The organism is Leuconostoc falkenbergense, from assembly GCF_045801155.1.
Classification (GTDB): Bacteria; Bacillota; Bacilli; order Lactobacillales; family Lactobacillaceae; genus Leuconostoc; species Leuconostoc falkenbergense.
This window is the reverse complement of the sequence record NZ_CP174386.1, coordinates 450,685-912,057: the sequence shown is the minus strand read 5'-3', so window position 1 is coordinate 912,057 and position 461,373 is coordinate 450,685. Positions and strand designations below refer to the sequence as shown.

The 461,373-nt window shown below is 39.2% G+C and carries 436 protein-coding genes, 5 tRNA genes, 1 other RNA gene, 5 pseudogenes, 5 riboswitches and 2 other annotated features (2 of these 454 cut by a window edge); of the genes and pseudogenes, 60 read left to right on the top strand and 387 right to left on the bottom strand.

The features are described from left to right. From ACI3ES_RS04505 to thrC, 5 genes are all read right to left on the bottom strand, one after another. On the bottom strand, positions 1–884 hold the 5' portion of the coding sequence (locus tag ACI3ES_RS04505) for a cation transporter (protein ID WP_142511493.1). Its footprint begins 28 nt before the window's first position; the window shows 884 of its 912 coding nt (coding positions 1–884); it begins with the start codon at positions 882–884; its stop codon lies beyond the left edge, outside the window. A gap of 11 nt (positions 885–895) precedes the next feature. Beyond that, positions 896–1,315 carry a helix-turn-helix domain-containing protein gene (locus ACI3ES_RS04500; protein ID WP_317211174.1) on the bottom strand — a complete coding sequence of 140 codons (420 nt, stop codon included), beginning with the start codon at positions 1,313–1,315 and terminating at the stop codon, positions 896–898. Between the two features lie 98 nt (positions 1,316–1,413). Continuing rightward, on the bottom strand, positions 1,414–1,962 hold the full coding sequence (locus tag ACI3ES_RS04495; protein WP_142511495.1) for a 5-formyltetrahydrofolate cyclo-ligase: 549 nt from the start codon (positions 1,960–1,962) through the stop codon (positions 1,414–1,416). Between the two features lie 37 nt (positions 1,963–1,999). Next, complete coding sequence (gene glyA, locus ACI3ES_RS04490; RefSeq protein WP_142511496.1) at positions 2,000–3,232, bottom strand: serine hydroxymethyltransferase; 1,233 nt, start codon at positions 3,230–3,232, stop codon at positions 2,000–2,002. Between the two features lie 92 nt (positions 3,233–3,324). Next, positions 3,325–4,794 (bottom strand): threonine synthase, encoded by a 1,470-nt coding sequence (thrC, locus tag ACI3ES_RS04485; protein WP_142511497.1) that lies wholly within the window; start codon positions 4,792–4,794, stop codon positions 3,325–3,327. A gap of 106 nt (positions 4,795–4,900) precedes the next feature. On the opposite strand from thrC, the gene ACI3ES_RS04480 reads away from it, so the two are divergent. The 3 genes from ACI3ES_RS04480 to ACI3ES_RS04470 are packed head-to-tail and all read left to right on the top strand — an operon-like array spanning position 4,901 to position 8,442. Further along, complete coding sequence (locus ACI3ES_RS04480) at positions 4,901–6,178, top strand: homoserine dehydrogenase (protein WP_080519404.1); 1,278 nt, start codon at positions 4,901–4,903, stop codon at positions 6,176–6,178. Further along, positions 6,175–7,053: a homoserine kinase gene (gene thrB / locus ACI3ES_RS04475; RefSeq protein WP_142511498.1), complete on the top strand. Its 879-nt coding sequence runs from the start codon at positions 6,175–6,177 to the stop codon at positions 7,051–7,053. The genes ACI3ES_RS04480 and thrB overlap by 4 nt, the downstream gene beginning before the upstream one ends. Before the next feature lie 33 nt (positions 7,054–7,086). Then, positions 7,087–8,442 (top strand): aspartate kinase, encoded by a 1,356-nt coding sequence (locus ACI3ES_RS04470; RefSeq protein WP_004913143.1) that lies wholly within the window; start codon positions 7,087–7,089, stop codon positions 8,440–8,442. Between the two features lie 52 nt (positions 8,443–8,494). Here ACI3ES_RS04470 and ACI3ES_RS04465 read toward each other — a convergent pair whose 3' ends face one another. The 9 genes from ACI3ES_RS04465 to ACI3ES_RS04425 form a co-directional block, all read right to left on the bottom strand. Beyond that, positions 8,495–9,457 (bottom strand): asparaginase, encoded by a 963-nt coding sequence (locus ACI3ES_RS04465; RefSeq protein ID WP_114666680.1) that lies wholly within the window; start codon positions 9,455–9,457, stop codon positions 8,495–8,497. Next, entirely contained in the window at positions 9,454–10,239 is a 786-nt protein-coding gene (gene recO, locus ACI3ES_RS04460; RefSeq protein ID WP_142511499.1) for a DNA repair protein RecO, read from the bottom strand. The genes ACI3ES_RS04465 and recO overlap by 4 nt, the downstream gene beginning before the upstream one ends. Positions 10,240–10,298: 59 nt before the next feature. Further along, positions 10,299–11,210, bottom strand: a complete 912-nt coding sequence (gene era / locus ACI3ES_RS04455; RefSeq protein WP_114666679.1) for a GTPase Era — start codon at positions 11,208–11,210, stop codon at positions 10,299–10,301. A 39-nt stretch (positions 11,211–11,249) separates the two neighbouring features. Continuing rightward, a complete protein-coding gene (locus ACI3ES_RS04450) occupies positions 11,250–11,717 on the bottom strand; it encodes a diacylglycerol kinase family protein (RefSeq protein ID WP_004913133.1) in 468 nt (155 codons plus the stop codon). Continuing rightward, on the bottom strand, positions 11,701–12,183 hold the full coding sequence (gene ybeY, locus ACI3ES_RS04445) for an rRNA maturation RNase YbeY (RefSeq protein WP_114666678.1): 483 nt from the start codon (positions 12,181–12,183) through the stop codon (positions 11,701–11,703). The genes ACI3ES_RS04450 and ybeY overlap by 17 nt, the downstream gene beginning before the upstream one ends. Next, a complete protein-coding gene (locus ACI3ES_RS04440) occupies positions 12,183–13,175 on the bottom strand; it encodes a PhoH family protein (RefSeq protein ID WP_142511500.1) in 993 nt (330 codons plus the stop codon). The genes ybeY and ACI3ES_RS04440 overlap by 1 nt, the downstream gene beginning before the upstream one ends. Before the next feature lie 101 nt (positions 13,176–13,276). After that, positions 13,277–14,476, bottom strand: a complete 1,200-nt coding sequence (locus tag ACI3ES_RS04435) for an ammonium transporter (RefSeq protein ID WP_080519403.1) — start codon at positions 14,474–14,476, stop codon at positions 13,277–13,279. Positions 14,477–14,640: 164 nt separating this feature from the next. Continuing rightward, entirely contained in the window at positions 14,641–16,062 is a 1,422-nt protein-coding gene (pyk, locus tag ACI3ES_RS04430; protein ID WP_004913124.1) for a pyruvate kinase, read from the bottom strand. Between the two features lie 95 nt (positions 16,063–16,157). Next, positions 16,158–19,481 (bottom strand): DNA polymerase III subunit alpha, encoded by a 3,324-nt coding sequence (locus ACI3ES_RS04425; RefSeq protein WP_317211185.1) that lies wholly within the window; start codon positions 19,479–19,481, stop codon positions 16,158–16,160. A 119-nt stretch (positions 19,482–19,600) separates the two neighbouring features. Between ACI3ES_RS04425 and ACI3ES_RS04420 the strand changes: the two genes are divergently transcribed. After that, positions 19,601–19,798 (top strand): YjzD family protein, encoded by a 198-nt coding sequence (locus ACI3ES_RS04420; protein WP_004913117.1) that lies wholly within the window; start codon positions 19,601–19,603, stop codon positions 19,796–19,798. A gap of 52 nt (positions 19,799–19,850) precedes the next feature. Here the strand turns inward: ACI3ES_RS04420 and pepT are convergent, their stop codons facing one another. The 4 genes from pepT to ACI3ES_RS04400 form a co-directional block, all read right to left on the bottom strand. Continuing rightward, the gene (pepT, locus tag ACI3ES_RS04415) at positions 19,851–21,089 is read right to left on the bottom strand and encodes a peptidase T (RefSeq protein WP_317211187.1); all 1,239 of its coding nucleotides are present in this window, start codon (positions 21,087–21,089) and stop codon (positions 19,851–19,853) included. A 4-nt stretch (positions 21,090–21,093) separates the two neighbouring features. Then, a complete protein-coding gene (locus ACI3ES_RS04410) occupies positions 21,094–21,921 on the bottom strand; it encodes a Nif3-like dinuclear metal center hexameric protein (RefSeq protein ID WP_142511502.1) in 828 nt (275 codons plus the stop codon). Next, the gene (locus ACI3ES_RS04405) at positions 21,915–22,604 is read right to left on the bottom strand and encodes a class I SAM-dependent methyltransferase (RefSeq protein ID WP_142511503.1); all 690 of its coding nucleotides are present in this window, start codon (positions 22,602–22,604) and stop codon (positions 21,915–21,917) included. The genes ACI3ES_RS04410 and ACI3ES_RS04405 overlap by 7 nt, the downstream gene beginning before the upstream one ends. A 69-nt stretch (positions 22,605–22,673) precedes the next feature. Further along, positions 22,674–23,615: a DMT family transporter gene (locus ACI3ES_RS04400; RefSeq protein ID WP_036068346.1), complete on the bottom strand. Its 942-nt coding sequence runs from the start codon at positions 23,613–23,615 to the stop codon at positions 22,674–22,676. 159 nt (positions 23,616–23,774) lie between these two features. Next, positions 23,775–23,864: riboswitch (TPP riboswitch) on the top strand. Between the two features lie 148 nt (positions 23,865–24,012). Here ACI3ES_RS04400 and ACI3ES_RS04395 point away from each other — a divergent pair. Genes ACI3ES_RS04395 through ACI3ES_RS04380 form a run of 4 tightly spaced genes read left to right on the top strand, consistent with a single transcriptional unit; the run spans position 24,013 to position 26,933 of the window. After that, positions 24,013–24,591, top strand: a complete 579-nt coding sequence (locus ACI3ES_RS04395) for an ECF transporter S component (RefSeq protein ID WP_004913103.1) — start codon at positions 24,013–24,015, stop codon at positions 24,589–24,591. Further along, positions 24,588–24,881 (top strand): thiamine-binding protein, encoded by a 294-nt coding sequence (locus ACI3ES_RS04390; RefSeq protein ID WP_036068345.1) that lies wholly within the window; start codon positions 24,588–24,590, stop codon positions 24,879–24,881. The genes ACI3ES_RS04395 and ACI3ES_RS04390 overlap by 4 nt, the downstream gene beginning before the upstream one ends. Positions 24,882–24,918: 37 nt before the next feature. Then, positions 24,919–26,292, top strand: a complete 1,374-nt coding sequence (locus tag ACI3ES_RS04385; protein ID WP_036068343.1) for an ABC transporter ATP-binding protein — start codon at positions 24,919–24,921, stop codon at positions 26,290–26,292. Next, positions 26,292–26,933 (top strand): energy-coupling factor transporter transmembrane protein EcfT, encoded by a 642-nt coding sequence (locus ACI3ES_RS04380; protein WP_114666671.1) that lies wholly within the window; start codon positions 26,292–26,294, stop codon positions 26,931–26,933. Before ACI3ES_RS04385 ends, ACI3ES_RS04380 begins: the two co-directional genes overlap by 1 nt. Here the strand turns inward: ACI3ES_RS04380 and ACI3ES_RS04375 are convergent. The 15 genes from ACI3ES_RS04375 to ACI3ES_RS04305 all read right to left on the bottom strand — a co-directional run bounded on the left by ACI3ES_RS04375 (position 26,890) and on the right by ACI3ES_RS04305 (position 40,256). Beyond that, on the bottom strand, positions 26,890–27,678 hold the full coding sequence (locus ACI3ES_RS04375; RefSeq protein ID WP_142511504.1) for a ribonuclease HII: 789 nt from the start codon (positions 27,676–27,678) through the stop codon (positions 26,890–26,892). The genes ACI3ES_RS04380 and ACI3ES_RS04375 overlap by 44 nt on opposite strands. Then, positions 27,675–28,520, bottom strand: a complete 846-nt coding sequence (gene ylqF / locus ACI3ES_RS04370) for a ribosome biogenesis GTPase YlqF (protein ID WP_036068337.1) — start codon at positions 28,518–28,520, stop codon at positions 27,675–27,677. The genes ACI3ES_RS04375 and ylqF overlap by 4 nt, the downstream gene beginning before the upstream one ends. 17 nt (positions 28,521–28,537) lie before the next feature. Further along, a complete protein-coding gene (locus ACI3ES_RS04365; RefSeq protein WP_004913088.1) occupies positions 28,538–28,765 on the bottom strand; it encodes a YozE family protein in 228 nt (75 codons plus the stop codon). Next, positions 28,752–29,366, bottom strand: a complete 615-nt coding sequence (locus ACI3ES_RS04360; protein ID WP_142511505.1) for a YpmS family protein — start codon at positions 29,364–29,366, stop codon at positions 28,752–28,754. The genes ACI3ES_RS04365 and ACI3ES_RS04360 overlap by 14 nt, the downstream gene beginning before the upstream one ends. Beyond that, complete coding sequence (locus ACI3ES_RS04355; protein WP_036068335.1) at positions 29,348–30,253, bottom strand: SGNH/GDSL hydrolase family protein; 906 nt, start codon at positions 30,251–30,253, stop codon at positions 29,348–29,350. The genes ACI3ES_RS04360 and ACI3ES_RS04355 overlap by 19 nt, the downstream gene beginning before the upstream one ends. Positions 30,254–30,351: 98 nt before the next feature. Continuing rightward, positions 30,352–31,206, bottom strand: coding sequence for a DegV family protein (locus ACI3ES_RS04350; protein ID WP_036068334.1), 855 nt, complete (start codon positions 31,204–31,206; stop codon positions 30,352–30,354). Between the two features lie 9 nt (positions 31,207–31,215). Next, complete coding sequence (locus ACI3ES_RS04345; RefSeq protein WP_004913075.1) at positions 31,216–31,713, bottom strand: dihydrofolate reductase; 498 nt, start codon at positions 31,711–31,713, stop codon at positions 31,216–31,218. Then, positions 31,700–32,905 (bottom strand): CCA tRNA nucleotidyltransferase, encoded by a 1,206-nt coding sequence (locus ACI3ES_RS04340; RefSeq protein ID WP_114666667.1) that lies wholly within the window; start codon positions 32,903–32,905, stop codon positions 31,700–31,702. Before ACI3ES_RS04340 ends, ACI3ES_RS04345 begins: the two co-directional genes overlap by 14 nt. 37 nt (positions 32,906–32,942) lie before the next feature. Further along, positions 32,943–34,208 (bottom strand): lipopolysaccharide assembly protein LapB, encoded by a 1,266-nt coding sequence (locus tag ACI3ES_RS04335; protein ID WP_036068331.1) that lies wholly within the window; start codon positions 34,206–34,208, stop codon positions 32,943–32,945. Between the two features lie 11 nt (positions 34,209–34,219). After that, positions 34,220–35,320, bottom strand: a complete 1,101-nt coding sequence (menC, locus tag ACI3ES_RS04330; RefSeq protein WP_142511507.1) for an o-succinylbenzoate synthase — start codon at positions 35,318–35,320, stop codon at positions 34,220–34,222. Beyond that, a complete protein-coding gene (menH, locus tag ACI3ES_RS04325; protein WP_036068329.1) occupies positions 35,307–36,104 on the bottom strand; it encodes a 2-succinyl-6-hydroxy-2,4-cyclohexadiene-1-carboxylate synthase in 798 nt (265 codons plus the stop codon). Before menH ends, menC begins: the two co-directional genes overlap by 14 nt. Next, positions 36,101–37,732 carry a 2-succinyl-5-enolpyruvyl-6-hydroxy-3-cyclohexene-1-carboxylic-acid synthase gene (menD, locus tag ACI3ES_RS04320; protein WP_036068327.1) on the bottom strand — a complete coding sequence of 544 codons (1,632 nt, stop codon included), beginning with the start codon at positions 37,730–37,732 and terminating at the stop codon, positions 36,101–36,103. Before menD ends, menH begins: the two co-directional genes overlap by 4 nt. Continuing rightward, on the bottom strand, positions 37,725–38,921 hold the full coding sequence (locus tag ACI3ES_RS04315; RefSeq protein WP_036068325.1) for an isochorismate synthase MenF: 1,197 nt from the start codon (positions 38,919–38,921) through the stop codon (positions 37,725–37,727). Before ACI3ES_RS04315 ends, menD begins: the two co-directional genes overlap by 8 nt. A 61-nt stretch (positions 38,922–38,982) precedes the next feature. Further along, complete coding sequence (locus tag ACI3ES_RS04310) at positions 38,983–39,783, bottom strand: bifunctional hydroxymethylpyrimidine kinase/phosphomethylpyrimidine kinase (RefSeq protein ID WP_036068385.1); 801 nt, start codon at positions 39,781–39,783, stop codon at positions 38,983–38,985. Between the two features lie 2 nt (positions 39,784–39,785). Next, a complete protein-coding gene (locus ACI3ES_RS04305) occupies positions 39,786–40,256 on the bottom strand; it encodes a hypothetical protein (RefSeq protein WP_036068323.1) in 471 nt (156 codons plus the stop codon). A 96-nt stretch (positions 40,257–40,352) separates the two neighbouring features. Here ACI3ES_RS04305 and ACI3ES_RS04300 point away from each other — a divergent pair, with 96 nt between their 5' ends. After that, positions 40,353–41,243, top strand: coding sequence for a YitT family protein (locus ACI3ES_RS04300; protein WP_004913038.1), 891 nt, complete (start codon positions 40,353–40,355; stop codon positions 41,241–41,243). A 41-nt stretch (positions 41,244–41,284) separates the two neighbouring features. On the opposite strand, the gene topA is transcribed toward ACI3ES_RS04300, so the two are convergent. The 5 genes from topA to ACI3ES_RS04275 form a co-directional block, all read right to left on the bottom strand. Further along, the gene (topA, locus tag ACI3ES_RS04295; protein WP_036068320.1) at positions 41,285–43,378 is read right to left on the bottom strand and encodes a type I DNA topoisomerase; all 2,094 of its coding nucleotides are present in this window, start codon (positions 43,376–43,378) and stop codon (positions 41,285–41,287) included. A 42-nt stretch (positions 43,379–43,420) separates the two neighbouring features. Further along, positions 43,421–44,290: a DNA-processing protein DprA gene (gene dprA, locus ACI3ES_RS04290; RefSeq protein ID WP_317211203.1), complete on the bottom strand. Its 870-nt coding sequence runs from the start codon at positions 44,288–44,290 to the stop codon at positions 43,421–43,423. A gap of 56 nt (positions 44,291–44,346) precedes the next feature. Further along, entirely contained in the window at positions 44,347–46,224 is a 1,878-nt protein-coding gene (locus tag ACI3ES_RS04285) for an ABC-F family ATP-binding cassette domain-containing protein (protein ID WP_142511509.1), read from the bottom strand. A 102-nt stretch (positions 46,225–46,326) separates the two neighbouring features. Next, positions 46,327–47,850 (bottom strand): glycosyltransferase, encoded by a 1,524-nt coding sequence (locus tag ACI3ES_RS04280; RefSeq protein WP_142511510.1) that lies wholly within the window; start codon positions 47,848–47,850, stop codon positions 46,327–46,329. Positions 47,851–47,858: 8 nt separating this feature from the next. Then, positions 47,859–49,457, bottom strand: a complete 1,599-nt coding sequence (locus tag ACI3ES_RS04275) for a glycosyltransferase (RefSeq protein WP_036068312.1) — start codon at positions 49,455–49,457, stop codon at positions 47,859–47,861. A gap of 267 nt (positions 49,458–49,724) precedes the next feature. On the opposite strand from ACI3ES_RS04275, the gene ACI3ES_RS04270 reads away from it, so the two are divergent. Continuing rightward, a complete protein-coding gene (locus ACI3ES_RS04270) occupies positions 49,725–50,663 on the top strand; it encodes a dihydroorotate oxidase (protein ID WP_036068311.1) in 939 nt (312 codons plus the stop codon). Between the two features lie 29 nt (positions 50,664–50,692). Here the strand turns inward: ACI3ES_RS04270 and ACI3ES_RS04265 are convergent, their stop codons facing one another. Beyond that, positions 50,693–51,949 carry an acetate/propionate family kinase gene (locus ACI3ES_RS04265; protein WP_142511512.1) on the bottom strand — a complete coding sequence of 419 codons (1,257 nt, stop codon included), beginning with the start codon at positions 51,947–51,949 and terminating at the stop codon, positions 50,693–50,695. Positions 51,950–52,202: 253 nt separating this feature from the next. Here ACI3ES_RS04265 and ACI3ES_RS04260 point away from each other — a divergent pair, with 253 nt between their 5' ends. Continuing rightward, positions 52,203–53,060, top strand: coding sequence for an N-acetylmuramoyl-L-alanine amidase (locus ACI3ES_RS04260; RefSeq protein ID WP_036068307.1), 858 nt, complete (start codon positions 52,203–52,205; stop codon positions 53,058–53,060). Then, positions 53,060–53,359, top strand: a complete 300-nt coding sequence (locus tag ACI3ES_RS04255; protein ID WP_004910387.1) for a hypothetical protein — start codon at positions 53,060–53,062, stop codon at positions 53,357–53,359. Before ACI3ES_RS04260 ends, ACI3ES_RS04255 begins: the two co-directional genes overlap by 1 nt. 30 nt (positions 53,360–53,389) lie before the next feature. On the opposite strand, the pseudogene ACI3ES_RS04250 reads toward ACI3ES_RS04255, so the two are convergent. Then, positions 53,390–55,573 (bottom strand): annotated as a pseudogene (locus ACI3ES_RS04250) (Tex family protein). Positions 55,574–55,732: 159 nt separating this feature from the next. Here ACI3ES_RS04250 and ACI3ES_RS04245 point away from each other — a divergent pair. Next, positions 55,733–56,311 (top strand): phosphoribosyltransferase family protein, encoded by a 579-nt coding sequence (locus ACI3ES_RS04245; RefSeq protein WP_142511513.1) that lies wholly within the window; start codon positions 55,733–55,735, stop codon positions 56,309–56,311. Here ACI3ES_RS04245 and ACI3ES_RS04240 read toward each other — a convergent pair. The 11 genes from ACI3ES_RS04240 to ACI3ES_RS04190 form a co-directional block, all read right to left on the bottom strand. Further along, a complete protein-coding gene (locus ACI3ES_RS04240) occupies positions 56,308–57,483 on the bottom strand; it encodes an iron-containing alcohol dehydrogenase (RefSeq protein ID WP_142511514.1) in 1,176 nt (391 codons plus the stop codon). The two genes, ACI3ES_RS04245 and ACI3ES_RS04240, sit on opposite strands and share 4 nt — an antisense overlap. 152 nt (positions 57,484–57,635) lie before the next feature. Further along, on the bottom strand, positions 57,636–58,523 hold the full coding sequence (gene aroD / locus ACI3ES_RS04235) for a type I 3-dehydroquinate dehydratase (RefSeq protein ID WP_036068303.1): 888 nt from the start codon (positions 58,521–58,523) through the stop codon (positions 57,636–57,638). Positions 58,524–58,564: 41 nt separating this feature from the next. Next, positions 58,565–59,119 (bottom strand): hypothetical protein, encoded by a 555-nt coding sequence (locus tag ACI3ES_RS04230; RefSeq protein ID WP_036068301.1) that lies wholly within the window; start codon positions 59,117–59,119, stop codon positions 58,565–58,567. Positions 59,120–59,123: 4 nt separating this feature from the next. Then, positions 59,124–59,924, bottom strand: a complete 801-nt coding sequence (locus ACI3ES_RS04225; RefSeq protein WP_036068299.1) for a shikimate kinase — start codon at positions 59,922–59,924, stop codon at positions 59,124–59,126. Positions 59,925–59,937: 13 nt separating this feature from the next. Continuing rightward, positions 59,938–60,789, bottom strand: coding sequence for a prephenate dehydrogenase/arogenate dehydrogenase family protein (locus ACI3ES_RS04220; RefSeq protein ID WP_036068296.1), 852 nt, complete (start codon positions 60,787–60,789; stop codon positions 59,938–59,940). Then, positions 60,786–62,090 carry a 3-phosphoshikimate 1-carboxyvinyltransferase gene (aroA, locus tag ACI3ES_RS04215; protein WP_036068293.1) on the bottom strand — a complete coding sequence of 435 codons (1,305 nt, stop codon included), beginning with the start codon at positions 62,088–62,090 and terminating at the stop codon, positions 60,786–60,788. Before aroA ends, ACI3ES_RS04220 begins: the two co-directional genes overlap by 4 nt. A gap of 46 nt (positions 62,091–62,136) precedes the next feature. Beyond that, on the bottom strand, positions 62,137–63,315 hold the full coding sequence (gene aroC, locus ACI3ES_RS04210; protein ID WP_004910406.1) for a chorismate synthase: 1,179 nt from the start codon (positions 63,313–63,315) through the stop codon (positions 62,137–62,139). Between the two features lies 1 nt (position 63,316). Continuing rightward, positions 63,317–64,381: a 3-dehydroquinate synthase gene (aroB, locus tag ACI3ES_RS04205; protein ID WP_036068290.1), complete on the bottom strand. Its 1,065-nt coding sequence runs from the start codon at positions 64,379–64,381 to the stop codon at positions 63,317–63,319. Beyond that, positions 64,378–65,370 (bottom strand): 3-deoxy-7-phosphoheptulonate synthase, encoded by a 993-nt coding sequence (gene aroF / locus ACI3ES_RS04200; protein ID WP_036068287.1) that lies wholly within the window; start codon positions 65,368–65,370, stop codon positions 64,378–64,380. Before aroF ends, aroB begins: the two co-directional genes overlap by 4 nt. Positions 65,371–65,401: 31 nt before the next feature. Next, a complete protein-coding gene (gene aroE, locus ACI3ES_RS04195) occupies positions 65,402–66,226 on the bottom strand; it encodes a shikimate dehydrogenase (RefSeq protein WP_036068285.1) in 825 nt (274 codons plus the stop codon). Continuing rightward, on the bottom strand, positions 66,223–67,695 hold the full coding sequence (locus ACI3ES_RS04190; protein ID WP_407632029.1) for a transketolase-like TK C-terminal-containing protein: 1,473 nt from the start codon (positions 67,693–67,695) through the stop codon (positions 66,223–66,225). Before ACI3ES_RS04190 ends, aroE begins: the two co-directional genes overlap by 4 nt. 109 nt (positions 67,696–67,804) lie before the next feature. Between ACI3ES_RS04190 and ACI3ES_RS04185 the strand changes: the two genes are divergently transcribed. Then, complete coding sequence (locus ACI3ES_RS04185) at positions 67,805–68,725, top strand: IS30 family transposase (RefSeq protein WP_012268558.1); 921 nt, start codon at positions 67,805–67,807, stop codon at positions 68,723–68,725. Here ACI3ES_RS04185 and ACI3ES_RS04180 read toward each other — a convergent pair. The 3 genes and pseudogenes from ACI3ES_RS04180 to xerC form a co-directional block, all read right to left on the bottom strand. Then, positions 68,714–69,184: pseudogene (locus ACI3ES_RS04180) on the bottom strand (transketolase); the annotation flags it as partial. The gene ACI3ES_RS04185 and the pseudogene ACI3ES_RS04180 overlap by 12 nt on opposite strands. 356 nt (positions 69,185–69,540) lie before the next feature. Further along, a complete protein-coding gene (locus ACI3ES_RS04175; protein ID WP_004914160.1) occupies positions 69,541–70,419 on the bottom strand; it encodes an aldose 1-epimerase family protein in 879 nt (292 codons plus the stop codon). Between the two features lie 40 nt (positions 70,420–70,459). Further along, entirely contained in the window at positions 70,460–71,362 is a 903-nt protein-coding gene (gene xerC / locus ACI3ES_RS04170) for a tyrosine recombinase XerC (RefSeq protein ID WP_004914163.1), read from the bottom strand. A gap of 155 nt (positions 71,363–71,517) precedes the next feature. On the opposite strand from xerC, the gene ACI3ES_RS04165 reads away from it, so the two are divergent. Then, on the top strand, positions 71,518–71,952 hold the full coding sequence (locus ACI3ES_RS04165; RefSeq protein WP_114666642.1) for a hypothetical protein: 435 nt from the start codon (positions 71,518–71,520) through the stop codon (positions 71,950–71,952). Positions 71,953–71,984: 32 nt separating this feature from the next. On the opposite strand, the gene ACI3ES_RS04160 is transcribed toward ACI3ES_RS04165, so the two are convergent. The 23 genes from ACI3ES_RS04160 to ACI3ES_RS04050 form a co-directional block, all read right to left on the bottom strand. Next, positions 71,985–73,328 carry a PFL family protein gene (locus ACI3ES_RS04160; RefSeq protein ID WP_114666641.1) on the bottom strand — a complete coding sequence of 448 codons (1,344 nt, stop codon included), beginning with the start codon at positions 73,326–73,328 and terminating at the stop codon, positions 71,985–71,987. A 44-nt stretch (positions 73,329–73,372) separates the two neighbouring features. Continuing rightward, positions 73,373–73,666 (bottom strand): ACT domain-containing protein, encoded by a 294-nt coding sequence (locus ACI3ES_RS04155; RefSeq protein WP_004912231.1) that lies wholly within the window; start codon positions 73,664–73,666, stop codon positions 73,373–73,375. A gap of 27 nt (positions 73,667–73,693) precedes the next feature. Continuing rightward, positions 73,694–74,197 (bottom strand): ASCH domain-containing protein, encoded by a 504-nt coding sequence (locus ACI3ES_RS04150; protein ID WP_114666640.1) that lies wholly within the window; start codon positions 74,195–74,197, stop codon positions 73,694–73,696. 26 nt (positions 74,198–74,223) lie between these two features. Further along, on the bottom strand, positions 74,224–74,667 hold the full coding sequence (locus ACI3ES_RS04145) for a nucleoside 2-deoxyribosyltransferase (protein ID WP_004912238.1): 444 nt from the start codon (positions 74,665–74,667) through the stop codon (positions 74,224–74,226). Positions 74,668–74,765: 98 nt separating this feature from the next. Beyond that, positions 74,766–75,923: a hydroxymethylglutaryl-CoA synthase gene (locus ACI3ES_RS04140; RefSeq protein ID WP_004912240.1), complete on the bottom strand. Its 1,158-nt coding sequence runs from the start codon at positions 75,921–75,923 to the stop codon at positions 74,766–74,768. A gap of 69 nt (positions 75,924–75,992) precedes the next feature. Further along, positions 75,993–77,615 carry an ABC-F family ATP-binding cassette domain-containing protein gene (locus ACI3ES_RS04135; protein ID WP_114666638.1) on the bottom strand — a complete coding sequence of 541 codons (1,623 nt, stop codon included), beginning with the start codon at positions 77,613–77,615 and terminating at the stop codon, positions 75,993–75,995. Between the two features lie 144 nt (positions 77,616–77,759). Beyond that, on the bottom strand, positions 77,760–78,197 hold the full coding sequence (locus ACI3ES_RS04130) for a hypothetical protein (RefSeq protein WP_114666637.1): 438 nt from the start codon (positions 78,195–78,197) through the stop codon (positions 77,760–77,762). A gap of 50 nt (positions 78,198–78,247) precedes the next feature. After that, complete coding sequence (locus ACI3ES_RS04125) at positions 78,248–78,988, bottom strand: 16S rRNA (uracil(1498)-N(3))-methyltransferase (RefSeq protein ID WP_114666636.1); 741 nt, start codon at positions 78,986–78,988, stop codon at positions 78,248–78,250. A gap of 145 nt (positions 78,989–79,133) precedes the next feature. Then, positions 79,134–79,207 (bottom strand) — tRNA-Ile (locus tag ACI3ES_RS04120). Between the two features lie 228 nt (positions 79,208–79,435). Further along, positions 79,436–80,326: a 50S ribosomal protein L11 methyltransferase gene (gene prmA / locus ACI3ES_RS04115; RefSeq protein WP_114666635.1), complete on the bottom strand. Its 891-nt coding sequence runs from the start codon at positions 80,324–80,326 to the stop codon at positions 79,436–79,438. Then, on the bottom strand, positions 80,313–81,386 hold the full coding sequence (locus tag ACI3ES_RS04110; RefSeq protein WP_114666634.1) for a zinc-binding alcohol dehydrogenase family protein: 1,074 nt from the start codon (positions 81,384–81,386) through the stop codon (positions 80,313–80,315). Before ACI3ES_RS04110 ends, prmA begins: the two co-directional genes overlap by 14 nt. Beyond that, complete coding sequence (locus ACI3ES_RS04105) at positions 81,383–82,174, bottom strand: GTP-binding protein (protein ID WP_114666633.1); 792 nt, start codon at positions 82,172–82,174, stop codon at positions 81,383–81,385. Before ACI3ES_RS04105 ends, ACI3ES_RS04110 begins: the two co-directional genes overlap by 4 nt. Continuing rightward, entirely contained in the window at positions 82,158–84,011 is a 1,854-nt protein-coding gene (gene lepA / locus ACI3ES_RS04100) for a translation elongation factor 4 (RefSeq protein ID WP_036066685.1), read from the bottom strand. The genes ACI3ES_RS04105 and lepA overlap by 17 nt, the downstream gene beginning before the upstream one ends. 150 nt (positions 84,012–84,161) lie before the next feature. Beyond that, entirely contained in the window at positions 84,162–85,211 is a 1,050-nt protein-coding gene (locus ACI3ES_RS04095; protein WP_114666632.1) for a Gfo/Idh/MocA family oxidoreductase, read from the bottom strand. Positions 85,212–85,262: 51 nt separating this feature from the next. Further along, the gene (glyS, locus tag ACI3ES_RS04090) at positions 85,263–87,320 is read right to left on the bottom strand and encodes a glycine--tRNA ligase subunit beta (protein WP_114666631.1); all 2,058 of its coding nucleotides are present in this window, start codon (positions 87,318–87,320) and stop codon (positions 85,263–85,265) included. An 87-nt stretch (positions 87,321–87,407) separates the two neighbouring features. Further along, entirely contained in the window at positions 87,408–88,349 is a 942-nt protein-coding gene (glyQ, locus tag ACI3ES_RS04085) for a glycine--tRNA ligase subunit alpha (protein WP_114666630.1), read from the bottom strand. Positions 88,350–88,676: 327 nt separating this feature from the next. Then, positions 88,677–89,795, bottom strand: a complete 1,119-nt coding sequence (locus tag ACI3ES_RS04080) for a DUF805 domain-containing protein (RefSeq protein WP_114666629.1) — start codon at positions 89,793–89,795, stop codon at positions 88,677–88,679. Positions 89,796–89,862: 67 nt separating this feature from the next. Beyond that, complete coding sequence (gene frr, locus ACI3ES_RS04075; protein ID WP_114666628.1) at positions 89,863–90,408, bottom strand: ribosome recycling factor; 546 nt, start codon at positions 90,406–90,408, stop codon at positions 89,863–89,865. Continuing rightward, a complete protein-coding gene (gene pyrH, locus ACI3ES_RS04070) occupies positions 90,408–91,133 on the bottom strand; it encodes a UMP kinase (RefSeq protein WP_004912275.1) in 726 nt (241 codons plus the stop codon). The genes frr and pyrH overlap by 1 nt, the downstream gene beginning before the upstream one ends. Before the next feature lie 154 nt (positions 91,134–91,287). Beyond that, a complete protein-coding gene (gene tsf / locus ACI3ES_RS04065; RefSeq protein ID WP_004912278.1) occupies positions 91,288–92,163 on the bottom strand; it encodes a translation elongation factor Ts in 876 nt (291 codons plus the stop codon). Positions 92,164–92,270: 107 nt separating this feature from the next. Beyond that, entirely contained in the window at positions 92,271–93,047 is a 777-nt protein-coding gene (gene rpsB, locus ACI3ES_RS04060; protein ID WP_004912281.1) for a 30S ribosomal protein S2, read from the bottom strand. Positions 93,048–93,192: 145 nt separating this feature from the next. Beyond that, positions 93,193–93,468: a GIY-YIG nuclease family protein gene (locus ACI3ES_RS04055; RefSeq protein WP_142511518.1), complete on the bottom strand. Its 276-nt coding sequence runs from the start codon at positions 93,466–93,468 to the stop codon at positions 93,193–93,195. Positions 93,469–93,470: 2 nt separating this feature from the next. After that, the gene (locus ACI3ES_RS04050; protein WP_114666627.1) at positions 93,471–94,229 is read right to left on the bottom strand and encodes a tRNA1(Val) (adenine(37)-N6)-methyltransferase; all 759 of its coding nucleotides are present in this window, start codon (positions 94,227–94,229) and stop codon (positions 93,471–93,473) included. 61 nt (positions 94,230–94,290) lie between these two features. Between ACI3ES_RS04050 and ACI3ES_RS04045 the strand changes: the two genes are divergently transcribed. Next, on the top strand, positions 94,291–94,929 hold the full coding sequence (locus ACI3ES_RS04045; protein WP_114666626.1) for a 1-acyl-sn-glycerol-3-phosphate acyltransferase: 639 nt from the start codon (positions 94,291–94,293) through the stop codon (positions 94,927–94,929). A 9-nt stretch (positions 94,930–94,938) separates the two neighbouring features. Here ACI3ES_RS04045 and ACI3ES_RS04040 read toward each other — a convergent pair whose 3' ends face one another. After that, a complete protein-coding gene (locus ACI3ES_RS04040; RefSeq protein ID WP_036067662.1) occupies positions 94,939–95,172 on the bottom strand; it encodes a YneF family protein in 234 nt (77 codons plus the stop codon). A gap of 259 nt (positions 95,173–95,431) precedes the next feature. On the opposite strand from ACI3ES_RS04040, the gene lexA reads away from it, so the two are divergent. Next, complete coding sequence (gene lexA / locus ACI3ES_RS04035; protein ID WP_036067660.1) at positions 95,432–96,070, top strand: transcriptional repressor LexA; 639 nt, start codon at positions 95,432–95,434, stop codon at positions 96,068–96,070. A gap of 27 nt (positions 96,071–96,097) precedes the next feature. On the opposite strand, the gene pyrE is transcribed toward lexA, so the two are convergent. The 25 genes from pyrE to ACI3ES_RS03910 all read right to left on the bottom strand — a co-directional run bounded on the left by pyrE (position 96,098) and on the right by ACI3ES_RS03910 (position 119,337). Continuing rightward, the gene (pyrE, locus tag ACI3ES_RS04030) at positions 96,098–96,733 is read right to left on the bottom strand and encodes an orotate phosphoribosyltransferase (RefSeq protein ID WP_407632028.1); all 636 of its coding nucleotides are present in this window, start codon (positions 96,731–96,733) and stop codon (positions 96,098–96,100) included. After that, the gene (gene pyrF, locus ACI3ES_RS04025; RefSeq protein WP_114666624.1) at positions 96,734–97,429 is read right to left on the bottom strand and encodes an orotidine-5'-phosphate decarboxylase; all 696 of its coding nucleotides are present in this window, start codon (positions 97,427–97,429) and stop codon (positions 96,734–96,736) included. An 18-nt stretch (positions 97,430–97,447) separates the two neighbouring features. Further along, positions 97,448–98,365, bottom strand: coding sequence for a dihydroorotate dehydrogenase (locus ACI3ES_RS04020; RefSeq protein WP_114666623.1), 918 nt, complete (start codon positions 98,363–98,365; stop codon positions 97,448–97,450). A gap of 49 nt (positions 98,366–98,414) precedes the next feature. Beyond that, positions 98,415–101,594, bottom strand: a complete 3,180-nt coding sequence (gene carB, locus ACI3ES_RS04015; protein WP_407632027.1) for a carbamoyl-phosphate synthase large subunit — start codon at positions 101,592–101,594, stop codon at positions 98,415–98,417. After that, positions 101,587–102,675, bottom strand: a complete 1,089-nt coding sequence (locus ACI3ES_RS04010) for a carbamoyl phosphate synthase small subunit (protein WP_114666621.1) — start codon at positions 102,673–102,675, stop codon at positions 101,587–101,589. The genes carB and ACI3ES_RS04010 overlap by 8 nt, the downstream gene beginning before the upstream one ends. Next, positions 102,672–103,949, bottom strand: coding sequence for a dihydroorotase (locus ACI3ES_RS04005; protein ID WP_114666620.1), 1,278 nt, complete (start codon positions 103,947–103,949; stop codon positions 102,672–102,674). The genes ACI3ES_RS04010 and ACI3ES_RS04005 overlap by 4 nt, the downstream gene beginning before the upstream one ends. Continuing rightward, complete coding sequence (locus ACI3ES_RS04000) at positions 103,949–104,848, bottom strand: aspartate carbamoyltransferase catalytic subunit (RefSeq protein WP_036067651.1); 900 nt, start codon at positions 104,846–104,848, stop codon at positions 103,949–103,951. Before ACI3ES_RS04000 ends, ACI3ES_RS04005 begins: the two co-directional genes overlap by 1 nt. 176 nt (positions 104,849–105,024) lie before the next feature. Further along, positions 105,025–105,645, bottom strand: coding sequence for a signal peptidase I (gene lepB, locus ACI3ES_RS03995; RefSeq protein WP_114666618.1), 621 nt, complete (start codon positions 105,643–105,645; stop codon positions 105,025–105,027). A 57-nt stretch (positions 105,646–105,702) separates the two neighbouring features. Continuing rightward, on the bottom strand, positions 105,703–106,053 hold the full coding sequence (locus ACI3ES_RS03990) for a YlbF family regulator (protein WP_004915229.1): 351 nt from the start codon (positions 106,051–106,053) through the stop codon (positions 105,703–105,705). 25 nt (positions 106,054–106,078) lie between these two features. Next, positions 106,079–108,154 (bottom strand): PBP1A family penicillin-binding protein, encoded by a 2,076-nt coding sequence (locus tag ACI3ES_RS03985; RefSeq protein WP_114666617.1) that lies wholly within the window; start codon positions 108,152–108,154, stop codon positions 106,079–106,081. Between the two features lie 3 nt (positions 108,155–108,157). After that, complete coding sequence (locus tag ACI3ES_RS03980) at positions 108,158–108,628, bottom strand: arginine repressor (RefSeq protein ID WP_114666616.1); 471 nt, start codon at positions 108,626–108,628, stop codon at positions 108,158–108,160. Between the two features lie 36 nt (positions 108,629–108,664). Next, positions 108,665–110,356, bottom strand: a complete 1,692-nt coding sequence (gene argS / locus ACI3ES_RS03975) for an arginine--tRNA ligase (RefSeq protein WP_114666615.1) — start codon at positions 110,354–110,356, stop codon at positions 108,665–108,667. A 271-nt stretch (positions 110,357–110,627) separates the two neighbouring features. Beyond that, positions 110,628–110,894: a hypothetical protein gene (locus ACI3ES_RS03970; protein ID WP_004915218.1), complete on the bottom strand. Its 267-nt coding sequence runs from the start codon at positions 110,892–110,894 to the stop codon at positions 110,628–110,630. 53 nt (positions 110,895–110,947) lie between these two features. After that, positions 110,948–112,150: a bifunctional phosphopantothenoylcysteine decarboxylase/phosphopantothenate--cysteine ligase CoaBC gene (coaBC, locus tag ACI3ES_RS03965; protein WP_317211245.1), complete on the bottom strand. Its 1,203-nt coding sequence runs from the start codon at positions 112,148–112,150 to the stop codon at positions 110,948–110,950. Between the two features lie 50 nt (positions 112,151–112,200). Next, positions 112,201–112,818, bottom strand: coding sequence for an SdpI family protein (locus ACI3ES_RS03960; RefSeq protein WP_114666613.1), 618 nt, complete (start codon positions 112,816–112,818; stop codon positions 112,201–112,203). After that, positions 112,808–113,074 (bottom strand): autorepressor SdpR family transcription factor, encoded by a 267-nt coding sequence (locus ACI3ES_RS03955; RefSeq protein ID WP_114666612.1) that lies wholly within the window; start codon positions 113,072–113,074, stop codon positions 112,808–112,810. The genes ACI3ES_RS03960 and ACI3ES_RS03955 overlap by 11 nt, the downstream gene beginning before the upstream one ends. Positions 113,075–113,182: 108 nt before the next feature. Next, entirely contained in the window at positions 113,183–113,677 is a 495-nt protein-coding gene (locus ACI3ES_RS03950; protein ID WP_004915210.1) for an LURP-one-related/scramblase family protein, read from the bottom strand. Next, positions 113,674–114,489, bottom strand: a complete 816-nt coding sequence (locus tag ACI3ES_RS03945; RefSeq protein ID WP_010277549.1) for an SPFH domain-containing protein — start codon at positions 114,487–114,489, stop codon at positions 113,674–113,676. Before ACI3ES_RS03945 ends, ACI3ES_RS03950 begins: the two co-directional genes overlap by 4 nt. A 105-nt stretch (positions 114,490–114,594) precedes the next feature. Further along, a complete protein-coding gene (locus ACI3ES_RS03940; RefSeq protein ID WP_080519032.1) occupies positions 114,595–114,948 on the bottom strand; it encodes a toxin-antitoxin system HicB family antitoxin in 354 nt (117 codons plus the stop codon). Positions 114,949–115,169: 221 nt separating this feature from the next. After that, positions 115,170–115,400, bottom strand: a complete 231-nt coding sequence (locus tag ACI3ES_RS03935) for a CsbD family protein (protein ID WP_114666610.1) — start codon at positions 115,398–115,400, stop codon at positions 115,170–115,172. A 516-nt stretch (positions 115,401–115,916) separates the two neighbouring features. Next, positions 115,917–116,237 (bottom strand): NAD(P)H-binding protein, encoded by a 321-nt coding sequence (locus ACI3ES_RS03930; protein ID WP_114666609.1) that lies wholly within the window; start codon positions 116,235–116,237, stop codon positions 115,917–115,919. Between the two features lie 63 nt (positions 116,238–116,300). Beyond that, positions 116,301–116,534, bottom strand: coding sequence for a hypothetical protein (locus ACI3ES_RS03925; protein ID WP_114666608.1), 234 nt, complete (start codon positions 116,532–116,534; stop codon positions 116,301–116,303). 117 nt (positions 116,535–116,651) lie between these two features. Continuing rightward, positions 116,652–117,311: a tRNA (guanosine(46)-N7)-methyltransferase TrmB gene (gene trmB / locus ACI3ES_RS03920; protein WP_114666607.1), complete on the bottom strand. Its 660-nt coding sequence runs from the start codon at positions 117,309–117,311 to the stop codon at positions 116,652–116,654. Between the two features lie 12 nt (positions 117,312–117,323). Continuing rightward, complete coding sequence (locus tag ACI3ES_RS03915) at positions 117,324–118,607, bottom strand: ABC transporter permease (protein WP_114666606.1); 1,284 nt, start codon at positions 118,605–118,607, stop codon at positions 117,324–117,326. Further along, positions 118,597–119,337 carry an ABC transporter ATP-binding protein gene (locus ACI3ES_RS03910; RefSeq protein ID WP_114666605.1) on the bottom strand — a complete coding sequence of 247 codons (741 nt, stop codon included), beginning with the start codon at positions 119,335–119,337 and terminating at the stop codon, positions 118,597–118,599. Before ACI3ES_RS03910 ends, ACI3ES_RS03915 begins: the two co-directional genes overlap by 11 nt. 72 nt (positions 119,338–119,409) lie before the next feature. Between ACI3ES_RS03910 and ACI3ES_RS03905 the strand changes: the two genes are divergently transcribed. The 3 genes from ACI3ES_RS03905 to ACI3ES_RS03895 are packed head-to-tail and all read left to right on the top strand — an operon-like array spanning position 119,410 to position 121,155. Further along, the gene (locus ACI3ES_RS03905; RefSeq protein WP_114666604.1) at positions 119,410–119,832 is read left to right on the top strand and encodes an HIT family protein; all 423 of its coding nucleotides are present in this window, start codon (positions 119,410–119,412) and stop codon (positions 119,830–119,832) included. Between the two features lie 29 nt (positions 119,833–119,861). Next, on the top strand, positions 119,862–120,104 hold the full coding sequence (locus ACI3ES_RS03900; protein WP_114666603.1) for a hypothetical protein: 243 nt from the start codon (positions 119,862–119,864) through the stop codon (positions 120,102–120,104). A 55-nt stretch (positions 120,105–120,159) separates the two neighbouring features. Continuing rightward, positions 120,160–121,155, top strand: a complete 996-nt coding sequence (locus ACI3ES_RS03895; protein ID WP_260363007.1) for a peptidylprolyl isomerase — start codon at positions 120,160–120,162, stop codon at positions 121,153–121,155. A gap of 47 nt (positions 121,156–121,202) precedes the next feature. On the opposite strand, the gene ACI3ES_RS03890 is transcribed toward ACI3ES_RS03895, so the two are convergent. The 21 genes from ACI3ES_RS03890 to ytpR form a co-directional block, all read right to left on the bottom strand. Next, positions 121,203–122,165 (bottom strand): 3'-5' exoribonuclease YhaM family protein, encoded by a 963-nt coding sequence (locus tag ACI3ES_RS03890; protein ID WP_114666601.1) that lies wholly within the window; start codon positions 122,163–122,165, stop codon positions 121,203–121,205. A 24-nt stretch (positions 122,166–122,189) separates the two neighbouring features. After that, positions 122,190–124,553, bottom strand: a complete 2,364-nt coding sequence (locus ACI3ES_RS03885) for an AAA family ATPase (RefSeq protein ID WP_407632026.1) — start codon at positions 124,551–124,553, stop codon at positions 122,190–122,192. After that, on the bottom strand, positions 124,543–125,718 hold the full coding sequence (locus ACI3ES_RS03880; RefSeq protein ID WP_407632025.1) for an exonuclease SbcCD subunit D: 1,176 nt from the start codon (positions 125,716–125,718) through the stop codon (positions 124,543–124,545). The genes ACI3ES_RS03885 and ACI3ES_RS03880 overlap by 11 nt, the downstream gene beginning before the upstream one ends. 95 nt (positions 125,719–125,813) lie before the next feature. Continuing rightward, positions 125,814–127,340 carry a bifunctional phosphoribosylaminoimidazolecarboxamide formyltransferase/IMP cyclohydrolase gene (gene purH / locus ACI3ES_RS03875; protein WP_114666598.1) on the bottom strand — a complete coding sequence of 509 codons (1,527 nt, stop codon included), beginning with the start codon at positions 127,338–127,340 and terminating at the stop codon, positions 125,814–125,816. Further along, on the bottom strand, positions 127,337–127,927 hold the full coding sequence (gene purN, locus ACI3ES_RS03870) for a phosphoribosylglycinamide formyltransferase (protein ID WP_114666597.1): 591 nt from the start codon (positions 127,925–127,927) through the stop codon (positions 127,337–127,339). Before purN ends, purH begins: the two co-directional genes overlap by 4 nt. Then, on the bottom strand, positions 127,921–128,958 hold the full coding sequence (purM, locus tag ACI3ES_RS03865; RefSeq protein WP_114666596.1) for a phosphoribosylformylglycinamidine cyclo-ligase: 1,038 nt from the start codon (positions 128,956–128,958) through the stop codon (positions 127,921–127,923). The genes purN and purM overlap by 7 nt, the downstream gene beginning before the upstream one ends. Then, positions 128,955–130,580, bottom strand: coding sequence for an amidophosphoribosyltransferase (gene purF, locus ACI3ES_RS03860; RefSeq protein WP_142511243.1), 1,626 nt, complete (start codon positions 130,578–130,580; stop codon positions 128,955–128,957). The genes purM and purF overlap by 4 nt, the downstream gene beginning before the upstream one ends. Beyond that, on the bottom strand, positions 130,562–132,778 hold the full coding sequence (purL, locus tag ACI3ES_RS03855) for a phosphoribosylformylglycinamidine synthase subunit PurL (protein WP_142511244.1): 2,217 nt from the start codon (positions 132,776–132,778) through the stop codon (positions 130,562–130,564). The genes purF and purL overlap by 19 nt, the downstream gene beginning before the upstream one ends. A gap of 3 nt (positions 132,779–132,781) precedes the next feature. Further along, positions 132,782–133,447: a phosphoribosylformylglycinamidine synthase subunit PurQ gene (gene purQ, locus ACI3ES_RS03850; protein ID WP_114666593.1), complete on the bottom strand. Its 666-nt coding sequence runs from the start codon at positions 133,445–133,447 to the stop codon at positions 132,782–132,784. Next, the gene (gene purS, locus ACI3ES_RS03845; protein ID WP_004915980.1) at positions 133,444–133,713 is read right to left on the bottom strand and encodes a phosphoribosylformylglycinamidine synthase subunit PurS; all 270 of its coding nucleotides are present in this window, start codon (positions 133,711–133,713) and stop codon (positions 133,444–133,446) included. The genes purQ and purS overlap by 4 nt, the downstream gene beginning before the upstream one ends. A gap of 2 nt (positions 133,714–133,715) precedes the next feature. Beyond that, positions 133,716–134,465, bottom strand: coding sequence for a phosphoribosylaminoimidazolesuccinocarboxamide synthase (locus ACI3ES_RS03840; protein WP_004915981.1), 750 nt, complete (start codon positions 134,463–134,465; stop codon positions 133,716–133,718). Next, positions 134,443–135,558, bottom strand: coding sequence for a 5-(carboxyamino)imidazole ribonucleotide synthase (purK, locus tag ACI3ES_RS03835; protein WP_114666592.1), 1,116 nt, complete (start codon positions 135,556–135,558; stop codon positions 134,443–134,445). The genes ACI3ES_RS03840 and purK overlap by 23 nt, the downstream gene beginning before the upstream one ends. Beyond that, the gene (purE, locus tag ACI3ES_RS03830; protein WP_114666591.1) at positions 135,555–136,040 is read right to left on the bottom strand and encodes a 5-(carboxyamino)imidazole ribonucleotide mutase; all 486 of its coding nucleotides are present in this window, start codon (positions 136,038–136,040) and stop codon (positions 135,555–135,557) included. The genes purK and purE overlap by 4 nt, the downstream gene beginning before the upstream one ends. Positions 136,041–136,297: 257 nt before the next feature. After that, positions 136,298–137,644, bottom strand: a complete 1,347-nt coding sequence (glnA, locus tag ACI3ES_RS03825) for a type I glutamate--ammonia ligase (RefSeq protein WP_114666590.1) — start codon at positions 137,642–137,644, stop codon at positions 136,298–136,300. 12 nt (positions 137,645–137,656) lie between these two features. Beyond that, on the bottom strand, positions 137,657–137,995 hold the full coding sequence (locus ACI3ES_RS03820) for a MerR family transcriptional regulator (protein WP_004915986.1): 339 nt from the start codon (positions 137,993–137,995) through the stop codon (positions 137,657–137,659). 161 nt (positions 137,996–138,156) lie between these two features. Further along, a complete protein-coding gene (locus tag ACI3ES_RS03815; protein ID WP_114666589.1) occupies positions 138,157–139,149 on the bottom strand; it encodes a class A sortase in 993 nt (330 codons plus the stop codon). A gap of 20 nt (positions 139,150–139,169) precedes the next feature. Next, positions 139,170–141,854 carry a DNA polymerase I gene (gene polA, locus ACI3ES_RS03810; protein ID WP_114666588.1) on the bottom strand — a complete coding sequence of 895 codons (2,685 nt, stop codon included), beginning with the start codon at positions 141,852–141,854 and terminating at the stop codon, positions 139,170–139,172. Between the two features lie 138 nt (positions 141,855–141,992). Then, on the bottom strand, positions 141,993–142,715 hold the full coding sequence (locus ACI3ES_RS03805) for a Bax inhibitor-1 family protein (protein ID WP_407632024.1): 723 nt from the start codon (positions 142,713–142,715) through the stop codon (positions 141,993–141,995). A gap of 85 nt (positions 142,716–142,800) precedes the next feature. After that, positions 142,801–144,135 (bottom strand): UDP-N-acetylmuramate--L-alanine ligase, encoded by a 1,335-nt coding sequence (gene murC, locus ACI3ES_RS03800; RefSeq protein WP_142511247.1) that lies wholly within the window; start codon positions 144,133–144,135, stop codon positions 142,801–142,803. Then, the gene (locus ACI3ES_RS03795) at positions 144,128–144,271 is read right to left on the bottom strand and encodes a hypothetical protein (RefSeq protein ID WP_004915993.1); all 144 of its coding nucleotides are present in this window, start codon (positions 144,269–144,271) and stop codon (positions 144,128–144,130) included. Before ACI3ES_RS03795 ends, murC begins: the two co-directional genes overlap by 8 nt. Continuing rightward, positions 144,271–144,927: a YtpR family tRNA-binding protein gene (gene ytpR, locus ACI3ES_RS03790; RefSeq protein ID WP_114666585.1), complete on the bottom strand. Its 657-nt coding sequence runs from the start codon at positions 144,925–144,927 to the stop codon at positions 144,271–144,273. Before ytpR ends, ACI3ES_RS03795 begins: the two co-directional genes overlap by 1 nt. Positions 144,928–145,063: 136 nt before the next feature. On the opposite strand from ytpR, the gene ACI3ES_RS03785 reads away from it, so the two are divergent. Continuing rightward, a complete protein-coding gene (locus ACI3ES_RS03785) occupies positions 145,064–146,047 on the top strand; it encodes a DMT family transporter (RefSeq protein WP_036067618.1) in 984 nt (327 codons plus the stop codon). A gap of 4 nt (positions 146,048–146,051) precedes the next feature. Here the strand turns inward: ACI3ES_RS03785 and ACI3ES_RS03780 are convergent, their stop codons facing one another. The 29 genes from ACI3ES_RS03780 to glmS all read right to left on the bottom strand — a co-directional run bounded on the left by ACI3ES_RS03780 (position 146,052) and on the right by glmS (position 179,367). Further along, positions 146,052–146,726, bottom strand: coding sequence for a 5'-methylthioadenosine/adenosylhomocysteine nucleosidase (locus ACI3ES_RS03780; RefSeq protein ID WP_036067615.1), 675 nt, complete (start codon positions 146,724–146,726; stop codon positions 146,052–146,054). A 19-nt stretch (positions 146,727–146,745) separates the two neighbouring features. Continuing rightward, positions 146,746–147,039 carry a membrane protein gene (locus tag ACI3ES_RS03775; protein ID WP_004916002.1) on the bottom strand — a complete coding sequence of 98 codons (294 nt, stop codon included), beginning with the start codon at positions 147,037–147,039 and terminating at the stop codon, positions 146,746–146,748. Between the two features lie 3 nt (positions 147,040–147,042). After that, the gene (locus ACI3ES_RS03770) at positions 147,043–147,594 is read right to left on the bottom strand and encodes an NUDIX hydrolase (protein WP_114666584.1); all 552 of its coding nucleotides are present in this window, start codon (positions 147,592–147,594) and stop codon (positions 147,043–147,045) included. Beyond that, complete coding sequence (locus tag ACI3ES_RS03765) at positions 147,594–147,818, bottom strand: cold-shock protein (RefSeq protein WP_114666583.1); 225 nt, start codon at positions 147,816–147,818, stop codon at positions 147,594–147,596. Before ACI3ES_RS03765 ends, ACI3ES_RS03770 begins: the two co-directional genes overlap by 1 nt. A gap of 61 nt (positions 147,819–147,879) precedes the next feature. After that, complete coding sequence (locus ACI3ES_RS03760; RefSeq protein ID WP_114666582.1) at positions 147,880–149,328, bottom strand: NCS2 family permease; 1,449 nt, start codon at positions 149,326–149,328, stop codon at positions 147,880–147,882. Between the two features lie 55 nt (positions 149,329–149,383). Further along, a riboswitch (purine riboswitch) is annotated at positions 149,384–149,480 on the bottom strand. Between the two features lie 36 nt (positions 149,481–149,516). Further along, positions 149,517–150,881: an ATP-binding cassette domain-containing protein gene (locus ACI3ES_RS03755; protein WP_142511249.1), complete on the bottom strand. Its 1,365-nt coding sequence runs from the start codon at positions 150,879–150,881 to the stop codon at positions 149,517–149,519. Positions 150,882–151,070: 189 nt separating this feature from the next. Next, the gene (locus tag ACI3ES_RS03750; protein ID WP_142511250.1) at positions 151,071–152,735 is read right to left on the bottom strand and encodes a formate--tetrahydrofolate ligase; all 1,665 of its coding nucleotides are present in this window, start codon (positions 152,733–152,735) and stop codon (positions 151,071–151,073) included. A 229-nt stretch (positions 152,736–152,964) separates the two neighbouring features. Further along, positions 152,965–153,105: a hypothetical protein gene (locus ACI3ES_RS03745; RefSeq protein ID WP_181809825.1), complete on the bottom strand. Its 141-nt coding sequence runs from the start codon at positions 153,103–153,105 to the stop codon at positions 152,965–152,967. 275 nt (positions 153,106–153,380) lie between these two features. Beyond that, the gene (gene purD, locus ACI3ES_RS03740) at positions 153,381–154,619 is read right to left on the bottom strand and encodes a phosphoribosylamine--glycine ligase (RefSeq protein WP_114666700.1); all 1,239 of its coding nucleotides are present in this window, start codon (positions 154,617–154,619) and stop codon (positions 153,381–153,383) included. A 174-nt stretch (positions 154,620–154,793) separates the two neighbouring features. After that, positions 154,794–155,552, bottom strand: coding sequence for a glucose 1-dehydrogenase (locus ACI3ES_RS03735; RefSeq protein ID WP_004916020.1), 759 nt, complete (start codon positions 155,550–155,552; stop codon positions 154,794–154,796). Positions 155,553–155,679: 127 nt separating this feature from the next. Continuing rightward, positions 155,680–156,672: an aldo/keto reductase gene (locus tag ACI3ES_RS03730; RefSeq protein ID WP_114666579.1), complete on the bottom strand. Its 993-nt coding sequence runs from the start codon at positions 156,670–156,672 to the stop codon at positions 155,680–155,682. Next, positions 156,672–157,562, bottom strand: coding sequence for an SGNH/GDSL hydrolase family protein (locus ACI3ES_RS03725; RefSeq protein ID WP_114666578.1), 891 nt, complete (start codon positions 157,560–157,562; stop codon positions 156,672–156,674). Before ACI3ES_RS03725 ends, ACI3ES_RS03730 begins: the two co-directional genes overlap by 1 nt. Next, positions 157,559–158,530: a ribose-phosphate pyrophosphokinase gene (locus ACI3ES_RS03720; RefSeq protein ID WP_114666577.1), complete on the bottom strand. Its 972-nt coding sequence runs from the start codon at positions 158,528–158,530 to the stop codon at positions 157,559–157,561. The genes ACI3ES_RS03725 and ACI3ES_RS03720 overlap by 4 nt, the downstream gene beginning before the upstream one ends. A gap of 51 nt (positions 158,531–158,581) precedes the next feature. Beyond that, on the bottom strand, positions 158,582–160,987 hold the full coding sequence (locus tag ACI3ES_RS03715; protein ID WP_407632023.1) for an ATP-dependent RecD-like DNA helicase: 2,406 nt from the start codon (positions 160,985–160,987) through the stop codon (positions 158,582–158,584). Then, positions 160,987–161,640 (bottom strand): histidine phosphatase family protein, encoded by a 654-nt coding sequence (locus ACI3ES_RS03710; protein WP_080519022.1) that lies wholly within the window; start codon positions 161,638–161,640, stop codon positions 160,987–160,989. The genes ACI3ES_RS03715 and ACI3ES_RS03710 overlap by 1 nt, the downstream gene beginning before the upstream one ends. A gap of 44 nt (positions 161,641–161,684) precedes the next feature. Further along, the gene (locus ACI3ES_RS03705; protein WP_004916034.1) at positions 161,685–162,026 is read right to left on the bottom strand and encodes a DUF1831 domain-containing protein; all 342 of its coding nucleotides are present in this window, start codon (positions 162,024–162,026) and stop codon (positions 161,685–161,687) included. 72 nt (positions 162,027–162,098) lie between these two features. Beyond that, a complete protein-coding gene (locus tag ACI3ES_RS03700; protein ID WP_004916036.1) occupies positions 162,099–163,214 on the bottom strand; it encodes a BMP family protein in 1,116 nt (371 codons plus the stop codon). A gap of 210 nt (positions 163,215–163,424) precedes the next feature. Further along, positions 163,425–163,922: a hypothetical protein gene (locus ACI3ES_RS03695; protein ID WP_114666573.1), complete on the bottom strand. Its 498-nt coding sequence runs from the start codon at positions 163,920–163,922 to the stop codon at positions 163,425–163,427. Between the two features lie 63 nt (positions 163,923–163,985). Further along, entirely contained in the window at positions 163,986–165,404 is a 1,419-nt protein-coding gene (locus ACI3ES_RS03690) for an RsmF rRNA methyltransferase first C-terminal domain-containing protein (protein WP_114666572.1), read from the bottom strand. Beyond that, positions 165,401–166,315 (bottom strand): ribokinase, encoded by a 915-nt coding sequence (rbsK, locus tag ACI3ES_RS03685; RefSeq protein WP_114666699.1) that lies wholly within the window; start codon positions 166,313–166,315, stop codon positions 165,401–165,403. Before rbsK ends, ACI3ES_RS03690 begins: the two co-directional genes overlap by 4 nt. Positions 166,316–166,448: 133 nt before the next feature. After that, complete coding sequence (locus ACI3ES_RS03680; protein WP_004916044.1) at positions 166,449–166,808, bottom strand: hypothetical protein; 360 nt, start codon at positions 166,806–166,808, stop codon at positions 166,449–166,451. A 116-nt stretch (positions 166,809–166,924) separates the two neighbouring features. Continuing rightward, positions 166,925–167,926 carry a VOC family protein gene (locus tag ACI3ES_RS03675; protein ID WP_114666571.1) on the bottom strand — a complete coding sequence of 334 codons (1,002 nt, stop codon included), beginning with the start codon at positions 167,924–167,926 and terminating at the stop codon, positions 166,925–166,927. 107 nt (positions 167,927–168,033) lie between these two features. Beyond that, positions 168,034–168,441 carry a phosphate-starvation-inducible PsiE family protein gene (locus ACI3ES_RS03670; protein WP_317211884.1) on the bottom strand — a complete coding sequence of 136 codons (408 nt, stop codon included), beginning with the start codon at positions 168,439–168,441 and terminating at the stop codon, positions 168,034–168,036. A 29-nt stretch (positions 168,442–168,470) separates the two neighbouring features. Beyond that, positions 168,471–172,784, bottom strand: a complete 4,314-nt coding sequence (locus ACI3ES_RS03665; protein ID WP_114666570.1) for a PolC-type DNA polymerase III — start codon at positions 172,782–172,784, stop codon at positions 168,471–168,473. Between the two features lie 61 nt (positions 172,785–172,845). Further along, on the bottom strand, positions 172,846–174,564 hold the full coding sequence (locus tag ACI3ES_RS03660; RefSeq protein WP_114666569.1) for a proline--tRNA ligase: 1,719 nt from the start codon (positions 174,562–174,564) through the stop codon (positions 172,846–172,848). Between the two features lie 37 nt (positions 174,565–174,601). Beyond that, positions 174,602–175,855 (bottom strand): RIP metalloprotease RseP, encoded by a 1,254-nt coding sequence (rseP, locus tag ACI3ES_RS03655; RefSeq protein WP_114666568.1) that lies wholly within the window; start codon positions 175,853–175,855, stop codon positions 174,602–174,604. A 13-nt stretch (positions 175,856–175,868) separates the two neighbouring features. Further along, positions 175,869–176,663, bottom strand: coding sequence for a phosphatidate cytidylyltransferase (locus ACI3ES_RS03650; protein ID WP_114666567.1), 795 nt, complete (start codon positions 176,661–176,663; stop codon positions 175,869–175,871). Between the two features lie 6 nt (positions 176,664–176,669). Next, positions 176,670–177,443, bottom strand: coding sequence for an isoprenyl transferase (locus tag ACI3ES_RS03645; protein WP_114666566.1), 774 nt, complete (start codon positions 177,441–177,443; stop codon positions 176,670–176,672). A 118-nt stretch (positions 177,444–177,561) separates the two neighbouring features. After that, positions 177,562–179,367, bottom strand: coding sequence for a glutamine--fructose-6-phosphate transaminase (isomerizing) (gene glmS, locus ACI3ES_RS03640; RefSeq protein ID WP_114666565.1), 1,806 nt, complete (start codon positions 179,365–179,367; stop codon positions 177,562–177,564). 206 nt (positions 179,368–179,573) lie between these two features. Here glmS and ade point away from each other — a divergent pair, with 206 nt between their 5' ends. After that, positions 179,574–181,247 (top strand): adenine deaminase, encoded by a 1,674-nt coding sequence (gene ade, locus ACI3ES_RS03635; RefSeq protein WP_114666564.1) that lies wholly within the window; start codon positions 179,574–179,576, stop codon positions 181,245–181,247. Beyond that, on the top strand, positions 181,244–181,732 hold the full coding sequence (locus ACI3ES_RS03630; RefSeq protein ID WP_114666563.1) for a hypothetical protein: 489 nt from the start codon (positions 181,244–181,246) through the stop codon (positions 181,730–181,732). The genes ade and ACI3ES_RS03630 overlap by 4 nt, the downstream gene beginning before the upstream one ends. Before the next feature lie 42 nt (positions 181,733–181,774). Here ACI3ES_RS03630 and mgtE read toward each other — a convergent pair whose 3' ends face one another. From mgtE to ACI3ES_RS03610, 4 genes are read right to left on the bottom strand one after another with little or no spacing between them, the layout of a single operon-like run. Continuing rightward, a complete protein-coding gene (gene mgtE / locus ACI3ES_RS03625; RefSeq protein ID WP_114666562.1) occupies positions 181,775–183,139 on the bottom strand; it encodes a magnesium transporter in 1,365 nt (454 codons plus the stop codon). 2 nt (positions 183,140–183,141) lie between these two features. Then, entirely contained in the window at positions 183,142–184,044 is a 903-nt protein-coding gene (locus ACI3ES_RS03620; protein ID WP_114666561.1) for an RluA family pseudouridine synthase, read from the bottom strand. 59 nt (positions 184,045–184,103) lie between these two features. After that, a complete protein-coding gene (locus ACI3ES_RS03615) occupies positions 184,104–184,898 on the bottom strand; it encodes an NAD kinase (protein WP_004916067.1) in 795 nt (264 codons plus the stop codon). Continuing rightward, positions 184,895–185,470, bottom strand: a complete 576-nt coding sequence (locus ACI3ES_RS03610; protein ID WP_004916070.1) for a GTP pyrophosphokinase family protein — start codon at positions 185,468–185,470, stop codon at positions 184,895–184,897. Before ACI3ES_RS03610 ends, ACI3ES_RS03615 begins: the two co-directional genes overlap by 4 nt. 138 nt (positions 185,471–185,608) lie before the next feature. Between ACI3ES_RS03610 and ACI3ES_RS03605 the strand changes: the two genes are divergently transcribed. Beyond that, positions 185,609–186,223, top strand: coding sequence for a DsbA family protein (locus ACI3ES_RS03605; RefSeq protein WP_114666560.1), 615 nt, complete (start codon positions 185,609–185,611; stop codon positions 186,221–186,223). Between the two features lie 128 nt (positions 186,224–186,351). Here the strand turns inward: ACI3ES_RS03605 and nrdG are convergent, their stop codons facing one another. From nrdG to ACI3ES_RS03580, 5 genes are all read right to left on the bottom strand, one after another. Beyond that, positions 186,352–186,933 carry an anaerobic ribonucleoside-triphosphate reductase activating protein gene (nrdG, locus tag ACI3ES_RS03600; RefSeq protein WP_114666559.1) on the bottom strand — a complete coding sequence of 194 codons (582 nt, stop codon included), beginning with the start codon at positions 186,931–186,933 and terminating at the stop codon, positions 186,352–186,354. Then, positions 186,869–189,079: an anaerobic ribonucleoside-triphosphate reductase gene (nrdD, locus tag ACI3ES_RS03595; protein ID WP_114666558.1), complete on the bottom strand. Its 2,211-nt coding sequence runs from the start codon at positions 189,077–189,079 to the stop codon at positions 186,869–186,871. The genes nrdG and nrdD overlap by 65 nt, the downstream gene beginning before the upstream one ends. Before the next feature lie 237 nt (positions 189,080–189,316). Then, positions 189,317–190,276 (bottom strand): ROK family glucokinase, encoded by a 960-nt coding sequence (locus tag ACI3ES_RS03590; protein ID WP_031941020.1) that lies wholly within the window; start codon positions 190,274–190,276, stop codon positions 189,317–189,319. A gap of 160 nt (positions 190,277–190,436) precedes the next feature. Beyond that, positions 190,437–190,643: a YqgQ family protein gene (locus ACI3ES_RS03585; protein ID WP_004912041.1), complete on the bottom strand. Its 207-nt coding sequence runs from the start codon at positions 190,641–190,643 to the stop codon at positions 190,437–190,439. Between the two features lie 173 nt (positions 190,644–190,816). Then, on the bottom strand, positions 190,817–191,095 hold the full coding sequence (locus ACI3ES_RS03580; RefSeq protein WP_242029637.1) for a hypothetical protein: 279 nt from the start codon (positions 191,093–191,095) through the stop codon (positions 190,817–190,819). Positions 191,096–191,406: 311 nt separating this feature from the next. Here ACI3ES_RS03580 and ACI3ES_RS03575 point away from each other — a divergent pair, with 311 nt between their 5' ends. Continuing rightward, the gene (locus tag ACI3ES_RS03575; RefSeq protein ID WP_004912037.1) at positions 191,407–191,631 is read left to right on the top strand and encodes a hypothetical protein; all 225 of its coding nucleotides are present in this window, start codon (positions 191,407–191,409) and stop codon (positions 191,629–191,631) included. A gap of 159 nt (positions 191,632–191,790) precedes the next feature. On the opposite strand, the gene ACI3ES_RS03570 is transcribed toward ACI3ES_RS03575, so the two are convergent. Both ACI3ES_RS03570 and ACI3ES_RS03565 read right to left on the bottom strand, forming a co-directional pair. Beyond that, a complete protein-coding gene (locus ACI3ES_RS03570) occupies positions 191,791–192,048 on the bottom strand; it encodes a hypothetical protein (RefSeq protein ID WP_114666557.1) in 258 nt (85 codons plus the stop codon). A 172-nt stretch (positions 192,049–192,220) separates the two neighbouring features. Further along, positions 192,221–192,904, bottom strand: coding sequence for a rhomboid family intramembrane serine protease (locus tag ACI3ES_RS03565; protein ID WP_114666556.1), 684 nt, complete (start codon positions 192,902–192,904; stop codon positions 192,221–192,223). A gap of 118 nt (positions 192,905–193,022) precedes the next feature. Between ACI3ES_RS03565 and ACI3ES_RS03560 the strand changes: the two genes are divergently transcribed. Continuing rightward, entirely contained in the window at positions 193,023–193,316 is a 294-nt protein-coding gene (locus ACI3ES_RS03560) for a ribonuclease HIII (RefSeq protein WP_080519015.1), read from the top strand. A 90-nt stretch (positions 193,317–193,406) separates the two neighbouring features. On the opposite strand, the gene ACI3ES_RS03555 is transcribed toward ACI3ES_RS03560, so the two are convergent. The 6 genes and pseudogenes from ACI3ES_RS03555 to ACI3ES_RS03530 all read right to left on the bottom strand — a co-directional run bounded on the left by ACI3ES_RS03555 (position 193,407) and on the right by ACI3ES_RS03530 (position 199,116). Next, positions 193,407–193,976 (bottom strand): DUF402 domain-containing protein, encoded by a 570-nt coding sequence (locus ACI3ES_RS03555; protein WP_004912026.1) that lies wholly within the window; start codon positions 193,974–193,976, stop codon positions 193,407–193,409. A 53-nt stretch (positions 193,977–194,029) separates the two neighbouring features. Next, positions 194,030–194,830, bottom strand: coding sequence for a recombination regulator RecX (recX, locus tag ACI3ES_RS03550; protein WP_114666555.1), 801 nt, complete (start codon positions 194,828–194,830; stop codon positions 194,030–194,032). A gap of 56 nt (positions 194,831–194,886) precedes the next feature. Further along, entirely contained in the window at positions 194,887–195,165 is a 279-nt protein-coding gene (locus tag ACI3ES_RS03545; protein ID WP_004912020.1) for a hypothetical protein, read from the bottom strand. A 14-nt stretch (positions 195,166–195,179) separates the two neighbouring features. Continuing rightward, complete coding sequence (locus ACI3ES_RS03540) at positions 195,180–196,466, bottom strand: glycosyltransferase family 2 protein (RefSeq protein WP_114666554.1); 1,287 nt, start codon at positions 196,464–196,466, stop codon at positions 195,180–195,182. After that, on the bottom strand, positions 196,463–197,728 hold the full coding sequence (locus ACI3ES_RS03535; protein ID WP_242029639.1) for a hypothetical protein: 1,266 nt from the start codon (positions 197,726–197,728) through the stop codon (positions 196,463–196,465). Before ACI3ES_RS03535 ends, ACI3ES_RS03540 begins: the two co-directional genes overlap by 4 nt. 27 nt (positions 197,729–197,755) lie before the next feature. Further along, positions 197,756–199,116: pseudogene (locus ACI3ES_RS03530) on the bottom strand (FAD-dependent oxidoreductase). Between the two features lie 227 nt (positions 199,117–199,343). Between ACI3ES_RS03530 and ACI3ES_RS03525 the strand changes: the two are divergent. Then, positions 199,344–200,303: a Dyp-type peroxidase gene (locus tag ACI3ES_RS03525; protein ID WP_114666552.1), complete on the top strand. Its 960-nt coding sequence runs from the start codon at positions 199,344–199,346 to the stop codon at positions 200,301–200,303. Between the two features lie 36 nt (positions 200,304–200,339). On the opposite strand, the gene dapB is transcribed toward ACI3ES_RS03525, so the two are convergent. The 16 genes and pseudogenes from dapB to ACI3ES_RS03445 form a co-directional block, all read right to left on the bottom strand. Next, complete coding sequence (gene dapB / locus ACI3ES_RS03520) at positions 200,340–201,065, bottom strand: 4-hydroxy-tetrahydrodipicolinate reductase (protein ID WP_114666551.1); 726 nt, start codon at positions 201,063–201,065, stop codon at positions 200,340–200,342. After that, positions 201,062–201,931 carry a 4-hydroxy-tetrahydrodipicolinate synthase gene (gene dapA / locus ACI3ES_RS03515; RefSeq protein ID WP_142511257.1) on the bottom strand — a complete coding sequence of 290 codons (870 nt, stop codon included), beginning with the start codon at positions 201,929–201,931 and terminating at the stop codon, positions 201,062–201,064. Before dapA ends, dapB begins: the two co-directional genes overlap by 4 nt. Positions 201,932–201,933: 2 nt before the next feature. Further along, positions 201,934–203,088 (bottom strand): N-acetyldiaminopimelate deacetylase, encoded by a 1,155-nt coding sequence (locus ACI3ES_RS03510; protein ID WP_114666549.1) that lies wholly within the window; start codon positions 203,086–203,088, stop codon positions 201,934–201,936. Further along, complete coding sequence (gene dapD, locus ACI3ES_RS03505) at positions 203,088–203,789, bottom strand: 2,3,4,5-tetrahydropyridine-2,6-dicarboxylate N-acetyltransferase (RefSeq protein WP_114666548.1); 702 nt, start codon at positions 203,787–203,789, stop codon at positions 203,088–203,090. Before dapD ends, ACI3ES_RS03510 begins: the two co-directional genes overlap by 1 nt. A 4-nt stretch (positions 203,790–203,793) precedes the next feature. Then, positions 203,794–205,083: a diaminopimelate decarboxylase gene (gene lysA, locus ACI3ES_RS03500; RefSeq protein ID WP_114666547.1), complete on the bottom strand. Its 1,290-nt coding sequence runs from the start codon at positions 205,081–205,083 to the stop codon at positions 203,794–203,796. 84 nt (positions 205,084–205,167) lie between these two features. Then, positions 205,168–205,335: riboswitch (Lysine riboswitch) on the bottom strand. A gap of 108 nt (positions 205,336–205,443) precedes the next feature. After that, the gene (locus tag ACI3ES_RS03495) at positions 205,444–205,788 is read right to left on the bottom strand and encodes a hypothetical protein (RefSeq protein ID WP_114666546.1); all 345 of its coding nucleotides are present in this window, start codon (positions 205,786–205,788) and stop codon (positions 205,444–205,446) included. Between the two features lie 15 nt (positions 205,789–205,803). Then, positions 205,804–207,181: pseudogene (locus tag ACI3ES_RS03490) on the bottom strand (nicotinate phosphoribosyltransferase). Next, a complete protein-coding gene (locus ACI3ES_RS03485; protein WP_114666545.1) occupies positions 207,174–207,725 on the bottom strand; it encodes a helix-turn-helix transcriptional regulator in 552 nt (183 codons plus the stop codon). Before ACI3ES_RS03485 ends, ACI3ES_RS03490 begins: the two are co-directional and overlap by 8 nt. A 141-nt stretch (positions 207,726–207,866) precedes the next feature. Then, positions 207,867–208,541: a VTT domain-containing protein gene (locus ACI3ES_RS03480; RefSeq protein WP_114666544.1), complete on the bottom strand. Its 675-nt coding sequence runs from the start codon at positions 208,539–208,541 to the stop codon at positions 207,867–207,869. 113 nt (positions 208,542–208,654) lie between these two features. Further along, on the bottom strand, positions 208,655–210,478 hold the full coding sequence (gene pepF / locus ACI3ES_RS03475; protein WP_267287036.1) for an oligoendopeptidase F: 1,824 nt from the start codon (positions 210,476–210,478) through the stop codon (positions 208,655–208,657). 71 nt (positions 210,479–210,549) lie between these two features. Then, positions 210,550–211,926: an amino acid permease gene (locus tag ACI3ES_RS03470; protein ID WP_407632022.1), complete on the bottom strand. Its 1,377-nt coding sequence runs from the start codon at positions 211,924–211,926 to the stop codon at positions 210,550–210,552. Positions 211,927–212,011: 85 nt separating this feature from the next. After that, positions 212,012–213,973 (bottom strand): threonine--tRNA ligase, encoded by a 1,962-nt coding sequence (gene thrS / locus ACI3ES_RS03465; protein WP_114666697.1) that lies wholly within the window; start codon positions 213,971–213,973, stop codon positions 212,012–212,014. 89 nt (positions 213,974–214,062) lie between these two features. Then, positions 214,063–214,268 (bottom strand) — a binding site (T-box leader). 190 nt (positions 214,269–214,458) lie between these two features. Next, complete coding sequence (locus tag ACI3ES_RS03460; RefSeq protein WP_114666541.1) at positions 214,459–216,828, bottom strand: DNA translocase FtsK; 2,370 nt, start codon at positions 216,826–216,828, stop codon at positions 214,459–214,461. Positions 216,829–216,985: 157 nt separating this feature from the next. Continuing rightward, positions 216,986–217,057 (bottom strand) — tRNA-Glu (locus ACI3ES_RS03455). A gap of 70 nt (positions 217,058–217,127) precedes the next feature. Continuing rightward, complete coding sequence (locus ACI3ES_RS03450) at positions 217,128–217,640, bottom strand: tRNA (cytidine(34)-2'-O)-methyltransferase (RefSeq protein WP_004915320.1); 513 nt, start codon at positions 217,638–217,640, stop codon at positions 217,128–217,130. After that, a complete protein-coding gene (locus ACI3ES_RS03445; RefSeq protein WP_114666540.1) occupies positions 217,637–218,794 on the bottom strand; it encodes an AI-2E family transporter in 1,158 nt (385 codons plus the stop codon). Before ACI3ES_RS03445 ends, ACI3ES_RS03450 begins: the two co-directional genes overlap by 4 nt. Before the next feature lie 185 nt (positions 218,795–218,979). Here ACI3ES_RS03445 and ACI3ES_RS03440 point away from each other — a divergent pair, with 185 nt between their 5' ends. Next, complete coding sequence (locus ACI3ES_RS03440) at positions 218,980–220,011, top strand: lactonase family protein (protein WP_004915325.1); 1,032 nt, start codon at positions 218,980–218,982, stop codon at positions 220,009–220,011. A gap of 177 nt (positions 220,012–220,188) precedes the next feature. Beyond that, positions 220,189–221,424 (top strand): MFS transporter, encoded by a 1,236-nt coding sequence (locus tag ACI3ES_RS03435; RefSeq protein ID WP_114666539.1) that lies wholly within the window; start codon positions 220,189–220,191, stop codon positions 221,422–221,424. Positions 221,425–221,468: 44 nt separating this feature from the next. Here the strand turns inward: ACI3ES_RS03435 and ACI3ES_RS03430 are convergent, their stop codons facing one another. The 6 genes from ACI3ES_RS03430 to recU all read right to left on the bottom strand — a co-directional run bounded on the left by ACI3ES_RS03430 (position 221,469) and on the right by recU (position 227,460). Next, on the bottom strand, positions 221,469–222,944 hold the full coding sequence (locus ACI3ES_RS03430) for an ABC transporter substrate-binding protein/permease (RefSeq protein WP_004915330.1): 1,476 nt from the start codon (positions 222,942–222,944) through the stop codon (positions 221,469–221,471). A 157-nt stretch (positions 222,945–223,101) separates the two neighbouring features. Then, an RNA gene (gene rnpB / locus ACI3ES_RS03425) (RNase P RNA component class B) lies at positions 223,102–223,474 on the bottom strand. A 29-nt stretch (positions 223,475–223,503) separates the two neighbouring features. Further along, positions 223,504–223,923: a DivIVA domain-containing protein gene (locus ACI3ES_RS03420; RefSeq protein WP_114666538.1), complete on the bottom strand. Its 420-nt coding sequence runs from the start codon at positions 223,921–223,923 to the stop codon at positions 223,504–223,506. Positions 223,924–223,999: 76 nt separating this feature from the next. Beyond that, positions 224,000–224,569, bottom strand: a complete 570-nt coding sequence (locus tag ACI3ES_RS03415; RefSeq protein ID WP_114666537.1) for a DUF1273 domain-containing protein — start codon at positions 224,567–224,569, stop codon at positions 224,000–224,002. Between the two features lie 65 nt (positions 224,570–224,634). Continuing rightward, positions 224,635–226,821 carry a transglycosylase domain-containing protein gene (locus ACI3ES_RS03410; RefSeq protein ID WP_114666536.1) on the bottom strand — a complete coding sequence of 729 codons (2,187 nt, stop codon included), beginning with the start codon at positions 226,819–226,821 and terminating at the stop codon, positions 224,635–224,637. Between the two features lie 24 nt (positions 226,822–226,845). Further along, positions 226,846–227,460 (bottom strand): Holliday junction resolvase RecU, encoded by a 615-nt coding sequence (gene recU, locus ACI3ES_RS03405; RefSeq protein WP_142511260.1) that lies wholly within the window; start codon positions 227,458–227,460, stop codon positions 226,846–226,848. Positions 227,461–227,693: 233 nt separating this feature from the next. On the opposite strand from recU, the gene ACI3ES_RS03400 reads away from it, so the two are divergent. Then, on the top strand, positions 227,694–228,671 hold the full coding sequence (locus ACI3ES_RS03400) for an FUSC family protein (protein ID WP_004915341.1): 978 nt from the start codon (positions 227,694–227,696) through the stop codon (positions 228,669–228,671). 10 nt (positions 228,672–228,681) lie between these two features. On the opposite strand, the gene ACI3ES_RS03395 is transcribed toward ACI3ES_RS03400, so the two are convergent. From ACI3ES_RS03395 to leuS, 14 genes are all read right to left on the bottom strand, one after another. Further along, entirely contained in the window at positions 228,682–229,002 is a 321-nt protein-coding gene (locus ACI3ES_RS03395; protein WP_114666534.1) for a multidrug efflux SMR transporter, read from the bottom strand. A gap of 497 nt (positions 229,003–229,499) precedes the next feature. Further along, positions 229,500–231,044: a glutamine-hydrolyzing GMP synthase gene (gene guaA / locus ACI3ES_RS03390; RefSeq protein WP_407632021.1), complete on the bottom strand. Its 1,545-nt coding sequence runs from the start codon at positions 231,042–231,044 to the stop codon at positions 229,500–229,502. A gap of 3 nt (positions 231,045–231,047) precedes the next feature. Beyond that, positions 231,048–232,034 carry an IMP dehydrogenase gene (locus ACI3ES_RS03385; RefSeq protein ID WP_080519249.1) on the bottom strand — a complete coding sequence of 329 codons (987 nt, stop codon included), beginning with the start codon at positions 232,032–232,034 and terminating at the stop codon, positions 231,048–231,050. Positions 232,035–232,053: 19 nt separating this feature from the next. Continuing rightward, a complete protein-coding gene (locus ACI3ES_RS03380; protein ID WP_114666532.1) occupies positions 232,054–233,187 on the bottom strand; it encodes an IMP dehydrogenase in 1,134 nt (377 codons plus the stop codon). A 183-nt stretch (positions 233,188–233,370) separates the two neighbouring features. After that, positions 233,371–233,467: riboswitch (purine riboswitch) on the bottom strand. Positions 233,468–233,541: 74 nt separating this feature from the next. Next, entirely contained in the window at positions 233,542–234,825 is a 1,284-nt protein-coding gene (locus tag ACI3ES_RS03375) for a C40 family peptidase (protein ID WP_114666531.1), read from the bottom strand. Between the two features lie 199 nt (positions 234,826–235,024). Continuing rightward, positions 235,025–235,210, bottom strand: coding sequence for a 2-hydroxymuconate tautomerase (locus tag ACI3ES_RS03370; RefSeq protein ID WP_004913726.1), 186 nt, complete (start codon positions 235,208–235,210; stop codon positions 235,025–235,027). Between the two features lie 26 nt (positions 235,211–235,236). Then, the gene (locus tag ACI3ES_RS03365; protein ID WP_114666530.1) at positions 235,237–236,220 is read right to left on the bottom strand and encodes a YitT family protein; all 984 of its coding nucleotides are present in this window, start codon (positions 236,218–236,220) and stop codon (positions 235,237–235,239) included. 124 nt (positions 236,221–236,344) lie between these two features. Continuing rightward, positions 236,345–237,562: an OFA family MFS transporter gene (locus tag ACI3ES_RS03360; protein WP_114666529.1), complete on the bottom strand. Its 1,218-nt coding sequence runs from the start codon at positions 237,560–237,562 to the stop codon at positions 236,345–236,347. 223 nt (positions 237,563–237,785) lie between these two features. Then, positions 237,786–238,679, bottom strand: coding sequence for a zinc metalloprotease HtpX (htpX, locus tag ACI3ES_RS03355; RefSeq protein ID WP_114666528.1), 894 nt, complete (start codon positions 238,677–238,679; stop codon positions 237,786–237,788). Next, positions 238,679–239,227: a LemA family protein gene (locus ACI3ES_RS03350; RefSeq protein WP_114666527.1), complete on the bottom strand. Its 549-nt coding sequence runs from the start codon at positions 239,225–239,227 to the stop codon at positions 238,679–238,681. The genes htpX and ACI3ES_RS03350 overlap by 1 nt, the downstream gene beginning before the upstream one ends. A 10-nt stretch (positions 239,228–239,237) precedes the next feature. Continuing rightward, on the bottom strand, positions 239,238–240,152 hold the full coding sequence (locus tag ACI3ES_RS03345) for a hypothetical protein (RefSeq protein WP_114666526.1): 915 nt from the start codon (positions 240,150–240,152) through the stop codon (positions 239,238–239,240). Position 240,153: 1 nt separating this feature from the next. Next, positions 240,154–241,002 (bottom strand): hydrolase, encoded by an 849-nt coding sequence (locus tag ACI3ES_RS03340; RefSeq protein WP_114666525.1) that lies wholly within the window; start codon positions 241,000–241,002, stop codon positions 240,154–240,156. A 113-nt stretch (positions 241,003–241,115) separates the two neighbouring features. Further along, the gene (locus ACI3ES_RS03335; RefSeq protein ID WP_114666524.1) at positions 241,116–243,059 is read right to left on the bottom strand and encodes a polysaccharide biosynthesis protein; all 1,944 of its coding nucleotides are present in this window, start codon (positions 243,057–243,059) and stop codon (positions 241,116–241,118) included. Positions 243,060–243,150: 91 nt separating this feature from the next. After that, on the bottom strand, positions 243,151–245,577 hold the full coding sequence (gene leuS, locus ACI3ES_RS03330) for a leucine--tRNA ligase (RefSeq protein ID WP_004913750.1): 2,427 nt from the start codon (positions 245,575–245,577) through the stop codon (positions 243,151–243,153). Between the two features lie 388 nt (positions 245,578–245,965). Here leuS and ACI3ES_RS03325 point away from each other — a divergent pair, with 388 nt between their 5' ends. The 3 genes from ACI3ES_RS03325 to ACI3ES_RS03315 are packed head-to-tail and all read left to right on the top strand — an operon-like array spanning position 245,966 to position 247,840. Next, complete coding sequence (locus ACI3ES_RS03325) at positions 245,966–246,565, top strand: phosphatase PAP2 family protein (protein WP_181809824.1); 600 nt, start codon at positions 245,966–245,968, stop codon at positions 246,563–246,565. Beyond that, the gene (locus ACI3ES_RS03320; RefSeq protein ID WP_004913756.1) at positions 246,549–247,070 is read left to right on the top strand and encodes a hypothetical protein; all 522 of its coding nucleotides are present in this window, start codon (positions 246,549–246,551) and stop codon (positions 247,068–247,070) included. Before ACI3ES_RS03325 ends, ACI3ES_RS03320 begins: the two co-directional genes overlap by 17 nt. Positions 247,071–247,072: 2 nt before the next feature. Then, a complete protein-coding gene (locus tag ACI3ES_RS03315) occupies positions 247,073–247,840 on the top strand; it encodes a peptidylprolyl isomerase (RefSeq protein WP_114666522.1) in 768 nt (255 codons plus the stop codon). 36 nt (positions 247,841–247,876) lie between these two features. On the opposite strand, the gene ACI3ES_RS03310 is transcribed toward ACI3ES_RS03315, so the two are convergent. Together ACI3ES_RS03310 and ACI3ES_RS03305 are read right to left on the bottom strand one after the other, a co-directional pair. After that, positions 247,877–248,317, bottom strand: coding sequence for a universal stress protein (locus ACI3ES_RS03310; protein ID WP_004913761.1), 441 nt, complete (start codon positions 248,315–248,317; stop codon positions 247,877–247,879). 119 nt (positions 248,318–248,436) lie between these two features. Beyond that, the gene (locus ACI3ES_RS03305; protein WP_004913764.1) at positions 248,437–249,171 is read right to left on the bottom strand and encodes an amino acid ABC transporter ATP-binding protein; all 735 of its coding nucleotides are present in this window, start codon (positions 249,169–249,171) and stop codon (positions 248,437–248,439) included. A gap of 139 nt (positions 249,172–249,310) precedes the next feature. On the opposite strand from ACI3ES_RS03305, the gene ACI3ES_RS03300 reads away from it, so the two are divergent. Further along, the gene (locus ACI3ES_RS03300) at positions 249,311–249,448 is read left to right on the top strand and encodes a hypothetical protein (RefSeq protein ID WP_004913767.1); all 138 of its coding nucleotides are present in this window, start codon (positions 249,311–249,313) and stop codon (positions 249,446–249,448) included. A gap of 86 nt (positions 249,449–249,534) precedes the next feature. On the opposite strand, the gene tuf is transcribed toward ACI3ES_RS03300, so the two are convergent. From tuf to ACI3ES_RS03285, 3 genes are all read right to left on the bottom strand, one after another. Next, positions 249,535–250,722: an elongation factor Tu gene (gene tuf, locus ACI3ES_RS03295; protein ID WP_080519256.1), complete on the bottom strand. Its 1,188-nt coding sequence runs from the start codon at positions 250,720–250,722 to the stop codon at positions 249,535–249,537. 164 nt (positions 250,723–250,886) lie between these two features. Further along, positions 250,887–251,810 (bottom strand): type I restriction endonuclease subunit R, encoded by a 924-nt coding sequence (locus ACI3ES_RS03290; RefSeq protein ID WP_114666696.1) that lies wholly within the window; start codon positions 251,808–251,810, stop codon positions 250,887–250,889. 108 nt (positions 251,811–251,918) lie between these two features. Then, positions 251,919–253,766 (bottom strand): ribonuclease J, encoded by a 1,848-nt coding sequence (locus tag ACI3ES_RS03285; protein WP_114666521.1) that lies wholly within the window; start codon positions 253,764–253,766, stop codon positions 251,919–251,921. Between the two features lie 264 nt (positions 253,767–254,030). Between ACI3ES_RS03285 and ACI3ES_RS03280 the strand changes: the two genes are divergently transcribed. Continuing rightward, positions 254,031–254,672: a cell wall anchor protein gene (locus tag ACI3ES_RS03280; protein ID WP_080519610.1), complete on the top strand. Its 642-nt coding sequence runs from the start codon at positions 254,031–254,033 to the stop codon at positions 254,670–254,672. Positions 254,673–254,748: 76 nt separating this feature from the next. On the opposite strand, the gene ACI3ES_RS03275 is transcribed toward ACI3ES_RS03280, so the two are convergent. Continuing rightward, the gene (locus ACI3ES_RS03275; protein ID WP_114666520.1) at positions 254,749–255,363 is read right to left on the bottom strand and encodes an ECF transporter S component; all 615 of its coding nucleotides are present in this window, start codon (positions 255,361–255,363) and stop codon (positions 254,749–254,751) included. Between the two features lie 109 nt (positions 255,364–255,472). On the opposite strand from ACI3ES_RS03275, the gene ACI3ES_RS03270 reads away from it, so the two are divergent. After that, positions 255,473–255,545: transfer RNA gene (locus ACI3ES_RS03270), tRNA-Arg, on the top strand. 5 nt (positions 255,546–255,550) lie between these two features. Here ACI3ES_RS03270 and ACI3ES_RS03265 read toward each other — a convergent pair. The 3 genes and pseudogenes from ACI3ES_RS03265 to ACI3ES_RS03255 form a co-directional block, all read right to left on the bottom strand. After that, on the bottom strand, positions 255,551–256,165 hold the full coding sequence (locus ACI3ES_RS03265; protein WP_114666519.1) for an ECF transporter S component: 615 nt from the start codon (positions 256,163–256,165) through the stop codon (positions 255,551–255,553). Between the two features lie 141 nt (positions 256,166–256,306). After that, positions 256,307–256,965 (bottom strand): annotated as a pseudogene (locus ACI3ES_RS03260) (ABC transporter ATP-binding protein). Between the two features lie 32 nt (positions 256,966–256,997). Further along, complete coding sequence (locus tag ACI3ES_RS03255; protein WP_004914886.1) at positions 256,998–258,461, bottom strand: ABC transporter permease; 1,464 nt, start codon at positions 258,459–258,461, stop codon at positions 256,998–257,000. Positions 258,462–258,628: 167 nt separating this feature from the next. Here ACI3ES_RS03255 and mscL point away from each other — a divergent pair, with 167 nt between their 5' ends. Then, positions 258,629–259,009, top strand: a complete 381-nt coding sequence (gene mscL, locus ACI3ES_RS03250; protein ID WP_004914883.1) for a large conductance mechanosensitive channel protein MscL — start codon at positions 258,629–258,631, stop codon at positions 259,007–259,009. Positions 259,010–259,086: 77 nt separating this feature from the next. On the opposite strand, the gene ACI3ES_RS03245 is transcribed toward mscL, so the two are convergent. From ACI3ES_RS03245 to murI, 9 genes are all read right to left on the bottom strand, one after another. Next, a complete protein-coding gene (locus ACI3ES_RS03245; protein ID WP_114666518.1) occupies positions 259,087–259,719 on the bottom strand; it encodes a deoxynucleoside kinase in 633 nt (210 codons plus the stop codon). A gap of 95 nt (positions 259,720–259,814) precedes the next feature. Next, complete coding sequence (ruvA, locus tag ACI3ES_RS03240; RefSeq protein WP_114666517.1) at positions 259,815–260,405, bottom strand: Holliday junction branch migration protein RuvA; 591 nt, start codon at positions 260,403–260,405, stop codon at positions 259,815–259,817. A 137-nt stretch (positions 260,406–260,542) separates the two neighbouring features. Further along, complete coding sequence (locus tag ACI3ES_RS03235) at positions 260,543–261,454, bottom strand: alpha/beta hydrolase (protein WP_114666516.1); 912 nt, start codon at positions 261,452–261,454, stop codon at positions 260,543–260,545. Between the two features lie 15 nt (positions 261,455–261,469). Then, positions 261,470–262,531: a tRNA preQ1(34) S-adenosylmethionine ribosyltransferase-isomerase QueA gene (gene queA / locus ACI3ES_RS03230; protein WP_114666515.1), complete on the bottom strand. Its 1,062-nt coding sequence runs from the start codon at positions 262,529–262,531 to the stop codon at positions 261,470–261,472. Positions 262,532–262,533: 2 nt separating this feature from the next. Then, the gene (locus tag ACI3ES_RS03225) at positions 262,534–263,394 is read right to left on the bottom strand and encodes a metallophosphoesterase family protein (RefSeq protein ID WP_114666514.1); all 861 of its coding nucleotides are present in this window, start codon (positions 263,392–263,394) and stop codon (positions 262,534–262,536) included. Further along, positions 263,391–264,449: a Holliday junction branch migration DNA helicase RuvB gene (ruvB, locus tag ACI3ES_RS03220; protein WP_114666513.1), complete on the bottom strand. Its 1,059-nt coding sequence runs from the start codon at positions 264,447–264,449 to the stop codon at positions 263,391–263,393. Before ruvB ends, ACI3ES_RS03225 begins: the two co-directional genes overlap by 4 nt. Before the next feature lie 98 nt (positions 264,450–264,547). Beyond that, the gene (locus tag ACI3ES_RS03215) at positions 264,548–265,084 is read right to left on the bottom strand and encodes a YfcE family phosphodiesterase (protein ID WP_036067714.1); all 537 of its coding nucleotides are present in this window, start codon (positions 265,082–265,084) and stop codon (positions 264,548–264,550) included. Between the two features lie 29 nt (positions 265,085–265,113). Next, entirely contained in the window at positions 265,114–265,716 is a 603-nt protein-coding gene (locus ACI3ES_RS03210) for an XTP/dITP diphosphatase (RefSeq protein WP_114666512.1), read from the bottom strand. Continuing rightward, complete coding sequence (gene murI / locus ACI3ES_RS03205) at positions 265,713–266,552, bottom strand: glutamate racemase (protein WP_181809823.1); 840 nt, start codon at positions 266,550–266,552, stop codon at positions 265,713–265,715. The genes ACI3ES_RS03210 and murI overlap by 4 nt, the downstream gene beginning before the upstream one ends. An 86-nt stretch (positions 266,553–266,638) precedes the next feature. On the opposite strand from murI, the gene ACI3ES_RS03200 reads away from it, so the two are divergent. Beyond that, positions 266,639–267,340, top strand: a complete 702-nt coding sequence (locus tag ACI3ES_RS03200; protein WP_004913330.1) for a YslB family protein — start codon at positions 266,639–266,641, stop codon at positions 267,338–267,340. Positions 267,341–267,662: 322 nt separating this feature from the next. On the opposite strand, the gene ACI3ES_RS03195 is transcribed toward ACI3ES_RS03200, so the two are convergent. The 5 genes from ACI3ES_RS03195 to ACI3ES_RS03175 form a co-directional block, all read right to left on the bottom strand. Further along, positions 267,663–269,018, bottom strand: coding sequence for a gluconate:H+ symporter (locus tag ACI3ES_RS03195; RefSeq protein ID WP_114666510.1), 1,356 nt, complete (start codon positions 269,016–269,018; stop codon positions 267,663–267,665). Positions 269,019–269,142: 124 nt separating this feature from the next. Next, positions 269,143–269,502 carry a 50S ribosomal protein L19 gene (gene rplS / locus ACI3ES_RS03190; protein ID WP_004913322.1) on the bottom strand — a complete coding sequence of 120 codons (360 nt, stop codon included), beginning with the start codon at positions 269,500–269,502 and terminating at the stop codon, positions 269,143–269,145. A 123-nt stretch (positions 269,503–269,625) separates the two neighbouring features. Then, positions 269,626–271,326, bottom strand: a complete 1,701-nt coding sequence (locus ACI3ES_RS03185; protein WP_114666509.1) for a phospho-sugar mutase — start codon at positions 271,324–271,326, stop codon at positions 269,626–269,628. A 40-nt stretch (positions 271,327–271,366) separates the two neighbouring features. Next, entirely contained in the window at positions 271,367–272,026 is a 660-nt protein-coding gene (locus tag ACI3ES_RS03180; RefSeq protein WP_114666508.1) for a DedA family protein, read from the bottom strand. Positions 272,027–272,052: 26 nt separating this feature from the next. Continuing rightward, complete coding sequence (locus tag ACI3ES_RS03175) at positions 272,053–273,033, bottom strand: LacI family DNA-binding transcriptional regulator (protein ID WP_142511263.1); 981 nt, start codon at positions 273,031–273,033, stop codon at positions 272,053–272,055. 148 nt (positions 273,034–273,181) lie between these two features. Here ACI3ES_RS03175 and ACI3ES_RS03170 point away from each other — a divergent pair, with 148 nt between their 5' ends. Genes ACI3ES_RS03170 through ACI3ES_RS03160 form a run of 3 tightly spaced genes read left to right on the top strand, consistent with a single transcriptional unit; the run spans position 273,182 to position 275,376 of the window. Further along, a complete protein-coding gene (locus ACI3ES_RS03170) occupies positions 273,182–274,198 on the top strand; it encodes a zinc-dependent alcohol dehydrogenase family protein (RefSeq protein ID WP_004913310.1) in 1,017 nt (338 codons plus the stop codon). Position 274,199: 1 nt separating this feature from the next. Beyond that, positions 274,200–274,934, top strand: a complete 735-nt coding sequence (locus ACI3ES_RS03165) for a fructose permease (RefSeq protein WP_114666506.1) — start codon at positions 274,200–274,202, stop codon at positions 274,932–274,934. Between the two features lie 58 nt (positions 274,935–274,992). After that, positions 274,993–275,376 carry a VOC family protein gene (locus tag ACI3ES_RS03160; protein WP_004913303.1) on the top strand — a complete coding sequence of 128 codons (384 nt, stop codon included), beginning with the start codon at positions 274,993–274,995 and terminating at the stop codon, positions 275,374–275,376. A gap of 77 nt (positions 275,377–275,453) precedes the next feature. On the opposite strand, the gene trxB is transcribed toward ACI3ES_RS03160, so the two are convergent. The 27 genes from trxB to ACI3ES_RS03025 form a co-directional block, all read right to left on the bottom strand. Further along, entirely contained in the window at positions 275,454–276,413 is a 960-nt protein-coding gene (trxB, locus tag ACI3ES_RS03155) for a thioredoxin-disulfide reductase (RefSeq protein WP_114666505.1), read from the bottom strand. Positions 276,414–276,545: 132 nt separating this feature from the next. After that, on the bottom strand, positions 276,546–277,421 hold the full coding sequence (gene galU / locus ACI3ES_RS03150) for a UTP--glucose-1-phosphate uridylyltransferase GalU (protein WP_114666504.1): 876 nt from the start codon (positions 277,419–277,421) through the stop codon (positions 276,546–276,548). A gap of 16 nt (positions 277,422–277,437) precedes the next feature. After that, positions 277,438–278,448, bottom strand: a complete 1,011-nt coding sequence (locus tag ACI3ES_RS03145; protein WP_114666503.1) for an NAD(P)H-dependent glycerol-3-phosphate dehydrogenase — start codon at positions 278,446–278,448, stop codon at positions 277,438–277,440. Then, positions 278,441–279,406: an HPr(Ser) kinase/phosphatase gene (hprK, locus tag ACI3ES_RS03140; protein ID WP_004913291.1), complete on the bottom strand. Its 966-nt coding sequence runs from the start codon at positions 279,404–279,406 to the stop codon at positions 278,441–278,443. The genes ACI3ES_RS03145 and hprK overlap by 8 nt, the downstream gene beginning before the upstream one ends. Position 279,407: 1 nt before the next feature. Beyond that, the gene (locus ACI3ES_RS03135) at positions 279,408–279,764 is read right to left on the bottom strand and encodes a phage holin family protein (protein WP_114666502.1); all 357 of its coding nucleotides are present in this window, start codon (positions 279,762–279,764) and stop codon (positions 279,408–279,410) included. Positions 279,765–279,882: 118 nt separating this feature from the next. After that, a complete protein-coding gene (gene phoU / locus ACI3ES_RS03130) occupies positions 279,883–280,557 on the bottom strand; it encodes a phosphate signaling complex protein PhoU (RefSeq protein WP_004913284.1) in 675 nt (224 codons plus the stop codon). Positions 280,558–280,615: 58 nt separating this feature from the next. Beyond that, positions 280,616–281,386 carry a phosphate ABC transporter ATP-binding protein PstB gene (pstB, locus tag ACI3ES_RS03125; protein WP_004913281.1) on the bottom strand — a complete coding sequence of 257 codons (771 nt, stop codon included), beginning with the start codon at positions 281,384–281,386 and terminating at the stop codon, positions 280,616–280,618. Continuing rightward, positions 281,383–282,225, bottom strand: a complete 843-nt coding sequence (gene pstB, locus ACI3ES_RS03120; protein WP_004913279.1) for a phosphate ABC transporter ATP-binding protein PstB — start codon at positions 282,223–282,225, stop codon at positions 281,383–281,385. The genes pstB (ACI3ES_RS03125) and pstB (ACI3ES_RS03120) overlap by 4 nt, the downstream gene beginning before the upstream one ends. Positions 282,226–282,232: 7 nt before the next feature. Beyond that, positions 282,233–283,117: a phosphate ABC transporter permease PstA gene (gene pstA / locus ACI3ES_RS03115; protein ID WP_004913276.1), complete on the bottom strand. Its 885-nt coding sequence runs from the start codon at positions 283,115–283,117 to the stop codon at positions 282,233–282,235. After that, positions 283,117–284,040, bottom strand: a complete 924-nt coding sequence (pstC, locus tag ACI3ES_RS03110; RefSeq protein WP_114666501.1) for a phosphate ABC transporter permease subunit PstC — start codon at positions 284,038–284,040, stop codon at positions 283,117–283,119. The genes pstA and pstC overlap by 1 nt, the downstream gene beginning before the upstream one ends. Before the next feature lie 53 nt (positions 284,041–284,093). Further along, the gene (locus ACI3ES_RS03105; RefSeq protein WP_114666500.1) at positions 284,094–284,975 is read right to left on the bottom strand and encodes a phosphate ABC transporter substrate-binding protein PstS family protein; all 882 of its coding nucleotides are present in this window, start codon (positions 284,973–284,975) and stop codon (positions 284,094–284,096) included. Between the two features lie 197 nt (positions 284,976–285,172). After that, a complete protein-coding gene (locus tag ACI3ES_RS03100; RefSeq protein WP_114666499.1) occupies positions 285,173–286,513 on the bottom strand; it encodes a cell wall metabolism sensor histidine kinase WalK in 1,341 nt (446 codons plus the stop codon). Positions 286,514–286,609: 96 nt separating this feature from the next. Beyond that, positions 286,610–287,518, bottom strand: a complete 909-nt coding sequence (locus ACI3ES_RS03095; RefSeq protein WP_080519100.1) for a phosphate ABC transporter substrate-binding protein — start codon at positions 287,516–287,518, stop codon at positions 286,610–286,612. Positions 287,519–287,698: 180 nt separating this feature from the next. Continuing rightward, entirely contained in the window at positions 287,699–288,385 is a 687-nt protein-coding gene (locus ACI3ES_RS03090) for a response regulator transcription factor (RefSeq protein WP_114666498.1), read from the bottom strand. Positions 288,386–288,468: 83 nt separating this feature from the next. Next, the gene (gene recA, locus ACI3ES_RS03085; RefSeq protein WP_114666497.1) at positions 288,469–289,623 is read right to left on the bottom strand and encodes a recombinase RecA; all 1,155 of its coding nucleotides are present in this window, start codon (positions 289,621–289,623) and stop codon (positions 288,469–288,471) included. Between the two features lie 139 nt (positions 289,624–289,762). Beyond that, the gene (gene pgsA / locus ACI3ES_RS03080) at positions 289,763–290,344 is read right to left on the bottom strand and encodes a CDP-diacylglycerol--glycerol-3-phosphate 3-phosphatidyltransferase (protein ID WP_114666496.1); all 582 of its coding nucleotides are present in this window, start codon (positions 290,342–290,344) and stop codon (positions 289,763–289,765) included. Positions 290,345–290,355: 11 nt separating this feature from the next. Further along, positions 290,356–291,243: a RodZ family helix-turn-helix domain-containing protein gene (locus ACI3ES_RS03075; RefSeq protein WP_114666495.1), complete on the bottom strand. Its 888-nt coding sequence runs from the start codon at positions 291,241–291,243 to the stop codon at positions 290,356–290,358. A gap of 14 nt (positions 291,244–291,257) precedes the next feature. Next, on the bottom strand, positions 291,258–292,529 hold the full coding sequence (gene yfmH / locus ACI3ES_RS03070; RefSeq protein ID WP_114666494.1) for an EF-P 5-aminopentanol modification-associated protein YfmH: 1,272 nt from the start codon (positions 292,527–292,529) through the stop codon (positions 291,258–291,260). A 1-nt stretch (position 292,530) separates the two neighbouring features. Next, entirely contained in the window at positions 292,531–293,793 is a 1,263-nt protein-coding gene (gene yfmF, locus ACI3ES_RS03065) for an EF-P 5-aminopentanol modification-associated protein YfmF (protein WP_114666493.1), read from the bottom strand. Further along, a complete protein-coding gene (cls, locus tag ACI3ES_RS03060; RefSeq protein WP_114666492.1) occupies positions 293,790–295,244 on the bottom strand; it encodes a cardiolipin synthase in 1,455 nt (484 codons plus the stop codon). Before cls ends, yfmF begins: the two co-directional genes overlap by 4 nt. Before the next feature lie 81 nt (positions 295,245–295,325). Continuing rightward, the gene (locus ACI3ES_RS03055) at positions 295,326–296,180 is read right to left on the bottom strand and encodes an amino acid ABC transporter substrate-binding protein (protein ID WP_114666491.1); all 855 of its coding nucleotides are present in this window, start codon (positions 296,178–296,180) and stop codon (positions 295,326–295,328) included. Next, a complete protein-coding gene (locus ACI3ES_RS03050) occupies positions 296,180–296,818 on the bottom strand; it encodes an amino acid ABC transporter ATP-binding protein (RefSeq protein ID WP_004914323.1) in 639 nt (212 codons plus the stop codon). The genes ACI3ES_RS03055 and ACI3ES_RS03050 overlap by 1 nt, the downstream gene beginning before the upstream one ends. A gap of 4 nt (positions 296,819–296,822) precedes the next feature. Beyond that, a complete protein-coding gene (locus tag ACI3ES_RS03045; protein ID WP_114666490.1) occupies positions 296,823–297,464 on the bottom strand; it encodes an amino acid ABC transporter permease in 642 nt (213 codons plus the stop codon). A gap of 84 nt (positions 297,465–297,548) precedes the next feature. Beyond that, positions 297,549–297,882: a binding site (T-box leader), on the bottom strand. Positions 297,883–297,917: 35 nt separating this feature from the next. Next, positions 297,918–298,445 carry a rod shape-determining protein MreD gene (gene mreD / locus ACI3ES_RS03040; protein ID WP_114666489.1) on the bottom strand — a complete coding sequence of 176 codons (528 nt, stop codon included), beginning with the start codon at positions 298,443–298,445 and terminating at the stop codon, positions 297,918–297,920. Next, positions 298,445–299,302 (bottom strand): rod shape-determining protein MreC, encoded by an 858-nt coding sequence (mreC, locus tag ACI3ES_RS03035; protein ID WP_004914316.1) that lies wholly within the window; start codon positions 299,300–299,302, stop codon positions 298,445–298,447. The genes mreD and mreC overlap by 1 nt, the downstream gene beginning before the upstream one ends. Positions 299,303–299,415: 113 nt before the next feature. Further along, positions 299,416–300,423 carry a rod shape-determining protein gene (locus tag ACI3ES_RS03030; RefSeq protein ID WP_004914314.1) on the bottom strand — a complete coding sequence of 336 codons (1,008 nt, stop codon included), beginning with the start codon at positions 300,421–300,423 and terminating at the stop codon, positions 299,416–299,418. An 88-nt stretch (positions 300,424–300,511) separates the two neighbouring features. Then, complete coding sequence (locus ACI3ES_RS03025; protein WP_004914310.1) at positions 300,512–300,685, bottom strand: hypothetical protein; 174 nt, start codon at positions 300,683–300,685, stop codon at positions 300,512–300,514. 163 nt (positions 300,686–300,848) lie between these two features. Between ACI3ES_RS03025 and ACI3ES_RS03020 the strand changes: the two genes are divergently transcribed. After that, entirely contained in the window at positions 300,849–302,894 is a 2,046-nt protein-coding gene (locus tag ACI3ES_RS03020; protein ID WP_036067736.1) for an ATP-dependent Clp protease ATP-binding subunit, read from the top strand. 67 nt (positions 302,895–302,961) lie between these two features. After that, positions 302,962–303,654 carry a MucBP domain-containing protein gene (locus ACI3ES_RS03015; protein WP_114666488.1) on the top strand — a complete coding sequence of 231 codons (693 nt, stop codon included), beginning with the start codon at positions 302,962–302,964 and terminating at the stop codon, positions 303,652–303,654. A gap of 38 nt (positions 303,655–303,692) precedes the next feature. Here ACI3ES_RS03015 and ACI3ES_RS03010 read toward each other — a convergent pair whose 3' ends face one another. Genes ACI3ES_RS03010 through pcrA form a run of 4 tightly spaced genes read right to left on the bottom strand, consistent with a single transcriptional unit; the run spans position 303,693 to position 309,620 of the window. Continuing rightward, positions 303,693–304,835 (bottom strand): CamS family sex pheromone protein, encoded by a 1,143-nt coding sequence (locus tag ACI3ES_RS03010; RefSeq protein ID WP_004914301.1) that lies wholly within the window; start codon positions 304,833–304,835, stop codon positions 303,693–303,695. Further along, a complete protein-coding gene (gene ligA / locus ACI3ES_RS03005; RefSeq protein WP_114666487.1) occupies positions 304,832–306,877 on the bottom strand; it encodes an NAD-dependent DNA ligase LigA in 2,046 nt (681 codons plus the stop codon). The genes ACI3ES_RS03010 and ligA overlap by 4 nt, the downstream gene beginning before the upstream one ends. An 8-nt stretch (positions 306,878–306,885) precedes the next feature. Then, positions 306,886–307,374 carry an AAA family ATPase gene (locus ACI3ES_RS03000; RefSeq protein ID WP_114666486.1) on the bottom strand — a complete coding sequence of 163 codons (489 nt, stop codon included), beginning with the start codon at positions 307,372–307,374 and terminating at the stop codon, positions 306,886–306,888. Continuing rightward, positions 307,371–309,620 (bottom strand): DNA helicase PcrA, encoded by a 2,250-nt coding sequence (gene pcrA, locus ACI3ES_RS02995; protein ID WP_407632020.1) that lies wholly within the window; start codon positions 309,618–309,620, stop codon positions 307,371–307,373. Before pcrA ends, ACI3ES_RS03000 begins: the two co-directional genes overlap by 4 nt. A 174-nt stretch (positions 309,621–309,794) precedes the next feature. Between pcrA and ACI3ES_RS02990 the strand changes: the two genes are divergently transcribed. Continuing rightward, a complete protein-coding gene (locus ACI3ES_RS02990; protein ID WP_114666695.1) occupies positions 309,795–310,301 on the top strand; it encodes a GNAT family N-acetyltransferase in 507 nt (168 codons plus the stop codon). A 30-nt stretch (positions 310,302–310,331) separates the two neighbouring features. Here the strand turns inward: ACI3ES_RS02990 and ACI3ES_RS02985 are convergent, their stop codons facing one another. From ACI3ES_RS02985 to gnd, 14 genes are all read right to left on the bottom strand, one after another. Then, positions 310,332–310,964, bottom strand: a complete 633-nt coding sequence (locus ACI3ES_RS02985) for a glycoside hydrolase family 73 protein (protein ID WP_142511267.1) — start codon at positions 310,962–310,964, stop codon at positions 310,332–310,334. Further along, on the bottom strand, positions 310,964–312,685 hold the full coding sequence (cydC, locus tag ACI3ES_RS02980) for a thiol reductant ABC exporter subunit CydC (protein WP_114666483.1): 1,722 nt from the start codon (positions 312,683–312,685) through the stop codon (positions 310,964–310,966). Before cydC ends, ACI3ES_RS02985 begins: the two co-directional genes overlap by 1 nt. After that, positions 312,682–314,409 (bottom strand): thiol reductant ABC exporter subunit CydD, encoded by a 1,728-nt coding sequence (gene cydD / locus ACI3ES_RS02975; protein ID WP_114666482.1) that lies wholly within the window; start codon positions 314,407–314,409, stop codon positions 312,682–312,684. Before cydD ends, cydC begins: the two co-directional genes overlap by 4 nt. Before the next feature lie 93 nt (positions 314,410–314,502). Further along, entirely contained in the window at positions 314,503–315,516 is a 1,014-nt protein-coding gene (gene cydB / locus ACI3ES_RS02970; protein WP_114666481.1) for a cytochrome d ubiquinol oxidase subunit II, read from the bottom strand. Further along, complete coding sequence (locus tag ACI3ES_RS02965) at positions 315,516–316,991, bottom strand: cytochrome ubiquinol oxidase subunit I (RefSeq protein WP_004910849.1); 1,476 nt, start codon at positions 316,989–316,991, stop codon at positions 315,516–315,518. Before ACI3ES_RS02965 ends, cydB begins: the two co-directional genes overlap by 1 nt. A 201-nt stretch (positions 316,992–317,192) precedes the next feature. Then, complete coding sequence (locus tag ACI3ES_RS02960; protein WP_004910847.1) at positions 317,193–317,492, bottom strand: DUF1292 domain-containing protein; 300 nt, start codon at positions 317,490–317,492, stop codon at positions 317,193–317,195. Between the two features lie 79 nt (positions 317,493–317,571). Beyond that, positions 317,572–318,003 (bottom strand): Holliday junction resolvase RuvX, encoded by a 432-nt coding sequence (ruvX, locus tag ACI3ES_RS02955; protein ID WP_004910845.1) that lies wholly within the window; start codon positions 318,001–318,003, stop codon positions 317,572–317,574. Next, positions 318,003–318,254 (bottom strand): IreB family regulatory phosphoprotein, encoded by a 252-nt coding sequence (locus ACI3ES_RS02950; RefSeq protein ID WP_004910843.1) that lies wholly within the window; start codon positions 318,252–318,254, stop codon positions 318,003–318,005. Before ACI3ES_RS02950 ends, ruvX begins: the two co-directional genes overlap by 1 nt. A 101-nt stretch (positions 318,255–318,355) precedes the next feature. Continuing rightward, positions 318,356–321,037, bottom strand: coding sequence for an alanine--tRNA ligase (gene alaS / locus ACI3ES_RS02945; RefSeq protein ID WP_114666480.1), 2,682 nt, complete (start codon positions 321,035–321,037; stop codon positions 318,356–318,358). A 250-nt stretch (positions 321,038–321,287) separates the two neighbouring features. Then, complete coding sequence (locus ACI3ES_RS02940; protein WP_004910840.1) at positions 321,288–322,622, bottom strand: aspartate aminotransferase family protein; 1,335 nt, start codon at positions 322,620–322,622, stop codon at positions 321,288–321,290. A 64-nt stretch (positions 322,623–322,686) separates the two neighbouring features. After that, entirely contained in the window at positions 322,687–324,117 is a 1,431-nt protein-coding gene (locus ACI3ES_RS02935; protein ID WP_004910838.1) for an APC family permease, read from the bottom strand. Positions 324,118–324,280: 163 nt separating this feature from the next. Next, a complete protein-coding gene (locus ACI3ES_RS02930; protein WP_036066408.1) occupies positions 324,281–325,663 on the bottom strand; it encodes a gluconate:H+ symporter in 1,383 nt (460 codons plus the stop codon). 106 nt (positions 325,664–325,769) lie between these two features. Beyond that, on the bottom strand, positions 325,770–327,308 hold the full coding sequence (gene gntK / locus ACI3ES_RS02925) for a gluconokinase (protein WP_407632019.1): 1,539 nt from the start codon (positions 327,306–327,308) through the stop codon (positions 325,770–325,772). A gap of 114 nt (positions 327,309–327,422) precedes the next feature. Then, positions 327,423–328,331 (bottom strand): phosphogluconate dehydrogenase (NAD(+)-dependent, decarboxylating), encoded by a 909-nt coding sequence (gnd, locus tag ACI3ES_RS02920; RefSeq protein ID WP_004910833.1) that lies wholly within the window; start codon positions 328,329–328,331, stop codon positions 327,423–327,425. A 131-nt stretch (positions 328,332–328,462) separates the two neighbouring features. Between gnd and ACI3ES_RS02915 the strand changes: the two genes are divergently transcribed. After that, positions 328,463–329,314 carry a MurR/RpiR family transcriptional regulator gene (locus ACI3ES_RS02915; RefSeq protein WP_004910831.1) on the top strand — a complete coding sequence of 284 codons (852 nt, stop codon included), beginning with the start codon at positions 328,463–328,465 and terminating at the stop codon, positions 329,312–329,314. Positions 329,315–329,344: 30 nt separating this feature from the next. Here ACI3ES_RS02915 and udk read toward each other — a convergent pair whose 3' ends face one another. The 5 genes from udk to ccpA form a co-directional block, all read right to left on the bottom strand. Continuing rightward, entirely contained in the window at positions 329,345–329,971 is a 627-nt protein-coding gene (gene udk, locus ACI3ES_RS02910) for a uridine kinase (RefSeq protein WP_080519092.1), read from the bottom strand. Continuing rightward, positions 329,971–330,690, bottom strand: coding sequence for an acetolactate decarboxylase (budA, locus tag ACI3ES_RS02905; RefSeq protein WP_114666477.1), 720 nt, complete (start codon positions 330,688–330,690; stop codon positions 329,971–329,973). The genes udk and budA overlap by 1 nt, the downstream gene beginning before the upstream one ends. Before the next feature lie 85 nt (positions 330,691–330,775). Beyond that, positions 330,776–332,128 carry an MFS transporter gene (locus ACI3ES_RS02900; protein ID WP_114666476.1) on the bottom strand — a complete coding sequence of 451 codons (1,353 nt, stop codon included), beginning with the start codon at positions 332,126–332,128 and terminating at the stop codon, positions 330,776–330,778. 88 nt (positions 332,129–332,216) lie between these two features. Next, on the bottom strand, positions 332,217–334,082 hold the full coding sequence (locus ACI3ES_RS02895; RefSeq protein ID WP_114666475.1) for an acyltransferase family protein: 1,866 nt from the start codon (positions 334,080–334,082) through the stop codon (positions 332,217–332,219). 200 nt (positions 334,083–334,282) lie between these two features. Next, positions 334,283–335,299, bottom strand: a complete 1,017-nt coding sequence (gene ccpA, locus ACI3ES_RS02890) for a catabolite control protein A (protein ID WP_114666474.1) — start codon at positions 335,297–335,299, stop codon at positions 334,283–334,285. 206 nt (positions 335,300–335,505) lie between these two features. On the opposite strand from ccpA, the gene ACI3ES_RS02885 reads away from it, so the two are divergent. Beyond that, on the top strand, positions 335,506–336,603 hold the full coding sequence (locus tag ACI3ES_RS02885) for a Xaa-Pro peptidase family protein (protein WP_114666473.1): 1,098 nt from the start codon (positions 335,506–335,508) through the stop codon (positions 336,601–336,603). 39 nt (positions 336,604–336,642) lie between these two features. Here ACI3ES_RS02885 and ACI3ES_RS02880 read toward each other — a convergent pair whose 3' ends face one another. The 21 genes from ACI3ES_RS02880 to ACI3ES_RS02780 all read right to left on the bottom strand — a co-directional run bounded on the left by ACI3ES_RS02880 (position 336,643) and on the right by ACI3ES_RS02780 (position 354,626). Further along, complete coding sequence (locus tag ACI3ES_RS02880; RefSeq protein WP_114666472.1) at positions 336,643–337,380, bottom strand: CPBP family intramembrane glutamic endopeptidase; 738 nt, start codon at positions 337,378–337,380, stop codon at positions 336,643–336,645. Continuing rightward, the gene (locus ACI3ES_RS02875; protein ID WP_004915404.1) at positions 337,373–337,576 is read right to left on the bottom strand and encodes a hypothetical protein; all 204 of its coding nucleotides are present in this window, start codon (positions 337,574–337,576) and stop codon (positions 337,373–337,375) included. Before ACI3ES_RS02875 ends, ACI3ES_RS02880 begins: the two co-directional genes overlap by 8 nt. Continuing rightward, positions 337,577–338,410, bottom strand: coding sequence for a Cof-type HAD-IIB family hydrolase (locus ACI3ES_RS02870; protein ID WP_114666471.1), 834 nt, complete (start codon positions 338,408–338,410; stop codon positions 337,577–337,579). A 46-nt stretch (positions 338,411–338,456) separates the two neighbouring features. Then, positions 338,457–338,909, bottom strand: a complete 453-nt coding sequence (locus tag ACI3ES_RS02865; protein WP_114666470.1) for a SprT family protein — start codon at positions 338,907–338,909, stop codon at positions 338,457–338,459. Then, positions 338,906–340,414 (bottom strand): ABC transporter permease/substrate-binding protein, encoded by a 1,509-nt coding sequence (locus tag ACI3ES_RS02860; RefSeq protein ID WP_114666469.1) that lies wholly within the window; start codon positions 340,412–340,414, stop codon positions 338,906–338,908. The genes ACI3ES_RS02865 and ACI3ES_RS02860 overlap by 4 nt, the downstream gene beginning before the upstream one ends. Positions 340,415–340,660: 246 nt before the next feature. Continuing rightward, complete coding sequence (locus ACI3ES_RS02855; RefSeq protein ID WP_114666468.1) at positions 340,661–341,143, bottom strand: GAF domain-containing protein; 483 nt, start codon at positions 341,141–341,143, stop codon at positions 340,661–340,663. Between the two features lie 341 nt (positions 341,144–341,484). Further along, positions 341,485–341,733, bottom strand: coding sequence for an acyl carrier protein (locus ACI3ES_RS02850; protein WP_004915420.1), 249 nt, complete (start codon positions 341,731–341,733; stop codon positions 341,485–341,487). A gap of 50 nt (positions 341,734–341,783) precedes the next feature. Further along, positions 341,784–342,830, bottom strand: coding sequence for a phosphate acyltransferase PlsX (plsX, locus tag ACI3ES_RS02845; protein ID WP_114666467.1), 1,047 nt, complete (start codon positions 342,828–342,830; stop codon positions 341,784–341,786). Positions 342,831–342,915: 85 nt separating this feature from the next. Continuing rightward, positions 342,916–344,946: an ATP-dependent DNA helicase RecG gene (recG, locus tag ACI3ES_RS02840; protein WP_114666466.1), complete on the bottom strand. Its 2,031-nt coding sequence runs from the start codon at positions 344,944–344,946 to the stop codon at positions 342,916–342,918. Between the two features lie 49 nt (positions 344,947–344,995). After that, a tRNA-Cys gene (locus ACI3ES_RS02835) sits at positions 344,996–345,066 on the bottom strand. A 71-nt stretch (positions 345,067–345,137) separates the two neighbouring features. Then, complete coding sequence (locus ACI3ES_RS02830; RefSeq protein ID WP_004915427.1) at positions 345,138–345,524, bottom strand: DUF2185 domain-containing protein; 387 nt, start codon at positions 345,522–345,524, stop codon at positions 345,138–345,140. Positions 345,525–345,596: 72 nt separating this feature from the next. After that, positions 345,597–345,899, bottom strand: coding sequence for a hypothetical protein (locus ACI3ES_RS02825; protein ID WP_004915431.1), 303 nt, complete (start codon positions 345,897–345,899; stop codon positions 345,597–345,599). Then, positions 345,896–346,663 carry a YibE/F family protein gene (locus ACI3ES_RS02820; RefSeq protein ID WP_004915435.1) on the bottom strand — a complete coding sequence of 256 codons (768 nt, stop codon included), beginning with the start codon at positions 346,661–346,663 and terminating at the stop codon, positions 345,896–345,898. The genes ACI3ES_RS02825 and ACI3ES_RS02820 overlap by 4 nt, the downstream gene beginning before the upstream one ends. Next, positions 346,660–347,745: a YibE/F family protein gene (locus tag ACI3ES_RS02815; RefSeq protein ID WP_114666465.1), complete on the bottom strand. Its 1,086-nt coding sequence runs from the start codon at positions 347,743–347,745 to the stop codon at positions 346,660–346,662. Before ACI3ES_RS02815 ends, ACI3ES_RS02820 begins: the two co-directional genes overlap by 4 nt. Next, on the bottom strand, positions 347,742–348,662 hold the full coding sequence (dnaI, locus tag ACI3ES_RS02810; RefSeq protein ID WP_004915441.1) for a primosomal protein DnaI: 921 nt from the start codon (positions 348,660–348,662) through the stop codon (positions 347,742–347,744). Before dnaI ends, ACI3ES_RS02815 begins: the two co-directional genes overlap by 4 nt. Position 348,663: 1 nt before the next feature. Continuing rightward, positions 348,664–349,971 carry a DnaD domain protein gene (locus tag ACI3ES_RS02805; protein ID WP_114666464.1) on the bottom strand — a complete coding sequence of 436 codons (1,308 nt, stop codon included), beginning with the start codon at positions 349,969–349,971 and terminating at the stop codon, positions 348,664–348,666. Further along, the gene (gene coaE, locus ACI3ES_RS02800) at positions 349,955–350,575 is read right to left on the bottom strand and encodes a dephospho-CoA kinase (RefSeq protein ID WP_114666463.1); all 621 of its coding nucleotides are present in this window, start codon (positions 350,573–350,575) and stop codon (positions 349,955–349,957) included. The genes ACI3ES_RS02805 and coaE overlap by 17 nt, the downstream gene beginning before the upstream one ends. 23 nt (positions 350,576–350,598) lie before the next feature. After that, complete coding sequence (gene mutM, locus ACI3ES_RS02795) at positions 350,599–351,432, bottom strand: bifunctional DNA-formamidopyrimidine glycosylase/DNA-(apurinic or apyrimidinic site) lyase (protein ID WP_114666462.1); 834 nt, start codon at positions 351,430–351,432, stop codon at positions 350,599–350,601. Between the two features lie 158 nt (positions 351,433–351,590). After that, positions 351,591–352,886: a DEAD/DEAH box helicase gene (locus ACI3ES_RS02790; protein ID WP_114666461.1), complete on the bottom strand. Its 1,296-nt coding sequence runs from the start codon at positions 352,884–352,886 to the stop codon at positions 351,591–351,593. A 1-nt stretch (position 352,887) separates the two neighbouring features. Continuing rightward, positions 352,888–353,892 (bottom strand): Gfo/Idh/MocA family protein, encoded by a 1,005-nt coding sequence (locus tag ACI3ES_RS02785; RefSeq protein WP_114666460.1) that lies wholly within the window; start codon positions 353,890–353,892, stop codon positions 352,888–352,890. Next, on the bottom strand, positions 353,889–354,626 hold the full coding sequence (locus ACI3ES_RS02780; RefSeq protein WP_114666459.1) for a GH25 family lysozyme: 738 nt from the start codon (positions 354,624–354,626) through the stop codon (positions 353,889–353,891). Before ACI3ES_RS02780 ends, ACI3ES_RS02785 begins: the two co-directional genes overlap by 4 nt. A gap of 143 nt (positions 354,627–354,769) precedes the next feature. On the opposite strand from ACI3ES_RS02780, the gene ACI3ES_RS02775 reads away from it, so the two are divergent. Together ACI3ES_RS02775 and ACI3ES_RS02770 are read left to right on the top strand one after the other, a co-directional pair. Then, positions 354,770–355,999, top strand: coding sequence for an aminopeptidase (locus ACI3ES_RS02775; protein WP_004915461.1), 1,230 nt, complete (start codon positions 354,770–354,772; stop codon positions 355,997–355,999). 24 nt (positions 356,000–356,023) lie between these two features. Then, complete coding sequence (locus ACI3ES_RS02770; protein WP_114666458.1) at positions 356,024–356,410, top strand: hypothetical protein; 387 nt, start codon at positions 356,024–356,026, stop codon at positions 356,408–356,410. A gap of 139 nt (positions 356,411–356,549) precedes the next feature. Here the strand turns inward: ACI3ES_RS02770 and alsS are convergent, their stop codons facing one another. The 28 genes from alsS to ACI3ES_RS02630 form a co-directional block, all read right to left on the bottom strand. Continuing rightward, on the bottom strand, positions 356,550–358,235 hold the full coding sequence (alsS, locus tag ACI3ES_RS02765) for an acetolactate synthase AlsS (RefSeq protein WP_142511272.1): 1,686 nt from the start codon (positions 358,233–358,235) through the stop codon (positions 356,550–356,552). A 184-nt stretch (positions 358,236–358,419) separates the two neighbouring features. Then, complete coding sequence (obgE, locus tag ACI3ES_RS02760; RefSeq protein ID WP_114666456.1) at positions 358,420–359,739, bottom strand: GTPase ObgE; 1,320 nt, start codon at positions 359,737–359,739, stop codon at positions 358,420–358,422. 108 nt (positions 359,740–359,847) lie between these two features. Continuing rightward, the gene (gene uvrC / locus ACI3ES_RS02755; protein WP_004915471.1) at positions 359,848–361,647 is read right to left on the bottom strand and encodes an excinuclease ABC subunit UvrC; all 1,800 of its coding nucleotides are present in this window, start codon (positions 361,645–361,647) and stop codon (positions 359,848–359,850) included. Positions 361,648–361,745: 98 nt separating this feature from the next. Continuing rightward, entirely contained in the window at positions 361,746–363,362 is a 1,617-nt protein-coding gene (locus ACI3ES_RS02750; protein ID WP_010285841.1) for a CTP synthase, read from the bottom strand. Between the two features lie 172 nt (positions 363,363–363,534). Next, the gene (locus ACI3ES_RS02745) at positions 363,535–364,917 is read right to left on the bottom strand and encodes an amino acid permease (protein ID WP_004915477.1); all 1,383 of its coding nucleotides are present in this window, start codon (positions 364,915–364,917) and stop codon (positions 363,535–363,537) included. 381 nt (positions 364,918–365,298) lie between these two features. Then, positions 365,299–365,372: transfer RNA gene (locus ACI3ES_RS02740), tRNA-Lys, on the bottom strand. A 188-nt stretch (positions 365,373–365,560) separates the two neighbouring features. After that, positions 365,561–366,595 carry a HoxN/HupN/NixA family nickel/cobalt transporter gene (locus ACI3ES_RS02735; protein WP_181809822.1) on the bottom strand — a complete coding sequence of 345 codons (1,035 nt, stop codon included), beginning with the start codon at positions 366,593–366,595 and terminating at the stop codon, positions 365,561–365,563. Between the two features lie 434 nt (positions 366,596–367,029). Further along, on the bottom strand, positions 367,030–368,019 hold the full coding sequence (locus ACI3ES_RS02730) for a DUF4097 family beta strand repeat-containing protein (protein WP_114666455.1): 990 nt from the start codon (positions 368,017–368,019) through the stop codon (positions 367,030–367,032). A 1-nt stretch (position 368,020) separates the two neighbouring features. Further along, positions 368,021–368,362 (bottom strand): hypothetical protein, encoded by a 342-nt coding sequence (locus tag ACI3ES_RS02725; protein ID WP_242029642.1) that lies wholly within the window; start codon positions 368,360–368,362, stop codon positions 368,021–368,023. Positions 368,363–368,464: 102 nt separating this feature from the next. Continuing rightward, entirely contained in the window at positions 368,465–368,626 is a 162-nt protein-coding gene (locus ACI3ES_RS02720; protein ID WP_181809821.1) for an HAAS signaling domain-containing protein, read from the bottom strand. A gap of 4 nt (positions 368,627–368,630) precedes the next feature. Continuing rightward, the gene (locus tag ACI3ES_RS02715) at positions 368,631–368,939 is read right to left on the bottom strand and encodes a PadR family transcriptional regulator (RefSeq protein ID WP_114666454.1); all 309 of its coding nucleotides are present in this window, start codon (positions 368,937–368,939) and stop codon (positions 368,631–368,633) included. Between the two features lie 203 nt (positions 368,940–369,142). Beyond that, positions 369,143–369,931, bottom strand: a complete 789-nt coding sequence (locus ACI3ES_RS02710; protein WP_317211964.1) for a Sua5/YciO/YrdC/YwlC family protein — start codon at positions 369,929–369,931, stop codon at positions 369,143–369,145. Between the two features lie 17 nt (positions 369,932–369,948). Then, entirely contained in the window at positions 369,949–371,235 is a 1,287-nt protein-coding gene (locus tag ACI3ES_RS02705; protein ID WP_407632018.1) for an MFS transporter, read from the bottom strand. 10 nt (positions 371,236–371,245) lie between these two features. Next, positions 371,246–371,830, bottom strand: a complete 585-nt coding sequence (leuD, locus tag ACI3ES_RS02700) for a 3-isopropylmalate dehydratase small subunit (protein ID WP_114666452.1) — start codon at positions 371,828–371,830, stop codon at positions 371,246–371,248. 9 nt (positions 371,831–371,839) lie between these two features. Next, entirely contained in the window at positions 371,840–373,216 is a 1,377-nt protein-coding gene (leuC, locus tag ACI3ES_RS02695; protein ID WP_114666451.1) for a 3-isopropylmalate dehydratase large subunit, read from the bottom strand. After that, positions 373,213–374,286, bottom strand: a complete 1,074-nt coding sequence (gene leuB / locus ACI3ES_RS02690) for a 3-isopropylmalate dehydrogenase (RefSeq protein WP_114666450.1) — start codon at positions 374,284–374,286, stop codon at positions 373,213–373,215. The genes leuC and leuB overlap by 4 nt, the downstream gene beginning before the upstream one ends. A gap of 1 nt (position 374,287) precedes the next feature. Continuing rightward, positions 374,288–375,460, bottom strand: a complete 1,173-nt coding sequence (locus ACI3ES_RS02685) for a 2-isopropylmalate synthase (protein ID WP_114666449.1) — start codon at positions 375,458–375,460, stop codon at positions 374,288–374,290. A gap of 302 nt (positions 375,461–375,762) precedes the next feature. Then, entirely contained in the window at positions 375,763–376,068 is a 306-nt protein-coding gene (locus tag ACI3ES_RS02680; RefSeq protein ID WP_004915505.1) for a metal-sulfur cluster assembly factor, read from the bottom strand. 3 nt (positions 376,069–376,071) lie between these two features. Next, positions 376,072–377,502, bottom strand: a complete 1,431-nt coding sequence (gene sufB, locus ACI3ES_RS02675) for a Fe-S cluster assembly protein SufB (RefSeq protein WP_114666447.1) — start codon at positions 377,500–377,502, stop codon at positions 376,072–376,074. A gap of 13 nt (positions 377,503–377,515) precedes the next feature. Further along, positions 377,516–377,950: a Fe-S cluster assembly sulfur transfer protein SufU gene (sufU, locus tag ACI3ES_RS02670; protein ID WP_114666446.1), complete on the bottom strand. Its 435-nt coding sequence runs from the start codon at positions 377,948–377,950 to the stop codon at positions 377,516–377,518. Beyond that, positions 377,937–379,163 carry an aminotransferase class V-fold PLP-dependent enzyme gene (locus ACI3ES_RS02665; RefSeq protein WP_114666445.1) on the bottom strand — a complete coding sequence of 409 codons (1,227 nt, stop codon included), beginning with the start codon at positions 379,161–379,163 and terminating at the stop codon, positions 377,937–377,939. The genes sufU and ACI3ES_RS02665 overlap by 14 nt, the downstream gene beginning before the upstream one ends. Next, on the bottom strand, positions 379,144–380,334 hold the full coding sequence (gene sufD, locus ACI3ES_RS02660) for a Fe-S cluster assembly protein SufD (protein WP_317211973.1): 1,191 nt from the start codon (positions 380,332–380,334) through the stop codon (positions 379,144–379,146). Before sufD ends, ACI3ES_RS02665 begins: the two co-directional genes overlap by 20 nt. Position 380,335: 1 nt before the next feature. Then, the gene (sufC, locus tag ACI3ES_RS02655; protein WP_114666443.1) at positions 380,336–381,136 is read right to left on the bottom strand and encodes a Fe-S cluster assembly ATPase SufC; all 801 of its coding nucleotides are present in this window, start codon (positions 381,134–381,136) and stop codon (positions 380,336–380,338) included. Beyond that, complete coding sequence (locus ACI3ES_RS02650) at positions 381,117–381,983, bottom strand: helix-turn-helix transcriptional regulator (protein WP_114666442.1); 867 nt, start codon at positions 381,981–381,983, stop codon at positions 381,117–381,119. Before ACI3ES_RS02650 ends, sufC begins: the two co-directional genes overlap by 20 nt. A 324-nt stretch (positions 381,984–382,307) precedes the next feature. After that, the gene (locus ACI3ES_RS02645) at positions 382,308–382,874 is read right to left on the bottom strand and encodes an ECF transporter S component (protein ID WP_080519053.1); all 567 of its coding nucleotides are present in this window, start codon (positions 382,872–382,874) and stop codon (positions 382,308–382,310) included. Beyond that, entirely contained in the window at positions 382,861–383,661 is an 801-nt protein-coding gene (gene thiD, locus ACI3ES_RS02640) for a hydroxymethylpyrimidine/phosphomethylpyrimidine kinase family protein (RefSeq protein ID WP_407632017.1), read from the bottom strand. Before thiD (ACI3ES_RS02640) ends, ACI3ES_RS02645 begins: the two co-directional genes overlap by 14 nt. Before the next feature lie 271 nt (positions 383,662–383,932). After that, positions 383,933–384,523 carry a DNA-directed RNA polymerase subunit delta gene (gene rpoE, locus ACI3ES_RS02635; RefSeq protein WP_114666440.1) on the bottom strand — a complete coding sequence of 197 codons (591 nt, stop codon included), beginning with the start codon at positions 384,521–384,523 and terminating at the stop codon, positions 383,933–383,935. A 26-nt stretch (positions 384,524–384,549) separates the two neighbouring features. Continuing rightward, complete coding sequence (locus ACI3ES_RS02630) at positions 384,550–384,996, bottom strand: DUF1934 domain-containing protein (protein WP_010291403.1); 447 nt, start codon at positions 384,994–384,996, stop codon at positions 384,550–384,552. Positions 384,997–385,062: 66 nt separating this feature from the next. Here ACI3ES_RS02630 and ACI3ES_RS02625 point away from each other — a divergent pair, with 66 nt between their 5' ends. Continuing rightward, positions 385,063–386,409: an HD domain-containing protein gene (locus ACI3ES_RS02625; RefSeq protein ID WP_114666692.1), complete on the top strand. Its 1,347-nt coding sequence runs from the start codon at positions 385,063–385,065 to the stop codon at positions 386,407–386,409. Positions 386,410–386,449: 40 nt separating this feature from the next. Here ACI3ES_RS02625 and pgmB read toward each other — a convergent pair whose 3' ends face one another. The 12 genes from pgmB to ACI3ES_RS02565 all read right to left on the bottom strand — a co-directional run bounded on the left by pgmB (position 386,450) and on the right by ACI3ES_RS02565 (position 403,747). Then, complete coding sequence (pgmB, locus tag ACI3ES_RS02620) at positions 386,450–387,124, bottom strand: beta-phosphoglucomutase (protein ID WP_114666439.1); 675 nt, start codon at positions 387,122–387,124, stop codon at positions 386,450–386,452. Further along, on the bottom strand, positions 387,117–389,483 hold the full coding sequence (locus tag ACI3ES_RS02615; protein WP_114666438.1) for a glycoside hydrolase family 65 protein: 2,367 nt from the start codon (positions 389,481–389,483) through the stop codon (positions 387,117–387,119). Before ACI3ES_RS02615 ends, pgmB begins: the two co-directional genes overlap by 8 nt. Positions 389,484–389,508: 25 nt before the next feature. Next, positions 389,509–391,554: a glucose PTS transporter subunit IIA gene (locus ACI3ES_RS02610; RefSeq protein ID WP_114666437.1), complete on the bottom strand. Its 2,046-nt coding sequence runs from the start codon at positions 391,552–391,554 to the stop codon at positions 389,509–389,511. Positions 391,555–391,585: 31 nt separating this feature from the next. Then, positions 391,586–392,287, bottom strand: coding sequence for a trehalose operon repressor (gene treR, locus ACI3ES_RS02605; RefSeq protein ID WP_114666436.1), 702 nt, complete (start codon positions 392,285–392,287; stop codon positions 391,586–391,588). A gap of 230 nt (positions 392,288–392,517) precedes the next feature. Next, entirely contained in the window at positions 392,518–394,854 is a 2,337-nt protein-coding gene (locus ACI3ES_RS02600; RefSeq protein ID WP_114666435.1) for a Xaa-Pro dipeptidyl-peptidase, read from the bottom strand. A 116-nt stretch (positions 394,855–394,970) separates the two neighbouring features. Then, positions 394,971–396,743 (bottom strand): oleate hydratase, encoded by a 1,773-nt coding sequence (locus tag ACI3ES_RS02595; RefSeq protein WP_036067733.1) that lies wholly within the window; start codon positions 396,741–396,743, stop codon positions 394,971–394,973. A gap of 151 nt (positions 396,744–396,894) precedes the next feature. Then, positions 396,895–399,429 (bottom strand): M1 family metallopeptidase, encoded by a 2,535-nt coding sequence (locus ACI3ES_RS02590; protein WP_114666434.1) that lies wholly within the window; start codon positions 399,427–399,429, stop codon positions 396,895–396,897. 85 nt (positions 399,430–399,514) lie between these two features. Further along, a complete protein-coding gene (locus ACI3ES_RS02585) occupies positions 399,515–400,459 on the bottom strand; it encodes a phosphoglycerate dehydrogenase (RefSeq protein WP_114666433.1) in 945 nt (314 codons plus the stop codon). Between the two features lie 2 nt (positions 400,460–400,461). Then, positions 400,462–401,424 carry a sugar kinase gene (locus tag ACI3ES_RS02580; RefSeq protein ID WP_114666432.1) on the bottom strand — a complete coding sequence of 321 codons (963 nt, stop codon included), beginning with the start codon at positions 401,422–401,424 and terminating at the stop codon, positions 400,462–400,464. A gap of 25 nt (positions 401,425–401,449) precedes the next feature. Next, the gene (locus ACI3ES_RS02575; protein WP_010291420.1) at positions 401,450–402,727 is read right to left on the bottom strand and encodes a hypothetical protein; all 1,278 of its coding nucleotides are present in this window, start codon (positions 402,725–402,727) and stop codon (positions 401,450–401,452) included. Between the two features lie 8 nt (positions 402,728–402,735). Then, on the bottom strand, positions 402,736–403,479 hold the full coding sequence (locus tag ACI3ES_RS02570) for a sugar phosphate isomerase/epimerase (RefSeq protein ID WP_114666431.1): 744 nt from the start codon (positions 403,477–403,479) through the stop codon (positions 402,736–402,738). Positions 403,480–403,489: 10 nt separating this feature from the next. Next, positions 403,490–403,747 carry a hypothetical protein gene (locus ACI3ES_RS02565; protein WP_036067214.1) on the bottom strand — a complete coding sequence of 86 codons (258 nt, stop codon included), beginning with the start codon at positions 403,745–403,747 and terminating at the stop codon, positions 403,490–403,492. Between the two features lie 109 nt (positions 403,748–403,856). On the opposite strand from ACI3ES_RS02565, the gene ACI3ES_RS02560 reads away from it, so the two are divergent. Both ACI3ES_RS02560 and ACI3ES_RS02555 read left to right on the top strand, forming a co-directional pair. Further along, on the top strand, positions 403,857–404,843 hold the full coding sequence (locus ACI3ES_RS02560; RefSeq protein ID WP_114666430.1) for a LacI family DNA-binding transcriptional regulator: 987 nt from the start codon (positions 403,857–403,859) through the stop codon (positions 404,841–404,843). A 165-nt stretch (positions 404,844–405,008) separates the two neighbouring features. Beyond that, the gene (locus ACI3ES_RS02555; RefSeq protein ID WP_114666429.1) at positions 405,009–407,129 is read left to right on the top strand and encodes a sodium:proton antiporter; all 2,121 of its coding nucleotides are present in this window, start codon (positions 405,009–405,011) and stop codon (positions 407,127–407,129) included. A 27-nt stretch (positions 407,130–407,156) separates the two neighbouring features. On the opposite strand, the gene ACI3ES_RS02550 is transcribed toward ACI3ES_RS02555, so the two are convergent. Genes ACI3ES_RS02550 through ACI3ES_RS02535 form a run of 4 tightly spaced genes read right to left on the bottom strand, consistent with a single transcriptional unit; the run spans position 407,157 to position 410,017 of the window. Then, entirely contained in the window at positions 407,157–407,750 is a 594-nt protein-coding gene (locus tag ACI3ES_RS02550) for a DUF1054 family protein (protein WP_114666428.1), read from the bottom strand. Further along, positions 407,734–408,594, bottom strand: a complete 861-nt coding sequence (locus ACI3ES_RS02545) for a YihY/virulence factor BrkB family protein (RefSeq protein WP_114666427.1) — start codon at positions 408,592–408,594, stop codon at positions 407,734–407,736. Before ACI3ES_RS02545 ends, ACI3ES_RS02550 begins: the two co-directional genes overlap by 17 nt. A gap of 43 nt (positions 408,595–408,637) precedes the next feature. Continuing rightward, positions 408,638–409,327, bottom strand: coding sequence for a VIT family protein (locus ACI3ES_RS02540; RefSeq protein WP_036086962.1), 690 nt, complete (start codon positions 409,325–409,327; stop codon positions 408,638–408,640). Between the two features lie 12 nt (positions 409,328–409,339). After that, positions 409,340–410,017 (bottom strand): VIT family protein, encoded by a 678-nt coding sequence (locus tag ACI3ES_RS02535; RefSeq protein WP_114666426.1) that lies wholly within the window; start codon positions 410,015–410,017, stop codon positions 409,340–409,342. Between the two features lie 130 nt (positions 410,018–410,147). Here ACI3ES_RS02535 and ACI3ES_RS02530 point away from each other — a divergent pair, with 130 nt between their 5' ends. Then, complete coding sequence (locus ACI3ES_RS02530) at positions 410,148–410,552, top strand: Fur family transcriptional regulator (protein ID WP_114666425.1); 405 nt, start codon at positions 410,148–410,150, stop codon at positions 410,550–410,552. 33 nt (positions 410,553–410,585) lie between these two features. Here the strand turns inward: ACI3ES_RS02530 and ACI3ES_RS02525 are convergent, their stop codons facing one another. Next, on the bottom strand, positions 410,586–411,515 hold the full coding sequence (locus ACI3ES_RS02525) for an alpha/beta hydrolase (protein ID WP_142511280.1): 930 nt from the start codon (positions 411,513–411,515) through the stop codon (positions 410,586–410,588). A gap of 191 nt (positions 411,516–411,706) precedes the next feature. Here ACI3ES_RS02525 and ACI3ES_RS02520 point away from each other — a divergent pair, with 191 nt between their 5' ends. Next, positions 411,707–413,518, top strand: a complete 1,812-nt coding sequence (locus tag ACI3ES_RS02520) for a M3 family oligoendopeptidase (protein ID WP_407632016.1) — start codon at positions 411,707–411,709, stop codon at positions 413,516–413,518. 53 nt (positions 413,519–413,571) lie between these two features. Here the strand turns inward: ACI3ES_RS02520 and thiE are convergent, their stop codons facing one another. The 8 genes from thiE to ACI3ES_RS02480 form a co-directional block, all read right to left on the bottom strand. Further along, positions 413,572–414,210, bottom strand: coding sequence for a thiamine phosphate synthase (gene thiE, locus ACI3ES_RS02515; protein WP_114666422.1), 639 nt, complete (start codon positions 414,208–414,210; stop codon positions 413,572–413,574). Next, entirely contained in the window at positions 414,200–415,033 is an 834-nt protein-coding gene (gene thiD, locus ACI3ES_RS02510) for a bifunctional hydroxymethylpyrimidine kinase/phosphomethylpyrimidine kinase (RefSeq protein WP_114666421.1), read from the bottom strand. Before thiD (ACI3ES_RS02510) ends, thiE begins: the two co-directional genes overlap by 11 nt. After that, the gene (gene thiM, locus ACI3ES_RS02505; protein ID WP_114666420.1) at positions 415,030–415,806 is read right to left on the bottom strand and encodes a hydroxyethylthiazole kinase; all 777 of its coding nucleotides are present in this window, start codon (positions 415,804–415,806) and stop codon (positions 415,030–415,032) included. The genes thiD (ACI3ES_RS02510) and thiM overlap by 4 nt, the downstream gene beginning before the upstream one ends. Next, a complete protein-coding gene (locus tag ACI3ES_RS02500) occupies positions 415,806–416,366 on the bottom strand; it encodes a transcriptional regulator (RefSeq protein WP_114666419.1) in 561 nt (186 codons plus the stop codon). Before ACI3ES_RS02500 ends, thiM begins: the two co-directional genes overlap by 1 nt. Before the next feature lie 87 nt (positions 416,367–416,453). Further along, a riboswitch (TPP riboswitch) is annotated at positions 416,454–416,542 on the bottom strand. A gap of 38 nt (positions 416,543–416,580) precedes the next feature. After that, a complete protein-coding gene (locus tag ACI3ES_RS02495; protein WP_004910118.1) occupies positions 416,581–417,087 on the bottom strand; it encodes a hypothetical protein in 507 nt (168 codons plus the stop codon). Then, the gene (locus ACI3ES_RS02490) at positions 417,084–417,374 is read right to left on the bottom strand and encodes a hypothetical protein (protein WP_004910121.1); all 291 of its coding nucleotides are present in this window, start codon (positions 417,372–417,374) and stop codon (positions 417,084–417,086) included. Before ACI3ES_RS02490 ends, ACI3ES_RS02495 begins: the two co-directional genes overlap by 4 nt. Then, positions 417,371–418,528 (bottom strand): VWA-like domain-containing protein, encoded by a 1,158-nt coding sequence (locus ACI3ES_RS02485; protein ID WP_114666418.1) that lies wholly within the window; start codon positions 418,526–418,528, stop codon positions 417,371–417,373. Before ACI3ES_RS02485 ends, ACI3ES_RS02490 begins: the two co-directional genes overlap by 4 nt. Further along, positions 418,525–419,676, bottom strand: a complete 1,152-nt coding sequence (locus ACI3ES_RS02480) for an ATP-binding protein (protein WP_114666417.1) — start codon at positions 419,674–419,676, stop codon at positions 418,525–418,527. The genes ACI3ES_RS02485 and ACI3ES_RS02480 overlap by 4 nt, the downstream gene beginning before the upstream one ends. A 61-nt stretch (positions 419,677–419,737) precedes the next feature. Here ACI3ES_RS02480 and ACI3ES_RS02475 point away from each other — a divergent pair, with 61 nt between their 5' ends. The 3 genes from ACI3ES_RS02475 (at position 419,738) to greA (ending at position 423,606) form a co-directional block, all read left to right on the top strand. Beyond that, entirely contained in the window at positions 419,738–420,355 is a 618-nt protein-coding gene (locus ACI3ES_RS02475) for an NAD(P)H-binding protein (protein ID WP_114666416.1), read from the top strand. A gap of 101 nt (positions 420,356–420,456) precedes the next feature. Continuing rightward, complete coding sequence (locus ACI3ES_RS02470; protein WP_260377939.1) at positions 420,457–423,066, top strand: YfhO family protein; 2,610 nt, start codon at positions 420,457–420,459, stop codon at positions 423,064–423,066. A 57-nt stretch (positions 423,067–423,123) separates the two neighbouring features. Further along, the gene (greA, locus tag ACI3ES_RS02465) at positions 423,124–423,606 is read left to right on the top strand and encodes a transcription elongation factor GreA (protein WP_004910137.1); all 483 of its coding nucleotides are present in this window, start codon (positions 423,124–423,126) and stop codon (positions 423,604–423,606) included. Between the two features lie 40 nt (positions 423,607–423,646). On the opposite strand, the gene ACI3ES_RS02460 is transcribed toward greA, so the two are convergent. Continuing rightward, positions 423,647–424,420, bottom strand: coding sequence for an ABC transporter permease (locus tag ACI3ES_RS02460; protein WP_114666414.1), 774 nt, complete (start codon positions 424,418–424,420; stop codon positions 423,647–423,649). A gap of 11 nt (positions 424,421–424,431) precedes the next feature. Then, positions 424,432–425,373, bottom strand: coding sequence for an ATP-binding cassette domain-containing protein (locus ACI3ES_RS02455; protein ID WP_407632015.1), 942 nt, complete (start codon positions 425,371–425,373; stop codon positions 424,432–424,434). A gap of 118 nt (positions 425,374–425,491) precedes the next feature. Here ACI3ES_RS02455 and ACI3ES_RS02450 point away from each other — a divergent pair, with 118 nt between their 5' ends. Further along, positions 425,492–425,998, top strand: a complete 507-nt coding sequence (locus ACI3ES_RS02450) for a MarR family winged helix-turn-helix transcriptional regulator (RefSeq protein WP_004910145.1) — start codon at positions 425,492–425,494, stop codon at positions 425,996–425,998. 133 nt (positions 425,999–426,131) lie between these two features. Here ACI3ES_RS02450 and ACI3ES_RS02445 read toward each other — a convergent pair whose 3' ends face one another. After that, on the bottom strand, positions 426,132–427,097 hold the full coding sequence (locus tag ACI3ES_RS02445; protein WP_004910148.1) for a GRP family sugar transporter: 966 nt from the start codon (positions 427,095–427,097) through the stop codon (positions 426,132–426,134). Between the two features lie 234 nt (positions 427,098–427,331). Continuing rightward, entirely contained in the window at positions 427,332–428,279 is a 948-nt protein-coding gene (locus tag ACI3ES_RS02440) for a zinc-binding alcohol dehydrogenase family protein (RefSeq protein ID WP_114666412.1), read from the bottom strand. A gap of 95 nt (positions 428,280–428,374) precedes the next feature. On the opposite strand from ACI3ES_RS02440, the gene ACI3ES_RS02435 reads away from it, so the two are divergent. Further along, entirely contained in the window at positions 428,375–428,860 is a 486-nt protein-coding gene (locus tag ACI3ES_RS02435; RefSeq protein WP_114666411.1) for a MarR family transcriptional regulator, read from the top strand. A 27-nt stretch (positions 428,861–428,887) separates the two neighbouring features. On the opposite strand, the gene ACI3ES_RS02430 is transcribed toward ACI3ES_RS02435, so the two are convergent. From ACI3ES_RS02430 to ACI3ES_RS02375, 12 genes are all read right to left on the bottom strand, one after another. Further along, positions 428,888–430,186 (bottom strand): endolytic transglycosylase MltG, encoded by a 1,299-nt coding sequence (locus ACI3ES_RS02430; RefSeq protein WP_114666410.1) that lies wholly within the window; start codon positions 430,184–430,186, stop codon positions 428,888–428,890. A 70-nt stretch (positions 430,187–430,256) separates the two neighbouring features. Then, positions 430,257–431,519, bottom strand: a complete 1,263-nt coding sequence (locus ACI3ES_RS02425; RefSeq protein WP_114666409.1) for an acetate/propionate family kinase — start codon at positions 431,517–431,519, stop codon at positions 430,257–430,259. A 73-nt stretch (positions 431,520–431,592) separates the two neighbouring features. Beyond that, a complete protein-coding gene (locus tag ACI3ES_RS02420; RefSeq protein ID WP_114666691.1) occupies positions 431,593–432,588 on the bottom strand; it encodes a class I SAM-dependent methyltransferase in 996 nt (331 codons plus the stop codon). A gap of 38 nt (positions 432,589–432,626) precedes the next feature. Beyond that, positions 432,627–432,914, bottom strand: coding sequence for a hypothetical protein (locus ACI3ES_RS02415; protein WP_114666408.1), 288 nt, complete (start codon positions 432,912–432,914; stop codon positions 432,627–432,629). After that, positions 432,911–433,324, bottom strand: coding sequence for a competence type IV pilus minor pilin ComGF (locus tag ACI3ES_RS02410; protein WP_114666407.1), 414 nt, complete (start codon positions 433,322–433,324; stop codon positions 432,911–432,913). Before ACI3ES_RS02410 ends, ACI3ES_RS02415 begins: the two co-directional genes overlap by 4 nt. Beyond that, entirely contained in the window at positions 433,311–433,520 is a 210-nt protein-coding gene (locus tag ACI3ES_RS02405) for a hypothetical protein (RefSeq protein WP_114666406.1), read from the bottom strand. Before ACI3ES_RS02405 ends, ACI3ES_RS02410 begins: the two co-directional genes overlap by 14 nt. Beyond that, positions 433,504–433,896 carry a prepilin-type N-terminal cleavage/methylation domain-containing protein gene (locus tag ACI3ES_RS02400; RefSeq protein WP_036066195.1) on the bottom strand — a complete coding sequence of 131 codons (393 nt, stop codon included), beginning with the start codon at positions 433,894–433,896 and terminating at the stop codon, positions 433,504–433,506. The genes ACI3ES_RS02405 and ACI3ES_RS02400 overlap by 17 nt, the downstream gene beginning before the upstream one ends. Then, on the bottom strand, positions 433,880–434,191 hold the full coding sequence (gene comGC, locus ACI3ES_RS02395; RefSeq protein ID WP_004910189.1) for a competence type IV pilus major pilin ComGC: 312 nt from the start codon (positions 434,189–434,191) through the stop codon (positions 433,880–433,882). The genes ACI3ES_RS02400 and comGC overlap by 17 nt, the downstream gene beginning before the upstream one ends. Next, entirely contained in the window at positions 434,188–435,225 is a 1,038-nt protein-coding gene (locus ACI3ES_RS02390; RefSeq protein WP_317212017.1) for a type II secretion system F family protein, read from the bottom strand. The genes comGC and ACI3ES_RS02390 overlap by 4 nt, the downstream gene beginning before the upstream one ends. Then, positions 435,164–436,105 carry a competence type IV pilus ATPase ComGA gene (gene comGA / locus ACI3ES_RS02385; RefSeq protein WP_114666405.1) on the bottom strand — a complete coding sequence of 314 codons (942 nt, stop codon included), beginning with the start codon at positions 436,103–436,105 and terminating at the stop codon, positions 435,164–435,166. The genes ACI3ES_RS02390 and comGA overlap by 62 nt, the downstream gene beginning before the upstream one ends. Before the next feature lie 120 nt (positions 436,106–436,225). Continuing rightward, positions 436,226–438,082 carry a S9 family peptidase gene (locus tag ACI3ES_RS02380; protein WP_242029644.1) on the bottom strand — a complete coding sequence of 619 codons (1,857 nt, stop codon included), beginning with the start codon at positions 438,080–438,082 and terminating at the stop codon, positions 436,226–436,228. A gap of 88 nt (positions 438,083–438,170) precedes the next feature. Then, positions 438,171–439,016: a bifunctional 5,10-methylenetetrahydrofolate dehydrogenase/5,10-methenyltetrahydrofolate cyclohydrolase gene (locus ACI3ES_RS02375; RefSeq protein ID WP_114666403.1), complete on the bottom strand. Its 846-nt coding sequence runs from the start codon at positions 439,014–439,016 to the stop codon at positions 438,171–438,173. A gap of 78 nt (positions 439,017–439,094) precedes the next feature. Between ACI3ES_RS02375 and ACI3ES_RS02370 the strand changes: the two genes are divergently transcribed. Together ACI3ES_RS02370 and ACI3ES_RS02365 are read left to right on the top strand one after the other, a co-directional pair. Then, positions 439,095–439,574, top strand: coding sequence for a ComE operon protein 2 (locus tag ACI3ES_RS02370; protein ID WP_004910199.1), 480 nt, complete (start codon positions 439,095–439,097; stop codon positions 439,572–439,574). A gap of 317 nt (positions 439,575–439,891) precedes the next feature. Beyond that, positions 439,892–440,860 carry a thymidylate synthase gene (locus ACI3ES_RS02365; protein ID WP_114666402.1) on the top strand — a complete coding sequence of 323 codons (969 nt, stop codon included), beginning with the start codon at positions 439,892–439,894 and terminating at the stop codon, positions 440,858–440,860. 10 nt (positions 440,861–440,870) lie between these two features. On the opposite strand, the gene ACI3ES_RS02360 is transcribed toward ACI3ES_RS02365, so the two are convergent. The 18 genes from ACI3ES_RS02360 to ACI3ES_RS02275 all read right to left on the bottom strand — a co-directional run. Continuing rightward, a complete protein-coding gene (locus tag ACI3ES_RS02360; protein ID WP_114666401.1) occupies positions 440,871–441,488 on the bottom strand; it encodes a JAB domain-containing protein in 618 nt (205 codons plus the stop codon). Positions 441,489–441,514: 26 nt separating this feature from the next. Continuing rightward, on the bottom strand, positions 441,515–442,912 hold the full coding sequence (locus tag ACI3ES_RS02355; RefSeq protein WP_114666400.1) for an MFS transporter: 1,398 nt from the start codon (positions 442,910–442,912) through the stop codon (positions 441,515–441,517). Next, the gene (locus tag ACI3ES_RS02350; RefSeq protein WP_114666399.1) at positions 442,902–444,083 is read right to left on the bottom strand and encodes a folylpolyglutamate synthase/dihydrofolate synthase family protein; all 1,182 of its coding nucleotides are present in this window, start codon (positions 444,081–444,083) and stop codon (positions 442,902–442,904) included. The genes ACI3ES_RS02355 and ACI3ES_RS02350 overlap by 11 nt, the downstream gene beginning before the upstream one ends. A 130-nt stretch (positions 444,084–444,213) precedes the next feature. After that, entirely contained in the window at positions 444,214–445,764 is a 1,551-nt protein-coding gene (locus ACI3ES_RS02345) for a DEAD/DEAH box helicase (RefSeq protein ID WP_114666398.1), read from the bottom strand. A 35-nt stretch (positions 445,765–445,799) separates the two neighbouring features. Further along, positions 445,800–446,942, bottom strand: coding sequence for a serine hydrolase (locus tag ACI3ES_RS02340; protein WP_114666397.1), 1,143 nt, complete (start codon positions 446,940–446,942; stop codon positions 445,800–445,802). Between the two features lie 24 nt (positions 446,943–446,966). Continuing rightward, complete coding sequence (gene murF / locus ACI3ES_RS02335) at positions 446,967–448,295, bottom strand: UDP-N-acetylmuramoyl-tripeptide--D-alanyl-D-alanine ligase (protein ID WP_114666396.1); 1,329 nt, start codon at positions 448,293–448,295, stop codon at positions 446,967–446,969. Between the two features lies 1 nt (position 448,296). Beyond that, on the bottom strand, positions 448,297–449,670 hold the full coding sequence (rlmD, locus tag ACI3ES_RS02330) for a 23S rRNA (uracil(1939)-C(5))-methyltransferase RlmD (RefSeq protein ID WP_181809826.1): 1,374 nt from the start codon (positions 449,668–449,670) through the stop codon (positions 448,297–448,299). A gap of 57 nt (positions 449,671–449,727) precedes the next feature. After that, positions 449,728–449,994 (bottom strand): type B 50S ribosomal protein L31, encoded by a 267-nt coding sequence (locus ACI3ES_RS02325; protein WP_010278597.1) that lies wholly within the window; start codon positions 449,992–449,994, stop codon positions 449,728–449,730. Between the two features lie 92 nt (positions 449,995–450,086). Beyond that, positions 450,087–451,373 (bottom strand): UDP-N-acetylglucosamine 1-carboxyvinyltransferase, encoded by a 1,287-nt coding sequence (locus ACI3ES_RS02320; RefSeq protein ID WP_004915827.1) that lies wholly within the window; start codon positions 451,371–451,373, stop codon positions 450,087–450,089. An 80-nt stretch (positions 451,374–451,453) separates the two neighbouring features. Then, the gene (gene pheT, locus ACI3ES_RS02315; RefSeq protein WP_114666393.1) at positions 451,454–453,910 is read right to left on the bottom strand and encodes a phenylalanine--tRNA ligase subunit beta; all 2,457 of its coding nucleotides are present in this window, start codon (positions 453,908–453,910) and stop codon (positions 451,454–451,456) included. A gap of 2 nt (positions 453,911–453,912) precedes the next feature. Beyond that, positions 453,913–454,962 (bottom strand): phenylalanine--tRNA ligase subunit alpha, encoded by a 1,050-nt coding sequence (gene pheS, locus ACI3ES_RS02310; RefSeq protein ID WP_114666392.1) that lies wholly within the window; start codon positions 454,960–454,962, stop codon positions 453,913–453,915. Positions 454,963–455,217: 255 nt separating this feature from the next. Further along, positions 455,218–455,586 (bottom strand): helix-turn-helix domain-containing protein, encoded by a 369-nt coding sequence (locus ACI3ES_RS02305; RefSeq protein WP_114666391.1) that lies wholly within the window; start codon positions 455,584–455,586, stop codon positions 455,218–455,220. A 63-nt stretch (positions 455,587–455,649) separates the two neighbouring features. Continuing rightward, entirely contained in the window at positions 455,650–456,579 is a 930-nt protein-coding gene (locus ACI3ES_RS02300) for a phosphoglycerate dehydrogenase (protein WP_114666390.1), read from the bottom strand. Beyond that, on the bottom strand, positions 456,579–457,019 hold the full coding sequence (locus ACI3ES_RS02295; protein ID WP_004915811.1) for a nucleoside 2-deoxyribosyltransferase: 441 nt from the start codon (positions 457,017–457,019) through the stop codon (positions 456,579–456,581). Before ACI3ES_RS02295 ends, ACI3ES_RS02300 begins: the two co-directional genes overlap by 1 nt. A gap of 11 nt (positions 457,020–457,030) precedes the next feature. Continuing rightward, a complete protein-coding gene (locus ACI3ES_RS02290) occupies positions 457,031–457,423 on the bottom strand; it encodes a cytidine deaminase (protein ID WP_004915808.1) in 393 nt (130 codons plus the stop codon). A gap of 57 nt (positions 457,424–457,480) precedes the next feature. After that, positions 457,481–459,271 carry an oligoendopeptidase F gene (gene pepF, locus ACI3ES_RS02285; protein WP_114666389.1) on the bottom strand — a complete coding sequence of 597 codons (1,791 nt, stop codon included), beginning with the start codon at positions 459,269–459,271 and terminating at the stop codon, positions 457,481–457,483. Positions 459,272–459,348: 77 nt separating this feature from the next. After that, on the bottom strand, positions 459,349–460,350 hold the full coding sequence (locus tag ACI3ES_RS02280; RefSeq protein ID WP_114666388.1) for a competence protein CoiA: 1,002 nt from the start codon (positions 460,348–460,350) through the stop codon (positions 459,349–459,351). A 46-nt stretch (positions 460,351–460,396) separates the two neighbouring features. After that, positions 460,397–461,373: the 3' portion of an ABC transporter substrate-binding protein/permease gene (locus tag ACI3ES_RS02275; RefSeq protein ID WP_114666387.1), read on the bottom strand. 475 nt of this gene lie beyond the right edge of the window; only the last 977 of its 1,452 coding nucleotides appear in the window; the start codon falls outside the window, past its right edge; the stop codon is at positions 460,397–460,399.

Here is a 461,373-nt window from a genome sequence, read left to right as displayed (position 1 = left end):
ATGAAAGCAAATTTATGGCGTAATTCTGTCAGGATTTGTTGTTTCTGCTGTGCTAATTTTTTCAGGTTAATGCTGTCGTGAGATGAACCGTTAATCAATACTCGTACCCTAAAAGCCATTCCTGTTTTGTAAATAACACATGACTTAACTAAAATATCATCCGCAAGATTCGTTCGAACAACATGCTCAACTTTTTGCTGAACTTGTTTATTTTGAAGCACGCCGCCACTAATTTCAATAAAAGCTAGCTTAATCACTTGGAAAGGCATTTTGATAGTAAAAGCAATTAAGGTTACCGTGACAAAAAAATCGCCAGTATACAACAAAAAATGTAATGGTGAATTGACTGGAATAAAGAAAATCAGCAAGGCTGCTAAGCCAATACCGGAAGACATAATGCCATCAATTAGTGTTCCTTTTGTTTCAGTCAATAACATCGTACTACTATTATTGATCTTCTTATTTTGTCGCGCATAAAACCATGATAACGTGAAAGATAAACACACCATTACCATTTCGTATGGTAATACAGGTCCCACATTCATCATTTGCCCTTCCCCAAAGGCAAAATAACGATAGGCTTTAACGCTAACAGTAATCACTGATAAAGACAATAGAATGATTGTCAATAGCGACTGACATAAAGAAAATATCGGTTCTAAAACAAATAAACCATCCGGAAATCGTTGACTCTTTTTGCTACTAACTTTTGAAATAATAATGGATACTATTCCTGAAACCAGTGTAATAACAGTAAAGTAAGCATCTACAAATAGTGCTTCAATATCGGTAATTAAAAAAACCGTAATACCTGACACAGCCATAATGCTATTAATCAGAATGCCCAGCCACAAGCCACGTTGTTCAATTCGTTTTTGATTCATTTGAAATTCCTTTACAAATTACGATCAACTTTAAGCATTAGTTGTTGCAACTGCTGTTGCTCTGATTCGTCTAAAATTGATATCGCGTCTAAGAATACCTGATCAAAGAGGCGATAATTCTGTTGACAATATTGTGACATTTCTGGACTTAACGTCAGAAAAATCACTCTTTTATCATGTTTAGACGGCTTTTTAACCAAGTAACCAGCGGCGACAAATCTTTTGACAATACGTGTCGCCGCAGGTTTTGAAATACCCGCTTGATCTGCAAACTGAGTTGCTGTTGTTTCTGATTGACTATACAAAATATCTAAATAATATTCATCATTAGCTGACAACTCCGGAAAAAGCTGACTTCTTGTCGGACTATTTTGATAATTAATAGCCACTTTGTCATACAGTTTTGAAAACAGTTGACTAATTTGTTCCATTACACCACCCCTAAGTAGTTAACATAAGTAGTTACTTTTGTTAACTACTTATGTTAACTATACCACTGAAACTTCATTTGTCAACAAAAAAGATATTTCTATTCTTTTGTTGTATGAACCGTTAACACTTCTTGAATTAACTGATCATGAGCTTCGATGGGTATATTTTGTTTAATCTGTGGACTTAGCGCTAACGCAATTGTCTTTCCAGTATAATTTACCAAAAATCGGTCATAGTATCCTGCACCAAATCCAAGACGAGCGCCACTTCTTGTAAATGCTAAACCTGGAACGATTACCAGATCAATTTTGTTGGCTGATACAGCTACTTCGGTCACAGGTTCTCGAATTGACAACTGACCTGTCTGCAAGCTAGAACCATCATCAAATGGCACAAATATCATTTGATGATTAACAATCTTAGGGACAACAGTTTTTTTGTTTGCTGACCAAGCAGCTTCAATAATCGGCGCTGTATCTAGTTCTATTGGCATACTCAATGTCACAGCAATCGTCCCTGCCTCCTGCCAAGCAGCTGTCTCAAAAAGCAGCTGATAGAGTCGATTTGATTCAGTCTGCTTTTGATGTATTGATAATGTTTTTAATGCTTCTTTTTGCAGTTGCCGTTGTTCGCTTTTATTGATCATAATTTCACCAAAAAAGCTGGCTAAGCCAGCTTCTATTTTATTCAAACAAATGTGACATTGCCAACACTTCTGCGTCACGCTTGACTTGCTTTAACACTTTCTCATCATCATGATGATGAATAGCTGTTACAATCAGTTCTGCAACTCGACGTGCGTCATATTCACTAAAGCCACGCGTCGTAATTGCTGGAGTACCAATTCGAATACCAGAGGTCACGAAAGGACTGAGTTGTTCATTAGGTAATGCTTCTTTATTGGTCGTAATTGATACTGAATCAAGTAACTCTTGCGTTTGCTTACCGTTTAACCCAGTTTGGGTCAAATCCAAGTTAAACAAGTGATTATCTGTGCCACCTGTAACAACACGAATATCGGTTGTATCATTGAATACTTCAGTCATTGCCTGCGCATTGAGGATGACTTGTTTTGCATACGCTTTAAATTCTGGTCGTAATGCCTCACCAAATGCAATAGCCTTACCAGCAATAACATGTTCCAATGGGCCGCCTTGTGATCCAGGAAAAATAGCTGAATTAATTTGCTTTGCATACTTTTCCTGTGACAAGATGACACCACCACGTGGTCCACGTAGCGTCTTGTGTGTCGTTGAAGTGACAACATCAGCAACGCCAACTGGGTTAGGATGCAATCCTGCCGCCACGAGCCCTGCGATATGTGCCATATCAACCATCAAATATGCACCGACTTCATCGGCAATATCACGGAACTTTTGAAAATCAATAATACGTGAATACGCAGAAGCACCAGCAACAATCATTTGTGGCTTCACCTCACGTGCTTGCTTGGCAATTGCCTCATAGTCTAGTCGCTCAGTTTCAGCATCAAGACCATAAGTATAAGACTGATACATTTTACCAGAAAAACTAACCTTGGCGCCGTGTGTTAAATGACCACCAGCATCCAAATCCATCCCAAGAATCTTATCGCCTGGCTTCAAGAATGCCATATAGGCAGCTGCGTTAGCTTGAGATCCTGAATGAGGTTGTACGTTTGCATATTCAGCACCAAATAGTTCCTTAAGGCGATCAATAGCGAGTTGTTCCACTACATCAACATACTCAGTACCGCCGTAATAACGTTTGTAAGGATAACCTTCAGCATATTTGTTCGTTAACACAGAGCCTTGTGCTGCACGAACAGCTTTTGAAGCAAAATTTTCGGAAGCAATTAACTCAATTGTCCGGTTTTGACGGGCACCTTCTTGTTGAATGGCGCTCCACACTTCAGAATCTAATTCACGATATGACATTACGTTCTCCTTGCATTTAATATAATTATATTATACACGCAAACGTTCATTATTTTGTCCTAATATCGTACATTTTACCGAAATATTGTGTCTTATTTATCAAAGAGTTCGGTTTTTAAAGATTTTAAAATATCATTTGGTGTAATTACTTTTTGATGCAAGATTGGTTTATCAAATAAAGTTACCACCTGACTTGGAATGTCTGTATTTGTCTTACTTGACAAACGTGTCAATGCTTCAGCGCCTTCAATTGGCTTATCACCAAGTGCTGATAACATAGTCTGTGGGAATTTATATGGGCTCGCAGTAGCGGCTAACAGAGTTGGCATTGCTTGATTACTGATTGACTGATATACATAGCGCCCAACAGCAGTATGAGGATCAATCAAATAGTTGGTTTGATTAAATACCGACAAGATAGTGTCGCTCACTTGTGCTTGTGTTGCAAAACTCGATTTGAACTGTTTCAAATTGCGCCGTGTCCGTTCAGACAATTTGTATTGACCTTCATTAGCTAATGCTGTCATATATGATTGAACTTCTGAAGCATCACGATCACTGGCAAAGTATAACAGTCGCTCTAAATTGCTCGATACTAAAATGTCCATCGCTGGCGCATTTGTGACTTTAAATGGTCGCTTGCTATCATAAACACCGGTAGTAAAAAAGTCTGTCAAAACATTGTTTTCATTTGAAGCAACCACAAACTCATTAACTGGCAGCCCAATCTGGCTAGCATAGTAAGCCGCCAAAACATTTCCAAAATTACCGGTTGGCACAACAATATTAATTTTATCCCCAACCTTGATATTCTTTTGTTTAATTAGTTGAGCGTAACTATAAAAATAATAAACAATTTGTGGCACTAGTCGACCAATGTTAATTGAGTTTGCCGACGAAAAACGCATGTGATGATCAGCTAGTTCTTGAATGAGTTTTTGATTGCTCAATAATGTCTTAACTGCTTTTTGTGCATCATCAAAATTACCCGTGATTGCTGTGACATGAGCGTTTTTACCAGTTTCACTTACCATTTGTTGACGTTGAATATCACTGACACCAACTTCTGGATAAAACACCACAATTTCCGTGTTCGGTACATCAGCAAATCCGCTCATAGCCGCTGTCCCAGTATCACCAGAAGTCGCCGTCAAGATGACGACCTTATCACTAATGGCTTGCTTTTTGGCTGCAGTTGTTAGCAGATGAGGCAAAGCCTGCAGTGCAACATCTTTAAATGCTAGTGTCGGGCCATGAAATAGCTCGATATAATGTAAGTTATTTTCTTGATGTAAAGTGATAATTTTCTCATTATCCCATTGGCGACCATATGCCTTACAAATAATATGATCGATCTCAGATACGCTGAAATCGTCAAAGAAAGCATCAAAAATTTGTGTTGCAATTTCTGTATACGTTTGATGGCTAAGTGTGTCCCAATCTACTGATATTTCTGGCCACGCTTCTGGTACATAAAGGCCACCATCTGGTGCAATTCCATTCATTATAGCCTGACTAGCAGAAACTGCTGGTGCTCCCCCGCGCGTTGATATATACTGCATTTAATTAAGTTCCTTTATTGTTATTTTAATTTATTATAACAAATCTATTTATTTGTTGCTTTAAAAATGATAAAATTATAAGACATTAAATATAAAAGGAAAAAATATGGAACTTGGAATTGGTCTTTTTGGGCTTGGAACAGTCGGCACTGGTGTCGTTAAAATTTTACAACAAAATGCACCTCAAATTACAGAACGTACTGGCGCTAATTTGGTAGTCCGTCATGCTGTTGTACACAATTTAAATAAAAAACGAACCGGATTTGTCCAAGATTTTCCAATTACTGACCAACCTGCTGACATTTTAAACAATCCTGATATTCAGATTGTTGTGGAAGTCATGGGTGGTGTTTCAGGGGCCTACGATATCATTAAACAAGCGATTACTGCCAAGAAGCACGTCGTGACTGCTAACAAAGATCTTATCGCTAGTCATGGTCAAGAACTTGCCAATTTAGCTAACGAAAATGGCGTTGACCTTTATTATGAGGCTGCCGTAGCCGGTGGTATCCCAATTTTGCGAACGCTTGCGACTAGCTTTACTGCAGATGAAATCACTCGTGTAGCAGGTATTATTAATGGTACAAGTAATTTTATTTTGACACAAATGGCATCAAATGGTTTGACATACGAGAATGCTTTGGCTTTGGCACAAGAAAAAGGATTTGCTGAAGCTGATCCTACTAATGATGTAGCTGGTTTCGACGCCGCTTATAAACTCATTATTCTTTCAAATTTTGCTTTCGGTGTACAACCCGTTTTGGGAGATGTTAGTATCAGTGGCATCACGAACTTAACGGATTTAGATATCGAAGATGCCCAAAGTTTTGGCTATGGTATCAAATTACTTGGTGTTGCGCAACGTGTTGGGGATTCAAATAACGCCATTAGTATTGAAGTGGCCCCTCACCTAGTACCTTTTGATCATCCATTAGCGACAGTTCATAATGAAAACAATGCTGTCTTGGTTAACGGTGAGTCCGTTGGCGAAGTCATGCTTTATGGTCCCGGTGCGGGTGAAATGCCAACTGCCAACTCCGTTTTAAGTGATTTGACAAATGTTGCCACAAACTACACGCCAGGTAAACCATTCAACACATTTAATCAAAATCTTGATTTAGCCAAACCTTCTCAACGTGTGGCACGTCGATTTGTGGTCGTTGATGTCGCTGATACACCCGGTGCTATGTACTCAGTGACAGGTATGTTTACTTCGGCAAAAATTAGTTTCACCGATTTAAAACAAACACCGGCCAAAAATGGCTATGCACGCCTTGTTGCACTCACATATCCTGCCTCAGACGCACAATTAAACGTCATTAAAACAACTATTCGTAATGCAGACGGCATCAACTTAGTCTCGGAGTACAAAATTTTCTCATGATTACAATAAAAGTACCAGCCACAAGCGCTAACATTGGTCCGGGATTTGACTCTTTGGGCGTGGCTTTAAATCTATACTTAACACTTGAAATTCACGAACCCACGGACACTTGGGAAGTCATTCATGATTACGGCGATAGCATGCCTTCTGATCAAAATAATTTTATTGTCGCAACGGCGTTGCGCATTGCTCCTCTGCTAAAACCACATCGACTAGTCGTGAAATCAGATATTCCACTTGCACGTGGCCTCGGGTCTTCTTCATCAGCTTTAATTGCTGCCTTGTCAATGGTTAATATTCTGGACAATAAGCACTATACTCAAGATGATTTACTTCAAATTGCAACAAAATTAGAAGGTCATCCAGATAACGTTGCGCCTGCCATATTTGGCGGTGCTGTCGCTGCATTTTATGATGGCACAACAGTCTTTCATGCCCCATTGCATTTTCCCGAGTCATTAAGTTTTGTTACTTTTATACCAGATTACCAACTCTTAACGGAAAAAGCACGTGCTGCTCTACCAGAGACCTTAGAATTCAAACAATCAGTTGCTGCAAGCGCAATTAGTAATACACTTGTAGCTGCTCTGGCTGCCAATAATATCAAAACTGCACGGCAACTAATTGAACAAGATCAATTTCATGAAGAGGCGCGAGCACATCTGGCCCCAGAACTAGCCATCATTCGGCGTATCGCTCATCAGCAAAATATTATTGGTACTTATTTATCGGGTGCTGGCCCAACTATTATTTCTGTTGTTGATGAAACGGAAGCTCAGCAATTAATGACGGCGATTGATTTGGCCCAATTACCCGGAAAAACATATCATCTACATACTGATTTTACCGGTAGTATAGTTCAAACAAATGATTAGGAGGATGCGTGTCAATTAGCGCGCAATATCATTATGAAAGTTACAAAATTCGGCGGTTCATCTTTGGCTGACGGTCAACAACTTAAAAGAGTTTTTGATATTATCCGAGATGATTCAGAACGCAAAGTTGTTGTTGTTTCCGCACCGGGGAAACGTTTTAAAGATGACACTAAAGTAACTGACTTACTTCTCAGTTACGCCAAAGCAACAATCGAAGACACAGATGCAACAGATATCATTGAAGCCATCAAACATCGCTATCATGCAATTGGCGACTTTTTTAACCTGCCAGACTACGATCTAGCTGATTTAGATGAACAAATTGATCACCTATCAACGAAGCATTATCGCTCTTTTGATTACTTATACGCCGCATTCGCAGCTCATGGTGAATATCTGAATGCACAATTAGTAGCTAAAGTTTTTACTCACTTGGGTGTTTCAGCAAGATTTATTGATCCAAAAGAAATTGGTTTATTGGTTGATGATAACGCGCGCCAAGCAACTTTTGACACGAAATCATACGATACTATTGCTGAACTCGATTTATCAACATCAGAGCGTTTAATCGTGCCCGGATTCTTTGGTTATACTAAAAACGGTGATATGGCAACCTTTTCCCGAGGCGGATCAGATATTACCGGTGCCATTATGGCACGTGGCCTACGGGCTGACTTATATGAAAACTTCACTGATGTCAGTGCAATCTATGCTGTTAACCCCAATATTATTGACAAACCCGCTGCAATTGATCAAATGACTTACGATGAAATGCGTGAATTGTCGTATGCTGGCTTTGCCGTATTTCATGATGAAGCAATTATCCCAGCTATTCAAGGTGGCATACGTATTAACATCAAAAATACCAATGAACCAGATGCTCCAGGGACATTTATTGTCCCCCCAACTGAAGTTCAGCAATCGCGTCCCGTAACGGGTATTGCCAATTCTAACCGTTTTGCCGCACTATATCTCCATCGTTATTTATTAAACAAGGAAGTCGGCTTCACACTCAGAATTCTTGAAATCCTAAAACGTCATCAAATATCTTATGAACACATGCCATCAGGTATTGATGACTTAACAATCATTTTTGACAAGACGCTCTTAACACAAGAAAAAATAGATGGTATGCTAGCTGACATTGCATCGGAAATTAAACCTGATACGCTCAAATGGCTCCCCAGCTACGGTATTATAATGGTAGTTGGTGAAGGTATGCGAAATCGTATTGGTGCATTGACTGAAATTGTATCACCCTTAAAAGAACACCATATTAGTTTACAAATGGTCAACCAAGGAGCCAGTGAAATATCAATCATGCTTGGTATTCAGCCAGACCTGTCAGACCGTGCTGTCAAAGCAATCTATGAAAACATATTCAAATAGTTAAAAGGGCTCAAAATTTGAGCCCTTTTTATAATGTATTAATAATTTTCTATTAAACGCTTCGTAAATAATGACGCAAATCATCAGGGGATAATTGGTTATCAAGACCAATCAACAGCTTCAAACGTGCTTTAGGACCATTAATACTGCTGGCAAAAATGACACCTGCTCGTTCTAATTGGACGCCACCACCTAAATAATCATATACAGGCTCGGCTACACCGTTAAAACTTCGTGAAACTATCACAACAGGAATGCCCTTTTCTAGCACAACACTTACCCCCATTGCGGCTTCACGGGACAAATTACCGGCGCCCAATGCCTCAATAATCAGACCGTTAACATTAGCGTCAGCCAATAATTGGAATAATTGACCATCCATTCCAGCATAAGCCTTTAAAACTGGTATATTCTGGTTAACCTGCTGAATTGGTAAAACGTGACGTCGCGGCAAATCATAAAAATAGATTACTTGTCTTTTAGTGAGTAGGCCCATCGCGCCACTAATTGGTGAAGCAAAAGTTGCCACGTTAGTTGTATGGGTTTTAGTCACAAATCGAGCCGCGTGAATTTCGTCGTTCATGACAACCATCACACCACGCTTTCGTGAAGCTTCTGAAGTTGCAACACGCAAAGCTGATTGATAATTATATAAACCATCAGAACCTAACTCATTAGAAGACCGCATTGCACCAGTCATCACAATTGGAAAATCAACTTTAAGGGTACTATCCAAGAAAAAAGCAGTTTCTTCTAATGTATCCGTACCATGTGTAATAACCACACCATCAAATTGGTTGCCTGCCGCTAAGATTCGCTGCTGCAACTGCAACATATGTTTTGGTCCGATATGTTCACTTGGCAGGTTAAAAATACTTTCAACCTGTAACACAACATCTGCTATCTCTACCTGAGCTTCAGTTAATGGATTGACAACACCGGTCTCAACATCACCATCTTCGTCTTCATGCATTGAAATTGTACCGCCAGTGTGCAAAACTAGTATTTTTGTCATATATCTGTCTTCTTCCTAAAGTTTATGAGTTGATTTTGCCATGAGTGCATTTGTTCAATAAATACTTTTGCTCGTGGTTTCAGACCAACTTGATTTTCATAAATATAATCAATAACCTTTTGTAAGCCACGTTTCGTTTTAGTAGACATTTTGATTTCATGGACTTGCCGCATATCAATAATACTAAATTGTCTTAAGTAAAAAACCGTTTTCTGATCCAACATAAGTCGATGTTCGTCTAAATCAAAATGTTCTTCAGAAATGATGCCATTATACTTTTCCGAGTAATCAAATCGACCGTCAGTTTGACCACTAATGGGATCAGCCCGCCAATTGGGGGCAATACCGAGCGGTACTAGTAGTTGAATTTCAAAAATATTTGCGATTACTTGCGGATCTAATTGCTCATCTAATTTCTCTAAGGCAATTGCTAACTGATTATACCAGCGCGTGATAATTTGATTTTCTTCAAAAGTTGCATCAATCAAACTCACAATCAAGGCAGCATAGGCATTAGCCTCAATATCATCAACTAATCGAGAAAACATTTTCGCCGATTGAACATCGTTAATATAACCTAGACCACTTTCTTTTTTTGGCCAAGCCCCTTCAAAGGTTACCAATGTGTAAGGCTGAACGCCCCCAGCTAATTTTGATTTAGGCCGCTTGGCCCCCCGCGCCAAAAAAGTCCGCAAACCAGCCGTTTCAGTTAGTATGCGAACTAATAAATCATTATCCTTATACTGTTTTGTGTTTAACACAATGCCATTAATTATTGCCATAACACGAAGCCATCAAATTTTCCTTGATGAAATTTATTTTGCAAGATGATTTGTTAAAATTAATAATCGTCTTCACTGTAACCCAATGTTTGTAAGGCTTGTGGTCGATCACGCCATCTCGGCTCAACTTTCACCCATGTTTCTAAGTAAACTTTGTCACCCATCAAACGCTCAATATCTTTTCGGGCACGAGTGCCAATTTGCTTAATCATTGCACCTTGTTTACCAATGATTATGTTTTTTTGCGTTGGTCTCTCAACAATGATTGATGCTTGAATATGAATTTTTTCTTCATCTTCACGAGCAATTTTGTCAATGACAACCGCAACAGAATGCGGCACTTCTTGGCGAGTTAATTGTAGCACCTTTTCACGAATCAATTCTCCGATAACAAATCGTTCAGGGTGATCAGTCAATTGATCTGAATCAAAATATTGTGGTCCTTCATCCAAATTTGCCACAATATTATCTAATAATTCAGAAACATTGTCACCTTCAGTCGCAGAAATTGGAAACACTTCTGTCCATTCTGGTGCATTTTCTTGGTAACTAGCAATAACATTTAACAAATCTTTTGGTGCTAATAGATCAATTTTATTAATTAAAAGGTAAATAGGTGTGTTTTTCACTTCTTTTAAGCGATCAATAATAAAATCATCCCCTCGCCCTCTCGGCATTGAGGCATCAGCCACAAACCAAATTGCATCAGCTTCATGCAAGGCTGAAAAAGCAGACTTAACCATAAAATCTCCCAAAGAGTTTTGCGGTTTGTGCACACCTGGCGTATCAATAAAAACAACTTGCGCATTGTCGGTTGTGTAAATACCTTGAATTTTATTTCTAGTCGTTTGTGCCTTATCTGACATAATGGCAATCTTTTCACCCACAATACGGTTAAGTAATGTAGATTTTCCAACATTAGGTCGACCAATAATGGCCACAAATCCTGATTTAAATACATTCTCTGTCATAATCTATTACGGCGCCTAGGCCTATTTTCTCCTAAAAATCTATCTACTAAAATTATGAATAAACTGCGAAAAGTTCGTCACAATACCAAATTGACGCCAAACATAGGGCTGAAAAACAATCAATAAAATGATAATTTCAAAAGCGACCGCAGCTAAAACACCACCAGCAGCAACATCTTTTGCTAAACCGGCCAAAGGATGGTAACGTTTCTCAACAACTAAATCAACTAATGCTTCAATAATGGTATTCAAAAATTCACTCGAAATGACTGTAAAGACGGCAACTGTCACCCACAACCAATCAGAACGAACCAAACCATAATGCAAACCAGCGATTAAGATTAAAAAGCCTAAAAATATATGAATCCTTAAGTTACGTTCACGAACTAGAATCATCCAGATGCCATGCAATGAATTTTTTAAAGCACGAAAAAAGGAACTATTCCTTTGTACTTTCTTATTATAATCTTTTGGTGCACCCTCTAATTGTTTATCGTCTAAGGCCATAATCGTCTAAAATCTTTCGCTGTAAATCAAACATTTCTTTCTCTTCGGCATCCCCTAGCATATGATCATACCCATTCAAATGTAAGAAACCATGAACAACAAGGAAACCGAGTTCACGTTCATAACTGTGACCCAAATACTCAGCCTGTGACGCGATAATATCAACTGAAACTAAAATATCACCGATGTTCTTTGCTAATTCTTCATCCATTTCCTCATCGGGCAAGACAGGAAAATCATCACCATCTTCTTCAATGGCAAAACTAATGACATCAGTAGGTTTGTCAATACCACGGTAAGTTTTGTTGTAGCGATGGATTTCGTCATTATTCATGAATGTTACTGACATTTCAGTGTTGTCAGGCAGTTTCAAATAGCGGCCCGCATAATCTAACACTGTACGGACTAAATCTTGATGATACTGACTAACACCATCTTTTGTTTGATCAATAATGGCTAAATCCATTAGTTTTTTTGCTCCTTTTTTAATGCTGCTAGCTTTGCATCAGCTGCTTCGTAGGCGTTGACAATCAACCCAACTACTGGGTGTCTGACAACATCAGCACTACTGAAATGAATAAACGAAATACGGTTCACATCTTTTAAAATGTGTTGCGCTGCAATCAATCCAGATTTTGCACCACGTGGTAAGTCAATTTGTGATACATCACCATTAATAATCATTTTGGACCCAAAACCTAATCGCGTCAAAAACATTTTCATTTGTTGATTTGTTGTATTTTGTGCTTCGTCTAAAATAATAAACGCATCATCAAGTGTTCTCCCACGCATATAGGCCAATGGTGCAATTTCAATCACACCACGATCCATAAATCTTTGCGTTTGCTCAGCACCAACCAAGGTATTCATTGCATCATATATTGGTCGCATGTAAGGGTCGACCTTTTCTTTTAAGTCCCCCGGCAGAAAGCCAAGCGACTCGCCAGCTTCAACAGCTGGTCGCGTAATAATTATTTTCTCGACTTCCCCACGTTTTAGCGAAGCAATTGCCATAACCACAGCTAAAAAGGTTTTTCCAGTTCCAGCTGGACCAATACCAAAAGTGACGTCATTTTTCCGAATTGACTGAATATATTGGCGTTGTCCAAAGTTTTTAACGCGAACTGAGCGTCCTTTATTATCACGAATCAGTACTTCCGAGTATAAATCTCCAAAGTATTCAAGTGTGCCACGCTGCGCCATCGTTGTAGCGCTGACAACATCAGTCGCCGAAATACTAATTTGATGCTTAATTAAATCAGTCAGTTCTCGTAAAACTGCCTTGGCGAGCGCAACCTTGTCCTCGTCACCAGATATAGCAACTTGATCCCCACGGGCATGAAGCTGTACATTCAAGCTCTCTTCAATCAATCTCAGAAAACTATCATTAACACCGACCAATTTTGTTTGTTGTTCGGAATTTTCAAATGTAAAAAATTGCTGAATTTGCGTTGTCAAAAAGCAATTCCCCTTAAATGTATTTCCTTCATTTTACCATATTGGCAAGGTTGATGGTAGTTAATGTCCTAGTTTATGAATAAAAAAAGAGCCAATGGCTCTTATGATTCTACTGTTAAATCATGCATCAATGTATCGTAACCTTTTGATTCCTCTTCGGGTGTTAAGCGTAATGGTGCTGCAATAATCTCAGTTATTTTGGCTAGTAAAAATGTTCCAATTGCTGCAAAAGCAACTGTAAACAATACTGCAACAAGCTGTTTCCAGACTAGTGAGGCATCACCGTTAATCAAACCCGCAACACCTCCGACTTGTTTGTCAGCGAATACACCAGTTAGAATAGCACCAACTGTGCCACCAATGCCGTGAATACCAAATGCATCCAAGGTGTCATCATAACCAAAACTGTTTTTTACAAAAGTAATGCCAAAGAATCCAACAAATCCTGCAAGGAGACCCATAATTACTGCTGCCCACGGATCCACAAACCCTGCAGCTGGTGTAATCGCCACCAATCCCGCAACACCACCACTTGTGATACCGGACAAAGTCGCGCGTTTGTGCCATTGATATTCAGCTAATCCCCAAGTTAATACCGCAACTGCAGACGCCAACCATGTGTTTACCAGTGCTAAAACAGCCGTTCCATTGGCCGCTAATGCTGATCCTGAGTTGAAGCCAAACCAACCAACCCAAAGTAAAGCGCCACCGATTAAAACATAAGAAGGTCGAACGGGTACGTGTTGATCATTATGACGGTGCCCAATCATTAATGCCAATACCAGACCAGTAACACCACTGGAAATGTGAACAACTGTACCACCAGCAAAATCAATTGCACCCAATTGTGCAAGTAGTCCGCCGCCCCAAACCATATGAGCTAGTGGCGAATAAATAAAAATCAACCACAAAGTGATGAACACAAGCATTGCCTTGATACGAACACGACCAATAACAGAGCCGGTAATGATTGCAGCTGTAATTATTGGAAACATACCTTGAAATAGTGCAAAAGCACCATCAGGAATCGTTAAACTCTTAGTGGAGTGTGTGAAGGAAACATTTGTCATAAATAAGTGCTTAAAATTACCAATGACACTACCAGAACCACCAAAAGCAAGAGAATATCCAATGACAAACCACACCAATGTTGCAATACCAATAATCATAATTGGCACAAACATTGTATGTAACAAATTACGTCTTTCACCTAATCCACCATAAAACAACGCAAGTCCAGGCGTCATAACCCAAACAAGTGCTGCTGAAATTAATACCCACGCCAAATCTCCACTATTCATACACCTACTCCTAATTTCTAATTACTATCAATATTAACAGGTATACCAATTTCAGGAATTAATTATGGCAGGTTAGCTTACACGAACTTTCTGAAAATTTTTCAAAAAAACTACTGCTAAGCACATTCGCTTAACAGTAGTTTAAAGTGGATTAAAAAGTAATATTAAACAGTTTGAACAGTTAACATATTAGTCGTACCAGATTGTGACATTGGTACACCCGCTGCAATAACAATTGTATCACCAGTGTTAGCTAATCCTTGTTCTTTAACAGCCTTCTTAGCCAAATCAACCATTTCATCAATGGTCTGTGGCGCATCATAAACAACAGGCACCACACCATAATTCAAAGTCAAACCACGTTGCACGCGTTCTGAATAAGTAACGGCCAAGATGTTAACATCTGGACGGTGCTTTGAAACCATACGAGCTGTGTAACCAGAGTTAGTTGAAACAACAACGGCTTTAGCACCAACGTTACGTGCAATACGGGCAACAGATGCAGCCACGGCCTCAGTTGAGTCTGTTTCATCAAAGATGATGTCTTCATGACGGCCGTTTTCACGTAATGATGTTTCAGCTTTTTCATCGATAGCAGCCATTGTAGCAACTGCTTCAACTGGATAGTCACCATTTGCTGACTCACCTGATAGCATTGTGGCATCAGTACCATCAAACACAGCATTGGCAACATCGGAAGCTTCGGCACGTGTTGGACGTGGATTTTCTTCCATTGAGTCAAGCATTTGTGTTGCAGTAATAACTGGCAAACCAGCTTTGTTCATCTTACGAATCATGTCTTTTTGAACCAAAGGCACGTTTTCGGCAGGAATTTCAACACCCATGTCACCACGTGGTACCATCAAAGCATCTGAAACTTCCAAGATAGCATCAAGATTGTCAATACCTTCTTGTGATTCAATCTTAGGAATGATTTGAACATGTTCCATGTTCTTTTCCTTTAACAATGCACGAATTTCAAGCACGTCTTCAGGCTTACGAACAAATGAAGCTGCAATATAATTAATTTCGTGATCTAAACCAAAACGAATGTCATCGGCATCTTTTTCAGTGATACCTGGCAAATTAATTGAAACACCTGGTGCGTTAACACCCTTACGTGATCCCAAAATACCATCGTTATCAACACGAACAACCAACTCACGGTTAGCAGAGTCTTTTTCAATGACAGTTGTACCAAGCAAACCGTCGTCAAACAAAACTTGACCACCCTCTTTAACATCATCAAACAAGCCCGCATATGTAACAGCAATCTTGTCTTTTGTGCCTTCAAGGTTTTCATCCATTGCAATGCGCAAAGTATCACCAGTATGGAATTCAATTTTTCCATCGGCTTGCTTTGTTGTACGGATTTCGGCACCCTTAGTATCCAACAATAGACCTACTGTCTTACCAGTAATCTTTTCGGCTTCGTGAACTGCATTCATGCGACCCAAATGTTCTTCGTGGTCACCGTGTGAAAAGTTGAAACGGAACACATTGGCTCCAGCTTGGATCAACTTGACAATTGTTTCGACATCAGATGATGACGGACCAAGTGTTGAGACGATTTTCGTCTTTTTCATGGTTAAATAGCTCCTTAATTATCTTGGTTGTTGCTTGTGCAACTTTACCCAAACTCTATTTTATACATTCTTAAGCATTTGTACAAGTCATAATATCAACGAGTTTTTCTGAATATAACGTTTTCTTCGCCTATGATTGGCGCTACTTCAAGTATGATAACGGTTTCATCAGTCATCCAAAAAGATTCATCTAATTGTTGATTCTTACCCTCTTGTTGCCAGTGAATGATGACTGGATTATTACCATGATGTTTCGCTAATACCTTGATCAACTTTTTTCGATTATCTGGTGTGTCGTGCGCAACATCAAACTGCAAGTACCACGTTCCTTTTGAGTGTGGCTTTGTTATTGTTTGAATTTGATTTGCAACAATTGCTAATTCACCACGAGAATCTACCTCTGATTTGCCAATAAATTGAAGAACTGTACCAACATTTAAGATATTTTGAATGTTTTTAAACAAATTTGGAAAAATCGTGACACTAATAGCGCCTGTTAAGTCTGATATGGTAGCAAATGCCATATCATCACCTTTTTTTGTACGAATTTGTCGTATTTTATCCACAATTCCTAAAAAACGGACCGATTTATCTGGCACTGTTAAATCACCAATCAGGTTGTAATTTTCATTGAGGATTAACTCTCGGTAGGCGTCAAGCGGATGACCAGATAAATTGACACCGATGGCTTGCTTTTCGCGTTCTAATCTTTCTTGTAATGGTAATTCAGGAAATTTTTTAATTTTTGTTTCTTGTAAGATGAGGTCACCAAATGCCGCACCTTCAATCAAACTATTACTATTTTCAATCAATTCATTACGATTGTAACCAAATCCATCTAACGCGCCTGAATAAGCGAGTTGCGCTAATGTTTCTGTTTTCCGCATCTTTTCAGGCATTCTTCGTACAAACGACTGAATGGTTTGGAAGTTTCCTTGTTGTCGCTCATCTAGAACAGCCTTAACAAAATCGCTGCGAATACCACGAATGTTGTTTAATCCCATTTGCAGTTGACCATCATTGGATGTCCAAAATCGCTGCGATAAATTAATGTTCGGGGCTAAAACAACTATCCCTCGTGATTTAGCCTCAGACACATACTGCTGTACCTTGCGTTGATCACCGATATTAGCATTTAAAAGTGCCGTATAAAATGCAACAGGATAATGCGCTTTCATGTAGGCAAGTTGAAATGCTAATTTACTATATGCAACGGCATGAGAGCGATTAAAGCCATAATTAGCAAACTCATCAACATAGGAAAAAATTTTCTCAGCCTGAGCTTCAGTATGACCGTTTTTCGTTGCACCATCAATAAATTGCTCATGCAAAGCCTGCATTTTGTCTAGTTTCTTTTTGGACATAGCGCTACGTAAAACGTCAGCTTCACCTAGTGTAAAACCAGCATAGGTTTCAGCAACCAACATTACCTGCTCTTGATAAACAATAATACCAAATGTCGGTGCCAAAATTGTTTTTAGCGTTGGATCAGGAATAGTGACCAGTTCACGGCCATGACGACGCGCTACAAACTGGTGAATGTTTTGCGAAGGGCCAGGACGATATAAAGCATTAACGGCAACGATATGCTCAAACATCACCGGCTTCAAATCACGCAGGACGTGCTTAATACCAGAAGATTCAAATTGAAAGACACCGTTTGTATCACCTTTAGCAAACAACGCAATTGTTTGCTCGTCATCTAATGGAATTTGACTAATATCGAAGTTTTGTGGCAGGTGTTGCCGAGCGTGATATAGCGCTTGACTCAGGATAGTTAAATTTTGCAATCCCAAAATATCAATTTTCAGTAGGCCGAGTTGCTCAACAGTATCTTTTTCAAACTGTGTTAATAATCGCCCCTCAGTTCCTGACTGAACTGGTAATGTATTTACTAGTGGCCGAGCACTCAACACAACGCCTGCGGCGTGGGTAGAATAATTTTTGGGCAGTCCTTCAATTTGACGGGCCGTTTTGAGTAGCAAGTCACCATGATCAATCGTTTGAATGGTTGCTAATAATTTGGGCTCTTTTAAGGCTGACGCAATTGAAACTTTGCGACCGTTTTTACCATCCGGTATGCTAGAGCTCAATTTGCTCAATGTCGGTACCGTCAAACCAAAGACACGCCCAACATCTCGCAACGCTTGCTTAGCTGCCAACGTACCAAATGTGATAATCTGACCAAAATTACGTTTGCCATACTTTTGATGAAGATACTCAAAAACTGCCTCACGTTGGCTAGGTGGCCAATCAATATCAATATCAGGCATTTGAACACGTTCAGCATTTAAAAATCGCTCAAACAATAAATTGAATTGGATTGGATCTACATCCGTAATTCTTAAACTATAAGCAACCAAAGAACCGGCAGCAGACCCACGCCCCGGTCCAGTTTGAATATGATTATTTGAAGCAAAATTGACAATATCCCAAACAATCAAAAAGTAATCACTGAAACCAAGCTGATCAATAACATCTAATTCATGCGACAACCGTTTTTCATACTGTGCAACAGATACATCACGCTTTTGTAAACGCTTTTTGAGGCCGTCAAACGCAGTTTGTCTCAAAAATTGTGAACTACTTAACCCTTGTGGCGTTTGGAATGGTGGCAAAGCTGTCTCGGAAAACGAAATGGATACTTGGCTCTTTTGAACTAATTGTTCATTGGCTTGATAAGCTTTCTGCAAATCAGCGTTCGCTGCATAGGCCGACTGAATTGCTGAAATATCTTGTAAAATATGAGTACCACGTTGATGCGACATTGACACAATGTCCGTTAATTTGGAATTAGAGTCAATCGCCTTGAGTACTTGTGACGTAAAATCATCGTCAGGATTTAAATAATCAACGTCATCAGCCGCAATAATTTGCGTATTGTTTTTCTTACTGAATGCAATTAATTGTTCTTGCGTCTTTGGTGCCATTTGTGTATTAATGCCAAGGTATAAATGACTTGAATCAATTAACTGAATCAGTTGTTGCCAGTAATCACCAGTTGCTTCATACTCAGCACTAATCAATTGGCTAAGCTCACTTGTACTTGGCAAAATGACGTTGATGCCTGATAAATGATCGACTAAAGTTGAAAATAACATTTCAGAATCATTTGTCATGCGTGCTGAAGACAACCACATCAGATTCTGATACCCAGTTTGATTTTCGGCAATCAATACCAAAGGGAAAGTAGTGGCAGTATTGACTAAGCCATTCACCATTAATGTCAGTCCAAATAAAGGTTTAATCTGATATTTCTGAGCACTGCGATACCACGCAACTGCCCCATACATGACATTAACATCTGTCAACGCAACTGCCTCATAACCACGTGACTTAGCTGTCTGTAAAATTTGTTCAATTGTATTTGGATTTTTTAGTAAGCTATAACTGCTCAAAATCTGAAGCGGTGCGTACATTTTTCCTCCCTAATACGAACATCTGTTTTATTTACTTAATTATACAGGATTTTGTAGTAAATGGGTTGCACTTAATCAAATCTAAGTGTATTATAACTTTAAGTAAAGAGGTGAAAATTATGAAATATATCATGGTGGCCATTTGGTCGGCAATATTTGGCGAAATCCTAGGGTACATTGTTTCTCAACTAACTTTAGGAACTTATAACTACATTGGTGTCGCAGTTATTGCTATCGTTGTTGGAGAAGTTGCCCTCGTGGCAATTCCAGCTATTTCAGGTTCAGCAGCGCCTAAGGAAATATCATCTGAACAATAATTTCAATTCACATCATCACATCAAAAAAGAAGCCGATACGGCTTCTTTTTTATTACTTTTCTGCAGCGGCCAATGTCACAATTTCTAAAATAACATCTGTTGCCTGCTCCATAACAGTTGTGGAAACATATTCAAAGCGACCATGCATATTCTCGCCACCTGCAAAAATATTTGGCGTTGGTAGCCCCAAGAAAGTGATCTTTGAGCCATCTGTTCCGCCACGAACCGGTTCAATGATAGGTTTAATGTTTAACTTTTTCATTGCCTCTTCAGCTAACTCAACCGATTTCATATCATTTTTGAGCACTTCACCCATATTGTAATATTGATCATTGAGTGTCACTGAAATCCGATCCTCACCAAATTTTTGATTAAAAATTGCAGCGATATCCATTAACTTCTGCTTACGTGTTTCAAATATTGTACGATCATGATCTCTCACAATATAACGCATTGTTGCCGATTCTGGATTTCCTTCAATTGAGATGACGTGCCAAAAGCCTTCAACGCCTTCAGTATGTTCTGGGCGATCATGTACGGGCAATTCTGCATGAAAATCAAACGCCACTTGAATAGCGTTAATCATAGCATCTTTTGCTGTTCCTGGGTGCACGTTGCGTCCTTTAATATTGATTGTAGCGGCTGCCGCGTTGAAGGTTTCCCACTCTAATTCACCTAATGGGCCGCCATCCATCGTGTATGCAAAGTCTGCACCAAAAGCAGCAACATCAAAGTTATCTGCGCCAATACCAATTTCTTCATCAGGACCAAATGCAAAACGTAAATCACCATGCTTGATTTCTGGGTGAGCAATTAAATATGCTGCTGCTGTGATAATTTCAGCATCTCCGGCTTTGTCATCAGCACCCAAAAGTGTCGTACCATCGGTTGTGATTAACGTGTGCCCAACGTACTTTTTTAAACTTGGAAATTCAGACGGATTTAGTTCGTAACCACTTGTCCCAAGCTTAATGGCAGATTGGCCATCATAATCAGCAACAATTTGAGGATTCACATTGGCCCCATTGAAGTCAGCGGTATCTACATGGGCAATGAAACCGATTGTAGGTATGTTTGCATTTTCAATGTTACTTGACAGTTCGGCAAACACATAACCATCAGCCATAGTACGCACATTTTCAAGGCCAATGCGCTTCAATTCTTCAGCCAATTCAGCTAAAAACGCCACTTCTTTGGGCGAAGAAGGCACCGTCGTTGAATTTTCGTCTGACTGCGTATCAATTTTGACGTATTTCAAAAATCGGTCTGTTAGTTCTGGGTATTTTGTCATATTTTCACTCCTTTTTGGTCGACTGCTGCTGTCCGGACGGTCCCAAAATATACGTATAAGGATCTGTATTCAGCTTGGTGGCAAAAACATCAAGCTGGTCATCACACCATGCTTTTATTTGCTCAGCCATTTTTTGATTAGCAATGGCTTCCATGTGATGATCCGGATCAATGACTACAAAATCATCTGCTAAGATGTCATGGCCAACATGATAATATACATCAGCAGTAACAAAAGCATCAGCTCCTGATTGTTTAGCTGTTTGCCAAAATTTACCACCATCTCCACCTAGAACTGCCACCGTTGAAATGACACGATTAAGGTCATTGGCTATGACACGAACAGCTTCAACGTGAAAAATATCACGCATTTGTTTCGCAAAATTTGCTACTGTCAATGGTTTCTTTAACTTACCAATCCGACCTAATCCTGTTTTACCATCTGCATTAGGGATTAAAGGCACTGTGTGCTCAATATTAAGTGCTGCCGACAACCAATCATTCATCCCACCAAAAGCGTTATCCAAATTGGTATGTGATGCATAAACCACAATTTGATGGGTAATAAGATCTGCATACATTTGATTTTGTGGGACGGATAAATCTAAGTTTTTAGCTGGGAAAAACATTGCCTCATGATGTGCCCAAATGAAATCTACCTTAGCAGCAATGGCTTCCTTGACGACCTCAGTTCGCACATCTAATGTTGTCATAACGCGACTAATTTGTTGATTCGGATTACCAATTTGTAAACCAGTGGGGTCACCTGCTTCTGCCAAGGAAAGTGGCGCAAACTGTTCAATTTGATCAATTAATTCTTGTGCAATCACGATATCATCTCCTTGATACGATCATAAGTTGTTTGCCATTTTGTGTAGGTTGGCGTGTCTTGGTTGCCTGAATTTTCCAAATGCGCCAAAATAACTTTGATACGATCACATTCTTTTTGCCACTTGGCAACAAGAATTGGTGATTTTGATTGCAACAGATACGGACCAAAATCAATCTCACGCTCAGATAATTTGGATTCACCAGGCGTGGCAACGATCACTTCATAAAAATGCGAACCTTCCTGAACAATGTCTTCCGCTATAATCAAATAGTGATTGTTGTTTAACCATGATCTGACAACATTCTCATCAGTATTTGGTTGTAAAATCAAAGTATTGTACTGATGATTTTTTGACTGACCAGCTGACAAAATGTCTTGAATCAAAATCCCACCCATGCCAGCAATTACAACCGTGTCAACCTTATCAGCTATGTCAATGGCAGCTAAACCATTCGCTAATCGCGCCTCAAGTTTGCCATTCAGATGTCGTTTGTTAATTTCATGTTGAACATTTTCAAACGGCCCTTGAGCGACTTCACCAGCTATGGCATGCTGGACATGATTGTTCAAGATTAAATGTGCGGGTAAATAGGCATGATCTGAACCTATATCAGCAATTATTGCGCCTTGTGGCACATGTTTAGCCACCGCTTCAAGGCGTGGCGAAAGATGAATACTATCCATAATGTTCCCTAAAAAAATTTTTTTACTCCTATCAGTATAGCAAAAAAGCCAGCTACGCGCTGACTTTCCTTATCCAAATTTTATCAATAACACACCAATTGCCATCGCCATAATACCAAATATTTGAGCCCTTGTGACTTGTCTTTGCGGTGAACGCCACCAACCAAATTGTGTAACAGCCATTGATCCAACGATTGAACCAAATAAGCCCAAAGTAACTGTTACCCCCGTACCAAGTTGTGGGACTAAATAGGCGGCTGCAAAAACAAATGCAGCACCTAATACACCGCCAATGAACAACCAAAACGGCTGCCCATTCGCATGAAATTCTTTTGGCAAAAAGGACTTATCACGAATAATCACAACCAGAAGAATCAAGATTGTGCCTGTCAAAAAAGAAAACACCGAGGCTCCGACTGAGGAATGCATTAATTGGCCAAAGTGGCCATTAATGGCTTGTTGAATAGCTGAAATAGCACCTGCCACTATCCCCCACAAACGCCATAAATTCAACGTAACGGCATTTTCATGATCTTTGTCGCTTTTTTCTTCAATTTTAGCAACCCCACGGCTGGCCAACACAACAGCAATGTAAATACCTAAGAATAAAATCAAAATTCCCATAGACTTAAGCCATGTCAAAGGATGCTGCTGTGCCCCAAAAAGCCCAAAGATATCAATCACTTCTCCCATCAAAACTTGACCTAAAATGGGCAAAATAATCGTTTGAATTGCCCCTAATTTGGGAAACATTAAAATGTTAGATGTTAAAAAGAAGACACCCAAAATTCCGCCCAACCAAATCCACCACGGGTTATGCGATAAAACAGTGCCAATAGGAACAATGTGTTGATTGGTCCCCAAAAAGACGGCGATCAGAAATATTGTCCCGACTGAAAATGAAATTAAACTCGACCTAAATGGTGAACGTACCGCTGCACCTAATTTTGCATTAATAGCACTTTGATTAGCTAATAAAAATCCAGCAGCCAATCCAATAAAATAAAGCATCTCAATACTACTCCTAAATATAACTTTTTTAATTTTAACTCATGCGTAATAAGTATACCCATAGGTGCCGTTTTTGCAAGCCAAACGACTTTCATCTATTGCAGGTAAAAATGGATTGTGGTACACTCTGTTTGTGAGATAATCACAAACAATTGAAAACACCAAAGTCTGGGGTGCCGAATGGCTGAGATAATACCCATATAACCTGATCTAGATCGTACTAGCGTAGGGAGATTTACTTGAATATTAATTCTATACAGACACAAGCTACTAATCGTCAGTCTGTTTTAGCATTTGTAATTGATATTATGTCAAAGCCAATCTTCCTATGGAGATTGGCTTTTTGTATGTCTAACCTCATTGCGGTGTTTTCACAACAAATTCGGAGGTGTGCAACATGCATACAAAATGGTCACTACGTGACGTTATCTTTATCGCGCTCATCGCGGTGTTTTTCGGTTTTATTTTCTGGGCTTGGGCATTTGCTTATAACGTCATTGCAGCAATATTAACGCCTATGGGTTTAAGTCCATATGCTAATGATGCAACAATTGGTCCATGGTTAATGGCTGGTCCAATGGCGGGCTACATCATTCGTCGTGCCGGTGCTTCGATTATTGGCGAAACGCTTGCCGGCACAATTGAAATGGTTTTTGGTTCACAATGGGGCGTCATGAACATCGTTGCTGGCGCTATTCAAGGACTGGGAACCGAAATTGGATTTGCTATTTTTGGTTACCGTCGCTGGGATAAAACTAGCTTAACTGCTTCAGTCATTACCGTCACAATTGTAACCTTTGGTTGGGACCTACTTCGTAATGGCTATGCACAATATTCGTTTGGTCTACTAGTTGGTTTGTTTATCACTCGCCTGATTTCATCAGCCATTTTTGCTGGTGTCATTGTTTACTTCACGCAAAAGCTAATTGCTAAATCAGGTATCTTAACAACGCATCAATCAGAGGTGATCTCATGATTTCAAGTATTGCTGTTCAAGTTTTGCCAATGACTGCAAATGAAAACGATGTTATTAAAATCGTTGATCACGTCATCGCTTACATTGATGCTAGTGGTGTTAATTACCAAGTTGGTGCGTTTGAATCAACATTAGAAGGTGATTATGATCAACTGATGTCACTTTTAGCACAATTGCCAAAAGTGGCTGCTGAAATCACAGACATACCTGTAATGGTTTATAGCAAAATCAACATGGCAACCACAAGTGATGTGCTTACAATAGCAAAAAAAACAGATAAATATAAATAAAGCGGTGTTTTCCGCGTACATAGGATATTCTAAACCGATGATTGTTACTCTAGAACATATTAATTTAAGCTACGACAAAACAAAAATATTTAACGACTTGACACTATCCATTCCAGAAAATAGTTTCAATCTTTTAATTGGACCATCAGGTATTGGTAAATCAACATTGTTAAAAATCATTGCCGGTTTATTCCCTCAACTTAAAGGCACTGTTTTGGTTGACAATACCGCCATTAGCCAGTTACCAGCTAATCAGAGAGCACAGCATGTTGGTTTTTTATTTCAAGATCCCGACACACAGTTTGCGATGCCTACCCCTTTTGAGGAATTGACGTTTACACTAGAAAACTTACAAATTCCGGCTGATGAAATAGCTAAACGTGCGACGGCGGCACTTGAATTTGTCGGCATCAAACAACTAGCCGACCAACAGATTGCCACGCTTTCAGGTGGTGAAAAGCAAAAAGTTGCTTTAGCAATAATTGTCGCAATGAAAAGTAAATTGTTGCTATTAGATGAACCTTTCGCCAATGTCGATATAATAGCACGGCAGGAAATTTTAAAAAAAATAAAAACATTGCAGGCTGATGGCGTTACCATTCTTGTGGCAGATCATGATTTTTCAGGTTATCAAGACATTGTAAACAATGTATGGGAAATTCAACATCAAACAATCTCAACACTTGAACATGATCAATTTATGCAACGCATTTCCAAACCACAACATCATATTTTTAAAACAACCAATGAGGGTATTTTTGAACTGACTCATTTTAAATTATCGGCCGAAAAAAGGACATTAATCACTGTTCCCCAACTCTTGATTGGTGCACCTGGCATTACCCTTCTAACTGGCGCAAATGGTAGTGGCAAATCAACTTTATTTAATGCGTTAACTAAATTGAAATCTTTTGATGGGCAGATAACTTATCAATCAAAAAATATTCAAAAATTAAAAGTTGCACAATATGTTCAAAAAGTGGCGCTATTATTTCAAAGTCCCGAGCGCCAGTTTCTTAGAATGACCGTCGATGAAGAATTAGCGTTGAGCTACCAACATAGCCAACATCAATCATTTTGGTCTTCCAAAGTAATTGATCATTATCTCACGCGCCTCAATCTTAATCATTTACGTCAACACATTGTCTATCAACTTTCTGGTGGCCAAAAGAAAAAGCTGCAACTGTTACTGATGTTAATTGTTGGCACGCCCGTTTTGTTGCTTGACGAACCAATTGCTGGACTTGATGTTGCCTCAGTACGTGTAGTCTCTGAAATATTACAAGAAATTTCGGCTCAAGGTAAGCAGCGTTTCATCATTATTAGTCACCAACTGGATGCCTTACTACCAGTCATTAACTACCATCTACACCTTGATCACCAAACATTATACTATCAGGAGCAACTTTAATGAATTCCGGTGTTAAATTCGTCTTTATTTTAATCGTCAGTATTGAATTAACCTTTATATTAAACGCCCGTATTAATTTTATAGTAGCGATCGTTGCTGCAATTTATTTAATGCTATCAAGATTAACATGGCAACGCTATTTATTGCTCGTGCTAATGCCTATTTTGCCCGTTTTGGGTGCATGGACATCATTTAATACGTATGGCACTCACAACATGGCAATCGTCATGGCGACCCGTATTGTGGCTTACATTTATCTTGGTGCTGCTTTCTCATTTACAACGAACATGGTTGATTTATTAAATACGCTAGAGCAAAAGTGGCATTTACCAACGACCTTTGTCTACGGATTACGAGGTGCACTGACATTCGTCCCCCGCGTCAAACAAGAAATCAAAACAATCCATATCGCTGCTCTCATGAGAGGTGAACACTTATCATTTTATTCACCTCAATTATTTTTCAAAGCGATTTTGGTTTCTCTGCAATGGTCAACACGGTTATCAACGGCAATGGTTTCACATGGTTTTACAGAAAATGCACCACGCACTCATTTTCAGTCGATTATCATACAAAAAAGAGACTGGCTAATAGCTATCAGTCTCTTGGTGATTTTGCAATTGATGATTGCATATCTTTAATTGGTGCAAACGTTTTGCGATGAATTGGCGTGATGCCTTTCGTTTCAATGGCTTGGAGATGTTCTTTTGTCCCGTAACCGGCGTTTCTCTCGAAGCCATAACCGGGATATTTTAGACCATAGTCAGTCATTAGACGGTCCCTGGTGACTTTTGCCACGATACTAGCAGCGCCAATACTATTACTACGTGCATCACCTTTAATGAGAAACTCTTGCGGGATATCAAGGTCCAACCGCATAGCATCAATCAATAGCACCTCGGCTTTAAGCTGTAATTTAGAAACAGCAATCGTCATCGCCATGCGAGCTGCTTCATAAATATTAATGTCGTCGATGGTAGCAGCTTCGACCTCTCCAATGCCAACAGCCAGAGCCTGTGTCATAATTTTTTCGTACAAATCTAATCGCTTCTTAGCCGATAATTGTTTTGAATCAATGACGTCTATAACATTGAAATTATGAGGTAAAATCACGGCTGCTGCAATTACTGGTCCTGCTAATGGTCCACGACCAACTTCATCAATCCCTGCAATATTGTCGTAGCCTTGTTCCCAATATTGTCGTTCAATATCAAATCTATGCACAAATGCAGTCTGTTTTTTAGCCGTCCTGTCTTGGCTTTTCCGCCAATTCTGGATGGCTTTTTGCACGCCTACGCGTGAATCTTGCTGCCAAACTAATAACCGTTCATCATCAGGTGATATCGTCTCAAGTTGTGTCCGAATTGCCTTTATTGTCTCACTCATATATCAATCAAATCCAGTGTAAATGCACCCAACTTATTTTTTCGCAAGTCGTTTAATAATCGTTCACTTGCCTTATCATAATCATCTTTGAAACCAAGTTTTGCCGTAATTGCTAACAAAACATCGACATTCTCTTGCTCAAAAATATCGGCTGACAAATGATAACGTTCAATCACGGCTTCAGGACGATAATGCCTGAAGAAAGCAATTAGAAAAAGCGCGGCGTCATCTTTGGCAAAAATTGTATCCTTGACAGCACCAGTTAAGGACAATTTCATACCGATTGTTTGATCTTCAAATTTTGGCCACAAAACACCAGGCGAGTCTAGTAATTCTAACTTAGTTGGGGTTTTCAGCCAAGCCACTTTTTTGGTGACACCTGGTCGATCGGCAGTCGGTGCAACATTTTTCATCACTAAATGATTTAGCAACGTTGATTTACCAACATTGGGGACACCAGTAATCATTGCACGTATTGGTTGATCTTGGATACCACGTGCCAACTGGGCTTCTTTTTTTGCTTCAACAGCCCTTCTAGCGGCTTTAGTAACTAATTGCGGTGTTCGTGGATCACGCGTATCCAACACCAGAACTGTATAACCCTGTTCTTCGAATTTTTTTTTCCAAGCACGCGTTTGTTCTGGGTCAGCTAAGTCCGCCTTCGTCATAATCAACAATCGTGGTTTTTGACCAATTAGTTTATCAATCTCGGGATTACGTGAGCTTTCCGGAATTCGTGAATCAACTAATTCAAAGACAACATCTACTAATTTTAAGTTTTCTCGCATTAAACGGAAGGCTTTGGCCATATGACCAGGAAACCACTGAATAATTTGTGCCATTTTGAGCGTACTCCTCTTTATCGATCTGCGATATACATTGACCACGCTTCATCAAACGTCGTCATGCTCATCAAGTAAGTCGTATTTTCTTCTAAATACTTAGAAATATCATCAAAGTCCGTACTTTGTTTGGGAAATGTCGAATCCAAAAAGGCGTTGTTAGCAAATTGCTGAACATCATCCGCGGCTATTGGATTACGATTTGTCATTAACCAATTATAAAAAGAGCGATCACTTTTTTTCATCTACTAAGCCTCCTTCAAATACAAATTGATCTGCTTTCATATCAATAATTTTGGCCCGAAATGTTAAGCCCTGCGTCGTTGGCAATTGGCTCATATTAATAAAGATTTCTTTTTTCTTAGGCATAATAGTTACATATTTTGGTGCATCATAACTAGACCGAACGAAGCTCATAACAGTGGACACAGGCAGCGACAAATTACCAATTGCTAGTGATTTTGCCTTTAAAATAATGTTGCCATTAGCCGTTACTTGTGGATCAAGCGCCATGCCAAAGTTAAATTTTTGCCCTAAAAATTTAGTGCTACCATACATCATGACTTTGTCAGAAACATCAAACGTAAAACCACTGTTATCAGAATCGTTAAGATAGTGGGCTACTAAGGCATTAATTTGTTTTTTGTTTAGTGTAATATCAAATGTTGCGTCAGAATTTGCTATTTTTGACTGACTATCACTATATTTGATTGGACCTGACGCCTGATGAAAGAACCAAAAGCTGGTCAGAACGAGCCCAGTTACTAATACCCAAAAAAACCAAAACCAGATTGAACGGTGTTTTTTTGGTGTCATAGCTGGTCTTTTTAGTGTTTGATTAACCAATGTTTTTCCTCTCGCTTCATAACATGCAACAATTGTGATGTCATATATTGATAACCTTTGTCATTAGGATGATAATTATCATCTTTTGAAATCCAATTATTGTCAACACTTGTTTTTCCCGTCAAAACAGCCGTCATGGCTTTCGTTGCATTTTTTTCTGAACTATCACTTTCAATTTGCTTAACAAGTTTTTGACGTTGTGATTTTGTCTTGAATTGACCGTATGTCAAATCAAACGAACTGACATAATAAGCATTACCATCTTTTGTTGCCATTTTAGCATTGATAGCATTGAAATTTTTAACATCAGCATTGAAATCTTCACGATTAGCAAAGTGAACATAGAGCGGATTATAGTTACCAAAAATAAAGATTGGCGCTTGTTTGTTATAACCACGAACCGTTTTTAGCAATTTTGCTAACCTGCTTTGATAGTTCACTTTTCCTTTAACAACTGCTTCAGACAATGCTTTTGGAGAAGAAGCCGTCATATTTTTGAGTAACAATTGCTGTAAATCATTACCGCCAACTGTCATGACTAATACATCAGCGTTTTTAACACTGTGTTGAAAACTTGATTGTGCCACTAATCTTTTTTTAATTTGGTCTGAGCGGTCACCTGCTTTGCCAAAATTTTTCATGGTTACAGAAATATCATATTTTTCACGAATCTCTTTAGCAATTCTACCAGAATAGCCTTGCAATTTTTGTGTATCACCAACGCCCTCGGTTAGCGAGTCACCTAATGCTACCAAATTGACATGTGACACTTTTTCAGTTTTTGACAATGATTGATTGAGTGAATGATGTTGCCAGTTTTTAATACCAAAAAGTACGCCAGCACCAACAATCACGATGGCAATGAAGCTGATTAGTACCTTTCGCATTCGTAATTCTCCTGAAACTTTACTGGTAATTATTATAGCCTAAAAAAGCGTTAGTTACAAAAAAAGCGAGCTAGACTCGCTTTTAAGATAATTATTCATCAACGGGCACGATACAAAATTGCCAGTGCTCCCACACCTGTATGGGTGGATATAATCGGCGTCGTGTTCAAAACTGGAATTTCCAAGTCTGGCCAGATTGCTTTTAACCTTTCGGCTAATTGCGTGGCTTCCTCCGGAATACCAGCATGTGAAATACCAATCGCAACCATTTCTTTGTATTCTTGCATTTTTGCAATCACGTTGTTATTGAATTTAGCAATAGTTTTCATACCTCGCCCCTTCAATAAAACATCGACAGTGCCATCAGTATGTGTCACACCCGCACCAACCTTAATATTCAACAGATTACCAATAATGCCCTGTGTTTTGCTCAAGCGACCACCGGCAACCATATTTGTTAAGGAAGTGAAGCTCAAATAAATATTGGATTCATCACGAGCCTGTTCAATCGCTGGCATAATTTCTGCCATTGTTGCCCCCTGTTTTGCCATCTCAGCAGCTTGCAAGACAACAAATGCTTGTGCACGATCAGCTGCCAGTGTATCAAATGTTGTAATTTTTGCACTTGTTAAAGCCGCTGCCTGTTCAGCGGCACGAACTGTCCCCGATAATCCTGAAGACATGTGTATACTCAAAATTTCTGAATCAGGATGTTTTTGGTGAATCTCATCATAGGCAAGCTGAAACGCCCCAATTGATGGCTGTGATGTCTGAGGTAAACTCTTACTAACGGCCATTTTTTCTAAAAATTCATCACGTTGTATCGTCACGCCATCCTCATAAACGGTGCCGTCAATTTGGACAGAAAGCGGTACAATTTTGATATCATAAAATGCTATTTCTTCAGGTGTCAATGCAACAGCTGAATCGGTTACTATTTTAATATTTGACATGTTTTTTCCTTACTTACGCTTGTATCGTTCAACCACATACGCGTAATCATGATTGTTATCTTTGGGATGTGCCTCACTAGAGGTCAGCTTAAATTGTGACAAATCAATTGGCGCAACAAATGTGTCACCATCAATTATACCGTCAATCTTAGTGACAACGAGATCAGTTGCGTATGGCATAAACGCTTTGTAAATAACCGAGCCACCAGCAATTGATATGTCACGCGATTCGTTTTTAATAAGCGCCAATGCATCATCAAGTGAATGCACAACTTTTACTTCAGGATAGTTTGTCTGCCAATTTAAGTCCGTAGTCATCACAACACTTGTTCTGTTAGGCAGTGGTCGTCCAATACTCAACCAAGTTGGGCGGCCCATGATCATTAGTGTATTCATTGTCTCGTCACGAAAGAGTTTTAAATCATCGGGCATGTGCCATGGAATGCTGCCATTTTTACCAATGGCGTTCTTTTTATCCTGCGCCCATACCATTTTAATTGTCGTCATTTACCTGCTCCTTCGCATACTGTATAAGGGATTCACGGGTGTTTTCCAGCTCACCATTGACCACTGCGTACTCAATTTTTTTCAGACATTGGCCTAATTTAGGCCCGGGCATCATAACACCTTCACGAATTAAATCGCCGCCTTGAATAGCTAATTCTGACGAATTTGTAATCGGTAACATATCTATTATATGCCTTATCTGCCCAATTGTCGCGTTTGAAACATCTAGCAGTGTTAAAAGCTCGAATAACGTTTTTTGATAAGGTAGTGCCTGGTACAAATCAAAAGTAGAAACTTTATCAATTTGGCGAATCAATGGCACGACAGTCATCACCGTTGTTATTGTTTCTCGACTTAATTTCCAATTCCTTAAAAAACGATTGATTTGAGATGAAGTCAAATCTGTTTCGGCCAATACCAGCGACCAAACTGCGAAAGTATCAGCAGGTTGATGTGTTGCCAAATGTTGAATGATGTTATCCCAAATTTTCAATGGCTCACCTGGCAGGTAGTTGATAACACCATCATCTAAAGCCAATTTTAAGCTCTCAGCGGCATTGCCGCCCATTAACATTTTTTCAAATTCTACCCGTATACGCTCTACGGCTATTCTAGTTAAATTAGGTGCCAAATCACGTAACGCTTGACGTGTGTCATCTGCTATACGAAAACCTAGCTGGGCGCTAAATCTTAGCGCCCTCATCATTCTTAACGCGTCTTCAGTAAAACGTGTTTCTGCATCACCAACAGCACGAATAATACCGTTTGTCATATCAGATAAGCCATCAAATAGATCAACAACTTCACCATCATGACGCATTGCCAGAGCATTAATCGTAAAATCACGACGCTTCAAATCTTCTGATAAACTACGCACGAACGTCACACTATCGGGTCGCCTGAAATCAGTATAAGTTGACTCCGTCCGAAATGTCGTAATCTCATAGCCTTCACCATGGTCAAGCACCATCACAGTGCCGTGCTGAATACCCGTATCAACTGTCCGGTTGAACAATGCTTTAACTTCTTCGGGAAAAGCACTACTGGCAATATCAACATCATGTATTGGCGCACCCAAAAGTGTATCTCTAACAGAACCACCAACAAAATAAGCCTCATAGCCAGCTTGCTCCAAGGTAGCTAAAATAGGTTGCGCTTGTACAAATTCTTGTGGTAATTTTTCAATTTTCATATCATCTTATTTTATCAAATAAAAGACAACTGTGGGTTTAATATTCGACACTTTCAAGGCGCATTTGCATATCATCATCGTCAGGTGCAATCTTTAAATATTGTTTCATTGTGACTAATTCTTGTTCACGCATCCCCTGTTCATGATACCAGTCAACCAAATCGTGCAAAAATGCTACGTCATCGTTATAAAGCGGTGACGCTTGTTGCCAGTATTTGTTAGCCTTGTCATCTTGACCTAAAGCTTGATAAGCTCGTGCCAAATCCCAATAAAACTGTGGGTCAACAACATCCTCAGCAATATATTTTTCAATTAATTTCACATCATCTTCATACAAATTTTGCGACAAGAGTAACTCAGAATACGTAATAATAGTCATCACATCATTTTCATCTAATGCTAGTGCTTTTTGATAATAGGATTGTGCGGCCGCTAGATCACCTTGCTTGTCTGCCGCCAACCCAGCCAAACGGTACAAAAGTGTATTCGTTTCATCTTGGGCTATACCAGCTTGATAGGTACGATAGGCATTATCGAAATCTTGCTGATGTTCATACGCTTGTCCCAATAATGGGTATATAGAGGTATATTTAGGATCAGCTTCCAAGATATTGTTAAACAGCTTAATTGCCTCGTTTTCACGACCATTTTCTTGATACAATACGCCTAATTGAAACTGTGTGTCTAATGTCATTTGTTCCGGTTTAATTTGTTCCAAATAACCAACTGCGTTTTCATAATTTCCGATTTGTGCATACGCGACCCCAATCCGAGCAACCAAATCAACGCGACTAATTTCACGTTCACCTTTCAGTAACAACGATCGATAGCGTGGAATGGCTTGATGATAACTCTGATTAGCAAAATAAAATTCGGCTAATGCAAATTGGATAATTATTTCATCTGGTGCGATTTTTTCTGCCTGTAACAGGCTTAACTCAGCCGATTCATTCAATCCCTCAGTTTGGTAAATATCAGCTTTCACAAGAAGCGCTTGTAAATAAGACGATGATGAGGGTCTGATTTGTGCTAAGTAGTCTTGGGCTTCATCAATTTGACCATCTTCAATGGCGATGTCAGCCAAAGCAGTACGAATGTCATCCTCATCAGGAAATTTATCTAATAATTTTTTGTATGCTCTGCGCGACTGATTCAAAAATCCTAACGCGTATAATTCTTCGGCCAAACTATAAATCATTTCATCACTATCATGCCGCAGTGATTGTGCAAATAACTTTTGCGCCGTGTCTAGCTGCCCACTGGATAAGGCATCCAACATTTTTTCTGCATAATTTTCTGTCATAGGAGTTCCTTCTAATATTGTATGTTAATTGTGTTGGCAGACTGCATATCAGCAATGGCATCAAAATCCATTGTCACACCAATGCCAAATCCTATTGGCACTGTGATATAACCACGATCAACAACTAACTTTTCTTTAATGATGTCCCGTTCAAAATAGCGACTACTGTCGGATATATCGCTTGGAAAAGCAATATTTGGCAAACTTGCTAGCGCCAAATCAACACTTCGTCCTAACCCACTCGTTAACATACCGCCAATCCAAGGCTTATCAACCATTTTGATCGCCATAATAGCATTTGAAATGCCCCCTATTTTGCCCTGCTTGACAGTTAGCGCGTCAGCGGCGTGTAAGTCAAGCATTGTGGCGATATCATCTATATTATTGACGGATTCATCTAGACTCAAGTGTTGTTGAATACGGGCTTGTAGTTGCGCATGTTTAACAAAATCGTTAGCGCTATAAGGCTGCTCAATAAAATCAACATTATCAGGCAACGTGGCTAAAAAGGAAAAGTCTTCATCACGAAAGCTACAATTGGCATCAATAGAAAAATGTTGATTCGGGTAATCATGCAATAAATCAATCAACTTTTGCCAATTGTTCGTAGCGCCATCAATTTTCAACTTATGACGTTGATACTGCGCTTTCATCATAGCCTTAAAATCATCTGCCAATCCAATTGCGACACTAACTGGTACTTTTGTGCCTGTGCCACCAATGAGCCTTTGCAAAGATTTCTTTTTCAAATGACCAACAGCATCCCAGATTGCCATTTCAAGTCCTGATTTAGCAAATGACCCGTACGCTGTTAGCTTATTTAAACGACCAGCAAACTCCTCGGGCGATTTAAACTGATTGTCCTGCAGCTGGGGCAATAAAATATTTTGGACAATTGACAAGCTCATGATTTGATTTTCTGGCGCATAAGTGAAATCATCAAACGATTGTATTTCGCCGTATCCCATAACCTCTTGTTGCGTCAGATGATCAAATAATGTCACTTGTACAATCGTTAATGGTCGCCGTTTTGTTTCTGTATGGGCCGTTTTAAATGACTGTTTTAAGGTCAAAATAACCGGCGTGAGTGTCACACTTTTAATTTGATACATTTAATGCCTCAACAAATAGCTTTGGTTGCTCAACATGCGTGTTATGTCCTGCATTAGGAATAACTGCTTTTTGAACGTTGGGAATCAATTGTACCATTTGATTGGCGATAGCATTAAATTTATTATCTAATTCGCCAACAATCACTTGCGTTGGTATTTCTAAATCCGACAGCTTCGACCAAAAATCAGGCTGTGCCCCTGTTCCCATTTTTCGCAATGAATTAGCGACATTTGTTGGGTTTTGTGACAAGCGTTGTTGCCGAATATGGTCTTTTTTTGATGATGATAACAATTGTTGCGTTTCAAATAATGGGAGTTGAGCCCAATTATCCACAAACTTTGGAAAATTCTCTAAAATAGCTTGCGCCTTAATCTCGTCCGCAGTTATTCTTGCTTGCCTTTCTGATACAGTTTTGAGTCCCGCTGTGGTGCTTTCTAAATAAAGATTTTTTACCAAATCGGGATACATTAAAGCAAATCCCAACGCCAAACGACCACCCATTGAATAGCCTAGCAAATTAACATTTTGCCAATGAAGTGAAACCAAAATTGATCTTAAATCATCAATTTGATTAGCCATCTTAAAACGACTCACATCGACGACATCTGGTACCCGACTACCAAAACCAAGTAAATCAACTGTCAAAACTTCACCGGGCAAATCCAATTTGATATCATCAAAGTCATGATGTGATCCCATAAAGCCGTGCAACAGTAACCATTGACATGGACGTGCATCATTTTTAGTTAGAAAAATCTGATAGGGATAGTTGTTGATCATCATAGGCTTTCTCCAATATATTTTTGATGATCACGCACATTTTGAGTGCGGTTACTGGGATAAACAATTATTCTCGTGCCGTCTGTTGGTTGGTTAAGCACCTTTCGCAGATCTTCCGGTTGCTTGAGTAATACGTATGACAGCTGATACAAGGATGCAATTTTACTGATGTCCAATTCTAACGGTGTCCCAAAAAGTGTTTCAAAGTATTCTGTTGCTTCGGCTTGTGGCAAAAATGAAAAAATACCGCCACCATTATTATCAATGACGATAATATCAAGCGGTAACTGATAATTGCGGGCCATCATTAAACCGTTCATATCATGAAAAAGTGTCAAATCTCCCGTCAATAATAGACTACGTTGTTTTGTCGTGACGCTCATCCCCAAAGCTGTTGAAATAACACCATCAATACCATTTGCCCCACGATTAGCATAGATTGTTTGTGTATTAAAACCCGTAAAAAAATCATCCATATCGCGAATGGGCATACTATTGGCAACAAAAATCGGTGTTTTTGGCGATACAGCACGATTCAATGCTGAAACAATCGCCATTTCATGTACTAATTGTTTATCCTTTTGGTTGATTAATTGCCAGTTTGTTTCGAACGCTTGTTGTTCTTCACTAAGCACCACTTTTGCTTGCCTCAAAAAGTCACGTGGTGGCATTAAAATTGCACGAGAAACATGTCGTGAATGATCAGTTCCAGCATTTAAATCAACATGCCAAGTCTCAATATTGGCATGCTTTAGCCATTGCAAAACTTTCGCAGAAACTGGCGTTTTACCAAATCTAATGACTAAATCTGGTTTTAACTCGTCGGTCACTTGATCAAATTTCAACAAATAATCAATACCATGAATCGTTTCTGGGGTACGGACACGACTTAAAATATCCGCAATCACTGGCACATGGTAGGGTTGCGAAAATGCCAATAAAGCATCGCTATATGATTCTGCAACATTTGGACCGGCAAGAATTAACACACGCTTTGCTGTGATTGGTGGTATGTCAATTTTAATCTGAGATGGTTTTGAAAAGGATAGTTGCTTAACTAACACGTTATCCTGATTTCCTAATGTTGGCATCAAAGGTTTGCGTAACGGTAAATTAAATTGCACTGGCCCACAAGGTGCCGTATTCGCCAAATGAACAAACTTTTGTGTTGCAAAATCAATATATTCAGTTATGTCTTGGTGTGTCTCCTGCAAATTAAAAGCGAGATCTGCTTTCGTTAATTTTCCAAATATATTTTGCTGTGGTAATGTTTGTGGCGCACCATTATATTGTAATTCCTGTGGCCGGTCAGTTGACAAAATAATCAGTGGTACTTCTGACACTGACGCCTCTGCTACTGCCGGTGTATATTCTGTAATAGCAGTTCCTGAAGTACCTAGTAGAACCACGGGTGATAATGTCGTTTTAGCAATTCCTAGCGCAAAAAAGCCTGCTGATCGTTCATCAACATCAACATAGAGTTTCACATTTGGATGATACTTGACATACTCAGCAATTAATAATGCAACTGGCGTACTACGTGACCCCGGAGAAAGGACAAAATATTTAACACCTCCAGCTACTAAAGCGCCAATTAAGTGTTTGGTATTGTAAGTTAAAGCATCAATCATGCGTTAATTCTCCTAACAATTGTAGCATTGGCTTAAATTTCAACGCCGTTTCGTCATATTCTTGTTGTGCTTCTGAACCGGCAACAATACCGGCGCCAGCAAATAAACGTGCACGGGTCTGTTCACAATACATCGAACGAATACCCACTACTAACTCACCCGTATTATCGGCTGTGACATAACCAATTGGTCCTGCAAATAAGCCACGAGGTTGTTGCTCATGCTGCGCAATGTATTGTAAAGCTTCTTTTTGTGGTACACCACCTAAAGCTGGCGTTGGATGTAAATTATCAACTAGGTCTTTGACAGACATATTTGCAGACAATGTGCCACTAATCGGCGTGTAAAGATGCTGAACCTGTTTATTTTGTAACAGTATTGGATTAGATGGTACATTTAACTGCGTTGTTATCGCTTCTAATTTCATTTTGATACTATCAACAACAAACTGATGTTCACGCTGATTTTTTAAACTATGTAATAGGCTATTGCCTAATTCACGATCACGATGTGGATCACGATCTCGTGGTGTGGTGCCGGCAACAGCTGCTGTTTGAATTTCGCCCTGAGAGACAAATACGAGACGCTCAGGTGTCGCAGAAACAAAAATTTCATTTTCTCGTTTCAAAATGACATGATAAACATTGTGTTGCATTCTTAATGCTTGTAACAAACATGAAGCACGATTCTGATTGGACAATTCAATCATCTCCTGCCGACCAAACACGACTTTGTCGATCGGCGATTTAACATCATTGAGATTTTTTATTAAATCATCTACGCGTTGAATCCAGTCTGTTTCAGAGATAATTTTTTTTATTTGTACCCTTTTAATATCGTGGGTTTGTTGGTGATTTGCTAGGATGCTATCTAACTCTACTGTGTTAGATTGTAACCGCCCATTGGCAATCGAGACAACAATCTCAGGTTCAAACCAAAAGCCGTTCATTAGTTCTTCCTTTGAATGCTGACCATCAAAAGCGTTGGCGCCAAACACCATCGTGTTAACCTTTTGAGGCAACGTTTGCCATGAATTTTTTAATCCAAAAGCGTAAAAAATTTGTGTTGCTGTATTATTTTCAAAAAAAGCGCTCACCCGAAAATAATCAAGCATTTGGTTTAATACTTGATAATCCTGCGAAGTCACCTCACGTTCAAATTTAAAAAACTGATTGTCACTCTTTTTCATGTTACTTCCCTAACAACTAGATTAAAAAGCAACAGACACTCGCCTGTCGCTTAGTTCTACTTTATCCCAAACGCCGCGCTGCTTGCCAAACATTGCCAACATTGAACTTATCGTTCAGCACAACACCGTTTTTGATAGCCGCCAACACAAATTCTTTGGCATCTTGTACCGTATCTCGCATATCATTTTCTACCAAATTAGCAGCAATACTAGCCGAAAAAGTACATCCGGCACCATTGTTATAGGGCACTGGTGTTTTAATTTTCTCGTTCTGGAAAATTGTAAATTCCTCACCGTCAAATAAAACGTCAACCGCCAAATCACCAGACAATCTCGCACCACCCTTTATAACAACATTTTTAGCGCCTTCATTAGCTAAAAGTCGTGCGGCCTGCTTCATATCATCTACATTGTGAATGACACTATTGGTAAGTAACTGTGCTTCATTTAAATTAGGCGTCACAACTGTTGCTAATGGTAATAATCGATTATGAATCGCCTGAGCTAATTCACTTTTACCAGCTTTTAAAGCGCTTTCTTTAAAAATCATCACTGGATCAATGATGATAGGAATACTAATTGTCTCTAAACAATCGGCGACCACATTGATAATGTCTACTGTTGGTAAAAGACCAACCTTAATCGCAACAATTTGATTCAATGACATAACAGAAGCCAACTGAGCTTTTATCACATTAATGTCAATTGGAAAAATTTGAAAACTATCAGCTTGTACAGTAACAATGCTTGTAATGACACTCAATCCTACCACGCCATACTCTTCAAAAGTCGCTAAATCAGCTTGAATGCCTCCGCCAGATAGAGAATCAGAACCAGCAATCGTCAAAACCTTGTTCACCATCATTAATTGCTCGACGCTACAAAGCTAATATTATGACCGTCATCAGTCACTTTAGTAACAATATCACTATCACTGCCAACCCATGAATAATAACGATTATGGGCAATCGCCCATTTTTTTGCTTCGGCTAGCGTTTTTCCTTTCAATTTAGCTGATTCTTTAATTTCTGCAGCAGTATCTTGACTGCTCGACGAAGCACTTGAAGATGATGATGACGATTCGCTTGATGTCTCACTGCTACTACTTGAATCATCTGAAGAACTACTATTAGAGTCAATTTTTTCGTCAACTGTGCTACTCTTTGACACTTTTTGTTGAATAGGTGTAGTTGTTTTTTGAGAATCAGAATAACCGATATAAACAAAAACGCCTAACGCAACAACAATTAGTAAAGCCAACACAATAAAAAAATTGCGAATCGGATGCTTTTTTTTATAAAATCTTGGTCTTTGATAATAATTATAATCTGCCATATTTACCTCTTATTAGTCCTATTATACCAAACATAACAATGTTTTTACTAGCCAATATGTTATCATGGAAATTGAACACATTAGCGAGGTTTTACGATGAATGTAACAAATTTAGAACGCATTTCTGTGCGTGATATTGGTATGATTGCATTGGGAACAGCCCTTTATGGTTGGGGTTTAATCAACATTAATATTCCAAATCAACTGGCAGAAGGTGGCGTTTCTGGTATCACGTTGATTTTACGCGCGCTTTTTGGTTGGAACCCAGCTTATACCACACTATTATTGAATATTCCGCTTGTTTTTATTGGCTATCGCGTACTCGGTAGACGATCTTTAATTTATACAATTTGGGGTATTTCATCGCTTTCATTTTGGTTGTGGTTATGGCAAGTTGTCCCGACACCACCCGCACTTGATCACGACATGCTAATCGCAGGTTTGCTGGCAGGATTTATTTCTGGTTTAGGTTTAGGCATTGTCTTTCGATTTGGCGGTACATCAGGTGGTACAGACATCGTTGCAAAAATTACAGAACAAAAACTAGGCATCCAAATTGGTCGAACAATGTTTGCGCTTGATGCAGTTGTTCTGATTATTTCTTTAATTTATATCGACATTGTACACATGATGTATACTTTGATAGCGTCATTTGTATTTGCACAAGTTGTTAATTTTACACAGCAAGGTGCTGCATACTCAGCAAGATCATTTATGATTTTTACACAGTATCCTGAAGAAATATCCCATGCGATTATGTCAGAACTCGATCGCGGCACCAGTCTGTTAAAAGCAGAAGGTGGCTACTCACACATTGATCAGCGCGTCGTTTATGCTGTCGTCGATCCTTCGGAAGTCAACATGGTCAGGCACATCATTAATCAAATTGATCCAAAAGCATTTGTTTCCGTATTTGACACACAAGAACAATTAGGCGAAGGCTTTTCCTACTTGCGCCCCAAAAAATCAATATTTAAATTCAAATAAAAAGCGACCAATTTTTGAAATAATTCACGTATTCCAAAAAATTATTCGGTCGCTTTTTGCTTTGCCGTTGATTTATTTGCTTTATCGGTCGATTCTTTAGGAGTCGTACCATCAGCTAATGTTTTTTCTGTTGGTTTATCCCATGTTACAAAATCACAATCAGGGTAACGAGAGCAACCATAGAATGTCCGGCCTCGCTTTGTCTTACGAGAAACGACTTGCCCCTTATGACACTTTGGGCATGTCAAGCCGATTTCCTGCACAATTGTTTTGGTATTTCGGCAATCGGGAAAACGAGAACATGCGTAAAATTTACCATACCTTCCCATTTTAATAACCATCGGTGCACCACAAATTTCGCAATCCATACCTGCTAATTCATCGTGCATAATAACTTTTTCAAGAGATTTTTCAGCTGTCTCAACCTCTTTTTGGAAAGGCTTAAAGAACGAATCAATCACCGGAACCCATTGTTTATCACCTGTTTCTACCTCATCTAGCTCATGTTCAACAGCAGCCGTGAATTTTGTATTAGTGACGTCTGGGAAACTTTCCTCAACGATAGTCTGCACAATTTCGCCTAGTTCGGTCGGTACAAATTTCCGGGCATCAATACGCACGTAGTTTCTTCGCTGTATTGTATCTAATGTTGGTGCATAAGTTGAAGGGCGTCCAACACCATTTTCTTCCAATGCTTTAATTAAGGCGGCTTCTGTATACCTTGCTGGTGGCAATGTGAAATGCTGTTGTGGATCAGTTTTCGCTAATTTAACTTTATCTCCTGCATTTAAGTCAGGCAAAGCATTGTCTTTAACTTTGGCCGCTGGATAAGCTTTCGTAAAGCCCTGAAACTTTGTCTTAGAACCATTAGCTCTAAATATCACACCATTTTGTTCAATCGTGACCGCCATTGTATCTAAAATTTCAGGCGTCATTTGACTGGCTACAAAGCGTGACCAAATCAATGAATATAACTTAAATTGATCAGGTGTAAGTTTGTCCTTAATCGATTCTGGCGTTCGCGTAACATCAGAAGGTCTAATGGCTTCATGGGCATCTTGTGCACCTTCAGGTAATTTACCTTGAATTGGCTTATGTTGAGAGTATTCCTCGCCCCATGTGTCATGAATAAATTGCGCCGTAGCATTTTTAGCAACAGAAGAAATTCGGGTTGAATCGGTACGCATATAGGTAATTAAACCGACTTGGCCCAATCCGCGCCCTAAATTAATACCTTCATACAACTGTTGAGCAGCCATCATTGTCTTGCGTGTTCTAAAATTAAGCTGTGTGTTGGCCGTTTGTTGCATTGTTGATGTTGTAAATGGCGGTTGTGGTTGACGTTTCCGTTCCTTTGCGTCAACTTTAACAATATCAAAATCACCATTTTTATCAATTCGTTTCAAAACTGACTGAACACTGTCGTTATCTGGTAATGGTTGCTTTTTACCATCGAATCCATAGAAAACTGACTTAAACTTACTCCGCGCTTTTTTAAACTCGGAATCCAAAGTCCAATATTCTTCTGGCTCAAAGGCTTGAATCTCACGTTCACGTGCAATAATCAAACCCAAAGCAACTGATTGCACACGTCCAGCCGACAGTCCGCGTTTCACAGTTTTCCAGAGAATTGGTGAAATTGAATAGCCAACTAATCGATCTAAGATGCGGCGTGCTTGTTGCGCATCCACCAAATCTTGGTTAATTGTACGTGGTGTCTTAAAAGCGTTCTTAATGGTATCTTTCGTAATTTCGTTAAAGACAACTCTGTTAGGCTTTTCTGGATCAAGGTCTAAAATATGTTGCAAATGCCACGCAATAGCTTCACCTTCACGATCCGGATCGGAAGCCAGATAAACAGCTTTCGCAGCCTTGGCCTCTTTGCGCAAACCTTTAATAATATCACCCTTACCACGAATGTTAATATATTTAGGATCATAGTCATGTTCAACATCAACACCTAAAGTTGATTTTGGCAAATCCCGAATATGCCCTAAACTGGCAACAACTTTGTAGGTGCTGCCCAAATACTTTTCAATTGTCTTAGCCTTTGATGGGCTTTCCACAATAACTAAATTTTTTTTAACTTTTGATGTTTTTTTCTTTGGTGTTGTCTTTGTTTTTGTATCTGCCAATGAGATATGCCTCACAATTTGTTTTCTATAGTATATAGTGTATCAAATTGTGTCAAATAATTGTATGCTTTCCATGATATCAGTTGATTTTGTGACCATTTTTGCACCAAATCTTAATAGTTCATTTGCACCTAAAGAATTTTCAGAAAAAATTGAGCCTGGCACAACCATCACTTCTCGATTATTTTGGAGGGCCAGGTTTGCAGTAATCAAACTACCTGATTTTTGTTGCGCCTCAATGACAAGTGTTGCTGATGATAACCCTGCAATAATACGATTTCTCGCTGGAAAATGTGATCGCTGTGGACCAGTCCCAGGTGGGTATTCACTCAATACCAGTCCTTGTTGCCCTATTTGCTGTTGCAGTGCCTGATTTTGTGCCGGATATGTCATATCAATGCCTGTACCAATAACTGCAATTGGTACACCTGAATTGGCAAAAGTGATTTGATGTGCCATCACGTCAATGCCTTTTGCCAAACCAGAAACCACTGCAATACCTGATTTGACTACTTTGGGTAATAGATGTCTCATTACCGCTAAACCGTATGGTGTCGCCGTTCTCGTACCCACGACAGCAACATTAGGTAACCTTAACGCTGCTAAATTCCCGACGTAAAACAGTATTAATGGCGGCTCATAGATTTCTTTTAATTGTGGTGGATAATCGTCATCAAAATATGTCAGATAGTCAGATGCTATCGTCTCTGCTCGATTACAAGCCAGATGATAGCTAGATTTGATATTATCAGCTTGCTGATAATTTTCAATAATTGAAAAGACCTCATCCAAAGACCAAGGATAATGAGTGGGTGCTAAATCATTCACAATTGCATATATAATTTTGGCTTCTGCCGCACGCCCTATACCACGAGTTAAGTGTAATGCTAATAGAAATTGTTTTAATTTCATTTTATCTCCCTCGCTTTTATAATACGAACTACAAAACAAAAAAACTCATAAATAAATTATGAGTTTTCTACGATATCACTTAAATATTCCCAGCGATCCATTTTATTTTCAAGATTCTCGTTTAATTGATCTAATTCTTGTTGTAGATCACCAAGCTTGACATAATCCGTACCAAATGTTGCCATTTCGTCGGGGATTTCGTTAATACGATTTTCTAATTTCTCAATATCTGTTTCAATCGTTTCCCACTCTTTTTTTTCGTTATATGTGAGCTTTTTTTTGGTGCTTTGATTGACTATTATTGGCTTTGGTTTGTTAACTTTAACTTGGTTTACCGTTTCATGAGTCGCTAGATAGGCACTAAATAGGCCATCAAATCTGTTGACCACACCATTGCCCTCAAACATGTACAATTGGTTAGCCACTTTATCTAGAAAGTAACGATCATGAGAAACTGTGATAACAGCGCCATCGAAGTTGGACAAAAAGTCCTCTAATACTGTTAAGGTTCCGATATCTAAATCATTGGTCGGCTCATCAAGCAATAACACATTAGGCTGCTGTAATAACAGTTTAAGTAGATATAATCGGCGCTTTTCTCCTCCAGACAGTTTACGAATTAAAGTACCATGCATAAAGGGTGGAAACAGAAACTGTTCTAGCAATTCAGAAACACTGATTTGATTGCCATCTTTATCTTTAACCGAACCAGCAACATCTGTCAAATAAGCAATCACCCGTTTGTCATCTGGAATTTCTTCAGTCATTTGTGTATAATAAGCCATTTTCACCGTATCACCAAGCTCAATCATGCCACTCGTCAATGGTACAAGACCAGCTATCGCATTTAAGAATGTTGATTTACCGGCGCCATTAGCACCTGTAATTCCTATACGGTCACCAGCAGACACACGCAAATTAAAATCATTCAAAATCGTTTTATCGCCAAACTGAATACCAGCGTGTTCTATAACAATCACTTTTTTGCCCAAGCGCTGTTGTCCTAAATTGACGGTTACATCTTCGTCAGTTTGTAGTGTTCCCATTTGTGACGCTAATTCGGCAAACGCGTTCTCACGTCCTTTTTGCTTCGTTGTGCGTGCCCGAGCTGACTTTCTCATCCATGCTAATTCTTGTTTATATAATTGCTGTTGCTTGTGTTCTGCCAGTTGATTTTGGGCAACACGCTCAGCTTTTTTTTGCATATAATCTTGATAATTACCTTGATATTCAAACAAATCGCCAAATGATAGCTCAAATATTCTTGTGGCAACTGCATCAAGAAAATACCGGTCATGTGTGACAGTTAAAACTGCCCCTTTGTATGAACTGAGGTACTTTTCTAACCAAGCAATTGAATCAAAATCTAAATGATTGGTTGGTTCATCTAAAATCAACAAATCAGGTGCTTCAATGAGCACTTGAGCTAATCCAACACGTTTACGCTGACCACCGGATAAATCACTGATTTTGTGATGTAAATCTGGCATGTGCAATTGTGTTAGAATGGTCTTAATTTGTGACTCGGTTGTCCAAGCATCATCACGATCCATAGCATCCTGTGCTTTTTCAAAATTTTGAGCAACTTTTTCATCAGTCGGCTGATTACTAAATTGGCGCAAAGCATTTTCATAATTGCGAATAGTCTGAAAAACGGGCTGTTCACCTGACAAAATAGCATCCATTACTAAAGCATTGTCATCTAAGGTTGGACTCTGCGTCAAGTAACCAATACGGTAATCATTTTGTGTTGTAACTGTGCCAGAATCTGCTGGCGCAACACCAGATATTGCGTTTAATAATGATGTTTTACCACTACCATTAACGCCAATCAATCCAACTCTATCACCCGCCGTTATTAAAAAAGAGACATCGTTGAATAAGACCTTTTCGCCATACGTACTGTTTAAATTTTCTACTCTAAATTGTTTCATGGTACTATTTTACCTTTTTTTACCCAAAATCAACTGACCAAATATTGACAAAAATCTAATACGATTTTTATTGCTGCAAACGTCAGAGTGATTGGGTGTTCATTAGTTTTTAAAAACTTGTTGCCAAACTTTGTACATTTTTTCAGCTGAAAAAAACTTGGCTTTTTGATATGAAGCAGTGCTCATATTGGTCCATTTTGAAGGATTATTCAAAATGTTTGCTACTCGCTGAGCCATAATATTGGGCGACGCGCTTGGAACCACATAACCGTTGCTGTTATTTTCTACAATTTCATGAGTGGTCGTTGTGTAATTTATCCGGTATGAAACAATTGGTAACCCAAAAGCCAGTGCCTCAACCAAGTTCATTCCGAATCCCTCACCATGAGACGTTTCAATAATGACTTGCGCTCGCGACAAAGCTTCACTTACGGCTGCGTAATTACCATACGGTGTGAAAATGACGGATGATTCGACTCCTAAATCACGCGCTAATTGCCGTAATTTTTGCACGATTTCTTCATTAGCGGGATAACCCATGAATTCTAAGGTCGCATCGTTCACATAGCGTCTCGTCACTGCCAAAACTTCTACAGCCGCTTCGGGATTTTTTTCCGGACTTAAGCGCCCTAAGAACAAAATACGATGATTCACACGATCTTTAAAACTAATCTGAGACTGCGTTAGCATTGTCGGCGATATGAAAGTATCTGGCGCAGTTTTAACATTAAGATTAGGATAAACTGCTTGAATATCTTGCTGTTGTGCGTCAGTTGGTACTAAAATTGCATCAAATTGTTGATTTTTTTGGGACAAAGCCATTTCGTAAACTGGATAAGGCACCCCGACACGAGGTTGAACCACGTTTGGTGTATGAATATCATGAAAATAAGCAAATTTTTGTTTGGCACCACTCACTTTACCGATAGGTTCATCAAGTGTACGTCGATCAGAAATCAGTGTAACCTCTTGATATTGCTTCACAATTTCATTTAAAAAGAATGTCATCAATTCGTTTTCTGAATTGAAGCGATAATGATGTCCTTGATAATTTAGTAGCTGCCACATCGTGGGTTGAACGATACCATTTATAGCCATGTGTGTTATCTCAAGGACCACCTCACCATTTAAGTTCAAAAAACGTTGTGTGGCTAAACTATCATCCGGATGAAAAGTATCCACACTCGACTTAAATCCGCGCCAATCCCAATTTTCACGAATAGTGGGATTACCAGCACGATCTTCAAAAATGACTTCATTGACTAGCCCAACTGTCTCAGGCATTACCGTAATCGTGGCAATTCTACGCCCATTATGTTTCAAAAAACTTTGATTAGGCCCATCAGCTACAATATGATATGTATCCAAAGGCAGCATTTTTAGCAAACGCAAGTTTTGTTCTATTCTTTTAACGTCAGTCGTACCCTGAAAAAAATCATACATATTTAGCACCACGTCCGGTGTCAAACCAACCGCTTTAAGATCGCGATCAAGTAGGCGATTATAGTTGCGAGTCACATATTTAGCAGCATCATCAAATGCATTGAACAGCTTCGTTCGTTTAATTTGGGCGTGCTCAGTGCCAGAGTTAAATGAAAAGATATTTTCACTAATAAAAAAATTCATGCTGTCACTTACCTCCCTAAATTAGTCGCCGCTATTTTGTGCTGCCATTTTTGATTAGCATCATCAATTAATTTTTGCCAAGCAGCCATAACATTGGTTTCACTATATCGTTCAGCCGATTGATAAGCACCTTCAGAATAGCGCTGTGCCAATTCAGGATCGCGTAAAACAGTTATAATAGCATCAGCCATAGCACGATAATCACCATATGGGACAATTCTGCCATTAATATTATCTTGGACAATTTCATTTGGTCCGTAATTGACATCGTAAGTCAATGCAATCAACCCGTGGGCAATACCTTCCATAATTGCCAAATTAAAGCCTTCCATTCTTGAAGTTAAGCCATAAATCATGGCTTGATTTTCAACTGCATCAATATTGGTTGTATAGCCTCTCATTGTGACAGAATCAGCGAGATGATATTTGTCAATCACAGCTTCGACAGCACGCTTTGCTCGAAAATTATCAGTTGTATCGGCATAACCATACAAATCTAAACTAACTTCTGGTATTTCTTGTTTCACAATACCAACAGCCCTAACTAAGTCATCTAAATGCTTTTCCCAAGCAATTCTTGCAAACGCAACGATTTTACCAAATTGTCGTTGGCCAACACTCACATGTTTGGCATGAAGTAATGTATCCTTGACGATACCAACAGGAATTGTAAATAATGGCACATTAGGCTGAAAACGTAATTGAATATCACGCGTTTGTTGCGGCGTAGCTGATACAACCGCATCGTATTGATCCAAAGCATTCATAGCAAATTCATAATTATTGTTCAAAATTGACTGCATCGGCTCTTGTGCATCACCAGCGTGTGAATTGTGTAAATGTAAGACGGTATAAGCTGGATTTTTAAGCTGTAACAGACCATAATCAGCTAAATGACTGCGATCTAAAATAAAGATATTGGGCTCTGAAGCACTAAAAAAAGTTTGATTAATTGCGTCTAAAAAATGGATAGTTAAGTCTTCTATTGTATCAAAGTCATAACTTTTATCATTAAAAGTCAAATGCCAATTGGTTCGAGTTAATTCGGACTGGTGATTAACTGCCTTAGTGGTTTTAAAAAAGCTTTCCAAAACTGGCTGTCCATGAACATCTAACCATGTTTCTGATTCAATTTTGTTGTCTGGTGTATACCATTGCTGTAACGACTTGAAACCTCGAACATCATAGTGATCAACACGATACAAATTACCAAAGCCATCGAAAAGCTCAACAGATTTCACACGTTGTTTTTCTGAATTGACATAGTTAACACGTGCCACCAACATTTGATTGTTGTCAACTACTAAATATCGAGCATTTTTCGGCTCATCATTAAAAACTAAACCAGCAACGCCAAAATCAAGATCTTTCACCGTCAACAGTTGCGTTGCAACAATCGTCGTCTTTTGAAAATAATCAAACATATTGATTAAGTCATCATCATCAATGCCAGCCGCTATGGTTTGACGATGACATTCAGGATCCCAATCACGTAAAACTAGTTTTTGAGTGATATGATTTTTTTTAAATAACATAAACCGCTGAATTTCAGCATGCTCAATGCCTGATTTTTGTTCTGGCATGGTCGCATTAATGTGAAAAATCATGATTCATTCTCCTTTTCTGGACACTTATTTTTGAACAGAAATGTCAATTAATCGGGCTCATCAACCAACTAAGAATTTATACATCGGTCAAATTGTATCTGTACTTAACATCAAATATCTATTCATAAGTTTAGCAAAATCAACCTTAAATTGCGAATAACCGTCACCAATCATTACAAAAATATCATCATATTGAGGGTTTTTATTTTTGATATTTTCAGCTATAATTAAATAAATATTTCACAAGGGTTGAAAGGATTTTCTACTATGAATTTAACTGCTACGATTGCTGGTTTTAACTTTGAACATATTATGTTAAATGCGGCCGGTGTGATGTGTCAAACTGCCGAAGAATTAGATAGTGTGCTGGCATCAGCTCATACAGGAGCTGTGGTGACAAAATCAGCTACATCTAGCTTACGTCCCGGGAATCCAGCGCCTCGCTATTACGAATTACCTAACAAACTTGGCACTATTAATTCGATGGGGCTCCCTAACGAAGGGTTCAACTACTATATGGATTATGTCGCAAAAAAACAAACTCACAAGCCTATTTTCTTTTCAATTGCTGGATTATCAAAGCAAGAAAATCTTGAGATGTTGCATCAATTACAAGATTCAGACTTCAATGGTTTAGTTGAACTCAATCTTTCTTGCCCAAATGTTCCCGGAAAGCCACAAACTGCTTATGATTTTGAAGCAACACAAGCAATTCTGACTGAAGCTTTCACATTTTTCACAAAACCACTAGGTGTTAAGTTGCCCCCCTATTTTGATATCGTCCATTTCGATGACATTGCTAATATTTTAAACCAATTCCCATTGGCCTTTGTTAACACCATCAATTCAATTGGCAATGGTTTGGTCATTGACGACGCAACCGACACTGTTGTCATCAAACCAAAAGGCGGATTTGGTGGTGTAGGCGGAACACTGGTAAAAGCGACTGCACTTGCAAACGTTCGCGCCCTTCGCTTGCGTTTAAATCCTGAAATCAAAATTATTGGGACAGGTGGCGTTACTTCTGGCCGTGATGTGTATGATCATATCTTATGTGGCGCTGATTTAGTAGAAGTTGGCTCACAGTTAGCCATTGAAGGCGTTGCCGTCTTTGAACGACTCGAACGTGAATTATCCGAAATCATAATAGAAAAAGGTTACACATCACTTGCGGATTTCCGCGGTCAATTAAAGGTGATTGCATAAAAAAAGTTGCCAAATTAATGGCAACTTTTTTATTGGTCGTTTTTCAAGTGTTCAACATCACGCGCAATCATTAATTCTTCATTTGTTGGAATTAACAAACCTGTAACCGTTGACTCTGGTTTTGTAATGACACTCTCCTTACCACGAACATTGTTAGCCGTCTCATCCAAGACAACACCAGCAAATTTCAAGGCATTCAAAACTTTTGCACGGGTTACAGGGTCATTTTCACCAATACCAGCAGTAAATATGATAGCGTCAACACGTCCCAATTCAGCAAAATATTGACCAGCATATCGAATCACGCGGTCATAAAACATGTCCAAAGCTAACTTAGCGTGAATGTTTGTTTCTTGGACATCTTCCAAATCACGCATATCGCTAGAAATTGTTGAGACACCAAGCAAGCCAGATTTTGTGTTTAGCACTTTCAACATTTCTTCATTGGAAAGGCCTTCGCGTTCTTGAATATAGTAAATCAAAGATGGATCAACGTCTCCCGAACGAGTTGCCATTGTCAAACCAGCTAATGGCGTGAATCCCATGGAGGTATCAACTGATTTACCATTTTTGATAGCCGTTACAGACGCACCAGCACCAAGATGAAGGGAAATAGCGTTGAATTCGTTTAATGGTATACCTAACTTTTCAGCTGCTCGTTCCACGACATAGCGATGTGAAGTACCATGAGCACCATATTTTCTTGCACCATAACGCGCATAATATTCATAAGGTAAGCTATACAAGTAATTTTTTTCTGGCATAGTTTGATGGAATGACGTATCAAATACGGCCACAGAAATTGCATGAGGTAATAACTTTTGGAACGCTCTAATTCCCATTGCGTTGGCTGGATTGTGCAATGGTGCATAAGCTGCCAAACGATCAATTTTTGCTAAGACTTCATCTGTTACCACTACCGATTGATTAAACCACTCACCGCCAGCAACAACGCGATGACCAACACCAGTGATTTCCTGAAAATCTTTAATAATACCCAGATCCGACAACTTTTGCAACATGATATCAATTGCTTCATGATGATCTTTAATAGCTAAAACATGTTCATATTTTTGACCACCATTTTTAGTGAGCGAAATTTGTCCTTCTTCGGCACCAATCAAACGAACAGGTTCAATATCTGCACCATATTTAATAGTAATAACGGCATCAGGCATCCCAATCCGCTCAATCATACCTTGTGTAATTACTTTTTCTTCGGGCATTTCTAATAATTGAAATTTCAGTGAAGAACTACCGGCGTTTACTGCCATTGTTTTTGACATCTGCGTCTACTCTTTTAATCCTTTGTTTATACTATTGTTCCTAATTTAGGAATTATGCTTATTTATTGTAACATATTTCATCAATAATGAAAACGTTTACACAAAATTTCTTTTCAAAACTTTTTTCAAATGAACTGCGCTTTTTTATGTTGATAAATGTTCTTACATGGCATTTTAAAACTTCTTACCACGTTAAAAAAAGAAATATGTTACAATTATTAGCGCAAGCAAAGAAACATATTTTAGGATAATTATGGTAAAAAAGTGGCTATTTAGTAATTTAATTGGTGTGATTATCACCACAGTTGTCCTATTAACGACTTTGGGATTAATTATATCGCTTATCTCAAAAACTGAAACCTTTACGCGACCCGATAACGTACAATTACGAACAGGTCCCGGCCGGCAATATCGTTCGACTGCCTCACTCAAGCGCGGTACAAAACTGATTATCATGGACAAACAAAATGGTTGGTGGCACGTACGACGCTCTGACAACGAAAAAACTGGGTGGGTTGCAAGTTGGGTCGCAAATTCTGTTAGCTTGAAACGTGCTACTGCATTGAGTGAAGCCACTATTGTATTAGATCCAGGTCACGGCGGTACTGATACTGGCGCCTTATCAAAAAACGGCAAGTATAAAGAAAAAACTTACACCCTACGAACTGCTAGACTAGTCCGCTCCGCCCTAGCGTCAAGTGGTGCTCGCGTTTTGATGACACGAGACAGTGATAATATTGTACCTTTACTCAAAATTCCTTTGGTTGGTGAAAAATATAAGGCAGATGCACAAATCTCGTTTCATTTTGATTCATCCACAGTTAGTGCATCAGGCATTTCTCAATTTTATTACCATAAAAATGGTCAAAGCCTAGCTCAGGCATTAAGTGACAGCCTCAACAATATGCCCCTGACTAATCGTGGTGTTGATACAGCACCATATATTGTACTCAAAGACACCACACAACCTGCTGTTCTGCTAGAAAATGGCTTTATCAATAATAACAAAGACCTCAAATACATTCGCAAAACCAGTTATCAAAAGAAAATCGCAAAAAATGTTGTTGCTGGACTAACAAACTACTTCACCAAAAATACGGAGATGAAATAATGGCCCTATTCAAAAAAACACAAACAAAAATTGAACAAAATGCAACTAATCAGGCAACGGAACATGTCGAAGAAAAGCTTGAAGGCATGATTGTACAGCCATTCGCCTACAAAAAGTTGTTAATCATTTATCGTATCGAACAATATCCAAGCACTAGTAATCATATCGACAACAAAATTTTAACATTTGATCAGAAGGAACCGCTATCTGAGCGCCGCTATCACGAAATAATTGAACGATTAAAAAACGATGAGAGTGATCGTATTTCAATCGTCAACATTTTACCTCTAGTTGACTAAAAAAAATCGCATCAAAATGATGCGATTTTTTTATTTGGGCGCTAACATCGTCAGTGCTATCCTTTGACGTTTTTCATCAACAGATAGTACCCAAACATCAACTATATCACCAACTGAAACAACTTCTGCCGGATGTTTAATACGTCTCTTGCTCAAATGAGAAATATGCACCAAACCATCCTGTTTTACTCCTAGATCCACAAATGCACCAAAATCAACCACATTTCGAACTGTTCCTTGTAGTTTCATGCCCGTTTTCAAGTCTGCAATATGTAGCACATCAGATTTCAATAACGCACTAACCATTTCAGATCGACCATCACGGCCTGGCTTTTGTAAACTCGTGATAATGTCATGTAGTGTTTGAACACCAACACCTAATTTAGCAGCAGTGTCTGAGTTATCCAAAAGACTTAAAGTTTTATTGGCTGTTGAAGATGATAATTCATGAATTGACAATCGCCCCATATCAATGATTTGAGTCGCAATGTGATAACTTTCAGGATGTATATCTGTATTGTCCAATATGTTTTTGCCATCAACAATTCGCAAAAATCCTGCCGCCTGCTCATAAGCCTTAGGTCCTAAACGCGGAACGTCCTTTAACTGTGTGCGCAACGTAAATGGTCGCCCGTTTTGACGATAAGCCACGATATTTTCTGCTAATTTTTGATTAAGCCCAGCTATATGCGTCAATAATTTTGCTGAAGCTGTATTTAAGTTAACACCCACTTGGTTGACCGCTGTTTCAACAACAGCATCAACTTGTTCATCAAGTGCTTTCGCATTCAAATCATGTTGATATTGACCAACACCGACGGATTTCGGATCAATTTTGATTAGTTCTGCTAAAGGATCTTGAATTCTTCGAGCAATCGAAATCGCACTGCGTTCTTCAACGTGTAAATCTGGAAATTCCGCTCTAGCAGCCACAGAAGCTGAATAAACCGATGCACCAGCTTCATTAACAATTGTGTACTGAACACCCTTTATCAGGTTTTCAGCAACAAATTCTTCCGATTCACGCGATGCTGTACCATTCCCAATAGCCACTAGGTCAACATTAAAATCTTGCAATAATTTTTTAAATGTTGTTGCTGCTTGCTCTCGTTCATGCTTACTTGCCGGTAAGTGAGGGAAAATAACTTGCTTAATCAAAAAATTACCGTTACCATCTATAATGGCTAATTTTGAACCAGTTCGAAAGCCCGGATCAAATCCCATCACAATTTTATTTTTCAAAGGTGCTTGCATCAGCAAATGATACAAATTATTACCAAAAACTTGAATGGCTTGTTGTTGCGCAATTTGTGTTAATTCTTGTCGAATTTCTCGTTCAATGGCCGGCTGAATAAAGCGCTTGTATGCATCCTCAATCGCAAACTGAATCATCTCGGCATTGCCACTTTCAATCTGTTGATTACCAATAATTTTAATTTTCATAAAATGCAACAATCGAGTAGCCGGAAAATCAATTTTAACGGATAATACGCCTACTTTTTCACCACGATCGATTGCCAAAATTCGAAATTTATTTTCTTTCAACGATTGAATTGATTCATCAAAATCATAGTATTGTTCATATATTTTTTGTTCATCTTTGGCATTAGCACCTCTTTTCAACGTCGACAGGATGTGACCATCACGCATCATTCTAGTCCGAAGCCATTGCCGATAACTCTGATCCTCGCCAAACTGTTCCGCCAAAATTTCATGTATACCAGCAATTGCATCCGCGTCACTCTTTATAGTCTCATTAAAGTATGCGTGTAAACGTTCATTAACAGACATACTTTAATGGTTCAATAACCAGTCAGCCAGCGATTGTAACCCATTTTCACGGGCAATCATTGCTTTTGTACGTCGCTTTTGTTTATATGGCAAATAAATATCATCAACTTCACGTATATTTTCTGCATCAATGATACTTTTAGACAGTACTGGCGTGAGCTTATTTTGCTCATCTATCGCACGTAAGACTGTATTTTTTCGTTCGGACAGTTCTTGAATTTTCTTGCTTGTAACCTGTATTTGACGAATTTGCACTTCGTCTAAGTTACCAGTCATTTCCTTACGATATCTTGCAATAAATGGTACGGTGGCCGCGTTGCTTAATAATGTCAGCGTTGCACCAACCTGTTTAATCGTCATACTTGGTAATGAATCGCTAATTCGACGCACTAATTCTTGTTCTGTTAATTCATAAGTTGTCATACGCTTGATTATAGATCTGTCTGATCTAGTTTGTTCTCCTCAAAAAATATTTAAAATCGTGACTATTGCCCAATGATTCGTAAAATGATAAAATTTCAGTATAAAAATATGGATATATTAATTAAAAAACGAACATTAATGAGATTGGAACAACATATCATGTCTGAAAACTATCAAATCACCCTTTCCAAATTAAAACGTGACCTACCAATTGTCCCTATCAAATCAGATCTAGCGATTGCTTCTTTTGTACTGCTAGGTGATGCTGAATTAGCACACGTAGCTGCGGTTGAATTGTCTAAAGCAATTGATTTTGAATTTGACTATATTGTGACACCTGAAACTAAAGGCATCCCACTTGCTCAAGAAATGACTAGGCAAACTGGCAAAAGCAACTACATTGTCATACGCAAAAATGTGAAGTCGTATATGACTTCACCGCTCGTAGTCGAATCGTCAGCAATCACCACAGCCACACCCCAGACACTAGTTTTGGATGGTAAAGATGCTAAAATAATTCATAACAAAAAGGTGCTAGTGGTTGATGATGTGATTTCAACCGGCGGTTCTCTGACAGCCGTTGAAAAAATTTTATCACAAGCAGGCGCACACATTGTTGGAAAATTTGCAATTCTAGCTGAAGGGCAAGCCAGTCAACGTGACGACATTACTTTTTTAGCAGCACTGCCTCTTTTCAAATTAGGTGCTGATGGTCAATATCATATTATTAAGGCTTAAAAGCCATCATTATCCATTGAAGCTTCAAATAAAGTAACAACATCTTCACTATTAAGGCTAACATAACCATTCGTAGTTAGGCTACCAACGGCAACAGCACTATCTGCCATTGCTTTGAAATTTGTCGTGTCGGTAATGCCAACACCAGGTAATGTCGTTGGCACTTCTAGTGATTTAATCCAATCAAATGTGGCCTGGATTGCCTCACCTGCAACTGATTCATCATCTCCCAACAATCCCCAAACATGGCGCCCAAATGCTGCAAAACGAGGAAGCGTCTCCGCAGAAAGCGCTTTTTTCATCCAGCGCGGTGTTAATATGCCTAATCCGACACCGTGTGTAATATCATAATACGCTGACAATTCATGCTCAATTGGGTGTACTGTCCAGCCATTAACATTACCAAGTCCAACTGTGCCATTCAATGCCATGGTTGACGCCCACATCAAGTTAGCGCGTGCCTCATAATTTTCAGGTTCTACCAGCGCAACAGGTGCCCATTTGATAACGGCACGGTAAATACCTTCAATCATGCCACGTGAAATATCACTATCTTCCGACTGATCAAAGTATTGTTCTGATAAATGACTAAAAATATCAATTGCTCCCGCAGCAGTCTGCCATTTTGAAACTGAAAATGTCAAACTTGGATCTAAAAATGATACATCGGGCTGGCGTAATGTTCGCGTGCCCAGTTTTTGCTTTGTTTCAGGATTACTAATCACAGCATTTTTATTCATTTCTGTTCCGGTAGCAGAGAGCGTTAAAATATCAATCAACGGCATTTGCGCTGTCGCTTTTTGGGAATCTAGCACCAAATCCCAAGCATCCCCATCATAATTTTTGGCGACCGACACAACTTTGGCTGCATCAATCACTGACCCACCACCTACTGCAACAATCACATCAATATCATTTTTTTGGACAAGTTGTTGTCCTTCACGCACTGAGTCAATTTTAGGATTAGGTGCAATGCCTGAAAGTTCGAAAACCTCGTAATCTTTCAGCGCACGCTTAACACGGTCATACAGACCATTCTTTTTAATTGAGCCGCCACCGTAAGCCAGTAGGACTTTTTTACCAAAAGGTGCAACGACACCTGCCAACTCAGTGTCCAGTCTATTTTCTCCAAAGTGGATATCTGTCGTATTTTTAAATGTAAAATTATTCATTTCTTCAAATCCTTTACTATTTTGTACATCAATTATAACACGCGAGTCACGTGACAATATCGCTATCAGTAGACAACAAAAAACGCCACTTCCTAAGAAGTGGCGGGTAGGTAGATAGATACTACCCAGTTGGTCAAGACAATTATAGCAAATTACTGCCAGGCTTGCAACAATTCGCTTATCGATATCTGTCCTGGTGCACTAATTGGTGTCCCATCTAACGCAGCAAACGTTAATTCAGAGCCAAATTGATAACCAATAATCCGAGTTTTTTCACCTAATTGGCCCATACTCATTGTAATCAGTGGCTTATCTTGTGATTCCGAAAAGGCCCGCGTTGCTGACAATAAGCGATCAACGTCATTGTCATTTTGTGGCATCACTGCTAATTTAATAACATCAATGTCACTTCTAGCCATATCTACCAGCTGCGCGTGCAAATCATCGGGAGTTTGATTCATGTCATGATACGACAAAATCACGGGTACCTGCTGTTGTCGGGCAGTGGTAATCACCTTCGCGCGCAGTTCTTCAGGCATTGTATATTCAATATCCACGGCAGCAAAAGGATAACCAGATTGTAAAGCAAAAGTTAAAAATGTGGCTACTTCAACTGGTGACATTTCACCTTTTCCGCCTTGAGACTGAGTGCGATAAGTTAACAATACTGGAAACTCACCAACACTGTTAAATACGGCAGCAGTCAATTCCTTGATTACTTGCTGATTCATCATCGGCCAATTTGCCAAAAATTCTTGTTTAGCGTTGTCAATTTCTGCCAGCATTTTAGCTTCAGTCATTGTCGAGACATTTTTTTGATTCAGTTCCGCCTGCGCACCAGCTTTTACCTGCTGCCACACCACTGCTTGACTAAAATCATCAGCGATATAATCAGCTCGCCATTCAACAATATCTGGGTTCTGTGCCTGCAATTTTTGGGCAAAAGGTGTTAGTTTACCAGTTGGTCCTAGCATCAATGGCACTGCAATGAGTGGCTTGTCAGTTGTTGCTGGAATATGTAGTAGTTGTCTTAGTGTCATGCCTTTAATCCTTTTTTTGAGTCATTGTTCAAAATGACTTACTAATTAATATGATACACTACCCAAATCATCGGTGGTTTTAAAGTTTGTCGCACGACGTAACGTGAGTCACGACTCTCAGGTAATTTATTAAATTGATCAGCAGAAATAATAGTCAGACGGTCTTGGTCATGGATAAAATCTGTCATCGCCACCATTTTACTGGGGGAAAAGATAACTGATGGTCCCCAAGCATCATCTAACCCAACCTTAGTTAAATAGCGCTTCATCAGGCCTTCCGTTGCTGCATGTGTTAAGGCGATATTTCGCTGATACGCCAAATTTTCCACAACAATTAATGGCATCAATGGTAATGAAAATGTGGCGCGTACTGTTATATTTTCCCATGATAGATAATTGAAATCAACCCAGTTTAGATTTTGCTCCTGATTGGACTTAAAAGCCACTGGCATGATAAGTTCGTCCCCACTAAAATCTGATAAATGCGTTAATATTTCTTCAAAAGTATCATGCAAAATCAAAGTTTGATTCGTCATATAATGCGTTGCAGCAATTTGTGAATCTGTACCAACTGGTCCCAAAGTGTGTAATTTCATAGTTTTACCTGTTTAGTTGACGGTTTTCTTTATCAATCGCCGCCTGCATGAGAATCGCCATCACAGCATCAATCATATCATCCGTAATGTCCTCTGAAAATGCAAAATCTGCTTTTAAATCATTTCGCAAGCGGACCATTCGATTTTTTTGAACTGTTGCTATCCCAAATTTTTCTTTATATCGCGCTACTGATGAGACTACCTCTAATCGCTGTGCAATGATTTTAAAAATTTGACGATCAAAAGCATCAATTTGTGAACGAAGTGCCAATAGAGCTAACTCATCCTCGTTTGCACTAAATAAGGCAATGATTTCAGCTGCAATCCGTGCAGGTGTTTTTCCGACCGTTTCTACCGTCATGTTGGCAACACTTTGATATTTTGGATCACGTTCTTTCCAGAGCGCAAAAAATTCTGCGGTGGACTTCTCTTGCAGTAGTGGCCTTTGCCCTTCAATGATAAGCCGACCGATTGTACTCTCTAAGTTGCCGTGCAAATAAATGATTGTTGCGGGTGAATTTTTTAAAACAGCTATATTTTCAGGTCGCTCAACGACACCGCCACCTGTTGCCACCACACCATTAAAAGTTTGCACTGACGCCAACACCTGCGTCTCAAGCGCTCGAAAGCCAATCTCACCACGTTCTATAAAAATTTCAGGAATTGTTTTCCCTGCAACGCGTTCAATTTCCGAATCAATATCAATAAATTGTGAATGATGCTGACGTGCGATTTCTTTACCAACGGTAGTTTTTCCAGCACCCATAAATCCCACTAGCATCAGTGTATCTGGTTCTTTAATCATGATTTTTCCCTAATTATCTGTCTAATAATGTTTCTCGTGACGCTTTTGCTTCAGTAATCATTGCCATCAGTTTAGAACGATCATTGGCAAGAATGGCCGTATTAAACTTTTCCAATTCAACTATCAGTTGTTTTTGACTATCTAAAACAGCAGCGCTATTACTCAATAAAGCGTCTGTCCATAATTCTGGATCGCTAGCAGCAATACGAGTTGTGTCTTTAAAACCACCAGCCACATACTGACCGAATTTATTTGCTGCGCCCAAACGGCTAGTGGCAGCGTTAACCAGTGCAAAAGCCACAATATGTGGCACATCACTGATCATAGCCATTAAATCATCATGTTCATCGACTAACATCGTTTTAAAATTTGCGCCAAGTGGCCTGAATAAGTCAATTAAGGGATCGCTCGTGCTAATGGTACTTGGCATCAAAAAGTAAATAACATTATGATATAAGTTTATGTCTGCCGCATACACACCACTTTTATGCGTGCCAGCCATGGCATGACCCCCAATAAAAGTGATATTTTGTGGCGTTAACAATTTTTCTGCTAACGCCATAATCTCACGTTTTGTTGACCCCGTATCAGTAATAATCACGCGCTTTTTCAACGTCAAATGACTCAACTGAACGATTAGTTGGCTAATAATATTCACTGGTGTTGCTAGAATAATAACGTCCATTTGCGATGCTATTTGTTCGATATTTGACGCTTTTTTAGTTATAATCCCTGTTTTTAAAGCAAAGTCTACTGCTTTAGTATCTGAATCAACACCAGTTACTTCGTGATTAGCATTTTGAGATAATACAGCCGCTATTGAGGCGCCCATCTCACCTAAACCGATTATTGCTATTTTTGTCATTTTTTCTCTCTCATTAAGGCGTTCATATCTTCCAAAAAACCTGGATATGACACGCTCATTGCATCTTCACCCATCAATACAACGTCACCTTTAGTAATTAAGGCAGCAATGACATTCATCATACCAATGCGGTGATCGCCGTGAGAATCGAGCAATGCTGACTCGTTAAGCGCGTGTAATGGTGTTTTACCATGTATAATCATGCCATCTGGCGTTTCTTGAATATCTGCACCGATTTTACTTAGCTCCGTTACCACTGTGGCAATTCGATCCGTTTCTTTGACACGAAGTTCTTCAGCCCCAGTGATAACGGTGTCACCAATCGCTTGCGTAGCAGCCAATGCTAAAATTGGCAATTCATCCACAGCGCCGGGAACATCTTCAGCTGTAATTTCAATACCATGAAGCGGTTGTGCTTTAACCATGATATCAGCCATTGGTTCGCCTTCATTTTGTATCTGATTCACGTTGATGCTCGCACCCATGCGTTTTAACAACTTCAGTACCCCATCTCTGGTTGGATTAACACCAACGTTTTTGAGGATTATGTCTGAATTAGGCGTAATTAGACCCGCCACAATGAAAAATGCTGCACTTGAAATATCGCTCGGCACGATGACGTTTTGCCCGAATATCTCTGGTTGTTTTGTCACTTCAATAACACCATTTTTACTGTTAATTACACCACCAAATTGTTTTAACATTCGCTCTGTGTGGTCACGAGTTGGCAACTTTTCAATCACTCTAGTCACACCGTCAGCCTGCATACCCGCAAGTAATATAGCACTTTTTACTTGCGCAGAAGCAACTGGCATTTCGTAAGTTATCCCTTTTAATGTCTTATTCGCATGAAGTGTGGCTGGCAAAGTGCCATCCTCAGCTAACGCGATGTTGGCACTCATTTGTAGTAGAGGTGTTGCGACGCGTTTCATGGGTCGCTGACTAAGAGAATCATCCCCAAATAATTGGATATCAAAAGGCTGGCGACTGAGTAGCCCCATTAACAATCGTGTTGATGTCCCCGAGTTTCCCATATCCAGTGCTTGTTTTGGTACCTTAAATTGCTTAATCCCGCGTCCAACAACATGCAATTTTCGGCCATTTTGTGTAATCGAAACACCCAAATGTTGAAAAGCTCTCATTGTATGCATCACGTCATCAGACGGCAAGAAATTTTCAATATTTGTTTCACCGGTTGCGATTGCGCCAAACATCAACGCGCGATGAGAGATAGATTTATCGCCAGGCACGATAATTTCACCATGAAGGCCAGATTTAGGGGCTTGTGTCAATTTAATCATTGTTTATGTCTCCAATTTTTATGTACGCGGTGAAAACCGCTTATTTTTAAAATGATCTAATTTCGTCACGATAACGTTCAACTTGTTCTTTCATTCGATCAATATTATCTGCATCAAACTTGTCTAACACCGCTTTGGCCAATTCAATAGCAACCATCGCCTCAGCAATAACTGCTGCAGCTGTCACGGCCGTCGTATCTGAACGTTCAATTGACGCCTTGTGGTCTTGATGTGTATCAATGTCAACTGATTGCATAGGACGATAAAGTGTTGGGATAGGTTTCACAACGCCTCTCACAACAATCGCCTCACCAGTCGTCATGCCTCCTTCAAAACCACCCAGATTATCAGAACCACGATAAAAGCCACGCTTTTCATCCCAAAAAATTTCATCCATAACTTGGTCGCCAAATTTTTCAGCATTATCAAAACCGCCACCAAATTGAACACCCTTAAAGGCATTTATGCCAACAATTGCGCGCGCAATTTTAGCATCTAATTTTGTATCAGCCGATACGTACGAACCTAGTCCAACTGGCATTCCAGTGGCCATAACCTGAACCTGACCACCCACAGTGTTAGCATTCCGTTTTGTTTGATCGATTACTTCGCGAATTGCTGCGTCGGCCTCAGCTGATAACGCTCGTGTTGGAAAGCTCTCTGTCACTAAACGTAATTCGTTTAAATCATGATACTTTGTTAAGTCATTCAAATCCGATTTAGCGGGTCCAACATTAACCACAAAGCCATGAACATCCACACCAATTTCTGATAGTAACTTTTTGGCGACTGCACCTACTGCTACTCGCATTGTTGTTTCTCTGGCAGATGATCGTTCTAATACATTACGCAAATCATCATGATGACGATACTTCATACCACCGACCAAATCAGCATGACCAGGACGTGGACGTAAAACTTTTCGTAGTGTGTTTTCTGATGTTGCCGGATCATCTGGCGCCATAATTTTAGACCAGTTATTATGGTCGTCGTTATGAACGTTTAATGTGATTGGCGAACCTAAGGTCAGTTGATGGCGAACACCAGTGAGAAAAGTAACGGTGTCTGTTTCAATTTTTTGTCGTTCACCACGACCATATCCTTGTTGGCGGCGCGCCAGTTGCTCATCAATATCAGCTTGTGTAATATGTAATCCAGCCGGAATGCCTTCAATGACGGCAATTTCTTCCGGTCCATGGCTTTCGCCAGCAGTTGTATAACGCATATTAATTCTCCATAAATGCCGGCATATCGGCTATATTTTTCTTAACAATAATTGGCTCACCAATCTTAGCAAGTGCAACTAAGTTTAACACGCCACCGTGATTTTTTTTATCGTTCACTAGATGTTTGAAAAAATTAGGTGTGCCAATCAACGGTGAGGTTGTCGGTAATCCAACTGCTGTCAAACGATCGCGCAATGAATCAGTCATGCCACTGGGGGTTATACCGTCACGCTCAAAGCGTTGACTAATGGCAATCATACCAATGGCTACTGCTTCACCATGACGGAGTTGACCGTGTGCCAGTAACTCAATCGCATGACCTAACGTATGACCGAAATTCAAAAACTGACGTTGCCCAGATTCTTTTTCGTCAGCCATTACCACTGATGCTTTGTAAGTAATTGCTCGCTCAGACAAGGTCTGTGCTTGACCACGTATGTCTGAAACACTCTTGATTGTACCGGTCAATTGATAAAAATCGCCACCAGTCAGTGCTGATGTTTTGACCACTTCCCCATATCCTTCGACTAAATCACGATCAGACAACGTGTCCAAATAAGTCGTATCAACTAATACAAGATCTGGCTGGTAAAATGATCCCACAATATTTTTTGTGTCACCTAAATTAACAGCTGTTTTGCCACCAACAGACGAATCAACCTGCGCGGTGAGCGATGTGGCAATTTGTACAAAGGCAATGCCTCGCATATATAAGGAAGCGACCACACCACCCAAATCACCAATGACACCACCGCCCAGAGCGATGACACCATCGCCACGTGTGAATCCTGCCGAAGCCATTTTTGAAATCAATTCACCAACAACAGGCAATGATTTTGATGATTCTCCAGCTGGAACAGTCAGCGGCAATACCTCATAACCTGCAGAACGTAATTGCATTTCAGTATCTGATAAGTAAACCGGTCCAACATTACTATCTGTCAGCAATGCTATTTTACGTTTGCTCCAAACTTGACTCAGTTCTTCACCAATGTGCTTGTGTAGTTGTTTATCAATCTTAACTTCGTAAGTTTTTGTTGCTAATTCAACAATCACTTGACTCATTTAATTGCCTCCCGAATTTGACGTATCTTGTCTGCTAACAGTTTAAATTCATCCGGCGTCAAAGCTTGAGCACCATCAACAAAGGCATGTGCAGGATCATCATGAATTTCTGTCATCAGTCCTTGTGCGCCTGCTGCCACAGCAGCTAATGCTAGGGGCGTCACAAATTTAGAGACACCAGCCGCATGAGAAGCATCAGCTACAATCGGATAGTGCGTCAACGATTGCAAAACAGGAATTGCAGAGACATCTAAGGTATTGCGTGTGTATTTATTATCATAGGTACGGATACCGCGCTCCATCAAGATAATTTGGTCATTGCCACCTGCAGCAATGTATTCTGCAGCATTCAACAAATCGTCAATCGTAGCTGACATACCACGTTTTAATACTACCGGTTTTTGTTTCTTGCCTAGTGCCTTCAACAATGCAAAGTTTTGCATATTACGTGTACCAACTTGAAAAATATCGGTATATGAATCTACCAAGTCAACATCTCGAGTGTCCAGTATTTCGGTCACCATATCCATCTCAAGGGCATCAGCGGCCGCGCGATGGGCTTTCAACCCTGCTTCACCATTACCTTGGAAAGAATATGGCGAGGTTCTAGGCTTAAATGCGCCACCGCGTAACACGGTAGCCCCAGCTGCTTTAACTGCCTTTCCCATGGCCTCAACGTGAGCTGGAGACTCAATTGAATCAGGTCCTGCCATCAATGTGAAATGTTGTCCACCAATGACGCTGTGAGGTGTTTTAATGATCGTATCTTCTGGATGAAAATCACGTGACGACTTAATTGCTGAATGATGGTTGGTAATAATCTCTACAATTTCTGATTTTACTTCATGTAACTCAGTTTCAGACAAAGTCTTGACACCTGCTAAAGCAACGCGGTTATCATGAACAAACACTGGTTTAATTGGGTTTTGATGGTCTAACATCTCAGCAATATGCTGAGCAGATTCTTTTGATTTTGCAATAATTATCATGTTTTATTCTCCACTTTTTATAATAATGTCTTTAAGATGTAATGGCTGCTGCCATTAGACGTCGATTCGCTGGCTGGTCAAACCAATATTCAAAACTTAGCGCGCCTTGATTAACTAACATAGATACACCATTCATCGTCAACAATCCACGTTGTGACGCTGATTTTAAAAGCGCAGTCTGCTGATTGCGATAAATAATATCAACTACCAGACTATGCAAAGGCATGAGTGATAACTGATAATCTGTTAGCAAAGTTCGCGCATCGTTCATGCCAACAGTTGTTGCATTGATTAGCATATCTGTTTGGCGCAATGCTTGTGTTAAAGCCTGATTGTCAGCCAAGTCTTCCAAATGTCCGATGCCTTGACTCAAATAGGCAATTTCAGTCTCGCGTTGCGACCAATTTTGATGTGCACGATTGAAAACAGATATATTTCTAACCCCATACTCTCGTGCACTAGCAATAATGGCACGAGCAGCACCACCAGTACCGATGACTACAATGTTTTCTTTGGGCTGTTGACGTTTAATACTTTGCCAAAACCCATCCCCATCAGTGTTCGTACCTACTAGTCTGTTTTTTATGCGTTTCACTGTATTAACGGCCTGTAATCTCTGTGCCAACGGTGAAATATCGTCCAAATAGTCGATAATTTGATTTTTATATGGTGTTGAAACATTAAAGCCATTAATTTGTAACGTCTTTAAACCAACAATCGCCTGCTCAAATAATTGTGGTGCTACCTCAAATGACTGATAATAAGCATCAATGTGAGCTGCGTCAATCATAGCGTTTTGCATCTTTGGTGATAATGAGTGTCCTGCTGGGTAAGCCAATAAACCATATAAAGTCATTTTAAGTCCTCAATAATTCGTGCACTGATTGCGTGAGCGTCAAATCCCAATTCGCGTAACGCAATGTCTGGTGCAGCGCTCATGCCAAAATCATCAAGCCCAAAAATCAGCCCATTATCCTGTGCGATTTCGCGCCATCCCAGACGAGTTCCTGCTTCTATTATGACATTTTTTGTAGCATATTCGTCAACAATGTTATGCCGTTTAGATTTTTCTAATGACTGAAATTTCCTAAGATTGGGCATACTGATGACATTTGCAGGAAAAGGTAACAATTCTTTGACTTTTATGGCAATTTGAACTTCTGACCCCGTAGCAATCAAATTGATTTTAGCCCGTTCGTTATGAATAATCTCTGAAGCGCCATATTTCTGAGCAGTGCTGGCTTGTACTTGATTACCTTGAGTGCCTAAATTACCACGACTCAAAATCAAGATTGTTGGTTTGTCAATTGACGTTAAAGCTTGTTGCCAAGCTAATGCTATTTCATTGGCCGTCCCTGGTCGAAGAACATCGACATTTGGAATAGAACGTAACGCCATTAATTGTTCGACTGGTTGATGCGTTGGACCGTCTTCACCAACAGTTACGCTGTCATGCGTGAAAACATAAATCACAGGTAATTTTTGAAGTGCACTCAATCTGATTGCAGCCTTCATATAATCAGAAAAAGCTAAAAATGTTGCGCCAAATATTTTTGTGTCACCATGTAACGCAATACCATTCATCACTGCGCCCATCGCAAACTCCCGAACACCAAACGCAATATTACGACCGGCACGATTTTGTGCATCAAACAAATCCGACTCAACGATTTCAGCATTGGTTGAAGCCACTAAGTCAGCTGAACCACCCCACAAATTGGGTAGTTGTTGCGCAAATTTTTGCAAAATATTCTTAGAAATTTTACGACCAGCTTGCTGTTTCAAATCATCATCAATTGTTGGTACTTTTAGCTTGCCTGCTTTTGTTGACAACTCATAAGCTTGCAGGGCTGAAAGAGATGGCTGTTTCTCTTGATTCAAACGTTGTCCTATTCGCTTTTTCATGTCTGATAGCAACTGAGCAGGTACTTTGAAATTTTCAATGGTAACATTTAAGTTTCGACTTAAATCAAGGAGATCCTTTGATTGTAATGGTGTGCCGTGCGCTTTATTTGAACCGGCAAATGGTCCAAAATCACCAATAACTGTCTTAACTGCAATTAAGGTAGGTGTATTACTCTTTTTGGCTATTTCAATTGCGTCATGGATTGCGTGTAAATCATTACCATCATCAACCTGTAATGTTTGCCAACCATAACTCTGAAAACGGGCAATGTTATCAGTCACATCAGTGCGCTTTTTTGGTCCATCTAAACTGACTTGGTTGTCATCGTACAAAACAATTAGCCGTTCTAACTGTTGTTGACCAGCAAGTGAAGCCGCTTCATGACTAACACCTTCCATCAAATCACCATCACCGACCAATGCGTATGTATAAGGCAGATTGTAAAATTAAACCGAACACCTTGCATAAAAAAACTGCAGAGACTTTAATGGTAATTGACTAAAATCAACCATAAAGGATCTGCAGCTTATGTCTTCTAGTTTATCAGCTCACGAACGTTCTGTCATTGAAACAATGATCAAACTTAATCATTCAACTCGAGAAATAGCCCGTTTCTTAAAGCGTTCTCCTGCAACTATTACCTACGAGTTAAATCGAATTAAACCATACAATGCACAACAGGCTCATCATTTAGCCCAGTGTAATCGGCACAAACACGGTCGCCATCCGACCCTAACACCTGAAATATCAGCTTTTTTGAACCATCACATTGGTATCTTGAAGTGGTCACCAGAAACGGCTGCTCATGTATTGGGTATTGCTTTCAAGACCATCTACAACTGGATTCATCATGGTTTGCTTAAAATTAAGTTATCAGATTTACCTGATAAAGGTATTCGACGTAAACGTCAATCTGACGGCCGTAGACGTGTTTTTGCTCATGGCCGTTCAATTGAAAAACGACCAAAAGCTGTCCAATTAAGACAAGAATTTGGTCATTTTGAAGTTGATACGATGCAATCTGGTAAAACACGTGGCGATGTTTTAGTGACCATCACAGAACGATTGAGTCGACAACATATCATGAGACATGTCAGTGGGCGCAATAGTCAGGCAGTGACACCAGCTATTATTAGGTTTTTCAAGGGTATAAAAAATGCTAAATCAATTACAGTTGATCACGGTCGAGAGTTTGCAAAATATGATGAAATAGAAGAACAGCTAGGCATACCGATGTATTTTGCACACCCATATTCACCAGAAGAACGTGGTAGTAATGAAGTGCTAAATCGATATGTCCGTCGTTTTATCCCAAAAGAACGCAAAATTGAAACCATCAGTCAGAAAGAATTAGATCAAATTAATCATTGGATTAATGCCAGGCCAATGAAAACGCTCAACTGGCAATCACCACGAAAAGTCTTTCAGAAACATGCGGTGTTCGGATGATTCTTGCAATCTGCCATAATGATTAATTACCTCAGGGTGATGAGCCCGCAAATGTTCCTCCGCCATCGCCATTCCCACAGCCATTCCCAATCCTTGTCCCAAGGGACCAGTTGTTGCTTCAACACCAGGTGTCACGCCAACTTCTGGATGGCCCGGAGTTATCGAATAAGGTTGCCTAAAAGCTTGCAGATCATCACTAGAAATATTAAAACCAGCCAGATGCAAAGTTGCATATAATAAGGCAGCGCCATGTCCAGCAGAGAGGACAAAACGATCTCGATTAATCATTTTCGGATTCTCTGGATTAATTTTAAGTTGATTAGCATACAATTCATACAGAATAGGAGCCGCTCCCAACGCTATACCAGGATGCCCTGAGCCAGCCTTGGTAATCATTTGATTCGAAAGTAATCGCAACGTATTAATTGTCTGCGTTTCAATACTAATATTTGTTGTCATATCATTCTCCGTAATATAAAAAACCGAACTAAGTGCATAACACTTAGTTCGGTTTAACAGAAAATTCATTATCTGAAAAAATAGAACGTCACTAAGTGTTCATTACAACTTAGTGACCCAACCTTTAAAAACTTCTGGTCGCCAAGTGCGTCGTTCCCGACACACGCAGCGTGCGACGGGTTTACATAAACCAGAAGTAAAAATAACTATTGTTGTTTAAGATTGTTTTGTTCATTTTTTCCTAACCTTTAATATTTGATGTTATTTATCATAACGGAATTTAATAAAGTTGTCAACAACTAATTAAATTCTCATAAAAAAATAAATTAACTCTACCTGCTAAACGTCTTGATTTTTTAAAAGAATTGTAGACTATAAGTGCCTTCAAACGTGTCACCTGCTGCCAAAACATTGACACCAAACTTTTCCTTGAAGTTACCACTAGCGTCAACAGTATCAGCAATACCCCACCATGGTTCAAGTGCAATGAACGGTGCTTGTTTGCCGGCTGGTGTCCACACACCAATATACTGTGCATTATCCAAAACCATGCGTAAACCGTGCTGATTAGCTAATCGCGCTAACAAAAATGATGTTTTCTGACGATCTAGCTTCAAAATAATCGCGTCATCATGATAATCCTCTTGTCGTAAACGAAGCGGAATACTTGCATTAAATGGTGTTGGATTATTAGGATTTGAATATGGTCCCACGAGGCGAACACGATCATACGTGACTTCTGGTTCAATTGACAAATAATAGTCGGAGAATTTACCGCCATCAAGAGGCAAATTGAAAGCTGGGTGCCCACCAACACTGAAGAACAATGATTCTTCCGTGTCCGGATTGTGGACAATATAGGCCACATGTAGTGTATCATCGTCCCCTAACTCATAACTAATATCTAGCTGAAATTTAAAAGGAAAAACACGATGTGTTGTTTCCGTGTCAACAATACGAAAAACAACTTTATTCTCACTCTGCTCAACAACATCAAAGACCATGTTGCGGGCAAAACCGTGTTGGTTCATGTAGTAAGTTTCCCCGGCCACTTTAAATTGGTCGCCACGTAGGCGACCAACAATTGGAAATAGATTAGAAGCGTGACGGCCCCAGTATTTGGGATCAGCAATCCAAATGTATTCCAACTCAGCATCTTTATGCCAAACGCTTGTTAGTTCAGCACCTTCTTCATTGATTTTTACAATTAGGTTTTTATTTTCAAGAGTTATCATAACTATAATTCTACCTTGTTTTTTGTCATTTGTGAAGCGTTTACTTTTTTGCGCGTGGAAAAAAATTTTGATAATTTTTCTGCAAGCTTTCTCGCGTAACGTGTGTATACATTTGCGTCGTAGAAAGATTGACATGTCCTAATAATTCTTGCACCGTACGCATGTCAGCACCGTGATTTAACAAATGTGTCGCAAAAGTGTGTCGCAACATGTGGGGATGAATTTTGCCAGTTAATGATGATTGTTTCATGAGCTGATCAAGAATATAAGTAATCCCTGCAGTTGTGATAGGTTGCCCACGATGATTAACAAAGACCACACGATGATCCATACCTGCTGTCAAATCTGATCGTAATCCATCAATATAAGTTGACAGCGCTATTGATGCAAAATGACCAAAAGGTACATACCTGTCTTTATTACCTTTCCCATGAATTAAAACTAAGCGTTGCGAAAAATCGACTTGCTCAAGTTGCAAACTAGCAATCTCCGCCACACGGGCGCCAGTTGCATATAAAAACTCCAGTAAAGCAGCATTTCGCTGCCAAAGTTTATCTGAATGATCATAGGCCACATCAAATAACTCCTGCATTTCATTTTCATAAAAAAACTCAGGTAGATGATTTTGATGTTTTCTTAATGCCACGTTATCAAATGGATTATCCAAAGCAAATTTATTCGCAATCAAAAATTGATAAAACATACGAAGGCTACTAATTTTACGCGAAATGGTTGTTCGTGCTAAATTATGTTCGTAAAGATCATTCAAAAACACGCGAACATCTAGTCCCTGAACGTCTTTAAATTGCGTAAATCCGCCATTTTCAGATAGATATGTTTCAAATTCGGTGATGTCAGTGAGATACGCTTTTAAGGTTTGCGGTGAGTATTGGCGCTCCGCTTGTAAATAATCATGATATAGTTCTAGTTCTCTCGTTGTCATATCTCATATTATACCCGCCTTTTAATGTTTAAGAACACTTTAATTTGTTTAGGATATACAAAACTTACCCAAACCCTAAATAAAATATCGTATAGTAATAGTAGTAAACTTTAAAATTAATCATCTAACTATACTTTGTGAACGGAGATTTGCTGATGAAAGTACCAATGACAACCCCATTAGAACAGCTGCGTAGCGGCTTAATGACTTTACAAAACAAGACACTTATTGTTATTGCTAATTTCCGCAATAACATTTTGCACAATCGTGACTTGCGACGTGAACGTCCTATAAAAATGTCAGATACACGAGAATTGACAATTGTTCCTTACGAAGAAAAATCTAAGGTAGTTGACAATACGAGCTTCGCCTATGCACTTGAAGCTTCCATTACTGAAAGCGAACAAAAACAACATCATAGTAAATTATTGCGTGGTTTCAAAAATTTCTTCTACCATCCCCTACGTGTATTAGCGGCACTCATTATTATTATCTTATCTGTATATATTGCGTTAATGTTTGTAAAAGCAACTAATACCAACCAAAATCCGATTTCAAATTCACAACCACAATACAAAACCAAAAATTAAAAAGATGAGAACCAATGACGGTTCTCATCTTTTTAATTTTTAAAGGAATGAATTGGCGCGGGAATGTGCCCACCACGATTAATAAAATCAGCACTTGATTTTTCAACAACTGGCATAACTGGTGCAGTTCCTAAAAGGCCACCATAATCGACCATGTCCCCGACGTATTTCCCAATTGTTGGCAAAATTCGAACGGCCGTTGTTTTGTTATTTTGTACGCCAATTGCTGCTTCATCAGCAATCATCGCACTAATCGTTGTAGCTGGCGTGTCTCCGGGAATAGCAATCATATCCAAACCAACAGAACAAACCGAAGTCATGGCTTCAAGTTTGGCCAAAGATAATACCCCAGCTTTCGCAGCATCAATCATACCAGCATCTTCAGACACAGGAATAAAGGCACCCGATAAACCACCAACGCGCTGTGAGGCCATAACACCGCCTTTTTTGACAGCATCATTTAGTAGCATCAATGCCGCTGTGGTACCATGCGCACCGACTTGCTCGAGACCAATTTCTTCCAGAACTTCTGCCACTGAATCACCACGTGCTGGCGTTGGTGCTAGACTAAGATCAACAATTCCAAACTCAACACCAAGACGTTGTGCCGCCAAAGAACCAACCATTTGACCAACACGTGTGATTTTAAACGCGGTCTGTTTGACAGTTTCAGCAACAACTTGAATCGACTCACCCTTAACTTTTTCAATGGCACGTTTGACAACACCCGGCCCTGAAACACCCACGTTAATGACAACATCTGGCTCACTGACACCGTGAAAAGCACCAGCCATAAATGGATTATCCTCAACCGCGTTAGCAAAAATAACTAACTTAGCATTAGCAGTATCAGATTTTTCAGCAATTGCCATCACTGTTTCACCCATTAATTTGATGGCATCCAAGTTGATACCTGCTTTGGTCGATCCAATGTTAACACTTGACATAACCAGATCGGTTTCAGTTAATGCGCGTGGCATTGACTGAATCAAAGCCAAGTCACCATTAGCAAATCCTTTTTGAACTAATGCCGAATATCCCCCAATGAAATCAACACCAACAGTTTTGGCCGCATCATCCATAGCATGAGCGTAGTACAGCATCTCATCAGGCGTTGCGTGCCCAGCAATTAAGGCAATTGGTGTCACACTGATTCGTTTATTAGTGATGGGTATGCCAAATTCACGTTCAATTTGTTCAGCTACCGAAACCAAATCTTTAGCATAAGTTGTAATTTTATTATAAATATTTTGGGCGGTAGTTTTCGGATCACCCGCCACAGTATCTAGTAAAGAAATTCCCATCGTGATAGTACGAATATCAAGATGTTCTTCTTCAACCATCTGAATTGTTTCAAGTATTTGCTTTGTTTCCATTTTGTCTCCAGTAAACTGTGCTGAGATAGATGTAATTATCGTACTCAGAAGAGTTGATCTTGCGTTGAAACACGTGACATTGTCTCAAATATTTCTTCACGTTGCGTATGAATTGTTACACCCAATTCAGCACCCAACTGATTTAGCTCATCTTGTAATGCGTTAAACTGTTCATCTAGTGTTTCTAAATTGACTAACATACTCATGGTAAAAATATTTTGCATGATAGTTTGTGAAACATCTAAAATATTAATATGATGTTTTGATAAATTGCCAGCCACAGCTGCAATAATACCTGGCTTGTCTTGTCCCACAACTGTTACAACCGCTTTACTCATAATAATTCTCCATTTCATGTAATTATTTTAATAACGATGTTGATGGCGAGATTGCCATACCTTATAAAGCTCATCTAATCCTGAATCCGCCAAAACTTTAGCATAAGTTTTTGGCACCTGTGACAAGGCAATCGCAGATAGTTGTTTCTCAAATGGTGCAATCCGACTTGATACGATTTTATCACATCGATAGGATGCCAAATCAGCTATCACATTGGTATCTTGGTGAATCAAACTATCATCAATTGTCAACCATCCTAATTTGCCTTTAACCAAAAATGGCTGAACCCAAGACGTCACTGTCAAATGCCAAGCATAACCATCTTCTTCACGAACAACTCGGTCAATATGTGCCGTTGCTAACGCTGTACGTTTCGGTAGCAATAAGTCAAAAACACCTTGTTGTGATTTCGCCGATGAAACAACTAAAAAATCTGTAACACTTCCGGGATGCCAAGAGCGATATTCTATTTTTTTGGAACCAACCATAATTTGTGAAGCGTATGGCTGTCGGATAACTAATGCTTTCATCTAGCTTCCTAGTTTAAAGATTAAACCTAAAAGATTTCGCCACTAAAAGGTATCTCAGCTAAGGCATCAAAATCGTAAGTGGCTAAGTCTTCTACGCTTGTTAAGTAGGCAGTCAACGGGATACCCATCATCAAATTAACGGCCCCTTCTTTTTCCTTAACGACAATTACTGGTATCTTGTTTGCAACCGCATATCCGAATTCCCATGCTGTTCCAGGGTCTACCTCCTGCCCAACATAGTCAATCACTGCTACCATAACATCTGCATTGTTAATGGCATCAACGTCACCATTATAAGTCGCGATTCGCCATTCGGGAGAAAACATTTCAAATTCTTCATGCTGATGTTCACGAGGTGAAAATACAGATGAGGCTGTTGCATTTTTTTTCAAAGCAGATTCCGCTCTTGCCACACGGTCAACTTGCTCTTTATCGAAAAAAGGACTCGCCAAGTAGATTGTTTTTGCCATTTTTTTGCTCCAATTTTGTTAATAATACTAGTCTACCAGATAGCTGGTTATTCGACTAGTAATTCTTTTAACAAAAAAACGTGTTTTTAAACACGTTTTTAACGATACTGACGTTCGCCATCTTGCCAGCCCAAAAATTGAAATTGATGCTTTTGGGAAGTCGGTATTATAACATTCACATGAGAATCTAATAGCTGCGATTGGAATATTTTTTCATATTGTTCCACAGACACATGTTGTCTTTCAGACAACTGTTTTTCAACCGATTCAGCAGGTATTGATGACCTAAAATCTGGTTGAAGTGTCATTGAATAGAGCTCTGCTTCTGCACCAGAACCATAACTGAAAATAGCAATTTTTTCACCTGGATTCAAATCTTTTGAATGACTAAGCAATGACAAAAAACTAAGATAAACTGAACCAGTATACAAATTGCCAACATGACGGCTAAACTGTTGACTCGCAATTAAGTTAGTAACCAAACGTTTCTGGTGCGATTCATCAGCTTCAGACATAATTTGATCTAAAGCTTTTTTCCCCATTTTAGTGTAAGGCAAATGAAACGCAAATCCAGCAAAGTCATTCAAAACATGCGTTGTCTGATTTTTATAACGTTGCCAAAGCGTCAAAAACATTTCTTTATATACTTCAGTAGAAAGATGACCATCAACAAGTGCTTCAGTACGATCAACAGGTCGCCAAAAATCTGCTACTTCACGACTCATGTAGACAGAATCATCGTTAATTATTGTAATACGCGGATTAGTAGCAACAATCATTGCCACAGCGCCTGCTCCCTGCGTGACTTCTCCAGCCGTCGCCAACCCATAGCGGGCAATGTCTGAGGCAATAACGAGGACTCTTTTATCCGGATGAGCAGCAACATAATCACGCGCCTGCATCAAACCATACGTTCCAGCATAACAAGCCTGCTTAAGTTCAATCGTTCTGACAAACTCAGATAGTTGTAATAATTTTTGAACATAAATCGCACTCGACTTTGAATTATCAATACCTGATTCTGTGGCAAAAACCACCATATCAATGGTTTGCCTTTCTTGATCGTTAACGATTTGTCGCGCCGCATTAGCCCCCATCGTGACGACATCTTCATAATTAGGTATGACAGCCTGCTCATCTTGGCCAATGCCAATTGTATATTTATCCGGTTCGTCACCTCTTGCTTTCGCCAATGTTACTAAATCTAACACATATTCTGGTGTATAAAAAGCAATTTTGTCGATTCCAATATTCACTTTAAATTACCTCGATTACAATTTTAATGACTATATTCGTTTTAACAATTATTCTGCAACAGAGAGACCTTAGTACAAGGCTTTGACTTTGTCTTGAATGCTTTCATTGTTAATAAATTCATCATACGTTGTGTCAACACGATCAACAGCACCTTTTGCGGATACTTCAATCACATGGTTAGCAGTTGTTGCCAAAAACTCATGATCGTGCGATGTCATAATGATTGAACCTTTGAATGCAACGACCGCATCGTTGAGTGACTGAATTGATTCCAAATCCAAATGATTTGTCGGATCGTCCATCAGCAAAACGTTTGCTTTAAGTAGCATCATTTTGGCTAACACAATGCGAACCTTCTCACCACCAGACAAAACATTAATTTGCTTTAGTGAGTCATCTCCCCGGAACAACATCTGACCTAACATGCCACGTAGACTTGTATTATCTTTTTGTTCTTCTTCTGCAAAATCACGTAGCCAGTCTAAAATAGTTAAATCTTGATTTTCAAAATTATCATTCAAATCTTTCGCAATATAGGACTGAGACGTAGTAACACCCCAAGTGACAGTCCCTTCATCAGGTTCTAAGGTTCCCGCAATAATTTGCATCAAAGTGGTAGTTGCTAAATCCGAACGGGACAAAATGGCAATCTTATCTCCCGGGCGACCAATAAAGGAAATATTATCTAAGACTTTTTCGCCATCAATTGTTTTGGAAACATTTTCAACACGAACCATATCATTACCCAACTCGCGATTTAATGGGAAGTTGATAAAGGGATATTTTCGTGATGAGGGCTTGATATCATCCAGCGTTATCTTATCCAGTTGCTTCTTTCGAGCCGTCGCCTGCTTAGACTTTGAAGCATTCGCAGAAAAGCGTGCTACGAATTCTTGCAACTGTTTAATTTGTTCTTCTTTTTTGGCATTCTGTTGTGAAGCTAAACGTTGCGCCAATTCAGAAGACTCGCGCCAAAAATCATAGTTTCCGACAAATGGCGTAATCTTACCAAAATCAACATCCAAAATATTCGTTGAGACCGCGTTCAAAAAATGGCGATCATGGGACACAACGATGACCAAGTTAGGAAAATCAGCCAAAAAATCCTCTAACCAATTAATTGTTTGGACATCTAGTCCGTTAGTTGGTTCATCCAAGACTAAGATATCTGGATTACCAAACAGTGCCTGAGCCAATAATACCTTGACCTTATCATTTTCTGTAAGTTCACCCATTAGCGTGTACTGCATGTCATCGCCAATGCCTAATTTACTAAGTAATTGCCCAGCTTCTACTTCAGCATTCCAGCCATCTAGTTCTTCAAATTCTGCACCTAAATCAGCCACTCGAACACCATCTTCATCGTTAAAATCTGGTTTCGCATAAATAGCGTCCATCTCAGTTTTAATTTGATAGAGTCTTTCGTGACCTTGAATCACAGTGTCTAATACTGTAAATTCATCAAAAGCAAAGTGATCCTGCTGTAAAGAAGACATTCTTTCGCCATCACCAATTGTGATCGTTCCTTCTGTGGGCTGTAATTCACCTTGAAGCAACTTCAAAAAAGTAGATTTACCAGCACCATTAGCACCGATAATGCCGTATGTATTGCCGGGCGTCAACTTTAAGTTGACGTCTTGATATAATTTTGGTCCTGAAAAACTAAAACTCATATTTGCGACTGTAATCACGTTAAGATCCTCCAATTTAAAAACTTGCCAAATCACATCATCATACCGCGTGATTTTACCAAATTACCTTATATTAGTGTAACAGAAAAAGCGCTAATTATCGCGCTTTTTCTAAATATCAATATGAAACAATCTCTCGGCCAATTAAGATTTAAAACCGCCATCAACCGGTAATTGAATATCGTCCTCGGCGCTGTCAGACAAATTGTGGAATCCCGCTTCAACAGGAATTTGATTTTCATCTGGATCGTCTCGCGTGTCACCAAAGAAAGTAAATAAGCTAAGGACAATATACATCAATCCAAAGTAGAAGCCATACTCGTGTGATACTAAGTCAAGCAACAATGTTGAAATTACTGTAAAGAGTACTGGTAAAAAAAGCAATACAAGTGGTGAGTAGCCGCGTTTGCGAACTTGATAACCCAAATACAAAGTGTAGATGCTGTTTAATAACATGTAGAAAAATATCACTTTGTGCAGACCACTCATATTAGTAATCCTGCCTAAAAATGGTAATAAAATACCCAAAGCAAATGCTGCGAGCCATTGATAGCCATAATATTTTATAAATTTTTCCATCATCGTTGCACCCGCCTTAAAAAGTTCTCATTATTTTATTATATTATACCCGATTACTGCAACTCACGCAAGACACTAATAGCCGACAAAGCGTAGAGTGGTGCAGTTTCAGCACGCAGTATCCGTGGGCCTAATCCAGCAGAAACAAAATCAACCTGAGTCATTTCTTGAATTTCATCTACTGTTAATCCACCTTCTGGTCCAAAGACCAAGACTAAATGACCATTATTTGGTACATGATTGACAGCGTCAATAAAAGCAGATATTTCACCCTCTTTTGCCGATTCTTCCCAAGCTACTATACCTTTGTCTTTTGGTAAATGTATTGCTGTTTTCCAAGTCAAAAAATCAATTTCTGGTATAATCAAACGATGCGACTGCTCAGCCGCTGCTTGCGTAATTTTTTGCAAGCGAGCTATTTTTTTGTCTTGTTGTTTGCGCCAATCGGCGACAGTGCGCGCCATTTCTGTGAAAATAATTCGTGTGGCACCTAACTCAGTAATTTTCTGAACGAACCATTCTGAACGGTCATTTTTTAAAGGTGATACAATGACTGTCACGTTAATCGGTATCTCAACAATTTGATTGAGATGCTCAATGACCGCCATGGATATTTGGTTCGCATCAATTTGAGTCACCTGACCAATGACAAGTTGTTGATTACTATCCACAAATTCCGCTTTTGTACCAACACGTGCCCGTAAAACACGACCAAAATGATTAAATGCAGCATCTTCACGGGTTAAATTAATGATTTCATGATTGATAGTATGTTTTAGAAAATATCGTTGCATTAATGATTCCCTTTAAAATTTATTGTCTTGAATGGCTAGTGCTATTTGCCTCAAAATATGTGTATCATGTTCAGCAATCATATTAACTAAAAAATCAACTTACACAAAAACGCAAGGCAAAGTATGTGACGACACTTGCCCATAATGGACCATGTTGGACTCGAACCAACGACCGGACGGTTATGAGCCATCTGCTCTAACCAACTGAGCTAATGGTCCAATACAATTATTGTACCAAAATTCTGGCTAATCTGCCATCCTGATTAAGCAACAAAAAAGCGCCGTTTGGCGCCACTTTGCTGGATTTTGACTCATGTCCTACTTAGTTTGTAAGTTAAAGTATGTGATTATCACGGGAGAATAATTATGAGTGCCAAAATTCATTATCGTACTATCAATTCAATCGTACAATAATAGTATAACACATTAAATAGTAATGATTACTTTTTATTCTAATTGACTTTTAGCAATGAATGCATGCCATTTACCCATAATCATATGCTCGCTAATCACAAAATGAGATCGACCTAATTGGTCAATTATTTGAGGTGCTATATCATCATAGATACCTGAAACCAAAAAATAGCCATCTTTTTTCAAATGTTTGGTAACTTGTGGTATCAGTCTCTCAATAACATCGGCCAAAATATTTGCCACTACTAGATTAACTTTTAGATTACTATCGACAGACCCAAGTAAATCACTCACCACAACAGTAACATCTTTAGCTACTGGATTTAATGTCAAGTTGGCTTGTGCCACTGCTACTGCAGATTCATCAATATCAGTAGCCAAAACAGTATCAACGCCCAATTGTTTGGCTGCTACGGCTAAAACACCTGACCCTGTTCCCACGTCAATCATGCTTTCACCACCGCGAATGACCGTTTCTAATGCCTGAAGCATTAGTCGTGTTGTCTCATGTGTGCCCGTACCAAAAGCTAGTTGTGGATCCATGATAATCGGATATTCATCTCGCTGGTTTGGCAGATACGCTTCCCATGATGGCACAACTGTCAAATGGCGTGTAATACGTGTCGCGTGGTAATAGTTTTTCCATTCATTTTCCCATTCCGATTGTGCAACACCTGCAACAGTAACACTGCCCGGTGTTGCATCAATACCATAACGTTGTAATTCATTTAGCTGAGACTGAATGTTAGTTACGGTCGCCGACAACTGCTCGTTATTCTCAAAATAAGCAATAACTTTGACAGGTACTTGATCATCAACGATTTGCACACCATCAGCACCAACAGTCCTCAAAATATCTGCAACAGATTCGACTGCTTCATTTTGGGTTGCAATTGTGACTGCTTGCCAATTATTTTTCGTCATCGTATACTACCACAACTTTTCCAATTGTGCGACCCTCCTCGACGGTTCGGGTTGCAGCACGTATATTTTCTACTGTAAAGCCTTGATAAGTCTTCGTTAGTGTTGTCTTGAGTTCACCCTTATCAAGTAATACGGCTATTTTTTCAAGTGCCATACCTTGGGATAACATATCGACATGATAGTTACCTTTGGCAAACATGAAGACCCAACTAAATTGCGCACCAATGTTTTTTAACGGTCCCATATCAATTGGCGCTGTTGTTTCAACAATTGAGGCTATTGTGCCAAATGGTTTAATGATTTGTGTGACTGTTGGCCAATAGGCATCTGTACTTTGCAAAATTGCAACATGATCAACTTTTGGATACTGAATATGTTGTAACTGTTCAACCAAATCCTGATGATAATCTAAGATAAAATCAGCCCCTAGCGACTTTACCCACGCAACTGATTCTGGTCTTGAAGCTGTTGTAATGACTGTCAATCCAATGTACTTTGCTAATTGAATCAGTATTGATCCAACGCCACCAGCACCATTGATAATCAGAATTGAACGATTAGAAATACTCTCTTTTTCTAAATCGTAGCCAAAAGCATCATGTAAAATTTCAAAAGCTGTGATAGAAGTCAGCGGCATCGCACTGATTTCAGCGATTGATAAATTATGAGGTGCATGTCCAACCAAATCTGCTTCAACAACTTGGTAGGCTGCGTTTGATCCTTGTTTCATTTGTGAACCAGCGTAATAAACAAGGTCCCCAACATCAAATCTTGATACTTCCGTACCGACCTTAACCACCTCACCAACTGCGTCAAAACCTAAAATTCGAAATTGTCCTTCGGCTTTATAACCAGCTCGCATTTTCGTATCAACTGGATTAACAGAAGTTGCTAAAACTTTGACCAAAATTTCTGAGTCATTTGGGATGGGCTGTTTGATTTGCTTAGATATGAAAGCCTGAGGGTCATCAATATTTCTTGCGCGATCAAAACCAATCGCCGTCATTTTATGTTGACGTCCAATCGCCCATATACTTTTAATTTTGTCTAATATATTCATTCAGCTAACCCACTATTCAAAATATTATTTAAAGTGTCTTTGGTAATTTGATATTCTGGCTTGAAATTTTTTGTACGATACAACAACTCGATCGTAGCAATTTTGTCTGATGAAGTCGGCAGCTTATCCTTTAGGACGCGATCCCAGTTGTTGGCAACCATTGCATATTCAACCAATCGCAGTTCTTCCTGCGTTAGCTTGCTAGCGGCTGACTCATTCTTTTTAATTTGTTCATCCACATACTTTTGTACCAACGCTTGACCTGCTGGTAAGTCAATCGGCTTTACTTGATAGGTCACTTTGGCATTGTGATATTTGTCAAATTTCACCGTAGTTATCTTGAAGTCACGATCACGTTGCAACGTTTCCAAATAACGTTGTGACAAGGCTGCCATAACAGATGATTTTTGATATTTAGTACCAGAAAAAGTAACCGAATCAGCTACTTTTTGATCTGATTGTAATGCTTTTTGAATGCTGCTAGCAATTTCAGCTTGCCATTTTTTTGTCGTTAAATTAACAACACTTTGCTTGTTATTAGTAGATGAATCACCTGTTAATCCAAATTCTAAAGCCGTTTTGGCATCTTTTTTAACTACTTGTTGCCGTGTCGTTTGTGAAACACCATCAACACCAAAAACTATTCTAGCAACCACGCCACTCACAACTAAAATCATCACGACAATCGACAACGATGCCAAAATGATATTTGGTTTTATTAGTTGGCGCTTTTTGGTGGACCAATTACGCTCAACACGAGAACGATTTTGTTTAGTTTCCTCTGGCATATTGGGCATCGTCCTCCGTTTTGAGTACGGCCATGAAGGCTTCTTGTGGCACATCTACCGTACCAACTGATTTCATTCGTGCCTTACCACGTTTTTGCTTATCGAGCAATTTAGCACGTCGGTCTGGATCACCAGTGTGAATTTTGGCAGTAACATCTTTACGATAGGCCTTGATATTTGTTCGCGCTAATATTTTAGCACCAATCGCCGCTTGAACAGGAATTTCAAAGTTTTGACGCGGAATAATCCCCTTTAACTTTGAAGTAATGATTCGCCCACGCTCTGCCGCAAAATCACGATGAACTATGAAACTCAAGGCATCAACTTTCTCGCTATTTAACAAAATATCAATTTTGACCAAATCAGATTGGCGGTATGCTGATAACTCGTAATCCAATGAAGCATATCCGCGTGTACTTGACTTTAGTTTGTCGAAAAAGTTAAATATAATCTCAGACAGTGGCATATAGTATTTGACATTGACACGAGTTTCATCCAAATACTCCATCGTGTCAAATTCGCCACGCTTTCGCTGTGCCAACTCCATTACTGCACCGACATAGTCATTGGGTACCATAATTTGAGCATGAACATACGGTTCTTCAATCGTTTTAATTTTTGATGCCTCTGGCATTTCAGAAGGATTTTCAATAGCAATTGTTTCGCCTTCTGTTGTGGTAACTTTATAAGTTACTGATGGTGCAGTCGTAACCAGATCAAGTCCAAATTCTCGCTCTAGTCGCTCTTGAATCACGTCCATGTGCAATAATCCAAGAAAACCAACACGATAACCAAACCCCAGTGCTTGTGAAGTTTCGGGTTCAAACGTCAACGCGGCATCGTTAAGCTGAAGTTTCTCCAGCGCCTCTCGTAAATCAGTATATTTAGCATTATCTGAAGGATACAACCCTGAATAGACCATTGGTGTCATTGGCTTATAGCCTGCCAATGGCTCACTGGCTGGATGATCAACTAGTGTAATCGTATCACCTGAATGTGTCGTATGAATATCTTTAATCGCTGCAGTCAAATAACCTACATCACCCGCCATCAGGTAATCACGCTTTTGCGCATTTGGCGACATTACACCGACCTCTGTGACTTCATATTCAGCCCCAGTATTCATCATTCGAATTTTATCACCGGGCTTAACGATTCCCTCACGAACACGCATGTTCACTACCACTCCACGATAAGCGTCATACGCAGAATCAAAAATCAATGCCCGAAGCGGTGCGTCAATTTCACCTTCTGGTGCGGGCAAATCTGCCACAATTTTTTCCAATAATTCTGGAATTCCAATGCCTTGCTTTGCTGAAGCTAAAACCGCATCAGATGCATCAATACCAATGACGTCTTCAATTTCTTGTCGTACTTTTTCAGGATCAGCTGCGGGCAAATCAATTTTGTTGATGACCGGTAGAATCTCTAAATCATTTTCAAGCGCTAAATAGACATTGGCCAGCGTTTGTGCTTCAACGCCTTGCGCAGCATCAACTACCAAAATTGCACCTTCGGCAGCAGCCAAAGCACGCGAAACTTCGTAGGAAAAATCAACATGCCCTGGTGTATCAATCAAGTGAAAAATATAAGTTTCACCGTCGTTTGCATCATAATGAACTTCAACGGCATTTAATTTAATCGTAATGCCACGTTCACGTTCCAAATCCATTGTATCTAACAATTGATTTTGCATATCGCGTTCTGCAACCGTGTGCGTTTGCTCTAAAATTCGATCCGCAATGGTTGATTTACCATGATCAATATGTGCAACAATCGAAAAATTACGGATATGCTTTTGTCGTTCTTTTAATTGTGTTAAATCTAGTTCTGTCATAATTGGCATTTTTCTTTCAGTTTTATGTCTATTTAATTTTACCATAAAGGTCGTAATTACTTTCGACTCAGCTTTGATATATTTAGTGAAATAAGCGCCAATTTTTAATAAAAAAAAGACCCAATTACTTAAGTCTTTTTCATTCCAATATTAAAACTTTAAAATATGTGGCCCAGTAGTCTGAAGACCACCAGATAGCAGCCTCATAACAGTAATCATTGTTTCATCAGATACTAACTTTGGTTTGCCATTAACTAGTGTTTCATAGACCGTGTCATAAATACGGCCATAGTCGCCCTGAACGCTAGGTATATACTTATCAATGCGATCGCCACTCTGATTATAATACACTAAGTGACCAAAATTTTGTGGGGCGTCACTACCAAATCTTGGACTTCCAGGCATAATACCCGTCTTTAAGTCATTTTCTTGTTCATCAACGGTATATTTGATGAATGTACCTTTTGTGCCTCGTAGTTGCCACTTTGGATATTGAATCGTAGCTAACTCTGTCGTCTGAATAGTTGCTTTAAAGGCTTCTGGATAAAACAAATTGACCTCAATTTGGTCATCTAAATGACTCTCAAGCACACGTGTTGCGCGTAAATCGTATACAGCCGCTTGTGGCGCCCCAAACATACTGACAACTTGGTCAATTAAGTGAACACCATGACCAAATAGAGAGCCGTCAATCGCAGGCCCTTCTAATTGACCATCCAGAGGACGATAGTGATCCATGTGAACTTCTAGGTCCGTTAATCGCCCCAAGTAACCGTTAGCAATTACTTGCTGTACCGTCAAAAAGTCGCTGTCAAATCTTCGACTTTGAAAAGGCATTAAAAATAAATTTTTTTCCGCCGCCAGTTTAACAAGTTCTTCTGCCTCCTCAACACTGGCAGCCATCGGCTTATCAACTAACACGTTTTTGCCTGCTTGTAATAACTGTTTTGTAACTTGATAATGACTTTGTGATGGTGTCACAACAACCACTAAATCCAAACTATCATCAGTCACAATGTCTTCAATATCTGTCGTAAATATTGTGCCAGTTGCTTCAAGTTCAGCTTGTTCAGTTGGCCTTTTTCCAAGCGTTGGCGTTACGACACGTGTAACCCTAAATTTATCTTGTCGTAACTTTAAATAAGGTAAATGGTAGCGATTGGTACTTTTTCCGAAGCCTACAAAAGCAATATTTATCATCATGAGCCTCCAGTCATTTTATACTTCACTATAACACATAACAAAATATATTTACTTAATGACGATTTGCGTCAAATCTCCTAATCCGTTGGTGAGTCGTTGTATAACGTTCAGCTGAGCATATCGATTATCTTTAACAGATTCATCTTCAGCGTTAACCATTGTTTCATCAAAATAAGCTGCGATTGGTTGTTGCAATTTTGCCAAAGCCACGTAGAGATTTTCTGCACCATCATGCATCAAAGTATTTAAATCAAGCGTTAACGTTGCTTGATATAGGTCTTTTTCAGACTGATTTTCAAATTTAGTAGGATCAACCGTCGCATTAGTTACTTGCTTTACAGCTAAACGATCCACACGAGTCAACGCCTCAATTACATCTCGGAAGCCGGCATCACTACTATGTTGGGACAAGACTTCAATTCGCTGACTAATGTATACGATATCTGCTCTATCAACATTGCCTAATCCAGCAGTGACAATATCTTGACGTATTCCAGCATCTAGTGACAATTTGCGAACACGATCCAACATGAAATCGACAACCGTCGTCAAATCAGTTTCAGCTACCACACCTTGCTGTTGCACAAAGTCGGCTAACAAAGGTTGTAAATCAATATGCCAATTTTTATCCACCAATGTACGCACGATGCCGGTAGCCGCACGTCGCAAGCCATAAGGATCATTAGAACCACTTGGTATTAGTCCAGCGGCAAAGAATGTCACAATGCTGTCAAGTTTATCTGCAACGGCCAACAAAGCGCCTACTTCAGATTGTGCAACATCACCATTGGCTGAAGTTGGCATATAATGTTCTCGAATGGCTGTTGCAACCGCATCATTTTCGCCAAAAAGCTTGGCATAATGTTCGCCCATAATGCCTTGAAGTTCATCAAACTCACCAACCATGCCGGTCATCAAATCAAATTTATAAATTTCTGATGCGCGGGTCAAATCAGACTGCTGTGTGGCATCAAACTTCAAAGCAGTCGCCATTGCTGAAGCCAAAGCACCAGTTCGTTGCATGTGTTCATACACAGTACCAATTTTTTCATGGAAGACTAACTTTTTAACTTTAGTCATGTAATCAGAAATTGATTTGGTTTGATCTTCATGATAGAAGAATTCGGCATCTTCTAACCTTGCCACCAACACTTTTTCATTTCCCGCAATAACATTGTCTAAATGTTCACGATTACCATTTCGTATTGACAAAAAGTGCGGCAATAATTGTCCTTTTTCGTTCGTCACAAAGAAGAAACGCTGATGTTCACGCATTGATGTAATCAAAACTTCATCTGGAATTTCCAAATATTTCTCATCGAAACTGCCTGCGAAGGCTGTCGGCCACTCAACAATATTATTAACTTCTTCTAATAAATCTTGCGCCGCATCGGTGTCAAGTTGCAGAACCCAACCATTAGCTTCAGCAATTGTATTCAACTGTGATCGAATTTCATTTTTACGCACTGTGGCATCAACAACAACATTAGCACTTTGCAACGTCGTCACATAATTATCCGCAGAAGTGATTTCAACATGTTCTGAAGATAGGAAACGATGACCACGTGTAAAACGATCTGTGGCAATATCCAACACATTGAAAGAGATAATCTCATTATCCAATAATGCTACGAGCCAACGAATAGGTCGAACATACAAAAAGCTGTGATTAGCCCACTTCATATAAGTTGAAAATTTCATTTGGGCGACAACTTCATCACCAATTTTAGCTAAAATTTCATTCGCTGCTACACCAGCAGTATGTTTTGTTAGCCAAACATATCCATCTTTAATTTCAAATGCTTCAGGATTAGCACCTTGACCACGTGCAAAACCTAATGCTGCTTTTGTCCAATTACCGTTTTCGTCTTGTGCGCGGTCAACAGATGGCCCGCGCTTTTCTTCGCTCAAACTTTCTGATGTTTCAGCGACATCTGTCAGAACAACAGCCAAACGTCGTGGGGTTGAATATGGTTTAATATCACCTACTGTTAAGCGATGCTCTGATAAGAATTTCTTAGTTCTTTCAATTAACTGAATTTCTGAACTAGTTACCAAATGAGCTGGTATTTCTTCAAGTCCAATTTCTAATAAAAATGTTGACATTAATTATTCTCCAATTTAAATTGTACGACAACCATCTTTTATAAAAGTTTTAGGATGGGAGTACATGGTTTTCAACATTAACTTTCGTTAAGCTTTTTTGATTGCATATTTGCCATTTTCACCAAGATACTTATCGCGTAACTGTTCATCTTTCAGCAGTGGAAATCCCAGTTTTGCACGTTCTTCGATAAACACTTTCGAAACTTTTCGAGCCATAGTACGAATTCTGTGTAAATAACCAGCACGTTCAGTGACAGATACTGTACCTCGTGCATCTAGTAAATTAAAAGTATGCGATGATTTTAAGATATAATCATAGGCTGGGTGAACAAGTCCTGACGCAAGTAAACGTGTGGCTTCCGCTTCAAATTCATCAAAATGCTTGAGTAGCATAGCTTGATCAGATTCCTCAAAAGCGTACTTTGAGTGTTCGTATTCAGGTTCTTTAAAAATATCCCCATATAACACGCCATTGCCCCATTCTAAATCATATACCGTCGGCACATCTTGAATGTATGATGCTAAGCGTTCCAGTCCATATGTGACTTCAGCAGTGACAGAGTCAACTTCAATACCACCAACTTGCTGGAAATAGGTAAATTGGGTCACTTCCATGCCGTCTAACCAAACTTCCCAACCAATACCAGCAGCACCCATTGAAGGGTTTTCCCAGTTATCCTCAACAAAACGAATGTCGTGTTCCAATGGTTTAATGCCAAGTGCCTCCAGTGATCCCAAATAAAGTTCTTGGATGTTTGCAGGCGAAGGTTTCATCACAACCTGAAATTGATGATGTTGAAAAAGACGATTTGGATTGTCACCATAACGTCCATCAGCGGGACGGCGTGATGGTTGTACATAAGCAGCATGCCATGGTTCTGGGCCATTTGCACGCAAAAAAGTGTAAGGTGACTGTGTTCCTGCACCCACCTCATTATCATAGGCCTGCATTAAATTTGCACCCTGTTTTGCCCAATATTGTTGCAATGTCAAAATAATATCTTGTAATGATAACTTTGTATCTGTCATGTCTTAATCCTTTGTAATTTGAAATATGAGATGGTGTCCATCACATTATACGAATAAAATTGATATTTTTCTTTTATTTTTGATGAACCAACTAAATTAGTTCCCCTTGCGAACCCCTTTCTGCTCAGGACACAAAAAGCGTCCTAATGCCAAAATTAATTGACATCAGGACGCTATAACGCGCGGTTCCACCTGATTTCCGAGTTATAACTCGACACTCGATAGTTATTGTCGCTCCACCAACGCCACTTGGTTTCCTCACGATTCAAACTTGATACTGTTATTATGACACGTCGCTAGAGTATTCGTCAAGTGAATTTCTAAAAATTATTGTGATTGATATGTTTCACCAATTGTTGCAATAATCAGATTAAGCAATGCCTGACTTGGCGCAATTACATATATGACTCGAATATGTCCATCAGACATATGCCACTCAAGGTATGCCATATTCTTCACCTTAGCACTATTAGGTGACTCATAGGTCCCATCAATACGCAAAACATTGATAGTCGGAAAATTAGACAATGTTAACTGTGATTGTCCTACGACCGTTTGAAATGAAAAACTTGAAAAATCAACACCCCATCCTTGGCCCTGAGTACTGGTTAAAATCATAACTTGTTGCGTTTGTTGCAGCCATTGTAATGATGACGCGTCTTGTTGCCAGTTACCCTTGACCTGAAAATGCCCAAAATCCGAATCCCCTATGACATCAACTGGCAATTGCCGATAGGCTTTAGTGGCAGAATCATCTGGCACATCGACTACGGATTTATCAGGGATTTTAGATGAGACTGATGACGACGATGACGGTATGCGCTCCGTCGATGAAGATAATTCCGCACTACTACTAGCGTCAGATTCTGTGGTTCGCACTGTATTTTTTTCGACTTTCTGTTGTTTAAACACAGCATGCACCAGTGCTTTTTTAACATCCTGCCTAAACACAGAGCCAGCAGCCAATTGCAAGCCAATGGACAAACTAACCATAATAGCAAACCCAATACCATAATATATTTTTTCTATTCTTGATAACAATGGTGTCCAATAAGCCGAACGCCTAGAAACCAGAAATACGAGCCATCCAAAATAGATCAATAGGACAAGTAAAACTAATATTGCGCTACGCAATTCAATTGAAATCTCAATGGCAATCCAAAGTAACGATGGACTTAGCAGGACAAACATAACCTGATTAATTGAAAACCCAGTATCGCGTAAACGTCTAATGAACAACGAAAGACTTGGAATAAACAACACAATAAGAACGGCTGCATCAACTTTCAGTACCAACCAAAACGAGTTGCTGACTGTCAGTGTGACGAAACCAATAATCGCTAATATTAAATCATTAACGACATGAATCCAAAAAAAATCTAATCGATAGGCACCACTATGAAAATCAAGCGCCTCTCGCCAAAATTTAAAATAGCGCCTAAACATTTTCCCTCCAAACAAAAAAACTTGGTAAAATACCAAGTTTAAAAGTTATTTCAGTATAACATAAGAATTAAATTGTTAATAATTCTTTTTCTTTTTCAGCTGCAATGCCATCAATTGCTTTAATATTTTCGTCAGTTAGCTTTTGCGTTTGATCTTCTGCCTTGCGAGCGTCGTCCTCAGGCATTTCTTTATCCTTTTTAATGTCATCCATGATGTCACGACGAACATTGCGGACTGAAACCTTGGCTTTTTCTGCTTCAGCTTTAACTTCTTTAACTAATTCTTTACGACGTTCTTCTGTCATTTGCGGAATCGCCAAACGCACAATGTTACCATCGGAAGCAGGATTCAACCCAAGATCTGACACATTAATTGCATGAACAATTGCTTCCAAAGCACTTTTATCGAAAGGTGTAATCAGCAAAATACGTGCTTCTGGCACCGAAATTGACGCCACTTGATTTAGGGGTGTCATGGCACCATAATACTCAACTTCAATACGATTCAAAATATTTGGATTAGCTCGACCTGTACGGATATTTGCCAATTCACGTTGTAAAGCTTCCTGTGCCCCTTGCATCCGCTCTTTAGCGTTTGTTAAATCAAAAGTCATTATTTTTCTCCCGTTACTGTGGTTCCAATAGGTTCACCAAGCACAACACGCTTGAGATTACCAGGTGTATTAAGATTGAACACGACCAATGGCATATTATTATCCATTGAAAGAGAACTTGCCGTTGAATCCATTACCTTCAACCCTTTTTGCAAAATTTCCAAGTGAGTCAATTCTGTAAATTTAACAGCATCAGCGTTTTTATTAGGATCTGAATCATAGATACCATCAACGCCATTTTTACCCATCAAAATAGCATCAGCATTGATTTCGTTAGCGCGCAATGCTGCGGTAGTGTCGGTAGAGAAGTATGGTGATCCAGTACCGGCGGCGAAAATAACAATACGTCCCTTTTCTAAATGACGTATGGCACGTCCACGAATATATGGTTCTGCGATTTGTTGCATAGTAATCGCTGTCTGAACGCGTGTTTGAACGCCAGAACGTTCTAAGGCATCTTGCAATACTAGGGCGTTCATCGTAGTTCCCAACATACCCGTGTAATCAGCACGTGAGCGTTCCATACCAACTTTAGAAGCTGGTTCTCCGCGCCACAAGTTGCCACCACCAACAACAATTGCAATCTGAGTTCCCAAATCGTGAACTTCTTTCAGTTCTTCGGCAATAGCTGACACAACGGCAAGGTCAATGCCTTGTCCCTTTTCACCAGCCAAAGCCTCACCTGACAACTTAATCAAAACACGTTTGTACTTAATATCAGTCATGTCTAACCTCTTTTATTTGCTTATACAATTATATCAAAAATCAGGCAAAAATTCCGAAAAAAAAGTGCGTTATCAACAACAACGCGCTTTTCATATAAATAATGGTGGAGATTAATCAATACTAGATAACAATCATCCCACACTGAAAAATCAATTAACCTAGTTGCTTAGCAACTTCTTCAGCTAAATCTGTCACTTTTTTCTCAAGCCCATCACCGACTTGGTAACGAACAAATGACTTTACCGAACCATTTTGTGAAGCAATAAATTGAGCGACTGTTTGATCACCATTTTTAACGAATGGTTGATCCAACAATGAGATTTCTGCCAAGAACTTTTTGATACGACCATCAACCATCTTTTCTTTGATGTTGTCTGGCTTACCTGCCAAATCTTCTGAAGCCAATTGTACTTCTTTTTCCTTGGCAACAACTTCTGCTGGTACTTGATCATCTGAAACATATTGTGGTGCAATAGCGGCAACGTGCATTGCAATATCTTTAGCAGCTGCTTCAGAAGCACCATCAACAACAACTAATGCAGAGATTGAACCGGCCAAGTGTGAATATGAACCAAAGTTTTCTGAGTCAGCTTTTTCAACAACTGTGAAACGACGTAAAGTAATCTTTTCACCTGTGATTTGTGTTGTACCCACAATTTTGTCGTTCAATGTTTGACCAGCTTCCACTTCAAGTGCCAAAGCAGCTTCAACATCAGCTGGTGCGAATTCAACAATTGTATTAGCAACAGCACGCAACAATTCGTTAAATTCTGCGTTACCAGCAACGAAATCTGTTTCTGAATTTAATTCAATAATTGCAGCACGATTGTCCTTAACAGCAACAGCTGTCATACCTTCTGCGGCAACACGATCGCCCTTTTTAGCGGCTTTAGCCATGCCCTTTTCACGCAATAAGTCAATTGCCTTGTCTAGGTCGCCATCAGCTTCGACCAATGCTTTCTTAGCATCCATCATACCAACAGATGTCTTATCACGTAGTTCCTTTACTTGTGCAGCAGTAATTGCCATTATAGTGCTCCTCTAAAATAATTTAATGTATTTTAATTATAACATACTAAAATACCATTCCGCGTCCCAAACAGGTTCGCAAGGAACGGTATTTTTAAATCATATAATTAGTTATTGCCTTCTTCAACAATGTTAGCAATTTCTTCGATTGATTCTGTATTTTCGTCACCTTCAACAAATGCGTCTTCTGGTGCTGAATCTTGACCTTGACGACCTTCGATAACGGCATCAGCCATCTTGGCAGTAATCAAGCGAACGGCACGAATAGCATCATCATTGGCTGGGATTTTAACATCAACAACATCTGGATTAGCGTTTGTGTCAATCATTGCCACAACAGGAATGTTCAACATGTTAGCTTCCTTAACGGCAATTTCTTCTTTCTTAGGATCAACGACAAACAAAACATCTGGCAATCCAGGCATGTCTTGAATACCACCCAAGAACTTTTCCAACTTTTCGCGTTGCTTGTTTAGCAAAACAACTTCTTTTTTAGGCAATTGCTCAAATGTACCATCTTCGGCCATTGCTTGCAAATCCTTCAAACGTTGGATACGTGTCTTAATCGTGTTCCAGTTAGTCAAAGTACCACCCAACCAACGGTGGTTGATGTAATATTGACCGGCACGTGTTGCTTCTTCAGCAATAGCATCAGAAGCTTGCTTCTTTGTACCAACAAACAAAACATTTGCACCGTCAGTTGAAGCATTACGGATGAAGTTATAGGCTTCATCAACCAACTTAACTGTCTTTTGCAAATCGATGATGTGAATACCATTACGTTCTGTAAAGATATATTCGTCCATCTTTGGGTCCCAACGGCGTGTTTGGTGACCGAAGTGTACTCCTGCTTCGAGGAGTTCTTTCATTGAAATAACTGCCATGATATGGCCTCCTAGGTTTTTCCGCCGACAAATTCGTGGTTCACGCTGACATCACTGCACCTACGTGTTCTCGTTTGTCGTGTGTATTTGTTGTTTTCCACAACAAGATAAATTATACGGTATTTTTATTTGTTTAGCAAGGACTTTATTGCCATACTTTAGTTACTTTGTGTGCCAATAAAAACATTTCTTTTTGAGGTCGTGTCAGCTTTTTAAAAGCTGCCTCTGCCTTTAATGCATCACTTTTAGTTTCAAATGATTCCTGATAAATCAATTGAAGTGGATGGCGGGACTTAACACGTGTAAATTTAGCACCCTTTCCCGCTTCGTGTGTTGCTAAGCGACGCATGACATTATCTGTAAAACCACCATAAAAATAGCCATCCGAAGTATATAAAACGTAAAAAAAATATGCTTTCATTATTACCAAGCCTTGCCATACAAAATGTTATTCATTTCGGGTGTATAATCATTAGTCTCGTCGTATGCAATCAGCGGCGGCAAAATTCGTACACCGCCTGGACGTCCTGATTTAATCGCTTCAACTAAAACCATATTTGCCTCACGACCTGCCTTACCATAGACAAATTGAACCCGCTTAATCATAAGTTTTCGTTTGGCAAAAGCTGCAAAAATATCTGCCAAACGGTCTGGTCGATGAACCATATAGAATTTACCATTATTTTTCAGTAATTTATTAGCAATTTGAGCTAAATTAGGCAAGTCGATTGTTAATTCGTGGCGAGCTAACTCATAGTGATGATCATGATTGGTTTTCGTGGTGTCATTTAAAGGAAAATAAGGTGGGTTACTGAGCACAGTTTCGACAGATCCCGGTTTGATGTCCTCAAAAATATTTTTCATATCCTTTTGTAGTACACTTACACGATCAGACATACCATTCAAATCAATACTTCGCTGCGCCATGGCTGCCAATTCAGGCTGGATTTCGACTAATGTGACGCGGCCACTCACTTTTGGCGCATAAAATAACCCCACCGCCCCAGTGCCAGCACCCAAATCAACAGCATGTCCCCGGCCTTTACCTTTAACATCTGCAAAATGTGCTAGTAAAATGGCATCAAGTGAATATGAAAACATATCTGGATTTTGAATAATTCTAATATTTTGAGATGGTAAACCATCAATCCGTTCGCCGGCTGTTAAACTTGGCTCTGTCATTTGCGTTTCTTCCCTTTTCTCGGTAAAATTAAATTTGATTTCGTTTATGAGGTGAATAAATATGAAATTTTACGACTTTCTTCGTGGTGTTGCCGTGGCTATTATTTGGACTATCAACGGCCGCATTACCTATATGAACCGCGACAAACTACCTAAAGATGACAATTATGTCCTAGTTGGTCCACACCGCACATGGTGGGACCCTGTTTGGTACGCGGTGGCTGCGTACCCCAAACACTTTATTTTCATGGCGAAAATCGAACTTTTTAAATTCAAGCCTCTTGCTTGGCTCATTAAGTCTGCTGGCGCTTTCCCAGTTGATCGCGAAAACGTTGGCCCAAGTGTCATCAAATACCCTGTACGAGAACTCAAAAGTGGTAAAAGATCATTAATCATGTTTCCTTCAGGTTCTCGTCACAGTGACGACTTGAAGTCCGGCTCATTATTAATCGCGCGTATGGCCGGAAAGCCAATTGTACCGGCGGTATACCAGGGCCCAGTGAAGTTTAGCCAGCTCTTTAAACGTCATAATACCACAATTAATTTTGGAGAGCCAATCTACATTGAGCGCGCCGATAAATTGAATGCTGAAAACATTGCCAAATATACTGACATCATGCAAGCAGCTTTTGATAAACTAGATGATGAAATCAATCCTGATTGGCAATATATTGATCCTAAAAGAATACAAAAAAAATAAGCGCTAAGCTTATTTTTTTTGCGCATTTGCACTTTGCTGTTTCATTTGAGCCATCATTTGATTTAACTTTTTTTGTGATGGCTTTTGACCCATTGACATCATCATTGACTTCATCATTTCTTCAGAAATTGGTGGATTCTTAGCCAAATAGTTTTTCATTGAACTACGTGCCAAGAAGAAACCACCAGCCAAACCAATCGCCAAGGCCAAAACTGCAATCAAGATTACAAGTCCTGTACTCATGTTTTTTCTCCTCATCGAATGTCTGATAACAATTATATCACAGCCGGTTAGTGCATGCCATCCAAAAAGTGAAGTTAATAAGTTTGCTTTTTAGCTTTTTTTTACACAGAAATCCACTAAAAATCATATAGTTTCTAAAGAAATTATAAATTTTCACGGCGACTTATTTGACATTTTCTAAAATTAACGAACACGTGTTTGATTTGTTCGTGTTTTTTGGGTATAATTGAGTTACTAATTATTAAGTAGGAACCCCATCATGGCAATTATTCAAGAAAGCAAACAAATACAAGTCTTAAGATTTATACATGAGGCCCAATCAACTAACGGTTTCCCCCCCACTGTTAGAGAAATTGGCGAAGCGGTTGGTCTGTCTTCCTCTTCTACGATTCATGGTCATATCGAGCGTTTGGTTAAAAAAGGATATCTCTTAAAAGATGCTTCAAAACCAAGAGCACGTGCCATTGAAATCACAGATGCTGGTCTAGAAATGCTGGGTGTTTCAATTACACCTGGTAAAATTCCTGTTCTCGGTGTTGTAACAGCAGGAACACCAATTTTGGCCGTTGAAGAAGAGGCAACAGAATTTTTCCCGATTCCTGACAACCTAATGCAATTTGATGGTGATTTGTTTATGCTCAATGTTCATGGCGAATCAATGATCAATATTGGTATTCTAGATGGTGACAAAGTCATTGTCCGTCGTCAAGAAAATGCTGATAATGGCGACGTTGTTGTTGCAATGAATGACAACGACGAAGCAACTGTAAAACGCTTTTTCCGCGAAGCAGATCATTATCGATTGCAACCTGAAAACGATGCAATGGCACCAATTATTTTAAAGCAAGTTGCCATTCTTGGTAAGGTTATTGGTCTTTATCGAGACGCAATATACTAAAAAAAATCGACGTAATGTCGATTTTTTTTAGTTTGCTTGCCATTTTTCTGGTTGCTTTTTCCACTCGTTTAATGTCTCAATCTGGTCCGCAGCTAGGTCTCCTCGACTAACAGCCAATGCCATTAATTGTGAATAAGTTGTCAACGATTTAAAGGTTAGATTAGCACTTTCAAAATTTTTTACACCAGACAGCAGTTCGTATGAAAAAATGGACACAATGCCCAAAACATTGCCACCTTCGTTTTCAACTGCTTTTGCTGCAGCCAATACTGAGCCGCCCGTTGAAATCAAATCATCAATCAGCACTACTTTGTGATTTGTAACGTTTGCCCCCTCTGTTTGGCGACCTGCACCATGATCTTTTGGTTTTGATCGTACATAAATCATTGGTTTTTTTAATTGATCTGCCACCCAAGCTGCGTGTGGAATGCCTGCAGTGGCAACACCGCCAATAATTTCAACATCAGGATATGACGCTTTGATTAATTCTGTTAATCCACAATAAATGTTTTCTCGAACCTTTGGAAAACCAATTGTCATGCGATTATCAGTGTAAATCGGACTTTTAATACCCGACGCCCATGTGAACGGCGCCTCCGGTGAAAATTTAACCGCACCAATTTCAAGTAAATCATTGGCAACTTCATTTGCATAATCTGTCATTTAAAGACTCCATTCTTTCAATACTTGTTGGTATGCAACAACTGGATCACTAGCTTTAGTAATCGAACGACCAACAACAAGTCCCGTTGCACCTAATTGTTTTGCCTTGACAGGGGTTGTGACACGCATTTGGTCATTCGCATCATCACCTGCTAAGCGAATTCCTGGGGTGATAGTTAAGAAATCTGATTGCGTGTTAGCTTGTATCATACCAGCTTCTAAAGGCGAACTAATCGTACCATCCACACCCGCGTTGTCAGCCATTTTTGCTAAGTGCAACACACTTTCCGCCAACGTTACTGTCGATTGGGAAATTTCTTGAACATCAGCTTCAGAAAAAGATGTTAATTGCGTCACTGCTAGTATTTTTAAGTTGTGACCTTTATTAGCAACTGCAGCAGTCATCATTTTAGCCCCGCCAGCCGCATGTAACGTTAAATACTGAATATCTAATTTTGCAATATTTGCAACTGCATGGCCAACAGTGTTGGGAATGTCATAAAGTTTTAAATCTAAAAAGATATCAAATCCTTTTTGGCGTAAATCTCTGACAAAATCCGGTCCTTCTGCATAAAATAATTCCATACCAACCTTGATTGCCGGCTTTTGGTCTAATTTTTTAAAAGGTTCTAAAAAATTTAGTGCCGTTTTACCATCTGGAAAGTCCAGTGCAATAAAAACTGGTCGATTTATCATGTTTTTTCCCCTTAGTAGTCAACTTTTCTTGAACGTTCGCGTTACTTCTGTCACGTCCGCAAATCCATATTTATCAAGTGCCTTTGGTAGTGCTGCAATGATATCTGTCATAACAGTTGGATTGGTTGCGATTGCAGATCCCACTTGAACGGCTGATGCGCCTGCCATCAAAAGTTCCAAAGCATCTTCAACTTGCGTAACACCACCTACCCCAATAATTGGAATATCAACAGTTTGCGCTGCTTCATAAACAAATCGTACAGCAATCGGATGAATAGCTGTACCTGATAAGCCACCAATTCCTCTCGCTAAACTCGGCTCACGTTTAGCCAAATCAAGACTCATCCCGACTAATGTATTGATCAAGACCAAACCATCTGCACCCGCTAGTTCAACTGCCTTCACAATCGGCTTAATATCAGTGACATTAGGCGACATTTTGGCATAAATTGGTTTCTTAGTAACTTGTCGCATGGCAGCAATCACTTCAGCAGCAGATTCAGCACTCACACCAAATTCTATACCACCACGATCAACGTTTGGACAAGATAAGTTCGCTTCAATTGCAGATACAGTGTCAATGTTATCAAAATATTTTGTTAACCTAACATAATCTTGCACTGTTTCACCGGCAATTGAAGACATTACCGGTAAATTGCTATATTTTTCCGCTATTTTTGGTAAAAATTCTTTAATCACTTTGTTAACACCGGGATTTGCCAAACCAACTGAGTTCAAAATACCAGCGGGCGTGTTGATAATCCAAGGTTGAGGATTGCCTGCTCGTTCATCCAGAGTGGTTGTTTTAGTAACTAAAGCGCCCAAACGCTCGACTTCGTAGACATCGTCAAGTCCATAATACACTGAACCAGATGATGGCATAATAGGATTTTTAAGACTTAAACCAGGCAAATTGACTGCTAAACGATTGTTCATTTTTTCTCCTAATAACAGCTCTCAGGCTGTTTTTATTAGTTCTTTATTATTATTGCATTTCTTTAACTGTAAAGCTACGTGACTCTAGGACTTCCAAAAACGCTTTAACTGTGTCCAGTGCCGTAAACAATGGCACGGCATTTTCGATGGCTGCATTTCGAATTAATCGCCCATCACTCTCTGCACGTTCATCAGCTTGGGTGGTATTGATGACAATTTGCAATTTTTGTTCACGCAATGCAACAACTGAATTGTTATCAGATTCTGAAATTTTATCTAAGATTTCGACTGGTAACGCATTAGCTGCGAGGTAACTACCTGTACCGGCGGTAGCAAAGATTGCAAATCCGAGATCGTTAAATCGTTGAGCTAGGGTCAGCGCTTCTTCCTTGTCAGCATCTGCGACTGTGAAAAGCACGTTACCATACTGCGGTACCTTAATATTTGAAGCAACAAAGGCTTTATACAACGCTTTTGGTAAAGTTGTATCTGAACCCATGACTTCCCCAGTTGACTTCATTTCAGGTCCAAGCAATGAATCAACATCTGGCAATTTAGTAAATGAAAAGATGGGTGCTTTGACATGAACCATGTCATCGGCTGGCACAAGACCTGTTTCAAATCCCATATCAGCCAATTTTTCACCTAACATCACACGAGTAGCTAATTGTGCCAATGGCAGATGGGTCACTTTTGAAATAAATGGCACTGTACGCGAGGCACGAGGGTTAACTTCAATCACGTAGGCTGTATTTTCATGGATAACAAATTGCACATTCATTAAGCCAACTGTGTTCAATGATTTAGCTAAGTTAATGGCCGCGTTAACCATTTCATGTTGCACTTTTTGTGACAAATATTGTGGCGGATATACTGACATTGAATCACCAGAATGTACACCAGCACGTTCAATATGCTCCATAATACCAGGAATTACAGCAGTTTCACCATCTGATAGGACATCCACTTCGGCTTCCTGACCAACGAGGTATGAGTCAATCAATACTGGGTGATCATTAGAAACTTTGACCGCACGCTGCATATAGTCTTTTAGTTCTTCGTCAGATGACACAATTTCCATTGCTCGTCCACCCAAAACATAAGATGGTCGGATGAGGACTGGAAAACCAATTTCTTGAGCTGCACTCAAAGCATCAGCAACAGTTGTAGCTGTTTTCCCCACTGGTTGTGGTAATGCGAGTTGTTTAATCACTTGATCAAATGCTTCACGATCTTCAGCACGATTTAAATCTTCAACCGTTGTTCCCAAAATCTGAACACCATTATCAGTGAGCGGTTGCGCCAAATTAATAGCAGTTTGCCCACCAAATTGCACGACGACACCAATAGGCTGTTCTAAATCTATCACATTCAAAACATCTTCTAATGTTAAAGGTTCAAAATACAATTTATCAGACACAGAAAAATCCGTAGAAACCGTTTCAGGATTAGAATTCATAATAATCGCTTCATATCCTGCGCGCTGAATTGCTTTCACCGCATGTACAGTTGCGTAATCAAATTCCACACCTTGACCAATTCTAATGGGACCTGACCCTAAAACAATCACACTTTTTTTATCAGAAACAACCGATTCATTCTCTTTTTCATAGGTAGCATAGTAATATGGTGTTTTCGATTCGAATTCAGCCGCTACGGTGTCAACCATTTTATACACAGGTAACAAGTGATTTGAATGGCGAAGTTGTCGTATTTCTGACATTGACTGGTGCCAAATTTTTGCAATCGTGGCATCAGCAAAACCATTCTTTTTAGCATAATGCAAGTAATCAACATCATTGACATGCTCTGCTAATTCTTGCTCAATTTCAATAATATGCAATACTTTATCTAAGAAAAATTCATCAATCAAGGTTTTATCATGGATAGATTCGAGTGAAATACCACGACGTAATAGTTCAGCAATCATAAATAAACGATCATCTCGCGCTGGCATGAGCGCTTGCATCAACGCTTCATCTGACAAATTATCAAAGGTCACATCATCAAGTCCAACAGCACCAATTTCCAAAGAACGGACAGCCTTTAACAAAGCTTCTTCCATGTTACGACCAATAGCCATAACTTCTCCTGTCGCCTTCATTTGAGTGCCAAGTCGACGATCAGCTGAACTAAATTTATCAAAAGGCCAACGCGGAATTTTCACAACGACATAATCTAGTGCTGGTTCAAATTCTGCTTTCGTTGTACCAGTCACCGGATTGATAATTTCATCTAGTGTCAAACCAACTGCAATTTTGGCAGCCATCTTAGCAATAGGATAACCGGTTGCTTTGGAAGCCAAAGCTGATGATCTTGAAACACGTGGGTTAACTTCAATAATGTAATATTTGTAAGATTTCGGATCTAACGCCATCTGAATATTAACGCCACCCTCAATTTTTAGAGCACGAATAATTTTCAAAGCTGCGTCACGCATCATTTGAACTTCACGGTCTGATAAAGTTTGAACTGGCGCCGTCACAATTGAATCGCCCGTATGAATACCGACTGGATCAAAATTTTCCATTGAAGCCACTACCAACGCATTGTCATTTGCATCACGCATCACTTCAAATTCAATTTCCTTGTACCCAGCAATTGAGCGCTCAATCAAAACCTGTGTAACTGGGGATAACTCCAAACCATTGGCCGCAATCGCTAGCAATTCCGAATGACTTTCTGCAATTCCGCCACCAGTACCACCTAAAGTGTACGCGGGACGTACAATGACAGGGTAGCCATGTTCGTCAGCAAATGCCATAGCTTCTTCAACCGTCGTGGCAATTGTTGATTCTGGAATTGGTTCATGTAGACGTTCCATTAAATCCTTAAATTCTTCACGATCTTCAGCTTCTTCAATAGCCGAAAGTTTAGTGCCTAATAGTTCAATATTTAAGTCATCTAAAATGCCCGCTTCAGACAAGTCTTTAGCCATATTTAGGCCAGTTTGACCGCCTAATGTTGGTAAAATTGCGTCTGGTCGTTCTTTACGCAAAATACGTTCGATAAAATCAAGTGCCAGCGGTTCAATATAAACTTTATCGGCGATTTCTGAGTCAGTCATGATTGTTGCTGGATTAGAATTAACCAGAATAACGTCATAACCCTCTTCTTTTAAACTCAAAGCAGCTTGTGTACCCGAATAGTCAAATTCAGCTGCTTGCCCAATCACAATGGGACCTGAACCAATTACCAACACTTTTTTGATGTCGTTACGTTTAGGCATTTTGAGTTGTCTCCTTTTTTGCATCTGCAATCATTGTTAGAAAATCGTCAAACAAGTATTCTGCATCGTGTGGACCTGGTGCAGCATCTGGATGAAACTGAACCGAGAAAGCGTGATGATTTTTCAAACGCAACCCCTCAACCGTGTGGTCGTTGATTTCTTCATGAGTCACCACTAAATCAGTGTTAGCTAGGCTATCACGATCAACCGCATAACCGTGATTTTGAGAAGTAAAGTCCAAACGTTCTTTTGATAGATGACGGACAGCGTGGTTAAAGCCACGATGACCAAATTTTAATTTATAGGTCTCTGCACCGTTTGCAAGGGCAAACAACTGATGCCCTAAGCAAATCCCCATCAGCGGTACCTTTTCTTCAAGTGCTTGAATCGTTGGAATAGCATAGGCAGCATCTTGCGGATCCCCTGGTCCATTTGACAACAAAATACCATCCGGATTAGCTGCCAAAACTGTTTCAGCGGCTACATCAGCTGGAAAAACCATCACATTGGCACCACGCTTAGCCAAAGAACGTAAAATTGAATTTTTTAAACCAAAATCAATTAGTGCAATTGATACACCATCAGTTGGATTTTGGTATTGCGTTTTTGTAGTGGCATCAGCGACCATGGTTTTTGACGATTGAAAATTTTTCAGAGCACTTAATGTTTCTTCATTGACTTCATCTGCTAGCGCAGCCTTCATGACACCAAAATCACGTAACTCTTTGGTTAAAGCTCGGGTGTCAACCCCGCTAATGCCTGGCATACCACTTTTTTCTGCCCATTCCGGTAAACTCATCATTTGACGCCAATTACTTGGTCGCCGAGCAATTTCATGCACAACAATTGCTGAGGCAGCTGGACGCAGGCTTTCGAAATCATCACGATTAACACCATAGTTACCAATCAAAGGATAAGTGAAAACAATCATTTCGCCGCGGTATGATAAGTCAGTAATTGATTCCTGATAACCAGACATACCTGTGTTGAACACTAACTCAGCCATCACGTCAACATCCGCACCAAAAGCTTCACCTTCATAAATTGAACCATTCTCTAAAACCAAATATCTTTTTTTCATTTTGTTTGATCCTCGTAAACTATTTCACCATCAACCCAAGTTGCCAATGTTTTACCAAATACTCGCCAACCAACAAAAGGCGAATTTTTACCTAACGATTCAAAGTCATCAACAGTAATGTCACTTTCATGCTCTAAATCAAATAGGGCCAAGTCCGCTGCTTCGCCAACTGCAATATTAGTTGGTGCTTTCAGTTGAAAAGCTTCTGCTGGTGAAGCAACCATGCGTTTCATTAGTGTAGCTAAAGTCATCACACCACTTTTAACAAGATGTGTGTAGAGCAATTGAAAACTTGTTTCAATCCCAGTAATTCCAAAAGGTGATTCACGGAATGGTTTTGATTTTTCCTCGCTCCCGTGTGGCGCATGATCAGTAGCAACCATATCAATGGTACCATCCAGTAATCCAGAGATTAGGGCCTCTCTATCTGCTTGAGAACGCAGTGGCGGATTCATTTTAAACAAAGCATTGTCACTTTTAATATCGTCATCTGCTAACAACAGATGGTGTGGCGATACTTCAGCTGTCACGTTAACTCCTGCTGATTTTGCCATACGAACCAAGGCCACTGATTCTTTCGTCGAGATATGGGCAACATGATAATGTACACCCGTTGCTTTTGCCAGAACCAAATCACGCGCTAATTGTGTACTTTCAGCCAATCCTGTAATGCCTGGCAGTTCTAATTTTTGTGCCGTTGCACCAGCATTCATAACGCCACCGTGTAATAAACTATCATCTTCAAGATGAGCTGCTAACGGTTTATTGACTGATGCTGCTGCTTGCATCGCTTGCAACATGGTGTCAGCTGTCTGAACACCTTTGCCATCATTAGTAAACGCGGTTGCACCCGCCTCAGCCATCCCTTTAATATCAGAAATTTTAGTTGCCGTCAAATTAGCAGAAATAGCGCCATACTGCGCAATATGAATCAAACCGTTGTCGGTATTTCGTTGAATTTGATCCACCAATAGTTTCGGATTATCTGGCACTGGATTAAGATTAGGCATCGCAATGACTGTCGTAAAGCCACCACGCGCAGCAGCCTTAGAACCAGTTGCAATGGTTTCCTTATACTCAAACCCTGGTTCCCGAAAATGGACATGAACATCAATTAATCCTGCGGATAAAAACGCTTGTTTCGCGTCAAAATACTGATCGTTGGTCTCATCGATAACTTTTGAGATGGCAACGATTTTGCCATCTTTAAACTGGACATCGCGTTGTACTAGTTCATCATTTAGCAAAACTTTAGCATTTTTGATAACTGTCATTAATCATTCTCCGTTACATATTCTAAAATAGCCATTCTGGCAAACACACCATTTGTCATCTGTTCAAAAATTCTAGATTGTGGTGCTTCTACTAGTTCATCAGCAATTTCTACATCACGATTAACTGGTGCTGGATGCATGATAATTGCCGTGCTTTTTAATCGTTCATATCTATCTTGTGTCAACCCAAACTGCTCGTGATATTGTCTACTGGAAAATGATTGATTTTCTGTCTGCGTAATTCTTTCGTGCTGTACACGTAAGAACATCACCACATCTTGATTCGACCAATTATCATCAATATCTGTATAAGTGCCAAATGTCGTAAAATCATCGGGGCGCCAACTATCTGGTCCACTGAAAGTTAATGTTGCCCCTAAATTATTCAAAATTTCAGCATTTGAACGTGCAACACGTGAGTGGGCTAAATCGCCAACAATTCGAATTTTCAACCCTTTAAATCGACTAAATTCCTCATAAATTGTGACTAAATCCAATAAGCTTTGGGAAGGATGCTGCCCGCTACCGTCACCAGCATTAACTAGTTGTGGCAAATCATGACCAGTGACTGTCAATAGATTTTTATACCAAGCATTCTGAGAATGCCTGATGACTGCAACATCAACACCAATTGCCTTTAAAGTTTTCAATGTATCAATTAAACTTTCACCTTTAGTCATTGAGCTTGTCTGAGGATTAATAATGATTTTTTGCCAATTAAGACGATTCTCAGCCATTTGAAAGCTACTATACGTTCGTGTTGAATTTTCAAAAAATAAATTCACAGCCGTTATTGGCAAGTGTTTGGGTGTGTCCCCAGACTTCAACGCAATCGCTCGTTTAACTAATTGAAACACATTTTTTTCACTTAGTGTATTTATATTCAAAAAATTACGCATATTTTCCCTCTTTATACAAAAAACCAAGCAAGTTAGTCACCTGCTTGGTTCTAGAAAATTTGGGTAAAAGCCTACACTTCACCAATCGTATCTATCATCCTTGCAGGCCTCTCTGGACCTGGTTAAAGGTTTCATTTGTTGTTATTATAGTATCATCTTTCTACTCGTAGTGCAAACTACTTTACAAAGAAATTTGTATTGCCTTGATTAACATTTGCTTTGGCTACTTTATTGCTATTCCAGAATGGTACAACCACTTTTCCAGTAATATGCTTTTTGTCCACAAAACCAAAATAACGACCATCATTTGACACAGAGCGGTGATCCCCCATCACAAAGTATTCTCCCTTAGGAACGGTTGTATGATTACGGTCTTTGGCTTGCCAATTATTGCCACTCGATAAGGTTTTAAGCGACCAAGTAGTACCAAAAGACATTTCTGTTCCTTCCTTGCGTTCACTTGCACTGATGAAGTCTTGGTTTACCTGTTTGCCATTGACATATAGATTGCCATTTCGATATGCTACGGTGTCCCCAGGTACGCCAATAATACGCTTAACATAATCTTTCTCACCATCTGCAATTCTTGGGTCTTCTTGACGGGCATCAAACACAACCACATCACCACGCTTATAGGATGCAATTTTATTCAAAAAAACAAATTCTTTATCCTGCAAATTGGGTTGCATCGAAGGTCCACTCACGCTAACACCAGTAAACAAAAACGTTCGAATCAACACCACAAATAAAACAGCAAACCCTATTGGAAAAACCCACTCTTTAATAAACTTCATCATTTTGTTGTCCCCTATACAAAATACACCAGCAGGTCACTGCCGGTGATAATATTTTGCTTAATTTAGCTTAGCATACGCCTCAGCAACTGGCTTGGTAACAATATCATTAATTTCTGTTAAAAGTGTGTTAAGTGCTTGTTCAGCGGCCATTAGCGCCTTGATTTTGTCATCATTTTGGACCTTAGCTGCAACAGCATCCCATTCTTTTTCTTTTGCCGGATCAGGTTGTTGCTGCGTTTGCATCATTTGCTGAACTGCATGTTGAATCTGTTGAAATTCACCAAACAATTCTTTAGATGTTGCATCTTCTTGTACATCACTGAAAGCATTTTGCCAAGCAATGTATTGTTGCGTTTCAGTTAGTACTTTAGCCATCTCATTGGCATTATCATAAATATTTACAGTCATTTTTTCTATCCTTTTAAATTTGTATTTACTGTCCGAAGAGTCCTGTTACAGTATCCCATAGTTTGCCAGCACCATCAACTGCCTTTTTCACGCCAGTATTGAAATCTTTCTGAATAGTACCCCAAATATCGCTAGATGAAGAACTATTACTACTGCTTGTAGTGGCATTTGGATTAGTTACTGTGAATGTTGACTGACTAGTATTGGGTAATATCTGTTCAAGGGATGTTTTGACTAATGGTCCCATTGTTGATGTTAATCCAAGTGGCAAAGAATTTGATTGGGCATTCTTTCCTTCTAGTCCCATCCAAGTTGCTTCAACAATGTCTTTGGTATAAGCCATCGCCCAAGAATCTTTTGACGAATTGGCATTATTTTGATCAAGTGAATTTTCAGTAGTTCCTGTTTTACCGGCAATCGTATAGCCACTCGGTGCCGACCCAACACCTGTACCGTTCGTATAGGTGCCCAACATCATTCTAGTCATATTATCAGCAACCGTGCTACTAATTACTCGTGTTTGCTTTGCCTTAGGTGTATTGACAATGACTTTACCTGTGGCATCAACAATTTTTGTAATATAGTGTGCCTGGCTCATGACACCATCGTTAGCAAACGCGGTATAAGCCTGAGCCATTTGTTGTGGTGAAACACCACTTGACAAACCACCTAATGCTAATGACAATGTTTTATCACTTGAAGTCAATGGTAAGCCAAATTTGATAGCACTGTTATATCCGACCGAAACGCCCATCTTATTTAATAAATAAACTGCGGGAATATTGTAAGAATGCTCAAGTGCCGAATACATTGGCACATCAGCTGTTTCGACGTTACCGGCATTGTTTGGGGTAAAATTACCATTTACACCAAATGACATGACCTTGTTTGGCAATTCAGAATCAATCGAATAGCCACGTTGCAAAGCTGGTGCATAAACAACAATAGGTTTAATTGTAGAGCCAGGTGATAAGAGGGCTTGATTAGCACGATTATAGCCACGGAAAGTATGTGTCTCTTCACGACCACCAACAATGGCTCGAACACCACCACTTTTTGCGTTTAGGACAATCGATGCAGCTTGTGCATTGTCCACATAATTAAACATAGCATCATTGTCAAAATCATTTTGTAAATTAGTTTGGTCTTCTTGATTGAGCGTGGTATAAATTTTGTAACCGCGATTCATCACATCGCTCTCTGTTAAGCCGTATGTCTTGATAGCCTCACTAATAACTGAATCAAAGAACCATGGATATTTATACTCACCTGAAGCGTTATAGGTATCATGCAAAACCGTCGTTGTGGACTGGGCGGCACTTGCCTGAGCCTTTGTTAACTTTTTATTTTCTACCATTGTGGCCAATACAACGTTTCGCCGTGCATCTGACGCTTTTGGATGATCAATTGGATTGAATTGAGCTGGACTTGTTAACATGCCAGCTAATGTGGCTGCCTGCGCTGTCGTCAATTGACTAGCATGGACACCGAAATATTTCTGAGCGGCATCTTCGATACCCCATACCCCGTTACCGAACCACGCATTGTTTAAATACATGGTGAAAATTTTGTTCTTAGAATAATCTTGTTCAACTTGCATTGACAAAAATATTTCTTTGGCTTTACGGGTAAATGTCTGTTCCTGAGTCAAATAAGCATTTTTAACCAACTGTTGGGTTAAAGTTGAACCACCACCAGAAATTGCATTAGAGCCAGTCACTTTGTTACGAACGTACATCAGTGCTGCACGAGCAATACCTTTAACCGAAAAACCATGTTCGTGATAAAAATTACGATCCTCAATTGATAACACTGCATCACGCATGTTTTGCGAAATTTGATCGTACTTGACATAAGTTCCCTTTTGTGAGTACAATTCACCGGCTTTTTTACCCTCATCATCATATATCTCAGTGGTTGCTGATAATGTCGCCTCTAAATTTTCAACGTTTGCCGTTTTGGCCAGAACAACCAAATATACACTTGTTGCAAGAAAGAGGGTCATGAATAGCACAATCAAAAGCCGTCCGAATTGCCAACGATGCCAGATTGGGCCAAGTTTATCCCAAATTTTTTTAATTGTAGATTTTAACCAGGTCATGCATCACCCTATCAACGCTGCCCAATGATTGGCCAATTGTTCAGCGGACTGGGCAGTCGTACTCGTCACATAGATTGTATTAAATCCCGCTAATGTTGCCACTACTTCAGGCAGATTTGCATCGTCAATAATGCCAGCAACGGCATTACCACTACCATCTGTTGTCTTAATAATTGTCATAAATTCAACATTCTTGGCAAAATACGCGTATTCTTTGATTGCTTCATCGACCGCTGTTGTAGAACCCTTTTCAGGTTTCTCGGCTGTTGGCTCCTGCAATTGCTGGTAACGCAATTGACCTACGGAATCTTTTTGACGAACAATATTTAAAGCACGAATGTCCCTTGAAATAGTGGTTTGTGTTGTTTCAACACCACGGCCATTTAATTGCGCCAGTAAATCTTCTTGATTTGCAATCGTTTGATGCTGAATAATATCAAGAATCATCTCTTGACGTTTTTGTTTTGAAATCATAGATTTCTCCCTTAAAGACTCGTGTCAATCAACTACTTACATTTCTTCAGGTGCTTTAACACCAAGCAAACGTAAACTTTCTGTCAAAACAATTGAAACAGCTTGAACCAGCGCTAAACGTGCATTGAGTTGATCATCTGCTGTCAAAATTTTAGAGTTAGCATAGTATTTGTTAAACGCTCTGGATAATGTTAAGGCGTATTTAGCAATGACACTTGCTTCACGTTGCTGCCACGCCCGTTCAACTGTTTGTGGAAAATTGTTTAACGTCGTCACGATATCCCAAGTGCTATCATCATTAAGATTTAAAGTGTTTGGGTCAATCTCAGTATTTGCTTTACGCAAAATAGATTTTGCACGCGCATTCGTGTATTGAACATATGGGCCAGTATCACCTTCAAACCGAACAACTTCTTCTAAGTTAAAATCAAAATTGTTTGTACGGTCATTCATTAAATCATGGAAAACAACCGCGCCAGCACCAACCTGTTCCGCAACAAGTGGTTTATTTTGCAATTCAGGATTTTTTTCCTCAATTTGCTTCAAAGCGAGTTCATGCGCATCATCTAAAACATCTTTCAGTAAAACAACATCTCCCTTACGAGTTGACATTTTTTTACCATTAAAAGTAATTAATCCAAAGGCGATGTGTTCCACGTCATCGGCCCAATCGAATCCCATTAACGACAAAACAGCTTTCATTTGGACGAAGTGCTCACGTTGCTCGCCACCGACAACATAAAGTGACTTGGCAAAGTCATAAGTCTCTTTACGATAAATGGCTGCAGCTAAATCTCGAGTCATATACAACGTTGCCCCGTCGGACCGCTTAATCATAGCAGGGGTCATATTAGGATTAATGGCTGATAAATCAACAATTTGGGCACCTTGAGATTTGACCAAGATATCTTTTTCAGTCAAGATATCCACCACTTTATCCATCTTGTCGTTATAAAAGGCTTCCCCGTTAAATGAGTCAAATTCGATATCCAAACGGTCGTAAATTTGTGTAAATTCTTTCAATGATTCAGCTCTGAACCATTGCCATAATTGATGTGCCTCCTCATCACCATCTTCTAATTTTTTAAACCAAGCACGTCCTTGATCATTTAAGCTATCATCTTCTTTTGCCTTTTCATGAAATTCAACATAATAACGTAAGAGCGTAGCGATAGGATCTGCTTTAACTTCAGCTTCTGATCCCCATGTTTTGTAAGCATAAATTAATTTACCAAACTGTGTTCCCCAGTCCCCGAGATGATTAATTTTTACTGGATTAAAACCATTTTTTTTAGTGATATTAGCCAACGCATTACCGATTACAGTAGACCTTAGATGTCCCATTGACATAGGTTTTGCAATATTGGGGCTCGACATATCAATAGTAACATTAGCACCATTACCATTTGCATTGTCACCATAGGCGCCCTTCAAATCAATAATGGTCTTGATTGTCTGATTTGAGGTTGCATATTTATCCAAAAAGAAATTGACATATGGTCCAGTGGCAACAACTTTTTCAAATCCATTTTGATCAATCTTAGCAACAATATCACTGGCGATCTGCTGTGGTGCCTTGTGTAATGACTTAGCTAAAGTAAACGTTGGGAAAGCGACATCGCCAAGTTCCGATGACTTTGGTGCTTCAAGTTTTTCTATAATTTGATCGATTGAAAGATCAGTTAAAACTGCAGCTAAAGCCGCAATGACAGGTTGATTATTTGACATCATATTATCCTTATTTATTAATAATTTGTTGCCTACAATCATGCTTATAGGCACATAATGACACATATTTGTTCTTGAATTAATAATTTTTCAACAAGATAGGCCGCACATGCGCATTGTATAGTACTTATATTATACCGTATTCACAGCATTATTTCGCCGAAAAATTAAAAAACCATTTCTAGTCATATACAAGAAATGGAAATTCAATCACAATTGCCTAATGTTTGATAAGCTAGCAAAAACACAAGACACTCGTCACGGCAGCGCTTTAAGCCTCTTCTTCAGCTTTCTTTTCTGGTGCTGGTGCGTGTTTAATTACTTCGACTTCATCCATGCGCACAACAGCGCGGTGGTTCATCTCGTTAACAGTTGGTTGATCAACAGGATCATTTTCAGTGATTTCAACTAATAATGCGTTATCATAAATCTTTTCAACTTGACCGGTAAATGGTTTTTCCAAATTCCCATAAGCTGGTGCCAGTAAGACATCCCCAATATTAAAACCAGAAGTATTTTCTGCAACTTCTTCTACCATATTGACCTCCATAAAACGTTATTTAACAGTTTATTTTAGCACACCCAGCGTTATTATGCGAATGTTTGTCCGATCCGATTCATGATTAAACGGGCAATTTCAATTTTTGGTAATAGCATTGTCGTTTCAGGTTTTTGGTTTGGGACCAATATTGTAACGGCGTTGTCATCTGAATTAAATCCAACATCACTACGACTCACATCATTTGCAATGAGCATATCTGCTTGTTTGGTCTTTAATTTTTTTTGCGCATAGGCCATCAAATTATTCGTTTCCGCAGCAAAACCTACTACGAATTGATTACTTGATTTTGAATGACCAATTTCTGACAAAATATCAACATTTTGAACTAACGATAAATTCAGCCCCTCTGATCCCTCTTTTTTGATTTTTTGGCTCGCTTCATTAACAGGTCGATAATCAGAAACCGCGGCTGCACTAATGAAAATATCGGCGGTTACAAACGAGGATTGCACTTGTTGATACATTTCTGCAGCTGAGTTGACATAAACTACGTCCACGCCATATATTTGTGGGGCTTTTTGAGTTGAAATTAAAGTGACTTTTGCCCCAGATTCAACCGCCGCTTGCGCCAAAGCAAAGCCCATTTTACCACTGGATCGATTAGTAATATAGCGCACAGGGTCAATTGATTCTTTGGTGCCACCGGCCGTAATAATGACCTTTTTATTTAGCAATTTTGCCTCGCGAGCTCGTAATCGAATCGCTGTTTGTGAGAGTATTTCAATAGGTTCTGGCAATCGTCCCTTCGCTTCATAGCCTTCTGCTAGGAAACCGATCTCTGGTGAAATAACCAGCCAACCATCTTGTTCAAGCACTTGTATATTGCGCTGAACAGCGGGATTATTTAACATCACATCGTTCATAGCTGGTGCAATGATTTTATCGGCATGAGACGCCATAATCGTAGCGGTAACAGCATCATCAGCAATGCCATTAGCAATTTTGCCAATCAAATTTGCCGTCGCGGGCACAACAAAAATCTGATCCGCCCATTGTGCCCATTCAATGTGCAATACTGTTGCATCTTGTTGAGCAAACAAATTTGTTAAAACGACATTTTGTGACAAAACAGCTAGCGTTTTAGCGGTGATAAACTCTTGTGCAGAGTTGGTCATTGCTACACGCACATGTGCACCAAACTTAATCAACTCGCGAACTAAAACAGCTGATTTATAGGCAGCCACGCTACCTGAGACCACCACTAATATGTTTTTTTGATTATAATCATTCATGCCCTACATTATATCATGAATGAACATCTTCTCTCCAACTATCAATCTTATTAACGATGAGCCAACCAACTAGCATAAACAGCTGGCACTAAGATAGTTATCACCATTGCCACAATCAACCCAATTACAGCAATCATATTGCCAATTATCCCCGTGATAAGAAGTATAAAACCAGCAAACACCATTGTAAACCCGCCTAATCGGTTCGTTTTCTGCCAGTTTTCACTATTATGTAACGTTTCTGGCAAACGAATTCCGACCATGTAATTTGGCGTCGTTTTAGGCAAGTAATTACCCAAAACAATAAACAAAAGACCAATTACTGGTAAAATGACAGAACCTATATTGATGTGATAATTTAGCGCGTGCATAAAAGTCACAATTTGAACGACGTTTAAAAGTAACGGCAAACTCCAGATAAGGACAGTGAATACCTTTTGATTATCAATACCTTTATTCTTCATTGACCTAATAATAACGTAATTCACAGTAATTATTAGCACCGGTAATCCAATAACAGCAATTAGCTTTGGCGCATACTGATCTGGCTGTCCATCGATGCCAAAATGGATTGGTAATTGTTGCGGTAAATATTGCCATAGCAAGCCACCATAGACAATGGGCAATAAACTAATTAAATTTGGCAGCAATACCCTGCTATTTTTCATTTGTAAATCCTTTCAGCCAAAGTGTGGCTTCTTCAAATACCGATAAATTCAATTCATAATAAATATAATTTTTGTACTTTTGTTCCCGAATCAAGTCCGCATGTTTCAGCAAAGATAAATGTGCTGAAATTGTTGCCTGACTCAATTCAAAATGTTGTGCTATATCACCTGCTGGCTTGGCACCAGTTTTAAGCATCATTAAGATTTCTCGCCGAACTGGATTAGATAAAGCTTTCATCGTTTCCTGTAATGCCATATCAGCTCCTAATATTGTTTTAACCTATTATATCATCTATTTAGAAATTTAACGAAATAGATTTCAAAATTAAAAACGTGTTACCACGATTTTAATTAGTTAGTTTTACTAGCTGCTGGCGGAGCTCCTCCGCTCTTGCGCTTTCACATAATCAATTGCAACAACCAAAGCAATCACAAGTGTTTCATACTGTTCATCTTCAATACTGATGTCATATGTGCTCGACATGGCCAACCACCGTTGATCAACTCGTCCAATTTCAAATCCATCTTTTTCAATAGCAAAATTCATGTCCCAAAAATTACCCGTCACAGTAATACCCAATCCATCAATATCATATTTGGGCTTCAAAATACTAAAGCGCTTCGCAATTTCTATGCTTTCAGGAAAACCATTGATTTCAAGAGAAAATTTGGGTAATAGCTGCCAAACACGATGTGTTAACCGCGCAATGATTTGATTTTGTTTGTCATAAATTTCAAAATACTTTGGGATTCGCCAAAAACTACCGGCCACAGTGTACTCAATCTGATCATGCTCATTCATGATTGAAAATTCACCTTTAAGTGAAAATAGTTTTTGTTGCATCAGTAAGTGTTTCATTTTAGCCCTTTGCCTAATAACTTGCCAGCAACTGGTAATTTACCAAGAGAATCAATTTCTTTGCCATCAACAACGACTAGGTTAGCTGATGATTGTGCCAAGGTTGAAAAGGCATTGATTGATTGGTTTTGGAAATACTTGTCATCGGCGCCAGCCAAACCAGCTTGCACTGTATCAATTCGATATCTTTCGGCTTCAGCACGCGTTTTGGTCGCATCAGCTTCAGCTTTCGCTGTTGCCATCAAAGCATCGTTCTTGGCTTTTGTTGTCAATTCTATTGAACGTGCCTCACCTTCAGCTTTTGCAATTGTAGCTACACGCTCACGATCAGCAGTCAGTTGCTTATCCATAGCCTCTTGAATCGAAACTGATGGCCGTAGTTCATCAATGTTGATACGATCAACATTAATACCGTAAGTATTAGTTAAATCACCGATTGCATCGGCCAGCTGTACATTGATTTTGGTAGTTGACCCCAGCGCTTCGTTTAATTCCATACGACCGATGATATCACGCAGGTGACCTCGAACCAATTGTGCCATTGATTCAACTGAATCAGTGTTTTCATACATGTATTTGACCGCATTAGTAACGTGGTAGTTCAACGTCACACTCGCCTTAATATCAGCATTATCAGCCGTAATAACCGAATAATCTGGCAAACGTAATGGTCGCATTGCTAAGCTCACATTGCGAATTGTTTGCAAAAATGGAATGTAAAAATGCAAACCAGCTTCTTTACGAGACTTGTATTTCCCCAATGTTTCGACTAATCCTGCATTGTTTTGCGGTACGATTCTAAAAAATAACATTTTGTTTCTCCCTATCTACTCTCTTGGCTGTCGTGCGTTGTGTTAAAAAGCACACTGCACCGTCAACCCCCATTTTAACGTTGTTCACATGAACATTGGCAACAACTAGTGAAGCTCAGCAACTAATTCGCGTAAGGTCAAAATATTGCCATTAGCCTCTAAAATAACGTAATTTGCATCATATTTAGCCGCCGAAGCATTATCTATCAAATAACGGTAATAAATGCCTGAAACTTTAACCAACCGATTGTCCAAATCAAAGTCATGCCCTGAAATCACGTGTCCCACGAACTGCCGATCTTCAAAAGATTTAGGTTTAACACCATCTTCTAAAATCTTCGTCAAATAATTATTTAGTGATCGACCTTCTAGTTTCGCTTTTTCAGCCAAAACCTGATGTAACTCTGGATCAATACGCAATGGAATATTTCCTGATTTAGTTGTTTTCTCTTTTGCCATATCTTTATGATATCACATTTAAATCAAAACAGCCAGCATCAGTGAATAAAGTCACAAAATTAGTCTTAATTTTCGTTAAATGTTGGTCTTAGATAATAGTGTCACATCACCCCTGCTAACTTTGTTATCAGGGGTTTGTCTATGCTTTAAAATAGGCGTATTTTCATGTTAAATTTTATTTTTAAAAGTAAAAAAAAAAACGACCATAAGTCGTTTTTGAATCATTTCTTTTTAAGATTATCAATACCGTCTTTTACTGCGTCAACGGCCTCTTCAGTTTTGTCCTTAACAGCATCTGCTGCATCAGCAAACTTATCTTTAGCCTTACCAAAGAGGTTCTGTGCTTTTCCTTCTGCTTCGCGAGCTTTGTCACCGGTAACCTTGCCTTCAACTTCTTTTGCTTTACCAGCAACCTTGTCCTTAGCATTATCAAACTTTTCTTCAACTGACATAAAATGATCTCCTTGAGGTTTATTTGATGTTACAAGTTCATTCTACCGTACATGTCCTAAATTGTAAACGATTTCAACTTGGAAAAATTACTTTCATTATATTAAGATGAGGATTAACAATTTTCAAATCGCACAAAAAATGGTTCGTTGTAATCACTTACAACGAACCTATCATGCCTTCTTTCAGGGAGAAATTGACATTTTTAACCAGCAGTGCAGATTATGATACAGGACGATAGAATAATACTGCTGGTTGGCTACAATGTCTGCTAACACATTGCTCTTTCATTTTAGCAAGTCTTTGTATACAACAGGTCAATATTTGGTTTTAAATTTGCAAAGAAGACATAGAAAAACCTAACAGGGAAGATAATGGACGTTAAAAAACCTGTTAGGCTGGCAATGCTTGGTAACATTACTTTTTTAGTATATATCACAGTATCATATAATGCTTAAAATATGTTAGGTTTCCTACTATGCTTTTGGTTTACCCGAACGATTAAAAATGTAAGTCAATCACAGTGCGGACAGCGTAGTATTGTTGCGTGTCGCCTGACGAATCAAATTAGGATCATTGGCATTCCTGCCACCAAGCGGACTTGCAACGTGATACAGCACGTCAATTGTACGCAAAGCATCTGTCAGCACTACGTCATCTGGGTCATTCAAGCTTGATAACACATAAGACAGTCTGTGATCTGAATCAAACTCCTTCATAAGCCTCTGACCTTTTTCATCAGATCTAACAGTGGCAATCACATGATCCCCTTGTGCCAAAAGCTTTTGGATAATATGCCCTGCAACAAAACCGTTGCCACCGGTTACAAGTGTTTTCATACTTCAATCTACTTTCTTTTGTCCATTTTAAAAAACATTACTTCTATTTCAGTATGTCTTAAATTAAAGCGAGTATTTAGCTAAATTAGTACTCACTTCATCTAAATCGTTTTCTTTGATATCAAACATCACTATACCGGTTTCATTGACCAGATAATTAGCAAACGTTTGTTCAAATTCAGTCAGTAGTTGTGGCCCAAGATATTGCCCAAGCACTGCATATGATATGTTACCGTCATCTGTTGCTAACGTATAATATTTGTCACTTTTATGATTTTTTTGAATGAACATTAACATTTTAAAAATTCCCTTTAATTAAATTCATAACTAGCTTACAAAGGCTTTTATTATTGAATAACAGTCTAGCATACACGCCTAAATTAGACGTTGCTTGTTGTTGGAAAAGCCCGTGCTCTAAAAGTGAGCCTTTATTTTATAAATTGGTTGTCCCTTTGCCATGAACTTTTGTTCATACTCGGTTTCAACATTTCCCATTACTTTATCAGGGTCAGCGTGCAAATCAAGTGTGTAATCTTCTGCAGACCAACGCATACCATAGGTCATAAAACTAACTAATGAATACTCAAATAAATGACGATTATCTGTTTTGAATTCAACCTCACCCTGATCTGGTAAAACAGCTTCATACGATTGTAAAAATGAGCGATACGTCAAACGTCGTGCCTCATGTCGCTTTTTTGGCCATGGATCAGAAAAATTCAAATAAATTTTATCGATTTCTGACTTTTCAAAGTAAGTTTCGACACCATTGCCGTTACCGTAAATATAACGTAAATTTGGTAATTTACCGACTTGATCAAAGCTCTTTCGAGCAGCAATTGCAATCGCAGTCTCCTGTATCTCCATACCAATATAATTAATCTCTGGGTGTGCCAAAGCCATCCCTAAGATAAATTGACCTTTTCCAGAACCAATTTCCACATGAATTGGTTGATTTTGGTCAAACAATTTTTGCCATTGACCAATTTGATCTGTCGCTCTATCTTGATCAATCACAATGTCTGAGTGATTAGTTAGCCAATCGCTGGCCCACGGTTTTGCACGTAAATGCATATTTTTTCTCCATTATTTTTTTATTTTGTGGCTATTTTTTGGAATATAAAATTTGAACATGATAAATTCCACTAGCAACATAGTCGCTAAAATCACTGCCATTTCTTTCAATGGTCGAATGAATATCACAATCATAACCAGAATCAAAATAACTGGTACGGCAACAATTATTTGCACGCTAGCAAATGATTTTAACCTTTCTGTTTTTGAAACGGGCATCAACCTTGTCCACAGGTTTTGATGCGTATCATCATACAGTGGTAACATTTGAAATGTCATTAAGTACAATATTGCAGCAGCAATAGTCGTAATCAACCACAACGGCGCTGATTTTAGTGCAATAATTAGCACAACGCCGACCAATAATAATCGCACAATTAAAGGTAGTATTTCAGTATCTCTCGCTAATCGTATCAAATACAGCCGAAACATGCTTGACTGCCCTTTAATCAATCGCTTTAACAAGAAATCCAAATAACGGCGTCGTTTAATCGTTTTTGGCTGATGTGGTACTTCAGCAAATAACGCAAAAAAGTGCAACGTCCGCTGCTGTTGTATCTGGGCTTGGGCCGTAGCCCGCAACCAATCAATTGCGAATAATTCTGATTTGACTTCAGTTACCGCAAAATATCGCACCACCATTCCTGCCAGCAACAACCAAATAATTACCATGACATTCGATTGATCTGTTGACAAACCAATGATAAACGCTAACAAGGTTCCGGGTACTAAAAACCTGAACAAGATTTTTTCAGCAATGGCATCCGGCTCAAAAATAGCGATTGTCAACCGACGAGATTTCAAAAAAAGTTTATCCCGCTCATACATCAATAACAACATCTTGTAACTAATCACAAAGATAATCAAAAAAAATAGTCGCGACCAATTATCAACATCCATTCGCCACAATATAGGCGCAATCACAGCGATAAATATTATTTGCCAAACAGACGCATAGCATATACTCAAACGCATAGCCGAAGCCAAATAGGATTTAATGATATCACGATCGTTCGCAAATAAATAGAGCCGATCGGCAGGTTTAAAATAAGTGACAAGACTACCAAATTGCAAACCCACTAACAACCATAAAATACTGATTGCTTGCCACCAAATTGAATGCCAATAGGTCACAGATTGATGTGCTGTCAGCAGATTACGATACCCCAATATACCAGCACCCAAGGCTATCATCAAAAAAAGAATAAAATGATCATTAAACAGCAAACGTAGATATCTAAAATTTATTTTCTGCGCACGCCGTAATCGTTCCTGAAACAAACTATCAACTTTCATCGGCTAGCTCCCGCTGGACAAGGTCAAAAAAATCATCCAACTGATCCAACTGCAACTGATTTTCCTCAGCCAAAGCTTGTGGTGTCCCTATGAATCGTGACTTACCATCATGCAATACTACAAATTGGTCGACAAATTCGGCGGCCGAAGCTAATAAATGAGTCGTCATCAAAACACTGTTTCCTTTATTAGCTTGCTCATGAATCAATCTAACGACATCTTTTTGTGCAACCGTGTCTAATCCTAAAAAGGGTTCATCAATAATAATTAGCGGTGCATCTAGCATAAAGGCCGATATCAGCATGACTTTCTGCCGCATCCCTTTTGAAAAATGGATTGGCAACCAGTGTAGCTTATCATCTAACCGGAATTGTTTCAATAACGTTTCCGCACGTTGCCAAGCAACCTCATCATCAATATTATGAGCAGCCAGCATTAAATGTAAATGTTCACCTAATGTCAATTCATCATACAAGATAGGCTGTTCCGGAATATAAGCAATTTGTGATTTAAAACCGGTCGGATTTTGAACCAAATTAATCCCATTCAACTCAATTGTGCCCATTTGTGGTTGAAGTTCACCAATAATATGGTTGATTGTCGTCGATTTACCAGCGCCATTCAAACCAATTAATGCCACAATGCTGCCATTAGGCACATCAAAGGTGACATTTTTTAAAACGTTATTACCGGCATAACCACCAGACAGATTGTTAATTTTAAGTCCCATAGCTTCTATTATAACAGGCACCAGTCAATATTTGATATAATAAAGTCAGTAAATTGAAATGGAGCAAGATAAATGGATATTTTTGATAAAATTATTGCAGGTGAAATCCCAAGTTACACAGTTTATGAAGATGAAGACGTTTTAGCCTTTCTTGACATTTCTCAAGTGACACCCGGTCATACATTACTTGTGCCAAAAGCTGATGTGGCTGATATTTTTGATTACACAGATGACATTGCCAAAAAAGTATTGCTAAAATTGCCAGTTGTTGCTGCCGCAGTAAAAGCAAGCAACCCTGACATTACGGGCATCAATATTCAGTCTAATAACGGTGTTTCTGCTGGCCAAACCGTCCGCCATTCTCACTGGCACATCATTCCAAGATTTGATGATGATAATCTCAACAGCAAACTAGCGCCAACGATTGACAATAGTTCAGCATTTTCACCTGAACGCTATCAAAAAATTGCTGATAGCATTGCTGCCCAATTCTAGAAACACGGAAACAAATCACGGAGGTCAATATGAAGCTGTTTAGTCAATTAAAGTCGTTAATAGCTGATTTCAAAGAGATTTCAGCTTTATTGAAACAACTCCAGCAACAGCAAGCAATTTTAACTGAGCAATTGAAGCATGTTCAAACTATTGGTGAGGAAATTCAAACCGATATTGACAAAATGAATTTCAAAAATCAGCCACATCTTGATCGCATCGCCAAAAGTCAACAAAACATAGACCATGAGTTGTCTAAATATAAAGCGCGATAGTTCATTTTATGGTAAAATATTCAGTATTGTATTTAGAAAAGGAAAATAATCACTCATGAGAAAGTTTATTTGGGGATTGCTCGTTGTCATTTTCGTCGGCGGGCTTATCTTCCTAGGGTTTAATTCATCCAAAACATTGGTTACAACTAATGTTGGCAAAATCACACAAAAAGAATTCTACAATGACTTTAAAAAGTCATCAGCTGGTCAGCAAGAATTTGCCAATATGGTAATCAACAAAGTGCTTGCTGCAAACTATGGCAAAAAAGTTTCAAAAAGCGATGTTCAAACCGCTTATGATACTCAAAAAGCACAGTACGGCTCATCATTTAAGACAGTTTTAGCATCAAATAATTTGACACAAGATCAATTTAAAACAAATGTGAAAAATAATTTAATTATGAACGCCGCTATCAAAGCTAACTATAAGGTTACCCAAAAGCAGTTGAAAAAAGCTTATGCTAGTTATCATCAAAATACAACCATTTCGATGATTACCGCTAAAGATGAATCTTCTGCTAAAGAAGCCATTGCAGCCTTAAAAAAGGGTGACAAATGGGCAACCGTCTATAAAAAATACTCAACAGATACCACATATGCCTCATCAAATGGTCAATTACCAGCATTTGATTCAACAAGCTCAACAGTTGACTCTTCCGTTCAAACGGCTGCGTTCAAATTATCAAAAGTTGGTGACTATTCAACAGAACCTGTGACAGGTAGTTCTAGTGGCTATTATGTGATTCAATTAGACAAAACAACTACGAAGCCTGCAATGAGCAAAGTTCGTAGTAAGTTGTCAAATAAAATTGTCAGTGACTTCATTAGTGATTCAAGTAACACGACAGAAATTCAAGCCATTATTGGTAAAATTTTGCGTAAAAACGATGTCAATGTGAAAGACACTGATTTGAAAAATGCATTGAGCAGTTACCTCACAGCCGGCATTTCTTCAAGTTCTTCAAGTTCTTCAAGTTCTTCAAGTTCTTCAAGTTCTTCAAGTTCTTCAAGTTCTTCAAGTTCTTCAAGTTCTTCAAGTTCTTCAAAGTAAACATAAAAAAAGCGATTCCAACGGGATCGCTTTTTTTATGTTTACTGTCACAAAGTTGTTTCATCACGGTTTTCAGGTTTGTAAAACTTACGATTATCTAAACCAAAGACTCTATCTGAGAAGGAACCATCAGCTGTTTTTTCCAATACTCCGCTCATCATCTGAATACCCGCATCAAGTTCATCCAATTGATGCAACACTTCAGCTTCCATGACAACTGGTCTCACTGGAGATCCATATTCTAAAATACCATGATGTGATAACACCACATGCCGTAGTAATATCAAGTCCTCATCTTGTAAATCGAACTTCAGTTCTCGTGCTGCCAAAACAATTTGTTCATCAATTAACGTAATATGACCAATCAAATTTCCTGACAAAGTATATTGTGTCGCAACTGGCCCAGACAGTTCAATCGTTTTTCCTAAATCATGTAACAATGCACCGGCAATCAACAACTCCTGATTTAATTGTGGATACTGTCCTGCGACACCTTTAGCTAATTTTGCAATAGATAATGAGTGAAATGCCAAACCGCCAGCAAATGCATGATGATTTGATTTGGCAGCTGGATAGCGTAAAAATGCATCATGATATTGTGTAAATAAGCGACGTACTAAACGATTCCAAGTTGGATTAACAATCAAAAGAATATAATCGTTTAGGGCATCGTTCATATCTGCTTCTTTAATTGGCGCATGCACCATAAAATCAGACGGATTTTCTGGCTCTCCGGATTCAGTTAAACGAACGTTTGTAATCTGAACTTGTGGCTGATCGTGATATGATCCTCGTACACCCTGCAATTTAACAATTTTTCCAGGGACAAAGCGAGTTATCTGTTCCTCAGTAGCGTCCCATAAATTTCCTGGTAAGTCACCAGACCTATCAGAAAACACTAATCCAATGTATGTTTTCCCATTTTTTGTCAAACGTACATCCGCACTTTTAATCAGCGCAAAACTATCCACATGCTCCGAATCCTGATAATTTGCTAATAATTTAGTCATATTCTATCCTCACAGCTTTATCTATTACAATTTTATCATATTTGGAAAATCGTTGGTTTCTACACTAGTTGTCAAATAAATAATTTGTTGTTTGTCTGACAATTGGGCTAACATATCAAGCATAACAGCACGTCTCTGTGGATCAAAGTTGACAAATCCATCATCAATTACCATAGGAAAATTAATCACATCAGCAATAACGCGAGCCAATGCAAGACGCATCGCAACGTAAAGTTGTTCCTGAGTACCAGTAGATAACAACATCACGTTAAATGACTCATGGCGCGCAGTAGTTACAATAATTTCGTCTTTTTCAAAATTAATGTGTTGGTAACGCCTTACGGTTAATTGACTAAAGTACTCTGTCGCAAATTTCATCATCTTAGGAAAACGATTTTGTGAAGCAGCGTGTAAAGCACTGTAAATCCAACGATTTGCTAATTTTTGCGCCAAATATTCACTAAATTGAGTGATGAGTTCAGTTTTTTGGTCTGCAACCTTTTGTTGCATTACCATGAAATCATCATTACTAACGCGTTGCATCTGTTGTGCCTGAATGCGCGCCAATTTTGCCTGTTCTTCCGCAAAATGCTGCTTTATTTGGGCAAGATTATTATGCTCGTTTTCCAGATTTTTTGAAAGTGCTTGCGCATCCTCAAACGCTGACAATTTTTTTTGGTCTTGAGCAGGTATTTGTTGAATCATTGCTTGATACCGATGATCGTTAACCATTTGCTCGTGATAAGCAATATCCAAATTTTGCAAATCAGTCATTTTTTCAACATCATATTTCTGAAAAATCACTTTTAAATCAAGCTTTTTTTGATTTAAAGATATACTTGACGCTTCAATCATATTATCCAGTTGTGATTTCTGTTGTTGCCTGAGAACATTTTCATTCTGCTTTAGTAAATCACGATTTTGAATCGTTTGCGCCAGTTGATCCACTGAGTCATGAATCGCCTGTGATACTAACGCCACATTTAGATCTCTGGCTAAGGATTGTAGTGCTTTATTAATGTGAACAGTTTGCAACTCAATTTTTTGATTAATGGCTGTCAAAGAATTGTCAAGCTTAAGGTAATGTTCAATACTAGGCTGAACAGCACGTATCTGTGTCTCATTTAAAGGATAATACTGCTTTTTAATATCACTAATCACATTATTATTTTTCACTACAAATCTAATAATAAAACTCAAAATTACAATTGCGACCATAAACCATAGCCAAATGGGTGTTACCACCAAATACACTGCAATGGCTAACAAAATTGCCCCACTAACCATTCCAATAAATCGGACTTTGTAGTTTGACAAACGTTGATCATCATCGGCTGTCAGTAATTTTGGCACCTTATTGGTTGCAAACTGTGCTTGAATTGCTTTTTGTTGCGCCAATAATTCATCATGCTGTCGCTGATCATTCACTAGTTGGCTGGCCATCATTTTTATAGTCATCAACCGTTTATTACTGTCTTCAATTTCACTTGCAGATTCGGGTTGTACACTCAGATCTTGCTCTTGACGACGAATGTTGCTTGCCAAGAGATCAATTTCAACTTGCAATTGCTCCGCGTGCTGTAAATCTGACTCTGAGACTGAACGAACCTGCTTTCTCTCAATTTGTTGCGCTTCATAAAACAGTCGGTATTGCCGTTGCAATTGCGTTAGCTGATTAATATTTTCTTGGGATTTATCTAATTCTTTTTCTAACATGGCAACTGATTGTGTCAACTCTGAAACAGTCTGTTGGTCATCTAAAAAAATTTTCAACTGTTCTGATTGCTTTGCCAATTCGGTCTCACTAACTTCGTATGAATGGACCGCTTGATTAAGTGATCTTCTCCCTGTGGCACGTGACGCAAATAATTTATCTGCTTGCTTATCAAATTCAGTTGCTGTCTCAAACCATTGTGTACTGCCAACTGCGCCGAGATTTAATAATAGTTTTTGTAAATCTGGTGCAGAAATTTGTTTCATTTGTATCAAATCCTGCTCGCTAAAGTTAAAAATATCATCAAAAGATTGCCTTGTTAAAGGCAATAATTCATTGCTTAGCCATTCATCTGGATTTGTGATTTCATGTTGGTCTGCAAGACGGGTAATTGTCAAAGTACTTTGTGTTCGATCAAAGCGTGCAATGCGAAAATCACCATTAGCAGTCTCAACCACCAAATCACCACCATATCGACTGCCATCTTGGGGATCATAAACATTTTTTGATTGTTTTTTACTTGGAAAACCAAATAAAATACCAACAATAAATGCGCGTAAGGTTGATTTACCGGACTCATTCTGACCAACAATTATCTGCAATTGACTGTTAAAATCAAATGCCACCTGAGACCATTTACCAAAACCACTAATATGAACTTGTTTAATCTTCATGTAAGTGTCGCCTTTCGCTAATTAATTCCGTCATCCGTTGACGCAACAAATGTTTACCGGCTGATGTCATAAAATAATCACGCACAAAAAAAGGCACTTGATTTGGTAAATAATCATTCACTTCAAATGAAGACATCAATTGCGTCAATGAGTTTTCCCAAAATTGCTGATCAATCACGTCGTTAATTTGTGCTGATTGATAATCCATAATCAGATTTAAACGAACAGTCCACACGTTTGAAGCCATATTGGCACGCAAGCCTTCCAGTGTTAAGCCGTGTGTAATACGAGAAATAAATTCAGGGTCACTTGTCTGAGAGATATCGATGGTCCAAAACCCAACTTCATCATCAGACAATGTTTTGGCACGCTGAATCAAATCCAGTTCATCTGCAACGTGATCAAAAGTCACTTCATGCCAAACAACTGGTGCCACAGCAACAAATGTAGGTACCAAACGACCAGTATCATCACTAACTAAATAGTAACCTTTTGGCCCAGTTTCTGTGAGATTCAACCCCTGCAAATTTCCTGAATAACCAACAAAGGGCCGCTGATTCAGTGTTTGTCGCTTATGAATATGGCCCAGTGCCCAGTAGTCATAGTTTTTAGATAGTAAATCGCCAACAGAAAACGGTGCATAAGATGACCCCTCCGTACCAACAGACCCATGATACATACCAATTTGATAATCAAATTGTCGATTCTTTTGAGGAAAATCATCAATAATACGAGTTGCTTGTTGCTGAGTCTGATAACTAAATCCAGTAATTGCGACACGTTTACCACTTTTTATCGTTAACGATTGCGTCACAACCTGCTGAGGTAAAACAACAACATTAACTGGCCAAGGCAAATGTTGTCGTCGATCTGCTTCAAAATCATGATTACCAAAACTCAAATAAACCGGTATTTTTGCCTCCAGTAACCGATTAAATTGTTGGTTCACAATACTTTGAATTTGGGCGCTATTTTCAGCAGCGTTGTACAAATCGCCTGGAAACAATACAAAATCTACTGATTCACTAATTGCAGCATCAATTAACTTTATGAAAGCAGTGATAGTTGCCTTATGAACCGTTTCTTTTAACATTTCGGGCAACTGCCCGTCCAACCCCGAAAATGGGTTACCCAAATGTATATCCCCTGCATGAATAAATTTCATTGTCACTCCTAAGCGAATATTTGTTCGTATGATTAGTATACCGAAATTTCAAGATGACTTCAATAAAAAAACGCTCGTTTGAGCGTTTTGAAGGCTTAATGTTTGAAGTGACGGGTACCACTAAAGACTAACGCAACCCCTAACTCGTTAGCTTTGTCGATTGAATCTTGGTCTTTGATTGATCCACCTGGTTCAACAATTGCCTTAATACCATGTTCAGCAGCATATTGCACCGAATCATTCATCGGGAAAAAGGCATCAGATGCCAATACCGCATCGCTAAGATCTGACTTATTGGCAGCTTTTTGAATAGAATAAACAACAGAGTCAATACGGTTTGGCTGTCCTGCGCCAACACCCAAAGTTTGACCATCTCTCGCCACAACTATTGCGTTAGACTTGACATGTTTGACAACTTTTTGCGCAAAAATCATGGCCTTTAACTGCTCCTCTGTTGGTACAACTTTTGATACCACCTTGAACGAATCCACTGACTCTTCCACCAAATCGCGTTCTTGAACGACGGCACCACCAAGCACAGAGGTCACTTCAAGCGCTTGCGGGATTGCAGTAGTAAATGGCAACGTCAGCAAACGTAAGTTTTTCTTAGCAGACAAAATCTCAAAAGCCTCTGGTGTAAAGCTTGGCGCAATGATAATTTCCAAAAATATCTTGTGCATTTTTTCAGCAGTTACGGCATCAACTTCTCGATTTAATGCAACAATTCCACCAAAAATTGAAATATCATCAGCAGCAAAAGCCTTATCCCACGCTGCTTCAACCGTTACACCTTGACCAATGCCAGCTGGATTCATATGTTTAACTGTCACCACAGTTGTTTCGTCAAATTCTGCAATAATGCGCAACGCAGCGTCCGCATCACGAATGTTGTTATATGACAATTGCTTCCCATGCAATATTTCCGCATTGAGCACTGAATATGCCTCAGGCAAGGCAGTTCGATAAGCTGCGGCAGATTGATGAGGATTTTCACCATAACGCATATCATCAAATTTTTCAAACGGCAGTGTCAGGTTTTCTGGAAATTCTGTTTCTGTCAAATAATGAGCGATTAAGGCATCGTATGACGCCGTATGTTGAAATACCTTGGCTGCTAGGTTACGACGATAGGTTTGGTCCACTGAACCAGACTTCAATTTGTTAATAACATCATCGTAATCAGCTGGATCAACAATTGGTAAAACAGCGGCAAAATTTTTAGCAGCTGAACGTAACATTGATGGCCCACCAATATCAATATTTTCGATAGCTTCTGCTTCTGTGACCCCATCTTTTTGAATCGTTGACTTGAATGGATATAAATTCACAACCACAATGTCAATTGGCGTAATATCGTATTCTGCCAATTTGGCCATATGTTCTGGCAAATCACGACGTGCTAGTAAACCAGCGTGCACACGTGGATGCAACGTCTTGACACGCCCATCTAACATCTCAGGAAAATCTGTGACTTCGTCAATTGCCAATACTTCCAAGCCAGCCTCTGCTAACACTTTATGTGTCCCACCTGTTGACACTAACTCATAACCTAATTCCACTAAACTTTTAGCAAATGGTACCAAACCTTTTTTGTCGGAAACACTTAGTAATGCACGGGTCATTTTAAAAATACTCCTTCTTTTAATAACTTTTCTAGTGTGTTCGGGTATAAAACGTGTTCCACATGATGGATACGCGTTTCCAGTTGTTCAAGTGTGTCGTCTTTTTTAATTGGCACCACTTCTTGCGCAATAATTTCGCCAGTATCAATGCCATTGTCAACAAAATGCACTGTGACGCCAGTCTTATCGACACCTGCTTCAAACGCATCCAAAATACTGTGCCGCCCGGGAAAACTAGGCAGCATCGCTGGGTGCAAATTGATGATTTTACCCAAATAACGATTGATTAATAATGGTGTCAAAATGCGCATGTAACCTGCCAGTAAAATACCATCAACTTGATCTAATTCCAGCTGGTCAATAATCGCTTGTTCAGCAGCTGTTTTGTCAAGATAGTGACTGTAAATAATTGTCGTGGTTGGCACGCCAAATACTTTTGCTAAGTTGAGCACACCAGCTTTGGAATGATCAACCACTAATCTGACAATTTCAGCATTTAGATTGCGTTGTATAATGGCGTCATTTAATGCCTGAAAGTTTGTGCCAGTACCAGAGGCAAAAACTGCTAATCGTACTTTTTTTACCATGGTGCCACTCCTGTAAACACCACAGCTTCTTTTTGACGGTCAGTGATTTTACCTAATAGATAAGCAGGTTGTTCATTTTCAGTCAACATCGTCATGGCATCTGCTAATTGACTAGGTTTAACTACCAATACTAAACCTAAGCCATTGTTAAACGTCAATAGCATATCTGCGAGAGAAACATTGCCACGTTGTTGTAAATCATCAAAAATTGGCAGTATGGGCCATGATCCCCAACTAATTTCAGCTGATAGATGCTTTGGTAAGGCGCGAGGCAAATTTTCAACTAACCCACCACCTGTGATATGCGCCATTGATTGTACCAGACCTGCTTGAACTAATGGCCATACCGATTTAGCATATAATGCTGTTGGCTTCAGCAAGGTTGTTTGCAGTTGTTCATCAAGCTGTTGAAAGGCCACTTCATTATCAATATGATAAATGTGTCTAACTAATGAGTAGCCATTTGAATGAATGCCTGACGATGGCAAACCAATTAAAACATCATCTACATCAACATTTTCTGGTTTCAATAACTGATCCCGCTCTGCTATTCCAACAGCAAATGCAGCTAGATCGTAGTGATTTTTAGCATACAATCCGGGCAATTCAGCACTTTCGCCACCAATAAGAGCCATACCAGATTCTTTTGCTGCATGTGCTATGCCTTGTACGATTTCAGCGACCACTTCCGGTCGCATTTTATCAACCGCTAAATAGTCCAACATGAATGCCGGTTTGGCACCTTGAGCTAAAATATCATTAGCCACCATACCAACTAAATCTTGGCCAATGGTGTCGTGCTTATTCGCCGCAATCGCTAGCAATAACTTTGTTCCGACACCATCTGCGCCTGAAATCAGTACTGGATCTTTGTAGTCTGTACCAAGTGCATAAGCCGCACCAAAACCGCCAATACCACTCAAAACATTATCGTTATATGTCTTAGCAACTTCATCTTGCATTAAATCAACAGCTTTTTCACCAGCTTTGATATCCACGCCAGCCTTCTGATAGGCATTTTCGTTGGTCATCGTTCTCCTCCCATAATTGGTTGTGCATCAAGATGAACAGTTCCATCTGCCAAAATATCTTGATTACGCAAAGATCTGACTTGATGTGGATGATAAGTTGTGGTTGGCTCTGGTGCAAAATCAACTTCGTGACGTGCCTCAAAATCCGCTAATCCTGCTTGATAGTCATATATTGGGCTAGGATAATGTCCATCAAAATATGCTGTGGTCAACCCTGTCCCCTCACCATAGTATGGCAAGTCAATCGCTGACACTAAGCCATCTACCGACAAAAATCCTAAAGAATCAGCCTCTATCATATCGGTCATTTCTGTCAATGAGTGGTTAGCGCCCATTAACTCTTTAGTCGTTTGCATATCAATACCATAAAAAGAAGGAAATTTAAAAATTGGACTCGCAATGCGCACATGAACTGACTTAGCTCCCGCCTCTTTTAGCATGCGAACGATGTACATTGATGTTGTACCACGAACGATTGAATCATCAACCAAAACAACGTTTTGTCCACGAACGACATCACGAACCGCGCTTAATTTCATACGTACTGCACGCTCACGTTTATCTTGTGTTGGCTCAATAAATGTTCGAGCAATATACTGATTTTTTACCAAACCCATTTCGTTTGGTAGGCCGGTAGCTTCTGCAAAACCAGCGGCAGCGCTCAAACTTGAGTTGGGAACACCGACCACAATGTCGGCATCCTTCACAGGCTGTTCAGCTGCCAAAGCTGCTCCCATACGCTTGCGGGCTTGATGAACATTGACACCATATATTGATGAATCAGGTCGAGCAAAATAAATATATTCCATCGCATCGATATTTAACGTCGTCTTATCAGTATAATGGTCAATCGTGAGTCCACTATCATCAATAATCAACAGTTCACCAGGTTGTACATCTCGCAAAAATTTAGCGCCAACAACGTCTAATGCTGCAGTTTCAGAAGTCACAATGTATTGGCCATCCGGCATTTGACCAACCACAAAAGGTCGAAAAGCATGGGGGTCAAGCGCCGCGTACAATCCATACGGGGTTAACAGCAAATAAGCAAATCCCCCGCGGAGAACATTGAGCGAGGCTTTAAGTTTGTCAACAAATGTTGACGCTTTAGAACGACGAATCAAATGCAATAAAATTTCTGAATCAGCCGATGACTGGAAAATGGCGCCTTCTTCTTCGAGCTTTTCGCGCAATGTCAAGGCATTAGTCAAGTTACCATTGTGTGCAAGTGAAATTTGCATATCGTGAAAGTTGACCATGAGTGGTTGAATATTTTCTATACCATGAGAGCCAGCAGTCGCATAACGAACGTGTCCAATTGCACTGTTTCCTTGCAGGGCTTCTATTCTGCTTGGATCTCGAAAGACGTCACTTAATAAGCCAAGTCCTCTTTCCTGCCACAAATGGCCTGAACGATTAGATACAATCCCAGCACCTTCTTGACCACGATGTTGCAATGCATGTAAACCATAATAGGTCAGCTGCGCAGCATCACTCCGTCCCCAAACACCAAATATGCCACATTCTTCATTAAGGCTTCGAACATTGACGCGTGATTGCTCAGTTCTCATTGCCTGATTCGCTTGTGTGTTAATATCTGTCATTATGCCTTTAATCGCCATGAAATGCTCTCCTGATAGATGGTTTGAGTTTCTTGTCGTGATAACTGCAATAATTGGTCACTTGATTGAATCGTCATTTGATCCTCATCAGATACCTCACCAATTTTTTGAGCTGACTCACCCGCTAGTTTTTCAAAATCATCACGATTTTGGGGTGCCACGGAAACAATGAAACGACTAGGTGTTTCAGCAAATAGGAACTCTGAAATCATGTCAGTGACAACATTGAAACTTAAATGACCAGCAAATGCACTTTCCAATAAACCAACAATCAAACCACCTTCGGATAAATCGTGTACGCTAGCTAATAATGACTGCTCTATTGCTGCTAATACTAGCTTTTGATTGGTAATTTCATCATGATCATTAAATTCAAAAAGCTGCCCGTCGATGGTACCTGTCTGCATTTTTTGAATTTCAGTACCATTGAAACTAGCGCTCGTTTTCCCAATGATATAAATGCTGTCGCCGGCATTTTGGAATCCAATCCGTGTTGCTTTTGACACATCAGTTAGCAAACCAACCATGCCAATCATTGGTGTCGGATAAATGGCTTGACCATCCGTTTCATTATAAAGTGATACGTTTCCAGAAATAATTGGTGTATTGAGTTGTTTTGCAAGTTCATTAATGCCGTCAACTGCTTGAGCCAATTCATAATACACTTCCGGATTATCCGGTGAACCAAAATTCAATCCGTCTGTGATGCCAATTGGTGTTGCCCCAGTAGCAACGATATTACGAGCTGCCTCTGCAACAGCCATTTTAGCGCCTACTTTAGGATTTAAGTACAAATATCGTGCATTCACGTCGGTCGTCATTGCTAGTGCCTTCTTAGTCCCACGAATCCTGACTAAAGCAGCATCACCACCAGGTTTAATGACCGTATCAGCACGAACTTGGGAATCGAAATGACGGAACAAATCACTTTTTGAAGCAATCGTCGGTTGACCAACTAAATCAAGGACTGTTTGCTTTAAATCAGTTACATCTGGTACGAATTGATCTGCTTTCAAAATAGCCAAACGTTTAGGCGCCACCATTGGCAAATCTTGTTTAGGGGCATGCGTCAAAAAGTCAACGGGCACATCAGCCACTACTTGATCATTGAAACGTAAACGATAGCGACCATCATCCGTCACACGACCGATAATGACAGCATCCAAGTTGGCTTTTTTGAACAAATCTAATATAACTTGCTCTTCCCCTTTTTTAACAACAAATAACATGCGTTCTTGGGATTCGGACAACATCAATTCATAAGGCGTCATCGCTGTTTCACGTTGTGGCACTTGGTTTAAGTCTAAATCAATTCCCATACCAGCTTTTGAGGCCATTTCTGAACTAGAAGATAACAAACCAGCAGCACCCATATCCTGAATACCAACAATAATATCTGAATGATCGCGAACTGCTTGCAAAGTGGCATCCATCACTAATTTTTCTAGAAATGGATCGCCAACCTGAACAGCAGAACGATCTGACTCATGTTCAGTTGAAAATTCGGCCGATGCAAATGATGCCCCGTTAATCCCATCGCGCCCAGTTTTGGCACCTACATAAATAATTGAGTTACCAACACCTTTGGCTTGACCGACTTGCATACCCTTTTGATCCATTAGTCCAACAGCCATGACATTAACTAATGGATTACCCGCATAAACTGGGTCAAAACCAATTTCACCACCAACTGTGGGAATCCCAATCGCATTACCGTAACCAGCAATACCAGCAATCACGCCATCAACAATGTGGCGAGTATGTGCGTTATCTAGTTCGCCAAAACGCAATGAATCTAGTACAGCAATAGGCTGGGCTCCCATTGAAAAAATATCGCGTAAAATACCACCAACACCAGTCGCCGCGCCTTCATAAGGCTCAACAAATGACGGATGATTATGACTCTCAGCTTTGAAAACTACTGCTTGATTATCACCAATATCCAATATACCGGCACCTTCACCCGGCCCCTGCAAAACACGTTCATTGGTTGACCAAAAATGACGTAAAATTGGCTTGGACTTTTTGTAAGAAACATGTTCTGACCACATGCCAGAGAAAATACCTGTTTCAGTATAATTAGGTAAGCGATCAAGTGTATCAACAATAAGTTGGTACTCCGTATCAGTCAAACCCCATTGCTGATAAATTTTACTATCACGGACCATTTCGGGTGTTATCTCATTATCACTATGCATGTCCTAATCTCCCGCTATTATCTCTGACAAAATGCTTTTGAAAAATGGTTGTCCATCAACATTGCCTGTTACTGCGTCTACTGCGCGTTCTGGATGTGGCATCATGCCAAAGACATTGCCCCGTTCATTCATAATGCCAGCGATGTCATGTGCCGAACCATTAGGATTTTGAGCATAACGGAAAACAATTTGATGATTATCTTCCAGTTGCGCTAATGTTGCGTCATCAGCATAGTAATTACCTTCACCGTGAGCAATTGGAATCATAATTGATTCTGTTTCATAGGCATTTGTGAACGCTGTATTTGGATTTTCAATCAACAGCTCAACATCTTCACAAATAAAACCTGGTATCTTGTTAACTTGCAATTGACCAGGCAACAAACCAGCTTCAGTCAAAATTTGAAATCCGTTGCAAACACCCACCACTAATTTACCATCGTTAGCCGCTTGAATAACGGCCGCCATGATTGGCGAAAACTTTGCAATGGCGCCAGTTCTCAAATAGTCACCGTAGGCAAAACCACCTGGTAAAAAGACGGCGTCAAAGTCATTGAGGTCGTTATTATCAGCTGAAAGGATTTCGGCATCAATACCAAAATCTTGCAAAGCATATAACATATCAAAATCGCAATTTGATCCTGGAAATCTAATTACTGCTGCTTTCATAAGGTTGCCTCGTCTTCATTGACAATGGATAAATCAAAACGGTAGGTTTCTGTATTTTGGTTAATTAAAAGCGAATCGGTAAAACTTTTCACTTCAGCAGTTGCCGCTTCAACATCTCGTGCATCCAATTTCACTTCGAAATACTTACCCTGTGATACTTGCGAAATACCAGTGTAATCCAGTCGTGTCAGGGCTGATTTGATGACCTCACCTTGTGGATCAAGAATTGATGGCTTATAGGTAACATAAATTTTGGCTAAGTACATGTTTATTTCTCCAATTTTTCTAAACGCTGTAATACTTCACGATAACCGACCGTCAAATCACCTTTGTGTTGGCGGAATATATCTTTATCAAGTGATTGACCACTTGTTTTGTCAACCAAACGCATATTATCTGGTGACAATTCATCCGCGAGAATCATATTGCCATCAGCTCTTCGACCAAATTCCAGCTTGAAGTCAATCAGCTCAATATTAATTTCTGCAAACCGACGTCTCAATATATCGTTGATTTCAGCGCTTTTCAAGCGAAGCGATTTAATTTCTTCAGCTGTTGCGTAATGCAAAGCAATAAGTTGTGAATCGTTAATAAATGGATCATCCAAAGCATCTGATTTATAGTAAAATTCTTGCACAATTGGTGTTAACTCAGTCATGCTCGCGACACCAAATCGACTGACGAAATGACCTGAAGCAAAATTTCGCACCACGACTTCAACGGGAATGATATCTAATTTTTCAACCAACTCATCCGTTTCTGAGATGTGTTTTAAATAATGCGTTGCAACGCCATGTTGGTGGAGGTGCTTGAATAAGAGATAGGAAATTGCACTATTAAGGCGGCCTTTATCAGAAATATTTTCATGAACTTTACCATTTAAAGCTGTTGCTTGGTTTGTATCATGTAACCACAAAATATCTGCCTGACTTGTCCAATAAACAGATTTAGCCTTTCCTTGATACTTCAAATCACCACGTGTTATCGTTTGATTGTTATAGTCTGTTACGTTGTTCATGTTGTTTACCCCATGCGATTAATGCTTGCCCGTTTTCATCACCTAGCACCGTAATGTGTCCCATTTTACGATCTGCCTTGATCGTTGCCTTGCCATAATCATGAAAATGCCATTCTGGATGATTTTTAAAATCGGCCTTTGCCTGCGTCAATTCATCGCCTAATAAATTCAACATTGTTGCTGGCTGCGTTAACGTAATCTCTGGCAGTGGCAATCCTACAACGCTTCTAATATGACCTTCGAATTGAGAAACATTAGTTGCTTCAATAGTAAAGTGCCCTGAATTATGAGGACGCGGGGCCAACTCATTTACCCAAACTTCTTCATCATTGACAAATAATTCAATACCCAAAATACCACGCAAATCAATTTTTTCAGCAATTTGATGAGCAATCTCGATGATCTTTTTGCGCAATGTGCTAGAAATTTTAGCAGGAACGGTTGTGTACTTTAAAATATGATTTTGATGCACATTTTCTGCAATTGGCCATGTCGTTATTTGCCCATCATGGGAACGAGAAACCATGATACTAACCTCTTGCTTAAAATTGACCAGTGTTTCCAAGATTAGTCGACCACCTGGAAAATTATCAGCTAATTGTGATGCTTCGAATGGTGTATTAAGTTGCCATTGACCATGCCCATCATAACCACCACTAACCGTTTTTAAAATTGAAGGCGTCGTTACCGTTTTCAACTGTTCAGCCGAATCAATTATTTGAAATGGTGCGACTGGCACACCTGCTTCATCACGAATAAACGTTTTTTCTGCTATGCGATCACTGGTAATTCTTAACAAATCGACCCCTTGTGGCAAAATTTTTGCGGCATACTTTTCCAAAACATCGCGATCAACGTTTTCAAATTCATAAGTTAGCACGTCACTGCGACTAGCTAGAATTTTGAGGGCACTCACATCGGCATAGCTTGCGATAATTTGATCATCTGCTACCTGCCCTGCTGGAGACTGTGGTGTTGGATCAAGCACAATGACAGTGTAACCCATTGGTTTTGCAGCCAATGCCATCATACGCCCAAGTTGCCCACCACCAATGATACCAATGGTTGCTGGTGGTAAAATACTTTGCATCATTTCAACTCCTTTTCACTGTCAATTGAATGTTGTGTTTGAGCTTGCCTGAAGTTAGTCAACTTGGTCAATACTTCATTATCAGACAATGCGATTATTTGGGCTGCCAAAATGGCTGCATTTTTAGCACCAGCATCGCCAATTGCAACTGTTGCAACGGGAACGCCTGCTGGCATTTGAACAATCGATAACAACGAATCAATGCCGTTTAAAGCATGTGATTTCATAGGAACACCAATCACTGGTAAGGTGGTGTTAGCAGCTAGCATACCTGGTAAATGTGCAGCGCCACCCGCACCAGCAATAATGACTTGAAAATGATTATCGCGTGCTTTTTCAGCAAAATTTTGTAAATGTACGGGCATACGGTGAGCTGAAATCACGTGCTTTTCGTAGCTAACACCCAACTCTTTTAAAAGCATGACTGTTTGCTTCATGCTTTCCCAATCACTGGTTGACCCCATTACAACGGCTACTTGTGTCATTTTTTCTCCATTCTTTTTAGTTCCGCATCACTAATCATTCGTTTATGATACTAATTTAACAAATTTTCAATCAATTGTGTTCGTTTTAAAATAAGAATTTTCACAGTTTATTGTTTATAGTTCGCTTTTTGCTGGATTTTTACGCATTTTAACAAAAATAACCGAATGTTAAGTTTATTAGCGCTTTCAAAAACAATTTAAAATACATTTTTTTGAGCACAAAAAAAAAGCGACAAGCGCTTTTTAAAATAATTATTTTAGTAATTTTCAAGATAAGAATCTGTTTCCCATTCAGAAACAAACTGACGATATGATGTGTATTCAATCTTCTTTGCTTCAATGAACTTGTCTGCAATATGTTCTCCGATGGCTGAACGAACAACGTCGTCAGCTGCTAACTCACGGACGGCTGCCAACAAAGTGTCTGGCAAATCTGTAATGCCAGCCTTTTCACGTTCAACCTCATCCATCAAATAAATGTTTTTATCGACTGAAGCCAAAGGCTCTAGTTCACGCTTGATACCATCCAATCCCGAAGCCAAAATGGCTGCTAAAGCAGTATATGGATTAGCTGTTGGATCAACTGAACGTAGTTCCAAACGTGTTGAATTACCACGTGAAGCTGGAACTCGAACCATTGGTGAACGATTTGATGCTGACCATGCAACATAAACAGGTGCTTCAAATCCTGGTGTTAGGCGCTTGTAAGAGTTAACTGTTGGGTTTGCAAGTGCTGTAAACGCAGTCGCATGTTCCAAAATACCACCCAAGAAATTATAGGCTGTTTTTGACAAGCCCATTTCATCTGACGTATCAACAAACGAATTACCATCTTTAGTAAATAGTGACATGTTAGTGTGCATACCCGATCCGTTGATACCGGCAACAGGCTTAGGCATAAAGGTTGCATAGTAACCATTCTTACGTGCAATCGTTTTAACAACCAACTTAAATGTCTGAATATTGTCAGCTGCTTCAAGGGCTGACGCATATTTAAAGTCCACTTCATGTTGACCTTCAGCGACTTCGTGGTGAGCAGCTTCAATTTCAAAGCCCATTTTTTCCAAAGTCAAAACAATTTCACGACGAACATTTTCGCCCATATCCAATGGTGCTAAGTCAAAATAGCCACCTTTGTCATTTAATTCAGTAGTTGGGTTGCCATTTTCATCGAGTTTGAACAAGAAAAACTCAGGTTCTGTACCAACGTTAAATGCCGTAAATCCAGCTTCACGTGCATCAGCTAGTACTGAACGTAGTGCATGACGTGGATCTCCCGCAAATGGCTCACGATCAGAAGTGTAAATATCTGCAATTAGACGGGCAACTTTACCACCATGACCATCTGTTTCCCAAGGGAAAATCATAAATGTCGATAAATCTGGGTAAAGGTACATATCTGATTCATTGATACGAACAAAGCCCTCGATTGATGAACCATCAAACATCAAATTGTTGTCAAGTACTTTATCTAATTGAGAAGTTGGTACTTCAACGTTTTTAATCGCACCAAGTACATCAGTAAATGTCACACGAATGAATTCCACATTTTCATCAACAACGATCTGTTTAATTTCTTCTTTGGTAAATGTTTTGCGAGCCATGATTTTCCTTCCTTAACGAGCCCCGAATCGCCCAATTTGAGCGAATTCTTTCTGTAATGAACGACGTAGTGCTGATTCCGAATCTTGTTTTTCTTGTGCTTTGCGGTGTTGTTTGGCGAATATTTCTTGAATATCTTTGATAGAATCACCCGAATCCAAAAAATCACGAATAGCTAATAATCGATCAACATCATTTAGTGAAAATCGGCGCTGACCACCTTTACCACGTCCTGGTGTGATTAAGTTTTGCTGCTCATAATACCGTATTTGACGGTCAGTCAGTAACGTTAATTCACGAACTGTACCAATTGTTAAAATCGATAGATTACGTCTTAACTCACGTTCGCTCATCACAATACCCCTTCGCTTAAGATACTTTTATTTTATACGAAATTTTAGTTGTTTGCAAATATATGTCAGGAAACCTAACATATAGTTTTTTATTATACCAATTAATTTTTATCATTATTAAAGAAAAAGGTAAGGGCACAATCGTCCTTACCTAAAAAGTGTTATTTTGTACCACCCTGATCACCATTGGCACCCTCTTCAACACCTGGGTTCCACCAACTCACACGAGCATTGGTGTTATAAACCTGTAAGTTAAATCTCGAAACAACGCTTTGCGGGGCATTTTTCCAAGTATAAGTGCGCTTCAAATCTGCGTGGGTAATAATACGATACTGAGTTGAGGGAAATAAGCAACTAATGATTGTTAATTGCGCGTTTTTTGTTGGATCCAAAACCGAGACATCTGTATTCTTAACAGCATCTTGCCCTGTAATCTCATATTGGTATAAGCCTTTATTGTTTGCTAACAGAACTGATGTGCCATTCAACCATGATGATCCCTTTAATTGACCATTAGTGAGATAGGGTGCATTTTGATTAATGACTTGTTGCAAGCCACTAAATCCAGTCACACCATCATTGAAATTATGTGCTGCCAAACCATAGTTTCCTTGACCCATCACTGGTACTTTAGTGCCATCTGGGTCTTGGCTAGAGCGGTTGGCGTAATCAGCTCCCAAATTTAACCCAGCATCACTATAAGCATCATTATAGATTGGCAACAAAATATTACGACTTGGAATCGACACAAAGCCTTGTTTTTCAAAGCCCTTGGCGGCATTTCGCATTACCATTTTCCTAATTGTGGCACGTGAAACCGTAGATGATGATGCTTTTTTATCTGCTACTTGTCGTTCATGATGCTGAACAGGTTTCAAAATAGCAGTTTTAACGCCTAATATATTTTGTTGATAAACATAAGTACCACCGAGGTATGCTAGTAAAATAATACATGCACCAATTAAACCATCATAGATAAGTTGGCGTGGTTTGAATTTGTGATGACGCAAACGTGTTATCAATAAGCGACAAATAGCAACCAGCAAGAAAGACACCACGAAAACGGCAACATAAGTCGCAATTTGATGAGCTAATTGATGAGGAACTTGACTGTCATTTAGCGTAGCTGCTAAATTATTTGGTAATATTATCATGATAATCCTATACTTTTCTGTTACTTAGCATCATACCATGTGGCGCCAGAATGACTTTCCACTTTCAAAGGCACATCTAATGACACTGCTGAATCCATCACACTGGTAATGATTTCTGATAATTCATCAATTTCACTAGATGGGGCTTCAAAAATTAATTCATCGTGTACCTGTAATAGCATGCGTGCTTGGAAGTGATGCGCTTTTAATGCATCATTAACTTTAATCATAGCGATTTTGATGATATCAGCAGCTGATCCTTGAATCGGTGAATTCATGGCAGTCCGCTCGGCAAAAGAACGCAAATTAAAGTTTTTCGCATTAATATCTGGCAAGTAACGACGACGATGAGCAATTGTTTCAACATAGCCATGATCGTGCGCAAATTGTTTGATTTGATTCATCCAATCATGTATTTGAGGGAACTCTTGAAAATAAGTATCAATAAATCGCTTGGCTTCAGCTCGAGAAATGCCCAAATTATTAGCCAGACCGAAGTCAGATATACCATAAACGATTCCAAAATTAACTGCTTTAGCAGTTCGTCTCATAAGTGGATCAACGACGGCATCATTTGGCAAACCAAATACAGCTCGTGCAGTTTCTGCATGAATATCTTCGCCGTTCAAAAATGCTTTTTGCATATTAGCATCCCCTGTCACATGTGCCAACACACGAAGCTCAATTTGAGAATAGTCGGCACCAAAAATTTGCCAATTTGGTTCACTTGGAATAAACGCCGTGCGAATTAAACGTCCTTCTTCTGAGCGCATTGGAATATTTTGAAGATTGGGGTCAACAGATGATAATCTTCCTGTTTGAGTGAGCGTTTGCAAGAATCGGGTGTGGATTTTACTATCTTCTGGATAAATGACTGACAGTAAACCATCAATATAAGTAGATTTAAGTTTAGCCAGCTGACGATACTGCAATATGTGATCCACAATCGGTGCTTGTGGGGCCAACTTTTCAAGAACATCAATTGCCGTAGAATAACCTGTTTTCGTTTTTTTGATAACTGGCAATCCCATTTTTTCAAATAATAGCACACCGAGCTGTTTAGGTGAGTTTAAATTGATTTTTTCTCCCGCCTCAATATAGATAGCCGACTGAATATCTTCAATACGTTGCGCTAAATCACGTCCTCTTTCTTGTAAATATTCTGGGTTAACTTTAATTCCTTGAAACTCCATATTAGCTAATACATGTGCCAAGGGTAACTCAATGTCCGTATATAAATGAGTCTGTTGATGTTCATTTAATGCTGAAAAAGTTGGCTCTTCTAATGCCATCAACGCATTTGCTTTGTTAGCAATATGCATCAAAACTCGACCACTATCTGAAGGTATCTTAAATTTAGCGCCCTTGCCATAGACTTCTTCATCAGGAGTGAGATAAATGTCAAATCGTTGCGCTAATGTCGCAAACACATTGTCATTATCAACAGTATCCAGTAAATATGCCGCGAGCAAAAAGTCAAAATTAACACCAGTTAATTTCAAGCCTAAACGCTTAAATAAGACTAATTGCGCCTTGACATTGAAAACATTTTTTTGAATTTTATCGTTTTCAACCAACGTTTTGAGTTCGGACTGCTGTAATAATGACACATCTCGGCTACCATAATACCCGACAGCAGCATTTCCAATCACAAAGCCAATCATCTCGCCAGCATGATAATCTTCGCTGACATATTCAATATGGAGCGCAACTTTGTCCCCTAACATACTCAAAGCGCGTAAATTACTGTCTTTTAATTCAACAACTTGTACACTCTTCTCATCAACCGTATCGTCTCCGGCAATTTGCCCCGAACGTTTTAGTGCTTTAATTTTAGCTAATTGTTGCTTAAAATCTAATTTCTCATAAAAAGGAATGAGGGCATCATAATCAACACCGCGATATTCAATCTCTTCCAATGGTAATTCAAGATCAGCCGCTGTTAAAATCGTCGCTAGTTGACGTGCTCGAAAAGCTTGATCACGATCATTCATCAAATTTTCTTTCATTTTAGACGGCTTCATGCCATCAATATTGGCATATAGGTTATCCAAGTCATGGTACTCTGCTAGTAACTTAAGCGCCGTTTTCTCACCGACTTTTGTTACCCCGGGATAATTATCAGAAGTATCACCAGTCAAAGCTTTTTTTTCAATAATCTGGGCCGGCGTCAAATTGAATTTTTCTAGTATGTAATCCGGCGTATAACGTTCAATTTCGGTCACACCTTTTTTGGTGACATTTACAGTAATATTATCAGTCGCAAGTTGTATTAAATCTTGGTCACCAGTCACAATGGTCACTGAGTATCCAGCCGCCTCGCCTAAACGCGAATATGTACCAATAATGTCGTCTGCCTCAAGCCCTTCTTGTTGATAATTGCGCAGCCCATGGAGCGCGACCATTTCACGCAAATAAGGAAATTGTTCTAAAAATTCAGATGGTGTTTTAGAACGCCCATCTTTATAGCTTGATAATAGTTCACCACGAAACGTCGTTTTACCAGAACCAGCATCCCAAGCCACTACTGCCAAATCAGGTTGCATCGGATCAACTATTTGGTCCAAAAAATTATTAAACGCAACTAGTGCATTAGTATGTAGGCCGTCATGTGAAATCATACGGTCTAGTTGATTATACATCGCATAAAAGGCTCGAAAAGCCAGTGAATTACCATCAATTAATAAGAGTTTTTTATTGGTCATTTGCTATCCATTCTGTTTTTCATTGTAATGATATCTTCAAAAACAATGTAGTGAGATAATACCTATCCCAATTATTATACCATGTAATAATTTTCCAAATAAAAAAGCCCTAACGGGCTGATTTTTATTTTAAATAAATTAGTCGCGAGATCCACCGGCTGCAACACCAAAGATACGCAACAAAGCGAAGAACAAGTTCACAAAGTCTAAGTAGAGACGTAGCGCACCATTAACTGCCAAGCCTGTTGTATCAGCTTGTCCAGCATATTGAGCGTACATAATCTTAAGGCTTTGGTTGTCATAAGCTGTATACAATGAGAAGACAAAGACACTTGCCCAAGAAATCAGCAATGATACCATACCACTATAAAAGAACATGTTAACAACGGAAGCAATGACCAAGCCAATCAACAAACCAAACAAAATTGATCCTAAGCCAGTCAAATCACGCTTTGTCACCATACCATATACAGCCATACCGCCAAAAACACCAGCAGCTGAAACGAATGCAATTAAGACTGATGCGCCAGTGTAAACTGCTAACAACAATCCGAGCGTTAAGCCTTCAATCACGGCAAACGCCATGAGCAATCCAAAAGCTTTAGCAGGATTTTTGAACGTTGCACGTCCAATCATTGTCATGATTAAAATTTGTACCCCGAACAATGCTAACGTACCGATAATGTTACCAGCAATAAGACCATAAACTTGAGTCAAGAAAAAATTCTGAACAATAAACCCTGTAATCGCAGTCACAATGATAGCAATACCCATGAAACTATATGTTTGTCTAAAAAATGCTCTTAGCCCATCATCGACACCCGTCACATCGCGACGTGCATTCATATTAAAATTATCCATTAATGCTTACCTCCTCCAATTAGCAAATACAACACCGTTGTATTTCAGTTATATCTATTATATCAGAAAGGTCATTAAATAGACATTAAGTCAAATCAGTATGAAGTTGCCCAAGTAATTTTTCGTAAGCAAATTCATATTTTTCGATGTCACCAGCCCCCATAAACACCATGACCGCATTATCATAAGGCATCAGCAAACGCATATTATCTTCCTGAACGATGCCTCCAAACTTGGAAATTTCTGCACCTAAGTCCTCTGAAGAAATCGTACCTGATTGTTCTCGCGCTGAGCCAAAAATATTGGCCAAATAAACTTTATCAGCTGCTTCTAGGCTTTCAGCAAATTCGTCCTTATAGGCAATGACACGAGAAAATGTGTGTGGTTGAAAAATAGCAATAATTGGCTTATTAGGGTATTTTTGTCGAGCAGCATCTAAAGTCGCGGTAATTTCTGTTGGATGATGTGCGTAATCATCAATTACCGTGATATCACCGATTTGTTTTTCACTGAAGCGCCGTTTAACACCCTGATATGTGAGTAAATACTGACGTATCAAATCGAGATCAACTTGTTCCATATAACTAACACCAATGACAGCCAAAGCATTTAAAATACCATGTTGACCGAACAGCGGAACGGCAAAATCACCAAGACTTTTACCGCGAAATACCACTTCAAAATGAGAACCTAAGGTTGATTTACGAATATTAGTAGCAACAAAATCATCTTTATCAGGGTTAACACCATAATAGTAAACGTCAGCATCAGGTTTTAATGAATGCAGATGCTCATCATCACCCCATGCAAAAATACCTTTTTTGACATTGTTGGCAAAATCAGCAAACGCATTCGTCACATCCTCAATACCCGTGTAATAATCAGGGTGATCAAAATCAATATTAGTCAAGATTGCGTAATCTGGACGATAATCCTTAAAATGGCGACGATATTCATCGGCTTCCACAACAAAAAATTGCGAGTTTGGTACACCACGTCCGGTTCCATCTCCAATCAAATACGAGGTTGGCGCGATGTTTTTGAGTACATGAGCCAATAATCCAGTAGTTGATGTTTTACCGTGCGCGCCAGCGACAGCAATTGAAGTAGTTTGAGCAATTTGCTCTTGCACTGCTTCAGGATACGAAATCATCTTGACACCTAGTTCAAGTGCGCGTGCTACCTCAACATGCGTATCTTCAAAAGCGTTTCCTCGTACAAAAACGGCTGACTGATATTCATCAACATTTTTAGCTTCAAAGGGTAAAATTTTGATACCCGCTGCTTCTAAAGGTGCTTGTGTGTACGTATAAGTATCAATATCAGATCCCAAAACTTCATTGCCCTGATCATGCAAAATTTGCGCTAAGGGTCCCATTCCTGTGCCTTTAATACCAATAAAATAATATTGTTTACTCATTATTTTCACCTTCTGTTACAAATGTAAAATATTGCAACTCACCTTTTCGCAGTTCAAAAATTAAGCGACGATACTGTGCTGTTTCGTCATTTAACGTGCGATATACTCGTGGTGCATTCTTCAAATTATCGCTCATTAGTAGTTTATGTCCACGAGATTATCACGATACAAATTAGCAGCCTTTTCAAAATTAAAGCTGTCACCAACCTCACCAAAATCGTCTGGTAAAATCAGTGCGCCTGGCTTATCAGGAGCGCCTGGCAAATGCAATTCTCTGCCAGACACAATCATTCCAGCTGAAGGTACACCGCGTAATTCACCATCCCAAATCAAAGCCCCACTCGGCATCATTGTGCCTGGTTGCGCAACTGCCACCTTGATATTTTCTTTAATGTTAGGCGATCCCGAAACAATTTGTAAAGTTTTATCATTAGCCACGCGCGTTTTGGTGACATGTAAGTGATCAGAGTCTGGATGTGTGGCAACCGTTTCGACATAGCCAATGACTAATTTCGTTGGTTCAACTGTCAATTTGTCAGAAAATCCTGCTTGTTTTAATTCTTGATTAATGACATCAATTTGTTCTTGTGTCAATGTTAGCTGACCAGATTTGTGCTTAATCTGTAATTTTTCGCCAATACCAAAGATGTTATAGCCTGTTGTTTTATCCGAAGATAAATCACTCACTCGTGTAACATTCTTATTGGTTGTCACAACTTGCTGGTTAGCATTTGGCGCCAAAATAATCATTAAAACATCTCCGAGATGTTCTGGGTTATATGTTGTTATCATGGTTCAATTCCTTTGTTTTATCAGTACATTATCTATTTTACATTACTTTTTAATCCCAATAAAGTCAATATTTGACGAACGCTTGTGAAAAGAGTAAAACAGAGTAGTACACTGAAAAAACAATGGGGTAATCATCTTGAAAAAAGCTTATATCTACGTTCTCATTTCAACATTTCTCTTCAGTTCGATGGAAATTTCATTAAAATTAGCCGGTAGTCAATTCAATGGCGTGCAATTAAATTTCCTGCGCTTTTTAATTGGTGGCTTGGCTTTAGTCCCTTTAGCTGTTCATAACATGAAACAGCGTCACGTCACCTTTCAAAAACAAGATATTGGTACTTTTCTTTTAACTGGTTTTATAGGTGTTGTTATCAGTATGACATTCTTTCAAATTGCAGTTGAAGTCGATGCTGCTTCAACGGTGGCGGTCCTATTCAGTTCGAATCCCATTTTTGCCCTCATTTTTGGTTATATCATTCTTCATGAGACGCTGACACGTTCTAATTTGATTGCCGTCATTGTATCAGTTATTGGGTTACTCGTTATTGTCAATCCAGCCCACTTAACGAATCCACTTGGCATTTCACTTGCGCTGATTGCGGCACTAACTTTTGGATTATTCGCGATTATGCAGCGACAAGTTGGCATGAAGCGTGGCTATGACGGCTTAACAATGAACACATTTTCGTTTATTGCTGGTGCCTTGGAGCTGATGGTGATTATGATTTTATCTCATATTCAGAGTGTGGCTAATTTGTTTACACATAATCCTGTCATGCACGATTTTTCGAATATTCCTTTCTTTCAAGGCATTACTATCCACAATATCATTTTATTGGCATACATATTCTTGGGTGTTACAGCAGCCGGTTATGTACTCTATTCACTAGCAATGGAGGCTTCAGATGTCTCAACTGCCTCGCTTGTCTTTTTTATTAAACCGGCCCTTGCACCAATCTTGGCACTGATTATTCTCCACGAAAGCATCAAACTTAATACAATAATCGGCGTTGTCATTATCGTGATAGGTTCAACCATCATGTTTATTGGTAATCGTTATAGTAGTAAAGCTGACACCGTGCCCTATCAACAAGAAACCGAAACACAAAAAAAAGCCTAATGGCTTATTTTTTTTGATCCAAATACCGTAACAATAGCTTAGCTGAAGCTCTCCCTGCTTCAACAACATAGTCATCAAACACAACGCCCGAATCACCATTCGCTAAGTCGGAAACACCGCGTAATACAATAAACGGCGTCCCAAATTGGGTGGCAACTTGCGCTACTGCTGCGGCTTCCATTTCAGCAACTAGAGCGTCTGGAAAATGAGCTAAAATACGTTTCTTGGCATCGTCTTGTACAAATTGATCGCCGGAAACAATGAGTCCTTCTTTAACGGCAGCCAATTTTTCAAAATCAGCGACAACTTCAGGATCGGCCAAATAATACAAAGGTTTGTTAGGTACCTGCCCAAATGCATAGCCAAATACAGTAACGTCAACGTCAGAATGGGCAACTCGAGTACCGACAACCTCATCACCAATTTTCAAGTCAGGGTCAAGGGCGCCAGCCGAACCAGTATTTACAATTAAATCTGGTTCAAAATTGTCAATCATTACTGTCGCCGCTGATGCTGCTGCAACTTTTCCAATACCGGATTCTGTTAAAATCACTTCATGACCCTTATAAGTGCCTGTGGTAATTGAAGTACCACCATGCTGCTTTGTCTTTGTGTTATCTAGTGCAGCAATCAATGACAACTTTTCTTCCGCCATTGGTGTAATAATACCGATTTTCATAATAATTTACGCTCCAAGTCTAATTTACTAAAAAGAAATACGCATATGTCGCAATAATTAATACTGCCAAAAAAATAATGGCCAAATTGTAGCGATGAGTTAATCGTTTAGATTTACCGATTGGTGTCAGTTTCCCGTCTGAACCCAACTCATAGCGACCTTTGCGGGTTAACCGCATCTCTTGACGTGTTTCTGGTGTGACAACTTCTACTTTCATTGGATGCGCTTTAGCATATTCTTTTTCTGCTTTCACCCGTTGTTTATCACGTTGCTTTTGTGCCTTTTTCGCAGCTTTTCTTGTTTCGTTATCCATTCATTAACCTCTAAGATAGGCCCAATACAAAAACGCCGTTACTGTCTTTTGATCGTTTAATTTTCCAGCCTCAAACATCTCTTTTAAGTCATCAAACGAAATTGTTATTAAATCCATTGTTTCCCCTAAATCACGAGGCAATTGATCTGATTTTGCTATTGGTTGCAAATCTTTAGCAACATAGAGATGCATATAAGCATCAGAGAAACCGACCGTTTCTACAAACCCGAAGGCCTTTTCAATCGTTCCAGCAGACATTCGTAACTCTTCGTTTAATTCACGAACGACCGCATGATGTGGGGCATCAAAATCTCTTTCATCCAACTTGCCTGCCGGAATTTCAAGAATAAAATCACCAATTGTGGCACGCCATTGCTTTTCCAAAATAATATGATCATCATCCACCATCGCTAAAACTGAAATGGCTGGCACGTGTCTCACAATATCACGCTGTGATGTCTGATTATTGTAGAGCTGTACACTTTGTGTCTCAACACTAAAAATAGGTCCTTCATAGACAGTTTTAGTGTCAGTCACGATCTCTTTTTCAGCCATTAAATTTCTCCAGCTTTTGTCTTAATAGGTTGCACACGGGCAGCTTGATAGTTTTGATGACCTTGCACCAAGACATACTCGACCCTTTCACCTTGAATTAATGACTTAAAGCCATCCATTTCAATGCCATTAAAGTGGACAAAAATATCATCCCCACCATCATCAGGTGTGATATAACCGTAGCCACGTTCTTTTTGCCAAATTTTTACTTTTCCTGTTTTCATATCTTTATTGTATCAAAAAAGTTGCCCCCACGGACAACTTTCATAGTTTTCAACTATTTTTTTAAATAAATGCTAGGACAACAAAATTTATCAAGAAAAAGAGCGACACGATAATTAATACCGGTGAAATTTCTTTGAATTTACCTAATGTTAATTTCACTATAATGAAAAATAAGAAACCAGCGGCAATACCGTACGAAATGGAATAAGAAAATGCCATAAACACTGACGTGAAGAAAGCTGGCAATGCCACTTCTAGGTTTTCCCAAGAGATTTTAGTAAATTCTCCCATCATCATGATACCTACCAGAATCAGTAATGGTGATGTTGCCGCAGTTGGTATAACGCCAACAAATGGGGCAAAAATAATCATCAAAGCAAAGCCAGCTGCTGTGACAATGTTTGCCAAACCAGTACGGGCACCAGCAGCAACACCAGCTGCCGATTCAATAAACGTTGTCGTGTTACTAGTACCCGCGATACCAGCAAATGCTGTTGTAAAGGTGTCAACAACCAACGCGCGATCCATTTTAGAATTAAACCCTTTATCTTCTTCGAATGCCTTTGTATCTGCTTTTGAGAAAATACCAGTTTGGTCACCAATACCAATCAAAGTGCCAATCGCATCAAAGAGACCGGTAAGTCCCATTGCAAAAATCGTAATAATTGCTAATGAAGCATGGTGCCAATCAGTGAACAATGATCCTAAACCATTTGCACCTAATGCTTGCCCAAAAACATGTCCCAAGGCGCCAAATGCTGATCCAACCGATGTACCGGCTGAAATATGAGTATTAGTAACGCCCATTGGAATACCGATGACCGTTGTCGCAATTAATGTGATCAAAAATGCACCAGGCACTTTACGCATTACTAATATTACTAATAGAACAAACCCAATTAGTGCCAATAGTACAGACGCAGAATTGAACTTTGACAGTTCAGGTGTCACGCCACCACTCGCTAAAATAGAATTAATCGTACCTGTGGCCTTGCCAGTAAATGGTTTGTCATTTAGCGTCAAAATATTGCCTGGATCAACGATAAAGTTGATAAAACCAGCGTTTTTTAATCCAATATAAGTGACAAACATACCAATACCACCACCTATGGCAGCCTTCAATTCGCTAGGAATGCCTTTCACAATAGCGCGTCGACCATGTGTTAAAGTAATGATGATATCAACCACACCGACCAAGAACACGATTGCTAAGGCTTGCTGCCAATTAAAGCCAAAGCCAAACACAATCGTATAGGTAAAGTACGCTTGCATGCCGATACCTGGTGCTAAAGCAAAGGGTACGTTAGCAAACAATCCCATAAACAGGGTGCCAAATACCGCCACTAAAATCGCAGCCAAGAAAACAGCTTGCTGTGGGATACCTGCTTGACCAAGAATCTGTGGATTCAAGAAAAAGATGTAAGCCATGGAAACAAAGGTCGTGATACCTGCGACAATCTCCCGTCGTACACTGGTACCATTTTCCTTAAGATGAAAAAAATTTTGCATATGTGTATCTCCCTGTGACATAGAAAAATCCACCCATCACAAACGATGAATGGATTAGCACCACACAATTTATGATAGTCCAACATGTTGGTGTTGGGTAGAAACTGTCGGCCAATATCCGACACTATATCAACAATTTATTTTAATATATTCTAGTTTAGCACCGTCACGACGCAGTTGCAAGAATTTCAAACAGGCAGTAAATGCTGAAATTGAATCCTCATTTTTTTCGTAGCAACCGCGTCAATAAAGTCCTTATAATGAGATACAATCAAAACAGCGCCAGCATAATGCGTTAAAAAATTTGTCAGCGCATCTAAGGCGAGTAAATCTAAATAATTAGTGGGTTCATCTAAAATAAGTAACTGCGTATCGGTAAATAAAACTTGTAGCAGTAACACTTTTACTTTTTCACCGCCACTTAGTGAACTAACTTTTTGAAAAGCCATATCTCTTTTAATGCCAAAAGCACCAAGAAAATCTCTGGCTAATTGTGGCAGTTGAGAAGATTTCAATAATACGTTTTCTAGGACTGTCTTTTCTTCGTCCAAACCAGACAAATTTTGTGAAAAATAGCCAACCGGCTTATCATAATTTTTGATGATTTGCTTAATCAAGGTGGTTTTACCACTGCCATTATCACCTAAAACAGCCAGTCGCTCCCCTGTTTCCAGATTAAAATTCACGTCTTGTAACAGTAAATGATTGCCGGCTTTAACTGTTTCCCCTGTTATTTTTAAAATAGTCCGTGTTTTATAGTTTTGACCTGCAACCGTTTGAAGTTTTAAAGGCTTTGTGACAAGCGGTTTATCAACTTTTTCTAGTTCTGAAAAGCGGCGCGCCATCGTTTTGGCATTTTGACCTAATTTTTTCTGAGCTTTTAATGCTTTACTTTTCCCGCTGCCCAAACGTGCATCAGATGGACTAATATTCTTTGGTAGTTTTGTTGCTCGCCCTTCTCTCACCTTCACTTTCGTCATTGACCGTTGCAGTTGCTTTTTCTTATTGACTGCATCATGATACAGATGATTCTGAGTTTCGTTGGCAAGATTACGTTGCGCTAGATAGCCGTGATAATTGCCATTATAAGCAGTAACTTGTTGTTCATGCAGCGCCCATATTTTTTGGATGATATGATTAAGAAAATAACTGTCGTGTGAAATCACAATCAATGTACCATAAAAATGTGACAGCCGTTTGATTAACCAATTCTGATGTGTCATATCTAAATTAGCAGTTGGTTCATCTAACACCAAAATATCAGGTTGATTGTTCAGTGACTCATTGATACGTTGCATCATTTTTTCACCACCACTACGATCACTATCGTCGACGACCAATTGCGGCACATAAATAACACGGCCATTTATAGAAATCTCACCACTGTCAGGTGATAAATCACCAATCATTAAGTGCGCCAATGTCGTTTTGCCAACACCGTTAGCGCCAATAATGCCAATACGCTCACCAATTTTTATTTGCTGAGTAACTTGTGTTAAAATGTCGCGTCCGTCAATACTGTAATTGACTTTATTTAATGTGATTGCATGCATAAAAAAACCTCCTCTGATTTTTCACAGAATTGGTTTCGTAAACATCGCAAAAATAACGACTTATTGTCGATTTTGGCGCACTTATCCTACTCTTTCCAATTCCGTTTGTGAAATTTGAATGAATAGTTTAGTTACGCACTGGATCGACCTCTTTTCAATATTTAAAATGATTATATCATGCTGTACGAATTAGAACAAGCCAGTAATTTGACCCTTTTCGTCAATATCAATGTCTAATGCTGCAGGATGTTTTGGCAAACCGGGCATTGTCATAATATTACCAGTCAATGCAACTAAGAAACCAGCGCCCAACTTAGGGACAAATTCACGAATATGAATAGCAAAGTCTTTTGGTGCTCCTAACTTTTTAGCATCATCAGACAGAGAATATTGCGTTTTAGCCATAATAATTGGTAGCTTATCCCAGCCACGAGCTTCAAATTCTTTTAGTTGCTTTAGAGCTTTGCCAGATAATACAATAGTTTTGCCACCATAAATCGTTTGCACAATGGCATTAAGTTTATCAGTTGCAGCATCGTTAGCTTGATAAAGTGGTGTAAAATCAGATTCTTGTGCTACTTTTTCAATAACGGCTTGTGCCAAGTCTGTTGCACCTTCGCCACCCTTGGCCCAAACCTCTGTCGTGTAAGCGGTCGCGCCAAATTGTGCAACGTAGTCTTTTATGACTGCTAGTTCTTGAGCTGTATCCGCGGTGAAACGATTAATTGCAACGACAACCGGTACACCATAACGATTCATCGCCGTTAAATGCTGTCCTAAGTTTTCTAATCCAGCAGACAAAGCCTCAATATTTTCATTGTTTAAGTCGCCCAGTGCCACACCACCATGATGTTTCAGTGCGCGAATGGTCGCTACAATAACAATTGCATCCGGTGTTTTTCCTAGCAATGGGACTTTAACATCGAGGAATTTTTCACCACCCAAATCAGCTCCGAATCCGGCCTCTGTAACCACGTAATCAGCCAATTGTAGTGCTGTTTTTGTTGCCAAAATTGAGTTTGTCCCTTGCGCAATGTTTGCAAATGGACCACCATGAATGATTGCCGGTGTATGAGCCAGTGTTTGTACCAAATTAGGTTTAATTGCATCTTTTAGCAATACTGTTAAGGCACCGGCTACACCTAAATCAGCAACAGTAACTGGTTCTTTGTCGTAAGTATAGCCAACGACAATACGATTAATGCGAGCCTTTAGGTCCATTAGATCAGTTGATAGCGTCAAAATAGCCATTAATTCAGATGCAACAGTAATATCAAAACCATCTTCACGAGGCACACCAGAAGTCGGCCCCCCTAAACCAATAGTCACATGACGTAAAGCGCGATCATTAATATCCACAACACGCTTCCATAAAATGCGACGCGGATCAATGTTGAGTGGATTACCCTGATGTAAACTGTTATCTATCACTGCCGACAAAGTATCATGTGCCGAAGTAAGCGCATGGAAATCACCAGTAAAGTGCAAATTAATATCCGCCATTGGCACAACCTGCGCATAACCGCCACCCGTTGCACCACCTTTTAATCCCATAACTGGGCCTAATGATGGTTCACGAAGCGCAATCATCGTATTTTTACCAGCTAATTTAAGCGCATCAGCCAAACCAACTGTCACGGTTGATTTACCTTCTCCAGCAGGTGTTGGATTTATTGAAGTAACCAAAATGAGTTTCCCCAAATCGGTTGGACGTTTAACCTCAGGATCTAACTTAATTTTAGCTTTATCATAACCGTATGGTTCGATTTCTTGGGGCTGTAACCCCGCGCTGGCAGCAATTTCAGAGATAGGTGTAATTTTAGCAGCTTGTGCAATTTCAATATCTGTTGGCATGAATTTATCCTCTTTGAACGTGGTACACATCTAAAATATAATGTGATCGCTGGTTAGTATTTCCGTTAAATTCATTATAAACTAAAGTCCACCTCTACGACAATTATTATAACAAATCAGTCAGTTGATGCGCTGAAGTCAACTTTAAAGCGAATTTCTAAAGAAAAACCGAAAAATCAGCCTGCAAACATTTGTCACATCAACTTATTTTTCAGTTACATTTTTAATACTATTTGTCAATTTCTTTCTTACTGTCTTTCCGAAAATCCTTGGCAGCTTCTTCCACAGCATCTTCTACACTATTAACTGCCTTTTTAACAACATTAGCGGATGACTTACCAGCATTGCTTATCAACTTATTTTTTGTCATCGTCATTTGCCTCCTTGCATTGTAACGTTAACACTAATTTCCGTTTTGACAACCTCAGTGTATACCATCAAATATGTGAAAGCAACTAAAAAGCCCAACAAACGAAGACTATATCAGGATAAACATATGTCGTTTGTTGGGCTAGCAATACAGGGAGTATCACAACATTAGTGTAAACTATTATAGTTATAATGTCGGATTTTTTGTCAGGTTTCTTACCATCATCAAAAGGGTATATTTGATGAGTCTGCTTTTGAAAGCGTTGTCGGCTTGGATTATTCAACAGCTTGATAGCCAATATCATGTCGAAATACAAGTGCCATGTCAATCTTATCAAGCGCATCATACAATTGCTTTTGAGCCACAGCAGCAGTTTTTTGATGGTGAACAACCGTTAAAACACGACCTCCCTTGGTCACCAACTGACCATTTTGCAATGACACACCAGCATAATTAACCGGATAAGGTATTTCTGGAACTGTTAAGCCATTTTGTGGTGCTTCAGGATAGCCGGGGGATGCTAGCACCACACCAAGATAGATATCTTCTTCCTGCCATTTTGGAGTAGGTTGATTGCCTTGTAATAATTGCATAATTAGGTCATAAAAATCACCTGTATACTGTGGTAACACAACCTGTGCCTCTGGATCACCAAAGCGGACATTAAATTCAATTACTTTTGGTCCTTGTGCTGTTAACATCACGCCAGTATATAGTACACCTGAAAATGGTATTTTTTCAGACGACATGGCTTTAATAGTAGGCTCAACTAACATATTGATCGTTTGACGTCGAATGTCATCTGAAATCCAAGTCACTGGACTATATGCTCCCATGCCACCAGTATTTGGTCCTTTATCACCATCAAAACGGCGTTTATGATCCTGCGCCAACGGGGCGTGGGTCATTTGACCATTACGACCAACTAGCGTGAAAACCGAAAATTCAACACCGTCCAAATATTCTTCAATAACCAGTTTCGCATTAACTCGTTGTTGATAAAGATTATCTAAATAAGTTTCCCCATCGTTTCTATTATTGATAATCGTGACACCTTTTCCCAGTGCCAAACCATCCAACTTGAACACGACAGGAAAATCAAATAACTCTAAGCTGGCTTGAGCCGCCGAACGTGATGTGACAGTTTGTGAGTTTGCTGTGGGGATGTGATACTTCTTCAAAATATTTTTTGTGAACGACTTGGACCCTTCAAGTTGCGCCGCCTGTTTTGATGGTCCAAATATTGTCAAGCCGGACGCCTCAAAAACATCGACAATTCCTAACGTCAATGGTTCTTCACTACCAACAAATGTCAAATCGATTTTTTTGTCACGCGCAAAATCGCGCAATGTTGTTAATTCAGTGACAACAATATCTTGACAAATAATGCCACTTCTCAGCATGCCATCATTGCCTGGTGCAACAATCACCTCATCTACTTGGGGGCTTCGCAAAAAAGTCTGCGCAAGTGCGTGCTCACGCGCACCAGAACCAACAATTAGTACTTTTGACATAATTACCATCCATAATTTTTATTTCCTACCTACATATTTTAACAATAAATGTGTTTGATTTGTACGGTTAATACAATTATTTAAGTAAAATTTTTTGTTTTTATTTGGCAAACCAAGTCAAAATACGAACATTAAAAAAACGCCATCGTTAAGATGCCGTCAAAAGTTTTCTTATTATTGTGCCAAATAGCCACCGTCTACAACAAATTCTGATCCTGTCGCAAACTTTGACTCTTCACTAGCCAAATAAACAGCCATATAGGCAATATCATTTGGCTCACCAATGTGGCCCATTGGTGTCTGTGTACGTTGTGATTGTGCTTCTTCAGCACCAGGAATATTTTCTACCAGTGGCGTCTTGATATAACCTGGGTGAATTGTGTTAACACGCAAATTATAATCATTTAGTGCAGCGTGTAATGCAGCTGACTTGCTCAAGATTCGTACACCACCCTTTGAGTGATTGTAAGCAGCCAAGTTAGGGTCACCAACAAATCCTTCAATTGATGACATGTTGATAATTGAAGCACCGCCAGGTTGATTCTTCATATATTGAATGCCGTACTTAGTACCCAAAAATACACCATCAGAATTAATTGATTGCAAGAATTTCCAGTCTTCAAAAGTTGTTTCTTCAATGTTCTTCGCAATTGCGATACCTGCATTGTTTACCACAGTATCAACATGTCCAAACCACTTAATTGTGTTTTCAAACAGATCAATCCAGCCTTGCTCATCTGAAGCATCGTGCTGTACAAATCGTGCCACTGATTCATCACCAATTGACTTTACAGCTTCCTCACCAACGTTGGCACGACGTCCTGTGATAACAACTTTTGCACCTTCTTCAACGAACTTCTGAGCAATAGCCAATCCAATACCAAGCGTACCACCTGTAACAATTGCAACTTTGTTCTTTAAACGATCTACCATGAAAATTCCCCTTTTTTCTTTTATATTGTTTATTATATCACAATAATTGTTAAAAAATTCACTATCTTTGTAAGCGTTCACATTTATTTCAATTTTTGATCATTAAAAAAGCCAACTTTCGTTGGCTTTACTTTGACAAGATTGATTCAATTGTTGTTAATTCATCGTCAGAAAACGTCAAATTATCTGAAAACTTTAAATTATCAATCAAATGTGTGACATTGCTTGCCCCAATTACAACACTTGCAACGCGGCGATCTTTTAGCAACCAAGCTAAAGCCATTTGTGAAAGCGACTGTTCTCTTTGTTGGGCAATCTTATTCAAAGCATTTAATTTGTCAATTAAAGCTACTTTACCTTTTTCAAATAATACGGCATTTGTACGGTGAATTGGATAATCATCTGGTATATCATTGAGATATTTTGATGTTAATAAGCCTTCAGCTAATGGTCCATAGGCAACGAGACCAGCATGATTTTGATCCAAAACTTCTAATAAACCGTCGTTTTCTGCGGTGCGATTAAGCATGTTGTATGAAACTTGGTTGCCAATAAATGGCGTTCCTAGCGTCTCAAAAATTTTCGCAATTGCAGCTGTTTGTTCAGCATTGTAATTTGAAACACCCACGTACAATGCTTTGCCTTGCTTAACAATCAGATCTAACGCACGCGCTGTTTCCTCAAGACGTGTGTTTGGATCCCAACGATGGGCGTAAAATATATCAACGTAATCCAATCCCATTCGCTGCAAACTGAGGTCTAACGCTGCCACCAACGTTTTTTTACCAGAAAATTCACCCAACGGACCAGGCCACATATGATAGCCGGCTTTAGTCGTAATCACCAATTCATCACGATATGGCTTTAAGTCTTGTCGAAATACCTGTCCAAATGTTTCCTCAGCTGTACCATTACTTGGGCCATAGTTAGAAGCATTATCAAAGCTAAAAATACCGCTATCAAAAGCCTTTAAAATAACTTTTTTTGAGTTTTCTAAGGGCATTTGATCACCCAAGTTTCGCCATAAACCAAAAGAAACTGCTGGCAAAATTAACCCTGAATCACTCACCCGACGATAAGGTAACTTTTCATAACGTTGCTCATCTGCTGCATATACCATTATTTCAATTCCTCCAAAATTAATTTTGCAATACGTTCATGATCGACGACAGTTGGATGAACACGATCAGTGGCAATTTGCCAGTTGTTTGTATTGATAAAAGTCAACGCTTCAAATCGTGACATCTCATTTCGAAAAACAGTTTCAAATGCGCCATTAAACGGTAGTAATATAAAAATTTTTGCATCGTGGAAACGTTTGATAATCTCTAGTAAATAGACACGTAAGCCAAACGCAAAGTCCTGAGGACTGGCCCCATAGTTCAAATCATTGGTACCATAATTAACGACTACTATATCGGTTGAAACCAATGGCCGTGGCACATTGAGCGCAACATGCCATAATGATTCAATTGCAGTTGGTACTTGAAACGGTGCAAAAGGTGTTAGCCCTGAGCCACCATAAGCAATGCGTGCCAATGGTTTTTGGAGTGCTTTAGAAACCAACACCGGATAACTCAATTCAGGATGATCACCATCTGATGCCATCTCCTCACCTACCGTAATCGAATCACCGACAAAGGTAAGAAATGGTTGCGACTGCGTAATGGGAGAAACCAAACCATCATCAATCGACATTGACAATAGTTTTAACGGAGATGTCCAAAATAAGGCTTGATCTTTTTGCCAAGTTCGTAATATCAGAGAATGGCGACCATCTTGAATGGATATTGTAGCGCGACCAGTTAAATCAATAACAATATCTCGCCAATCATTATCATTAGAGGAATATGCTAACGTAATAACACTATATGGGTTGTCAAAAACAATTTGTAATTTTTTGACACCATCAGTTATAAAACTTAACGAAGCACCCAGCTGTGTTGTAACATAGTAAGCTTCCTGTTGCGCCCACTCGGGAGATAACAGTGGTTTTAAATCAATCTTCATAATGTGACGTCCATATTATCTTGACTTTTCAGCACGTCTTGAATACTTTCAAAGGCATCGACACGTTTGAGAGCCTCAGCAAACGGCGCCGCCACAGATAACTTAATCAGCTTGCTAAATTCCTTTTTAGCAGGTACTTCAATTGTATTTGTAACAATGACCTGTTTGATGTGAGACTGATCCAATAATTGGCTCGCTTTGTTAGATAAAACAGCATGCGTCGCAACAGCGTAAATGACATCAACCCCAGCAGCATTGAGTGCCTTACTCGACTGAACCATACTTGCCCCAGTATCAATAATATCATCAACCAAAATAGCACGCTTACCGGCGACATTTCCTGTGATTTGATAGGAGAATTCATTCGTATTCTTGTCTAAACGATGGTCAACGATAGCCCATTCAGCATGCAACAATTTAGCAAATTTACGAGCGCGCGCCACACTTGTGTGTCCCGGCGCAACCACTACCAAATCATCCCCGAGCAAATTATTTTCATAAAAGTAGTGACCAAGTGCTGGCATGGCAATCAAATGATCCACCGGAATGTCAAAGAATCCTTGTACCTGATCTGCGTGCAAATCCATCGTCATAACGCGTTTAACACCTTGAGACTCAAGCATGTCTGCAATCAATCGTGCCGAAATCGGTTCTCGTGAGCGTGCTTTTCTATCTGCACGCGCGTAACCAAAGTATGGAATCACCACATTTATTGAATTAGCAGAGGCTCGTCTGGCAGCGTCAATGAATATCATCAAACGCATAAAGTTTTCATTGACGGGATCTGAAATGCCTTGGATAACATAAACGTCACGGCCACGAACAGTATTTTCAATGCGCTCATAAATTTCATTGTCAGCAAAAGTTTTCACATCTATTGGGGAGAGCGGCTTGCCCAAAATAGTTGATATTTCCTGTGCAAGTTGGTTATTACTACCAAGATTAAACAATTGATAGGCTGGGGTCATGTGATTCTCCATTCATTATTGTTCTGATTTTATTATACTATATGAAAACGATTACATGAAATCATAGGGTGATATATTTGCCATCCCAATCATTGGATCAATACTACCATCAATGATCTGATTAACAGTGAGTTGATTAGCTGACACTGCTGCTTGCGTCAACTGATTTGCCGTTATAGCAACATTTTTTTCGGGTAACGGCATCGTTTTTTCGCCATCAAAATTCAATCGTTGTTGCAAAAATGTTTGACGTGGGGGTACTAAAGTTTCAGCGGCACGTTGAAACGCGGCGTACTCCCCCACCAAAATCAAAGCTTCTTTAGCACGTGTCAAGCCAGTATACAAAAGATTTCGATTTAGCATTAGGCCAAACTGATTGATTAACGCCAAAATGACTAATTTGAACTCATTACCCTGTGCCTTGTGAACCGTGGTGGCATACGCTAGTGTCAGTTGATTTAAGTTCTTTTTGGGATAAGCCAGTTCTTTCCCATCAAAATCAATTATCAGGCGATCTTCATTATCATCATTGCTAGGATCTTTTTTATACTGAACAGCGATAATTTTCCCCATATCGCCATTGTAAACATCACGTTCGCTGTCATTTTCTAACTGCAACACCTTGTCACCTTTGCGAAAAATCAAGGCACCAAACTGAATACTTTTTTGAGTTGGCTTAATGGGATTAAACAAGGCTTGCGCCATTTGATTTAAGGCATTCACCCCTGCAGAACTCTTATACATTGGTGTCAAAATTTGTAAGTCATCTTGCGTGAAACCCTTTTTAACAGCAGAAGTGACTATCTGTTGAATGGCGGTCAACGCTTGATCTGCCCCCACCATAAAAGCCGATCGGTCTGGTTGATGTGTTAAAAAGTCACTTGGAAGTCGACCCTTTTTAACATTAGCTGCCAAATCAGAAATACTACTACCTCTACCCTGCCGATAAATGATGGCGAGTTCCACATGTGCAATTTTTTGAGAATTGACTAAATCAGCGAGCACATTTCCGGGTCCAACAGACGGTAGTTGATCACTATCGCCAACAACAATCAGCTTCATACCGTTTGGTACAACCGCAAGCAGCTTAGCGGTCAACTCAATATCTAACATTGACGCCTCATCAATAATAAGCAAACCACCGGCAATTGGATTATCCGCATTAAATTCTGGTTCATCCAAATCAGAAATTCCCAACAAACGATGAATTGTTGAGGCCTCATGTCCGGTCACCTCAGTCATACGTTTTGCAGCGCGACCGGTTGGCGATGCCATCCGTACTTGGTATTGTTTTAACAGCTTTTGCCCATCTGCAGCGGTACTTGCACGTTGCTGCACTATTTTTTGCCATGTTGCAACAATCGTTCGAATAATCGTTGTCTTGCCAGTTCCTGGTCCGCCCGTCAGCAAAAAAATGGGTGCGTTTAACCCCTCTTTAACAGCTGAAATTTGTGTTTCATCTAAGGTCATATTGCCTGGCGTCACAAAAGCTTGGTCAATGTCTGACATTGTTAATTCAAATGGTGGCATGGCTGTTTGTAAACGCTGAATATCATTCGATACTTGAACTTCCGCTTCAAATAGTGTGTTAGGGTAATAACGACCATCATCATTCACTAAGATATGACTACTAATCAAACGCGCAATCGCTTTTTCAATTTGTTTTTCAAAACTTTGACCCTGCTCATGAATCATTTGAGCAACCGCATAACGTAATTGGTCATGATACAGATAAGTGTGACCGTGCTGAAAACTCACTCGCATAACCGCCGCATAAACAGCTGCTTGTAAACGTTTTTGATCCGAACCTTCAACACCAATTTGGCGACCTATTTCATCAGCTTTTTTGAAATTAATGCCTTCAAATTCGAATACGAGACGATATGGATCTTGCATTAAAATATCTTGTGCCTGATTACCATATTGGTCATATAAGCGGCCTGCTAGGTCAGCCCCAATGCCAAATTGATTACCAATTTGGAACAAACGCTCCAAACCAAGGTTGAGTTGCAGCGTTTTCGCCATTTTTTTCGCGGTTGAATCCTTAATGATACCGTCTAAAACAGTAACATCTGCTAAAATCAAATCCACAGCATTTAGCCCAAGATGATCAACAATTTTTTGTGCAGATTTTGGTCCAATACCTGAAAACTGACCACTAGCAAAATATTTAATTAATCCATTTTCATCAGGTGGTAATTCATTTTCGTATCGTTCCGCCTTGAATTGTTGCCCGTATTTGGGATGGCGCACTGTTTGACCATAAAAAGCATAAACACTACCTTCTTGGACATCACCAAAAGTTCCCGTCACAATGATTTCAGGCGCGTCCCAGTCGTCAAGTGACGTCTCTTCTACTGACACAGATAAAATTTTAAAATAGGAATCCGTTGACGCAAAAATCACAGATTGTAATGTGCCAATAACTTTATCCAATTCTGTCGTTACTAATGCCATTAAATTGTTGTCGAGTCATCTTGCTTTTTATTGAGATAACTCGTATTATTCCAATCTTCAATTTGATAATGTTCACCATCAACAGTTGATAATACAGTTGTCGAGGTATTGCTCAAACCACCACGTTCGCGGATGCTCATTCGTGGTTGCTGTAATAAACCATTCAATCCAAAAGAAAGCGCCATACCATGCGATACAATCAAAATATTGTCGTTTGGATATTGTTGTGCTATATCTTTAATTACTCGCACAAAACGTTTGGTCGCTTTGGTATAACCTTCACCGCCAAATTCCTGACCCTCGAACTGATTCAAATCATGACGATAATTATTGTAGGCCTCTGGATAACGTTCTTGCACATTTGCAACTAATTCACCTTCCCATTCGCCTAAGCCAACTTCGGCCAAATTAGATCTCAGTGATAAGGCTGGTGATGCCTTTAAAAATTGCGCAATTTTTGTAGCAGTAATCCGAGCACGTTTAATCGGCGAAGCATAGATGTGAGCAAATTTGACGTCGCTCAAAAATCCGCCTACTTTTTTCATATCCGCATAACTTGATGGCAGTAACTCTGAATCACCATTGCCACCTTGAAAGCGTCGTTCGAGATTCCATTCCGTTTGACCGTGCCTAACAAAATAAAATTTAGTCATATTGATTGATTTACCTCCAAAAAAATTGATGATAACAATGCGTTCTAATTAACCTTTGTAATAACACCGCGTTGCACCAATTCATCAATAAAAAAATGATACAACTTGACAATTTCTTCAGCATTATTGTTTTTGAAAATATCCACGCGAACCACATCCCCTGCTGAGACCGTGCTCATTTTGAAACCAGTCAAATCTTGATTAACGGATACTTTAAGCTGAATTGAATTAGCTAATGCTTTTTCTGGCTCTAATGCTCGATGCAAAACATGAATTCCTGCATTGTTAGTGACAAATCCTAAATCACCTAGCGTATATTTTTTTAGTTGATCACTCAATTGATAAGTCGCGTCTCCGGCGATTGTTACACTTTTCTCAAATGCCATTATTTTGTAGCTCCTCAGTTAGTCTAACTATCATTATAGCAAAAAAGCACCACTATCGTGGCGCTGATTGACTTAAAACTTTTGATTAAATTCAGATCCCTTTGGATGGTTAGGGACTTTTATCTTACCGTTGATGATTGCCTTTTTAGCTTTATTAACAGCTTTCTTTTCGGCAGAAGTTAATTCCGAATCCGTGAGATAAACACCATGCTCTTTCAAACCATAAGCAATTGTTTTACCACCAGGGAATTTTTTGGTCTTGTTGTAATTATCCGCAACATTTTTGACACCATCGCCTACTGACGTAATTGATGAAGCTAATGTCGATGTCGTCTTTTTACCATCTTTTGAAGTGTAAGCCCCATCAGACTTTTGATCGCGGTCAACACCAATGATGTAGAGACGTTCTTTGGAATCTGCGTTCAACTTAGCATTTTCTGCCTTTGCTTCAGAAAATGCGCCATTTCCAACAAATCCAGCTGCCGCAAAAATAGTACGAATACCAGAAGCATACATCGTCGCTGCAATTGTTTTTCCTTTAGCAGAGTCAGTAAATGAGTTAGCATACTGCTTTTCAACTTTCAAAGATGAATCAGTTGCTTTTACACCAGCTTCAAACCCTGCATCAAAAGCATCAATAATGTTACCGTGAATACCACCAATGAAGCCAACTGTTTTTTCACCGTTGGCGTCGGCTTTTGTTGCAGCAGCAACACCAGCAAGATATGATGATTGTTCAGAACGGAACATGACACTTGCGACGTTTTTACGACTTTTAACAATGTCATCTACCAAAACAAATTTTTGTTTAGGGTTCAATTTAGCAGATTTTGTGATTGATTGGTTCAATGAATAACCGATACCATAAACAATCGTGTACTTCTTACTCTTTGTTGCCAAATTAAAATTTTGATCAAGGTCAGAATGATCAGCTGTATTAAAATAAGTCACAGGGGCATTTTGACCAGACTTCAAATTATTTTTCTTAGCATAAGCTTGTGCGCCTTCCCATGCAGATTGGTTGAATGAATGGTCATCCACACCCCCAACATCCAAAACAAGGCCTAATGTTGCTGCCTTACTAGTATCAGTTGATGATGTTGATTTATGGCTAGTAGCCGCATAAATACCGCCGCCAATCACGGCAACTGCTACGACACCAGCAATAATTTTTGTTGATTGATTCATGGTGATTCTCCTCTATTACGCTCTCACGTTTTTTCATTGGGTACGCTGACGCGTAGCACCGACCCAATTATTTTTGACTAACTAAATATAAGCTGTACTTTTTTCAATTAGTTCCAGCTATTCATTTTACATTAGTGGCAATAAAAAACAAGGCCCATAGTGGTCCTTGCTTTTTTATTTTAACGTTCTTAAGAACACACTTACAGTTACTTACTTTTGCAGAGCTGAACGAATAATTGCCCAAAAATGCCAGTTTAATTCACTTGTTCTAATATCCAAATACTCAGTTTTTGTGTACAAACGACTGCCTTGTCGATAAGGTACTGTTAAAATACTTTGGTTAAAAATGTGTGCCTCAATGATGCGTTGCGCTTTATTTAATCTTCGAAGTAACTGCGAAACCGTTTCATTTTTATTTGATTCAACACCATAGGCGGTTGCTGCGCGTAATGATAATTTAATCAAATTAGGTTTCACTGATGAGCCGACATCTGCGATGTTTCTTGCAAAACTTTCATGACAAAATACAATGTCACTCAAATAGTCTTTTACTGTCCACTGCTCTGTTAAATATTGCTTTTCATCAGTTAAAACAACCTCATCACAATTCAAATCAGTTAACTGAAACAATCGCCTGAATTGCTGTAAAGCATATTGTTCACGTATCAAAGCAGCTGTCAAAACACTATCAGGATTATCAATTATCATGTCAAAAACCGCTTTCTCTGATTTAATTGCTTATTGGCACATTATTTTTAGTGCGTTTCTCACTTATGCACGCACAGCAAAGCGCAACCCTTTTGGCAAAAAGTTTTTGATTTGTCCGGTCACAAATTTACCCCAACCAGCACCATTGCCGTTAACCACCATCAATATCCACCCCTTAGATAATGGCTCATCAGTATTAATAACATCGCCATGAGCATAATCAGCCCAGTCTTGATCCACTAAATTAAATTGCTGCTTAACTTGTGTTGGTGACACAGCTAAAGCCAGAGCATGTGCTGGTTCAAAACGATTTTTTTTGAAGGTACCTATTTCCAATCCCGGGCGCACAATCTTCAACCCATTCAAATCAGGTGTCGCATCAGGCGCAAGGAATAACCGATCACCAAACAGCAAAAATTGACGATTTTCAATGTCAAACTGTTGAAAAGTTGATTCCCAAAAATCAGCAATAACTTTTTGTTGCTCACGATTAAGTTCGGCTGGTTTGAGCGCTTTTATCACATTCTCAGTAGGTTCTACTTCTTTAGCCCTTTTGACCAATTTTGCTACAAAATGCCCTTCACCATTTAAATGATGTGGCCATAAACGCGCTGTTTTTAGGAGCTCAGAACGATTTTGCGTTTGACTAGTTGTTGTCACGCCACTGACAAAATCAGAATCAGCCCACTCTGGACGCCCATCACTAATGCCACTGTTAATCGGCTTATCAATTGGCATCAGCTCAAATTCTGGATAAGTATCAAGTAACCAAGCTATCATCTGCTCATCTTCTTCAGGTGAAAAAGTGCAAGTTGAATAAACTAACTCACCGCCAGGCCGTAACATCTTAACTGTTTCATGTAATATTTCCCGTTGCCGTTGTGCGTTTTCAGCAGGGTAATCTGAATGCCAATAAGCCATTGCTGCCGGGTCTTTTCGAAACATCCCTTCACCTGAACATGGGGCATCTAGTAGAATTTTGTCAAAAAATAATGATAGTCGTGCACTCAATTCCGCCGGTGTCTGTGAACTGACAATTGCATTTTGAACACCGAGTCTCTCGATATTTTCGCTTAATATTTTAGCACGCGACATAAAAATTTCATTAGACCACACCAAGCCTTTTTGCATCATAAAAGCCGCCAAATGAGTTGATTTTCCACCCGGTGCTGCAGCTAAATCTAATACTTTTTCTCCAGGTTTTGGGGCAAGAACCTCACCCACAAATTGAGCAGACGGTTCCTGAGAATAGACAACACCGGTAACATGATCTTTTGAATGACCATCAACTGCGCCGAAGTATCCCCATTGACCATAAGGCACTTTTCCATCATTTGGTGTATCATGCGACACTGGATTTGCTTTCAAAGGGTTAAGTCGATAGCCCTTTTGATGGACAGTCTCAAAACTGTTAAAAAAATCTGTTGCTTCCTGTCCTAACAAACGTGTGTACTTTTTTTTGAAATCTTCAGGTAAGTTCATGAGTATGCTTCAACCTCATCAAATGTTGGAATTGAAGGAATGGCCCCCGGCCTTGTTACAGCGATAGCGCTAGCTATGCTAGCACGTTTTACAGCATCATCTAAATTATTAAAATCAGATGCTATAACACTCGCCAATGTGCCAATGAAAGTATCTCCCGCCGCTGTGGTGTCTTGTGCGACTACCTTTTCAGGTTGTGCCCACCATCTTCTTTGACCATCAGCAACAAAAGATCCTGCGGCGCCAAGCGTGATAATACTTCGCTTTGCGCCTTTTGCTTGCAACGCATCCGTCACACGATTTAAAACACCTTCGTCATTTACAACTTCAATTCCTGTCAACAGTTGTGCCTCTGTCTCATTTGGCAAAATAATGTCTGTAACAGCCATTAATTCGGGCGTTAATTCGTACACTGCTGGAGCCGGATTTAAAACAGTTTGAACATGATGGTTATGTGCTAGCTCAAAGGCTGCCAAAATAACAGCATACGGCACCTCAAACTGCGCAATAATCAAATCGGCATCAATAATTAAATCGCGATCTAAGTCGGCAGTTGTCAGAGCTTGATTAGCACCACCATGAATTAGAATTGTATTGGCGCCATCATCTTGTAACATGATAAAAGCAGAACCAGTCGGTACATCACCATTAGTTTTTAATTGATCGACGTTAACCCCGTTATTGACAAGAGTAGCGCGCATGAATTGACCATTGGCATCATTACCAATTGCACCAATAAAGGACACATCGGCCCCCTGCCTTGCCGCTGCAACGGCTTGATTGGCGCCCTTTCCACCCGGTGCAGTAGTCACATTAGTCAAAGCCATTGTCTCTCCGACTAGTGGCATTCGCGGCATTTTCATAATGCTATCAACATTCAAACTTCCAAGAACAACGATTTTTTTTGTCATAACTTTCATCCATCTCATTAATGTCAAATAAAGTTGATAACACAATTGGTTATCAAACATTATTTTTGCATAAAGTTAATTATATCATTTATTATCACACACTTGGAAAGTCATCAAAAAAGACACGCTCGTCTTAAGCGTGTCTTTGAATATCGCCACCATTTTCGATCATAATACGCAGCATTTCCATTAACTCTTGATTTTGATTTGTCAGTACTTGCAATTCAAATCGCATCGCCTTGATCTGGCGTTTCATTTCAGCTAAATCGTCGGTTGTATTATCTTGATAGCCAAATACTTGGTGATATGGTTGCTTATTACCTGTGTAAACAGACTCTGAAAAGGTATCACGTTCTTGACGCACCCACCGCATGACCGTGTTATAGGGAATCTCAAATTCAGAAGCCACTGATTTTCCAGATTGATGGCGATTAATGATTTTGTCACAAACTTCGTTACGCGTTTTTAATGAATAATGTGCTCTAGTTTCCATTTTTTACCATCCTTTTTAATACTTTGATAATTATTATAAAGGAAATATTTATATTTAAAAATGGACAAGTTGAACAATATTACCCATTTAATATTAAAAATGGTATATTTTAAACGCTAATCATTGCGAGTGTTGCCCGTTTGATCGTGAATTGCTACAACTTTGGCATTATTAACTCGCCCTGTGCCAGAATATGGTTGATAATCATCAAACAAAACACCTTGATCAGCCCACCATTTTCTTAAAACTTCTTTATTGGCATCAAATCTTGGTGGTAACGCAAATGTTGTTCCTAAATCTTGGACAGATTCATCTAGTGTAAAACCAGGATTAGTAGTTGCTACCTCAACGCGATTACCACCTGGTTCAATAAAGTATATAGAATTGAAATAGCCACGATCAATATAGACTTCCCGACGCCAACCTTGTTCCTGTGCACGCGCCCACAAGTAATCTAGATCCTGCGAAGATTCGACGGCTAAAGCAAAATGATCAGTTGATCCTTTGCCAAATTTTGATTCTGGGGCATCGTTAGGTGTTTCGTACAAATAAATGGCCTGTTCATCTGCCAAATTAATAACGTTGCCCTTAACAACAACGCCATAATCACTGAATAGTTGTTCAAAAAAATTCGCAGTCGCCACAACATCAGGAACATGTAATTCAGCACCTAGAATACCTGTGATTTGTTTGTTCGCTGGAACATCTGACATAAAGTTGATATGCCAGTCAAATTGTTGCTGATTGACTGCCTTAATTTCAATTGGAATAGCATCAAAGTCTTGTGTGTGTAGTATACCACGGCCATCAATCGTTGCTGGTAAGTTGAATGATAACAATCGTTCTTGCCAATATGGTAACGCACCTGCTGGCACACCAAAATGTATCCCATTGAAAAACATTTTACCGTCGACACGAGGACGATCAAGTTTTGCATCTGGGAAAAAAGTGACCACAGTGCCCGGTGTGCCAATGAAATCACCATAATAAACATGACGCATGTGAGGATTAGCCTGATTAATAGAATTTTTTATGAAACGTAAACCCAAAATATCAACATAAAAATGTGCATTTTGTTTAAAATTACCTGTTAAAAGAGAGACGTGATGCGTTTTCATATGCTTATCGCCATGCGCGTCAAAAGGCGCGCCTTTCTATTTTTATTGTTGATTAAATTATATATGCCCTAAATAAAAAAACAAGCATTTTGCTTACTTTTTAGAAGTTAATTATCCATTTTTGGTCTAAAACAACGATATATTGCCTGCGCAACTACCAATAAGAATATTGCTGCAGCTAACATTAACGTTTTATCGGTTTGATCATGGTAAACTAACATCGCTCTTATTAAAGCTGTCACGCCAATATATAAGAAGTTGCCAGTTGAAATGTGTGCGTCTTTTATGAAGTATTCACGCACCAAACTCAAAAACTCAAAAAACAAAAATACAACCAATATTTCTTCGGCCAATTCTGTAAAATGACCAGCGATATCGGTCATCCACAACATTTGAGCGAGATTCAACAACTCTCTTAGCAAAAATCCAAATATCACGACGCCAATAACAATCATGACTGCATTTAAAACATACTCGAAGTAACCTGCAACTTTTTGATGCCACTCATGCTTCATTTATTCACCGCCTTTTCATATTTATCACGTTAAAAATCAAACAAACTCAACTGATTTTCATCTGGTAGTCCTTCTAGAACGGAATGCTGTGTCATAAAATCAATAATCGTTTGTGACACTTTACCTCGTTTTTTGAGGTCTTCTTTACTCAAAAAAGGTTTTTCTGTTCTTGCAGCAACAATTTGTTTAGCCACGTTGTCACCTAATCCTGGCAGAGAAATAAATGGTGGTATTAATGTTTCGCCATCAATCACCCATTCAAGCGCTTCCGATCGGTTTAAATCAACCATTTTGAAGCTGATTCCCCGCTCAAGCGCTTCGTTAGCCATTTCAAGAACTGTCATTAAATTCTTATCTCCAACAGTCGCATCATTGCCAAGTTCACGTAATTTCTTTAAAGCAGATTTGGTTGCTTCTTTACCCCGACTCATCGCAACAACATCAAAAGCATCCGCACGAACCGAAAAGTAAGTTGCATAATAAATTGTGGGGAAATAAACTTTAAAATAGGCAATCCGCAATGCCATCAAAACATAGGCCGCAGCATGTGCCCGTGGAAACATATACTTAATTTTGAGCATCGACTGGATGTACCACTCTGGAATGTTTGCTTCACGTAACTGCTTTTGGTACTCATCAGTGATGCCCTTACCTTTACGGACTTTTTCCATAATGTTAAAAGCATCAGCTGCTGGGAAGCCCCAATTAATTAAATCGGTCATGATTTTATCACGCGTTCCAATAACAGTACCAATTGTAGCCGTTCCGTTTTCAATCAGCTCGTTAGCGTTGCCCAACCAAACATCAGTCCCGTGAGATAGGCCAGAAATTTGTAATAGCTCAGAATAAGTATGCGGTTGCGTTTCTTCCAACATACCACGCACAAAATTAGTGCCGAATTCAGGCAATCCCAGTGTACCTGTCTTTGAAAAAATTTGTTCTGGCGTCACACCAAGTGCTTCAGTAGAAGTAAATAAACTTAAAACCCCCGGGTCGTTTGCTGGAATTGATTGCGGATCAATGCCAGACATATCCTTCAATGTTCGCACCATTGTCGGATCATCATGTCCCAAAATATCCATTTTTAATAAATTATCATGAATCGAATGATAATCCATGTGAGTTGTTTGCCAGAGAGATTTTTGATCATCAGCAGGATACTGAATCGGTGTGAAATCATAGACTTCATATTCACGTGGCACAATCAATATACCACCGGGATGCTGTCCTGTTGTCCGTTTGACGCCTGTGATTCCTTGGGCCAATCGTTCAATTTCTGCCCCACGATAATGTTTATCATGATCCCGTTCATAGCCTTTCACGTAACCAAAAGCTGTTTTTTCAGCCACTGTCGCTATCGTTCCGGCACGGTACACATTATGCTCGCCAAACAGTACTTTCATGTAATTATGAGCAATTGGCTGATAATCACCAGAAAAATTCAAATCAATATCTGGCACTTTATTTCCGGTGAAGCCCATAAAAGTTTCAAACGGAATATTTTGTCCATCACCAATCAACATTTCACCTGGATGATTGGGATCTTCTTTTTCAGGCAAATCATAACCAGACTCATATTGTTTCGGATCAACTAGTTCGAAATAATCACCATGCGCGGATCGATAATGAGGCGGCAACGGATTAACTTCAGTTATACCCGACATTGTGGCGACAAACGAAGATCCTACGGATCCTCGCGACCCAACTAAATAGCCGTCTTTAACAGATTTAGCTACCAAACGTTGGGCAATCATGTAGTGTGGCGCGAAACCATTACCAATAATTGCTTTCAACTCTTGGTCTATGCGTGCTTGTATTTCTGGTGGAATTGGATCACCATACCAAGCTTTTGCCGTCCGGTAGGTTTTTTCAGTGAGTTCATCACCTGCACCAGGAATATTTGGCGGATAGGAACCACTTTTCAACGGTTCAATATCGTCAAGCATATCAGAAATAAGATGCGTATTCTCAATCACAATCCTTTTTGCTGTTTCGTCACCAACAAAAGCAAAATCATCCAGCAATTCTTGGGTCGTTTTGAAATAATTATCAGGTAAAGCAGTTCTATTTTGTGGATTACCTGGTTGTGTTGCAATCAAAATATTACGGTAAATTTTATCTTCAGGGTTGGTGTACTTAACATCACCAGTGACCACCACTGGCTTTCCTAATTCATCACCAATGGCAATCATTTCCTCTAAAATTTCTTGCAGTTTTGTTTGGTCGGAAATTAGTGCCGATTCAATCATTGGTTGATAGTTTGCGGTTGGTTGAATTTCAATAAAATCATAATATTTAGCTTTTTCAGTCGCCTCATTTTTTCCTTTTTCAATGAGAGAAATGATGACATCTCCGCCTGTATCACCTGTTCCTACTAGTAAACCCTCACGATATTGTTGTAAGATGGAACGCGGAATTCGAGGTACACGAGCAAAAAATTCAATGTTTGAACGGGAGACCAGTTTATAAAGATTTTTTAATCCAGTCGCATTTTGAACCAGCAATGTCACATGAACCGGCCGCCCATGCTTCCACGCGTCCCCTTCAGTCATGTGGTCGTTAAGTTGATTATGGTAGTTTAAATCAAAACGTTCTTTCGCCTCTTTCATCAAGCGCCATGCGATATGTCCAGTAGTTTCAGAATCGAAAATAGCACGGTGAGCTTGCTCTAAATTAATATTAAATCGTTTAGCAATCGTGCCAAGTCGGTAGGATTTATAATCAGGATATAACCATCGAGTAAACGGTAACGTATCAATAATAGGGTTACTAATTTGGGATTGTTTATAACGCGCATAAGCGGCGTTCATGAAGCCAATATCAAATGTTACATTATGACCCACTAAAATAGCATCACCGCACCACTCTCGAAAACGTCGAATAATATTTTCTTCGCTATCAGCATTTGCCACCATGGCATCAGTAATTGACGTGAGATTAGTAGTAAATTCAGATAAAGGAAAGCCTGGATTAATATATTCTGAGAACTTATCAACAACGTTACCAAGTTGCATTTTAACAGCGGATAGTTCAATAATTTTATCTGTTACTGCCGAAAGTCCAGTAGTTTCCAAATCAAAAGCGACAAAAGTTGTGCCTTTGTCTAATAGTGAAATGGGTTGCAGATTGAAGGCAATTGGTTCACCATCTTCGACCAAATTAGCTTCCATACCGTAGATCATTTTGAGGTTATTTTTACTACCCGCAGCAACCGCCTCGGGAAAGCCTTGAACATTTCCAGTATCAGTAACAGCCAAAGCTGTTTGGCCCCAATTTTTTGCGAGCTTTGCAACTTCTGAGTAGTTTGTCACAGCATCCATGGTCGACATGTTTGTATGAACGTGTAACTCAATGCGTTGCTGTTCTCCGGTATAATCTTCCTGACGATTAGCATGATCAATGACTTGTAAATCGTAGATATTCATAACCAGTTCGCGGGCATAAGTATCTTCTTGAACATTACCACTTAGCCGAACCCACAAACCAGCCTTCAATCCCTCAAACACAGCTTCATCAGATTCATTATTAGAAAACTTTTTGGCTGAAATGGAGCTTGAATAATCAGTTATTTTGATAGTGAGAAGTTGTCGTCCTGAACGCAATTCTCTGATTTCATCAGCAAAAATGTAGCCTTCAACCACCACACGATTTTCTTCACCATCGATGTCTTCCAATCTCGTAATTTCAGCATCAGTTGAAATTTTACGACCCAGCGTTAGCGGCACACCTTCTGATGTTGTTTTTGGTTTAGCCTGTTTGTTAGCTTCAATTGCTTTTTGCAAGTCTTCACGGGCCTTAGCGTGATGCTGTGCAACATTTTCCTGAATTTCTTGTGCCAGTTGTTCATCGAGCTGTGGCACTAATGTGATTTTGGGAAAACCAAAACTTTCATATGCTGAAATTATTGAGGCAACCGCCTGACTATCTAGTGATTGAAATAGTAGTTGCGCACCAACTGCAACACTGAATTCGTTATCATTTAATAATTTAAGAATCGTGTTACTTGCTAACTGTTGCGCCTTGGCATGGTTTAATTTAGAGTGATCTAAAGCCAAATGCCAGTATTGTGCCATCATTTCTTGATTAATTGCTTGCGATTGACTGGAAATCATTATCGACACGTCAGCTATATTAGTAAATGCTTTTTTCAAATATTGCTGAAATTGCATATATACGTTGGCTGGCAGCGGTTGCAATAATTGAATGTGGAATACCCACTGTCTCTGTCTAGCTGATACATCTACGCGAGTTAGCTGACCACCTTCAAAAAAGGATACAATTTCGTCTGATAATTGGATCTGAGTAATTAAATGCTTTAATTGTTCTTCATGGGTTAACGCCATTTGTCCCCCTAATTTGAGTAAAAAAGCCGATCAATCATCGGCCAAATGTTTACTCACTTATTTATTCACTGTCGCCTTGAAGCAAAACTAAAACTGAATCAACCACTTCACTCACGCGCATCTCAATATTAGTATTACTTGCACGAACTTTCACTTCAACAACGTCTTCACTCGCCTTTTTACCTACTGTAATTCTAATTGGTAATCCAATTAAATCAGCATCAGCAAACTTGACGCCTGCACGTTCCTTACGATCGTCAACCAAAACTTCCAAATGCTTTGCCTCTAGCAACGATTCAAGTTGTTCAGCAACACGCACTTGATCGGCATCTTTCGTATTCACCGGTACAATGTGGACATCAAATGGTGCAACACTGGCTGGCCAAACTAACCCAGCCTCATCAGCTTTTTGTTCTGCAATCGCGCTCAACAAACGTGAAACACCAATACCATATGAGCCCATTACAACATCAGTTTGACGACCATTTTCATCCAAAACCTGTGCGCCTAACGACTTAGAATAACGCGTACCAAGTTTAAAAATATGACCAATTTCAATACCGGAAGTAAATACTAAGTGTCCTTTGCCATCAACAGCCAAGTCACCTTCTCTAGCGACACGAAAATCGCCAATATTTGTTTCCTCAACGTGGACGTCTCGTCCCCAATTCAAATTAGTCAAATGATAACCATCCTCATTGGCTCCAGCGACAAAATTTACCAAATCGGCGGCCCGTTCATCGACCAAAAGTTTCACATTTTCAGGTAGTTCGACTGGTCCTAATGATCCAAAACCTGCACCAACAATATCTCGAACACGGTTTTCGTCAGCTAATTCAAATGTATCAGCATTCAAGAAATTTTGGACCTTAACCTCATTAACATCATAATCACCTGTTGTCACAACTGCTACAAGCTGATCGTCAGCAATAAACATCATTGTTTTAACAAGTTCATTGGATGATTTACCCAAAAATTCTGCCACTTCCGCAATTGTTTTCACTTCAGGAGTTGCAACTTTTTCCGACGCCCATAATTCTGCATCAGTGGTTTTTCTCTCATAGAAATCCTTGGCCATTTCCAAATTTGCCGCATAGTCAGTCGCGTCAGAATAAGCAATGGTATCTTCTCCAGCAGCTGCAGGAGCCGAAAATTCTTTTGAATCCGATCCCCCCATAGCGCCGGCATCACCGACAATTGCACGATAATGCAGACCAAGTCGATTAAAAATGTTCACATACGCTTTTTCCATATTGTGAAAGGCATCATCAAGGCCTTCTTGGTCGGCACTAAACGAATAGGCATCTTTCATAATGAACTCACGTGTTCGAAGTAACCCAAAACGTGGTCTATTTTCATCTCGGAACTTTGGTTGGATTTGGTAGACCACTAAAGGCAATTTTTTATATGACTTAATTTCATCAGCAATCAACTGAGTAAAGGTTTCTTCGTGTGTTGGTCCTAATATGAAATCACGATCTTGCCGGTTTTTAAATTTATACAACGCTGGACCATATGTCGCATAACGACCTGAGCGTTGCCACAATTCTGCTGGTAAAATTTCTGGAACTAACATCTCATTGGCGTCGATTCGCGCCATTTCCTCACGAATGATGGCTTCAATTTTGTTTAGAACCCTTTTGGCTAAAGGTAAATATGAAAACATACCAGCTGCAACGGGGCGTATATAACCTGCTTTTAACAATAATTGGTGGCTTTTAACCTCTGCTTCCGCCGGAACTTCACGTAAAGTTGGCATCAGTAATTTAGACTGTTTCATATAAACTCCTCTTTTATTAAATGTACTCTCATTTATTTTATCGCAAAATATCATTAATAGTAACAGCAATCATTAGAATTACCATTGCAATTGCACCTACCACGGTGACACCATTTTCAAATGATGCTGGCAATGGACGCCTTAGAATCGCTTCCAGTAAGTTCAAGATTAGTTTACCACCATCTAGAGCTGGTATTGGAATTAAATTCATAATACCTAAGTTAATCGACAAAAATGCCATATAGAATAGAATATTCAAAAAACCTGTTTTAGCAACAGTAGACGTTGTTTTGGCAATTGAAACTGGACCACCTAGTTTATCCAAAGTGAACCCACCACTAAACAGATGTGTCAACGCATACCAAATCCGGCTAGTTGTCGAAGCGGTTGTGTAAACACCATACTGCATACGTGCACCAAAGTTCTGGTGTGTTTTCTCTGTGATACCCACTAACGGCGTTTTTGCACCGTTAACCGTAACCAATTTAGGTGTGACTTTGATAGTCTCTTGTTTACCGTCACGTACAATATCAATCGTCATTTGTTTGTGTCCAACACTGCTAATTGCGGTTGCTACATTTTCCCAAGTTGTGGTTTTATGACCATTCACTTCGGTAATTCGGTCACCCGCTTGCAGTCCAGCCTTTTGAGCTGGCATGTTGTGTTGAACAGTGCCCACAATCGGTTCGTTAAGTGTAACACTTGGCAAGGTGAAGCCTAGTCCTGAAAAAACCACTAAGGCTAAGACAAAGTTCATAAATGGTCCGGCAATATTAATCAACGCGCGTCGCCATAATTTTGCACTTTGAAACCATGTGTCACGCGGGGCGATTTGAACAGTCACACCATTTTCTTCAATGATTGTCGCATCATGACTAACAGATAACACTTTCATCTCTGAATCATCAGCTTGGTAACCTGTCAGCGTCAGATCATCACTCAAGTCAAAAGTGTCGATTTGAAATGGTACACCTTGACCCGCCTGATCAATCCGTGTGTCAATTTCGGTAACTTTACCCACCTGATCAAAGCGTAATCGCAAGCGCTGTCCTGCTTCTAAATCCGGTGTTTCATCCATTCCAGCCATCCGTACGTATCCACCAACAGGTAATATACGGATTGTATAGGCAGTATGATTGCGATTCCAGCTCAATAACTTTGGCCCCATGCCAATCGCAAATTCACGAACCAATACACCAGATTTTTTGGCAGCAAAAAAATGCCCAAATTCATGTACTGTAACCAATACACCAAAAACAAATATGAATGCAATTATCGCCGTTAAACTCATTCCAAATCTCGCTTTAAATTAACATGCCTAAAATAGACATCAGTGGCATAACAACTAACATTGAGTCAAAACGATCTAAAATACCACCATGCCCTGGTAAAATATTGCCTGAATCTTTTACGTTAAAGTGGCGTTTCAAGCCTGACTCGATTAAATCACCAAGTTGACCTGCAATAGACAAGACAATTGCAAATAGTAAGAGTTCAATGAAATTGTATGCTGGCAACCAATTAAATATAGTGTACAAAGATGCCACAACAATTACTGCTACCAAACTACCACCAATTGATCCTTCCCAAGTTTTATTAGGACTAATTTTGGGGGCGAGTTTGTGTTTCCCAATAGCTCGGCCAACCATATAAGCACCTGAATCAGTTAACCAAACAATTAGCATACCAAACATCACTGTCGCCAATCCTTTTGTGTCGGCTTGGAAAAAATAATGAAATCCAGTACCAATATACAGCATGGCTAGAGTCAATGTCCCAGCATCGTCAAAATTAAAATGGTTGCGGCTAAAGACTGTATGTAGTAATAAGAGAAATGCTAGTATATAAAAGAATATATGAGCACTTTTAATGAGTGGGACGTCTTGCCAAAAACTATTTGGCAAAATAAGTGCCACAACACCTATAAAACTAACCCAAGCTTCGGCAGAAACAAAAAAACGATGTTTCATCCGCAAAATTTCACTCATCGCAATCACACCCATAATCAATGTCAAAATCAGAAGTGGTGCGCCGCCCATGATTAAAAGAGGAACAAAGATAATCAAAGCAACTACTGCCGTAATCACACGTGTTTTCATGGCTTACTATTTCTCGCTTTCGTCATTAAGACCGCCAAAACGACGATCTCTTTTAGTGTAAGATGTAATAGCTTCTATCAAGTCTTCACCTGAATATTCTGGCCATAAAACATCCGTAAAGTATAGTTCAGCGTATGCCGATTGATAAGGTAAAAAATTACTCAAGCGCAATTCACCCGACGTACGAATCATCAAATCAGGCGTCGCTAATTCACCTAAAGGTGAAGTTTGAAGGGCGCTGGCAAAATGATTAGCGTCAATCTCTTCAGCGGTCAGATCACCTGACGCGACCTGTTGTGCTAGTAATTTCGCTGCTGCCACAATTTCGGTTTGACCACCATAATTAAGAGCAAAGTTCAAAATCATCCCCGTACCCTGCGCTGTTTGTTCAATCGCGCGCTGCACGGCATCTTGCGTACCCTTAGGTAGGCCCGCAACATCGCCCATAACTTCAACACGAATATTATTTTTAATCAATTCTGGTACAAAATCATTAAAAAAATCAATCGGTAATTGCATCAAAAAGTTAACTTCGTCATTCGGGCGTGACCAATTTTCGGTTGAAAAAGCATACAGTGTCAATACTTCAATACCTAGGTTGCTGGCTGCAATCGCAACTTTTTTGACAGTTTTCATACCCGCTTTGTGGCCAGCAACACGTGGCATAAAACGTTGTTTTGCCCAACGACCATTACCATCCATAATAATGGCAACATGTCGCGGAATTTTGAGCTGGGAGACGGTCTTCGTCTCCTCATTTTTAATTTTAAAAAGCGCCAAAACGCTCCTCCTTCGTATGCAACCACTGAATGCATATATTGTATCTAACCTATTTTACCAGAATGGCGCGCAAGGTACAAAAAAATTCGATAAGAATTATCCTATCGAATCATTAAAATTATTGAACCGTAACACTCTTTGCCAAATTACGTGGTCGATCAACATCTAAGCCACGGTCAAGGGTCGCATAGTAGGCAATCAATTGTGCCGGAATGACTGTCAGCAATGGCATTAAGAGCTCATTGACCTCAGGGAGAACAAAAGCATCATCTGTTTTAGCCAAAGTCTTAGCGGCAATAATAATCGTATTGGCGCCTCGTGCTGCAACTTGTGCAATTTCACCACGGACAAGTCCAGCAGTTTTAGTCTGAGTCAGCAAAGCAAATACTGGTGTACCTTCTTCAATCAAAGAAATTGTACCATGTTTTAGCTCACCAGCTGCAAAACCTTCAGTTTGAACGTATGATATTTCTTTTAGCTTCAACGCCGCCTCAACAGCAACCGCTGCATCTAAGCCACGTCCAATATAAAATGCTGAACGACGATTCTTTAAGGCACTTTCAGCAATTGATTTGAAAGTGTCTTTTTGATCAATAATCACTTGCATTTCAACAGCAACTTTTGCTAACTCATTTTTTAAATCAAATGGTGTATGACCAACCGCTGCAGCCAAAATAGCTGTCACAATAATTTGTGCTGTATAGGCTTTTGTCGAGGCCACAGCAATTTCAGGGCCAGCCAACAATGGTAAGGCAAAGTCCGATTCACGAGTCAATGTTGAATTCATGACATTAGCAATGGTTAAAGTTGGATAGCCTTGTTTTGTGATATTATCCAGTACTTCACGTGAATCAGCTGTTTCCCCAGATTGGCTTAAGAAAATGAAGAATGGCTTTTTACTCAACAAGGGCTGCTCATAAGCAAATTCCGACGAAATATGAACTTCTGTTGGTGTTTGTGTCCACTGTTCAAAATATCGTTGCCCCACAAGTCCCGCGTGATATGATGTTCCAGCTGCAACAATATAAATGCGATCTGCTGCCTGAATAGCCTCAATAACTTCAGGAGCAATATTTTGCACCTGCCCTTCATCGTCAAAATAGTATTGTGACAAAGTACGTGCAACGATGGCCTGTTCATCAACTTCCTTTAACATATAGTAAGGATAAATTCCTTTGTCTGTTTCAGAAGCATCAATATCTAAATGAAAGGCCTCACGGGTAATTTGTTTGCCATTTGGATCAAACAAATCAATCTTTTGCTTGTCAATGACAGCAATTTCCCCATCCATCAATTCAATAAAATCATGGGTCACGTCTAACATTGCTGTTGCATCTGATGTCACAACGTTGCCAACTTCAGAAACACCAATTAATAAAGGACTCTTTTTCTTAGCCGCATACATCAAATCGGGTGTCTGACGATCCATTAAAAGAAAGCCATACGCTGAGTTACCATCTAACAAACTAATCATTCTGCGAAATGCGTCAAATGTCGACAAGTGGTTTTCCTTTGAAAATTTGTCAATCAATTGGACAGCAATTTCAGTATCTGTTTGTGAGTGAAGCTGAACGCCTTGTAAATATTGATCACGCAATGCTTCATAATTTTCGATAACACCATTGTGAACCAAATAAAAGCGTCCATCCTCGGACATGTGTGGATGCGCATTTTCAACTGATACACCACCGTGAGTTGCCCAGCGTGTATGGGCGATACCCGCAGTACCTTCAATACCCTTACCTTCTGTTGCACGTTCCAAATCAGCTACGCGACCTTTTTCTTTGACAAGAAAATCGCCTTTATCGCCGTCATTCACATAAACACCAGCTGAATCATACCCACGATATTCTAATTTTTCTAGCCCTTTTAACAAACTAGGTAACACTTGATTAACACCTGTAAATCCGACAATTCCGCACATATATAGCCTCTTTACCAAAACTGGTTTACTTTTTATTTTTAACTAACAGTAGCTATTTTACAGTCTTTGTAAACCTTTGTCAAACAATAAAAATAAATTGGTATAGTCCTATTTTTATAATTGGTATAATTACAAAATAACATAGTGTCAAAATACAAACCCTGCCATTATGGTATGATAGAAAAAACCTGAAAGTGAGATCTATTGTGACACAAATTGTAACCTGGCATATTCAAAACGCTAAAATTTTGGATGTTTTTAATCTTAAATTCGATGACACCGAGCTTTGGATTGACAATAACATGATTGTTTATCGTGGTCCTCGAGATGATCTTGCTGCAACTCACACATTTGATGCTGGCGGTCGATATGTTGTCCCCGGTTTGATTGACGCACATCTTCATATTGAAAGTTCCCTACTCGCACCAAGTGAATTTGGAAAATTAGTCCTACCTCATGGTGTTACCCGTATCATTGCTGATCCGCATGAAATCGCTAGTGTAGCAGGTATATCAGGCATCCAATATATGCTCGAAGAAGCACGACAAACACCACTGCACATTCACTACATGCTACCATCCACAGTCCCTGCAACGCCTTTTGAACACGCTGGAGCAACACTGCATGCCGAAGCCCTCAAACCTTTTTACAGCATTCCTGAAGTAAATGGTCTAGCCGAAGTGATGGATTATCCTGCTGTTGCGAACGGTGACACAGATATGCTTGAAAAAATCAACGACGCTTTAGCAGCAGGTAAACACGTTGATGGCCACGGTGCCGGTTTAAGCCGCGCACAACTTTCAACTTATCGTCAAGTCGGAATTGATACCGATCACGAAAGTGAAAACGCTACTCAAGCCTTAGCACGAGTCGATGCAGGATTTTCTGTCTTTGTGCGTGAAGGTACGGTAGAACGTGATGAGGAAGCCATATTACCAGCTATTACAACAGCCAATCACGCACATTTTTCATTTGCCACCGATGATAAAACTGCCAGTGACATTCAACATGAGGGGTCAATTGACTTTAGTATTAACCTCGCACTTCAAAATGGTATTGCGCCGGAAATCGCTTTTACTATGGCAAGTTATAATGCTGCCAAAGCCCATAATTTAAAAAACGTCGGCGCATTAACAGACGGATTCGTTGCTGATTTGGTTGTGTTTGATACATTAACACAATTCAAAGCCCAAGAAGTTATGGTAGATGGTCACTGGTATGAAAATAAGTTTTCAACTGTGACACCATTAGCAAATCAGTCCCTGAATTTCACATTATCCGCTACTGATTTAATCTTGCCACTAGCAGACGACGTTCCTGCACATGTTATCAACATTATGCCTCATCATATTACAACCCAGCACACCGTTGAAAACGTGCCAGTCGTTAATAATCACTTTGAGGCGAATAAAACATTTGCTAAAGTTGTTGTGGCTGAGCGTTATCACGACTTAGGACATGGTATAGGTATCATTAAAGGCTTCGACATGGTAACTGGTGCAATCGGTTCTACGGTAGCTCACGATTCACATAACATCATTATTGCTGGTGTTGATGACAAGGATATGTTATTAGCAGCTGAAACGTTAAAGAAAATCGGCGGCGGACAAGTTGTCGTGATCAATGGTCAAGTGACCGCAATGCCCCTTCCAATCGGTGGCCTAATGTCTGATCAAGATTATCAAACGACTATTGATCAAAATCGCGCTTTAGATAAAGCTTTTTCAAAAATCAGTGATGTACCATTTGATCCATTCTTAACACTCTCATTTATGGCTTTACCTGTTATTCCAAGTTTAAAAATAACAGATCAAGGTTTGTTTGATTTTGATAAATTTAGTTTTATTGATATTCAAGATGCAGGAGAATTTAAGTCATGAAAGCCTTTAGTATAACGCCACAAGACCTATTGTCAGTATTTTTGGGTCAAAAAACCTCTTTAATGGTTCCCTATACCGGTCAATTATTAATCGCGGCCAATAAAAATGATCAACGCCACTTACCATCAGAAATGGCCGGTGCAATCGTTGAAATTCAAGAGAATCAGCTCACATTAGTCAGTTTAGTTCATCCTTTTAAAATAGCATCGGAAGCGCAATTATTTGAAGTTGACAATCAACTAATTCAACGTGAACCCGTCAATTGGTTTGGTCCGCAAGCACTAGTCATTGAAAAAAAGATGAGCGATTTTGCTAAAAATTACGATGGCCCACGTCCAAAAAATGGCGGGATTCCGCGTAACTATATTCCTAATGAAATTGCCGCCCCAATCATTTTGTCTGATGACTATTGGCAAACTTATGCGCAATTCGTCAATGATCCCGACGGCTCATTTGCAGCTCAAATCAAACCAATGTTTGATTAAGTTACATAAAAACGTATCATCCAAATTCTGGATGATACGTTTTTAATTACCAATAAAATGAGAGATAAACAATTGTGCGACGTTAAAATAGATTAAAACAGAAGTCAAATCTGACAGCGTCGTAATAAACGGACCACTCGCAACCGCGGGATCGAACCCTAATTTGTCAATTAATACCGGGACAAGATATCCCGCCAAATTGGCAACCATAATTGCAATCGCCATAGCAATGCCCACAGCTAATCCAAGTTCAAAATTGTGTTTCCAAATTGTCACGATTGCAAACACTGAAGCACCTGTCGCAGTCCCAACCAACAACCCCGCCAACACTTCGCTCCAAAAGTTTTTCCAAGCTGTATTGTCAGTTCCCACTGCCAATCGACGTACCGCCAGCGCCAATGCCTGCGTTCCAGCATTACCCGCTGTACCGGTAATGAGCGAAATAAAGACCGCCAAAATAGAAGCTTGCTTGACTAAACCATCAAATGAACTGATCAGTGTAGCCGTTGACATACCTAGTAATAGCAAGGCAATCAGCCACGGAATACGTTTTATCGCTGAATGCCATGGTGTATCGTCTGTTTGACTAACGTTAACGGCGGCCAAACCAGAATAATCTTCCACCGCTTCTTCATCAATAACATCAACAATATCGTCAACCGTAATCACACCCAGCAACAAATCATTATCATCAGTAACTGGAATAGAAAGAAAGTTATAATCAGCCACAATTTGTGCCACATCTTGCTGATCATCGCCAGCTTTAACACTAATAATTCGATCATTAGTGATATCTGACACCAACATATCATCAGGGTGTGTCAACAAATCACGCAATGAAATAACGCCGACCAAGTGTTTTTGGTTATCTAGAACATACACGTAACTAATCGCTTCAGCTTCAGCGGCTTGGTGTTTAACCAATCGCATCACTTCAACAACTCGCAAATCCTCAGTCACAGCCAAATACTCTGTTGACATTAAAGATCCAGCTGTTTGATCGTCATAATCAATCAGCTTACGCATTTCATCTGCTTCAGCTTTAGGCATCAAGCTCAGGTATGTTGCAACCAAACGAGATGGTAGATTTTGCAAGACATCCGCCTCATTATCGGCGTACATGTTACGCAAAATTTCAGTCGCTTTTTGAGGCGGCATTTCTTGGAGTAATTCCCCAATGTCGTCATCATCCGCATCCAAATTATCGAAGACATCTGCCAAAGTCTCGTCATCTAGTAAGCGCCATGCGACTGCTCGCATTTGTTCAGGCAAACTACTATAAACTTGGCCCATTTCAAAATCGTGCAACGCTTTAAATGAGACCACAAAATCCTCATCTTGACCTGAATGGAGTAAATCGGCCAAGTGAGTGACAGTCTTTTGTAATTGTTCTGCAGTTTCTTCCAAACTTAATCAATATCCCTTAATGTTTTGAGATCCTCAGGTAATTTTGTATTAAACTCACGAAAATCTTCAATAAATGGGTCGTAAAATTTCATATGATAGGCATGCAACGCTTGACGTTGGAGCCCATACCAAAGTGGTCCATTATAAAGATCGTCACCCACTAATGGATGCCCAATGTTTGCAAAATGAACCCGTATTTGATGCGTTCTCCCAGTGTGCAATTGTACCTTGACACGCGTCATTGGGTGTTGTCCATCTTCATCATAACGGCGTTCAACCCAGTATTCTGTTCGAGATGGTTTACCATCATCACGAACTTCACGCTTAATAAAATCGCCCTCAACACGACCAATTGGGGCGTTAATATCCCCGTGATCATCTGATATAATACCAGACGGATAAGCCAGATAAAATTTTTCCACAGTATGATCTTGTAACTGTTGATCTAATACAGCATGGGCGAATCGGTGTTTTGCCAGCAAAACAATACCTGATGTATCCCGATCAAGTCGTGTCACTACATGAGGAACCAAATCTTGTGCCTCAATTTGTTCCAAATGGCCCTTAACTTGATTAACCAATGTGTGTAGCCGATCAGCATGTCCTGGCACTGTTGTGACACCATACGGTTTATCAACTACCAGCCAATGCTCATTTTCAAAAATAATGTTTAAAGGTTTGTAATCAGGTACGACGAGATCATTACTCTCTTCTACCGGCATCACAATCGTCACTTTATCCCCATCTTTTAAATAATCAGACGTATAAACTGGCTTCTCATTGACCAAAATCGCCCCACCATTATGTTTCATTTGACTAAACATACGGTGAGAAACGCCATGTTTTTGTAGAAACGTACGCACTTTGCGCGCTTCTGATCCAGTATAAGTCCAAGTAAACTGCATATTCTTATCATACACATCATTTGTCGACGTGTATTTTTCTCCCAAAAAATTTAAAATATTTATTCAATGTCATTGATGAAGGCATTTTGTACGCGACGCCAAAAATCGACGTGACGGTATCTAGCAAAATGGACACATTTTTCAGACACTCTAAATCGCAACTCTAAAATATGATCACTGGCAATTTCTCCCTGATCATACATCACCAAAAAGTTATTACTCTGCGGCCTCATTACAATTTCTTGATCACGAGGTACAATCAATGGTGATCCTAACGTTCTAAAAACACGATTGTTAATTGAAGCAATTTCCGACATTTGAATTGCTTGTAAAGCAGGGTGCAAAACAGCCCCACCATTAGCCTTGTTGTAGGCAGTTGAGCCCGTCGGCGTCGCCACAGCAATACCATCACCCCTAAAACGTTCAAAAACTTCGCCACCTAAATAGATATCAGCGACTAGCGTACCAAGTGGTTGTTTAATGACGGCTTCGTTCAATGCCAAATATTGGCTCTTCTCACCACTCGTTTGAATAACTGTCAATTCCAACAACGGATAACTGACTTTTTGGCCGTTGTCGTGGCTTAAACTAGCTACTAATTGATCTAATTCTGTGCTCAACCAATCAGTGTAAAATCCCAAATGTCCAGTATGCAAACCAACAAATCTAATATGGTCAATTCGGTTGACATAATGCTGAAAAGCGCCCAAAAGGGTGCCATCCCCACCAACAGAGACGACAATATCAGGCTCATCATTATCAACAGTCAAACCCTGTTTTCGCATTTCTAAAGCAAGATTTTTGGCAACAACACGACTGCTAACATCTTCATTGTTGAAAATAGCATACTTCATTCGACCGCTCTTATTTCACTTAATTCTTGATCTAAAGCAAATGTTGATTCTGATAATTTGGTGAGGCGATCAGCCAAATTATCACTTAATTCACCGTGTTTGTAACGCAAATCATGCTCGACTGTTGCCCAAAAATTCATGGCCATTGTACGAACTTGAATTTCCGCTAGTACTTTTAGTTCACCACTATACATTTGAACAGGATATTCAATGACGATATGATATGATCGGTAGCCTGACGGCTTGGCATTAGTCACATAATCTCGCTCTTCTAAAATTTGAAAATCTGTACGCTGTCTTAGCAAATCAACCACAGTATAGATATCTTCCACGTACTTGGTCATAATTCTCACACCAGCGATATCTTGTAAATCAAGCGATAAACGATTTTCGTCTAAATGGCGTCGCACAATTTTTTCTTCAATAGAGGCCTGTGATTTGACACGGCCTGTCACAAATTCAATCGGTGAATCCTCACCGTTTTTTTCGTATTGATCGCGTAATCCGCGTAATTTAACTTTTAATTCTGATACAGTTTGAACGTATGGTGTAAAAAAGATTTCCCAATCCATATTACTACCCCTTTTATACAATTTAAAACATTACTATTACATTTTAACATATTTTTGAGCCTATCATTTGTCAATCCCAATATTGACGGTTATACTAATATCTTGGATATTTATATTGTTTTACGTAGGAGAAACATCATGATCGACATTTACCACTTCGCTAATCCTTTATCAGAAAACTGTTTAGCCACCGAAGAATGCCTTGAAAAACTCACTCATACAGTTTTCCAAAAGGCGCGCTTACGCTTTATTCCACTCATCAATGAACAAGTCAGTGCCAAATTAATCCAAGGTGAGCAATCATTACCGTTAATGGACATACCTTATGACAGAGAATCCCTCATTTGTCGTGTAATTCTTGATTTTAAAGCGGCACAAATTGAAGGCAATAAAAAAGCGCGACCTTTTTTGTTAGCTTTACAGACTGCATTGATTAACAAAAAACAAGTCTACTCTCATTCATTGATTACTGCCATTGCCACACAGATCGGACTAAATCCCGACGACTTTTTAAAAAATCGTATGAGTCAAGAAGTCGTTCACGCGTTAATAATAGATCAAAAATTAGCATGGCGCTTACTGAAAAAATACCAAGTTACAATTGCGATTGATGACTCAAATACACTTGAAACCAACCTATTGACGAATTTTTCAAAAGAATCTCTAACGACACACTTCACACATTCTCGCCAGCAACTTGTTGTTAATACAAAAGATTTGGTCTCCTCGGAAAACGCCAAGACCTTTGCTTAACTTTTTCTCATCAAACGCCAGCAACCCCAAAAAATGACTCACAATTTTAACACAGTTATCAGTAAATACAAAAAAGCTTAATAATTCATCAATACAGATGAATCATTAAGCTTTTTTGTATGACGCTATTACTTCACCAACTTGTCCCAAATCACAACTTGGTCGGATGCCAATGACTTTGGTACATCAATGATTCTTTGATTGGCACTACCTCTGAATTGTAATGTTAAGTCCTTTTCTTCTTCCAAAAAACGACCATCAACCAAAATATCAATTAACGACAATAAACGCGCTTTATCATAGGTTTCGTTTTGCAATTCATCCCAAGTGTAGCCTGTCCAAGACCATATATCTTTTGAATGGCCAAACTCCTTACGGACTCGACGACACAATTTTAGACAAACATCCGTATTGAGAAACGGCTCTCCACCCAATAAAGTTAGACCTTGAACATAATCTTGACTTAAATCTTCAATAATTTGGTCTTCTAATTCTTGCGTGTAGGGCTGTCCAAAATGGAAATTTTGAGCAGCAACGTTATAACAACCAGGACACAGAAACATACAACCACTTACATATAAGCTACAACGCACACCCTCACCATCAACGAAATTAAAAGCTTTGTAGTCAGCAATATAGTTCTGACTATACTTCTGCGCCGTCCATTCTTTGGGCATCGGATTGTTTGGTTTTCGCATAGATCGCGGCATTTTCAATCATCTCCTTGGTTAGGTTCTTTTCACGCGAAATTATTTCAATATGTCGTCCATGAACCATAGGCCGTTGTTGTGGATTGCCAAGATAACCACACGTTCTCTTAACAACATCGCATAGCTCTGGGTCGTGATTGCCACATTCAGGACACATAAAGCCGCGAGCAGTTGCCTTAAATTCACCAGCAAATCCACATTTAAAACACTTATCAATACAAGTATTCGTGCCCAAATAACCGACATGATCATAAGCCCAATTCCAAACAGCTTCTAACGCTTGTGGATTCTGTTTCAAGTTAGGATATTCACAATAATGAATAAATCCGCCCGACGCATATTTTGGGAAAGTCTCTTCAAAACTTATTTTTTCAAATGGCGTCGGATGTTTGCGAACATCATAATGAAAACTATTAGTATAGTACTCTTTATCAGTAATATCAGGCACATCACCAAATTTTTGCTTGTCGAGGTGACAAAATGTGTCTGTTAGTGATTCAGCTGGCGTCGAGTATAGGCTATAATGATACCCACTTTCTGCTTCCCATTGTTGGCAATATTCGTTCATTTTTTTAACAATGTCTTCGGCAAACTCATGTGCTTCGGGATTTTTTTCCCAATTTGCGCCAAAGAAAGTTAAGCACGTTTCGTATAATCCAACATAGCCCAATGAAATTGTAGCACGTCCATTTTTAAACACTTCATCAACTTTATCAGTTGCCTTGAGCCTTTTCCCAAAAGCGCCGTACATATAAAGCAGTGGTGCATTTTCAGGAACAGCTTCTTTTGTTCGTTCAATACGATACGATAAAGCTTCGTGGCATAGCGCCATTTTTTCATCAAAAATTTCCCAAAATAGTGCCATATCACCTTTCGCAAATAGAGAAATACGTGGCAAATTCACCGAAACAACCCCTAAATTCATTCGGCCAGAATTTACTGTGACACCATTTTCATCTTGCCAGCCTTGTAGAAACGATCGACAACCCATTGGTGTTTTGAAGCTACCAGTTAGTTCAACAATTTTGTCATACATTAACAAATCTGGGTACATCCGCTTTGTTGAACATTCAAGCGCCAATTGCTTGATGTCATAATTTGGATCAGTAGGAGCAAAATTTAATCCCTTTTTCAATGTGAAAATCAACTTTGGAAAAATAGCAGTTCGCTTTTCTTTTCCTAATCCCTTAATTCTGATATTCAAAATTGCTTTTTGAATTTCACGTTCAAGCCAACTAGTCCCCAATCCAAAATTAACGGTGGTAAATGGTGTTTGTCCTTGTGATGAGTACATTGTATTAATCTCGTACTCCAAAGCCTGCATTGCATCATAAATATCTTTGCGTGTTTTTTCTTTAGCGTAGGCGTCACGCTTGTCTGCAACTACCCATTGTTCGGCTTCGACAATATGTTTGTCATAATTCATCTGCGCATATGGTGCCAATAATTGATCAATACGATTTGCTGAACAACCACCGTACTGCGACGAAGCGACATTAGCAATAATTTGCGCCATCTGTGCTGTCGCTGTTTGAATAGAATGTGGTGAATCTACCCACGCATTGCCTATTTTATAACCATTCGTCAGCAAATTATCAAAATCGATTAAACAACAATTTGTTGCTGGTGTCACAGGTGAATAATCTAAATCATGCCAATGAATATCGCCGCGTAAATGTGCTTTAGCAACAAGTGGCGGTAACATTTGTAGTCCCAAGGCCCGACTAGCTGCCCCCGCTTCCAAATCGCGTTGCGTATTGAACACGCGACTATCTTTATTCGCATTTTCATGCACAACTGATTCATCTCGTGAAAATAATTTTTCGATTCTTTTTTGGACATTAGCAGCATCCGAAAAATTTTGTTTTTCAACTTGATAGTATGCCTCATATTCGTTAACAGCATCTAATTGTTCATAATTTGTGAGTAACGAACATAATAGATTACGAATTTCAGAAGTTGTCACACTCACTTGAGAATCCAAATATTGATACAAATCATGACTAATCGCATCAATAATATGGTTTGATAGATTGAGTTTCGTCAAAATAAAATTAATTTTGTACTCGTAAAATTGTGTTTCTTCACCACTTTGCTTAATGACTGTTAAATGGGGTAAATTGCTAAGTTTCATCGTATCGCTCATTACTAAACTAATTCCTCCAATGCTTTTTTGAATTGTTATAATTAAGATGTTACAACTATTCTTTGCATAAGAATAGGACAAAAAGTGTCCCCTATTACCGCATTAATCTAAAGACTATTGATATAATCGCATTTTAAGCGTTAAAAAAATTTATAATAATAGACCGTTCAACTCAAATGTTTTGTTACACACCACAAAAAAAGACAAATCAGTTACCCACTGATTTGTCTTTTTTATTTATGCACGTGCAAGGCTTGCTGCACCAATTACACCAGCATCATTCCCTAATTCAGCTAATTTCACGCGTGTTGAATTACGAACAGTTGGAAAGGCAAACACTTTCCAATTTTCTTCAACACGAGCTCGCAAAAATTCACCAGCAGCAGCTACACCACCGCCAATAACAATTGCAGATGGGTTCAAAATATTTGACATTGCTGCCGTAGCATATCCGAGATAATATGACACTTTGTTGACAACCTCATTAGCTAAAAAGTCACCGTTTTTTGCTAAGTCGAAGACAATTTTTGATGTCACTTCTTCGCCATCATCAATCATCTTTTTCAACTTAGAGTTACCGACATACTCTTCTGCCAAGTCTTGTGCCAAATGGACCACACCCGTTGCGGAAGCATATTGTTCCAAGCAACCACGATTACCACATGTGCACAAATAACCATTTGGCTCAACAACCATATGACCGACCTCACCACCGGCACCTACTGTACCGTGAATCAGCTGGCCATTTGCCACCAAACCACCACCAACACCAGTGCCTAATGTCACAAATGACACTTCATCATCGTTGTTTCCAGCACCTTTCCAAGCTTCGCCAAGCGCTGCTGAGTTAGCATCATTGTCAATCGTTAATGTAAATCCAGTACCAGATTCAATATCTGCTTTAACTGGCTGCTCTGTCTTCCAATTAAGGTTAAAAGCACCTGTTACCGTACCAGTAACCCGATTAACAGTACCTGGTGTTCCCATTCCAATACCGATAATACGATCATGATCCAGTTGGTACAAATCAAGGTGATGATTAATTGATTCCACAATATCTGGAACAATATGAGCACCATCATCTAGAATATTTGTTTTGATTGACCATTTTTGCTGAATTTCACCTTGATCTGTCAAAATTGCAAACTTGATAGTTGTACCACCAAGATCGACACCGATAAGCTTATCTTTTGCCATGATAATTATAATAATGTTGCCCGATCTAACGACTGCAAGTTCACTGGACAGCCTCAATGAAGGCAACATATTTCCTCCGTATGAATTGATTACTTAATCATTCTAACAGATATGACTAGCCAAGTGCAAGCGGTTTCACAGTCTAAATAAACAATGATAGTCAATCACTGGGACTTTCAAGTTCCAATCGGTGTTCGTGTGCCAAAATGACTTTCATTGTTGCATACATTTTTGGTTGAATAATATCTGCTTTATATAAATTGTCCACTTCTAAGGCAGCCATTTCGATATCCCATAGCCGCTTTCCAACATGAATATACACACCGAATTCTTTTAAATATTGTAGAACATCATAAAAAGTTTTCATGATTTGCAACGCTCCTTATATATCAACGTTTAAGATATTTTTTGAGTTTACTAGTTCACTTATGCTCTCTTGGCATTTCTTTGTTAGTAAACTGATATGTACTTATAATTAATTATTGCTTTCATCTCTTGAATTCAAATAGTTAACAATCTTTTTAACATAGTCCATATTAATTAAACCAGCAAAAACTCACCATTCTCACTCATCACAATATTATCAGGAGATATATACTGTTTATATCTCTCATCTTTTGAGATATAATTTTTCATATCTTCGTTTGCCGACAACAAGACTAACAATGCTTTTTTAGACAATAGCGTTCGTTCTCCGTCAGTTTCCCGATAAAAATAATAGCGACGTGTAAAACCCGCTGTCCTGTTTCCAATATTCCACAAAACATCTTTCCAACTATGTTTTTCAAAAATACCATACTTCACATCACTATCACTCATATTTGTAAATTTCCCCTTAATTTATACAGATACACCAAGTAAACATATCACATCTATTCAATAAATAGCCATCACAGTGATTTCCTGACAAAGTTATTTTTTAGGATTTTTCAAATTCATTTTTTGAATAAGATTATGTCCGCTATCAGCCAAATAAAAGGCACTACACTCGTCGTTCATCATGTCTCAATTTAATTAACTCATCCCCTTTGTTGTGCGATTACGTTTAATATCCTTTTAAAATCTTCTTAACTAATCAATCAGTATATTGTTTAGTTGTATACTGATAGTTGGCTAGAAGGAGGGAAAATATGTTAGATGTTGTCGTTTCGGTGTTACATCTTGTAATTTTTGTGAGTGCGATTGGAAGTTTTATTGTACTGAAATCACTATTCAATACGTTCACTAAAACACAGAAGATATGGGTCGCAATTCTGGTAGTGTCTGTTGTGATTTCATTTATCATTTCATTTTTTACTAATGAGATGCCAGATATTATCCAAGGATATAAAGATGGCTTCAATGCCGGCAAATAACCTGTTCAACATCGTCATACTTGATGATGTTTTTTTGTGAGATCAACGACTTTAAAAATTGTCAGTATAAAGGCGGTCGTTCTATCTGACTTGTAATCTGGTTAAGTTATTTGTTTAATGACATAACGTAACCAGTGCCTTTTTTTAGATCAAGATATTTTAGAACATGCCAAAATATCTTGAAAAACCAACGTCTGGTTTGTTTAGCTGATTCAACAATTTTAACGCAGGCTCAGAAAGTTTCTGATTATTAATAATAACTGATTTCAAATCATATACTAAATTTTTAACAACGACTTTTTCGCTCTGTTGCTCATCTCTTAATTGATGTATCGCTTTATTGACAAATTTTTGTTCTGTTTCATTAACTGAAATTGTTATTAACTCATCAAGTAAATTGTTTTTTCGCTCGCTCATGTTGTCACCTCTTGACACTGATTTTACGCCAAGGTTATTAGTGTCGCAAATTATGACTTTAATCGTATTTTTATGTTAAATACCAAACTAAACAACCATCCGCTCTTACTGACATTTATATATTTAGCATATATGTAATTAATTCAAAATTATGAACTGAGCTTAGAAGTTTTCATGATTTTACGCCCATAAAGATAGTCAATCCGATTAACAACAATGTCAATAATACCATCACTAGCCGAACATGCCAGCTGAATTTCCCGTTACGACTATAAAAACCAAAAATCATGGCAAACATTACCCCGCCAATGAAGCCACCAAGATGACCCCAAAGATCAATGTTTGTAGCAGAAAAACTTGACAACAATGTCAATAAAACAAACAATCCCATCATTGATCCTAATGCCCTTACGTTGGGGTCATGACGGAACTGATAGGCAAATATCATTAAGCTACCAAACAAGCCGAATAATGCTGTCGAGGCACCCACTGAAATCGTATTTGGCGAAAATAAATACGAAAAAATATTACCGGAAATACCGGAAAAGAAGTATAAGCCTAAAAATTTGCGGCTACCAAAAGCGTCTTCTGCTATCGGACCAATAAACCATAAAGTCAACATATTAGTGACAATATGCATAAAACCAGCGTGTAAAAATATAGGCGTGATTAAACGCCAATACTGCGAATCGCCCTTGATATAAGGTCCCCACTTAGCACCTACTTGGACCAAAAAATAGCTATTGTCGGTTGTCCCACCACTGACGACCAGCTCAATCAAAAAAACAACAACTGTTACCGTCAATAATATCGTGGTTACTGGTGCAACTACATAATGTGTTTTTAACGTTTTCATAGTCCCCATTTTAACAGATTATAACCTTTGTTGCTCGCATAAACTATTCCACCTTCATATCATTTTTAATAGTCCTATGTTAAAATGACAACAATTAGTTATGTAAGGAGAACAACCAATGCTTGGTATTCTATTAGTCCCATTCTTTATTTTGATAGCTTTTATTTATTTAATCACCTTTATGTTCGTTAATACATTCGGTGTTGTTTCGCGACTTATTTTTGCCATCGTGATTATATTATTACTAGCTTTTATCGTGAAAAATTTCTGGGCTGTCGTTGGTTTCATTGTATTAATTGCATTTGCTTTCTGGATTCGCCAGAGGTTTATTCAACCACACATGAATCATCAAACGCAACAAGACCCATCGACATTTGATGGCGAATTCGAAGAAGTAGATAAAGACAAGTAATTATTTGGGTTCAATTTAATCAAGTTGAGCCTTTTTATTTGCATATAAATGACCAAACAAAAAAGCATTCAAATAATCAAATGCTTTATTTCAACGACGATCTTTCAACCGCTGTTGCATCAAATACTGATACCTTGCGTACCAAACGTCTACATAACCCTGCGAAAACGGACCTGTGCCAGCGTTAATCCAATCAACCAAAATTTTGACATGTGCTTTTAAAATCTTATCAATTTCTGGTGGATAATGCCATTTCTTACTGTGAGCTGCATATTCATCAGCGTCCAGTAAATGTTTTTCGCCATCTGGAAACACTTTAACATCAAGATCGTAATCAATATATTTAAGCGCCTCTTTATCCAATACATAAGGAGATGCGAGATTACAATAATACGATACGCCATTATCACGAATCATCGCAATGATGTTAAACCAATACTTTTTGTGGAAATAAACAATGGCTGGTTCACGTGTCACCCAACGCCGACCATCGTCTTCAGTCACTAAAGTATGATCATTTAGGCCAATAATCGCGTTCTCACTAGTTTTTAAAACCATGGTATCGCGCCAAGTTCGATGCAACGAGCCGTCGTGCTTATAGCTTTTGATCGTGATGAAATCACCTTCGCGTGGCCCGCGACCTGGTTTATCAACGCTCATAACGCTACCTACTCTTCTAACACCGAATTTCTATTTCAGTATACCACAATTTACTAGTCGTCTTCCAGCATTAAATTGGTCAACACACTGTCAATTAAATCGGAAGGATACCCTTTTGCGTAAAGCCCCTTTTTCGTTTTAAACTGGCGTTTTGAATTATCGTCACGATGATAGCGTCGCCATAATTTATCAGCTTCTCTTTGAATGTTTTCTATCTCTGACTGCTCATCATTTTCTGCCTCTAAATCACTCACAACATTTTGTGCAATATCAAAAGAAAAGCCTTTCTTAGCAAGTGCCGCAATGATTTTTTGTTGCTTACTGCGTGTTGATTCTCGTTTATACGTAACAGCTGCTTTCTTGGCGAGTTGTGTTGCAACGATGATTTGTTCCTCATCAGTGTATGTTGCCAATGCTTCTTCAATATTGATATCCGACACACCCGCTTGTTTAAGCGCCATTTTAATGACAATTGGTCCCTTTGGACTAATTGTTTTTTTAGTGGCAACATAATGGATGGCGTAATTAAGATCATCAAGATAATGTTGCGCCTCTAATTGACTGATCACTTGTAATTGCACTTGTTCAGGAATTTCTTTATCGTTCATTTTTTGCTGAACTTGTTTTATTGTTCGAAGCGAATGACCAAGATAGTTCAGGGCAACGCGCATTGCTTTCGCTACTTCGTCGCTCAATTTAATATCAGCAATCAAGTCATCATCCAGCTCGCGCCCTTTCGCTAATCCGTATTTAATCAGGACACTCTCAGATACACCAAATGCAAATTGATTATCTAAATCAATGTTGTATCGACCAGCTTGTTTTTGAACTGAAATTTTGGTTATTATTTTCATAATGATGTGATGTTTCTCCTCCGTCAACCAAAATCAGCCTGAAACACAATAAAGTTTCAACTCACCAAGTGAGCGCCAAAAGTCATGAACATCAAAATGAAAAAAAGCAAACATAGTGCCACTACCAACACACTAACAACAAAGTCTTTATTAACCAAATACTGATGTTTCTGCGTGATTTCATTTCTTTTGTGATACCATTCTCGACGATTTTGATTGCATACTATACTGGCTAATATCATACCAAAAAAGCACAATACAAGTACAGCAACGCTCACCCAAAAATTAATCTGTGTATTTTGGGTCAATTGTGGCACTGCTCCTAGCAAAATCATGATTGCCTCCAAATTTATTTTTTCATTTTTGTTCTGGTTGGGCTAACCCATGTTCCTTGTCCAGCTAATCCCAAGACACTTTTCAGGGCTGGAATGAAAGTGACAGCTATTGTAATGGCATTCATTTGCCAATACCAAGCCATGTACATGGGTGCAAATAAGAGATATTTTAATTTTGCACCGTGATTATCAAGCACCAAGGACGCAACTAACTGCCAAATCCCAACCATTGAGATAAATGCTGAGAAGACAAAAACCATGTCTAACGTGTGAATGAGTTGCTCCGTGTCATTAGTGAAAACAAAATAAAATAACTTGAGCGCCAACCAACCGGTGAATATCAAATAATAAAAACTCCATATTATACTACCTGTTTGATCCAATAGAAGCACTATTTTAGCAATATTTTTGATAGGATGCTTAAAAATACGCGAAAAATTAGTCACCCATGCTTCTGTGCCACCCTTTGCCCACCGCTTTCTTTGACTATATAGCATACCTAACGTGCTCGGTACATTCATATAAAACATAATATCTGGTGCAAATACGGCTTTCCATCCGCTAAATTGTTGATCCCAAGCAATCGATATGTCTTCGGTTGCACGATCCTGACGGAATCCCCCACAATCAAGAACGGCATTCTTGCGATACATTGTGTTAGCGCCGGAGTACGCGTACATATTGCCGAGAACACCCATTTGAGAGCGTTTAATGATACCCACAATGCTGGAAAATTCAACGGTTTGCGATTTTTCCAATAGCAAAGAGCGATTTTGGACATCCATATTAGCTGTGACAGCAGCAACATTTTGACCACCAGGTCGCAAAAAATAATTCATGTATTTCCATAATCCGTCTGGCGCACAAACCGTATCCGCATCATTACTCAAAATATAGTCACCACGACAAAAAGATAACCCGATATTAAAAGCATGTGCCTTACCCTTATTCTTGTTGACACGTAAAACGCGTAACTTCTGATACTTAGCACTTAGTCTAGACAAAATTTCCGGCGTTGTATCAGTTGAGCCATCATCACAAACCAGCACCTCATAATTGTGATATTCTAAATCGTTCATTAAATAATCAATCGTATCTTCAATAACCATTTCTTCGTTATGGCAAGGAATCATGATTGTAATCATTGGCTCTTTTTCGACTCGAATTTTTTTAAAATCACGATCCAAAATTTTACCAACGTACACTGTGCGATAAAAAATGCCACCAATAGTCCAAGCAATAGCGCCAATAATCGGATATAAGGTCAAAATTTGCACAAAAACTGCCAGAATTTGCTTCATTTAATTTCTACCCCACTTTCCTTAAATAAGTCACTAATTAGGTGATCATCAATATTTTGTTCTTCATTAACAGCATAATATTTCGTTGATTCACGGAAATTTTTATCACCATATCTACTCGTGTAAAGCTTATCCATGACTGCCTTTCGCGCCTGAAGTTTATCGTCATCATACGTGATTTGATTCGGGTATATTTTTTGTTCACGATAATTATTTCGTACCAAAAATGCCAAACTACATACAAGCACAACGACAATCGCAATCAAGATTGAAGCTTGTAGGAATTTAGTAAGATCAAACCCATCTTGATATTGCCAATGATACAATGACTGCCACAATTTACCGTTTTTTAATGAATTAAACAATATCAAAACTGGTAACACAAGCACGATTAAGAAAGCAAAATTGATGCCGAGTTGTCGTAATTTAAGTCCCCAATTGCCTTTTTCGAAAAAATCGTCTTGTACAAAATTTTTCACATTTTGTGACTTTGATGCTTTATCATCAGTTTCAATAAAAATATTTTCTTGACTAAATTGCTTAGTATTTGATTGTATATGTTTGTCAGTCATTTTTTTCAGCCAATTCAATTTTTTTGTCAAATTCTTATTAGGATCTAATAAATACTTCTTTTCCAATTGTAGAAGCGTCTCTTTTGGCAAAATATTGGCATAATAGCCTGTATTGTTGAGATCAAGTTGTAAAGCATATACCGCTTCTTTAATAAATGATGCTTGTCCACTTTCCATATACTTGATAATGACCATTAAAAACTCAGATGACAAAAATTTATCTGGAATCTTAGAGTCCTTAAGTATCGAATCGTTGATAATTTTTGAAGCTTTTCGATCAATTGCCTCAACTTCTAAACGTAAGTTTGCCTCTAAATCTTGATTAATTAATTTTTTAATTGGCCAAAACACCTTATATTTTGACAATTCTTTTGACAACATATAGACAATTAAAAATAAAAAGGCCGATAACATTAATAATCCAACAACGCGCGTCCAAATATTTTCAGTCGTGCCAGTGCTGCCATACATTAAACTTGCTGCGCGATTAGAAAAAACAATACTTCCCAATAAAGTCATTGGTAAGATTAATGCCACAACACTTGTAATCAAAGATTGTCTGTCGTTTGACTCTTTTTTAAATGCTCTGATACACTCGTTTCTGGAAAAGGCGTTTTTTTCTAATTCTTGCAAAAGTTCCCATGACACATAACAGTAGTCTAACTCGCTAATTTTCTGGTCTGTTACCATTGTCAGCACTCCTTTCCATCGCCAACATTACTTGACGGCTTTTTCTTTTTGGCGAATCGCATCAGCAAGAATCTGCGTAAAACTTCTAGGATTATTGAAGCCATGTTTGAAATAAAAATCACTGTATTGAAGGTCTTCAACCGTTAAATTATTTTGGATAGCTAAGGAAATAATCTCTGCTTGCGCGCCAACCTCAAAGGATGATCCTTTACACTGTATACCTAATATTTTGTGGGTCACTTTTTCATAAACCAAATAAGCTTCAAAGAAAGCATTACCATTGACATATTGATCTCTTATGGTAACAACATCGCTATCAAAACCTTCTTGTTTCGCTTTTTCGTGTGTCAAACCAGACATGCATAACGATATGTCACGGTCAAAATTCAGTTTGTATGTGCCTTGAGAATATTTCAATTGGACAGTATTGCCTGCTAAATTAGCGCCCGCAACATCTCCTTGTCGAATAGCGTCACTCGCGTGTGGCACATAAGTTGGTTCCTTTACGTTGGTTAGTTTGGTTGTCGCACAATCACCGACAGCATAAACATCTGGATGACTCGTTTGCATGTAATCATCTACGATAATCGCGCCACGATCGCCCAGTGCTACTTGATTGGCTACTAGAAACGAATTGGGTCTAAACCAGTTGCATAAATAATACCGTCAGCCTCAAAATGTTGACCATCAGCTGTCCTAACATGGCTAATTTTACGATTACTGTCCTTTAGATTCTCTTCATCAATGCTGGTAATCAAAGTATTTGTGATAATTTTAACGCCATTTTCTACCAATGCATTTTGCATATCAAGCGCAATTTCTTTATCCAAATATCGGTTTAAGATGAAATCAGAAGAATGAATAATTGTGGTTTCAATTTTTAATTCACTCAAAATTTTAGCCATTTCAATGCCAATTGCACCACCACCAATCACAATGCAGCTCCGACTTTCAGCCATTAATTGTCTAATTTTAACCGCGTCTTCAAATTTTTTGATAACATAAAGTTTATCTACAAAACCATCTTGAACCAATGACAGACTGGGATACGAGCCAGTGGCAACGACTAATTTATCAAAGTGATCTTCTTTTTCTACATCATAAACCATGTCAACATAGTGAATGGTCTTGTTACTGAGATCAACAGAATCAATCACAGTTTGTGTTTTAACTGTAATATGTTTTGCTTCTAGTTCAGCAATTGTGGTATAACTTGATAATTTCAAAAAGTTACTATCGCCAGCTAAATAGAGCGGTATACTTTGCGCTACAAAGCCAATGCTCTTTTGCTTTTCGTAAATGACGATGTTACTATCTGGATTTTCTTCCCGTGCCCGTAGCGCACATGCTATGCCGGCGTGACTAGCGCCGATGATTCTAATTTCCATAATTACTGCTCCCTTAATCAATTTTTGATATCATAACATTAATAATGCCATCATCTTAAATAATCATCATAAAACTAATATTATTACCTATTTACGTTTATTTTACATGATAAATATGAATTTTATGTGATTTCAGACACAGTAGCAAAAAGAGTTATTTAGAATGATTATTGATTAAAACAATTAATTGGCGTATGATAGCACTAGTTTAATAATTGGAGGGAAAAATGACAGTTAATCCATTAAAAGCGCAAGATGTTTGGAAAGATGTTGGTGAACATGTTCAATTCACTGTACTCAAGTTCAAGAGAATAGATCGCGCAAAAACACAAGCGGCAATTCAGGAATTCGCGGATCGCTCACAGGCAATTATTCGCTCGTTACGCATTCGTGATTCTCATTTGGCAACAGAATCAAGCTTGAAAGTTGCCATGGGATTTAGTGAAACAGCTTGGGAATATCTTTTCCCAAATCAACCTAAACCTGCTGAATTAGAAACATTCAGCGGCGTTAAGGGCCCAGAATACGAAATGCCTGCTTCCACTGGTGATTTGTTTTTTCATATACGCGCTAGCAATGAAGCTGTTGTCTACGAGGCACAAACACAATTTATGCGTTTTCTAAACAATATCACTGACGTAGTCGATGAAACTAAGGGATTCCGCTATTTTGAAGGACGTGCAATCATTGGTTTTATTGATGGTACGGAAGCACCAGCTGTTGAAGATGCTGCAGATTATGCGCTTATCGGCGATGAAGATCCAAACTTTACTAATGGATCTTATGCTTTTGCCCAAAAGTGGCGTCATAATATGGACTTTTGGGGCCAACTTAATAATGAAACACAAGAAAAAGCAATTGGTCGTGAAAAATTTACCGATCTAGAATTAGAAGATGATGACAAATTCAAAAATGCCCATAATGTTGCGTCAAAATTTGAAAAAAATGGTGAAGAACAAAAAATTGTTCGCATGAATGTACCATTCTCAGATCCAGCTTCAGGCAACACTGGCACTTATTTCATTGGGTATTCACGCTATTGGTCAGTTACCAAGGGCATGCTAACTAATATGGTCGACCAATCTGATTATTTACTCACTTTTTCAGATATTTTATCTGGTCAACTTTTCTTTGTTCCTTCTCGCGATACTTTAGCTGACATCGCCGAAGGTGTTTATAATCAATAAAAAAAAGTTACTTCAGTTCACTACTGAAGTAACTTTTTAGTTTAATAACTGGTCTAAGCCAATCACGAGGTGATCTAATTTTGTAACGGCATTTAATGACATAATGACACCTGGCACAAACGCAGCACGACTAGTTGTGCTTTGTGACAAGGTGAGTTGCTCATCAATGCCGCCAAAGTAAACTGTTTGTTGCGCAATATAACCTGGTAAACGCATCGCGTGCACAGGCACATCATCAACTCTTTCGCCACGCGCTTCACCAACACTTGTTTGTGCTGGTGCTTTTTGTCGTGAACTAGCAATCATCCGTGCAGTCTGTTTTGCAGTGCCAGAGGGTGAGTCCACTTTTTTGGGGTTATGTGCTTCAACAATTTCCACATCTGGAAAGTATTGCGCTGCCGTTTTTGAGAATTGCATTAACAATACAGCTGACAAACTAAAGTTTGGGACAATTAAAATACCATTTGTCGCTGAAGCTTTAAGGTGAGTGACTTGCGCATCGCTTAAGCCTGTCGCACCAATGACTAATGCCATATTATGAGCAATTGCGTACTGGGCGTTCTCATATACGGTCGCTGGTGTGCTCACATCAAGCCAGATATCTGCTGATACATCAATGTCTTCAAGAGATGTCCAAACTGGTATGTCACTATTATGCTGATGACCACTTAAAATGCCAACAATTTCATAATCGGCCTTGAGACCATTTTGAATCGCCTCACCTAATTTGCCGAAACCACCTGCTAAAATAATTTTTGTCATGAATTCTCCAATAAATCATTCAGATGTGCCTTTTCAGCTTCAGCCAAGGCTAAAATAGGCAATCGAACATCTTCTCTAATCAAACCAAGATCAGCCAGTTTTGTTTTAACTGGTGCTGGAGATGGGTAAGCAAACAGTGCATTCATTCTTGGCGTCAAATACCGTTGCAACCTGCCGGCTTCTTGCCAATTATTTGCAGCCATCGCTTTAAATAACGCTGTCATCTCATCACCATATAAGTGTGAAGCAACTGAAATAGTACCCGCCCCACCCACAACGTAAGCTGATAAGGTCATCGCATCTTCACCAGTATAAACTGAGAAATCAGTCGTACCAGCAACTTCAGCTGCAATTAAATCAACCGAGGTTGTTTCTTTGATAGCGTTGATGTTCGGATGCTTTGCAAGCTTTAAAACACTATCTAGTGTCAAACCAACCACGGTACGGCCCGGAATATTGTAAAGCATGACTGGTTTGCTAGCGGCGTCTGCGATGGCTTCAAAGTGGGCGATCATCCCTGCCTGACTGGGTTTATTGTAGTAAGGTGTAACCGCTAAAATACCATCAACGCCTGTAATAGCGCTTAATTCGCGCGCTGCCATAATAGACTCTTTAGTATTATTAGAGCCAGCGTTAGCAATTACTAAAGCACGGCCACTAACTTGTTGGACAATATGCGTGGTTAAAGCCAGCTTTTCTTCGTGAGTTAATGTGGGAGATTCGCCGGTTGTACCTGCAACAACAAAACCTTGCGTACCATGCTGCAACAAATGCTCTATCAAACTATCCAATGAGTCATAATCAATACTGTCATCGGCTGTAAACGGTGTTACAATTGCGGTGATTAAACGAATTTTTTCGTACATTTTCAATCTCCTTGCGACATGCGATAAACTAAAAAGGATTTAAGGGCCAAAAATCCGGGCATCAGTGCTGCTTCATCAATGTTAAGCTTGGCGCTATGAAGTGGATGGGAATCGTTTACGCCTAACCACAACATCACGCCAGGAATATGCTGTAATAAATACCCAAAATCCTCGCCCGTCATAGCAGGCTTGGCTAATTCAAAGTTAATATTGTCATTTTCCGTCATATAATTAATCAAATTTTCAGCCAATTTTGGATCATTTTCCACTGGTAAATAACTACCACTTTCCAAAGACACTTCGATAGTCAAATCATTGGCTAAAGCAATGCCATCAGCTATTTTTTGAATGCGTGACATCATCGTTTTCAATCCAGCTAATGTCATGCTACGTACTGTACCTTCCAAATGAACACGATCTGGAATAACGTTATTTGCGAAGCCACCTTGAATTGTGCCAATACTGACAACGCCACCTTCAATTGGATCAACACCACGCGAAACAACTGTTTGTAACGTTGTAATTAACTCCGCAGCGCCTACAATTGGATCATGAACCAAGTGAGGATAGGCTGCATGACCGCCTTGGCCAATTACATCAACCTTTAACTCAGCAGTACCAGCAAATAAAGTGCCTGCTAACGTACTCAAAGTGCCAGCAGGCAAATCAGGTTGATCATGAATGCCATAGAATTCATCTGGTCGCCATTGACCTTCAAATAAATTCAAGTCATAGGCTAATTTTCCACCACTCTTTTCTTCTTCTGCTGGTTGGAAAAAAATAATGACATGATCTTCTGGCTGATGTTCACTAAAATATTTAGTAATGGCTAAGGCCAAACTCATGTGAACATCATGCCCGCAGGCATGCATGCGACCATCGTGTATTGAAGAAAATGGTAGCTGCGTATCTTCTGTAATTGGCAAAGCATCAATATCTGATCGATAACCAATTGTTCTTTTAGGATGGGAACCCTCAAATCTTACTAACAAAGCTGTCGGTAGCTCTGGTACCTCTCTTATGGTCATAAAATCGGTCTGCCATGACTGAACTTTTTTGAGCAAATAATCATGTGTTTGAAATTCAGATAAAGCTAGTTCTGGTATTTGGTGTAATTCACGCCGAAATGTCTGTATATCTGCTTCAGAAACTGTCATTAAAGACTCCTTAGTGCATCAATTAAAGCGGTTTTTTGTTGCGTTTGTTCATCGATTGTTTTGATTACTTTGGCAGGTACACCAGCAACCACCGTGTTTGCCGGTACATCTTTGGTGACAATCGCACCAGCAGCAACAACGGCTCCATCCCCAACTTGCACACCTTCAATGACAACCGCATTTGCACCAACCAAAACATTATCTCCAACTCGCACAGGTTGGGCAGATGCTGGTTCAATCACACCCGCCAGTACGGCACCAGCGCCGATATGTGAATTTTTACCAACAATCGCACGGCCACCAAGGACGGCTCCCATATCAATCATTGTCCCCGCGCCAATCTCGGCACCAATATTAATGACGGCACCAAGCATAATCACAGCTGAATCACCAATGCTAACTTGATCACGAATAATAGCGCCAGGCTCAATTCGAGCATTGATAGCCTTTTTGTCCAGCAACGGTACTGCTGAATTACGTGAATCATTTTCAATCAAAACACTGTCTTCTGGCAAATTTGAAATCAATGGCGCAACATCAGCCCAATCACCAATCAATTGACCAAAAATATCATTACCAAAATGTTTGACTTGGTCTGGTACCTCGGCATTAAGTGATCCTTTATAGGTCACTTTCACAGGTGTTTTTTTGGGTGCATTTGCAATAAAGTTGATCAAACGTTGTGCTTCATTTTCAGGCATTCTACTATTCTCCTAAAGTATAATCTCGGTCTAACGACACTAAATGTTCAAATGTTTCTCGTTCTACAACCAATTGGTGTTGGCCGTTTTCGACAAATACCACTGCTGGTCTGGGATTACGATTATAATTCGAGGCCATGGCATAACCATAAGCACCCGTTGCATTTACCGCTAAGATATCCCCTGGTTTTGTGGCTGGTAAAGCTTGTTGCCAGACTAATACATCACCAGATTCACAATATTTACCAGCAACTCGAACGACTTCTTCAGTTTGAGCATTCGGTTGATTAGCTAACACCGCTGTGTAATTAGCTTGATATAACGCCGGTCGAATATTATCACCCATACCACCATCAACGGCCAAATAATGGCGAATATCAGGAATGTCTTTTCTTGAGCCAATTGTATACAGTGTTTTCCCAGCTGGTCCAACAATTGAGCGTCCAGGTTCAATCCATATTTCTGGCATTTTCCAATCATATTCAGCAGCTTTTGCTTTCAATACACGAATAATAGCCTGTGCAAATTCACTTTCAGGTAACGGTTTATCCTCATCAGTATATTTAATACCAAAACCACCACCGGCGTTAATGACTTCAGGTTGCCACCCCCAAGCATTAGCCGTGTCAGCGAGGAGCGCAGCGTTTTGTTCAAAACCAGTAACATCAAAAATTTGTGAACCAATATGTGCGTGCAAACCACGTAAGTTTAAATGATCATCATTGATGGCGATGTCAAAAGCCTCTTTCGCCTGCCCAGATATTAAATCAAAGCCAAATTTACTATCTTGCTGACCCGTACTGATAAACTCGTGTGTATGTGCTGAAATGCCAGGCGAAATTCGTAACAGAATGTCCTGTTTAATGGCATTTTTTTCAGCAATTTCAGAAAGTAATTTTAGTTCTAAAAAATTATCGACAATAATGGTTCCGACACCTTCTTTAACAGCAAATGTCAATTCGTCATAACTTTTATTATTACCATTAAAACTTAAATGCGCTGCTGGGAAGCCAGCAGCTAGCGCTGTATATAATTCACCACCAGACACCACATCTGCATGAATGCCTTCCTGAGCGACAACTTGATAGATTGCTTTTGTGGCAAATGCTTTTCCAGCATAACTAATCACAAATGGAATCTTTTCTTGTTCAAATACTTGCTTAAAAGCACGGATTGTCTGTCTGATATGACTTACATCATAAACATACAGCGGTGTACCATACTTTTGCGCTAATTCAATGGTGTCGACGTCTTCAATTGTTAAATGTTGATTCGTATTCGTTGGATAACTCATGCTTTCCCCTTATTCACAATAAAAAGCCATTAGTCTGAGCCTCACGGTCACAGTCTAACGGCTTTTTAATTTACCAATTTTGACAGTTGCCATAGCTCACCGCACGTGTGCGACAGTCTAACGGTTCTTAACCCTTAGCCCAACACGTTTCATTTGTAGATAAAACGTATTTCGGCGACGTCCCCTAACCTACCATCAACCCCTACAAGAGCTCCGGCAGGCGCAATGTCAATCGCAACCTCTATGTGAAATATATAAGTATTTTTAACTATTATCCCTTGAAAATTAGAAAATGTCAAGGTAATTATTTACTTGTCTTTAATCTTAACTTATAACCTTGTTTTGTGAACAACATATTGATTAAAATTCTTGATCAATAAATGTTAGCCCAAGCTCTTTACCATAACGTCTTATTGTTGATTCTGCTAAGTTCATTTCAAAAGCTAAATCAATGTAACTAGTCATCCCTTGATGAAACAAAACTTGCATTTGCGCTTTTCTTTCATCTTTTCCGATAGCCGATTCAGTGCCTAATGCTTTAATGCAACGCCCAACCATGCCTGTTTCAGGTTCACTAATTGGTTGATGATCACGTTTATCACGTTGACGCCATGCTTGTGCTGCGGCTTTTTCATCTAGTCGTGTGACTTTGACTGACATATCGTCTTCACTTGGTTGTTTACTAAAATGATAGTTTAATCCCACTTGTTATTAGTCCTTTCACTCATGATTGTTGGCGCGAGCCAATATGTCTGCACCATTAATTGGTGACACAATCCCATTATGGTAGACTACCTCTAATAGATCTTCACCAGGTTCGTTTTGTGAAACAGTGATGATTTTATGGTCACGCTGAATGACTTTCAAACGTCCCGATTTTGATGCCTTTGAGACATCCGTTTTAGGCTTTTTTTGAATGTTGAGATGATCGCCGTTAGATTTCTCGGCATACGCGGCTTTAATAGCAAACCGTTCGGTATCACGTGTAAATCCTTCTTGTAGCAAACCACCACCAGAACCAACGACCAGATTATCAGCTGACCACCCTTCTGCCAGCAGCTTTTCATAAAGTGATACGATGGTATCAGCTTTCATACCGTCGCCCTGAATGATACCAACATTATGTTTAATAACGCGATAGCCTTTATCGTTTGTTTCCGTACCAAAAATGTCAGCCAAACAACTTAATACCTCTAAATCAATCTGTTCAGGATCACCGGAATCAGGACGCAACACTATTCTACCTGAACGTTTCATGATTCTTGACTTCATTGAATCAGATCCAATCACATTTTTGACAAAGTTGATGGCATCATAAGAATCTATCACGATCGACAAAACAGCATCTTCTGGTGCACGATCAAGTTGCGCATTCACGTAATCAAATTCACCTTGTCCATCACCATAAGCAGTTGCAACCGAATGTTCGGTCGCCCAAACGGACAAAGCCCGACCCGCAATACCATATACATTCTCAAAGTATTGCGACGCCGCCAAATTATCGGATCCTTGAAAATGTAACAAGTGCGCAGCGCCACCGCGTTTGCCAGATTCCAAACTCGTAGCGCCTCGCAGTCCAAAATCATTCACCGCTAAAAACAAACCATCAACTGAACCAGACTGCTCAAACAATGGCCGCAAACGTTTTTTTATCACCATAGAATTAGTGGCAATTGTCGTTGGATACCAGACATGCATTAAAATGACTTCCAAAGCATTCAATGTTGTGGCAAACCACGGTGCTGTCGTTTCAATTGTAAATAACGCATTCCCCGTTGGCACAGTCATGCCTTCAGGTAATGCCTTGATAGTGACAGGAAAGTAGCCCAAGTCACGAACTTTTTCCCAGACATTACGATTAAAGTAAGCCGATGTTCCAAATGTTTGTAAAGACATTTTTTCAGCTTCGTCTATCATATCATCAGTAATTTTGATATGAAAATAATCATGTAAAATCATCCCCAAACCAGCTTACTCGATCAAACTGACCACCTACGCGTGCTTCGCCATAAGAATATAACTTAGTAATATTATCAGGATACTGTAAATGGTGGGTCAACTTATAAGCATCCGTCGCTATAATTAAATTTTCAGCCATGCTTTATCTCCGTCAATTCAGTCGTGACAAGCATACGAGTTACGTCTGTAAACGTTTCACCACTATGGCGAATCAAGCGCCAATCATATTCTTTATCATCGTTAAATTCATCGATATAGGGTTCAAACTCACCATCAGTTTGTAAAATTAAATAGCCAGCAAAAGCGGCAACAAATTCTGACTCTGTTTCGACAATTCGTGTTAATTGATTGTTATCAAAAAAGCCAACTGCTAATTTATCGGAGCCCCACTGACCTTCAAATGACCATTTTAAGGTAATCCAATCTGACATTGTTATGCCAAGATTTAACAAATAGTCGACAGATAAACGAATGTGAATAGGATGCGCTAGTTTTTGTGTCTCGATACCTTTGGCATCCAATTGTGCTGAAAAAATACCACTGAGCGCTTCTAGTTCACTGACCGTTGGCATGATGGTTTCATTTTCCCAAGCTAAAACGGTTTCACTTTCAACATCAAGTGCATCAGCAATTTCTTGACGGGTCATTTGGGTTAACTGTTGTAATTTTTCAATATTATTCATGTTTTCATCTCATACCACCGGCATTCCCGATGGGTCTATCTCATTTTCTTTCTATTGTAACACGAGAGCAATCATTACTTAATTGAATTTATCATAAAACCACCTGATATAGTGGTATATCAGGTGGTTTTATGATAAATATTATTTTTTAGATAATTTTTTTTGTCGACGTGAAATCATTGCTGAACGAATAATGCCAATAATCGTTGGCAACAGTGTTACCAGAGCAATCCCTAAAATAATGATAGAGAAATGCGCCTTAACAAACGGAATATTGCCAAACAAGTACCCTGCCCCCGTGGCAATCAAACTCCACGTAAACGCAGCAATCACGCTGTTTTTCAAAAATCGGCCATACGGGAACTGACTAATACCTGCCACAAACGGCACAAAGGTTCTCACAATCGGCATGTAACGCGCAATAATGATGGCAACCGCGCCCTTTTTCTCGAAAAAGCCCTCTGCTTCTCGAATATGCTCCTCTTTAATGAAGCGCCCAATTAATGGGTGCCTAATCAGCTGATACCCACCTGTTCGGCCAATCCAAAAATTCAATGAGTCGCCCAAAACGGCTGCAAAAAAGAAAACAAACATAAATACCCAATGATTCAATCCAGCATTGAGTCCAGCCGGCGTGGCAGCAATTGCACCCGCAGCAAATAACAAAGAATCCCCAGGCAAAAAGGGCATAATGACTGCGCCAGTTTCAATAAAAATGACTGCAAATAAGATAAGATATGTCCATAAACCAAATGATTGCACCAAATTAGCAATATGAGCATCAATGTGTAGAATAAAATCAATTAAAAAAGCCATGATGAGTTTGCGCCGACCATAATCTGAAACAGCGACGCATTTTCCTTCCAATTTCAGTAATTCTATTTTACCACATCGTTATCTTGACAGCCCCCGCAAGTATTGATAACGATTTATTTAGTCGAAAAAAGTTGTTCTAGGGTATTAACATCTTCTTCAAAATTCGCAAAAACACTATCAAGATACTCCCCACTGACCATATCAACCCCTGCTGACTTAATGAGATTAACTGGATAATCGACGCCACCTGAAGCCAAAAAACGGCGATAGTTATCCAGCGCTTGCTTGTCACCACTCAAGATTTTATTAGCAATCGCACTAGCCACCGCATACGCTGTAGCATATTGATAGACGTAAAAATTGTAGTAAAAATGTGGCACGCTGGCAAAATGAAATGCGTAACTATCATCTAAATAATCGTCAACAATCCGATCACCATTAAATTGCTTTTCTAATTGTGTCGCCATTTGATTCAATACGGTTAATGACAAGGCTTGACCATTTTGTTCTGTTTGGTAAGTCATTTGCTCAAATTCTGCAAACTTTACCTGAGTAACAAATGTTCCCAAAAAACTAGCAATTGATTTTGTACGCAAATAAATTTGCGCTTCACGGTCATTTTGGTATTTTTTAATCAGATAATTTTGCAATAAAATTTCGTTGAGCGTAGAGGTAATCTCGGCATTGAAAGTTGCCGCTTCACTATATTGAACGGGTTGTGTTTGATTACTTCGGACACTATGTATCGCGTGGCCCAATTCATGCACCAAAATATTAGTGCTATACAACTTATTTGTCCAATTTAATAAAATATACGGATGAACTGTTGCAATACCAATTTCAAAACCACCAGAAGACTTACCAATATTTTCTGCGACATCAATCCAGCGATTATTTAATGCCTCTTTCACTTGGTTAACGTAATCCTCACCAAGTGGCTTCAATGCCTCTAGTGCCAGCTTTTTCCCCTCTTCATAGGTTGTTGGTAAGAAATCTTTGCCAGTTAATGGTACAGATAAGTCATAATGATGTAATTGCTCAACCCCAAGCATTTTTTTCCTTAAATCGTAGTAGCGGTAAACCGTATTGATGTGTTCATGGGTTTTACTAATGAGCACGTCGTACAATGCTTCAGGAATATTGTTTTGTGCCAATTGCTGTGAGCGCGCACTGTGATAGCCACGTAACGCAGCAATCGTATTTTGACTGTGAACATGGGTATTATAAAGTTTAGCCATGGTATGCGAAACGCTAATATGCGCGTGCGCTATCATATCAACAGCTTTTTTTCTGATGTCGCGATTTTGTGACTGAATAAACTGTGAAGCATTCCCCATGGTTAATTCAATTTCATCGCCATTTTCATCTCTCAATGTGCCAAAGTTCAAATCAATATCATTAAGCGTATCAAAAACATCATTGGGACTCTGAAGAGTTGCGTTTAACACACCCAATAATTTTTCTTCTGTCGCTGTTAATTGATGGGCACTATTTAAACGAATTTTGTCAAAATAAAATTGATAATGCAACAATTTTGGCTCTTGCGTCATATATGACTGCAGTTTATCGGATTCAATGCCTGATATTTCAATTTTGTAAAAAGCTGTCCCTGCGTAAAAAGTTGCCATGAGCTCGTCAGATGCCCCTTTAACTTGCTGAGCAACTGGATTAGTCATGTCACTAGCATACAAAAGTTCTGCATAAGCCCAAGTTTTATCAATATTAACGTCGATCACATTCACTAACTTTTCAGTTGCAAGCAATAAATTTTGAGCGCTATCACCCAGATGATCTTTAAAGGACGAAAAATGATTAATTGTATCTGTCGTTTGTTGGCACGCCTTCTCATAGTCTGCCGGCGTTTTAAAAATATCAGTTAAATTCCAAGTCAGATTTACCGGAACTTCTGACCGTTTTAGTTTTCTTTTATGAGCCATGATGAATTTTTCCTTTTTATAATCTAATATTCATCATATCGTTATCAAATAAAAAAGCAAGTCACTAGGACTTACTTTTCAAGACTAATTGTTTTAGGCTGCCTCATCGCGATGAAACCAAAGACAATGAGCCATATCGTTGAACCAAGCGCCGGAATACGCGACTCTGGATTAAAAAATAAGGTTATGAACACAAAAACAAAGAATATAATGGCCATTGGCACCAAAACCTTTGGCGCAATAACCAAGAAACCATCCGGCATATAATTGTCTGATTGAGGATAACGCATATAAGCAATCAAAATAAGCACATAAATCATCAAAAACAGATCTGTGGATGCACTTGTCACAAAACTAAAAGCGTTTGTAATCGTTGGAATTAATGAAATAATTGCAGAAAATGCAATCATTAGAGATGTAAACAAAATTGCTCTCACCGGTAATTTAGCATGAGACATTTTGCGGAATGGTTTTATAAATGAGGCTTTTGACTGATAGGCCAAGGCATAAAAATTTCGACTAGCACTAAATAACACCGAATTCAAAGCCGATGCCGCACTAGTTAATACGACAAAGTTTACCAAAGCTGCTGCCCATTTAATCCCAGCCAATTGGAATATCATAACAAACGGGCTTTGATTAGCAGGAATTTTTTGCCAAGGATAAATCGTCATAATAATGAATAATGCACCCAGGTAAAAGAACAGAATTCGCCACGGGATTTGATTAATTGCTTTTGGCAAGACAGCACGAGGGTTCTCAGTTTCTGCCGTTGTCATACCAATAAATTCCATTCCAACAAAGGCAAACATCACCATTTGAAAAGCATTAATAAAGTTACCAACACCATTTGGAAATAGGCTAAAATGATGCCAGACATTACTGAATGCAACATCACCAACCGTCGTTTTAAAGCCCGTCAAAGCCATGATGATACCTGTGGCAATCAGTGCCAAAATAGCTACGATTTTAATCATTGCAAACCAAAATTCCGTTTCACCATACAAAGCAACCGTAACCAAATTAACACATGTCAATAATACCAAAATCACGACTTGAATCAGCCAACTTGGCAAATCTGGTAGCCAAAACTGAATGTATTTTGCAACAGCTGTCAACTCAGCCATGCCCATAAATACAATTGTTAGCCAATACGACCACCGTGCAAAGAAACCCGCGCGATTACCAATATACTTGGTAATAAACGTGATAAAAGTGTGCTGCGTTGGATCTGCATATAGCAACTCGCCAATCGCACGCATCATAACAAACATAAAAAATCCAATGATTAGATAAACGAACAGTATGGACGGCCCAGCAAAATGAATTGAATTTCCAGCACCCATAAACAAACCTGTCCCAATTGTGCCGCCAATAGCAATTAATTGAACGTGTCTATTTTTCAAACCATGTTGCTGCGGTTGATGACTCTCTTTTGTCTCTGACATATTAATATTTTACTTCTCCTCTTACTGCAAAGCACCCTGCGAAATTCGTAGGGTGCTTTTGTTAACAACGCCATAATTGAACTTTTTAATCGTTTACTTCACGTGAATAGTGTGAAACATCAGTCAATATGATGTTTTGGAAATCTTCAAATGACATGGTTTGTGTCTTGTCTTCCCCATACTTACGGACTGTGACAGTTTGACCATCCACTTCAGAATCACCTAGAACCAAAGTATATGGAATTTTGTTCGTTTGTGCCTCACGGATTAAATAGCCCATCTTGGCATCCTTTGTCTCAACGTGTGCACGCAAGCCAGCGGCTTGCAATTTTTGTTGAATATCTCGAGAATACTCACCATGCGCATCAACATTAACGGGAATGATTTGCACTTGTAATGGTGCTAACCATGTTGGGAAAGCGCCCTTATACATTTCAATCAAGTAAGCTGTAAAGCGCTCCATTGTGCCCACAATACCACGGTGTAACATAACCGGACGATGGTTAGCTTGTCCATCAGCACCAATATAAGTCAAATTAAAACGTTCTGGTAACAAGAAGTCCAGTTGAATGGTAGACATTGTTTCTTCACCACCCAATGCTGTTTTAGTTTGGACATCTAATTTTGGACCGTAAAAGGCAGCTTCACCTTCTGCTTCAAAGTAATCAAGGTTAAGATCATCCATTGCGCGTTTCAATTGCGCTTGAGACTTTTCCCACATGTCATCATCATCAAAATACTTTTCTGTATTTTTAGGATCACGATACGACAAACGGAAACGATAGTCAGTGATGTCAAAGTCACGGTAAACTTCCATCATCATTGTCAAAATTGACTTAAATTCTTCTTCAAGCTTTTCAGGTTCCACAAATGTATGCCCATCGTTTAAAGTCATTTCACGAACGCGTGACAATCCTGTCAAAGCCCCTGATTTTTCATAACGATGCATCATACCTAGCTCTGCAATGCGCATTGGCAATTCTCGATATGAACGTGGCTTATGCTTGAAGACCATAATATGTGAAGGACAATTCATTGGGCGCAACTCTAGGAATTCGCCATCACCCATATCCATTGGTGGGAACATATCTTCACGATAGTGATCCCAATGCCCCGACGTTTTATACAAATTCAGGTTCGACAACACTGGTGTATAAACATGTTGGTAGCCATTTGCTAATTCTTTGTCGATAATATAACGTTCAACTTGTCGACGAATAGTTGCACCATTTGGTAACCACACTGGCAACCCAGAGCCAACTTCTTGACTAGTAAAGAACAAGTCTAGATCACGACCAATGGTACGATGATCACGTTCTTTAGCTTCTTCACGACGTTTAACCTCAGCATCGACGTCCGCTTGTTTCCATTCAGCAATACCATAAATACGTTGCATCATTGGATTAGATGATTTACCACGCCAGTAGGCTCCGGCAACTGAAGTTAATTTGAAATGTTTTACCCAACCTGTTGATGGCACAAGTCCACCTTTGTCTAATTCAACATGATCGCCTTGAACAGCAATTGTGATTTTCTCATCGGCTGGCAAATCATTAATGAGTTCAATCTTGTATGGATCATTTTTAAATAATGTCAACGCTTCGTCACGTGAAATTTCACGTGATACAATTGGCAAATCTTCTGCAACAATCTTGTGCATCATGGCTTCAATTTCCGCAAAATCGTCAATTGAAACTTGATTACCTGAACCGTTATCAGTGTCGTAATAAAAGCCATTATCAATAAATGGTCCAACACCAAAGTGCATATTAGCAAACTTAGGAATGCGTTTTAAGGCTTGCGCCAACAAATGAGATGCTGAATGACGTAAAAGTTCCAACGCTTCATCATCACTTGTCGTAATTAATGCGAATTCGCCATCATTTTCAATCGCATCATTCATGCCAACATATTGACCATTCAACTTAGCGGAAACTGCTTTTTTGGCCAAAGACTTTGAAATCCCAGCTGCAACCTCAATTGGCTTTGTACCTGCTGCAAAAGATTTTACAGCACCATCTGGAAATGTTAATTGAATTTCTGTCATATACTTTCCCTCTTCATCATAAATAATCAAATTACGTTTCGAAACCCTGCGCAACACTTGAAAAAAGCGTCCCTCTGAGCCAAAAGGCTCAAAGGGACGCTTTACCGTGGTACCACCCAAGTTTTGCATCATAAGATGCAACTTAAATGACAATTAACGGCGTCACCCGAATGAATTTCGTTACCTACTTATCACCACTCAAAGGTAGTCTATCAAACTTACGCTGTTCATTTCCACCAAACATGAACTCTCTTTAAACGCACAGTAATCAAGTTGTCCTCATCAAAGTTTCTAAAAACAATCTTAGCACTGTTTTAGAACTTTTGCAATTTATTTTTTCAAATCCACTAATACCTGCTTCAAAGCATCATGGGCAACGTCATCATGATCAAGAATACCATTGTCATATACGTTTTGTAATGCTGCTATTTGTTCTTTTGATAATGCCATTATATTACTCTCCTTTTATATCACTTGTTTTACACTTACTGTTCAATACCGGAACTGCCATCCGAAACATTGACGTGCCGCGGTCTTGAACCATCAGCTGGGCCAATATAGCCACTTGCTTCTAAGTCATCAATTAATCTGGCAGCTCGATTATACCCAATTCTAAATCGTCGTTGTAATAACGAAGTCGATGCCTTTTGTTGTTCAATCACAAATTGCAATGCGTCTTGGAACAATTCATCTTCACTGTTACCATCCGATATATCACTACCATCTTGCGCAACTTCTTCATCTGTCACCGTCATAGCTTCAGAATACTGGACTTCTTGCTGCGCTTTAACAAATTCTACCACACTAGTAACATCAGCGTTACTAATGAAGGCACCTTGCACACGTTGTGTTGGCTTACCAGGTGGCGCAAAAATCATATCACCTCTGCCTAACAGCTTTTCTGCACCGTTACTATCCAAAATCGTACGTGAATCAATGCCTGAAGCCGTTCTAAAAGCAATTCTACCAGGAATGTTACTTTTGATAGTCCCATTGACCACTTTAACATCTGGACGCTGAGTAGCCAAGATCATATGAATTCCAGCAGCTCTGGCTTTGGCACCTAATCGTGCAATTGAAACCTCAATTTCACTACCAACCGTACTCATTAAATCTGCAAACTCATCAACAATTGCGACAATGTAGGGCATTTTTTGCATGATAGGCTCACCTGTTGCAATAGCACCAGCATTTTGTTTATCAACCGCAGCGTTATATTCACCGATATTCCGTTTGCCAAATTGCGCTAACAATTTGTAACGATTTTCCATTTCGTCAACTACTTTTTGCAATGATTTGGCAGCTTTTCTTGGCTCAGAAACAACTGGTGTTAGCAAATGTGGGATCCCATTGTAAATCGATAATTCAACTACCTTCGGATCAACCATCATCAATTTAACTTCATTAGGCTTAGCACGAAGTAGAATTGAAATGATAATGCCGTTGAGTCCCACAGATTTACCAGATCCTGTTGAACCGGCAATCAATAAATGTGGCATGGCTGATAAATCGGCCATAATAATATTACCTGTAACATCTCTGCCAAGTGGCACATTTAGTGGATTATCATCAAACGGTGCATGTTCAATCATATCTCGGAATCCGACAGTTGCTTGTGTATCATTTGGTACTTCAATACCAACATATGGTTTTCCTGGAATCGGTGCCTCAATACGTATTGATTTAGCCGCCAAGGCTAACGCCAAGTCATCTGCCAAATTAGCAATGCGGTTAACTTTAACTCCCTGTCCAGGTTTTAATTCATACTGCGTAACGGTTGGTCCCAATGAGACACTGGTCACTTCCGCTTCCACACCAAAACTTTGTAATGTGTCATGAACTAGGCGTGACTTTTCAGTCAAACTTTTAAATTCTTTTGTTTGATCCGCCGGAGGTACCTGTGTCAACAATTCTGCTGATGGCAGTTGATAATCTGGATTATTTGCTTCTGGTGTATCGGTCGCTAGCGATACTTCTTCATCAGCCTCTGATAATGTTGTGGCAGGTGTTACCACTTCCTCTGACGGTTTATTTTCATTATTCGTTACTGGACCATTCCACTTAATTTCTGGTTCAATAAATTCGTGGCTTTGAGGCAACTCGTCAGTAACCTTTTCAGCCTGATTGTCCATTTCTGACGCAGCCGAATGATCAACACCTAATGGATTATCGCCATAATCAGTAATATCTTTTTTACGTCCGTTTTTATTGAAAAAAGGCTCACGTTTAGGGGCGTTAGCCCGTTGTTCTTGAATATATGCCACACCCGCTTGTGCCTTCTCAACACTTTTTTCAGCAATATCACGAGCTGGAATTCGGAAAAATATAATCACACCAGCAAATAATAACAATGTCGTGACAATCCAAGTACCAACATTTGACATTAACATGAACAACACATGGTATATTGCCGCACCAACAACGCCACCCCCAAGTGGTGTGTTAGCTGCTTGATTCGCAAAATCTTGCTTGATAATACGAATGACTTCATTTACATATCCTGTACCATCTTGCAACGTATAAGTAAAGAACAGTAACGAAGAAATAACTTCAATGGCAATAAATGCCATACCGGCTCCCATCCAAAAATGTCCAGCGATTTTAGGCAACTTTCGCATGAGCATATAATATAGCATCCCGACTGTTAAGGGAACAATAATTGCAAAATAAACGTTACCAAAGAAAAAGCGGAAAATATTCGCTACAAAAATGCCAATCAAGCCCAGCTTAAAAGTACCCAAAACACCTAGAATAGCGCTAATTAATAACGTCAAATTTCTAGCAAGTGGATGTTGCTGTTTTTTTGAACGTGAACTGGTTGTTCGTCGTTTTCTGGTTGTTTTTCTGGTAGCCAAAATTATTACCTCATATATTATTAACGCTCTATTTTATCATGTTTAAAATGCGAACGCGTGTTCATCTTTAATTCTTAAGAATTGCTTAACTGTCAATAAAGTCATTTAATTTCAATAATTATACACAAAAAGCCGCAACCGAAGTTGCGACTTTTAGTAGCTCGTGAGAGAATCGAACTCTCGATTCCGCCGTGAAAGGGCAGCGTCTTCGCCACTTGACCAACGAGCCATGGTCTTTGTTATTTCACTGCTGAAACAACTATATAATCATAACAAGATTTTGTAGTGACGTCAACCCCTTATTTTAATTTATCTTGTTCATAAGTATGAACAGTATCAAGATTTGGAAACGACTGTTGACGTAGCGCCTCATAGATGACAATGGCAACAGTATTTGACAAATTCAGAGATCGAATATGTGTGTCGTCTTGTGGAATCCGAATTGCCTTTTCTGGGTTTTGACGCATAAACACTTCTGGTAAACCAGTGGTTTCTTTACCAAAAAGGAAGTAGTTATCCCCATCAGCTTGTGTATAATCAGGCTCTGTATAATCTTGGTTCGCAAACTTAGAAACGAGATACAAATGATCCGTAGGTGCCAACGTTTCCAAAAAATCCGGCAAGCTTGGATGCCTTACCAATTGCACGTGGTCCCAATAATCGAGACCAGCCCGCTTAACATGTTTGTCATCTAAATCAAAACCTAGAGGCTCAATTAAATGTAAAACAGCGTCCGTACCAGCAGTTGTACGCGCAATGTTACCTGTATTAGCAGGCATTAAGGGTTCAAATAAAACAACATGATTAGTCATTTTTCAACGGTTCCTTCCACTTTAAACAATTCTGAATTATGTCGCCACCACTCGTATATGTGTGTCACTAGAACTTTCGCAACAGCATATGTTGGAACGCCTAACACAACACCTAATACACCAAAAATATGGCCACCGCTTAACAATACCACAATGACAGTGACAGGGTGAATAGACAGTGCTTCACCCAAAATTTTTGGGGCGATCACATGGCCTTCTATGGGCTGTTCAATTACCAAAACAATTATCGCCAAAATTAACAACTTTGGTCCCCCAGCAATTAACGCCACTGTAAACACTGGCACTTGGGCAAGAATAGATCCTACATACGGAATCATATTAAAGAAGCCAGCCATCAAAGCCAATAATATACCATACGGTAACCCAATAACTGTATAACCAATCGAGAACATGATAATAACCGCTAACGCAACACCGAGCTGTCCACGAATGTATTGTGCCACTTGCGAACTCACTTCTCTCAACAAATGATAGACAGATATTTGTGCCTTTTGTGGGAATTTATCAGCCACAACAGCTGAAAATTTATGTCCATCAAGCAACATGTAATAAAGGATAAAAGGCGTAGAAACCATCGTTACACCAATTGAAGTTAGCGTCGACGCAAACGAACTAATGCCAGCAACACCACTCGTCAAATACTTTTTACTCCAATCAATCACATTTTGGTTGATATCCGCATTTGTATGATTTAGGTAATCACGAATAAACTTAAATTGATCAGATGCAAATGTGTCGTTAATAAAGCGTTCACTCGTGCGCCAATATTGTGGCCAATTATCAATAAATGACACAACTTGTGTGCGTAATACCATATAAACAGCAACAATCACCCCAGCAATGACTGCTAAAAGTGCAATCAATACAATGCCAATTGATAAATTTCTGGGTAAATGAACATGCTTTTCCAATAAGTTTACCAATGGACTCAGCAAATAATACAAAACCCCTGCAATAATAATTGGGGCACCCACTGCCGTAAATAAAGCTCGCATAGGTTCAAACACAAAACGAACTTGCCAAGCCAGAAAAATAATCAGTAAGATTAGCAGTATCACAATAAGTCCATTGAGTAAGTTGTTGCCAGAAAACCATCGTCTGTACCATGACTGTTGTTCTTGGTCTTTTAACATAAATATTCCCCGATTCATCACGTTTATTATTATTTTACCATAGAAATAAAAATCATGTTGCTAGCCAAAATCGCGCTGTTTCATCATGCTTTTCAGGCATAATGACAGCTCCGTTAACAAAGAAATTTGTGAAAAGGCTTACATTCGAGTATAATAAATTTAGACATTTTAAAGGAGTCCTTATCATGGCAATTTATAAAATTTTGTTTGGCACCTACACAAAAAGAATCTCAAAGGGATTGTATGAAGCGGAACTTGATACTGAGAAAAAGCTATTACAAAACCCAACACTTGTTGGTGAACTCACTAATCCAACCTATCTTGCAGTCTCAAAGGCAAACAAGGTTTACGCGGTTGAAAATCGTGATGGTCAAGGTGGCGTTGTCACCTTTGATAATTCTGTACGCCCGCTGGCTGAAATTGATGCGCAACTCAGCGAAGGATCTGCTCCAGCCTATATTGGCGTAGACGAAGCGCGACAATTAGTATACGCCGGCTACTACCATCGTGGTACTGTGGAAGTTTATCACATTAATGCCGATGGTAATTTGACATTAACTGATCAATGGCAAAATGAAGGTTCAGGTCCACGCCCAGAACAAGGGTCATCACACATTCACTTTAGCAATTTGACACCAGATAATCGTTTAGTTGCTGTGGATCTTGGTGCTGACGAAGTCATTACTTTCGATGTCTCTGATGATGGCAAACTTACTGAAGCATCACGCTTCACAACTGAAGCTGGTTTTGGCCCAAGACATATTCGCTTCTCACCAGATGGTCAATACGCCTACCTGCTTGGAGAATTGTCAAGTTTGCTGAGTGTGCTAAAATATAATTCTGAAGATGGTTCTTTCGAACACGTTCAAACTGCCTCTACAATACCCGCAGACTGGACAGAACATAACGGATCAGCAGCTCTTCGTTTGAGCAAGGACGGACACTACATCTACGCCTCAAACCGTGGGCATAATTCAGTTGCCGTATTTAAAGTTTCAAATCTTGGTGCAGAAATTGAACGAATCCAACTCATTAGCACTGAGGGAGAATTTCCACGTGATATGAATTGGGACAAGGACGAACAATTCTTAGTTGTTGCTAACCAAGATACAGATAACGTATCGTTATACGGTCGTGACAGTGAGTCTGGGGAACTGACACTTTTGCAAAAAGACTTTGCTATTCCTGAAGGCGTTCGAGTAACTTTTGAATATTAAATTTAACTACAAAAAAACCACTTTGAGTGTACACACCAAAGTGGTTTTTTATATTATCAGGTTGCATTGAAAAAAAATTAAGCGTATAATCAAATCGTTTGAACTATCACAAGACTTAGATAATTCTAACCAGCAAATAAAGATTACCTGTGAGTAATCATTTCAAGGAGAATTAATATGCAACAAACTGGTATGTCCCCGCTCAATGCGCACCATTTTAGTGCTTACCAAAAAAAGGTAATCGCTTCTACTGCAGCAGGTTTCGGGTTGGAAAACATGGATGTGATGTTTTTGTCATTTACACTTTCATCTATGATTGTTGATTTGCATATATCAGGTGCAGCAGCTGGCCTGATATCATCAATCACAAACTTAGGTATGCTGATTGGCGGTCTCTTTTTTGGCATATTAGCTGACAAGTATGGCCGAGTAAAAGTCTTTACATACACTATCTGGATTTTTGCAATCGCAACAGCATTAATGTTTTTTGCCAAAAATGTCTATTGGGTCTACGCTCTGCGTTTTCTTGCTGGAATAGGTGCTGGCGGTGAATATGGTTCTGGAATGGCTATTATTGCTGAAAGTTTTCCAAAAAGAGCTATCGCCAAAGTAACATCCCTTTCAGCTATTGGTGGTCAAATTGGCGCCATATTGGCAGCAATTTTGGCAGCCGTAATTTTGCCAATGTTTGGTTGGCATACACTTTACGTCTTTGGTTTACTACCCGTCATTTTGATTTTCTTTATTCGCCGACACTTATCGGAAAGTAAAGTGTTCACTGATATGCAAGCTAAGCAGACCAGCACCGAGTATCGTCCGGGTTCCATTACAGCATTATTTGCAACACCAGCGCAAGCATGGCAAACAATTGCTTTAATGATTATGGTTATGGTCCAAATCGCTGGCTATTTTGGACTTATGAACTGGCTGCCATCCATCATGCAAAAACGAATTGGGCTCACTGCTGCAAGCTCCTCTCTCTGGATGATTGCCACAATAATTGGGATGAGCCTTGGCATGCTAACTTTTGGCGCAATTATGGATAAATTTGGCGCAAGACGTGCTTATACCATATTTCTGATTGCTTCAGCACTTGCAGTTTTTGTATTAACAATGGCGTCAAACAAAGTAGAATTACTTCTAGCACAAATGTTAGTTGGTTTCTTTGCAAATGGTATGTATGGTGGTTATGGTGCCATTATGGGCCATTTATACCCCACGGAAATTCGTGCCACTGCCAATAACACCATCATGAATTTTGGTCGTGCAGTTGGCGGATTCTCGAGTGTTCTCATTGGCTTTCTAATGGATCGCTATTCATTGGTCATCGTCATGGGATTTCTATCTGTCTTGTATCTGATTAGCCTAAGTGTCATGCTCACTATTCCAAAACTAAAATCAAAAACAATCTAAAAAGACTTGATTTCTAATCAAGTCTTTTTTAATAGCTCTTAATATTATCGAGATGTCCTGTTCATACGATTTTCAGCATAACCCAGTGCTCGGCTAATACCAAATGTTAAGACAAAGTAGATTAATGATGTAATCACCAATGGGAAAAATGGCTTAAAGGATGCGCCTTGGACAACACCTGTTTGAAACATCAACTCACCAACACCAATGACAGATACGACGGAACCTTCCTTGATGACAGTCACAAACTCATTTCCCAATGCTGGCAATATGTTTTTAACGGCTTGCGGCAAAATAATATAACGCATTGCCTTGCCCTTAGACAAGCCTAACGAACGCGCCGCTTCGTTTTGGCCATTATCAACGGAGTTAATACCAGAACGGATGATTTCTGCCACATAGGCGGCAGAATTTAATCCCATGGCCAAAGCACCAGCAGCAAAGGCAGACAAATTGAATCCAATCACTTGTGTACCGAAAAATACCATAAATGCTTGAACAAGCAGTGGCGTGCCACGGACATATTCAACATATATATTACCAATTGCTTTTAGGATAAAATTAGGTGATAGCTTAAATAATGCGAATATCGTACCTAATATAACGCCAATCACAACAGCAATAGCGGCTAACGCCAGCGTTAGCAATGTGCCTTTAATAAATAAGTTACCGTACTTCGCCCAGAAAGACTGATCAGCAAACATTAACTTATTGGCTTTTTTCTGATATGCTGCCAATTTTCCAGATTTGACAATCTTAGTGATCGAAGCATTAATTTTTGACTTCAAGACTGGTGAGTTTTTGGGCATAGCTACTGAAACTGCCCCTTCACCTGAAGCAGGCTTTGGATAAATAATTTTGAAAGTTTTATTTTGTTGTGTATATGCTTTAGAAATTGGTTCATTCAACACAATTCCAGCTATCTTGCCAGTTGATAACTGTGCAACCAAATCAGGCACTTTTTGCAGGCTAACTAATGTTGAGCTACTCATGTTATCTTGAACATAAGTTTCTTGAGTCGTTTGCTTTTGGGCACCAATTTTTTTACCAGCAAAGGAAGACAAATTACTCGAATATTTGCCAGCATCCTTTTTAAGGACCATTATTGTTTGCAATGGCTTCAAATAAGCCTGCGAAAAGTCAACAACTTGTTCACGTTCCGGTGTTGCGTTAATACCTGAAATGATAACGTCGATCTTACCAGTCTGCAGGGCACCTATCAGACCGTCAAATCCCATTTCTTTAATAACTGGCTTAACGCCTAAGTCCTTGGCTATTTGCTTAGCCATGTCAACTTCAAAACCAACAATTTGATCACGTCCATTAACAGTCGCGTGAAATTCAAAAGGCGCATAATCGGCTGACAAACCAATCACCAATGTACCTTTCTTTTTGATTTTAGTCAATGCTGGATCGGTTGTTGCTGCGTTCACCTTAGTTTGACCTAAAGTTCCGACAAATGGCATTAACATAATTGAAAGCATTGCTACTATCATTATTTTTTTAATTATTTTCTGCATATCCAAATCTCTCCTTGTGCTGTATCACAATAATAACAGTTTACGCGATAATGAATTTTTATGCAACATTATTTTCTTTTTATACAAAAAATAACTGCATACCCTTGCTTTTTATTCATTAAAAAAACTCGCCGAAGCGAGCTTACCTGATATAAGTATCTGTAGGCCATGTTTTGTTCCAGTGATATGCAGGTACATATCACCTTCGGTAATCATCTATCTAAGTTCAATTGCTTAAACCATACCGATCATCGTTTCATTTTACTAGATCAGCCGCCCCTACCAAAAGTTTGGGTTGCCCGCTTGTGGGGTTTACCTCGTCTCAAATGCCAATTTTCACTGACATATACGTTTCTATGGCACCTTCGTATCTATTCAGACATAGCTAGAAGCCTTAGCCTTTTCGATCGCCGTGGCATCACTGCCCCCGGGTTTATTCTTTATCCCGGCACAAACACTACACCCATCTCAGAGTGTGCGAGCATGGACCTTCCTCACGTCAGAAATATGACGCGCAATTACCCGATACTTATACAACAACAACAACAACAATCATATTTTACGCGTTTTCATTTTCAGAGTGGTCACGACCAAAAACAGCACGTTCCAAGTTAGCAACACGTTTAATCAGATCCAAATTAGTAACAGTATTAGCTGAAGGTGCAACAGGCTTAACCTCTGGCGCTGGCGTAACAACAGGCGATACTGCCTCAACCACGGGCGCCGCAGGTGCAACATTAGCAGCTTGAACGCTCTGTTGTTTTACAAGGACTAATTGATCTTGCGCATCTTTTAATGCTGTCTGTAAACGCGCAACTTCACCTTGTAGTTGCTCAATACGACCACCAAATGCACCATAATCTTTTATGATATCATCTAAAAAGCTATCGACATCGGCCGGATCATATCCGACACCCATGCGCTTTTGCTTAAAAACACGTTCTAAAATATCTTTTTGCGTGTATTTTACTTGTTCCACAAGACACACCTCGTTTAATTTTTTAACTTAATTTATATTACCAATAAATTCTCAGAATTACAAGAAAAATAAACAATTATTCATCAAATATTATATTTTCTATACGTTGTTCTTCGTATTCCGTAGCGTAATCTTGTAACGCCATCATATCAATTTGTGTCAATGGGTAGGGCGTTTTCTTTTGATATGCTTGAATAATTTGACTGTCAAACTGGGTTTTTCCTGGATAGTCTGCGTCATATATTAATAATGCACCATCCGTATGTGAAAGCATAAATTGTTGGTAAGCTCTGAGCTGCTCTGAACCTTGATACTCTTGAGCAGACACACTCTCTGCGAAGTCGCTCTGTGCAATCAAGTCGTGCAGCTTTTCTTGATTTTTTGATTGCCATTGCCCGCCAAAGTTTTTAAAAGGCAGCATCATAGCAACTTTTAAATTTGGATAGTCCCTTTTCAATTCTTGAACAACCGACACCACCCATTGCTCAATTCCCAACTGACCACCTGTGATAACCCACTCTAACCCTTCATCCAATTGCGTCTTTAATGCCTGTTTCAATGCAAATTTAATCACCTTAATTTTGGGATCTTGATCACCAAAAGTACCAAGCTCATAATTACGATATCCGGTTACCCATAGCCGCATTTTTCCCTCCAAATATAAAGAACAATCTTAGCTATTAATAGCCAGATTGTTCGATCAAATCCTAATTAATTGTTTCCTGTTGTAGATCCAGTCGATGCAGAGTTCGTCGAAATACCCGCTTCAGCAGGTGTTTCACCAGACTGGGTAATAGAGGTTACACTTGGTAAGCCACCATTGCTCCATGAGGCATTTTTAACTTCATATTCAACAATATTACCCTTTACGGTTTGTTTAACACTATCAGGCATGGTCCAGTCCGTATTATCCTTGTTTTGCATAGCATAAGCCATTACTTTGGCATAATATTGTGCTGGCAAATCTTGTTCTGTCCAAGGAATATAGTTTTGCTTTGGATAATCAAAACCTGTCCAAACAGACAGCGCATATGACCGTGTATAACCAGTGAACCAAGCGTCAGAAATGGCACGTTCAGGCATATTATCATCTTCATCATAACCAACTAATCCAGATTTACCAGCTTGATGTAGACCAGTAATCGCAGCATCAGCAGCTGTGGCATTAGGCTTGATAACGCCTTTTAACATGTCTGTTATCATGAAAGCCGTGCTTGTTTTCATCGCGCGTGTGCCAGTTGTTGTGTAGTTATGTGTTGTGCCATCAGCAGTTACCACTTTAGTAATATAAGTGGGTTTGTAATAAGTACCACCGTTCGCGATTGCGCCAAAAGCAGCTGCTTCTTGCTCTGATGTCACTGGAATACCAATGGCTGCCGAACCACCAGGCGTGCCATCGGTTGTAATTCCCAAACCATTAACAAATTTCTCTGCGTTAGCCCCACCAACTTCTTCTAGTGTTCGCACAGCAGGAATATTACGAGACTGGGTTAAGGCAGTACGCATAGTGATATTTCCCATATACTTTTTATCCCAGTCGTAAACATCCTTATCGGTACCGACATACTTATATTTTTTATCGACAACCGTTCGATACGTTGGCCAGTTCAAATACTCAATGGCTGGTCCGTAATCCAGCAATGGTTTAATGGATGATCCCGATGAGCGTGAAGATTGTGTTGCTCGGTTTAAACCAAATGTCGTTGTGACATTTCGACCACCAATTTGCGCCACAACACGTCCGTTATTAGGGTTAGTCATTGTTGCACTAATCTGTAAGTTTGCACTAGAAAAAGTAACTGACCCACTGTTCGCATTATCGTACAATGATTGTTGCAAACTAGAATCCATACTAGTATATATCTTCAAACCTGATTTAGAAGTATCATATCCAAGTTTTTGGGCTTCTGAAATGGCTGATTTGGCGTAAGCATCAACCACCTTGCGATTTTGATCAGCATTTTCTGCTTTCGTTGTCAAATCTTGCAAGCCGTCGTTGACAGGAGTAGCAATAGCCGCCTTAGCTTGTTTTTCAGTAATGGCACCATACTTGACCATTGCTTCAATAACAGTATTTCGTCGTTCTTTGGCTGCAGAATTATTTTTTAAATAAGGATCGTAATACGTTGGCGATTGTGGCATTCCTGCAAGCAATGCCAACTGTGGTATCGACAACTCCGTTAATGGTTTACTATAAAAGTATTCGGCGGCCGTTTTCATGCCATAAATACCATGACCCATATAGACTTTATTAACATAGAACGTTAGAATTTCGTTTTTAGTAAAATTCTTTTCAACTCGTAGTGCAAGCCAAGCTTCTTGGGCTTTACGTTTTAATGTTTGGTCGGCTGATGATGTACTAAAGACAGATAACTTAACAAGTTGCTGAGTTAACGTTGAGCCGCCTTGCATACCCAGTGAAGAACCTTTAATGTTAGCTAAAGCGGCACCCATAATACGAATTGGATCAACACCATTGTGCTTATAAAAGCGTCGATCTTCAATTGAAACAACCGCCTGCTTCAACGTTTTAGGAATTTCGTTTGCATTCGCATAGTCACGCTCTTGCGTCGCCATAGTCCAAATAACATTTCCCTGACTGTCTAATAGTTGCGTTGAATTTTCAGAAGCTAAATCTGATTCAGTAATATTTGGTGCATCAGTGGCATACGTGAAAAATAATGCCGCACCAGCCAAACTTCCAATAATTCCTAGCGTTAATAGCCAAAGGAAAATTGCAAGTAACCATCGTCGTTTTTTTCTTGGCTTAAGAGGTTTTTTTGGACCGCTACCCTTGCCTTTGGGTCTGGGCCTTGGTGGTTCTTGACCTGGCTGATTATCGTACATATTTTGGTTGCGATCAACACGCGACCATTGATTTGAATTATCATTTGCCATAATACTGAGAGAGCTCCTAGATATTTATTTTAACGATTCAAGCATCATATCAACAGCTTTTAGATAATCCAAACTTGGATTTAAGCTTTCTGGAATAATGTACCCATGTGTCATAATGTCATGATACGAAATGGATTGTTTACCCTTTAAATTCTGCCATTGTTTGATCAATGCACTTGCTGGGTACACATACCCCTCATTTAAAGTAGTGAATTTGATAATCACAAAACCAATGCCACCTTGAGATAAAATGTTTGCTAAATGTGTAATTTGATGCTGATGAAAGTTTTTCAAAGGAAATGATGTTTTATTTTTAGTTTCCTTAGCATCAAAATCAATATAACGTCCTTGATAAACACCATTATAATCTGTCGTGGAAGCCTGCTTGAAGTAGGCTTCCGTAATTTTAGCTGCAGCTCTGGCTGGATAGTCAACTTTGACAATTGTAATGGGGGTCGGCTTTTTGTGGACGACAGCAAGTCGATTTGCCAAATAATAATCGTTAGCCTCATTAATTTCATCTTCCAGTCCCATACCACGTTTACCGAAAATTAAGGCTTTTTTTGTTGTCTTACCCGTTCGTATTGTATTTTGAACAGAGTTCTTATGGCGTGTGCCTGCTGGATATTTAATGGTCATCACTGCTCTCATCACTTTTTTAAATATATATCTCTTATTTTACCATAAAAAATTGGCTAAACCACAATTGTATAACCTTCTAAATAAATATGACCGTCAAAATGCAACACATGATTATTCTTAATTGAATCTGTTATCTAATTTTTTAATCAACTTATTATCAAATACTGATTGACAATGATAAGTTTTTTATGTTAGGCTGGAAAAATTTGAAAATTTCGAGGTAATCTAACATGAATAAAATCAATCGCCATATCATTCACGCTTTTTTGGGGATGAGTTCAATGGCCATTTCCTTATTAATTGGCGGGTTTTTTAATAATCAGTGGTTAGGTGTGATGAGTTGCTTTGGTGCATTGACACTCATGTACTATGTACCCGCTAATCAACATAAAACAATATCACAACTGCTGATAGTAGACGTTATTTCTATTCTAGCTTTGCCTATCAGTGCTTTGTTAGCTGGATCAATGTTTGCTATTTTGTGGATTGGCATGTTAGCATTTATTTCACAATATATACTGACTAAAGAAAAAATGTTTGGCCCTCAAGCTTTTTTTATCTTGATGATTAATGGTATGTTGTCCAGTTTGGGTCAAATATCAATCATAACAAGACTTTTATTTGCTTTGTACATCATTTTAGGTGCCGTTATTGCAACTGTTTTCGCACTAATCGAAAATTGGTGTTATGAAAAATATGCCATCACATTCCGTCTAGATCGAGAAAAATTCACTTATAACATTGAATCCATGCGTGCCATTAACTATTCTATTTTTGCTATGTTAGCCTATTTTATTGGTGTTCAGAGTCACCTCAATAACTATTACTGGTTGTTAGTCTCTGCTATCACCATCTTGCAAGCTGAAAACATACCAACCGCTAGGCATCGCCAATACCACTATGTGCTTGCTGGCATTGTTGGATGTATATTTGCTTTATTAATTTATACAACAATCCATCAAAAAATCTTATTGATGATTATTGCAGTCATATTGATGGGAATAATTTGTTTCGCAATGCCTAAAAGCTACTTGATTGGAAATTTTTTTACAACACCAATTGCGCTTATTCTTTTTAAACTGGTTCGACCTGAACTAGGAACAAATTTAATCATCACTCGGTTAATCGCAATTTTAATTGGTACTAGCATCGGCATTGTCGGTGTTATTGCTTTTGATATTATTTTGCGCCAACAAAAATTAACCTGATATCATCTCACTATTCGCCAGCCGTCATTTTTATGCCAATAATAGCCACAATTAACAAAATTACAAACAACCAAGTGGCCCCAGAAAATTTATCATGAAACAATGACACACCAACGACTACCGAACCAACTGCACCAATGCCTGTCCAGATAGGATATGCTAAGCTAAACGACAAATGTTTGACTGCCTGCAATAAGAATAGCATGCTGGCAATTAAACCAACTACCGTAACGATAGCCCAACTAATTTTTGAAAAACCATCGCTCAGTTTCATTGCAGTTGACCAAAGAATCTCAGATAAACCGGCCATTAATAAAAAAATCCATGGCATATCAGACCTCCAAATAAAAAAGTTGTAGCACCTTATTGGACAAACTTTGTCCCTTAGGTGACACAGCTTTGTTGACATTTTTTTTGATAAGCTTCACACTAGCTCTTATTTTATCATATGGCAATGACATAGCCAAGTAATTATATCATCAAAGTAATTTGAGCAAAAAGCTGACTGATTAACTTTCTCAGTTACCTATGTGTTTTAATTTTTAAAAAAATTTTTAAATCATTTAAGTTTAATAAAGCAAGTTTTCATAATAATTAGTTCAACAATATAGCATATTATTTTATATATCATGCCTCATTTAATTTTCAAATATCGTCTTTTCTTTCTGATACTCACTATTAAAATGACAAGATTTCATCGTTATCGATTAATTATCATGTTGCCTAATTGATAAATTGCATATTCATTAACTATAAAAAGCAAACATGTTGTCCATGTTTGCTTTTAAAAATTTAAAACGTAAAAAACTTTTGTTTTGATTAGTTGGGTTATTCCCACTCAACAGTTGCCGGTGGCTTAGCGGTAATATCATACACGACACGGTTAATATGTCCTACTTCATTAACGATTCGTGCTGAGATTTTTTGAAGTAATTCCCACGGAATATGAGCAAAGTCAGCCGTCATACCATCAACAGATGTGATTGCGCGAATAGCAATTGTATAATCATACGTACGGTAGTCACCCATCACACCGACCGAGCGGACACCAGTTAATACGGTGAAATATTGCCAAATATCACCTTCAAGACCAGCTTTAGCAATTTCATCGCGTAAAATCCAATCCGAATCACGCACAATTTCTAATTTATCTTCGGTAATATCGCCAAGAATACGGATACCCAGCCCCGGTCCCGGGAAGGGTTGACGCCAAACCATTTCATGAGGCATATTCAACTTTTCACCTAACTCACGAACTTCATCCTTGAATAAAGTATTAAGAGGTTCAATCAACTTAAATTGCATGTCTTCAGGTAACCCGCCAACATTATGGTGAGACTTAATAGTTTGTGCAGTATCTGTGCCCGATTCGATGACATCTGTATAAAGTGTGCCTTGTGCTAAAAACTCAATCCCATCAAGGTTTTTAGCTTCATCATTGAAAACTTGAATAAACTCATTACCAATAATTTTACGTTTTCTTTCCGGATCTGTTACACCAGCTAACTTGTCCAAGAAACGCGATTGTGCATCAACTTTGATAATATTCAGACCAAATTTACCACCAAGCATGGACATGACTTGTTCAGCTTCATTTTTACGCAACAAACCATGATCTACAAAAATGGAAGTTAATTGATTCCCGATTGCACGATGCAATAAAACTCCAACAACGGAAGAATCAACACCACCTGACAAACCAAGTAGCACTTTTTTATCACCAACGATTTCACGAATTTTGGCAATTTGATCATCAATGAACCCACTCATGTCCCAATTTGCCGTCGCACCAGCAATATCTTTAACAAAGTTCTGCAAGATTTGCTTTCCGTTCTCCGACAATGTTGTCTCGGCGTGGAATTGGACACCATAGAGACGTCGCTTCTCATCAGCAATGGCTGCAATCGGTGTTTTGTCCGAACCACCAATTACTTCAAATCCTGCCGGCAATGCGGTCACATTATCAGAATGGCTCATCAGAACCGTCTGTGAAACTGGCGTATTCGCCAAAAGTCGCCCCGCGTGTTCAGTATGATTTAAAATTGTTTGCCCAAATTCACCATTACCTGGGTTTGCTTCAACTTTTCCACCTAAGTTTTGCGCCATTAATTGCATGCCATAACAAACACCCAAAACAGGGACACCTAACTCAAATATTTCATTATCAATTGTAAAAGCATTTTCTTCATAAACGGATTTAGGACCGCCAGAAAGAATAATTGCCTTTGGATTGTAATCTCTAATTTCTGAAGCCGTCATTTTTCGTGACTTTAATTCAGAAAAGACACCCATTTCTCGAATACGACGAGTAATGAGTTGATTATATTGACTACCGTAGTCAAGAACTAAAACTTTATCTAGTGCGTCAGCCATGAATTATCCTTTCGCGTAGTTAGGGGCTTGCTTGGTGATTTCAACATCATGCGGATGTGATTCACGAAGGCCATTATCTGTAATCTGCACAAACTTAGCATGTAATTTTAAATCTTGAATTGTTGCAGACCCAGTATAACCCATACCAGCCCGAAGGCCACCATCAGTTTGGAAGATGGCATCATCAATTGCCATATCACCGCCCTTAAACGAGCCATCTGCTTCCAGAACTTCTCCTTTTAAAAGATCCGAAACAAGCGTTGCATCTGCACCAGCAGCCAATGCTTTCACGACATCCCCAGAGTAATGAACACCGCCAACAGCAATGACTGATTTGTTGTCATAATTAGATGCTACATCTGCTATACCCATCGTCACTGTCAAAAATGGATAAGTCAAATCATTTGGCAAGGATGAATTGACACAGCGTCCTGCTAGAACCGCGTCGGCACCAGAATCATAGATTTGTGCAGCTACATTTGGATCCTCTACAACACCAACAGCTACCAACAATTGTGGATATGCTTGTCTAGTTGCCTTTATGATTGTTATTACACTATCATCCAAATCAGCGTGTAAATAGAAGAAAATAGCGTTCACACCAGCATTTACCAAGGCGTCTACACGCTTGCTAGCGTCAGCACCCAACCAAACTTCAGCACCAACAACCAATTTTCCTTGATCATCTGTCAAAGCATTTGGAAATTTTTGTTCATCGATGACTGTAGATTTTGCTGACTTGACTAGTTCAACTTGTTCATCCACTGATTCTTGTTGCACAAAGATACCCAAGCCACCATTAAGTGCAATTGGTACAACCCGTTCATCTGTTTCAGAATCATACGCTTCAGAAATTAGTGGTATATTTAATTTGAAATTTGGTGCTAATTGACTTGTTAATGAGACTGTATGTGGTAAAACATTTGAGGCGCCTGGTACAAGTAAAGCTTGATCATAGCCTAGGCCAATAAATTGAGTTGATTCAGACATGATTTCTCCTAAGATTAATTTAAAAAAGAGTGGGTGCTTTTTGTGTCAAAATAGCTTCAAAATCAACAGCTTGAGTAGATTTTGCTAAATGATCATTTGCCACTAGTCCAGCTACCGCTGATTCACCTACTGATGCCATTTCTTGACGCATACCTGTCAAAATACCATTTAACACATCAACCAATGCTCCTTTATAGGCAACTCTAGCTTCAATACCTTCTGGCACCATCTTATTTGCTTCATTAACTTCGCCTTGAAAATAACGATCTTTTGAGCCATTTTCCATAGCAGCAATCGACCCCATACCACGATAACTTTTGTATAGGCGGCCATTATCTTCAAACGAATCGCCTGGTGTTTCTTCTGTACCAGAAAACATTGACCCCAACATCACAGCATTACCACCAGCAACCATTGCTTTGACAATATCTTCAGGTGTTTTGGCACCACCATCAGCTATGATTTTTTTACCCCGCGAAGCGGCTTCTTTGGCGGCCTCACGTACAGCAGAGATTTGCGGTACACCAATACCTGCTACAACTCGAGTCGTGCAAATTGAACCAGGACCAATACCAACTTTGACAACATCTGCTCCGGCATCATATAGAGCAGCAGCACCTTCGCGCGTCGCAATATTTCCAGCAATAATATTAAGTTCTGGGAAGGCATTACGAACTTCTGAAACCTTACGCAAGACACCTTCTGAGTGCCCATGAGCGGAATCTAAAACAATGGCATCAACCCCAGCTTCTGCCATAGCAGCAACGCGATCAACAGTATCATTTGTCACACCAACTGCACCAGCAACTAGCAAACGGCCTTTAGCATCCACGGCAGCTTGGGGATAATTTTGTCGTTCAAATTTTGCTATCTTAACTTGGAGCACCTGCTCCGCCTGTTGGGCAATCGTCATATTCTTATGAATAACACCCAATCCACCCAATTTAGCAATTTCAATGGCAAATCGTGCCTCAGTTACAGTATCCATCGCTGCCGAAAGCAGTGGGATATGTAAATTCAACGTTGGTGTCAACTCGGTTTCCAGAGTAACCTGATCGACCTTAACTGCCGAATTTTCCTCTGGCACTAAATTGACATCTTCAAACGTTAATCCCATTGGGACAAATTTACCTTTTGAATTAAACTTTTCCATCATATTCTCCAAAAAAATTTATACTTGTAAATCCCATCGTCATTCATTGTGACACACACTAAGAAATCGACATGATATACATTCGCTAATCAGGCCTTTTTGCCAACACAATTGTCAACAGATCCGCCAAAAATTAAAAATAAAAAAACACTTGGGATACACAGATCCACAAATGCTTTTGAACGGTCAAAAACACTTGCGGATAGTCACGTCATTTGGTGCGTGGTAGAGACTGCTGGCCATTTTCCAGCACTATATCTGCAAAGTAATGTTTTAATTATTGGTTTCATGTTACACGCTTTTATGAGAAAAAGCAACTGGTTATATCAGAACAAACAGTTGCTTTTGAGTAAATTATTGTATACTACCTGCAAAACTAGGCATAAAATTAGTTGAAATTGTTTCTACACGCACGTTCATACCTGGTTGCGGTGCGGCAACATACTGATTTCCTCCAATATAAATGGCCACGTGATATGAAGCACCTTTGGTTCCCCAGAACAGCAGATCACCCGGCTGCGCTTGTGAAACTGCCTTTGTTTTTGTGTAAGATTCCTGTAAAACGGATGAATGTGGCAACGAGATACCAGCCGCCTTTTGGAATACATAACTGACCAAACCAGAGCAATCAAAACCAGTTTGGGGTGTAGAACCAGCCCAAACGTAAGGAATGTTTTGAGTTGCTAACTGCTTAGCTAATGAAACAATGGCTGCACTAGCAGTTGTAACGTTTTGGTTGGCTGCTGGTGCCACAGACTCTGATTGCTCAGACTGTGATGCAGATGATGAAGCACTAGCGCTTGAGCTTTGCGCTGCAGAAGCCGTAGAGTCTTGGCTTGCCTCACTTACAACAGACGATGTAGTAGATTCCGATACTGTGCTAGCATCTGGTATATTAGCAGATGACGATGTGCCTGTTGTTACCACATCTGTATCATCACTACTTTCAGTAGCTGTTACAGGTGTCGTTGGAGTAGCCTCGCTAGCCACTGATGTCGGAGCAACTGCGCTTGAAGTTGAAACATTTTGAGTTACCGGCGCAGCACTGGCTGTCGAAGTAACCATTGATATTGCCTGATCAGAATCAGCATTTGCCTCAGTACCATCCGTCTCATTGGCCGAATCTATCTCTGTGCTGCCAGCATTAGTGTCTATTGTGCTGTCTGAACTGCCAACTGTTGAAGCAGTTTCAACCACTTCGGGTGCTGCAGACGTAGCATTCTGAGTTGCTGGTTGATCTGTCGGCAACGTCAAAACTTGACCAGCAGAAATCAAATCAGAATTATTGTTGTTGGCAACTAATGCGTCAACACTGACTTTATGGTCTTGAGCAATTGACCAGAGTGAATCACCCGCTTTGACACGGTATGTCGTTGCTTTCTTTTTAGTATTGGTTTGGGCAGCTTTCGTTTCTGCTGGCGTATTGACATGTAGCACTTTATCTTTTGGAATCGTCAAATTTGCCTTTGACAAACTGACCTCATTCGATTGCGCTAAGCCAGTTGCTTCAGCAACTGAGCTTACGGCTTTATCCACTGCGTTTTTTACTTGGTCAGCATTGACGATACTTGAACCAACGCCAACAAGACCGAGCACACCAAGGCCAGAAGCAATAATTTTTTTATCCAGACGTTCCATATATTCACCCTTTCCGCCTATATCATTGTAGCCATAGCCACTTTGACAAAATTCTCAAATCTTAAGTTTCTCTTAACATATTAAGTTTATCATGTAAAACCTTAAGAAAATACCAAAAATTGATTATTTCATCAAATTGTCACATTTTGATAACATTACGAAAAAAAACAACCCTGTAGGGGTTGTTTTGCTAAATAACTTATTGGTCACTTTTAAGAACACCGCCGACTGCGTAATGATCTTTTGGCATTTCTCTTAAAATAACATGTACTGCTTCGCGTGAAGCCCCGGCATCCGTAACGATTACATCGGTAATATCTTTAACCATTTTAGCGAGTTGTTCGTGTGAACGTCCTTCTAGTAATTCAACTTGTACGATAGGCATAAATAGCCCTCCTTAATATTTAAAATCTATTTTACCTGATTATCGTTCACATTTTCAAGTTGAGATTCTAATTGTTTCTCTGCTTCAATCTGTGCCTCAATCGTTTCAACTTTTGGAACAGCAATAGCTTTTTTCATTTGTAATTGTCTGTCAGAATCTAAAAACTCACCAGAAACATTAACTGTGTTCAATAAGTTAACAAAGGCCTTAGGATCAGCGCGATGGACAATTTCTTGCATTTCAAATAATTCGTAACGAGAAATCACCATCATCAAGGTAGTTGATTCTCTTTTTGTGTAAGCACCTTTGGAGGGCAGGATAGTAATACCACGTATCAAATCCTTATGAAGCGCTTCTACAACGTCATCCCCTTTTGCGGTGACAATCATCGCAGTTAGTTTCTGATATCCTGTATACAGAGTATCCACAACTCGACCTGTTGCGTAAATACCAATTAACGTAAATAGGGCATTCTGCCAACCAATGAAGAAACCGGCAACAATAACCACAACACAGTTAATAATATTCATTAACGCGCCCACAGACTTACCGGTTCGCTTTTGAACAACCATTGCAACAATGTCCATACCACCAGTCGAAAAACCGTATCGCATCGCTAAACCAATTGCAACACCTAACAGCAATCCACCAAATAATGCTGCCAGCATTGGATCAGTCGTCAACGCTTTTGTGGGTGCTAAAATTTGAATAATTGACACAAATATGGCATTTAAAAAACTTAAGATTGTAAACTTTCCACCGATTAATTTCCAACCAACAATTCCGATTGGCACGTTAAATACCATCATAAACGTTCCAGTTTGAACATTCATATGAAAAGTATGTTGCGCAAATAACGATAGCAACTGCGAAATACCATTAAAGCCACTTGAAAAAATATTATTAGGAATTAAAAACGCATTCAATGAAATAACTTGAATGATAGAACTGGCAATAAATACGACAGCTGTTAAAAAGATTTTACGCCAATTAAATTGAATATTTGTCATTGATATGATTCTCCTAAAATACGTGGTCACTTACCTACTAATCATATCAAATTGTATTTGTTTTGTATGCTTTTTAAATGAAATTAGTCACCAGAAAGTAGAATTAATTCAGACATATTTAACGCTAAACGATTAACATTTGGTTTGGTTTCACCATAAATCGTGAAATCAAATAGGCGATGACATACAAAATGCTAATTGCCAAAAAAACAGTTTGGTATGGCATACCTAAGACGTGCACAATATAACTCGCTAACTGATTACCAGAAAGTCCAGCTGCTGCCCATGCAGTGAGGGCTAACCCATGGATTTTAGAGATTGCTTTCATACCAAAGCGATCTGCTAGTAGAGGTGGCAAGGCAGAAAAGCCACCACCATAACCAGCATTAATTAAAAAGAATGTCCCAACCAATACAACAGGCATTAAAAAGTTACCGCTAGGCAAAAAATAAGATAACAATGACATCACGATTGAAATGCCAAAAATCAACTGATAAACACTGTTTCTATCTTTAAGTCGATCAGATAATGTCGCAAATCCAATTCGACCTGAAGCATTGAAGAAAGCATCAATACTCAAGATTGTTGTGATTGCACCAATTGAGAATACTGCACTCCCACTTTGTAACGTCAAATTCGATAAAATATCTTTTTCTTGGGAAATAATCGCTAAACCAGCCGTTATATTCAGATAAAACATCAACCAAATTCCAACAAATGTCATGTTCCCCATTAATTTTAATGGTTGAAATGGTGTTTGTAGCGGTTTCTCTTGCCAATCAATTGGTTTATGAATCAGCAGCGTACCAATCAACATCATAAGTGCAAAAACAACTGATAACAAGATAAACATCTGCCATAAACCGATAGATTTTTGCAGCGTCATCATAACCGGTGAAAACACCATTTTAGCGAGACCGAATCCAGCAACCGCCAAGCCGGTTCCCAATCCCTTATTATCTTTAAACCACAACATTAAATTTTTAACTGGGGTTAGATACCCAATTCCTAATCCAATACCCATGACAATCCCATAAAAAATATAAATACCGATTAATGACCGTTGTTGAATACTGAAACCAGTTCCTAACATACCTGCAACAAAAAATAACGTTGCTAATAAGGCCGATCGTTTAATATTTTTTTCGACATAATGTCCCAGTACGGCAGCCGAAAGTCCTAAAAATAATATCGCGATGGAAAATGCCCATTCCACATCAGGCACACTGGCACCAATATAATCAGCGACTGACTGTTTAAAAACACTCCATGCATAGACAGTACCAATACTGCCATGAATTAGAAGTGCCGGTAAGGCTGCTCGTAGCCATTTATTTTCCATTGGATTCTTTCTCCTGTGTTATATTCTGAATTTGTTACTTTTATATTTAACCATATTCGCAATACGAATGTAAAGCTTTTTACGTATATTATTTTAATAAAAGTTGTAAAATAACTTTTTTTACGAACTATAATCAGTTTATATTCTTTTTAAATAATATAAAAGCAAACTTTACCACATTACATCAAAAAAAGCCTCCATGAAATGGACGCTTTCGAAGAGATTACATTTTTTCCAACCGCGCAATCCGTTCTTCAATTGGTGGATGCGTATCGAATAAATGTTCTTTATTTTTTAAAGGGTTACTAATATACAGCGCTGCTGACGATGAATCAACATCTTGCATTGGTTCTGCACCGCCTAATTTACGTAAAGCTGATATCAATCCCTGTGGATTTCGTGTCAACTCAACACTACCGGCATCAGCAAGATATTCTCTATTTCGAGAAATAGCCATTTGTACGGCTGCCGCAGCTAGTGGCGCGAGTACCATCATCAGAATCGAAAATATCATCAGAATTGCCTGCAAGCCACCGCTATTGTTGCGATCATTTTCTCTGCGCCGTTCCCCACTCCCCCAAAACCACCAGTTGCCACCGATATTAGTTAGCAAAGTAATGGCGGCTGAAAGTGCTAATGCTATTGTAGAAATACGAATATCATAATTACGAACATGACTCATTTCATGCCCAATGACACCCTCCAACTCGCTTCGCGTCATTATACGCAAAAGACCTGTTGTTGCTGCTACTGCCGCGTGTTTGGGGTCATTACCAGTTGCAAAAGCATTGGGGCTTTCATCTGCAATCACAAATACTCTAGGCATAGGGACTTGTGCAACCATTGCCATGTCCTCTACGGCATGCCACAATTCTGGTTGTTGGTCAGCATTCGTTATTTCTTGACCATGATTCATAGCCATCACAACAGCAGTTGAATTACTAATCATTATTGCTGTGTAAATGACACCAATAATAATCGCAGCTACAACACCATAAACCAAAGAATCAAGCAATAGATAACCCACGGCTGCACCCACGAGCGCAACCAGAACAAAAAAAGCCACTAATAACACAATGGTACGTCTTTTATTTGATTGTATTTGTTGATACAACATTAAAACTTAACCGTTGGTACTTCTTTCTCTGCTTCAGGCACTTGCAAAAACTCACTAGGCTGGAAATGATGAACACCAGCGACAATATTTGTAGGAAATGATTGCAATTTTGTATTGTAGTTGGCGGTAGTGGCGTTAAACAATTGTCGTGAATAAGCAATTTTGTTCTCAGTATTTGTAAGCTCTTCTTGGAGCTTGTTAAAATTGGTATTGGCTTTTAAATCTGGATAAGCTTCAGCACGGGCAAAGAAACCAGATAACACACCACTTAATTGATTTGAGGCGGCCATTTTATCTGCTGGAGTTGTTGCCGCTGCAACATCTTGACGCAACTGTGTTACTTTAGTTAATGTCTCGCTTTCGTGCTTGGCATATCCTTTAACTGTTTCAACCAGATTAGGAATCAAATCATTTCGGCGCTTTAATTGCACATCAATTTGGCTCCACGATTCTTGCGTTTGCATTCGAGCTTTCACAAGACCGTTGTATATAGCGATCCATGCTAACGCAATGACTGCTATAACTAATATTACGATGATTATTGTCATAATTTCCCTTTCATTCTACAAAAACTTCTCGATGATCTTTTAAACCGACCTGATCTAACCACATATTGTACCATTGTGCCAAAAAAGGCAATTGTTGAATCAATGAATACAGTGTCACATCTTGGTTATTATCTATGATATCATAATGCCAAAAACTATGCCCCTTGTCATCACGATTTTGAATTATATCAAGTGTCACATCTGCAATTTTTAGCGTAGCACCTGTTTTTTGTCCTTGATGGCTTTTTAACACAAAATGCTGTTTTGCAGCCGCCACAAACAGACTATCAAGAACGTCAACCGGTAGGTCCTTACCTCTCATGGTCAAATCGAGGTTATTCTTGGCGTCAATCCCTATCACATCTACATCATAATCCAATTCTTTCAGTTGTTCGGCAATACCTGTCAAACGCTGTTGGAACGATTTCAGGGCTGGCAAGCCGGCCAACTGTAATGCCTCTGTCTGAACCAATTGTGCAAATTGGTCGGTATCAAGGTAAAAGCGACGACGCGACATATCCCAATACAGTATTCGCAAATTTTGCGAAATTTCTTCGAGGTAATAACCACCCGCTACCAAAGGCGCTGCTGTGAATCGAAATGATGCATTTGGAAACTCAGCAAAATGAAGCTCCGCAACCTTTTGCAATTGAGGCAGTACGACGCTTGTCTCAGATAAAGAAGCCATGCTTGATAGCTTTGCAAAAGCAAGTGTCACCCAATGTGTACTTGGATACCAATGTTCACTAGCAACACGAAGAATTGTCGCTTCATGAACATCAAATGCAAGGATTTTATTGACGACTTCTAGGATATCAGCTGTTGTTTCAGCTTGAGACAATGTTTCCACTAATACCTGCCACCGTTGCATCACCATTAAATCTTTTTTTAATTGTTGCGCATACTCAAAATTATCGAAAGTCATATCACTTCTTCTGCAATAATGCGTTTAAATAATCTACATAAAGATGACTAATCTTTTCACCAAATGCTTTGACACTTTCAAAATAAGTTAAAATTTGTTCCAGCTCTAAGCGATGAATCGCATCATCTTTTTCTAATTTTAAAATTTCAGCTTGATGAGACTGTAATTTCTCTTTGACTTCAGGTACCCGTTGTTGAGAAGCAAGCAATAATTCACGTTTATTTTCAAGTTCTTCACGAGCTTTTTTATCGGTACGACCCAGTAAACCAGACTTATTTTCCTTCAATTGCGCCAATTGATCCTCAATCACTTGAACCTCAAGTTTTCGCTTCGTCTCATCATCTAAAAATGCCTGCAATCCCGTCATGATTTGCTTAATTTCACGGACTTGATTATCGTTATTGTTCACCCCATCTGGCAATTGTGAGACATTGTGCAAGGCCAACATCATCTTTTGATCAACCTCTAAGGTCAAAGCCAAAACATCAAGCGTGCCAATTTGACGATGGTTCCACCAATCACCTATAAAAACTTGATAAATTGCAGGTTCACCATCAATTGCTTCAAATTCTAGAAATTGAAAATGCGCCTTTAAATAGTGAATCAATTCTGGCGCAAGAAAGGTGGCTAACTCATTGTGAATATCAGCAACCATCTGTGCTAGGCTGGCGTTACTGTCTGCATGCGCTCTTTGTCGAACTTGCTCATTAAATTGCTGAGAATCTAATAATTCATAAATTTGCGGCAACTGATGAGCCATAATTGCGGACTGTAACTGTCCCAGATACATTATCTTACTATCAAGCCGATTAATTAATTCCGGCTGCAATACAGTTTGTGATTCTGTCATTTGATATGCCTCCGTTGAAACAATAGTTTAAAACCTAATTTTAGCATACCGTATATAACGTCTAAAAAATACCATCTTTAGAATATTTTATGTTATAAAAAAACGATGAACAATCATCGCTTTGGACGTAATATTTTTGGCACAAATCGCATCTTTGATCCTAATAAGTCATCGGCCACCCCGATACGAAGATAGGCCATAATCAGAATAGCGCCACCAATGAATACTGCAACAAACGTTGTAATCGTTACTGATAACTTTGTATCCATCGGGAAGACAAAATTACTGAAAAAGAAAACAATTAGTCTGGCAATTACAGCCATCATAGCAGACGCAACAAACATACGCCATAGCTCGCGCCCGATTGTACTAAATGAAACACCGTACATTGACTTCAAAAAATCAAGCATATAGGCGATTGCAACAACCATGCCAATGACACTAGCCATTAAAGCACCCATTCCTTCAAAAAAACGAATTAACGGTATTTGCAAAACAATTTTAATTACAAATCCTGCTATAAAAGCTTTCATCACAATTGACACTTCTGACAATGCTTGTAGCACAAAAGATAGTAACATGAATAGACTAAATGCAATAGCTAAAATAGTCGAATATTGTAACAAATAGATACCGTCTTGATTTGAAGGTCCGATTGGATAAAACATTTTATATAACGGTCCAGCAACAGCATACATTCCCAATGCACTTGGTAACATGATTAAAGCAAATAATTTCATAACTTGCTTAAGTTGAGTTTGAATGTCAGCATGTGTTAATGTCGCTTTACTACCTGATAACATAGGCAAGGCAGTTGCCGCAATACTAGTTGAAAAAGGCACAATAATCATGATCAGTTTGTTGGGATTAGCACTGAACAAAGCAAACTGATTTAGTAATTCAGTATTAGAATTGGAAAAAAAATGGTTCATAATATCAAAGAAAGAATACTGATCAACCAGTTGGAAAAGCGTAATAGCTGATCCAATAATAATAAACGGCCATGATTCTCTTAAAATATTTAGAACTAAACCAAATGTTGGGGCGTGATGTGTCGGTTGCGCATTTTCAATTGGTTGCACCAAAATGTGACGATACCTGGCCCATCCCCATATAAGAACCAACATACTGAAAATAGCACCGATAAACGCTGCAAAGGTTGATTGAACGACGACACCCGTCCAATTTGTAGGATTAGATTTTAGAATAACGACCGCTGTGATAAGCATATACGCGACTCGAGCAATTTGTTCAATGACTTGTGACATAGCTGACACACTCATTAATTGGTGCCCTTGAAAAATACCACGAATCATCGACATTAGTGGGAAAATTGCCACTGCAGGCGCCAACGAATGCAATACCGGTATTACATTAGCATTACCGTTAGATAACCATGGCGCCGCAATATATAAGATGGCGCCAAAGAGAATGCCTAAACCAATCCCAAGCCAAATTGATTGACGTGTGAGTTGCCGTGAACGATAAATATCATGTTTAGCAGCTAATTCCGCTACAATTTTAGAAATGGCCGCTGGAATACCAAACGTTGCAATGGCCAAAAAAACAGCATAAACATTATAGCCTTGTGTAAATAAACCATTTGCTCGGTTACCGTACACGCCCAACATCGCCATCCAAGGCAAAATGTACAATGCACCAAGAATACGTGACACCATGTTACCCACTGACAACCACGCGGAGCCCTTTACTAACGTCGCTTGGTTGTCACTGACAGGAGCTGTATCTGAAGGGGTTACAGGTTGTGATTGCGTATTTGAAGTCTCTGCTACTGTCAAACTGGGCTTCTTTTGAATGATTTTCTTACGTGCCTGATCATTTTTTTGCTTTAATAACGCAATATCAGCATTTGACATGACTGTTTTTTGATGAGACTGAGGGGCTACTCCACCGGAATGTGATGGTGACTGTTTGTTCTGCACACGCTTACGTGCACGAGCTAAAATTTCCTCAGCACTCAACATTTGTCCATCGACGTTAATTTTATCGACGCGATTTCCGCTATTGAGATTTTCTGGACGTTGATCATCCGACATATTTAGTGACCCCATTTTTTGATATGTACCCTCACCTAAGTGAGGATTTGCGCAACATTCTAAATTGACAAATGCCGCAACATGTAATTTCTTAGCTTACTACAATATTAACAAACTTACCAGGAATCGCAATAACTTTACGAATTTCTTTGCCGTTAATGAAGTTTTGGACATTATCATCTGCTTTAGCAGCTTCGACCATAGCATCTTTGTCAATATCTATGGCGACAGTTGCCTTACCACGTACTTTGCCGTTGACCTGGAAAATAATTTCGGCTGTGTCTTCAACAAGTTGTTTTTCATCATATGTTGGCCAAGGTTCATAACTAACACCTTCCGTATGACCAAGTTTTTGCCATAACTCTTCAGCCAAAAATGGTGCGATCGGTGCTAACATTTGTACAAAGCCATTCATATACTGAATTGGCAAAGCATCTGATTTATAAGCTTCATTCACGAAAACCATCAATTGTGAAATAGCCGTATTGAAACGCATATTTTCTAAGTCGTCAGTTACTTTTTTCACCGTCTGATTATAAACTTTATCTAAATCACCAGGGTTAACTGTCGTTACGTGATCACGCAACTTTCCCTCATCATCAACTAGTAATCGCCAAACACGATCCAACCAACGACGTGAGCCAGCAACACCTTCTTCAGACCACGGTTTACTTTGTGTTAATGGTCCCATAAACATTTCATATACGCGTAGTGTGTCGGCACCATAATCATTAACAATCTCATCTGGATTAACCACATTGCCTTTTGATTTAGACATTTTTTCATGATTTTCACCTAAAATCATGCCTTGGTTAACAAGTTTTTGGAAAGGTTCTTTAGTAGGTACAACACCCAAATCGTACAAGAACTTATGCCAAAAACGGGCATACAATAAATGCAAAACAGCGTGTTCAGCACCACCAACATACAAATCAACATTCATCCAGTATTTCAACTTTTCTGGATCTGCTAAAACCTTTGAATTATGTGGATCCACATAACGCAAGAAATACCAAGAAGATCCCGCCCATTGTGGCATAGTGTTGGTCTCACGTCGTCCTTTAACACCATCTTCTCGTGTCACATTTAACCACTCAGTTGCATTGGCAAGTGGCGATTCTCCTGTTCCTGAAGGCTTCAACTGATCTTGTGTCATTTCTGGCAGACGAAGTGGCAATTCTTCCTCAGGTACGAGAGTTTGTGTCCCGTCTTCCCAATGAATGACAGGAATCGGTTCACCCCAATAGCGTTGGCGAGAGAAAATCCAGTCTCTCAATCGGTAATTGACTTGTTTATGTCCTGCGTGATTGTCTTCCAACCATTCAATCGCTTTATCAATAGCCTCTTGCTTATTTAATCCGTCCAAAAATCCAGAATTGATATGCGTGCCATCACCAGTATATGCGGCTTCATTAACGTCGCCTCCAGCAATTATAGGTGTAATTGGCAAATCAAATTTCTTAGCAAAGGCATAATCACGTTCATCATGAGCTGGTACCGCCATAATTGCACCTGTACCGTATGACGCCAATACATAATCAGCAATCCAAATTGGCAATTTTTCGCCATTTATAGGGTTAATACCGTAAGCACCAGTGAAGGCGCCCGTCTTGTCTTTATTAAGATCAGTCCGCTCAAGATCAGACTTTGTGGCAACAATCTCCTGATATGCAGCAATTGCTTCTGCTTGATCTGGTGTTGTAATTTTTTCAATTAGGTCGTGCTCGGGCGACAGCACCATATATTTAGCGCCGAAGAGCGTATCAGGTCGTGTGGTGTAGACTTCGATTTCGTCATCAAAACCATCAACTTTGAAGTTAACAGAAGCACCAGTTGATCGACCAATCCAATGCCGTTGTTGTTCTTTAATCGCTTCAGGCCAATCTAAATCTTCTAAATCATCTAACAAACGATCTGCATACGCAGTAATACGCAAAACCCATTGCTTCATAGGTTTGCGATAGACAGGATAACCACCACGTTCAGTCTTACCGTCAACAACTTCTTCATTGGCAACAACAATGCCACCACCCGGAAAATCTGGGGCCCAGTTAACCATAATCTCATCTTCGTAAGCCAAACCTTTTTCGTACAACTTTTCAAAAATCCATTGTGACCACTTATAGTATTCTGGATCGGTTGTATTAATTTCTCGTGACCAGTCAATCGAAAAACCTAAAGACTTGATTTGCTTTTTAAAAACTTGGACATTTTTATTTGTAAAACCAGCTGGATTATTACCAGTTTTGATAGCATATTGTTCAGCCGGCAACCCAAAAGCATCCCAACCAATTGGATGTAATACGTTGAAACCATTGGCGCGCTTGTAACGACTAACAATGTCTGTTGCCGTATACCCTTCTGGATGTCCAACATGCAGCCCTTGCCCTGAAGGATAGGGAAACATATCCATCACATAATACTTTGGTTTATCTGATTGATCTGGCGCTTTAAAAGTTTGATTATCCTCCCAATATTTTTGCCATTTATGCTCAATTTCTTTGTGATTATATGCCATAATTTATTCCTTTGTGTGCTTTATTTAAGTTGGAACATCAAGAAACCGTTAGATTAACCACCTTCAAATAAAAAAACCTATGCCATGCAAAAAAGCATGACATAGGGTGAAATTTGAATTCACGGTACCACCTATGTTCACGTACGACTACGTCTCTAATTGCCTTAACGCGAGCATACGTTACAGACTACTTGACATTTCACCCGTAATTCAGTCAACCGAGTTCCGTATTTTGTTTGATAAGTTTACAGCGCCACTTATTCTCTACAACCCCGCCATACTTACTAATGTTGACTGTAATACTTTCATTATATCACATCTTTACGCAATCGGGTATAATCATTATATGCGTAAAATACAAAAAATTTCTATTCTCCCTTGCATATGTTTGGCAGTTTTTATTACTTTAACAGTTGGTGTTTTATTAAAAGCTAAGTTCATTCAGCAATTTGACAACTTTGGGCAGCAATTAATTCAACATTACGATCATAAACATAATTGGTTTTTCACGGCGATTACTAGTATTGGTAATGTCAGTTGGAGTGCAATTATTCTGATAACTTTTTCACTTTGGCTCATCTACCACCATTTTTATCGCGAAACGCTATTTATTGGATTTAATGTGATTGTGTTTGCAGGATTAAGCAATCAAATTGTTAAAAACATTATCACCCGACCGCGCCCAACACCTCATTTAGTCCCTGCATCTGGATTTAGTTTCCCGTCTGGTCATGCAATGGTATCTGTTTTGTTGTATGGTAGCTTGATTATCATCTTACATCGCCATCTAAAGTCTAATTGGCAACGTCGTGTAGCTTCCTGCTTATTACTTGGATTAATTATTTTAATTCCCATTAGTCGTGTTTATGTCAACGTTCACTACCCGAGTGATATACTCGCTGGGATGGCAATTGCATACACAATGCTTTATATCAGTCAACAACTATTTTTTAACAATAAAGGAGTACCTGATGATTCCCTCAAGTAACACATTTACACATCAAATAATTGAACAAAATATTAAAATCGGTGATTTGGTTTTGGATGGAACAACAGCTAATGGCGTTAATACACGTTTTTTAGCAACACGCGTGGGCAACGAAGGTCACGTATTGAGCTACGCAACAACAAAAGATAACGCCAACGCCGCAGCCGCATCTCTCTTCATGAGCGGGCTATCAGAACGTGTCACTCTGCTTGGTCATAATCTGACGCAGCAATTAAGCACTGATATGGGTGAACGAAAACAAATTAGTATTGCAATTTTTGATTATTCATCTGATACAGAGAACACAAATGACAAACCACCACATTTTATCAATCAAATTGACTTGGTTTTGCCAAAACTAACACATGGTGGTCTCTTGATTACAAAATTTAATGCAACGCCAAAAGATTGGCTAGATTATTTGTCAGAACTTATTCCAGAAGATTTCAATCAAGCTAATTATACGACATCTGCAACTCAGACATTTATCATTGAAAGGATTTAATCATGAAAAAATTTGCACCACAAATCATAATGGCGGTGATTCTTGCACTACTAATTGCTAGTATTGTTGGCTACCAGCATTTCGCTAACTCATCAAACTCAGCGACTTCAACCACAAAAAAGGATCCAAAGTTAGAAAAAGTTGCTTTGCCTCAATTGACTAATGCTGTATCTGAGAATGAAAGTGAAGTAACGCTGCATACGAGTTATGGCGATATCACTATCAAACTATTCAACAAATATGCACCATTAGCTGTTGAAAACTTTATCACCCATGCCAAACAAAGTTACTATAACAATACAATTTTTCACCGTGTGATTAACAACTTCATGATTCAGGGTGGTGACCCCAAAGGTGACGGCTCAGGCGGAGAGTCAATTTGGAAAGGTAAAGACAGCAGTATTGATAGTGGTAATGGTTTCAAAAATGAAATTAGCACATCACTTTATAATATTCGTGGCGCCGTATCAATGGCTAATGCTGGAGCAGACACAAATGGTAGCCAATTTTTCATCGTTCAAAATAAAAAGAATCTCTCAAAGCAAGTCGATGAAAATAATTACCCTTCAAAAATTTATGATGCCTATAAAAAAGGCGGTGTGCCTAGCCTAGATGGTGATTACACAGTATTTGGTCAAGTAATCAAAGGCATGTCAGTAGTAGACAAAATTGCTGAAGCAAAGGTTAAGGATAACGCTTCTGGAGAAGCATCAAAACCAGTTAATCCTGTCAAAATTACTAACATCACGATTATTAAAGAGGCCAAATAAAAAAACACCAAATGATTTTCAACATTTGGTGTTTTTTTACTTTTCAGAAGTACGCATGATGAGAACATCTGTATTAGCAACTTGTGTCACAAATGATGGAACAGTTCCCGCCATTGCCCGTTGTAGTCGACTCAACCCTGTTTCCCCAATCACAATCAAATCATTTTTGTGATCCTTAGGAAAATGTCGAGCAATAACTTGCTTTGGTGATCCAAAACGAACATGAACATCGACATCAGTGTGACCTAAACTCTGCGCATATTCATAAGCTTTGTTAATTGACGCTTCAGCATCTTGCTCCATTTGATAAACAACATCATCACTCATCGCAATTGAACCAAAATAACCACCGCCATTGGTGTCAACAACAGTTAAAATGTCAATGTGTGCTTCTGGAGCAAATTCAACCACCTTTTTAATTAAAATGTTTGATACATCTGATCCGTCGATTGCTACTAAAATATTCTGATATGCCATGACCCAACCTCTTATCGTTCTTGATACTTTTATTATAACGCTATTTCTTCGAAAATGTAAGCGCTTTTACTAACTTACATCATTTTCAGTAAATTTAAGTATCAACCGCAATCAAGAGATTATAGAACTTTCTGTAAAAAATCTTGTGCGCGTTCTGTTTTGGGCGTTTCAAAGAAAGTTTTAGGTTCAGCAATTTCCTGAATGCCGCCATCAGCCATAAACCAAACTTTATCTGCAACTTCTCGGGCAAATCCCATCTCATGTGTGACCACAATCATTGTCATGCCATCCTCAGCCAATTGTTTCATTACCGCCAATACTTCACCAACCATTTCTGGATCTAATGCACTAGTCGGTTCATCAAAAAGCAACATATCTGGAGACATGGCCAATGCACGTGCGATTGCAACACGCTGCTTTTGTCCACCAGAAAGGCTTGCGGGATATTGGTCCGCCTTGTCAGAAAGTCCGACCTGCGTCAATAACTGCTTGGCTGTTTCTGTGGCAATTTTATCATCTTGCCCCTTAACTTTAAGGGGTGCTAATTTAATATTTTCAAGAACTGTCAGATTTGGGAATAGATTGAACCCTTGAAAAACCATACCCATTTTTTCACGCAATTGATCAAGCTGATTTTCATTTAAGCTAGTCAGTTGGTTTTCCTCAAACAAAACCTCGCCACTTGTTGGTTTATCTAACATATTGATAGCTCTCAAGAATGTTGATTTACCAGCACCTGATGGTCCAATGACAGCAATTACCTCGCCTTTCTTTACATTAACGTTAATATCTTTAAAAACTATTTTGTCACCAAACTTTTTTGTTAAATTTTCAATCACCAATAAATCAGCCATATCGCTCTCCGTTTCGAATTATTAATTTATATTATACATGATTATCATATATATGCAGTTTATATACATAATAATTTGAATAAAATGTATATTTTTGCATAAAAAATAATGTAAAATTAAGAAAAAGTGGAGGATCATAATGGCAAAAATTGTTAATCGTGAAGAAACACAAACAACCCCGATAGATGACTTATTCATTTTACCAAATGAAAAGGAGGATGATGTTGCACGAACAGCTGCTTTAGGACGAGACAGCGAGACTGAGACACATAAATAATCACACCAAACAAGTATGCTATTGCGTACTTGTTTTTTTCATAAAAAAAAGGACACGCAATGCATGTCCTTTTAAAACTAATAATATTAGTCTTCGATTTCAGTAACTGTACCGGCACCAACAGTGTGGCCACCTTCACGAACAGTAAACTTCAAACCTTGTTCGATGGCAACTGGTGAGATCAATTCGATTTCGAATGTCACTTGGTCACCAGGCATAACCATTTCAACACCTTCTGGCAATTCAACAACACCAGTAACATCTGTTGTGTGGAAGTAGAATTGTGGACGGTAGTTTGTAAAGAATGGTGTGTGACGACCACCTTCTTCTTTGCTCAAAACATAAACTTCGGCTTTGAACTTCTTGTGTGTTTGAATTGAACCTGGCTTTGCCAAAACTTGACCACGTTCGATTTCGTTACGATCAACACCACGCAACAATGCACCAATGTTGTCACCCGCTTGAGCTTCTTCCAAAGTCTTACGGAACATTTCGATACCAGTTACGGTAGTCTTCTTAACTTCATCCTTCAAACCAACGATTTCAACTTCAGTACCAGTAGTCAATACACCACGGTCAACACGACCAGAAGCAACTGTTCCGCGACCAGTAATTGTGAAGACGTCTTCGACAGGCATCAAGAAAGGCTTGTCAGTTTCGCGCTTTGGTTCTGGAATGTATGAATCAACAGTATCCATCAATTCTTCGATAACCTTAACTTGTTCAGGGTCACCTTCCAAAGCCTTCAATGCTGAACCCTTGATAACAGGAATATCATCACCAGGGAAGTCATATTCAGACAAAAGTTCACGAACTTCCATTTCAACCAAGTCGATCAATTCTTCATCATCAACCAAGTCTGTCTTGTTCAAGAACACAACAAGATAGTCAACACCAACTTGACGTGCCAACAAGATGTGTTCACGTGTTTGTGGCATAGGACCATCAGTTGCAGCAACAACCAAAATAGCACCATCCATTTGAGCGGCACCAGTGATCATGTTTTTAACGTAATCCGCGTGACCTGGGGCATCAATGTGGGCATAGTGACGCTTCTCAGTTTCGTATTCGATGTGAGAAGTGTTAATAGTGATACCACGTTCTTTTTCTTCAGGCGCGTTATCAATTTCAGCAAAATCAGTTGCTACTTTACCTTGCTTTTCAGACAATACCTTTGAAATAGCAGCAGTCAAAGTCGTCTTTCCATGATCGACGTGTCCAATAGTACCAATGTTAACGTGGGGCTTAGTGCGAACGTAAGTTTCCTTAGCCAATGTAGTTTCCTCCAAAATTCATTTTTCAGTAATTCTGAAAAATGTTTATAAATATATTTTACAACGCAAGCCGTCAAAAGACAACAAGTAACTTGCATTTTTCCGGCTCTTGAAGCCAAAAATTATTATACCGACTTATTAAGAAAATGTAAACACTTTTAACATTAATTTTCAAAAAAGCTGTTTGTAATTTCATTTACTTTATCATGCCAATATTTTTGCAGTCCAACTTCAGTATGATTTGATTGTCCATAGTAGCGATCTAGACTGCTATCAACCCAGCTGTCAGCATCAATAATCACGTCGTCAGTTTGTGGGTACAAAAGTGTTAGCTCTAATCTCATTTGATGGGCTAACATTTCCAACGCTACAGGATCTTCTTGACCCAATCGATCGTCAATTAATGTCGCAATTTTTTCAAAAACTTCGGAACTCGTCAATGGATTAATTTGGTCAAGACGGATAGTGTAAAGTTGTTCATCTAACCAGCGATATTGAACGGGTTCTTGAATATCTAGCTTTTGTAAATCTTCTAATAAAGTTGCGCGTATTAGCGGCAAGGCAAATGGATCAACTAATAAAAATTTAGCGCCGATAACAAAATCAGCCACCGGTAGCCTTCTAGCAGCCTCGTAACGATTGCGTTGCGCATCCAAGTCGTAGTCGCTCATGTGATAAAACTGACGACTAATCGTTGCTAAAGTTGTTGCCATTGTTTCTTTCGCATGATTTTCAGCCGTTCTGATTTCATCTAAAATTTCTGACTGTGTCTGTTCATCATCCCATAACATCGCCAATTGTTGCGCATAAACAAAGCTCTGATTTTGGACTGCCAGTGCAACTATCATGCGAAAATGTGTTTCATCATCGAGATATTCTGCCAAAAAATCGTCAGCATAAGAAGATGCTAATTGATATTGTTTATCCATAAATAAGGCTGTCACTAAGCGATTGTTAATATCAAAAGTCTGCAAACTTTCATATAAATCAGCCAGTGTTTCTGCTGCATCGTGCCAGTTTTCTTGTTTCATTTCCACCTGCGCACGGTTAATAAGTTCCTGTGTTTCTGGCGTAATATGGTCAGTCATTTTTTCGGTCACATAACAAATCATGACAATTAAAACTCAACTCATAATTGTTACGATACTCCTTTCTTGATTAGTCAAAAACCCAACTCACTTGAGTTGGGATTTTTGTTATTCAGCCGCTTTAGGTTGCGGACGGCGATTGTTTGGACGACGTGGTCCCTTCTTAACAGCCTTTGTCACCTTAGTAACATTGGGATTATTTGGTTTTTTTGGTGTTTGGCGCTTATTTGATTGTGCACCAGACTGTGTCGCCGTTGACTTATGGTTATTTGGTCGCCTGTTTTGGTTAACTTCCATCACCACTGGCATCACCATTGGACGACGCCGAGTCTGTTCAAACAAGAATCTTGAAAGTACTTCTCGAACACTATTTTTCAGCTCATTCCAGTCAAAATTTTTCGTATTACTGAGGTAGTCTTCAATTTGTTTAACCGTCAAGTCTGAAGCTTCTTTCATTAAGTCACGGTTTGCTTTAACATAGACAAAACCACGCGACGTCAGCTTAGGTTTTGAAACAACTTGCCGTTTTTTGCGATCAATCGTCACAACAGAAACAAAAATACCATCTTCAGATAAAATGCGTCTATCACGTAGAACCACATTCCCTATATCCCCAATACCAGCGCCATCAATTAGTGTTTCACCAATTGTAAATGAATCTTGTAACTCAAAGTGATCATCTAACCATTTGAATTGATCACCTTTCATAGCCATCATGATATGGTCTTCGGGAATATTGACTTCTTCAGCAGCGTCTTTTGCGGCCGTCATCACGCGATACTCACCTTGAATAGGCATAAAATACTCTGGTTGCATAATGTTAATCATCATTTGTAAATCATTTCGTGAGGCATGACCACTTGACCGCATATCATTACTGATCTGCTTAACATCTGCTCCCTGCTTAAACAGCATATCACGTGTCTTCGCAACAACACCCTCCATTGCAGTTGAAGGCGTCGTTGTTATAAACACTAAGTCCTCTTCGCCAATATGAACATACTTATCCTCGCCATTAGCCATACGATTCAAATGTTTAATTGGTTCTCCCATTCGACCGGTTTCTAGAATGACGGTTTGACCAGCTGCCAAATTTTTTGCATTTTTCAAATTCACAAAAAGCTTATTTTCAGGGATTGGCAAATCCAACTTTTTCAAACGAATTGCTGTTCTCACGACATTTTCAATATCGTTCCCTGACAAAACCAGTTGCCGTTTTGTTGCAGCAGTGGCATTGATTACTTGCTGAATTCTTTGAATGTTTGAGGCAACTGCAGCAACAATAATACGCTTCTTTTTATTGTCTTGGAAAGTCTCTAAGATATAATCGCCAATTTTCGATTCATTAACTGAGTCAGCGCCACCTTCTGTACCAGCCGCATCGGCCAACAATGCCAAAACTTTACTTTGCCCAACTTCAACTAGACGTGCAATGTCTGTCCGATAGTAACTTTCAGCAGTTTGGTCGAATTTGAAATCGCCAGTATATACAACTTGTCCGTATTCAGTCCCTAGCACAATCCCTAGCGATTCTGGAATTGAGTGTGTGGTATTGAAAAATGATACCTTGACATCGCCAAAATCAATTTCTGTTTTTTCATTGACAATATGATAATCGTCATAATCTTTTAAGGCGTCTTGCTCCTTGATAGCCAATTTAGCTAATTCAATCGTTAATTCAGAACCAAATATTGGCACATTTACTTGTTGCAGAAAATAAGGTAATGCCCCAATCGCATCGGCGTGGCCATGTGATAAAAATACACCAGCAATTTTATCTGTATTTTTGATTAAATACTCAAAATCTGGTACAACCACATCAACACCAAGCTGATCAGTTTCGGGATATTTCAACCCAGCATCTAAAATAAAAATTTCGTCATTCACAGTCACAGCATACATGTTTTTCCCGTTTTCACGGACTCCGCCAAACGGAATAATACTTAAATTAGTCATAATTCTTCCTTATAAATGGTATTGGAAAATAGCAAGCAACAACGTTGTTTGCTTTTTCTTTTTTCGTATAAATCTTAACAGGATTCTACTGGTCTTAAAACACTGAGGTCATCCTTGTTGCTTGTCTCGATACGTCACTAGTTTCTATTTTAACATACTTTTCTCTCATTTTCTGTTATTATTGGTGTAGCATACTTTCGGTTATTGCTAGTGGATCAGATAATTGGCAATGGCCACCCTACTTCAGAAAGGAATTTATTTTTCATGCAGCGTCAACCCTTTAAAAAGTCTCACAAAAAGCGGAATTTAATTATTGCATTAGTGATCATCGTCGTCCTGTTGATTGTCAGTTTCACAGTTCTTGGACACCAATCAAATAACATCAAAACAACAACTTCATCATCAAGTACCAGTTCAAGTAAAAAGAAAAAAACGACGGCAAAAAAAGCAACCTCTAGTTCAGAAACTACAATGGTATCTTCTAGTAGTGAAGTTGTTTCGGCTGAAAGTTCAAGCACTGTGACTGTGGCACAAGCACCAGCGAGTGCTAGTAGCGAAGTTGCGGCTGCTATTAGTAGTGCAAAGCAAAATGCAACACAAGCACCTGTTGATAGTTCAACCAACAGCAGTAGTGTTTCATCAAGTGCCACTTCAAGTAGTGTTGCAACCAGTGTTGGTAATTGGACACTTTCAGCATATAACAATTTAAGCTTAGGTAGCGTCTCGTATGATAGCGTTCAACAAACTTATGGCGCCCCAACCTATTTGACGGCCGATAACCAATATGCCTATGCCACGTGGCAAAGTCAAAGTGGCGCCAAAGTGGTCATTGTATTTACACCGAGTGGCAGTGAAACTAACGTCCAATTGATTGCTAGTAGCAAATCACAAACTGGACTTCAATAATATAAAAAGTCAATTTCAATATCGAAATTGACTTTTTATATTATCACGAAGTTGATGATCATCAAAGCTTTGTATTTCATCCATTAAGGCCAGCTCTTTGCGCCACTGGCACTATAACATTGCCAATAAAAGAAACAAGAATAACACCAGTGATAACTTCAAATAAACTATTAAATGATACGAGACTAACCAGCCACCCTAACAAATTATGATTCGGAATACCAGTAAAATTGGTTTTCATCACTGTAAAACCTACTACTGTGAATAATACCACACCTACTGTATTGATGAGAGCAGATAATGCCCCTAAAGCACCCAAACCGAGTGTACGCAAACCAGCCTTTTTCTGACGAAGCCACCGATTAAATAACCAGCCCACAACAGCACCAATCAAAATTCTTGGGACAAGCGCGGTGAAAGGATTTTGAAACATCAATGAACCAATCGTGCCAGGAGTTGACCAAGCTTGCCATAAAGTAATCACACCCCAAAAACCACCCAAGAACGCACCCCACTTGCCACCTAAAATGATAGCCGCTAGTGCCACAGTAAATTGAATAATTGTAGGCTGCGCGCCGACAATCACAGCGCCTAGTGGAATGTATCCGAGCCATGGCACTAACACTTGTAGCAAAATAATCGCCATAAAAAAGGTCGCTACAATCAAATATTTTGTCTTATTATTGGTCATGATAATCACCTCTTATACTTATCTATTGTTAGTATACATTATTCCATTGAAGATTTCTCAATATAATATTTGTTTTTATCGCCTAAAATCGGTATAATTTATGAGTACCGCGTCCATAGTTTAACGGGATAAAACGGGGACCTCCTAAGTCTTTGCTCCCAGTTCGAGTCTGGGTGGACGCATTTAATTACCCTTTAATATCAGCTTTTTCTGCAATGAGTAACAAAACACCAGCAACAAGGCCGACTTCAATAAAACCAACTATCATTTCAAAAATTGCATTAAATGAGACAATACCGACTAACCAAGGCAAGATACCATGTGTCGGAATACCAGTAAAATTGGTATGCATGACGGTGAACCCAAAAGCTGTCAACAATACGACACCCGTTGTATTAACTATCGCAGCAACCGAGCCTAATAAACCTAATCCCAAAACCTTCGTGCCTGCTTGACGATTGCGGAAGAAGGTGTTGAATAGATAGCCAACTAACAAACCGACCAAGACTCTTGGTACAATCGCTGTCAACGGGTTTTGAAACATCAATGAACCAATCGTACCAGGATGTGTTAACGCGTTTATAAATGATAATACACCCCAAAAACCGCCAATAAATGCACCATACTTGGGCCCTAATATAATCGCCGCGATAGCAACTGTAAACTGAATAATTGTCGCAGAGGCGCCAACAACAAATGCGCCAAGTGGTAACATTCCTAACCATGGTACAATCATTTGAATTAGCACAATAGCCATAAAAAAGGTCGTTACAACCAAATATTTTGTCTTTTTGGTACCCATGTTATTCTCCTAAATGGTTTATGCCATATACTATACATTTAAAAGATAGGGTTGTCAATTAAAAAAATGCCTGTTTGAAAACTCAAAACAGACATTTTTTATAAGCTTATTGTAATAAAGGCGATACGTATGATAGTAGATTCAAACAACTGTAAACTGACGATTTTTGAGACTGATTTGAATATCAGCAGCTTTGGCAACGTTTGGTTCGTGAGTAACAATTATGACTGTTTTCCCAACTTCGTGAGCCAGTTCTTGAAATATACTAATCACCTCTTGTGTATTTTTTCATCTAAATTACCAGTGGGCTCATCAGCAATAACAATTTTGGCGTCCACTGCCAACGCTCTGGCAATAGCGACACGTTGTTGCTGACCACCAGATAATTGTTGTACATTTTTGTCAGCCAGTGAGCTGTCAATGCCAAGTTTATTAAGCGTGCTGTATATATAATCTTTATCACCAGTATGCTTGGATTTTGTCATTGATAAAGCCGAAGCAACATTTTGAGCGGCAGTCATATAATTTAGAAGATTGTAAGCCTGAAATATAATGGCTACTTTTTGGTTCCGATATTTGGTTAAGCCATAAGATTTGATATCCTGATCATCTAGTGTAATTGTTCCCTCGGATGGCGTATCCAAACCTGCCAAAAAGCTTAACAACGTTGTTTTACCAGAGCCTGATTGACCAACAATACTATAAAGTGTGCGGGGCTCAAATGTCATATTAACATTTTCATATAAAGGGCGTTCCTGCGCGTTATATTGATGTGTCAAATTTTTGATTGCTAATGTCATTGACTAACTCCTTTTGTTTTTTCACGTGGTCCTTATTCATTTGACAAAATCTTTTTGGGCTTCAAGCGGAAGATTGGTGTTGACCCTGCAACAACTGCGATAGCGATAATACCTAATCCTAGTCCACCTAATTCAGCCATCGCCGAACCACTTAGCTTCGTCTTTAAGGTTTGTACTTGGCTACCTGTTGCTGACATTGTGTTGCGATTCGTTTGACCAGTTGTTGGTGCACCAGATCCGCCGCCATTTCCACCACCAAATCCTGCACCGGCTGTGGTAGTCTGTGTAGCAGTTGTTTGCTGTGAAACAAGTTGTTTACCAACAGCATTACCAACAAAATTACCAGCAACACCTGCAATGACTAGTGAAACAACTAATATAGCAAATAATTCAGAGAACAATTGCAGTACAATTTTAACTTTGCTTTCACCTAATGACATTAATACACCAATTTCATGACGACGTTCACGAATCATCAATACCGTGATCAAGGCAAGAATAATTGTGCCAGCAATACCAACAACCCAAACAATTTTATTGGCAAAACTTTGAACGTTTTTCATTGGTTTCATCAGCAAAGCATATGTTTCAGAACTTGAGGTTAAACTGAAACTACTTGATACTAATTTTTTAGCAGCTTTTGTAAAGGCAGCTTCTTTAGAAGAGTCCGTCAGTGTGTAAACAACACTTGTAACTGTGGTACTGTCACCATTGACCGTACCAGCGAATGTATAACTACTGAAAATAGTATTGGCTGGATCAGATTGTTGGCCTGGACCACCTTGTGACGAACTGCCAGAAGTTGTCTTGGCTTTGTAGATACCGACAATCTTCATTTCGTATGTCTTAGAAGTCGTGGCAGTTGTTTTGACTTTAATGGTATCACCAACTTTTAGCTTATTGCTTGTTGCTAATTCACTTTCAATTACCACATTATTCGTATTTTTATCTGCTGATGTTATGCCTCTACCAGAAGTAATCGTATAGGCTTTTGACTTAAAATTAGTTTCGGCGGCTGTTGTGGATACACCACTAATGGTAATATCACCTTGGGTGGATGTATCACCTGATGGCCCGCCTTGAGCACCACCACTTTTTGATGTTGTTGTAATCGCTGTGAAACCACTCGCATTCACAGAAGCGCTGTTACTAAATTGATATCCTGCCACATTACTTAGCGCAGCTATTTTTTCAGCTGTGGTTATACTAACCCCAGGCAAGGAAATAGTTGGCCGAGTCGTCGAGGAACTGCTGCTTGACGATGATGCACTTTCCTGACTTTTTCGCATTGCAGCAAAGGCTTTTTCACGATTAGCGCTTAAAGTAACAGTTGTTCCTGCAGCATTTTTAGCACTATTAGTTGCTTGAATCGCCGCATTTTGGATAATTATACCCGCTAAAACAAAGATCATAATCGCACTCATCACCAAAGTAATGAGTGCAGTTCGACCAATTTTTTGCCGTAAATACAAACCAGCTCGTTTGATAAAATCCATGATAACACTCCTTAAACTTACTTAATGATGACAATATATCAACCAAAAGTTAAACTTATATCAATTAAATGAAAATTAAATGAACAAAACTGTTAATATGTTGGTAAATCAACGATTATCCTGTATGATGGAGTTATATTAGATTAGTAAGATTAGAGGATATTTTTATGTTATCAGAGTTTAAAGCATTTATTATGCGCGGAAACGTGCTTGATTTAGCAGTCGGTGTTATCATCGGTGGTGCATTCACTGGTTTGGTTAAGTCATTGACAACTAACTTGATTGGACCAATCATCGCTTTTGCAACTGGTGGTCATTCAGATTTGGATAAGTTACAATTAGTCATTAGCAAAACGTTAACTTTCAAGTATGGCGCTTTCTTAAACGATTTAATTAACTTCTTGATCACAGCATTTGTTGTCTTCATACTAGTCAAGGTAATTAACCGTGTCTTCAAGGCTAATAAAGAAGAAGCTGTTAAAGTTAATCCTGAACTGGAAGTTTTGACAGAAATTCGTAATTTATTGGAAACAGAGAAAAAAGCTTAATATGTACTTTTAACCTACCATGTTCATTGTGGTAGGTTTTTTTGTTCGAAAAAAAACACCACGATGTGGTGTCAATGTTAACGAATTGCTTTTAGAGCGTCATCAATTTGGTTTAGAATCACTTGTTGATTGTCTTTTTGCTCTAAATCGTATGTTTGTAAATCAATTTTGAGTTTTGGCGAAGCATCATAATCATCAAACCAATCGCGGTAAGCTGACCACATCTTGAAATAGTAATCACGCAATCCCTGATTATTTTCAAATTGTTCATAGTTGCGACCGCGCTTTTTGATGCGATACAAAATCGTTTCAAAATCAGTCTCCGCATACACCATCAAATCAGGTGCTTTTTTAGGCATTTTTTGCAGTTCAGCCATCATATTATCAAGTAAGCTTGTATAGACATCCATTTCAGCATCTGAAATATTGCCATCTTTATGATTTTCCTCAGTGAACAAAGCGTCTTCATAGATAGAACGATCCAACACATTGTTATCATCAGCAAGCGCTTGTTTAATCATGTCAAAACGACGATTCAAAAAATAAATTTGAAGCAAGAAGCCGTATTGTTTTGGATCTGAATAGTAAAGGGGTAGCACAGGATTATCACCTACTGGTTCATAAAATGCTTGTGTACCCATATGCTCTGCAATTAAGCCTGTTAATGTCGTTTTCCCAACGCCGATCATGCCCGCAGTAATAATCACCATGACGACCTCCAATAATTTATTAGCTTACTTATCATACAAAAAAAATGCCTAAATAACAAGGTCAATTCTTGGACGTATTGGTAGTAAAAGCCGAACTATTTCACCAACATCTTCAAACCAGAACGAATATAACCATCCGTGGAATCACTTGTTTGACTTAATTGCTCACCTACCACTTTAACATCTTTTTTAGTGTAGCCAAGTGCCAAGAGTGCTTCCAGTGCGTCATCAAGTGCACGAGAATCACTTGACGCTGTGGATGATGTTGCCACGCTATTTTCAACCACTAGATCATCTAATTTACCTTTTAAATCCAATACAATTTGTTGTGCAGTTTTTTTACCAACACCTGGAAACTGTGTTAAATATGCGCTGTCATCATTTGCAACCGCATTGACTAATCCAGTAGCATCAGCGCTGGCCAAAATAGCTAAGGCGCTTTTAGGCCCAATACCAGAAACATTTAAAAGCTTGTTAAACAATGCCTTTTCATTCGCATCAATAAATCCAAACAAACTGATGTCATTTTCTCTGACAATTTGTTGCACATAAACATGTGATTCAACATTTTCCTCAAAACGGTAGGGGTTCGCCGTATAAAGACGATATCCAACGCCACTCCGTGAGGCAATCACGATATAGGCTGGTGTAATATTAGTAATTAATCCGTTAATATATTCGTACATATTCACATTCTCTTTCACTATTAGTGTCATTTTATCAGAAGATTAAGCCATCTGTTTTTCCATATTTTTTCTTGACATCGGCTATTAAATCAGCTTGCTTGAACTACTACCCAAACAAAAGCGTTTAATAACGCGACTTATACGTGTTGATTCAAAAAAGTAGCAACTCGTTCAATATATTCTTTTGGATATTCCTCAAAAGCAGCAACATGACCTGCGCCCTTTGGCAACCATACAACGTGCTCTCCCTGATGTTGCTCGATCAATTCGTAAACCATTTTTGTCGGCACAAAATCATCAGCCAAGCCATGAATAAACAATGTAGGCAATTGACTTTTTGCAATTAAAGGACGAGCGTCTGCCTGAGAGTATTGAAAACCAGCCCGCCAACCAGACATCCAATTTAACACATTTAAAACAGGAAAAGCCGGCAAATGAAACATATGTCCCGCCTGATATTTTAGTTCATCATAGGCACTTGTATATGCCGAATCAGATATTACGGCTTTGACATTATTTGGTAGCTTTTCACCACTGACTGACAGAACCGTTGTGCCTCCCATGGACATCCCCATCAAAACAATTTTCTGACGTTGATCCTTCTGACAGACCATATCAATCCACTGCAGATAGTCAAATCGATCCAAATAACCAAACCCAATAAATTTACCGCCTGATTCGCCATGCGCCCGATTATCTGGAATTAAAACGTTAAACCCTAAATTGTAAAACAAGTCACCAAAAGTTGCCATTCTAGCTTTTGTTATACGCCAGCCATGACTCAAAATAACGGTCTTTTCACTGTGCTGATTAGCGACATACCAAGCTTTCAATGTCAAGCCATCAAACGTAGTTAACGTCCAAGTCTCTCGTGGTAATCGATTAAATCTTTCTTGATTAGCAAATAAGACATTATCCGGATATACATCATCTGGAACAACAGTTTTTTCACTAGCCACTGTGGCCATTCTAAAAAGTTGATTCGTGCCAAGAATAGCACCACCCAAAGCCAAACTTGCGGCTAAAAGTGTTGTTGTTCTTTTTTTCATTCATTTACACCTCTATTATTTGTGAATGAACATGGCATCTCCAAAACTGAAGAAGCGATATTTATCTTCAACAGCATGTGCATAAGCATTCAAAATGTTATCACGGCCAGTAAACGCAGCCACCAGCATGACAAGCGTTGATTTAGGCAAATGGAAATTGGTTATGAATGCATCCACAACAGTCCAATGATAACCGGGCTTAATGAAAATATCAGTCCAACCAGAATCAGCTTTTAATTCACCGTCAAATTTTGACCCAATTGTTTCTAACGTCCTGATTGACGTCGTACCAGTAGCAATAATACGTCCGCCCTTAGCACGCACTTCATTCAATTGATCCGCTGCCTCTTGACTTAATTGATAAAACTCACTGTGCATCTTGTGATCGTCAATATTTTCTTCATCAACTGGTCTAAATGTTCCCAACCCAACGTGAAGTGTTAGCTCAACTGTTTTAACTCCCTTAGCTCGAACCTTGTCTAATAATTCAGGCGTCCAATGCAACCCTGCGGTTGGCGCAGCAGCGGAACCATCTACTTTTGAATAAACAGTTTGATAACGCTCTTGGTCAGCTAACTTTTCTTTAATATAAGGTGGCAATGGCATTTCACCTAACTGCTCCAATAATTCCATGAAAATCCCATCATAATGGAATTCAATATAGCGACCACCATGCTCCAATTCGCCAACAACCGTAGCTGTCATAATCGGATTGTCCAAGTTATCCCCAAACACAATTGTCGAGCCAATTGGTGATTTTTTTGCCGGTTTGACCAATGTTTCCCAAACGTCACCATGATCTTGGCGCAACAATAGGACTTCGGCATGACCACCTGTCTCTGGTCGAGCCCCATGTAAACGTGCTGGCAAAACGCGTGAATTATTCATCACAATTGCATCTCCGGCGTTGACATAGTCCAAAATATTATAAAAATGCTTATCCTCATATTGACCTGTCTCTGCGTTAAGGACCAACAAGCGTGAGGCATCCCGCTGCTTTAAAGGCGTTTGTGCAATCAATTCTTCTGGTAAATCATAATCAAAATCTGATAAGGTATAGTGTTTCTCTGTTGTCATTATTAGTTTCCTTTTCCGCCGCTGTTCCCAGCTAGCCCTGTTGCTTTTTCAAATTCATATCCTGTCTGTGAGACAGCTGCTTTTTCGTCAACTGACAGCTGTTTGTTCACGTTTGGGATGTCAAATCGATCTAACACGTCTGCATAAGTTAAATGATTCTTGTTGAGATATTCAACCAATAAGGCGAGTTCATGCCGTTGTGTTGGTGTCGGTTTATTGATGGTAATGACTTCATCAAATGCCCGCTCGACTTGTCGGTCAAATCGCTTATTTTCCGACTCAATCGCATATGATTGTTCAATCATTTCTAACCGCTTTTTTAATTCCGGCCATAACTTATCAAATGACAATGGTTGACCAAAAGGATATTGTTGCATCAAAATAGAGTCAAGCGATAAATTGACCATACTAGGGCTTTCGTACTCTGCTTCGTGAATGTGACCGTGCACCGACAAAATTGGATATGGCAAATCAATTGCGTAATGGCTTAACCAAACCTGAATGCCATTTATTTTAATAGTCTTTGCCGTATCTACCACCTCAATGAGTTTTGTTTCAGGTGCCTTCAAGGCAGCTTTTAGTTGGTCAGAATGATCATGATTGCCTTTGAAAAAAACTTTTTCCCCTTTTAGGCGAGCCAATTGTGCTACAAAATCTTGCTTCTTACGAAACATACCCAAATCACCTAAAAAATACACAACATCATCATCGTTTACCGTATCATTCCATTGGTTTTCAAGATACTCATCCATATTCGTAACTGTGGGATCAATACCTAAATTACGCAATGCATCTGCTCTTGATTTATCAAAATATAAAATTTTCTCATGATTAAAATGTGTATCAGAAATGATAAAGTTCATGTTAGTTCCTCTTGATAAGATATGCCAAGGTGCTCATAAGCTGCTTGCGTCACCACACGCCCACGCGGAGTGCGTTGCAAAAAGCCAATCTGCAACAAATAAGGTTCAACCATGGACTCTAATGTTTCAGCTTCTTCACCAATATTAGCCGCAATTGTATTTAAGCCAACTGGCCCACCATGATAATAAGCAATCATCGTTTCCAAAAATTTATGATCTGTTTCGTCTAAGCCACGATTATCAACACGTAATTTATCCAATCCAACACTAACAATTTCTTTATCGATTGCTTGTTTCCCTTGTACTTGTGCAAAATCCCTTACCCGTTTTAATAAGCGATTGGCAATTCGCGGTGTACCGCGTGACCGTAGAGCAACTTCATAAGCACCTTCTGGCTTAACAGGTGCATTCAAAATATCAGCTGTACGGACCACAATATGTTGCAACTCTTCTGGTGTATAAAACTGAAGCGCGTTAATGATACCAAATCGATCCCGCAGTGGCTTCGATAACATACCAGGTCGGGTTGTCGCACCGATTAGCGTGAAAGGTGGCAAAGGAAAATGGACTGCACGGGCAGTCGGCCCTTGCCCAACCATAATATCAACAAAATAGTCTTCCATCGCTGAATACATCATTTCTTCAATGTTGGTTGGTATCCGATGAATTTCATCGATAAACAAAATATCACCTGGCTCAAGTTCGTTTAGCAATGCCACTAAATCACCTGGTTTCTCAATAGCAGGACCTGATGTCGTCTTGATATGGACCCCCATTTCATTAGCAATAATCATCGCTAACGTAGTTTTGCCTAATCCTGGTGGGCCAAATAACAGTACATGATCCAGCGCCTCTTCTCGTTGCTTGGCAGCAGCAATATAAACAGCCAGCTCTTCTTTGAGTGGTGTCTGTCCAATATACTCACGTAAATGTTGTGGCCGTAATGATAATTCATCGCGCTGCTCTGCCGCGTTGGCTTCCGCATCACGTAATAGTTCATCAACCTCAGTATCTTCTTCGTACCATTGATTAAATTGTGGTCCTTTTTCTGTCATATCAATTATTATACACGTTTATGACAACGTAAAAAAGCCATTCTATCGACGATAAAATGGCTTTTTAAAAAGAATGGATAATCCACAACACGTTACTATTACCGTGCAACAATCACTGTCAAATCAGACAAATCCTCATGTCGACGATTATAAAACTTCACTGTATATTGTTTGTCACTAACTGTCAAAATAGCATACGTACCACCCAAGTTAGCGTGTAATCCTTTGGGAATAGTGGTAGAGCCAGGATTAATAAATAGCTTACCTTGATAGGTAACAGCGCCTTCTTTATGCGTATGTCCAAAAAGCACCACTTGCGCGTGCGCCTTATCTGCTGCCTGATTCATTTGTTGTAAATTAGCCCAACCTAATAAAGAAGTAGCATCATACAGGTGACCATGTGTTTGGAAAAAGGTAATGCCATCAATCGTTGTTGAACGTGCATCAACGAAATCGGGATCCCCATCCATATTGCCAATCACGGTAGAAACGCCTTCAAACACTTTATCATCAGCAGATAATTCCGAATCACCATTATAAAAAATACCATCAACTTGAGATTGCCAATGTTCTAAAATATCCAAAAAAATGCTACGATCACCATGAATGTCTGATACGATTAAAAATTGACTCATAATTATGACTTACCCTTTCATTGCTAAACTTAATTTTCAGCCAACCATTGTGGTAATTGCTTGCCAAGTGACTGTAACGCAAGGCCGCGATGACTAACAGCATTTTTTTCTGAAGCCGTTAATTCAGCAAAAGTTCGGTCGAACTGTGGCACCCAAAAAATGGGATCATAGCCAAATCCATTATCACCATGTCGTTGCGTTGTGATAACACCATCAACGATACCAGAGGTGACCAGCCGTTGACCGTTAGGCGATAACAATACAATCACACTGTGAAAATGTGCCGCACGGTTGGTAGTATCACCCATCTTGGAGAAAACTTTTTCGATATTTGCGTCATCATCATGATCGCCTGCATATCTAGCAGAATAAACACCCGGTTCACCGTTTAATGCATCAATCGTCAAACCTGAATCATCAGCTAAAATGTAGTCATTAGGCGCGATTTTTGCGATTGTGGTAACTTTTTTTGTGGCATTTTCTTCAAATGTTTGACCATCCTCAATGATTTCTGGCACATTATCTAATTCACGCAACGGTACGACTTTCAAATCAACATTGATATCACGTAATATTGATTCTAGTTCTTGCATTTTGTGTTCATTATTACTGGCAATGATCAATCTTTTCATACGCTTTCGTCCTCTAAATGATTATTGGTTATAACTAGATGACGAACATCCAGTGGCTGTGCTCGTGACAACCAGTTCGTCGCAATTTTTTCGAACAGTACTTTATCACCCGTTGTATGATAAATATCATGATCATGTCCATGAACAACATCTGAATGCAGGTTGTGGGTGTCAAGATATTGGCTAACAACTGTCACTGTTTCAGCACCAGCATCAATTAGCTTGACTTGACTTCCCACGGCTGACTGTATAAACGGTGCTAAAAGCGGAAAGTGTGTGCACCCTAGAATAAGCGTATCAACTGTGTTATCAGCGAAATGACTTAAGTGATTTGCCACTAATTTTTTGGCGTGTTCAGACTGATAGTCATCGTTTTCAACCAAAGTGACAAAATCTGGCTCCGGCTGGGCTTGTATGACAACGTTTGGTGCCAATTTAGCCATTTCTTTTTCATAAATACCACTCGTTACTGTACCTTGCGTGGCAATTAAACCAATATGATTACTTTTAGTCATACGAACAGCTGCTTCAGCACCAGATTGAATCACACCAATAACAGGAATTGATAACTTGGCTTGCAGCAGTGGTAATGCTCGGGCTGTTGCTGTATTGCAAGCAATCACAAGTAATTTAATATTTTTTGTTTCAATCAAAAAATTGGCCATCTGAAAAGTATAATCAATCACTTCTTGAGCTGGCCGTGGGCCATACGGCATACGTGCTGTATCGCCAATATACATAAATTGTTCGTTGGGTAGTTGTTCTTGGGCGGCTTTAACAACAGTTAAACCACCAATTCCAGAATCAAGGAACCCAATTGGATTATTTTTATTCATATTATTAATTATGAACGGCTTAATTAAAAATGCAAGCATTTCACAGTCATAATTGTGTATAATGAAATGAAAGGATTACCGCACTTATGGACATCAACGATTACGATAAAATTTTACAAACAAATTTTCAAGTTAATAGCTTCGCGCTTAGTCTTTTGCGGGATGGTTTACTCGTTAATTTATTACAAGAAGACTATCCTCACATTCTGTACTGGGCTGGAAAAGAAATTGCACGCCAATTTCCAACTGACACTTTAACTTCTGTCAAAGAATTTTTTGCTGATGCAGCTTTCGGCGATCTCGAGATCAAGTCTCAAGATAGTAAAAATCAACGTTGGGAATTGACCGGCGATTTAGTCAAACAACGTCTTAGTTTGAATAAAAACGCTGATTTTAGCCTAGAAGCAGGTTTTTTGGCACAACAGCTTGAGGTTCAAACGGGTGCTATCGCTGAGGCGAACTTTAAATATCTCAAAAAAAATGAAGGCGTGTCATTTGAAGTCGTAACAGACTTAACCGAAACAGTTAACGTAGAAGATATTAAGCAACGTGTTGCCGCTCGTGAAACTTTCTTAAAGAAAACTCATGATACAACCGAAAATGCAACTATGGTTGAGGTTCGTAATGATGATGATATCTCCCGCGAACAATCTATTACCGATTCCCTCTTAGCTTTTAATTTCGATGACACATTGATGCCGACCGAGGAACACTCAAGTCTAAGCGCTTTGTCTGGTGAAGAAATTGATCCATTCAATGTGCCCTCTCAACCAAATCAAAACAAATAAGCCACTAATTTTTTGACAATAAAGAAAGTTTTCAATTTTCTTCTCACATGTCTGAATTAGCGGCTTTTATTATGATATTTTTTTGTAATAAAAAATCCCTTGACCTAAGAGGGGGATGGTCAAGGGAATTGATAGCCGAAGCTATCGGTGTTCAATCAGTAATTGGGGGAACTGATTGAAACATTACTGGGGGGAGTAATGAAACTCAAATGTTATTTGAGTATGTTTCTATTATAGACCAACTATGACAAAAAAACGTATCTACATTTTGACAAAAACGTTACAGAAAAATTACGTTAAAGGTTGTCACATAAGTTAACAATTACACAATAAGGTTCAATATCAGGACCATCCCCAGCCCTACGACAGCGATAATCGTCTCTAATACTGTCCATATCTGTAGTGTTTGCTTAACATTTAAATCAAAATACTCTTTGAACATCCAAAAACCAGCATCATTTACATGTGAAAATGCTAACGAACCCGCACCGATCACCAATACCATCAATGCCGGATTGATGCCTGAAGCAGCCATTAATGGTTGAACGAGTCCTGCCGCGGTTAAGGCAGCTACCGTAGCCGATCCCAATGCAACACGTAATAATACAGTAATTAACCACGCCAAGATTAGAGGCGAAATTGCTGAATGAATGAACAAATCCGAAATTTGTTTTGAAATACCACCATCAATCAATATTTGTTTGAAAGCGGCACCACCACCAATAATCAACAATAACATAGCGATTGATTTAACCGCTTCTTCAACCGTTACCATCATATCTTTCGTTGCACGGCCTTGGTGCCAGCCCATTGCCCACAAAGCAAATACCAAAGAAATAATCATTGCGGCAACCGGATTGCCAATCATAGTAATAAAAGCGTCAATACCCTTTGGATTTTTAAAAGGTTGGCCATCATTGTAGATAATAGTGTAAACTGTTGTAATCCCCATCAATAAAACAGGAAATAACGACGTTAAAACTGAAATACCAAAGCTAGGCGTCTCATCAATCTGAAATGCTTTTTGTTGGCCAAAAGCAGTCAGTTGTTTTTTGACCACAAAAGCATCTGGTGCAAATTTTTGTGCTAATTTTGTGAAAATAGGTCCAGCAACAATGGCAGCTGGAATAGCCACAATTAGGCCATAAACCAACACAGTCCCAGGATTAGCACCTAGTGCGCCCGCAATAGCTGTTGGTGCTGGATGCGGTGGCAAAAAACCATGCGTCACTGACAGCGCAGCGGCCATTGGAATACCGAGGTAAAGTAATGGCACCGACGCTTCTAAAGCGATTGCAAAGACAATCGGAATCAATAAAACCATACCCACTTCAAAGAATAGCGCAATACCGATGATAAAGGCCGCAACCATAATGGCTAACTGAACACGCTTTTTCCCAAATTTGGCAATTAGTGTGTGAGCAATGCGATAAGCACCGCCAGCATCAGCCACCAACCTGCCTAACACCGCACCAAAACCAAACACGATTGCCAACTCACCGAGCGATGATCCAATACCATTTTGAATCGATGTTGGAATTTGATCAAGCGGCATACCTAATCCAGCGCCAACTAAAGCAGCGGTTAAAATCAGCGAAATAAAAGTATTGATTTTAAACTTAATAATCAATACTAATAAAAATAGGATTCCCAATCCTAATACAACAAATGACATCATATGCATTCTCCTAAATAATATGCTATTTTCTGTAACCGCTTTCATTTTATCATACAATTCATATTTTAGGTCAAATTTTGTCGCAAAAAAAAAGCATCTCAAATTGAGATGCTTTTTCAGTAATTTAAACATCGCGACGACGTTCTTTAATACGAGCTGCCTTACCTTGCAATGCACGCAAGTAGTACAACTTTGCACGGCGAACTTGACCAAAGCGAACAACTTCAATCTTGTCAACACGTGGTGAGTGCAGTGGGAAAGTACGTTCCACACCAACGCCTGAAGAAATCTTACGAACAGTGTAAGTAGCTTGGATGCCAGCACCCTTACGCTTAATGACAACACCTTCAAACAACTGAATACGTTCGCGTGAACCTTCAACAATTTTAGCATACACTTTAACAGTGTCACCGGCACGGAATTCAGGAATATCAGTACGCAATTGTGCTGATGTTACATTTTCTAAAATACTATTTTGACGCATTGGTCATTCTCCTATTCGACAATCTTGCACTTGCCCGTAGGCTAAACGCACAGCGGATTACCGTTAATATGGCAATTAATAGCCATGTAACAGTATATCAGACATAGCCCCTTGTGTCTAGTACTACTTAGCGTGGGTCATTAAATCACTGGCAATTTTATCAATTTTAGCTTGAGAAGTAGCTTGTGCATCCGAAACAACACCAATATAGAACTTTAGTTTTGGTTCTGTACCGGAAGGTCGAACCGCAACCCATGATCCATCTGCTAGCCAATATTTCAAAACATTAGCTTTAGGTTGCTTGAGTGCCACTGTTTCACCCGTATTATCAGTTTCTATTGAAGATAAGAAATCTTGTACGCGTGTTACACTGACACCGCCGATTGATTTTGGCTGATTATTACGGAATTCAGAAATAATAGTTGCCATTTCATCATTGCCATGAATACCCGGAAAGTCTAAACTAATGGTTTTTTCTTCAAAATAACCAAACTTTTCAAATAGTTCGTGAACACCATCTGCAAAAGTTTTACCCTGAGACTTGTAGTATGCAGCCACTTCGGCAAATAATACGAGTGCCTGAATCGCGTCTTTATCATGAGCAAAAGGCTTCACCAAGTAGCCAAAACTCTCTTCAAAACCAAACAAAAATTCGTGCGATTTCGTTGCTTCAAATTCATCAATTGTTGCTGCAATATACTTAAATCCGGTCAACACATCTGCCGTCACAACACCGAAACTTTCAGCAACAGTTGATGCAAATCTTGATGAGACAATTGAAGTTACAATAGCGCCATTTTCGGGTAATGAGTGCGTGTTTTTCTTAGCAGTCAAAAGATAATTAACTAATACAGCAGCAATTTGATTGCCAGTAAGCACTTGGAAACTACCATCTGACAATTTAACCGCAGCGCCCATACGATCGGCATCCGGATCAGTAGCGACAACCGCGTCTGCCCCTTCGCGCTTTGCATATTCAATCGCAAGTGTTAAGGCTGCTGCATCCTCAGGATTAGGCTTTTTGACCGTCGGGAAATCACCGTCAATCACGGCTTGTTCTTTAACAACAGTATAGTTAGTGAAACCAGCCTGTTGCAGTGCTTTTTCACCAATATATTGGCCCGTACCATGAAGTGGTGAATAAACAAACTTTAGTGAAGCCCCTTCACGTGCAACTAGTTCAGGATCAACTGTTACTGTTTTCATTTTTGATAAGTAGAGGTTATCAATATCGTCATCAATCATTTGAACATTGGCGCTTTTCTCATCCAATGAAATATCAAAAATATCAGTAATACCTTCCAACTCTTTCACAACTGCTGCAACAGCGTCGGGAACCATTTGGCCCCCATCTTCACCATAAACCTTATAACCATTGTATTCTTTAGGATTATGTGAGGCAGTAATCATGATGCCGGCAAACGCTTTCAATTCACGCACGGCAAATGATAGTTCAGGTGTTGGGCGCAATGAGGTAAATAAATAACTCTTGATACCATGTGCAGAGAGTACCTGTGAAGCATCTGCAGCAAACTCAGGAGAAAAATGACGCGAGTCAAAACTGATTGCCACGCCACGCTGTTTTGCCGCATCCCCTTGTGAAGTAATATAGCGCGCCAATGCTTCAGTTACCTGACGAACAGTATAAATGTTCATGCGATTAGTACCAGCCCCAAGTAAGCCACGCATGCCTGCAGTACCAAAACTCAAGTTTTGATAGAAAGCATCTTCCTGTTCTTCTGCTGAATATGATGCCAAATCAGTTGCCAAATAGTCAGGCAAATTTGCTGATTGCCACTGTGCCAGTTTTTCTTGATAACTCATGATTAACCTTCTTTTCCCATTTTCTTAAATTATAACAAAATTATTTCCGTGTGAACAACGCCAAAATCCAGTTTCTAAACTTTTGCATTCTTAAAACAGTAATTGCTATCACAGCAATTACGATAAAAATAGTCACAGTCACGGACTTTGGAATCTCCAAATGGCCTACAAAATAACCAATTGAGACAATACTGGCTGACCATAAAATACTAGCAAAAGCAGCCATTCGTAAATAAACCGGAAAGGCTAACCCCAAACGATGTGCTAATAATGGCACAGCAACGCGAATAAAGGGTAAAAAGCGGCCTAACACAACGAATAGCAACCATCTCTTGGGATGAAAATCTTTAGCGATTTCATCAGTCAAACTACTGTGTGAATATTTTTTTACCCAGGGTATTTTAGCGATTTGTGTCGTAATGAATGCGCCCAACCAATAATTAACAGCATCTCCTAAAAAAGAAGCAATTGCAAAAATGCCAATAACCAAAAGCAATTCACCAATATTATGATGGGCGCCAGCCAAACTTCCTACTGTAATCAAAATCGTATCACCAGGAATAAATCCTGTCACAATCCCAGCAGTCTCAATAAATATCAATACAAACATGATACCAAACGCTGCTAATGTGAAATGATGATCACTGGCGATTAAATGTTCTAGCCAGTTGGGCAATGCAGTGAGTGAATTTAGAAACATTTTCCCCTCCGAAATGTTACCAAAAATTAGTCTTTTGGTAAATGCAGTGACACTGGCAGCAAACTATCAGGCGTCATTGTTGTTCTTGGTGTTTTAATCAGTGCAAATAATACTTCTATTAACTGTGATGCAGCCGCCGTAATCGGTTGAACAATTGTTGGCAAATTTGGATGCAAACGCCGGACAATTGGTGTCCCGTCGTATCCAATAATGTTAATATCCTCTGGCACTCTTTTACCAGCCTTCTGCAAAGCATTTTCTAGTTGAATAGCAGCCACATCATTATAGGCAAAGACCCCCTCAATGCCATTCTCAATGATATAAGACACCATATTGTCGATGTCCTTACTTGTAGCAAACCCTTGTAAACTATAATTTTGTCTGACAACAGGAATCGAATTCTGTTGTGTAGCACGTAAAAATCCTGCGTACCGTTGATGGGTTGGCGATTCTGAGCCATCATCATCACTTAACATTAACAACCTTTTCGCACCAGTAGACAATAGATACTCACCAGCTAGATAGCCACCTTGTTCATTATCCTCGCTAACAATTGGCACGTTATCTGCCAAGTAACGATCGTAAGAAACAATTGGTAAAAAGGTGTTTTGATACTCACCAATACCCAAATTATGTGAAGAAGTAATGATACCTTCAACTTGATTCGCAGCTAACATTTGAAGGTACTGGCGCTCTTTTTCAACATTATTAGCTGAAGTTGCAATAATGACCTTATACCCTAACTCAAATAGCTGTTGCTCAATCTCACTCGCCAAAGCTGTAAAAAAGGGATTTTCCATGTTCGGAAAAATCAATCCGATAAATTGCGATGATTTTCCTTGCAGCGAACGCGCCATGGCATTAGGTTGATAATGCAACTCTCGCATAGCTTCGTGAACTTTATTAATTGTTTTTTGGCTTAATGAACCATAGTTATTGATGACGCGCGATACCGTTGTTACTGAAACACCAGCTAACGCCGCAACATCACTTAATTTTGCAACCATTGCAATCCTCCATACTCTCTTAATATTCTATCACATGGTCTATTCCCCTTACTAAAATAAATGTGATAAACGTTTGACTTTGTCATGCTAAAGGTTTACCATTGTCCTCGTAAGTTAATTTAATCACAAATCAAAAAGGAGAACAAACATGGAAGCACTTGTGTTAACTGGTACAAAAAAATTAGAGGTTGAGAACATTGAAAAGCCTGAGGTAAAACCCAATGAAGTTTTGATTCATACAGCATTCGCTGGTATTTGTGGTACTGATCACGCTTTGTATGCCGGTCTTCCCGGCTCAGCAGATGCTGTGCCACCAATTGTGTTGGGTCATGAAAATTCCGGTGTTGTAGCTGAGATTGGTTCTGATGTTACAAACGTTGCTGTTGGTGATCGTGTAACAATTGATCCTAATATTTACTGTGGTCAATGCAAGTATTGCCGTACTGCACGTCCAGAACTTTGCGAAAACTTGTCTGCTGTTGGTGTTACACGTAATGGTGGATTTGAGGAATACTTCACGGCACCTGCATCAGTTGTTTACCAAATTCCTGATAACGTTTCACTTAAGTCAGCTGCCGTTGTTGAGCCTATTTCATGTGCGGTTCACGGTATTCAACTACTTAAAGTGACACCTTACCAAAAGGCATTGGTTATTGGTGATGGCTTCATGGGTGAGCTTTTTGTTCAAATTTTGCAAGCTTATGGTATTCACCAAGTCGACTTGGCTGGTATTGTTCCTGAAAAGCTCGCTATGAACAAAGAAAAGTTTGGCGTGAAAAATACGTACAATACTAAAGATGGTGATAAAATTCCTGAAGGTACTTATGATGTTGTCGTTGAAGCAGTTGGTTTACCACAAACACAAGAAGCAGCCATTGAGGCCTCAGCCCGTGGTGCTCAAGTTTTGATGTTTGGTGTTGGTGGCCCCGACGCAAAGTTCCAAATGAACACTTATGAAGTCTTCCAAAAGCAATTGACGATTCAAGGATCATTTATCAATCCAAACGCCTTTGAAGATTCATTGGCATTGTTATCATCAGGCAAGTTAGACGTTGAATCATTAATGTCTCACGAACTAGATTACCAAACCGTAGATGATTTTGTGAATGGTAAATTAGGTGTTGTTTCCAAGGCAGTCGTCAAGGTTGGTGGCGAAGAGGCATAAGATGGCAGAAAATGCGCGACATCATAATCCACGAAGCATTTCAATGAGCAAATCACTTATGTTTTTTGGCATTTCATTGATTTTAAATGCGATGGGAAATGTTTTGACGCTCGTCACAGCTTCACATATAAAACCCGCTTTTTTGGGATCAGCTTATTGGACAGCTGCAGAGGCTAATCTAGGTCAAGCCTTACTAGGAAATAATTCACTTGTCTTATTTTGGGCATTCCTAGTCCTCGGCATGCTTATTTCATTTCTAAATGCGCTATTGATGAAAAAATTAGATTGGCATCGTGTTGTTGGTAATTTCTTGTTTATGTTACCATTTTCAATTTTCATTCAATGGTTTTCAAATATTTTCAATCAAATTATGCCGAATGCTAATTCAGTGGCAGCAACTGTGTTGTATACAGTAATTAATTTTATTGGTGTTGGCTTCATTGCCGTTGCCATTTCGATTTATCAACGTGTGAATTTAGTATTACACCCAGCCGATGATTTAATGCAAATCTTGCGTTTCAAATACTTTCATGGGTCAGCTTTCAAAGCCATGTGGGCATCTTACATTCCACCAACGATTTTTGCAATCATTGCTTTTGTAATTACTTTCCCTAATTTGTATAATTTCGGTTTAGGTACTATTTTCGCATTCCTATTTCAAGGCGGCATTACGGGCATTGCAGATAAATATGTCTTCAAGAATTTAAAGCATCAGGCAATAGATGTTGGTAATTAAAACAATTATTTTGTAAAATGAACATATTCAGTAGCAATACTACTAGAAAGGTATTATTATGGCATTTTCAGACTATTATAGTGGCGTACAGCACATTGGTATTCCTACGTCATCTTTGGCAAAATCAGAGGCTTTTTGGACAAAGCTGGGCTTTAAAAAGACTGGCGATTTCCCCGTTGGTAAAGTTATCTTCATGCAACGTGGCAACTTAGTCATCGAAACTTGGGCAGGAGATGAAGTTGTTGGTAAACCAGGTGCAATCAATCATATTTCAATGGATACAACTGATGCTGATGCCGCTTTTGTGGCAGCAAAAGCGGAAGGATTTGATTTGCTTAACACCGAGGTGCAACATTTGCCATTTTGGGAAAAAGGAATCAAGTTCTTTAACTTACAAGGACCTGATGGGGTTATTGTAGAATTTTGCGAAATAGTTAAATAAGCAAAAAGCGCCTATTGGCGCTTTTTTATTTTCTAAATTAAATCAATAAAAAATACGCACAGTGATGTGCGCATTTTTCATTCAGTTGTGATCGTCTGAACAGTGGTTTCTAAATGGCTGATGTAGTCATAGACTCCTTGTCCAGCCAAGCCACCATCACCAACAGCCGTCGTAATCTGTCGCAAATCTTTGACTCTGACGTCTCCTACTGCGAAGATACCAGGAATTGCTGTCTGCATCTTCTCATCAGTTAATATCCATCCCTCAGAGTCGGTAATGTCGAGATTCTCGAAACCTTGTGTATTTGCTTTTAATCCAACGTAAACAAAGACACCTGCTGCATCAATATGTGCTTTTTCCTGTGTTTGATTATTAATAATATCAAGTCCTGTGACTTTGTCATCATCACCAGTAATCGCTTCCACTTCTGTATGCCACATAAATGACATTTTTGGATTCGCAAATGCCCGATCTTGAATAATTTGTTGTGCACGCAGTTTATCACGACGATGTAGAACAGTAACAGACTTTGCCAAATTAGTAAGATAAAGTCCCTCTTCAATTGCTGAATCACCACCACCAACAACAACAACATTCTCATCACGGAAGAACGCACCATCACAGACTGCACAATAACTCACGCCACGACCTTGATATTCTTCCTCGCCATCAGCTCCTAAGTGAATATGCTCAGAGCCGGTCGCGATGATAACCGCTTTGGCGACATAATCGTCCATGTCAGTATGAATATACTTCAAGTCATCCTTTAATTCAACACGTTCGACTGTCCCAAAACCATATTCAGCACCGAATTGTGTTGATGATGAATACATTTTTTCAGCTAAATCGGGTCCTAAAATCGAATCAAAACCAGGATAATTTTCAACTTCAGCCGTATTATTCATTTGACCGCCATAAATACCACGATCAAGCATTAGAACTGATAAATTGGCACGTGAAGCATAGGTCGCTGCTGTCATGCCGGCAGGACCTGCTCCAACGATAATAACATCATATATTTTAATATTTTCTGGCATCACTACACCTACACTTACTTTTTGTTATGACTATTGTACTCGTTATTATATGAAATGTCGAGGGCAAAACCTGTCATTAGATATTTTAATAATGAATATGAAAAAACGAGAACTAGTCTCGTTTTTTAGTGATTAAAGTTTAGCCGCTAACTCCTTGATGTAAGCGCGCAGTGCATCTTTAGTCTGTGGGTGTTTCAAGCCAAATTCAATATTTGTCTCTAAGAAACCAATCTTTGAGCCAATATCGTAACGACTACCCTTGAATTCATGAGCATATACATGTTGGCGATTATTCAAAGAATCAATTGCGTCTGTCAATTGAATTTCGTTGCCCTTACCAGGCTTTGTATTTTCCAATTCTTCAAAAATTTCTGGTGTTAGCAAGTAACGTCCAATAATAGCTAAATCTGAAGGTGATTCTTCTGGCTTTGGCTTTTCCACAAAACTCTTAACACGGTATAGACCGTCATCGTTAACTTGAGCCGCCGGATCGATCACACCATATTCAGATACTTGATCATGAGGCACCTTCATCACGGCCAAAGTTGATTCTCCAGTTTCTTCATAACGCTCAATCAACTGCTTTGTCAGTGGCACTTCATCTTGCATTAAATCATCACCCAGTAACACAACAAAAGGCTCGTCACCAATGAAAGCCTTGGCTGTCAATACAGCGTCACCTAGGCCTTTAGGATGTGATTGACGTATGAAATACATATTGATATCTGTTGTTTCTTCAACAACTTTCAGTAAAGCATCCTTACCCTTTTCGCGCAAATTATTTTCCAGTTCAGGATTTGAATCAAAATGATCTTCAATTGAACGCTTTGACTTACCGTCCACGATAACAATATCTTCAATGCCAGATTCAATTGCTTCTCTTACAATATATTCAATTGTTGGTGTGTCAACAATTGGTAGCATTTCTTTTGCTAATGCTTTTGTTGCAGGTAGAAAACGTGTACCTAACCCTGCTGCTGGAATAATTGCCTTACGTACTGGTTTCATAATTTTTCTCTTTTCTTTAATCTTCACTGCGCAAATTGCGTTGCATTAATTGCGCAATCGCACTTTGCAATGGTAGTTGTTCATATAACACTTGATAAATTGCTTTTGTAATAGGCATATCTACTTGATGTTGCACAGAAAACTCATAAACAGCTTTAGTCGTGCTAACACCCTCAATGACCATTCCCATAGCCTCTTCCACTTTAGCTAACGATTTACCAGAACCTAATTCTCGACCTGCTCGATAGTTTCTTGAATTTGGCGACATGCCTGTCACAATCAAATCGCCAATGCCAGCCAGCCCCAAAAAAGTTTCGGGTTTAGCACCCATTGCCTGGCCTAAAGCGCGCATTTCTACTAATCCACGTGTTAGCAATGCCGCTTGTGCATTAGCGCCATAGCCTAAGCCAATCAATGCGCCAGAGCCAATCGCGATAATATTTTTTAACGCAGAAGCTAATTCAGAACCTAATAAATCGTGGTTCGTATAAGGTCTAAAGACATCATTTGCAAAAATCGCTTGGATTAGTTCAGCAGCTTTAGGATCATCACTGGCAATTGAAACAGCTGTCAAATCATGTTTAATAACGTCTTCAGCGTGTGACGGACCTGACAGCATCGCCAAAGCAGTACGGTATTGTGCCGGTACTTCCTCAGCCAACATTTCTGAAATGCGTTTAAATGTCACAGGCTCTAAACCTTTTGTTGCATGTGCCAAAATAACACGATGATTTTGTTTTGCCAAGACATCTGCTAGTTGATGTGCGACTTCACGAACTGCTTTGGTTGGCACAACGCTGAGCACAACGTCAACGTCAGAAACGGCTAGTGCCATATTGTTAGTAGCAATCAAACGCTCATTTAATATTGCTTTTGGTAGATATTTTTGATTTGTATGCTGATTGCTTATTTCTCTGGCCTGATCAGCGTTATGTGTCCACAAACGCACTTCTTGATGATTTTCAGCAACAACATTAGCCAAAGCTGTTCCCCATGATCCGGCGCCCAATATGGCAATTTTAGTCATTTTTGTCACCTGCTGCATCAATTTTTTCGTTTTTCGCCATTTCAGCTGTCATACGTTGTTCTAATGTTTGTAACGCGTCAATGCCCATATTTGCGGTTCTAAATTTAACAGCAGCTGCATCAATTACACTAGCTGTGTTACGTCCTGGCGTCACTGGCACCACCATACGCTTGATTTGAACACCCATAATTTCTAATGAATCATTATCATTTCCTAATCGATCAAAATTGGCTTCACCAATTTTACCATTTGAAAGATGAATATTCAGAGCGATGGTAGCATGTGACCGAACAGATACGGCACCATAAACTTGTTGCACATCAATGATGCCTACGCCACGAACTTCCATCATGTTTCGTAAAACACCATTTGGTTCACCAATTAGGCGCTCTTCATCTTCTTGATAAATATCAACACGATCATCAGCCACCAACCTTGCTTTACCTTGTTGAATTAACTCAAGTGCAGATTCAGTTTTTCCTATACCGGCATCACCTGTAATCAATACACCAAGACCATGGACATCAATCAAAACACCGTGGACATTTTCTCGTGGGGCTAATTGTCCGCCAAGATAGTAAGTCATATTTGATAAAATACGAGATGATGTTAGCGTTGAAGTTAAAATCGGGATATGTGCTTCTTGTGCCGCTTGTTTCAACTCGTCACTAATCGGTAAACCAGTTGACACAACAAACGCTGGTGTTGTCGTATCAGCCATTCGTCGATACACCATCAACAATTCGTCATGATTCATACGTTCTGAAAAGGAAGTTTCTGTAATTCCTAACAACTGAACACGCTCTGGTGCGTAATAGTTGAAATAACCAGTCATTTCCAGTCCAGGACGTGAAATGTCCGCCGTCGTGATTTCTCTGTCAAGAAATTGCTCACCTGCAACAATTTTAAGACGCGTGTTAGCCACTAATTGTTCTACTGTTACTGAATTTTGTGCCATTTTAATTTCTTTCTACTTGCACATGCAAATCATTGGTTAAAATTGTGTTGATAATTGATAAGGTGAAAGCAATCAACATTGCCCAACCGAAACTGGTAAATTCGAATCCACCAACAACATCAGCCGTTATTTCAAGGAGGAACGCGTTAACAACGATGGCAAAAAAACCAAACGTTATAATAGTTAACGGTAACGTTAGAACTGTCAGAATTGGCTTAATGATAGCGTTTAGTATTGATAATACAAACGCTGCAAACAATGCCGAAACCCAATTATCAACTCGAAATCCAGAAGTGAATATCATTGATAAAACCAAAAAACTCAACATGTTTGTTGCTAATCGAACAATAAAGCGCATCGAAACCCCCGTAAGATTTTCTATGAAAACGGTTACTATATTGATACAATAACACTTTCACATAACAATTATACCAAATGTAGACTATAAAAAAAAGCGCCTTACAGACGCTTGACTGTTAAATAAAGAAATTGTAACCTGGATTCAATTCGATAATCTTACCAGTGCGCTTGTAGACAATCCATTCCGCAATATCGGTTGTGTAATCACCAATACGCTTCAAATAGCCAGCAATCACCAAATAATCAGCCGCTGAATCAACTAAATCAGCATTTTCTTTCATACCGTTTACTGAATCGGTTCTGACTTTAGCAGCACTTTGTGACAACTTATGGTTAGCTTCAGCTATTGATTCAGCGCCAAGGGCGTCATTTTTAACATAGTATTCCATAACCTGAGAAACCATGTTAGCTACCATTTCACCTATAACACCAAGTTCTTGCTCAATGCTAGCAATATGCTTTGTCCCTTTAACACGAATAGTTGAGTTAGCAATATTGCGCGCCTGATCTCCCATTCGTTCCAAAACTGAAACAGCCTTTAAAATTGTGACAATTTCACGCAAATCTGTGGTCACAGGTTGATATAGTGCAATCATCTCAAACGTTTTCTTTTCAATGGCAGCTTCTCGTTCATTGATTTGATGATCATTTTCTAAAATTTGACGCGCACCCTCGCGGTCATGATCCACAAATGACTGAACAGCTTTTTGAATAGTTTGAGACACTAGCATACCCATTTCAGTAAATGAGCTATCTAAATCTGCTAATTCTTCATCAAATAATCGACGCATAACAAACTCCTCCATGACTTTGTGTAATGTGGTCTTGCAATATGACTTTTGGTTTCAACTAACCAAAACGTCCAGAAACATAATCTTGTGTTTCTTGCTTTTGGGGATTAAGAAAAATGTGCTTCGTCTGATCAACTTCAATCAGATCACCACTCAAGAAGAAAGCGGTACGATCAGAAATTCTTGAAGCTTGTGACATTGAATGTGTCACAATAATCATGGCATAATCTTCTCTTAATTTCAACAATGTCTCCTCGATATTACGACTCGAAATGGGATCAAGTGCTGAAGTGGGTTCATCAAGTAAAAGCAAATCTGGTGACATTGCCAATACACGCGCAATTGAGACACGCTGCTGTTGACCACCGGATAAGCCTAATGCTGATTTGTGCAAGTCATCTTTAACTTCATCCCAAACTGAAGCTTGCTTTAGTGAACGTTCCACTGCTTCATCCAATATCGCTTTATCTTTAACACCATCTAAACGCAATCCAAAAATAACGTTTTCATAGATTGAAAATGGAAATGGATTTGGTTGCTGGAAAACCATACCAATTTGCTTACGCAAATCAACTGTATCAGTCGTTGGTGCATATATATCAGTACCATTAAAATTAAATGAACCTGTTACAGTCACACCATCTTCCAAATCGTGCATCCGATTTAATGCGCGTAAATATGTGGTTTTTCCTGAACCAGAAGGACCAATTAGAGCTGTGATACCCTTGTTTGGAAAGTCCAAGTCAATACCATGCAAGGCTTCTTTTTGACCATACCAAAGACGAACATCACGTGTCGATAAAATTGTTTTTTCTTGTTTGTCTGTCATCCGAAATTACCTGATATATAATCATTTGTCAAAGCGACTTTAGGTCTTGTAAATATTTTACGCGTCAAATCATACTCAATGACCTTACCTAAATGGAAGAAAGCCGTGTAATCACTAATACGGGCAGCCTGTTGCATGTTATGTGTCACAATGATGATTGTGTATTGATTCTTTAATTCAATCAGCGTGTCTTCGACCTGAGCTGAAGAAATTGGATCCAATGCACTTGAAGGTTCATCCAACAAAAGAATATCGGGTTTCAGTGCCAAAGCACGTGCAATAACTAATCTTTGTGCCTGCCCACCGGACAAAGCTAAAGCTGATTTATTTAATTCATCTTTAACCTGATCCCACAATGCTGCTTGTTTTAAACTGGTTTCAACTATTTCGTCCAACTGTTCTTTTGTGTAGTTGCCGCGCTGCGTTAACGCAAAAGTAATGTTGTCATAGATTGATTTTGCAAACGGATTAGGCCGTTGAAAAACCATGCCAATATGGCGGCGCATCTCATAAACATCAATATTCTTAGTGTTAATGTCAACACCACGATACATAATTTGACCATTAACGGTGGCAACATCATCATTCATACGGTTCAAAGATCTTAAAAATGTTGATTTACCAGAACCAGATGCACCAATAAGGCTGGTAATCTTATAACGCTCAAATTCCAAATCACCTTCGCTCAGAGCAAGATTATCCCCGTAAAACACTTGCAAATCATGCGTAGAAATCGCAATTTCATGCTTGTCAGCGTCCATATTATAGATATAACGTTCAGGAGCGTCTTCTCTAATAAAATCGCTGGCAGGTTTAAATTCAAAGTTAGGATTTGTCATAGTCGCCTCACGAACTAGTTAATTTCTTATACAACTTCATACCTAATTTACGAGCACTAAAGTTGAACAGTAATACAACAATAATTAATACTGCTGATGCACCAGCAGATACAGCGTTGACATCGGGCATAATGCCTTCAGAATTAATTTTCCAAATATGAACCGCTAAAGTTTCTGCTGGGCGCATTGGGTTCAAGGGACTGGAAATATTAAACGGATTCCAATCACCAAAGTTCAAAGCTGGTGCAGATTGTCCAGCTGTGTAGATTAGTGCGGCAGCTTCACCAAACACACGCCCGGCTGACAAAACAACTCCTGTTACAATTGAAGGCACAGCCGCGGGTAAAATCACGTGTAAGACTGTTTCCCAACGTGATAATCCCAATGCAGATCCTGCTTCACGTTGTAAATCTGGAATTTGCGCCAAACTCGTCTCAATCGAACGTGTCAGCAATGGTAAGTTGAACAAAGTTAGCGCAATGGCACCAGACAAAATCGAAAATCCTAATTTAAATTGAACAACAAACAACAGGAATCCAAACAAACCAACAACAACAGATGGTAATGAACTTAGAATTTCAATTGCCGTGCGGACAATCGCTGTAAAATAATTTTTCTTAGCATATTCATTTAAGTAAATTGCTGCACCCAATGCGATTGGGAAGCTAATTACCATAGCCAAAATCAATAAATAAAATGAGTTGAAGAGTTGTACCCCAACACCGCCACCCGCCTCAAAAGCTCGGGCAGGTGAGGTTAGAAAGTGCCATGAAAGATGTGGTACACCTCTTACAAGGATAAACGACAGCATCGCAAACAAAATTAATGCGACAATACCAGAAATGGCGTAAATAAAACCAGTAGCTATCTTATCAGCAGTTTTTGCTTTCATTACTTCATCGCTCCTCTACGTCCAATTGCACGCACAATTAAGTTAAATACCAATGACATGATTAACAAAATCATTGCCAACGTCCATAATACATCATTCTGTAATGATCCCATGACAGTATTACCAATTCCCATCGTCAAGACAGAAGTTAATGTTGAGGCAGGAGTCGTCAAACTATGTGGCATCAACGCTGCGTTTCCAATGACCATTTGGACCGCCAAAGCTTCACCGAACGCTCGAGCCATTCCAAACACAATTGCTGTTAGGATACCAGGTGTTGCGGCGCGCAAAACAACCTTGTAAATCATTTGCCAACGCGTAGCACCAATTGCTAGAGCAGACTCGCGATAATGGCGTGGCACAGATTTTAATGTGTCGACGGTCATCGAAGTAATAGTGGGCAAAATCATAACGAAAAGTACAATTGTACCTGATAAAATACCAAATCCTGAACCGCCAGCAATTGTTCTTATAACTGGTACAACAACTGTTAAACCAATAAACCCATAAACAACTGATGGAATACCAACCAACAATTCGACAATAGGTTGCATAATTTTGGCGCCGCGCTTTTGTGCAATTTCAGTCATGAACAAAGCAGTACCAATTGCAAATGGTGTTGCGACAATGGCAGCCAAGAATGTTACTAAAAACGAGCCCAAAATCATTGGCAAAGCGCCAATATAAGGCTTTTTTGTTGCGGGATCAGTTACAGAAGGATTCCATGTTGTGCCAAATAAGAAATCTTTCACATTGACACCATCTTTATAAAAAGTTGACAAGCCACGACTCAAAACAAAAACGAAAATTGAAACAACAACGATTGCAATCAAGATCAATGCTGTCATGCTGATTGCACGACCAATAGTATCTTTTCGAGTTGATTCAGAGCGTTGCATTAGTTTTTTTGTGATATTATCCATGTTTTCTCCACGGTGAGTGTTGTTGCGCCAATTAGCGTCAACAACGAACACGTTTATTTTTCAACCACTTGACCATTAACACTACGACTAATTTTCATGTCATGAATTGAAATATAGCCCAACTTTGGCACTAAAGTAGATTGAATTTTTGTTGATGTGAGATACTTTAAAAATTTACCAACTTGAGCATTGGGTCTCCCCTTAGTGTAAACATGCTCATATGACCAAATGGCGTATTTGCCAGTGGCAACATTTTGATTATTAGGTTTTATGCCGTTAACACTAGCAGCCACAACAGACGAGTCGATGTAACCAAAAGCAGCATAAGAAATTGCGCCTGGCGTTGTCGCCACAATTGAGCGTACCATACCTGATGAGTCTTGCTCCTGAGCTGAAATACTTTCAGCACCATCTAAGGCCCATTTTTCAAAAGTCGCCCTTGTACCAGAACCAGTTGCACGATTGATAATGACAATGTCAAGGTTTTTACCACCCACTTCTTGCCAGTTCGTTATTTTACCTGTAAAAATAGCTTTTAATTGCGCTGTGGATAGGTTTTTAACACCGTTGTCTTTATTTAACAAAGGTGCAATACCCACAACAGCAACTCGATGATCTACTAACTGACTGGCTTTAATGCCTTCTTTTTCTTCAGCAAACACATCTGAATTGCCTAAATCTACGGCGCCTTGTGAAACTTGGCTGAGCCCTGTTCCCGTACCGCCACCTTGAACGTTAATAAATGTACCAAGATTTTCTTTAGCATATTCTTCGCCCGCCGCTTCAACCAATGGTTGAAGTGCAGTTGATCCAACAGCCGTGATTGAAGTGCCAGATGCGCTTTTGTCACGTGTGGCATAGGCCGTTCCAAGTGCTGCAACAATAGCCACGACAACGATTGAAGATATAACCGCGCCGCGATGTGATTTCGACATGTTAATGCCTCCCAAGATTTACTACTACGTTTTAATTATCTTAAACTTGTGTAAAAATCAGAACGCCTTTTTGTAAAGTTTGTGTAAAGAAAATCGAATTATTGAGGCTGTTTGTTCCCTTTTTCGGATTACCGTCGCTATTTATGCTTCCTATAATTTTTTAGATACAAAAAAAGAAGATTTTCACGATATCTTCTTTACAAAGGCAATGTCAATGTAATACTCGTACCAACACCTACTTGGGATTTGACTTGCAGACGACCATTATGTTTTGTCACAATTTCATTAACAATTGCTAATCCTAAACCGGTTCCACTAGCAATTTTACGTTGTCTAGACTCATCTCCTCGGTAAAATCGTTCAAAAATACGTGATTGTTGACTCAAAGGAATACCAATGCCTGAATCGCGAACATTCAAAGACCACTGTGAGTTATCTTTTTTAGCCGAAACCCATACTTCGCCATTTTCAACATTGTACTTGACGGCATTGGTCAATAAATTTTGAATAATCGTTGTTGCATCCTCTGCAACACCGACAACTTCAAACTGATCCTCCACATCATTGTGAATTGTGACACGTTGACTATTAATTTTTTGAATCTGCTGATTGACGATTTCAGACACTTTAATAATTGAAACTTCCCCATCTGCTTTATGTTTAAGACGCGACAGCGACAAAATATCATTTACTAAATCAGAGAGGCGTTGTGACTCATTTGCTACGATGGTCAAAAATTGAGCACGTGTTTTTGGATCGTCACCCGCGGGTCCTTGTAATGTTTCAACAAATCCTGTAATCGCAGTCAACGGTGTTTTAAATTCATGCGAGGCATTGGCCAAAAAGTCAGCCTGCATGCGCTCAATTTGCAAAACACTCGTCAAATCGTAAAGCATAATCATGACTTCACCCTCAGCGCCAGATTGATGATATAGTGTGCTAGCATCGTATTGCCGCGTTTCACCATTGATTGTTAGGTTTAGAATTGATTGTTGCTTTGATTGTGTATTAAAAGTTTGGCTAATTAACTCAGACAATGTAAATTGACGAATTATCAAATTTTCTGAAATGGGTAATTTTGGTAAAGAAACCCCCAACAGATCAGCAGCTTTTTGATTAAAAACATCAATCGTATGATGTCGATCAACATTTATCACGCCAACAGGTAAACTAGTGAGTAACGTCTGGTAGTTGCCAACATCACGTTTATTATCATATTGAGAGTGCCGAACATACGTCTGTAATGCATTAAAAGATTGCAGTAAATCGTAATAAGGTGATTCAGGTGATGCTAATACCCCCCTCGGTGTCTCGCCAGCCAACGTGTCTTCCATCCGCTTCTTCATGACAGCTAGTTCAGTTGCATCACTCATTTCCCACAGTTGAGAAAGCCAAGCTTCAATAATTGAAATCAAAATCACGATAAAAATTAAGGCTGTTAAAGTCTGCCTTGTCAATGACACAATTTGAGTTAAGGAGATCAGTAAAATCAAGTTTAAACCCAAAATAATAATGAATTTTTCAAATTTATTTTTCATACGTTTATCATATCATCTTCGTTACAAAAATCAGCACTAATTTGATTAACAAAAAAAACAGGTATTACCCTGTTTTGAATAACTGCTATCATTTAATTATTTGTCAGTGACTTTTCCACTTGAATCACGTGTTACTTTCATATCTGTCAAACCAATATAACCCAACTTTGGCACAATCGTCTTTTGAACTGATTTTGTTGAGAAGTAATCCAAGAATGCCTTAGTGGCACCAGTTGCCTTACCCTTTGTATACATGTGTTCATATGCCCAGATTGGCCATGAATTGTCTTCAACATTAGCTTTACTTGGCTTAACGTTATCCAAGTTAAGCGCCTTGATACCATCAGCATCTAGGTAGGCAAAAGCTAGATATGAAATAGCACCGGGTGTAGTTTTAACAATTTTTTGAACAGTACCATTTGAATCTTGCTCAGTTGCTTGCACTGCATTTTGACCATCTAAGATATTTTTCTCAAATACAGCACGAGTACCTGACCCTGTTGCACGGTTAATCACAACAATCTTTTCATCTTTTCCGCCAACGTCTTTCCAGTTAGTTATTTTACCGGTGAAAATCTCACGTAATTGCGTCTTAGAAATGTTGCTAATTTGGACATCGCTATTGACAACAGGTGCAATACCCACAACAGCAACCTTGTGATCAACTAATTTGCTAGCGTCAACGCCTTCTTTTTCTTCAGCGAAAACATCGGAATTACCAATTTGCGCTGACCCATCAGATACTTGGCTAAGACCAGCACCTGAACCACCACCTTGAACTGTTACTGTAACATCTGGGTTTTTATCTTGGAATGAGGAAGCAACTTGTTCTGCCAATGGCTGCAAAGCAGTTGATCCCAAAGATAGCACTTTACCACTAACCTTCGTCGATGACGTTGATGATGATTTACTGTCACTTGACTTGTTATTAGCAGAGGTATACAACGCAATCCCTGCCGCAATGACAACGATTCCTCCGATAATACCTGCAACTTTTTTGTTCATGATGTACTTCTCCCTTTGGATTATGTAATGAAACAAGGTCGTAGTAGAGGCTCTTGGGGGCCGCTCCTTGTTTACAAGTTATATAATACGGTGTTATTGTTATGAATCACGACCCATTTTCGTCGTGTTTCTGTAAATAATTGTAAAGAAAGGTTTACACAAAAAAACGGCCTTTGGCCGTCAATTAATCATTGTATAGCCAAATCCGCGAACCGTTTTCAATATTTCTGGTGATTTGGGATTTGTTTCTATTTTTTCGCGTAAATTACTAATGTGCATATCAACCATGCGACTTTCACCGGTATACTCATAACCCCAAACTGCAGTCAAAATAGTTTCTCGATCAATCACACGGCCCAATCGTTGGGCGAAATACAATAATAAATCATATTCACGTGGCGTCAATGCAACACTCTGACCAGCCTTAGTAACAATCTTTTTACCATCGTTGATATTCAAATCTTGAATCGTAATCACTGTTTCTTCTGACTGAACTATGGGTGTTTGTGAGCGACGTAAAACCGCTTTTAATCTGGCAATCACTTCTCTCGGGCTAAAAGGCTTGGTAATATAATCATCTGCTCCAAGCTCCAAACCAAAGACACGGTCAAATTCGTCTCCTTTAGCTGTCACTAAAATTACCGGTGTTGTGATTTTATCCTGACGAATTTGTTTTAAAACCGTCATGCCATCTATGTTTGGTAACATCAAATCTAGTAAAATTGCATCAAATTGTTCTGATTTTGCTAATTGATAAGCTGAGTTACCATCTCCTGCTGTTGTAACCTCGTACCCGTTTTGTTCCAAATTATATTGTAACAGCGTTGAAATTGCTACTTCATCATCGACAACCAATATTTTAGTCATGTTAATCTCCAAGGAATCTATTATCTGCATTGTAACAAAAAAAAGAAAAACGCCCTAGCGTTTTTCCGAAATGTTTACATAACTTATACAATTGGTTCATCTGTTAGATCATCATCAATGCCCAAATCCAAGTCTGCAGTTTGACTAACCGCACCATCCTTTTCTTCAGGCACATCTGAGGTTGTAGAAACATTGTCGCCATCATTATTAATACCGTACGCTTGCCGAACCTTAACATAAAGTTCTTGTCTCAAATCAGCGTGATCAGGATCATCAAGGTAATCCTTAGCTTTTTCTCGACCTTGACCAATTCGTTCGCCCTCATATGCATACCAAGCACCAGCTTTATCAACAATATCCTGATCAACTGCTAAGTCTAAAATTTCACCAGTCTGTGAAATTCCCTTACCATACATAATATCTACTTCTGCTACCTTAAACGGCGGCGCAACCTTATTTTTTACAACTTTAACTTTCGTTAAATTACCAGTCACATCAGTACCATCTTTAATTTGTGTCGAGCGACGAACCTCTAGACGAACCGTTGAATAAAACTTGAGTGCGCGACCACCAGGTGTCGTTTCAGGGTTACCAAACATTACCCCGACCTTTTCTCTAATTTGGTTAATAAATATAGCAATGGTCCCTGTACGATTTAGCGTACCAGCAAGTTTTCTTAATGCCTGACTCATTAAACGTGCCTGAAGACCGACGTGTGCGTCACCCATTTCACCTTCAATTTCGGCTCTAGGGACTAGCGCAGCAACAGAATCAATCACAATCATATCAACCGCACCAGATTGAACTAATGCATCAGCAATTTCTAGACCTTGTTCACCCGTGTCAGGCTGAGAAAGCAATAGCTCATCTTTTTTAACGCCTAAAGCCTCTGCATACTTGACATCCAAGGCATTTTCAGCGTCAATATACGCTGCTGTGCCTCCCTGCTTTTGCACCTCAGCAACAGCATGTAGCGCAATCGTCGTTTTTCCAGAAGATTCTGGTCCATAAACCTCAATAATACGACCCTTAGGATATCCACCAACTCCCAACGCGATATCTAACTTAACAGATCCGGAAGGAATTGTTTCCACTTGCGTCAGCGCATTGTCTCCTAAAGTCATCACTGAGCCCTTACCAAAATTTTTTTCAATTTTTTTTAGCGCTTCATTTAATGCAGCCTGACGGCCATCCTTTTTAGCTTTGTCATCTTTTTTTGTCGTCTTTTTTGTTACCATGCGGCAAACTCCTTTTATCTTACTTGATTAGTGTAACTGTTTCTAGAATCAAAAGCAAGTCTTTTTCGAACATTTGTTCGTTATCTTTTGTTCATACTTTGTTATACGAAAAAAGCGCTTCAAGCGCTTTGAAAACGTACTATAAACCATCTGAGAAAACAACTCTATTTTGCCAAAAGTAGTCTAATCCAGAATATATCGTAAATATTACCGCTACCCACAATAAGATGTCTCCAATTGGAAAGCCAATTGTGGCAAACGGTGCATTGTGAATATACAAAAAGAAAATAGCAAACATTTGAGAAAATGTTTTTATTTTGCCGGGCATTTGCGCTGCCAACACTTGACCATTATTTTCAACAATTAATGTCCTTAAACCAGTAATAGCCAGTTCGCGAATCACAATAACTGCTGTCATCCATGCCGGTACAACGCCAAAGCTGGTTAGAAAAATCAATGCTGTCATTACCAACAGTTTGTCCGCCAACGGATCTGCAAACTTGCCAAAATTGGTTACTAAGTGCTGACTGCGTGCAATTTTGCCATCTAGAAAATCCGTGATTGCAGCAATTGCAAATACAATTGCTGCAATTAACCATGTGGTGGGCACTGTAGTACCCGCCAATTTCACATTTCCCCAATCCAACGGCAATGTTAATAACAAGATAAAAATTGGAATTAAAATAATACGAAAAACTGTTAATTTATTAGGTAAATTCATGAAAAATCCTTCTATTTATTTAGATTAAATAAAACATTCCAAAAGGCAGTAGTAGCACCATCCACTGGCACAGTTTCACCGTCCACAGTTAAAGTTGCGTTGCTAACATTAGTAAATTGTACATTGAAAGAAGTTGTACCAGATGGAATCTCTACTGTTTTATCATTACCAGCCGAAACTGTCTCATTTAATAATATATTGCTATTGCCATCACTAACCTTAACAGTTGTTCCGGTACTCTGTGCCTTAATCACAACAGTATGCTTTTTTGTGCTCTCGTTAGACAAATTAAAAATGGTTGTTTGTAGACTTGTATTTGTTTCGGGAGAGCTTAAATCCAACTTTTTCTTGCTGGAAGAGGAAGCAGAGGACGAAGAACTTGATTTTTTTGATGATGTAGCATTTGACGAAGATTTCGGTACAGCCGAAGACGAAACTGAAACATTCCCACTATCACTATTTTGTGATGTACTAGTACCAACATGAGTCAAAACAAACCAAATCACTGCCAATGCAATCACAATCAACAAACCAATCCAGATTGTCGGCATAAAATTGGACAGTCTTGACTTGGCCGTCATTGTATGATCAATACCAGCGCGCATAATACCATCATCATCTTGGTGCGCGCGACTCAAATCACTACTACGTGAAATCGACACTGGTGGTTTTTCTCCCAAAACCTCATCTGGGTGTAAACCAACAGCTAAAGCATATTGACGAATAAAAGCACGCACATAAAAATCACCCGGTAGAACGCTGAGATTATTTTCCTCAATCGCAACCAAATAACGACGTTGAATCTTGGTGATATTCTGAATATCATCCAATGATAAATTTTTAGATTGGCGAGCAGCTTTTAATTGTTCACCAATTTGATTTGTTAATGTTTCACTCATAAATGTCCTAAAACCTATTTTTGCAACACAAAACGTTGCAGTACAGCACCCTGAAAAATTATATCGGCTGTTACAAGAATGTCATCAAATGTTAAATCTTGTAACAACTCTATCTTATCAAAAAGATTAGCCCCAGACAAGGCATCATCTCCTCGAAGTGCAATGTTTTCAAGTGAATTTAGACGTTGTATACCTTCACCAATGGTTGCTCGTTTAAGTTGTTCAAAATTATGGGCTTGATTTTTCAACGCGCTGCGATATTGATTAATTTGCGTTTGAATTGCCTTTTCTAACGCCTGATAAGCTGTCGTTTCCGCAAAGATACTAATAAATTGATATTCACGTATTAAATCAAAAGATGTGTCAAATTCTGAATCAATAATACCTTTATTATACAACTTTTGATACCAATCCGTCTGCTCACCAAAGAGTAAATCCAACATTAGATCAACCGCTAAAGTACGTTTAGTGACGATTGTACCACGCAACGGCTTGCCATTAATGCGAATACCAAACGCAACCTTGGGCCGTGAAATATTAAACTGACGTGTATCAGACAGATTAACCGCTGGTTGAAGATTTGGCGTCAAGCGTGTGACTGATGAAGAGTTGCCTGAAAAAAGCTGTTGTGTTTGACTAATTGTTTCTAAAACTTCAAGCTTATCAAAATGGCCAATTACTTGCAGTGTGAGTTGGCTCGGTTGATAAAAGGCATGGTGAATATCATACAGTAATTCTGGTGTAATCGTCGCAATAGATTGCTGTGTGCCGGCTATATCATGCGCCATTGGCGATTCTGGATACATCATAGACAAAATGCCCATATAAACGGCCCAATTCGGATCATCTTCGTACATTTGAATTTCTTGCCCGATAATACCCTGTTCCTTTGCAACAGTTTTATCGCTAAAATAAGGTGTCTGGACAAATTGCAAAAGATGCCGGAGTGCGGGTACAACATGTTGCGTCGTAGAAAATAAATAGCTGGTTTGATATGCATTTGTAAAGGCATTAGCGTCAGCACCTAATTGACCAAAACGTGTAAACGCATCTTCATTTTCTTTTTCAAAAAGTTTATGCTCCAAAAAATGAGCAGTTCCAGCTGGAATTTTTTTGGGTGAACCTTGCCCTACTTGATATTTTTCATCGAGTGATCCATAGTCGGTCGTCAAAACAGCAAACGTCTTATGATAATCCGGTTTTTCCACCATTACCACTTTTAAACCATCCGGCATAGTCTCGGTTAATACTTTTTCTTTTAGTTGTTTGTAATACTTTTCTAGCATGCTATTCCTTAGGCAACAATATGAATCTGCTTTGTATCTGAAGCTTTTGTGCTACAAGCGCAATGTCATTTGACTTAACCGCTTGTACTTGCTTAATCCATTCAACTTCACTGGTCTCGCTACCAGTCAACAAACGTGAGAAAGCGATTTCTATTTGGCTATTAGGTGAATCTTGCTGACTAAGATAATCATTTATCAAACTTTTTTTAATTGAGGCTACCACTTTCTCGTCAAAATCACCGTTTTGGATAGCCAAAATTTCTTGATGAATCATTTTCTCTGTTTGTGCCACCTTGTCAGCATCCAATCCAGCTGCAATTAATAAAAAACCAGTGTCGTACTGCCATTTTGAATAAATGCTGTATGCTAATGAGGCCTTTTCACGTACATTCATAAATAATTTCGACAAAGGCGAACCCCCTAGCAAAGCATTCATCACCATAGCAGCAAATCTTTGCTTATCCAACGGTGGCACATTCAGATGCATCGCTAATGTCAACATTGCTTGGTTAATGTCTTGAAGATGTTTTTCTTTTTCGACAGTGGCTGGGCGTAACGCCTGACGATAAAATGGTTGTAAAAACGGTAGCCTTCTCGCTGGGACTGACCAGCCGCTGACTAGTGAAGCGACTTCACTATCGTTGACATCACCTAAAACAACAATATTTACAAGATCATTAGTGATCATATTCTTGTAAGCAGTATACACTGACTCAGATGTCAAATTTTTAACCAAATCAATATCACCCGCCGATGACGATTGCAAATTTGGCACATCATACGTGATATTACGTAATTGGCTGATTGCATAACGTGATTTGTCATCACTAATGCTTTCTAATTCATTAATTAGACTTTGCTTTTCCTTTGCAAAGACGTCATCATCAAACTTTTGCTCACTCACAAGTGGATCAAACATCATATCTTTTAAGAAATCAAACGCACTGACTAACAAATTGCTACCATCACTGACATAATCAGGAGCTGGTAATTGCATCGTCACTCGCAAATGATGTGTTTGACCAAAGCGATACACATCGGTTTGATATTGCGCCCCGTATAAATCAATTGTTTTTTGCGCCACGTCTTGTTGTGTGGGGTATCGTCGCGCACTGACTGCCATAAGGTAAGACAAAAGCGATCTAGCACTGATATTAGATGTTAATGCAGGCGCCACAAAATCAACAGCAATATGTAATGTTTTAAATTGTGTGGTAGGTAAAATAACTAAATTTACCCCTGAATTGATTCTATATTTTTTCATAGTATTGGTGAGAATAGTCGACTAAACTTTTGCTTGAATTTCATCCAGACAGATTGTTGCTCAAAATAATCAGCTGTCAAAAGTGTCGATTCCTCAATATCCTTTAAAAAGAGTTCCTCTAATTGAACCGCAAATTCTGGATCATAAATGAATGCATTAGCTTCAAAATTAAGTGAAAACGAACGAATATCCATGTTAGCAGACCCCACTGTGGCCACCTCATTATCAATCATCACCACTTTGCTATGAAGAAATCCACCATCATAACGATAAACCGTCGCCCCCAAGTCAATTAATTCTTTTGCATAATACTGAGTTGCCCGATAAACTAACGGATGATCCGGCATACTTGGAATCATCAGGCAAACCTCAACGCCTGACAAAATAGCAATTTCCAATGTTTCTAGAACTGGTGAATCAGGAATAAAGTAAGGCGTTTGGATCATAATTTTTTTGCGTGCAGAAGCAAACATTCGCATAAATCCTTGCTTAATTTGTTTCATATCATTGTCAGGTCCACTTGAAACAATCTGAATCATAGACTTGCCCGGTAATGAAAAATTTTCAGGAAAGTATGCTGTCGTTTGTGTCAATATTTCTTTCCCTTCAGCTGTGGCATTCCAATCCATTAAAAAGCGACTTTGTAGTGATAACACCGCATCACCAGAAATTCTAGTATGTGTGTCACGCCAATTGCCAAACTTTTTGAATTTTCCTAAATATTGATCCCCAACATTGAAACCACCAATATAGCCAATTTTGCCATCTATAATTGCAATTTTTCTGTGATTTCGAAAATTAAAACGCAAAGTCAGAACTTGAAAACGACGCATCAAAAAGGGTACAGCTACACCGCCAGCAGCCCGTAAACGTTTGTACATATCGACGTGTTGCCCATGAGAACCAAACTGATCAAAAATGACTCTCACTTCAACGCCTTCACTGGCCTTTTGGGTTAACAAATCAATTAACTGGTTACCTATGGTATCATCATAGATCGTAAAGTATTCTAAATGAATATGTTCCTTTGCCACACGTATATCGTCAAATAAAGCTTCAAACTTACTCTCACCATCGGTGAATATCGTAATCTTGTTACCACGTGTTAGTACAGATTTGTCAGAAGTCAAAAATAGACCCAATAGCTCACTTGCACTTTCAGGAATAGGTAATAATGTTTCGATATCAGCCAATTGATGACGTTGGTTAATCGCAATTTGTTCAAGACCTCGCTGCTCTTGTGTCCTTAAACGAAAAATTTTTTTGCTAGAGATACGACTGCCCGCCAAGAAAAAAATAGCAAATCCAATTACTGGTAGAAAAAGCAACACTAACATCCATGCCCAAATCGTCGCAATATCTCGCTTTTGGCGAAAAACGGTAATAAATGCCACGACCGTATTGACGACTAAGGTTAAAATTATAATTATCCAAAATGAATCTCTAAGCATATCTCCCCCATTAAACTGGTTTAGGCATAATCATATTTTAACACAAAAAAAGGCGCCAATTGGGCGCCTTCATGATTTTAACTACTTTCCAAACCACTTCGTACTTAACTTCTGTAAACGACCATCCTTTTCAAAAATGGCTAATTCTTTATTGACAGCCTTTCGAAGCGACTTGTCTGATTTTCGGAATCCGACACCTGTGTGGTCAGTTGGAAAATCGCCAACGGTCACCGTATAATCATTAGGATTAGACTGATGTGCCACATAATAACGCGCATAGTCTTCGTCAATCAAAAGACCATCAATCCGTCCAGCGTTCAAATCATTGAATGCTTTGTCAAATGTGTCATAACCTACAACAGTATTATCCTTGACATACTGTTTTAATACCTTTGGATATTTATTAAATCCTTCATCACCACTTGACGCAGTCTGATCACCCAAAACCTTGTCTTTCATATCAGCAAAACTGTTAATATTATTTTTTTTCAACGTTACCAAAACTTGTGTTGCCTTGTGATATGGTGTGGAAAATGCCACTTGTTTCTTTCTAGCGGCCGTAATAGTATAACCGTTCCAGATTGCGTCAATGTTGCCAGTGTTCAATTCTGTTTCCTTCATTGACCAGTCGATTGGCTGCCATTTAACTTTTATGCCCATACTTTTGAAAACAGCATTTGCCAGATCAACATCAAATCCAACTAGTTTACCATTTTTATCACGAAAACCCATAGGTACAAACGTATCATCTAAACCAATTGTAATTTGCTTAGATTTTTTGATTCTTGACCACTCGTCGGTCTGTATGGTCGTTTGATTATCACTCGTCTTCGTTTGAGTTGGTCGTGATAACGCGAGCCCCGCCCATATAAGAATGGCAAAAAATACTAGTCCAACAATACTATTGACAATAATTTTCTTTTTCAGACTTGGCATTAACGTACCACCTCCTTAGCAAAATCAAAAATACGATCAGAAACTATCTCTGCAAAAAATTGATCATGGGTAATAATAACTTGTGTTACACCACGAGATTTTAATGTTTTCACAACTTCGGCAACCTGTTTAGTGGAAGATTCATCCAGACCACTTGTTGGCTCATCGTAAGCCAATATTTTAGGGCTCATGGCTAATGCCCTCGCAATTGCCACACGTTGCTTTTGACCACCTGAGAGTTGATATGGATATAAATCAGCTTTGTCCGCCATACCCAGTGACTCTAGAAGTGATAGCGCTTGTTCTTTAGCTTTTTCAGCTGGCACTTTATTGACATTAATAGGTGCCAAAGTAATGTTATCCATTACTGTAAAATTAGGAAACAGATTAAAATCTTGAAAAATGAGTCCAATATTAGCATCTGAACGTTCACCGTCTATACTAATTGCTTCATTGTTAATGGTAATTTCACCACTATTGGCAGGTTCTAATCCCGCCATTATTTTAATCAAAGTTGTCTTACCAATACCAGATGGCCCAACAATACTGAGAACTTCACCCTCTTTTACTGTCAGATTTAGGTTTTTGAAAATGACATTTTGGTCATACATTTTGGTCAAATTTTTAATGGTTAACATTGGGTTACCTCCAAGTATTGAGTACTTTTTCACTACGACGTAATAGCAACGTCACGATTGCAGTCATTAATAAATAAATCAAACCAACTAACAGGTATGGCATTAATGTCACATCACGACTTGCAGCAATATTTCCGGCCCGAAGCATATCACCTAGACCAATAACATAAACAAGTGACGTATCTTTAACTAAATTAATCACTTCATTACCAAATGACGGTACTACAATTTTGATTACTTGTGGCAAAATGATTTTGAAAAATGTCTGAAATTTGTTAAATCCTAACACTTTAGCAGCATCATATTGTCCAACGGGTATCGCCTGTAACCCGCCACGGAATATTTCAGCCAAGTACGCTGCATAATTAATAATGAAAGCAATTATAGCTGCCTCAAAGCGAGGAAATGTCACACCAATCATGCCTAGCCCATAGTAGATAAAAATCAACTGAAGCAATAATGGTGTCCCACGCATAATCCAAATATAACCATTAATCAACCATCTAATAGTGAAATATGGTGACTTCAATCCCAAAGATACAATGATTCCCAGCGGTACTGATCCAATAATAGTGAAAAAGAAAATCCCCAATGTCATTTTCAAACCTGATAACAAACTCGGTAATATTGTTGCTAAATAACTCATGCCCTGTACTCCTTTTGAAAAATTAATTATAATTTTGATATATCATAAAACGAAAAGCGCCCCCTTACAACGATTTCATCATTGTAAGAGGACGCTAATGCGTGGTGCCACCCCAAATTTAAGTTTTGTTCACACAAAACTTCTCAATCAGTCAATCTACCACTAAACAAAAACACCCTCCAAATACAATTAGTATTCAGAGGGCGTTTATCGCGGTACCACCTCTTGGTCATGTTACCATCGCTGTCAACATCTCAATCAGTCAAAGACTGTATGCAATAACGGGCATCACCGGCATGACCTACTCAATTCAATCACTCACTCGCGAATGTGGTTCATCAATCATAGTTACTTGCTCACACCAACCGCAAACTCTCTTCATACTATGAAAAATTACTCTTTCGCTCAACGTTTTATTATATGTTTCTAAGTATACTAGGATTTTCTAATTTGTCAACGTAAGAATTGAAAAAAAGACCAAATCGGATAATAAACTACTGCTGCTAGTCCCACATTCAAGAATACTGTTGGCAACACTTCATACATCAAGAACGTCAACAAGCTAATATTAGCTAACCCAATGATAAAACCGGCCAAGTAACTAATAAAAAGATACACCACTAAACCAGCCAAATAGAGAAATAGGCCACTGAGCAACCTTTCGTCTAAAACACGATGAAGTTGTTTCATAACTGCAACTGCCACCAAGAAAGCACATGTATAAGTACCAAAAATACCAGTATAATACATATCAAATAAAATACCAACGAGCGTGACGTAAAACCATAATGGCAATTCATTATCAACATCAAATTGCACACCAAGAAACGCCCATCCGAGTGTCAAGGTCGGTAAAACATGCCAAGGAAAATGCGTCAATATGCCACCTAGTCCTGACATTAAAGTGCCATCAATAAATAAGGTAAGTACAAACAACACAGGATAAATGACACGTAATCTTGTTAGCTGCCAAAAAGCCATTAATTTGCTCCAATCTGAGAAATTGCAACCATCACCGTTGTGACGTTACCTAAGTCAGCTGCCGGTTCAATATAAATTTTCTTTGACAAACCATAATCATCAGTACTGACTTTAGCAACCTTCCCCACGTACAAACCAGCGGGGATAACACCACCCAATCCAGATGTCTCAACTAAGTCACCTTTTTTAATTTTATTATCAGATGTTACCTGCCCCATGATCAGTTGATTTTTTTCGCGATTAAAGCTTGTCACAATCCCGTTAACATCACCATTGTCACCTTTAATTGTGATAGCAAACCGATTGGCATCAGAACTCGTATCAGAAATTAAGGCTACTTTCGAATTAGTCGTATTAACTTCACTAATACGGCCAATAATACCAGCACCCGCAAGAACCGGCATACCTTTTTTTAGGCCAGCGTTTGAGCCTTGATTAATGACAAGCTGTGACTGCCAAGTAGTTGGAGAACGGCTGATTGTCACAGCAGATATTGTTTTATAATCTGTTAATGTTGCTTTTAACTTTAACTGCTCTTTAAGAGATTTATTTTCTTCTTGCACAGTTTGAAGTCTAACTTTATCTTGTGCAAAAGCGTCTATTTTTGCTTTTAAAGCTTTATTTTCTTCAAAAGTATCAAGCAAGTTACCGATACTATTAGCTGTCCGCCCAATTGCAGTAGTAGGAACAGCGATAACACGACTGACACCCCCAGCTAAATCATTCCCAAACCGTTGCAAAAAAGGGGGCGTGTTTGTGCGCTTAGCCCACCAGTTAGATCCTGCTATTAAGCTAACAATCACAATAATGCCAACAATTAATGTGACAACTGTACGTGATGAAAATATTTTTTTCATGTTTTTCCCCAAAACGTGAAGTAGCAGTATATGCCACTAATCGCAAATAACGTCTATTTCTGAAAATATAAAAGCGTAGCGCAAGCGCCACGCTCTAGAATACAAAATTAAAATTAACTTTGTCGCATGACATCAATTGACTTTAATGCCTCTCCAGTGCCAATAGCCACGGCATCTAATGGCTCGTTGGCAATTAAAACAGGTACTTTGGTCGCTTCCTGAATAATTTTATCCATGTCACGCAATAAAGCCCCACCGCCAGTCAAAACCATACCGTGATCAATAACATCAGCTGCAAGTTCAGGTTGTGTTGATTCTAATGTTTCACGAATAGCTGCAACGATTTCTTGTACTGGCTCTTGAATAGCGGCAGCAACATCTTCCGCCGTTACATCAATCGTTTTTGGCAGTCCTGTCAATAAATCACGACCGCGTACCGTTGCATTTGGTAAAGTTCTCGCCAAATCCAGCGAAGCAGCACCAATTTCAATTTTTAAACGCTCGGCAGTTGGTTCACCAATGGTGACATTATATTTATTGCGGACAAAATTGGCGATAGCTTCATCTAACTTGTCGCCAGCAATACGAATTGAACGGCTTGATACAATGCCACCAAGAGAAATTGTAGCCACATCTGTTGTACCGCCACCCATGTCAACAACCATGGAACCAGTTGGATCCATGACGGGCAATCCAGCACCAACTGCTGCTGCAAAGGGTTCTTCAATGACGTAGGCATCACGGGCACCAGCAACACGTGCTGCATCAATCACGGCGCGTCGTTCAACAGCTGTCACACCCGAAGGTACACCAATAGTGACGTATGGCTTACCAATACGACCGCCAAGGGCTTTTTGCAAATAATAACGAATCATAGCAACTGTGGTGTCATAGTCAGCAATAACACCATCACGCATCGGACGAATCGCTGCAATACTAGCTGGCGTACGACCTAACATGTCTTTTGCCTCTGAACCAACTGCAACTACTTCGTTTGTTTGAGTGTTACGCGCGACAACTGAAGGCTCACGCAAAACGATGCCACGACCTTCAATATATACATATGTGTTTGCGGTACCTAAATCAATACCGACATTGCGTTGTCCAAATGAAAATGCCACGTTACTGCCCCTTTAATTGCCATTTAAAATAATATTATTTTTTACTTAACTTATAATATTGTAGCATAAAAAACTTGCTTTTCGTATACTAATTTGCACGGACATATGTCACCTGGCCATGAGCATGTGCAATACCTCGAATCGCGTTTTGATACGCAAATGAGGCCCATGCCTTTTGAAACGCCGGAAAGTTTTCTGGGTTAATTTTAATTTCATTTATTTTGCCATCACGCAAATCATTCAATGCTATTGTGTAATCCATGTTTCACCTCAATTATAATTGTAACACGATTTATTTTTAGCACTCATTCGTATTGAGTGCTAATTAGTTGAACCTTTTTGTTTTCTTTATGATATAATAATCTTATAACCTATGAAAGGAGAGTATGGCTTTGAATCACACACGAGCCATACGCATAGTAAATATGGCACAACAAGATCCCTTTGGTTTTAATAACTTAGACGACATGTTCCGGGCTATGAACGAACAAATGGCTCAGGTTCAAGGTCAACAAAATACACAATCGAAAAAAAATAAAAATAGCAAACGTCAATTACTTGATGAATATGGCATTAACTTGACACAACAAGCTCGTGATGGCAAGCTCGATCCTGTTATCGGACGTGGCAATGAAGTGTCACGCACAATTGAAATTTTAAACCGACGTACAAAAAATAATCCAGTTCTTATTGGTGAACCCGGCGTTGGTAAAACCGCAGTTGTAGAAGGTTTAGCATTAGCTATTGTCGCTGGTAAAGTTCCCGATAAGCTCCAACAAAAAGAAGTTATCCGTCTCGATATGTCAGCTTTAGTTCAAGGCACGAGCATGCGTGGTCAATTTGAAGCAAGAATGCGTCAATTGATGAAAGAAGTGACAGACAATGATGATGTCATTCTATTCATTGATGAAATTCACGAAATTATGGGCGCTGGTAATGCGGAGGGCGGAATGGATGCTGGTAATATTCTAAAGCCAGCTCTTGCTCGTGGCGAGTTTCAATTGATTGGCGCCACAACTTTAAACGAATACCGTAAAATTGAAAAGGATGGCGCAATCGCCCGTCGTTTTCAACCTGTTCAAGTTGAAGAACCAACTAAGGAAGAAACACTCACAATTTTGCAAGGAATTCGCCAACGATACCAAGATTATCACCACGTCATTTATACAGATGACGCTTTGAAAGCGGCTGTTGATTTATCAGATCGTTACATTCCTGAACGATTTTTGCCGGACAAGGCCATTGACTTGATTGATGAAGCTGGTTCACGCAAAAACTTAACTATGAATGTTGCCGATCCACAAACGATTCAAGGTAAAATTGACGCTGCTGATCGTTTCAAGCAAGAAGCAATTGACAAGGAAGACTTTGAAAAAGCTAGTTATTGGCGAGACCAAGTTAATCAACTCGAGTCTCAAAAAGCCCAAGTTGAAGCGCATCCAGAAATGTCAAAACCACAAAACATTGACGAGAAAGATATTTTAGACATCATCGAGGAAAAAACAGATATCCCCGTTGGTGAATTGAAAGAAAATGAAGCTAATCAATTACAAGACTTGGACAAAAATTTGTCCGAGCATGTGGTTGGTCAAGAAAATGCTGTTGAAACTGTTGCTAAAGCAGTGCGTCGAAACAGAATTGGTTTGACAAAATCTGGTCGCCCAATTGGATCATTTTTATTTGTTGGTCCAACTGGCGTGGGTAAAACTGAAACTGCTAAACAACTTGCCAAAGAAATGTTTGGTAGTGAAGATGCAATGATTCGTTTTGATATGTCAGAATACATGGAAAAACACACTGCATCTAAAATGATTGGCGCTCCCGCAGGGTATGTTGGTTATGAGGAAGCTGGGCAGCTCACTGAGCAGGTCCGTCGTCACCCTTATTCACTAGTGCTGTTTGACGAAGTTGAGAAAGCCCATCCCGATATTATGAATATGTTCCTGCAAATTCTGGATGATGGTCGTTTGACGGACGCTCAAGGCCATGTTGTTAGCTTTAAAGATACAATTGTTATTATGACATCCAATGCCGGTTCAACAGATACAGGTAACTCACCAGTCGGATTTGCACAAGTGGATAATCAGAATCGACTAATGCAGCGACTAGAAAATTATTTTAGGCCGGAATTTTTGAACCGTTTTGATGATATCGTTGAATTCCAACCACTATCCCAGGCACATTTGCTAAAAATCGTTGATTTATTGTTGGACAATATGAATGATAATTTATCAGAAAACGGTCTCCACATCGAAGTCAGTGAGTCTGCGAAAAAGCAATTGGTATCTTTGGGCTACGATCCTTCAATGGGTGCTCGTCCGTTGCGTCGAGTGTTACAAGACAAAATTGCCGATGGTATTGCTGACTATTATTTGGCTCATCCAACTGTCCATCAGTTATTTGCTGACTGGCAAGATGGATCCTTTATCATTAGTGAAGTTCAAAACGAACCAGCTCAAGTTGAAAAGTAATAATGAAGACCTGCGGGTCTTTTTTTGTTTGTGATATAATGGTGACATATTCAAAGGGGATTCTTCTATGGCAAATACTGCACCCGTATGGGTTTACGATAAAGATATTGCAACGGGCGAACTGTTACAGGAACCGCGTCGATTAGACGGGGAATCTGGTACTGATTACCATGTTTCACCGGCTGCGATTAAACAATATGAATATGTTGATAACTCTGGTCAATTAACGGGCGTTTTTGGTAATTTACCACAAACATCAGTCTTATATTATCGTCCTAATGACTGGCGAGCTGTACATCGTATTGATATGTTTGTAGAAACGTTAACCAAACTGCCTGTTTATCCAACCCCTAGTGATCTTAGTCCAATTATCACCACAATTTCACCCAAAGAATTTTGGAATACTCATCTTCGTGTCATTACCAGTAATGGTCAATTCTGGTATCAAATTGGTGATCATCATTGGCTCAGATACGATTCAAGTCAAATGGCTCTTTCAGATAACGCGCCAGATCAAGCAAACGTCAACTATTTCAATAATCCTGAAAAAGTTGAGAGTGATCAACCTAACGCCATTGTTAACTTTTTACCAGGGCAATCAACGGAAGTTTTCGAATCACCATATGGATTGCCTGTTGGCAGTGTTCTAGATGGTGACTTTGTGGCTATCTCAGATGAGTTGCACGATGCCAACGGTGTCGTTTGGTTAAAATTAGCTACTAAAGGCTGGATAAACGGTGTGTATATTGATCGATTATAAAAAGAAGCAAAGTGAATGTCCTTTGCTTCTTTTTATAATCAATCTAATAATGTTGTTGTAAATGTTTTTTCACCAGACTTGCGAATCAAAATCGCCTGCATTTCATTGGCTGTCTGTACAATGATTTTAATTGGCACATTGCTTGGCAAATACTTCAAAGCTGATTGTGAAATATAAGTTGTGAAACTTTCAATTTCGGTTTGACTATAAAATTGCGTTGTGACGTTGACTGTCATGCTTGACAACGTACCATTCTTAAAGTCAGCAACAGCGGTTGCTCCTGCAATATTCGGGAAAAAGTTGGCAACGTCATTTTTAAAATTAGCAAATCCTGTGTTAGCATCCGAACCCAATTTAGAAGTATCAGTTGACTCTTTTGGCAATACAATTGATTGATCGTTAATATCGGACCATTTCTCAATTGTTGTCCCTTTATCACTCGTTGTCTGTGCGTAGAAACTACCTGGTGCAAGTGAATCTGTTTGTGAATTAGCATACATGGCAATCACGATTGGCGTATCATCACTAACACCTTTTTGTTCACGAACTTGCTTTAAAATCTGTGGCGCAATTTTTTTACCGTAAGCAATACGGTCCGCTTCAGATATATTTTGCGTGTAGGTGGCACCATACTGTTCTTTTTGGTATTCATCTTGTGTATTCATTGCAACACCAATGATCATACCTGATAACTTCAAACTATTACCATCCTTGACCATAAAGTCTTGTTCCGTCAATGTTTGCACATAAATTGGGTTGCGTGAACTATCGGTTTTACCATTATCCTCAGGGTTAAGGCCAATGGTATCACTACTACTTTTGCGTCCCAATAAATCTGTCACCAGAGATGAACCCAAGTATTGTCCTTCTTGAAAAATATAACGACTGGGTTTAAAGTGGTCTTTTGCCAAATCTAGTAATGATGATTCAAAATTTTTAACATCCAGACTATTCGGCTCAGAAGAAGCAGTAATGCCTCGTGCGGCGCTCACTAAATATCGACCATTCTTAATAACTGTTTGGTACTCACCGGGTGTACTTTGTGTAATCTGTACCCCACTAGTTTTTTTAGTCGTTGTCGGTGTGACCCGATTGGCATTAAAAAAATATAATGCGCCAACCGCCACCCCCAAGACTACCACCGCAATTATCATATAAATTCGGAAACTAATGCGTTTCATGACTTGTTATCCTCTTTTAACTGTGCATCAACAAATGCTTGTTCTGTCCAAACCGTGACACCCAGTTCGTTTGCTTTCTCTAACTTACTACCAGCAGCACCACCGGCGATGAGTAAATCAGTTTTTGCCGAAACAGACCCGGCGACACTAGCACCATGATCTTGCAACCACTTAGTCGCAACGGGACGACTACTCTGTTCTAGTTTACCAGTTAATACAACCTTTTTGCCATAAAAAAATGAATTTTCGTCAATTTCGACCCCAGATGAATAAATTTGATTGACACCTGCTTCAGTTAACTCTTGCTGAAGTTGATCTGCAGCGGGCATGCTGAAGTATTGTACTAATGACTGAGCAATGGTTTCACCAATGCCTGGAATGGCTGAAATTTCATCAACATCCGCATTTGCTATTGCTGTGAGTGTTTTGAATTTTTCAGCAATTAGGCGTGCCGCTTTAGCACCAACCATACGAATGCCTAATCCAAACAACAAACGCTCTAACGAATTATTTTTCGATTGAGCAATTGCATTGATTAAATTTGCCGCAGATTTTTCCTTGAATTTGTCTAATGTCAACAGTTGAGACAATTCCAACCGGTAAATTGAAGCAACGTCTTTAATATATCCTGCTTTCAATAGTTGACCGATAACACGTGGCCCCATACCATCAATATTCATCGCATTGCGCGACGCAAAATGCGTTAACCCTTCTTGAATTTGAGCTGAACAAAATGGATTGATGCATCGCAAAGCAACTTCACCTTCAATATGAACTAATTCCGATCGACAAGCTGGACAAAAAGTGGGGATTTCATAGATGGTACTATCAACTGGTCGCTTATCTACTATCACTTGCCCGATTTCTGGAATGATATCACCGGCTTTGTGAAGTGTTACAGTATCACCGATTCGCACCCCTTTTTCATTCAAATAATCAGGATTATGTAAGCTAGCACGTTGCACTGTTGTCCCCGCTAACTGAACTGGATCCATCACAGCAGTTGGTGTCACTGCGCCAGTGCGGCCAACTGTCCATTCAATGTCTCTAACAACTGTCAGTGCTTCTTCTGGCGGAAACTTATAAGCAATTGCCCAACGAGGAATTTTAACCGTATTGCCTAAATCAATTTGCAAATCTAATTGATTAACTTTAACAACAACACCATCAATACCATATGCCAACTCATCACGTTTAGCAGTGTACTCTGAAATATAGTCAGCAATATCTGCCATTTTTTCTATCACACGGTTTTGGTGATTGGTGGGTAAACCAAGTGATACAAAACGCGCCAAAGCGCCACTTTGAGTTGTAGCACCCAAAACTTCCGGTTCAGCGGTGTAATAAACAAAGGCCGACAATTCACGTGATTTCGTGATACCAACATCTAATTGACGTAATGACCCTGCTGCCGCGTTCCGTGGGTTTGCAAAAGGTTCTAATCCATCAGCTTCTCGTTGCAAATTCAACTTAGCAAAACTTTTTTTCGGCATATAAATTTCACCACGTACCTCAATGGTTAGTGGCTCTGTTAGCGTTTGTGGCACTGATTTAATTGTTTTCACATTGCGTGTGACATCTTCACCAACAACACCATTACCTCGTGTTGAGGCCTGTACCAGTTTACCTTGTTCGTAGGTGAGCGCCACTGCTAAACCGTCAATTTTGAGCTCCAAATTGTACGCTGATTGAAACCCTAATGATTTGGTCGTGCGCACATCCCACTCCTCGAGTTCTGCCAAACTAAAGACATCCCCTAGTGACAACATCGGTGCTGGATGGGTAACTTTTGCTAGATCAGATTTGGTGTCAGCACCTCCAACATTTTGTGTTGGTGAATCCGGCGTCATAAATTGAGGAAATACGCTTTCCAGCGCAACAAGCCGTGCGTATAAAGCATCATAGATATGATCTTCAACCAAAGGCTCATCGTTTTCATAATAGGCAACACCATAATTGATTAATTGTGTCTGTAAATGAGCAATTTCTTGCTGCGCTGTCTCTGTTGTCATTTTTTCAATTGGTGTAAATTCTGGTAACATCTCATACCTCACTGATGATTAATTCGTTGCATGATAACTGCGATAGCTTGTTTCAGAGTAGTCGTTTGATTAAAGATTATTCCGTTTGACAATCCAAGATAATCTTTTTTTCGATACCACTTGGCAACATCTGACTCTGTAAATGATACAAATTTTTTTGTTCGATGACGATTAATCGTTTCTGGCAACGTCAAATCATAATAGACGGGTATAACAACGTCAAACTTTTTTAAAGCAGATTGTAACATTTCTTGATATACATCTTGCCGTAAAATACCTTCCAAAATCACAATGTCCACATGCAAACGACCAAATTCAATTAATTCGGCCATCAAATTAATGGCTAAATTGCCTGCATGATCATCAACTTGTAGCATTTGTCGGCGAACAATATCTTGTGAAATTAGAAAACTATTATCACACTGGTCATGTAAAGCTTGTGCTAACGTGGTTTTACCACTTCCAGAATTGCCTCTAATAATGATAAATGTTGTCATTCGACACGTGTAATTGGTGCGAAAGCGGCCAAAAGTTGCTTAACCCCTTCAGAAGGAAAAGCGACTTTCAATTCTTGATCTTGGGCGTCTCCGGAAACGGCGACCACTGTCCCAATGCCCCATTTTTTGTGTGATACTTTATCGCCAGCTCGCCATGGCGTTTTATCCGCCCCAGTCGTACCTGATGTCGTTTTTGTTACAGGACTTGCTTTATAGGTTGTTGCCGTTGCACGCTGCGTACGATTGTCAAACGGTAAATGGCGGTCTAAAGTAGTAGAACTATTAAATCCACTATTAACCATGTCGAGTAGTTCAGGAGATATTTCATCAATGAAACGCGACGCTTCATTAGATTGTGTACGACCATAAAGCAAGCGTGAATAAGCGTTTGTTAAGAACAACTTTTTCATTGCACGTGTAATACCCACATAAGCCAACCTGCGTTCTTCTTCAAGTTGATTGTCATCCATCATTGAACGCGATAGCGGGAAAATACCTTCTTCCATGCCGACAAGAAATACCACAGGAAATTCCAAACCTTTGGCAGCGTGTAATGTCATTAGTGTCACTGCGCCATCACCTTCTTCAAAATCATCTAAATCGCTCATCAGAGCAGTTGAGCCAAGAAAATCTGTCATTGGATCAACTGAATCAGGATCATCTGTATTATATTTAGCATCAAACTCTTTGGTAACTGACAAGAACTCCTCCAAGTTTTCTAAACGTCCTTGACTTTCCGGATCATTTTTTTCTGCTAACATTTTGCGATAACCGGAGGTCGTCATTGCCATTTCTGCTAATTCAGTAACATTCAAGAACTCAGCTTGTTGACGAAGATTGTGCATCATTTCAGCAAAACTAATCAACTTAGAAGCGGCTTTTGCTGTAATTTCGGGCGCTAGTTCAATATTTTCAATGGCACCCATATAGGACAAATCCATACGATTGGCAAAAGCACGTAAACGATTAATTGAAGTTGCGCCAATGCCTCGTTTGGGTTCATTCACGATACGTTCAAACGCAGCATTATCTGATGGATTGGTGATTAAATTCATATACGACATAATGTCTAAAATTTCTTTACGCTCGTAGAATTTATGCCCACCTACCATCGTATATGGCATATTAGCTTTAACTAAAGCTTCTTCAATGCCTCGTGATTGGGCATTGGTACGATACAAAACAGCAAAATCACTGTACGCCATTTGTTCCGTTTGTCGCATTTTTTGAATATTTGATAAAACAAAATTAGCCTCGTCACGTTCACTTTGTGCACGATAATAAGTTATTTCGTCGCCTTTGCCATTTTCAGTCCATAAGTTTTTGTCAATGCGCTCATTATTGTTGTTAATAACAGCATTGGCGGCGTCCAAAATATTTTGTGTCGACCGATAATTTTGCTCTAACATGACGGTATGCGCATCAGGATAATCTTTCTCAAAATTTAAAATATTATTCATATTAGCGCCACGCCAGCCATAAATGGACTGATCTGCATCACCGACTACTGCTAAATTACGTGATCTTTTGGCTAACATATTAACAATTGTATATTGCGCATCATTTGTATCTTGGTACTCATCGACGTGTAAATACTCAAATTGATTTTGATATTTTGACAATACATCTGGTACTTGGTTGAACAAATCGATTGTCAGCATAATCAAATCATCAAAGTCCACACTTTGCGCACGACGTAATTCAGATTGATAGGCAGCATAAACTTCTGCGACAGTTTCTTCGTAAACATTGCCGGCTTGTTTTGCATATGCTTTAGGTGTCAACATATCATTTTTGGCATTGGAAATCGTCCCTAAAATTGTTCTGGGATCATATTGGTTTGTGTCAAGATTTAAATCATTAATCACTCTTTTGAGCAAAGTACGCTGCGCACTAGTATCAACAATGGTGAAATTACGTGATAAGCCAATATTTTCACCATCACGTCGCAAAATTCGTACTGCTAAGGCATGAAATGTTGAGACCCAAATTTCTTTTGCCACTTCAGCATCAACAAGTTGGGCAATTCTTTCACGCATTTCTCGTGCTGCTTTATTAGTAAACGTAATTGCCAAAATGCGCCAAGGATAAATATTTAAATCTTGTATGAGATGTGCAATACGATGTGTCAACACACGCGTTTTTCCCGAGCCAGCACCAGCCATAATCAATAATGGTCCCTGTGTCGTTTGTACTGCTTCTGATTGTCGATCATTCATTCCTGAAACAAGTGTTTCTAATGGCATATTGTTGTCCTTTATCTGTAAATTAGCTCTTTCTATTTTACCACCAATAGGCCGATATCTCTATTCACTGGATCAGGATTTTTTTTTACCCGTTATGATAAAATATCAAATTGTGTTAAACTATGAGTGACCAAATCCTATTTTATGGACAAAACAAAAGAAAGTGTATCAAAAATGAAACTTAGACCATTAGAGAAAAGAGATTTACCCTATATTTATGAACAGGAAAATTCTCGTCGCGTCATGGCACTTTGGTTTGAGGAACCTTATTCTTCATTTGACGAACTACAAATTTTATATGATCGTCATATTTTAGATCAAACTGAACGTCGCTTTGTTATTGAGGATAACGAATCGTTCATTGGTGTCGTCGAATTAATGGATATCGACACGCTTCATCGTCATACTGAAATTCAAATTATTATACATAGTAAATATCAGGGCCATGGTTATGCACAAAGTGCGATGAAAGCCGGCATTGAATATGCCTTCACAGTGCTTAATATGCACAAAGTCTATCTGTATGTCGATGTCAAAAACGCAGCAGCTGTTCATATTTATAAAAAAATTGGTTTTATCGCTGAGGGAACCTTGCGAGAACATTTCTTTGCCGAAGGTCGCTACCATGATAGTCTCATGATGGGTATTTTTAAATCAGAATTTGAAAAATCAACAAAATAAAAACTAACAATTACAAAAATTGTTAGTTTTTTATTTTGTGGGCACATCAAATCGATCGAGATGCCACGTTTGAATGATTGTAATTAATTTTTTGGCATAGGAAGGATCGGTCGCATAGCCATCTTGCGTCAAAGCTTGTGCAGCAGTAGCATAGTCCTTTGCCGCCAAAACGTGTTGATATTGGTTTGTATTCCAACTAGTCCCACGATACAAGAGCATCGCGTGAGCTTTCATACTCTCTTGCCAACTACTGTAAGCAGCAAAACGCCCTTGAATCGTGATCCACTGCCCATTTTCATATTCTTTAGTTGGCAATACCACACTTTTTTGTCCTGCGTCTGCCTTGATGCCGTATAAATTATGATATTGAGTTGCTAATGTACTTGTATTCCAATTGGATTCTAAAATGGCTTGCGCAATACTAATTGAGGCAATGACATGATATTTTTCTTGCAATTCACGCGCATACGGTGCTAATTGATTAATCCAAGCAGCTTTTTGAGCATGGTCAGCATCCTCTGATTGTGTTTGTTGCCGTTGATAAATAACCGTCTCTGAAACCATAGAGGCAACGACCACCAAAGCAAAAAGGCCACCGATTAACCATAATAATCGTTGTTGGCGCAGTTTTTTTTTGGATTTACGACGCTTTTTCTTTGCCATTAATATTGATCCATTAGTAGTAGTTGCTTAAATCTTTCTGATTCATCACGAAGAAGTGATGGTTTACCCGACAAAACAAATTTGCCTGCTTCTAAAAAGTATACTTTATCAACATTTTCAATACCTGTCAAATGATGTGTTACCCAAATAATCGTACGATCTTGTAAAACTGAAAAGATTTGTGTCAAGACATCATGTTCAGTTTTTGGATCAAGAGATACTGTTGGCTCATCCAAAACAACAATAGGTGCTGCCTGCAATAAAATACGCGCCAAGGCAAATCGTTGCTGTTCACCACCTGAAAATCGAGCGCCAGCTTCACGCATTTGTGTGTGATATCCCTCTGGCAAAGCGTCAATTAGCGGTTGTAAACCAGCTTGTTTGATGGCCTCTGCTACTGCATCATCAGAAGCATGAATATTACCCATGCGCACATTATTCAATATTGTTGAATCAAATAAATAAGCTTGTTGATCCAAAACAGCTACCAATTCTGACATTTTTGGCTGTAATTGGCTAACTGGCTGACCACCAATAGTAACTTCGCCTTGATTTGGATTGATATCGCCTGCCAGCAGTTTTAATATAGTTGTTTTACCAGCACCAGAACGGCCCAATAATGCAATTTTTTCGCCTGATGTTATTGTCAAATCTAAATGATCAATTATTGTTTTATCAGCATAAGCAAACGTTACTTTATCAAATTTTACTACCGTATTTTTAGGAATTGGTGCACTTTCAATCTTTTTAACTGCGGGCAACTGATTCAAGCGTGTCATACTATCTTCATAAACCGATGCTTCACTAACGCCTTGATTAACACCAACAAAACTATCAACCAATGGGAATATTGCTAATGTGAAAGCTGCGATATAGTTGACCAAATCACGATCATTAGCAAATTGATTGCCCGCCCAAATCAATGTTGTAATCGTCAATAATAATACCAACATTTGAATTAAGAAATCACGCCACCACCCAAATTTCATACTTTTATTTTTAACATTAGCTAATTCTGACATCACTTTGCCCTGCCGAGAGACCAAATCAGCTTGTCTACCCGAAAGCACCCAGTCCTGTAATCCCAAAATAGCATCCGTCGCTTCAGTATATAGTTGATTCTGTAAAGCTTTTTGACGGCGCACACCATTGTAATTCCATTTTAAGCTTAGCAAAGGAATCACGATTAAAATAACAGCCAGTATAAAAAACCACCACAACATAAATTGCCAATTAACAACGCCAAATCCAATGCTGACAAAAATATACAACATGATGCCAGCACCGAGTGGAAACAGTGTTCTGAGATAAAGATTTTGCAATCGATCTAAATCATCAGCTAACAAACTAAGTATATCACCCGTCTGCATACGACCACGAATGCTACCTGCTGTGCTCGCAACACTCTCATAAAGTCGTCGCCTTGTTTTTGATACAATACGTAATACCCAATTGTGTGACACCAAACGTTGCGCATAGCGAAAGACTGGCCTTGCAATACCAAAAGCACGCGTTAATACGATAGGCACATAAATAATTAAAATATTTTCAGGATGTTGTGCCGACCTTGAAATTAAGAATCCAGAGACAAACATCAAAGCGCCTGCTGCAAAAGTAGTCATGAAGTTTAAAAATATTGACCAAAACAAACCAGATTTTTGTTGCCGCAAAAATGGCATAATCCAATGATCATTTTGAAGTAACTTTTGAATTTTTTTCATACCAATTTACCTCGATACAATTCATGACGTAGGTGATTAAGCGCACTATTTTCATCGGCTAACAATGTTTTAGGCTCACCAGTTTCAACAATTTGACCATTTGCCATCACTAAAACATAATCCATTTGATCTAACCAATGTAGACGATGTGTCGCAAAGAAAACTAAGTGATTTGCTAAAATTGGTGCCATGGTTTGTTTTAATTCAACTTCAGTTTCAATATCCAAATGAGCAGTTGGTTCGTCAAAAAGCAACACTTTTCGTTGAGGATCAAGTAACATTCGCGCTAACGCTACGCGCTGCGCTTGCCCACCAGATAGCTGACGACCACTCTCACCTATCATTGTATCGAGTCCATCCGGCATTTCACGAACCAAAGAAGACAGTCCTGCCCGTTCAATAGCTGATTCAACCGTCACATCATCCGTATTTGGTGTATAAAATTTAATATTATCACGTAAAGAAGCATGAAAAATATAGGGAGATTGTGGCATGTAGAAAAACTGTTTTTGCCAATTCTGCTGGGTCAGGTGTGACAATGTTTGACCATTCACAATAATTGAACCTTCATTTGGCTGCAAAAAACCGCCCAAAAGCTTCAATAGCGTTGATTTTCCTGAACCACTCTCCCCGACAATCGCAATTTTTTGATATCCTTTTGCACTGACGTTAATGTTTGTTAGTGTTGGTACCGTATCGTATGAAAAAGCAACATCAGCCAAATTTAATTCAGAATTCGTTTGCCACGTTGCCAGTGTCAACAAATCTTGTTCCGGAACACTTGGCATATCAATAACCGTTAATACGTCAGTCAGAGCATTTTTGCCGTTTAAGGTTGCATGATAATCATCTGCAAAGTTACGTAGTGGCAAAAAATATTCTGGTGCCAAAATTAAAATAGATAGTGCCGGCAAGAGTGTCATCTTACCATTCATAAGATCAAAACCCAAAAACACGGCCACAATTGCAATAGAAAGTGTGGTAAAAAAGTCTAATGCAAATGTAGAAGTGATTGCTATGCGGAGTGTCCGCATTGTCGTCTTACGATAATCCTCTGAAATGTTATAAATTTCTGACCCATAAGATTGTGATAAACCAAGCTGCTTCAATGTTGGCAAACCACGTAAAGCATCCACAAAACGATTATTTAAATTTTTAAAATTAGCAAACTCAGCATCCGCTTTACTCTGTGCAGCTAAACCAAGAATAATGAAAAATAAAATTACCACCGGAAAAATTAATAATAAAAATAACCCTTGTTCCCATTTTAAGAAAAAAATGTAAAGTAAAATCAACCATGGAATAATACTCAAATCAAAAACTTTAATCAACAACAATTGAAAATAATTTTTGACATTGTCTAAGCCAGCGCCAAGTGTTGTAACCGCATTTCCGGTACCTGATTTTGTAATGACACTTGGCCCAATTTCCGCGTACTTTGCCAGTAATTGTACACGATAAGACTCGACCGCCTGATCTGAAAAGTGGGCCATCAATGAATTTTTAAAAACGACCAGCAATTGCCGAACTAAAAAAGCAATCGCAAAAGCAAGCACTTGATTCACCACACTTGTGATACCATTACCTTGCCATAAAGCAACAAGAACTTTGGCAAGAAAAATACCCTGAAACAATATTGCAAATGCTTGTAATCCTGTAAATACAACCAAAGTTGCCAATATTTTTATAATGCCCGGCACGGCAAACAATCTTTTATCTATCATCTACTATCTATTGTTTGCTGAAAATTCAATTATTCAGCATACTCTCCTTAAACTAAAAAACGCTCACATCAATTGTAAACGTTTTTTGTTTTATTATTCAACCACTTTGTCCGCGACAATGCGCTTACGGAATACCCAGAAACTCCAAATTTGGTAAGCAAGGGTAATTGGTAAGGCAGTTAAGACGACAACAGTCATCACTTTTAAAGTGTAAGGTGACGAAGATGCATTAATGATTTTTAGGCTGTGTAATGGATCAGCTGCAACCATCACACGAGGAAACATACCTACAAATAGCAAAACGACAACTTCCACTAATGTCAAACCAGATAACACAAATGGCACACCCTCTTTTGTCTTAGCAATAGCCAAGTACCAACCAAGCAAGGTTGTTCCAACAATTGCTACCAGAATTAGCAAAGTCCACAATGTTTTTGTTTGCAAAAAGTCAGTGTAGAAAAACAGCAAAACAGCAAACAATGCTTCACCTGCCAAAAGTAGTGGATACAAAACTTTTAGCTGTGTTAAAGCACGAACACGCAAATCACCATCAATCCGCAAACGCGTGTAGTTAAGGCCGTGAACATAGCTCATTAGTGCAACTGCGACACCGCCCACTAGTGTAAATGGCGTAACATAATCGAAGAATCCTGCCGAAATGTTACCTTTGGCATCCATTGGCATACCGGAAACCATCGCTGTAAAAATCATACCTAAGAAGAATGGTGCAATGAACGAAGACAGCGCAATCAATCTTTCCCAAAGTTGCGTACCTTGAATAGTTGGCATGTGCTCACGAAATTCAAATGACACACCACGGTAAATCAATGCCATCAAGACAATAAACAAAAGTAAATAAAAGCCAGAAAATAGTGATGCATACCAATAAGGAAAGGCAGCAAAAGTGGCACCACCAGCAGTCAAAAGCCAGACTTCGTTGGCATCCCAATTCGGTCCAATCGCTTCATATAGTGCCTGCCGATCTTTTTGATTTCGTGCGTTAAAGGCAAACTGCATACCAACGCCAAAGTCATAACCCTCTAAGAATAAGAATCCTGACCACAAAACAGCTATTAATATGAACCATAAAATTTGTAGAAAACTCATTATGCTTCTACCTCACTTCCTGATAGATGTTCATAAGGGTCACGTGGTGAAGCTTCTGCTTCTTCCTCTGCATCCGGACCAGCATGAAGCACGCGTCGAGACAACCAAATCATGACACCACCCAAGGCAGCAAAAGTTAAGAAGTAAACAATGTTAGAAATCAGCAATGAAGCAGCTGAAACATTTGGTGAAACAGCATCTGCGATTGTCATCAAACCATAAACAACCCAAGGGAAACGACCCAATTCAGTGACCAACCATCCGGCTGTATTAACCACGAATGGGAAAAATGTCATAACACCCATTATCCATAAGAACCAGCGCTGAGACAAAATTAAATTAGACTTCTTACGGTTAAACCATAGTGCAACAACTGCGACAAGGCCAAGTAATCCAGCGCCCATTGCCATCACACGGAATGAATAAAACAACGTATTTTCTGGTACATAATAGTTTTTGATACCATCAGTTGTTTTACCGTATTTCTTTTCAAATTGCTTTTCAAGCTCAGTTGTACCAGTAGTTTTCCCGCCAGTTAAAGAGTGATTACCAAGAATTGACAATGCATAAGGAATTTCAATTTTGGCAATGACACGATGTGTTGCAGGATTAGTCACTGAAATCAATGACCAAGGTTGTGCTTTATCAGTTCTTTTGGATGCATCAAGAGTTGTATCAACACCTTCCATGGCAGCGTACTTCATAGGCTGCATTGACTGCAACTCAAAGGCATGTTGATCACCCGTAATCAAGGCGCCACCAACACCAACCAAAGCAACAACTAAGGCAACATTAATTGACTTACGGAAGAAATCAATTTGTTTGTCACCTTTTTTTAATTTGAGCAATTTAAACGCTGCCATGCCAGCAACGATAAAACCACCTGTTACAAAAGTACCAACTAAAACGTGCGGAAATTCGATCCAAAGCTGTTTGTTTGTCAGCAGAGCACCAAAACTTTTTAATTCAGCTCGACCCATGTGGTTGTCAATTGCATAACCAACTGGATTTTGCATGAATGAATTGGCTGCTAAAATCCATAAAGCAGAAATACTTGATGCAAAAGCGACAACCCAAATAAAAATTAAATGAATGGCTGGCTTAAATCGGTCCCATGTAAACGACCACAAGCCAATAAAAGTTGACTCCGCAAAAAAAGCAACCAAAGCCTCAATCGCCAATGGCGCACCAAAAATGTCACCAACGTATCTTGAATATTCAGACCAGTTCATACCAAACTGGAATTCTTGAATAATACCTGTCACGACACCCACAGCAAAACTGAGTAAGAAAATCTTACCCCAAAACTGTGTCATTTTTTTGTACGTCTCATCTTTTTTGATGACATACAACGTTTCCATTAACGCAACGACAACAGCTAATCCTATTGACATTGGTACAAAGAAAAAGTGAAAAATCGTGGTCATCGCGAATTGGAATCGCGCTAAATCTAGTATGCCCACTAATGCAACCATAACTATTCCTCCAACGTATTGGTGTCGATTATTATGACAATCAATACTTTCAAATATTCAACTTGATGTATTACACAAGAAGTTCTCTATGAATAGTTTATCACTTGATAAGCTTGATTTAAAGGCTTTTATAATTTTTTGCAATAAAAATGTACCTTGTAATTTGGTCAAACAAAATTATAAGGTACATTTTAATTCAATTTAGTTAAAGTTCGTATCATCGTCCAAGAAAGTGTTAAGCACTTCTTCGACCATATCCCACTCTTTGTCGTCTTCAATTTGAATAAGTTCTTCTTCGGTAGCATCGCCATTTTCATCAGGGTTGAAAATGTAGGCTTGTATATCAACTTCCTCATCATCCTCAACACCCTCAGGGACTAACAAAATATAATCTTTGCTATATTCATCAGAATGGAACGTGAAGAGAATTTCATAAAGCGCTTCATCACCGTTTTCATCAATTAGGGTAATTTTTTGTACTTCTTGGTTATTTTCACTCATAGTCATTTCCTTTAACTGTTAATGATTTCATTATAACGTAAACGCGCTGATCCGTATACCAAGAACAGCGCGTTTTGAGTTATTTAGTTAATTTACCGTTCGCATCCAGATAATTCTGTAAAATAAATTCTGCAGCAATTTTATCAATGACTTGTTTCCGCTTTTTACGTGATACATCAGCTTCTTCAATTAACATGCGTTCAGCTTGAACAGTTGTGAGCCGTTCATCTTGAAAATCCGTGGGCAAATTAAAGTGTTCTTCAACCATCTTGGCATATTGACGAGCCGCTTCGGCACGTGGTCCCTCACTGTTATTCATGTTTTTAGGTAGACCCAGAACAACACCTTTAACTTGCTTTTCTTTGATAATCTCACCAAGACGCTCTAGTCCAAATTGCTCTTCATCCTCGTTGATACGAATAATTTCGACACCTTGTGCAGTCCAACCCATTGGATCACTGACCGCAACGCCCACTGTTCGACTACCAACATCTAATCCTAATAGTCGCATTATTTATCTAAATAGGCGTGTACGAGCTCTTCAATTATTTCGTCTCGTTCGTGACGTTTAATCAAATTTCGAGCATCATTCAAACGCGGAATATAAGCTGGGTCTCCAGACATCAAGTAACCTACAATCTGATTAATTGGATTATAGCCCTTTTCTTCCAGTGCATTATACACAATTTCTAATGTTTCATGAATATCCTTAGGCAACTGATTTCCAAAGTCAAAAACAGCCGTTTCATCTCCTACTGTCATGGTACACGCTCCTTTCTCTTCAAAATGCAATGTGATTGACACATTGTTACTTACTACTCACTATAATACTAAATTATTTTCTCAATCAAGTTACAAAAAAATTACTTATCAGCTAAGAAATCTGCAACGGCTGCCAATGCGTCTGTGATACCATCAGGATTTTTACCACCTGCTTGTGCCATGTCTGGTCTGCCACCACCACCACCACCAATTTTTGGTGCAATGGATTTAATTAAATCTCCTGCTTTGATGCCTTGCTTAATCGCTTCAGATGAAGCAGCAACAATCAAGCTCACCTTACCTTCTGCAGCTGATGCCAAAACCAAAATATCAGAGGGCTGCTTTTCTTTCCAATTATCAGCCACTTGTCGGAGACCATCAATGCCATTCACAGTCAGCGCTTTCGCAATATAACTGTGATTGTTGACTGTTTGAACATCGTCAAAAATCTCGCCCGATTTAGCATTAGCTAATTGTGCGGCAAGAGACTCATTTTGACGCTGTGTATTACGCAATTCAGCTTGCAGCTCGCTCACTTTATTAGGTATATCTATTAATTTTTGTGCTTTCAAGCCATTAGCAATTTGTTTCAATGCTTTTTCTTCAGACTGGTATAATGCTAATGCTGTTAATCCTGTGACAGCTTCAATTCGGCGTACACCAGCGCCAATACCGGATTCGCTGACAATTTTGAAAATGCCTAGTTCCGCCGTACTATTGGCATGCGTGCCACCATCAAATTCTTTGTTAAAATCACCAATAGAAACGACTCGGACTTTTTCACCATACTTCTCACCGAACACCGCCACAGCACCCAGTTTTTTAGCTGACTCAATATCTGTTTCAACCCATGTAATCGGCAAATTTTTGGCAATTTCTTGGTTGACCATTACAGCAATTTCATCTAAATCATTATCAGAAACTGGACCATCATGGTTAAAATCGAAACGTAAGTAGTCAGGTTCAACAAGCGAACCAGCTTGATGCACATCCCCACCTATCACATTCCGTAGTGCTTGATCAAGCATGTGGGTCGCTGTATGATTTTTTGAAACAGCAATGTGACGTGCCATGTCAACTTCAAGCGTAACACGGTCACCTAAATTAAAGTCAGATATTACTTCGACGGTATGAATATGCTGTCCATTTGGCGCTGTCTGTACATCAACAACATGTCCAATGAGCGCACCAGCCTGATTTGAAATGTCACCAAAGTCAGGCACTTGACCACCCATTTCAGCATAAAATGGTGTCACATCAAATACAAGTTGCGTTGTTTGACCTGCAGTTGCACTATCTAATAACGCATCAACACCAGCGCTATCTTGACCAATAATCGCAACAATTTCAGCATTTGAAACTTTTGTTTCAGACCATCCAACATACTTAGAATCCACTTTCAAATCAGTTAGAACAGCATTTTGAACACCCATTGACTTGTCACTAGAACGTGCTGCACGAGCGCGCTCACGTTGCGCTTGTAAAGCATCACGATAGCCATCAACATCAACTGTTAAGCCTGCATCAGCAGCTTGCTCTTGTGTCAATTCTAGGGGGAAACCATACGTATCAGACAGTTTGAAAGCATCCAGACCGCTAATTTGGTGTTGACCATTCTTTTTGGCGTCAGCAATCACGTCATTCAATAAAGCCAAGCCACCAGCTAATGTTACATTAAATCGTTTTTCCTCAGAGGCAATTGTTTTTTGAATTTTCGTTGCGTTTTCTGAAATTTCTGGGTAATAACTCACCATAATTTCACCAACAACTGGGACTAACTTAATCAAAAATTCGCCCTTAATGCCTAACTTTTGTCCATGCAATACAGCACGACGAAGTAAACGACGGATAACATATCCGCGTCCTTCGTTTGATGGCAACGCACCATCACCAATTGCAAATGTGATAGCACGAATATGATCGGCAATCACTTTAAAACTAGTATTGCTTTCACTATCTTGACTATCATCATAAACAAAACCATCTGTTAAAGCTTCTGTGGCATGAATAATAGGCAAGAAGAGATCAGTATCAAAGTTAGTTCGACCATTTTGGAAAACAGAAACGACACGTTCCAATCCCATGCCTGTATCGATATTTTTATGTGGCAATTCAGGGTATTGCGAATTATCAGTTAACCCCGGCAAATGATTAAACTGCGAAAACACGATATTCCAAATTTCTAAGTACCGTTCATTTTCACCACCGGGATACATTTCAGGATCATTGTCTGGTAAATCTTGAAATGCTGGTCCCCGATCAAAGAAAATTTCTGAATCAGGACCTGATGGCCCCTCACCGATATCCCAAAAATTATCTTCTACTTCGTAAATATGGCCATCTGGTAAATCTGTTTTTTTCTGCCAAATTTGTTTTGCTTCTTGATCTTTCGGGTAAACAGTGACATAAAGCTTTTCTTTATCCAAACCATACCACTCTGGACTCGTGAGCAGTTCCCATGCCCACGGAATCACTTCGGCTTTGAAATAGTCACCAATTGAAAAATTACCCATCATTTCAAACAAAGTATGATGACGTGCTGTCTTGCCTACATTTTCAATATCATTGGTGCGAATAGCTTTTTGAGCGTTTGTAATACGTGGATTTTTAGGCACCACCGTACCATCAAAATATTTTTTTAATGTCGCAACACCTGAGTTAATCCACAATAGTGTTGGATCATCTTGCGGAATCAAATTTTTTGAAGGCACGATTTCATGCCCTTTAGAAGCAAAAAAGTCTAAAAACATTTGACGAATTTCTGCTGAACTCAACTCTTTCATGACAAGTTTTCCCCTTAATTAATATAAAAAGACCAAAACAAAGTGCGGACGCTTTACCGTGGTACCACCGCAATTTGTAATGATCTTTGATCTTTACCTTTATAGCTCATAACGCCGAGACGCGGTGATTTTTCAATCACATCTAGTTTTGGGAGCACAACCTCATATACGTGTGTTTTTCATCAGCCAACACATTTCTAATTGACAATACACAAGGCCATATATCCAATGCCAAATCAATTATATCATATCACCAACCAATATGACTATCAGTTTGTGGTAATACAATTTTTCCCGCTTCTAAATCTGAAAAAGCCTGATCAATAATCGCCAACGCTTTGGTTAGTTCTTCTTCCTTAATGACTAGTGGGGGCTGAAAACGTAAAATATTGCCTCTCAAGCTAATCATAATCGCACCAAGCTCAAATATACGGTATATCAATTGATTGGTCGCATGCGTGTCTGGTTGTCCTTGATTATCAATGATATCAATGCCACCATTTAAGCCATACATGCGAACATCACCGATAAAATGATAACGTTGTGCTGCATTTTCAAAAAATGTTTTTGCAATTTTTCCTAATTCATACGAACGCAAAACCAACTGTTCTTGCTCGATAATGTCTAATGTCGCCAGCGCTGCTGCTGCCGTGACTGGATTACCGGCCGTTGTATAAACGTTAGCAGGCGCTGATAAACTCGACATGATATCTCGACGTCCCACAACTGCACTTAATGGTAAGCCACTTGCAATTGATTTACCAATGCTCATCAGATCAGGTACTATACCAAAATGATCAATAGACCACATTTTTCCTGTTCGACCAAGCCCTTGATTAACTTCATCAACAGCAAACACAATATTATGTTCACGCGTAAAATTATAAACTAACGTCATAAAACGTTGTGGGGCTTTAACAATGCCACCATCACCTTGAATTGGCTCGATAATGACTAACGCCACTTCATCGGCGGGCAAATAGGTTTCAAATGGTAGCATAAATTGTTTGAATAGTCGATTAGAAAAATCGTCATCACTTTCATTAACCAAACGTTGCGTTTGATCGGGATAAGGTACTTTAATAACATCTGGCAGTAAAGGGCCAACTTTTCGCGTCATATTCAAACTCACACCTGAAATTGACATAGAGCCATACGTCGACCCATGATAAGCACCAGTGAAGCTAACAACATAGGATCGGCCAGTATATCCGCGAGCAAATTTGATAATCGCATCATTAGCATCAGAACCAGAATTGCCAAAAGCGACTTGTTTATCAAAATTTCCTGGTGCAATATCTGCCAGACGTTTTGCCAACTGAGCTGTTGTTGTGTTAGCAAAGTAAGCCGGCGTATACTGAATTAATTTCTGCGCTTGCTGGGTAATTGCCTCAACCACTTTTGGATGTGAATGCCCCGTATTGGTAGCACTAGCACTGGCTAACAAATCAATATAGTCGTGACCATTGGCATCAGTAATAATGGCACCACTACCATGATCAATCACAATATCAAAATACTTAACTCGTGTTGCATCAGCTAAATAAACCTTTTCTTCATTTAAAATTTCCGTATTTTTCGACATATGAGGCAGCTTTCATTTATGATTTGTGTACAATAAAAGCCCTGAAACAACAGGACTTTGTCAATTAATTTCGAGATAATTTACTATGTTTGGCACCATAAATGGCATAAATTATCAAACCTAGTGCAAACCAGCCAAATGCGTATATTTTAGCCTGATCATCTAATTCATAAAAAATGAATCCTGATCCTAAGGCTGCTAACGCTGGTAACACAGGATAAAATGGCATTTTGAAGCCAGGTTCTTGAATATCCTTACCTTCACGTGGGCGCAAAGCATAAATACCAAGGGAAACAATCATAAAGGCAATTAATGTACCAGCAGAAATCAAACCAGCTAACTCAGTGAAACTGAAAACCGATCCAATCAAAATTGCAATTACTGATAATGCTAATAACGCATTGTTAGGAAGCCCCTTATCGTTAACCTTACCCAAAAAGTTTGGCAACAAACCATCACGTCCAAAAGCATACAGCAATCGTGATCCTGCAAGCATCATACCAATGATGGCTGTGAACATACCAATCAAAGCAACAATAGACAATAGATTTGAAGTAAAGACATGTCCTGACTGCAATAATGCCCAAGCAGCTGGCGCAGCATTGTCAGCATACTTAGAATAAGGGAACATACCAACCAGAACCAAAGCAACCGTAACAAACAAAATCGTAGCAATGATGAGTGATCCAATAATACCACGAGGCATCGTCTTCTTTGGGTTCTTTGCTTCAGCGGAGTTAGCTGCAATCGAATCAAATCCTATATAAGCCAAGAATATTTGTGAGGCACCGGCGAATATGCCTGTCCAACCACCGAACTCCGTACCAGCCTTGTGCGCTGGAATAAATGGTACATAGTTACTAGGATGAATTGCTGTCAAACCAACAGCAATAAAAATCAAAATGACAGCAACTTTACCGATAACCAACACATTTTCTACTCGAGCGGTTGTATTTGTACCTCGCCAAAGTAAAATAGCAACAATCAAAACAGCAAACAAGGATGAAATATCAATTATGCCACCATTACCTGCAACAAATGATCCTGCTAACGCTTTCGGCAACGCTAAATGATGAGACGCTAAAAATAGTTTGAAATTAGCTGACCACCCTGAGGCAACGAATGCAACAGCAATAAAGTACTCAGCCAAAAGTGCCCAACCAGCTATCCATCCAAAAACCTCGCCAAACACAACATTAGCCCATGAATAAGCAGAACCCGCAAATGGCAATGCAGAGGCAAATTCAGCATAGGCAAAGGCCGCAAGTCCGGCCACTATCGCAGCAATAACAAACGAAATTGCAACTGCTGGTCCCGCATGATTAGCTGCAACAATTCCCGGTAAAGTAAAAATGGCTGTGGAAACAATAGTTCCAATTCCTAGCGCCAACATTTCTTTGACACCCAAAGTTTTACGTAAGTGTCGATCACTTTCCGTAAAACTTACAGGCGACGCTTTGTGAAACCAGCCTGTTTTTTTATTTAATTCTGACATATGTTTATCCCTTCAACGCTTAAAAGTTATTATAATATATTAACATTTTCTCATCTCAGTGTCAACATTCCCATGAAAATAAAATGAAATTTATTATATTTTTATTATCATGGGATAAACTCCCTAAAATCAAAAAAACCACCTTTTAAGGTGGTTTAGCAGTTTAAGCGAAAATAGTTGTCATAATCAAAATGACAATCAAACCTGTCACTGAAATTATTGTTTCTAGTACCGTCCAAATTTGGAACGTTTGCTTAACACTCAAGTCAAAAAATTCTTTAAAAATCCAGAAACCAGCATCATTGACGTGCGATGCTATCAATGAACCGGCACCAATTGCTAAGGCAACAAATACTGGTAGTAATGTATTTCCTGGATTAGAAGCCAAAATACCTGTAACAATACCAGCAGCAGTCATGCCCGCAACAGTTGCTGAACCAACTGAGACACGCAACACCGCAGCAACAGCCCAAGCAAATAGTACCACAGCGATAGGGCTCATTGAGCCCCCTGCTTGGAAAGTTGTAGCAATTTTGTCAGATAGGCCGGAGGTAACCAAGACACCACGCAAAGCACCACCACCACCAACAATTAACAGAATACCTGCAACAGCAGCCATACCTTCATTAAGTGATTTACCTACTTCAGTCATAGACTTTTGTTGCCAAATTCCCATTGTAAAGATAGCAAATACCAAAGCAATTGTCATAGCAACCGCAGGATTGGCAGCAAACTCAACCACTTGGTCAACCATTGTTGGATTTTTAGGAGTCACACCACCCGTGTATATTAGTTTATAAACGGTAGCGATAATCATAAATATCAATGGGAAGACAGAGGTCAAAACTGACAAACCAAAGTTTGGTGTTGCTTTGAGATCATATTCTTTGACTGGTCCTACTGCTTCTATTTCTGTTTTAAATTGGAATGCACCAGGTGCATATTTTTGAGCAAGTTTAGTAAACATTGGCCCAGCAACCACGGCAGTAATCACTGACACGACCAAACCAAAGATCAACATCATACCAATATTAGCACCCAAAGCTGATGCAACAGCGGTTGGTGCTGGCTGTGGTGGTAAGAAGCCTTGAGCAGAGCTCAAAGCAGCAGTCATTGAAACACCTAAATAAAGTAATGGCACGCCGGCTTCAATGGCAACTGCGAACACAATTGGTATCAAAAGTACCATACCAACACCAAAAATCATTGAAATACCAATAATAAATGATGCAATCAAAACAGCCCATTGCAAGCGTTTCACACCAAACCAATCAATTAATGTCTTGGCAATGCGATATGAACCACCTGCGTCTGCCACCAAACGACCAATCATGCCACCAAAGATGAAAATAACTGAGTTGGGACCAAGAATATTTCCGACACCTTGTGCACCGAGGACAGCGTCAGGAATTTGCATTGGCTTCATGCCAAGCAACAGCGCTAAAATAAACGCAGTGATAATTAATGATACGAATGTGTTTAATTTTAATTTTGCAATCAACAACAACAAAATTAAGATGGACACGATCAACATGACGAATTCCATGTGTATATATAGGCGGCTTAAAAACCGCCTTCTCCTTTTATGGTTATCAGTAAAAGCTAATGTAGACACCAATATTTAACCGTACTTAAATATTTTGATTAGCTGTTTAATTAGAATGTTTTCTTTGATAATTAGCAATATTTTCATATTCCGTCTGCAATTGACGCGATAATCTGATGAAAATTGGTGCTAATTCTCGATAAGCCTCGAAATTTTCCGGATCTGGTTGGTAAGTATTAGAAGCACCAACATACTTTTCAATTTCGTACAAATCGTCAATCTTACCCAATGCTTTTTGGGCAACAATTACTGCTGCCAACGAACCAGATTCAAACGCCTCTGGCACAGTTACTGGTTGTTCGAAGATATCAGCGAACATTTGACGCCAAAGTGGTGACCGAGCAAAGCCACCAGTGGCTTGAATTGACTTCAGTCCACCAACAACTTCTTCCAAAGCTAGGCTGACCATATAAACGTTGAAAGTAATGCCCTCTAAGACAGACCTTAGCATGTGGGCACGCGTGTGTGCATGGTTAAGTCCAAAGAATGAACCGCGAGCATTAGCATCCCAAATTGGTGCACGTTCGCCACCTAAGTATGGATGGAAAATCAATCCTTCTGATCCAGCTGGAATGCGAGAAGCAATTTCAGTCATCAAATCATACGCATCTTCTCCCAGCAAAGCAGCGGTAGATTTTTCAGCGTCAAACATGTTATCACGTGCCCAACGGAATACATCACCACCATTATTAACGGGACCACCAACGACCCAATGATCCTTATCCAATGCGTACGTAAAAGTACGTCCCTTAGGATCAATCACTGGTTCATCAGCAACCACGCGAATAGCACCAGATGTACCAATAGTAATGGCCGCCACACCCGGTTTAACAGCATTAACACCCAAATTTGATAGTGGCCCATCGCCAGCACCATAAACAAAGGGTGTGTCTGCTGGAATACCAATCACCGCAGCATACTCAGCGACCATATTTGTTTCATATTCATATGGTTCAACCGGTTTTGGCAATTGTGATTTTGTGACGCCAGTCACTGTAAGTGCCTGTTCATCCCAATCAAGATTGAAAATATTAAACAATCCAGTACCAGAGGCAATCGAAATATCCATTTTATTGCTGCCAAACAAGCGATGGAACAAATACTCTTTGATACCTAAATAGTGCGCAGCATTTTCATAAACGTCATGATGTTCCTCTTTCAGCCATAATAGCTTTGACAAAGGTGCCATCGGATGAATAGGCGTTCCAGTTTTTTTATAAATTTGAGCGCCTAAACCATTAGATTTTAGTTCTTCTGTATACTTAACTGCTCGTGTATCAGCCCACGTAATAACGCGTGTCAATGGCTTCCAGTTTTTATCAAAAGCAATTAAAGAATGCATCGCTGAACTGAATGAAACGGCGGCAATTTTGTCACCGTCTTTTAAATCAGCAGCACGCACGACATCAGTTAATGCTTCAATTAGGGCATCAAAAATTTCATTTAGGTCTTCTTCCGCCATATCTGGTACATCACGATACAATGGATAACCTTTATTAGCACTGGTTACAACCTGATTTTTATCGTCAAACAAAACTGTTTTAGTTGACGTTGTGCCTAAATCGACACCAATCATATATTCCATGTGTTCACCTCAAATTACACAATTAATAATTGTTAAACGTTGAACATTATTGCATTAACACAGAAAAAGCTCCCATATTGGGAGCTTCTGTCCAAGAAAACGAACAGATTCTTATTACTTGGCAGCGTCCATTGCGTGACCACCGAAGCCGTTACGCAAAGCTGAAACAACCTTACCTGTAAATGTGTCATCTTGCAATGAACGGTAACGCATTGCCAAAGACAAGTAAATAACTGGTGCTGGAACATCCAAATCCAATGATTCTTGCACTGTCCACTTACCTTCACCTGAAGAATGCATACGACCAGCAATAGCATCCAAATGTGGATCCTTGGCGAACTGTTCTTCAGCCAATTCCATCAACCATGAGCGGATAACTGATCCGTGGTTCCACAACTTTGAAACAGCTTCATAGTCGTAGTCAAATTGTGAGGCTTCCAATACTTCGAATCCTTCGGCAATTGCTTGCATCATACCGTATTCGATACCGTTGTGAACCATCTTCAAATAATGACCTGATCCCAAACGACCTGTATACAAGTAACCATCTTCTTCAGCGATTGACTTGAAAAGTGGTTCAATAACTTGCCATGCTTCGGCGTCATCGCCACCAATCATGAAGTTACCACCATTACGGGCACCGTTCATACCACCTGAAGTACCGGCATCAAAGAACTTGATACCTGCAGCAGTTGTACGCTTGTTTTGTTCCAAGTTGTCTTTGTAGTTAGAGTTACCACCATCAATAATGATGTCACCCTTGTCCATCTTGGCAATCAATGTATCGATAGTTGAGTTAGTTGGTACGCCTGCTGGCACCATAACCCAAACAGCTTTAGGAGATGGCAACTTTGACAACATATCATCGATGTCTGAAGCGCCTTCAATTGAAGCTGAATAGTCAGTTGCTTCTTTGACGAAGTCAGCATTCAAATCGAACGCTACCACTTCATGACCGTTATCAACGGCGTTCTTAACCAAGTTCAAGCCCATCTTACCAAGGCCGATCATCGCAAACTTCATGTTTACATACCTCTTTATTTTTTGTGTTTTTAGTACACTTTTATTATATGAAAATAATTTACAGTTTGCAACCCTTTATTGAAAAATGTTTTCTCATCTTGTATGATTAGTATATTGGAGTACAAATTACTATGCCGAAAAACATCATTACCCAACTCAGGGTACAGCGCAAACAATATAATACGACTGAACAGAAATTAATTGATTATATTATTCATAATGTTTCACAGGCACAAGAAGCCACGATTCAAGAAATGTCTGATGGTTCTGGTGTTTCAACAGCAACCATTTCACGATTTGTCAAAAAAATTGGTTTCGATTCTTTTCGTGATTTTTCAGTTGATCTTGCCCGCATCTCAGTTCAGAAATCGCCTGTTGAATTTTTTGGGGAAATTGTGGACACAGATGACACCGTTGCCATTGCTCAAAAGGTTTTTCGTGGCGCTGAAAATGCACTCGCAGCTACGGTTAATAACTTGACAATTGACCAACTAGAGCAAGCCACGCAATGTTTGATTAGTGCACGACGGGTTGGTTTTTTTGGCATTGGTGGGTCGTCAATTGTTGCTTTTAACGCCTATCACAAATTTTTACGAACACCGATTGATGTCATTGCCCATCCTGATTATGACGTCCAATTAATGCAGGCCGTTAGACTGGATCACACGGATGTTGCCGTTGTCATTTCGCATTCTGGACGTAACAAAGATACTTTGCTAATTGCTCAAAAATTATCTGAGAATCATGTCAAAATCATTGCTATTACATCTTTCCCAGACTCACCGCTTGCTAAACTTGCAGATTTAGTGTTGTTATCCCTAGCCGAAGAGGTTAATTTTCGTAGCGAATCAATGAGTTCACTGATAGCCCAAATCACGATTATTGATACCCTGTTCACTTTGGTTGGTTCACAATTATCGGAAGACACACAAAGTGTCGTTGATACGATGCGCGATACAATTGAAGAAACACGTGCACAATAAAAAGCGACGTTTATAAATAAACGTCGCTTTTTATTGTGTTTTCAACATAGCTAGTATTTGGTTGGTAATCATATCAATAGCAACCTTATTTTGTCCACCCTCGGGGACAATGATATTTGCATAGCGCTTGGTTGGCTCAACAAATTGATGATACATTGGCTTCACTGTCGCAAGATATTGTTCAATAACACCACGAACCGTGCGACCACGTTCTTCAATATCTCGTTCCAAACGTCGTAAGAAACGAATATCATCATCAGTGTCAACGTACACTTTTAAATCAAGTAAATCACGGACTCGTTTGTCATTAAATAACAAAACGCCGTCAACAATAATGACATCAGCTGGAAGCACATGAATCACATCACTGGAACGTGTGTGTTTCTCATAATCATAGACAGGTTTGTCAATAGCTTCTCTAGCCAACAAACGCCCTAAGTCAGCGACAAACAAGTCAGTTTCAAAAGAATCAGGATGATCATAATTCGTTTTGACGCGTTCTTCAAATGGCTTGTCAGACTGGTCGCGATAGTATGCATCTTGTTGTAACAAAATAGCACTGTTATCAGGAATACGCGCCACTAATTCACGACTCACTGTCGTTTTTCCTGATCCAGAACCACCGGTTACGCCAATGACTAATGGTTTTTGCGCCATTATTTTCTTCCTCCCTCACTTGCTTCAATGCCATCTTGCAAACCGGCCATATCTTGTTTCATTGCTCTAAAATCATGATTATCAATTGGTAAGTGCTGCTCAAACTCATCAAAAATCAATAAACTGCCTACCATATCATCAGCCTCGAAATCTAACACATGACCAGCAAATTTATGATCATCAGCGAGAAAATGCAAATGCCAGCCAGCCGCAGTAGCGCCACCGAAGACAGCTGGTGCATAATAACCAACAAGTGTGCCTTGAACATCACGAGTTTCAAATTCTGGTTGGTGCTGCGCAACTGTCAAAAGACTAGGATACGGTTTTGTCTGTTTTGGTGCCACGCGAACATGAACGTGAGTAAAATGACCATGTAATTTCAAAGCTGAAAAAACGTTGTCGATTTGTTTTTCTGTTAATTGCGATGATAAATTTTGGTAAGTCGTTGCATTAAATGGTAATTGATAACTAATGTCTGGCTGATCAAAATGAACTGACGCGAATGGTAATGTCGTTTCCTTATCAGTAATATGGTTCACTGCACCGGTACTATCTGCTTGGTAAACATCACCATTTAAAATGATGACTTCGCCATCCAACCCATCCAGTGTTCCAATGCCTGTATCACCGTGTGTAAGCAATTCACCGACCGTAATCGTTCCCGCCATTTGCTTGGCCATTAATTGTGCTAAAGTACCATGCTGATATACTGTTGTCATTTTTTTGCCTCATTTCTACTAATTCTTATTTTAAGTGAATAAAAAAGGACTGTAAAGCCCTTTTACTATTTTGCACCCAATTGATTCAATTTTTACTATGAGGTAATCGCATAGCTAACAAAATACCAATTGCTGGTACCAATATAAACCAACCACTAGTTCGCGTTAATGCTACACCAATTGACTCAATTCGACCAAAACGAGTCACTAATATACCCAAAATGACAACGCTTCCTGCGCCAATCACCTGACGCATAGTTGTAATGACTGCTGTGCCATGGCTCACAAGTTCTTTTGGTAAAACATTATTTGCTGCAGTCACAGCTGGCATCATGATAAAAGCGTTACCACCTTCAAGCAAAATAGCTGCCACTAGACCAAAAAGCCATGATTGCGTACCTAACTGATTTAACAAAAGATAGCCAACAATCATCATTACCATGCCAATATAAACAAGATTTTTCAATCCTATGCGCGTTAATAAATAACCCGCCCTTGGGTTTAATTGGCTGAGTACAACCGCTGCCGGTACCATAAGCAGTCCAGACCATAGTGGCGTAATATGAAAGACACGTTGATAAAATAGTGGCATCAAGACCGTAGCTGTAATCAGTCCTGAATAAGATAGTCCTGTCAAAATCATAGCTGGCGTAAAACCACGATACTTAAATACTGATAAATTAAGAAATGGTTGTTGATGACTCATTTGACGAACAACAAAAGCCACTAATAAAGCGATGCTTATGATGACAATAAGCCACCATGTTATCGTTAATTTCGTGTTCGCAATAGTTGATAGGCTGTATAGTAACCCACCGAAACCAATTAACGTGATTGCCGATACCCAATCAAATTTTGAATGATGAATGGTATGCGTATTTTCAATTAAAGGTTGCAAACTCACGGTGAGCAGGACCAGAGTTACAAGAAATAATCCAAATAAAGCCCGCCAAGAAACATACTGCAAAACAATACCAGAAATAATTGGTCCTACTGCCAGAGCAGATCCCATCACCAAACCAACCACGCCCATAGTGATCCCGCGATCCGATTTCGCTGTATTTTCAATGATGACACTTTGAAAAGTAGGAAAAAGTGCACCGACAGCTATGCCTTCCAGCAATCGGCCAACAATGATACCGGCAAACGAGGGTGTGAGCATGGCAATTGCTGTGCCAATCACAAATATTGCGACAATAGCGTTTAGCAATGGTTTCAGTAAAATATTATCTAGCAACCATGGACTGAGCGGCATCACCAAGGTCATGGCGACCATAAAACCGGTTGTTAACCACTGTACAGTACTTGCATCAACATGAAAACTAGCCATTAAAATTGGATAAGTCGTTGTCATCGTTGACTGGCTGATTGACATAATAAACGCGATGGCTAACAGCACAGCTGAAAAAGGTGTGAGTTGCCTGATATTTTTAAACATGAAATCCCCCTAAATACGTTATTTATAATCATTCTAATCTTTTGCATTATTTTTTTCAAGTTACAAAAAAAAAACATCTCTCGATGTTTTATTCAATATGATTCACTTCAGCTGTCTTTTCTACCAACAAACGAACGTAGTTACGATCACCAGTTGGCCCCTGATGAACACCATCATCCGCGAACCAATCCGTATGTTGTTTGGCCAGACTAAACCAATCAATCACGTGCAAATTCTTGTAGTCTTTTTGTGCAGCAGCAAGCATATCATTATTACTATTTTGCCATGGTTTACTTTGAACAAAGTTATTCATCCAATACACTTGTCGCTTAGCACCAAAAGTATGCATCATGCGATCTAAATCAGGCCTTTTCACTTCACCGTTTGTGCCCAGACCCATTAAAATATTGGGAGCCAGTTTGCCACTATGTGCCATGCCATCTATGATACCCGGAGTTTGATAAGCCTGACGCCCAACTTCTGCATCAACGTGCATGTTCGGATCAACTTCTTGCAAATAAGGTGCGGCATCTAACATGACTGAGTCGCCAATTGCTGTGAATTGCATATTCTTAAAGGCTAGGTAGGCGTTTGTTTGTAATCCGTAATCAGCAATAATCTTTTGATCACCCTCAGACAACTGCGCATGCTTTGTTTTACTTTGGGCAGAAGATGAAGCTGCTTTTTCAGCAATTTTATTACGTTTTGCAACTTCTGCCTGATTTTTAGTTAATTGTTTTTGCAATCGTGTTTTAGGCTGAGGTAAAACAGCTTTTTTATCTGCTAGTCCATGACCGACAAACAATAACAAAAGTAGGGCCGGTGTCGTAAAGAGGAAAAAACGATTACGAGAATGCAATAGCCAGTGCCAAAATTGGTGTAGCTTGCCATCACGTCGTATAACATTTTCAATATACCGATAGCTTAATTCACTTAATACCAGAACTAATATAACTTCTATTAGTAAATTAACAAAGGTTGGCTCATAATTTGAGACAAATTTTTCATAAAAAACAAAGACCGGCAATTGATAGAGATAGATACTATAAGACCGTGTGCCAAGATAATTCAATATTTTATTGTCGAGCAATCGACTGTACCACGAAGCAGGATGTGCCGTAACGGCAACCAATATGGCAACATCAGCAGTAAATAAATACATTAAACCATAATAGGTTGCAGTGAATTGTCCATTTACCCATATCATCCCAGCAATCAAAATAACTAAAGCAGCTGTCCCAATACTATTTAAATACAGTCTTGTTTTGTCTTCAATTTGTGTCGATAACTTGCTAGATGGCCAAACAAAAGCCAAGGCGGTGCCTAACAATATTGCAAAAACACGCGTATCAGTGCCATAATAAACCCGATTAATGGTGGTCGGTGAGTATAAGATTGCCATTAATATTGCACTGATAAGTGAAGCAGTCAATAAACCAATCGCAACATTAAGTCGCTTATAACCCTTTTTGAGAATAAACCAGACGATAAACGGCCAAATAAGATAAAATTGTCCCTCAATCGACAATGACCATAAATGAGTAAACGGTGATTCACCACCAAATTGTTGAAAATAGGATTGTCCATGCCCAATCGCCCAAAAATTATAGACATAGGTCAAATTAGTTAATATAACTTGCCGTAAATTAAAAATTAGTCGCTGATCAAAAGCTAAAATAACGGTTGTCGTCATCAAAAGCATCATAACTAATGCTGGATAAAGCCGTTTTAATCGACGTATGTAAAATTTGACCGCTGCAATCGTGGCCGTTCTATCATATTCTTGGATCAAAATGTCTGTAATTAAATAACCAGAAATGACAAAAAAAAGTGGTACGCCTAGCCACCCACCAACAATTTTAGTCGGCAATAAATGAAATAAAATTACCCCGCATACGGCGAGTGCGCGCAACCCATCAAATCCAGTAATATAGCGTCTCTTTTGATTATTCATGAGATTATAACCATCAATTCCCACCCAGTAAAGATTTTGTCGTTATTTTTACATCTAGATGCAAAATAAAAAGCAAACCATCTATTTTAGTTTACTTTCATTAATATAATATGTCAATTATTTCGATTATGTTTCTTTAAAATTAAAGTCAAACACAAAAATTAAGAAAACGAACCAAAAAAGACTTGTTTCACGCAATTTTAAGGTTGTGGGTTAATTGTTGTACCGCGCTTTTCAAAGGTATGTGGCAATTGTACTTGCATATCATCAACCACTTCGTTATTCATTAGCTTTGTTAACATTCTCATTGCTACCGCACCAATGTCGTATTTAGGTTGGCCAATTGATGTCAACTCAGGCCTTGTCACAATTGCAAACTTTGTGTCGTTGGATGTGATGATTTCAAAATCTTCAGGAACTGATTTACCGTGATCCCGCATATAATTCATAATACCAAGTGCGACTTCATCATCATATACGACAGCCGCTGTGGCTTGAGCAGCAAAAATTTTTTCGGCTACTTGAAGTCCAGCTGAGTAATCTTGGTGTGTCGCAAAAAGTAAACTATCATCAAATGCAATATTAGCTGCTTTTAGACCAGCTTGGTAGCCAACTAGGCGGTGATGCTTGTTAATAGCATGAACCATTGGTCCAGTTACAAGTGCCACACGATCATGTTTGTTACGGATTAGAAGTTCAGTCGCCTCTTTGACGGCAGCAACATAGTCAATATTGACACTTGGCAAAATTCCTTCTTCATCTAGTGAACCTGCCAAAACAACTGGGGCATCAACTGCCGCAATTGTATTAAGTACTTCACGATCCAATTCATTTCCCATGAAAATAATACCGTCTACTTGTTTACTAGCAAGGTTGTTGACAGCCATTGTCTCACGCACAGGATCTTCGTCTGTGTTTGTTAACAAAACATCATAATGATACATGTTGGCTACATCATCAATACCACGTGCTAATTCAGAGTAATACATATCGGTCACATCAGGCATGACTACCCCGATAGTGGTTGTCTTTTTTGAAGCTAGTCCTCTAGCCACAGCATTAGGATGGTATCCTAACTCTTCAATTGCATCCAAAACCTTACGTTTAGTTGATTCACGTACATTACTATTACCGTTCACTACTCGTGAAACAGTTGCCAAAGACACCCCAACACGACTAGCAACATCATATATTGTAGCTGTCTGCTTTTTTTGCATAATATAGTCCTCTTTCAATTCATTAATTTGACACAATCCATGTTTTAAGTCATCTCATTTCATTATAGCAAAATAAACACAATTTGCAAACGCTTACAATGACTAATTTACACGTTTTCACAATTGTTTCAATTTGTTACAAGAAAAACAACAAGAAATGAAAGTGATACAATAAAGACATAGTAAACTACGAGGTAGATAATTTTATGAACTCAGAAAAAATCAATCAATTAACGAATTGGTTAAACGATCAAAACCTAAGTGGTGCAATCATCACAAACTATCATAGTGTTGCCTATTTGAGTGGCTTTGAATCTGATCCAATTGAACGTGTACTAGCTTTGGTCTTGTTAGCTGATCATGAGCCATTTTTATTTGGCCCTGCACTTGAAGTTAATAGTATGAAAGAAAGTGGCTGGCAGTATGAAGCTTTTGGTTATGAAGACCAAGAAAACCCTTGGTCAAAGTTGGCTGCGCACATTCAAGCTGCGACTCATGGTACCTTTTTTGCTGTCGAAGCAGATAATATGACTATTGCTCGCTTGAATTTGCTGCAAGCAGCATTTCCAGCAGCACAATTCATCACCGATATCACTGACCAAATTAACAAGTTGCGCCTCATCAAAACGCCAGCTGAAATTGAACACATGAAAGCTGCCGGACGCGATGCCGACCGTGCCTTTGAAATTGGCTTCCAAGCATTAAAAGAAGGTGTTTCAGAACTCGCTGTCGCTGCTGAGCTAGAATATCAGCTCAAAAAATCAGGTGTAGTTGGCATGAGTTTTGAAACACTCGTTCAATTTGGTGATCATGCCGCTGATCCCCACGGTTCAACCTCTAGTCGCACTCTTAGTGCCGGCGAAATGGCACTATTTGATTTAGGCACAATGACAGAAGGTTACGCCTCAGATGCTACCAGAACAGTCGCATTTGGGCCAGTGAGTGATGAAGCTAAACGAATTCATGCTGTCACTTTAGAAGCTCAGCTAGCAGCACAATCACAAGCTAAAGTTGGCATGACAGCTAGCGAGTTAGACGCCGTAGCGCGTGACATCATTACCAAAGCTGGATATGGCGAATACTTCAATCACCGCCTTGGCCACGGTTTAGGATCTTCAGTACACGAATTCCCTTCAATTATGGCAGGCAATGATATGACCCTTGAAGAAGGTATGGTATTTTCAATTGAACCAGGTATTTATGTCCCTGGCGTTGCTGGCGTTCGAATTGAAGATAGTGGCTACATGAGCCGAGATGGTTTCGTACCTTACACACATACATCAAAAGAATTACTACAATTCTAAATTTAAAAAAGATGCGTTCATATGCTGAACGCATCTTTTTTAATGTTGCATTTTATTGATGGCCAATAGTAACAGCGGTATCATAGTCACACCATTATTCAGCATGTGAATCGCAATATTATTTTGAATCGCACCTGTTTTTTTATACACATAGGCTAACACCATACCCATGCTGGCGTACATTAAATAACTCAATCCGTCTGATAACGTGGTGGGAATCAGACCCATGTGTGGAAAAGCGAATATCACACCCGATAAAATGATATTTCCCCACCACCAATTGCGTCGTAAAAAGTAATTGAGAACTAGCCCTCTAAAAACCAGCTCTTCGACAACTGGTGCTAAGATCACAGCATAGATAATCATGGCAATCATTGTGACATTTAGATTTGAAGTCAACTGATTGATGGCTTCTTCATTTGCTGTTGTCGTCTCACCTGTTAAATTGACTCTTAAGTTTGCAATAGTTAACTCAATGGCCAACATAAGCAACCACATGCCAACCAGCCACCAGAAACTTTTCCTTTTTGGTGATGAATTAGGTTGAAAAATTGGCGTTATGGCCGTTGCTTTGAGCAAACGGTAGGCGTATATGCCTATCGCAATATACACCACAACCATGACCGATGCCCACAAAATCTGTTCCCATAAAACAGAACTTGCACTCGCTAATCCCAAAAAAGCAGGTGCAAACATCATCAAAAATATTACTAAACCAAAATTAATTATGCGAAGCCAAAGAGATTTAGGATTCGCAGTTTCCGTCATTTCAAGCATCATCTTCCTCATGTTGCATTTTTTGTTTTTGCCAATATAACCAAATATACCCGATATTAACCAGTATAACTAATATGACGACTAACAAAATGGTTAACCAAAGTGTTAGATAATGATGATAGTATAACAGAAATATACTAATAAAGGCCACAATCGCAATCAATGGCAAAACAATACGCGCTGCCAAATTAAACATTTAGCCCTCCAAATGAGTGTTGATAAACTCAGCCACAGCGCCTTCATTATTGGTTTTATCCAAAATCAAATTAGCAATGGATTTAATTTCCGGCTTTGCATTGGCAACAGCTGCACCGACACCAGCGGCTTTAATCTGAGAAGCGTCATTCAAACTATCACCCAACGCGGCAACTTCATTATGCGCAATACCTAGCAAATCAGCTAATTCTAGCCCTGTTGACCCTTTATCACTGCCCTTAGGATTAAATTCTACATAGCGATCTGAACTATATGTCGTCAGCACTTGATCCGCTAATTTGGCATTAACAGTTTTATCAATCGCACGCAAAACTTCATGGTCAGTATGCTCAAAAATGACTTTCATGATTGGCTTTTCATTAGATAAAAAGTTCAAATCATCATTAGGCATTTCAACATACGGCACTGAACGTTCCGCCATATAGGCTTTATCAGCTGATGAAATATTATGAATAAATAACGTATCAAGCGTATAAATATGGGTATCAATGTCGTTTTGAATCTGACCTAATTTGAAAATTTCTTTAGCTAGGTTGAGTGACATGCCATGCTGTACAACAATTTTCTCAGAACCATCAGCGTGCACCTCAACAATAGCACCACCATTGTAGGACACAACATATTGCTTTTCTTGTTTGTTTAGTCCCAAAGTAGCTAACGTACCAAACACTGATTTGTATGATCTTCCTGTATTAGGAACAAAATAGCCACCTTGTTGCACGAATTTTTGAACTGCTGTGATGTTTTCAGGATGAATCGTGCCATCATCATTAAGTAACGTCTCATCGAGATCTGAAAGAATTAGCTTGATCATAGTTTTCTCCAATTAATTGTCTTACATTCACTATAAATGAATACGCTTACTTATTCAATACCTCACCTAACAATGTCAAACGCGCACCGCATTGACCGCAACGGTAACGGCCGACTTGAAAACGTCTATGTTTAAAAATATCATGACCATTTTCGCATTGATAATGCCAGAGATGCTGTGTTTTTTGACGTTGGCCAATGTCTGGTGCATATCGAATACCACCAACCTGTGACAGTAGTTGCTTGAAATCAGTATCTTTGTGTTGATAGCCTTTATGCGCAAGATGTAAATGATAGTGGGTTAATTCATGTTTAATGATTTGCTCAAACACTGGTAAGTTAGCCATTTTAGGGTTGAATTCCAATTGATGCGTCGCCAACAAATAACGACCACCGGTTGTTTTCAATCGATTATTGAAACTAGCACGGTGTCGAAATGGCTGATGAAAAGCTGTTTTTGATATGTGTTCAACCAGTTGTTGTAATTCAAAATTAGTCATTTTAGGATATTGTGCGTTTTCAAATATTTTTTAGCAACTGTCGCGGCTGATTGGTGCTTAACATTAACGGCGTAATTCATATTTTGCATGTCTTCGTTACTAATTTTGCCCGCCAAACGATTCAGAGCTCGCGTAATTTTTGGATTTTTTTTGGCGAAATCTTGACGCATCAAAGCAGCACCTTGATAAATTGGAAAAAAATGCTGATTATCTGCCAACACTTTCAATCGATATTGAACCAGTTGCGAATCAGTTGAGTAAGCATCGACCACATTTACTTGTCCTTGCTTGATCGCTTGATATCGTAGGTCGGGGTCTAAACTGACCGTTGGTATTTTTAAATTATATTGCTTTTTGACACCCGGCATGCCATCAGTGCGGTCCAAAAATTCAGCGGTCATGCCCGCTTTTGCATTAGGCAATTGCGTTAAATCAGCGATTGTTTTCAAATGATACTTCGAAGCATCCTTTTGAGTTACAGCAATCGCGTAGGTATCATTAAATTGCATGGGTTTTGTTAAAGTTAATTGCTGTTTTTGGGCAACTTTTAAAGCGGCCTGATAGGTTGTCTGTGCATTAGCACCAACTGGCAGTGTCACAGCCGGTTCAGCTAGTGTTGCTGTGACAGTACCAGTAAATTCAGGATAAATGTCGATTTTGTTACTTTTGAGTGCATTAAAGAGAAAACTTGTTTTGCCAAAATTTGGCTTCAACACAACATTAGTATTGGGGTCTGCTGATTTGATCAAATCAGCGTACATATTAATCAAAATTTCTGGTTCAGACCCAAGTTTGCCAGCAATAGTAATCGTTTGCGTTGTTGATTTTTGAGGCAACATCGGCCAAACACTTCCGCCAATAAATAAAATAGCTAATAAGCTGATAAGCCATTTTTTTACTTTAAGCCTTGCAATCCAGTTAATTAACGCGCCTGCTAAAATAGCCATAATTGCCGAAGCCAGCGCACCGATTAGAATCAAATTTGTGTTATTACGGTCAATACCCAGCAGGATGAAATCACCAAGCCCGCCCGCACCAATTAATGCAGCTAATGTTGCTGTCCCAATAATTAGCACTGTGGCCGTTCTTATCCCAGCTATAATACTTGGCATCGCTAGTGGTATTTGAACTTTTCGCATGACTTTTTTTCTCGGTAACCCTAGTGCATAAGCAGCATCAACAATACCTTTTTCAACACCAGTTAACCCCAAATAAGTATTTTGGAAAATAGGTAATAATGCATAAATAATTAAAGCAATCAGTGCAGCCGGCCAACCAATCCCAACAAGTGGTATCAGCAATCCCAAAACCGCCAGTGATGGCAGTGTTTGCAAAATACCAGTTGCTTGTAATAACCATTCAGCGTATCGTCGATGTCGTTCAGACCAGATTGCCAGCGGTATTGCAATAACACCAGCAATCACAACTGCTGCAACTGTCAATTGGGTGTGTTGCCATAGTGCATTCCAAAATTGCGACTGCCTTGATAATAATGTCTCCCACATGTCTTCCCCTCAATATTACAACAAAAAACGTCATATTAATCTCTATTGTTGGGTAAGCATGTGTATGATTACTTGCTTGTTTTAGCCACTACCAAAGCCTGCTAGTTTTGTCCCAATAATACCGATGTCATATTTTTTCAATGTCATGAATCACTGCACTATTTAGCTTATCACAATCTTCATATTCTGACACACACCAATATCACGACTAAGCAAAAAAGCCCTAGCATGAGCTAGAACAATCATTTAAATCTGTTCAACATAAGCAAGCAATGTTTGGATATAGTCTTCAAGATCTGTTTGGTCCTGCTTCGTAAAACGGTTAAGTGTTGGTGAGTCAATATCTAAAACACCTAGTTTTGTACCGTCCGCTTTTGTAATTGGTACGACAATTTCTGCATTAGAAATTGGGTCACAAACAATATGTCCGGAAAATGCTTTAACATCAGGCACGACGACGGTAGATTGCGACGTAAAAGATTGACCAACAACACCAGAATTAGGTGAAATAACTGTCACAGCTGGCTTACCTAAAAAGGGACCTAGTACCAGTTGCTTCATCTGTTGGTCATATAGATAGAAACCGACCCAATTAATATCATCGACATTTTGATGAAGAATAGCAGCTGCATTGGCATAATTAGCCAAAGTAAGCTTTTCGCTTTTCTCACCCTGAATCCAAGTATCCAAAATTTGTGCAATTAGCGACTTTGTTTGAACTTCTGACATCTGATTGACCTCCAATAGTCATTGCTGACTTAATTAAATAAAAAAACCTGCACAAATATTTAACTATTTGTACAGGGACGACATGTCGTGGTACCACCCATTTTTGTGGGTATTCCCACCTTAATTCACAACAAAAATTGTTGCCAACATACGATAACGGTACATCCGGTCTAATCAGCTTGCACCGATTGACGTGTATGATGAGTTCATCTTCGTACTATCAATTTGACGACTTTCACCAAACGTCGCTCGCTGAGCAAATTAATCGTACTACTCTTCTCAACACTTTTTGATATGAGTTGTCCACAATTTTACACTGATTATAAATAAGTGTCAACAAATTAATGTTGATGGGCTACGATGTAATCAACTGTTTGTTGTAGCGTCACCAAATTTTCGGCATCATCATCAGAAATTTCGACATTGAACATATCTTCAACTTCCAATACTAACTCAACAAAATCAATTGAATCAGCGTCAATATCCGTCAAAAAATTAAGATTAGGTGTAATTGTATCGCGTTTCACATTGAAACGTTCTGCAATCTCATCCGCCAACATATTATAAATCGTTTCTTTTTCTATTGCCATTAGAGTCTATTCTCCAGAATTTAAATGTTAAAAACTAATTGTAACACAGATTATACATTTTCATCGTTTTGCAGTGCTTGTTTAGCTGCTTTTAAATCATCCGCATGATCAGCAACGAAAGTCTGTATATCCCCAACTAAATTATTTTCAATCATAATTTTGATTTGGCCCATCGTATTGGCAACAGCATTCGCTTTTGCGGAACCATGTGTTTTGACAACAGGGGCATTAACGCCCAAAATCACCGCACCACCGGCTTCATTATAATCCAATTTCTTTTGAATTGTTTTAAAAGCTGGTTTGAGCAAAGCACCACCGATTTTTCCCGACAAACCCGAGGCCATGATAGCTGATTTAATTTGTTTTAACATCGTCAGTGCAGTACCTTCAGTGGCCTTAAGCGCTGCATTACCAGAAAAACCATCGGCAACAACCACATCAGCCGTCCCAGCCAATAGTTCACGAGCTTCAATGTTACCGACAAAATTAAAAGCGTGCGAATTTTTCATCAACTGATGTGCCACTTTATGCACTTCATCGCCCTTATCTTCTTCGGCACCATTATTGAGCAAACGCACACGCGCATTCTCAATATTTAAAACGTGTGACGCATAAAAGCTGCCTAAAATACCATATTGATATAAATGAACCGGCTTATTTTCAGCATTTGCACCCAAATCCATGAACACAAATTGATCATGTGGGCCTTCAAAACTTGGCAAAGCAGTTGCCAAGGCTGGCCGATCAACACCTTTAATTCGACCAACTAAAAAGATGGCACTAGACAACAGTGCGCCCGTATTTCCCGCACTAAACAATGCGTCTGCTTCACCAGCTTTTACGGCGTTTGCCGCGCGAACCATTGATGAGTCCTTCTTTCGGCGCATTGCTTTAACAGGTTCTTCACCCATTTCAATCACTTCAGTTGTTGGTATCAAATTAATACGTGTCCAGTCCTTGACTAAAGGTTTTACCTGCTCTGCTGTCCCATATAATTGAAATTCAATTTCTTGGTAGCGATCACGTGCCTGTTCGACACCTTTAACAATTTCTAATGGGGCAAAATCACCGCCCATTGCGTCAATAGCAATTTTCATGTGTCCATCTCTTTCCGTATATCATTTATTTCTAAAAATTATAGTTCATTTTAACATTGTTTTGCGTTACCCGCCGGTATTGACTCTAATCAAAATGTCGGTAACGTGCCATTGTTCGTGACAAATACGTCACTAAAGCTTTATTTTCTGGCTTATCGTCCCAATTTTTTTGACTAACTAAGTCAATGGCTTCTTGTTGCGCAATCGTCATCATGGTCAAATCTTTAACGGGATCACCAACTGCAAATTCTGGCACACCAGCTTGCTTAGTGCCTAAAATATCACCAGAGCCACGTAGTTCTAAATCTTTTTGTGCCAAAACAAAGCCGTCAGTTGTTGACACCATAGCATCTAGACGGGCACGGCCATAATCAGTTTTTGGATCGGCTACCAAAATAGCATAAGACTGTCGAGAACCACGCCCAACACGACCTCTTAATTGGTGCAATTGCGCCAAACCAAATCTGTCCGCGTCCATAATCAACATAATACTAGCATTAGGTACATCAACACCGACTTCAATCACTGTGGTAGCAACTAAAATTTGAATGCGGTTGGCTTTAAAATCTGCCATTAAACTTTTTTTCTCATCGTTTGACAAACGACCATGCAAAAGTCCAACCTGACTGTCTGGAAATTCAAGTTGCATCGCTTCATACATTGCTTGCGCATTTTGGACATCTAAGGCTTCAGACTCTTCAATCAATGGTGTGACAACATATACTTGCGCACCGTCTTCTAGTTCTTGACGAACAAACCGCAAGGTTTGATCCAGTTGGCTATGACTAATTTTGCGCGTTTGAATTATTTTTCGACCGGCTGGTAACTGATCAATAACGGATACATCCATTTCACCGTACGCAGTGATTGCCAACGTACGTGGAATTGGAGTCGCCGTCATTGCCAAAATGTCAGGATTAACCCCATTTTCGCGAAGTTTTGCGCGTTGATTGACACCAAAACGATGTTGCTCATCAATGACTGCCAGACCCAAGTGATGAAATGCTACGTCAGGTTGAAGTAAAGCATGTGTACCAACTAAAATATCAATATCACCATTAGACAAATCTTCTAATAAATGACGACGTTGTGCAGCTTTAAGACCACTCGTTAATAATTCGACGCGTACAGATAGACCAGCTTGATCAAACATGTTAGCTAAATTAATTGCATGTTGTTGCGCTAAAATTTCAGTTGGTGCCATCATAGCTGCTTGCATGCCAGCAGTTATCACTGCATACATTGCCATGGCAGCCACCACTGTTTTACCAGAACCCACATCCCCTTGCAACAACCGATTCATGTGACGTGGTCTTTTTTGATCTTGCAAAATCTCGTGTATAACTTTTGTTTGTGCTGGCGTTAATTTAAATGGCAAGCTATTTTCAAATGCTGCCAAGGCTGTCTCATTATAAATGACACTTTCCCCAGCAAAATTTTGATCGGCTAACTTTAGCAACTGCAACCGCATTTGGAAAACAAAAAATTCTTCAAAGGCCGCACTGCGTCTTGCTGATTTAGCATGATCAGCATCACTGGGAAAGTGCATGTTTTCAATCTGCGTATTACGATCTAGGAGGCGATACTTATCGCGCAGCCCTTTAGGCACTAGTGAATCAGCATGTCCGCGTACCTCAGACCAAGCTAGTTCAATCAAATGACGTATGGTTTTAGCACTAATTTGCTTCGTGGCAGGATAAATCGGCGACAAAGCATCTATTGAGGCTTGAATCATTTTGATACCAGTCAAACCAGCTTTTGCAGCGTCGTACGTGCCATACACCGCCACCTCTTGACCAACCTCAACATTTTGCGCAATCCAAGGCTGGTTAAAAAAAGACACACGGATATTTTCATGGTCAATTAACAATCCAAAGCGTGTTTGTGAACGTTTACCAAAACGATTAACGATTGGCGGCGTACTGACAACACCTTTGAAAGTTACCTTATCACCATCTAGTGTCTCAGAAGGCAGCCGTTCACCCAGATCCTCGTACCGAAATGGAAAATAATCGATCAAATCTTCAATTGTAAATATATCGATGTCGTGAAGCGCTGTCAGGCGTTTTGGTCCCACACCGGGCAGAACATCAACATTATCAGTTAAAGTTATCATTTGCTATTTATTATATCATAAGAAAAAACGCCTATTAAGGCGTTCCAGAAGGTAGTAACCGGAGTCGAACCGGCGATGACGGTTTTGCAGACCGTTGCCTTACCACTTGGCTATACTACCATTTCGCGCTATCAATAAAATAACACCGCTTTTAATTATATAGAAAAAGTTATCAAATTACAAACGTTTCGTTACTTTTCAATAACTTCACCGTTGACAATCTTGAATGTACTCTCAACACTACCATCAGCTAGCCAAACTGGCGTTTTAGTTTTAGGATCCCACCACCCCTTTATTCCTAGACGATTATCCAGAACTAAGTCAGTGCCATAAGGTAAATCTAGAATGTTTTGCAATGATGGTTCAATTGCTAATGCCGTTTCAATAATTAAGGGCATAAAATTATCAGGTTGATCATTCCAAGCTTCCGTATCGTTGTCGGCAAACAAAAACCAGCCAGAATCCTGCGGCGTCGTGGGTGCTAATTCCCTGTATACCCAACGTAAACGACCTGTGCCATCAAGCAAATGTTTTGAAGCCAGCACAACGGCCTCCGGTTGATTAAATACTGAACGCATAACTGTTTATGTACGTTAGAACGCACTTTCCTCCTCAAAATAAAAATAAAATTCATGATCACAATATCATAACTAACCAACACGATTTTCTAACAAAATAGCTTGTAAATCTTGCTCTATCTCAGGTGTTTTAACCCATTCTTCCCAGCCATCATACTCTAACGGTAATAATTGATAATGGGCATTAATATAAGCAGTGACTTTTTCAACATTGGTTGATTTTGGAATATTCATTTTCAAAATGCGAACTTCTTTAATATAACCATGTTCTGCCGCATATTCTGCCCGTCCATTTTGCGAAATATTCCCTAATTCAAAATAAACGGACCCATCATTTCGCGTGATTTGTTCAATTAAATCAAATGTTTCGTTCACTTTATACCTACCTTTTTATGTTTCACAAACTGTCTCACAACTAACCAGCTAGCCACCCAAATACTGAGTAAAATGCCTAACATTCCTAAAAGCATGGTCACAACTTCCATCATGAGAACTTTGGCATTCACAAACATTGCCAACGAATATTTTAATCGAATAAACCAAATTAGCAATGGCAGATTAGCCCCCAACACCCCAAAAAATAGTGTATTGATAGCAGTACCTAGAATTTGCCCACCAATGATACGCGAATGTGCATACAAACTATTACTGGTCATATCTGGCGTTCTGTCAATAACCTCATTCAAATCAGCAATAATCGCCATTGCTGCTTCTGCTACGGCGCCTAATAGTGAAATAACCATCACAACCATCGCCACATGACTAAATGACAAACCAACATTGAGCGATAGCCCTTCTAATTCTTCTGAATTTTCGGTTGAAAAACCTTGAAACTGACCAAAATGTTGTGCCACAACAGCAATAACCATCAGAATAGCTACTACAATGAGACTTGTTTGAAAAGCTGTATTCGCAACCGCTTGGTTATCCGATCCCAAATAAATCGCAATCGCTAAAATGACAATACTGACAACAGCAGTCACAACGTAGGGGTTAAACTGCCAGTTAATCAAAATCATTAAAATAAAAATAACAATAAAATTAATCAACAATCCAAAAAACACTTTGAGCCCTTGATTACCGCCAACAAAAATCATTAAAATAAACAGTATTAAAACCAATAATCCAATTGCGTTCATGATTTCACCACCTGTTGATGTTTAACAATTAAAGCAACTAGCGCACTCGTTACCGGAACTGCAATCACAATACCAATACCAGAAACAACCGTTTGTAAAATACCTAGATTCATAATTTGATCCAAAATATATGGCCAATTATTGCCATTGCGCAACATTAGAAAGACCATTGGCATGGTTTCAGCAATAAAAATCATGAACAACACGTTGACTAACGTCCCCATAATGTCACGGCCAACATTCATGCCAGCGTGCCAATAATCTTTGAAATGATGAGCAATTTTTTCACGTCGCATGCCAAACAGCGCTGCCACAATATCAGCTGATTCATCCATAACAGCACCCAAAACACCAATGATAGTTTGTGCAATAAACAACGTCGTTGGTACTTGCGTCACATAAGACATTGTTTCAAAATGGACGCCTTCATTGGCTGTTACCTTCAATGACACTAACATTAATATCATCGCTAATAACGTTGCCAATAATGTCGACGCCAAAGTTACGACCATTTGCAGGGTTCTGCCAAGCACCAGTGCTAAACTCGAAAAAGCCACTAGCACGGCCAAAATAACGAAAATTAATAGCACATTAGCATTTTTAACATTAATATCAATTACTAAAGCGAGAACAAATAAAATAATATTGATAATTAAACTTAATAGCAACCAACTTGTTGCACGCCATTTAACATACAGCAATAACAACGAAACTAACAAACCCAGTAACACACCGATTGTTGCATCACGTTTTAGCGATAAAATTCTGAGCTTACCCGTACCATCAAGCAATAACTGATCACCGACATGATAACGATGCGTAACGGTTTGTGAGTCAGCGTATTGGTTTGACAATGTCACTGTTTTATTGCGATTCAATAGCTTGATCGTTAACCGTTGCGAATATATTTTGTCAGTATTACCATGCTCGTCAGTTGTTTTTTGAGTTAATCGTGCAGTCTCATGGACAACCTGACCAACAGGTTGTTGATAAATAATAGCATCATGACGCAATAATACCCACGTCAAAACTAATGCACCAAGCACCAACCAATATTTTTTTGTCTTTTGAAAGAAAATCAAATGTCTAACCGCCGATTTTTACCCGTCATCTGAACAGGCTTTGCTAAATATTTAATACGCTGCATGAGTCGTGCTGCTTTGACTGGCTCAACACCATCTTTTGTCTGTGCTAAATAGCTTTCCAAGCCAACCATATCAAAATTAGAAGTAAAGAACGTGGTTAATTCATTTTGCATACGATACTCTAGGATAATGCCAAGGATGGCATCACGGCTCCATGATGTCAATGTGTCAGCCCCGATGTCATCTAAGATTAAATTAGAAACCGTTTTTGCCTTAGTTAGTAATTCGTCAAGTGATGCGTCCTTGTGGTCAAAAGTCCCTTTTAAATCACTGATAAACGACGGAAAATGCAGTAGCATGACCTCTATATTATTGGCAGCAAGCGCATTGGCTAACGCCCCCATCAGGTAAGTTTTCCCAATACCAAAATCACCAGATAAATACAGCCCTTGGATAAAATCTGTCTTCCCACTAATCTTTTGTGACAAGATATCCACAACTTCAGCCAATGCTGTCATGCGACCATTATCTTGAATAAGTGTCTGTAAGTCAGCATCTTGAATCGCCTTAGGCATCTTGTATGCAGTTAGCTTGCGCCGTTGCATCAATTGTTGCCGCGTGTTTTCATCAGCAACATAATGCACTAATGGATAGCCTTTTTCAATTGTTAACTGTGGATAATAGCCGGGATATAGCGTTTTTTCCCCAGCCGCTATTTTGTTTTTTTGCTGAATAAACTCATATAAGTCACCCATTTTGAGTTGGAAAGCATCGGCTTTCAAATCATTTTGATGGGCATCCCAAAAAGTTCGAATATCATCATCTTGACCGATAGATTCGATTATTTCAGCTAGATTCGCTTTGTTAGCATATTGCTTTTGAAATTGTTGCAGGACTTCTGATAGATTTTGCATATTAGTTTTTCGTCTTTATATTTTTTAACTTGGCCAAAGCTGCTGCTACATCTTGTTCTGACTTCTGTGGTGTTGTGGTTTCAGAGCCAGTCGCTAATTTAGGTTCAATACGTTTGTTTTGACGTTTTGTCGCACGTGGATTATTTGTTTTAACAGCAGGCTGATATTTGTCAATCGCATCAAGTGCATTCTCCGCTGAATCAACTTTTAATTGCAGCCATGAATTGGCGATTGTTTCAGCTGTGTCAACATTCACCGTATCACGATTGCGTTTGACCAATTCATACCAAACAAGCATGTTCACAACTTCAGCTTTTAAACGAATATCTCTAATCATCTTGTTGATGAAATAATATTCGTTTCTCGTCACAAAACCGCCACCTTTTTTAAACTTAATATCCTCAATGAAGGCATTAGGGGCTAATGTTTGCGCGTCTCGAATCAATTGCAACATTTCTTGAGAACGTTTTGTTGTGGTAGCAACCGCATGAGCGGTGTTGATGTCGGCCATGTCTGGCTTTTTGGCTGCACGACGTGAATGTAGCATTTCTTGTAGTCGTCGTTCGTCTAAATCATGCGTATCCAGTGTCATGGCTTGCGTCACGTAACCAGCCAATGTCGTTTCATTCAAGCCATAGATAACATGAATAGCTACAATAAAATCATGATGCTTCGCTAATTGCGACACCGTCGTACCGCGCACCAATTGGGCAAAGCCATCAAAATCAAAGGTGTCTTTTGCTTCCGGTAATGTTGGCGTTTCTGAAGCCGGCATGCTAGGCAACACGCTATTTGTCGTTGGCTTAAATACCTGTAAGAAATGCGCCGAAATATTATCACCTTTGATAACGGATTGCCCATGATGACCATATCGCTCCTGTAAAGTCACAAAGCGATCTTCCCCAACGAATTTAAAAAGTAACCCTGCTAACAGTTGTTCCTGAAAGAATGCGGTTGCATCCAGTGGTGGAAACATTTGATAAGTGTAGATTTCACCCAAGCTATCTTCAATAAAATAGGTCTTGATGAGACCGACTGCCTCTAAACGTCGTCTCACTTTAACAAAATCGGGCAAACTCATATTTAGACTATCTAGTACAAAATTATGATCTTCACGATGACTCAATTGTGTATTGTACGGCACCTCATTTACTAATAAATGGTACAAAGCATACCCTGTTGCACCAATAAACGGTGTATACAGATTAAAGGCCCGATCTAAATCAGCTAAAGTAACTGGTGCTTGTGATTGAACAAAAACACCTGCTTTGGCATGAAATTCAATTTTTCCATCAGTTGGTGTTGTCATTGGCAGCGATTTCCTTTAAATTTTCTATCAAATCGGTCACTTGCTGTTTCAGTGATTGCTGATCTTGATTATTGTCGATTACAAAATCAGCTCGAGCTACTTTATCTGTTAACGGCAACTGTGAGTGAACGCGATTACGCGCTTGTGAATCAGATAGCTGGTTACGTAGTTTCAATCGTTCCAGCTGAGTTGACTCATCAGTTGTAACCACAATAATTTTATCTATTTTACCATCTTTTTCATAATGTCTTTCAAACAACAATGGTACATCCAAAATTAAAATTGGCACCTGTTGCATGCGCCAAAAGTTAATTTTATCTGCCATTGCTCGGCTAATAGCTGGTTGCATAATGTCATTTAAACGCGCTAGCTCTTGGCTGTTTGAAAAAACGATATCACCCAATCGACGGCGATTTAGGACACCGTTATCAATGACGCTTGGTCCAAAAGCTAATTTAATTTTTTCAAGTGTTGGTGTGCCTGGCTCAACAACTTCTCGAGCAACCACATCTGCATCAACAATTGGTAGACCTGCATCTCGCAGCATACCACTCACCGTTGATTTGCCTGTTGCAATCCCACCTGTTAATCCTACTAAAAGCATGCGCATACCCCTTAATTACCAAATCAATCAAATTTCACCTGACAGAATGGGCAAAACGTTGTACCTCGTTGGCCAACTTTTATTTTTACCATTGGTGTTCCACAACGTAGACATGGTTCACCTACTCGCCCGTATGCCTCTAACTCATTTTGAAATTTACCAACTTCACCAAATACATTGCTAAAACTGTGAACAGTCGTACCATGATGTTTGATTGCCCGTGCTATTTCCGCAATAATATTGGTGCGCAATATCGCTAACTGTAACTTGGACAATTGATTAGTTGGCGTTTCTGGGTGAATTTTGCTCTGCCACAATACCTCATCTGCATAAATATTACCAATACCAGCTATTTGATTTTGATCTAATAAAAAGGTTTTGATTGGTTTTTTTGACTTTGAAAAGGCATTAATCATATATGGCAATGTCAAATCAGCTTCAGTAGGTTCTGGTCCTAATTTTGCCAATGATGGTGAAACGAGACTTTCATGCCCAGTAGTAGCGAGTACCATACGTCCAAACCGGCGCGTGTCATTGTAAAATAAAGCACGATCATCTGCAAGTTCAAATATAATTTCTGTATGTTTATAAGGTGTAGTACCAATCGGTTCAACAGAATATTGCCCCTCCATTCTTAGATGGGAGACAATTGTGTGTTGATTAGACAACCGCAACAACAAATATTTGCCGCGTCGGTCAATTTTCGTAAAAGTCGCTTGCATGACACCCGTAACGAACGCCTGTGAATCGCCGGTAATTACCTTTGGATAAGGCACATTCACAGCAGTTACTGTCGTGCCAATGATCAATTTTTCTAGTCCGCGTCGGACTGTTTCAACTTCTGGTAGTTCTGGCATGTTGTCCTCTTACAATTATTATGACAATATTTTCAATTCGTACTAACTATCATTTTGGCTAGTAACCAATACAAATCATCTGATTACATTTTAACACAATGGTGCATAACCCTTCAGTCAAAAACTTTTGACGTCAAAAAAAAACCAGCACTGAATTGCTAGTCACGCTTTTTAGCCCATTTAGGCTTACCCTTATTTTTTGAATGTTTGGCCCGTTTCTTTTTTCGTTCAGGCAAATCATTTTTTGTTTCCACTTTAACAGGTGAGTGTTTTTTTGATGGTGATGGCGTTATACTTGGCTTTTGCGTACTATCACTATCCACTTTTGATGGCGCAATGTTTGCCTGTTGCTTGTTAGCAACTGTCTTTGTAGATGGTTCAAATGTATTGTCAGCTTTGACCAACGTAAACTTATCACCAAGCTCACGCTTTAAGTTACGAATATCATGATCATTGCCTAAGTTCAAAACCCTACCATTTTTACCCATACGACCAGTTCGACCAGTTCGATGAACATAAGTTTTTAAGCGTTCAGGCAACTGTGCATTGACCACTAATGGCAAATTATCAATGTCAAGGCCTCGTGCAGCAACGTCTGTGACTAGTAAGAGTGCCACTTCACCCTTTTTAAACAGTCTCAATGCGTCTGCACGTTGCACTTGGCGTTTGTCATTACTGCCGATGCTCATAACACTGACATGTGCATGACGCAGCGTCGCTTGCATTGACACGAGTGCACTGATTGTATTAAAGAAAACTAGCGCTTGTTGATTATGACGAGCTAATTGAATTAATATTTTTTCTTTAGCGCGTTGGTCGACGTATTGAAATTCATGTTTGATGTTCGCAGGTGCGTCAGTCCCAACCGAAATTGGGTGTACTTTTTGATTAAATACAGTGTTCACGTACTGCAAATCTGCACCAGAAGTAGCTGAAAATAACCCCAGCTGCAAATTTGTTGGTAACTGATCGGCTAACGCTTCTAAACTGGCATGCCGTTCTTCGGTCAGCATTGCATCAGCCTCATCAAAAATGACAGCCTTTATATTGTCTAATTTTAATACACCACCTTCAAGCATTGTCAGCACACGTCCAAGTGTCCCTACAACAATTTGTGGTTTATCTTTTTTGAGTTTTTCAGCTTGTCGACGCCCATTGGCGCCGCCAATAAGGCTGGCGACACTCACCCCAACTAAAGCGCCCCACTCCCGCGCAACCTGCGTTGTTTGCATGGCTAATTCTTGACTAGGTGCTAAAATTAAAACTTGCGTTCGCTTTAAATTAGCGTCAACTTGAGATAACATTGGCAACACGAAAGCTAATGTTTTCCCCGTCCCCGTTGGGGCCAATCCAAAAATAGAATCACCATCGATTAAACGTTGCCAAACAGCATTTTGAATGGGGGTTGGTTGCTCAAAAACAGCATTAAATTTTTCTAAAAGTTCTGGTCTCATATTAGTCCTTTATATCAGCAGGAAATACAATACCAGCTGATTGTCGTAAATCAAATAATGTTTGGTTCACCTGCTTAGCAAGCTGCCACCATTGTTGATAACGGACGTGTTCATTTAAGGGATCAGTAATGACTCGTGCAAAATCTGATGCTTCAGCGACCATCGGATTACTCGTCCCTGCCACCCCGATGTTATCTGCATTACCTTCGCCATCATGATAAGTTATGGTGTTGAGTTCTGCAATATTATTTGTTGCAATCGTCTCTTTCAAACCATAGATTTCGCTCGATAGATAGGAATTAGCATTTTTTCCAAAGATAACTGTTACATTAAATTGGTCATAGAATAGGTTAGCAGTCCCTCGTCCATCCGCACCATTGTTTAAAAGTGTTGGCAAATATTGTACCGCCCTTGGTGCGCCAAACAAAGCAATCGCCGCATATATAGGGTAAACGCCCAAATCATATAATGCACCACCACTAAATTCACGTGTCAAAACATTGGGTTCTTTGCCCTCCAAATAAGCATCATAACGTGAGGAATACTTCTGATAAACAAATGTAGCGCCTTGAACTTGTGGCAATTCAATCACAGCCTGTTGCATCAGCTTAAAGTTTGATTGATGAACATGCCGTGCGGCTTCAAAAACACGTACATTTTCATGTCGCGTCAATAGCTCTTCAATTATCGCAAATTCCGTTGGATTGCTAAATGATGGCTTCTCCACAATTACATGCACATCTGAGGCAATCGCTACCTTAGCTTGTTCAAAGTGCAGCGCATTAGGAGACGCAATATACACCACATCAATGTCTGTGTATAAATCACTCAAAGTGGTGACCACCGTTACATTATCAGTGTCAGTGTCAAGATCAGCCAAAAAAGTGTTTCCTTTTTCTTCGATACGTGAATACACTGTTGTCAGCGTATAGCTACCTGTTTGTATTGCTGCCTCAACAAACATTTTTGAAATCCAGTTAGTGCCAATAATACCTAATTTAATCATTTGTATGCCTCGAATTGTTTCTTTGTGCCATTGAATACCGACGTTGGCATCTTAACCGCTTTCAATCCCGAACCAATTGTACGATCCTCATCATATTGTATAAATTGATTCTCTGCTGCCTTATTATCAGTATTGTCTTCAATTAACCAGTATTTTGTATCTTTAATTGTGTCAGCTAGTTGCTTTTGTACCGCAGGCGTCGTATAAATTACAATATCATGATTATAGTGCGAATAAAGTGTCTGAATGAGCGACGCTAAACGCTGTGCATCAGTTGCCGTTGAAATTTGGTCATCTGGTACCTGAATTGCGATTGGTAACTCACCAATCTGATTTCCAACATTATCAATGAAATATTGCGCCTGCACGGCGGCCGTTGTGTTTGAACTATATACTTGGATTGCCCCGACTTTCAGATTAGCAGATTTAGCACGCGTACAGCTGCTTTTATAGCCGTCATCAGCGAAAGAATTGCCTGAAGTAGCACGCAAATAAGCAAAATCAATCCCGTTATTAGCTAAATTTTTAAAGTCAACATAACCAGACGTCTGATTAATCGCCACACCTTGTACAGCAAAACCAGTTGGTGTCACATCCGTATTAACAATGACTGGCTTAGCAAATACCCAGATCACAAAAGAACCCACAATACCCACAGTAATGAGTAACCATGTGGTAAAAGTCAGTGATTTTTTAGTTTTATAAGATGCTACTTTTTTCGTCGAATTATCCATAATCACTATTATACAAGAAAAAACGCTACTGCGCTGATTAAGCTGTTCATTTATATCATACGATTTCTATGAAAAAAGCTTGTAAATAATGATTATTCATGGGAAAATGAGCAGATACACTAACTTTTATTCAGGAGAATATCATGTCATTAGAAACGCAACTCAACAAGTACGCTGAACTCATTGTCAAAAAAGGCGTCAATGTGCAGCCTGGTCAAACAATTATTTTGTATGCTGCCGTTGATGAAGCCTACTTCGCTCGTAAAATCGTGGCCGCTGCTTATGAAGCTGGTGCTCGTGAAGTTGTGATGGAATGGTCCGACCAAACAATTGCAAAAGCTTTTCTTGACCATGCACCAGAGGATCGTTTAACAACCGTACCTAACTATACGATTGCCAAAGCCAATGAATTGATGGATCAATACGCTTCACGTATTTCACTGGTGTCACAAGATCCTGATGGTTTGGCAGGTGTTGATGCTGATCGACTTCACATGCTAACAAAAGCCAATCAAAAAGCTTTGGTACGTGTCCGTGAGGCAACCATGAAAGATGACATTTCATGGTTGGTAGTTGCCGCTGCTGGACAAGCATGGGCGGAAAAAGTTTTCCCTGACCTTAAGGGTGAAGAAGCAGTTAATCGTCTGTGGGCTGAAATTTTGAAAGACGTTCGTGTTGATGATGAAACGGACGCTATCACCAACTGGGACGCGCACATTGAAACATTGAAAAACAAAGCCGATTGGTTGAACAGTCAGAACTTTAGAGAATTACGTTATCATAATGCTAAGTCAGACTTTACCATCGGTTTGGCAACAGGTCATATTTGGGAGGCAGCTTTTTCATACGATAAGGCTGGTAACATATTTATTCCGAACATGCCAACCGAGGAGGTCTTCACATCACCTGACAACCGTAATATTCAAGGTCATGTGGCAGCAACATTACCACTTTCATATCAAGGTAACTTGATTGAAGATATCGAATTAGATTTTGAAAATGGTCGTATTGTAAAAGCTTCTGCCTCAAAAGGTTTACCGGTCTTGCAGAAGCTAATTGATACAGATGAAGGCGCAAAATCATTGGGTGAAGTCTCACTCGTACCTGATCCTTCACCTATTGCTCAAGGTGGTGTGTTATTCTACAACACGTTGTTTGATGAAAATGCTTCTGATCACTTGGCGATTGGCGCTGCCTATGCTTCAAACATCGCTGGCGGTAAAACAGATCAACCAGAAGATTTGGCAAAACGTGGCTGGAATATTTCAGATGTTCATGTTGACTTTATGGTCGGTTCAGCTGATATGTCAATTGATGGCATCACACAAGATGGTCAAACTGTACCTGTCTTTAGAAATGGTGATTGGGCATAACATGTCTTTGGGAGAGCTTTCAAGATGATCAATAATTTATTAGACAAATGGGATGGTGGTCGTTCGGTAAAAGAGCGACTTTATGACTTATTTTTCATTGCGATCATCGCTGTCATTGGTCATCTTGATTTTTGGCATACGAGTCCCAAGACAAGTATGGCAACAGCCATTACGATTATTGTGTCAACAGTGATTGCGCTGCTCTATCTGTTGCAATTACCCCGCCTGAAAAATAATTCAGATATTCCTTATAAGTTAACGTTTTTCTTTTATGTCATTTATGTCATTAGTACATTTATTTTGACCAGTACGTTGACACGTGATGTATTGTCGTTGAGCTACTGGCCACGTTTAGCAACTTTTGTCATTATTGAAGCAATCATGATGACACGTGTCATGCATGATCATTAAAAAGCAAGTTACCGTTGGTAACTTGCTTTTTTGATGAGAAAAATTGTGATAATGGGTGGATAAATAGACAGACAAAAAAGCCCGAAAATGCTGTGTACCTCGAAAATTGAAGACACATCAAAAACGCGCTTTTCTATGTTTAACCCTCAGACTCAATCAATTGTGAACCAAGTTCATAGTTGTGTGAATAGTCTACGGGAATATCAACTACCACAGGGCCTTCCGTAGCGAAAGCCTCGTCTAAAATTTTATCCAACTGATCAGGTGTTGTGACACGCAAACCTTTAGCACCAAAGCTTTCAGCATATTTTACAATGTCAATATTGCCAAATGTAACACCGGCAGACTCACCGTTGTATTTCATTTCTTCTTGGAACTTAACCATGTCATAATGCGCGTTATCATTCCAAACAATGTGAACAGTGTTCAATTGTAAACGAACCGCTGTTTCTAACTCCATAGCTGAGAAGAAGAAACCACCATCCCCTGAAACCGAGACAGATTTTGCATTTGGCCGAACCATAGCAGCGGTCAAAGACCATGGCAAACCAACGCCAAGCGTCTGCATACCGTTAGAAATTAAGAAGTGACGTGCCACGTATGACTTAAAATGACGTGCCATCCAAATATAGTGTGATCCAATATCTGTTGAGACTGTCATATCATCTGTAACATGTGCTTGGATTGACTTAATAACATTAAGTGGATGGTTCAAGTTACCTTCAGCAGGTGTGTAAGATGGTTCGTCAGAAGCACGCAAATCATCTTTTAATGCTTTCAAGACATTTTGACTTTCAGCAGGGACTTGATAACCATTGATACGCTCTGCCAACAAATCCAAACTCTGTGCTAAATCACCAATTAATTGACGTTTTGGTACAAAATTGTTGTCAATTTGAACATGTGTCGTGTCTAGCGCAACAATATTCAAATTATTTTCCTTATTCCAATTTCGTGGCTCGTATTCAATGGCATCATAACCCAATGTCACCACTAAATCTGCTTGTTGCAAAAGCTTGTCACCTGTTTGGTTACGGAATAATCCAATACGACCAAAGAAAGTTTCAGGTTCAAGGTCTCGAGAGATAACCCCTGCACCTTGGAACGTTTCAACAACTGGTAACGTCGTTTGTTCAAGTAAATGATGCAAAGCCGTCACCGTAGCATCATCAGATCCGCGCGCACCAACCAACAAAACAGGTAGCTTAGCCTGTTTGATTTGTTCTGCCAACCAATCGAGGTCAGCAATCGCTGCGGCACCTTGTTGCGCCTCAGGAACTTGTGGCAATGCAGAAATTGATACCGGTGCATCATCAACATCTTGTGGTAATGACACAAAAGCTGCACCCTTTTTGGCACCATTAGCCGCCGCAAAAGCATTAGCAATGATTTCTGAAATATTATTAGGATCTTGAATTTCTGAACTATAATGGGTGATAGCGTTAAAGAGTGATACTGAATTCGTTGACTGGTGTGTCAAACGATACAAATCACGGCGTGGTACTTGACCACCAATAGCAACAACTGAATCACTTTCAGCGTCAGCTGTCATCAAACCGGTTGCTAAGTTACCAACACCTGGTCCAGAAGTCGCAATCACAACGCCTGTTTTCCCTGTGATACGTGAAAATGCTTGTGCCATAAAGGCGGCATTTTGTTCGTGACGCGTCACGATTAACTTAGGTACTTTTTGACCAGCTTTGGGATGCTCAAGTGTTTCAAATAAACGATCAATTTTTGCACCTGGAATACCAAAAACAAGATCAACACCATGATTAACTAGACTGTCTGTGACAATATCTGAACCATATTTTTGTTCTGTCATGTAAAGTTTGCCTCTTCTTGATTTAATAATGTTATCATAGCACTTTTCACATGAGTTTTGTACTGGTTAATTGTGAAGTTTGTTTTAATAGCAATGATACATAATTCACAAACTTAACATTTTTAAAGATTGTGAATTGTTTCTCAACAAAAAAGCTTGCCTCATCAGGCAAGCTTAATCACTTTTAATCACTAAATTCAAAAACAAAGTCAGAATTATTAATGCGCACATCATCACCATCTTTGGCACCGGCTTCGCGTAATCGGTCATCAACACCCATATGACGTAATTGACGAGCAAAGCGCATGATAGTTGCATCTCGTTGAATATTGGTCATTAAGAACAACTTCTCAATTTCTGCCCCACTTAACAACCAACGCTCCTCATCTTCAACCCATTCAACAGTAAAGTTGTGTGTTTCAGGTGTAAAGGTGTACGTTTTCTCAGTCACTTCGTTTTCCACTACTGGACGATAACTTTCTGGCGCAGGCGCAGTGGCCAACATATCAGCTGTCAAACGCATTAAGTCTTTTACACCATCTCGTGTAATTGAAGAAATCGGCATTATCGTTGGTACAGTTGGCAAACCTGAATCAGCTTCAACTTCTGATGTGAATTTTGACAAATTTTCGTTTGAATCAGGCATGTCCATCTTAGTGGGCACCACAATTTGTGGGCGATTTAAAATCGTCTCATCATATTGTTGCAACTCATCTAAAATTTTGCGATATTGCGTATAAGGATCAGTTCCTTCAATACCTGACATATCAACTAAATGCAAGATTACCTTAGTTCGCTCAACATGTCGTAAAAATTGAAAGCCTAGACCAACGCCTTGCGCAGCACCCTCAATCAACCCCGGCAAGTCCGCCATAACAAAATCACGGTCATCATCCAAACGCACCATACCAATATTAGGTGATAAAGTAGTAAAGTGATAAGCAGCTACTTTGGGTTTCGCATTTGATACAACAGACAATAGCGTTGATTTTCCTGCAGAAGGGAAACCAACTAGGCCTACATCAGCTAAGACTTTCAACTCTAATTTGAGATTGCGAATTTCACCTGGTTCACCGTTTTCGGACAACTCTGGTGCAGGATTAGCAGGCGTAGCAAAATGAATGTTCCCACGACCGCCACGACCACCTTTAGCTACAACGAGTTCTTGCCCATTTTCTAGCAAATCAGCTAATACTTCACCCGTGTCAGCGTCGCTAACTGTTGTGCCTTGTGGCACTTTAATATAACGGTCATCAGCAGATGCCCCAGTCATACCTTTTGTACCACCATTACCGCCAGGCTGTGCCTTAAAATGACGGTTGTATCGGAAGTCCATTAATGTCCGCAGACCTTCGTCTACTTTAAAAATGATTGACCCACCGTGACCGCCGTCACCACCGAAAGGTCCTCCCATTGCTACGAACTTTTCGTGACGGAATGACACGATACCGTCGCCACCTTTTCCGGCTTTTACTTCAATTTGTGCTTGATCTACGAATGCCATAAAATTGTCATGGCGTTGACCTCAAGTCAGTCGCCACTTTTCTCCTTGTCTGCACACCCTGTGTGCTTGCGTATGTTAAACACTCTAGTTTACCATAAAAGCGTAAAATTAGCTACGCTCCCCTGCATTCAGGGACAGGTGAATAACCCGCGCTAGTTTTTCGTTAATGCCAATCGCTGCCAATTCATCAATGCTTGCCGCCGTGATTTTTGGTAATGACCCAAATTCACGCAATAATTTTTGGCGTGTCTTGGGCCCTACGCCTTGAATTGTGTCGAGTCGAGAAGCTAACGAATGCTTACTCCGTAATTGGCGATGAAAACTAATGGCAAAACGGTGAACTTCTTCTTGTACACGTTGAATTAAGAAAAATCCCTCAGATTGTTTGTCTAATGTCACAATTTGCTCTGTGTGACCATCAATTAAATCAGCCGTCTTGTGCTTATCATTTTTGACCATTGCAGCAATTGGGACATTTGTAAGGCCAAGTTCGTCAATCAATACCTCTTTAGCTGCATGTAGCTGAATCTCACCACCATCCATTAAAATCAAATCAGGTAAATCACCACCCTCTTTGAGCACACGACTGTAACGTCGACGGATTACTTCCTGCGTTTCAGCCCATTCATCAGCGTGATGAGTAGACTGAATTTTGTACTTGCGGTAGAGATCCTTGTTTGGGACGCCATCATCGAAAACAACCATCGCACTGACAATCTCGACCCCTTGCGTATGAGAATGGTCAAATGCTTCAATCCGATGTCCCATCGGGATATGCAACGCGTCGGTGATTTCTTTCATAGCACCAGTTGTTTTTCGTTCATTTAATTGCATCAAACGGAATTTTTCTTCTAAGACGATTTGCGCATTTTTGGCGGCCAAATCAAGTAAATCTCGCTTTTCACCACGCACTGGTATTCGAACTGGTACGTTCAATATTTCGGAAAGCGCCTTGGTATCGATGCCCTTTGGCACCAATACTTCTCGTGGCTTCTGAATGTTTTTTTGTGCATAAAACTGCTGTATGAAGCTTGTAACCTCTTCGTCAGCCTCGCCAACAATAGCAAAGGTTCGTTTAAATTGGCGAATTAGGCGGGCTTGGCGCAAGAAAAAGACTTCAACCGTCATCCAGCCCTTATCCAAATAATAATTGAATAAATCTCGTGGTGTGGTATCGCGTGATAATACCCGTTGGCTTTCAACTGTTTCATCAATATATTTCAACTGATCACGCAAATCCGCTGCATGTTCAAATTCCAGCGATGACGCTGCTTTTTGCATCTTTTCGGTGATTATTTTTCTCACTGCCTTAGTGTCGCCATCTAGAAAATGCTTGATACGTGTGATTTGTTGATCATATTCAGTTTTAGGCACTTCATGCCAACATGGTCCCAAACACTGCCCCATATTGTAATACAAACAAGGCCGCCCTTGAAACCCATTACAGCGACGTAAAGGATAGTTTTTCTCTAAAAATCGTAATGTTTCCTGCGCTGCATAAACGTTTGGATATGGCCCAAAATAAAAACCACCGTCTTTTTTAACTTCGTTGACTAACGCCATTTTAGGATCACGTTCTTTGGTGATTTTGATGTAAGGATATCCCGTACCGTATTTGAGCCGAATATTATAGTAAGGTTTGTACTTTTTAATCAATTCATTTTCAATTAAAAAGGCTTCCTTATCAGAATTAGTCACAATAAAATCAAAATCAACAATATTGGCAACCAATTCAGCTGTCTTGCCATCGTGATCTTGTTTAAAGTATGATCTTACTCGGTTTTTGAGATTTTTTGCCTTGCCGACATAAATAATTTTACCGTTAGCATCTTTCATTTGATAAGAGCCTGGTTCAGCCGGTAGCAAGGTTAATTTTTGTTCAATATGTTGTGATGGATTTGCTAACATAGTTTCATTATACCAGTCATTTCACGTACTGCTATAAAAACGGTCATGACAAGCGATTAAAAATCCTACCATTATAGATGATAGGATTTTGAGAATAATTATTTTTGATGCGCCAAGGAAGCTGCCACAAAATCATGGTAAAGACCTTCTGGACGATCAGGGCGTGATAAGAATTCAGGATGGTATTGCGCTGCAACGAAGAAATCATTTTTAGGATATTCGATTACTTCCATCAAACGATCATCCGGTGAAGTTGCCGCAAAGACCATGCCAGCTTTTTCAAATTCATCACGGAATTTGGTATTAAATTCATAACGGTGACGATGGCGTTCTTCCACTTCTGGCTTATTACCATAAGCTTTTGCTGTCAATGTGTCGTGCAACAACATAGCTGGATACAAACCTAATCGTAGTGTGCCACCACGATTTTCAACATTTTCTTGATCTTTCATCAAATCAATAATTGGTGCTGATGTCTCTGGATTTAGTTCAGTTGAGTTGGCATCTTTGTAACCCAAAACATTTCTTGCAAATTCAACTGATGCTAACTGCATGCCCAAGCACACACCTAAGAATGGTGTATTGTTTTCACGGGCATAACGAATCGCTTCAATTTTGCCTTCTGTACCACGTGCGCCAAATCCACCTGGTACAATCACACCATCTGCGTCTTGCAATAAATCGTTAACATTATCAGCCGTGACAGTTTCTGACTTAATGTGATTGATGTTAACTTCTGCTTCTTGCGAGTAACCAGCATGTTTCAAAGCTTCATTGACTGAAATGTAAGCATCTGGCAAGTCCGTGTATTTACCAACTAAGGTAATGTTAACTGCTTTCTTAGGATGCTTAATTGATTCAACCATTGTTGACCAAGCTGTCATATCAGCTTGTGGTGCATCAATTTGCAACTTATTCAAAACCACATCATCCATGCCCTGCGCTTGCAAATTCAATGGAATTTCGTAGAGGGTTTCAACATCGCGTGATTCAATAACAGCATCAGCTTTAACATCAGTGAAAGTTGATATCTTACGTTTGAGTCCTTCTTCTAAAGGTTCTGATGTACGTAAGACAATCATGTCAGGTTGGATGCCCAATGAACGCAATTGTGCAACCGAATGCTGCGTTGGCTTTGTTTTGGCTTCACCAGCTGCAGTCAAGTAAACAATCAAACTGGTATGAATATAAAAGACGTTTTCGTTGCCAAGATCAGACTTCATTTGACGTAGCGCTTCAATGAATGGCAAGCTTTCAATATCACCAACCGTACCACCGACTTCGACAATAACGACATCCGCATCAGTCGATTCAGCAGCTTTCTTCATTTTGTCTTTGATAGCATCTGTGATATGTGGAATAACTTGAACTGTTCCACCGTCATAGTCACCACGACGTTCCTTAGCCAAAACTTCAGAATAAATACGACCCGTTGTCACGTTAGAATACATGTTAGTATTGATATCCATGAAACGCTCATAATGACCCATATCAAGATCTGTTTCCAGACCATCCCCTGTCACAAAAGTTTCACCATGTTGATAAGGTGACATCGTTCCGGGATCAATGTTGATATATGGATCTAGTTTTTGAATCGCTAACTTGAGTCCGCGATTTTTCAGCAAACGACCTAAAGATGCTGCCACAATTCCTTTACCAAGCGATGACACAACGCCGCCGGTAACGAAAATATACTTCACTTGTTTATCTGCCATGATGCCTCCTCATGATTCCATCTGCGTTTACAACCACAGAAATGACGTAACAATTAGGGGTAAAATAAAATAGAAAAGCTCCCAAGAAAGTCTTGAGAGCTTTTAACGTTTGTCCCAACAAATGGGAGCCCTAATTTATAATACAGAGTTAGTCCTCATTTGTCAAATTGAATTACTCATTAATTTTCTTAGCGTGCCAAGCACGTGTTGCAAAGAAAACAATTGTCATGATGATTAGAAAAGCCAACCCAACAAGCAATGGTGCTCGTGTGTCGGGGTTAATCATCATAAATACCAACGTTACCAATAACATCAAAATCGCAAAATAGTTGGTGTATGGCGCAAAAGGCATTTTAAATGGATGATCTGCCATTAATGACGCATGAGCTTTGCGGAATTTGATTTGGCTAACCAAAATGACAAACCAAGGCACCATACCGGGCAACGTACTAGCTGAATAAACCAATACGAAAATGCTAGAACTACCATGCCAAAACATTGGCAAAACTGCATTTAAAATGATGCCTAACAAAATACCACCAGAAATTGCTAACACAGGCAGCGTTGGCACACGATGCTTAGATAATTTCAAAAACTTAGGCGATAATTCTTTCCCCAAAGCCAATGTGTACAGCATACGACTTGATGAAAAAATACCCGAATTCAAAGCCGACATTGCAGCGGTCATCATGACAAAATTAATGATCCCCGCAGCAGCTGTAATACCTACTCGTGAGAAAGTCTCCACAAATGGCGATCCCACTTGATCTAATTTATCCCAAGGATAGATAGTAATGATAACAAAAATAGCACCAATGTAAAATATTAAAATACGCGCAACAATTGATTTGATAGACTTAACAATGGCAACCTGAGGATTGGCAGCTTCACCTGCTGTAATACCAATAATCTCAATTGCTTGATATGACGTAATGACAATTGATAACGCAAAGAAAAATCCTTTTATCCCACCAGCAAAAAATGGTCCGTGTGCCCACAAATTTGAAAAGCCTAACGGTTGCCAATGATTACCGAATCCTAGTAAAATCACGAGCAATCCTAGAATAATCATGAAGATGATAGTGACAACTTTGATTAACGAAAACCACGTTTCCATTTCACCATAGGCTTTCACTGTCACTAAGTTAGCTGCCGTCAACATAGCTAATACGACAACACCCGTCACCCAATCGGGAATGTGCGGGAACCAAAAGTCTAAGTAAATTCCCACGGCAATGGTTTCACTAACACCAACTGTCAGCCATTGAAATACATTTGCCCATACCGTGAGATATCCAGCTACGGGATGAATATATTTTGTAGCGTAATTCGCAAAAGATCCAACAGATGGATCAACATATAACATTTCTCCCAAAGCACGCATCACCAAATACAGCACTAAACCAGCCAATGCGTATGCTAACAGTACAGAGACACCGGTCCATTTAATAGTTGCTGAAGATCCCATGAAAAGGCCAACACCAATTGTGCCGCCTAATGCAATCATCTGCATTTGACGTGATGATAAATCTCGATTCAATTCTTTTCCTGCCATAACTCGTCCATCCTCTTTTTTAAACAAATAAAAGCGCCCTTAAATAAAAATTCAAGGGCGCTTTCCGCGCGGTACCACCTTAGTCATATCAGCCGTTATTACAACCAGCCAATTCATTTCACTCTCATTGGAATAACGACCAATGACACCGGTCATACTTTCACGTGCGCTACTCGTATGTCACTTCGGAGGTAGTTATTCACCATCATTGCTTTGCCACTCTCACCAAGTATGGCATCTCTTCAACAACAACAATAGTTACTTGTCCTCTTCAACGTTTTCATCAATAATACACTAATTTACTATTTTAAGCAAATAAAAAACAGAATTCCTAAGAATTCTGTTTTTTATGGATCACCCAAGGTCGCCTGATTAACTCAGTGCTCCCGCTCGGATTCGAACCGAGGACCTTGGGATTAAAAATCCCCTACTCTAACCAACTGAGTTACAGGAGCATTTCTTATGCCTTAGCACATTTATATATATTACAGACTTTTCTAAAAAAAAGCAACCCCTTTTTTCAACTAAGTTTTATTACTTTTACAAAGCTGACACAAGTGGCTTAGACCGGCAAATTTCAGTAGCTGTAAATGGCATAATGTCACTCATTTTCAAAGCTTATTGAACATATCAGATAAAAAACCTATATGACTTGTTCCTCATCCCTTTCAGCTAAATGAAACACATGCCAGATAGTAATGGCAACAATCCAAGCCACAACAAACAAGCAAACCAAAATAATACCCATTTGGTTAAAATCTAACCCATTTGCCCATTTCGTTAAACCATTTTGCCAGCCAAACATGACGGCAAATGACTGAATAAAATCCACAAACCCAATGAAGCCTGCAGCTAAAATAGAAATACCTGTAATCGTCAAATTATAATAGACTTTTCGATATGGTGACGAAAATACCCAATGATAAGTTGTACTCATAAAGAAACCGTCAACTGTATCCATCAAACACATTCCCGCTGTAAACAGCAACGGAAAAGCCATTGTTGAATACCATGGTATTCCCTCATTAGCAGCGGTAGCAGACGTTGCTAAAACCGCAATTTGCGTCGCAGTGTCAAATCCTAAACCAAACAAAAAACCAACGATTGCAACTTGCCAATTATGTTTTATCATGCCCAATAATTTCAAAAATAAACGATATATTTTGGAGGTATTAACTTGCTCATCAGCCTTATCCTCTTTACCATTATGATTGCGCATTGACGCGAATTTCACCCAAATATCATGCAAAATGAAACTATTGACAATAGCTAACATCATCAGCATAGCAGCTGCAATTGAAGTCCCTAAGGCACCACCAATATGTTCAAAAACCGGCATGGCATGTTTTGCCCACTCGACAAATAGAACTGTTGCCAATGCCATCAATACCACGACCATTGAATGACCAAATGAAAAACTGAAACCGACACCGCGTGTATTTTTGCCATCATTTAGCATTTTACGCGTCATGTTATCAATGGCAGCAATATGATCGACATCAAATGCATGCCTTAGTCCCATGGTAAATGATAAATAAGCCATTGCTATCATTTCAGGATATTGCGAAGCACTGGTCATTAATAACATTATTCCTGCAATTAAAAAAAGGACGATTATTGCGCCATAGCGCATTGCATCTGTCTGTAACGTTGTTTGTTTTTGTGTGCGTAACATCATATTTTTTCTTCTCCTTACACTGAAAAATAAGATTATCATAGGGTATATCTCTGGTAAACATAGCGAACAAATGGTGTCCTTAGTAGACAAAATATGTCCTTTTAACTTGTTACTTTGACGAGAATATGATCGATAATCGCTGACTACATTTGTTGCTTTGAGTGCATCAACACAAAAACACCCCAACTATATTAAAGTTGGGGTGTTTTTAATGTTGTCCCAACTATCTACCAAACGATTTTTGTTTAGTAGATAGTCACTCAAAGAACCTACTAAACCTCAATTGAGAAGTAGGTAGAGGAGAGAATGATTGACTTGCTTCATTGTTTTATGCATAATTTTACCTCTTTTTTTGTTATTTATTTAACAATATAATTAAAAGTATATTATTAAAATTTCATTTTGTCAAACGTTTAATAAATCAATATTGTTTATCATTGCTTGATTCTTATATCCCCATCATCTGTTGATATGATATATTTGCCAGTTGTCCCTTTATAAGCATAAGTTGACTGATCATCCTCATGCTTATTAAAAGCCGAGATGTCGCCATCCTGCGTTTTAGCAACCACACTACTTTTACCAATAGCGATTGCAACATCACCATCTTGTGCAGTGATGTTTAGTTCACCTGAAAGCTCATTACTTAACAAATTAATATCACCATCTGACACATTTATTTCACCAACATTCATGTGGTTTTGATGCATGTTTAAATCACTATCTTGAAGTTGAATCGTCGTTCTATTGCTAATGTGCGTATTTTTTATAGTTACATCCCCATCATTACTTTTAATCGTAGCTGTGGACGCAGTGATGTTGTTTAAATCAGTGTCCTCAGTATCATCGAGTTTTAAGTCATGATTGACTGTCATGTCTTTTAACTTTGTATCTGCAACATGTTGTAACGTTATTTTATCTGCTTGAATACCTGACAGACTGACATCGCTGCTATTCTGACCATTAATTTGAAGATTAGACAAATTTTGTGATTGCGGTACTGTAATCACAAGTTCTTCTTGGTATCTCTGGCTATGGCGCTGCCAAGTGAATCCAGTAATATTAAATTCAATATTAACCTCGCCTCGAGACACACTGCTAGTCTGTTTATCAGTAATTGTTAAATGACTTTGTTGATAGTTCATTTCAGGTAACTTGTGATAAGTGAATACCTTAACAGTGGCTTGCTTAACATCACCCGTGACAACGCGTACAGGTAAAGCTGTTGAAATATTAATGCTTTTTACATTGTCAAAAGTATATAATTTTTGCGATATTTTGCTTTTCTTTGTTTTTTGATCCATAACTTTGAAACCATTATCCCAAGTAATAGCACTAGAAGCCCCACCAAAGCAAATGCCAATTAGTGCCATTACAACACCAATAACAACCAAAGTTAATCCAATCTTAACGCCTCGTTTCATGTTACCTATCCTCCTGATGTACGTGATTTTTATCAATGAAACGACGATAAATTAACTTGCTAAACTTCGCCGTTTTATTAATTAGCCACTTCAAAAGAGCAACACCAGCTGGTATGCCAGCCACCATAATTCCTAATATCGTCAACCCACAGCCAATATAATAAAGGCCCGTCCAAGTTGACTGCAGCAATACACCAACGCCACTAATAACTGCCAACATACCTGTCAAACCAAGCGCAATTATAATCGCAATCAAAGCCGCGACAAGGGCAAAACAAACCGCAACTAGCGTAACCAAAATAATAAACACAGGTAACGCTAACGGTGACGCCAACAGTGCCAAGGCAATCCACCAAATTAGTTTAATATTTGACCGTGAATTTTTATTATTTGTATCATCTGCTGATTTTTCATCAGCCTTAATTGAATAATCAGCTAAAATTTTTCATGAGAGTTGTTTTGGTGTACCTAATTCACCTACACATGCTTCATATGTGATTAAATCTGCATCCATCAAATACTCACGATAGAAATTCAACGCTTCCTCTTTATCTGAATGGTACAACTGGTTTAGTAATTGGTCTAATTCAGTCAAATAATTCTCCATCTGCTTATTTCTCCTTCAATAATGTGTTGACATTGGCTTGAAATATTAACCAATCTTGTCGAATACTAACCAATTTGTCACGACCCTGCGCTGTAATTTGATAGTAGCGTCGATTTCTACCTTGACAAGGTTGATCATAAGTAGTCACGTATTGATTATTTTTTAATCGTCGTAACACCGGATATAGCGTTGATTCTGAAACGGAAATGGTGCCTTGTACTCTCTGTGTCAGCGCATAACCGTAGTAATCTTCTTTATCTAATATTGCTAACACGCAACCATCTAATAATTCTGAACTCATTTGAATTGCCATACTTATTTTCTCCAATACTATACGACATATAATATATGTTCAAAAATATTATATGTATTTTTAATTGTTCTGTCAACAAAAAAATATCTCAACAGATGTCATCGTTGAGATATTTTTGTTGCCTAATCATCTTTTAATAACCCGCTATCAATAAGAAAGAAATCATAGTGGTAATTTGGCTTTTAACTGTTTTATGCAATTTTTTAATAATAAAATCCGTGACGATAATCCCATGACGAGAAAATATCACTCATAATTTTCATAATTTTGTCGACATCTAATCCTTTACGAATAACGATTGGTGCTGCTTGAACACCAACAGCGCCATTTTGTTCTGGGATAAGCTTACCTGCTTCGTCAACCATTGATACCATCACACCTTGTTCGTAACGTGTGTCCAGCGTCTTATCAGGTTGAATTGATGCCACATAATCATCGGCCTCAATAATTAGGTCAGCAGCATTTTCAATTTGATCACCAATACCAGCTACTAATCCTCGGTTTCCCTTACCAGAAGGATTAGCTGAACTTGCAAATGAGAACTTGCCATACTTTTCCCACATTTCTTTGGCAATATTTTCACTTGGTGTGCCAAACTTGATAACAAAACAACTCGTTTCACGTTGATCCATCATCAAATCTTTTGTACCGTCATTTGGTATCTTGCTCTTAGCTTCTTCTTGCCATGGTAAGATGCACCCCAACAAAATGTCCTCATCCCAATGTTGTTGATACATTTGTTCGATTTCAGGTGTCATCTGCGCTAATTCTTTAACTTGTTCTACTGAACCACATAATACGACACCTGGCTTGTTACGCTTACGATTTTTAGCAGCAAACTTTCTTTCTAATCCTTTATCGTCTGAAGTCATGATAATATAACCCACTTTTGTTGGGCTAACAATCATTCCGCCATCTTCTTTCAAGATATTAATGGCTTCAGCTTGAACGCCACCATTCCAATGAATCTTTGCTGTTGTTGCTTCTGTCATGATAAAATACCATCCTTTTAATATATTGCTTTTTGTTTTGTTTCTGGTCCATAAACTGCGACCACAATAGCTGCAATTAGCGCTACTGCTGCGATAAAATAGAAAATCAAGTTCGCGCTAAATTGTGTAATTGCCCACGCTGCAAAATATGGTGTTAAAACTGTCAAGATTTTAGCAACGCCATTAGCAAAACCTGTTCCACGGAATCTAAAGTAAGTAGGGAACAACTCTGACATATAGACCCCGACAACCGAAGCCATCAAAATATACATCATAGTTACAACCAAAAATCCTACGGTTAAAATTCCAACCGTTGTATGTTGCTGCGAATAAATCATTCCAAACACCGCAGTCATCACAAAGGCAGAAACAATGACCTTTTTACGACCTATCACGTCAACCAATAATGCGCCTATCAGTGCGCCTATTGGAGCCCCAGCCATCATAACTGCGGAGAATGTTAGTGAATGAACCACTTCGATGCCTTGTTTAATCAATAAGGTTGGCATCCATGATGTAAATGTATACTGTGTTAAATTAACTGCACTGACAGCAACCGTTGCAACCAACAGTCCAATACCAATCTTGGTCTTCACTGCTTGTCGTTTTACATTAGAATCATTTGTATCGTATGAGCCATTCACTTCCAATTTCTCAATGATTTTTTCAGCTTTGTCATACTCACCACGCGCAATTAACCATCGGGGTGATTCTGGAAAATGACGACGAACAACCCATAAAATCAATGCTAATACACCAACAATAACAAACATTGCGCGCCATGTATAACGAGGAATAACGCTTGCTGCCAAAAGTAAAGTCAATGGTGCAGCTAAGTTAGCAATCACAGAAGTGACCCCACTCCACCGACCACGATTTTTAATGGGAGCAAATTCATTAATTAAGGCATGACCTGTCACAATTTCTGCACCTAACCCAATTGCGGCGAAAAAGCGTAGTCCGATTAACATCCAAATATTAGTTGCAAATGCCGCACATAAGGTCAGTACACCAAATATCAACAAATTAGTAGAATATGCTTTCCTCCGACCAAGAAAATCACCGATAAATCCAGCAAAAATAGATCCAAAGAAAAGCCCTAAAAATCCAGAGGAAAGAAACACAGAACCTTGTGCAAGTGTCGCAAAGTGCGTGCTTACTATTGCACTATTTACTGCACTAGCAAGATAAACATCCGCCCCATCTAAAATCATACCAGCCGCAATCATCGCAAAGACATGATAAAATGTCGCTGTTTCTTTAGTCGTGTCCATCCGTTGTTGCAAATTCATTGCCTGTTCCATGTACTACCTCCTATCCGAAATTTGGTCGTTGCTTTTCAAACGCTGAAATCAAATTTTCATATTTCATCGTGTTATCAATATCGTCTTCACCATTGATAAACTTTTCTTTCCATTGTGAGTTGATGTCAAAGTGGAAAATATTATTTTTATAAGTCACAGTTTGTTCGGGTAAATCAATTTGAATAGTTTCATCTGCTTGAATGCCTCGCAATATTTTCCGATTTTCTTCAGGCAGCACAATTGGTAGCAAGCCATTCTTGGTTGAATTCATGTAAAAAATGTCTGAAAATCCGCCGCCAATTACTGCTCTAAATCCATAATCCGTTAACGCCCATACCGCATGTTCTCGTGATGATCCTGATCCAAAATCATTGCCTGTAATTAAAATTGAAGCACCCTTATGTTCTGGTTTGTTTAGCTCAAACGCCTCATTTAACGAGGCGTCGGTATTGTAACGCCAGTCATAAAATAAATCTTTCCCAAATCCGGTTTTTAAAATATTTTTCAAAAATTGTTTAGGCAAGATAATATCAGTATTAATGTTGTCATTTGGAATTACAACTGCTCTGCCTATCTCGCTTACAAAAGCTTCCATGTTATCCCCCTATACAAATTCATCTGTCGTAATATCAACAAAGTGACCAGCGATTCCTGCCGCAGCAACCATAGCTGGAGAAGCTAAATGCGTTCTTGATCCTGCACCTTGGCGTCCAATGAAGTTTCTATTTGATGTGGACGCAACATGCTTGCCTGCTGGGATTTTGTCGGGATTCATTGCCAAACATGCCGAACATCCTGGCTCACGCCATTCACAACCAGCATCTTCAAATATTTTAGCAATGCCTGTTTTCATTGCACGATTTCGAATGGCCCGACTACCTGGCACGATCCACGCAGTAACGTTGGGCGCTAAATGATGCCCTTTCATCATATTTGCAGCAATTTCAAGATCTTCGTAACGGCTGTTCGTGCAAGAACCAATGAAAATGTAATCCAAATTAATATCAACTGGCTTCATATTGGGGTGTAAACCAATATATTCATAGGCATTAGCATCATTTTCATCTTTAATTTCTGGCAAATACTGATCAACAGGTGTTGCCATTCCTGGATTTGTTCCCCATGTCACCATCGGTTTCAAATTTGATACATCAAAGGTCAGTATCTTATCAAAATCACTTTCATCATCTGTATAGAATTGTGACCAATAGTTTTTAGCAGATTCAAAATCTTTTGGTGCTTGTTCACGGCCTTCAATATAGTCAAACGTCGTTTGATCTGGTTGTACCATACCAGTTCTTGAACCAGCTTCAATTGACATATTACACATCGTCATACGTGCTTCCATTGAAAGATTTTGAACAGTTTCTCCATAAAATTCAATCGCATAGCCGACACCAAATGACACCCCATATTTAGCAATGATGCCCATGATAATATCTTTGGCATACGTATTTTTAGGCAGCTTCCCAGTAACCTTAATCCCCATGGTTTTTGGTTTCACCTGCCAAATTGTTTGGGTCGCTAGCACGTGCTCAACTTCGGAAGTACCAATTCCAAAGGCAATTGCGCCAAATGCACCATGAGTTGCTGTATGAGAATCACCACATACGATTACTTTTGCAGGCTGTGTTAGACCGCGTTCGGGTCCCACAACATGCACAATGCCTTGTTTGTCATCACCAATCGATGCTAATGGAATGTTAAATTCCTTCGTGTTTTTGACCAATGTATCCATCTGTAATCGAGACATTTGATCTTGCACATTAAATATATCTTTCGTTGGTACATTATGATCCATGGTTGCAAAAGTTAAATCAGGTCGCCTAACGCGGCGATTTGTACTTCTCAACCCATCGAAAGGCTGTGGTGAGGTAACCTCATGTACTAAATGTAAATCCACATAAATCAGTTGAGCTTCACCAACTTCCCCAGTAATGACGTGTTTTTCCCAAATTTTATCAAATAGTGTTTTGCTCATTTTATATCCGCCGATTCATAATTTTTTATGTAATCAACCATTTTTTGTGTGACTTCATCGGTCGTCATCGTGCCACCCATATCTGGCGTCACATAGTGGTTTTCAATAATGTAGTCTACTGCTGCAGTAATTTTGTCTGCAATCTTTTTTTCGTCAAAGCTTTCTGATAACATCATAGCTACCGTATTTACCATAGAAATGGGATTGGCAATGCCTTGACCAGCAATATCAGGTGCTGAACCGTGAATTGGCTCATATAAATTAGGACCACTTTCACCAACTGACATAGAAGGTATTTGTCCAATGGAACCTGTAATTTGTGCTGCTTCATCACTTAAAATGTCCCCAAATAAATTAGGTATAATCACAACATCAAATGTTGTGGGCTTGGTCATAATAGCCATTGTCATCGCGTCAACATAGTAATAGTCGATTGTCACATCCGGATAACTTTTGCCAACTTCATTCGCAATTTTTCGCCAAAACTTTGATGTAGCCAATACATTTGACTTATCAACAATCGTGACATGCTTGTTTCGCTTTTGAGCCATTTTAAAACCTTGATGCATAATGCGAGTGACTTCTGCTTCGCTGTAATACATCGTATCAATGGCTTGATGCGCTTCCAGCTTGCGTGGCTTTCCAAAGTAAGCACCAGAGGTCAGTTCACGAACGATAACAAAGTCCGTATTTTCAACATACTCTGGCTTCAATGGTGAGCGGTCAATTTGCGCTTGAGTCACTTTTGTTGGCCGTATATTAGCAAATAAATTAAGTTTTGATCTAATTTCTAATAGTCCTTGTTCTGGACGTCGTGGCGCATTATCCCATTTTGGTCCACCAATTGCACTAAGTAACACCGCATCAGCTTGTTTTGAAACATCAATCGTTGCCTGTGGTAAAGGGTCACCAGCTCGATCAATACCATCACCACCAAAAGGTGCATCTATCAATTCATAAGCAAATGTTGTATCTTTTGTCGCAGCATCTAATACTGCCAACCCTGCTGTCATAATTTCTGGACCAATATAATCGCCTTTTAAAACTACTATTTTTTTAATGGATGTCATATTATTGATAACTCACCATTTCTTTTTCTTCAACGACTTGCATAATAACCTTTAATTGCTCGTCTGTAATCAAGTCAGACTCTTCAGCAACTGATTTAAAAATAGGGAAAATTACTTTCATATCATCACGCGTCACATCATAACCTAAACTATTTAGTTTTGACATTACCGCATGCGACCCCGACAATTTACCTAAAGGTAAGGATGCCGTAGCACCAACCATTTCTGGCTTCAAAATTTCATACGTTTCTGGATTTTTTAAGTACCCATCTTGATGAATACCAGATTCATGAGCAAAGGCATTGCGTCCCATAATGGGTTTATTACCCGCAACTGGCATGTGGGTTGCGCGTGCGACAATGTCAGAAATGACTTTGGACTGAGCTAAGACAATATCTGTTTCAACATTGAACTTTTCATGACGCACTTGAATCGCTGCGGCGGCTTCAATCATGTCAACATTTCCAGCACGCTCACCAATACCATTAATTGTGCCCTGAATTTCCGTCGCCCCATGCGCAATGCCTGCCAAAGCATTAGCTGTTGCCATACCCAAATCATTATGCGTATGAGTTGACCAACCAACTGTGTCAAAACCAATAATATTTTGACGCAAGTTTTCAAAGACTTCGCCATATTCTTCTGGCGTATCATAACCAACTGTGTCTGGTATGTTAATCATTGTTGCTCCGGCGTCAATGGCTGTTTGCACGCTGGCTACCAAAAAATCAGGTTCAGTTCTCGTCGCGTCTTCAGGTGAAAACACAATATCTTGCATATATTGCTTAGTAAAAGTAACGTCTGCTTTGATTTTGTCCAATATTTCTTCTTTAGTCATGTTCAATTTGAACTCGCGGTGAATGGGTGAAGTGGCAATACATACGTGAATCATTGGATGTTTTGCATTCTTAGTTGCCTCAATAACGGCATTAATGTCATTTCTGACCATTCGTGCCAAACCGACAACTTTTGCGTTAGTCACAACTTCTGCAATTCTTTTCACTTCCTCAAAGTCTTTCTGAGAAGCCGCAGGAAATCCTGCTTCAATGGCCGCAACACCATAATTATCCAGTCCTTTTGCTATTTCAATCTTTTCGTCAATTGAAAAGTTAACCCCAATTGTTTGTTCACCATCACGCATTGTTGTGTCATAAAAAGTTACTTTGCTTACCATAATTTTCTCCTTAAATTAAAATCCCGGATTAGTCAATATGACTAGTCCGGGATTATGCACTCACATCCTTTTATTCACTAGCCATTAGATAAATACCTAACAACTAGCTCAAAAGCTCAACTTGTTAGGGTAGTCTAAGCAAGTTGAGGAGAAGGGCTGCGTTTGTTTTGTTAATTTGTACTGTGGCCTGATTTCTCATGTGAAACACTTCCTTTTAATTTAATAATCCAATCATAACGGGTATGTCATTTGTCGTCAATTTTCAGGTGTGTTTTATTCCGAATTTATATAATTTTGCCACACTATAATCCTAACGCCATTTTAGCGTATCGTGACATTCTATTGATTTCCCAAGCTGGTTGCCAAGTGAGTTCAACTTTGGTGGTCTTAACTTCAGGTAAAATTTTTAATGCGTCATCAATCATTTCTTCCAACACACCAATCAGTGGACACCCCATTGTTGTCAACGTCATATTAACAGTGACGTCACCGCTAGCGCTGATAGCAACACCGTTAATTAGTCCCAAATTAACGATATCAACTCGTAGTTCTGGGTCAATGACTGTTGTCAAAGCATCCATAATACTTGCCTCAATTTTTTGATTCATACCTTATCCTACCGATCCAACCATTTCAAATTTCATTAATCGATTTAACTCAACAGCATATTCCATTGGCAGCTCTTTTGTAAATGGCTCAATAAAGCCCATAATAATCATCTCTGTGGCTTTTTCAGCAGAAATACCACGTGTCATAAGATAATACAATTGCTCTTCGGAAACACGTGAAACTTTTGCCTCATGTTCCATCGACACATTGCCATTCAAAATTGTGTTGTATGGAATCGTATCGGCTGAAGATTTATCATCAACTAAAATTGTGTCACACTCGACGTGAGCAAATGACCCATCAGACTCGCGACCAAATTTCACTGTACCGCGATAATCTGTGGCACCACCATCGTGTGCAATTGATTTTGAAATGATAGATGACGAGGTATTTTTGGCATTATGAATCATTTGCGCGCCAGAATCTAAATTTACGCCCTCACCAGCAACGGCAATTGATAGCATGGTGCCTTTTGCACCCTCGCCCTCCAAATAAACTGATGGATATTTCATCGTCGTTTTTGAACCAAAATTACCATCAACCCATTCCATCGTTGCGTTTTCATGCGCTGCTGCACGTTTTGTTTCCAATGAATACACATTATTTGACCAGTTTTGAATCGTCGTGTAGCGGCAATAGCCATCTTTTTTAACAATCACTTCTACCACAGCAGCATGCAGCGCATCCCCTGAATACATTGGCGCTGAACACCCTTCAACATAATCAACATGTGCCCCTTCGTCAACAACAATCAATGTCCGTTCAAACTGACCCTCATTTTCAGTATTAATTCGGAAATAAGACTGAATCGGTGTCGTCACGTGGACACCTTTTGGTACATAAATGAATGTACCACCAGACCAAACTGCTGAATTTAAGGCCGCTAATTTATTGTTGGTTGGTTTAACAAGTGACCCAAAGTATTCTTGAATAAGCTCGGGATATTCTTGGACCGCAGTATCTGTGTCGGTAAAAACAATCCCTGTCTTAGCAAATTCTTCTTTCATGCGATGATAAACAACTTCTGACTCATATTGTGCAGAAGACCCTGCTAGCCACTTTCGTTCGGCTTCTGGAACACCCAAACGTTCAAAGGTTGCTTTCAATTCTGCTGGCACGTCGTCCCAGTCACGATATTTGTCATTGGTTGGCTTGTTATAGTAATAAATATCATCAAAATTAATTTCGCTTAGATCCGGTCCCCATTGCTGCATTGGCATTTTGAGATATGTTTGATATGCCTGCAATCGGTAATCTAGCATCCACTGTGGCTCATTTTTTTTAGCTGAGATTTGACGGATAATGTTTTCATTTAGTCCTTTACCCGTCGAAAAAACTGCTTGATAATCGTCTTGAAAGCCTAATTCAGTCGCCTTATCATTTGAAATAGCAGCCTTTGTCTGATCAATGGCTGCTTGCCTGTCTATTTCCATGCTTGCACCTCTCTTATTTTTCTATTGCTAATAATTCTGCCAAAGCATGCCATGCTAAAGTTGCACACTTGATTCGCGTTGGGAATTTAGTCACACCTGAAAGAATTTGCGCTTCCCCAAGAGCGTTATAATTTCCCGCTTCGCCACGAATCATTTTTGAAAATTGATCTACTAACTGGGTAATCTGACTGATATTTTTCCCGATAACTAAATCCGTCATCATCGAAGCGGAAGATTTCGATATGGCACAACCATCCCCATAAAAATGAATATCAGTCACAATATCATTATTTATATTAAAAGCCAAATCAATGACATCGCCACAGGTCGGATTATACTTTCGAATATGATAATTTTCGGTTTCCAACATAGGCTGATAATGGTGCGGATGTTGCGCGTATGCCATAATCGTTTGACGGTACAAATAATCTAAATTATGCAAACTCACGGTTAAAATACTCCTTAATTTTTCCTAAGGTGGCAACAAAGCGATCAATTTCTTGACGTGTATTATAGATGTAAAAGCTAACACGAACAGTCGCAGCAACATCTAAATAATGCATCAGTGGCTGTGCACAATGGTGTCCTGCTCGTACCGCAATACCTTCTTGATCCAAGGCAGTCGCTAAATCATGCGCATGAATACCCGCTATATTAAATGCGATTACACCAGTGTGCTGTTCACTGTCTTGCGGACCATAGACAGTCAGACCATCAATACTTTTAAGCTTTGGCAAAGCATAATCAACCAATGATTGTTCGTATTTTGCTACCTCAATCATCCCGATATTTGTTAGATAATCCACAGCAGCTCCCAGACCAATAGCACCAGCAATATTTGGTGTTCCCGCTTCAAAACGCCAAGGCAATGGTTGAAACGTTGCTTCATGTAAATCGACAAATTCAATCATTTCGCCACCAAATTGTGCTGGTCGCATTTGATTTAACACATCATACCTGCCGTACAGCACACCAATACCGGTTGGTCCCAACATTTTATGACCTGAAAAAGCAAAAAAATCAACACCCATTTCTTGCACGTCTATTGCCATGTGAGGCACTGATTGTGCCCCATCAGCAATCATAATGGCCCCGTGTTCATGTGCCATCTGAGCTAATTTTTTAATTGGATTGACCACGCCCAACACGTTCGAAACATGGGTAACTGATACGATTTTGGTTTTATCAGACAGCTTTGCTTTGGCATCGGCCAAGTCTAAGGTACCGTCTTCTTTAAGGTCAATATATTTCAAGCTAGCACCCACACGCTTGGCCAACTGTTGCCACGGGACAATATTAGAATGATGTTCCATGTACGATAAGAGAATTTCATCTCCTTGTTTAACATTTTCTACACCATAACTGCTTGCCAACCAATTCAACGATTCTGTTGTGCCACGTGTGAACAATATTTCTTCTCGCCTTTTGGCATGTATCAATTTTTGGACCTTGTCTCGCGCTTGTTCATATAAATTGGTAGCACGTTGTGATAATTCATAAATACCACGATGCACATTTGCATTGTCATTTTGATAGTAACCAGTGATGGCGTCGATGACAAATTGAGGCTTCTGCGAAGTTGCAGCGCTATCGAAATATATCAGAGGTTCGCCATTAATTTTTTGGTTCAGTATTGGAAAATCAGTTTGATTCATCTTCATGTTTTAACTTTCTGTCAATTTCCGTCACTACCTGCTGTTGCGCTTCCTTAGTTGGCATTTTTGCTAATACTTCACCCATAAATCCACGAATAACCAGTTTTCGAGCAACTTGTTCACTAATGCCTCTACTCATTAAGTAGTACATTTGATCCTCGTCAACACGACCAACAGAAGCGGCGTGACCAGCAGTCACATCATTTTCATCAATTAATAATAGCGGATTAGCATCACCGCGTGCTCGACGTGATAACATCAAAACACGTGACTCTTGTTGTGCATCTGAACCCTGTGCACCTTTAATAATTTTGCCAATACCGTTAAATACTAGAGTTGAGCAGTTTAAAATGACACCTCGCTGGAAAATATGCCCTAATGTATGACGCCCTCGATTCAAGATAGTGGTCACAAATCCTTGTGTTTGTTTTTTAGTTGTCAGCCCAATGACATTCGCATGTGAGGTACCCCCCTCACCATTCAATTGGCTAGCTAAGCGGATTATCGCATTGCCATCATTAAATTCAGCATTTTGCCATTCAACTGTTGCATGGTCTCTCACTTCAGCTTCACGATTAATATAAGTTGTTGTCTGCTCGTTAAAGGCGTCAATATTAGCATAAGTTACTTGGGCGCCCACATCAGCGATAACTTCAACAACAACTGAAGCTTTGGATTTTTGATCGCCTATCGTGTGTATTTCTTGCAAAATATCCACCTTAGCATTTGCACCAATATAAACAAAAATACGCGCAACCAAATCTTTGCCAGAGGCAGCCAAATGATTTAGTGTTAAATGCAAAACGTCATCAAATTGGACATTTTCTGGGATATATACAAAAATTCCTGTATTAAATTGCGCAAAATTTTGTGCAGATAAACGATCGGTTGTCTTAGTAATGACGGTGCCAACCATTTTTTCTAGCAGTGCCGGGTAGTCGATTTTTGCTTGCACCATACTCATCAAAATCACACCTTGAGCAGTCATTGCCTCGGTCAAATGTTGGTAAGTTGTCGATAATCCACTCACTTCGATACCATTTCCCTTATTTTTCATAAAAAATGGTGTCGTGGCTGTTTCACTGGCTGGTATCATATCATCTAGTTGCCACGCGTTATACCGTACTTTGGCAAATGTAGGCAATGGTAAAGATTGTATTGAATGATTATCAGCCATATTAATCCTCCACAAAATATGAGTTCACATCTTCGTCAGTTAACTGAACACTCAAACCCAATTCATCTCGAAGGCCAGCATAGCCTTCAGTTTCCAGCTTTTTGGCCAATTCGGCGCCACCTGTTTTGACAATTTTTCCGCCCATCATCACATGAACAAAGTCTGGCACAATATAATCCAAAAGTCGCTGATAGTGGGTAATCATTAACGCGCCAAAATCACTAGACCGCATGTCATTGACGCCTCGGGAAACAACTTTCAAAGCATCAATATCTAATCCTGAGTCAATTTCATCCAAAATCGCAATTCTTGGTTCAATCATCATCATTTGCAAAATTTCATTGCGCTTTTTCTCCCCGCCTGAGAAGCCTTCATTGAGATAACGTTCCGCCATTTCTTCAGACATAGATAAAAATTCACGTTTTTCATCCAGTTTTTCAATGAATGACATAACACCAATTTGATCATCTTCTGGACGGCGTGCGTTAATGGCAGCCCGCATGAACTCAGCATTGGTCACGCCTTGAATTTCTGATGGATATTGCATTGCCAAAAATAAACCGGCGCGTGCGCGTTGGTCCACTGACATGTCAGCTAAATCTTGATCATCAATGGTAATATGGCCTTGAGTCACCTCATAAGCTGGGTGCCCCATAATGGTTTGCGATAGTGTTGATTTACCAGTACCGTTTGGTCCCATAATGGCATGAATTTCACCAGTATTAACGACCAAATTAACCCCTTTCAAAATTTCTTTTCCTGCCACTGAGACATGTAAGTTTTCAACCTTGAGTGTTGTCATTTTTATTTTCCCCTTTTTTTCGTTGACTGAGCTTTTTTAGGATAGCTTCGTTATTATGTATTTTAGCAATTACCCGCGCATTTTCAATCATTTCATTGACAATAAAATCTTGACTGTGCCACATGTCGCTTGCTTGCACCAATTGCCAGAAAAAGTTTTCCAAAAAATAGGTGCTATCATCTGCATGTGCTAAGTCAATCCCATAAGTGGCCAACATCATTGCCAATTGATAGTTTTTCATCAACATCTGATATTCTGCTAGTAAGTAGACAATTGCTTCTTGACAACCAGTGTGATCATTGACAGCATTTGATTTTTGATGACGCCAGACGTCTTCAAACGCTTGTTGCGCTTTGGTGAATTGACCACAATGATAATAATAATGACTGGTTATCGCATAAAACAATAATTTGTATTGTTGATTGAAACACGCAATATCAATATGCGATACCAATTTCTTCGCTTGATTATCATCTTTCACCAAAATTACCATGTAAAAATATTTGGCAATTTGATAAGTTGATAACTCTTTATCCAGTATTTTGTCCAGCGCTACTTGTTCTATATTCTTTTTAAATTGATTAACATTTTGGTAAAATAATGCTTTTAAAGCCTGTGCTAGTAACTTTTCATTGCGTGTTTGATGTGAAGAAACTGCTATTGGAAACACATCATTTAATGTCAAGCCTATTCGTTCACACAGCGCAATCATAATATCAAATGATGGAATCTGTTGATGTTTTTCAAATTTTGAAAGCGTGGCTTGCGTGCAAATACCTGCACAAAGTGTAACCTGCGATATCCTGAGATGTTTTCTCGTCTTAATAAATTTTTCTATGTTGATCATATTTCTCCAAAATCCTACAAAAAAGCACCTAACTGTCAAAACAGTTAGGTGCTTAATCCGATATCCCAACCGTCTACTCTATTTCTGAAAGAAAATAGTAGACGATTAACACAAAATAGCCTACTAGTCACGCGAGGACAAGGAGGGCAAAAAATGTGTTGTTCAATTGTGTTGTTATCTTATTCATAATATTGGTACTAATTGTATGCTCATTATTTACCAATGTCAAATCAAAAAATTATTTATATCACATTTCTTTGTCATGAAACTGTTTATGCCGCTGTTCAAAATTTTTAATAAAGCAATATAGCACGATGATCAAATTTATATGAAATTATTTTTGACAAATAGCTGCTCAAATCGTTCTGCTAACCAGCGATAGACAACAAAAACAACTATCATTGTCATCACACAGTTAATCACTGTTGGAAATAAGGACGATACTGTTGCTACTATCGCAGGTTGTATGGTCATGCCCTTGAACAAACTCATCACAAAATTATGTCCTGTTGTCATGACTAACTTGGTAACGACAGCCGCCAAAATAACCACAATTAATTTAACGCTCGTACCATGTTTTTTATAGTGAACCAGTGAAAATACATAGGTAGCAATACCACCAACGACGAAACATTCAAAAAAGTAATATGGGGCTTCCATCACGTAGCCATGAAATAGATCAAACAATGCTAGCCCAAAACCGCCAGCAAGCGCACCACGTTTAAATCCTAAAAGTAATACTGATAATAGCACTGCTGAATTTCCCAGATGTACAAATGGTTTTCCAATTAATGCCGGCATTGGCACCTGTATACTGGTTGCAACAAAGGTAATACTAGTGAACAATGCCACCAGTACAATGTTAATAACGGCGTTATTATGTTGTTTCATAATGATTATCTCCCTGCCAAACATGGCCCACAAATTGATTTAATTGAATTGCATTAGCAACTGCTTGAAATGTAAATTCTTTGGCTTCTTTAACTGAAGCACTAATTGCATTATTTTTAACCATATTAGCAAGAATTACTGCCGAAAATGTACATCCTGCCCCATGATTATAATCTGTTTTTATGATTTCATTCTGGAATACTTCAAAATTTGTCCCATCATACAATAAATCCGTCGCTAAACCGTCAGCAAATCGGTTCCCCGATTTAATCACGACATTTTTGACGCCGTAATCATAAATTTTCTTTGCTGCTTCTTTCATTTCAGAGACATTATTGATTGATTGGACATCCGTCAACAATGCTGCTTCCAAAACATTAGGCGTCACAATGTCAGCCTTCGATAATAATTTCTTTTTATAAGTTGTCAAATCAATCGTTTTGTCATGAGCAATTGTCAACTTTGTAGCCATCACTGGATCCACCAGCAACATACCAAATTTAGCCGTTTCGAGATAATCAATTAAAATATTAAAGTTATTGATATCTGAAATCATACCAACCTTAATCCCAGCTAGTGCAATAGATAATGTCGTTTGCAGTTGAGCTGAAAAAGTTTCAGTTGGCATTGGATATTGCGCCACTTGCCAGTTGTTTGGATTCATAGTGACAATATTTTCTATCGCCACTACGTTAAATTCATCATATCTTTCAAACGTTTTAATGTCTGCCTCTATGCCACCACCGCCACTCGTATCTGAACCACCAATAGATAATATTTTTTTCATAATTACCTCGTTTTCAATTAGCTATATAGTTATTTAAAAAATGTTAACTTAGTGTTATCTCATTTAATATACACTACTTCAAAAAATATTCAACATTCACTAATTCACTTTTTTAACGAACATTCTACTTTGTCAGAAAGTTGATGTTCTCATGAGAGCAAAATAAGCAGTTAGTCATCACGCGTGCTCCGATAACTAACTGCTTATTGTAGATACTTTTTAAATGATACTCACCCAACTTAGTGTTGCCAGTTGAGCCAACTATCTCAAATTACTTTTCTTGATCACCATCACCAAGATCGTCAAGATCATTACCACCAGTTAATTCAGTCATGTTGGCATCAATTGATTCATCTTCACTCAAATCAATTTCGTTGGCATCGTCATCATCGTCGTCAACAGCCACATCATCGTCTTCGGAATCATCTTCGGTGTCATCATCTTCAACTGTTGTGAAATCTTCATCTTCGGGATCATCATCGTTATAATCGATAACATCATCATCAGATGCATTATCAGCAAATACGTTGACTTTCTTTTTAGCTGACTTTTTACGCTTCGGTGCATCTTCTTCATCATCAAGTTCATGAATTGATTCATCAATGGCATCAACTGGATACCAAGCACGTAATGCCCATTCATTATTACCAAGTGAAATGAATGAACCATCTGTATTCAAGTCAGTGTAGAATTGTGATAAACGTGGCTTAAAAGTTTCTGAATCAATTTCCAAAAAGTCTTGAATCTCTTGAACGAGTGAGCTGAAAGGCATTGCTTCTTTATGTTCAGTCAAAACAGCAGTTGCTATTTCGACAAGTGCTAATTCTTCTTTAGGGTGATTGCCTAATGTTGTAAGTGACATATTGCACGTCCTTTCGGGGTTTCTAACTAGTCTAGCATACTAGATTTGGCGCTAAATTGCAACCGAATTTCGTATTGTCCGACAATTTGTTGATTAGCATATAAAACATAATCCACGTCAACTTCACCTCGCCAGTTTGCCAAATCAAAGTGGGTCGCCAATAAGGTTGTTAGCGTTTCAATTTGCATTTGTCCGGCTGGTGTTTGATACAAAGCTGGAACACGTTGTGATTTCACAAATGCTAATTTGGTTGTTGTCTCACCAGAGCGATTTAAGCGCACGCGTTCATCATCAATTTTGAACATAACTTGTGTTGTCTGATCGTCAATAATCTCTGTGTAACGCAAATAAAGTGCGCCATTTTTTAACAATAACTGACCATCTGTATCAAATTGAAAGTCTTCGATATCATTTCCCTGACGAATTTTCGTTTTTAGGTGAACTTTTACGTCCGATTGCCCGTTAATTATCATATTCTGCCCCTATTTCAATCTAAAATCTATTATAATATAAGAAAGCACAAAAGGGCATACTATATGATGTTAGATAAAAAAATTACTAATGAAAAAGTTCTACGCGATCCTATTCATAATTTTATTCATATTCAAGACCAAGTTATTTTGGATTTGATTAACACCCCTGAATTTCAGCGGTTGCGTCGCGTTAAGCAACTTGGCATTACCAGTTCAGTGTTTCACGGAGCGGAACATTCACGTTTTGGGCACTCTGTGGGTGCCTATGAGATTGCTCGACAGATTACCGAACACTTCGATCAATATTATGGCGATGTGTGGGATTCAAGTGAGCGCTTAGTCACGCTTGTCGCTGCCTTACTTCACGATGTTGGACACGGTGCATTTTCTCATACATTTGAACACCTATTTGGCACAGATCATGAAGCAATTACACGGGAAATTATCATGGGTGATACGGCCGTACACACGATTTTGGCACAAGTATCAACAGATTTTCCTAATAAAGTGGCTAGTGTTATTGCCAAAACTTATGAAAATCCACAAGTCGTGCAATTAATTTCTAGTCAAGTTGACGTTGATCGCATGGATTATTTATTACGTGACGCTTATTTTACTGGTACTAAATACGGTGAATTTGATATTGATCGTATTTTGCGTACCATGCGCCCAACCCCAACCGGCATTGCCTTTGATATCGCCGGTATGCATGCCGTTGAAGACTATGTTGTGTCACGTTATCAGATGTATTTACAAGTCTATTTTCACCCTGTCTCACGTGGCATGGAAGTGCTGTTAGAACATATTTTGACGCGTGTTCGCGAGCTTTATCAAGCCAGCCATCACAACCCTGTACCTGAAAAGGACTTCGTCGGCCCACTTTTGGCGCCATTATTTGATGAAAAGCCATTGGGATTAGATGATTATCTCAAGCTCGACGATAATGTGTTTATGACTTATATCAATATCTGGCAATCTCACCCCGATCCGATTTTATCGGACTTATCTCAGCGTTTTCTTGGACGTCGCCCGCTCAAGTCAATTGCTATCACCAATGAAACAGCACCTTTATTGGGCGAGTTAGAACAACTTGTGGATAACGCGGGCTTTAACCCTGATTACTACACAGCACGTAATGATGCTTATGACTTACCATACGACGATTACAAACCCAACGTGGCCAAGCCAAGAACGCAAATTGACTTTTTGTTAGCTGATGGGACACACCGCGAACTCTCTGATTTATCAACACTCGTCGCTGCGATTAAAGGCAAAGCGTCACTTGATCAGCGATTCTTTTTCCCGAAAGAAATGTTAAATATTGAGCCAGACGAATTATTTGCTGATACTTTCAAGACCTTTCGCAGTTTCATTAGAAATAATGCGTTGACAACACCTAATCCTGAAACTTAAAATAAATCACCGTAAATCAAATTACGGTGATTTTATTTTGTTATGCATTCATTTGTTTTGCGATATTAGCCAAGGAAATTTCCTTAGTTTCAGCAAACCAAATGTCTGGTTGAGCATCTTTAGCTGCTGTACCAATGCCCAGTGCCGTTTGCCCTGCACCTTTGATCGCTTGCACGCCAGCACTGGCATCTTCTAACCCAATGATTTGTGTTGGTTGTAGCTTCAATATCTCCCCTGCTTTGGTAAATATTTCAGGATCTGGTTTGCCATGTGATAACGTGGCTGGATCCACAATGCCGACAAAGTCAGCCATGATGCCTAATTTTTTGAGTATCGTTGGTGCGTTTTTTGAAGCACTGGCAACACTCGCAAAGTAACCTTCACGTTTGATTTCGGCTAGAAATTCAGTCATTCCGGGCAAAATATCTGCCGGTGTCAACGCTTGAATTAATGCAACATAATGTTGATTTTTTTGTGCCGCAAATGCTGCTTTTTCATCATCCGTGTAGTCATTTTCATGACCACCTTCAGCTAAAATCATATTTAGCGAATCCATACGACTAATACCTTTAAGTTGACGCCCTAATTCAGCCGACCAAGGCACATTCAAGGACGTAGCCAAATCATGCCAAGCTTGCTCGTGAAACTTAGCGGTATCCGTAATGACACCATCTAAATCGAATGTAAAGCCTTTTATTTCTGAAAAATTAACCATGATAAGACACCTCTTTTGCCTCCCCAGCTACCAAATCAATCGCTTTGTCATAAACGTGAACGGTTATGGCTTGATCGCTCATCAATACCATGACAGTTGGCTTGATATCAATATCAATTAAGACACCTCGATATTGCTGTGTAAAGTGTAATTCAGACCACTGTTTTGGTAATCGTGGATTGATGCTGAACTGACCGTGCAATAAATCAACTCCAGCATAATCATTTTGAATGACTGATAATGTTTCGCCCATGACACCCATGTGAACACCCTCTGCGGTTGTACCACCTTGAATATCATAATAATCAGAACCAATTGCGTCTGTCAAAAAATCGTACGCTTGTGTTTCAAATTTTGTATCACCTTGTCGCGCCAACTCGACATAGATACCAGCAAATACTGGGCGAGAAGTCGTTGAACCATGTGTTGTGCGGTCTAAGTAATAGGCTGTATTCTTTGCCAACCAATCATCGGGTAATTGATACCCAAGTTGATGAATCAGTGACTCTGTCTGTTGCGCACCTAGGTTATACAGTAGCATTAGAAAGTCTGCCTGTTTAATGACCTGATAATCATCAGGCGACTTGCCCTCTGCCTTGAGTATCCTATCAATTCGATGGATATCACCATACTTAGCTTGATATGCTGAAAAATCGAGTTGCTCAAGTTTGAAGAAACCTTCATATTGTTCGACAATGCCACGATCATCAATGGATAACTTCAAATGATGACGGATGTCTTCTGCTTTTTCCGCTTCATTTTGGGTATAGCCGACTGCTCGTGCTGACGCGTCAAAGTCAATCTTGACATTCTGCGATAAATCATGCAGATAGTTCAACAACCAAACCACCATAACGTTTGTATAAGCGTTATTGAGCAATCCACCAGCATGAGCACCGGGAATTTCTTCATGGAATTCGTTAGGTCCCATAACGCCTTTAATTTGGTAACGATCACCAATCTTCTCTGCTTTGTTAATCCAAAAACGACCAATTTGGATTAACATGTTTAAACCGCCTTTATCAAGATGGTCATAGCGTCCTGTCACCTGCTGGTAAACCCACATATTATAGGCAATTGCTAATGAAATGTGGCGTTGTAATCGAGAATTATCTGGAATCCAAGTGTTATCAACTGTGTTCAAATGAATCAGTTGACTTTGCTCGTCACCATACATTCCTGATTGCCAAGGATACATCGCACCTGATTCGTTCTCTGATATAGCATTTTTTTCAGCCGCTGATAACCGCTTCGTGCGATAGTTCAAAACAGCACTAGCCGATTTTGGTTCGTTGACTGAGTAATATGGTAGTGCAAATAATTCATCCCAGAAAATATGGCCACGATACCCCTCACCAGTCAAACCACGAGAGCCAACCGAAGCATCCAAATATGGATTTGCGTTTGGATTGGCCATCTGATTAAGGTGAAAAATATTCATACGCGTCAACTTTTGCATGGCATCGTCGCCACTAATTTGAATATCTTTGGTTTGCCATAATGATTGCCAATAATCATGACTCTCTCGTTGAATTTCGTCAAAAGTCGTGTTGGCTGTTTCATTTTGAACAAATTCAGCAAGATCGCCGTTTGTCTCTAAACTGCTTGCAACTGCCATCACCCGTTCAATTGTGAACGATTGTCCGGCCTGACAATCACGTTCGATGTGTGTTGTCACCTGATTTTCAGTTTTTATCGTTTTTTCAACACTTTCACCTATTGTTTTTGCTGCTACAGCAACAGTAACATCAGTTGTTCGTGTTTTGATGATAATCAGATCGTCATGAACTGACTGGACATCAAATTCTTGTGAGTCAAAATCACGATAGCGTGCCACATTTTTGTTTTCGACGCTGCCATCAATAATCGCATCAATCGCAATGTGTGCGTCATAATTTGAGGTGATTTGAAAACGTAAACCTAACTGATGCCAATGAACCGGATTAATCACCTTAACCGTTTTAATGGTGACAAAATGTTGTGAGTTTCCCGCCACCTGCACTTGATAATCATCTGTCAATTCACCCGTTTTAAAATTAAGGCTGCGTTTTAGTGATTTGATAGTTGAGTTGTTGATTAACAGAGATTTACCATCAATGTGCACCTTGATTAAGGCTACATTGGGCAAATTCACAAGGTCTTCATTAATGACATCGCGCCCTGCAACGGGCGTTGATGTTTGGTTAAAAATACCAGCCCCGTACAACCCGGGATAAAAATCATCATCATAAGCGTTTGTCACAAGTGCGCCACGCCAGCCCATAAAGCCATTTCCTAAAGTTAGCAAGCTCTCGCGACCGTAATTTTTAACACCACCAACAATGTCATTGTAAGTTAATAACCAATTTTCATTTGTCATGTTCACTCCTTAAACAATTCTCACTTTACTTGGCAACTGCGTCTTTAAAGGCGTTCTTCTTTTCCACAGTCTTAACTTGACCTGTATCTGAATCTTTAAATCCGAAGAAGTAAACCATCGCAAACGACACCGCAATTGTCGCAATCGAAGCCACCCAGAAAATCAACATATTATTATCCGCACCTGTTTGACCCTTTGGCACCGCAAATGATGGGAAGCCAATCAATGATCCTGTGAATCCGTACATATTCAAGTTGAACAAACCGGCAATTAAGCCGCCGACAGCACCACCAATGTTAGCCATCCAGAATACACGGCCATACTTCAAATTAATACCATACATTGCAGGTTCTGTAATACCTGCCATCGCTGATAGGAAGCCAGCACCAGCCAAACCTTTAAGTGATGGAATCTTGGTCTTAGCCCAAACCGCCAAGGCACCAGCACCCTGTGCAATCATAGTAAAGTTCACAATTGCATTCAAAGTAGAGTGACCTGTCTGTGCAATTTCATTAGCAATCAATGGCACAACCATCCAGTGCAAACCGAAGATAACGAGTGCTTGATACAAACCGCCAATAATCAAACCAGACAATGGATAATTTAAGTGCAAAAGCCAGTTAACAATTGTTGAAATACCTTGTGATACCAAAGTGATAGCTGGTCCAACGACAACAACAACGACTGATCCCACAATTAATAGCGTTAGCAAAGGTTGGAAAATTGAACGTAATACTAATGGCAAATGCTTTTTGAGCCAATTACCTACGGGACGTGCCAACCAAGCGGCAAAAATAATTGGGAAAATTGAGTAGGCGTAACTTGGAATATTGATGGGTAAACCAAAGAAACTTGAATTAAGGCTTACACCAAACAAACTACCCAGCGCTTGCGCTGGTTGCACAACTTTGCCATCAACAACATGCGCCGTTGTCAAATAAATAAAATCAGGCTTAACCAAGAAAGCACCAATAGCGGCAACTACGAAAGGATCACTTTTAAGCTGTTGCGCTGCGGAAAAGCCAACTAAAATAGGCAAAAAGTAGAACGGTGCCATGGCCATTGACTGTAAAATCGTAAACGTACTTGATGCTGGATCAATGAAGTAAATCGCTGGAAATGACGCTTTGTTTGAAAACAAGCTCAAAAATCCATTTAACATACCACCAGCAGCCAATAAACCGATGATTGGCATCATTGAGCCAGTTATCGTACCAATGATTGCTTGAAATGCATGGACCAAGGGATTCTTGGAACCTTTTTCTTGTTTGGTTGCAGCAACTGCATCTGCCGTCGCCGCATCATCTACGACACTGCTGCCTAGTTGCGCCACGACTTCATCATAAACGTCGGTGACTGCAGGTCCAATGACAACTTGATATTGCCCCAACGAATCAGCATAATTGACACCGGCAACCCCATTTAGGGATTCAATCTTGTGATCATCAGCGACTGTGTGGTCTTTCAAATAAAACCGCAAACGCGTGATACAATGAATGACCTTGTCCACATTTTGTGCACCACCGACGCCTTGAATAATGTCTGCCGCTAAGGGTTCGTACTTCGTCCCATTTCCTTTTGCCGGTGTTGATGATGTTACCGGTGCAATAGTTTTGACAGTCGCGTCAGCAACAGTCTCACCAGCTGAAACATTCTCTTTACCAGAAATCAGTGTTAATTTGTCTAATACATCAGCCGTATTGGTAAAGACAACCATCGTTGTTGTATCAAGATGTGCTGCTTTGATTTCTTCTAAATCAACATCCCCAACATGATCCCCCGCTTTGACCTGATTACCTTCTTTAATTCGCCACTCGAAAGGCTTACCATCGAGACTGACGGTTTCCAAACCAACATGTGTCAGTACCTCCAATCCGTCAGAGCGTCGAACACCAAATGCATGTCCTTGCATAGCGATAACGACACCACTAACTGGGGCTACAATATCATGCCCAGTGGGTTGTAGGGCGAAACCATCTCCCATGGTTTTTTTACTAAATACTGGATCAGCCACATCAGCAAGTGAGATAACGTGACCTGCTAGTGGCGCTAAAATTTTTGTATCTACCATTTTTTCTCCTCAATACAATTAACAACAACACTCAATGTCGCCTTGAAAATTCAACGCTTTTAAATCGATCGGCTCGGTGTCTGGACTCAGTGAAAGAGATAATGCGACCATCATTCAAAAATGTCTCTGATCTAATCACGACGATTGGAATGGATTCAGCTAATCCCATTAATTGCCTGTCCGTAGCATTGGCAGGTTCAACCGTAATGGTTTTCTTAGCATAACTAATCACCAATCCCAATTGCTGTTCAAACAGTTCAAATAATGACACTGATTGCGATAATTTTTTGATTTCAGGCACAACATCTTTTAAAACGTAATCGTGATCAATAATCACTGGTTCGTTGTCCAAATATCGAATTCGGACAACAGCAGTTGCCGGCACAGGCGTGTCGTCACCATACTCAAATACTGATGGCACCTCACTATCTGTAATCGTCAACAACTGTGTCCGTTCATCTAATTTCAGACGCGCAGCCAACTCACGATAACTTTCAACATGTGAAATAGGAAATGAGTAGCGATTTTGATTAATGACGAACGTGCCTCGTCCTTTAATTCGCATAACATATCCTTCATCAACTAGCATTGCCACAGCTTTTCGTGACGTCTCACGAGCCACGTGGTAACGATTCATTAACGCAAAATCACTCGGTAACATCGCATTATTAGGATATTTGCCGTCATTGATTTCTTTCAGTAGTTCATCGTGGATGATTTGATATTTATTCATTTTTAATCTCCTTCACTGATGTCTACAACAACAATATACCATCTGTTGAAAGCGTTTACAACGCTGTTTTAAAGGTTTTTTAGTAATTGTATAGACAAGTGGTCTAGTGTTAGTATTTGGTAACCTTTTGACGACTAGACAGGATATTTATTCATTTTGGTCGTTCAGTTATGCACAAATAAAAAAGTGTAAAAAAAAAGCAACGAATAGTTGCTTTTCTCTTCATGTCATCATTTATTAACAATTGGTAAATCAATTTGACTATTGGCTAAATCTATCGTGTAAACAATATCTTGATTACCACGGACCGTCATCTCAAAATCAGTCGCATACAAAACAACACCAAGTTGGTGCCCTGAACGTATTTGATAGTGAGTTGGTTGTAAAGTCAATGAGACATTAACAAACTCGTCTGCCTGCAAATCATCAGTTTGCCAAGCATTGATTCGATTTTGCAAATTAATATGACCTAATGTTACCATTTTCTGATTTGCCTTGGTCATTTCAAAAGCCATCAAACGTGTTGGGCTAAAGTTTCGTCCGCGATCAACTGTGGCTTCTTGTGGTGTTGGTGAAACTTTCAGATATTGATCGGTCCCATAATCCACAATCATAGCGCTTAATAAACCAATATTTTTTGAGGATTTGACCCGTAAATTTAGCGTGATTTCACCATCAATCGTCTGAGCGGTTGATAATGCTTCTGTCTTAAAAATCTGTGCTGTTTCTGGTATTTTTCCGGAAATAATTGCTTGACGCCAAGCATTGAAATGCTTGCCATACTGCTTGAATTGGTCCTCAGGTAGCCAATCCCTGAAGCTTACTTCACCAGCTGATTGTGGGCTACGCGACAATTTTTTATCCGCGAAATGATAACTGACTTTTTCACCAATTCCCCAATCCTCTAAGGCATGCCAAGCTTCTGGATTGGTGTTATCTTGCCATGTCACTGTTGGCAAGGCAGTCGTGGCGTCCACATGCAATCCTAATAGTTTTTCGGAAAACCAAAGATTAATTTGATCAGAAAAATCAAGGGAACGGTTATTATTGATGTAAATATGTTCTCCTTGATGCAAATATATCTTTTTAACATGATTATTTTGCTTTAAGGCAGACCAAAGCTGGTAAACTTGACGTGGTTTAACATTCCAATCATTTAAACCGTGAACCATCAGCATATCGATTTTGATATTTTGTACATGGTTCAGGTAATTACGCGAATCCCAATAGCGGTCATAGTTGCCGTTATCACGTGCCATAAGACGTGCAGTTTCTGATTGAAAGGCTTGCCACTGAGAACGTGTTCGCCACCAATCTGCTGGATCTTTCATTCTTGTGTAAACCAATTCAGCCAACACGTCCATATCTTCTCCCGGAAAGCCACCCGGTGCCACCACTAAACCATTATCACGGTAATATTGATACCAATTCGAAATAGCAGCTTCAGACACAACTGTTTCTAACCCTGCAACGCCAGTTGTTGCAACAGCAGTTGCTAATGTGCCCAAATACGAACGGCCTGTCATCGCAATTTTGTGACTCGACCAGTCAGCAGCAATTGCGATATTATCGTATCGATTCGTAAAAGCCACTCGATTACCGGCAAGCCATTCGACAACATTTTTCATCGATTCGACTTGCTCGGGTGACCCCGTATCTTGCATACCATCAGCATGCCGTGTACCGACACCAGCAGAATAAGCAATCGCAAAACCACGCGACAAAAAGTATTGATTAAGATCAACTGGCAAACCAGCTTCAGCTGTAAATGAAACTTCCGTTTCAGTTGCGTGACCTGAAACTTTTCGCGGTTTGGCAGTCGAAGCTGATAGTCCTTGATATGTCACGTCATTTTTATCAACTTGAGTTGGTTCTTTCCGCTGCAAAGGCACATTGACCAAATGAATTTTAGCATCATTTTCTTTGACATTCAGTCCCTGATAATATGGAGAAGCAGTGAACAAAACGGGCAATGGTCCCTCACTTTTTGGACGAACAATGTCGACTTGTACTAAATCAAGCTGGCCATCGTTATCAGTGTCAACACTCGTTTCTACCCAGACAGACTCGCGAATCAAATCATTTGTATCAAACGTCGATAATGACTTACCATTAAAAATGAGACGTTGATTGTTTTGTGGTAAATAACCTTGGCTAACTAATGCATCAATCAACAATAATCCAGTGCTATTATGAGTATTTAGCAACGTATACCAAGCATGGGGGATAGTATCAATCGCAACAATCGGCAAGCCTAGTTTTTGAAATGTCGCCAGACCGTCAAAGTTATTATTGGCTAATTCATCATTGAATCCTAGTAACTGTGCACCAATACGATAAAAAACTGCTTGATCCACTGCTAGTTTTTGTTGGAAAAAACTATAAATGTCTTGTTCAGCCGTTGCCAAATGCAACCGCAACCAATCATTTTGAGCTGAAATAGAGTGGTAGCTAGGCAAAGCTTGTCGTAACAGCGTTTCATAGCTTTCACTGTTAAATCCTAATGCTTTTAATTCCTGTAATTCAGTCGCTAAATCTACCTTAATTCGCCCGTATTGATTAATCATATTTTTTTCCTTTAATTGTTATTATTATCTCATTATACGACAAAAACACCCGCCTGACGACGCGTGCTTTTATGACGACATAATTTAATGATGAGAAGCTACTGTTTCAATCATGCTCACATCAAGTGTGCTTCAACAAGCAATTCTTCTAACCATGTCCCTTTAATTTTTTTCATGCCAACTTTTTGAATTAACTTAGGAATTGGCAGATTCATATCTGTGATGGCTTTTTTGTCGTTCATATAATACATGGCGCGTAATAATTCACGAATATCGTAAATTGAATTAAACACTTCCGGTACACCGCGCTCAACATCTAACAGACTGTACACGGCTTCCATTGCTGTACGGACTGAGTATTCAGTCGTAAACACTGTATCGCGTGATGGTGACTCCGCAAAGTTACCAATGAATGCCAAATTAACCGACCCGTCAGGAATGACTTTTGGTCGATCACCCATAACACGTGGCATGAAGTAACTTGTGATAAATGGCATGTAAACCGGCACTGTATTAATTGACTCTTGCTTGGATAATTGCTGAATTTTACTTTCTGGTACGCCAAGGTGATAAAGTAATTCTTGCGTAATTTCTTCACCGGAGCAATCAACAATCGTCTTTTTCACATAGTTGCCGGGCACATCGGAATACAAGCCATAAATCCAGACAGTTGTTTCATTTGGCTTTTGAGTTTTGAAGTGAGGCTGACGATGTACAGCAAAACTCATTAGCCAATTAGAATCTGTAATTGTAATAATGCCGCCAGTATTGATTTTACCATCATGCAAATCACGTTTCGTCAAACGTTCAATATAGGGATCAATTTCTGTATTTTCAATTGTGGCAGTCGCTGACACAAACCAACTTTTTGCAGGTAAATCTTGATAAAAGACCGATGGATGGCCAAATTCATCAGATTGTGCCGCCAAGTTTTCCCATAACTGCCATGATCCACCCGGCTCAGTAGTTACTGGTGCTGGTTCAAAGTGGCTGCCATAAGTTGTACTTTCGGTGATAGAGCCGTTCGTTACAAACACCAAATCGTTGGCAGTTAATGGTCTTGTTTCGTGTTGCCCGCTAACGGTTAATTCTAGTGACTTAGCCACCTTTTGACCATTATCAAAATCCACAATAATGTTATCTACCGTGGTATCAAATTGTACATCAACACCATGGTCTTCTAAGTAATGAATCAAGGGCAAAACCATCGAGTCATATTGATTGTATTTATTGAATTTCAAGGCTGAAAAATCTGGTAACCCATCAATATGGTGAATAAAGCGCATGGCATAGCGACGCATTTCAACAGCAGAATGCCATTTTTCAAAGGCGAACATCGTTGCCCAGTAAGTCCAAAAATTGCTTTCAAAGAAAGCATCTGAGAAGTAATCTTCAATCGTTTGCGTACCCAGCTTGGCTTCTGGTGTCATAATCAGTTTGATAATTTCTTGTGATGATTTACCCAAAGTATAGTCGCCGTCATCTGGCACACGATTACCGCGATCGTAAATCAATCGGCAATTTGAAGAATTAGGATCGTCTTTGTCTAACCAATAATATTCATCAAGATATGAAGCACCCGGAATTTCAAGTGATGGAATTGATCGATACAAATCCCATAAGCACTCAAAATGATTTTCCATTTCACGACCGCCACGCGTTACGAATCCCACGTTCGGGCGTGCTATGCCATCTAATGAACCACCAGCTAATGGTAGCTCTTCTAAAATATGAATTGCCTCACCTTTCATTTGACCATCTCTAATCAAAAATACCGCAGCCGACAACCCAGCCAATCCGGAACCAACAATATACGCTGACTTTTGATCAACCCCCTTTGGCTTTCGCGGTGTGGCAAATGCCTCATAATTACCATTACTATAATACATGATGATCTCCTTTCAATTTGAAAACGCTTTCAATACACTTATATTTTATCGCTAATCATATCACAATTGCAATTTTCATAAGCACATCATCAACCAAAGAAAAAACCTGATAGTTTTACAAACTATCAGGTGACCCACCTACAAATACTTTTTATTGCGTCACTTCAGCAACTGCTGCATTGACAGCATCTTTTTCAGCTGCAACGAGTGCTACACGACTTGTAATCACACTGGTATCCATTTTAATTTCTCGCGTCAATCCCGGTGTATCTAATTTCGGTTCAAAGAAAGCTTTAAATTCATCAAGGCGAGTTTGTGTCTTGAAAACATTTGCAATGACAGTGATATAGGTCGTAAACTCCATATCACCACCCACTGTATCTTCTAGCCATTGCCACTCTTCACGTACCCAATCCCAAGCGGCTTGTTGTCCGTCTTCGTTAGCCAACAGCCCATAGAACCAACCACGCAAATCTTGTGGCTTAATTGTGTCAGCATCCTCAAATTTGCCAACTAGTTGTTCAATCAGCGCCTTATCAGTTGTGCTAGTGATAGCTGCACGCAAATCAGACTGATAGCTCGCGTCAGAAGTAGCGTGATATTCAGCCAGTAATTGATTAAACAGATCAGCAGACCCAAACTGTTTCATTTCATTTGCCAAAATGAAGACACGTGTACCAGCAGAAAGGCTCGTCAAATCATTTTCATGAGCTACAAATATATCATGTGCCGCTGCAATTGCGGCTGGATTTTCAGCATACAACGCAGCATTGATAATATATGGGCGCGACAATTGGTCGTCATTTGACTCACCATCAATATCTTGCCAGCCTAAACGTGCTAATTGATCTTGACTCAGTTGGTCATACAACCCCTTCAAAGCCTTTTCCTCATCAGAATGAGCGGCCACGAACTTTTTCAAATTCACTGCAACGCGGTAAAGTGCTGCGGTCACAACAGCCGAATGACTATTGGCAAAACGACCTAGTAATGGCACTAATTGTGCATAAGAAATTTGTCGTCCTTCAGCTAATAATCTCAAATCTTGCAAAATTTGTAATTGTGAAATCGCATCTAGCTGATCTGATTGACTTAAAATATCTTGTAGCAATGTCTCATCATATTTAACAATAAAATGAGAATTATTACCAACGTTCAAACGGAATGGTGTACCAAACTGTTCTCTTAAGGCTTCATAATTACCAATCGTCACTGACTGATCTTTGAAAATAGCGGGTACGGCATCGTAATTACTGTTCAATGGAATGGCCCATTGACGGCCAACCTCTTTGCCATCGCCAATAAAGAACTGTTGTTGTGAAAGCGTCAATTGCCCATCAACAACAGCTGCTGTAACGACTGGATAACCAGGCTGTTCCAACCAAGAAGTCATGATAGCACTCACATCAATGCCAGAGGCTTGCCCCAATGCAGCCCATAAGTCAGCTCCAGTAGCATTACCAAATTGATGCGCAGCAAAATAAGCTTTCAAACCAGCACGCAAAGCCTCATCCCCAATCAACGCACGCACCATAACTAGCATACGCGCACCTTTAGCATAAACAATAGCACCGTCAAACAGCGCATCAATTTCTGCAGGATGTTCAACTTGAACATGGACCGATTGCACCCCATCAGTCGCATCTCGTTGTAAGGCAGCTGGTGCATCAGCTGTTTGGAAACTTTCCCAAATATGCCAATCAGGCTCTAAAGCATCGATGGCGACATACTCCATCATATTGGCAAAACTTTCATTTAGCCACAAATCATCCCACCACTTCATCGTCACCAAATCGCCAAACCATTGGTGCGCCAACTCATGGGCAATCACAGTTGCTACTACCTGCTTGGTATCTAGCGCTGTGTTGTCAGGATCAAGTAATAAGTATGCCTCACGATAGGTTACTAAGCCCCAGTTTTCCATTGCACCCGCTGAAAAATCAGGTAACGCAAGTTGCCATGAATGTGGCAATGGATAAGGCGTTTGATAAAAGTCTTCATAAAACTCGATTGAGCGCTTCGCAATATCTAGTGCAAAATCAAGTTCCTTAGCCTGATGCGCTTTGGTTGCGAAGACACCAATTTTAACACCACTTGTCGTTTTGGTCTCTTTCTTTTGCAAGTCACCAAAAGCAAAGGCAACTAAATATGTTGACATACGTACTGTTGTATCAAAGTAATGTACACCATTTGCTTCACGCACTTCAGGCATGTTCGCCAAGATAGTTTCGCCTGGCTGTTCATCAAACTTAATGGCTAAATCAAAAGTTGCTTTGGCTTCTGGTTCATCAATACTTGGAAAAGCTTGTCTGGCAAAATTGGTTTCAAATTGCGTGCCAATAATCTGCTTTTTCTCACCATCAACTTCATAATATGAAGGATAAATGCCCATCATCGTGTCAGTCAAAACTGTCGTATAAGTAATAGTAACCTTTGTTTCACCTGACTTAGGTAATTCAATCCGAATAGCGTCAGCGTCACGGTCTACCATAAATGTCACATCTTGCTCGTCCGCTTGGACCGCACTAATCATCAAATCCTTTTGATGAATCGCAATCGTTTCTGATTTAGCGGTTCCAGTAATTGTGGTTTTACCACTAATCCGCTTAGATTCTCGATCAATATCCAAATAGATTTCATAATGTTTTGGTTGGAATGTATTATAAAATCGTGTCAATTCAGCCATAATATCTCCTATCAATTGTTAGAATAATTCCATTATACGCTTTTAAAATAAAAAACGTCCCACAAGCGGGACGTCAAAATAATGGTTATGCTTCTAGATGGTTGACAGCTGCTTCTGGTTGTTCGCCTTTAAGCACCCGCACAATATCATTAGTAGCATCAACTGCCATACGTGCTTTTGTTTCAATTGTATTGGAAGCAATGTGTGGTGTCAGCAAAACATTTTCTAAGCTAACCAATGGGTTGGTTACTGGCAAAGGCTCTTCTTCAAAGACGTCTAATGCCGCACCGGCAATTTCATTATTTTTAAGTGCTGCAACAAGATCTGATTCAACGATAATGACGCCACGTGCCATGTTAATCAGGTACGCGTCATTTTTCATCATTTTGAACTCGGCTGCGCCAATGGAATGCTCTGTTTCTGGCAAAGCTGGTAAATGAACCATCACATAATCTGCTGTCTTGAAAATAGTATCACGATCAACAATTGAAACGGTATCAGTTGATTTAGCAAATGGATCATACGCAATAACTTTTACATCAAATCCGCTCAACTTTTTTGCAACTTGTTGACCAATTCGACCAAAGCCTAAAATACCAACCGTCTTGCCTTCAATATCACGACCGGGGTGTGACTTACGATAGTTCCAATTATCATCGTGAATGGCTTTAGCATCTTGATAGAGGTTTTTACTGATAGCTAACAGCTCTGATACAGCTGTTTCAGCTACTGACCCTGACAGAGCTTTTGGCGTGTTGACCACATAAATGCCCCGCTCTGTGGCAGCATCAACGTCAACAGCGTCATAACCAACACCATTGCGCGCAATTACTTTTAGGTTTGGCATGGCATCCATAATGTCACCATCAAATGGTTGCGTGCCAATCAAGACAGCACTTGCATTTGCGCCTTCAGTTTTCATCGTTTCACGGGCACGTCCAGTGCCAACAACCACTTCAAACCCAGCGTCTGTTAGTATTTTTTTACCTACTGCAGGAATATCATCTGGTAAATAAATTTGTTCTGTCATGCTTATGCCTCTTTCTGTTCTTTTGCTAAATAACTTGCCAATTGTTCTGGTGTTGGATAGCCGTCATTGTCGCCGGTTGTTTGAACTTGTAATGCACCAACGGCGTTACCACGTTCAACTGCTTGTGCCATTGTCAAGCCTTCAATCAAGCCAGTAATGAGTCCCAATGCAAACCCATCGCCAGCGCCAACTGTATCCACTACTTTTTCAACTTTGAATCCCTGAACTGTGTAACTATCACCCGCTTTATTTTTGACGTATGCGCCTTCAGGACCAAGTTTAACAACAACCGTTTGCGTGCGTTCACTATTTTCCAAATAGAAATCGGCGATTTTTTCTGGATCACGCGAGCCCATTAAAATTTCACCTTCGTTAATGCCCGGCAAAACAATTTCGCCATATTTTGCCAAATCATTAATGGTTGCAATCATTTTTTCTTGTGATTCCCACAAAGCAGGTCTTAAGTTAGGGTCAAATGTTGTCCGAATACCACGTTGAATTAATTGTTCGGCAAAGTAACGAAATGCTTCTCGCGCTTGATTAGAAATAGCAGGAAAAATACCTGATAAATGAGCAATTTTAACGCCATCAAAATCGATGTGATCAATATTTGATTTATCAAAGTGAGCCGCAGCCGAATTACGTCTAAAGTTAAAGGTTGAAGGATCACCTTCATCCACTAACTCTTTCAATTGAAATGCAGTCCAGTTATGGTCATCTGTTGAAATATAATGATTACCTACATGATACTTGGCAATTTCTTTTACTGCAAATTGTCCCAACGGATCAGCACCCACTTGAGAAATATATTCAGTTGAATGTCCCAGACGCGTCGCACCAATCATCACGTTTAGCTCTGCGCCACCCAAAAACTTATAATAGTTAATGCTATCAACTAACCCAGCATTCAAGTCAGTTGATGTAAAGGTTACAATTGGTTCACCTAATGTCAAAATTTCACTCATTATTTTACTCCTTAAACTCTTGTTTTTAGTGACCGAAGAAAGCAAATACTAGCAGTTCATTGACAATTGAAACTGCCCACATAACAGGAATGCCCATCTTCAAAAATTCTTTGGTTTCTAACTTTGAATATGTCAACGCCCATGTGTTCCATGATTGTGTTAAATCAATTGAAACCGCCATGATACTTGCTGTATATAGTAGTGGCAATAAGAAAATTGGTTGGAAAGTACCCGTAGCGGCCAAAACCGCAGCAGTCGCGGCACCGGCACCCCAAACATGCAAAGGCCCACGAAATAATGCCAATGGTGCTAAAATACCAACTGCAATCGCCAGCACAAGTGGACTACTTGGCAAGATAACTTCGATAATGCTTTTAAAGTGAGGCACATTCATTGTGGCAGCACCCGCAAACATCACTAGTGCCATCAAAAAGATAATCAGTCCTGAAATATCATTAATGGCTTGGGACACTGTTTTGTTAATGAATTCAACCAGACCTTTATAAGATTTCATCTGGCCCGTCAAAAGCAAAGCAATAATGGTTGCCAATAACAGCGCAGGAATTGCATCCCAGTGGAAAAACATATTTAATGCAACTGGTAAGACTGGCACAATGAAAGTAATTGGATGCGTCTTTTTAAAATCAGCTTGATTATTGGCGGCAATCGTCTCAATTTTGCCATTTTTAATACTTTTACTATTAATTAGAATGAAGATGATCACACCAATCAATTGAACACTCATCGCTGCTAAACCAAATATCAGATACTTTCCCGAGAAACTAACAGATGGGAAGAAAGCCTTAATTTGATTAAATAACACCACGTTAATGTACATTGGCGCACCAATTGCCATGGTAAATGCTGGTATAGCGACTTTTTTTGGAACGCCGATTGATAGCAAAATTGGAATTAAAATAACACCAATTGCGATTACTGATCCAACACCATAAGCAGATGAGAAAATCAACGCCGTGACCAATACCACCAAAATAGCAGCCAATATCGGTGCTTTTCGACCAACTTTTTCTGTTTGAGCTGAAATTGACCCGGCAATGCCTGAATCAACCAACACTCGCCCAAACCAAGAACCAAAAACAATATATATAATCGTTGGACCATAATTTAACGCCGGTGTTGCAATAACGTCTTGAATGACTTTATTGAATGGCACCAAGCCAATAACTGACCAAAGTAATGCCATTACGAAGAAGCCAATCACAAGATTGCCACCCTTCACAATGTAATAAATGAACCCGACAAATGTCAGTAACAATAGGATACTAATAATAATGTTAGTCATGATTTGCCTCAGTTATACGCTTCTAGTGCCTGCACACCATCAATAATGACTTGCTCGCTAGCAGTTGGATACTCAACTGCGACTGGTACGTCTTGTGGCAAAATCGTCAAGATTGCTTGCCAATTGATATCCCCGTCATTTAAAGGCACTGTCACAAGATTATCCCCACTACCCTTATCATCTTTCACATGAATGTAGCGAACGTAAGGTGCAAGTGCTTTCGCTGCGACAACTTCATCTTCGCCGACATAACGCCAATTACCCATATCATAGACATAGCCTATGTCGAGCTTAGCTGCTTTTGCAGCAGTCATAAATGCTTTAATGGCATCAATTTTACCTGATACCTGTGTTTGGTCATTTTCAATATTGGTTTCAATACCACGATTTAATAAAGCATTGAGTTGTTGGATATCTTCAGGCAATAATGTATCAAAATCACCTGTATTGAATTTGATCACGCTAACGCCAAGTTGCGTAGCCTCATCATAATATTGTTCCAATTTTGGATTGATACGATGATTAACAAAGACTTCATCTGGCACCGAATAAAATAAACGTAGTTGATGTGCTTTTGCGTAATCAGAAATAGCTGGCGTTTCAGTGGCAATGTCATCAAAATATTCGCGACGTAGTTCAGCTGACTGAACGCCCAATGCAACAACTTTTTTTAACATGTCTAATTGCTGCATGCCGTTGTCATGATCTTTAGCAAACACCAGATGGTTCAAGACGATTTGAGATTTTTTCATGATTCACTCCTTAATACTTGTTTAAATCTTTTACATGTTCTAATAATTCGTCAAAGCCTAAATCAGACAAATTATTAGTATCGTTTTTATCAAAATTTTCACTTTCAATTCTATTGAATTTTTCAACAAGGAAGTACGCAGATAAGTAGGCAGCCAATTCCTTTTTAGCCATACTCTCTAATTCCTTTGCATTAAAATCGAAGTTGAACGATTCAATGAATCTCAAGGCAAATTTTTCTGGATCAATGTGCATTTGTTCTTTAGCCATCTTAGTGTCCTTTTAGTTTATCGTTTTCGGAAACCGGTTTACAAGATATATTGTAAACGCTTTCAAATATTTGTCAACCCCCAATTTCAATTTGTCGTATAATGTTTTCATGGATAAAAAAGTCACAATTAATGATATTGCCGCCCAAGCAGGGGTATCAAAAACCACCATTTCGCGTTATTTGAATGGTAAATTTGATAATATGTCAGGCAATACAAAAGCGCGTATCGAGGAAACAATTGATAAACTCGATTATCGGCCCAATCGTCAAGCGCAAGCCCTAAAAACGCATCACTCTTTTTTAATTGGCGTTTCAGTCGCTGATATTTCTAATATGTACACATCACGGTTGCTCAAAGGCATTGGCGAATATTTTCAAAAAACACATTATCAAGTCTTGATTATGGATGCCGATAATAGTGTTGAGCGAGAATTAAGTAACCTTGAAAAAATGATGATTGAACAAGTCGATGGCATCATTTTGCAACCACTTGTTCATCAACCTGAACATTATCAGTTGCTTGTCGATGAAAAGACACCAGTAGTCCAAGTAGATCGTTACACTGAACCATTCACTTGGCCTGCTGTCGTGTCTGATAATTTTCAAAAATCAGTCGAATTAGCTAAAATTTTCAAAACGAAATCATACGATGCTATTCTTGTTTTGGCCAACCACATCAATGGCGTATCTAGCCGAATGAATCGTTATAATGGTTTAGAAGCTGGCTTAACTGGTAGTGGCATCACCGTCAAACTAATTGAAATTGATGGCAGCGATTGGCAATCATTATTACATGCGGAAATCAAACAGCACCAACATCCAGCCATTTTTGCGCTCAATGGACAAGTGCTTTGGTCTGCCGTGCGTTTTGCCAAGACACGCTCACTCAATATTCCTGAAGATGTCGGTTTAATTGGCTATGACGACGACCAATTTGCCGATATGATCACGCCGGCAATTGCATCAGTATCACAAAATCCCCAAGAAATTGGCCGTGTCGCAGCAGAGCAATTATTATCAAGTGTTAACGGTCAAGCCACACCACCAAAAAATACCCGTATCCCGTCCGAAATTCAAATGCGTGACTCTCTTTAATTTGTCAATCAGAATGACTTTACCATGCATTGTCAGATAACAGCCTTTATTGGTAAATACGGCGAAAATAATCGACTAGTGTTAAAATTGAATCATGTGGTTTTAAGCTTAAAACGCCACATACATTAATTTCATGATTACTAACAATCATTAATGAGGATTCAAATGGAAACACTTTATACCCTTTCGTTACTGCTTATTGGTGTTATTGCCACTAACATTATTAAAGATTTTATTCCAAAAATACCTGAAGCATTCATTCTAATCATTGTTGGTGTTGCTATGTCATTTACACCAATTTTTAACACTTTTGAATTAGAACCCGAATTTTTTATGTTAATGATTATTGCCCCGATTATGTTTATTGACGGTCAAAAACAATCATTTTCCAAAATTAAAAAGCGATTTGGTGGTATCTGGACGCTCTCGGTCGTTCTGGCCGTAGTAACTGCCTTAGTGGTTGGCATGATTACCAATCACGTTGAAGTAGCTTGGACACTGCCATTAGCAATTACTTTAGCTGCCATCGTGACACCTACTGATGCTGTTGCCGTCAAATCGCTAACTGCCGGTACTGATATGCCTGAGGGCGTCGGTGAAGCATTAGAATTGGAATCACTTTTTAATGACGCCACAGGCTTAGTCATGTTAGATTTATCCTTGTCCGTGCTCTCAAAAGGCACTTTTTCAGTGCTTAACGGTCTGGAACACTTCTTTTTTGTCGCTTTTGGCGGGGTTGTCATTGGCACTATTTCTGGGCTTTTAATTGTGGCATTGCGCGTCAATTTGCAACAACGCGCCTCCAATCCTGAAACGACCATCATCCCCATCAGCTTATTAACACCGTTTGCTGTCTATTTATTAGCTGAACACTTAGGCACATCTGGTATTTTAGCGGTCGTGGCCACTGGTATGGTCCACAACTGGGAATCAAGTCGATTACGCTTAACCTCAACAAGTGTTCAGCTGACTTCAAGAACTATTTGGGGCACCATTGCTGATGTTTTAAACGATATTGTCTTTTTGATTTTAGGCATTTCTTTACCAACTGTTTGGTTAGCCATGACTAAGATTGGGATATCTGGCACACTGCAACTAGCCGCGCTAAGTCTTTTAATTTATGTCATTATGCTTGTATTGCGATACTTTTGGGCTTTACGTGACGATGATCGTAACAACCGCTCACGTCGTCATCGTCAGACAATTCCTTCATTCTTTGGTGATCGTAATGATCAAAATCATCGTTTCTATGCTAAAATTTTTGCCATTAGTGGCGTCCATGGTACTGTAACGTTAGCAATGGCTTTCTCATTACCTTATCAAATTGGCGGACGTGCTTTCCCATATCGCGAAGAGCTCATCATAGTCGCTACTATTGTCATTTTACTCAGCATGCTAATCAGTGCAATTGTGCTACCACTTAGCCTGCCAAAAAAAGTAGAAGCCTATTCCGATAGTGATTTAACCCATATTCGCGATAAAATGGTGGATTACGCCTCACTCAAAATTTTAGATACTGTCACTGACCATAGCACGCGTGAAGTATTATCAGCACAATTACAATCACAAAAAAATAAACTATTTATGATGGATGATAGGAAACGTCAATCACCTGAATTTATTGATTTAATTGCTGATACGCAGGATTTTATGATAGCTTATGTGCATGGCGATTATGCCTCTGCAACATATAGCTTAACTACCATCAATGCTTACACGAAAATACTCAATTACTCATTTAATAATAGTCAAAAAACAATGGGACATTTTAGTCATCACCTGAAGCATGCTTTGAAGCGCTTTATGAGACAATCTGCTTGGCATTTAGCTAATGGTGCAATTACCAAAGCACAACGTGACCGTATACGAAAAACAAAGCTTGCTAGCGATCCCAAATTTGCCGAAAACATTGAAAAATGGACTAATACAAGAAAAGAAATGTTACGCTTAAATGAGGATGTGATCACTGCCACAGACAAACATTTAGATGATTTGTTAAGAGAACGCCTCGACAATAAACAAAGTGACAACGACTATATCTACATGACTCGCGAAACAATGAATCGCTTCTTCAGTGCCATTAAACGTGATTACCGCCAACAAACAACACAAGTTGACAACAGCCTATACATTCAAGCATTTCAATTTGAATATGATTTTGTACAACAGGGTGTCACAGATGGCTTTATTCCGACGTCAATGGCAAGTGTCTTATATACTGAAATTAACCAAGCACAAACTTTACAGCTGCAAGAAAACAATCAGTTTGATGCCATTGGTGGCTAAAAAAAGAACTTCAATGAAGTTCTTTTTTTAAACGAGTTGTTCATAAATTGGTTTTAATGTTTTTAGCGTATCGCTTAATGCCACCACTAGGCTTTCAGTGCCCACGCGTTGATCACCTCTTGGTATCACAACGCCAATCAAAACCTCACTATGTTTAACCTCTTGATACCGTTTAACTAAATGTGAGTAGTCTGACAGAGGTACTGTTTCATTAACCATGTGATCAGGGCTAAGCCGATAACTGGCTGGTAAAGATAAAACCATGTCAGTCACTGCTGTCATTTTATTGACAATGTCAGTAGTTTGTTTTGGCTTCATATTTTCTTCAATCGCCAAATAAAAATAAATATGATCAGCCCACATACCCAACTCAAAGTGCGGCAACATTTTATACCCGCGTCGATTGGGGGCAAAAGCCACCCATGTGTTATCTGGCGCATAGGTAGTTCGCCGCAAATGTTTTGCGACATGTGCATACCATTCTTGTCCATCTTCTTGCAAAATTGGTAAAGCGATGTCAGCAAATTCAACAAATGTTGGATCAATAATAGCCTTAATTTTGGCCATTCGTCCTGCTAACGTTTCATCATTAAAAATATCAAAATCACTGTCTTGAAACAAGATCTTTCCCCCATTTTATCTCAGCTATCCACTTTATAATTACATATCCCAATACTAGAATTGTTGCAATCAAGTTCAACCAAATTAACAGTACAATCATGGAACTCACAGATTGATAAAAGTCATATTTTCCAATTGCAATCTTAGCATAGATGGTAAACCCTTTGTTCAAAGCATTTAGCATCAATAATTCTATGAAACTGCCAACCACGACAAACCGCAGAGGCGCTCTCGCATCTTTAGTGGGTAACAAAAAGTTCATCATCGTTAACGCTAACCACATCCCCAACCAGATAAACCAACGCGTTTGGTGTTGCAAAAAGCTGGTCCATTGCGTATGCGGTAAGTGCTGCATAGCAATCGTTAGAACGTTACTCCCAATCATCAATAAAGCGAACGCTGCAATAATCACAAGTAACCATAGAAATGAAAACAAACGTGTCAACATGTTATTAAAACGTTCATCAACATCAGCAATGGCATTGAAAGACTTACGGAATACAGCAATCACGCGAGAAATTGACCAAATAGTGAAGATAACAGTAAACGACAGCAATGAGGCACTTTTGGACGCCAAGACTGACTGCATAATTGGAATCACAATATTTTCAATATTTTTTGGTAGCATATTGCGCATGGCAGTCAATAAATCTGCTGTACTAAAGCTTGTAAAGGACACGATCATCGCTGCGCCCATCAATATTGGAAAGACCGTTAACAAGGCATAGTAAGCAAATGTCGGACCAACATAACCAATTTGTGATCGCGAAAAAAGCTCGCCTAAAGTGGATAATTTAAAACGCGCATCAATCACACGCCATGTTTGCTTAATTTTGTTGTTCATGCTCTCATTATCTCAAATAATAAGCCCCATGAGCAAGTCTATCTCAAAACAGTTTTCCAATACCAAAGTGAATGGCGACTGTTACAAGACCAATAATAATATTTCGGATAACTGCACGCTTAATAAGACCATTAGAAATTTTGGCACTCAAAAATCCAGTTAACGCGACAGCCACAACAGTTGCGCCAATTGTAGCAACAAATTGATAGCGTCCTGTGACCAATATTAAGGCAGCTAATGGGAAAACACCACCAATCGCAGCACTAAATAGTGACGACCACGCTGCTGACCAAGGATTCATGTAATGTCCTAACGTCAAATCGTATTTAACACTCAAAACTGTTTCGAGTGGTTTTTTAACTAATAGTTCATCCGCAATCGCTAGCGCTGTATTTTGAGATACCCCACGCTCAACATAAAAATCTGCCACGCTCCTTCGCTGTCCTTCAAAATCATCATGTAATAACTTTTTTTCACGTGCGACGACAACTTTTTCACTATCAGATTGCGAACTAACTGACGCATATTCGCCTGAAGCCATCGATAAAGCACACGCTAATAAATCTGCTAAACCAGCAATAAATATCGCAAAATGATTAGTCGTGGCGGCTGCTACCGAAAACAACACACCAACAACGGTTAAAATGCCATCATTTGCCCCAAGAACACCTGCACGAATCGCATTTAGTCGCTCATCCATTGTCATACTTTTATTATTTTTTTGCTCTGACATTGTGTCCCCCTTTTATCGAAATAAACTACCGATGGCAAATGTTACAACCATCGTAAATATGCCCGCTAATACATTACGCACAGCAGCATGTTTTTTATCAGCACCATTCAAATGTGCAGCGACATAGCCTGTTAGTGCTAAGGCAATAGCAACGGCGAAAAAAGTCAGACATTCACGACTGCTTTTAGGTGACAAATACATTGCTAACATCGGCAGAATAGACCCAACTGGAAAACTAATTAACGAAGCTAACGCCGCATCTTTGGCACTCAATTCATTATCTAATGAGAAACCAAATCGTTCACGAACTGTGGTCACAAGTGGCTCCTTAGTCATCATCTCACGCGTTGCTTGCATTGCAAGCTGCTCAGAAATACCATTATCTTCATATTTCTTTTGAACAAATTTGAACTCACCGTCAAAATTTTGTTTCAACGCTAATGATTGTTCTCGTCGCACTTTTTCTTGTGCATCATGTTGTGAACTAACCGACACATATTCTCCCATTGCCATGGAAACTGTTCCAGCTAGCGTACCAGCAAAACCGGCTAAAAGAATTGTTCCGGTATGACTGGTGGCGCCAGCAACACCCAATATAATTCCTGATACTGACAAGATGCCATCATTGGCGCCCATCACTGCAGCACGAATGACATTGTTACGTTGCATCAAACTCTGCTTTTCCGACATTTTATTCCCCCCTCGTTTTTAGAATCATTCTAATATAATAACATCATAACGCTCTTGGTCTGACAATTCAAGTCGCTTGGTAGAATATTTTAGACGTGATATAATTAGGTCATATTAAATGGAGATGCTGATGCCTGATCAAAAATTGCGCAACATGTTGCAAGAACGTGGACTAAAAGCGACGTCTCAGCGTATGATTATTTTAGATTATCTGATGTCTCACAAAACCCATCCGACAGCTGAAATGATCCACGCTGATTTGCAAACAATTAGTTTAGCCACGGTTTATAATACACTTGAAAAATTGGTGGATACTGGTCTAGTTGTTGTTATTGATAGCCATGATGACAAACGCCATTTTGATTACTATGGTGAACCACACTATCACATCATCAACCAAAAAACGCATGAAATTATTGATGCTAATAATTTTGACGTGCAACCGTTACTTGACGCGGCTCGTACGGCCAGCGGTCTCAATATTTCTGGCTATCACATTGAGTTGTACGGCGTTGACCCTAAAGATGCAAAATAAAAACACAACTGTTATGAAATGACAGTTGTGTTTTTATTTGTCATACTGATTCAAAAAGTTGGTCACTTTTTGTCGATAAGCTACGGGATGATCTGGAAAACTTTGCACATGTTTTGAACCACTCGTCACCCACAACTTTTTGGGCCCCTTTGTTTCCGCGTAAAGCTGATAAACCATGCGCGTGGGTACGAAAGTATCTTTGTCACCATGAATGAACAACATTGGTCGTTTATTTTTCGCAACCTGTTTCAGTGGACTAGCCTCACTATATGAGTATCCAGCTCGCACTTTGGAAATGCCAGATACAATGTTAACAATAGGAAACCAAGGTAAGCCATACATGTCTCCAGCTTCATGTTTCACTTCTTCCAGAACGCTAGTATATGACGAATCTTCGATAAACGCTTTCACTTGTTTTGGCAAATCGTGTTCACCAGAAACATTAACGACAGTTGCTGCACCCATACTCATACCGTACATGACAATATTAGACTGTTGCCCATTTTTCTTCAGAACCTGATTAATCCAACCAATATAATCTCGTCGATCCGTCCAACCGTATCCGATTAATTTACCCTGTGAATCACCATGTGCACGATTATCTGGAATCAACACATTATATCCAAGATCGTGAAATAGTTCGCCGTAAATGGCCATCGTTGTTTTATTATTATGCCAACCATGTGCCAAAATTGCAGTTTTATTTGTCGGCTGACTGGCTGTCACATACCAAGCATCAAGTGTCAGCCCATCTGAAGTTTTTTGCGTCCAAGTCGTTTTATGACGTGCTAAAAACTTGTGCTCATAATCATAAACAGGACTGGATTTTGTTCTAAGTGCATCTGGTTTATTTGCTGCGGGATTACGAACTTCTGCAACATGAAAAAAATACATAGACGCTGATAATAATAACAGCATGACTAAGGTTACCAGACCAATTAACCACTTATAGGCACTTCTCATGACTCACATTCTCCTCGAATTCAATCTTTTTATTTTACAACTTAATTGTATAGGGGGCAAATATGTTGATTCCCCCTATTTTGAATCCTTTCAGAAAATGCCATGTTATTCTCCTCATAATCTCACATATCCAATTTTTTCAAACAATGTTATCATAAGGTAACGATAAAAATAAATTGAGGTATTCATTCATGTCTTATTCACAAACTTGGGATTTAGAAAGTATTTTCCCGGGTGGTATCACATCACCGCAACTCACTCAAAAATACGAACTCATCACTTCTCAAACACAAGACTTCGCGACAGAAGTTGACGCATACCGTGCATCTGATGATAAGGATTTCGACCAATTAGCTAACTTAGCTGATTTAGCACAAACAATTAGTGCTGGTATTGGCACAGCTGGCATTTTCGTTAATGGTTGGTCATCTGTTGATTATGGTAATAGTGTTTATGCACCTCATTTTGATAAATTAGGTAACTTGTGGGTTGCTTTTTCAACGCCACTCAACCGCTTCCAAAAACTGTTATTACAATTAGATGATGCGACCTTTGCTACGGCCATTAAAACACAACGCTTATCACCAATTGCTTTCTATTTAACAGAACTACGCACCGATGCCAAGCGCCTTTTGGATGACAGCACTGAGTCGCTGATCAATCAATTTGATCTTGATGGTCAGCAAGCATGGTCACAACACTATGACACTATTTCGGCTTCACTCTCAATGAACTACACTGACGAAACGGGCAAAACACGACAAATTTCCGCCGGCCAAGCGCTTAATATGCTAGATGGCGAACCAAATAATGAGACGCGTGCCAATATTATGGCTAATTATGAGAAAATGTGGGGTAATGCAGAAAACCTCACTGCCGACACGCTTAATCATTTGGCTGGATTCAGATTAACTAATCAGAAAGCACATCAGCGTCAAAATTATTTAGAACAACCTTTGGAAATGAATCGCATGTCTGAAGAAACTTTAAAGGCGATGTGGCATGTTGTTGACAACAACAAAGGCATGTTCAAGCCCTACTTTGACCGTAAAAAAGCCTTGCTTGGCCTCTCGCAATTGGGTTGGCAAGATCAAGTTGCACCGCTCACAAACATCGGTGATTACAGTCCTAAAGAAGTCTCTTACGATGAAGCAGCACAATTTATTATCACGCAATTTGGTAAGTTTTCACCTAAAATGGCTGATTTTGCCAAAATGGCATTTGAAAATAATTGGATTGAATCTGAAAACCGACCTGGCAAACAACCGGGTGGCTACATGGAATCTGTCCCTGATTTACATGAATCACGCATTTTTCTAACTTATACTGGATCAGTCAATGATGCCGCAACGATTGCCCATGAGTTGGGACATGCTTTTCATTCTGCTCAACTTAATGATTTGCCGTTCTGGCGTGATGCGTATGCAATGAATGTTGCTGAAACAGCTTCCACTTTCGCTGAACTTATTGTCAATGACGCTAACGTAAAAGCAGCAACGACTGACGCTGAAAAAGTGGTCTTATTAGACGCCAAAATGACTAATCCTATTGCCATGTTCTTGAACATTCATGCGCGTTTCTTATTTGAAGATGCGTTCTATACGGAGCGTCAAAATGGCGTTGTCACGCCGCAACGACTGAACGAATTGATGGATGAAGCACAAAAAAGCGCCTTTGATGGTATGCTAGATACACGTCACCCACATTTCTGGTCTTCAAAGTTACACTTCTTTATTGATTCAGTCCCATTTTATAATTTCCCGTACACATTCGGTTATCTCTTTTCAGCCGGTATTTATGCACAAGCACAAAAAGATGGTGATAATTTCGAGGATAAATATATTGCGTTGCTTCGTGACACAGCAAATATGACATCAGAAGAATTAGCTCAAAAACATTTAGATGTTGATCTGACTAAGCCAGATTTCTGGCAAGCTGGTGCCGATTTGGTTAAAAAAGATATTGATGAATTTTTGTCGCTATCTGAACAATTTATAAAGTAAAAATCATATTAAAGAGACTCAGCGTGTTAAACATGTTGAGCCTCTTTTAATCTTTATGAGTTTTGTTGCCAATTTATCACTGCGTCTGCGACATTATCAGCTGCACTAATCATGCTAATAACAGCCACGCCATTGATACCAGTCGCATAAATATCATCTATATTTTGATTTGAAATACCACCAATAGCGACGATTGGCCAATCACTAATGCTTTTAATGTGTCTCAAGCCTTCGAGACCAATTGGTGGATTAGCATCAGCTTTTGTCTTCGTCGCAAATATTGGTCCAACACCAATGTAATCAATTCCCGATACACCTTGAACACGATGAAAATCAGCTTGCGTCGTCACGGACACACCAACAAACATACCATTGCAAGCACGCACATTTTCAATAATATTACCATCCTTTTGACCAAAGTGCACACCATCAGCGTGAATTTGGTGAGCTAATGGAATATCATCGTCGATGATTAGAGGCACGTGATACTGGCGTGTTAAGTCGCGTACACGCTCTGCTACACGATATTTTTCAGCGCCTTTTAATGCGCCATCACCTTTTTCACGATATTGAAAAGCAGTAATACCATATTTCAAAGCGGTTGTTAAAATATCAAAAAATTGTGATTCGTTTTCCACATTTTGAGTGCCTAAAACAAAATAACGTCGTAATATTAATGGATTAAATGTCATGAAGTACCTCAACTGTATCTTCTGTCACCAATTTGGTCCCATGGTTAAGTGGCCCATGCCCGTGTCCAACAGCAATGCCATCACGAATTGTGGCATCAACGTATCTTTTCCCATGCAAAATCGCCACATCTAAAGTTTTGCCAAGCGCTAATTGTGCTGTAATCGCTGCCGAAATAGTGTCTCCAGTGCCGTGGGTACGCTCCGTAAGAACCCGCTGACTTGCCAACCAGAAATCTGTCCCATCAGCCAATAAGACGTAATCCTCAATACGTGATGACTGCCCATGACCTCCTTTCAATAAAACATTTTTAGCGCCTAATTTTTGAATCGCCTTAGCTGCACGTTGCATGTCTTGCCGATTATTAATCGCTTGACCACTTAAAATTTCAGCTTCTGGCATATTAGGCGTTACAAGTTCTGTTAGCGGTAACAATAAACTTTTAACGGCAGCCACTGCATCAGGATTAAGCAACTTTGCGCCACCTTTCGCAACCATTACCGGATCTAACACATATTTACCAAAATCAAAATTTTGCAAGCCTTTGGCAACAAGCGCTACTGTCTCTGCGTTTCCGAGCATACCAGTTTTGGTTGCTTTGATAGCTAAATCATCAGCGATTGATTGCATTTGTGACCAAATCATATCAGGTGGTGTCATCAAAACATCTTGAACACCCAATGTATTTTGCGCTGTTAAAGCGACAAACACATTAGCACCATAAACACCCTGTGCAGCAAATGTCTTTAAATCAGCGCTAATACCAGCACCGCCACTACTATCAGCACCAGCGATTGTTAATACTTGTGGTGTTTCATTGCTCATAAGTATTGCACACTTTCAGTCATAAATGTCGCTACTTCCTCACTTGTAATTGCAGCAAGTTCATCTAGCAATTGCATACTATAAAAACCTGGTGTCGTGATTTGATGGCTGGCTTTGAGGCCAGCTAACTTAAACGTTGCCATCGTGTACATGACATTTTCCATAGTGAGTGATTCAGCCACAAAAGCACCAATCATGGACGATAATGCATCACCAGTTCCCACATTAGTTGATAATAATGGCACGTCTGTCTCAATGACGGCAGTTTGATGCCCATCGCTAATAACATCTTTGGCACCACTTAATGCAATTATGGCACCAGTCTTTTCTGCTGCTAATTGTGCGATGGCAATTACATCACCACTACCAGTGGCGTCAATGCCTTGGCTGTCAAAATCAATATCGGCAAACCACGCGATTTCCGCTGCGTTACCTCGAATAATATCAACATGCCCTTCTCGCATCAAAGTCTGCACGGCCTTACTACGAAAAGGTACTGCAACAGCAACTGGATCCAAGATAACAGGTTTATCTAAGTTAGTAGCGACCTTTGAGAGCGTTACAATATCTGATAATTCATTGGCCTTAAGCGTACCAATATTAATGACAACGGCATGTGCAATTTGACATAAATCATTAAATTCACTAACTTCGCGACTCATAAGCGGCGAACCACCAATAACATTCACTACATTGGCTACGAATTGTGGGGTAACAAAGTTAGCATAGGTCAGAACAAGCGGTGATTGTGTCCGTACATTTTTAATTGTCATTAGTATTGACTCCCTTTTTCATAGGCATTCCGCCAAAATTTTAGTTCAAATTGATACGATTTTTCAAAAATAGCGACATCTAGTCGACTGTCTGAATGGTCAACAATCTGCCAGTAATAGGTTACCAAATCATGGTATTGTTTACTGGCATAATATTGCTGCCAACCATTGTTTGTTTGATGTGCCAGTGCTTTAGCTATAAAGTAATAGGATTCCACACAAGGTAAGGTTGCCATGATTGCTGACATAGCACCTTTTTGAGCTGCTGCACGCATATGATTAACATAGGATTGCCCAACCAAATCTAAAGGCTTTGAGGCAACAGCATCCACTAGACTAAGATGTGCTTGTCCCTCATCATCGCTTGTCGGTCTGGTTAAATGTAATGATTCATCAATTTGATCAACGATAGGCATAAAAGCTTCGATATAACTGGCATCTTGAGCCGTATAATAATCGGCTTGATGCTTGGTTAATGAGTTATTACCAATTGCTTTCACGAAAGGCTCAGCCATTATTTGAGGCATAAACTGTTCTCTAATTGTTTGTAATGAGGTCATGTTTTCTCCATAATAGGACACAAAAAGGCCGCGAACCCACTCCAAGAAGATGCGTTCACGGCCAGTAATCAACATTTAAAAAACACTAGCTTATGCAACATATCTCCCTGCGTACGTACTAACGTCATCAGGTTCAATGGGTATTTCTCAGCCAATCGGCACCCCAGATATTTTATTCATTTCAAGATAAGTGTAAACGAATGTCACCAGATAATCAACCCCACCATTCAGGATCAACATCTCTCATTTGATGTTTCAGTGACAATTGCGAATCACTTGTAACACGTTGGTAAGTCGTTGTGTAGGGATTTTTCATCAAATTAATCATTTGCTGATACTGTGTACTTTTCAAAAAATCAGCTAATTGACTGTGATTTTGCCAAAAAGTCCACAACATATAATCTGCTTTACCATTATCATTTTGAGCCACAACACCGGCAACATTTACTAACTTACCAATTAGTTTATCATTATCATCTTTAGCCTGAAAGGCAATTTGATGAATCACACGGCCAGTTAATTGACCATTAATATAACGACTATCAAAGCCTAATGGCCGTTGAAATTGTTGGACAATTTCTGGCGCATCCAAAATCAAAACATTCGAACCCGCCAATTGTGATACCTTGCCGAGGTAAAACACGTTGTCTGGATTCGCTGTTTGAAGTGCTAATAATTCTGAAACTGACTGTTCTGGTGCAAGTACAAGATTAATTTTCATAAGAATGGCTCCTTTAACATTGTGACGACATCTGGTGAAAGCCGAACTGCATTACGCTGAATAAACTGTTGGACGCCTTTAAACGTTGTCAGATCAACTGTGGGTGTCATAGCATCTGATGCAACTAATGCTTTTGCATAGACAATATCTGAACGCGTCATCATCGTCATGCCCCATGGCTCGCTCAGTAACAGTGATTCCCATTGATCAGTTAATAATGCTTCAGCTCTTTTGAACCGATTGTCTTTGGCAATAAAACTACTCAGATCTGTTGGATTTAATTTCATAGGGTCAACACCTTTCCAATTTGATTAGGCAAACTGAGTTGTTGCTCTTCTGGCAGTATCCAATAAACACGACGATACTGTGACATAATCGGTGATGTTTCACCGTCACCATCAGTTAGGATAATCACTGTTGTCGTCTCACGAGGTGTTTTTTGTTTATCTAGATAGTCAAAAATACTTTGAAATGCCGTTCCTCCGCCAGCACGGCGCTGCCAATGATTGATATTTTTAATCACTTCAACTGCTGTATCAAATGAAAACACGCGGACTTTAGCATCAAATTGTTGTGTTATTTGCATCACATTGGCTAGGAATTTACCCACTAGTCTATCACTAATAGAAGCTGAATTGTCGACAAATACCAAAATTTCATTTTCGTACGTACTAATTTCACCAAATAAGTCCATTCGATAGGCTTGGCGCCGATTAAATCGTGCGCGTGATGGTTGCTTTTGATTAGGTACTTGGCTTACCCCTGTTTTGAAGATTTGACGCCAATTTTTTTTAGGCACCACCACCGCGGAAATCTGTTGTATGACAGCACTAGCCAAGTGACCTCGCCCAGATTTTTGTGCATCTTCATTGGCTTGCCGAATGACTTGTTCAAGTGCCGATTTAGCCTCATCAGACTCATCGCCAACACTCGCCCAATCACCGTGGCCGTCGACGTCACCATGAGCAGGCACATCATCTTCAAAACGACTGATTAAATCAATATAAGTTTGCGAATCTTGATAAGGCGCAAACCATTCGCCGTACACATCAAACAACATTTGCAAAGTCACAGCCGTTGGTAACTCACCTAATTCCTTAGGTAAATATTGATTAATCGCCACATCAGTCCCTAGATCAACAACTGATTTTGCTTGGTGCGTTGCAGCATAGCGAACTGGGTGTTCCCAAATAACATGCAGTGATTCATGTGCCAATGCAGCAGCAATCTGATTATACGTGCTGAAATTTTCCGTTAAACGTGCTGGATTGATTACTAAGTACCAACGATGATTTTGCCATTTTAATGCCAAAGGATGCGGTGCTAACAGGTTCATTTCGCGGGTTAAATTCATGACAATGTTGCCATATAGTGGTGAAACATCGAGTAAGGTTTTAATACCACCTAATATTAAATTATCCGTTTCATCCTTTGTTATCATCTGGTCGCAATGTCCATAATTTGTTGATACAACACGTTTGCATAGTGTTCTTCTGAATTGTACAAATCATCTAAAATTGGAGCATTTGTCATTTGCTTAACCAGTGCATATTGACCATCTGGTGCCAGCAATTGTAGTAATTCACTAAAACGTGCAGCGTTATTATCGTGTGTCATATCTGCCGTCAATAACAATGTTTTCATCACTGTCATTTTTTGAATTTCTGAATAGCTTTCAAATTTGGAACGAATGGTTAAAGGTACTTTAGGTCCGTCTGGTTTTGAGTCAAAGACTTCTTCGGCAGTTAAGCTAGGCGTTTGTTCGCGTACAAATCGAACAAATTGTGTTGCCACTACTTGACCTAAATCACCCGCCACAATATCAAATAACAAATCTTCTTGCTGACGATTAGATAGCCTAAGCAATTCAAAAAGATCATCCGACACACGTTGCCAAGCACGTGGGGTTGGATTCAAATCAACTTCACGCACGTCAGGATACAACAAACTAGCATTTTCAGCGATAAACCTGCGCACCAAATCATGAATATTGGGCCGTTGATCCCCTTTAGCAGCCCATGCTAACCAATCTTTCACTGATACGCTCATCACTAATCTTGTTGTCCGATCCTTAATTGCGGCATCAGAAGTTTGAACCGCATATTCAGATGTCTCAAAACCATGCATACTATCATCTGGATTTTCTGCCAAGATAAGGAGAACATTTTTTGGCAAAATTAGATCATTAATCTGTCGTTGTAACACTAAATTCATCAGTTCAGCCTGAACAGCTTGTGAGCCACGATTGAATTCATCTAAAAACCAAATAATTGGTTGACTCGGTACCGCTTCAGCATGCTGAATAATTTGAATCAGCGTATGTGTGTAGCCAAATTTAACGTCAGCAAGTTGCCCATAATGTTTAGTTTGCAAAAACGCACTTTCAGTCAAGGGCGGTATTGGAATCGCCAAATCGCCTTTTTCTGACAGAGAAACCACCGTTGTAAACAATTGCGCATTCATTTGCTTTGCCACATCGCTCACTAAAGCAGACTTGCCAATGCCTGCTTCTCCAACAATATTAGGCACATTACCGCCTCGTAATATCAGTGGGACTGCCGTTAATAATTGTTGATAAGTTAAACTCATAATGAACCTCATTCCTAACTATATTTTACCGCAATCCAAACAATCATGCTAAAATGAAGATATGACAAAAAAAATTCTAATTCTCGGTGCTAATGGTCAAATTGCCAAATTAGTGGTTACTATGTTAGCCAATACCGACACACAATTAAAGCTCACCTCTCTTCACGCCAAACCAGCCCAACATATTACCAAGCTAGATGCAGCAAATGAAGCTGATTTGGTGACGGCATTAAAAGATATTGACATTGTCTACGCCAATATTGGTGCCGAAGGCCGTCAAAAAAATGTGGCTAATGCGTTGGTCAATGCCATGCATACTGCTGGGGTGTCTCGCCTGATTTGGATCGCAACAATTGGCATTTACAATGAGTTGCCACCTCAGCAAGCTGATTTGTGGCGCAATATTTTAGGTACTCCCGAAAACGAAAACAGCTATATTGGCGATCAAGCTGTTGCCGCGCAACGTATCACAGCATCTCAACTTGATTACACCATTATCAGGCCAAATGAACTCACCGATGACAATAAGATGCAGCAACTAAATGTTCAAACTGATCCACAAGAAGAAATTATTGGTGGGCCAATCACACGCACTAGTGTCGCCGAATTTGTCACGAAACTCATCAACAATCCCGACCAATATATCGCTGAATCAGTTGCAATTTCATCAACTCACTAAACTTGATAATCATAAAAAGGTTCCAGAATGAATTGCCTTGACTAAGCAAATTTTTCTGCCCTTTTTTATTAGCAAGTTGTTATTTTTAGGAACACTCATTTATGAAACACACTTTAAAACGCTACACACTGGCACCATTAGCACTCAGCTTTTGGATCCCCCTACTGATTATGTTAGCTTATTTTGCCTATCGTCACATGGCACCATTTGGCACCAGCTCAATTTTAACAGTAGACCTCGGTCAACAATACATTGATCAATTTGCAGCATTCAAGCATACCTTACTGCAGCATCCTAGCAGCTTTTTTTACTCATTTTCTAATGCCTTAGGCGGAGATATGCTGGGTGAATGGGCTTATTATTTAATGAGTCCTTTTAACCTTATTTTTCTAATGGTTCCTAACGCCTCACTCCCCAGCGCCATTCTACTCGTCACTGTGCTCAAATTTGGGGCAGCTGGCCTATCAATGGCTTATCTATTGCAGAAATTGCACTTGCAACAACATTACTATGTCACTTTGTTCGCCGTTAACTACGCACTATCTGGTTGGTTCATTGCAAACGACTTAAATTTGTTATGGCTCGACACCGTCATTTTACTGCCATTGGTAATTTTGGCACTTGAACGTTTGTTTTATCAACAATCTTGGTGGCAATATAGCCTTCTGCTTGGTGCCAGTATTATTTGTAACTATTATATTGGCTATATGGTCGCCATCTTTATCGTGTTGTATTTTTCTTGGCGCTTGACTTGGCCAAATATTAAACATCGTTGGCTAATTTTGAGACGATTTATTATTAGTTCAGCTATTGGTGGCGGCCTATCAGCATGGCTAATTTTACCGACTTATTTTCAGCTCAAATTAGGCAAAACGCAGTACAATTCTGATTTTTCTTTCAAGTTTGATAACAATCCTTTACATCTTTTGTTTAAATTAATTCTGGGTAGTTTTAATTTTGACCAGATGCAAAATGGGCAAGCAAACTTTTATGTAAGTGCTTTCGTTTTAATCACACTAATAGCTTTTTTCACGACACGTGTTATTAAATTACGCGTCAAAATCGGGGCATTTTTACTGTTAGCCTTCTTAATATTAGCCACTACTTGGGCACCACTTACTTTACTATTCCACGGTTTTCAATACCCAGTTTGGTATCCATACCGTTTCAGTTTTTTGATTAGTTTCTTTGTCATTTATTTAGCTGCTATTAGTTGGCAGCCAACTTGGCGGCCACGACTGATGACAATTACTACTTTGTTAATCATATTTAGTGCAATTGCTATTTATGCCACACTCAGTGATGCTAAAATCAATTACATCAATCGTTCAAGTATTGCTTTATTCATTGGCTTAGCCTTGCTAACATTGGCGCAGTTCACTTTTAAAGTTCATGACAAATTTTGGCTACCCATTTTAGTTGGCTTAACGTTATTATCCCTCACAGCAAATGTCGTTTTCACGCTAGACAACTTTTCTTATTTAACAAATACAGAGTATCAAAATACGATTAAAGCACTCACAGCGGATAAAAAGTTTCTAAAAAAAGACACCTCTTGGTATCGTGTAGCGCAAACATTTCAACGCACTCGTGGTGATGGCATGATGTTTGATTATTATGGCGGTGCCCATTTCAGCTCGGCTTTACCAAAGTCTACGCCAACTTTTTTTGGCAATTTTGGACAACCTGACGGCGATAATTATGTTGTGTATAGCAATGGCAGTATCCTATCTGATGCACTGCTGGGCATGAAATATATCATCACCCCAAATGGGCAAGACAATGGTGATGCTGGCCAACCTAGTCAACATTTAATTGGTTTTCGTCCGGACACCAGTAATTACAGTCTAAAAGCAACAACATCGACTACTAATATTTATCAGAATCACAATGCCCTACCCATAGCATTTGCAGCCAATTCTGGCGCGCTTAATACCAAAATGCTTTACAATAATCCTTTACAAAATCAAGGTAATCTTTGGCAAGGGTTAACCGGTGATTCAACGTCGCCAGTTGACACAGATAATTTTCAAAAAGCCATTGGCCATAATGTCAAAGCACCAACAACGATTACAAATGCGATCATAACACGTCAAAATGCGAGTCAACCTGCTAGTTTGGACTTGCAATTTACCCCAACAACTAATGATAGCTACTATTTGACCATTGGCAGTGGTCTGGATATTAAGAATTTTGACCTCCTAATTAACGGCAAGGTCATTACGCAATTTAGCTCTTATCGCCACACTGTTATTGTTAATCTTAATTCAAATGCCAAAAACAAGTTGCAGACAATCACATTTAGAATGAAAGATACCCAAACATTAGCCTTATCTAACGTCACCCTCTATCATGTCGATAACAATCGCATTGCAGACGATGCTAGCGAGTTAAAGCAGAATAGCCTTAAAATCACAAAACGGTCCGAACGACATATTCAGGGGACAATTACGACGACATCAACAAAGCCATTGATTATGACTACCATTCCCTCTGTTGCTGGGTGGCATATAGCGGTTGATGGCAAAACCGTTAAAGCCGACAAAGTGGCTAACTATTTTATCGGCATTAAAACAAAACCAGGGCGGCACACAATATCTATGACCTATACCCCACCATTTTTATGGTTGGGTCTTGCTATCACAATCATTGCGACAGTTATATTAGTAATATTTAGCAATTTATCTATTGCAAAAAAGGTCACCACATGATATGCTTTTTTCGTTATATTTTGCGAGAAAACACGCAAATTGAAAGGAAAAACACTTATGTCAGAAGAAAAAACATATCCAATGACAACTGAAGGTCGTGATAAGCTACAAGCTGAATTAGACGACCTCATTGCTAATCAACGCCCAGAAATTACAAAACGTATCCAAATTGCGCGTTCATACGGTGACTTGTCTGAAAATTCAGAATATCAATCAGCAAAAGATGAACAAGCCTTTGTTGAAGGTCGCATTCAAACCATTAAAAAGATGCTTGAAAACGTTGAAATCATTGATTCTAACGCAACCGCTGAGGACGAAGTTTCTCTAGGTAAAACCGTTACGTTTAAAGAATTACCTGATGAAGAACCTGAAACTTATACAATTGTAGGTTCCGTTGAGGCTGATCCACTAGCTGGTAAAATTTCAAACGAATCACCAATGGCAACTGCATTAATTGGTAAAAAGGTCAACGACACAGTCGCTGTGCCACTTCCAAACGGCATCAACATTAATGTTCAAATTTTAGAAGTTAAAAAATAACCATAAAAAAAGAAAGCGCCGTGCTTTCTTTTTTTGTTGATTAATTGTTTTTGCGATACACCATGAGAGACAATGGCATAAAAATCGCAATGATGATAATACCACTAATGATAACCAGTGTTGCTTCAGTATTCCAGTAACCTGTTTTCATGATTGCCCGAATAGCACTAATCGTTATGGTCACAGGATTCAATTGCACAATGCTTTGTAAAAATAATGGCAATGTCCTGATTGGAATAAAGGCATTTGATAGGAATGTCATCACCAATATAATGATCATGGAAAGGCTTCCTATCAATTCTGCATTCTTTACTAATAAACCAACCAAAACAAAGATCCAAGAAGTTGCCCATCCAATAAATATTGCTAAAATTAAGACACAAGCAATCATTATTAGATTGACAGAGGGCCGCCATCCAATTGCAAACGCTGTTCCTAAGGAAATCAAACCGGACAACAACAATCGAAGTGCGTCACCAATAAGTTGACCAGCTAGCGGAACAAATGCAGAAATTGGTAGAGTTTTAAATCTATCAAAAATGCCACTATTAATGTCCTCTCGCAATTGCTGACCCGATCCCGCTGCCGCATTTAGAATGCTTTGAATCAAGATACCAGACACAAGCATTGGCAAATACGCATGCACACTTCCAGCAATCACACCGCCGAAAAGAAATCCAAACAAAAGTGTGAAGATAATTGGTTGAATAATAACATCACTCAGATTATCTGGATTATGCCACGTCTTGAGCAAATTCCGATGTGCCATTGTTAAAGTTGTGCTCATAATACTGGCTTTTTTTTGATTTTTCATGATATGTCTCCTCAATTTTTACCCACTGTCATTGATAAAAATACTTCATCTAAAGATGGTGCTTCAATTTTAAAACTGCTTAGCATGATTTTAGATGCTAGGATTTTGTCCAAAATTTCAGACACTTTGTTAAAAGCATTATTGTCTAATATAACGGTTAGATTTCTATTTTCAACATTAACCGTTTTTCCTAAAACTTTTTCAATGATACTTTGCGTTGGAATGACTGACTCATTCTGCTCAACAGTCACTTTCAGCTGCAATCCACCGACAAGCTTTTTCAATTCACTTGGTTTATCCTCAGCTATTAACCTACCGTGATCAATCAATGCAATTCTGTCCGCTAACTGATCAGCCTCTTCCAAATATTGAGTGGTCAAAAGAACCGTGGTGCCATTTTTTACTAATTTTTGAATTGCTACCCACATTTGTGTACGTGTTCTCGGGTCTAGCCCCGTTGTGGGTTCATCCAAAAATAAAATACTGGGATTACCGATCAGACTAATGGCTAAGTCTAATCGTCGTAACATCCCACCAGAAGATGTTGAAACAGAATGATCTGCCGACTGAACTAAGTCAAAATCGACTAGTAATTCTTCTGAACGTTGATGTGCAGAATCATGATTTAATCCGTTTAATCTACCAAATAAAAACAAATTTTCTCGTGCACTGAGTTCTTTATCAATTGTTGCACTTTGCCCAGTAACACTAAACTGTGATCTCACCTGACGACTTTGAGAAATTGTATTCAAACCATTAATCATAATTTCACCTTGGTCTGGTTGCATAAGTGTAGTCATCATATTAATTAAAGTGGACTTACCAGCACCATTTGGACCAAGTAATCCAAAAATTTCACCTTTTTTCACATCAAAACTAATATCATTGACTGCAACATGTTGTCCAAATTTTTTTGAAATGTTTTTAACGCTTATCGCTACTTCATTTTCCATAACATATACCTCACTACATTTAATCAGGGGCCCTTGATTATTATTGTAAGGTCCCCTGATTAATTTGTCAAGTAGAATAGTGTATACTAAAATAATTGAGCGGAGGTTAACATCAATTATGGAACGCAAAATCAAGTCAGAATTAATTGCCGGAAAATTAGCCGAATACGAACAATTAACAAAAATATATGACGATATCGTGCAAGACGTCAAACCAAGACTGACAGTAGAAGGTCAAGGAAAGGTATTACTTGCTTTAGCAGATGAAGATCATTTATCTCAAAGCCAAATTTCGTCACGACTTGAAATCTCACCACAATCTACGGGTGAATTTGTTTCAAAATTAGCCAAGCGTGATTTAGTATCATTGAGCAAATCTGAAAAAGATAGACGAATCAATCTTGTTAGCTTAACGACAAAAGGACGAGAGGAAATTGAATCTTCTTTTCAAGAAGTACCAAAATTCATAACCGTCTTATCAAATGAAGAAATGGACCAATTCAATCGTTTAATGACCAAAATTATTGCTGCTATGTATGAAGATATTGATAAGGCTAATCCAACACTTGGCGTTAAATTCCATAAATTACTAGCAAACCGGTATTTAAAACAATATAAAAAGTAATTGCCGGCATGCCCCATTTTATCAATCGTATCAATAATGACTTAATTTATTGATATGGTTTTTGTACCAAGCAAACGAAATACACATATTTTTGTATTAAAAAACGGGCAAACAATGTTTGCCCGTTTATTTTTTACGCGAAACTATTAATATTACCAATGATGATAGCGCCAATAACAACTAATATTGTACCAATCGCAATCAGCTTCATTTGATAGCTTGACTTCTTCTCACCCAACAAATAAATACCACCAAAAGTACCCACGATGATACCTAATTGAGAAAACGTCGTTGCAATTGTTTGACCAATATCAGGATTTGCAGCAGAAATGAACATGAAAATATTACCAGTTGCCCAAACTAGACCTGTCAAAATGTTTTTCCAAGTTGACAACTTAAACATAATTTCAGATTCTTTCAAGACAAATATCACAATCAAGAAAGCACCAATTACTTGTCCAATTGATTGTGGGCCAACAATTGCTGTCATATAGTCAACACCATTGCCACGCGCCTTGATAGCATCTGAAATATAGCCGATTTTGTTCAAAAAGTTAGGCAAAACAAAGTAAAACATGAATCCGGCCGTTGAGATTGCCAAATAAATCAACCCCTTGGTCATACTTTTAGTTCTCTCTTCTGCTTCAATGCCCTCACTATTTTTAGCTTTATCACGCGCTGAGATCAATGTAGCGCCAATAACAACAGCGATGATTGAAACTGCACCAATCGCCCACATTTTGCCAGTCTTCCATTCACCCAGAACAGCTGCAGCCATCAACGCATTAGTCACAATTTGACCTGCGGTTGACAAAGGGATAGCTAATGATACCCCTAAGTCTTTAATTGCCAAAAATTGACCTGCGGTTCCAACTGCCCACACAAGTCCAGAAACAACGCCGACAACCCAAATATGACTATTGAGTTCAATGTGACGTGGCATCACAAAGAAAAACATGGTGGCTAATCCAAATATTAAAGCACCAAAAGTCATGCCTAATGTTTGTTGCCCTGCGGTTCCGCCCATTTTTGTATTGACTAGTCCAACTGATCCCCATGCCAATGCTGGCACCAAAGCCAGTAAAATCGCTGCGTTCATAACTGATAAAACTCCTTCTTATTTGTGATGCTTTAAATCATCATTTTTAACACTACTAATTGTACACTAGTGAAAACGTTTACACAAGCCTACAATTTAATTTCTGTAAACGTTTTCATCGTTGATATTGTGCCTTTCATCACAATTAACGTTCGACCACAAAAAAAGACGCATAATACCTATGTTTTAAGGTGAATTTCCGACTAATTAATATTTGATAGTATTATCGATTGATTAATTATTTGGTACAAAAACCAATCTTTCAGGACTAGGAATTGCCCAATATTTTTCAATTTCTGATAGGCCAACTGTTTTAACAGTAAAAACGAATGATTGACTCACTTCAGCTGCAATAATTTCATTGAAAGATTGAATCAGATCTTTAACACCAACCGATCCTTGTCCCGAACCAATCAATTGTAGCTTAACAGCTCTAAATGCTGCGCCCGGGATGGGTGCCGTTTGCCCAGCAATACTACCAATTTCAACCCATTTCAGTTCTTGCTCATCATGTGTTCTATTTGGAATAATAGCTTTCATTGCGTTGGCGGTAATGTCACCCCAAAGGTAATCCAAGACAACATCAACTTGCCGGCCAGCTGCTGCTAATTGATTTTGATAAGCTTTGACATCATCCGTTAGACGTATTGTTGCAGTAGCGCCTAAATCTAACAGTGCTTCTAGTTTATCTTGATTCCGTCCAACTGCGATGATTTCGGTTGCTCCCATACGTTTGGCAATTTGTACGGCCAGCATTCCTGCATTACCAGTTGCACCTAAAATCATAACACTTTGTCCTTTTTGAAAATGAGCACGATATTTCAAGGCCATCCATGACGACAAAGCAGGATTCATCATACCAGCGATTTTTTGATCATCTAGTTGCATTGGTACGCCGACCCAATGCCCTTTTTTAATCGCAACCTTTTCAGCAAATCCACCGTTACCAACAAAAAATACTTTCTCACCAGTCGGCAATAAACCAACGCCATCAACGCCTGGTACCATTGGCAAAATACCTTCTGCAGCATAATGAGTGCCTGTCGCGTCACCGCGAGCACGATTTGACAAAGCCGATGCTGTCACGTCAATCATCACTTGATTTTCATCAATGTTTGGTTCGGAAAAATTTTTTTCATATTGTGGCCCTTGTTTAAAATCTCTTACAACTGCTGCTTTCATAGTAATTATCTCCATTTGTTTTTTGTTTACCGGTAATGTAAAATAAGTATATAACTTAAGTATTTTAAAGTCAATATTTATTACAGGTAATTAAAATGGAAAAACAGCAACAATTCGAAAAAATAAAACAACTTTTACGAGACAGTCATAGTGAAGACGACGCAGAACAACAATGGTTTTTAAAGCACGCTCGCTCTGAACAATCACGGGATTTCATTGCCACACAAAAACGTTTCACACATTCTGAATTACAAATTTTGAGTCAACTGGTAGTCAACGGCAACGTCACCACTTTTAAAATCTTACAACAGACATCTAATTTGTCACAAGGTATGTTGTCAAGATATGTTAATCATCTTGCTCAATTAACTTTAATCGAGAAATTTCATCCTCAAGATAACAAAAAAGAGATTTCTTTACGTTTAACTAACTTAGGAGAAGAATTAGGCCGTTTACATCTTGAGCTTCATCAACGTATTTCAACCAATGAACAAAAAATTCTTGAGGAATATACCGAGCAAGAAATCAATACTATGCTCGATATAGTATCTAAATTAATTGCTGCACGTCAACATATTTAAAAAAAACTGCCAAAATTCGGCAGTTTTTTACTTATCAAATCGTTGTAGATTCCACGTTTCAATTAAATTAATAATTAACGTGGGATAATTCGTATCAGTCGCATAAGCGTCTTTATAAAGGGCTTTAGCAGCTGCTTTGTAATTTTTAGCGTTCAAGACATCTTGGAATTGAGTAGGATTCCAAGTGTTACCATTAACCAAAGTTTCAGCGTGCTCCTTCATACTTTCTTTCCAATCACTATAAACAGCAAACCTTGCTTTCTGTGTCTCTGGCTGCCCATCAACATATTCAGTCGTCTCTAATACAACCGATTTACCCGCAGTTTTATCCTGCGTTTTCACACCAAAATAGTTATTGTATTTAGAAGATAATACTGAATTATCCCAGTTAGATTCATGTGCTGCTTGAGCGATTGAAATGGATGCTAAAATACCATATTTTTTACTCAAAGTCTGTGCATAAGGCGCAATTTTATTAACAAATGCCAACCGATGCTCAAATGCTTTTTTTCCTGTCGTGGCCATCAAAGTAATTACAGCGGTTTTGTTAATACCATCGCTATTTAAATCTTTGTAATATGGTTTAAGTTGTTTATCAGAAGTAGCCAAAAGTTGGGTAATTGCATCATTAATCGTGTTAACACCATTTAAATCGTATGCCGCTGGATAAATATAATCAGAAAGATTATCATCTGAAGCCATACCTTTTAGTAAATCAGGATATTTGATCTTCATTTTTGCAATTACTGATTTATCAGTAAAAGCATTATTAACTTTAATGTTAGATAACTTAGTCTCATCAGCAACATTTTTGGCAATTTGACTTTGGCTCTGTCCGGTTGCCACCAAGATGTAACCCTTCCCTAACTGCGGTGCTACCCCTGGCCCTAAAGTCATTTGTTTATAAATAAGCTGAACTGTTTGAGATGGCGAAAATTTGTACGTTCCGGCTTGAAGACTTGCAGCCCCTTGCTTTTGCGCATATTTGTTGAACGATTTTGCACTTTTAATAATTTTTTTATTTTGCAAAATATTTGCCATTTGGATTGAAGTTGATCCAGAAGCAATTTTCACCGTTTTAAAAGTAGTATCCTTTGGGTTCAAAGCAGCATATTGATCAGTAAACAATGCTTTTCCACCAAAAAAAACACCAACAACGATAATAATTAACAATATCAAAGCCACAAAACGATTTCGTGTCCCACGTTTTATTTTTCGTGGCCCACCTTTACCATTTTGATAATCATCATCAAACGGATCCATACCGGCGTCTAGCGCTTCGGCGTTCTTAATTTCATGCTGATGTCGTTGTTTTCTCGACTCCATACTTTTCACCTCACAAACGTAATAAAGCGACTAGTGTTTAGAAACACTAGCCGTTTACCATTTTATCATATTATGCTTTTAAAGATTCTACATCTCTCGCAATCATTAATTCTTCGTTAGTTGGAATCAACAATGCCTTAACTTTTGAATCTGATGTTGATATTTCAACTTCTTCACCACGAACATTATTTTTTTCGTCGTCTAACTTGACACCAAAGTAGCTTAATTTATCAACAATCATTTTACGGACAGGCACTGAATTTTCCCCAATACCAGCTGTAAATACAATAGCATCAACGCCGTTCATCTCTGCAACATATTGACCGACATATTTAATTACTCGGTTAATAAAGATATTGATTGCCAATTTAGCATGTTCATTTGTGTCTTGAACATCCAATAAATCACGCATATCACTTGAAATGGTTGAAATACCAAGTAGCCCTGACTTTTTATTCAAGACATTCAACATTTCATCATTTGTCAAACCTTCGCGTTCTTGAATGTAATATACTAGGGATGGATCAACGTCTCCTGCACGTGTTGCCATTGTAACACCGGCCAAGGGTGAAAATCCCATTGATGTATCGAATGACTTACCATCTTTTATCGCAGTAATAGATGCACCTGCACCCAAGTGCAACGTAATCAGCTTAAGGTCTTTTAAATCTTTTCCTAGCATTGCTGCTGCTCTCGCAGAAACATAACGATGTGATGTCCCGTGAGCACCATATTTACGAGCACCATATCTTGTATAGTATTCATAAGGCAATGAGTATAGGTAATTAACATCTGGCATCGTTTGATGGAATGATGTATCAAACACAGCTACCGACAAAGCATCTGGTAGTAACTTCTGGAATGCACGAATACCCATAGCATTTGCCGGATTGTGTAGAGGAGCATAATCAGCTAAACGATCAATCTTGGCCAATACCTCATCCGTAACAACAACAGAATGGTTAAACCACTCACCACCGGCAACAACACGATGACCAACGCCTGTGATTTCCTGGAAATCTTCAATAATACCCAAATCTGTTAATTTTTGTAACATGAAGTTGATAGCTTGTTGATGATCTTTGATAGGAACAACATTTTCATACTTTTTGCCCTTACCATCTTTTGTGATTGTGATGTGGTCTTCATCATCATCTGAATGGCCAACCAAGCGTTCAGCTACAATTTCAGCGCCGTACTTAATTGTAACGATTGCATCATCCATGCCAATTCGTTCAATTACACCCTGCGCGATAACTTGTTCTGCCGGCATCTCCAATAATTGAAATTTTAATGATGAACTTCCAGCGTTAACAGCCATTGTTTTAGCCATGATTTTTCCTTTTACCTGTCTTTCTTGAACTTATTGCACTTACGAAAACTAATTTGATAATATTATCATACGACTATTGCACTTCTTTATCCAGTTTAACCCACGCTTCAATATCTTGCAAAAATTCCTGAAGTTTTTTTGGATTTTTTAAAGATGGGTACTGCCCCATCAAGACCTCTTTTTGGGGATGGTTAGATTTTTTTCTCAGTACTAAGATAGCTTTTGCTGCTCGTTCATCTTGGAAAAAATCATTTGGTAACTGTAAGAAAGCTTTTAATTGTGTATGCGCGGTCACAAACTGTAACAATTTTTTAGCATTATCGCCACTTAACAATGCGGCAGGAACAACTAAATAAACCCAACCATCATCACTAACAATTGACAATGATTTTTCGACAAGTAAATTCTGTAGCCACGACTGCCTATTGGACGACTTGGTTTCAAATTGCCGATCATCATCGACGGTATAATAGCCTACTGGTAAATCGGCGATAACAACTTTAGCTTTAGGTGTTTCCTCTAATGATAGGACATCTGCTTGATAAAATGTTGTTGGTGCATGCGGATTAATAAGTTCATCTCCTGCTGCAGCCAAAGCCAATTGGGTTTCATCATTATCAATTCCAATCTTGTTTAACTGGAAATTTAAATTTTCAGAAACTGTCCATAGCAAATTACCTGATCCAACCGCAATATCAATTATCGTATCATCATCGACTAAATCCGCTGTTTGGTTAATCAAACTAGCAAGTAAATAACCAATACCATCTGGCGTAATTTGATAGTTGGCTGGTGTCTTATCATGCCGATTAGCCTGCAAAATGGCCAATTGAACTGCTTTACGCCTATCAGTATCACTTGATTTTGACCAATCAAGCTTAATGGCTTCTTCAATTTTTTCCGCAACTAATTGACTAGGCTTTCCTAGCTCTCGATGAACATCCCCAGCATTAATATCATCAATCACCTCGATTAGCGCATCAATGTGACTCACATCAATTTCCTGCGATAACTCACCTGACGTTTTGGATAAAGCATCAAAATATTGTGCAACTTTTTCTTGTGTCATAAGTAACATTTTAGACGGTTTTCCAACCTTTTTCAAGGTTATTTCACAAGCAGTGGTACCTTTACACAACGGTCATGAACTGACACACAAATTTCCTGATGAACGACTGTCGACACCATACTATCAATCGTCAATGACTTATCACCATTTGTTGCATACGACAAACTTAGTCGTGCTTGCAACAAATTAATTTTTGTCAGCTGTATCAATTTTGATTGTGCTCGCAACTGTTCATTAAAGGCTATATTTTGTAACACAAATACTGTGCTCAACGCGCCTAGTATTGTTACTGCAGTGACTAAAACGTATGCTTGTTTTCTGCTCATGGCGCTACCGCTTTCTGTAAAAATAATATGCCACGAATGGTTTGATTATTAATCTTTATTGACAACTTAAAATGACTACCACAGGCCATGACAGTTAGATCGTTAATATTTTCCATTAAGATAATTTGCCCATTGCCTGAAGCAATCAACTGTAATTTATGATTTTTAACCACTAATGTCATTGTTTTACCGTCAGTACTTATCATATTAATAGCATGGTTATCATTATCTTTTACTCTATATTTTTGGATTTCTAGTTGATGGAGGGTTGTTTGAAATGAGGTATTGTAATCTGGTTGAGTCACTTGACTTAGATGAGGTATCAAAAACTGAATTGTTGTCATAACTAATGCTGCCAAACTCAAGGCAATCAATGATTCTAATAAAGTAAACGCTCTATTCGCTGGCATAATTGTGCCACGCTTCCAAAGCATCAATCTTTTCTTTTTGCAAAGTAGATAATTCCTTGTTCAATTGACAATGTTGTCTTTGAAATTGATGAAATTGATCATATTCAAACACAACAAAAGTTCCCATTAGACTTAATGCAAGCATTGCTTCAGCTAAAACAAAACCCTTTTGCCTATGGTTATTTTTTAGATACACGATATTCACCACCTCCTAAACTGAAAATAATGTTGATATTTGGCGAACCATCAAGCGTGATGGTTATAGGCGCAACATAACCTGTTGGCAAAACACTTATTTGTTGCCGAACACATTTTGAATAATTTAGCGGATAAGGTATGTGCTCACCGTCTATCAACATCTCAGACTGATCAAAAATAACTGTTACCTGACGGCCTTGACTCTGAGCAGTTAGCCGCGCATTTTGCCACCTCGTTTTAAACGTTGCCAACCATTGATCTGTATTTTTTCCTACTGTCTTTGGTGGCTGCGCGCCAATTACCAAGCATAAACTAACGATGAGTAATGTGATTAATGACTCAACCAACGTGAATCCACTATTGGTGAGCTTCATTATTCACAATTGTAATTTTAAGGTCTTGCACTTTTTGTAGTTGCTTGTCAGTTAAATAAGCATTTGCTTTTAGTTTAGAAATGGTCACCTCACTGTCATCTGGGTGATCATTTTGATACAAATCAATTTGTGTTTGTACTGTTGTCACCATTGCGGCAGCATGAGTCGTCACAGCATGTTTACGTTGTGCATTTAAGTTAGGCAAAATAATTAACATTAGTAAGCTAACAATAAATAAAACAATTGCTGCTTCAATTAATGTAAATCCGCTATGTTTTTTTCTAAAACGTTTCATTTATACAATCCTCCTATGGCATGATACATTGGCAGTAGCATGCTGAGATATAAACCAATAATTGCTATGCCGATAATGCCAAAAAAAATCGGCTGCAATGTACCGATTAAACGGTCGGCTTGCTGCATTAACAGTTTAAACTGTGTTTTTGCGTAATAATCTAAGTAACGAGCTAACGTTTTTGGAGTATAACCCCTAATAAAATAACCGGCCAATGACTGGTTCAAAAATTGCTTAGATAAAATGTAACGGTCAATCTGTCCTCCTGTCTTTAAAAATTTTTGCGCATCTTGCGCTAAACAGACTGATGCTGAATGATTATTTTGAAACGCAATGGCATCAATAACATCTGGTAAAGTTAACCCACCTGACAACATTGACGCTATTTGTTGACTAGCTTGATACGACACAACCGTTTTAGTCATCAAACTAATTATTGGTATTTTAGACATAACATTAAGCCTGTTTATCCAGTTCATACGCCGCCAAAATTGCCAAATGATTATTATCAGTAGGAGTGCCATCATTAATATTACAATGGCGCGAGCATCATAAACCCCTGTTACTTGTGACGATTTTTGCCATTGATTCAATATTGGGTAAAGAAAAAATTTAAGCCCCAATAGCATGGTTCCTAGTATCGCTAACAAGATAATCGGATAACGCATCACTTGTTTTACTTTATTTTGTTGTTGTGCAATTTGGGCCAAATTTTGCCCCATTTTTACCAATGTATTGGCTAAATCTCCGTGTTCGTGGGCTAAATTCAGCTGAACCAATATACTTTGATTCACGTACATAGACATTATACTAGGGAAAGACTGCCCTTCATGAAGTCCATCTCTAATCACACTTAATTGACGATGCCACTTTTGATGAGCATCTGTCATAATATCAATGCTTTCACCAATGCTATATCCAGAAGCTAATAGGTCACCCAGCTCCTGAAAAAATTGCACTTGATCACTTGTTTTAAAGCGACTGAAATGTTGTTCGCGTTGCTGATGTAATTTTGCCTGCCAAACATGCTTCATCAAGAACCTCCTGCCATTGTGTTGTGAAACCAGTAGCCGTCGTAATGTCACTGCCAAAGAGCACATCAGCAATCGCTGCTTGATCCCCTGATATCATTGGCACTAATCTTTGATAAACTACCATCGCTAGTGCCGCCAATAATTGATTACGATCCACACCTAACTCTAGCAAGCGCAACACAATTTCTCGCGCCGACATGGCGTGTATCGTGCTGACAACCAAGTGTCCACTTAAAGCAGCCTGCACGACTGCTTTAGCTGTTTGATAATCTCGAATTTCCCCAATTAATAAAATCTCTGGGCGGTGCCGCAAAGCAACTTTTATTAAAGCTTCATAACCAATCCCAGCTGCTTCATTAACTTGTAACTGAACAAAGTTAGGATTCCTAATTTCTACTGGATCCTCAATTGTTAAAACTAGCTTGTTGTTGGCAATATTTTCCAACAAGTGATAAAGCGTCGTTGTTTTGCCTGAACCAGTCGGCCCAGAGATGAGAAATAAACCCGACTCTGGTAAACCAAGTTGCATTTGCTCAAATTGCTTTGAAGATAGCCAGTGTTGCTTATGCTGCTCAGAATAGATAAGACGTAAGACCACAGTTTCACGATTCAAAAAATCACCAACACTCGAAACACGAATCCACACTTGTGCACCACGAAAACGGCCAAGCTGCGGCCGACGCCTTTCTGATATATTCATTTTTGCACGATACTTAATTGCTGATATTAATTTTTCTGCATGATCATCTGCCATGTTAGTTTCAGAAATTAAGCCACCATTCAGATGAAACTTGATGACATACTTGTTATCATCATTTGGCAAAATATAAATATCATTAACTCGTTGTCTTTTAGCTTTTTCCAACATATCATCAATCATTATTCAAAATTTGTACCCCTTTTATGTTTTTGAGCTCATAGTATAGTATCATACGTTGCTAAGCTACTCGACTCACAAAAAAAACACTTAGCTCATGTTGAGCTAAATGCTTTTAACGGGTTAATTTTTAAATTTAGAAAACCAATTATTCATAACTTCAATCCGCGCGATGCGAAGATTTGGTCGACCGTTTCTGGAAACACCGTGAAAACTCTCAGGTAATCGTACTAATTCGATCGGAGTATCTGTTTGTGTTTTAATCGCCATGAAGTATTCTTCTGACTGTCCCAAAGGTGTCCGTAGGTCATATTCACCATGCAGCAGTAAAATAGGTGTTCGTACATGCTTAGCGTAGGCTAATGGCGATGCCGCCCATAATTTTGAAATATTATTATCTTGCAAATCCAATTTTAATTCAGTCTTTGTAAAATCATAACCAATGTCGCTTGTACCAAACATACTAATCCAATTAATGACTGGTCTTTGGGCAACAGCTGCTTTAAAGCGATGACCATGACCAATAATCCAAGTAGTCATATAACCACCATAGGAGCCACCTGCCACAAATACATTATCAGCATCAATCACACCAGGAAATTTTGATATAGCCGCTTCAAAGCCAGTCATAACATCGCGATAGTCTTGCTCCCCATAATGCCCAATCACACTTTTCACAAAATTTTGACCATACGAAGTTGAACCATGTGGATTAGTAAAAACGACATTATATCCAAGTGCGACCCACATTTGAAATTCCCAAAAGAAAGCATCAGCATAGGCCGCATGTGGTCCGCCGTGAATGTACAATAATGTTGGTGCAGGTTGTAGTTGCGCGCGCATTAACCAACCATCAACCATCGAACCGTCTTCTGAAGCAAATTGATATTTTTGAGCAATTATAAACGCCTCTTTTGAATCTGGTCGATACAAAATCTCCCCTTGCCTATTTTCAATTTGTGAAGGTATATTGGTATAAGAAGTAATCAGCGCTTCTGACGTAAAAGATAAAATAGCGCGTTGCGTATCATCTAGTAACGTCAAAATACCATCTGTTGTCAAACGATATAGGCGGTTGTGGCCATGATAAGTCGCAACAAATTCAATTTCCGTATCATTTAGCCAAAGCAATTGATGAACGCTCTTTAAAAAGACCACATCACTCATCGTATCTTGCAAAGCATCAACATCAGAATCAAATATAGGTGTGAGAGTATCTCGTTTAATATCATATAGATACACACCAAAAATTCTCGCATTTGTATATTGCTCATCATGGGCAATCAGTGCGATTTTTTCACCAAGTGGATCAAACACCCCATCCATAGTTAACCCATTTGGCAGATCACGACTCACTTCAATTGTCTGACCATTAACCAACAAAAACGTTTTATTGCTCTCCCCAAGGCCTGCAATGTTATCAGTTTGCGTCAATAATAATTTATGATCAAATTGATCTAATAACGTCGTGCGCGTGGTAGTCTTTAGAACAACTGTTGTCAGATTTTTAGAAATATCTAAATAGGTAATACGATATTGAGTTGATTCATCAATGAGACCATATCCGTCAGCTTTATAATTTTTTTCAGTAATGCGACGTGGCGTTGGTCGCTGTGATAATATGGGCGTTGGTGACTGATGAACCGTCATGGTAAGATAATAAACATGATCATTATCCGCTTTTGCTGTGTATTGATGAATCCCTGCTGCCTCGAATGTTTTTTGTTCACCCGCAACAAACAATTGCGCAACACCATCAATCTTTTGTAGATAAGCTAACTGTCCATTCGCATTTTGTGGTGCCCATGCATCTTCAGCAATCAAACTGGTTTGTCCATCTGCTAGTTTCCAAATACTATGTTGTGTATCATTTTCAACATCACGTAACTGCGTTTGTGTAAAATAGTAGATTTCACCAATCTTGATTAATTGACTCAAACTTTTGATGTTAAACAATGATTTATCTAATTTTTTCATCATTTACCTCACTTATAATTTCAAGTCTATCATAAATTGTGAACAAAAAAAGAAGTTATAAAGCCTTTTAACGCCATTACTTCTCATTAAACTATTTATTTTGTTCCGCTAATGTAACTGTATTTTCTAATAAAGTAGCAATTGTCATTGGCCCTACACCACCAGGCACTGGCGTAATAAAATCCGCAATACCCTGTGCTGAATCAAAGTCAACATCACCAGTGGCTTTGCCATCAACAACATTCATCCCAACATCAATGACGGTTGCACCTTGTTTCAAGTCTTTCCCTTTAATAAAATTAGGAATACCAACACCAACAGCCACAATGTCAGCAAACTTAAGCAAACGTTTCAAAATATCTGGCTCAGTAAAACGATGCGCCACAGTCACCGTTGCATCTGCATTATTTAACAAGGCTGACATTGGTCGTCCAAATAATTGAGACCTGCCAATTACTAAAGCTACTTTGCCTTTTGTAGGAATATGATAATAATTTAACAATGACATCACACCTTGTGGCGTCGCGGCGACGGTATATGGCTCTAAAGCATCACCAAACAGCATTCCTTGAACTGTTGCACCTAAACCGTCAGCATCTTTGGATGGTGCAACTGCAGAAAATACTTGTCGTTCCTTAATGCCCTTAGCTAATGGGCTTTGAACTAAAATACCTGTCACGTCATCATCAGCGTTTAAAGATTCAACTAACGCAATAACACTTTCGGTCGTTTCATCTGCACCAACAGGAATATCACGTGTTTGAATGCCAAGCTTGGCTGCTTTCCGAGACTTCATGCCAACATATAATTGACTACCTTCATTGTCTGGGTCGTAAATCACAGCAAGAGTAACTGGCTTATCTAGGCCTGCCACACGTTGAGCCGTTTTGTCATTAATTATTTTGGCAACTTTGGCACCGTCAAGTAACTCTGTCATTCAAAAATCTCCTTCAATCTTCACAATATTTTGTTATACTCATTCTATCAGATTCAAAAACAGAACGAGGCACATTATATGGATACACGTATTAGTTGGGACCAATATTTCATTGCACAGGCAGCCATTTTGTCAACACGATCGACATGTACAAGATTACACGTAGGCGCTATTATTGTGCGAGAGCATCGCATAATAGCAAGTGGTTATAATGGCAGTGTCGCAGGCACACCCCATTGCACTGAGGTCGGTGATCTCATTGTCGATGGTCATTGTGTACGAGCCGTTCATGCCGAACAAAATGCGCTGATGCAAGCAGCTCAAATGGGCATTAGCGTTGACGGCGCAGAAGTTTACGTCACAGATGTGCCATGCGTGCAATGCACTAAGCTCTTGCTTCAAGCAGGTATTCGTAACATTAACTTTATGCGTGATTATCATAATGATCCATTTGCTGAAGAACTGTTACGTCAAAAACACGTTTCACTTAAGCAAGTACCATTTTCATCACAAACAGCCCATCAAATTGATTTAAATCAATTCATTGCTCATGAATGATGACCTTGAATTTGTAAGAAAAAACGCACAATTAACGAACTATTTTCAAGTTTATCATATTTTTTACTTTTAGAAAACGAATAGCATTTAAAAACATTTTTTGTAATTAAAAATCAGTAAAAATCCAATACTGCCAACCGCTGAAAGGTTTGTTACAATTCTGTAACACGCAAATAAAAGCGTCAGAACAACGTTTTAAAAAACGTACAAATTTGCTATTAATAAGTGATTTCGTTAATATTTAAGTAATGATTTTTTGAAAGGAATCGCGCGTACCAATCTGTTTACAATAGCTAAATCGCGTACAAAAAATAGACATGTCTCAAAATGAACAACAATATTTAGACTTAGCACAAAAAATTCTCGATGAGGGAACACTAAAGGGTGATCGCACCGGAACTGGTACACATTCACTGTTTGGCACTCAAATGCGTTTCAATCTGCAAGAAGGATTTCCACTCTTAACCACAAAAAAAGTCTTTTTTGGCTTAATTAAAAGTGAGCTTTTATGGTTTTTACGTGGCGACAATAATATTCGCTTTTTGCTCGAACACAATAATCATATTTGGGATGAATGGGCTTTTAAAAATTGGGTTGAATCTGATCAATATGACGGTCCTGACATGAGTGATTTTGGCCGACGATCACAACATGATTCTGAATTCAACAAAGCATATCAGGAACAAAAAGTTATTTTTGTCGATAAAATCCTTCATGATGATGATTTTAAGGAAACGTTTGGCTACATTGGTGATGTGTATGGTAAGTTGTGGCGCGGTTGGGAAACAAATAGCCTAACTGCTGGTGAAGACACCATCGATCAAGTCAATCGTCTCATTAATCAAATCAAAACCACACCTGATTCTCGCCGATTAATTTTGACAGCATGGAACGCCGAAACCACACCACAAGCACCTTTACCTTCCTGCCACGTCTTAAGTCAATTCTATGTGGCTGATGGTAAGCTTAGTTTACAGCTATATCAGCGTTCTGGTGACTTTTTCCTTGGCGTGCCGTTTAACATTGCTTCATATTCCTTATTGCTTCATATGGTTGCTGCTCAAACTGGCTATGAGGTTGGCGATTTTATTCATACAATTGGCGATACACATATTTATAACAACCACATTGATCAGATTAACGAGCAACTTTCACGACCAATGCATAAACTGCCAAAATTATGGTTAAATCCCGAAGTAAAATCACTGTTTGACTACACAATGGATGACATCAAAGTTCTGGATTACGACAGCGAACCTGCTATCAAAGCACCTGTCGCTGTTTAAAAAAGCTATCCTAATTATTACGGGATAGCTTTTTTAGCTGCTTTTTTTCAGACATACTCCAATAATCACTTTGCGTCACAACAAATGAATCAAACAAATGAATATCCATTTGTTGCCCAAGTGTTGCAAGTCGCTGGCTAAAAGCAATGTCTGCTTTCGAGGGCATGACATAACCACTAGGATGATTATGAGCAATCATAAATCCCAGCGCATTGGCTTTCAAAACACGCTGAAAAATTTCTCTAGGTGACGCTTGCACGTGACTCACAGTACCAACAAAAACAGTTTCCCAACCAATAACATTTAGCTGTGCATCCAAAAGCGCCAAGCATAGCTGTTCTTGAGGAAAATGACCGATTTTTTTTTGAGCAAATATTCCCATTTTAGTCGAATATTTTGCGTTTAGTAAAATCGGCCTTTTTTGGAAAGCAACGGCTTTTCCTATTTCAACACCAATCAATAGCGCTTGATTAGCAACTTCATTATGTGAAGCAAAGTCCTCAGCTGTATCATGCGTTATTTCATTTAACGTATATGGTTCAGGAAAGTAACGTTGAAAAGTACGTAGTGCAGAGCCTTCCTCTTGTCCAAATAGTCTATAAAATTGCTTAATTTTGTTAGTAATCATGTTGTTTACCTCTACAACATAATACGTTAACGTAAGCCTTTTCTCCCAAAATGTAATGCACTTAATGACAAAATGGCAGACAACACAATCAATACAACATCAATTCTAAATGTCCAAATGGTGCCCGAATGAGTTGCTACGACCAAATCACGAACATCATCGGCATGCTTTTGAAAAGTAGCAATGATACCGGCAGCTAAGGCAATCCCAATGGCGGCAGAATAATTATTAGTCGCTGAAAAAATTGAATTACCCGCGCTCTGAAAATTAACTGGCACCTGACTTATTGTGAAAGTCATGTTATTACCAAACCAAAAACCAGCACCAACCTGAATAACCATAAAGCCAAGTGTCAACCATGTCAAACTAATCGGCAAAGACGCCATCAAAACAGTTCCCGTCAACATCAATATCAAGCCAGTAATGATTGGTACACGCGCACCAAAGCGATCATATAGCCGACCTGATAAAATAGCCATCAGCGCGTATCCCAATGCGCCAGGCAGCAGTGCCAATCCTGCTACTTGAGAATTTTGCAATAATACAATTTGTAATACCATCGGAACCGCATAATTAAACGTTAAATTAACAACTTGTGTCGTAAACGAAGCTGCCATACCAAAGCGAAAAGTTTTATATTTGAAAATTGCCGGATTAATCAATGGATTGGCAATTCGCTTTGCATGAAATAGATAACCCGCTAAACCAATTATCATCGCCACAATCATACTCAAACTTAAAGTATTAATCAATCCATGAGTGCTAGTACGTTCGATAACAGAAATACCCGCTACGAAGAATAAACTCAGCAGTAGCCAACCAATCAAATCTAGTTTTTCTTTTTTTAATGGTGCAACCTGTTGAATTGTCCACCAACCTAATACAAGTGAAAAAATCTGAATTGGTAACACCACCCAAAACACCATATGCCAACCGTAATTTTGTGTTAAAAAGCCACCAAAAGCTGGTCCAATTGCTGGGGCAAACGAGATAATAAGTGACCCCAATCCGACCATTGTCCCGCGCTTTTTCTCTGGCACTTGTTCAAAAATCACGTTATACATCAAAGGAAAACCAACACCACCGCCAATTCCTTGTAGTAGCCGTCCAAATAATGTCCAGCCAAAATCACCGCTAATCGCATTAATTAATACACCAATTAAAGAAATAATAGTTGCAGTAATAAATTGACTACGGTTAGTAAAATTTTTCTTCAACCACGGTGATAAAATAACCACCATACTTGTCAGTAAAATCACACCAGACGTCAGCCACTGCACGACATTTGATGTGACATGAAATTCTGTCATTAATATCGGAAAGCTAACATTTAATGCTGTTTCTAACATAATGTCAGTAAATCCTAAAATTCCAATTGCCAAAACGCTAAAAACTAAGCGTAATGATAATTTTTCACTTTGCATACTCTTCTCTCACTTTACTTACAAAATATAATGAACCTGTTAATACCGTTAAATCAGCGTCAGATTGCTTTATAGCTGTTTGCCAGTTTACTGCTGTTTGCACTGGATATTTTTTTGCAGTTGCTTCAATATTCAAACTATGTCTACCGTTTGGCCCAGTAAATGGCACTAAGGTAATGGTAAAACGATCTTGAGTCAAAATTTCAGAAAAAGAATCTGTCACGTTTTTATCCATTAAACTACCAATAATTAAATGAATCTTGCCTGTTGGATAGGACTTGATTAGTGCCTTGTACAAGGCGTGCAGCCCCTGTGCATTATGTGCACCGTCAATCATTAGATTTGTACGCAATAGCTCAAACCGCGCAGGAAAACGTGTTGTCTCAAGTCCACGAGTAATGGCTGAATCTGGAATTTGTTCATCAAAAGCACGTACGGCAGCAACTGCGGTAGCTGTATTCACAATTTGATAATCTCCAGGCAGCCCAGGATTAAATTCACCCAAATGACCAACTATGACCTTTGAAGCATAGCTTTCAATAACGGATCGCGCCTCACCGGAAACTTGACCGATAACCACAGGCATGTCGTTGTGAATAATACCTGCTTTTTGTCGAGCAATATCAGCAATAGTGGACCCCAATAGGGCTTGATGATCCAAGCCAACGCTTGTAATGACAGCCACACGTGCATTTGGCATCACATTGGTCGAGTCAAGTAAGCCACCAATACCAACTTCAATCACTAGTGCGTCAAGGTTTTGTCGGGCAAAAAAAGTAAACATAATAGCTGTTAAGACTTCAAATTCAGTCGGAATATCTGGCGCCAAATCGCGATCAAGGTCAGTTAAAACATCTGCTACATCTTGGGTAGTTGACAGCAAATCCTCCGATGAAATCATTTGGTTATCAATTTGAATTCGCTCCCGAAAATCTGTAATAAAAGGCGAAATAAACAAACCAGTATGAAAACCCGCGGAATGCAATATGTTGCTTGACATAGTAGCAACAGATCCTTTCCCGTTAGTTCCTGTAATATGAATAGCCGGTGGTATGATCTTTTCTGGATTTCCCAAACGGTCAAGTAAGGCATGCATGCGTTCCAATGATTCTTTTTGCCCGCCTTTTGGGCGACTATGAATATAGGCAATAGCTTCTGCAACTGTTCTCATGTTTCCCTCCACCAAAGATAGTCTTGTATCCATTATAAGCTAATATCATCTTGAAAAATAAAAGCCGTCCAATTTGTTTGGACGGTTTCATCGTGTTTATTTATCTTACCGTTAATTCAATAACAGTATTTTATCCTTTTTCACGAACGGTAAATTCGCGACGACTACCGCCGCTATTACGGCGACTCTCATTTGAACGACCATCACGACGCTTGTAGTCACCAAAGCGACGCTCACTTGTGCCGCGGCGATCATTACTACGATCACCATTGCCACGACGATTACGATTGCCACGATAGCCACCACCGCGGTTACCGTCACGGCGTCCACCACCATTGCGTGAACCACCACCCTTACGTCGTGGTAATGGACGTTCACGTGTGATTTCAACTGGTGTATTTTGCTTTTCTAAATCAGCTGCACTAGATAACAAAGCTGCCGCTAACTGTTCAGCAGAATATTGTGCAGTCAAAGCATTAACTTGATCTTGAATTTCTGCTACATCAGTTGATTGAATTAACTTTGCCACCTCGCCGGCAGCATTATTAATTTTACCGACACGTGCTTGTTGTAATGTTGCAGGTTCAAGAGGCGTCATACGTTTTTTAGTCAACTCTTCAACTGCACGCAAGTAATCCATTTCATTTGGTGCCACAAACGTCACTGATACACCCTTGGCGCCTGCACGACCCGTACGGCCAATACGGTGAACATAGCTTTCAGGATCTTGTGGAATATCGAAGTTATAGACGTGAGAAACATCTTTAACATCAAGACCACGAGCCGCAACATCTGTTGCCACCAAAATATTGATTTCATGTGATTTAAACTGAGCTAAAACACGTGAACGCATTTGTTGCGTCAAATCACCATGTAAACCAGCTGCATGGTAACCACGAGCTTCTAAACCACGAGCTAATTCTTCAACGCGACGCTTTGTGCGACCAAAAACAATTGCCAATTTTGGTGCTTGGACATCAAAAATACGAGTCATCGTATCGAATTTTTCATTTTCACGCATCCGTACAAAGTATTGATCAACCAAATCAGTTGTCAATTCCTTAGCTTCAATTTGAATGTGCTCTGGGTTAGTCATGAACTTAACACCAATACGCTTAATAGCAGGTGGCATTGTAGCTGAGAATAGCAACGTCTGACGTTCAGCTGGTGTCTTATCAATAATTGATTCAATATCGTCCAAGAATCCCATGTTCAACATTTCGTCGGCTTCATCTAGCACAAGGGTACGAACGTGATCCAATCTAACTGTTTTGCGGTTAATGTGGTCTAGCAAACGACCAGGTGTACCGACAAGTATTTGTGGATGTGACTTCAAATTTTGAATTTGACGGCGAATGTCAGCGCCACCAAACACAACTTGCACATCAACATGTTTGTCATGTCCGAGCTTTTTTAATTCATCTGCTGTTTGAATCGCTAATTCACGTGTTGGTGAAACAATCAGAGCCTGAATGTTTTGATTATTTAAATCAATGTGTTCCAAAATTGGCAAACCAAAAGCAGCTGTTTTACCGGTTCCCGTTTGCGCTTGTCCAATAACATCACGTCCTGATAATGTCAACGGAATTGTTTTTTCTTGGATTGGTGTCGCTTCGACATAACCATGTGTTTTAATGGCATCTAAAATATCTTGTGACAAACCTAATTCGCTAAATTTCAAAATTTTTCTCCTTGCACGTACTGTGCGTAAACCATTCACTTTGTAGGAATGGCAGTCATTTGTGTAAATATTTTCTTGGCTAGTGGTTGGAAAGTATGCTGTTTGTAATATTGATTACTCAATAGCACAACAGCATCCTGACCTTTTTTGGACAATATTACAGTTGGTTCATATCCCGGTAGTATGCCATGTGCAGTCATATATTTTGGGAAATGATACATACCTGCAGCATAGCTTTCACCGGGCTTCGTTTGCCATAATTGGGCTGGACTATGTATCATTTTTTTGTTAATCATCAAATAATAATATCGATACAAATTACCTGTTGTCATTGCAACGTTACCAGTTCCTGTTTCACGATGATAGGCAACATCGTTATCACTATACGGCTTGTCATATGAATCATCATAGCCAATTGCACGATTAGCTGATGTTTTGAATGCATCATATTGTACCGCTTTTAAATGGTAGTGCCGATCAAACATTTGGTCAAACAATTGTGTATAAGTTTTATGTGTCACTTTCATCAATATGCCGGCCAGTAAACGATAGTTAACAGCTTGATATGACCAACCATAGCCAATACTAGGCTCGCCAATAACAACTGCATGATCCGCAGAAAAATCAATGTTATCCGCTTCTGATTCAAAAGTTACTGGCTGTATGTGTTGACTTAGCCCGCTAGTCATCGTAATCAAATCACTTATTGTGATTTTATCAGAATTAGCAATATTAGGATAAAACTGGCTAAGCTTCGTATCAAAAGATAGCTTACCAGATTCAATTTCTTTCATAACCAATGTTGCTGTGAGTCCTTTTTGAATTGAAGCAATCTGAAACAGTGTTGCGGCGTCATTAAGGCGTTTCGTTTTAGCATCCGCATAACCATAGCCTTTTTGTAAAATAATTTTATTTTTGTGAACAATTAAAGCAGTTCCGATATAGTGTGACTGCTTTAACTGGTTATCCGCATCTTTGGCAAGCGCATTTTGGGGTACAACATTTCGACCCAACATGTTGACATTATTGACACTAAAGTCATCATTTTTAATAGGTTTCAATGTAACTGTCGCCTCTTTTAGTGTTAAAGGCCACAAAGTGCCCAGTAACAAACTCAGCAAAAAAATTACAAATATCCATTTTCTTCGCTTAATGTTTCGACTTTGCTTTCGTTGCATAGGTGTGTCCCCCGACACATTAAATTATTTTACTAATGCGTTAACAACGTTCTCAAGATGAATTCCGTGACTTGCTTTAAGCAAAATCACGTCCCCGTTTTCACCTAACGTCTGTAAATCTGTGATTAATTCGGCTAACTGATCTGTTTCATATTGGTGCAAGTGCGTTGAATCAAAACGTTGTTGCAAAATGGGATAAAGATACATCCTCATTAACTTTCCAACTAAGTAAACGCCATCAACATTCGCCTCTGTCACCGCTTTTGCCAGACCAGCGTGCAAGTTTTGCGCTTGATCGCCTAATTCTAACATGTCTCCTAACACAATATACTTGTGTACACTAGGAATCGTCTTCAGTGTTGCCAAAACGGCAGCTACAGCAGTTGGATTTGAGTTATAAACATCGCTAATCAAAGTCACGCCGTGAGCTGTCGTGAGCGTTTCAGTACGATTTTTAGTCAAATCAAAATGTTTAAGTGCCTTTGCGGCGTCTTTTGTGTCAATATGTAATAAGATACCCGCTGAAATCGCTGCGAGCGCATTCATTATATTATACCGACCTCGCAACGGAATAGCAAATCGAGTATTATCAAACGTGAAAGAAGTTTCACCTTCATTTTCATCTATATCACTGATTTTCTGTCCAAAATGAACAACCGATTGACTAACAGCAGCTGTTGTCAACAAGGGTTCGTCAAAAGGTATAATTAGTGTACCATCAGCTTTTAAGCCTTGAGTGATTTCTAATTTTGCCTTAGCAATATTGGCACGCGTCTTGAAAAATTCGATATGCGCCTCACCAATCATCGTGATAATCGCAATATCCGGCATGGTCAAGTCTGACAAGACGGAAAGTTGACCAAAACGATCCATACCCAATTCAACAACGAGCACTTCGGTGTCTTCTGGCATCGTCAAAATTGTTAGCGGTACACCAATTTCATTATTGAAGTTTTCGGGTGTTTTAAATGTTTTATACTTTGTACCCAAAACCGCTGCAGCCATATCTTTGGTGGTTGTTTTACCGTTAGAGCCTGTGATTGCTACAACCTTGGGATTAATATCTTGTCGTCGATATTGTGCCAACGCTTGAAGTGCTGTCAATGTGTCGGGTACTATCACGGCGGCAATAGTTGATGGTATTTGGTGTTGATTATCAGCCAGTACAGCTACTGCCCCATTATTGAATGCTTGTTCGATATAATCATGTCCATCGTTTTGTGCTACCAATGCCACAAACAAATCGCCCGGTTTAACTTGGCGCGAATCAAAAGAAACACCCCTGACAATCACATCACCTAACTGAGTAGGCGCATGCAATATTTGTCCTATTTTTGATACAGAATAATTCATTTTAATCCTTTCGAAATACCGTTATGCTTTCAACATGAGACGTTTGCGGAAATTGGTCAACGGGCAATATTGGTCCGTCAATGTGGTAACCTCGTTGAATGATTTCAACAGCATCTCGAGCAAGTGTTACAGGATTACAGCTAATATATACAAAACGATCTGGTCCCATGTCAACTGTTGCTTCAATTAATTCAGCAGTTAACCCACGCCTAGGCGGATCAACAAATACAACATCCGGTTTTAGGTCTTCTTGTTGCCAACGTTTAAATTGTTCAGGTGCATCAGCTAAAATGTACGTCGCATTAGTAATCTGATTGTTAAGCAAATTCAACTGCGCATCAGCAACCGCACCAGGCACAACTTCAACACCAATCACTTTTTTAACACGATTAGCCACACTAATACCAATCGTGCCAATGCCCGAATACGCATCAATAACAACATCATCCGCTTGTAATTCAGCTTTTTGAGCTGCTAAATCGTATAATATTTCAGTCATTTGCGGGTTAACTTGGTAGAAAGAATTAGGACCAATAATAAAATTATAGCCCAACAATGTATCATGAATTGAATCTTCGCCCCATAACGTTCTGTTATTAGGGCTCAATAGCACAAACTGTCGTTTAGGACTATAATTTAATCGCAAACTTTTTAATTCAGGTAGTTGTTCATGTATTTCATTCACAATTTCAGGTTCATTAGATAAAGTTGACACGTCAGAAACTAAGACAACCATTAATTCATGGGAATAATAACCTCTCCGAACCATAATATAACGGATTGCACCTTGTTGCGTATCTGGATCGAAAGCTGAAATTTGATATTTCTCTAAAATATTTCTAACGACAACAATAGCTTGGTCAATTTCCGCGTCATTCACAAAATAATCCGTCATGGGCACTAGTTCATGGCTGCCACGACGATAAAAACCACTGGTCAATTTACCATTTTGCCATTTCACTGGTACAATCGTTTTATTGCGATAGTATGTTGGATTTTGCATCCCAACAGTTGGTGCAACAGTGACTGTTAAACCTTTTTTAGCAAATAATTTTTGGATCTGCTTTTGTTTTAAAGCGAGTTGCGCTTCATATTTTAAGTTAACTAGAGGCGCTGTGCCAGCTTCAATCAAATACTGACGATGATTGTCTTGTCTAGCATTGGAAGATACTATCCGTTCAATTACTTGTGCATAACCCGAAAATTTATCTACCTGTGTGACGCGTAAACGAATTTTCTCATTTGGAATAGCATCCGCAATATATAAGGGATAGTGCTCGGTCACATGAACAATGCCCATACCATCAATACGGATATCATCCACAACTGCCGTTATTTCTTGCCCTAATTTAACCGGTAAAATTGTGCGTGCGATAGTTCTGCCCTCATATATAAAAAACGCTCACCAAGGTGAACGTTTTTGAATGAACAATTACTTGTCTTCGTTGTTCTTGAAACCAAATCCAGCAAACTTCTTGTTGAACTTGTCGACTGCACCATCGGCTTGAGTAAACTTCTGCTTACCAGTATAGAATGGGTGTGAGTCTGATGTAATATCCATACGGATTGATGGATATTCTTTACCTTCAAATTCAGTTGTTGTGTCAGATGTCACAGTAGAAGCTGACAAAAACTTCTTACCTGTTGAAGCATCGACGAAGACAACTGCATGATAATCTGGGTGAATTTCTGCTTGCATGATTCGTTTCTCCTTAGCGCCCTAAGTCTCGTGACCTAGAGTCAGTTATTAACTAGATTATTGTATCAAAATTTGTACTAACATGCAACTATTTAAGGCATCAAATTAATCAAATCAATGCCTTCTATCGTCACATCAGCGCCTAAACGGCTTAACTTTTCTTGAATACGGTCATAACCACGCAAAATATGATCTGCGTCGTTAATCACTGTTTCACCTTCTGCCATGATAGCAGCAATAACAAGCGCCGCGCCAGCGCGAATTTCAGCAGCTTGAACACTTGTACCCAACAGGCGCGGTGATTGATTAATTTTGATTTCGCCAGGAACAGCCGAATCAATATCGCCACCCATTCGACGCAGTTCAGCAATATGCTTCACTCGTTTGGGGTAAATCGTATCGACAATTGTACTTTCTCCGTTAGCTAACAACAACAGCGGTGTAATTGGTTGTTGAAGGTCAGTCGCAAAACCAGGATAAGGCATTGTCTTAATAGCAACAGGCTTCAATTCATCTGACTTATAAACATGAATTGTATCTTCACCAATATCTAAATTAACGCCCATTTCAATCAGCTTAGAAGTGTATGATTCTAAGTGCTCGGGAATGACATTTTTAATCGTCACACCGTCGCCATATGCAGCAGCCATACTCATGTATGTTCCGGCCTCAATTCGGTCCGGAATAACGGTATGTGTGTTTCGTGCTTTCAAACTAGGCACGCCAGCGATACGAATGGTATCAGTTCCTGCACCACGAATACTAGCGCCCATATTATTTAAGAATGTGACAATGTCGATAATTTCAGGCTCGCGCGCAGCATTTTCAATGATTGTTTGCCCTTTAGCACGCACAGCAGCCAAAATAATATTGATAGTTGCACCAACAGAAACTGTGTCCAACGCGACACGCGCACCAATCAGGCCATGACTGGTAGCGTCTATATGAATAATATCATTGACTTCCGTCACTGTCGCACCCAGCGCCTCAAAACCTTTGATGTGTTGATCAATTGGCCGTCGTCCCAAATTATCTCCACCAGGAAAAGTCACTGTCGCACGACTGAAACGTCCTAGTAAAGCGCCCATAAAATAATACGAAGCCCGCAATGATTTAATTGCACCACTTGGTAAGTCACTTTCAGTAATATGTGTTGGGTCAATTGTCAATTCACCATTTTCAAACGTTGAACTAACATTCATCGCTTGCAAAATAAGCTGCAAATTCTTGACGTCCAAAATTTGTGGTACTGTGTCGAATTTAACCGGTGTATCGGCCAAAATTGCTGCCGGAATCAGTGCTACTGTTGAATTTTTAGCGCCACCAATAGTGACTTCACCACGTAAGCGATGGCCACCTTGTATGATTATTTTTGCCATGAAATTATCCTGTAACTTTATAGTCTGCATTCAATTATAACGTGTTTTCAAGCACAACTCAAATTAAATTAGAAAAATAATCAGCGAATCGTCAAATTAAATTGCGATTGCAATTTGCTTATAACGTGTTCAAAATCAGCGTTAACCTCAGCTTCAACAAGTGTTTCATTATTATTTTGATATGTCAGAGTATAAGCCAAAGACTTTTTGTTTTCTGGTAAATTATCACCAGTGTATTCATCGAATAATGTCACATCAACCAAATGCTGGCCAGCAAATTCTCGAATGACATGTTCAATTTCAGCAGATGTCACCTGACTATCTACAAGCAACGCCATATCACGGCTCATTTGAGGAAAACGGGAAATTGGCTCATAAGAAACACTCGAATGCACATTTTGCAACACAGCAAAAAGATTCAACTCAAATCCAAACACTGGCGCTAGTTTCTGCGCTTTCGTCAAACGCGGATGAATTTGTCCTACAAATCCCAAGTACTGTGTGCCTGAATAGATATCTGCTGTCTGACCAGGATGCATATTAAGATGACGATTAGTTGCTCGATAACTGACGTCATTCACGCCAATCTGTTTTAAATAACTTTCTACCACACCCTTAATGTCATAAAAATCAACTGCTTGTGCTTGCTTACCTTTTTGCCAAGTGGATGCAAATCGATTACCAGTTAATACCCCAGCGACATGTTCAATTTCTGCTGGTTGCTGATCATTTTGTTTGGCAATAAAAACACGTCCTTGCTCATAAAGCGCAATATCATGAACAGCGTGTGCCGCATTATAGACGACATCGTCTAAAAGACCAGCCAATAGATTTTGTCGCGCAGTTGTTCGGTCAGAACTCATTGGATAGTCAAGTGTCACAACGTTATCTGTCGAATTTTCTGCAAATAGTTGTGCCTTGTTGGGTGTCGTTAAGACATAGGAAATGGCCTGATTTAATCCCAATGATTCCAAAATACGTCGAGTTCCTCTGATTTGACGTTGCAGCAAGCTTAATTTACCTGGGGTTGTTGGACCGTATGGTAAGGTTAATGGCAAGTTATCATAACCAAATAGTCGTGCCACTTCCTCAATCAAATCTGCTTCGATACTAATATCTGGCCTGCGTGCAGGAACATCAACTAAAATCTGATCACCATTAATCTGATATGTGAATGCTAATTGATCAAAATAACCTGCAATTGCAGTCACATCGAGAGAAGTGCCTAATATTTGATTAACTCGTTTAGCAGTTAATGAAATACGAATCGCTTCACGTGGCTGATTAGATGCTTCAACGCGACCACGCGCCACTTGACCATTAGCCAAATTATCTACCAAACTCGCAGCATGATCTAAAGCATTAAAGGTATTGTCCCAATTAACACCACGTTCAAATCGCGCAGAAGCTTCTGAATGAAGATTATGTCGACGTGCTGTTGCACGAATAAGACTTGGATTAAAAATAGCACCTTCAATCACAATGTTTTTAGTGTTGGCATCAACTTCCGAACTAATGCCACCCATAACACCGGCTAACATTAAACCATCTTGTCCACTGGCAATCACAATATCTTTTTCAGCACGTAGTGTCCGATTTTGACCGTCCAATGTGACCAAAGATTCATTTTCATTGGCAAGGCGAACATGGATATCTTTGTGTGATAGCTTATCTAAATCAAAGGCATGCAAGGGTTGTCCGTACATCAGCATCATATAATTGGTAATATCAACAATGTTATTGATTGGTCTCATGCCTGCATTCCACAACTTTTTTTGTAACCAAAGTGGTGAATCCTGCACAGTAACTTGATTAACAACCCGCAATGCATATTTTGGTGCCAAAGTTGGATCATCAATTTGAATTGATACTTGGCTATCAGCAGTTGTTTCATACTCAACTAATTCAAAGTCGGGTTCTTGAACCTTCACCTGTCGCATTGCACCAAACTCATACGCTGTTCCAATCATAGAAAGCATATCTGAGCGGTTTGGCGTCAAATCAGTATCTAAGACCGGTTCATTCATCCCCAAAGCAACAATTGCGTCATCGCCAGGTTGTACACCATCATCTGGACCAAAAACATAGATACCAGACTCAAAATCTTTAGGTGCAATCTTGTTATCAAACCCTATTTCTTGCAAAGCGACCAACATACCATAAGACATTTGTCCTCGTAGTGACACAGCAGAAAGCGTCACCAATTCGCCACTATCATGGTTGATAATATGTGCACCAACTTTTGCCAAAATAACGAATTGCCCGACAGCGACATTTGGCGCCCCAGTGACAATTTGAATTGGTTCAGACTCACCAGCATCAATCTGTGTGATAACCATATGATCTGAATCTGGATGTGGGTTAACGCTCAAAACTTTTGCCACAACCAAACCATCTTGTTGTCGCGCAATAGTGGTATAGCTATCAATTTCAACACTTGTACGCGCAACTTGCTCAGCCAGTTGATTAACAGCAACCTCATCTAAAGCAAGTGGCTCATCCAAATATTCATTTAACCAAGCTAAACTCGTTTTCATGATTAATTCCCCTTCCGATTAAATTGTGACAAAAAACGAACATCATTCAGATAGAATTGTCGAATATCATCTACACCATACTTCAACATTGCAAGTCGATCAGGTCCCAAACCAAAGGCAAACCCTGAATATTTTTCAGGATCAACACCGTCCATGCGCAATACATTAGGATGCGTCATACCCGCTCCCAAAACTTCAATCCATTTAATATCTTCTGGTTTTGTATCAGGTGTCACCTCATCCCAGGAAACATCGACTTCAACAGATGGTTCCGTAAATGGAAAGTATGATGGACGCATCCGAATTTGATGCTTTTCACCGAACAATTCCTGCATAACGGATAATAAAGTGCCCTTTAAGTCTGCCATAGTAATATTTTCACCAACAACCATGCCTTCAACTTGATGGAATTGGTGCGAATGTGTGGCATCATCAGTATCACGACGGTAAACTTTTCCCGGTGCAATCATTTTAAGAGGCCCCTTAGAAAAATCATGTTTCTCTAACGAACGTGACTGAACGGGTGATGTCTGGGTTCGAAGCAAAATTTCCGGCGTAATATAAAATGTATCCTGCATATCACGTGCAGGGTGATCTTTTGGCAAGTTTTCTCTTTCGAAATTATACTCATCCGTCTCAACTTCTGGTGAATCAACTGTATCATCAATTACTTGAAATCCAAGACCCAAAAAATGTTGCTCAATTTCATCAATAATCTGTTGAAGCACATGTGGTTGTCCAATGGGTGATTGGGCCCCTGGCATTGTAACATCAATTGTTTCAGCCTCTAATTGCTCGGACAAAGCTGCTTCAGCTTCAGCAGCTTTTTTTTCGGTCAATAATTCAGTAATTGTTTGCCGAACGTCATTGCCAATTTCACCAACTGCCTTGCGATTTTCAGCAGCGACATCTTTCATGCCTTTCAATAAAGCAGTCAACTCACCTTTTTTACCCAACAATTTAACACGCAATTGTTCAATATCGGCATCTTGCGAATTAATGCGCGAGACAGCAGATTGTTTCAGCTGTTTTAAATCATCAATTAAACTCATCATTTTTCCTTTCTAACACAAAATCCCATGTTATCTTAAAAAAGATAACATGGGACGTCAAATAACGCGGTACCACCCAAATTTCTGAACGTTGTCAGCTTTGGCGTCCGTATCGTGGACTAACGCTGGCGATTAAGCCATTACTCCTGACTGAAATTCATCATTAGCTACCCACGGTCTTTCACTATTCACCGCTCGCTATTGGCGCTTAATCATTACTAGGTCATTCATCGTAATCTTACTATGTCTATTGTATCAAACTTCTGTCAGGCTGTCAGGAACTTCTAGCTTTGCAACATTATTAAATTTATCAGACCATTCGTGAACTGCTTTCATCATTGGTCGCATCGCTTCACCAGCCTCAGTTAGTTTGTATTCAATCAAATTAGAATCTTCATAAGTTTGACGAATCACTAAATGCGCTGCTTCTAGTTCTTTTAAACGCTCAACCAAAACGCGATCTGAACAAGCTGGAATAGCACGTGAAATTTCTAAGAACCGCTTTGGTCCACTAACCAGTAACGTTTCAATAATCATACCATTCCATTTACGACCAAGAATTTCGAATGTTTTTGTAAAATTCTGACACAAAAGATTTTCTGTATGTTCTGCCAACTTTGCCATAATTATTCCTCCAGGCTCTTGTGTTCATTCTAACACAATCTTATACTATTGACAAAAAGTAAGCTAATTAACAGGAAACCGTGGTTGTTCCCCTGATAATACTCTGACAATATCTTCTGCTGCTTTAATGGCAACATTATCCATTGCTTCTTGCGAAATCATAGCAACATGTGGTGTCACAAATGCATTGGGTAATTGTAGCAAAGGATTATCAACACTAATTGGTTCATGCTCGACAACGTCCAAACCAGCTCCAGCAATCACATCATTTTTCAGGGCATCAATCAATGCTGCTTCGTCAATTAATGCACCACGTCCAATATTAACGAGAACCGCTGAAGATTTCATCTTTGAGAAAACATCTGCGTTAATCATGTGCGTCGTTTCCGGTGTGGCTGGTAGGGCGGTCACAATAAAGTCAGATTGTTCATAAATTTCGTCTAGCGTGGCCATCCGACCGTTCACTACCTCATGTGAATGTCTTGCATAAGCTAAAACATTCACATCAAATCCCGTTAACAATCGATCAATATTTTGACCAATGTGACCAAAACCGATGATTCCTACTGTTTTACCTGATATTTCCTGACCATTATGCGCTGCTAAGTAATCAGCATTTGTCGTATCTGTGAGTAATTCACGACGCTGGTAATATAGGCGACCAGCCATCAACATGTGCATGATAGCCGTCTCAGCAACAGCTGTCGCATTTGCACCAGGAGTATTCGTGACGACAATATCATGTTTGGCAGCAGCAGCCAAATCAACATTATCATAACCGACACCGTGTCGTGCAATCACTTTCAAATTAGGCATCTTTGACATCAATGATTCACCAAAAGGGTGCATCATTATCAGAATGCCATCAACATCCGTGTGTGCCAAAAAGTCATCATCACTCGCCTGAGAACTAATAATAACCTCGAATCCCTTTTCTTCCAAATATTTAACCGCTTTTTTTGCTGTTAAATTCGCAACCAAAATTTTTTTCATTAGAATAGTTCTCCTGTAAATGGTATTTTCGGTGTTTGTTCAAAATTATATGTTTTTAAAGCTTCTGCTGCTGTCACATAAGCTGTTAATGACTCAGATAACATCAAATTAACAGGAAACTGTAACTCATTAACGACCACTATTGGTTTTTTAGCCACCCAAGCCATTCCTTGCTCAAAAGCAGTACCCGAATCAGCATCATTATCGCGATAATCAATCACTGATACAATAATATCAGCCGCCATGACATTGGTAACATCTCTTTGAAATACTTCGGCCGCCCAAGGGGCACTAAATTCCGGATTTTCAGTTTTTTGATTTTGTCGTGGTGAGTAATAATCTTTAACAGTTGGATTAGCATCTAACGCTGATTCAATGCGTTTTGCACGATCAATTTGTTCATCTGAAAAAAATGGTGCTGCAAGATAAATCTGAGGCATGAGTAAACTCCTTATTGTAAATTATTAAATGCGCCCGGCATTAATTCTGCAATGTTAGTTTCGATTTCTTGTCCTTGGTCATTAATTAACCAAATTGGCATATCAGGTTCAAAAAATTCTACCATCACCTGTCTGCAAGCACCACATGGGGCAATTGGCTCATCAGTTTTTCCAGAAATAACAAGTCCATGAAAATGCCGATGACCAGCTGCAACAGCTGTAAAAATGGCAGTTCTTTCCGCACAGTTAGTTAATCCAAATGAGACGTTCTCAATGTTAACACCTTTAAAAACTTCACCATTTTCAGCTAGTAAAGCAGCACCAACGGGAAAGTGAGAATACGGGGTATAGGTATCATTAAGTGCTGCATTGGCAACGTCAGCAAGATTTTGTGGTACAGTCATGATTTTTTCTCCTAACTGTTATTTTAGCAAAAAAACAGCCCGTTGGACCGTTTATTTCTACTTGGATAGCAATGTTTCTAATTCAGACAAACGTGCTTCAAACACTTCAAAGGCTTGTTTTAAATAGCCAGATTGACTCATGTCGACGCCTGCTTTTTGAATAATATTCAACGCATAATCTGAATTACCCGACTTTAAATAATTTTTATAGTCTTGAGCACCGTTGCCATTCAAGATACGTTCTGCCAAAGTTGTTGCGGCAGCTTCACCAGTAGCATACTGATAAACATAGAAATTATAATAAAAGTGAGGAATGCGAGACCATTCATAAGCAATAGCTTCATCAGGGAAAAGATCTGGTCCATAGAACTTTTGATTCAACTCACCATAATAATCACTCATGACTTCAGCAGTTAAAGCCGTTCCATCAGCACTTTGTTCGTGGATCCACTGTTCAAATTCCGCAAACTGAGTTTGACGAAATACCGTTCCCTTGAAGCCATCTAAGTATTGGTTCAAAACATAAGCACGGAATTTAGGATCACTATTGGTCTTAAGCAAATAGTCCGTCAACAACCCTTCATTAGTTGTTGAGGCGATTTCTGCCAAAAAGATAGGATAATCACCATAATGGTACTCTTGGTTATGCCGTGTTAAATAAGAATGAACGGAATGTCCCATTTCATGCGCCAAAGTGTAGACATTATTCAAATTATTTTGCCAATTCAACAGAATGAATGGCTTAGTGTCGTAAGCACCACTTGAATAAGCACCAGTACGTTTACCTTTATTTTCGACAACATCAATCCATCGTTCGTCAAACGCTTTTTGAACAATGGCAACATAATCTGCCCCTAACGGCGCCAATGCTGATAAGACAATTTGTTGGGCCTTTTCATAGGTTACATCAAAGTCAATTTCATCAACCAATGGCACGTACAAGTCATAAGAATGCACATCTTCTACACCCAGAATTTTTTTTCGTAAAGCAACAAATCGATGCAATAATGGTAAGTTTTCATCCACAGTTGTCGTTAATGTTTGAAAAACACTTTCAGGGATATTATTTCCTGAAACAGCAGCTTGGCGCGCTGAATCATAGTGTCGAGTTTTGGCCAAAAAATTGTGTCCCTTAACGTGAGCAGATAGTGTTGACGCAAATGTGTTTTGTAATCCAATGTAACTATCATATAGGGTTGTAAAAGCTTCTTGGCGCAAATCACGGTTTTGAGATTCTAACAAGAGTGAATATAAACCATTTGTTAATGGCACTACTTCTCCGGTCTCAGTATGAACATTACCAAATGTAATATCGGAATTGTCAAGCGCACCAAAAGTTTGCTCGGATGCACCAAAAATGTCACTCGCACCTGCTAAGAGCGCTTCTTGATCAGCGGGCAATGTATGAGGCTTTTGAGCAAGTAAAACATCAAAGAAATGTTGATACTTTGCCAATCCTTCTGCAGCAAGATATTGAGTCAAAGTCGCATCAGGAATAGCTAAGACTTCTGGTTGAAAAAACGACGTTGCTGCGCTCAACTCAGCATATAAACTCTGAACTTGTGCATTATAAGCCGCATATTTAGGATTAGTAGTGTCTTGATCAAAAATCTGGTGTGCATAGACATACACTTTTTCAAATTCGCGTTCAGCTGCAAGGTCCGCTTCTAATGCAGCCAGCAATGTAGTAGCTGAATCACCAACGTGCCCAACATATTGACTTAATTGTTTTGCTGCTGTTTGAACTGACTTAAAGGCCGCTTCAAATGCATCATCTGATTCAAAAATTGTGCTGAGATCCCATGTTAAATTTTCAGGAACTTCAGAACGTAGTATTTGTTGTGCCATAATTATAAACGTGCGGAACTCCGCACTCTCCTTATCATTCAATACTAATCATTCTATCATATTCACGGTAAATGATGTTACTTTGCGTTCAACCATTTAGGCAATCGTCGAATTAAAATATAACCACCTTGCTGTAAAATAAAATTATGATTTTCTAAGCTGCAAAATATTTGTCGTAACTGAACGATTTTAAAATCATCATCACCTAAGAAGTATTGTGCTAATATTTGACTTAATTTCTCTTTTTTAATAACATGCTGTAAACCAATTTTTTCTAATAGTAACACAACTAATAATCGGAAATGCCAATTTGCAACATTTAAACCAAACGTACACCCTTGAAATACCCATTCAGGCGCATCAGGTAATCGTCGATTATGTTGATATAAATGATTAATTAAAAACTTATCAACACGTTGTTGCATGAGTAAACTATGGACTTTATAGCGTTGCTTATTAACGTCATGTTGATATGTCAGCGATTGCAACGGCTTTATGAACAAATCATGATGACATTTCTCGGTATATTTTACACGTGAAAAATCGGCTTTGATGAAATGATGACGATGGACAAACATTTGATTACTCGACAAATAGAAAACAATCTGCTGTGCAGCCATAAATTTTAGGATTGTTTTTTGGCTTAAATTACGGTGATAGTAGGTCTCCCCTAGGATCCAAATAACTTTGATGTGACATGATTGATAGCCCGCATTTCGTTGCATTAACCTTTTTTGAGAAATAGGACTGCATTGATATTCAATTGCTAATTTTTGATTGCCTTGCGTCAATAAAATGTCCGGACGTTGCTGTATGCTAGCAATCACAGCCTCAATTTCCACATGACCAAATTGCTGCAAATACTGTGCTAACTGCATTTTACCCGACAAATGAGCTGTCGTTTCATTTTCAGTTAGTGTTTGGCAAAGTGTGCCTGAATAATGCGCAAAATGTTTTTGTTTAACATCACCCACTTTTAGCATAACTGGCTCACGACAACCTGGACAAAAATACGATTGATTTTTTTGTGCATCTTTAGCCAAAATGTATTTTTGACGCTGGTTATAGGCTATAATCATAAAAAACACCTCCAATCATATCATACGATTTGGAAGTGTTTTTGTTTTATTGCAATTTTTTTTGCGCCCAATTGCTAAACCAAGTAAGTAATGTAATGATAATCAGATACATGATAGCCACAATTGCCCATACGCGGAAACCTTGGGAATTACGTGCAACAATTAAGGAACCGGTTTGTGTCAATTCTAGCAAGCCAATCGCTGACAAAATTGAGGTGTCTTTCAATGTAATAATGAATTGATTAATGAAACTTGGCACCATAATTTTTAACCCTTGCGGCATAATCACACGCCGCATTGCTGTACGATAAGGTAATCCCAACGATCGTGCTGCTTCCATCTGACCAACTTCCACCGCTTCAAAACCACCACGGACAAAAGCACCTGTATAAGCGCCTTCATTAAGAACTAATGTCAATACCCCGGCAGTGAAAGCAGGAATTTTGGCCCCAATCACACCAGGCAAACCGATATAAATAAAGAATGCCAACACCATAAGTGGTAATCCACGGAAAATATATATAATCGTCGTCGATACGCCACGTACAAATTTATTTTGACTCACACCCATTACGCCTAACACGACACCCCAAATTGAAGCTAAAATAATGCCAAGGAATGTGAGCATAATTGTTTGCCACAGGCCCTTCAAAAAGGCACTTTTATTCGCCTTTAAGATACCCAGAACAGAAAAATTATCCTTTTTGGCGCCAGTGAATGTAGATTGATTAGCACCTAGATATTTTGCAACGATTTTGTCATACGTACCATCTTTCTTAATAGCAGCAAAACCACGGTTGAAAGCTGACAACAGCGCTTTGTTCTCACCTTTTTTAACAAAAAATCCATACCAACCAGCGTTCCCTGGATTATCGGCATTCATAACCTTCAACTTAACACCATTTTTGATAGCATACTGAATAACTGGCATATCTTCAAATGTTGCAGCAGAATTGCCCACCGCAACATCATTGTACATTGTGTCTGTATCGTTAAAGTATTTAACATTAAACCCATACTTAG

Bases quoted from the DNA above. Each gene is read 5' to 3' on its own strand.
- ACI3ES_RS04355 (WP_036068335.1), bottom strand. From the start codon at position 30,253: ATGCGAAAGGTACTAATCAGCTTCATTGCCATCGTGATTGTTGGTGCT.
- ACI3ES_RS03370 (WP_004913726.1), bottom strand. From the start codon at position 235,210: ATGCCTATCGTACAAGTTGAATTACTAGAAGGACGTTCACACGAACAA.
- thrC (WP_142511497.1), bottom strand. From the start codon at position 4,794: ATGCAGTATATATCAACGCGCGGGGGAGCACCAGCAGTTTCTGCTAGT.
- ACI3ES_RS03525 (WP_114666552.1), top strand. From the start codon at position 199,344: ATGACAGTTAATCCATTAAAAGCGCAAGATGTTTGGAAAGATGTTGGT.
- ACI3ES_RS03395 (WP_114666534.1), bottom strand. From the start codon at position 229,002: ATGCCATGGATTTTTTTATTAATGGCCGGTTTATCTGAGATTCTTTGG.
- ytpR (WP_114666585.1), bottom strand. From the start codon at position 144,927: ATGATAACAACATATAACCCAGAACATCTCGGAGATGTTTTAATGATT.
- ACI3ES_RS03795 (WP_004915993.1), bottom strand. From the start codon at position 144,271: ATGAGCGATAATTTGAAGAATGCACCACGAGTATATCGCACGTTAAAT.
- ACI3ES_RS03585 (WP_004912041.1), bottom strand. From the start codon at position 190,643: ATGAAAACTTTTTATGATGTTCTACAATATTTAAAAGAATTCGGTGTG.
- ACI3ES_RS04350 (WP_036068334.1), bottom strand. From the start codon at position 31,206: ATGTCAAATATTAAAATAGTAACCGATTCAGCTGTTGCATTGACACCT.
- ACI3ES_RS02290 (WP_004915808.1), bottom strand. From the start codon at position 457,423: ATGACTGTACCACAAAATCTTGCTGACGTTGCCAATGCAGCACTTAAT.
- ACI3ES_RS02575 (WP_010291420.1), bottom strand. From the start codon at position 402,727: ATGACTAACATTATTATTAGTATCCTATTGTTACTGACATTTGTCGGG.
- ACI3ES_RS03885 (WP_407632026.1), bottom strand. From the start codon at position 124,553: ATGAAGATTAAACAAGTTCATATTAGTGGTTTTGGTAAATGGTCTCAG.
- recO (WP_142511499.1), bottom strand. From the start codon at position 10,239: ATGGCAATAATTAATGGCATTGTGTTAAACACAAAACAGTATAAGGAT.
- ACI3ES_RS03265 (WP_114666519.1), bottom strand. From the start codon at position 256,165: ATGGGTACCAAAAAGACAAAATATTTGGTTGTAACGACCTTTTTTATG.
- ACI3ES_RS03160 (WP_004913303.1), top strand. From the start codon at position 274,993: ATGGCATTTTCAGACTATTATAGTGGCGTACAGCACATTGGTATTCCT.
- aroF (WP_036068287.1), bottom strand. From the start codon at position 65,370: ATGATAATTATTGCAAAATCAAAAGAATCTGCTCAGCATATTGCTGAG.
- pstB (WP_004913279.1), bottom strand. From the start codon at position 282,225: ATGACAAATCCTAACTTTGAATTTAAACCTGCCAGCGATTTTATTAGA.
- ACI3ES_RS04160 (WP_114666641.1), bottom strand. From the start codon at position 73,328: ATGGAAACAAAGCAAATACTTGAAACAATTCAGATGGTTGAAGAAGAA.
- pyk (WP_004913124.1), bottom strand. From the start codon at position 16,062: ATGAAAAAGACGAAAATCGTCTCAACACTTGGTCCGTCATCATCTGAT.
- ACI3ES_RS02495 (WP_004910118.1), bottom strand. From the start codon at position 417,087: ATGAAAATTAATCTTGTACTTGCACCAGAACAGTCAGTTTCAGAATTA.
- ACI3ES_RS04335 (WP_036068331.1), bottom strand. From the start codon at position 34,208: ATGACAGAAAATTATGCAGAAAAAATGTTGGATGCCTTATCCAGTGGG.
- ACI3ES_RS03695 (WP_114666573.1), bottom strand. From the start codon at position 163,922: ATGATAATTGATAATCCTGATAGTGTTTTGACAGCTGCTTTGATACGT.
- pgmB (WP_114666439.1), bottom strand. From the start codon at position 387,124: ATGGTTAATTTTTCAGAAATAAAAGGCTTTACATTCGATTTAGATGGT.
- ACI3ES_RS03840 (WP_004915981.1), bottom strand. From the start codon at position 134,465: ATGAACAACGTAACAGACTATAACAATCAAACGATAACACGTGGTGAT.
- ACI3ES_RS02355 (WP_114666400.1), bottom strand. From the start codon at position 442,912: ATGCAAAGTGAAAAATTATCATTACGCTTAGTTTTTAGCGTTTTGGCA.
- carB (WP_407632027.1), bottom strand. From the start codon at position 101,594: ATGCCTAAACGTAACGACATCAAAAAAGTGTTGGTAATTGGTTCAGGT.
- ACI3ES_RS03710 (WP_080519022.1), bottom strand. From the start codon at position 161,640: ATGACTAAATTTTATTTTGTTAGGCACGGTCAAACGGAATGGAATCTC.
- aroB (WP_036068290.1), bottom strand. From the start codon at position 64,381: ATGAGTCAAGTGATTGTTGAATTAGCAACAAAAACTTACGAAGTTAAG.
- ruvB (WP_114666513.1), bottom strand. From the start codon at position 264,449: ATGACAGAAAAAGGACCACAATTTAATCAATGGTACGAAGAAGATACT.
- uvrC (WP_004915471.1), bottom strand. From the start codon at position 361,647: ATGTTAGCAAATCCATCACAACATATTGAACAAAAATTAACCTTGCTA.
- ACI3ES_RS03235 (WP_114666516.1), bottom strand. From the start codon at position 261,454: ATGAAAAAAAGAACAACAACACTTTTAGCCGCAAGTTTGGCTTTGGGT.
- ACI3ES_RS02430 (WP_114666410.1), bottom strand. From the start codon at position 430,186: ATGGAGTCGAGAAAACAACGACATCAGCATGAAATTAAGAACGCCGAA.
- glyA (WP_142511496.1), bottom strand. From the start codon at position 3,232: ATGTCATATCGTGAATTAGATTCTGAAGTGTGGAGCGCCATTCAACAA.
- yfmH (WP_114666494.1), bottom strand. From the start codon at position 292,529: ATGCTAGAAAAGTATTACAAACAACTAAAAGAAAAAGTATTAACCGAG.
- ACI3ES_RS03025 (WP_004914310.1), bottom strand. From the start codon at position 300,685: ATGGATTACACAATAGCATTGAATGATTTGCGTGATGGCAAAATAAAT.
- ACI3ES_RS02750 (WP_010285841.1), bottom strand. From the start codon at position 363,362: ATGGCAGATAAACAAGTGAAGTATATTTTCGTTACCGGCGGCGTTGTG.
- ACI3ES_RS02625 (WP_114666692.1), top strand. From the start codon at position 385,063: ATGTTAGATAAAAAAATTACTAATGAAAAAGTTCTACGCGATCCTATT.
- recA (WP_114666497.1), bottom strand. From the start codon at position 289,623: ATGGTAACAAAAAAGACGACAAAAAAAGATGACAAAGCTAAAAAGGAT.
- ACI3ES_RS03650 (WP_114666567.1), bottom strand. From the start codon at position 176,663: ATGAAAACACGTGTGATTACGGCAGTAGTTGCTTTGATTATCTTTGTT.
- ACI3ES_RS03540 (WP_114666554.1), bottom strand. From the start codon at position 196,466: ATGAAGCAAATTCTGGCAGTTTTTGTGCAAATTTTGACCTTATATCCG.
- ACI3ES_RS03290 (WP_114666696.1), bottom strand. From the start codon at position 251,810: ATGACTGACCATATTACGCCAGAAACACAGGAACTTATTAACCGTGCG.
- purL (WP_142511244.1), bottom strand. From the start codon at position 132,778: ATGCATAGTGATAATGAGATAACACCCGAAATGGTCCGTGATAGTAAA.
- ACI3ES_RS03225 (WP_114666514.1), bottom strand. From the start codon at position 263,394: ATGAACTTTATCATTTCTGATACACATTTTAATCATGAGAAAATTTTA.
- ACI3ES_RS03180 (WP_114666508.1), bottom strand. From the start codon at position 272,026: ATGTTTCTAAATTCACTCACTGCATTGCCCAACTGGCTAGAACATTTA.
- ACI3ES_RS03805 (WP_407632024.1), bottom strand. From the start codon at position 142,715: ATGGATAATTTTAATATGAATGCACGTCGCGATGTGACGGGTGTCGAT.
- ACI3ES_RS02985 (WP_142511267.1), bottom strand. From the start codon at position 310,964: ATGGCAAAGAAAAAGCGTCGTAAATCCAAAAAAAAACTGCGCCAACAA.
- ACI3ES_RS03605 (WP_114666560.1), top strand. From the start codon at position 185,609: ATGATCGACATTTACCACTTCGCTAATCCTTTATCAGAAAACTGTTTA.
- ACI3ES_RS03745 (WP_181809825.1), bottom strand. From the start codon at position 153,105: ATGACAAAAAATAAGTTGATAAGCAATGCTGGTAAGTCATCCGCTAAT.
- aroC (WP_004910406.1), bottom strand. From the start codon at position 63,315: ATGCGTTATACAACTGCTGGCGAAAGCCATGGACCGGAAGAAATTGCC.
- ACI3ES_RS04390 (WP_036068345.1), top strand. From the start codon at position 24,588: ATGATTTCAAGTATTGCTGTTCAAGTTTTGCCAATGACTGCAAATGAA.
- sufC (WP_114666443.1), bottom strand. From the start codon at position 381,136: ATGACAACACTCAAGGTTGAAAACTTACATGTCTCAGTGGCAGGAAAA.
- leuC (WP_114666451.1), bottom strand. From the start codon at position 373,216: ATGAGCAAAACACTATTTGATAAAATTTGGGAAAAACACGTCATTACT.
- ACI3ES_RS02390 (WP_317212017.1), bottom strand. From the start codon at position 435,225: ATGAAGCATGTTTGGCAGGCAAAATTACATCAGCAACGCGAACAACAT.
- lepA (WP_036066685.1), bottom strand. From the start codon at position 84,011: ATGACAGAACTAGATTTAACACAATTAAAAGAACGACAAAAGCATATC.
- recU (WP_142511260.1), bottom strand. From the start codon at position 227,460: ATGACCATTAAATATCCAGCAGGCACACGCCATAAGAACTCTGTTCAA.
- ACI3ES_RS03815 (WP_114666589.1), bottom strand. From the start codon at position 139,149: ATGATAATATTACCAAATAATTTAGCAGCTACGCTAAATGACAGTCAA.
- alsS (WP_142511272.1), bottom strand. From the start codon at position 358,235: ATGACAGAACAAAAATATGGTTCAGATATTGTCACAGACAGTCTAGTT.
- argS (WP_114666615.1), bottom strand. From the start codon at position 110,356: ATGTCAAATAATCAACCTGTCATTGCGGCTTTAGCTGCAGTTTTAACT.
- ACI3ES_RS03930 (WP_114666609.1), bottom strand. From the start codon at position 116,237: ATGAAAACACTTGTAACCGGTGGCAACGGTTTTGTTGCAGGGCATATT.
- ACI3ES_RS04050 (WP_114666627.1), bottom strand. From the start codon at position 94,229: ATGACAGAGCCAAGTTTAACAGCCGGCGAACGGATTGATGGTTTACCA.
- ACI3ES_RS04260 (WP_036068307.1), top strand. From the start codon at position 52,203: ATGGTAAAAAAGTGGCTATTTAGTAATTTAATTGGTGTGATTATCACC.
- pepT (WP_317211187.1), bottom strand. From the start codon at position 21,089: ATGACAAAATACCCAGAACTAACAGACCGATTTTTGAAATACGTCAAA.
- ACI3ES_RS04270 (WP_036068311.1), top strand. From the start codon at position 49,725: ATGAATTTAACTGCTACGATTGCTGGTTTTAACTTTGAACATATTATG.
- ACI3ES_RS03195 (WP_114666510.1), bottom strand. From the start codon at position 269,018: ATGATGTCATTTGTTGTATTAGGATTGGGAATCCTATTTTTATTAGTA.
- ACI3ES_RS03090 (WP_114666498.1), bottom strand. From the start codon at position 288,385: ATGACTAAAATATTGGTTGTCGATGATGAAGTAGCAATTTCAACGCTG.
- ACI3ES_RS03365 (WP_114666530.1), bottom strand. From the start codon at position 236,220: ATGACAAATATTCAATTTAATTGGCGTAAAATCTTTTTAACAGCTGTC.
- ACI3ES_RS02630 (WP_010291403.1), bottom strand. From the start codon at position 384,996: ATGATAATTAACGGGCAATCGGACGTAAAAGTTCACCTAAAAACGAAA.
- ACI3ES_RS04240 (WP_142511514.1), bottom strand. From the start codon at position 57,483: ATGAATAATTTTACATTTAAAAATACGACAGATATCCACTTTGGAGAA.
- menC (WP_142511507.1), bottom strand. From the start codon at position 35,320: ATGTATCAAATTAAAAGTGTGACACTCACGCCGGTTATTTTGACCTTA.
- ACI3ES_RS04245 (WP_142511513.1), top strand. From the start codon at position 55,733: ATGTCTGAAAACTATCAAATCACCCTTTCCAAATTAAAACGTGACCTA.
- ACI3ES_RS03935 (WP_114666610.1), bottom strand. From the start codon at position 115,400: ATGTCAGTTGAAGAAAAGTTTGATAATGCTAAGGACAAGGTTGCTGGT.
- ACI3ES_RS04395 (WP_004913103.1), top strand. From the start codon at position 24,013: ATGCATACAAAATGGTCACTACGTGACGTTATCTTTATCGCGCTCATC.
- ACI3ES_RS02715 (WP_114666454.1), bottom strand. From the start codon at position 368,939: ATGGCAATTCAAATGAGTTCAGAATTATTAGATGGTTGCGTGTTAGCA.
- xerC (WP_004914163.1), bottom strand. From the start codon at position 71,362: ATGACAACGAGAGAACTAGAACTATATCATGATTATTTACAAGCGGAG.
- ACI3ES_RS03705 (WP_004916034.1), bottom strand. From the start codon at position 162,026: ATGGCATTTGAGAAAAGTGTAACAATCGCCGGAGACGCGACTTATCAA.
- purD (WP_114666700.1), bottom strand. From the start codon at position 154,619: ATGTCAAAAGTACTAATTGTTGGTTCTGGTGCGCGTGAGCACGCACTT.
- ACI3ES_RS02990 (WP_114666695.1), top strand. From the start codon at position 309,795: ATGAAACTTAGACCATTAGAGAAAAGAGATTTACCCTATATTTATGAA.
- ACI3ES_RS04425 (WP_317211185.1), bottom strand. From the start codon at position 19,481: ATGTACGCACCGCTTCAGATTTTGAGCAGTTATAGCTTACTAAAAAAT.
- ACI3ES_RS02865 (WP_114666470.1), bottom strand. From the start codon at position 338,909: ATGACTAATTTTGAATTACAACAACTGGTTGAACACATATCAAAAACA.
- ACI3ES_RS02900 (WP_114666476.1), bottom strand. From the start codon at position 332,128: ATGTTTAAAAATATCAGGCAACTCACACCTTTTTCAGCTGTGCTGTTA.
- ACI3ES_RS02320 (WP_004915827.1), bottom strand. From the start codon at position 451,373: ATGGCAAAAATAATCATACAAGGTGGCCATCGCTTACGTGGTGAAGTC.
- pyrF (WP_114666624.1), bottom strand. From the start codon at position 97,429: ATGATAAATCGACCAGTTTTTATTGCACTGGACTTTCCAGATGGTAAA.
- ACI3ES_RS04365 (WP_004913088.1), bottom strand. From the start codon at position 28,765: ATGAAAAAAAGTGATCGCTCTTTTTATAATTGGTTAATGACAAATCGT.
- ACI3ES_RS02325 (WP_010278597.1), bottom strand. From the start codon at position 449,994: ATGCAAGCAGAAATTCACCCAGATTATCATGCAGTTGTCTTCGTCGAT.
- ACI3ES_RS03535 (WP_242029639.1), bottom strand. From the start codon at position 197,728: ATGGTAACAGACCAGAAAATTAGCGAGTTAGACTACTGTTATGTGTCA.
- ACI3ES_RS03580 (WP_242029637.1), bottom strand. From the start codon at position 191,095: ATGAGTGATAGTGATGTGAAGTATGGTATTTTTGAAAAACATAGTTGG.
- recG (WP_114666466.1), bottom strand. From the start codon at position 344,946: ATGATAACTTTAACTGATAATGTTGATGTTCTGCCCGGTGTGGGACCA.
- pheS (WP_114666392.1), bottom strand. From the start codon at position 454,962: ATGAGTTTAATTGATGATTTAAAACAGCTGAAACAATCTGCTGTCTCG.
- phoU (WP_004913284.1), bottom strand. From the start codon at position 280,557: ATGCGTCGATTATTTGATGAAGAATTAGCAGATTTAGATAGCTCATTT.
- rbsK (WP_114666699.1), bottom strand. From the start codon at position 166,315: ATGACAAAAAAAATCGTTGTTCTTGGAAGTTTGAATGTTGATAGCATT.
- ACI3ES_RS03675 (WP_114666571.1), bottom strand. From the start codon at position 167,926: ATGAAAACGCATCACGTCTCTCTTTTAACAGGTAATTTTAAACAAAAT.
- ACI3ES_RS02770 (WP_114666458.1), top strand. From the start codon at position 356,024: ATGATCAATAATTTATTAGACAAATGGGATGGTGGTCGTTCGGTAAAA.
- ACI3ES_RS02460 (WP_114666414.1), bottom strand. From the start codon at position 424,420: ATGAAAAATCAAAAAAAAGCCAGTATTATGAGCACAACTTTAACAATG.
- ACI3ES_RS03015 (WP_114666488.1), top strand. From the start codon at position 302,962: ATGGCAAATACTGCACCCGTATGGGTTTACGATAAAGATATTGCAACG.
- ACI3ES_RS04145 (WP_004912238.1), bottom strand. From the start codon at position 74,667: ATGGCAAAAACAATCTACTTGGCGAGTCCTTTTTTCGATAAAGAGCAA.
- ACI3ES_RS03730 (WP_114666579.1), bottom strand. From the start codon at position 156,672: ATGGTATATGCAGCAGATGAGCAACGTTATGAAAAGTTACCTTATCGT.
- mreD (WP_114666489.1), bottom strand. From the start codon at position 298,445: ATGGCTTTTTGGCAGCTAACAAGATTACGTGTCATTTATCCTGTGTTG.
- cydC (WP_114666483.1), bottom strand. From the start codon at position 312,685: ATGAAAAAAATTCAAAAGTTACTTCAAAATGATCATTGGATTATGCCA.
- ACI3ES_RS03050 (WP_004914323.1), bottom strand. From the start codon at position 296,818: ATGTTAACCATTAAAAATTTGACCAAAATGTATGACCAAAATGTCATT.
- ACI3ES_RS02610 (WP_114666437.1), bottom strand. From the start codon at position 391,554: ATGGTAGATACAAAAATTTTAGCGCCACTAGCAGGTCACGTTATCTCA.
- ACI3ES_RS03775 (WP_004916002.1), bottom strand. From the start codon at position 147,039: ATGGATAACGAAACAAGAAAAGCTGCGAAAAAGGCACAAAAGCAACGT.
- ACI3ES_RS03690 (WP_114666572.1), bottom strand. From the start codon at position 165,404: ATGAACTTACCTGAAGATTTCAAAAAAAAGTACACACGTTTGTTAGGA.
- ACI3ES_RS03210 (WP_114666512.1), bottom strand. From the start codon at position 265,716: ATGAAAAGATTGATCATTGCCAGTAATAATGAACACAAAATGCAAGAA.
- mreC (WP_004914316.1), bottom strand. From the start codon at position 299,302: ATGAAAAAAATATTTTCATCACGTACAGTTGTCACATTAATTGTTGGC.
- ACI3ES_RS03770 (WP_114666584.1), bottom strand. From the start codon at position 147,594: ATGGCTGAAAAAGAGATCGTGACTGACACTAAAACTGTCTATGAAGGA.
- ACI3ES_RS03820 (WP_004915986.1), bottom strand. From the start codon at position 137,995: ATGAGCGAACGTGAGTTAAGACGTAATCTATCGATTTTAACAATTGGT.
- ybeY (WP_114666678.1), bottom strand. From the start codon at position 12,183: ATGGATTTAGCCATTATTGATCAAACAAAAGATGGTGTTAGTCAGTAT.
- ACI3ES_RS04340 (WP_114666667.1), bottom strand. From the start codon at position 32,905: ATGAAAATTGAAAAATTACCACAAGAATTTGTACAAGCGCAACCTATT.
- ACI3ES_RS02860 (WP_114666469.1), bottom strand. From the start codon at position 340,414: ATGTGGGAGACATTATTATCAAGGCAGTCGCAATTTTGGAATGCACTA.
- purF (WP_142511243.1), bottom strand. From the start codon at position 130,580: ATGGCGATTAAAGGCATAATGACAGATATTAACACACAAGCGAATCAG.
- ACI3ES_RS02490 (WP_004910121.1), bottom strand. From the start codon at position 417,374: ATGAAATTAAATCCAACAGATCTGAGTAGTTTTATTGCCAAAGACAAT.
- purN (WP_114666597.1), bottom strand. From the start codon at position 127,927: ATGGTAAAAAAAGTACGATTAGCAGTTTTTGCCTCTGGTACTGGCACA.
- ACI3ES_RS03430 (WP_004915330.1), bottom strand. From the start codon at position 222,944: ATGCAGAAAATAATTAAAAAAATAATGATAGTAGCAATGCTTTCAATT.
- leuB (WP_114666450.1), bottom strand. From the start codon at position 374,286: ATGACATCCATTAAAAAAATAGTAGTTTTAAAAGGCGATTATATTGGT.
- aroD (WP_036068303.1), bottom strand. From the start codon at position 58,523: ATGACACTAAGACAACTACTACATATTCCAGCAACAACTGACAAGCCA.
- ACI3ES_RS03135 (WP_114666502.1), bottom strand. From the start codon at position 279,764: ATGCGCTTTATTGTTCGATTAGCAACAAACATGTTGAGTTTTTTGGTT.
- ACI3ES_RS04095 (WP_114666632.1), bottom strand. From the start codon at position 85,211: ATGATAAATATTGCTTTTGTAGGCTTCGGAAAAAGTACCAATCGCTAC.
- polA (WP_114666588.1), bottom strand. From the start codon at position 141,854: ATGACCAATAAAAAACTCTTATTAATTGATGGTAATTCACTGGCTTTT.
- ACI3ES_RS02455 (WP_407632015.1), bottom strand. From the start codon at position 425,373: ATGGAAAATGAAGTAGCGATAAGCGTTAAAAACATTTCAAAAAAATTT.
- ACI3ES_RS02475 (WP_114666416.1), top strand. From the start codon at position 419,738: ATGACAAAAAAAATTCTAATTCTCGGTGCTAATGGTCAAATTGCCAAA.
- ACI3ES_RS04110 (WP_114666634.1), bottom strand. From the start codon at position 81,386: ATGAATATATTAGACAAAATTAAAAGTATATGGGCGATTGGACGTCAA.
- ACI3ES_RS03610 (WP_004916070.1), bottom strand. From the start codon at position 185,470: ATGGATTGGGAAATCTTTTTTACACCATACGTTCAAACTGTATCAGAA.
- ACI3ES_RS03555 (WP_004912026.1), bottom strand. From the start codon at position 193,976: ATGAGCGTTGATAAACCAGGTCGCGGGCCACGCGAAGGTGATTTCATC.
- ligA (WP_114666487.1), bottom strand. From the start codon at position 306,877: ATGTTACCAGAATTTACACCAATTGAAAAAATGACAACAGAGACAGCG.
- rpsB (WP_004912281.1), bottom strand. From the start codon at position 93,047: ATGGCAGTTATTTCAATGAAAGAACTCCTCGAAGCAGGAGTACACTTC.
- trxB (WP_114666505.1), bottom strand. From the start codon at position 276,413: ATGCCAGAAAATATTAAAATATATGATGTTATTATCGTTGGAGCAGGT.
- ACI3ES_RS03980 (WP_114666616.1), bottom strand. From the start codon at position 108,628: ATGATTTCAAAACAAAAACGTCAAGAGATGATTCTTGATATTATTCAG.
- ACI3ES_RS03780 (WP_036067615.1), bottom strand. From the start codon at position 146,726: ATGAAAATCGGTATTATTACACCAATGGCGGAAGAAAAGTTGTCATTG.
- mscL (WP_004914883.1), top strand. From the start codon at position 258,629: ATGTTATCAGAGTTTAAAGCATTTATTATGCGCGGAAACGTGCTTGAT.
- pstB (WP_004913281.1), bottom strand. From the start codon at position 281,386: ATGACAGACAAACAAGAAAAAACAATTTTATCGACACGTGATGTTCGT.
- ACI3ES_RS04040 (WP_036067662.1), bottom strand. From the start codon at position 95,172: ATGAGTACAGGACTTGTAATCTTGATTGCAGTTTTGGCCTTGGCGATT.
- ACI3ES_RS03910 (WP_114666605.1), bottom strand. From the start codon at position 119,337: ATGGGACTTAAAATTAACAATCTGTCTGGTGGTTATGCCGGTAATAAC.
- ACI3ES_RS03735 (WP_004916020.1), bottom strand. From the start codon at position 155,552: ATGGTAGATCGTTTAAAGAACAAAGTTGCAATTGTTACAGGTGGTACG.
- ACI3ES_RS02850 (WP_004915420.1), bottom strand. From the start codon at position 341,733: ATGGCAATAGAAAAAGAAACGATTTATAATATGTTGGCGGATGAGATT.
- ACI3ES_RS04380 (WP_114666671.1), top strand. From the start codon at position 26,292: ATGAATTCCGGTGTTAAATTCGTCTTTATTTTAATCGTCAGTATTGAA.
- ACI3ES_RS02540 (WP_036086962.1), bottom strand. From the start codon at position 409,327: ATGTCAGAGCAAAAAAATAATAAAAGTATGACAATGGATGAGCGACTA.
- ACI3ES_RS04005 (WP_114666620.1), bottom strand. From the start codon at position 103,949: ATGACAGTTATCAAAAATGCTAAAGTTTTGCTAAATGATGAACTAGTA.
- aroA (WP_036068293.1), bottom strand. From the start codon at position 62,090: ATGATTAAATTGACACAAGCCCCTAAATCTGGCCTTCATGGTGAAATT.
- htpX (WP_114666528.1), bottom strand. From the start codon at position 238,679: ATGTTGTATCAACAAATACAATCAAATAAAAGACGTACCATTGTGTTA.
- ACI3ES_RS03310 (WP_004913761.1), bottom strand. From the start codon at position 248,317: ATGGCATATCAGAATATTTTAGTAGCAATCGACGGATCAGATGTATCA.
- ACI3ES_RS03765 (WP_114666583.1), bottom strand. From the start codon at position 147,818: ATGAAAACAGGAAAAGTAAAAATTTGGCAAAAAGAACGTGGCTACGGT.
- ACI3ES_RS02450 (WP_004910145.1), top strand. From the start codon at position 425,492: ATGGAACGCAAAATCAAGTCAGAATTAATTGCCGGAAAATTAGCCGAA.
- ACI3ES_RS02305 (WP_114666391.1), bottom strand. From the start codon at position 455,586: ATGGCAAAGTTGGCAGAACATACAGAAAATCTTTTGTGTCAGAATTTT.
- ACI3ES_RS03880 (WP_407632025.1), bottom strand. From the start codon at position 125,718: ATGAAATTTATTCATGCAGGGGATATACATTTGGGTAACCCATTTTCG.
- thiM (WP_114666420.1), bottom strand. From the start codon at position 415,806: ATGACAATTAAAAATGTACGGACACAATCACCGCTTGTTCTGACCTAT.
- ACI3ES_RS02400 (WP_036066195.1), bottom strand. From the start codon at position 433,896: ATGAAGCTCACCAATAGTGGATTCACGTTGGTTGAGTCATTAATCACA.
- comGC (WP_004910189.1), bottom strand. From the start codon at position 434,191: ATGAAACGTTTTAGAAAAAAACATAGCGGATTTACATTAATTGAAGCA.
- purE (WP_114666591.1), bottom strand. From the start codon at position 136,040: ATGACACAAGTAGCCGTTGTAATGGGGTCAACCAGTGATTGGGAAAGC.
- ACI3ES_RS03335 (WP_114666524.1), bottom strand. From the start codon at position 243,059: ATGTCGGATGATCAACGTCCAGAAAATCTCAATAGCGGAAATCGCGTC.
- murI (WP_181809823.1), bottom strand. From the start codon at position 266,552: ATGAATAAAAATAATCCAATTGGGTTCCTTGATTCTGGAATTGGTGGT.
- rpoE (WP_114666440.1), bottom strand. From the start codon at position 384,523: ATGTCACTTACAACATTAGGCAATCACCCTAAAGAAGAATTAGCACTT.
- ACI3ES_RS04465 (WP_114666680.1), bottom strand. From the start codon at position 9,457: ATGACAAAAATACTAGTTTTGCACACTGGCGGTACAATTTCAATGCAT.
- ACI3ES_RS03895 (WP_260363007.1), top strand. From the start codon at position 120,160: ATGAGAAAGTTTATTTGGGGATTGCTCGTTGTCATTTTCGTCGGCGGG.
- ACI3ES_RS04165 (WP_114666642.1), top strand. From the start codon at position 71,518: ATGAAAGTACCAATGACAACCCCATTAGAACAGCTGCGTAGCGGCTTA.
- ACI3ES_RS02360 (WP_114666401.1), bottom strand. From the start codon at position 441,488: ATGATTACTAACAAAATTAAGCAATTTTATAGACTATTTGGACAAGAG.
- pepF (WP_267287036.1), bottom strand. From the start codon at position 210,478: ATGGCTCATAAAAGAAAACTAAAACGGTCAGAAGTTCCGGTAAATCTG.
- ACI3ES_RS02875 (WP_004915404.1), bottom strand. From the start codon at position 337,576: ATGTTTAATTTGGCAGCGCGTATTGTTTTGCCATTGATTGCGATTGTG.
- ACI3ES_RS03670 (WP_317211884.1), bottom strand. From the start codon at position 168,441: ATGAAGCATGAGTGGCATCAAAAAGTTGCAGGTTACTTCGAGTATGTT.
- ACI3ES_RS03415 (WP_114666537.1), bottom strand. From the start codon at position 224,569: ATGCGGCTATGGGTAACCGGATATCGTAATTATGAGCTTGGTACTTTT.
- pyrH (WP_004912275.1), bottom strand. From the start codon at position 91,133: ATGACTGATATTAAGTACAAACGTGTTTTGATTAAGTTGTCAGGTGAG.
- ACI3ES_RS04315 (WP_036068325.1), bottom strand. From the start codon at position 38,921: ATGAAAAAGAGTGACAATCAGTTTTTTAAATTTGAACGTGAGGTGACT.
- ACI3ES_RS03380 (WP_114666532.1), bottom strand. From the start codon at position 233,187: ATGGAAAAGTTTAATTCAAAAGGTAAATTTGTCCCAATGGGATTAACG.
- ACI3ES_RS03095 (WP_080519100.1), bottom strand. From the start codon at position 287,518: ATGAACAAAAAAGTTGCAGGTATTATCGGAGGAATCGTTGTCATTGCG.
- ACI3ES_RS03950 (WP_004915210.1), bottom strand. From the start codon at position 113,677: ATGAAACACTTACTGATGCAACAAAAACTATTTTCACTTAAAGGTGAA.
- ACI3ES_RS03485 (WP_114666545.1), bottom strand. From the start codon at position 207,725: ATGAATAATATTGAAAAATTACAACAGTTAACCCAAATGACCCGTCAA.
- lepB (WP_114666618.1), bottom strand. From the start codon at position 105,645: ATGATGAAGTTTATTAAAGAGTGGGTTTTTCCAATAGGGTTTGCTGTT.
- ACI3ES_RS02960 (WP_004910847.1), bottom strand. From the start codon at position 317,492: ATGAGTGAAAATAACCAAGAAGTACAAAAAATTACCCTAATTGATGAA.
- ACI3ES_RS04185 (WP_012268558.1), top strand. From the start codon at position 67,805: ATGTCTTCTAGTTTATCAGCTCACGAACGTTCTGTCATTGAAACAATG.
- ACI3ES_RS03565 (WP_114666556.1), bottom strand. From the start codon at position 192,904: ATGAAAACGTTAAAAACACATTATGTAGTTGCACCAGTAACCACGATA.
- ACI3ES_RS02830 (WP_004915427.1), bottom strand. From the start codon at position 345,524: ATGCGTTCAGTATTTAATCAACCGGAGGCCGTTGTGCTGGCTTCAAAA.
- ACI3ES_RS03510 (WP_114666549.1), bottom strand. From the start codon at position 203,088: ATGACAGTTTCTGAAGCAGATATACAGACATTTCGGCGTGAATTACAC.
- recX (WP_114666555.1), bottom strand. From the start codon at position 194,830: ATGAAAATAATAACCAAAATTTCAGTTCAAAAACAAGCTGGTCGATAC.
- ACI3ES_RS03385 (WP_080519249.1), bottom strand. From the start codon at position 232,034: ATGTCTGAATCAACTCAATTTATTGGCCTAGGCTATGATCAAGCTTTA.
- ruvX (WP_004910845.1), bottom strand. From the start codon at position 318,003: ATGCGACTATTAGGATTAGATGTTGGTAGTCGAACAGTGGGCGTTGCG.
- glyS (WP_114666631.1), bottom strand. From the start codon at position 87,320: ATGTCAACATTTTTATTAGAAATTGGACTTGAAGAAATACCAGCTCAT.
- ACI3ES_RS03450 (WP_004915320.1), bottom strand. From the start codon at position 217,640: ATGACTAATCATGTTGTTTTATTTGAACCCTTAATGCCTGCTAATACA.
- ACI3ES_RS03590 (WP_031941020.1), bottom strand. From the start codon at position 190,276: ATGGCAAAAGATAAGCTTATCGGTGTCGATCTTGGTGGTACAACTATC.
- coaE (WP_114666463.1), bottom strand. From the start codon at position 350,575: ATGCTTTTAGTAGGATTAACAGGTGGGATTGCAACAGGCAAATCAACG.
- ACI3ES_RS04000 (WP_036067651.1), bottom strand. From the start codon at position 104,848: ATGCGTAATTTTTTGAATATAAATACACTAAGTGAAAAAAATGTGTTT.
- ACI3ES_RS02480 (WP_114666417.1), bottom strand. From the start codon at position 419,676: ATGAGTTTAACTTATCAACAATTATTAACGGCAGTCCCACTGATATTA.
- cls (WP_114666492.1), bottom strand. From the start codon at position 295,244: ATGCTTAGAGATTCATTTTGGATAATTATAATTTTAACCTTAGTCGTC.
- tsf (WP_004912278.1), bottom strand. From the start codon at position 92,163: ATGGCAATTACTGCTGCACAAGTAAAGGAACTACGTGATAAGACATCT.
- ACI3ES_RS03045 (WP_114666490.1), bottom strand. From the start codon at position 297,464: ATGAGTTATTTAGCAACAATATTACCGAGTTTGTTATCAGGTTTGAAA.
- ACI3ES_RS03000 (WP_114666486.1), bottom strand. From the start codon at position 307,374: ATGACAACATTTATCATTATTAGAGGCAATTCTGGAAGTGGTAAAACC.
- ACI3ES_RS04125 (WP_114666636.1), bottom strand. From the start codon at position 78,988: ATGCAACGATATTTTCTAAAACATACTATCAATCATGAAATCATTAAT.
- ACI3ES_RS02370 (WP_004910199.1), top strand. From the start codon at position 439,095: ATGGATACACGTATTAGTTGGGACCAATATTTCATTGCACAGGCAGCC.
- thiE (WP_114666422.1), bottom strand. From the start codon at position 414,210: ATGACATTTAATCCATTAATATTACGACGTTATTTTGTTTTAGGCACT.
- ACI3ES_RS02720 (WP_181809821.1), bottom strand. From the start codon at position 368,626: ATGGAGAATTATTTGACTGAATTAGACCAATTACTAAACCAGTTGTAC.
- ACI3ES_RS03915 (WP_114666606.1), bottom strand. From the start codon at position 118,607: ATGAAAGTTGATAGTTTGTTTCAGGAACGATTACGGCGTGCGCAGAAA.
- ACI3ES_RS04220 (WP_036068296.1), bottom strand. From the start codon at position 60,789: ATGACAAAAATAGCAATAATCGGTTTAGGTGAGATGGGCGCCTCAATA.
- ACI3ES_RS02785 (WP_114666460.1), bottom strand. From the start codon at position 353,892: ATGATTAAATTAGGTATTATTGGCACTAACTGGATTTCAAAAATGTTT.
- ACI3ES_RS04275 (WP_036068312.1), bottom strand. From the start codon at position 49,457: ATGATTTTTCACATTAATGCGACCATGCCAGAACAAAAATCAGGCATT.
- ACI3ES_RS03890 (WP_114666601.1), bottom strand. From the start codon at position 122,165: ATGACTAAATTATTAGCAAATTATCAGGATTCGGAGCATGTGGATAGT.
- ACI3ES_RS03970 (WP_004915218.1), bottom strand. From the start codon at position 110,894: ATGGTAGAAGAAGTTGCAGAAAATACTTCTGGTTTTAATATTGGGGAT.
- ACI3ES_RS03620 (WP_114666561.1), bottom strand. From the start codon at position 184,044: ATGCAGTTTACTTGGACTTATACTGGATCAGAAGCGCGCAAAGTGCGT.
- ACI3ES_RS03545 (WP_004912020.1), bottom strand. From the start codon at position 195,165: ATGATTTTGCTAGGAGCAGTGCCACAATTGACCCAAAATACACAGATT.
- era (WP_114666679.1), bottom strand. From the start codon at position 11,210: ATGACAGAGAATGTATTTAAATCAGGATTTGTGGCCATTATTGGTCGA.
- dapB (WP_114666551.1), bottom strand. From the start codon at position 201,065: ATGACAAAAATTATTTTAGCAGGTGGTTTCGGCAAATTAGGTGAGGCG.
- pstA (WP_004913276.1), bottom strand. From the start codon at position 283,117: ATGAAAGCAAAAACTGCTGATAAGATAGCTACTGGTTTTATTTACGCC.
- ACI3ES_RS02615 (WP_114666438.1), bottom strand. From the start codon at position 389,483: ATGACAAATGAAAATTGGTTATTAACTTACAATGACATTGTTGGTGGT.
- ACI3ES_RS03720 (WP_114666577.1), bottom strand. From the start codon at position 158,530: ATGACCCCAGCCTATCAATTGTTTAATCTTGGTAGTAATAACCAACTT.
- ACI3ES_RS02935 (WP_004910838.1), bottom strand. From the start codon at position 324,117: ATGTCAGAATTAAATAAAAAAACAGGCTGGTTTCACAAAGCGTCGCCT.
- pstC (WP_114666501.1), bottom strand. From the start codon at position 284,040: ATGGATAATATCACAAAAAAACTAATGCAACGCTCTGAATCAACTCGA.
- ACI3ES_RS02780 (WP_114666459.1), bottom strand. From the start codon at position 354,626: ATGGATAATTCGACGAAAAAAGTAGCATCTTATAAAACTAAAAAATCA.
- ACI3ES_RS03440 (WP_004915325.1), top strand. From the start codon at position 218,980: ATGGCAATTTATAAAATTTTGTTTGGCACCTACACAAAAAGAATCTCA.
- ACI3ES_RS03560 (WP_080519015.1), top strand. From the start codon at position 193,023: ATGCTTGGTATTCTATTAGTCCCATTCTTTATTTTGATAGCTTTTATT.
- sufB (WP_114666447.1), bottom strand. From the start codon at position 377,502: ATGGAAATAGACAGGCAAGCAGCCATTGATCAGACAAAGGCTGCTATT.
- purH (WP_114666598.1), bottom strand. From the start codon at position 127,340: ATGACCCGTGCATTACTAAGTGTTTCCGACAAAAAAGGTTTGGTACCA.
- thiD (WP_407632017.1), bottom strand. From the start codon at position 383,661: ATGAAAAAAATATTATCTATTGGTGGTTCAGATACGAGTGGCGGTGGT.
- ACI3ES_RS04055 (WP_142511518.1), bottom strand. From the start codon at position 93,468: ATGAAAGCATATTTTTTTTACGTTTTATATACTTCGGATGGCTATTTT.
- ACI3ES_RS04405 (WP_142511503.1), bottom strand. From the start codon at position 22,604: ATGGATAGTATTCATCTTTCGCCACGCCTTGAAGCGGTGGCTAAACAT.
- gnd (WP_004910833.1), bottom strand. From the start codon at position 328,331: ATGAAGTTTGCGATGATCGGCCTTGGTAAGATGGGCTTGAACTTGGTT.
- aroE (WP_036068285.1), bottom strand. From the start codon at position 66,226: ATGACTTTATATGGTTTATTGGCTTACCCAGCAGGACACTCATTATCA.
- ACI3ES_RS03360 (WP_114666529.1), bottom strand. From the start codon at position 237,562: ATGGAAAATAAATGGCTACGAGCAGCCTTACCGGCACTTCTAATTCAT.
- ACI3ES_RS03010 (WP_004914301.1), bottom strand. From the start codon at position 304,835: ATGAAACGCATTAGTTTCCGAATTTATATGATAATTGCGGTGGTAGTC.
- dapD (WP_114666548.1), bottom strand. From the start codon at position 203,789: ATGCCTGAAAATGAAGCACAACGTTTGATCAACTTTATTGCAAATGCA.
- ACI3ES_RS02565 (WP_036067214.1), bottom strand. From the start codon at position 403,747: ATGGCTAAAGAACAAATGCACATTGATCCAGAAAAATTTGCCTTGAGA.
- ACI3ES_RS04450 (WP_004913133.1), bottom strand. From the start codon at position 11,717: ATGGCCTTAGACGATAAACAATTAGAGGGTGCACCAAAAGATTATAAT.
- ACI3ES_RS02895 (WP_114666475.1), bottom strand. From the start codon at position 334,082: ATGAATAATCAAAAGAGACGCTATATTACTGGATTTGATGGGTTGCGC.
- ACI3ES_RS03750 (WP_142511250.1), bottom strand. From the start codon at position 152,735: ATGCCAACAGATATTGAAATTGCACAAGCTGCTAAAATTACACCTATC.
- ACI3ES_RS03435 (WP_114666539.1), top strand. From the start codon at position 220,189: ATGCAACAAACTGGTATGTCCCCGCTCAATGCGCACCATTTTAGTGCT.
- ACI3ES_RS02820 (WP_004915435.1), bottom strand. From the start codon at position 346,663: ATGAACGCAATTGGATTATTGGTTTTAATACTGTTTATTTTAATGATT.
- galU (WP_114666504.1), bottom strand. From the start codon at position 277,421: ATGAAACCAGTACGTAAGGCAATTATTCCAGCAGCAGGGTTAGGTACA.
- ACI3ES_RS03275 (WP_114666520.1), bottom strand. From the start codon at position 255,363: ATGACCAATAATAAGACAAAATATTTGATTGTAGCGACCTTTTTTATG.
- purK (WP_114666592.1), bottom strand. From the start codon at position 135,558: ATGATGCAAAGTATTTTACCACCAGCAACCATTGGTATCATTGGTGGT.
- ACI3ES_RS02685 (WP_114666449.1), bottom strand. From the start codon at position 375,460: ATGGTAAGCAAAGTAACTTTTTATGACACAACAATGCGTGATGGTGAA.
- ACI3ES_RS04080 (WP_114666629.1), bottom strand. From the start codon at position 89,795: ATGTTTAGGCGCTATTTTAAATTTTGGCGAGAGGCGCTTGATTTTCAT.
- ACI3ES_RS03445 (WP_114666540.1), bottom strand. From the start codon at position 218,794: ATGTTAAAAGACCAAGAACAACAGTCATGGTACAGACGATGGTTTTCT.
- ACI3ES_RS02485 (WP_114666418.1), bottom strand. From the start codon at position 418,528: ATGATAACAAAGGATGAAACGGATAATTTAATATTAGGTGGTATTAAA.
- ACI3ES_RS04300 (WP_004913038.1), top strand. From the start codon at position 40,353: ATGAATGTAACAAATTTAGAACGCATTTCTGTGCGTGATATTGGTATG.
- purQ (WP_114666593.1), bottom strand. From the start codon at position 133,447: ATGAAAGCAGCAGTAATTAGATTTCCAGGATCAAATTGCGATTTTGAT.
- ACI3ES_RS04495 (WP_142511495.1), bottom strand. From the start codon at position 1,962: ATGATCAATAAAAGCGAACAACGGCAACTGCAAAAAGAAGCATTAAAA.
- ACI3ES_RS04400 (WP_036068346.1), bottom strand. From the start codon at position 23,615: ATGCTTTATTTTATTGGATTGGCTGCTGGATTTTTATTAGCTAATCAA.
- pgsA (WP_114666496.1), bottom strand. From the start codon at position 290,344: ATGAATTTACCTAATAAATTAACAGTTTTTCGTATTATTTTAATTCCA.
- ACI3ES_RS03305 (WP_004913764.1), bottom strand. From the start codon at position 249,171: ATGGCTGATTTATTGGTGATTGAAAATTTAACAAAAAAGTTTGGTGAC.
- ACI3ES_RS03400 (WP_004915341.1), top strand. From the start codon at position 227,694: ATGAATAAAATCAATCGCCATATCATTCACGCTTTTTTGGGGATGAGT.
- ACI3ES_RS04155 (WP_004912231.1), bottom strand. From the start codon at position 73,666: ATGAGTAAAGCGGTTGTAACAGTTGTGGGACAAGACAAGCCAGGTATT.
- ACI3ES_RS02735 (WP_181809822.1), bottom strand. From the start codon at position 366,595: ATGATGTTACGCACACAAAAACAAACAACGTTACAGACAGATGCAATG.
- hprK (WP_004913291.1), bottom strand. From the start codon at position 279,406: ATGGCACAAAATTCAGTAACAGTAGAACAATTAGTGGCTAACACGCGT.
- murF (WP_114666396.1), bottom strand. From the start codon at position 448,295: ATGAATTATTCTGTATCAAAAATAGGACAAATATTGCATGCGCCTACT.
- ACI3ES_RS04175 (WP_004914160.1), bottom strand. From the start codon at position 70,419: ATGATAACTCTTGAAAATAAAAACCTAATTGTAAAAATCAATGAAGAA.
- ACI3ES_RS04435 (WP_080519403.1), bottom strand. From the start codon at position 14,476: ATGAATAGTGGAGATTTGGCGTGGGTATTAATTTCAGCAGCACTTGTT.
- lexA (WP_036067660.1), top strand. From the start codon at position 95,432: ATGGCAATTATTCAAGAAAGCAAACAAATACAAGTCTTAAGATTTATA.
- ACI3ES_RS03575 (WP_004912037.1), top strand. From the start codon at position 191,407: ATGTTAGATGTTGTCGTTTCGGTGTTACATCTTGTAATTTTTGTGAGT.
- yfmF (WP_114666493.1), bottom strand. From the start codon at position 293,793: ATGAAAAAATATAGAATCAATTCAGGGGTAAATTTAGTTATTTTACCT.
- ACI3ES_RS02365 (WP_114666402.1), top strand. From the start codon at position 439,892: ATGTCTCAAAATGAACAACAATATTTAGACTTAGCACAAAAAATTCTC.
- comGA (WP_114666405.1), bottom strand. From the start codon at position 436,105: ATGATTGATGATATGTTGGAAAAAGCTAAAAGACAACGAGTTAATGAT.
- rseP (WP_114666568.1), bottom strand. From the start codon at position 175,855: ATGAGTTTAACGGCGATAATTGCATTCATATTTGTTTTTGGTGTATTG.
- purS (WP_004915980.1), bottom strand. From the start codon at position 133,713: ATGTACTTAGCCAAAATTTATGTTACCTATAAGCCATCAATTCTTGAT.
- ACI3ES_RS03480 (WP_114666544.1), bottom strand. From the start codon at position 208,541: ATGGCTTTTTTAATTGATTTTATTCTACACATTGATGCTCATATTGCT.
- ACI3ES_RS04105 (WP_114666633.1), bottom strand. From the start codon at position 82,174: ATGCCAGAGGAAACTAAACAAAATCGTTCTCGTGTTGAGCGTAATTGG.
- alaS (WP_114666480.1), bottom strand. From the start codon at position 321,037: ATGAAAGAGTTGAGTTCAGCAGAAATTCGTCAAATGTTTTTAGACTTT.
- ACI3ES_RS02950 (WP_004910843.1), bottom strand. From the start codon at position 318,254: ATGACAGTAGGAGATGAAACGGCTGTTTTTGACTTTGGAAATCAGTTG.
- pcrA (WP_407632020.1), bottom strand. From the start codon at position 309,620: ATGCCATTAGAAACACTTGTTTCAGGAATGAATGATCGACAATCAGAA.
- nrdD (WP_114666558.1), bottom strand. From the start codon at position 189,079: ATGAGCGATACGATGAAACTTAGCAATTTACCCCATTTAACAGTCATT.
- pyrE (WP_407632028.1), bottom strand. From the start codon at position 96,733: ATGACAGATTATGCAAATGAAGTTGCCAATGATTTACTTGAAATTGGT.
- ACI3ES_RS02870 (WP_114666471.1), bottom strand. From the start codon at position 338,410: ATGATCAAGCTAATTCTTTCAGATCTCGATGAGACGTTACTTAATGAT.
- ACI3ES_RS03680 (WP_004916044.1), bottom strand. From the start codon at position 166,808: ATGGAAACTAGAGCACATTATTCATTAAAAACGCGTAACGAAGTTTGT.
- ACI3ES_RS03715 (WP_407632023.1), bottom strand. From the start codon at position 160,987: ATGGCATTAGTAACGACAGAATTGGATAAAGTTATTGGCACATTACAA.
- ACI3ES_RS03905 (WP_114666604.1), top strand. From the start codon at position 119,410: ATGGATATTTTTGATAAAATTATTGCAGGTGAAATCCCAAGTTACACA.
- ACI3ES_RS03175 (WP_142511263.1), bottom strand. From the start codon at position 273,033: ATGGTTGCAAAATTAAGTGATGTTGCGGCGTTAGCTGGTGTTTCAGTA.
- ACI3ES_RS02545 (WP_114666427.1), bottom strand. From the start codon at position 408,594: ATGAACAACAAAATTAAGCAAACATGGCGTGTGATTGATGCGCGTTTT.
- nrdG (WP_114666559.1), bottom strand. From the start codon at position 186,933: ATGCCGCGATCTATGCGAAAACCAAACAATCCGATGCCCAAAGAATGG.
- cydB (WP_114666481.1), bottom strand. From the start codon at position 315,516: ATGAGTTTTCTACAAATTTTATGGTTCATATTAATAGCTGTTTTGTGG.
- ACI3ES_RS03660 (WP_114666569.1), bottom strand. From the start codon at position 174,564: ATGAAACAGTCTAAATTACTGATGCCAACTTTACGTGAAGTTCCGGCG.
- ACI3ES_RS02805 (WP_114666464.1), bottom strand. From the start codon at position 349,971: ATGACAACACCAACTGATGGAAAAATTGAATTTCATGCCAAAGCAGGT.
- ACI3ES_RS03340 (WP_114666525.1), bottom strand. From the start codon at position 241,002: ATGACAGAATCACAAACTGTATTGCAGCCGGAATTAATTAATCGGCTT.
- thrS (WP_114666697.1), bottom strand. From the start codon at position 213,973: ATGACAGAAATTCAATTAACATTTCCAGATGGTGCTGTAAAATCTTTT.
- glyQ (WP_114666630.1), bottom strand. From the start codon at position 88,349: ATGACAGATACAAAGTTATCATTACAAGATATTATTTTGACATTGCAA.
- ACI3ES_RS03215 (WP_036067714.1), bottom strand. From the start codon at position 265,084: ATGAGTCAATTTTTAATCGTATCAGACATTCATGGTGATCGTAGCATT.
- ACI3ES_RS03960 (WP_114666613.1), bottom strand. From the start codon at position 112,818: ATGAAAAATAGCAGGGTATTGCTGCCAAATTTAATTAGTTTATTGCCC.
- dprA (WP_317211203.1), bottom strand. From the start codon at position 44,290: ATGAAATTAAAACAATTTCTATTAGCATTACACTTAACTCGTGGTATA.
- ACI3ES_RS02705 (WP_407632018.1), bottom strand. From the start codon at position 371,235: ATGGAACAGGCAATGAATTTGCAACAACGGATGGACACGACTAAAGAA.
- ACI3ES_RS03285 (WP_114666521.1), bottom strand. From the start codon at position 253,766: ATGACTAATTTAAGTATTATTCCGTTTGGCGGAGTCCGTGAAAACGGG.
- leuD (WP_114666452.1), bottom strand. From the start codon at position 371,830: ATGGAAGCTTTTGTAAGCGAGATAGGCAGAGCAGTTGTAATTCCAAAT.
- ACI3ES_RS03350 (WP_114666527.1), bottom strand. From the start codon at position 239,227: ATGACAATAATCATCGTAATATTAGTTATAGCAGTCATTGCGTTAGCA.
- ACI3ES_RS04150 (WP_114666640.1), bottom strand. From the start codon at position 74,197: ATGAAAGCATTAGTTATCCGACAGCCATACGCTTCACAAATTATGGTT.
- ACI3ES_RS02425 (WP_114666409.1), bottom strand. From the start codon at position 431,519: ATGGCTAAAACAATGGCTGTTAACGCTGGAAGTTCATCATTAAAATTT.
- ACI3ES_RS03320 (WP_004913756.1), top strand. From the start codon at position 246,549: ATGATTCCCTCAAGTAACACATTTACACATCAAATAATTGAACAAAAT.
- ACI3ES_RS02585 (WP_114666433.1), bottom strand. From the start codon at position 400,459: ATGACAGAACAAATTTATTTACCAGATGATATTCCTGCAGTAGGTAAA.
- obgE (WP_114666456.1), bottom strand. From the start codon at position 359,739: ATGGCATTCGTAGATCAAGCACAAATTGAAGTAAAAGCCGGAAAAGGT.
- ACI3ES_RS02680 (WP_004915505.1), bottom strand. From the start codon at position 376,068: ATGAATCAAAAAATTGAGGCAAGTATTATGGATGCTTTGACAACAGTC.
- ACI3ES_RS02595 (WP_036067733.1), bottom strand. From the start codon at position 396,743: ATGTATTATAGTAATGGTAATTATGAGGCATTTGCCACACCGCGAAAG.
- cydD (WP_114666482.1), bottom strand. From the start codon at position 314,409: ATGATAGATAAAAGATTGTTTGCCGTGCCGGGCATTATAAAAATATTG.
- glnA (WP_114666590.1), bottom strand. From the start codon at position 137,644: ATGGCTCGCAAAACATTTACCAAAGAAGAAATTAAACAGATCGTTGTT.
- ACI3ES_RS02525 (WP_142511280.1), bottom strand. From the start codon at position 411,515: ATGAGAAGTGCCTATAAGTGGTTAATTGGTCTGGTAACCTTAGTCATG.
- ACI3ES_RS04010 (WP_114666621.1), bottom strand. From the start codon at position 102,675: ATGAAAAAAAGATATTTGGTTTTAGAGAATGGTTCAATTTATGAAGGT.
- ACI3ES_RS03760 (WP_114666582.1), bottom strand. From the start codon at position 149,328: ATGCAAAATTTTTTTCATCTTAAGGAAAATGGTACCAGTGTACGACGG.
- budA (WP_114666477.1), bottom strand. From the start codon at position 330,690: ATGACAACAGTATATCAGCATGGTACTTTAGCACAATTAATGGCCAAG.
- ACI3ES_RS04045 (WP_114666626.1), top strand. From the start codon at position 94,291: ATGAAATTTTACGACTTTCTTCGTGGTGTTGCCGTGGCTATTATTTGG.
- ACI3ES_RS02915 (WP_004910831.1), top strand. From the start codon at position 328,463: ATGCCGAAAAACATCATTACCCAACTCAGGGTACAGCGCAAACAATAT.
- ACI3ES_RS03170 (WP_004913310.1), top strand. From the start codon at position 273,182: ATGGAAGCACTTGTGTTAACTGGTACAAAAAAATTAGAGGTTGAGAAC.
- ACI3ES_RS02880 (WP_114666472.1), bottom strand. From the start codon at position 337,380: ATGCTTGAAATGACGGAAACTGCGAATCCTAAATCTCTTTGGCTTCGC.
- ACI3ES_RS02590 (WP_114666434.1), bottom strand. From the start codon at position 399,429: ATGGCTGAATTGACACGATTTTATAATACATTCCAACCAAAACATTAT.
- ACI3ES_RS02710 (WP_317211964.1), bottom strand. From the start codon at position 369,931: ATGACAGAAGCAACAACAGCAAAGATTCATTGGAATGGTGGCGTTCAA.
- ACI3ES_RS04130 (WP_114666637.1), bottom strand. From the start codon at position 78,197: ATGATGGAAAAATTTATAAAATATTATGGCTATCAATGGCTCGCAGCA.
- ACI3ES_RS03900 (WP_114666603.1), top strand. From the start codon at position 119,862: ATGAAGCTGTTTAGTCAATTAAAGTCGTTAATAGCTGATTTCAAAGAG.
- ACI3ES_RS02885 (WP_114666473.1), top strand. From the start codon at position 335,506: ATGAACTCAGAAAAAATCAATCAATTAACGAATTGGTTAAACGATCAA.
- ACI3ES_RS03945 (WP_010277549.1), bottom strand. From the start codon at position 114,489: ATGTTATTTTTTAGAATCGTACCGCAAAACAATGCAGGATTAGTCGAA.
- ACI3ES_RS02930 (WP_036066408.1), bottom strand. From the start codon at position 325,663: ATGGAATTCGTCATGTTGATCGTGTCCATCTTAATTTTGTTGTTGTTG.
- ACI3ES_RS02375 (WP_114666403.1), bottom strand. From the start codon at position 439,016: ATGACAGAGTTACTTGACGGTGCCAAAGTTGCCAAAATAATTAATGAC.
- ACI3ES_RS02855 (WP_114666468.1), bottom strand. From the start codon at position 341,143: ATGTCAGAAGTTCAAACAAAGTCGCTAATTGCACAAATTTTGGATACT.
- ACI3ES_RS03145 (WP_114666503.1), bottom strand. From the start codon at position 278,448: ATGACTAAAATTGCCATATTGGGCGCCGGATCATGGGGAACAGCTTTG.
- ACI3ES_RS04470 (WP_004913143.1), top strand. From the start codon at position 7,087: ATGAAAGTTACAAAATTCGGCGGTTCATCTTTGGCTGACGGTCAACAA.
- ACI3ES_RS02790 (WP_114666461.1), bottom strand. From the start codon at position 352,886: ATGAGACCAGAACTTTTAGAAAAATTTAATGCTGTTTTTGAGCAACCA.
- ACI3ES_RS03075 (WP_114666495.1), bottom strand. From the start codon at position 291,243: ATGAGTGAAACATTAACAAATCAAATTGGTGAACAATTAAAAGCTGCT.
- ACI3ES_RS03375 (WP_114666531.1), bottom strand. From the start codon at position 234,825: ATGGAACGTCTGGATAAAAAAATTATTGCTTCTGGCCTTGGTGTGCTC.
- frr (WP_114666628.1), bottom strand. From the start codon at position 90,408: ATGACTTTTGATTTAACAAACGCTAAAGAGCGGATGCAAGGGGCACAG.
- ylqF (WP_036068337.1), bottom strand. From the start codon at position 28,520: ATGGCACAAATTATTCAGTGGTTTCCTGGTCATATGGCCAAAGCCTTC.
- pepF (WP_114666389.1), bottom strand. From the start codon at position 459,271: ATGGCACAACAAATACTACGTTCTGAAGTTCCTGAAAATTTAACATGG.
- ACI3ES_RS03100 (WP_114666499.1), bottom strand. From the start codon at position 286,513: ATGAAAAATAAATTTGAAAAATTCATTATTATTTTGGGTTTAAACTTG.
- treR (WP_114666436.1), bottom strand. From the start codon at position 392,287: ATGAATAAATATCAAATCATCCACGATGAACTACTGAAAGAAATCAAT.
- guaA (WP_407632021.1), bottom strand. From the start codon at position 231,044: ATGGCTGACGCACTAGATAAAGTTTTAGTTCTTGACTACGGTAGTCAA.
- ACI3ES_RS02745 (WP_004915477.1), bottom strand. From the start codon at position 364,917: ATGGCAGGAAAAGAATTGAATCGAGATTTATCATCACGTCAAATGCAG.
- ACI3ES_RS03570 (WP_114666557.1), bottom strand. From the start codon at position 192,048: ATGAGCGAGCGAAAAAACAATTTACTTGATGAGTTAATAACAATTTCA.
- ACI3ES_RS02445 (WP_004910148.1), bottom strand. From the start codon at position 427,097: ATGAACGCAGCGATTTTACTGGCTTTGGTGCCAGCATTGGCATGGGGA.
- ACI3ES_RS04385 (WP_036068343.1), top strand. From the start codon at position 24,919: ATGATTGTTACTCTAGAACATATTAATTTAAGCTACGACAAAACAAAA.
- ACI3ES_RS04020 (WP_114666623.1), bottom strand. From the start codon at position 98,365: ATGAACAATCGTTTAGCAGTCAATTTGCCTGGTTTAAGTCTTAAAAAT.
- ccpA (WP_114666474.1), bottom strand. From the start codon at position 335,299: ATGCAAAAAAAGCAGACAGCTACAATATATGATGTTGCTAGTCGTGTT.
- ACI3ES_RS03985 (WP_114666617.1), bottom strand. From the start codon at position 108,154: ATGACCTGGTTAAAATCTACAATTAAAAAAATTTGGGATAAACTTGGC.
- trmB (WP_114666607.1), bottom strand. From the start codon at position 117,311: ATGCATTTACGTGCAAAACCGTGGGCCAGCGATTGGCTAACTAATCAC.
- ACI3ES_RS02650 (WP_114666442.1), bottom strand. From the start codon at position 381,983: ATGATCAACATAGAAAAATTTATTAAGACGAGAAAACATCTCAGGATA.
- ACI3ES_RS04285 (WP_142511509.1), bottom strand. From the start codon at position 46,224: ATGAAACAATTTAGAGTAGAAAATTTAAACAGTACGTATGGCGAAAAG.
- ACI3ES_RS04305 (WP_036068323.1), bottom strand. From the start codon at position 40,256: ATGGCAGATTATAATTATTATCAAAGACCAAGATTTTATAAAAAAAAG.
- ACI3ES_RS03665 (WP_114666570.1), bottom strand. From the start codon at position 172,784: ATGGCGTTAACCCATGAAGAACAATTAAAGCATTTAATTACTCAGATC.
- ACI3ES_RS03410 (WP_114666536.1), bottom strand. From the start codon at position 226,821: ATGGCAAATGATAATTCAAATCAATGGTCGCGTGTTGATCGCAACCAA.
- ACI3ES_RS02530 (WP_114666425.1), top strand. From the start codon at position 410,148: ATGCCTGATCAAAAATTGCGCAACATGTTGCAAGAACGTGGACTAAAA.
- ACI3ES_RS04480 (WP_080519404.1), top strand. From the start codon at position 4,901: ATGGAACTTGGAATTGGTCTTTTTGGGCTTGGAACAGTCGGCACTGGT.
- ACI3ES_RS02420 (WP_114666691.1), bottom strand. From the start codon at position 432,588: ATGACACAAGAAAAAGTTGCACAATATTTTGATGCTTTATCCAAAACG.
- lysA (WP_114666547.1), bottom strand. From the start codon at position 205,083: ATGAGTTATCCAACGAATACGAATCAACATTTAACAATTGAAGACGTC.
- ACI3ES_RS03630 (WP_114666563.1), top strand. From the start codon at position 181,244: ATGAAAGCCTTTAGTATAACGCCACAAGACCTATTGTCAGTATTTTTG.
- queA (WP_114666515.1), bottom strand. From the start codon at position 262,531: ATGACAACAGAGAAACACTATACCTTATCAGATTTTGATTATGATTTA.
- ACI3ES_RS02340 (WP_114666397.1), bottom strand. From the start codon at position 446,942: ATGCAACGAAAGCAAAGTCGAAACATTAAGCGAAGAAAATGGATATTT.
- ACI3ES_RS03925 (WP_114666608.1), bottom strand. From the start codon at position 116,534: ATGTTAATGTTCATTCAAAAAAATCATAAAAGTGACAAATATTATACG.
- prmA (WP_114666635.1), bottom strand. From the start codon at position 80,326: ATGACGAAAAATAATTGGCAAGCAGTCACAATTGCAACCCAAAATGAA.
- menD (WP_036068327.1), bottom strand. From the start codon at position 37,732: ATGATTGATGCTTTAACTTACAATACCAAACACTTAATTGGCGCTTTA.
- murC (WP_142511247.1), bottom strand. From the start codon at position 144,135: ATGAGTAAACAATATTATTTTATTGGTATTAAAGGCACAGGAATGGGA.
- greA (WP_004910137.1), top strand. From the start codon at position 423,124: ATGTCAGAAGAAAAAACATATCCAATGACAACTGAAGGTCGTGATAAG.
- ACI3ES_RS04265 (WP_142511512.1), bottom strand. From the start codon at position 51,949: ATGTCAAAAACAATGGCAGTAAACGCCGGTAGTTCTTCACTGAAATTT.
- ACI3ES_RS03615 (WP_004916067.1), bottom strand. From the start codon at position 184,898: ATGAAGTATGCTATTTTCAACAATGAAGATGTTAGCAGTCGTGTTGTT.
- ACI3ES_RS04500 (WP_317211174.1), bottom strand. From the start codon at position 1,315: ATGGAACAAATTAGTCAACTGTTTTCAAAACTGTATGACAAAGTGGCT.
- ACI3ES_RS03255 (WP_004914886.1), bottom strand. From the start codon at position 258,461: ATGGATTTTATCAAACGAGCTGGTTTGTATTTACGGCAAAAAATTGGT.
- pheT (WP_114666393.1), bottom strand. From the start codon at position 453,910: ATGAAAACGAGTTTAGCTTGGTTAAATGAATATTTGGATGAGCCACTT.
- ACI3ES_RS02410 (WP_114666407.1), bottom strand. From the start codon at position 433,324: ATGCCAGCGAATAGAGCGTTTACTTTATTAGAATCATTGATTGCCTTG.
- ACI3ES_RS02415 (WP_114666408.1), bottom strand. From the start codon at position 432,914: ATGAGCAGAAAACAAGCATACGTTTTAGTCACTGCAGTAACAATACTA.
- ACI3ES_RS03990 (WP_004915229.1), bottom strand. From the start codon at position 106,053: ATGACTGTAAATATTTATGATAATGCCAATGAGATGGCTAAAGTACTA.
- ACI3ES_RS04420 (WP_004913117.1), top strand. From the start codon at position 19,601: ATGAAATATATCATGGTGGCCATTTGGTCGGCAATATTTGGCGAAATC.
- ACI3ES_RS04375 (WP_142511504.1), bottom strand. From the start codon at position 27,678: ATGAGTGAGACAATAAAGGCAATTCGGACACAACTTGAGACGATATCA.
- ACI3ES_RS04230 (WP_036068301.1), bottom strand. From the start codon at position 59,119: ATGAAATTACACACTTTGGGACCAGTTGGTACAGATTCACAAATTGCT.
- rplS (WP_004913322.1), bottom strand. From the start codon at position 269,502: ATGCGTCAAAATAGTATTTTAGAAAATGTAACATCAGCACAATTGCGT.
- ACI3ES_RS04280 (WP_142511510.1), bottom strand. From the start codon at position 47,850: ATGAATTTTTTTATTAGTGAAAATATCTTTTCATTTAACTCTGGCACT.
- ACI3ES_RS03315 (WP_114666522.1), top strand. From the start codon at position 247,073: ATGAAAAAATTTGCACCACAAATCATAATGGCGGTGATTCTTGCACTA.
- thiD (WP_114666421.1), bottom strand. From the start codon at position 415,033: ATGAGCAATGAAACACCACAAGTATTAACAATCGCTGGTGCTGATAGT.
- ACI3ES_RS04255 (WP_004910387.1), top strand. From the start codon at position 53,060: ATGGCCCTATTCAAAAAAACACAAACAAAAATTGAACAAAATGCAACT.
- ACI3ES_RS04225 (WP_036068299.1), bottom strand. From the start codon at position 59,924: ATGATTAAAGAACCAGATACACTGATGCTAGTGGGATTTATGGGTGCT.
- ACI3ES_RS02560 (WP_114666430.1), top strand. From the start codon at position 403,857: ATGGATAAAAAAGTCACAATTAATGATATTGCCGCCCAAGCAGGGGTA.
- dnaI (WP_004915441.1), bottom strand. From the start codon at position 348,662: ATGCAAAATCTATCAGAAGTCCTGCAACAATTTCAAAAGCAATATGCT.
- ACI3ES_RS04310 (WP_036068385.1), bottom strand. From the start codon at position 39,783: ATGGTGAACAAGGTTTTGACGATTGCTGGTTCTGATTCTCTATCTGGC.
- ACI3ES_RS03300 (WP_004913767.1), top strand. From the start codon at position 249,311: ATGGCAAAAATTGTTAATCGTGAAGAAACACAAACAACCCCGATAGAT.
- plsX (WP_114666467.1), bottom strand. From the start codon at position 342,830: ATGAAAATTGCTATTGACGCAATGGGCGGTGATTTTGCCCCATTAGAA.
- ACI3ES_RS02580 (WP_114666432.1), bottom strand. From the start codon at position 401,424: ATGAGTGAAATTTTGACATTAGGTGAACCAATTGTAACCTTTACATCA.
- dapA (WP_142511257.1), bottom strand. From the start codon at position 201,931: ATGTACGAAAAAATTCGTTTAATCACCGCAATTGTAACACCGTTTACA.
- glmS (WP_114666565.1), bottom strand. From the start codon at position 179,367: ATGTGCGGAATTGTCGGATTTACAGGTGTTAATCAAGTGTTACCTAGT.
- ACI3ES_RS02645 (WP_080519053.1), bottom strand. From the start codon at position 382,874: ATGAAACAACATAATAACGCCGTTATTAACATTGTACTGGTGGCATTG.
- ACI3ES_RS02295 (WP_004915811.1), bottom strand. From the start codon at position 457,019: ATGCCTCAGATTTATCTTGCAGCACCATTTTTTTCAGATGAACAAATT.
- ACI3ES_RS02555 (WP_114666429.1), top strand. From the start codon at position 405,009: ATGGAAACACTTTATACCCTTTCGTTACTGCTTATTGGTGTTATTGCC.
- ACI3ES_RS02775 (WP_004915461.1), top strand. From the start codon at position 354,770: ATGTCATTAGAAACGCAACTCAACAAGTACGCTGAACTCATTGTCAAA.
- ACI3ES_RS02470 (WP_260377939.1), top strand. From the start codon at position 420,457: ATGAAACACACTTTAAAACGCTACACACTGGCACCATTAGCACTCAGC.
- udk (WP_080519092.1), bottom strand. From the start codon at position 329,971: ATGGCGCAAAAACCATTAGTCATTGGCGTAACCGGTGGTTCTGGATCA.
- ACI3ES_RS02730 (WP_114666455.1), bottom strand. From the start codon at position 368,019: ATGAAACGAGGCGTTAAGATTGGATTAACTTTGGTTGTTATTGGTGTT.
- ACI3ES_RS03185 (WP_114666509.1), bottom strand. From the start codon at position 271,326: ATGAGTTATCAAGAAAAACTGGCACAGTGGCAATCAGCAAATTTGCCT.
- ACI3ES_RS02600 (WP_114666435.1), bottom strand. From the start codon at position 394,854: ATGATTAATCAATACGGGCGAATTAAGGTAGATTTAGCGACTGAATTA.
- ACI3ES_RS02570 (WP_114666431.1), bottom strand. From the start codon at position 403,479: ATGAAAAAATCTCAAATCGTCTTGAACCATCTGGTGTTTGCTAAAGAT.
- ACI3ES_RS03105 (WP_114666500.1), bottom strand. From the start codon at position 284,975: ATGTCGAAATCACATCGCGGCGCGGTTATATCTTCAATCGTTGTCGTG.
- sufD (WP_317211973.1), bottom strand. From the start codon at position 380,334: ATGGCTGATAATCATTCAATACAATCTTTACCATTGCCTACATTTGCC.
- ACI3ES_RS03940 (WP_080519032.1), bottom strand. From the start codon at position 114,948: ATGGCAAAAGAGAAAACAACTAAATCAGGAAATATTCCATTGCGTATT.
- ACI3ES_RS03280 (WP_080519610.1), top strand. From the start codon at position 254,031: ATGCAGCGTCAACCCTTTAAAAAGTCTCACAAAAAGCGGAATTTAATT.
- leuS (WP_004913750.1), bottom strand. From the start codon at position 245,577: ATGGCATATAATCACAAAGAAATTGAGCATAAATGGCAAAAATATTGG.
- ACI3ES_RS03470 (WP_407632022.1), bottom strand. From the start codon at position 211,926: ATGTCAGAGACAAAAGAGAGTCATCAACCGCAGCAACATGGTTTGAAA.
- coaBC (WP_317211245.1), bottom strand. From the start codon at position 112,150: ATGAATGATTATAATCAAAAAAACATATTAGTGGTGGTCTCAGGTAGC.
- ACI3ES_RS03165 (WP_114666506.1), top strand. From the start codon at position 274,200: ATGGCAGAAAATGCGCGACATCATAATCCACGAAGCATTTCAATGAGC.
- ACI3ES_RS02940 (WP_004910840.1), bottom strand. From the start codon at position 322,622: ATGTCGAAAAATACGGAAATTTTAAATGAAGAAAAGGTTTATTTAGCT.
- ACI3ES_RS02500 (WP_114666419.1), bottom strand. From the start codon at position 416,366: ATGACCTCATTACAAACAATTAGAGAACAGTTTATGCCTCAAATAATG.
- ACI3ES_RS02350 (WP_114666399.1), bottom strand. From the start codon at position 444,083: ATGAGAACAGTTGCAGAAGCTATTGCCTATATTCATAGTCGCCCAAAA.
- ACI3ES_RS03725 (WP_114666578.1), bottom strand. From the start codon at position 157,562: ATGAAGATTGATTTAAAACCACTGTTATCTCCCGAGTGGGCGCAACAG.
- ACI3ES_RS03755 (WP_142511249.1), bottom strand. From the start codon at position 150,881: ATGCATGCAATCACATTAAATAAAGTCAATTACAGTATTGACGGACGC.
- ACI3ES_RS04345 (WP_004913075.1), bottom strand. From the start codon at position 31,713: ATGACGACAATTAAAATGGTATGGGCGCAGGATAAAAAGAACGCCATT.
- thrB (WP_142511498.1), top strand. From the start codon at position 6,175: ATGATTACAATAAAAGTACCAGCCACAAGCGCTAACATTGGTCCGGGA.
- ACI3ES_RS02380 (WP_242029644.1), bottom strand. From the start codon at position 438,082: ATGATGAAAAAATTAGATAAATCATTGTTTAACATCAAAAGTTTGAGT.
- ACI3ES_RS02965 (WP_004910849.1), bottom strand. From the start codon at position 316,991: ATGGTTGCATTAGTGGGCATACTAGATTTAGCGCGATTCCAATTCGCG.
- gntK (WP_407632019.1), bottom strand. From the start codon at position 327,308: ATGGAATATATGATTGGTGTCGATTTAGGCACAACGTCAACTAAAACA.
- ACI3ES_RS03020 (WP_036067736.1), top strand. From the start codon at position 300,849: ATGGCACAACAAGATCCCTTTGGTTTTAATAACTTAGACGACATGTTC.
- ACI3ES_RS02435 (WP_114666411.1), top strand. From the start codon at position 428,375: ATGGAAAAACAGCAACAATTCGAAAAAATAAAACAACTTTTACGAGAC.
- ACI3ES_RS02440 (WP_114666412.1), bottom strand. From the start codon at position 428,279: ATGAAAGCAGCAGTTGTAAGAGATTTTAAACAAGGGCCACAATATGAA.
- ACI3ES_RS03955 (WP_114666612.1), bottom strand. From the start codon at position 113,074: ATGGCATTACAGGAAACGATGAAAGCTTTATCTAATCCAGTTCGGCGA.
- ACI3ES_RS02535 (WP_114666426.1), bottom strand. From the start codon at position 410,017: ATGTCGGAAAAGCAGAGTTTGATGCAACGTAACAATGTCATTCGTGCT.
- ACI3ES_RS03345 (WP_114666526.1), bottom strand. From the start codon at position 240,152: ATGACTTTCGATAATTTTGAGTATGCGCAACAATTAAAAAAAGATTTA.
- ACI3ES_RS03700 (WP_004916036.1), bottom strand. From the start codon at position 163,214: ATGAATCAATCAACAAAAATTATTGCTGGTGTCGTAGCAGTTGCCGTG.
- ACI3ES_RS02280 (WP_114666388.1), bottom strand. From the start codon at position 460,350: ATGATTATAGCCTATAACCAGCGTCAAAAATACATTTTGGCTAAAGAT.
- mutM (WP_114666462.1), bottom strand. From the start codon at position 351,432: ATGCCAGAACTACCAGAAGTTGAAACAGTCCGACGCGGACTAGAAAAA.
- ruvA (WP_114666517.1), bottom strand. From the start codon at position 260,405: ATGTACGAATATATTAACGGATTAATTACTAATATTACACCAGCCTAT.
- ACI3ES_RS03245 (WP_114666518.1), bottom strand. From the start codon at position 259,719: ATGGTGATTATTACTGCGGGCATGATCGGCGTTGGGAAAACGACATTA.
- ACI3ES_RS03200 (WP_004913330.1), top strand. From the start codon at position 266,639: ATGGACATCAACGATTACGATAAAATTTTACAAACAAATTTTCAAGTT.
- menH (WP_036068329.1), bottom strand. From the start codon at position 36,104: ATGATGATCAACAACTATCCCTATCAGATTTTTCTAACTAAAAATGAT.
- ACI3ES_RS02300 (WP_114666390.1), bottom strand. From the start codon at position 456,579: ATGAAAAAAATTTTGGTTGCGAATTTAACAGCAAAAAAAGCGGTTAAA.
- ACI3ES_RS02665 (WP_114666445.1), bottom strand. From the start codon at position 379,163: ATGAAGATGAATCAAACTGATTTTCCAATACTGAACCAAAAAATTAAT.
- ACI3ES_RS02520 (WP_407632016.1), top strand. From the start codon at position 411,707: ATGTCTTATTCACAAACTTGGGATTTAGAAAGTATTTTCCCGGGTGGT.
- purM (WP_114666596.1), bottom strand. From the start codon at position 128,958: ATGACCAACGAAAATGCCTATCAGAAGGCTGGCGTGGATATCAAAGCT.
- ACI3ES_RS03055 (WP_114666491.1), bottom strand. From the start codon at position 296,180: ATGCCAAGTCTGAAAAAGAAAATTATTGTCAATAGTATTGTTGGACTA.